The organism is Amycolatopsis decaplanina DSM 44594 (assembly GCF_000342005.1).
GTDB lineage: Bacteria > Actinomycetota > Actinomycetes > Mycobacteriales > Pseudonocardiaceae > Amycolatopsis > Amycolatopsis decaplanina.
Genome location: NZ_AOHO01000063.1, coordinates 57,672 through 389,908 on the forward strand (window position 1 = coordinate 57,672; position 332,237 = coordinate 389,908).

Sequence of the window (332,237 nt, forward strand, 5' to 3'; positions counted from 1 at the left end):
GATCGCCGCCTTCGGCACGGGCAAGCCGGGGACCGCGGCCGGATCGAACTCGGGATCGACGACCTCCGCCCACCGGGTGAACGCGTCGTCACCACCGTCGCCGCCCGTGGCCGAAACCGCCATCAGTTCCAGGTCGAGGCGGATCTCGCCGCCGTCGTCCGGGACGAAGGCGACCGGGCTGGGGAACAGGCCGGCGCCGGGGTCGGTCCCGTCGAGCCAGCCGACGGTGTTGTAGGTGACGTTCCAGCCGTCGGTCGCGCGCACGACGTAGTCGCGGCGGACCCGCAGCGCACCGGTCCCCTCCCCGCCTCGGCCCGTCAGCCACTCCTCGACGCGGCTGACGGCTTCCTCTTCGTTCATCGTCCCCATTCCAGAATCTTTCACCAGCGCGGATATCGCTGGGCCCAGCCGTCGACCTCGTGCAGCGCCGAGTGGCGGTCGAAGTGCCAGAACGCGTCCGTGGCGATGTTCTCCACCAGGTAGCGCAGTTCCAGTTGCTCGACCCACTTCTGCGGCAGACCGGGGATACCGGTGCGGGCGCCGAGCAGCGCGCCCGCGATGGCACCGGTGATCGCGCTGCGGCCCGAGTGGTTGACCGACCGCAGCAGTGCCTGCTCCGGGTAGTTCTCGAAACCGGACAGCGCCGCGAACGCGCGGCCCAGCACGGAGAGCGTGCCCTTGCCGTCGCCGATCAGCTCCGGGACCCGCAGATCGGGCAGGCCGTGCTTGCCGAAGAACGGCACCGATTCCGCGACCATCGCCTTGAGATCCGCCCAGACCGGTCCCCGCTGGTGCGGGTTCTGGTCGCTGAAGATCTCACGTGAGGTGTTCCAGATCGGGTAGCTGAACGCCTCCGAGGTCAGCGCGGGTTCGAACAGCCAGCTCAGGTAGGTCGCCGCTTCGACGTCGACCTCACCGGGATGCGTCACCGCGACGAGGTCGCGCACCGCTTGGCGTACGCCGCCGCTCATCGCGCTCCCCGGTCCCGCCGCGGTCATCGCCGCCGGCAGCGCCGCGACCAGCGCGTCCGGCCCGCTCATCGGCATCGCCGTCGGCGAAACGGTCGCCAGCGCGTGGTAGGCGTTCAGTTCGGCGTCGTCGGGGGTGCGGCGGACGCGGAGTTCCGGCACCTTCACGAGCCAGCCGTCGGCGTTGTCCAGCGGTGCGCCCTGGGTGTGCAGCCAGCGCATCAGCGAGTTTCGGGCGACCGTCCCGAGCGCCTTCTCGGCGTCGCGGTTCTCCGGCTGCTCGCGATGCGGGCTGCGGATCACGGCCTCGGTGTAGAACAGCAGCCGCTGGGTGAGCGGCCCGAACCGGCCGGGCTGGTCGAACGCGACCGTCAGATCGGTGACCCCGTCCGGGCCGTAGGTGTTGTGGATCTCGTCGAGCCGCATCCGGTCGACGGCCGCCCCGAGTGCCTCACCGAGCGCGAAGCCCACGTACGCGCCCGTGACGCGCTGCCAGCCGTAGCGCGAGCTGGAGCGGTCTCGGTCGAAGTACTTGCCGAAGGTGTCCAGCCGCGGCTGGATCTGCCCCTCGTTGTCGTAGCCCGGCGCCAGCCCGTTCACGCGCAGGTCGTTCGGGCGGACGCGGGGTGGCTCCGGCTGCTTGAGCCGCGCCAGCCACGACTGGCCGAGGACGGTCTTCTGGCATTCCTCGGCGGTCAGTTCGAACCCGCGGCGGCGTGCCCGTTCGGCGGCGGCCAGCGGCGGCTTCACCGGTTCGGGCAGGCCCATCTTCGCGGCCGTTTCGGCGGCGAGGGTCTCCAGCTCCGGATCCGCTTCGGGGCAGCGTTCGTTGACGTCGACCCCCGGGCCCCGGCGCGGGAACCGCAGGGCGGTCTCGGCGAGTTCGGCGCCGCTGACGTCCTCGAACGTCGCGGGACCGCCGTTGATCACGAGGTTCGGTGGGCTCTCGTACCCGGCGAGGGTGGCGATGTCGACCTTCCAGTACCCGTGTTCGCGGGACGGGAGGTTCCTGGTCGAGCTGAACACCCTCAGCTCGGCGCGTTCCTCGTTGAAGTAGAACCGCTCCGTCTTGCCCGACGCCAGGTCGAGCGGGACGTAGACCTCGCACCGCAGCAGACCGATGAGCAGCTGTTCCCTGGTCAGCCAGCCGACGCTGGCGAACGACAGCAGCGTTTCGAGCTTGTTCTCCGGCTTCGGGTAGCCACGGCGGACCGGACCGGCCTTGTACTCGGGGTTCTCCCGTTCTTCCCCGGTCTGCACGCCGTCCGCGTTGACCTTGACCCAGCCCGCGACGACCACCGGCGGGACGCCGAGGTCACCGAGCCCGGCCTTGGCGTACTCGGGGTCGACGACCTCGCGCCAAGCCTCCTGGCCGGGGAACGCGACCGGGACGCTGAGCCCGCCGGGCTGCGGATGCGCCTGGCGCAGCTCGCCGTCGGGTTCGCGGACGATCACCGACGGCGGCGGGAAGATCTCCTTCTCGGCATGACCCTCGTCGAGGAAGGCGATCGTGTTGTAGGGGACCGACCAGCCTTCGGGGATGCGCAGGACCTTCTCGTGGTTCACGCGCAGGCCGGCGCCGCCCGGTTCGGACACGTCCGGACCGTGGACCGCGCGCAGCCACTCTTCGACCTTGGCTACCGCTTCCGCCGATTCCACCTACTCGATCCTCTCCAGGCTGCCGTCGGACACGTGCTCGGCGATGGTCCTCGGGAGCACGTAGGCCACCGCCCCACCGGGCATGTTCGCCCAAGGGACGGTGACACCGATGATCACGTGGAGCGGGCGTCGCAGCCGGTAGGTCCCACCGACACGCTCCCGTTCCAGCGGCAGGGACGTCGTGGCGAACCGTACCCCTCCGTGGTGAACCAGATTGCCGGTTTCCTCGCCGAACCGCAGTACGACCGTACCGGCGACCATCCGGCTGACGCGCTTGTTGCGGAGCAAGGTGAGGGGAGGCTCACCCGGCGCCGCCCGCACCGGCCAGTCGGCGAGTTCCTTCGCCGTCTCCAGTGGCGTCTCGTGTCCGGCGGTCATCCTCGCCGGATGCAGCAGAACCGCGCCGAGGAGCTGATGCGACGCGTCTTCGAGCTTGTCGAAGTACTTCGGCGAGACCGCGGCGCCGCCCGAGTAGGCCGCGACCTCCCAGCCCTTCTCGGTGAAGTTGAGGCACCAGGCGCCGTCCGCGCGGTCGCCGATGCGGTAGGCCTCCGGCCAGACGGCGTGCTCGCCGAGCCTGCTGACCAGCACGACCAGGAGTTCTTCGTCGGTCAGCGCCGGATTCGGCGACGTCTCCAGCTCCGCGGCGATGTCGCCTTCGGTCTTCTTGACGTCGGAGCGGCCCGGTTTCGGCCGCGGCTTGCCGAGCAGATCCGCTTCCGCGGTCCGCCGCACGAGGTGCTCGACGTACGGCGGCTGGAACCGCTGGCCCCGGATGTGCTCCACCAGCTCCGGCTCCGGCGAGATCCCGTATTTCCGCAGGTAGTGCGGCACGGACGCGTGCCAGATCCAGGTGCCGTCGGTGTGGTAGCTCTCCGGGACGTCGCCGTCGGCCTCCGGATCGAAGATGTCCTTGCCGAGACCGCTGCCGGAGAGGATCGCCGGTTCACGCTCGAGGTACTGGGCGATCAGCGGCGCTTCCGACTCGTCGAGCTCCGGTCTGTCCACCACCGGCGGCTCGCCCTCGGTGTACGCGTCGACGATCCGGGCGTGCCGGAACTCGACGCGCAACGGCAGCTGCGCGCGGAGCCGCCACCAGTCCGGGATGTGCTCGTCTTCTCGAGGGAACGCGGCCAGCTCGTCCGGGTACGCCGAGGACGGCGGTGCCTCGGTCCACGCCGGCTCGTCGTCGAGGGTGAAGTCGAAGTCGAAGGTGCCATCGGGCTTCAGCGTGAACCGGGACTGAAGCCAGGTCCCCCGGCCGGTCGCGTACATACCGGTGCGGAGCCTGCCGAAAAGATCGTTCAGCTCGGGTGCGGGCGCGAGGTTGTGGCCCTCGAGTTCGGTGTGCTCCCCGGCCTGCCGGAAATCGGCGACCGCGGCATGGGCGGGGTCGGTGATACCCGCCAGGATGAGCCTGCCGATCTGGACCAGCAGCCCGCGCTGTTGTTCCGGAGTGAGTTGTTCCACGTGAATCATCGCGCCCGGTTCGGCCGGCTGAGCGGGCTCATTCCGAGTCCCCTTCCTCCGGTGGTTCGTATCCGGGGAAACGCGGCTCCGCCCGGAACGACGGCGGCTCCCCGGCGGCGCGGCGGGCCAGCTCGTCCTCCCACATCTTGAAGGTGCGCTTGCGCAGTGACTGGATCAAGGCCGATTCCTGCGGTTCCACGCGACGGTTCTCGCGCCTTGCCTGCTGGTAGAGGCCGTCGATGGTCTCGTACAGCGCGAAGATCGGACCGCTGCCCTTGAGGTACCGCTCGCGGGCGCGCTCGGTCTCCTGGACGAACTTCTCTTCGGACACCTTGCTGATGTCCGAACTCGCCATCGCCCACATGACCTCGCGCACGTGCTCCGGCTTTTCGTCGAACTCGCCGGAGCGCAGGTTGAGGAGGTAACCCGTCAGCCCACCGTCGGGCGTCGACTCGATGCGGTAGGTCTTCCCGAAGTAGGTGTAGAAGGACGGTGTCTGGATCACGTGTTCTCCTCAGGCGGCAGGCCCTCGCGCAGGCCGGCCATGAACTTCTCCCGGACCCGGTCCATCAGGGCGGCGTCCAGCAGGGCCTGTTCCGGGGACAACCTCTTCTTGTTGTTCTCGTCCAGTGTCAGGTTGTACGTCGGGAAGTCACGGCGGACCTCGTACAACGCGTGTTCGTAGGCCGAGACGGTGTCGATATGCCTCAGGTGCAGCCGCAGTTCGGCGACATGCCCGTTCGGCAACCGGACGTTCATCTGCAGATCGCGGTACCCACTGTCCTGTGGCCCCGCGAACCGGTCGTCGAAGCTGACGATTTCGAGATCCGGGTCGGCGATCACCGCGTCGAGCGCGTTGTAGACATCGGCCAGGGTGCCGAACTGGATCTTCGCTCCCACCAGATCCGTCAGCAGGGAAGCGTCACCCTCGTACTTGGCGATCTTCGCCCGGGCTCGATCGTCGTCCTTGGGACTCGGGCGGCTACCGGCGTGACCGTCGTTCTCGCTCGCGATACGTTCGGCGATCCGGTTGAGGTCACCCTGATTCTGAGGCCAGGCCGCTCGCTCGGCGGCGAGGAACTCATCGATCTTCGCCGCGTCGCCGATGTGTTCCGGAGAAAAACCGGCGTGGACGCGATGGTCGGGGTCCGACTCGGCCGCGATCCGCGCCGCCGCGTCAGAGACTTCCCGCTGCTCCTGTGTCAGCGGGGTGTCGCCAGGACCGTCCTGGTGGACGTCGTCGATCATTTGGTAGCCGCGTTCCTCGACGTCACGCAGGGCGTCTTCGAGGATCGGGATGGCTTCCGGGTGCAGCAGCAGGCTGCCGATCGTCATCGGGTTGTTCAGCAGCGAAGCCCGCAGGTACGCGTTGTCCGGGTGCTCCATCAGCCGGACGAGTTCCGGATGCGCGGGCAGGTGCTCGCGGATGAAGTCCCGCATCGGCCCGACGTCGTGCTTGACCCCGTTTTCGTCCTCGTGGACGGCCCGCTTCTTGTCCGGGTCCAGTCCGTCGACGGCGGCCGCGACCTCGGGATCGTTCAGGAACCGTTCGGCCTCGGCCCGGTCCCCGTGAGGCGGCTCGTCGTGTGCCATGCCGTAGCCCGCGTCGCGCGGCGGCGTCACGATCGGACGGCCGTCCGGCCCGATCCGCGACGGCTGCACGTCGGGCGTGTCTTCCCTGGCGAAGGCGATGCGCGGGTCCACCGGCGGTTGATCCGGCCGCGCGAAAGCGATCCGCGGGTCGACGGGCCGCGTCGACGAGGTCTCGGTCTGCGAGGTGTGCCCGTCGGTGTGCTGCGCGGCCGGGCCCTCTGGGACACCGACGTGCATCAGTTTCATGCCCAGCGGCGGATGCGGCAGGTTCATCAGCGCACCCGACTGCGGGTCGATGAACGCGACTCCGTCACGCGTGTTGGCCACCATCGCGACGTGACCGCGCTCGACGCCGTTCTCGTCGAGGTACTTCACCGCCACGACCGCGTGGTGATCGGTGGGCATGCCCCGCATCTCGCGGATGACGGTGTCGTAGTCGGCGCGGTCGGAGAACTGCCCGCCGAACCGTTCCTCGACGTGCTCCAGCGTGCCCCGGCTGTCCATCTCGTGCACGAGCAGCGGCTCGGCCGTCGAATCGATGCCGTTCAGCCGGTCCATGTACGCACCCGGCGTGCGGGTGCAGTTGGACCGGTAGCCGTTCGTCAGCGCGTCGGGGTCGTTGAAGTGCGGGTTGACCTCGCCGAGCCGCGGGTGCCGGTCGGCGATGTACGCGGCCTGCTGAGCGGGGCTCGCCGAACCGGCGTGGATCGCCGGTTCGCTCGGCGGGTTCGTCGCGACCGCCATCGACGAGTAGTCCCGCTCGGGGACCGGCAACTCCGACGACTCCACCGTGTCTTCGGTGGCGGAGTGGTCCTGAGCGGGCTGTTCGCCGTACTCGTGTCCCTTGTCGGCGTCCGCGACCCCGTGCTCCGCCGGATTTTCCGTGGAGAGATGCGGGGTCTGCGGCTCGTCGAAGCCGCCGAGGCGCGCCATCGACTGGGCCTGGGCGAGACGCGCGAGTTCCGGCGCCTCCGCGGCGTGCCGGGCCCGCCGCTCGTCCATCTTCTGCTTGGCGGTCTCGGGGTCGAGGTAGCGCGGGTCGCCCGGAGTGACCTCTTCGGCGTGGATGACCCACTTCGGCCGGTCGACCAGTGGCGGAGTCTTGAACTCCTTGCTGTGCACGTAAAGCTGCGTGGCCGGCTTGTTGATGGCCTCGTGCTCGCCCGGGTTCTCGGCGAGCGACGAGACGTCCTTGCCCGTCTTCGAGACGATGTGGATCTCGACGTCCTGGCCGAACTTCGACTTCGTGTCCGGCGACGTCTTGATGGTCGAGCTGGTCATCGTCGGCTCGGGGACGGTCTGGCCGGGTTCGTAGTGCGCCGCCATGATCGCGGCGGCCTGCATGTCGCCCTTGGTGTCGATGCCGCGGATGGCCTCGCCGTGGAAGTCCGGCAGCTCGTTGAGCGCGCCGACGATCGCCCGGGTGCTGCGCTGGGCGTTTTCGAAGTCAGGGTGCGACTCACCCCGGCGGTTCGCTTCGTTGATCGCGTAGGCGTGTTCGCGCGAGTACGAGTAGATCGCCTCCGCCGCTTCGGGCGAGACGCGGTCCTTCAGCGGGCTGGCTTCGAGCCGCTTGAGCGCCTTTTCGCGGGCCTGCTCGGCGAGGTCGGCGCTGTCGTAGCGATCCCGGAGGCTCTTGTGATCCTCCGGCGTGCCACGGAAGTTTTCGTCGCCGAGGTAACTCTCGTCGAGTCGCGTGGGCGTTTCTTCCGGGCCCTTGAGCCGTTCGGCGATGTCGACTTCGGTCTTGGGTGCCTGCTCCTGGACCGGGGTTTCGGCTTCGTCCGTCCGGTCGGTGTGGGTCTCGGTGTGCGTTTCTGTGTGCGCTGGCTCCGGTGCTTCCGGCGTGTGGACGTGCGGAGCGTCGCCACCGCCCATCGGCATCGCCCTGATCGACGTCGGATCGTCGGGCAGCGTCGCGAGCCGCCCGGTCATCGGGTCGGCGAAGACGACGCCGTGCGGCGTGTTCACCGCGGCGACGATCCTGGTCTCGATCCGGTCCTTGGACCGCGGCGAGCCCTCCGGCGCGTCCGGATCGGCGGCGGCGTGATGCTCGAACGCCACCGCGGTCCGCGCGCCGACCGGACGTTCACCCAGCTCACGGGCGACGTCGGCGAATCCGTTCCGATCCGACCACTGCCCGCCGAGTCGATCGCTGACGTGCTGCAGCGGCGAACCGCCGGTCGACGGTCCGGCGACCGAGTCGCCACCGTTCATCCGGTCCTCGAACGCGACCAGCGCCTCGGCCGAGTTCGTCTGATAGCCGTCCTTCCACGACTCGGGCGCGTAGTAGTTGCGGGTGTTCGCCTCGCCGATCGCGGGAACCTCGTCCATGACCAGCCGGACCTGCTGGTGCGGCGTCTCGGTCGAACCGGCGTGGATGACCGGTGTCCCGCCTTCTTCGAGCGGCTTCGCCAGCTCGGACCAGCCGCCGTCGGGAACGTGTTCCCTCGGTGGCTTGGGGGTCTCCCGGACCGGGGCGTCGGTGACGTCGACCCAGCCGCCCTTGCCGTCGGCCAGCTTGGTTTCGAGCCCCGCGAAGCCCTGGCTCTGGAACAGCTCCGGGTGATCGCGGCGCAGCTGGGCGTCGCGGTCGGCCTCTTCCCTGGCCAGGCGATCCTGCTCGGCGTTGTTGTACTCGCGCCGCTCGGCGACCTTCTGGTGGACCTCGTCCGGGTTCAGGTGGCCGTCTTCACCGGCGACGACCTCTTCGCATTCGACGATCCACTTCGGCAGGTCGTTGGGCGAGCCGTCGTCCAGCCGCTTCTTGTAGTCCGGGTGATCGGGATGCCCCGGGCCCATCTTGACGTCGGTGACGCGCAACTGCGTCGCCGACTTCATCAGCACTTCGCGTTCGTCCTTTTTGGACGCGAGGTCTTCGATGTGGCGTCCGGTCTTCGACTGGATGCGCATCTCGACCTCACCGGGGAAGGTGCTGCGCGGATGCTCGGCGGTGACCCGCGACGTGCTCAGCATCTGCGGGTCGACGATGACCTGGCCCTTGGCGTGCGCTTCGAGGAAGCCGCGGATCGCGCTCTCGTTGCCGTTGAAGTTCACCCGCCGCGAGACGAGGCCTTCGTAGGCGGGCATCTCGTTGAGGCCGGAGGTGATCGCCTCGATATGCGGCCGGAGCGCGTCCAGCTCCGCGCCACCATGGCGCTGGGCGTGCGTGATCCGCTCGGCCATGTCCGTGCGCGTGTAGCTGTGCACCGCGTACGCGCCCTGATCCGACATCTCCTTGACGCGCGGGTCTTCGTGGGCGTCGCGTTTGGCGAGACCTTCGCGGCGGACCTGTTCGCTGCGTGCTTCCCCGGTGTTCTCGTCGAAACCGCGCTTGTCGATCTGTGTCTCGGCGAGCGCGCGGTACGCGGCGGGATCGTCCGTGTGGAAGTCCGGATCCGTCAGGTACGGCTCGTCGACGGTGGAACCGAGGTCGTCGGTGGTCTTGTCGTCGGGCGTGACGTCCTGGGGCGCCTCGGTGTCGTGGGGCGCCTCGGTGTCCTTGGGGGCGTCGGTGTCCTTCGGCGTCTCGACATCCTTCGGCGTCTCGACATCCTTGGGGACGTCCGTGTCCTTGGGCGCGTCGACGTCCTTCGGGAGCTCGGTGTCCTTGGGCAGGTTCCCGCCGTGGTCCAGGGGTGCCTGCCGCGCGTGCTCCACCGGCCGCACCGGGGGCTGCTGCTGCGGGGGACGCTGCGGCTGCTGGGTGCGGTCCTGAGGCGTGCGGTCCTGAGGCGTGCGGTCCTGGGGTCCCGCGTTCCCGTCGTGGCCGGGACGCGGCGCCGGGACCTGCGGCGGACGTTGCGGACCACCGAAGCGCGGCGGCTCGGCGCCGGGCGGCATCGGACGACCGGGCTGTCCGGGATGTCCCGGCTGACCCGGGTGGTGACCGGGCGGAGGCGGCGGCATGGGACCGCGGTTGCCGGGGAAAGGACCGTTGCCCGGATGCTGGGGCCGCGGCGGAGGCGGCGGGTAGCCCGCCGGACCGCGGTTGCCAGGAGGCGGGCCGGGCGGAGGTGTCTGCGGACGCGGCGGGACCCCGCCGTTCGGCCCGGGACCCGGTCCAGGCCGGCCCTGATACCCCTGGGGCGGTCGCGGCGGGCCCTGCGGGCCCGGAGGCTGCGGCGGTTGCTGAGGACGCTGCCGCGGCCCGCGGTCCTGCGGATATCCACCCTGACGGGGGTGCTGAGGCGGCTGCGGTCCGGTCGGACGCGGACCCATCGGGCCTGGCTGACCCTGCGGGCCCTGCTGTCCTCGATGCGGCATGGGACCACCGCCACCACCGGGAGACGGCGGTGGAGGAGGCGCGAAACCACCTGGAGGCGGGGGCTGCATCGGCTGCTGGCCCTGGAAGGGCATCGGACCGGATGGTTGGTCGAAGCGCGGCTGCTGCGGTCCGCCGTTGCCGGCGAGGCCCGCGGCTTGGACGCTGTCGTTCGGCCGGACGGGCCGGGAGGGATCGTGCCCGGCAGGCGGGAAACCGCCGGGGGCAGGCCCGTTGCCGGGCGGGTTGCCGCCGGGCGCCATGCCGTATCCGCCCGACGGAGCGGGCGAGCTCGAACCCGGGCTCGGCGCCATGCCGTACCCGCCGGAACTCGACGGCGCACCCGTCGAGGCGGGGGCGCCGGAGGAAGCGGCGGGCGGCATCGCGCTGGACTGCGAAGGACTCGGCGACGGGTTGTGCGAAGGACTGGGCGACGGGCTCTGTGCCGGACTGGACGCCGGTCCCTGTGACGGGCTCGCCGCCGGACTCGAAGCCGGTGTCTGTGCCGGACTGCCCGCCGGTGTCTGGGCAGGGCTCGCCGCGGGTGCCTGCGCCGGTGCCTGCGTCTGGGCAGCGGGTGCCTGCTGCTGATTCCCCGCCGCGGCCTGCTGCTGCTGACCGGATCCGTTGTCCGCGGCAGCCGCCGGGGCGTTCTGGTGGGTCTGCGCCGCGCGCTGACCGTCACCGGTGCTCGCCGGGGCGTCCGCCGGACGTTCCGGAGCCTGCGTCGAGGACTGGCTGACCCGGTCGTTGTCCGCCGTCCGCTGCGGGCCGTTCTCGGAGCTCGGCGTGTGCTGCGACTGCGGTTCCGAAGAACGCCGCGGCGCGGAATCGCCATCGGAATCGCGACTCGAAGACGCATCACTGTCCGAAGTGGACCGTGGCGCCGAGTCCGAGGATGAGTCCGACCGCGAAGAGGAGTCCGAGGAAGAGCCAGAGTCCGAAGAACTCGGAGTACGCGAAGGCGTCCCGGAATCACCGGAATCCACATCCGGCGTCGAAGGACCATCGGCGTCCGGCGTGGTACTCGGCGTGTTCGCGGTGCGGATGTCGCCGATCTGGCTTTTGGCCCCGTCGACACCGCCGCCGACGGCCCCTCCGGACGCGCCCATCAGGATGTCCTTGGCCGAGAGCTTGTCCAGGTCACCGGTGACGGCGGCCTGGCCGACCGTGCTGGCGACCCCTTCGGCCGCACCGCGCACGGCACCCCGCGCCGCGCTGTCGACGATCTGGCCGCCCACGCTGTCGGAAAGCCCCTTGGTGGCGCCCTTGCCGATACTGCTGCTGCCCGCGCCGACCACGCCGTCGACGGCGCCGCTGATCGCGGAATCCTTGGTCTTGCTGAAGTCCCAGCTGTCGCGGTCGCCCTTGGCCATCTGCAGGCCCTGGATGCCCGCGTCCATGGCGAGGTTCATCGCCGTGTTCTGCAGGACCTCCTTGCCGATCTTCTTCAGGCCCTCCTTGAGAAGCTTCTCGAGGAGTTCCTTCGCGACCTTCTTGAAGCCTTCCTGCGCGAGCTTCTGCATCAGCTGCCGGAAGATCATCTGGACGGTCATGCGGGTGGCGATCTGCGCCGGCGCGATCCCGGCCGTCGACCCACCGAACGTCACCGCCGCGGCCGCGATCATCGCGACGATCTGCGCGGCGAGGATCACCAGCGAGATGATGATCATGTACTTCGTGTACTCGACGTCCAGCGCGGTCGCGTTGCACGAGTCGCCGAGCGCCTTCGAGGAATCGGCGAGCGACTTGAAGTACGCCTCGTCGCCCTCGACGAACTTCTTCCAGGCCTCGGCGAACTTCTCCGCGCCCTCGCCGCTCCAGCCGCCGAGGACCTCGGTGGCGCCCTTGGTCGCGGTGTCGGCGATCGGCTGAATGGCCTTCGAGGCGTTGTGCCAGGCGTCGCGCAGTTCGCGGAGCTTGTCCTCGTCGCCTTCGGGCCAGCTTTCCCCGACGACGATCGGCAAGAGCCACTTGACCGCGTCGGGCATCTCCATACCCACGGCGCTAGACCTTCTTGTCCAGCGTCGACTTGATCTCTTCCTCGGCGTTCGTGAACGCGGTCATCGACCGTTCGACGTTGTGCTGCATGCCCCGCAGCGCCTCGACGATGTTCGCGAACCCCTCGGACGAGCCCTGCGCGCCCGGCTCGTAGTCCTTCGCGAACTCCTTGCCGGCGTCGTCGTTGCCCCAGCACTGGCCGAGCGAGTTGATCGCGGCCATCAGTTCCTTGCCCGCGTCGTCCAGCTGATCCGCGGCGATCCCCAGTTTGGCCGCGGCCGTCTTCACCGCGTCCGGATCCGCGGTGAACCCGGCTCCGCCCCCACCGTTCGGCATCAGACTCCCCTGGTCAGCCAGCTCGAAGGCGGCTCTTCCTCGTCATCGTCCTGCGTCTGACGCACGCGTTTCGGAATCGGTTTCGGCGTCGGCGGCGCGGGCGGGGCCGACGGCGGAGGAGGCGGCGGGGCGTCGTCCTTGCGCAGCAGCGGGTCTTCGAAGTCGTCGTCGGACTTCTTCGGTGCGGCCGGCTCCTCCTCTTCCGCGAGGAAGTCCGGGATCGTCGGCATCAGCCCCTGCAGGGAAGGAGCGCCTTCGATGAGGTCCGAGAGATCCGGCAGCCCTTCGGTGATCGGGGCCATCAGCTCGGCGACCTGCTGCTTGACCTGCAGCGATCCCTGGCGGACCAGGGTCAGCACGGTGTTGGCCAGCTGCGCGGGGGTGGTGCGCTCGAAGGCGTTCGGCTGGATCTCGAGTTTGGCGAGCGTGCCGGTCGCGTCGATGGTGGCGCGGACGAGGCCGTCCTGCGAGACCACCGTCGCCGACGTCTGCGAAGCGGCTTCCTGCGCGTCCCGGAGCTGGGCCGTCTGGCGCTCGAACTGTTCGAGCAGCGTGTCGACCTGGTCCTTCATGGCGGCATTGCGCGCTTCGAGGCGTGCGCTGTCGTCGCCGGCCGTCGTCACTTGAGCCCCCGCGAGTACTGGATCCCGGGCATACGCCACCCGGTGTCGGTAAGCGTCACCCTAATGCCAACGACGCCGCCGTATCACCGGATCCGGCGTTTTCGCACCGCGAGCAGGTGACCGGCGGCGCCCGCCAGGTAGAGGACGGTCGCCGTGATCAGCAGCCCCGGCGACCGGCCGTCGTCCGGGATCACCGTCGCGGCCAAGGAGACCGCGGCGACCTGGGTGATGTTGAAAAGCGTGTCGTAGAGCGCGAAGACCCGTCCCCTCGCTTCGTCGGCGACGTCGAGCTGGACCGAGGAATCGACGCAGAGTTTCAGCACCTGTCCGGCGCCGGTCACCAGGAACGCCGCGGCCAACGCGGCCGGGACCACCATCGGCAGGCCGAGCGCGGACTGCGCGACCGCCGCCAGCACCAGCGCGCCCACCACGAGGCGGACTCTGCCCAGCAGCCGGATCAACCGGGCGGTCAGCAGCCCGGCGACCAGGATGCCCGCCCCGGCGAACGCCGCCATCTGTCCCAGCCCCGCCATCCCGGCGCGGAAGATCCCGGCGTCGGTGAAGTGGTTGCGCATCAGCAGCACGGTCACCAGCAGCGAGATGCCGTACGACGCGCGATGGGCGAACAGCGCGACGAACCCGGCCGTGACGCTGGGCGTGCGCCAGGCCGCCTTCGCGCCGTCGGCCAGGCCGCGGGCGACGGCGAGGGCCGGGTTCGACGGCTCGTCGACCGTCGACGGCCCGAGCAGTCCGCGCATGAAACCGGAGGCGAGGACCGCAGCACCGATCCCGCCCAGCGCGGCGACGGCGGTGACCCACGCGGAACCGGCGTCGTCGGCGCCGGTCAGCCCACGGAGGCCGATCGCGCAGCCGCCACCGACGACGGCGAGCACCGAACCCCAAGTCGCCGCGAAGGCGTTCGCGGCGACCACGGACTTCTCTTCGACGACGTGCGGAAGCGACGCGGACAGACCCGAGCCGATGAACCGGGAGATGCCTTCGGACGCCAGCGCCAGGGAGAACAGCCCGATCCCGGCCGCTCCCGTGCCCAGGGCGACGGCCGTCGCGAGGATGGTGAGGGACCGCAGGAGACTCGCGAAGATCAGCACCTTCCGGCGGTCCCAGCGGTCGAGCAGCGCGCCCGCGAACGGCCCGACGATCGAATAGGGCAGCAGTAGCGCCGCGAACCCGCCCGCCATGGCGAGCGCGTCGGCGGCGCGTTCGGGGTTGAAGAGGACGGCACCGGCCAATCCGGCCTGGTACATGCCGTTGCCCCAGTGCGCGGAGAACCGCGTGAACAGCAGACGGCGGAAGTCACGGTCGCGGATGAAGGTCCGAGGAGGCGCCGGGGCGCTTGTCGTCACGAGCCCGCAGCTTAGGCAAGGCGGCCGGTGCGCTTTAGGGTCGCCTCTCGGCGGCTATGCGCAGTGTGGCTCCAGCCGGACGGTATTCCACAAAGGCGGTTCTTCAGTGAGCCCGGGGGACACGGAAAGCGCACCGACCGTTGTGTCCAACGGTGCTCGTGATGCTGTTGTTCCCAGAGCCGGACGATTTGTCTCCACTCGAAGTGGGATCATGGCGGACGTGCCAGCGGACGCCGAGGTCGAACCGGGAACGCTCCTGGTCGCCGCCCCCACGATGTTCGATCCCAATTTCCGGCGGACCGTCGTGTTCGTCATCGATCACCGGGACGAGGGAACGCTCGGCGTCGTGCTCAACCGGCCGAGTGACGTACCGGTCTACGACGTGCTCCCCAACTGGGGCGGGCACGTCGCCGAACCGCAGTCGGTGTTCGTCGGCGGTCCGGTGGAGAAGAAGACGGCGTTGTGCCTGGCCGCGCTGCGGACCGGCGAGACTGCGTCGAGCGTGCCCGGCGTGATCGCCGTCCGCGGCCCGGTCGCACTGGTCGACCTCGACACCGATCCCGAGATCCTGGTGCCGAAGGTCCGCGGTGTGCGGGTCTTCGCCGGGTACGCGGGCTGGGACTCCGGTCAGCTGGCGAACGAGATCGAACGCGACGACTGGGTGATCGTCCCGGCGCTGCCCAGCGACGTCCTCGCCTCGCCGCACCACGACCTCTGGGGTCAGGTGCTGCGCCGTCAGGGCATCCCGCTGGCGCTGCTGGCCACCCATCCGGGAGATCTCCAGCGCAACTGATCACGCGTGTTACGGGCCTGATCACGCGAGTTACGCGGCCGATCACGCGAGTTACGCGGTGGCGGTGTCGGCCTTCTTGAAGACGCCGCAGGTGCCGCAGGCGCAGCCACTGCACCCGGCGGGCCGCTCCGGTTCGGGCTCGGGCACCGTCGCGGCGGCGCGGTTGCCGAGCACTCCCCCGGCCGCGACCAGTGCGACCATCCCGACCACGCCCACGAACGAGGCGAGCAGCAGCCCGAACGTCGTCGGCATGACCAGCGCGGCGATCCCCGCGAGCACGGCGATCACGCCGCCCGCCAGCGTCGGGACCCCGGCGACCTTGTTGCCGAGCCGGAAGGCGTCTTCACTGCGCATCGTGGCGGCGGTGCGCACGCCGGCGCCGCGGTCACGCGGCAGCTTCTCGCGCAGGCCGAGGAACCCACCCCAGCCGACGAGGACACCCAGCACGATCGGGACCAGCGCTATGACGAACACTCCACGAGGATAAGCGTGACGTTCCGGCAACCTGCCGGATACCCTGATCGACTGTGCTACAGGCCATGTCACGCCGAGCTTTCGCCACCGCCCTGATCGGGGCCGTTCCCCTCACCCTGATGGCCACACCGGCCGCCGAAGCGGGTCACCGTCCGCTTCGCCTGATCGGGGAACAGATCGTCCCGAACGCCCTGCCCTACGAGGGCACCGTCGTCGGCGGCCTGTCCAGCATCGACTACGACCCCCGCACCGGCGAGTACGCGCTGATCTGCGACGACCGCTCCGCCATCAACCCGGCGCGGTTCTACACGGCGAAGTTCTCCCTCGACGCCAAGGGACTCGGCCCGGTCACCTTCACCGGCACCAAGCCGCTCCTGCGTCCCGACGGCACGTCGTATCCGCCGCTCGCGAAGAACGACCCCGCGCAGCCACCGAACATGCGGACCATCGATCCCGAAGAGCTGCGCGTCGACCCCTGGACCGGTCGGTACGTCTGGTCTCAGGAGGGCGAGCGGTCGGCCGCGGCGCGGATCGACCCGTCGATCCGCGAGGCGAAACGCGACGGCTCCTACGTCCGCGACCTGCCGATTCCCGCCAACGAGAAGATGGCCGAGACGGCGGGGCCGCGGCAGAACCTCGCCCTCGAGGGCCTCACCTTCGCGGGTTTCGGGTCGCTGATCGCCAGCTCGGTCGAGGGTCCACTGCTGCAGGACGGCCCGGAGGCGAACACCACGTCGGGCGCCCTTTCGCGCATCACCCTGCAGTCGCGGTCCGGGCCGGTTCTCGCGCAGTACGCGTACCCGCAGGAGAAGGTCTTCGCGTCGCCGAACCCGCCTGGCGCCTTCGCGACCACCGGCATCTCGTCGCTGCTGGCCGTCGATCAGGCCGATCCGACCCGCTACCTGGTGATGGAGCGTTCGTTCGTCACCGGCGTCGGCAACAAGATCCGCGTCTACGAGATCGACACCAAGGGCGCCACGAACGTTCTGAACACGCCCTCGCTGGCCGACGCGAAGAAGGTCAAACCGGTCAAGAAGCGCCTGCTCGTGGACCTGGCGGACTTCAAGTTGTCCACTGTGGACAACGTCGAGGGGATGACCTGGGGTCCGCGCCTCCCGAACGGGGAGCGCAGCCTGGTGCTGGTCAGCGACAACAACTTCTCCGCGACCCAGGTGACCCAGTTCATCGCTCTGGCGGTCCCCTCGGAACGGCTTTGACCAGCGGGTTAAACTGGACTCATGAACACGGCTCGGCTGCTCCTTAGCCTGCCGCGCTGAACTCGGCCGAACGGCCGGGACCAGCGCGGCGACCCCTCATGCCCTCCGGGCTGAGGGGTCGAGTTGTTTCTGGAGTGGCTTGACGTGGATGAGCACGGAGGATTTGGGCGATGAACCAGGCGAGCGAAGCCGCCGACGCGGCCCCTCAGCACCGCTACACCGCGGAGCTGGCGGGCCAGATCGAGCAGCGCTGGCAGGACTACTGGTCCGACCACGGCACCTACCACGCACCGAACCCGGTCGGCCCGCTCGCGGACGAGAGCGGTGACGTCCCCTCGGACAAGCTGTTCGTCCAGGACATGTTCCCGTACCCGTCGGGCGCCGGCCTGCACGTCGGGCACCCGCTGGGCTTCATCGCGACCGACGTCTTCGCGCGGTACCACCGCATGATCGGCCGGAACGTGCTGCACACGATGGGCTTCGACGCCTTCGGCCTGCCCGCCGAGCAGTACGCGGTGCAGACGGGGCAGCACCCGCGCAAGACCACCGAAGAGAACATGGAGACCTACCTGCGCCAGATCCGGCGCCTGGGTCTGGGGCACGACGAGCGTCGCCGGATTTCGACGATCGACCCGGACTACTACAAGTGGACCCAGTGGATCTTCCTGCAGATCTTCAACTCCTGGTACGACGAGAAGGCGGGCAAGGCCCGGCCGATCGTCGAGCTGGAGACCGAGTACGCGGAAGGGCGCCGCACAGTGCCGTCAGTCGACGGCCGCAACTGGTGCGAGCTGACGCGCGCCGAGCAGCTGGAGATCATCGACTCGCACCGGCTGGTCTACATCTCCGAGGCACCGGTGAACTGGTGCCCCGGTCTGGGCACGGTGCTGTCGAACGAAGAGGTCACCGCCGACGGCCGCAGCGAGCGCGGCAACTTCCCGGTGTTCCGCCGCAATCTGCGCCAGTGGATGATGCGCATCACCGCCTACGCCGACCGTCTGGTCGACGACCTGGATCTGCTGGACTGGCCGGAGAAGGTCAAGTCCATGCAGCGCAACTGGATCGGCCGCTCGCACGGCGCTCGCGTGTCGTTCGATTCCGGCGACAAGAAGATCGAGGTCTTCACCACCCGTCCGGACACCCTGTTCGGCGCCACCTACCTGGTGGTCGCGCCCGAGCACCCGCTGGTCGACGAGCTGACCGCCGCCACGTGGCCGGAAGGTGTCGACGCGGGCTGGACCGGCGGCGCCGCCACCCCGGCCGAAGCGATCGCCGACTACCGTGCCGCCGCGTCGCGGAAGTCCGAATTGGACCGTCAGGAGAACAAGGAGAAGACCGGCGTCTTCACCGGCTCCTACGCGGTGAATCCGGCCGACGGCAAGGAGATCCCGGTCTTCGTCGCCGATTACGTCCTGATGGGCTACGGCACCGGCGCGATCATGGCCGTCCCCGGCCAGGACACCCGCGACTGGGAGTTCGCCGAGAAGTTCGGCCTGGAGATCATCCGCACGGTGCGGCCGTCGGAAGGCTTCGACGGCAAGGCGTTCACCGGTGACGGACCGGCGATCAACTCCGGCTTCTTGGACGGCATGGGCGTCGACGAGGCCAAGAAGACGATGATCGGCTGGCTGGAGGAGCACGACCACGGTCGCGGCACCGTCCAGTACAAGCTGCGCGACTGGCTGTTCTCCCGCCAGCGTTACTGGGGCGAGCCGTTCCCGGTGGTCTACGACGAGGACGGCCAGGTCCACGCCCTGCCGGACAGCATGCTGCCGATCGAACTGCCCGAGGTCGCCGACTACTCGCCGGTGACCTTCGACCCGGAGGACAAGGACAGCACGCCGTCCTCGCCGCTGGCGCGCGCCACCGACTGGGTCGAGGTCGAACTGGACCTGGGCGACGGCAAGAAGACCTACCGCCGTGACATCAACACGATGCCGAACTGGGCGGGTTCCTGCTGGTACCAGCTGCGGTACCTGGACCCGACCAACCCGGACGTGTTCGTCGCGCCGGAGAACGAGGCGTACTGGGTCGGCCCGCGTCCCGCCGAGCACGGCGTCGAAGACCCGGGCGGCACGGACCTGTACGTCGGCGGTGTCGAGCATGCCGTGCTGCACCTGCTGTACTCGCGGTTCTGGCACAAGGTGCTGTTCGACCTGGGCCACGTGTCGTCCAAGGAGCCGTACCGGAAGCTGTTCAACCAGGGCTACGTGCAGGCGTACGCGTACACCGATTCCCGCGGCGTCTACGTCCAGGCCGACCAGGTCGAGGAACGTGACGGCAAGTTCTTCTTCGGTGAAGAAGAGGTCAAGCAGGAATACGGCAAAATGGGCAAGAGCCTGAAGAATGTCGTGACGCCCGACCAGATGGCCGCCGACTACGGCGCCGACACCTTCCGCTTCTACGAGATGTCGATGGGCCCGCTGGACGTCTCGCGGCCGTGGGCGACCAAGGACGTCGTCGGCGCGCAGCGATTCCTGCAGCGGCTGTGGCGCCTGGTCGTCGACGAGGAGACCGGTGACCTGCGTGTGTCCACAGTGGACGCCACGGATGCCGATCGCAAGCAGCTGCACAAGGCGATCGCCGGTGTCCGTGAGGATTACGCGGAACTGCGGTTCAACACCGCCGGCGCGAAGCTGATCGAGCTGAACAACTACGTCACCAAGACCTACGGCGGCACCGAGGCGACGCCGCGCGAACTGGTGGAGCCGCTGGTGCTGATGCTGGCGCCGCTGGCCCCGCACCTGGCCGAGGAGCTGTGGAAGCGCCTGGGCCACGCGGATTCCCTGGTGCACGGGCCGTTCCCGGTCGTCGACGAGAAGTACCTGGTCGAGGACTCCGTGGAGTACCCGATCCAGGTCAACGGCAAGGTGCGCTCGCGGGTCACCGTGCCCGCGGACGCGGGCAAGGACGCAGTGCAGGCGGCCGCGCTGGCCGACGAGAAGGTCGCCGCGCTGGTCGGCGGCGGCACCCCGCGCAAGGTGATCGTCGTGCCGGGGCGGTTGGTCAACATCGTGCTGTAACACCAAGGCCGAATTGCGCCAGCGTCGAGGGTCATGAGGCGATTCGATGGAGTTGTTCAAGGACAACGAAATCGAACGGAGAACACCGCATGACCCTCGACGGCAAGGTGGCTTTGGTGACCGGCGGCAGCCGCGGGATCGGTGCCGCCACGGCGATCCGGCTCGCCGAGGACGGCGCCGATGTCGCGCTCACCTATCAGAACAACGCCGAGCTCGCGGCCGGTGTCGTGGACAAGATCAAGGCGCTCGGCCGTCGCGCGCTGGCCGTCCAGGCCGACAACGCCGACGCCGCGGCTCTGGTTTCCGCGATCGACACCGCGGTCGCCGAGTTCGGCAGGCTCGACGTACTGGTCAACAACGCGGGCGTCGGCTTCGTCGGCCCGCTCGACCAGACGAGCCTGGAGGACATCGACCGCGTGCTCGCGATCAACGTCCGCGGGGTCTACGTGGCCACGCAGGCCGCGGCCAGGCACCTCGGCGACGGCGGGCGCGTGATCACCATCGGCAGCTGTGTCTCGGACCGCGTGCCCGGCCCCGGGATGTCGCTGTACGCGGTGAGCAAGACCGCGCTGCTGGGCCTGACCAAGGGCCTGGCCAGGGAATTGGGCCCGCGCGGCATCACCGTGAACATCGTCCACCCCGGCCCGACCGACACCGACATGAACCCGGCCGACGGCCCGTACGCCGCCGACCAGCGGAGCCTGACGGTGTTCGACCGCTACGGCTCGCCGTCGGAGGTCGCCGCCACCGTGTCGTTCCTGGCCCGGCCGGAAAGCAAGTACGTGACCGCGGCGACCGTCTCGGTCGACGGCGGGCACGCGGCTTAGCGACTAGTCGGTGGACAGGCCGATCTCGCGCGCGAGATCGGCCAGCATCGCGTCGAAGAGGACGTCCGGTTTCGAGAACGGGATCGGATAATTGCCGAAGACCTCGAGCGTGACGTGCCCGTAGAGCCTGGCCCAGAACTGGATCATCAGGTACGTCACGCCGAGGTCGAGCTTTTCGAGCGGGAACGTCGCCCCGGACTCCTTCAGCACGGCGAGCAATTCCTCTTGGAAGGACGTGAGATCTTCGCGCAGCTCGGCCGGGACCACGTCGTTCGACGGCGTCACCAGGTCGTGCATCGCGAGCACCCGGCCCGCCGCCGCGAGGAAGATCCGCCCGAACGGCTCACCCAGCCTGCTCAACGTGTCCTCGCCCGCAGGCGATGCGAAGACCAGCGTGAACTCCTTGGTGTGCGTGAGCGCCCAGCGCCGGAATCCCTTGCAAATGGCGAAAAGCTGAAGCGCGCCTTCGTCCGGCAGCTGCGCGATGTCCTCGGCGAGCCCGGCAGCCAGATCCGCGACGACGTCCGCGCGAAGGTGCTCGACCAGATCGTCGCGGGAACCGTAGTAGCGGTACAACGCCGGCGCCGTGATGCCGAGCTCGCGCGCGATCGCCCGCAGGGTCACCGCCTCCGGGCCCTGCTCGACCAGGAGCGCCCGCGCCGTCCGGCGGATGTCCTGATCGGTCGCGGCCCGCTCGCGACCCCTGCGGCCGGTGTTGTTCATCCGGGCATTCTAGGTGGTCAGTGCCGGAATCGCGGCAGATGGACTCACCCCGGAGCGGGCTGGCTTGCGCGTCGGCAAGTCGTAGCGTTCCAGCTCGATGAGAAGCCTACTTCTGCTGATCGTGCCCGTCCTACTCTGCGCGGCCTGCGTTCCCCGGCCCGGCGCTGCGGGCACTGCCGAGCCGCCGCCACCACCGCAGCGTTTCATCCTCAAGGAGACACCCAGCACCGAACCGCCCGCCACCTTTCAGGGCGGGTTCGTCCACAACGCGTGCGCGGTCCTTACCCCTGAGGTGCTGGCCGCCGCGGGGATGACGTTGAAGGACGGCTTCCTCCAGGGTGGACAACGCCTGAGCACCACCGACGGAGACCGCCCCGAACTCGCCGGAAAAGGCTCGTGGGCGAGTACGTGCGGCGGCAGCGTCAGCGTGTCCTCCGCGCCGAAGCTGACCGATATCAGTGTGAACCTGCACGTCTTGCACTCGCGATTTTCGCTACGGATGGATTGGCGGGACGCCGTACTGGAGGTCGACGCTCGCCGGGTGTCCGAGAGCTCACCAGAAGACGTCAAGGTGAGCCTCCAGACCGACTACAACATCCTGGAACTCGGCATCACCGGCTTCACCGAGCTCCCCGATCCCGAAGCCACCTTGACCACGCTGCTCGACGGCATCCGCCGGAACGTCGCCCAAGGGCCGCGGTCCATGCCCGTACACAGCTACCCCGCCCCCTACGACCTCGTCGCCGACCCTTGTGCCGCCTTCCCGGCGGAGGTCTTCACCACGATCACCGAACGGCGGACCGATGGTCTGCAGCGGGATCTGTTCAGCTTGAGCGAAACCCCCGGCTCGAAGCACAACAGTGTCGAGATGCGCTGTGATCGCGCCGGTCAGGTGGCGCTCTCGGAGGGAATCGCACCGAGCGTCACCGTGGGGCAGACCGTACTGTCCGTACCGGATCCCGCCGCCGCCATCGCCGGTGTTCGTGAGCAATGCGACGTCGAGCGGGGCGTGGAGTTACCCCGGCCTCTCGGAGAGGCCAGTTGTGGCCACTTCGGCGCCGACGGCGACCAGGTCCTCTTCCACAGCGGTCGCTCGATGGTGCGGATCAGCCTCATCGCCGCGAAGACCGATCCGGCCACGACTCGTGAGAACCTGGCCAAAGGTGCCGAGGCCGTCTATGCGCGGCTTACGCCCTCCCCTTGAGGTTCTTCAGGACTTCGGCCGCCACGCTGCGGCCTGCATCGCAGGAGTCCTTGCCCTCGCGATACGCCTTGTCTCCGAGTGTGAGGGAAACCGAATAGGCAAGCTGATCGGAGATCCCGACCACGACCACGCACGCCAGTTTGTCGTCCGGTTTGGGCGCCCCGACATTGTTGGCATAGCCGATCGCGGGGTAGCCGTCGATGGGATCGAGGACCAGCCATCGATCTGCTTTCGGTTTCACGCTCTGGAAGGAGAGGCTGATGCCTTGATCGGATTTGGTTTGGTAGCCGATCGAGAATCCTGCACCGCTCCCCGTGGTGGAGTGCCAGTCGCAGGCGGTGCCGAGGGCGTCGGTGCTGGGCTTGCCGGGGCTCGGTTCGCCGAGGAAGGTTTCGAGTTGTTGGGTTGTCAGGGCGCTGTCGCAGGGGCTTCCGTCGAGCACATTGGCTGGTAGTGGGTTCTGCACGGCGGGTGCTCCATTGTTCGGGACACCTGCTGCGCTCGACGATGCGGCAGGTGTGTCCGGTGCCGGAGTACCGGGAGTGGTGCGGCCGCCATCGCAGGCCGCAAGGAGCAGTGTTCCGCTGGCCGCCAAAGCGATGGAAACCAGTTGGTGTCGTGAGGTCAATTGATTGTCCCACTTTTCTCGGTCGCTTCGGCCGCTTGCCGGTCGGCTTCCTCTGTCAGTCCCAGTGCTTTCTCCAGCCGGAGAATCAGTTCCGTATAGTACTTATCCTGGTATCGCAGATGTCCTGCGTAGAATCGCCCGGTTTCATTGACGCCGTTAGGGCCGTTCACGGCGTGTCTGCTCGCCGGTTCATCGCCTGGTGGAACGACCTGATACAAGCGTCCCGCTTCCCGAAACTGCTCGCGGATAAAAGTTCGTTGGTCCTGGCACTTCTTGAGCAGGGCGCGCATTTCGTCACCGCTCATGCTGAAGCCTTGCCCGCCTGCCGGTGCCGCTCCACCGCCTACGACGTCGTCACTGTTCTGGAACCAGACGTCCCCGAAGAACGAAGTCATCGAGATCTCCCCTTATCTCAGTTCATGCAGGGTCGCATAGAGAACGTCGACCAGGACGTCCCGGCTCCCCGGTTCGAAGCTGACCAGCAGTTCGCCGTCCTCACCCGGCAGCACGTAGGTGAGGACGCGTCCGGCATGAGCGGTGTCGACCACGGTCAGCGGAGTGCTCCGGGTGCCGTCGTTGACCGCGTAGAGCTGGTGCACGCCGGTTCGTCTCGCCGCCATCAGCTCCCGCGCCGAGGGCAAGGGGTCGTAATCGGGCTCGTCGGTCGGGTCTTCGAGGTCGTACGAATCCTCGTAGACCGGCTGGCCCGAGAGGCGGGATTTCGGGATCTTGACCGGGTCGATCCGGGCCGGTTCGACCGGGGGCAACATGTCGACCACCGATTCCGCGCCGTAGCCGGGATCGATGACGTCGATGCGGACCTTTTCGTCCTGGCGGATCACCCGGACCGCGTCGGGGCCGGACGCCGACACGAGGATGTTCCCGGTCTCGTTCGATTCGATGTCGCCGAGCCAGGCGGTGAACCGGAGCGGGCCGGTGGCCAGCACGCGGAGGAGGTCACGGAACTCCCTGGTCAGGGTGCCCCCGGTGGCGAGCTTCAGCTCGGTGAGGGTGTCGAGCACAGCGTCGTCGAGCTTCTTCTTGGTGTCCTCGGCGAGCCACAGGTGGTCCGGACCGAGCACCGCGGGCGGAGTGCCGTGGCGCTCCCATTCCCATGCGGTGAGCAGGACGGTCTTCGGCAGGTACAGGGGTGCTTCGAACACGGTCAGAGCCCGATCACCGGCGGGACCGGCTTTGTCTCAGTGCCGCCGAAGACGCTCTCGGGGTCCGCCTCCTGCAGGTAGGAGGCGCGTTTGTGCTCCTCGTCCTCGCCGCCCTTACCCTTGCCCGCGCCGGCGCCCATCGGACCCATCCCCGGTGCGCCGGGCCTGCCCGTTCCGCCTGCGGGACCACCGGGCATCCCGGGTCGGGCCGTCTGGCCGGGTGGGCCGGGAGCGATCGCCCCGCTACCGCGACCGGCACCGGGCGTGGCGCCGCTCCCCGGACCACCGGGCGAACCCGAGCCGGGTCCGAAACCGCCGCCGCCGGGACCGAATCCCGGTCCGAATCCACCTCCTCCGCCACCACCAGGGCCGAAGTTGGTGCCACCGCCGGTGCCGGGTCCGAAGGACGGCGGCTGGTAACCCGGATAAGACGAAGGCTGCGGAGGCGTATAGCCCGCCGCCCGCGTGCCGTCGTCGTACTGACCGGGGCGAAAACCCGGATCGGAATGCCGAGCGGGCGGGGGCTCATACGGCCGTGGGCCCGCGATTTCATGGACGGGTGGAGGCCCGGACTGTGGCGGCGGCTGCACCACGCCCGGGGGCGGCCGGTACCCGCTGTCGGCGGGATCCGAACGCCCGTCGAATCCCCGCACCTTGCCGCCGTCGCCGGGGCCGGGGCCGGGGCCGGGGCCGCTGTCGTCGACCTTGAAATCCCCGCCGTCGAACGCACCGAGCTGGCCGTAGTCGATGGTCCGGCCTGCGGTGTTCGAGGTCGACTGGTCGTTGTAGGCGTTGTAGCGGTCGAGGTTCGCTTGCGCCTTCTGGTTGTACTGGTTGACCTTGTCTTCGGTGTCGGTGTCCCACGGAGTCACGTCGTCGTAGGTACCCGTGGTCGGTGGGTCGGCGGCGACTTCGCGGTCCAGCGAGTTCTTCAGCGACACGAACTGATCCAGCTGCGTTTGCGTCAACCCCGAATTGCGCTCCAGGCTCGACGACGCCGACGTGGAGGAGTCGGCGAGCGGCTGAAGCTTCGCCCGCGCGGCGTCCGCCGCGCCACCGGTCCAGGCGGACTCCAACGCCGTCATCACGTCGCGGGTCCCGTCATGCAGCTGGGTCTGGTTCCGCGCTTGATCGCCGCCCGCTCTGCGCGCTTCTTCCAACGAGCTGGTTCCGGGGCCGTTCAGGACGGCTTCGAGTAGTTGCCTGGGTGTCATTCCGCCCTGATTGACCGCGCCCGAGCCGTCACTCGCGTTCGAGGCGACGATGCCGCCGACGATCGCGCCGACCGGTCCGCCCACGACGAAACCAGCCGCCGCCCCGGCACCGGTCTTGCCGAGCAGGCCTGTGGCCGCCTCCCACACGTCCCCGAACAAACCCATCGAAGCCCTCCCCGGCTCAATCGGGTGATCGTCTTGCGCTCACGCACAATACCGCGCCGATCACACCAGGTAGAGGGATTCAACCCAGAAGGCGGGCCTGGAGCCTGGTGAGTGGCCGGAGCGCCAAGAAGATCGGAATGGCCATCCCGGCCGCGATGAAGAAGTGCACGATCCACGCGCCCGCCAGCGTCGGTCCGCCCCACGTGCCCTCGGGGTCGCTCCCGGTCCAGAAGAGCCCGTAGGTCGCGATGCGCCCGACGAGATAGAAGAGCAGCAACGAGAGCAGGAACGCGACCGCGCTCGGCCCGAACGCCGCCACGAACCGCGGTCGTGCCCCGCTCTCCCGCCCGAGCCAGCGCCGCGTGAGCCGGCGCTGGACCTTCGCGCCACCGAGGTAACCCGGAAGCACGAGAAGCGCGTAGATCGCGCGTTTCCAGTCCGCAATCGTCATGCTTCGGCACGCTATGGGCTTCTGACCAGCATGAACACCGGGGAAGCCGCCGACCCCGGGTAAGGAAAACCGGAGGTCGCTGTGGTGATCCACACGACCAGGGTGTGGATGCGCGCGAAACGTTCCCCGACGTCAGACGGGTATGCCACACTCGGTCGCCGAACGGCTACGACGTGAACAGGGGAGGTTCGCGTGTCGAACCCTGAGCAGCTCTTCGCTGATTTCGAGGCCAAATTGGCCGACGCCCAGCGGAAGGCGAATCAGATGCGCACCGAGATCGAAAGCGTCTCGGTGTCCGAACGCAGCAAGGACGGCCAGATCTCGGTCAAGGTCAACCACGCGGGAAACCTCGTCGGCCTGGAGATCGGCCCGTCCGTGCGGGACAACCCCGCGCTCGCGCAGGAAATCCTCCGCGTCGTCCAGAGCGCTCAGAGCAAACTCGCGGGCGCGATGCAGATCGGCGTCCCGTCCATCGCGGGCACCGAGACGATGAACGAGCTGGTCAACCAGCTGCACAACGAGTACCCGGAACCCGAACCGACGGGCTACGTCGAGGGCGGCCACCAGGAGGCGGACGAGGACGACCGCTTCGTCGCCGAAGACGAACTCGACGCACCTCCGCCTCCTCCCGCTCCGAAGCCGCCCGCTCCTCCGGCCCCACCCGCGCCACCGCGTGCCGCGCGCAGGCAGCAGACGGACCACGAGGACGACTACTTCACCGGCGGCGACTTCCTGCGCTGAGCGGTTTCTTGAGGGAGGGAAAGCACGATGACCGGTTCGACTGGACCAGGATTCGACGTTGATCCGTCCGCGCTCGAGACGCATCGAGGGAAACTCGATGCGCTCACGGGGCGGATCAACACGGCCTTGGACGCCGCCGAGCAGACGATGCACCCCGAGGCGTTCGGAATCATCGGTATGTCGCTCGCCATCTCGTTCTCGATGGCGCAATCCGTCGCGGAGGACGCCGTCAGAACGGCCGCGACGAGCGCTGATGACCACGCCGATCGGGTCAGGGTGTGGCAGCAGCGGAAGGAAATCACCGAGGACGAGTACAAGAAACTTTTCAAGGTATAGGGCCGCCCAATGACTGAGAACCCTGTTGCCACGAACCCCGCCCCAAAGGCACCGAATCGACTGGTCGCCACGGACGGCGCGGCGAAGGAAAGCCCGCTCGAGGGCGCCGGCTTGGTGCAAGACTTCGGTGACGCCCTGCTCAAGTTCTCTTCCGGGGACTGGGGTGAGGGACTGGCCAATCTGGTGATCGGTGGCATCTCCTTCGCCTCCGATATGTCCGACCCGCTCGGTGCCCTGGCCAAAGCGGGTATCGGGTGGGTGATCGAGCATGTCAGTTTTCTGCGAGAGCCACTGGACTGGCTGACAGGCGACCAGGTCGCGCTGGAGAATCTAGGCGGTACCTGGGGGAACATCGGCGACGAGCTGTCGAAAGTCGCTGATGAACTGCGACAGGACGTCGCCAGGGATTCGGCCACCTGGACCGGCACCGCCGCCGACGCCTACCGGGCGTTCGCGAACGATCGAGCGGACCTCTACGAATCGGTCGCCACCGGGGCCCAGGGCATCTCGGTCATGATCGCGATGTGCAAGTCGATTCTCGCCGTGGTCCGCAGCGTGGTTCGCGATCTGATCTCCGAATGCGTCTGGAAGCTCATCTGGATCGTTTGCCGCTACCCGGGGCCCGCGATGCCGGCCGGTCTGGCCGCCGAGGGCGTTCCCATGGCGATCAGGTGGGCGACCAAGATCATGGACAAGGTCAAGCAATTGACCAAGGCCTTCGGAAACGCATCAGGGCTCATCAAGAAGCTCGGTGCGATGTTCGGAGAGGCGAAGAGGCTTCTCCAGGGGGTGAACGTCAAGGACGTCGCCAAGAACTTCGGGAATGACGTTTCAGGGCTCGCCAAGACTTTGGGCGACGACATCGCCAATCTCGCCGCGTACGGCAAGGTCGGCGCGAAGGACATCGCCAAGGACGTCGGCGACGCGGTGAAGGAAGAGATCAACAAGGTCCCCGGAGCCATCGCCAAGGAGGCGATGAAGGAGGCCGGTAAGAAAGCCGGTGAACTGGGCGACAAACTGGTTTCAGGAGACGACGACAAGAAGGACGGCGTTGTCGGTGCTCGGCCTGCCGAGTCGACGGTACAGCCGGTTTTCGATCAACCAGGCGGACAACGGATATCGGGATCGATCTAGCACTCGATTTCGGAGCTCGGTCGTCCGGAGGAAGTCATGAAATCCGTCGTGAAACCCGTTGTCACCTGTGTCGCGGCGTGGACGCTGCTGGCGTTGTTCGTCATCGGTGTGCTCACCTTTCTCCGGATCGCCGGTGTTCCGGTCACTGTTTCCGGCTCAGACCTCAAGGGGGCTGACGGCACCGCGACCGTCAGCGAGTGTGCCGAGTTCGGCCCGCTTTCGGCTCGGGGGGCGGGCTATTACTGGAAGTGTGTCGCCGAGGTGCGGACAGGTCCGGATCGAGCGCCGGTCGAGGTCGAGTTCGGCCCCGACGAGCTGACACCGTCCGACCTCGGACAGCAGGTGTTCGTTGACTACGCCGCCAAAGACTGGCAGCGGAATGTTCCGCATCCCTACGAATTCCTCGCGGTGATCGGTCTGGTCGCCGTTGGGGGCCTGGGGTTCATCGGATACGCCGTCGGCCCTGAGGCCGTCCTGAGGTGGCTGGTGCCGACCCTGCGGCGCGATACCGGAACGACACGAGCGCCGGCCGAACCGGAATCACTGGACCTGCCGGTCGATCTGAAACTGCCGGTACCCGATGGAGGAGATCGGACGGGGTCCGTCGCGGCGTTCATCTTCTTCGCCGCGACAGGGATCGGGTTTCTGGTGGTGGCGGGCACCATGATCGTGGCGACCGTGCGGCTGAGGCCCGACGATATGGCGACCTACCTGGTCGCGCTTCCTTTCCTGCTACCAGGTGTCGGCTTGCTCGCGGTGATTCCCTCGGCACGGCGCAGGCTTCGGGTCACGTCGGGAGCGTCGCTGGTTCCCGCGCAGTTGACCTCGAGAGGGTTCGTACAGACCGCACGCGATGGTTCGCCACGACGAATCCACTGGTCGAGGATCGACCGCTTCGTCTTCGTGGAACGGCCGGGCGACCTGGTCGAGGTCCATCTCACGATCGTGGGTGAAAAGAAGGATGAAGACCTGGCGGCAGCCTTCTGCACTCCTTCCGATCACGGATATCTCCTCACACCTTTTCTACGGCTTCAAGAAGCCGAGCGTCTGTCAGCAGTGGTCGAGAACTTCAAGCCGGGTTTGACGCGCTGGCCCACGAGAGAGATGAGGCGTGGCGGGCTCGGCTTGGTAAGGCCGACCAAGAGCACAGTCGTCAGGCTCAAGAACGCTTCATCGGGCGTTTCGTCGGAGCGGCGGATCTCGGCTAGCCGTCCATCTCTCTTCCGGAGGATGGTGATGCTGCTGGGGATGGCTCTGTTGATCTGGTCGATGGCGGTCGCCGCGTCCGGCAGGGTGGCGATGGATCTATTCGTCATCACCGGCGTCGTGCTCGTCTATCTCGCCGCTTCCCTGTACCGAGGTGACCGCGGGACTTTCGTGCTTCGGACAGACTCCCTGAAGTGGTCGGAAAGAGATCGTCGCGAGGTGACTGTCCTCTACGCGGACATCGACGACATCGTGGTGAAGCCGGCTCCAGGAGGTAACGGCCGGTGGTACTACAGCCTGCATGTCATGCCGAGCGAGGGCGACGAGTACGTGCTCGCCGAGCGAGTGGGCGCAGCCGCTGCCAAGCGTCTCGTCGATCTTGTCCAGCCGCGACCGGTTACGACCCCGTCGCCGGGAAACCGTTCGTGAGGCGGTTTGAGTTCGTTCGCCAAGGGGTTGTCCGCATCGCTCGCCGTGCTCATCCCGGCCAGCGAGGAGTGCGTTGAAAACGGCGATGAGGGGTCTGATCGGCTGGTTCGCGCTGGCTGTCGTACTGGTCGGTGCCGACACCCTGGTCCAGATCCAACGAGATCCGGAAGATCCAGGCTACACGCAGGTCGACGGTTTCGTCAGGGTGGTGCTGTTCGTAACGTTCATCATCGCGTTGCTCGTTGTCACGAAGATCGGGTTCGTGAGCGTCGTCCAGGCTCTCACCTTCGGTGTGATCAAACCTGATAAGACCGTCGCCGAGAAGGCTGCGATCACATTCGATATTCCCGAGACCGACGAAGGCAGCCATACTGCGGCGAACATCGTTGCTGTGGAGCTTTTCCTGATCGGACTCGGCTTGCTGCTGGCCGGAGGTGCCGCGGGGTTGGCGATGCTCGATGGAGGCGGCTTCACCGTGTTGTCGGCAGGCACGTTCCTCGTCGCCGGGCTGGCGGTCTATCCGCTGATCCCGATGGCGATCGGCCGGGCGCGTGACAGCGGCCGCACCTGGCCGATAGAAATCACCTTCACGCCCGTCGGCATGAGCCAGCCTGTCGGAGAAGGGCAGAAAACCGTCGCATGGTCGAGCATCGACGGTTTCGTCTTCGATCGCCACCGGGGTGGTCGCCGGGTGGACGTTCACATCGCGATCTCGGACGAGCGAGGACGGCACCAACTGTTGCCGTTGTTCGCCAATGAGTCCGAGCACGGATTCCTGATGACCACCGCGATGGATCCCGCTGAAGCCGAACGTGCCGAAGCGGCCATCGAACGATTCCGGCCCGGTTCGGTCGAGTGGCGGGATCAGAGAGTTCGGCGTGGCGGATTCGGGCTCGAGGAGCACGACGGCGGTGACGGCGTCGTGCGCTGGGGTGAGCCCGATCGCTCGGACGACCTGGTGGCCGCTCCGCAGCAGGCGACGGCTGTCGTCGCCCGGGAGTCCCAATTCGTGGCGGTCGCCAAAGGTATCGGCGCGTGGTCGGTATCCGCGGTTCTCATCTCGACCTTGTTGACGGTGATCCTGCACGCCGATGCGCTGGTCGGCGGCATGCTGTTCCTGGTCGTCGCCGGTATCGCGGTGGCTTTGGCCGGGATCTTGGCGGGAGTCGTGACCGGCCTGCGGGCGGTCACGAACCGGTTCGTCTTCCGGCGGCGCGAGATCCGCGGGCTTTGGCCCCTCCCAGCGGATGTGGCCGGGTTCGGGGTTCCCGACAACACCAAGTTCGTCACCAGGGTCCTGGTGTCCGGGCTCAACGGCATTGGCTTGATCACCTTCGGTGGCGGCCTGTTCGTTGTCGCTGATCAGGCCGAAATCGACGATGGCTCCTCGATGCTCTTCGGGGCGGCGGTCTTCGCGATCGGGCTGTTCTTCCTCGGTTCCATCGCGTTTCGCCATCGCGAGACCGCGAAGTCGCTCCGTGTGTCCGTGACGGACGAAGGGTTGGAGCAACCGGCCGAAGGTGATGAAAACCTTGTCCTGTCATGGGATGAAGTCAACGAAGTGATCCTCGACGAACATATTGCCGGTAGGTGCTTCTCTGTCCATGTCGCTTTGGCGGAGGCGGAGGCAGCGGTCCTCCTGCATGAAATGTTCCGGAAGCGATCGAGGTTCGGTCATCGACTGACGCCGACCATGACGGCCTCCGAGGCAGAGCGATTCGCGGCCTTGGTCGATTCTCGGCGGCCCGGTTTGGTGCGCTGGACCGCTCGAAGGACCGAACGGGGCGGATTCGGTGTCTTCCAACGCGCCATCTTGCGATGGAAGGACGGAACATCGTCGCACCCGGCGCCACAAGATGGCCTGTCGATCTCGAAGGTCGTCGACTCCGACAAACAGCGACGCGCCGGCTTCATCGCTCTTGCCGCAACGGTGGTTCTCGGATTCGGGGTCATCTCGGACACCGGAGTGGCAGTGCGTGTCGTCGCCGCCTTGCTGGGTGTGTTGATGTTCTGGGTGGCGATCGTTTCGCTGCGACGCGATCAGAGCCAGGTCGTCAGGGAAGTAGTTCTCAGGCCGCGGTGGATCACTGTGACGACCTTGACGTCCCGTACGTGGAGCTGGTCTGTGCGCTGGAGCGACATCGAGAAGGTCACGTTGCGCCGGACCGTCGGCACCGGGGTGTTCCATGTGGTTCTCAGCCCATCGAAACGCGTCGACGCGTACTACCCGCGTGAGCGCTTGGCGCGACCGCTGGGACTGAAGCGTGAGGACAACGGCGACATCCTGATCGCGGAGACCGAACTGACGTCGGAGGACGTCAAGGAGATCTGGCCGGTCCTCAAGAGAAACACGGAAGTCGCCTTTGACTCACCGGGGATCGGTGACCCGCGTTACCTTGGTGAAGAACGTTCAGGACCTTCGTCGACGCGACAGGAACCATGAGGTGGCCGACAAGAGTTTGGTGATCTCAAGGACGCCAGGGGTCTTCGGTCACCTGGTGCTGGTCATCCTGTTCGGCGCCTTGACCGTGGTCATGGCGATCGCCGTGGTCAGCGACTACCAGTTGGCGGTACGCATCGTCGCCGGGGTGCTCTGCGCCGTGTTCATCTACTGCGGAACCATCGAGTTCCGTAACTACCGGACTCCTCCTCCCGCCGACGAACTGATCTTCGATCAAGCCGGAATCAGGCGTATCGAGGGCGGCGTGGTGGCCTGGAGCGCTCAATGGGAAGACATCGCCAAAGTCATCTTGAGCCTTGAGTTCCGCGAGTACTCCCCGCACCGTTCCGGATCTGATGAGTTCAAGCTGGTCATCCGCCCGGGATCGGGTTTCGACGCACTGGCCGCGGGCTTTGCCCGTGAACCCGATGGTGACCTCCAGGTGGCGGATATCGACCTCAGACCTCGTGAGGTGGAGCGGCTGTTGCCCTTTCTCGTGAGGCATGCCGATGTCGCGATCGAGGACGACAACAGCGCCGTGCGGACCGTGCCCGACGAACCGGTGGTGGAGACGGCTCGCGAGGAAGATCTCGACGTCGTGGACGGCGTGGTGAAGATCCATGTCAACGGCTGGGACAAGCGCAAGCTGTGGGTCTTCCGGTTCGCGTCCCTGATGATCGAGGTCACGGCCTTGGTGGTCGCTGCCGCTACTGAAGGCACCTCGGTGCGAGTCTGCGCGCTTGTGGTGCTCTTTGCGCTCTTCGCGGTGACGATGGTGGTCGAAGGGTTGGAAGGGGCGACGCACGAGAAGAAGCGAAAAGTCGTGCTCGAGGTCGGGCCGCGAGGCTTCTACTTCCGGACTTACGGCACCTTCGTCGGAGTGTGGTGGCACGAGATCGACGCCGTGCGGTGGGGAGTCGACGACGGCTCCACCTACTTGGACTTCCTGCCGAGTTCGGACATGTTCGCGATCCGCCATCCGAAATTGGCCGAATTGACCAAAAGCGACCCGTACGACGCCGAGTCCGGTGGTCTCGCCGGTGGTTGGTATCGGTTGGGGCGGCCGTTCAGCGTGAACGCGCGACGCGAGTTCGAGAGCAGTATGCGGAAGTCCGAACGCGTGGAGTTCCGGGAGACAGCGGCACCGGGCTGACCAACGCAGGCCGAAGCCGGGGCGCCGCCGGCGCCGATCACTCGGGGGGCTACGTGATCGACGCCGGCGACCCGATGCCCTCTTCCCGGCGGAAGCCGGGATCGGGGCAACGTCACCGCTTGGACGCGGCAACGCATCTCAAGAGCGGGCGTGATTGCCGAAGTGACGCCCGGGAGAAGATTATCCCCCGAAAGAGTGACGGCGTTCCGCTGCTCGCCTGATTGTCGCACTACGCGCCGAGAAAGTTACAAAGTTCTTCACATCTTCGCCTGGAGAAGGGACATGACCGGACGACTCCTGGTCATGGCATGGTTTCCTCCATGACTTCTCAGGTGCTGGTCATCGGGTCCGCCAATGCCGATCTCGTGGTCCCGGTCGACCGGCGACCCGGTGGTGGCGAAACCGTACTCGGTGGCGACACGATCTTGTCGCCGGGAGGCAAAGGTGCCAATACGGCGGTCGCCGCGGCCAGGCTCGGGGCCGACGTCGCGTTGCTCGGCGCGGTCGGTGGCGACCCGTACGGCGAGTTGCTCAAGCGGTCGCTGGCCGAGTCCGGGGTGAACACGGACTCGCTGCGCACGAGTGAGCGCCCGACGGGGATCGCGTACATCACGGTCACGCCCGACGGCGAGAACTCGATCCTCGTTTCGCCCGGCGCCAATTCCGATCTGCGGCCCGAGGACGTCGATCTCGACGGCGCCGAGATCGTGGTGCTGTCGCTGGAGATCCCGCTCGGAACGGTCGAGCACGCCGTCGCGAAAGCCGTCGAAAACGGTGTGACGACGCTGTTGAACCTGTCGCCGGCGGCCGAGCTTTCCGCGAAGACGCTTCAGGGCCTCGACGTGCTGCTGGTCAACGAGCACGAGGCGGCGTTCCTGCTCGGTGGCGAGGCGGACTTCCCCAAGCTGCTCGACCTCGGCCCGAAGGCCGCTGTCGTGACGCTCGGCGCGAAGGGGGCGGCGGTGGTGACCGCGGACGGGGTCACGGAGGTGTCGTCGCCGAAGGTCGAAGCCGTCGACACCACGGGCGCTGGTGACGCTTTCGCTGGTGCGCTCGCCACTTCGCTCGCGAAGGGCGACGAGCTGGCCGACGCGGCGCGCAGGGCGGTGAAGGTGGCGGCGATCACCGTGACCCGCCAGGGTGCGCAGCCGTCGTATCCGACGGCGTCCGAACTGGAATGATGCCTTCTTCTGTGTTCTGCTGTTGCCTATGAGCCAGGTCACGCCGCCCATGAGATATGGTCTAGACCATGTCGTCTGAGTCACTGTCCGGGGTCGCCGTCAGTCCCGGCCGCGCGAGCGGTCCTGTCGTCCGGGTCGCAGAACCGCTCGGCGAACCCGCGAGCACGCCCGAGCCGGCCGACCCCGCCGCCGAGGCCGCCCGGATCGCCCCGGCCGCGCAGATCGTGGCGGGCAGGCTCGAGAAGCTCGCCGAGACGGCGACCGGTGAGGCCGCGACGATTCTCATCACCACCGCGGCGATGGCGGCAGACCCGGCGCTCGTCTCCTCGTCCGAGCAGCTGGTCAAGGACCAGAACCTGCCCGCGCCGCGCGCGGTGCACCAGGCGGCGGGGAAGTTCGCCGACGCGCTCGCGGCCGCCGGCGGCTACATGGCCGAGCGCGCCCGCGACGTCCTCGACGTGCGCGACAGGCTCATCGCCGAACTGCTCGGCATCGCACCCCCGGGCGTTCCCGACCTGGATTCGCCGAGCGTGCTCGTCGCCCGCGACCTCGCGCCCGCCGACACCGCGGGCCTCGACCCGGACAAGGTGCTCGCCCTCGTCACCGAAGAGGGCGGCCCCACCAGCCACACCGCGATCCTCGCCCGCGCGCTCGGTATTCCCGCCGTCGTCGCCGTCCGCGGGATCCTCGCGCTCGACGCGCAAGCGCTTGCGGTGGACGGTGACACCGGCGTCGTCGAGGTCGCGGACCCGAACGCCGAGGTCGTCACGGCCGCCAAGACCGGCGCGATCGAGTGGGACGGCACCGGCGCGACCTCCGACGGCCACCGGGTGAAGGTGCTCGGCAACGTCGGCTCCGCCACTGACGCCCAGGCCGCCGCCGAGGCGGGCGCTGAAGGCGTCGGCCTCTTCCGCACCGAATTCTGCTACCTCGACGCGTCCGCCGAGCCGAGCGTCGAGGAACAGCGCAAGGCCTACACCGCCGTGCTCACGCCGTTCCGCGGCAAGCCGGTCATCGTCCGCACTCTCGACGCGGGCGCCGACAAGCCCCTCGCCTTCCTGGAGCCCGAGGTCGAGCCCAACCCGGCGCTCGGCGTACGCGGCCTTCGCGTCGCTTTCGACCGCCCAGAGATCCTCGACCGCCAGCTCGAGGCCATCGCGGGTGCCGCGCAGGACTCCGGCGCCGAGGTTTCGGTCATGGCACCGATGGTCGCCACGGCCGCCGAGGCCGCTTGGTTCGCCGAGCGCGCCCGCGCCGCCGGCATCGCCCGCGCGGGCGTGATGATCGAAATCCCGGCCGCCGCGCTGATGGCCCGCGAGATCCTCGACGCGGTCGACTTCGTCTCCGTCGGCACCAACGACCTCGCGCAGTACACCTTCGCCGCGGATCGTCAGCTCGGCGCGGTCGCCAAGCTCAACGACCCGTGGCAGCCCGGGCTGCTGCGCCTGCTCAAGGTCATCGGCCAGGCCGCGAAGGACACCGGCAAGCCCGCCGGTGTCTGCGGTGAGGCCGCCGCCGACCCGAGGCTCGCGCTGGTACTGGCCGGGCTCGGCCTGACCAGCCTTTCGATGAACGCGCCCGCCGTGCGCGCGGTCGGCGCGAGCCTGGCGGCCACGACGCTGGCCGAATGCGAGGCACTGGCCGAGGCCGCATCGGCCACGTCGGACCCGGTGGCCGCGAGGCAGGCCGTGAATCCTGTCGCGCGCTGACGAAAACCCGCCGAAGGGGCGCCGTTTCGTACACACCTCACGTGAGTGCGAAGGGCGCCCCTTCATCGTGTTTTCGTGGGCCTTCGGCCCGAAAGAGGGCGCGCGACGTGAAGTCTCCGTCGGGCGAGGGGCGCCCTTTGGGAGACGCGAAGCGGTAGCAAAGGTCCCTTGCTCCCCCCCGGTCGGAAAAAGCCGGGGAGGGCATGTCGAAATCCGGTCCACCGCTTCGACGCCTAGGTGAAGACACCGAAGCGACGAAAGGACCGGACCATGACGACCACCGTGACCCCGACGCGGGCGGGACGCCGGGAATGGGTCGGGCTGGCCGTACTGGCCCTCCCCACCTTCCTGGTCTCCCTCGACGTGTTCGTGCTGATCCTCGCGCTGCCGAAGCTCAGTCAGAGCCTCGGCGTCGACAGCACCCAGCAGTTGTGGATCATGGACGTCTACGGCTTCATGATCGCCGGGTTCATGGTCACCATGGGCACCCTCGGCGACCGCATCGGCCGCCGCAAACTGCTGCTCATCGGCGCCACGGCGTTCGGACTGGCCTCGGTGCTGGCCGCGTTCTCGACCAGTGCGCTGATGCTCATCATGGCCCGCGCGATCCTCGGGATCGCCGGTGCGACGCTGGCACCGTCGACGCTCGCCCTGATCAGCAACCTGTTCCCCGACAGCCGTCAGCGTTCGCTCGCGATCGGCATCTGGGCCGGCTGCTTCACCGTCGGCGCGATCGTCGGACCGATGGTCGGCGGCGTGCTGCTGGAGCACTTCTGGTGGGGCTCGGTGTTCCTGCTCGGCGTCCCCGCGATGGTCCTGTTGCTCGTCGTCGGCCCGAGGCTCCTGCCCGAGTACCGCAACGAGAACGCCGGCCGCCTCGACCTGGCGAGTGTCGCGCTCTCGCTGATCACGATCCTGCCCGCGGTCTACGGCATCAAGGAACTCGCCCGCGAGGGTGTGCACGTGGTCCCGGTGGCCTCGCTCCTGATCGGTCTCGGCTTCGGTGTGGTGTTCGTGCGGCGCCAGCGAAACCTCCAGGACCCGCTGATCGACCTGAAGCTGTTCCGTGCCCGCGCGTTCACGACGGCGATCGGCGGGATGTGCGCGTTCACCATGCTGGGCGGTACGACCATGCTCTTCGTCGCGCAGTTCTTCCAGATCGTGCTGGAGCTTTCACCGGTCGGCGCCGCGCTGGCGCTGCTGCCGGGCATGCTCGCGTCGACCGTCAGTTTCCTGACCGCGCCGATCCTCGCCCGCCGCGTCCGCCCCGCGACTTTGATAGCCACCGGCCTGGCGGGCGCGATCGCCGGGTTCCTGCTGCTGACGCAGGTCGAGGCGGGCGCCGGTCCGGTGATCCCGTCGATCGCCTTCGCCATCACCTGCCTGTGCGGCGGCCCGCTGGTCACCCTGGGCACGGATCTGGTCGTCGGCTCCGTGCCGCCGGAGAAGGCCGGTTCGGCGGCCTCGCTTTCGCAGACCGGCAACGAATTCGGTTACGCGCTGGGCATCGCGACCGTCGGGACGCTGGGCAACGCCGTCACCCGGTCCCGGCTCGCCGACGCGGTCCCCGCGCAAGACGCGTTCGCCAGCGGGATGCACGCGGTGTCCGGGCTGGCCGCGCTGGTGCTGGCCGCCGTCGCGTACTTCGTGGTCCGGCACCTCCGCCACGTACGGCCTGTCGGCGCCTAACCGAAAAAGCCCCGCCGCGGGTACTTGATGATCAGCGACCCCCCGTGCACGCGCCCGGTGATGACGAACCGGGGTGTGCCGGGGCGGCCGTTCGAGCGGGTCCGGTCGTCGAGGTTGCCGAACTTGATGTCGGTGATCGAGTTGGTGTCGACGGCCCCGTTCTCGGGGATGGTGATCTCCACCGGCCCCCATTTGGCCTGCAGTTCGATGTGCACCACCGGATGCCGGATCTCGGCCTGGGAGAAGTCCAGTTTCGTGGCGCCGTACTTGTTCCGGATCACCATCGACTCGGGGACCAGCCAGTTCCCGTTGCGCTGCAACGCCGAGTACTTGCCGTTGAGCTCCATGACCTGCCCGGACGGCCGCGCGTAGGCGTGCTGCCCCGGCGGTGCCCACGGGTTCTGCTGCTGCCGCGGCACCATTCCCGCTTCGGGATGCACCAGGCCGGGCAGATCCGTGAGCACCGCGTTCAGCTCACCGCGGGTCTTGGAGGCAAGCGCGCGGTCGGTCCGTTCGGTGAACTCGTCGAGGTTCAGCATCCCGAGGCCGATCGCCTTCTGCAGGACCTCGACGACGTGTTCGCGCTCCGCGTCGGAGACCCGGATGTCCCGTCCGGTCAACGGCTTGGTTTCGGTCGCCGGCTGCTCTTCCTCGCCCATGCCTGGAATGGTAGAACCGATTCTCACGCGCGAGATCGGGGAAATACCCTGAACAGACCCGCATTTCTCCCCTGTGCCGCCCTGCTGGCGGCCGTCCTCCTGCTGGCCGGATGCACCGGGTACGGCGGTGTGCCGGAGACGCCGTACGTCCCGCCGCCGACGCCCTCGACCCTCGACGGCACCCCGGTCGACCACGCCGGGTTCCGCCTGGTCATGGCGACTTCGCCGCCGTCGATGCTCGATCCCGCCACCGGCGCCACCACCCCGCTTCCCGGTGCTCCGGCCGGTGACCGGGTCAACGACGTCATCCGGGTCGGCAAGTTCCCGGTCGTGCTGTCGGCCGCCCGCTGCGGGCCGTCCTGCCTGGAGCCGTCCGAGGTGCTCGTCTACGGCGACCCCAAGAACCAGCCGTGGAAACTGGGCAAGGCCCGCAGCGTCGCTCCGGCCGCCGACGAGAGTGGCGTCTGGCTGATCCGCGACGACGGCAATGACCTCTGCCGTCTCCAGTACGTCTCCCTGCTCGGAACCGAACGTGGCCGCGGCCGTCCGGCGAGCTGCACGATGGCGGTGCGCCAGGAGGTGCCGCAAGGCCTGCTGATCACGGTGAACACCGGGACGGCCACCGCCGAGGACGTGCTGATCGACCCCGCCACCGGCCGCGCCGTGCACCAGTTCCCTCGCGTCCTCGCGATCACCAAGGACCGGATGCTGCTGGCCGAGCTGACCGAGTTCTCCGTGCTCGACCTGCGGAACAACCAGCGCACGCCGGTCAAGCGGCCGGTGGCCAACGGCTCGCCGGGCCCGGTGACGCCGAGCCGCGACGGGTACAAGGTGGCCGTCTTGTTCGGCGACCCCGCCTGGCAAGGGACCAGTACGCAGACCGCCGACGTCTGGGTGCTCGCCCTCGACACGCTGACCTGGACTCACGCGCCCTCGATGCCGATCGCGACCGAGCTCAAGCGGGTCGCGGTCGAATGGACCGAGGACGACGGTCTGGTGATCGCCACCGACGTCGTCGCGAACTGGCGGCTCGACCGGCCACAGTGGACGATCGTCAAGACCCCGTTGCCCACCGAGCGGAATCGCTCGGTGGTGACGATCGCGCAGGGCTGACTATTCCTCGTCGAGCCCGTGCTCGATGGCGTACCTGGCCAGTTCGACACGGTTGTGCAGCTGCAGTTTCCGCAGCGTCGACTGGACGTGGTTCTCCACCGTCCGATGCGAGAGCACGAGCTTCTCGGCGATCTGGCGCGCCGTCATCCCCTTCGCGACCAGGCGCAGGACGTCGGTCTCGCGTTCGGTCAGCCGCGGCGGCGCGGGCCCGTCGTCCGGGGCGTCGGCCATGCGGCGGTACTCGCCGAGGACGAGCCCGGCGAGTCCGGCGGTGAACACCGGGTCGCCCACCGCGGTCCGCTTCACCGCGTCCACCAGTTCGCTCGCCGAAGCCGATTTCACCAGGTATCCGGACGCCCCGGCCTTGACCGCTTCGAGGACATCGCTGTGCTCGCCGCTGGCGGAAAGCACCAGCACCTTCGTCGACGGCAGCTCGGCGGTGATCTCCCGGGTGGCGTCGACGCCCGACGTCTCGCCGAGGTTGAGGTCCATCAGGACGACGTCCGGCCGGACCGTGCGCGCGATCCGCACCGCGGCGGACGCGTCCGGCGCGGTGGCCCGCACGTCGAAACCGTGTTCGGCCAGGTCGCGCGCGACCCCGTCCCGCCACATCGGATGGTCGTCGACCACCATCACCGAAACACCGGGCGCGTCGGTCATCGCTTTCCCCTCGCCGCCACTGGAACCTTGACTTCCCATTCCGTGCCCTGGCCGGGCGCGGTGTCCAGGGCGGCACTTCCGCCCAGATCCCGCACGCGCCCCTTGATGGACTCCGCGATACCTAGATGTCCCTCGGCCGCCGCGCGTTCCAAAACACCGGGCGCGATTCCCGGGCCGTCGTCGCGGACACTGACCACGACCTCGGTGCCGAGATCCTCCAGCAGCACCCAGGCGTGCGCGTCCTCACCCGCGTGCTTCTCGACGTTCGACAGCGCCTCGCGCGCCACGGCCACCAGTTCCGAGGTCACGTGCTCGGGCAACTGGACCTCGCCCGCGGGCGTCGAGACCTGCACGGACGGCGTCGCGAGCAGCTGCAGCGCGGCACGGAGGTCGGTGGTCCCGTTCTCGCTCGGATGCGTCGGCTCGGTGGTGACCAACGCCCGCAGCGCGATCTCCTGCTCACCGGCCAGTTTCGCCAGTTCGGCGGCCTCCCCGCCGAATTCGGCGCCGCGTTTGCGCACCCGCGCGAGCACCTGGAGGACGCTGTCGTGGATCGAGCGGGCGAGCCGTTCCCGTTCGGCCGTCGCGGCCTCCATGCGCAACGCCCTGGTCAGCGCGTCCGCCGACCGGCGGGCCATGGTCGCGGCGAGACCGATCACGAACCCGCTCGCGGTCAGCAGGAAGCCGTCCCGCGCGACGTCGACGTCGAACCGCCAGCGCACCAGCCCGGTGACCACCGAGACCACCAGTCCGGCGAGCACCCCGCCGAGCGCGCCGAACCGGGTCCCGGCGGCCGCGGGCGGGACCGCCGCCCATACCGTCGTGATGAGCGGGATGTTGGCGTCGAACTGCGCGGTGGTCAGGACCCACGCGGACGTGAACATGAGGACGACGGTCAGCGCGAGATCGACGCCGACCAGCCAGGGCCAGCGGCTCGACGGCCGTGCGTAGAACACGCTGCTGAGCACCGTCCACGTCGTCATCGCGCCGAACGACGTCCACGCCAGCCACTTGTTCGCGTAGCCGTCGTAATGGACGATGAACGAGCCGAGCGCGAAGAGCAGCGTCGTCACCCGGAGCACGATCACCCCGCGCCACAGCGGAGTGGCCGGGTCCCGCGTGCCGAGCGCCGAAACGGCGCGCCAGAGCGGGGTGCCGGTCATGACTCGGCTTCGGACTCTTCCCCGGGATCGTTCGGCTGCGCCGCCTGATCCCGCAGGACGTCGATCTCGGCCGGATCCGGATCGTGTTCGTGCAGCAGCGACCGGATACCCGCGTTGAGCACGGCGAGCAGCGGCACCGAGAGCAGCGCGCCCGCGATCCCGGCGGCGACGAGACCGGCGGTGATCGCGAGCACCACGGCGAGCGGGTGCAGCTTCACCGCGCGCCCGAGCAGGATCGGCTGCAGCACGTGGCTCTCCAGCTGCATGACGCCGATGACGATGGCCAGCACGACCAACGCGCCGACGACGCCCTTCGTCACCAGCGCGATCAGCACCGCGACCGCGCCCGCGATCACGGCGCCGATGATCGGGATGAAGGCGCCGAGGAAGACCAGCGTCGCCAGCGGGATCACCAGCGGCACGCCGACGATCGCCAGCCCGATGCCGATGCCGACCGCGTCGACCACGGCCACCGCCGCCGTCGCGCGCACGTAGCTGACCAGCGACGCGAAGCCACGCCGCCCGGCGACGTCGATCCGGTTGCGCACGCGCCCCGGAACGCCGCGGACGAGGAACGACCAGATCTGGTCGCCGCCGGAGAGGAAGAAGATGAGGATGAACAGCGTCAGGATGAAGCCGGTGACGATCTCGCCGACCGTGCCCGCGGTGGTCAGCGCGGTGGTGGTGATCGACGCCTGGTTGTTCTGCAGGAAGCCGATCGCCTGGTTGATGAACTCCTGGATCTGCTCCTGGCGCAGGTGCAGCGGCCCGTCGATGAGCCAGACCTTGATCTGGTTGAGGCTCTCCGTCAGCTGTTTCTGCAGTTCCGGCAGACCGGAGGAGAACTGCGCGACGACGAACGTCAGCAGCCCGCCGAGTACCGCGAGCCCGGCGATCAGCACTATCCCCGCCGCGAGCCCGCGCGGGAATCTCAGCGCCGTCAGCTTGGAGACCGCCGGCGCGAGCAGCGCGGCGAGCAACAGCGCGATCGACAGCGGGATCACGACCACCGACAGGTAGCCGATGAGGAACACGATGACGTAGAGCGCGGCGATCACCACGATGAAGCGCCACGACAACGCCGCGCCGATCCGCAGGCCGCGGGGCACCAGGTTGGTGACGTCTTCGCCTGCCTCGGAGAGGAACGGGTTCGCCGGGTCGAATTCCGGCTGTTGGTGCTGGGGCTCGCTCACGCGCTCACCGTATCGGTCCGAGACGACGTTTCCCGACCATTCCGGGCAACGCGCACGGGTCGAATTCGCCCGATGCGACGCTTGACACACCGCTTGCCGATGGACCCTGGAGTAACCGGCCCCCGCCAGCCTTGATCACTTATCGTGATTCGGGGCTACACTGTGTGTTCTTCACTCGATCGTGCCATCAAGGCGGTTCAAACTCGCGCAGGCCTTCCGCACTTTGCTTACCTCGGTCCCGCAACCACGAACGGCATACCGACACCACAGGAGACCGAGTGACGAACGCGGCGAAGAACGAGAGGCGGGGCGCGGCGCGCTTCGGCCGTCTCGCTTCGCGTGCGCTGTTCGTTCTCGGTGGCGCCATCGCCGGTTCCGCCGCCGCTTGGGCCGTCTCCGGTGCCTCCGCCTCGGCCGACGTCGTCCCGTCCGCCCCGGTGATCTCCACTCCCGGGACGAGCGTCACCCCGGTCACCGACGCCACCGCGGCGGGCCTGACCGACGTTTCCCGTGGCGCTTCGAAGTTCGCCGGCGACGTCGCCGGCGCGATGTGCGGCGACGACCACCAGGAAGCCACCACGTGGTCGATGCCGGGTGAGAACGAGTCCGCCCCCGCGAAGCACCACTGCGGCGGCGTCCGTGCCGACGAGCACGAGGTCTCCGCCCGCGTCAGCGACGCGGTCACCGATTTCGCGGACAGCTCGGTGGTCACCCCGGTCAAGCGGACCCTCGGCACCGTCGAGCACATCGTGCGCGAGCCGGAGGACACCCGCCAGGTTCTGGACGAGACCATCGCCGGATCGCCCGAGGCTCAGGAGTTCGGCCGCAAGGTCTGGGATCTCCTCGACCCGCGCGGGCACGGCGGCCTCGTTCCCGACCTCCCGGTCAGTGGCGTCCCGCTCAACCCGAAATCCCCGCTGGACACCATCGGCGCCGGTGAGCAGGTCACCGACTTCGCACAGCTGGCGACGACCCAGTTCCCCGCTTCCTCCGAGACCGTCCTCCCGATGCCGGCCTTCGTGCAGCAGCACGGTGCCTTCGATCAGGTCGAGGACGTCCCGTCGCGTGACGGTCACCGTGGTGACTTCCCGCGTCCGATCACCCCGGCGCCGCTTCCCTCCGCGCCTTCCTTCCCGACTGTCCCCGGTGGCGGCTCCGCCCCCGGTGGTCACCTCGACGGCCTGACCCACGGCGTCCCCGCCTGGGTTGTCTCCGCCGTCGAGCGTTCCCTGACCGGCTACGCGCTGGCAGGCACGCGGTACATGCCGCTCACCCCGGGCTCTCAGCCCGGTGTCACTCCTGACTGAACACCTCCCTCCGCGGGGTAGCCGACGCGCCTCACGCCTCCCGATTCCGGGCTTGGCTTCGCGTCCGCTCCATATCCCCCGCGAAACGGCGGTGCGCTTTTTTGCGCCCGCAATCGCTCCACCCCCCCTCTGGTGCCTTTCGAACGGCACCTCCTCGAACCCGAAAGGGAACCCGAAATGAAGGAGAAAAACCCCATGCAATCCTGGGCAAAGCGCGGACTCCAGACCGCGTTGGTCACGGGTGGGTTGTTGATGCTGGGCACCGGCATCGCCTCGGCTGACGAACACGTCAACCCCGACACCCCGGCCTCCCCGCTCGACGCGAACGTCACCGTTCCCATCGAGATCGACAACAACGCCGTTGGCACGCCCCTCGGCCAGGCCGACCTCCCCGGCTACAAGGGTGAGGTCAGCACCAAGGCCGTCACCAAGCCCGTCTCGGACGCGCTGGACTCGGCTTCGTCGCCCGGCGGCAGCACCGACGGAATCGGCGGAGGGCTCCCCCAGCTCTCCAGCAAGGGCGCCGTCCCCGCGCCGCTGGCCGCCAAGGACTCGGCCCGTCAGGTCAGCGGTGGGCTGACCGGTGGTGGGTTCACCACCACGGACGACATCCTCAAGGGCAACAAGGTCGTCGGTGACGTCGTCGTCCCGATCCAGATCGTCGACAACGCCATCGGCGTGATCGGCGACGCCGAGGTCGAGGGCGGAACGCACGACCAGACCTGGTCGCACAACCAGGACGTCGAGACCACCGGTGAGGACTCCAGCCTCGCCGGGAACGTCGTGTCCCTCGACTGGGCGCTGCCCGTGCAGATCGCCGGCAACGGCGGCGGGCTCGCCGGCGGCACCGGCCGCGTGGTCGGCGGTTCCGCCAGCCAGAGCACCACCGAGACCGGCAACATCACCACCGACGGCGAGGGCTCCGCCCTGTCCGGCAACGTGGTGGCCGGCCAGTTCGCCACCCCGGTCCAGGTCACCGGCAACGCCGCCTCCTGGATCATCGGCAACGCCAACAGCTCCGGCTACGAGGCCGAGACCGACGCCACCTCCGGCGGCTGGGTCGAGACCGACGGTGACGACTCCGCCCTCGGCGGCAACGTCGGCGCGGTGCCGATCGCCCTCCCGGTGAAGTTCAACGACAACGCCGGCGCGGTGCACGGCTCCGTCGCGAACTCGAACAGCAGCTCCTCGGCGGACGCGCAGGCCGGCGACACCACGCCCGGCTGGAGCAACGTCCCCAGCTACGTGCAGACCTCCGGCGAGGACTCGGCCGTCGCGGGTAACGCGATCGTGCCGCAGACCGCGGACGTCGCGAACGTCGGCGGCGTGGCCGCCAGCTGGGTCGGCCTGGCCAACACCGGCAAGGACGGCGGCACCAGCCAGTCCAGCGTCGTCGACGCCGGTGGCTTCGTCAGCTCGGAGGGCGAAGGCTCCGCGGGCGGCGGCAACATCGTCGACCCGGCCGTGGCGGCCCCGGTCGAGGTGACCTGCATCGCGGGCACCTACATCGGCAACGTGTCCTCGACCTCGTGCGAGAACACCGTCGACGCGAACGCCGGCAACGGCAGCCACACCACGGGTGACGACTCCACCCTCGCGGGCAACGTCGTCAACACCCAGGCCGCGCTGGCCCCCGAGGTCTACGGCGTCGGTGGCTCGCACATCGGCCAGGCCGTCGCCGAGGCGACCGAGACCAAGACCGTGACCGCCGGCGGCTACGACGGCACCACGGGCAACGACTCCTCGGGCTCGGGCAACATCGTCCAGGTCCCGGCCGCGGTTCCGGCCGAGGTCTTCGGCGTCGGTGGCTCGTTCATCGGCCAGGGCTCCGGCTCGGCCGACGAGACCAAGGTCGTCTCCGGTGGCGGCGGCGGGAACACCGCCGACGACAACGGCTTCCTCAGCTCCAACCTGGGCACCGTGCCGGTTTCGCTGCCGGTGCAGGCGTTCGGGATCGGTGGCGCGTTCATCGGCCAGGGCCACGGTGGCGCCGACGGCGACACCACGTCCAACGCCGGACACGACGTCCACGCGACCGGTGACGGTGGCGCGGGCTCGGGCAACCTGGTCTACGGCCCGGTCTCCCTGCCGGTCCAGGCGCACAACTTCGCCGCGGTGCTCGGCGGGATCGCTTCGGGCGAGGGCACGAACCTCACCGACTCGAACGCGGGCGGCGACGCCACCGCCAACGGTGACGAAGGCGCGCTGGCGGGCAACATCGTCCAGACGCCGATCGGCGGCGCGGTCCCGGTGACCGGGCACGGCATCGCCGGTGCGGGCATCGCCAAGGGCAACAGCGTCAGCGACGTCCTTTCGGAGGCCGGTGGCGACGCCACCACCACCGGTGACAACGGCGCGGTCGCGGGCAACATCATCGGCGCGCAGGCGCTGCCGACGGTTCCGGTCACGCACGACGCGATCGCGGCCGCGGGCATCGCCACCGCCGAAGGCTCCGACACCGTCGACGCCGCTTCGGGCGGGGACGTCGAGACCTCGGGCCTCGACGGATCGCTCTCGGGCAACATCCTCGACATCCCGGCCGCGGCCGACCCCGAGGTGTTCGGCGACGCGATCGCGGCCGCCGGCGGCGTGTCCGAGACCAACGCGGACAGCATGATCACCGGCCAGGCCGGTGGCGACAGCATCACCGACGGCAGCGGCGAGGCCCTCTCGGGCTTCAACTTCCACCACCCGCTGGTCTTCGTGGTCCCGCTGAACGAGCTCGAGATCCCGATCCTGGCGATCGCGGACGAGAACTCGACGGACTCCACCGAGATCAACGACGAGGAGTACACCCGCGCCTTCACCGACTCGGTCGGTTCGGAGATGCCGATCGACGCGCTGCCCGCGCTGCCGTTCGGTGCCCCCGCGGTGCCGTCGCTGAACGGTGCCGGCGCCCTGCCGACCACCCCGGCGATCGGCGGCGCCCGCGCCGACGGTCCCCAGGTGGGCACCCTGCCGGTGCAGGTGGCCGGCCTGACCGCGCTGAAGCAGCTGGGTGCCATCCCGACGCAGCTGCCGAAGTCGGACCTGCCCGAGCTGCCCGGCACCCCGGCCCTGCCCGGTGTCCCGGCCCTGCCGAAGACCCCGGGTCTGCCCGGTGACGCCGCTCGTGCGGACGCCCCCAAGCTCGCCCAGCTGCCGGCCCTCCCGGCGCTGAACGGGCTGCCCACCGCGGGCAAGCTGCCGGTGCAGCTCCCGACCGCGGGCACCCTGCCCACCGCCGGCAACCTGCCGGCCGCGGGCGAACTGCCGGTGCAGCTGCCCACCGCGGGCACCCTGCCCGTCGTGAACAGCACCCCGGCGATGCCGACCGCGCAGGTCCCGGCTCTGGCGAACGTCGACTCGTCGCCGCTGAGCATGTTCCAGCGTTTCATCGGCACCCTGACCGGCAAGAAGTTCCACACCATGTGAACCTGCCAGTCGGCTAGCGCCACTGAATGAACCGAAGCGGGCCCGGGAGACACTCCCGGGCCCGCTTTGTGTCACCGTCCACAGACGGCTGAAGGGCGCTTTCCCCGCATCGCATGCGGTGAAAGCGCCCTTCGCCTCGTCAGATGCGGGGAAAGTCCCCTTCAGCCCCTGGGCCGCCCGGGGTGAAAAGCGCGTCCTGAGCCGCGTTCATCGCGGTCAGCACCGCTCCTTCCAGCACCCCGCTCCCGCCGACGGTCCCCGCCCGCACCTCGGTCCGCAGCGGCGAGATCTCCGCGAGCCGACGGCTCACCCTGGCCGCCAGCGCGTCGCCGCCGGCACGGCCGATCTCCCCGCCCAATACGAGACAGCCAGGGTCCAGTACCGCGGTGACCGCGGCGGCGCCGATCGCGATCCGTTCCGCGACGATCTCGAGAAAAGCCCCGGCGTCCCCTGCGTCCGTATCGATCGCGTACCCGACAGCCGCTTCGGCCGCCGCGGCATCGTCGGCCGACGAAGCAGGGATGCCGTGCTCGCGGGCCAGTTCGCAGATCGCGGCGCTGCCCGCCAGCGTGTGGAAGCCGCCGTCGCAGTCTGTCGCCGTCGGGAGCCGTCCGGGGCCCAGCAACGGCAGGAACCCGATCTCGCCCGCGCCGCCCGACGCGCCCCGCCGCAGCGAACCGTCGAGGACGACGGCCGCGCCGACCCCGAAACCGAGCCACAGCAGGACGAACGTGTCCCGGTCGCGGGCGGCGCCGAGTCGCTGTTCGGCGGCGGCCGCGAGGTTGACCTCGTTCTCCAGCAGCACCGGGACACCGAGCCGTCGCCGGAGTTCGTCGACGAGTTTCCCGTGCCACGCGGGCAAGCCCCCGGCGTGCCGCAGACCGCCGGTCGCCGGGTCGACGAGACCGGGAGCGCCGACGGCGATCGTGTGCAGCGTGGTCGCACCCGCCTCGGCGGTGGTGGCCTTCAGCAGGGCGATCGCCCGCTCCACGGCCACGTCGGTGTCGACGTCCGGGTCGAACGGCAGCGAGGCCTCCGCGCGGGTCCGGCCCAACAGGTCCGCGACCGAAACGGCCAGGCCGTGGGTGCGGACGTCGAGTCCGGCGAGGTACGCGCGTTCGGCGACGATGCCGTACAGCTTCGCGTTCGGGCCCCGGCGTTCGGCGCCCGCCTCGCCGACGATCTCGATCAGGCCGGCGTCCTGCAGGCGTTCGACGAGGTCCGCCACCGTCGGCCGGGAAAGACCGGTCAACGTCTTGAGCTGGGCGGCCGTCAGCGAGCCTTGGCGGTGGAGCAGGTCGAGGGCGAGGCGGTCGTTGATGGCACGCGCCGTGCTCGGGGAGGCGGACGGCGTCCGGATGACACTCACCGGCAGATCCTCCCAGAAATAATTATCAGGTTCCCTTCCTGATAGTTTACGCTCACGTCGTCGAGTCGTCTCATGGACCTTGGGGGCCCAGTGACCAACACAGTGGAAACCGTCGGCGGGCCGACGCGGCGAGTGCGGCAGGCGCGGGTCGCCATCGCCGCCGTCTTCGCCGTGCACGGCGCGGTGACCGGCAGTTTCGCCACCCGGATCCCGTGGATCCAGGAACACGCGGGGATCAGCGCGGGCCAGCTCGGCCTCGCGCTCGCCTTCCCCGCCATCGGTGCTTCGCTCACCATGCCGCTCGCCGCGCGGATCGGGCACCGGCTCGGCGGCAGGCTGGGGCTCCGGCTGCTGCTGGCGTACTGGACGCTGGCGCTGATCCTCCCGTCGCTGGCGGGAAACCTCAGCACGCTGTGTCTCGCGCTGTTCGTCATGGGCACCGCGGCGGGCACCTCGGACGTGCTGATGAACGCCCTCGGCGTCGACGTCGAGGAGAAAATGGGCAAGTCGGTCATGTCGGGGCTGCACGGCATGTGGACCACCGGTGCGCTCGTCGGCTCCGCCGCGGGCACGCTCGCCGCGCACGCCGGGATGGACGCCCGCGTCCACTTCGCGATCGCGTCGGCCGTGCTCACCGTTGCCGGAGCGCTCATCTGCCAGGGCGTCTTCGATGTCCGCAGCGCGCCCGACGAGAACCCGCCGCCGAGGTTCGCGCTGCCGCCGAAGTCGGCCGTGATCATCGGTGCCGTCGCGTTCTGCGCCGTCTTCGCCGAAGGAGCGAGCCTCGACTGGTCCGCGGTCTACCTGCGTGACGTCCTCGGCACCTCGCCGGGGATCGCGGCGGCGTCGACCACCGCGTTCACCTGCACGATGGCGGTGGCCCGCCTCTCGGGCGACGCGCTGGTGCGGCGCTTCGGCTCGGTCAAGACCGTCCGTGCGGGTGGCGCCTTCGCGACCGCGGGCGGTCTGCTGGTCGTCTTCGCCGTCCATCCGGTGATGGCGATGGCCGGTTTCGGGTTGATCGGGCTCGGCGTCTCCGTCGTCGTGCCACTCGCCTTCGCGGCGGCCGGACGCAGCGGGCCGACGCCGAGCCAGTCGATCGCGGGCGTCGCGACCATCACCTATTCGTCTGGTCTCGTCGCGCCGTCGCTGATCGGCGGGATCGCCGACCTGACGTCGCTGACGGTGTCCTTCGCGGTGGTCACGCTGCTGGCGCTCGGCCTGGTGGCGGGCGCCGGCGTCCTTCGATCCCGCTAGTCGAACTGAAGGGAGCGTTTGGCGAGGCCGTACCAGTAGCCGTCGATGACGGTCTCGCCCTTCCCTTCCGACGAGCTCGCGCCGAGCGAGACGAACAGTGGGGCGAAGTGTTCGATCCTGGGGTGCGCGATGGCCGCGGCGGGGGCCTTGTGCTGGAAATCCAGCAACGCGTCGAGGTCGCCCTCGCGCAGGGTTTCCGCACCCCAGTGGTCGAATTCGCTCGACCACGACGGCGGTTTCCCGTCGGTGCCGTCGGTCTGGCGCATCGCGTTCAGGTTGTGGGTGAAGAAGCCGCTGCCGATGATCAGCACGCCCTCGTCACGCAGCGGCGCGAGCTTCCGGCCGAGGTCGAACAGTTCCCGCGGGTCCAGCGACGGCATGGACACCTGCAGCACCGGGATGCCGGCGTCCGGGTACATCTCCACGAGCGGGACGTACGCGCCGTGGTCGAGGCCGCGGTCGGGCGCGTCGTGGACCGGCGTCTGGGACGAGCGCAGGAGTTTCCGCACCTTGTCCGCCAGCTCGGGAGCGCCGGGCGCGGCGTATTTCACCTGGTAGTAGCGATCGGGGAAGCCCCAGAAGTCGTAGACCAGCGGCACCGTGGTGGTGGCACCGAGGGTCAGCGGTGCCTCTTCCCAGTGCGCCGAGACGACGAGGATCGCCTTCGGCTTCTCGAGGTCGGCCGACCAGCGGGCGAGCTGGCGGGTCCAGGTGGCGTCGTCGGCGAGCGGCGGTGCGCCGTGGCTGAGGTAAAGCACCGGGGTCATGTCAGCTCCAGGTGTTTGAACTTTCAACTACCAGGATAGACGACGTCGCCCGGTTCCGCCTTATTCCCGCGCGAGGTTCGCCGCCATCCGTTCCAGTACGCCGACCGCCGTCCGGTAGTCGTCGTCGCTGATGCCTTCGGTCGCGCGCGAGCGGAACTCGCCGACCTTGGTCTTCAGCCGGAGATGCGCCTCCCGGCCGGCGCGGGTCAGGGCGCCTTCGTCGTCGATCCAACCGCGAGTCCGCAGGTCGGCGACGGTTTCCCGTGGTTCTCCGAACGGCGACAGTGCCTCGTCGATGGGGGCTCCGCTGTCGATCGTGTTCAGCACCTGCCAGTGGCGGCGGGTCAGCGCTTCGTCCGCCAAGACCTGTTCCAGGGAAGATTCGAGGGCCTGGTGGAGGTGGGCGAACCAGAATCCGATGGGCTTCATGGATACTCCTTCATGTAGGCGACAACTACATGTAAAAGTACATGCACTTGGTGAGGACGGGCAATGACGGACGCCGTGGCCGACGTGGAACGCGCGATGATCGCCATCCGGCGGAGCCAGGCGAGGCGATCGCTGTCGAAACTCGCCCGCGATCGCGCCGAAACCATGCTGGACCAGGCGATACAGGGGCTCCTCGATGCCGTCGAGGCGGCCGAGGAGAGCGGCGAACCGGGCACCGTCACCAGCCTCGCGGCGGCGCTGACCATCGACCAGCCGCGCGCGAGCCGCCTGGTCGCTCGCGCGGTCGAGGGCGGTTTCCTCCGGCGTGAAGCCGATCAGCGCGACGGCCGCCGCGCCGTCCTCGTGCTCACCGACGCGGGACACGCCGAAGTGACGCGCATGCACGAATTCCGCCGCTCGGTGTTCGCCGAGGCGATGGCGGACTGGACGGACGGCGACCGCCGCGAGTTCGCGCGGCTGCTGACCGCGTTCGTCCGGAACTACGGCGCACTCGGCGTGAAGTAGTTGACCAGGTTGCCGTCGGGATCGCGGAACAGCAGGGACCGGTTTCCCCACGGCATCGTGGACGGCTCCTGCACGATCTCGGCCAGATCGGCCAGCCGCGCGTACTCCCGGTCGACGTCCTTGACCCGGAACTCGAGGATCGTGGTCCGGTTCGACTCGGGCACCGCGGCGGCCGCGCCGAACAGGGTCATCGTCTCGGCGCTGCCGATCGCCAAGGTGCACGACGGGCCGACGAGCTCCGCGAACTGCTCGGAGCGCCATCGCGCGGCGAGGCCGGTCGCCTTCTCGTAGAACCCGGCGAGGCGGGCGACGTCGTGGGTGATCACACGGACGGAAACGAACTGCACGGTGGATCCTTTCGGTGCCGGAAAGCGGACACCGGCCACGCTAGGAGCAATACTGGACAGGATCCGCCCGGTATTGGGACGCTTTCGCCGTGACCCGGCCCATCGCCCGCGTGCTCGCGTTGCTGGAGATCCTCCAGAGCGGTGGGACGCGCACCGTCGCCGAGCTCGCGGGGCGGCTCGACGTGGACGAACGCACCGTCCGCCGTTACGCCGAGCACCTCGTCGAGCTGGACATCCCGGTCCGCTCGGTGCGCGGCCGGTACGGCGGCTATCGGCTGGCCCCCGGCTACCGGATGCCGCCGCTGATGCTCACCGACGAAGAGGCACTGGCAGTCCTGCTCGGCCTGGTCGCGGGACGGCGCGCGGGGTTGATCACCACGTCGGTCGCCGCCGTCGAGAGCGCGGTCTCGAAAGTCCGCCGCGTGCTTCCCGAAGCGCTGGGCCGCCGGCTGAACGCGCTGCTGGAGACCGCCGACTTCACGTCGCCCGCCAGGAAAGCCCTGTCGGCCGAAGCCGAGGTGCTGCTCACCGTCGCGGAGGCGGCACGGGACCGGCATCCGGTCGGACTCGCGTACCTCGCCGGGCACGGCGGTGCCAGCGAACGCGTCGTCCATCCCTATGGCGTCGTGGCGCACTCCGGCCGGTGGTATCTGACCGGCTTCGATTCGGCCAGCGGCGAGGTGCGCACCTTCCGCGTCGACCGGATCAAGTCGGCCGAGGCGAAGGCCGGGACCTTCGAGGCGCCCGACGGCTTCGACCCGGCCGAACGAGTGCTGACCGCGCTGGCCGAGACGCCGCACGGACACGACGTCTCCGTGCGGATCCAGGCGACGCCCGAGCAGATCCGTGCCGCATTCCCGCCGTCCGTGGCCACCCTGGAAACGGACGGCGACTGGGTGCGTGCCCGGATCCGGGCGCAGCGGCTGGACTGGATCCCGTCGCTGCTCGCCGCGCTCGACCGGCCGTTCGTGATCGAGCGGCCCGGCGAGCTCCGCGACCTGGTCAGCGCGCTGGCAGGACGGCTGGCGGAGCGGGCTCGGGAAGGGTGAGCGCCGAATGCGCCGGCTCTTCCGCTCCACCCCTGACCGCTTCGTCGACGATCTCACCGCCAGGCTGGCGCACCTCGACGACGAAACGGCCGACGGGTAGCCGCCGGCCGTTCCGGTCTTTCTCACTTGCCGCAGAACACCGTCCGGACGAGCTTGTTCAGCGCGGCCGGGAATGCCTGCGCCGGGTCGTTCTCGGCGTCCCCGCCGGTGACCGACGCGGTCAGTGTCTTGCTGCCGTCCGGCGTGCTGTACATCAGCGATCCGTAGCCGTTGAGGCCGCCGTTGTGGTTGAGGACGGTACCGACGCAGCCCGGGCCCAGGTCCTGCGAGAACTGCCCGAGACCGTAGAAGCCGTACAGGCTTTCGCTGCCGGGGTGCGTCTTGCGCATCTCGGTCAGCAGCCAGGTCGGGAGGAGCTTTCCGCTCTGCAGCGCGGAAAAGTACGTCTGGAGATCCTTGGTCGTCGAGATCATGTCACCGGCGCTGGAGATCCAGGACGGGTTCTGGTGGGTGACGTCGAGCGTCTTCCACTGGCCGGCGTCCTCGTAGCGGTAGTAGGCGTGGGCGTACGGCTTGGGCATCCCGGCCCACGCTCCCGGTGACAGGGTGTCACGCAGCTTGAGCGGCCGCAGGATCCGCCGGTCGAGCTCGTCGGCGAAGGGACGGCCGGTGAGCTTCTCGACCAGCAGCCTGGCCACCACGTAGTTGGTGTTGGAGTAGCTCCAGCCCGCTCCCGGTGCGAAGACCGGGGGCTTGGAAACCGCCAGCCGAACCAGTTCCTCGGGCTGGTAGGTGTGGAACCGCTTGTCCACCCATTCCTTGCCCGCCCAAGGGGTTCCCGGTGTGACCGTCCCGTCCGGGTTGTACTGGCCGGTGTGGTTGAACAGCCCACTGGTGTGCTGCAGCAGCATCCGCACGGTGATCCGCGAGTCCAGCCCGAATCGGGGAAGGAGACCCGCCACCGGGGTGTCGAGCCCGATCCTGCCCTCGGCCACCAGCTGCAGCACCAGGGTCGCGGTGAAGTTCTTCGTGGTGCTGCCGACGCGGAAGTGGCCATCGGCCGGCGGTTTCGCGGTCCCGCCCAGCTCGCGCACCCCGGCACTGCCGGTCCATTCGCCCCGCTCGTCACGGACGCGCAGCTGCATTCCGGCGAAGCCCGCGTCGACGAACTCCTGGACGGCTTGCCGCAGCTCCGGGCGGTCCTGTCCGGCGGAGGCGGCCGGCGCGGTCACGCCCGCCAGCAGTGCGGCGGCCAGCGCGGTGAGTCCGATGCGGCGGAAGGTCTTCAGTGTCTTGGTCATGGCGACCACGTTCGCGGGCCGCGCTGACACGGGACGGCCACGGCGCTGACATGGGACCGCCGATCATGGACGAATTCGGGTTCGCGCGTCAGCCTGAGATGCGGGCTTCGATGCCGTCGAGGAGGAAATCGAGGCCCATCCGGAAGGTCTCGTCGGCGTTCAGGTGGACGGCGTCGCGCACCACCGTGGCCAGCGCGGGGAGTTTGCCGGTGGCGAAGGACCGCTCCAGATAGGGCCCGAGCGTGGCCTGCCAGCGTCTCTCGTCCATCCCGGTGGCGCGTTCCGCGCGCCGCTCGGCGATCTCCCGGCGGACCGCGCCGATCGTGTAAGCGTTGACGGCCGAGACCACCGGCATCACGGAGTCCACCCCGACCTCGCCCAAGGCCGCCATCACGGTCTCCGCGTTGGCCAGCGCGTTCGGCCCGAGCTGGGGTCGGCCGCCCAGGAGATCGGCGAGCCATTCGTGCCGGTGTACGGCTCTCCGCGTGGCGTCGGCGAGAGACCGCAGCATCTCACGCCAGTCGTCTCCGGCGGGCCGGATCTCGGCGTGGGCGGCGTCGACCATCAGGTCGAGCAACTCGTCTTTGCCTTCGATGTAGCCGTACAACCGCATCGGTCCCGCGTCCAGCGCGGTGGCGATCTTGCGCAAGGACACCGCGTCCAGCCCGTCCGCGTCGGCGAGCCGGATCGCCGCCCGCACGATCAGCTCCCGGCTCAGCGGGGCCAGAGCGGGCCGACTCGGCGGCTCCGGCCGCTCCCACACCACCATGCGGGTGACAATACATCGCATCGATCGATACAGTGTATTGGTCAATACGGTGTATCGAAGGAAGGGGCGATCATGACCATCGCCATCGTCGGAGCGGGCCTCGGCGGCCTGGCCCTTGCCCGTGTTTTGCACGTCAACGGCATCGACGCCGTCGTCTACGAACGGGAAGCGTCGCGTGAAGCGCGCGGTCAGGGCGGCATGCTCGACATCCATTCCGGCCAGCAGGCGCTGCGCGAGGCCGGCCTGATCGACCGGTTCCACGAGATCGCCCGGGGCGAGGGGCAGGACATGAAGCTTCTGGAGCCGGACGGCACCCTCCTGCTCCAGGAGGACACGCCCGACGACGCCCCGCTCGACCGGCCCGAGGTCGATCGCGCCGACCTGCGTGACCTGCTGCTGGACTCCCTTCCCGAGCACACGGTTCGCTGGGGGCACGCGTACGAGTCCGCGGAAGACGGCGTGGTGCGCTTCACCGACGGCAGGAGTGCGGCTTACGACCTGCTGGTCGGCGCCGACGGCGCGAACTCCCGGGTCCGCGCGCTGCTCACCGACGCCCGCCCGGCGCATCTCGGCCATAACGTCGTCGAGGTCGGGATCCCCGACATCGACCGCACGCATCCCGACCTCGCGGCGATGGTCGGCCGCGGCAACTACTGGGTGCTCGGCGACGGAAAGTCCCTGGCGGCGCAGCGCAACGGTGACGGCCGCGTCCGGATCGGCCTGGGCTTCTACAACACCGCCGAGGACTGGTTCGAAACCAGCGGGATCCCGTTCGACGACCCGGCGGCCGCCAGGGCGCGGCTGATCGAGCTGCTTTCCGGCTGGGACCCGCGGTTCATCGCGCTGATCGAGGCCTGTGACGACCTCGTCGTGCCGCGGCCGATCACCGCCCTGCCGCTCGGCCTGACCTGGGAGCCGGCGCCGGACGTCACGCTGCTCGGCGACGCCGCGCACCTGATGCCGCCGGTGGGCGAGGGCGCCAACATGGCCCTGCTCGACGGCGCCCGGCTCGGTCTCGCGCTGGCCGCGCATCCGGACGACATCCCCACCGCCGTCAAGGAGTACGAACGCGAGATGTTCGAACGCACCGGCGCCGCCGCGCGGATGTCCGCCCGGATCCAGGAACTCCTGACGGCGCCGGACGCCGCGCGGAAGATGCTCGCGTTCTTCCAGCCGGACTGAGGTCGTTCCCCCGGTCAGGCAGTGCTGCTCCTGGGGCTGACTGGTGGCGGACGGGGTGCGCCACGGCGAACTCAAGCGCTACGAAGGACGCAGGCACCACACCGTGATGACCGACCGCCGCTTCAGCGAGGACGTCATCGACTTCCTGAGCTAGTCGTGCGACAGGTCGACGAAGCGGCTGTAGTGCAGCTGGTGCGCGACGGTGATCGTCGCCGTCGGCCCGGCACGGTGCTTCGCGATGATCAGGTCCGCCTCGCCCGCCCGCGGGTCGTCCCGCTCCCAGGCGTCGGGACGGTTGACCAGGATGACGAGGTCGGCGTCCTGCTCCAGCGAGCCGGACTCACGGAGGTCGGACAGCATCGGGCGTTTGTCGGTCCGCTGCTCGGGACCACGGTTCAGCTGACTGATCGCGATCACCGGGACCTCGATCTCCTTGGCCAGCAGCTTCATCTGCCGCGAGAACTCCGAGACCTCCTGCTGCCGGGACTCGACGCGCTTGCCCGAGGTCATCAGCTGGAGATAGTCGAGGACGACGAGCTTGAGATCGTTGCGCTGCTTGAGCCGCCGGGCCTTCGCCCGGATCTCCATCATCGTCATGTTCGGCGAGTCGTCGACGAACAGCGGCGCCTCGGAGACCTCGCTCATCCGGCGCGCGAGCCGCGTCCAGTCGTCGTCGGACATCTTGCCACCGCGCATGTCCGCCAGGCGGATCCTCGCCTCGGCCGAGAGCATGCGCATGACGATCTCGGTCCTGCTCATTTCCAGCGAGAAGATGACGCTGGTCAGACCGTGTTTGATGGACGCCGACCGGGCGAAATCGAGTCCCAGGGTCGATTTCCCGACACCGGGACGCGCCGCGACGATGATCATCTGGCCGGGGTGCAGGCCGTTGGTCAGATCGTCGAAGTCGGCGAACCCGGTCGGGATGCCCTGCGACTGCCCGCCGCGCGACGCGATCGCGTCGATCTCGTCCATGGTCGGCTGGAGCAGTTCTTCCAGCGCGACGTAGTCCTCGCTGGTGCGCCGTTCGGTGACGTCGTAGATCGCGGCCTGCGCGCGGTCGACGACCTCGTCGATGTTCGCGCCGTCGGCCGCGGCCGCGCCGTAGCCGTACTGCACGATCCGCGTGCCCGCTTCGACCAGGCGCCGCAGCACCGCCTTCTCGGAGACGATCTCGGCGTAGTACCCGGCGTTCGCCGCCGTCGGCACCGTCGCGATCAAGGTGTGCAGATACGGGGCGCCGCCGACGCGGCCCAGCTCGCCGCGGCGTTCCAGTTCGGCGGAGACGGTGATCGGGTCGGCGGGTTCGCCGCGTCCGTAGAGGTCGAGGATGACGTCGTAGATCGCCTGATGCGCGGGCCGGTAGAAGTCGTCGGGACCCAGGGCTTCGATGACGTCGGCGACGGCGTCCTTCGACAGCAGCATGCCGCCGAGCACGGATTGCTCGGCCGCGATGTCCTGCGGAGGCTGGCGGTCGTACTCGCCGCCACGCGGACCGGGGTCACCGGGACCCGGGTCGGACTCCGCGTACATCGGATTGCGGTCGTCGGTCAGCGCCACCGCTGCTGCCACCTCCTCAAGACATCGAACACGCGTTCGATTGTGCCAGAATTTCCCCGGTCGGTCCGCCCGCGCCCGCCTGCCCCTCTCGCGGCTCCCGGCGCTCCCCTGTGTTCCCCTCCCGGGCCGGATGGCCGCCACTGTGTGTACCGGCCCGGCGGGCACGGTAGGCCCCCCGAAAGGACCGGCGCAATTTCGCCTGGGGACCGCCCTGTGGATAACCTGGGGATGACTGCGGGCAACCCTTCACAGGTGAGCCGAAGCCTGTGTACAACTTGTGGGCAACGGTGGGATGGTCTGACAAAAGCGCTGGTCAGGGCCTGTGGAGACACTGTGGAGAACTTTATTCAAATCCGTGCGGCGTGTCGGGCGAAACTCGTCGTTCGGCGTGTCGCACGCGGGCGCACAGGGGTGCCCTGTGGATGAATGCCACGGAGGGTAGAGGGGTGGCCCGCCGGGCTGCACGGTGTGAAATTCAGGACGCGAACAACCTGCCCTGTGCGCTCCGTAGTCGTTCTCCGAGAACCTGCTGGTCGGCGGGTGTGAAGGCGATCCTCGGCTCGCCACTCCCCGGTACCTCTTCGGTCAGCCACCGGCCCTCGGACGTATCGATGTAGTTCACCGGGCGTTCGATTCGCTGCCGCGCGCCGCTTCGGCCGCGGGCCGCGACGTAGAGGCTTCCACTCCCCAAACGGCGTAACGCGAGGATGCGGCGAAGCTCGTCCGCCTCCTGGCTGCCGGCGCTCTGCCGTCCGCTGCGAAGCACCTCGAAGCCCTCGTCCTGCGCCGTCGACGACGAGCGCGGCGCTTCGACCTGACTCTTCGGGACGGCGACCGGCCGCCCGCGTCCCGGCGCGAGCTTCGGGATCTGGTCGAGGAACTCGGTGAGCAGCTCTTCGGGCCGCACCGACGCGAGCGCGACGCCGTCGTGCTCGCTGTGGCGGGCGAGTACGAAGCCCTCTCCACCGGCGCTCCCCGCGAGCAGGGTGAAGCTCAGCGCCTTGCCCTCGAACCCGCCGTCGACCCAGCCGTAGTACTCCAGCGACGGCCGGGCGATCGCTTCGAGCGTCGCCTTGAATCCGGGGTGCAGGCCCCGGGCGCCGAAAAGGCCCTGGCTCGCCAGCTCCTCGTTGGTCCGCTCGTCCTCGGCTCGCTGCGCGTCCTCGTCGTACCAGGTCGGTGTTTCCGACAGGATCGTGTGCGGTTCGCCGCCCCGGCGGCGGATCAGCGTGATGAGGGTGCCGGTCGTGATCGTGACCTGCTTGTCCAGCACCGGAACTGCCCCCTAGTCGTTCTTGTTCGTCCAGCCCGGAACAAGACAGGCCGGGCGCGGCACCAATCTTGGCACGCGCCCGGCCCGCTCGTGGTGACTACTCGCCGATCACCGGCGGTGCGGTGAGTTCGTCGGTTCCGAAGATCTCGTTGGGATCGTCGCCGACGAGGAACTTGGAGCTGCGCTCCTCGTCCTCGCCGCCCTTCCCCCTGGCGCCACCGGCTCCCATACCGCCCATCCCGCCCATCATTCCGCCCGCGCCGCGACCCGCTCCCGAACCGGAACCACCCGCGCCGCCGCCCATGCCCGCGCCGCCCATCGCACCCGCGTTGCCGGGCATGGCCGCGCCACTCCCGCCGCCGGGGCCGAAGCCGCCGCCGGGACCGAAACCTCCGTCCGGGCCGAAACCGCCCGCACCGGGGATGTCGGTGCCGCCGAAGCCGCCGCCACCGCCTCCGCCACCACCAGGACCGAAGCCGCCGGCGCCGGGGATCTTCGGCGGGGTGTAACCGGACGCGTTCGTCCCGTCGTCCCAGGACGGCGGCTTGTAGTTGCTGCCGGGGATGTTCGGGTTGTACTGCCCGCCGGGCAGGTTCGACCCCGGCAGATTCGACCCGGGAAGATTCGAGCCCGGCAGATTGCTGCCCGGAAGGTTCGAGCCCGGCGTGCCGATACCCGGCATGTTCGAACCGGGGATGTTCGGACTGGGGACGTTCGGCATACCGCCGGGCGGCATCGAACCGGGCGGCGTCGAGATGCCCGGCATGCCGTTGTTCCCGTTCCGGTCGCCCTGGCCGCCGCCGTCCTTGTCCTTGCCGTCGCCCTTGCCGCCGTTGACGTCGACGTTCGTGTTCTGCCCCTCCATTTTGTTGTAGGTGGGCATCTTCTTGCCGTTCTCGGAACTGGCCTTGAAGTACTCGTTGAACGCGTCGACGTTCGCTTGACCCTTTTGGTTGTAGTCCCGGATCGCGCGGTCGGTGTCGGTGGTCCACGGGGTGACGGAGTTGAGCAGGTTGTTCTTCGGCGGGTCCTTCGGGACCTGCTGCACCTTCGCCTTCACCGTGGTGAAGGCGGTGTTCTGCTCGCCGAGGTACTTGTCGGAGTCCACCAGCTTCTTGCCGGAGTCGTCCATCCACACCCGCAGCGGATGCGCGCCGGACTGCTGCGCGGCTTCGGCGCTCTTACCGGTCCAGGCGGCGTCCATCTCCTTCGACAGGTTGTCGATGGTGGTCAGCCTGTCCTGGTAACCGGCCTTGAGCCTGGTCGCCGCGGCCTGGCCCTCCTGGATCGACCCGGTACCCGGACCGGTGACGATCTTCTCCCAGATGTCGTAGCAGTCGATCTTGCGATCGCCGCCCGACGCTTCGAAGTCGCCGGATTTCGTGGTCGCCAGGTTGTAGGCCGAGTACCCGGCGATGATCGGCAGCAGGAACATCCGTCAGCCCTCCTTCAACGTCTCGATCATCGCTTCCCCCACTTTGAGCGCGACGGGACACGGATCGCTCGCGCCGGGCCCCCTGTCGTACTGCACCAGGATGTTCACGGACAGCTGGTCGGTCACGCCGACGAAGAGACCGCACTTGCCGTTCTTGCGGTGGTCGAGCGACGCGGCGTACACCGCCGGGTAGCCGGAGACCTCGGTCGGCTCGAAGTAGTCGTTGTTGGCCTTCGTGTCGTAGACGTCGCTCAGGCCGTTCTTGTTCGCGATCACCGGGCTGATGTCGATCTGGTTCAGCTTTTCGTCGGCGGCGAAGAGCGAACAGCCGGGACCCGCGCTCGTGGTCCCGCGCTCACCTTCGCCGAGCCCGAGCTCGGATCGCTTCGCCGCGGAAAGCGCGGCACAAGCGTCGCTCTCGATCGACGAGGTGTTCAGGGGATTCGACACCTTCGGCGCGGAGCCGGACGAGCCGCTCGACGCGCTCGGGGAACCGGCCCCGGTCGTGTAGGAAGGCTCCGAAGAGGCGGTGCCGGTCTTGGTGCCCGAACAGCCGGCGACCAGCGCGCCGGCCGCGACGAGAAGAATGAGGGAACGGCGCATCACACGGCCTTGTGCTTGTTCAGCGAAGCCTGCGTCTCGGCTTCGTTCGTGGCGATCTTCTGCTTGGCGGCGGTCAGCTGATCGATGTAGTTCTGGACGTAGTCCTGCATTTTCTGGTTCTGCTCCAGAAACGCCTTGCCCGAGGGGTTCGCCAGCTTCTCCCAGTCGCCGCTCGCGAACTCCTTGCCCGGCGCCTTGACGTTCGCCATCAGGTTGGCGTCGCGGTAGTCCTTCTTGAGCTCGACCTGCAGATCGGTCCACTTCTTGATGATGCCGTCGATCTTGTCCTTGTCGAAGGTGAACCCGCCGCCACCCCCGCCCGACGTCGGCTTGTCAGGATTGGCAGGTGCGGACACCGTGACCTTCTCCTGCCGGTTCTGCTCGGCGTTGCTGTCGTAAGCCATTGGTTCCAGATCCCCTTTTGAGTCCCCGTGCCTCGACGTCGAGTCTCGATAATGCCGTGATCCCCAGTCAAGCCTAAGACGTGGCCCGGCCGGGCGGGGTTCCGAGGACAGCACGGAAAGCGAAAGGGCGGGACCTCCCCGCGATGGAGACGTCCCGCCCTTTGCCGAAGCGGTGTTACTTGGCCTTGACCTCGAGCCGCACGTCGACGCGGACGTCGGGGTGCAGACGGGCACCGACCGAGTGCTTGCCCACGGTCTTGATGTGGTCCTTCAGCTCGATGACGCGCTTGTCGAGCAGCGGGCCACCGGCGGCCTTGATCGCATCCACGATCTCGGCGGTGGTGATCGAACCGAAGAGCTTCTTCGAGCCCTCGGCCGCCTTGCCGCTCAGCTGGATGGCGCCGAGGCCCTCCAGGGTCGCCTTGATCTCCTTGGCGTGGTCGAGGTCGCGGATGCGACGGCTCTCCTGCGCCCGCTTGATCGTGCGCACGTTCTTCTCCGCGCCCTTGGTGGCCACGATGGCGTAGCCGCGGGGGAGCAGGTAGTTGCGTGCGTAGCCGTCCTTGACCTCGACGATGTCGCCGGGCCCACCGAGGTTGGCGACGTCGGTGGTGAGAATGATCTTCGCCATTGACGTGCCTCCTTAGCGTGCGGTCGAGGTGTAGGGCAGCAGCGCCATCTCGCGGGAGTTCTTGACCGCGATGGCGATGTCACGCTGGTGCTGGCTGCAGTTGCCGGTCACGCGACGGGCACGGATCTTCCCGCGGTCGGAGATGTACTTCCGAAGCAGGTTGGTGTCCTTGTAGTCGATGTTCTCCGGGCGGCCCTTCTTCTCGGCCTTGCAGAACACGCAGACCTTCTTCTTGGGCTTGCGGATGGGTGGCTTGGCCACGGTATTACTCCTGGATTTCTACGTAGTGGTTGTCTCGAGGCGTCTCGCGGAGCTCTCGCCCGCGGGGGAGCGCCTGATCAGAAGGGCGGCTCGTCGGAGAAACCGCCGCCACCGCCGCCACCGGCGGGCGGGGCGGAACCCCACGGGTCGTCGGCGGGCGGGCCGGACTGGCCACCGCCGCCGCCACCACCGAAGCCGCCGCCACCGCCACCGGTGCCACGGCTGACCTTGTTCACCTTGGCGGTGGCGTAGCGCAGCGAGGGGCCGATCTCATCGACCTCGAGCTCGACGACCGTGCGCTTCTCGCCTTCCTTGGTCTCGAAAGACCGCTGCTTGAGGCGCCCCTGCACGACGACACGCGCGCCACGCGTCAGCGACTCGGCGACGTTCTCGGCCGCCTGGCGCCAGATGTTGCAGCGCAGGAACAGGGCCTCGCCGTCCTTCCACTCGCCGGACTGACGGTCCAGCGTGCGCGGGGTGGACGCGACGGTGAAGTTCGCGACCGCCGCACCGGAAGGGGTGAAGCGAAGCTCCGGGTCGGACGTGAGGTTGCCGATCACCGTGATGACGGTGTCTCCAGCCATCGGGAAAGTCCTTCGGCTCAGGCCTTGGCGGCGACGGTCGCGGCGCGCTTGATCTCGCGGCGCATGACCTTGGTGCGGAGCACGGTCTCCTGCAGCGAGAGCTGACGGTCCAGCTCCTTGACCGCTTCCGAAGTCGAGTTCAGGTCGAGGAGCGCGTAGATGCCCTCGGCGTGCTTCTTGATCTCGTAGGACAGCCGGCGGCGGCCCCAGACGTCGACCTTCTCCACGCTTCCGCCCGAAGTGCGGATCACGTTGAGGAAGTTGTCCAGGGTCGGGGCCACCGTACGCTCGTCGAGCGTGGGGTCCAGGATGACCATTACCTCGTAATGGCGTGACACAACCACTCACCTCCTATGGGCTCGCGGCCACGGACTGTCCGTGGCAGGAGGGTTTGTCCAGGTAAGCGTACCTGGCGGCTTCGGGCGTTCCCGATCGGGCGTCAGGAGACGCGGCGCAGGACCCAGGTGCGGACCAGCGCGGCGGTCACGCCGGCGAGCACGAGCACCGCGAGCACCATCGGCAGCTGGACGTCGCCGCCGGGCATGCCGTCGGTCGCGAGCGCTTCGGCGTTGCCCGCGTTGCGGACGTCGGGACCCTGCCCGGCCTGTCCCTCGGTGCCGTACTGCGGGGCACCCTCGCCGGGGAGCGGGCTGTTGGCCGGGTAGCGCACGCCCGGCGCCACCGCGACACCCGGCTGCGCGACCGGAAGGTTGCCGTAGTCGCGCGGCGGGGCGTAACCGGTGCCGTTGCTGCCGCCGGACAGCAGGTTCGTGCTCGACGGAGCACCGTTGGTCGCTCCGCCGGTGCCGCCCTGCTGCGGGGCGGTGGTACCCGGGACCGGCAGGGCCGGGGCGACGTAGTTCGTCGCGACCGTGGTCAGGCCGCAGCTGCCGGCGACCTTGTGCTCGATGGAGTCGAGGGTCTTCTCGGGGTTGAGGCCGAGGCCCCAGGATTTGGTGTCCTTGACCGCCTGACGCACGGCCGCGCCGATCGCCTTGCCGTCGACCGAACCGCCCGCGGCGTTCGGGACCGCGCCGACGTTGATGGTGTTGACCTTCGCGATGTCGTTCGCGGCGACGTCGTAGAGGGCGAGCGTGCCGGCCTCCCGCGCGCCCGCCCGCACCAGTTCCTTGACCGAGGTGCCGGTGATCGCGACGGTGTCGCCCATCCCGCCGTTCACGGTGCCGCCGCACGCGTTCGCCAGTGTGGTGGCCGCCGAGGCGGTGCCCGCCGTCAGGAGCGCGCCACCGGTGACCATGGTCGCGAGTGCGGTGACGGTGAGCGCCTTGCGGGTGGTCTGCCAGATGGTGGTCTTCCGCACGAGCGCGATCCTCCGGGTCGGTGGGGGCGTAAAGCAGTGCATCAGGTTTTCACCAGCGGGAAAAACACTGCCAACGGGGATAACGAGGGAGTGACCAGAAAGATACTAGGCGGTAGGACTAACTTGTAGCGGCCATTCGGCGGAGGACCCAGGTGCGGACCAGCCCCGCGCTGACTCCGGAGAGTGCCAAAACGGCGATCAGCAGCGGCAGTTTCCCGTCCTGAGTGAATCCGTCGCTCACGTTCGGTAGCGCTTCGGCCTGTCCCGCGTTCTGGACGTCCGGGTTCCCGCTCTGGTTTTCGGTCGTCACGCCGAACTGCGGCGCGTAACCCGGGATCTGGCCGCCGTACCGGAGACCGGGCGACGGGCTGAAGAGACCGGCCATCGCCATCGGGATCGAGCTGTAGTCGCGCATCGGGGCGTAGCCTGTGCTGACGCCCCACGGCAGGCTGCCGAAGTTCGGGGTGAAGGTGCCGGGCAGCAGCGGGCTGTTCGCCGCCGGGATGCCGCCCGCCGGAGTGCCGCCCTGCGCGGGAGCACCCGGTCCGCCTGTCTGCGGGCCGCCGCTGCCGGGTGTTCCGGGGGCTGGTTTGCCCGGCTGGGGCTGGGTTCCGGGGGCGGGCTTGCCGCCGCCGGTCAAGGCCTGGGTGGTGCCGGTGACGGCGCCGTTCAGCGCTTCCGCGGCGGGTTCGCCGACGACCGGGACCGGCGCGACGACGGTGTTCACCACGGTCACCGTCACCTTGCAGACCGTGCCGAGCAGCGCGTTGATCGTGCCCGTGAGCACCCCCGAGACCGTCCCGGCCTGGCCGAGGTTGAGCGGAATGCCGAGTAACGGGGTCGTGCCGAGGATCGTGTCGCCGGTCTTCGCGGTCACCGATCCACCGCAGACGGCGGTCTTGGTCTCGGCGGCGGCGGCCGTGCCAGGCATGGCGAGGGCGGCCGAGCCCGCGAGAATGAAGGCCGACGCACCCAGGGCGGTCGCCCTCCGTGTCCGTTCGCGCATGCCTTCGACTCCTCCGTCGTCGGGGTCACCTACCCGCACAACGACGCTAATGGAGACGAGTAACGCCCGCTCACTCGAAGAGGTCAGGCATTCGAGTGGAAGCGGGCGTCACGGACGGTGAAAATCAGGCGGGCTTACCCCGCAACCAAGCGCGGACCAGAGCCGCGGCGACGACGGCCAGCGCCAGCACCGCGAGCAGCAGCGGCAGCTTGGCCGGGGCGACGGGCGCCTGGACGGCTTGGGCGTTGCCGGTGTCCCTCTCGTCGACGGTGGGCGGCGGCACCTCGCCGGGGATGATCTCGGTGATCACCGGTGCCTGGACGAAGTTGCCGGGGAGCAGTGCCGCGTTGCTGATCACGCCGGCGATCGAGTCGCCGCCGATGCCGGTGGAGGAACCCGGGCCGGTTTCGACCGGGAGTTCGCTGCCCGGACCGCCGGGCTGGCCCGGCTTCGGGGGCTCGGGCTGGGGGTTCGGCGGCTCGGGCTCCGGCTCAGGGGCAGGGTTCGGCGGGTCGATGATCTGCGGGGGGTCGATCACGCGCTGCGGGAGGTCACCGACCGCGTTCACCACGCCCTGCGCGGGCTTGCAGACGCCCTGCGCGACGAGGTCTCCGACCGCGTTGTCGGTGAGTCCGGTCGTCTTGACCAGATCGCCGACCGGCAACGAGAGCAGTGGCTTCCGGCCCTCGGCGGTCTTGGCCTTCGAATCCAAACCGATCGTCGCGACTTCGGGCGAGCCGAGCGGAGCGGCCGCGTCGAGAACGAGGCCGTTGGAGGACTTCCCGTTCTGCAGCGTCGATCCGCAATCGCCGGAAAGGGTCGGGCTCGGTTCCTCGGCGGCCGTCGCGGTCATCGGGAACGCTAGTCCGGCCGTGACCGAAAGCGCGAAACCCCAAGCCGTGATCCGCCCGGCAGTCTTCCCCATCGAGTTCGTCCTCCGCCCCTCGAGACCCAACGCGGTTCTAACGGAACGCGCTCACGCTACCCCACGAGCGTGACCATCCGGTCCGCGCCGGGGGAAAACCGGCGAGGGTAATTCCGCCGTCCTCCCCGCCACCACCCTCAACGGAGGAGCTTCGCTCCGCGTAGATTCCTCCAACATGAAAATCGGTGCCCATGTCCGCGACGACGATCCGCTGGCCGCGGTCGCCGAACGCGAGGCCGAGGTCCTCCAGTTCTTCCTTTCCGACCCGCAGGGCTGGAAAGCTCCCAAACCCCACCCGCACGGCGAAGCGATCAAAGAATCGCCGGTCGAGGTGTTCATCCACTCGCCGTACCTGATCAATGTGGCGTCGATGAACAACCGCATCCGCATCCCGTCGCGGAAGAACGTCACGCAGCACGCGAACGGCGCCGCCGAAATCGGCGCGAAAGGTCTCGTCGTGCACGGCGGCCACGTCGGTTCCGCGGAAGACGTCGAAGAAGGCCTCGTCAACTGGCGCAAGCTTTTCGAGCGTGAACAGGAAAAGGGCGGCTTCGCCGTGCCGATCCTGATCGAGAACACCGCGGGCGGCGACAACGCGATGACCCGTGACCTCGACACGATCGCCCGGCTCTGGGACAAGGTCGGCGAATTCGGCGCGGGTTTCTGTTTCGACACCTGCCACGCGTACGCGGCGGGCTGGGATCTGACCGAGGCGGTCAAGAAGGTCAAGGCCATCACCGGACGGATCGACCTGGTGCACCTCAACAACTCGCGTGACGAGTTCGGTTCCACGCGGGACCGGCACGCCAACGTCGTCGGCGGCGACGGCACGATCGATCCCGAGGTGCTGGCCGCGGTCGCGGCCGAGGCGGGCGCGCCCGTGGTCGTCGAGACCCCGGCCGACGGTCAGGCCGCTGACATCGCCTACATCCGGGAGCGCGTCGCCTCCGCCTGACGCCCCTCCCCGCAATTAGTCACCTACTTGCCCCCGATCGCGTCCCCGCACCGGAAGGCGCCCAGGCAAGTAGGTGACCAATTGCGTCAGTCGTGGTGCTTGACCCTCTCGCCACGGGAGGGTCGAGCCTGGTCGCATGAAGAATCGGACCGTGTACCGGGCGGAGGACGGCGAGCACGTCGGTTACGTCGTCCCCGCGCCGGAAACCCGTTGGCAGGCACTGACCGTTTTCGGCTACCCGCTCGGCGGGCCCGCCGCTTTCGACGACTCCGTCGCGTTGCTGGAGGCCGAGGGGCTGGCCGTTCTCGCCGAGCGCTGGGCGGTCAAACACGGCGAGGACTGGTTCAGCTGCCGTCTGGTCGAAACCTCACCCGAAGCCGTCGTCGTGTGGATCGACGACTTCGGGGCCGAGGACTTCGGCAAGCACGTCAGGCTGGAGCGTCCTGGGCCTGAGGTGTTGAAGCGCGTTTGACCGTGCGTACATCGGGGGCGCCGTCGAGGAAACCGCCGATCGGATCGTCGTCCCCGGCGAGGCGGACCGGGTCTGTGCGCGGCTGGTGGATGTCGCGGATCACCAGCGCGCACAGGCCGATCACCGCCAGGTCGCGGACCACGACGGTGCCGAGGAACCAGTCTTCGGGCAGGCCTTTGTTGTCGACGCCGAGGTAGTACATCATCCGCGGCGCCCACACCAGCGCGTCGAGGACCATCCAGCCGAGCAGCAATCGCCAGCGCGGGATCGCGAGCACCGCCAGCGGCACCAGCCACAGTGAGTACTGCGGGCTCCACACCTTGTTGGTCAGCAGGAACGCGGCGACCACGAGGAAGGCCAGCTGGCCGAGCCGCGGACGGCGCGGTGCCTTCAGCGTGACGTACCCGATGCCGGCGCAGGCGGCGAGGAACAGCACCGCGACGACGGCGTTGAGCACGACCGGTGTCTGGCCCGTGGCGAGTTTCCCGTCGAAACCGGCCCAGCCGGACAGGTGGGAGATCACGTTGTAGACCGAGTCCGGGTCCATCGGGCGCACCGTGTTGAGCCGGAAGAACTCCCACCAGCCGGTCGGCGCGGCGAGCGCGAACGGGACGTTGACCACCACGAACGTCGCCACGGCGAGTCCGGCGGTGAGCGCCCACTGTTTGACCTTGCCCGCGCGCAGGCACAGGAAGAACAGCGGGATGAGCAGGAGCAGCGGATACAGCTTCGCCGCCGCGCCGAGGCCGAGCAGGAAGCCCGCGACCTCGGGCCTTCGCCGGGCCCACGCGAGCAGCGCGGTCGCGGTGAACGCGGTCGCGATGGCGTCGAAGTTGGTGAAGACGTGTACCAGCGCCAGCGGCGAGATCGCCACCAGCACCGCGTCCCACGGACGGCGTTTCAGCGATCGGCCGGTCGCCCACACCGTGACGAGCCAGGCCAGGGCGAGCCAGAGCGCCGAGATGTCGAAGTAGACGGCGACCGGGAGCGCGCCGGGCAGCCAGCCCGATTCCGCGACCGAGAGCCAGGCTTCGGTGAGCTTCGCGTTGATCCACTGGAACAGCCCGGTCGCGACCGGGTACTCCATGTACCGCGTCGTCTCCTTCGCCGTGCCCGCGTCCTCGGTCCACGAAGTCACGTACGGGAAGGTGTCCGGATCGTTCAGCCTCTCGGAGCTGTAGAGCGGGATGATGTCCGAGTAGCACATCGCGACGAACGGGCGGCCCGCCCGCCAGTCGAGCTGGTGGGTCCCGGAGTCGTCGGTGTACTGCTGGATGCAGGATGCCTTGCCGAACCACGAGAGCAGCAGCGCGAGGCAGGCCAGCAGCAGCCCGACCCGCTGCGGTGACCAGAACCAGTGCCGCCCCACGGCCGCGTGCTCGCCGAGCGGCCCGCCGATCGGCCGGGAGGCCGCGGCCACGAGCGGTTCGTTCCAGCTCGGGATGACCCGCTCGCCGGGGGTGAGGGAGAGCGGCGCCTCGGGCTGGGTCGTCTGGTCGGACACGTGGCGGATGTTAGCGCTTAACCGGGTGACCATCCGGTGATGTCGCCGCTGTCGTAGAACCCGGCCAGCACTTCGGCCGCCGCGCCGAACGCGACGACGTCGTCGCCCATCTCGTCGAGATCGACCTGGATCCGTTGCCAGTGCGGCAAAGGCAGCAGTTCCCGCAGTCGCGCGGCGACGGTGTCGCGGTACACCTCGGGTTCCGCGCGGACCGCACGCCCGGTCAGTACGACACGCTCGAGGTCGAGGACCTGGACGAGGTCGGCGAGGCCGATCCCCAGCAGGCCTGCCGCCTCTTCCGTGGTCGCCGCCGCGTTGTGCAGCACCTCGACGCAGCCACGGCGGCCGCACGCGCAGCGCGGTCCGTCGAAGGCGAGCGTCGTGTGCCCGAATTCGCCCGCGTTGGTCCGCGGCCCGCGGTACAGCCTGCCGTCGATCAGCAGGCCGACGCCGATCCCGGTACCGACGAGCACGACGGCGGTCGCGGCCCGGTCGCCCTCCGGCCAGTGCTGGGCGAAGGCGGCGGCGTTGGTGTTCTTGTCGAGCCGCACGGGCAGCCCGGTGCGTTTCGCGAGCAGTTCGCGCAAGGGGACGTGGTGCCAGCCCGGCATGTTCGTGGCGTCCCGGACCACTCCTTCGAGGTGATCGAGCGGGCCGACGCTGCCGACGCCGAGGCCGAGGACACGTTCACGTTCGACACCGTCGAGTAGCGCTTCGGTCGCTTCGCCGAGGGCGGCGACGGCCTGGCCGGGGGTGAATCCCGGGGACAGCGGCCCGCCGCGCGACGCGATGATCTTCCCGGTCAGGCCGGTCATGACCACCCGGAAGGAGTCCCGGTCGAGCTGGGCACCGAGTGCGTGCCGGGCGTCCGCGCGGACGCGCAGCAGGGTGCGCGGTTTGCCGACGCCGGACGCGGGCTGGCGTTCCTCGTCCAGCAGGCCGGCTTCGAGCAGTTCGGGGACGATCTTCGAGACGGCCTGCTGGGTGAGCCGGGTGCGTTCGGCGAGTTCGACGCGGCTGAGGCCGCCCGCGCGCAGGATGTGCGTGAGCAGCAGTGTCCGATTGTGCTGGCGCAGGCCGCGCAGATTGACCCCGGTCTCCGGCATAGCGCGCATCCTGCCATGGCTGGCTGATTACGCAACACTGTTGTTTAATGGGACCATGGCTGACTTGCGAGTGGGGATCTTCGGATACGGCACCGGCGGACGCGTCTTCCACGCTCCGCTGGTCGACGCGACACCCGGGCTGACCCCGGCCGCCATCGTCACCTCGAATCCGGACCGGGTCGGGCAGGCCAGTGCCGACTATCCGGCCGCCGACGTGCTGCCGGACGCGGACGCGTTGTTCGCGAAGGCCGGCGAACTGGACCTCGTCGTCATCAGCACGCCGAACCGCACGCACGTCCCGCTCGCGCTTCGGGCGATCGAGGCAGGCCTGCCCGTCGTCGTCGACAAGCCCTTCGCGCCGACAGCGGCCGAAGCGGCCAAGGTCGTCGAAGCTGCGAAGGCCAAGGGCGTCGGACTGACGGTGTTCCAGAACCGCCGGTTCGACTCGGACTTCCTCACCGTCCGGAAGGTCCTCGACGCGGGCCGCCTCGGCGACGTCTTCCGCTTCGAGTCACGCTACGACCGCTGGGTGCCGAAGCCGCGCGACAACTGGCGTGAGTTCGGCGACCCCGCCGAAGCGGGCGGGCTCCTCTACGACCTCGGCGCGCACATCGTCGACCAGGCGCTGCAGCTGTTCGGCCCCGTCGTCGAGGTCTACGCGGAGGTCGACAGGCGCCGCGCCGGGGTGTCGGTCGACGACGACGCCTTCGTCGCCCTCCATCACGCCAACGGTGTGCGCTCGCACCTGTGGGCGTCCGCGCTCGCGGGCACGCGGAACCCGCGATTCCGCGTGCTCGGAGACAAGGCGACCTTCACGAAGTACGGCCTCGACGTCCAGGAGCCGCAGATCAAGGACGGGCTGCGGCCCGGCGACCCCGGCTGGGCCGTCGAGCCGCCGTCGGACGCCGGTGTGCTCGGCGTGAACGACGACGTCGAAACCGTGCCCACCGAGGTCGGCCGCTACGAGGACTTCTACGCGCAGGTGCGCGACGCGCTGCTCGGCAAGGGTGATTTCCCGGTCGATCCCGCCTCCGCCGTCGAGGCGCTCCGGGTCATCGAAGCCGCTCACCTTTCGGGTGCCGAACGGCGCGTCGTCACCCTCTGACCTGGGGCTGAAGGGGGCTTTCCCCTCATCAGACGAAGCGAAAGGGCCCTTTCAGCTCACGGAGCTATCCGCTGGCGCCTCTGCCCCCGCCACCTCGGCCAGGACCGTTACCGCCCGCTTCGCCGTTGTTCTCACTCGACGACGGCGGGTTCTTCGAGCTCGACGGCGGGTCCTCTTCGTTCTGCGAAGACGACGAGCCGGTCGACGGACCCGTGGACGGTGTGCCGGTCTCGTTCCCGTCGTCGTTCTCGTCCGGCGGGGTCTGCGTCGACGGGACGGTGTTGTTGTCGTCCCCGCCGATGATCTTGACCTTGTCGAAGCGCTCCCCCGGCTTGCCGTTCAGGTACAGCGAGAGGAACTTCTGCCAGATCGGCCCCGCGATCGTCGAACCGAAGATCGCCTTGCCGTTCTTGCCCTTCAGCGCCTTGTCGCCGTCGCCGCCGACCCACACCGAGACGGAGATCGACGGCGTGTAGCCGACCATCCAGGTCTGCGAGTTGGAGTCCTTCGCCGACGCGGGCTCGCCCGAGCGGTAGGTGTGCTGCTGGGTTCCCGTCTTGCCCGCGCATTCGTGGCCGTTGGGGCACTTGAGCTTCGAGAACGGGATGACGCCCTTGAGCGACTCGGTGACGTTGCCGGCGATCTGCTTGCTCTTGTCGGCGTCGTCGGAGAAGGCCGGTTTCGCCTCCTCCGGGGCCGAGTACGCGGCCTCGTCCTGCGAGTTGGTCACCTTGACGATGAAGTGCTTGTCCCGCCGCTGGCCCTCGGCCGCGAAGGTCGCGTACGCGGCGGCCATGTCCTCCGGGCTGATGACCGTCTTGCCACCGCCGAGCGCGATGTTGTAGTCACCGGTGAACAGTTCGGCGGTGCCGTCGGGGGCGGTCTTGACCCCGGCGTCCTTGGCCGCCTGCGCCACGGGCCCGGTCTTGGTGACGTTGGCGACCATGTCGTAGAAGACCGTGTTCGCCGAGCGCTGCATCGCCTCGGACACCGTGCACTGCTGAGAGCAGGTGCTGCCGGGACCGGCGTTCCGGATCGTCTGTTTCCCGAACTGCCGGTTGTTGGACCCGTCGAACGTCGAATTGATGCCGCCCTTGCCCAGTTGCAGGTACGCGGTGAGGTCGAACGGCTTCATCGAGGACCCGGGGTTCTGCGGCGTGGTCGCCCAGTCGCGGCCCTTGAGGTCCTGGCCGTTGGGTCCCTTCACGATGGTCGGACCGCCGTAGTACGCCTTCACCCCGCCGGTCTTGGGGTCGACCGCGACGAGCGCGTTGAGCAGGTTCTCGTCGGTCTGACCCTTCATCCCGTCGGCGACCGCCTGCTCGGCCGCGGCCTGCGCCTTCGGGTCGATGGTCGTGTAGACCTTGTAGCCGCCCGTGTAATAGACGTCGTCGGTGATGCCGTTCGCGGCCAGTTCTTCCTTGACCTTGTCGCGGATGAACGGGTTCACCACGCCGGCCTGCTGCTTGTCGGCCTGCGGGATCGGCGTCGGGAACTGCAGGTTCGCGCGGTCCGCGGCGGACAGGAAATTGTTCTGCACCATGCGGTTCAGCGCGACGTTCCAGCGTTCGTTCGCGACCTTCGGGTTCTCCGAACGGCCCGGCTGCTGGATGAGCCCCGCGAGAAGTGCCGCCTCCGACGCGTTCAACTCACCGGCGGGCTTGCCGAAGAACGACTGCGCGGCCGATTCGATCCCATACGCGCCGCGTCCGAAGTAGATGATGTTCAGGTACGCCGAGATGATGTCCTTCTTCTCGTACGTCTGGTTCATCTTGAAGGACTTGGCGAGCTCGGTCCATTTACGGGCGAGCGACGATTCGTCGTCCCCGCTGGCGACCTTGATGTACTGCTGGGAGATGGTCGAACCACCGCCCTTGCCCGCGGTCACCTGGTTGTAGACCGCGCGCAGGATGCCGCCGATGTCGAAACCGGAGTTGGTCTCGAAGGAGGCGTCCTCGGTGGCGATCACGGCCTTCTTGACGATGTCCGGGATCTGTTCCGGCGTCAGGATCTGCCGGTTGCCGCCCTTGGGGACGTCCTTGCCCATCTCGGTGTTGTCGGCGTAGTAGTACGTCACCGCCTGGCCCTGCGTGGCCGCGACGGCCTGCGGCGACGGCACGTCGACGCTGAAGTAGGTGATCACGAACGCGATCGCCGGGATGACGACGAACAGGCAGAACAGCGCGAGCAGCACCCGGCGGATGCGTCTCCACCGGCGCTTCTTGCGCTGCGCCGGGGTGAGGATCGGCTTCCCGTTCTCGTCGGTCTCAGGGCCGTACTGCTCGTCTTCGTACGGCTCGTCGTAGCCGCGATCAGTGGTTCCGTTGTGCTCGTGATGCGTGATGAGGTCCGGCTCGTGCTGTGGCGCGACCCGCGGTCGCTGCGGACGCTGCGGCGGCGGCTGCTGCTGGGGCGGGCCCTGCCGTTGCCACGGCGCCTGACCGGGACCCTGTCGCTGCCCGTATCCCGGGGGCGGTCCTCCGGCGGGGCGGCGGGGCGGTCCGGCCGGGCGTTGCGGACGACGTGCGGGGTCAGGGTCCTGACCTGGCCATCCGCCGTGGGGATCGTCGTTCACTGGGACGTCCTCCGAACCTTTCGTGGGCGAGCGCGGTCCTGCGGTCGCAGGTCTCCTTCTACTTGAGACGTATCGGATCGGTTCAGGTTCACCGATGCGACGAAAAAAAGGTGCGCCGGGCACCCGCCCGGCACACCTTCTTCACGCGTTCAGCCCGATCATCACGGACTTTCGGCATTCGGGAACAACGGATCCGAAGTCCCCGGCCCCGGCCTCGTCCAGCTCGGCTTTGTCGGCTTGGTGGGTTTCGTCGGCGTCGTCTCGGTCGGCTCGGTGGGAGTCGTCGGCGTCGGGGTGGTCGTCGGGGTCTCGGGCGGCGTCGACGTCTCGGGCGGCGGCTTCTGGACCGTCGTCGTCGGCACGTACCGCGCGTCCTTGCCGATCGGCTTGACGCTCTCGAACTTCTCCGTCGGCTTGCCGGTCAGGTACCGGGACATGAAGTCTTCCCAGATCGGACCGGCGATGGTCCGGCCGTAGACAGGCTTGTTGTTCTTGTCGTGCAGTGGCTTGTTGCCGTCACCACCGATCCACACCGCGGTCGAGATGCTCGGCGTATAGCCCACCATCCACGTCTGCGCGTTGCGGTCGTTGTAGCTCGCAGGGTCGTTCTTTTGCGGGTCGTACTGGTGCGTCCCGGTCTTGCCCGCGCAATCGTGACCCTTCGGGCACTTGAGCTTCGAGTACGGGATGACCTCTTCGAGCGCGTCGGTGACGTTGCCCGCGATCTGCTTGCTCTTGCCGGCGTCGTCGCTGAAGGCGGGGGCGCCCTTGGGAGCCGTCTCGTCGAACTCGACCTCGTCCTGGGAGTTGGTCAGCTTGGCGACGAAGTGCTGCTTCTGCCGGACGCCTTCACCGGCGAAGGTGGCGAACCCGGCCGCCATGTCCTCCGCGGTGGTGACCGTGCCACCACCGCCGAGCGCGATGTTGATGTCGGGGCTCAGCTTCGCCTTGCCACCGTCGGCCTCCACCATCACGCCGGCTTCCTTCGCGGCCTTCGCCACCGGGTCGACCTTCGTCTCGTTGCGGACCATGTCGTAGAACACGGTGTTCGCGGAGATCTTCATCGCTTCGGCGACCGTGCACTGGGGGCCGCAACTGGAACTCTCGCCCGCGTTCCGGACCGTGCGGCCGTCGAACTTCCGGTTGTTGGAACCGTCGAAGGTCTCGCCGAGGCCCTTGCCCATCTTGAGGAACGCGGTCAGATCGAAGGCCTTGAACGCCGAACCGGGGTTGTGCGGCACGTTCGCCCAGTCGATGGCCTGGACGTTTTGGCCCTGTGCGTTCTTCGTCCAGTCAGGGCCGCCCCAGTAGGCGACCACGCCGCCCGTCTTGGGATCGACCGCGACCAGCGCGTTCAGGATGTTTTCGTCCGTCTGGCCCTTCATCCCCTCGGCGACGGACTCCTCGGCCATCTTCTGCGCCTTGGGGTCGATCGTCGTGGTGATCTTGAAGCCGCCCTGGTGCAGGCGGGCCTGGTCGTAGCCGCGGGCTTCGAGCTCGTCGATCACCCGGTCGCGGATGTGCAGGCTCAGCGTCCCGGCGTCGTCGGCCTTCGCCTGCGCCTTCGGGATGGGCTTCGGGAACTCGGCGGTGGCGCGCTGACCGGGGTCGAGCCACTTGTTCGCCACCATCTGGTCCATCACGAAGTTCCAGCGCCGCTGCGCGTACGGCTCGTTCTCCGACCGGCTCGGGCCCTGGATCAGGCCGGCGAGCAGCGCCGCCTCGGAAGCGCTGAGCTCCTTGGCGGGCTTCTTGAAGTAGGCCTGCGCGGCCGCTTCGATGCCGTTCGCGCCGCGGCCGAAGTAGATGGTGTTGAGGTAGGCGGTGATGATCTCCTCTTTGGACATCTGGTTGTTCATCTTGAAGGATTTGGCCAGCTCGGTCCATTTACGCGTGAGCGTCGGAGCCTCGTTCGCCGTGGCCTTCTTGATGTACTGCTGGGAGATCGTCGAACCGCCGCCCTGGCCGCCGGTGACGTTGTTGTAGACCGCGCGCAGAATGCCGCCGACGTCGAACCCGGAGTTGGTCTCGAACGACGAGTCTTCGGCCGCGTACACGGCCTTCTTGACCGCATCGGGGACCTCGCCGGGCTTCAGCAGATACCGGCTGCCGCCGCTGGCGGGCGCGATCTTGCCCATCGGGCTGCCGTCGGAATACATCAGCGTGATCGGCTGGCTCTGCAGACTCGCGACGCTTTCCTGCGACGGGACGTCCACCAGGAAGTAGGTGATCACGAACGCGATCGCGGGCACCACGACGAACAGGCCGAACATCGCGTAGAGGACCCGGCGGACGATCCGCCAGCGGCGCTTCTTGCGCTGCTTCGGCGTGAGGGCCTTCTTCTTGCCGCCCTCTTCGTCTTCGGCGGGTTCGTCGTCGTACGGGTCTTCGCCCTCGGCGCCGAGCGCGGTGCTTTCGTGACGATCGTCATAGCGGTCGTCGTACGGGTCGTAGCCGTACGGGTCTTCGGTGCCGTTGTGCGCGTGATGCGTGATGAGGTCCGGCTCACGCTCGAACGGCTCCGGCTCGACCGGGCGGACCATCGCGGTCGCCTGGTCGGCAGGAGCGGGCGGACGGCGGCTGCCGGGCGGAGGCGGCGGACGGTGCCCGACGGCACCCTGCCGGGAACGCTGGTCACCGGCGGGGCCTCGTGCGGGCGGCGGTGGCCCCTGCCTGCGCGGGGGCATGCCGTTGGGGCGGCGCGGGGCCGCGGGACGGCGCGGTTCGTCGTCGGACGGCCACTCCGGCCCGCCCCCGTCGCCGCCGGGCCACTGTGGGTCGGCGGAACGCGGGGCCGCGGACCGTGGGGCCGAAGACCGTGACGGGCCCGAGCGGGGAGTGCCGTTCGGAGGTGTCCGGCGCTGGGGACGGCGCGGGGGTTCTTCGCCCGGCCAGCCTGGTTCGTCCTCTTCGCCCGGCCACTGGGCACGGCGAGGTGCATCAGGCTCCTGACCTGGCCAGGAGCGATTGCGGTCGTCGTTCACGAATGGGCCTCCCAGACCGGCGCTTCGGGGGACGCCGCTCTGTGCTCAACTGCGTTTTCGATACCTGTCACTGACCCGCTGTCCTCCGCGACCGGGTCCGTGGCCGGGTGCTTCCCGGATCTCCTGTTCCGAGGACGTAGGACCGCACCAGGTGGTTCCAGTGACAGCTCCCGCAGACCTCGACCTCGTAGACGGTGAACTCCGCGAAGAGCCCGTCCATCCGCACCAGTTCTTCCGGCGTCTTGGCCGAACCGGCGGCGTGCTTGAGCTCGTCGCCGTACACCCAGGACACCAGGGTCAGTTCCTCCCGATGACAGACCGGGCAGTCCTGATCACCTGGCCGTCCGTGGAATTTCGCGGCCCGCAGGAGGTACGGACCCGCGTCGCAGACGTCGTATGTGCCGACCCGTCCGGAGTGGACGCCCTTGAGCAGCGCGCGCCGCTGTAAGGCGTAGTCCACGACCTGCCGCTGGTTTCGCACGCCAACAGAGTACGGGCTCTTGCTGTGTGGTCCACGCCCCGTTCTCGGCGGGACGGACCGTGCGCGGTCGGACACGCCGAAGATTCGATAACTCTCCGGTGAATTTCGTCCGGATCCGGAGTACTCGATCGGGGTTAGCTACACCACTTCGATGTATCGGCGCGATATAGTGGGCCGGTAGGTTGACCGAGCCGGTCAAGGTGGCCAACGCGACCGGTCGCGGTTTGTTCCCGGAAGGGGGTGAGGTGTGCTCGAGCTCGCGATCTTGGGGCTGCTGCACGAGACCCCCATGCACGGTTACGTGCTGCGCAAACGTTTGCACGAGACGCTCGGGATGTTCCGGACGTTCTCGTACGGCTCGCTGTACCCGACCCTGCGTCGGTTGCTTCGCGCCGGTTACCTCGTCGAGGAGCTCGAAGAGGTGGAAGACCGGGCGTGGGCACGCCGGGGCAAACGGGTGTACAAGCTCACCGCCGAGGGCAAGGAACGGTTCGCCGAACTGCTCGGTGACGCCGGGCCGCAGACGTGGGACGACGAAGGCTTCGGCGTCCACCTGGCGTTCTTTTCGAGGACACCGGCCGACGTCAGGATGCGAATCCTGGAAGGCCGTCGTCGTCGGGTCGAGGAACGCCGAGAAGGACTTCGGACGGCAATGGCGCGGGCCGAGGAGAAGATCGACCGCTACACCCGTGAGCTGCACCGGCTCGGGCTGGAGTCCAGTGAGCGGGAGGTGCGCTGGCTCAACGAGCTGATCGCGCACGAACAGGCCGAGCAGCGCGGACCGGAGACCTGAGGCGCTCTCCGTGTCCCCGCTGGGCATTACCTACAACTGTTGGACGAATGAAGGAGAAACCGGCATGGGCGAGAACCGCCGCGTTCGGGTGGCCATCGTGGGCGTCGGCAACTGTGCGGCCTCGCTGGTCCAGGGCGTTCAGTACTACCGCGACGCAGATCCCAGCACCCGCGTGCCCGGTTTGATGCACGTCGTGTTCGGCGATTACCACGTCCGCGACATCGAGTTCGTCGCCGCGTTCGACGTGGACGCCAAGAAGGTCAGCCGTGACCTGTCCGAGGCGATCTTCGCCAGCGAGAACAACACCATCAAGATCGCCGACGTGCCGCCGCTGGGCGTCACCGTGCAGCGCGGCCACACCTACGACGGTCTCGGCCGCTTCTACCGCGAGACCATCGAGGAGTCCGACGAGACCCCGGTCGACGTCGTCGCCGCCCTGCGCGAGGCCGAGGTCGACGTGCTCGTCTCCTACCTGCCGGTGGGCTCCGAAGAGGCCGACAAGTTCTACGCGCAGGCGTGCATCGACGCCGGTGTGGCGTTCGTCAACGCGCTGCCGGTGTTCATCGCCTCCGACCCCGAGTGGGCGGAGAAGTTCCGCGCGGCCGGCGTCCCGATCGTCGGTGACGACATCAAGTCCCAGGTCGGCGCCACCATCACGCACCGCGTGCTGGCGAAGCTGTTCGAAGACCGCGGTGTCCAGCTGGACCGGACGATGCAGCTCAACGTGGGCGGGAACATGGACTTCCTGAACATGAAGGAGCTGGAGCGGCTCGAGTCGAAGAAGATCTCGAAGACCCAGTCGGTCACCTCGCAGGTCGACCGTGAACTCGGCAAGGGCAACGTCCACATCGGGCCGTCCGACTACGTGCAGTGGCTCGACGACCGCAAGTGGGCCTACGTCCGGCTCGAAGGCCGCGCCTTCGGCGACGTGCCGCTGAACCTGGAGTACAAGCTCGAGGTGTGGGACTCGCCGAACTCGGCGGGCATCATCATCGACGCCGTGCGCGCCGCGAAGATCGCGAAGGACCGCGGCATCGGCGGCCCGATCCTCTCGGCTTCCTCGTACTTCATGAAGTCGCCGCCGGAGCAGTACGACGACGCCACCGCGCGCGACGAGGTGGAGAAGTTCATCTCTGGTTCTGTCGAGCGCTGACGGTGTTATCTGTCGAGCGCTGACGCAAACCCGCCGAAGGGGCGCCGTTCCGCACGTCACTCACGTCGTGCGGGGAGGCGCCCCTTCATCGTGTTTCCGTGGCCTTCGGCCGAAAGAGGGGCGCTCGACGGTGAAGTCTCCGTCGGGCGCGAGCGCCCTTTGGGAGACCTTTGGGTCGCGTCAGGTCGCGGCCGGGTCAGCCCCTTCAGTCCTCCTGGAGCGCGGACGGCAGGTCCGTGATCGACCCGACCACCGTCGTCTGCTCCAGCACCGCCGGATCCGGCGGGAAGTGCGGATTCGGCACCGCGTACACCGTCATCCCCGCTGCCAGTGCCGCGCGCAGCCCGTTCGTCGTGTCTTCCACGGCCGCGCAGTTCTTCGGCTCCGCGCCCAGCAACTCCGCCGCCCTCAGATACACATCGGGCGCCGGTTTCCCCGCGCCGACCTGCTCCGACGAAACCGCCGTCGGCACCGGCAGCCGCGTGATGTCGAGGAACGCCTTGATCAGCAGCGGCGGCGACGAACTCGCGATCGCCACCGGCCAGTGCTTCGCGACCTCGCGCACGACGCCCGGCCCGCCGGGGATGATCGGCGGTTTCTCCGCGTACCGCCGCGCCATCCGGTCGATCACCACCTGCGCGACGTCCGAGGGCCGGAGCTGGACGCCGAGGTCGTGCGCCAGGTAGGCGGCCCATTCCGGGGTGCTCATCCCCTGCATCGCCCTCGTCGATTCCTCGCGCCAGGTGCCGTGGAACTCGTGGACGACCGCTCGGCGGACCTCGTCCCACATCTTTTCCGAATCCACCAGGACACCGTCGAGATCGAAGATCACCGCTTCCACACCCTCAACCCTAGGCCGTGGAAACCTGTGCGGCATATTACTTAGCCATGCTCAGTAATATTAGTTAGCATGGCTAAGTGACCACGAAAGTCGCCGACCTCGCCCACCGGCTCCGCCCGCTGGTGTTCCGGCTGTACTACCTCGTCCGCCGGGAGACCCCGCAGGTGCGGCTCACCCTCACGCAGGGTTCGGTGCTGTCGGAGCTGCTGAACGGCGGTCCGCGCCGGATGAGCACGCTCGCCGACCTGGAACGGGTCCGGATGCCGACGATGACCGACGTCGTCCGCCGTCTCGAACGGCTGGGGCTGGTCAGCCGCCGTCCCGATCCCGCCGACGGACGGGCCGTGCTCGTCGAGGTCACCGAGGTGGGGCAGCGCTTCCATCGCCAGTTGATCGTCGCGAGGGAGGAGTTCCTCCGCGAACGGCTCCTCGAACTCGACGAGACCGACCGCGTCGCGATCGAAGCCGCGCTCCCCGCCCTCACCAAGTTGCTGCGGCAGGAAATTCAGGAAGCCAAGAAGGAGGAACTGATCCGCGATGAGCGCTGAGCACCACTCGAGCCTGTTGGACGCCGTCAAGGGGCAGCCCAAACAGGTATGGATCACCGCGTTCGCCGCGGTCATCGCGTTCATGGGCATCGGGCTCGTCGACCCGATCCTGCTGTCGATCGCGGAAGGCCTGAAGGCGACGCCGTCCGAAGTGACGCTGCTGTTCTCCAGCTACCTCGGGGTCCAGGCGGTCGCCATGCTGGTGACCGGCGCGATGACCGCCCGGTTCGGGGCCAAGCGGACCGTGGTCGTCGGGCTGACGCTGGTCGTCGTCGCCACCGCGCTGTGCGCCGCCTCCGGGTCGATCGAGCAGCTGATCGGGTTGCGCGCGGTCTGGGGCCTCGGCAACGCCTTCTTCATCGCGACCGCGCTTTCGGTCATCGTCGGCGCCGCGACCGGCGGCCAGGCGGGCGCGATCCTGCTGTACGAAGCCGCGCTCGGCGTCGGTCTCGCGGTGGGCCCGTTGCTGGGCGCCCTGCTCGGCAGCATCTCCTGGCGCGGCCCGTTCCTCGGCACTTCGCTGCTGATGCTGTGCGGTCTCGTGCTGTGCTCGATCTTCCTGGCCGGCGACGCGAAGGAGAAGCGGCCGAAGATCCGCCTGCTCGACCCGTTCCGCGCGCTGAAGCACGGCGGGCTGCTGCGTACCTCGATCGGTTCCGCGCTCTACACGGCCGCGTTCTTCGTGGTGCTGGCATGGTCGCCGTTCGTGCTGGAGTGGAGCGCAGTCGCCGTCGGCCTGATCTTCTGCGGCTGGGGCCTTTCGGTCGCCGTCGCGGGAGTGGTGCTGGCGCCGAAGCTCGCCGCGAAGCTCGGTGAGCGGCACGCGACCGTGGTCGCCGTCTTCGGGTACGCCGTGCTGCTGCTGATCATGGCGATCCCGAGCAAGCCGGTGCTGGTCGTCGGCATCATCCTGTCCGGTCTGGTGTCGGGTCTGCTCAACACGCTCTTCACCGGGACGGCCATGTCGATCAGCGGCGCCCCGCGTCCGGTCGCTAGCGCCGGGTACAACTTCTGCCGCTGGCTCGGCGGCGCGGTCGCCGCGACCGTCGTCGGCCACCTCGCCGAGTGGTTCGGTGCCAAGCAGGCGCCGTTCGTGATCGCCGCGATCCTGTGCGTGCTCGCCGGGGCCCTGCTGACGATCCGCGAGAAGACCGCGGACCCGCACACGATCCCGGCCGAAGCGGTCCTCGTCGGCGAAGAGATGTGAATCGGAACAAAAAGTGAACACCGGACCAACGAGGGGTTTCCTCCCGTTGGTCCGGTGCCTTAGCGTCGATCTTCCGAACTGCAGATGCGGAGGTCCGCGTGAAGTTCCTTCCGTTGCTGGCCGGCCACTCACCAAGCCGGGCGTCAGTGACTTGTACCTATCGCTGTGGCGACGCGTGCTTCCACGACGCGCCGAACACCTCGGACAACCCCACCTTCGCCGACGTGCTCGGCGCGGTGAGCCGTCGCGGCGCGTTGAAGGCGACCGCCGTCGTCGCGCTGGCCGCCGGTACGCCGCTGGCGCTCGCCGCGCCCGCTTCCGCCGCGCCAGAGGCGGAACCGGCGGGCCGGGGACGGCCCAAGCCGCCACCCGGCACCGACTACAAGCGGGTCCGGCCGAACACGCTCGACGCCGTCGTGGTGCCCGAGGGCTACGAGCAGGGCGTCGTGATCCGCTGGGGCGACGCGGTGCTGCCCGGCGCGCCGGAGTTCGACTTCGACAACCAGACCGCCGAGGCTCAGGCGAAGCAGTTCGGTTACAACTGCGACTTCGCCGCGCTGCTGCCGCTCGATCGCTGGGGGCTTTCCTCGCTCCTGGTCACGAACCACGAGTACACCTCGGAACAGTTCATGTTCCGCGGCTACGACCGGAACAACCCGACCGAGGAGCAGGTCAAGATCGCGTGGGCCGCCCATGGGCTGACCGTCGTCCAGGTGACGCGCGGACGCGACACCGGGCACCTGCGGCCGAAGATGTCCCGCTACAACCGGCGGATCACGCTGCACACCCCGTTCAAGGTGGCGGGCCCGGCGGCGGGCAGCGACCTGCTCAAGACCGCCGCCGATCCCACCGGCACGGTGGTGCTGGGCACGATGAACAACTGCGCGGGCGGCGTCACGCCGTGGGGCACGATCCTGTCCGGCGAAGAGAACATCAACCAGTACTTCGGGAACGCGGAAACGGTGACCGATCCCGTGAAGCGCAAGCGCTACGCGCGCTACGGCATCAAGGGCACCGAGACCACCCGCAAGTGGGAGCGGTTCGACGCGCGCTGGGACATCGCCAGGGAACCGAACGAGGCCCACCGCTTCGGCTGGGTGATCGAGCTGGATCCGAACGATCCCGGCAGCACCCCGGTCAAGCACACGCATCTGGGCCGGTTCAAGCACGAGACGGCGAACATCCGCGTCGCCGAGGACGGCCGCGTGGTCGCCTACTCCGGCGACGACGAGCGCTTCGAGTACATCTACAAGTTCATCTCCAAGGGCCGGATGAAGCCGGGCGACAGCGCGCATGCCCGGCGCCACAACATGACCCTGCTCGACGACGGCACGCTCTATGTCGGCCGGTTCACCGGCGACAGCCCGGCCGCCGAGATCGACGGCACCGGGAAACTGCCCAGTGACGGCGAATTCGACGGCAGCGGTGAATGGATCCCGCTGGCGTCCGGCACCAAGTCCTTTGTGGACGGAATGACCGCCGAAGAGGTGTACGTCTTCACCCGCGAGGCGGCCGACCGGGTGGGCGCCACCAAGATGGACCGCCCGGAGGACATCCAGGCGCATCCGCGCACCGGCCGGATCTACTGCGCGCTGAGCAACAACGTCGAGCGCGGCAACCCCGGCAAGGAAGGCGCGACCGAGCCCAACCCGCGGCTGAACAACAAGCACGGTCAGGTGCTGGAGTTCGAAGAGCGTCGCGGGGACGCGCTCGCGCTGACGTTCAGCTGGCGGCTTTTCCTGGTGTGCGGCGATCCGGCCTCGCCGGACACCTACTTCGCCGGCTTCCCCAAGGACCAGGTCTCGCCGATCTCCAGTCCGGACAACGTCGCCTTCGACAAACACGGCAACCTGTGGATCTCCACCGACTCGGCGGGCGCGCTCGGCATCAACGACGGCCTCTACTCGGTGCCGCTGGAAGGCCGCAACCGCGGCGAGCTGAAGCTGTTCCTCACCGTGCCCCGCGGCGCGGAGACCTGTGGCCCGATCGTCGAGGAGAAGATCGTCACGGTCTGTGTCCAGCATCCGGGTGAAGTCGACGGCGCGAACGCCGACAAACCGGCCTCCCATTGGCCGGACGGCGGTGAAAACCAGCCCCGTCCCTCGGTGGTGGCGGTGTGGAAACCCGGCAGGCGCGGCCTGTCCGACATCGGTTCTTAGTCGGTAACCAACGATCTAGCAGTACTTTTCGTCGATGGCGCGCTACCGGTCCGGCAGCGCGCCATCGCTCGTTCGCGCGCTGTTCATCTTCTGGCCAGGGCTGGATCGTTTTGGTCGCTTAACGTCACGGCGTTCCCCCGACTGGACTACGTGAACCCACCGCGACCATGGAGGCCCTGTGTCCTTCGAGCCTCAGCGGCTCCTGCCGTTGATCACCTCCCACCCCGGTGGCCGCTCCGCGGTCACCTGCGAGTACCGCTGCGGCAACGCGTGCGCCCACCCCGAGCCCAACACGTCGGACAACGAATACTTCGGCGACGTCGTCAAGAACATGCTGTCCCGTCGTGGCGCGCTGAAGGCCGGCGCCGTGATGGCCGCGGCCGCCGGTGGCTTCGCGGCGCTGTCCGGCACGGCCGCCGCCGAAACCCCGGCCGACGTATCCAGTGCTGCCGCCGCGGGCCGCGGCAAGCCGGGCCGCCCCGGGCGCCCGGTGCCCGGCACCGACTTCGAAGCGGTGCCGCCGAACAAGCTCGACGCGGTCACCATCCCCGAGGGCTACGACCAGCGCGTCGTCATCCGCTGGGGCGACGCCGTCGAATTCGGCGCGCCGAAGTTCGACTTCCACAAGCAGACCGCGGCCGCGCAGGCGAAGCAGTTCGGCTACAACAACGACTTCGTCGGCCTGATCCCGCAGGACCCGCTGGGCATCCGCAACCTGCTGGTGGTGAACCACGAGTACACCACCGAGGTCCACATGTTCCCGGCCGACCAGTACGACCCGGCCAACCCGACCGAGGAGCAGGTCAAGATCGCGTGGGCCGCGCACGGCCTCTCGGTCGTCCAGGCCTTCCGCGACCCGATCGGCGGCGCGCTGCGCGCCGTGCCGAGCCCGTTCAACCGCCGCATCACGCTGAACACCGCCTTCGAGGTGCGCGGCCCGGCGGCCGGTTCGAAGTACCTCAAGACGTCCGCGGATCCGACCGGCCGCAAGGTCTTCGGCACGCAGAACAACTGCGCCGGCGGCGTGACCCCTTGGGGCACCGTGCTTTCCGGTGAGGAGAACGTCAACCAGTACTTCGCCAACGCGGCGAGCGTCACCGACCCGGTCGTGGCCGCGCGCCTGAAGCGCTACGGCTTCTCCGGTGGCGCCACCACGCGCAAGTGGGAGCGGTTCGACAAGCGCTGGGACCTCGCGCAGGAGCCCAACGAGGCCAACCGGTTCGGCTGGGTCGTCGAAATCGACCCGAACGACCCGAACTCGACGCCGGTCAAGCACACCGCGCTCGGCCGGTTCAAGCACGAGGCCGCGAACATCAAGATCACCAAGGACGGCCGCGTCGCCGTCTACTCCGGTGACGACGAGCGCTTCGAGTACATCTACAAGTTCGTCTCCAAGGGCAAGTACAAGCCGGGCAAGAGCGCGCACGCGCGTCGCCACAACTCGGCGCTGCTCGACGAGGGCACCCTGTACGTCGCCCGCTTCACCGGCGACAGCCCGGCCGCCGAGATCGACGGCACCGGGAAACTCCCCGGCGACGGCGAATTCGACGGCGTCGGCGAGTGGATTCCGCTGGTCTCCGGCAACAAGTCCTTTGTGGACGGCTTCACCGCCGAAGAGGTCTACGTGTTCACGCGGCAGGCCGCGGACAAGGTCCAGCCGACCAAGATGGACCGCCCCGAGGACATCGAGCCGAACCCGGTCAACGGACGTATCTACGCCGCGCTGACGAACAACAGCGACCGCGGCGCCGCGGGCAAGGCGGGCGTCGACGAGGCGAACCCGCGCGTCAAGAACCGCAACGGGCACGTCCTCGAATGGGAAGAGGACCGCGGCGACTCGGCGGCCACGAAGTTCTCCTGGCGGCTGCTGCTGGTCTGCGGTGACCCGAAGACGGCGGACACCTACTTCGGCGGCTTCCCGAAGGACCAGGTCAGCCCGATCTCCTGCCCGGACAACGTCGCGTTCGACCGGCACGGCAACCTGTGGATCTCCACCGACGGCAACGCGCTCGGGGCCAACGACGGGCTGTTCTCGGTGCCGGTCGACGGTCCGGAACGCGGGCACGTCAAGCAGTTCCTGTCGGTCCCGGTCGGGGCGGAGACCTGCGGTCCGGTGGTGACCGACCACCTGGTGCTCGTCGCCGTGCAGCACCCGGGAGAGAACGCGGACAGCTCCGCGAACCCGACGTCGCACTGGCCGGACGGCGGCACGACGCAGCCGCGTCCGTCGATCGTTTCGGTGTGGAAGAAGGGCCGCTGGGGCCAGGTCGGCCGCATCGGCGTCAAGTAGTGGCTTCCGGCGCCCCGATCACTCTGGGCAAGACTTGTTCTGCCTGATCGGGGCGCCGGACGACACCGTTCGGTGATTACGGAACCACGTCGCGCTCACTAGCTTCGGCCCTGTGAAAAGGGCACTGGTGTTCATGGCGGCAGGCGTGCTGGTCTCGGGCCTCATTCCCTCGTACGCGCAGGCGACGACCGTCCCGTCCGGCTGCACCGGCGGCGCCGCGCCGAACCCGAGCGTGGAGCAGGGCAGCCCGCCCGACGGCTACACGTTCAACCCGGCCGCACCGGTGCCTCCCGGCACGCCGAGGAGCAAACAGCCCCGGCTGTCGACGGCCAGTGGCTACCAGCCCGACGGCGATAAATACGCCCTGATCTCGACCCCGGACAAGATGGTCAGCACCGCCTACGCGGCGATGAAGTTCTTACCCGGCGCCGTCTACACCCTGACCGATTGGACCGGCACCAACGACGGCAACCTCCGGCGCGCGGACGCCGTCCAGGAGACCGGGCTGCGGTTCTACAACGGGTCCGGCAAGGTCGTACTGGAGAACAAACTCAAGGTCGTGCACGCCGTCGAGACCGACGGCGAACTGGCGCGGCAGGACTTCCCGCCGTCCACCGCTCCGCCGTCGGCCAGTTCGGTGAAGTTCTTCGCCGCCACCGATCGCAACTGGATCATGTGGGACTGCGTCCACCTGCGGGTCGACTCGTTCTCGGCGAAGGCGGAGGTGCGGGATCCGGCGAGCGGCGCCTGGGGCACCACGGCCACCATCGAGGCGGGCACCACCGCGAACTACCGGTTCACGGTCACCAACGACGGCACCACGACGCTGACCGGCATCAAGCTCGAAGACCCGTACTGCGATGTGAAACCCGCACCGATCGCGTCCCTCGACAGCGGCAAGTCCGCGACCGTCACCTGCGACCACGCGAACGTCACCGAAGCGGACAACGGCCACGTCAGCACCGTGTCCGTGTCCAGCGGCACCCTGCCGAAGAAGACCGCGACGACGACCATCAAGGTCACCCCGCCACCCGCGATCGACGAGATCGGCGAGTTCGTCTGGAACGACGTCGACCGGAACGGCCTGCAGGACTCCGGGGAGCCGGGTGTTCCGGGCGTGAAGGTGACCTTGAAGGACGCTTCGGGCACGGCACTCGGGACGCTCACCACGGACGGCGGCGGCAAGTATCGCTTCACCAAGCTGAAGGACGGGATCTACCAGGTCTGTTTCGACATCGGCGCGCTTCCGCCGGAGTTCGCCGGCTACACGTTCACGGCGAAGGACGCGGGCGACGACGCGAAGGATTCGGACGCCGACCCGGCGAACGGCTGCACCGCGACCACCACGGTCGGCCCTCGTAAGCGTGTCGACCTGACGCTCGCGGCGGGGTTGAACGCGCCGATGAGCAGGCTGGGCGACTTCGTCTGGCTGGACAAGGACAAGGACGGTCTCCAGAGCCGTGACGAGCTCGGCGTCCCGGACGTGAAGGTGACGTTGAAGGACGCTTCGGGCAAAGAGGTGGGCTCGACCGTGACCGGCCCGGACGGGCGGTACGCCTTCGAAAGCCTGGTTCGGGGCTCGTACCAGGTGTGCTTCGACGTCGGCTCGCGTCAGCTGACCCGGTCCGGCGCCGCGCACCACGACGGCACCGACTCGGCGGCGGATCCCGAGACCGGGTGCACGCCGGTGGCCGAGCCGGGCGGGCCGGAGGATCTGGCCAGGGACGCCGGGCTGCTCCCCTCGTGAGTGGCAAGGACGGTTAGAACCGTCCTTGCCGCTCACGAGGCGGGAACTGTCGGTGGGTGCCGCTAGCGTCGCCCACCGTGACCGAACCCTTGTTCCTGACCGCCACCCGCGAGTCCTACGACATCGTCGCCGAGGACTACGCGGTGCGGGTCGGACGGCTCTTCGACCAGGAGCCGATCAGCCGTGCGATGCTCGCCGCGTTCGCCGAGCAGGTGCGTGGTCCTGTCGCCGACGTCGGTTGCGGTCCTGGCCACGTCACCGCCCACCTGGCGTCGCTCGGACTCGACGTCACCGGTGTCGACTTGTCGCCGAAAATGGTCGAGATCGCCCGTCGTATGCACCCCGACCTGAGTTTCTTCGTCGGCTCGATGACCGCCCTCGACCTCCCGGACGGCGAACTGGGCGGTCTCGTCGCCTGGTGGTCGATCTTCCACGTGCCGCCGGAGGTGCTCCCGGAGGTGTTCTCGGAGTTCCGCCGCACGCTCGCGCCGGGCGGGCGCCTGCTGGTCGGGTTCCACGTCGGTGACGAGCGCCTGAGCCCGGAGATGGCGTACGGCCATCCGGTCACCTACGACGCCTACCTGCTGGAGCCCGGCAGGGTCGCCGACCTGCTGGGGCAGGCGGGGTTCGAGGTCACCGCGCGGCTGACCATGGAAGGGAGGAAACGACCGCAGTCCTGCCTGTCCGCCCGCGCGGTTTGACTCGCGGGCGGCGGACCTGATCTCCTGCGCACGCAACCGAGCCGGGCGGGGTCATGACGCAGACGAACACGACCACGGGTGAGAACATGCCCGACTGGCCTTCGCGCGCCTGGTTCCTCCGGCCGTCGGCCTGGACGTGGTTCGGGTTCGGCCTGGTGCTGATGGTCTACGCCGACCTGGCCTGGCGCCGCCGCTGGATGAGCGACGACGGCCTGATCGTGCTGCGGACGGTCCGTCAGATCCTCGATGGCAACGGGCCGGTGTTCAACATCGGCGAGCGCGTCGAGACCAACACCAGTCCTTTGTGGACGGCGGTGCTGAGCGTGTTCGGGCTGATCCCGGGAGTGCCGCTGGAGTGGATCTCCGTGGTCGCCGGGCTGGTCTTCTCGGTCGCCGGGCTGTTCTTCGGCCTGGACGGCGCCCGGCGGCTCTACCGGCCGCCGGCGTTCCACGGACTCGCGCCCGCCGGTGCGCTGGTGGTCTGCGCGCTGCCACCTTTTCGCGACTTCGCGACGTCCGGTCTCGAAACCGGCCTGATCACCTTGTGGCTGGGCGGTACCTGGTGGCTGCTCGTCCGCCGGATGTCCACAGTGGACGAGCTGCGCACCTGGCCGGTCGCGCTGGTCGCCGGGCTGGGGCCGTTGGTACGGCCCGATCTCGCGCTTTTCAGCGTCGTCGCCTTGGTGGCGTTGCTCGTGCTCGCGCGGCCGGGCCGTCGTCGCGCGGTGGGCCTGCTGGCCGTGGCGGCCGCGCTCCCGCTGGCATATCAGGTGTTCCGAATGGGCTACTACGGTCTGCTGACGCCGAACACCGCCTTGGTCAAGGAGGCGTCGGAAGCGAACTGGGCCCGCGGTTGGGCGTACCTGGTCGATCTCGTCCAGCCGTACTGGCTGTGGCTCCCGCTGCTGGTGCTCGCCCTCGCGGCCGTCACGGTCTCGTCCACTATGGACAAGACCTTCGCGGTGCTCAGCGCGGTCCCGGTGGTCGGCGCGGTGCTGCTCGCGGCGTACGTGATCCGAGTCGGCGGGGACTTCATGCACGGGCGCATGCTGATCCCGGCGCTGTTCTGCCTGCTGTTACCCGTGCTGGCCGTGCCGGTGACGAGGGTGACCGTCCTGCTTCTGGTCGTCGGCGGGATCTGGGCGTTCGTGGCCGCCGCGTCGCTTCGTCCGTCGTACTCGGTTTCTCCGCGCGCTGTCGGCGTCACGGACGAGCGATCGTTCTGGTCGCGGTCGACCGGGCACGAACACCCGATCCTGGCGGAGGATTACGCCGACCACCCGCTGATGCCGTCGACGCTGGAAGCCGTCCGCGGTGTGGAAGGTCCGGCGGTGCTGATCCAGGACTACGCGACCAGACGCTGGTACGCGTACCCGGCAGATCGGCCGTACGTGACCGTCGCGGCGGACAGCATGGGCGCTCTCGGCCTGCTCATCCCGCTCGACATGCGGCTGCGCGACGGTTACGGCCTCGCCAACCCGTTCGCCGCGCATTCGACGGCGCTCCCCAACGGCCGTCCCGGGCATCAGAAATGGCTGCCCCCGGTCTGGGAACTGGCGAATTCGGCGCGGCTCCCGATCGCCGAGGGAGGTCCGGCCCGCGGTGAGGACGTCGCCGCCGCGCGATCGGCGCTCGACTGCCCGGAGATCGTGGCGATCGACGCGTCGGTGCGGGATCCGCTCACGGCCGGCCGGTTCACGGACAACCTCCTCGGGTCGTTCACCCGCGGTTCCGTGCGGTTCCCGCGAGTGGCGACACCGCCGGTCGTCTGCGCCCCCTGATCACGCGAGTTCGCCCTTCAATCACGCGAGTTCGCCCTTCAATCACGCGAGATACCCTTTCGATCACGCGAGACCGCCGTACTAGCGTGGCGGGTATGGCTGATCTCCCCTTGGCTCTCGTCACCGGCGCCACCCGCGGTATCGGCGCCGCGGTCGCCCGCGCGCTCGCTCCGACCCATCGGTTGCTGCTCGGCGGTCGCGACGCCGACGCGCTCGGCGAGCTCGCCGGCACGCTGTCCGGCGCGCGGCCGTGGCCGGTCGACCTGACCGACGCCGAAGCACTGGAGACGGCGACCGCCGAATTCGGCGAGCTGGACGTGCTGGTGCACTCGGCGGGCGTGGCGAGGCTCGGCACGGTCGAGACCGCGACCGACGCCGACTGGCGGGCGAACTTCGAGGTCAACGTGCTCGCGGTCGTCACGCTGACCCGGCTGATGCTGCCCGCGCTGCGCGCTTCGAAGGGGCACGTCGTCGTGATCAACTCGGGTGCCGGGCAGAACGCGCGGCCGGGCTGGGGTCCGTACGCGGCGAGCAAGTTCGCCGTCCGTGCCTTCGCCGACGCGCTGCGGGAGGAAGAGTCCGCGCTGCGGGTGACGTCGATCTACCCCGGCCGCACGGACACCGAAATGCAGCAAGCGATCATCGCCGACGAGGGCCGCGCGTACGAGCCGGAACGCTTCCTGCGTCCCGAATCCGTCGCGGCCGCCGTCCTCGCCGCGGTGTCCGCCACCGGTGACGCGCACCCGACCGACGTGACCCTCCGGCCACGCGGCCTGGTCTAGCGTCTCGTGAGTGGTCAGGACGGTTCTAACCGTCCTGACCACTCACGAGGGTCAAGAGCGAAGCCGCGCAGAGGTGTCGGCGACTTCGGCCTGCACCTGCGCGCGGTCCACCCGCAGGGATTCGCCGTCGCCGACGACCTGCTCGCCCGCCACCCACACGTCGCGCACGCGGCGTGAGCCCGCGGCCCACACCAGGTTCGAGAGCAGTTGCTCGTCCGGTACGTCGAGGCCCGCCGCGAAGGCCGGGTCGTCGAGGTCGACGTGCACCATGTCCGCCCACCGGCCGGCTTCCAGCGCGCCGATGTCGGTCCGGCCCAGCGCGTCCGCGCCGCCGCGGGTGCCGAGCAGGAACGCGTCGGCCGCGGTCAGCACGGTCGAGTCGCCGGTCGCGAGCCGCGCGAACATCGCCGAGAGCTGCAGTTCCTCCCACAGGTCGATGTCGTCGTTCGACGCCGGGCCGTCCGTGCCGAGCCCGATGGCGACGCCCGCCTTCCGCAGCTCCGTCACGCGCGCGATGCCCGACGCGAGTTTCGCGTTCGAGCCAGGGCAGTGCGCCATCCCGACGCCGCGCGCGGCGAACAGCGCGATGTCTTCGTCGGACAGGTGGATGGCGTGCGCGGCCAGCGTCCGGCCCCGCAGCATCCCGACCTTCTCCAGCAACGCGGGCACCGAACCGTGCTCTTCACGCTGCTTGACGTCTTCGAGCGCAGCCTCGGCCACGTGGATCTGCACCAGCGCGCCACGCTCGGCCGCCGATTCCGCGGTCACACGCAGCGCTTCGGTGTTCAGCATGTACGCCGAGTGCGGCCCGTAGCCGACCTCGATCCGCTCGCCGGGCCCGAACCGGAGGCCGTCGGTGTCGATCCAGCGCTCGATGCCCTTCACCATCGCACGCCAGTCCATCCCCGGCAGCTCCATGATCGGCGGACCCAGCACCGCCCGGCCGCCGGTGGTGAGCACCGCGTCGGCGAGCTGTTCGCCTTCGAAGTACATCTCCGCGCTGGTCGTGACGCCGTGCCGCAACATCTCGACCGAGCCCAGCATCATGCCGGTGCGGATGTCGGCCGGCTTCAGCTTCGCTTCGGTGGGCCAGATGATCTCGGTCAGCCAAGGCAGCAGCGGCAGGTCTCCGCCCATCCCGCGCAGCAGCGTCATCGGGCTGTGCGCGTGCGCGTTGACCAGGCCGGGCAGGAGAAGACCGCTCAACCGGGTCACGGGAGCGGACGTTTCGGGAGCCGCGGACGCGGGACCGACGTGGGTGACGCGCCCCGCCTCGTCCACGTCGACCACGGCGTCACGCAGCAACGAGCAAGCGGGGTCGGCGGGGAGAACGACAGGAGCGTGGAAACGGCGTTGCATGAAACGAGCTTACGGGTGCCCTTCATCGCGCCGTTCAGTCCACGACGCCGCTCCGCCACGCCCAGGCCGCGATCTCCACCCGGTTCCGCGCACCGACCTTGCCCTGCACCGACGCCAGATGCGTCTTCACCGTGGACAGCGACAGGAACAGCTCGGCCCCGATCTCGGTGTTCGTCAGTCCCTTCGCGGCCGCCTTGACCACGTCCAGCTCCCGCGCGGTCAGCGGTTCCGAAGGCGGGCTCACGTCGCGTTTCACCGCCCCGCCGTCGAAATGCTTCAGCAGCCGGACGGTGATCTGCGGCGAGACCAGCGCGTCCCCGCGCGCGGCCGCGCGGACGGCCTCGATCAGCAGCGCGGGACCCGCGTCCTTCAGCAGGAACCCGCTCGCACCGTTCCGCAGCGCGGTGTGCACGTACTCGTCGAGGTCGAACGTCGTGACCACCACGACCTTCAGCGGATCGGTGACGTCCGGGCCCGCCAGCTGCTTGGTGACCTCGAGGCCGTCGATCCCAGGCATGCGGATGTCCAGCAGGCAGACGTCCGGCCGCAGCTCGCGCGCCTTCGCGACCGCCGAGACGCCGTCCGCCACGTCGGCGACCACCTCGATGTCGTCCTGCGCGTCCAGGATCATCCGGAAGCCGATCCGCACCATGTCCTGGTCGTCGGCGATCAATACCCGGATCACTCTTCTCCTTCAAGTGGTAGCCACGCTTCGACGCGCCAGCCGCCGCCCGGCGCCCGCCCGGCGGAGAGCCGGCCGTGCAGCAGGGCGACCCGTTCGCGCATGCCGATCAGACCGTAGCCGCCCGACCCGCCCGCCGGACGGCCCTGGGGCTCGCGTCCGTCGTCGGTCACCTGGAGGTGCAGTTCGTTGTCGGTCACCTCGGCGATGACCAGCACTTCCTTCGCGCCGGACGCGTGCTTGCCGATGTTCGTCAGCGACTCCTGCACCAGCCGCAACGCCGACCGGCCGACCTCGTGCGGCACGTTCGGCGGCAGTTCGAGCTTCATCGACGTCTTCACGCCGTGGTTCGACCGTTCGATCAGCGAGCGCAGGTCGGCGGCGAGATCGGTGGTGGCCTGTTCGCTGAACTCGCTGCTCCCGGCCGGGGCGTCGCCACGCATACTCCGCACGAGCCGCCGCATCGCCGCGAGCGCCTCCACACCGGCGTCCTCGATCCGGCCCATCGCTTCGACCGCGACCTGAGGGTTCTTCTCGCCCATCATCTTCGCCGCCTGCGCCTGTACGACGATCCCGGTGACGTGGTGGGCGACGACGTCGTGCAGCTCCCGCGCCAGCGCCATCCGCTCCGACGTCTGCGCGTCGCTGATCGCAGACTGGATGACCTGCGTGCGTTCCGAATCCCGCGACCGCAACGCCAGGCCGACCGCCACCGAGATGCCGAGCAGGAGCAGCCCGGCGATCGCGAATCCGGCGATGTCGTCGGGGTCGGTCATGAGCCGGGGATTCGGCCGCTGGGTGTTGAGAATGGCGGCCATCGCGACCACCGCGGACAGCCCGGCGATCCGGGTCACGGCCTTGCTCAGTCCGATCGCGCGGACCAGGGTGACGACCAGCCCCATCCCGGCGACGATCTGTGTCCCCGGCACACCGCCGGGAGTCGGGTAGTCGTAGCGGAGCCGGAGGAACGGCGTCACCAGCGCCGAAAGCAGCATGACCGCGGTGAGCGCGACCATCGCGTCGGCCGGTCGGCGTGGCGCGGCGACCGCGATGACCGCGGCGAGGATCGAGCACACCAGGATGGGCAAGCCGTGCGCCCCGCTGGAGTAGGTGAAGCCGAATTCCACGACCAGCGCGACGGCCAGCATGCCGATGAGCGGCCACTGGCCCATCACCAGCTTGTTGAGCCTCTGCAGCTTCTCGTAGCTTTTCGGATTCGCCGCGCGGTCGCGTCCGGGGATCGCGAAGACCAGCGTGCCGCCCAGCAGGATGCCGCCGAACAGCATCGCCTGCGCCATGGTGCCGTTCGAGTCGCTGCCGTAGGCGTACCGGCCGGACACCGCGGTCAAGGTGGCCAGCACCAGGCCGGTGATCACGGCGAACGCGACACCCGGCCGCGTCCGGCGGGCGGCGTAGAACAGGATTTCGACCCCCGCCACCACCTCGGTGATGGACAGGTGGGCGAGCACGCTCGAGTAGGTCGGGATGTGGAAGTACCGGACGACCAGCGTGTACGCCACCAGTACGACCGAGGCCGCGACGGCGGCGACGGCGGCCCGCTTCTGTGCCCAGAGCGCACAGAACACCATCGCGAAGATGCCAGGGAAAAGCAGGAGATCGATGCCGCGCGGGCCCGTGTCGTCCAAAGCGGCGTCGGTCACGAAGACCAGGTCGAACGCGAGCGCGGCCAGCAGGACGACGGCGGGCATGCCGATACGTCGCGCGAGCGCACTCACCCGCGCGGTGAACTTGTTCTGGGCCGGACCTGCTGTCACACCGTGACGGTAGAGGATCCGTCGCCGTCCGCACCTTGGCCGACCGGCCCGACCCGCCTCGGCCGATCGGCCGATGCGCGCGTGATCAGCACTGGCCGTCTGCCCGAAGTGGACACAGGTGATTCACAGCGAAGCTCTTTCCCGAAGCAGAACACAAGTGACTGACTAGGGAGAATCACGGTGGTGGATCCACAGTGGACAAGCCGGCCGGTACTCGCCGGGCGTGGGCTGGTGAAGCGGTACGGTACGCAGCACGCGCTGGCCGGGATCGACATCGACATCCAGGCGGGTGACGCGGTCGCCATCGTCGGGCCCTCCGGCTCGGGCAAGACCTCCCTGCTGCACGTGCTCGCCGGGATCCTCCGCGCCGACTCCGGGCAGATTTTCCTGGCCGGGCAGCGGATCGACCAGCTCAACGAGCGCAAGCGCAGCGAACTGCGGCGCACCGAGTTCGGCTTCGTGTTCCAGTCCGGGATGCTCGTCGCCGAACTGAGCGCCGAGGAGAACGTCGCGCTGCCGTCGCTGCTGGGTGGCAAGGGCCGCAAGGAATCCATCGAGGCAGGCCGCGAATGGCTGGCGAAGCTCGGCCTCGCGGGCAAGGAGAAGCGCCGCCCCGGTGAGCTCTCCGGTGGTGAGGCACAGCGCGTCGCGATCGCACGGGCGCTGACGCACCGGCCGAAGGTGATCTTCGCCGACGAACCGACCGGCGCGCTCGACACCCGCACCGGCCGCGCCACCATGGACGCGCTGCTCGCCGCGGCCGCCGACAGCGGCGCCGCGGTGATCGTGGTGACCCACGACCGCGAGCTCGCCGAAGCCATGCCGCGCACCGTCTCCATCCGGGACGGCCTGATCGCGACGAGGCTGGCCGCGTAATGAACAGCTTCCAGCTGGCCATGCGGGTGCTCCGGGTCGACCGCCGGACCCGCACGTCGGCCATCCTCACCGCGGTCGGGGTCGCCGTCGCGACCAGTCTGGTGCTCCTGCTCGCCTCCCTGCCCGGTGCCACGCAGGCCCGTTCCCAGCGGGCGATCTGGCAGGACATCGGCAGCTACTACTCCCAGTCCGGGGAGAGCCAGCGTCCGGCGCCGCTGCTGATGGCGGCGAACAGGGACTACTCGGGTGACCGCGAGATCACCCGCGTCGACATCGCCCTGACCGGCACTTCACCGATGCTCAGCCTGCCTCCGGGCATCCCGAGGCTGCCCGCCCCCGGCGAGTCGATCGTTTCCCCCGCCCTCGGGAAACTGATCCAGTCGACGCCGCAGGCGCAGCTCGGGGACCGGTTCGGCAAACTCGTCGACGCGCTCGGACCCGAATCCCTGATGTACCCGGAGCAGCTGGTCGCCGTCGTCGGCCACACCCCGGAATCGATGCCGCAGACGGCGCTCGCCGCGGACGGTTTCCCCAACAAGCAGGCGAAGCCCGACCCGCTGCTCGAACTGCTCGCCTGGGTCGGCGTGATCGTCCTGCTCGTGCCGAGCCTGGTGCTCGTCGCGTCTTCGGCCAGGCTCACCACCGCCCGGCGCGAGCTGCGGATGGCCGCGCTCCGGCTGGCCGGGGCGACTCCCGGCCAGGTGACGAAGATCGTCGCCGCCGAGACCGCGTTGTCCGCCACCGTCGGCGCGCTGCTCGGGATCCTCGTGGCGCCCGCGCTGCAAGGGCTCTCGACGTTCGTCCCATGGGGCGGCGGCACCTGGCTCGCGTCGGACTTCAGCCTGTCGGTCGGCTCGACCATCGCGGTCGCCGTCGCGATCCCGCTACTGGTCGTCCTCGCCGGGGTCCTCGGCATCCGCCGCGTGCTGAAGACGCCGTTGTTCGCGGCTTCGGCGCACGCTCGCAAGCCGCTGCACTGGTGGCGGCTGCTCGCGGTCCCCGTGGCCGGTGCCTTCTTCCTCTTCGCGGTCACCCAGGACAACGCCAGCCTGCCGATGGTGATGCTCGGGCTGTTCCTGCTGGTCGGCTCGGCCGCGATCATCGGACCGTGGGTCACCTCGGCCGTTGGCGGCACGTTCGTCCGGGTCTGGCGCAAACCGGCCTCACTGCTGGCGGGACGTAGGCTCCGCGACGACCCGAAGAGCGCTTACCGCGCCACCGCGGGTGTCGTGCTCGCCGTCTTCACCGGCTCGATGGCGCTCACCCTGCTGCCGTCGTTCGAGTCGATGGCAGGCGGTGGCCGGACCTTCAAGGACAACGTCCTCTACGCCGAATCCGACGCGGCCCACGCGCAGCAGACGGCCGACCAGACCAACGCCTCCCTCGCCCGCTACGGGATCACCGAAAAGGCCGTCTCGGTCGGGCAGGTCTACCTGGCCACCGGCGAGACGGGGACCCGCTCCCAGAGTTTGAGCCGGGCCTTCGTGATGACCTGCGAGGACGCCACGAAACTCTTGCGGGTGAACATCGGCGGCTCCTGCCAGCCGGGTCCCGCGATCTACAGCAGGTACCAGCTCGACCCGGCTGCGTATCGCGTGGCGCCGGAGTACGACAAGGCCGGTTCGCCGCTCGATCCGAAGGCTCCCGTGCACCTTTTCCCGGCAGGTGACGAGGACACTTCGAGCACGATCGTCATCGATCCGGCCCTGATTCCCGCGGGCGTCACGCCGGAACGCTTCGACGTGATCGTGCCGACGACACCGGAGAACGCCGAGGTCGTGCGGACCGCGTTGGTCGGGGCGGCCCCCGGCCAGGAGGTCGGCAGCCGCGGCCTGCACCTGATCGGCCAGCAGCAGGAACTCGGCGACCTGCGCCGGGTCACCGTGATCGGCCTGATCGCCGCCGGGGTGCTCGCCGGCTGCAGCGCGGCCGTGGCGACCGCCGGTTCGGTGATGGACCGCCGCCGCACCTTCGGGGCGCTCATCGCGGCCGGGACACCGGTCCGGGTGCTGGCGAGGGCGTTGCGGATGGAAGCGGCCCTGCCCGCGATGGTGGCCACCATCGGCGCGGGTGTGGTCGGGATCGGAGTCGGCATGGGGCTCTACAGCATGGTCGAGAAGGAAGGGGTCGTGCTGAGCCCGTGGCTGCTGGCGCCCGTGGTGCTGGGAATCGGGGTGGCGTTGCTCGGGGCATCCGTCTCGACCCCGGCGCTCAAGCGGGTGCAGTCGGAGCCGCTGGCCGACGAATAAAGGTTCGCCCGAATGGCGTCATGACGCCGGGGCGGGCAGGTCTCGTGGGTGGAGTCGGTGATCACACCCACGAGCCGGGTGCCCGGTCGTCTCTCTGTCGGGGGAGGGACGAACGGGCACCGGGGACGCGCAGGGGGCGTTCCAAGGCGCGGGGGTGTGCAGAAAGGGCCGGTCAGGACGTGGGGACGTCCTGACCGGCCCTTTCAGTAGCTTCAGACGCGCTCGAAGATCAGGTCGTGCGAGATCCGGCCTTCGACGTCGGCGCGGTTCTCGAACTTCGTGATCGGCCGCCACTCCGGGCGCGGCGCCCAGCCGCCGGGCTCGCCGACGTGGCGGTTGCGCAGGAGCGGCTCGGCCGAGCAGACCTCCATCATCTGCTCGGCGTAGTTCTCCCAGTCGGTCGCCATGTGGAAGGTGCCGCCCGGCGCGAGCCGCGAGGCCACCAGCGAGACGAACTCCGGTTGCACGATCCTCCGCTTGTGGTGCCGCTTCTTCGGCCACGGGTCCGGGAAGAACAGCCGGACCCCGGACAGCGAGCCCGGCTCCACGTGCGAGGTCAGCAGCACGACGGCGTCACCGTGCATCAGCCGCAGGTTCTTCACCCCGAGCTTCTCGGCGCGCAACATCAGCTGGCCGAGCCCCGGGTCGTAGACCTCGACCGCGACGTAGTTGAGTTCCGGCGCGGCGGCGGCGAGCTGCGACGTGGTCTCGCCCATCCCCGAACCGATCTCGACCATGACCGGGGCCCGCCTGCCGAACCAGTCGTCGAAGTCCACCGGGCCTTCGGGCAGTTCGCCGACGGTGCGGCCGAGCGACGGCCAGAGTTCGTTCCAGGCTCGCTGCTGCCCGACGGTCATCCGGCCGCCGCGTTTGACATAGCTGACCACGCTGCGCATCCGTGGCTGGTCCTCGTTTTCCACCAGCCCATTAAACGCGGGCGCGGTGTTCGCCGGTGAACCCGCATCCGCGATCACGTCGGCAGGGCGCGTCGTTGGTAAAGCACGTCACTTTGGTCGCCAAGCGCCCTGCCACCGCGATAGCGGGGCCTTCGGCAGGGCGGGTTCGGCTTTGGCCGAGTTCCGAAGCGCGCTTTCAGCTCCGTTACCGGACCGCTTCGAACTCCCCCAGCCGCGAGCGCAGCCCCGCGAATCCGGCGACCGCGATCGGTGCCGGCGTCGGACTGGAATGGGCGGGGAGGACGTCGATCCAGCCGTCGTGACGGCTGGTGTTCAGCACGGTGGTCGGGATCGAATGCCCGGACGCGCCGCGTTCGGAAGGCATGAACTCCCAGTAACCGGATTCCCCGTCCGTGGCCCACGGGACGAATTCCCAACCGGGCCGCCTGCCGAGCAGGCCGGCGATGCGATCTTCGATGCGGAAACCGAGTTCCCGCGATTCGAGTCGTCCTTCCACGATGGCGCGAAGCCACCATGGCGCGGGAATTTCGCCGTGCATTCCGCTCGACGCGCGATACAACGCGACAACGAGATCTTCGGGTGCGCGGTGCACCCAGGCGCGGCGGATGTCCGACGGCCGGGTCGCGGACGCCACCGTGCGGGGCAGTTCGATCGCCTGTGACCACTCGAGGTCGAGCATGGGCTCGAGCCGGGGCTGCATACTTTCCGTGCGGGCTTGCGGGATCATGCGTTCCACTCCCTGACCGGAATCCACCGTCAAGGATCACCTCCGGGGCCGAGAGCCGAGAAATCGGCTCATCCCGAGCATCGTCCGGTCAGGAACAGTATGTCCGCTTCCTGTGAGAGAAGCCACAGCCTCTTAACGTGGACTTAACTCCTTCGGCCGAGGTAAAAGCTCAAGCGTCCCTTCGATGCGTGATCATCAGCCCGGCCGCATAAATAATCACGCAGATGCCGCCGAAATAGGCCAAATAGCCCCACGGCCCCAACGGCGGTTCGAGTTTCAGCATCGAAACCGTCAGATCCGGCCCCGAAAACTGATTCGCCGCGAAGAACGGCATCCACTGGTAGATGTCGTCGCCCACTTTCGGGATCAGCATGACGAGGCCCTCGATCAACTGCGTCCAGGCCAACGCGAACCCGAGCGCGAACGCGGGGCTGCGGAACAGCAGTCCGAGGCCGACGCCGAGCAGACCGGTCAGGAAGAAGGTCAGCCCCTGGCCTGCCACCGCGCGCCAGTCGGCGCCCGAGGCCAGGCCCAGGTCGGCGGCCGGTTTGATCAGATACGCGACCGCCCACGAGCCGAAGCCCACCAGCAGCCCGATCAGCCCGGAGAACACCCCGACGACGGCGCCCTTCGCCAGCAGGGCGGGCACGCGCGAGGGCACAGCCTGGAAGGTGAGCTTCATCGTGCCCCAGTTGAACTCCGTCGCCGCCGCGAGGAGGGCGAGGACCAGCACCACGGTGCGGCCGAGCGCGCTGGCGACCTGGGTCGAGTTGACGCCGGTCTGGCCTTCGATCGGCACGAAGCCGAAGAACAACGCGGTGTAGGCGAGCGCGACCACGACCGCGATTCCGGCGCACCACCAGGGGGCGCGCGTGCTCAGCAGCTTGATCCGCTCCGCGCGGAGCATGTTCGCCGCGGTCATCGGGCCACCTCCGGTACGCCGGCGCCGTATTCGACCGCCTCGGCGGTGAGTTGCATGTACGCCTGTTCGAGCGAGCCGGTGAGCGGCTTCAGCTCGTGAAGGGTCGCGCCCGCGGCGAACGCGAGTTCGCCGATGTCGTCGCTGTCCATTTCGGACACGACGAGCGCGCCGTCCTCCTCGCGGAAGTCGGCACCCTTCTCGGTCAGCGCCGTCCGCAGCTCGGGCAGGTGCGGGCTGCGGACCCGCACGCCGAGGCCCTTCGCCCGGCCGATGAAGTCCTCCATCGTGCCCTGGTAGATCAGCTTCCCCCGGCCGATCACGACGAGGTCCTGCGCGGTCTGCGCCATCTCCGGCAGCAGATGGCTGGACACGAACACGGTGCGCCCCTCGGCGGCGAGCGCGTGCATCAGCTTCCTGATCCACACGATGCCCTCGGGGTCGAGCCCGTTGACCGGTTCGTCGAACAGCAGCACCCGGGGGTCGCCCAGCAGCGCCGTGGCGATCCCGAGCCGCTGCGACATCCCGAGCGAGAATTGCCCGGCCCGTTTGCGGGCGACCGATTCCAGTCCGACCAGCCGGAGCACCTCGTCGACCCGGTTGTCCGGCAGGCCGTTGGTCGCGGCGATCCACCGGAGGTGCTCGCGGGCGGTGCGGCCGGGGTGCCGCCAGGTGGCGTCGATCATGCCGCCGACCGTCCGAAGTGGATCACGCAGTTCCCGGTAGGCCTTGCCTTCGATCGTCACCGAGCCCGACGTGGGGCTGTCGAGTCCGAGCATCATCCGCATGGTGGTGGACTTGCCCGCCCCGTTCGGGCCGAGGAACCCCGTCACCCGCCCCGCTTCGGCGGTGAAAGAAAGGTCGTCTACGGCGACTTTGTCGCCGTAGCGTTTCGTGAGTTCGGTGGCCTCGATCATCGGCCCTCCCTCCGGTGGATGCCGACCTTACCAACGGGGAAAGGACCGGGCTGCCCCCCGATAGGCGGCCCGGTCCCTGTTCCCCTTTTCCCCGTCGCCGGACGCCTCGCTCCCCCGAGTGAGGCGTCCGGCTTTCTCCCTGTGGAAGTCCTTACGCGTCGCGCTTGTCCGCGACGACCAGCGAGATGGCCAGCAGCACCAGCGCGAATCCGGCGAAGTAGGCCAGCGACCCGGCCTGGCTCAACGGCGCGTCCGCCATGGCGCGACCCGAACCGGTGAGGAACCGGTCTGCGACGTGGAACGGCATCCAGTCGTAGATGTCCCTGCCGATCTTCGGGATGAGCTGGATCAGGTTCTCCACCGCGAGGGTGTAGATCAGCAGGAGCGAGATGGCGCCGGCGCTCTGCCGGATCAGGACGCCGACGGCGACCGCGATCACCGAGGCGAGGGCGAACACCAGGCCGACCCCGGCGACGTTGATCCACTCCGCGGTGGTGTTCAGCATGAGGTCTTCCGGCCGCATGGCCGAGGCGAGACCCCAGGCGGCGAACGCGGCGATCTCGCCGACCACGAGCGAGAGCAGCGCGACGACGCCGGTCTTCGCCAGCAGCGCCGCCTTGCGGTTCGGCACGGCCTGGAAGGTGGTGCGGATGGTGCCGAAGCGATACTCGGTGGTCACCGAAAGCGCGGCCAGCACCATGATCACGGTCATACCGAAGACGTAGCCGAACTGGGAGTTCGAGACGTCGGTGAATTCACCCGTCGGGGCGGCCCCGGCGAAGATGGCGGCGAAGCCGATCACGACCGCGAGGGTGATCAGCGCGCACCACCACGGTGAGCGTGTGGTGAACAGCTTGATGCGTTCCACAGCGAGCAGAGTCATGGCTTTTCTTTCCTCAGAAGAGTGAGTGGCTACTGGGCGGCGGCGACCACTTCGGCGGCTTCGGCTTCGAGACCGGTGTGGTACTCGACCGAGTCGCCGGTGATCTGCATGAAGGCCTGCTCCAGGGAGCCGGTCTGCGGGCTGAGCTCGTGCAGCACGATCTGGTTCGCCGCGGCGATCTCGCCGATCTTTTCACTGTCCAAACCGGACACCACGAGCGATTTGTCGACGTCGGTGACCTGGGCGCTCGCCTGCGTCAGCGCGGCGCGCAGCGCGGGCAGCTGCGGCGACCGGACCTTGACCGTGTTCTCGGCGGCCCGTGCCACGAAGTCCTCGGTGGAGGACTGGGAGATCAGCTGCCCCTTGCCGATCACGACCAGATGGCTCGCGGTCAGCGCCATCTCCGAAAGAAGGTGCGAGGAAACGAAGACCGTGCGGCCTTCGCCGGCCAGCCGGTGCATGAACTTCCGGATCCAGAGGATGCCCTCGGGGTCGAGGCCGTTGACCGGCTCGTCGAAGAGGAGGACCTCTGGGTCACCCAGCAGCGCGGCCGCGATCCCCAGTCGCTGCGACATGCCGAGGGAGAACCCTCCGGCGCGCTTTCCGGCGACGCTGGTGAGCCCGACGATCTCGAGCACCTCGTCGACCCGGCCCGCCGGGATCTTGTTGGATTTCGCCATCCACTGCAGATGCGCCCGCGCGGACCGGTTGGGGTGCACCCATTTGGCGTCCAGCAGCGCGCCGACCGTCCGCAGCGGTTCCTTCAGTTCGCGGTAGAGCTTGCCCCCGATGCGCACCTGGCCGGAGGTCGGATTGTCCAGGCCGAGGATCATCCGCATGGTCGTCGACTTGCCCGCCCCGTTGGGGCCGAGGAACCCGGTGACCTCTCCCGCCGCGACGGAGAAGGAAAGGTTGTTCACCGCCAGTGTCTTGCCGTACCGCTTGGTGAGGCCCGCTGCCTCGATCATGTCTGCTCCCCTCGGCGACTGCGAGAACAATCGTCGTCCATGTGGGTGGCCGAGCGCGTCATCCTGAGGTGCCAACCTGGTACCCGACCTGAGATGTAGCTTGCCGTCTTCCGGCGGCGTACGCGATCGGTGATACCCCTGAGAGTGACCCTGATTCACCAGGGTTAATGAACCATGGTTCAATAATCGCATGGCGAGGCCCCGCAGCATCACCGACGAACGACTGCTCACCGCGGCGGGGACCGTGATCGGCATGGTCGGCCCGGGTTTCACGCTGGCCCAGGTGGCGGCGGAAGCCGGGGTGGCGGTCGGCACCGTCGCCCAGCGGTTCGGTTCGAAAAACGGCCTCCTGCAGGCGCTGAGCCGGTTGAACACGCGGTCCGTCGTGGGGCTGATGCGGGAATGCGGAGAACTGGCCGATCCCGTGGAAGGCCTTCGCGCGGCGGTCGTCGTTATCTACGAGGGCTTGGGGACGGCGGAAACCGCGGCGAACCATCTCGGACAACTGGGGGTGGACATCGGCGATCCGGGCCTCCGTGCCCTGCTGGGTGAGCATTTCGCCGCCGTGGAAGCGGAACTGCGGCGGCTGACGCGGGTCGCGGCGCGTGACCTGCCGGGCGCGCCGGGGGTCGTCCGTGCGGCGCGAGTGCTGCTGGGGGTGGCGAACGGGGCCGCGCTGGATTGGTCGATCCGGCCGAGGGGCCGGATCGTCGACCGGGTGGGGCAAGACGTGGACGCGGTGCTGACCGCGTGGAAAGGAGTGTCCTGAATGGACCGGAAAGTGGCCGTCGTCACGGGGGCGACGCGCGGATGTGGCCGGGCGATCGCGGTGGAGCTGGGCAGGCTCGGCTGGACGGTGTTCGTCACCGGCCGCACGACGAGGGACCGGCAGTCGCCGATGAAGCGGTCGGAGACGATCGAGGACACCGCGGAGCTCGTCGACGCCGCGGGCGGCTGGGGGATCCCCGTCCGCACCGACTTCACCGAAGTGTCCGATGTGGACGCGCTGAAGGCGCGGATCGAGTCCGAAGTGGACGGCCGGATCGACCTGCTGGTCGACGACGTCTGGGGCGGCGACCCGTTCGCGGACTTCGACGGGGCGTACTGGAACTCCAGCCTCGACGACGCGCTCACGCTGGTGCACAACGCGATCGACACGCACCTGATCGCGTTGCACCGGCTGCTGCCGCTGGTCGTCCGGCAGGAGGGCGGACTCGTCATCGAGGTCACCGACGGCGACCACGACGAGTACGTCGGCGCGGGAATCCCGTATTTCCTCGCGAAATGCGGGATCCGCGCGATCGGCAGGGCACTCGGCGTCGAACTGAAGAAGTACGACTGCGTCGGCATGACCGTCACGCCGGGTTTCCTGCGGTCGGAGGCGATGCTCGACTACTTCGGGGTCACCGAGGAGACCTGGCGTGACGCGGTGGGCAAGGCCGCCCCGGTCGACTTCGCCATCTCGGAGACCCCGGCGCTGCTCGGGCGCGGGGTCGCGAAGCTGGCGACCGACCCGCAGGTCTCGCGGTTCGCGGGCAAGACGCTGGCGTCGTGGACGCTGATGAACGAGTACGGCCTGACCGACGTCGACGGCTCGCGTCCCGACTTCGGCAAGTGGATGGCCGAAGTCCGGGACAAGGGCAAGGACCCGGAGACGGCCGACCACTCCCTCTACCGCTGAGGCCGGGCTGGCCGGGGAGAGCTACTTCTTCCCGGCCAGCACGTCCAGGTAGTGCTGGTTGAACATGACGCCGAGGACGTTGCCGAACGGGTCGACGACGGCCGCGGTCACGAAGCCCGGCCCGCGCTCGATGATCGGCTCGTATTCCTTCGCGCCCTTCTCCAGCAACTTCGCGAAGGCGTCCTCGACGTTGTCGACGGCCCAGTTCGCGATGGCCCCACAGGGTCCGGGCTGGGCCAGTGACGGCCGGAAGTCGCCGCGGACCAGGCCGAACTCGTGCTGGTAGTCGCCGATCCGGAATTCGACGTACGCCGGCGTCCCGTCGGGACCGTTGCGGACTAAGTACGGCTCGATCCCGAAGAGGTCGGAGTACCACTCGATCGCGGCGGTCAGGTCGTCGGCGTAGAACGTGGTGGTGGTGAGACCTCGCAGCATTTCCTTCTCCTCAGGTAGTGGCTCTGAAGACAAGGATCCGCCGCAAAGTGCTCACCGAATGACCACTTTTCCGAACTCGCGTGTTCGGAGACCGATCACGCGTGCTTGGAGGCGGAACACACCCGAGCCGATTCCGCACCGTGTGTTCCGGCGAGAATCACGCTTGATCCGGCTCCAAGCACGTGTGTTCCGGCTGGAAGCACGAATGACCACTTTTCCGAAGAGATCTCAGGTGACCCCGGGGCGCGCCAGACCGGTCTCGTAGGCGAGCACCACGGCCTGCACCCGGTCGCGCAGATCCAGTTTGGACAGGATCCGCCCGACATGTGTCTTCACCGTCGCCTCGGACAAGAACAGCGTCTCGGCGATCTCCAGGTTCGAGAGGCCCTTCGCGATCAGCACGAGCACCTCCCGCTCCCGTTCGGTGAGGACGTCGAGCTCGGCCGCGTCCCGCATCGGCTTCCCGCCGCCGCCGACGAACCGGTCGAGCAGCCGCCGGGTCACCGACGGCGAGACCACGGCGTCGCCCGAAGCGACCGCCCGCAGCGCCGACACCAGGTGATCCGGCTGCGTGTCCTTCAGCAGGAACCCGCTCGCCCCGCCCTGCAACGCCGAGTAGACGTACTCGTCCAGGTCGAACGTCGTCATCACGAGGACCCGCGCCGTTCCGGCCTCGACGATCCGCTTCGTCGCCTCGACCCCGTCCAGCACCGGCATCCGGACGTCCATCAGCACGACGTCCGGCCGCAGTTCCTCCGCCATGCGGATGGCCTGCGCGCCGTCACCCGCCTCGCCGACGACATCGATGTCCGCCTGCGCGCCCAGGACCATCCGGAACCCGACGCGCATCAATTCCTGGTCGTCGACGACCACCACCCGTATCACGTCGCCAACCTAACCGGGAGCCTCGCGTGCACCTGCCACCCTCCACCGGGAGCGGGGCCGACCTCCAGCGTGCCGCCGAAGACGTTCGCCCGTTCCCGCATTCCGATCAATCCGTTCCCACCGGGGACGGTGAGCTTCCGCGGCCCCGGCGGCGCGGTGTGCGACGCCGTCTTCGCCGCCGTGGGCACCAGCTGTTTCGCGCGGCCGGCGCCGTCGTCGGTGACCCGGACGTCGATCACGTCCGCCTCCCGGCGCACCAGCACCTCCGCCTGCGCGCCCTGTCCGGCGTGTTTCAGCGTGTTCGTCAGCGACTCCTGCACGATCCGGTACACCCCGAGCGAGACACCGGCGGGCAGCCCGGCCAGCGCGTCGGACCCGATCGCCAAGGTCACCGGCACCCCCGCCTGGCGGATCCGGTCCGCGAGGTCGGTCAGGGCGCTGGCGTCCGGCTGCGGCACACGCGGCTCGTCGTCACCGTCGCTGCGGAGCACGTCCAGCAGCCGCCGCAGTTCGGCGAGCGCGCCGCGCCCGGTCTCCGAAATCGTCTGCAAGGCCCGCTTCGCCATCTCGGGATTCCCGTCGACCGCGTAGGACGCGCCGTCGGCCTGCACGACCATCACGCTCACCGCGTGCGCCACGACGTCGTGCAGCTCACGGGCGATCCGTCCGCGTTCCTCGCCGACGGCGATCCTGGTCGCCTGGTCCCGTTCCGTCTCAAGCAGATGCAACCTGGCTTCCACCTCCTCGTGATAGGCGCGCCTCGCGCCGGCGAACTCGCCGAGCGTCCAGCACAGCGCGGCGGAGAAGACACCGATGATCGCCAGCACCCACACGTCCTCCGGCGGGTCGGCCCACAGCTGGATGCCCGAGGTCACGAAGGTCGCCAGCAGGTACAGCAGCCCCTGCTTGCGTCCGACGTAGACCAGCACCGAGTAGATGCTGATGACCACCGCGAACGCACTGGCCGCGCCCAGCTCCAGCGCCCCGTGCGGGATGCCGATCACCAGCAGCAGATACGCCGACCACAGCGTTGCCTTCCGCCGGAAGACCAGCGGGGCGACCATCGCGATGTCCAGCGGAACGACCACGTACCAGGGCGGCACCGCGACTTCCGTCGTCTCGACCGCCGCCACGTAGAACAGCAGGTCGGTCAGCAACAGGACGACGGCGATGAGACTGTCCCCCGCCATGGGGTGGGCACGCATCCAGAGGCTCAACCGTCGCACCTGGTAACACTATGTCGGCCCGGGCCGCCCGCGCGTCGGTCGCCGGTACCACCTTCGGTGCGACCCGAGGATGAGTGGCATGGCACGATTCTCCTCGGCGTGCTCGACGACTGGGAGGGGTGGGCGCCGTGACCTCAGCGACGGAGCAGGGCCGTCTCGCCGGGCCGCTGTCGATGTCCGTGGCGAACCTCTGTCATCGCCTCCAGCCGCAGGTGTCCGCGCGGACCGCGGCCGGCTTCGCCGAGGTGCTGCGCAGACTGGGCGGCCCGCTGCAGGTCGCCGTCGCCGGCCGGATCAAATCGGGGAAGTCCACCCTGGTCAACGCCCTGATCGGGCGCCGGGTCGCGCCGACCGACGTCGGCGAGTGCACCCGGCTGGTGACCAGGTTCCAATACGGCACGGTCGACCGCGTCGAGATCGTCTTCAACGACGGCCACAAACAGGTGCTGCCCTTCTCCGCCGACGGGATGATCCCGGCCGAACTGGGCATCGACATCGACAAGGTCTCGCATATCGAGGCGTACCTCACCAACGCGGTCCTGCAGGGCATGACCGTCATCGACACCCCCGGCCTCGGCTCGCTCGACGCCGCTTCGGTGTCGCGGACCGAAGAGCTGCTGGGCGCGGCGAAGCATCGCAAACCCGACGATGACGAGGAGGAGGAAGGCTCCGACGAGCTGGACGACACCTCGCGCAACGCCGTCGCGGGCGCCGAGGCCGTGCTCTACGTGGTCACGCAGGGCGTGCGCGCCGACGACCAGCAGGCGCTGGCCGCGTTCACCGCCGCGACCGCGAGCCGCGAGGCGGGCCCGGTCAACGCGATCGCGGTGCTCAACAAGGCGGACACCATCGCGCCGGAGTCGGTCGAAGGCTCGGGCGGCGACGTGTGGAAGGCCGCCACGCTGTTGTCGGAGAAGCAGGCCGCGACGTTGAAGCCCCGCGTCGCGGACGTGCTGCCGGTGATCGGGCTGATCGCGGAGTCGGCCGAGTCCGGCGGGTTCACCTCCCCCGACGCCGAGGCGTTGCGCCAGCTGGCCGAGATGGACGACGACATCCTCGAGACCATGCTGATCTCGGCGGACATCTTCACCAGCTGGGAATGCGACGTCGCGGCGGGCACCCGGCTGCGGCTGCTGGAGAAACTGGACCTGTTCGGCGTCCGGTACGCCGTCGAGGTGATCCGCAAGGAACCCGAGATCACCGCGGGTTCACTGCGGCGGAAGCTGCTCGACGCCTCCGGGCTCGAAGCCGTCCGCCAGCGGCTGAGCATCGTCTTCGCCGCCCGTGCCGACGGCATCAAGGCCGCCGCCGCACTGGCCTCGGTCACCGCGCTGGCCCACGCGTCCGGCGACCCGGCCGAACGGCAGCGCGTCCACGACGCGATCGAGGTCCTGCTCGCCAAGCCCGAGGCACACCAGCTGCGGCTGCTCGAAGCGCTCACGCTGGTCGCGTCCGGCGCGGTCGACATGCCCGAAGACCTGTCCGAGGAGGTCCTGCGGGTCGGCAGCAACGCCGACATCGGTGCCCAGCTCGGCAAGCCGGGCGCTCCCCGCGCCGAACTCGCGGCCCACGCGCTGGAACGCGCGGGCTGGTGGCGCTCCTTCGCGTCCTTCGGCGCGACGCCCGCCCAGAGCCGCGTCGCGCACGTCGTGCACCGGGCGTACTTCCTCATCTGGCAGCAGATCCGCGACTGACCCACCCCGCAATTAGTCACCTACTTGCCTGGACGTCTTCCGCCGCACGAGCGCGGTCAGGGCAAGTAGGTGACTAATTGCGCGTCGGATTGATAAACCGAGCGCTCGGTCTAATAATGGGCGCATGGAAACGATCGTCGACGAGCCCCCATGGCTGCGCACGGCCTCCTGGATCGGCTGCCCACTGGCGGGCGCCGCGCTCGGCTGGTTCCTCCAGTCGATCTCGGGCTGGGTGGCCTCGCTGAGCTGGGTTCCGTTCAAGGGCCCGTTCCAGCTCGTCTCGGACATGCCCCAGCCGTGGGGTGTCGTCACCGGGATCGGCGTCGGCCTCGTCCTCGGCCTGCTCTTCGCCGCGGTCTGGGCGCACGAGCGGCTGATCGTCAAGGTGACGCCGACCCGCATCACGCTGACCACCAAGGGCCGAAGCCGCGCGTACGAAGCACAGCTGGAGGCCGTCTACCTCGACGGCAAGGAGCTCGTCCTGCTAGCCGCCGACGGCCGGGAACTGGCACGGCAGAAGGGCGATGTCGACCGCGAAGCCGTCGCCAAGGCCTTCCTCGAGTACGGCTATCCGTGGCTTGACGAGCCGCCGGCGGTGAAATGAGGACGGTCGACCCGGTCAAGCACGAGGTCAAACGCCGCGCCATCCTCGACGCCGCCGCTTGGCGTTTCTCGGAGAAGGGCTTCGAGAAGACCACGACGGCGGAGATCTGCCGCGCCGCGGGGATCAGCACCGGCAGCCTGTTCCACTACTTCCCGAACAAGCGCGCGGTGTTCGTCGGCATCTTCGAGCAGGACGCCGACGAGACCGCGGCCCTGCTCGCGGCCGCCGGGGAGATCGAGGACCCGTGGGAGGCCATCCTGCACGTCATGGCCCACGTGTCCGAACAGCTTCTGCATCCTCTCGCGGCCAAGCTCGTCCTCGAAGTCGCCGCGCAGTGCTCTCGCGACGCCGATCTGGCCGAGCTCATCCAGGGCAACGACCGGGCGCTGCGCGACGGGCTCGCCGACCTCGTGACGCGGGCGGTGGACGCGGGCCGGATCGATCCCGGCTTCGACCCGGAGACGGTGGCCAGCTGGCTCGTCGCGTTGGTCGACGCGCCGCTTTCCCGCGTGATTCTGGAGCCGGGCCTCGATCCGGCGGCGGAACTCGCGGTGATGAAGGAGCTGATCGCCAGATTCCTTCGTCCTGTTCTGCCGATTCCGCCCCCGGACGGCGGGCGGGTGGCCGACACTGGTGAAATCTCCCCGGGCTGATCGGTAGGCCCGGGACACCAGTTACGGGGGTCGATTCGGATGGGTGCCTGGCTGCGCAAGAAGGCGGTCGAAGAAGAAAATCCGGACGACGTGCCGACCGGTCAGATCTCGGCGGCGATCATCGCCGAAGCGGACGGCGAGACTTCGCCGTCCGAGGGAACCGCGGTCGTCGAAGCCGCGTCGAAGACCGATGTGGAGTCCACGACCACGGGTCCGGCCGACCTCGAACAGGCTCTCGCCGACAGGCAGACACTGATCCAGCTCTGCCTGTACGCCCTCGATCGCGCCCGCAGCGGCGGCGTCGTCGAGCGGCTCGAACACGGTCTCGCCGGGATCGGCGTCCGTGCCCTGCGCCCGGACGGTGAGCGGTTCGACCCCGCCGTGCACGAGGCGGGCGGCGCGGTCGCGACCGAGAACCCGGCGCTCGAAGGGCTCGTCGCGGAGACCGAGGTCGTCGGTTTCGCCGATCGCGACCAGGTCCTGCGCGCGCCGATCGTCATCGTCTACGCGAAGAAGGCCCAGTGACCGCTCCGAGCGCGGCGGCCAACCTGCCGGCGGTCGTGAAGAGCACGCGCGAACAGCTGCTCACCGTCGTCCGCGAAGCCGATCCCCAGGCCGCGAAATGGGTCGAGGACGTCCGGAAGACGCGGCCGAAGAAGCCGTCGGTCGTGGTGGTCGGCGAGACCAACCGCGGCAAGAGCTCGCTCGTGAACGCGCTCCTCTCCATGCCGGGACTGTCCCCTGTGGACGCCGACGTCGCCACGGCGACGTATCTCGTCTTCGAACACGCCGAGCGGTGGTCCGCGCAGGCGTGTTACCCGGGCCAGCTGGCGCCGGTGCCGATCGACCTCAACGACCTGATCCACTGGGTCTCGGCCGCGCACGAACTGCCGGAAGGGCAGATCCCGCCGCGTTACGTCGAGGTCTCCGGACCGGTCCCGCTGCTCGAACGGGTGTCCATTGTGGATACTCCGGGTGTCGGCGGACTCGACTCGATGCACGGCGAACTGGCGAAGGAGGCCGCCGCCGGAGCCACCGCGCTGCTGTTCGTCGTGGACGCCTCCTCGCCGTTCACCGCGCAGGAGCTGCAATTCCTGCACGACATGGGCGAACGCGTCGAAACCGTGCTGTTCGCGCTGACCAAGACCGACCAGTTCCGCGGCTGGCGCGAGGTCCTCGAAGCCGACCGGCGGCTGCTCGCCGAGCACGCCCCACGGTTCGCCGACGCGGTGTTCCACCCGGTGTCCGCGCGCATGTTCGAGACGGCGGCCAAGGCGCCGAACGAGCAGATGGCCATGATGCTGCGCGAGAAGGCCGGGATCGCCGCGCTGCAGGGCGCGCTGCAGGAGATGCTGGTCGGCCGTTCGGCGATGCTGGGCGAGGCCAACACCCTGCGCGCGCTGTCGAGCGCGCTCGGCGAGCTCAAGGCGAAGCTGCAGGCGGAAAGCCGTGCGCTGTCCGCCGGTGAGGCCGAAGCGGAACAGCTGCGCCAGCGTCGTGACGACCTGACCACCGAACGCCGGTCTTCGACGCGGGGCTGGCAGCTGAAACTGCGCGCGGAGATCCAGCGGACCCGCGTCGAGGTCGGGCACGAGACCAGCAGGCAGATGCGCGACGCGTCGACCCACTTCCGGCAGCGGATCGACGGCGCGAAACGGGACGAACTCGCCGCGCTGCCCCAGCAGGTCGACATCGCGCTGCAGACGACGTCGCAGCGGATCTCGATGCTGCTCTCCCAGCGGCTCAACCAGGTCACCAACGTCGCGCTCGCCGAGCTGTTCTCCGCCGAAGAGCTCGACATCATCCGCGGCCAGTTCGCCAGGGCGGGCGGTCCGCCGGTCGTACTGCGCCCGCCGGACAAGAAGCCGCCGACGGCCGAGGACAAACTGCTCATCTTCATGGGGGTTTCCGGTGGTCTCGGCGCCGGGAAGGTCGCCGCGCTGCCGCTGGCGGGCGTCGCGATCCTGAACCCGGTGATCCTGCCCGCGACGATCGTCATCGGCCTCGGCGCGGGCTGGTGGATGGCGCGGACCCGCAAACACGCGGCGGACAAGCAGCATATGAAGCAATGGCTGGTCGAGGCGATCGCCGACGCGCGATCCACGTTGGACCAGCTCGTCGCGGAGCAGCTGATCGAGGCCGAACAGCAGCTGTCGATGGCGCTCGACGAAGCCCTCGGCCGCCGCATCGACGCGATCGAGGCGGAGCTGAAGGAAGTCGACAAGACGATCAAGATGGGCGCGCAGGAACGGGCGAAGAAGATCTCTGTCGTCGCGAAGCGCTTGAAGGACGTCTCGGACGGCCGTGACCGTGCCGAGGCTCTCCTTGGTCGCATTCGGTCACTGCGCGACAATCAAGCGTGACCTTTCCTCGGCAACCGCAGCAGCCGTTCGGACAACAGCAGTTCCCACAGTCGGGTCCCGCACAGAGCCCGTTCCCGCCGCTGCCTCCGCAGAAGGGGCTTCCGGCGAAGCTGCAGCGGCTGAGCGAAATGGCCCGTGATCCACGGGGGCGCAAGAAGCTGATCCTGCGAGTGCTTCTCGTCATCGTGGCGGTGGTCGTGCTCATCGTCGGGGTGGTCTTCCTGATCGGAGTCGTGCTCACGAAGTAGCCACCGGAACCGAACCGGCCTACGGTGAGTCATAAGCTTCGACACACCAGCAGGTCAACGAGGGGGTTATCCCATGTGGGTCGACGAGAGCGGCGGCGCGGACACCGAGGCGGGCTCCACGGAGGCGGTCACGGTCCACGTTGACGGCGAGGAGTACCAGGCCGAGCTCAACTACGACCTCGACAAGGACGGCGTGAACGACGCCGCGGTCATCCAGCACGACGACGGCACCGGTCAGGCGTTCGTCGACACCGACGGCGACGGCGAGGCCGACCAGTACGCGGTGCTCGACGAGAACGGCAAGGTCGTCCAGGAAGCCGTCTACGACGAGGCGTCCGGCTCCTGGGTCGAAGCCGGTGGCGGCGGCAACGACGACGGCTCCGACGCCGGCACCAGCGGCACCATGCACGCCGACATGCCCAGCGGCGACGTCGAGGTCGGCCCGCCGACCATCGACACCGACGGTGACGGAACCCCCGACACCGCAGTCGTGCAGACGGAGGACGGTCGCACGATCGCCTTCACCGACAAGGACGGCGACGGCAACGCCGACATCGCGGTGGAGACCGACGCCTCCGGCAACTCCAAGACCTACGAGCACACCGGGCCCGGCCAGTGGTCCGAGACCGGCAGCGGCGTGGTCAACAACGACATCGGCTCGGCCTTCGCGAGCGCTCCGGCGACCGAGAGTGACCCGGCGGGCGACGCGGCCTGGGGTGGCGCGGGCACCGAAACACTCGAAGGTGTGGCGAAGATCGATTCCGCCACCGGCCAATGGATCAGCCCCAACTGAAATCCCGAAATGGACTAAACCAATAGAAGAATGGTTCAGTCCATTTCGAAAGACCGATTCCTGTAATCCTGGTCACAGAACAGCCCGGTACGAGACCTCGTACCGGGCTTTCTCGTGTCCGATTCGCCCTTTGCGCACCTCGTCGTTGTGCCATCGATCACCGGAAGAATTTCTGCGTATGGCCCATTCCGGTGATACTGAATCGATTCCCTTATCGTTCTTGTGAGAGAACCGACAGGTCAGCTCTCGGTTACCTGCCGGTCATCCGGCTACTCTCGGGGAATCCCAAAACCCGCACACCGGTCTTCCCGCCGGTGTGCGAAGCCATTCGGTCTCGCGAGCTTGAGGGCCGCATCGGAACAGCGTCGTTCCCGGTGTGGGCCCTCTTTGCGTCGGAAGTCAGGAGTAGAGATGACCGCAGTCGCCATCCCAGGACTGGAAAATGCGCCGACGACGCACAGTGGCGTGCTGTCCTGGGTCCGGGAGGTCGCCGAACTGACCACTCCGGACCGCGTGGTGTGGGTCGACGGGTCCGACGAAGAGGCCGCCCGGATCAACGCGGAACTGGTCTCCGCCGGCACGTTCGTGCAGCTCGACGCGAAGCCCAACTCGTACTGGGCCGCTTCCGACCCGAATGACGTCGCCCGCGTCGAAGAGCGCACCTTCATCTGTTCGGAGAACGAAGAGGACGCCGGTCCCACCAACAACTGGATGGACCCGGCCGAGATGAAGGCCACGATGACCGAGCTGTACCGCGGGTGCATGCGCGGTCGCACGATGTACGTGATCCCCTTCTGCATGGGCCCCCTCGGCGCCGAAGACCCCAAGCTCGGCATCGAGATCACCGACTTCGCCTACGTCGTCGCCTCCATGCGCGTGATGACCCGCGCCGGCAAGGCCGCGCTGGACAAGTTCATCACCGAGGACGGCACCGAGCGCGCGTTCGTGCCCGCGCTGCACTCGGTCGGCGCTCCGCTGGAGCCGGGTCAGGAGGACGTCTCCTGGCCGTGCAACACCACCAAGTACATCTCGCACTTCCCCGAGACCCGTGAGATCTGGAGCTACGGCTCCGGTTACGGCGGCAACTCGCTGCTGGGCAAGAAGTGCTACTCGCTGCGCATCGGCTCGGTCATCGCCCGTGACGAGGGCTGGCTGGCCGAGCACATGCTGATCCTCAAGCTGATCTCGCCCGAGGACAAGGTCCACTACGTCGCGGCGGCGTTCCCGAGCGCCTGCGGCAAGACCAACCTCGCCATGCTGCAGCCGACCATCCCGGGCTGGCGCGCCGAGACCCTCGGTGACGACATCGCGTGGATGCGGTTCGGCGAGGACGGCCGCCTGTACGCGGTGAACCCCGAGTTCGGCTTCTTCGGCGTCGCGCCGGGCACCGACTGGCACACCAACCCCAACGCGATGCGCACCATCGAAAAGGGCAACACGGTCTACACGAACGTCGCGCTCACCGACGACGGCGACATCTGGTGGGAGGGCATGGGCGACAAGCCCGCGCACGCCACCTCCTGGAAGAAGCAGGACTGGACGCCGGAATCGGAAGAGAAGGCCGCGCACCCGAACTCGCGCTACTGCACGCCGATGTCGCAGTGCCCGATCCTCGCGCCCGAGTGGGACGACCCGCAGGGCGTGCCGATCTCGGCGATCCTGTTCGGCGGCCGCCGCAAGACCACGGTCCCGCTGGTGAACGAGGCCCGCGACTGGCAGCACGGCGTGTTCATGGGCGCCACCATGTCGTCGGAGACCACCGCGGCCGCCGCCGGCGCGGTCGGCAACGTGCGCCGCGACCCGATGGCCATGCTGCCGTTCCTCGGCTACCACGCCGGTGACTACTTCAAGCACTGGCTGGACCTCGGCAAGAACGCCGACGCGAACAAGCTGCCGAAGATCTTCTACGTCAACTGGTTCCGGCGTGGCGACGACGGCCGCTTCCTGTGGCCGGGCTTCGGCGAGAACTCGCGGATCCTGAAGTGGGTCATCGACCGCGTCGAGGGCAAGGGCAACGCGAACGAGACCCCGGTCGGCTTCGTGCCGAACGCCGAGGACCTCGACACCGAGGGCCTCAAGGAGCCGCTGGCCGACATCCAGGCCGCGCTGGACGTCTCGGCCGAGGAGTGGCGCCAGGAACTGCCGCTCATCGAAGAGTGGTTCGAGAAGATCGGCGACAAGGTCCCGACGTCGCTGCGTGACGAGCTGGACGCGCTGAAGCAGCGTTTGTCTGCCGAGCGCTGACGCAAACTCGCCGAAGGGGCGCCGTTCCGCTTCCACCTCACGGTGGGTGCGAGAGGCGCCCCTTCATCGAGTTTCCGTGGGCCTTCGGCCCGAAAGAGGGCGCTCGGCGGTGAAGTCTCCGTCGGGCGCAGAGCGCCCTTTGGGAGACCCTTGGGTGCTGGTGGCATTGCTCGGGTATGGCCAGAAGGCCTCATCCGCAGTGTCGTTCCTGGGGATGAGGCCTTCTCCTTTCGCGCTCGGTACCGTGGCCGCATGGTCAAATTCGGCGTCAACATGGTCGTCCCGGAGACCCGCGCGGCGTGGGTCGAAAAGTGTCGCAAGGCCGAGGACCTCGGATTCGACGTGATCGGCGCGGCCGACCACCTCGGCATGGCACCGCCCTTCCCGGCCCTCGTGCTCGCCGCCGAGGTGACGAGCCGCCCTCGGCTCAACACCTTCGTTCTCAACACCGCCTTCTACAACCCGGTGCTGCTGGCCCGCGACGTCACCGGAACGGACCAGTTCACCGAGGGCAGGCTGGAGCTCGGCCTGGGGGCCGGTTACGTGAAAGCCGAATTCGAAGCGGCGGGCATGGAGTTCCCCCGCGCCGGAAAACGCGTCGACCACCTCGAAAACACCATCAAAGAGCTCAAACGGCTCTATGCCGACGAGAACCACAAACCGCCGACGGTGCAGAAACCGGGCCCACCGCTGATGATCGCCGGCCGGGGCGACAGGTTGCTCAGCCTCGCCGCCGAACACGCCGACATCATCGGCTTCACCGGCACGGCGGCCGTTCCTGACGGCGGAGCCCTCGCTGTCGACGACGCGGCCGGAATCGAGGAGCGGGTGAACTTCGTCCGCGGGAAACTGAACGGACGCGACGCCGAATTCAATATCCTCTCGCATTTCGTCGCGGTGGTCGAAGACCGGGAAAAGGGTTTGGAGAGCCTGCGAGAGCTGCTCGACGGGGCGTTGACCATCGAACAACTCGCCGAACTGCCGACGGCTCTGGTCGGCACGCACGAGCAGATCGCCGAACAGATCCTGGCGCATCGTGAGCGTTTCGGTTTCACCTATTTCACCGTGCTGGAGCACAACATGGACGCGCTCGCGCCGGTGATCGAGTCGCTGCGCGGCAAATGATCGACGTACGCGGGCTCGGCGTCCAGGCCGGGGAGCACTGGTTGTTCGACGGCCTCGACTTCGAGGTCGGGGCCGGTGAATGCGCGGTCATCGTCGGTCCCAACGGGGTCGGGAAATCGACCCTGCTGCGGTGTCTGTACGGAACGCAGACCCCGCAGCGGGGGCGCGTCGTCGTCGCGGGCGGAAAGCCCGACGAACGCGATGTTTCCTTCCGTCGCAAGGTTTCCGTGCTGTTCGACGATTCCGATTTCTTCGCCGAACTGACCCCGCTCCAGCATCTCGAACTGCTGGAGGGTTCTTTCGGTGCCGATCTCGGCGATTTCGACGCGCTCCTTTCGGACGCGGGGCTTTCCGAACGCGCGAAGGTCACCGCGGGCAAGTTCTCGGCCGGGCAACGCCGTCGTCTGTTGCTCCTCGGAGCGACCGCGCGACCGCACGACGTCCTGCTGCTCGACGAGCCCGAACGGGCGCTCGACGTCGCCGGGAAGGAATGGCTGACGTCGTTGATCGCGCGGTCGACCGATGCCGGGGCGGCCGTCGTCGTGGCCACGCACCATCCCCCGCTGCTCGAAGCGGCCGACTCCACTCTCGAATGGTGGTGACCACGAAGGCCCCCACGCATGTGCCCGGGCGACAGCGATTCGGCGGCCTGCTCAACGGGGATTACCAGACCTTCCTGGCACTGTTCGGTTTCGGTGCGCTGTTCACCGCTTTCCAGAACCTGCCGAAACTCCGGGAATTCCTTTTCGGACAGTCTATTGTGGATTTCCCGACGGTGTTCGGCCTGCTGGTCGTGCTGTGCGCGATGTTCTGGCGCGGGCTTCTGCGTCGCGGCTTCGTCTGGGCCGAACCGGCGGCGTTGACGTGGATGGACTTCGCCCGCGTCGACAGGCGCCGTGTCGTCGTGAAGCGGATGTGGACGCTCTGGCTCGGACTGGTCCTGGCGGTCGGCTACACCGGGGCGCTGGTCACCGCGATCGGCGGTGGGCCGGGGGACGTGTGGATCGCGATGTCGGCGTTGACCGCGTCCGGGGCGGTCCTGGCCGCCGTCACCGCGCGGCGGACGGCGATCCGCGGGGAAACGGCGGCGCCGGTCGTGCTCGCGCTGGCCGGTCTGGCGATCGCCGCCGCGGGATGGGGCCCGATCGCCGTCGAGGTGCTGGCCGGCGTGCTGTTCGTGGTGGCGGTCGCGGTGGCCTTCGGCGGCGAACCGATGTCCGGGGTCGGGCGTCAGGAACTCGTCGACGGCTGGAACGCGCGGCTCCTGCGGGCGATGGCGGCGGTCTTCATGGATCCCATGCTGCTGATCCCGGAATCGAAGCCGGTGCCGTGGCTGTCGCTGCGGCGTCCGACGACGCTGCGGCTCGCGTGGGCCGGGGTGCTCGGCCGGATGCGCTACGCGGCGGCCAGTGTGGTGATCGCGTGCCTGGCAGGCGTCGCGCACCTGGCCTTCCCCGCCATCCCGGTGGGGCCGCTGTTCGCGCTCGGCGCGTACGCGGCGCTCGTGCCGTTCGCCGGCGGGCTCGGCGAACTATGGCGCAACCCCGGCCGCAGGCGGTGGCTCGGCGCGTCCGACTGGGAGTTGCGGCTGGTCAACGGCCTGGTGATCGCCCTGCTCGGCCTCGGCTGGGGGTTGTCGCTCGGCCTGGTGACGTTGACGCTCGGGATGGTCCCGGCCTGGCCGGTATGGCTCGCGATCCCGCTCGCCGTCGTCGCCGTGTTGCGGACGGCGACCCGGCCGCCGATGAACTACGACGTCGGTGGCGGGGCCGCCGGGCTGCAGGCCTTGCGAGGCGTCGACGTGCTCGCCGTCGGCGCGGTCTTGCTCAGCGTGATCACCTGAGGTCACCCGTTCCCGCGTTCGGATCATTCGGATACTCCGAACGCGGGTTACCCTCGATGCGACGAAAGGAGCACGAGTGGGCGGCGGGCACGCACCGGGAAAGGGACGGCGGGCGACCAGCGAGTTCCCCGCGGGCTGGACCGACGAGCAGATCATCGCGGTGATCAAGGATGTCGCGAACGATCCGAGCGAACCCCGCGTCAGACTGCACAACGGCCGCTGGCGGTGCGCCGGCGAACGGTACGGCGTGCACCTGATCGTGCTGGTCGAGGACAACGGCGACGTCAAGACGGGCTATCCGGTGGCGGGCCCCGGCGTGGTCCGCAATCCCGACACCGCCGCCGACCCGGCGAACCCGACCGTCGCCGATCTCGCCGCCGGCCGGATCAGCTTCTTCGGCGACAGCCTGCTCGACCAGATCTCCGCCCGGGTCGCGCCGGACGTCCTGGCCTTCTACCGCACGCTGCACTGGTCGGGTGAGTGGGAAGAACTGGCCGATGTCCTCGTCGCCCACGCGATGAACGAGGACCTGCGGCTCGGAGTGGACGAATACGCCACCTTGGAAAGCCTGCTGAACAGCTTCGATCTGCCGATCGACGGCTTCCTCTACCTGAACGACCGGGCCCACGCCCTGGCCGTCCTGCGCCCCTAACTCGCTTCGGCGACCTCTTCGGCGCCGCCCTCGGCGGCGGCTCGCAGCGCGTCCAGCGGGAGCCCGATGGCGTCCGCGATCGCCATCACGGTGAAGAAGGCGGGCGTCGGGATCCGTCCGGTCTCGATCTTCCGGAGCGTCTCCACCGAGATCCCGGCCTCCGCCGCGACCTCGACCATGCTCCGCGACGACGACGCGCGCGCGTCCCGGAGCGCCAACCCCAGCCGCTCGCCGCGTTCGCGTTCCTCGTCCGTCAACGGCACTCGCACCATAGTGCCGATACTAATACCGGTCTGGCCGGTCGTGAGCCGGGATTCGGGTGCCCAGGCGCCGAACACGCGTGACTGAAGGCGGAACACGCGTGATCGGGGCCGGATACGCGAGATCCGGCTGGAAGCACGCGAGATCCGCCTTCAGTCACGCGACTTCCGTCCAGACACACGCCGGCGACCGAGTTGTCCCCGCCGAGTTACCCCCAGCCTGTGGACAACTCTGTGCACAGGTCTGTGGACCGCCAAAGAAAGGGCCCCGCCGAGCCGGAACTCGACGGGGCCACAATCCCTAGTGGCTTCAGGCGCCCGCGGGCACCGGAAGTGGGAGTCCGGGGAGACTCTGGTCGTTCGGCACCTTGCCGTCGACGAGGAAGTCCTCCACGACCTTGTCCACACCCACGTTGCCGCCGGCGTAGATGCCGTGGTCGCCTTCACCGGTCACCGTGATCATCCGGGAGTTGGCGAACGCGCGGTGCGCACGGGTCGCGCCCTCGATCGGGGTCGCGGGGTCGTGCACCGACTGGACGATCAGCACCGGCGGGACGCCCTGGCCGTCGAGCTTCGGCAGGTCGGCGGGCTTGTTCTTCCAGAAGATGCACGGCTGGATCAGCCAGCCGGCGCCGAGCAGCGGCAGATCGCGGTCGATCAGCTTCTGCGACTGACGGATGACGCTCTGGCGGTTGCCGGTCCACTTACCCTCGTTGCAGGGGATGGACCAGAAGCTGGCGTTGTAGGAGTCACCGTCGCTCGGGACGAACAGCGGCTGCGGGCCGATGACGCCGTCACCGTCCACCGTCTCGGCCTTGACCTTCTGCGCGGCCGAGGCCTTCTGCTGCTGCGACGAGGTGCCCTCGGTCAGCGTCTTCAGGTTGACCAGGTAGTCGGCCAGCGCCGTGAAGTTGCGCTTCGAGTAGAGGTACGAAGCGATGGTCGAGTCGAGGGCGTTGGCCGAAACCGGGACGCCGTCCACCTCGACCGGGTTCTGCGTCAGCGCGAAGCGGACCTTCTCGTAGGTCTGGCGCGCGGCTTCACCGGTCTTGCCGAAGCCGTAGACCTTGTCGTACTTGCCGATCCACGGCAGGAAGTCCTGACGCCAGCGGCGCTCGAAGCCGAGCGGCTGCCAGTCGAACGAGTTCTGCCAGGTGGTGGTGAACTCGGTCGAGGAGTCGAGCAGGAACCGGCCGGTCCGGGTGGGGAACTCCTGCGCGTAGTGCGCGCCCATCCAGGTGCCCGCCGAGTAGCCGACCCAGTTGATCTTGTCGCGGCCGAGGAGGACGCGCAGCAGGTCGATGTCGCGGATGGTCTGGGCGGTGTTGATGAGCGGGCCCAGCTCGCCGGACTTCACCTGGCAGGAGTCCGCCGCGTACTTGGTGGCGTCCAGGATCAGGTTGAGATTCGCCCGGCTGCGGTCGCGCGGGTCCAGGTCGGAGCCGGTGCCGATCGCGTTGCCGCAGGTGATGTTGGTGCTCTTGCCGGTGCCGCGCGGGTCGAGACCGATGATCTCCTGGTTCGCGCGCAGCTTCGTCTGGTTACGCAGACGGGCCGGGAAGTTACGGCCCGGAGCGCCGGGGCCACCCGGGTTCGTGATGACGCTGGCCGTCGCGTTGCCGCTGGTGGCGGCGAGGCGGCTGACGGCGATCGTCAGGTCGATGGCCTCGTTCGTCTTGTACCAGTTACGGGGCGCGCGGTAGGTCGCGCATTCGATGTTCTCGGCCCCCGGAGGCGGCGCGGACGGCAGTTCGCCGGCGGTGCACTTGTGCCAGTCCAGCTTCTGATCCGCGTACTTCGCCGGAATGTTGGTGGAGTTCAGCGGCTGCTGCTGGGCAGCCTCCGGTCCTGCTAACGCAGGCGTGAACCCGGCCAGCATGGTGCCGGCGACAGCCGGGATCACCACCGCATAGCGGAGTTTCTTCATCCGATGCCCCTTTGATCTTGCGTGCGAAGTTCCTGTTCGCGACTGCGGCTATTGATATCCGGCGGGGACCGGGACGGCAACCGCCCTTCGTCGTATGGGGCGGCGCTGATCAAATCGATATCCGGCATGCGTGACCCAGGTGGGGGAGAAGTTCTAGGGTCATCGGGACCATCCGCCGGTTACGGGAATGTTAGGTGAGGTCCGATGGCGTCAGGTAAGGCAGACGGGAAGGTGAGGGGCTTTCAGTTCAGCCCATGGAACCTCCTGTTGATCATCCCGATGCTGGTGCTGATCACGTCCTTGTTCAATTCGGACGGTCCTCGGCTGTTCGGGATGCCGTTCTTCTACTGGTTCCAATTCGTGTTCGTGGCGGTCGGCGTCCTGTGCACCTGGATCGTCTACGTGATGACCAAGGACAAGCCGACCACTGAGCGTCCCGACCGGCTGTCCGTGGACGAGCTCGACGAGGGGGACGTCAAGTGACCGACATCCAATGGCCAGAGCTGATCATCTTCACGATCCTCTTCGCGGTGGTCACCGTGCTCGGCTTCGTCGCGTCGCGCTGGAAGGCCGGCAACACCCTCGACCACCTGGACGAATGGGGCCTCGGCGGCCGCAAGTTCGGTTCGTGGATCACCTGGTTCCTGCTCGGCGGTGACCTCTACACGGCTTACACGTTCGTGGCCGTCCCCGCGCTGATGTTCAGCGCCGGCGCGATGGGCCTGTTCGCGCTGCCGTACACGATCATCGTCTACCCGATCGTGTTGATGCCGGCGTTGCGCATGTGGTCGGTCTCGCGCGTCCGCGGCTACGTCACGCCCGCCGACTTCGTCCGAGGCCGCTTCGGTTCGCCGACGCTGGCGCTGCTGATCGCGATCACCGGCATCATCGCGACGATGCCGTACATCGCGCTGCAGCTCGTCGGCCTCGAGGCGGTCTTGCGGACCATGGGCATCAACGGCTCCGGCATCGTCGGGCACCTGCCGCTGCTGGTCGCCTTCGTCATCCTGGCGGTCTACACCTACCAGTCCGGCCTTCGCGCGCCCGCCCTGATCGCGTTCGTCAAGGACATCCTGATCTACCTGGTGATCATCGTGGCGATCATCTACCTGCCCTCGAAGCTCGGCGGCTGGTCGGCCATCTTCGACGCGGCCGACGCGAAGTTCGACAAGACGCCGTCCCCGGCGGACGGCATCCTGCTCAACGCCAACAACCAGTTGCAGTACGCCACGCTGGCGCTCGGTTCGGCGCTGGCGCTGTTCCTGTACCCGCACTCGCTCACCAGCGTGCTCGCTTCGCGCGGCCGCAGCGTGATCAAGCGGAACATGGTCGCGCTGCCGGCGTACTCGCTGGTGCTGGGCCTGCTGGCGCTGCTCGGCTACGTCGCGATCAGCGCCTCGGTCTCGCCGATCAAGAACAACGCGACCGGGAAGCCCGACACGAACACCGTCGTCCCGGTGCTGTTCGACTCGCAGTTCTCGTCGTGGTTCGCCGGGATCGCGTTCGCCGCGATCGGCATCGGCGCGCTGGTGCCCGCGGCGATCATGTCGATCGCGGCGGCCAACCTGTGGACCCGCAACATCTACAAGGAGTACATCAAGAAGGACGCGACGCCGGGCCAGGAGGCGAAGCAGGCCAAGCTCGCTTCGCTGATCGTGAAGTTCGGCGCGGTGGCGTTCATCCTGTTCATCGACCCGCAGTTCTCGATCGACCTGCAGCTCATCGGCGGCGTGCTGATCCTGCAGACGTTGCCCGCGGTCGCGATCTCGCTCTACACGCGGTGGTTCCACCGCTGGGGCCTGATCGCCGGCTGGGCGGTCGGCATCGGCTGGGGCCTGATCATGCTCTACAACATCCCGAACCCGGCGACCGGCAAGGCGCACTTCGGTGGCTCGGCACTGAAGCTCGGTGACCTGTCGATCCTCGGCTGGCACCCGTTCAGCGGTTCGCCGGTGCAGATCTACGTCGGGTTCGTGGCGCTGATCGCGAACCTGCTGATCGCCGTGATCTTCACGGTGATCGCGCGGCAGCTGAAGGTCTTCAACGGCACGGACGACACCGAGGCCGAGGACTACCACGCCGACGAGCACGACAAGGATCTCCGCGAAATCGGCGTCCACTAGTCGTTTGTGTCGGAAAGGGCCGCGTCCTGCCGGGACGCGGCCCTTCTTGTCGCCGCGGTCGCCACCAGGCAGACGTCACAGCTCCAACCGCCAAGTCTGCCCGGTCAGCTCGTAACCGAAGCCCGCGATCGTCTCTTCGCTCACCAGCCGGAAACCGGCCTTCTGATAGATCGCCCTCGCCGCGTCCAGCAGCGAGACCGTCCAGAGCTCCATCGCCGTGTAGCCGGACACCTTCGCGAACTCGACGCATTCGGTGACCAGGCGTTTCCCGACGCCACGCCCCCGCGCGGCCGGTTCGAGGAGCAGCATCCGCAGCTTCGCCGTGGTGCCGTCTTCGCCGGGCGTGCAGAAGATGCTGCCGACGCGCTCCCCGTCGAGTTCGGCGATCCAGCCCGCTTGGCGCGGGTCGCCGCGCCTGTCGACGTACTCCGCGACGACACGGGCGACGAGCGCTTCGAAGCGTTCGTCCCAGCTGTACTCGCGGGAGTAGAGGGCGCCGTGACGGTGGACCACCCAGCCGAAGTCGCCCGGCCGGGGTGGGCGCAGGACCAGCGTGGGGTCCGAGGCGCGCTCGCCGACCAGCGAGGTGATCGTGTCCATGGCGCCGAGCAGCCGCTCCTGCTCGTCGTCGCCGAACCGGCCGAGCAGCGAGCCGATCCGGCCCACCGATCTTTCGTCGAGGACGGCGAAGGCCTCGCGGCCGTTCTCGGTCAGCCGGACGATCTGACGACGGGCGTCCTCGTCACTGCGCTCGCGCGTGAGAAGGCCACGCCCCTCGAGCCTCGCGAGCAGCCTGCTCGCGTACCCGGCGTCGAGGTCGAGACGTTTGCGCAGGTCGGTGACCTGGGTCGGATCCTGCTGCGCGAGTTCGAAGATGACCCGAGCTTCGCTCAGGGAGTACTCGGCGTCGGCCGGTCCTTCGTCGAGGACGCCGATCACGCCGGTGTACAGGCGGTTGAAGGCCCTCACGGTCGCCACCCGGTCCGCGGACCGATTCATTTGACCACCTCAACAGATTCGTTGACTAGGTCAAGTGTTACTCCGCGAAGCGGTGAAGGCAAGAAATCTTTCGGGTCTGGACATATGGAAACCCCGTGATGCTGCCAGGTCGGGGGTCCGCCAGCATCACGGGGTCGTAGTGGGTATCGACGCCGCGTTCCACGGCGTTACATCCCTCGCACTATGTGTCGTAGGTCACTCGAATGGGTGACACCTACAACGGTTGTCGTCGGGTCAGCGCATGTGCGTGTGACGCGCCTGAGAGATAGCGATGAGCTCCTGACGAACGGTCGCGGTGGCCGCGGTGTCGATCGCCCGGTTCAGGGCCCGGCGAGTGCGAGCCTCGGCGCGACGGGCACGGAGCTTGGCGGCGATGTTGTTCATCGGTTTAAGTCATCCCCTTGAGGGTCTTGTGTCTCGGTGGCTGTGCTTCTAGTATGCACCCTTTTTCACAAGGAATCCAACGATTATCCGGTGACTTGGCACACCTGCCGATGAATCATCGGCAACGAGGACGAAAATCCGGAGAGATTTGGTGGTGCCGGTCACGTTTTGCTAACGGCGCGCGCCGGGCTTCCGTCCGAAGGCGTAGATCACCTTCGAATCGAGGACGCTGTCTTCGTCGGTGCGCAGGAGATTCGCCAGTGCCGACGGCGTCGTGATGGGGCCCTGGGCGTGGACCATGAACCCTGTGGCTCTCGTAGTCTTCTCTAGGGCTTTCTAGTTTTGATGCGATAAAGCCGAAGAGAGGCTTAGTCCCGGCCGAGCAGGTAGTGGCCGAAGTGCGGGACGGTGAAGGCGATGTGCCCGCGCTCGGCGGAGTACACCAGGCCCTTCTTCATCAGGCTGTCCCGTGCCGGTGACAGCGACGAAGGCTTCCGCCCCAGGTAGACGGCCACGTCGGCGGTTCCGGCGGACTCGTCCCGCCCCTGGGTCAGCTCCGCCATCGCGAGCAGGTACTCGCGTTCGGCGGGTGTCGCGCGCTCGTAGCGGGAGCCGAAGAAACCGACCGCGAGTTCCGATTCGGCCTCCGGGGCGGCGACCTGGACGTCCTTCACGGTGATGGGATCCGCCGGCGCGGCGTCCCAGGCGGCCTTGCCGTAGGCCTGGATGAAGTACGGATAGCCGCCGGACGCGTCGAACAGGGCGTCCAGCGCCTCCGGTTCGATGCCCGCGTCCTCGCGTTCGATGGGCGCCATGACCGCGAGGTCGGCGTCCTCGCGTTCCAGCCTGTCGATGCGCGCGTAGCGGAAGAGGCGTTCGGAGTACGACTTCGACGCCGAAAGGACGGCGGGCACGTGCGGCAGCCCCGCGCCCACAACGACCAGCGGCGCCCCGGACTGAGAGAGTTCGTGACAGGCGGCGCAGAGCGCGGAAACGTCCTCCGGCAGCAGATCCTGGATCTCGTCGATCAACAGCGCGACCCCGGTGCCGACGTCGGCCGCCAGCTCGGCGACCTCGGTGAACAGCTCGACCAGGTCGATCTCGATGTCGCCCGAATCGGCGCGGCCCTGCGCGGCGGGCACGTCGATGCCGGGCTGCCAGCGGTCACGGAGCTTCGCGTCCGGTTTGTTGGCGCGCAGCGCGAACGCCTTGAGCACGCCGAGCACTTGCTCGACCCGGTCCGGCGCGCGATGGCGCACGGCGAGGTCGCGGATCGCGCGGTGCAACGCGGCCGAGAGCGGCCGCCTGAGTTCGGTGTCCGGGCGGGCCTCGATCTTGCCCGCGCCCCAGCCGTGCTTGATGGCCCTCGAGCGCAGTTCGCCCAGCAGCACGGTCTTCCCCACACCACGCAGGCCGGTCAGCATCAGGCTGCGTTCGGGTCTCCCGCGCGCGACCCGTTCGAGCACCACCTCGAAGGCCTGGAGCTCGCGCACGCGACCTGCCAGCTCGGGCGGCCGTTGACCGGCGCCCGGGGCGAAGGGGTTGCGGATGGGATCCACTCTCACACGCTATCGGCGTTTCTAGCGTGGACCCGATATTCGGTGATATTTGCCTATGGCGTGTCGCGCTGACGGAAAAGCGCCGAAGAGGCGCTGCTCCGGTTCGCTCTCACCTTGGCGAACAGTGGCGCCCCTGGGGAGACCTCGCGGTTCAGCCGAGGGATGGGTCTGCAGCCCCATCCCTCGTTCTTACTCGCGCAGGTTCCGCTCGGCGTAGACCGCCATCGCGTCACGGATGTATTCCGCCGTGCCGGCGCCGTGCTTCTCGTCGTACTGCCCGTAGCGCGGGTCGTCGACGTACAGCTGCCCGAGACCGGCGAAGTAGCCCTTCGAGACGGCCCGCACGGCCGGCCGCAGCCATTCGTACAGCCGCCGCGTGATCGCCTGAGCCTCCTCACCGTCCGCGGGCAGACCCTGGGCCCGTGCCTCACCGAAAGCGGCGGCGATGTCCTTCTGTTCCTGCTGGTGCGCCTTCTTGTCCTCGGCGCTCAGCGACTTCCACCACCGGTCGCCCTGTTCGTAGGCGTCGGCACCCCAGCGTTCGGTGACCTCCTTCTCGTACTTCGTGTGGTCGAAGCCGTCGAATACTTCCGTTGCCATCAGTTGTTCACCTCTTTCCGTCTTCTTCAAGGTCGTCCTGACCGATTCGATCTGCCGTCCGAGCCGCTGTCGCTCCTGCTCCAGCCACTTCAGGTGCGTGCGCAGCGCCGCCGTCGTGTCCTGCTCCCCTTCGAGCACTTCGCCGATCGCGGGCAGGCTCAGCCCGAGTTCGCGAAGCAGCAGGATGCGTTGCAGCCGCACCAGCGCGACCTGGTCGTAGTAGCGGTATCCGTTGCTCCCCACCCGGCTCGGTTCGAGCAGCCCGATGTCGCCGTAGTGGCGCAGCGTGCGGCTCGTGGTCCCCGCCGAGCGGGCGATGTCCTGGATCGACCACTCCTTCTCGTTCGGCATGTCCACGAAGGTAGAGGTTGACGTTGCGTCAAAGTCAAACGAAGTTCACCCGTCCGTGGCATGGTTCGCCCATGAAGACATTCGCGCTGGTCATGGCCGCTGCGCTGACCCTGTCGACGGCCGGGGTCGCCGACGCGCATCCGCGTCGCGCCTTCGACATCCAGGCCCACCGCGGTGGGCTCGGCCTCACGGTCGAGAGCACGCTCGCGTCGTTCGGCAAGGCGATGGAGCTGGGGGTGACCACACTCGAACTCGACCTCCAGATCACCAAGGACGGTCGCGAGGTGATCACCCACGACCGCAAGACGACGCCCGCGAAGTGCCGCGACACCGCGCCCGCGACGGCCGGCGACCCGGCATACCCGTACGTCGGCAAATACGTGAAGGACCTGACGTTCGCGCAGGTACGCACGCTCGACTGCGGTTCGATCCGGCAGTCCGCGCACCCCGGCCAGACGCTCTCGCCCGGCGCCAAGATGCCGACGCTCGCCGAGTTGTTCCAGCTCGCCAGGGACCACCGCGCGTGGGGCGTCAAGTTCAACATCGAGACGAAGGTCGAGGCCGCCGCGCCGCACGAGACGGCGCCGCGTGAGCAGTTCGTCCAGCGGGCGGTCCACGAGATCCTGCGCGGCGGGTTCGCGCGCAACGTCACTGTCCAGAGCTTCGACTGGGGCGCGCTGATGCTGCTGCGCGAGGTCGCACCGTGGATCCCGACGGTCGCGCTGACCCAGCCCGAGTTCCTGCAGGCCGGGCAGCCGGGCAAGTCACCGTGGCTCGGCGGGCTCGACATCGACGACTTCGGCGGCAGTCCCGTTCGCGCGGTCAAGTCGTTCGGCGCGAGCGCGCTCTCGCCGGTGCACGGCAACCCACAGGGCGGCAAGGTCGGCGACCCCGGCTACCGGCCGTTCACGACGAAGGCGCTGGTCACGGAGGCGCATCGCGCGGGGATCAAGGTCGTGCCCTGGACGATCGACGACCCGGCCACCATGCACAAGCTCATCGACGACGGCGTCGACGGCATCATCACCGACTATCCGGACCGTCTGCGCGAGGTCGCGGCCGACCGTGGCTTCAAGCTGCCCAAGGCGTATCGAGCCCGCTAGCGGAATCTAGCCCCGTCTAGCGTCAGAGAAATATTGCGCGATATACCGCTAGCGCGGTTCGGCGGAGTGGCGGGCGGGAAGACTGGGGATAGGTTTGTTTCCCGGGTCCGGATCCAGAAAGGTTACGACCGTGATTCTCCGTCGCGTCGCACGTCCGCTCCTCGCCGCGATCTTCATCTCGGGTGGGATCGGCGCGCTGAAGGACACCCAGGGGCACGCCAAAGCCGCGGAGCCGTTCCTCACCGAGTCCTTCGACAAGCTGGAGGGTGTGGTGCCGGAGTCGGTGGCGCGTGACCCCGCCACCCTCGTCCGGATCGACGCCGCGGTGAAGGTCGGCGCCGGGGTCGCGCTCGCCGCGGGCAAGGCGCCGCGCCTGGCTTCGCTGCTGCTGCTCGGCAGTCTCGTCCCGACCACGCTGGCCGCACACCGATTCTGGGAGATCAAGGAACCGGCCGAGCGTCAACAACAGCAGATCCAGTTCATCAAGAACGCCGGCCTCGCCGGTGGCCTGTTGCTGGCCGCCGCCGACACCGCCGGCAAGCCGTCGCTCGGCTGGCGTGCCCGCCGCGCCGCGTCGAAGACGGAGAAGCGCGCCGAGAAGCTGGCGAAGAAGGCCGAGAAAGCCATCACGAAGTAGAACACCCGCAATCAGTCACCTACTTGCGCCGGGAAGAGGCCGCAAGTAGGTGACCAATTGCGTGGGTCATGAGGTGAAGGCCTCGATGTCCTCCATCTCGACCACCGTGCGGACCTCGACCTCGATCTCGTCGAACAGCGCCGCATAGGTCTCCGCGAAGGCGACGGCCTCCGCCAGATCCTTCGCGTTGATCAGCGCGAACCCGCCGATGACCTCCTTGGCCTCGGTGAACGGGCCGTCGGTCGCGGTGATCTTGCCGCCGCGTGCCTTGCGGACCTTCGCGCCCCGCTCGGAAGGGTGCACGCCCTCCGCCGTGATGAGGATGCCCTTCTTGAAGGAGTCCTCGACGAAGGCGCCCATCCGCTCGATGAACTCCTTGCTGGGGTTCCAGGCCTCCGGGGCGCTCTCGTCCAGCCGGTGCATCATCAGAAACCGCATCGTTGCTCCTCAGTGTCTTGGCGCGGCTGTTTCTACCCCGCCTTCACCAGCGCGTCGAGCGGCTCGACGGCGGTTCGACATTTCGCACGGAAAAAATTCTCAGCGGCTCGCGACCTTCTTGTACCGGGCCGTCGCGAGCGGCGCGAAGATCGCGATGATCGCGACGCAGCACAGGATCGCGTACAGCGACGCGTGCTCGGCAGGCCAGCCCGTCGGTGCCGCGCCGAACCGGTTCCCGAACAGGTCACGGGCGGAGTTGATCACCGCGGTGAACGGGTTCCAGTCGGCGATCGCCTTCAGCACCCCCGGCAGCTTGTCCGCCGGGACGAACGCCGTCGAGATGAAGCTCAACGGGAACATCCACATCAACCCGGCGCTCTGCGCCACCTCGACACTGCGCGCGACGAGCCCGATCCACGCGCCGACCCAGGACAGCGCCCAGGCGAACATCAGCATCACCAGGTAGCCGAGCACCGCGTCCAGGAAGCTGCCGCGGATCCGCCAGCCGACGAGCAGCCCGCACAGCGACATGACGACCAGCGCGACCACGCTGATCACCAGGTCGGACGTCGTCCGGCCGAAGATCACCGCGAGCCGGGAGATCGGCAGCGAGCGGAACCTGTCGATGATGCCCTTCTGCAGGTCGTTCGCGAACCCGATCACGGTGAACGCCGAGTTGAACGCGACCGTCTGCGCGAAGATGCCCGCGATCAGGAACTCGCGATACGCGAGCCCTCCCGCTTCCCCGCCGATCGCGTCGCCGAAGACGTACGCGAACAGCAGCACGAACATGATCGGCTGCAACGTCGCCGCCATCAGCCAGTCCGGGTTGCGCTGGACGTTCTTCAGGTTCCGCCAGGTGATCACGCCACCGTCGGAAAAGGCCTTCGCGACCGCGCTCACTTCTTTTCCTCCTCGTCCGTGGCGTGCCCTGTCAGCGAAAGGAAGACGTCGTCGAGCGTCGGCCGGTGCAGCGCGACGTCCTGGACGGCGACGTCCTGCGCGTCCAGCCGCCGCAGTGCCTCGATCAGCGCCTTCGGCCCGCCCTCGACCAGGACGTCGACCTTGCGGGTGTGTTCGTCGACCGACGGTGTGCCCGAGCCGACTTCGGTCAGCACCTGGGTGGTGATGGCGAGATCGCTCGTGTTCGCCACGACGAGTTCCAGCCGCTCGCCGCCGATCTCCTGCTTGAGTTCGTCGGCGGTGCCGCGCGCGATGACCTTTCCCTTGTCGATCACCACGATCGAGTCGGCGAGCTGATCGGCCTCCTCCAGGTACTGCGTGGTCAGCAGGACCGTGGTGCCGTCCGCGACGAGTTCCTTGATGACCTCCCAGGTGTCGATCCGGCCGCGCGGGTCGAGCCCGGTGGTCGGTTCGTCGAGGATCACCACGGTCGGCTCGGCGACCAGCGCCCCCGCGAGGTCGAGCCGTCGCCGCATACCGCCGGAGTACGTCTTGGCGGGGCGGTCCGCCGCGTCTTCCAGCCGGAACCGGGCGAGCAGTTCACGCGCCCTGGACTTCGCCGCGGCCTTCTTGCTTCCGTACAGCCTGCCGACCATGTACAGGTTCTCGAACCCGGTGAGGTTCTCGTCCACGGCGGCGTACTGCCCGGACAGCCCGATCGCCCGCCGGACGGCGTCGGGCTGGGTCAGCACGTCGTGCCCGGCCACCTCCGCCTCGCCCGAATCCGGGCGGAGCAGTGTGGTCAGGATGCGGACCGTCGTCGTCTTTCCGGCGCCGTTCGGCCCGAGCAGGCCCAGCACCTCGCCCGTCGGGATCGACAGATCGACCCCGTCGAGCGCCCGGGTGGACCCGTAGGTTTTGACCAGCGCTTTCGCCTGAACTGCGAGCATGCGGTCAAACTAGACCCCGGCACCGACAAAGGCACCGGTTTTCCCGGATCCGCCCGCAAGCGATCGACCTACTTCTCGAGGATCGCGGTGACGCCCTGGCCGCCCGCGGCGCAGATCGAGATGAGTCCGCGGCCGGATCCCTTCTCGTTCAACAGCTTCGCGAGGGTGGCGACGATACGGCCGCCGGTCGCGGCGAACGGGTGCCCGGCCGCCAGCGACGAGCCGTTGACGTTCAGCTTCGCCCGATCGATGGAGCCGAGGGGCTCGTCGAGGCCCAGCTTCTCCTTGGCGAACGCCGGGTCCTCCCACGCCTTGAGGGTGGCGAGGACCTGCGAGGCGAAGGCCTCGTGGATCTCGTAGAAGTCGAAGTCCTGCAAGGTGAGTCCGGCGCGCGTGAGCATCTGCGGGACGGCGTACGCGGGTGCCATCAGCAGGCCTTCGTCGCCGTGGACGTAGTCGACGGCCGCGGTCTGCGAGAACGTCAGATACGCCAGCACCGGCAGCTTCCGGGCCTTCGCCCACTGCTCGCTCGCGAGCAGGACCGTCGACGCGCCGTCGGACAGCGGCGTCGAGTTGCCCGCGGTCATCGTGCCTTCGGGACCACCGAAGGCGGGCTTCAGCTTCGCGAGCTTCTCCACGCTGGAGTCCGGCCGCAGGTTCTGGTCACGGGTGAGCTTGAGGTACGGCGTCACCAGGTCGTCGAAGAAGCCCTTGTCGTACGCGGCGCCGAGACGCTGGTGGCTGGTGGCGGCGAGTTCGTCCTGTGCCTCGCGGGTGATCTCCCAGACCTTCGCGGTCAGCGCGGCGTGCTCACCCATGGACAGCCCGGTGCGCGGCTCGGAGTTGCGCGGGATCTCGGGGACGATGTGGCCGGGGCGCAGCTTCGCGGCGAGCTTCAACCGTTCGGGAAGCGTCTTCGCGGCATTGAGCCGCACGAGGATCTGGCGCAGGTCGTCGTTGACCGCCAGCGGCGCGTCGGACGTGGTGTCGACGCCGCCCGCGATGGCCGAGTCGATCTGGCCGAGCGCGATCTTGTTGGCGACGTTGATGATCGCCTGCAGACCGGTGCCGCAGGCCATCTGCACGTCGGAGGCCGGGGTGGCGGGGTTCAGCCTGCTGCCGAGGACGCTTTCGCGGGCGAGGTTGAAGTCCCGCGCGTGCTTGAGCACCGCGCCGGCGGCGACCTCGCCGATCACCTCGTCCTGCAGGGAGAAGCGGCTGACCAGGCCGTCGAGGGCGGCCGTGAACATGTCCTGGTTCGACGCTTTCGCGTACGGGCCGTTCGAGCGGGCGAAGGGGATCCGGTTGCCGCCGATGATCGCGACCTTGCGCACGGGTGCCGTCCTTTTCGTGGCCATTTTTTCCACTCCTCCGTAGGCTCTCTCACACTGTAACCTACTAGCGAGTAGGTTAGAATGTGGTTCGAGGCACGCTTCTCCGCCGAGAGCCCATCAGCGCCGAGACGCAAACTGCTCAGGGAGGCACTACCCATGGCTGACAGGTACCAGCAGTTCACGAAATCCCCCGTGGGGAAATTCGTGGTGCCGAAGCTCGGCCTGCCGAACCCCGCGACGCTCCGCCGGTACAAGCCCGGCCAGCCCGCTCTCGAGGGTCCCGCACTTCTCGGCGCCGCGCCGGGCGGCCGCCTCGAAAAGGTGATCGAGGCGCAGCTGCACCGCGCGGACATCGACGTGGTGTCCACCCCCGCCGGTAAACACGCCGCGCTCGTCTTCGACGCGACAGGTGTGAAGGACCCGAAGCAGCTTCGCGAGGTCTACGACTTCTTCCATCCGGTGATCCGGAGCGTCGGGCCGTCGGGCCGCGTCGTCGTCCTCGGGACGCCGCCGGAGCTGGCCGAAGGGCACGAGCGGATCGCGCAGCGCGCGCTCGAAGGCTTCGTCCGCTCCGTCGGTAAGGAACTGAAGCGCGGCGCGACCGCTCAGCTCGTGTACGTCGCTGAAGGAGCCGAAGAGGCTACTGAGTCCACGCTCCGCTTCCTGCTGTCGTCGAAGTCCGCCTTCGTCGACGCACAGGTCATCCGCGTCGGCACCGAGACCAAGACCGCCACGGCGCCCGCCGACTGGGCGAAGCCCCTGGACGGCAAGGTCGCCCTGGTCACCGGCGCCTCCCGCGGTATCGGTGCCGCCATCGCCGAGGTGCTCGGCCGCGACGGCGCCCACGTCGTCGCGCTCGACATCCCCGCGCAGGGCGCGGATCTGTCGAAGGTGGCCAACAAGGTCGGCGGCTCGGCGCTGCAGCTCGACATCACCGCCGCCGACGCGCCGGAGAAGCTCGCCGAGTACCTCACCACGCGCCACGGCGGCGTCGACATCGTCGTGCACAACGCGGGCATCACGCGGGACAAGACGCTGGGCAACATGACCGAAGGCGGCTGGGACTCGGTCATCGCGGTCAACCTCGCCTCGCAGCTCGCGGTGAACGAGAAGCTGCTGGCGGACAAGGTGCTGCGCGAGAACGGCCGGATCATCGGCGTCTCGTCGATCGCGGGCATCGCGGGCAACGTCGGCCAGACCAACTACGCCACCAGCAAGGCGGGCGTCATCGGCATGGTGAACGACGGCGCCCCGAAGCTCGCCGAGTACGGCGGCACGATCAACGCCGTCGCGCCCGGCTTCATCGAGACCAAGATGACCGCCGCCGTGCCGCTGTTCATCCGCGAGGCCGGGCGGCGGCTGTCCAGCCTCGGCCAGGGCGGGCTCCCGGTCGACGTGGCCGAGACGATCGCCTGGTACGCGAACCCGGCTTCGGCCGCGGTCAACGGCAACGTGGTCCGCGTCTGCGGCCAGGCACTGCTGGGGGCGTGAGCATGGCCGACAAGGAGCTCCGCGAGTCGCCGAGCCTGTCTTCGCTGTACCCCAAGGCGTTGCTCGGCTCGCTGCGCAAGAGCGGCGGAAGCGCGCTGCCGTCGACCGAGTTCGTCCGCGAGGGCGTCGTCGTCGACCCCGCGCACCTCGCCGCGTACAACCGGGTGTGCGGATTCCGGCTGGACGACGTGCTCCCGGCGACGTACCCGCACATCCTCGCCTTCCCGTTGCAGATGGCGCTGATGACCGAGGACGACTTCCCGTTCCCGTTGCTGGGCATGGTGCACGTCGCCAACCGGATCACCCAGCACCGTCAGCTGAGGCTCGACGAGTCGTTCGCCCTGCGCGTGCGCGCCGAGGATCTGCGCCCGCACGAAAAGGGCAAGCAGTTCGACGTGATCAGCGAACTGCTCGTCAACGACAGTCCTGTGTGGACGGACGTCAGCACGTACCTGCGCCGAGGTGGCGGCAGTGGCGAGAAGACCTCGCGCGGTCAGCTCGCGCAGCCCACGCCCACCGCGATCTGGCACGTGCCCGGCGACATCGGCCGCCGCTACGCCGAGGTCTCCGGCGACCGCAACCCGATCCACCTGCACCCCATCACCGCGAAGGCGTTCGGGTTCCCGGCCGCCATCGCGCACGGCATGTGGACGAAGGCGCACGCGCTCGCGGCGTTCGAAGGCAGGCTGCCGGAAGCGTTCACCGTCGACGTCAAGTTCAAGCAGCCGGTCCTGCTGCCCGCCAAGGCCGCTTTCACCACGTGGAGTGAGGGCGATGGCTGGGCGTTCGAGCTGTGGAACGCGCGCAAGCCGAAGCCGCATCTGGAGGGCTCAGTCGTCGCTCTCTGACGGCTTCCAGATCTCGCCCTCGACCAGGTCGTTGAACCCGAGCCAGACCAGGTTCATCAGCCACGAGGCGAGTACGCCGTCGGAGACATCGGGGTGGTCGAGCGCCCAGTCGGCCAGCGACTCGGCCGCCCCGACCAGCGCGGCGGACAGCCCGGCGCCGGAGAACTCGGCCTGTTCGCCGAGGCCCTTGCGGGTGCCGGCGGAGACGACCAGCGCGGCGACCAGTTCGATCGCGCGGGTGCGCATGTCGGTGATCTCCGCGGCGAAGGCGCCGCCGACGGTCATGGCCTGGCGGTGCAGCACCGTCCAGGACTCGCGGTAGTCGGCGACGAACCGGTAGAACGCGCGAAGCCCGTGCCAAAGCTGCATGTCGGGCGGCAGATCGGGTTTGATCCCGTCCTGCACCGCCTCCAGCAGGCGGGTGGCTTCGCGGCGGATGCACGCGCCGAAGAGGTCTTCCTTGGACCCGAGGTAGGTGTAGATCATCGGCTTGGACACGCCGGCGACCTCGGAGATCTCGTCCATCGACGCGGAGTGATAGCCGTAGCGCGAGAACACCGAGACCGCTGCGTCCAGGATCTGGCGTTCCCGCACCGCTCTCGGCAGCCTTTTGGCGCGTTCGGCGGGACGCGGTACTTCCTCGGACACTCAGGACCTCCTTTTGCTCGGTAAGACGCTACCGGGCTGCCACCGGCAAGGGTGCTTTCGGCACGCTTGCCCGCCTACCTACTGGCGGGTAGCCTTACGCCTGGGTAGGCGAAGGTGGAGGGAAGAATGACCGAGATCGTGGGGCTGACCGGCTGCGCGCTGGTCGACGCGCTGGAACGGATCGAGGCGGATTCGGCCGAAGCGCACTCTCTCGACGTCAACGAGGTCGCGGGGGCCATCGATCCGAAGGATCTAGGCAAGGACGACGTCCGGCGGCTCCTGACCGCGCTGGGACGGCTCGCCGAGTCCGCGCCGGCGTTCGATCTCCGCAAGGTGGACCCGGTCCGGTTCGCGAACCTCGTCGCCCGCGCCTCGCGCACGCAACTCGAGAGCGTCGTCGCCGAACGGCCGCTCCGGGAGCGGGTGCTGCGCGAGATCTTCGACCGCATGGGCGCACACATCCGGCAGGACCGCGCGAAGACGCTGCACGCCGTCGTCCACTGGCGGCTGTCCGGCGGCACCGGCGACGGCGGGTACGACCGCTACGAGACGGTGATCTCGCACGGCGAGTGCACGGTCAGCAGGCCCGAGGTACGTCTTCCCGCCGAGGGCCCATCGGCGCCCAGGAAGGAGAAGCCGAGGGTGACGATCACGATCGCGCCCGTCGATTTCTTCCGGCTCATCACTCATCAGGCGACACCCGCTGTGCTGTTCGTCACCGGAAAGATCAAAGTAAAAGGTGACCTGGCATTCGCGGCCGGTCTGATCGGTTTCTTCGACCTGCCGAAGCCGTCCTGAACCCGGCCGAGCGGATACACTTCCGTGCCGTGCCCCGAAATTCTCCGAACCGGCGCTGGCGGGACAAGGTGCGCCTTTCCCGTCCGTTGCGGTCGCACAAAACGCGCACCGGCGGTGAGCATGTCGTCAACGCCTTCGCGGAGAAGCTCGAGCTCGCCAAACTGAGCCCCGAGCAGTTCACCCAGGTGCTGGAAACCCTGCACATGCTGGGCGAAACCGGTGCGGGAATCGAGCTGAGCTCCTTGGAGACCGAGGTACTCGTCGACGTCGTGCAGCGGTCGTCACGGGAGCAGCTCAAGGCCATCGCCGATCACCCGGAACTGCGTTCGGCGTTCCTCGACGAGATTTTCCGCAGAATGTCGGACCATTTCGTCCCCGAACGCGCGCGGCATGTCGACTTCGTCGTCGCGTGGCGTTTCACCGATGGTGACGGAGAAGACGGTTTCGATCGTTTTCAAACGGTCATCGAAGACGGCGTCTGCGTTTCGAGCACGGATCTCGCGCGTACTCCGGACACCACCATCACGCTGTCCGTCGACGACTTCATCCGGATGGCGACCGGCAACGCGGCGGTCGCGGCGATGTTCGTGACGGGCAAGGTGAAGGTCAAAGGCGAGTACGCGCCGGCCGTACGGTTCAGCGGGTATTTCGACATCCCGAAGCCGAGCGCGGGCTGAAGGGGCCCTTCGCCGCATGCGACGCGGTGAAGGACGCTTTCGTCGCGTGTAATGAGGGGAAAGTCCCCTTCAGCCCTCGACGATGCGGCCCTCGATCACCGGCGGCTGCTTCCTGGCGGCCTCCGCGGGCGGCGTGTCCATGACGACCTCGCTGTCCACGACCATCACCGGCCCGCGGGCGCGGTTCGCGAACTTGACCGCCCGGCGCTGCATCCGCTTCTGCCACACCTTGCGCGCGACACTCCGCGTCGGTGGCAGGATGAACAGCAGGCCGATGACGTCGCTGACGAAACCGGGCAGCAGGATCAGCAGGCCGCCGAGCCCGATCAGCATCCCGTCGGTGAGTTCCTTCTCCGCGTCGGCGGGCCGCCCGAGCCTCGCGGACTCGGCGAACGCCCGGAAGGCGCGACCGCCTTCACGGCGCGCGAGCCAGGACCCGATGAACGCGCCGGCGAAGAGCAGCGCGATCGTGCCGAGCACACCGATGGCCGAGCCCACCGCCCACACGGCGGCGATCTCGGCGACGACATAGAGCAGGAACGCGACAGCCATACCCGGACAACGTACGGCTTGCCCGTTTTGCTCCCGGACCCCCGATACGGTGACCAGGGTCGCCGGACCGGGGGTCGGCCTGCCGTCAGCTGACGGCTTCGTCGAGGTACGCGGCGGCTTGCAGGGTGAACAGTTCGGCGTAGCCCGCCTTCGCCGCCATCAGCTCGTCGTGTGTCCCGTATTCGGCGACCTTTCCGTTTTCCAGCAACAGAATCCGCTCCGCCTGCCGGACGGTGGAGAACCGGTGCGAGATGTACAGCGTCGTGCGTCCCTCCGAAAGTTCCCGCAGTCGTGAGAAGAGGTCGTGTTCGGCCTGGGCGTCCAGCGCGGAGGTCGGTTCGTCGAGGACGAGAATCGGCGCCTCCCGCAGGAATGCCCTGGCCAGCGCGATCTTCTGCCATTCGCCGCCGGACAGGCTGACGCCCTGGTCGAACCAGCGGCCGAGCGGGCTGTCGTACCCGCTGGGAAGGCGCTCGATCCGTTCGTCGGCACCGGCCCGTTTCGCCGACGCCTCGATCCGTTCCCGGTCGACGAGGTGCGTCAGGTCGCCGAGCCCGATGTTCTCGGCGGCGGTGCCCTGGTAGGTCACGTAATCCTGGAACATCGCGCTGATCCGCCGCCGCAGTTCCACCGGGTCGTACTCGCGGATGTCGACGTCGTCGAGCAGGATCCGCCCGCCCGTCGGGTCGTACAGCCGGCACAGCAGTTTGAACAGCGTCGACTTCCCGGCTCCGTTGCGGCCGACGACGGCGACCGTTTCGCCGGGCCGGATCTCGAAGCTCACGCCGTCGAGGGCGGGATCGGACGCCCCGGGGTAGGTGAAGGACACTTCTTCGAACCGGATGTGTCCCTCCACAGTGGACGGAAGGGGGCGTGGCTCCGGTGGCGCGACGATCTCCGGTTTCGTCCCGAGGAAGCGATACAGCGTGTCGAGGTAGAGATTGTTCTCGTACATCCCGGAGAACGCGGTGAACAGGCCTTGGACGGACGTCTGCACCGACGCCGCGGCGGCCGTGTACAGCGCGAGATCGCCGAGGGTGAGCCTGCCGCCGACGGCCTCCAGCGCGATGTACAGCGCGATCGCGGATCCGGCGGCGGTGCTGAGCAGACCCCACGACGTCGAACTGACACTGCGCTTGCGGGTCAGTGCCCGCTGACGGTCGTAGAAGACCTGGCCGAGCCGCTGGAACCGGTCGACGAAGTACGGGCCGAGCCCGAAGAGCTTGGTCTCCTTGGCGTACGTGTCCGTGGTGACCAAAGAGGACAGATAGTCCATCCGTCGTTTCAGCGGTGACATCATCAAGGTCAGCCAGAACGCGCGGGCGCCGTACTTCGACTGCGAGATGAACGCGGGGATCGGTGCCACGAGCGCGACGAGCGCCAGCAGCGGGCTGATCGAGACGAGCAAGGCGATCATGCTGCCGAAGGTGATCATCGTCCGGACCAGGCCCAGCGCCGAGTTCATCATCGACAGCGGCCGGGTCGGCGCCTCTTGCGCGGCTTGGCGCAGCATGTCGTAGGACGCGGAACCCTCGAAGTACGAAAGATGCAGCTTGCTCGCGTGGTCCATCACCTGGTGACGGATGGTCAGCGTCATCCGTTCCTGCAGCAGGGACTGGCCATAGGTGGTCAGCGCCTGCGAAATCGCGGTGAGCACGAGGATGCCGAACTGGAAGAGGGCGACACCGACGATCGCGCTCTTCGTCCCGTGTCCCTGGATCGCCGCGACCACCGAATCGATCAGCAGCTTCGCGATGTACGCGGTCGCCGTCGGGAGGAGCCCGGAAAGCAGTGTCACCAGGGTGATCACGATGGTCAGCACCGGGCTTGCCTGCCAGGTCAGCTTCGCGACCTTCGGCAGGCCGCGGACCGTGCCCGCGACGTTGACCCACATGCGGTTGAGCCGGGACTTCAGGTCTTTCGGGAGGGCTTCGGGTTCCGGCTCCGGGATGTCGACCGGACCGGTCAGCCCGCTGTCGGGCACCGTCGTCGGCGGACGGCGGCGCCTGCCGCCACGGGCCAGCAGCAGCTCCATGCCGCCTCCCCCACCGGGCGGGCCGATCACGCGGCCCCCAAGGCGCCGTTGAGGAACACGTCGACGAGCTCCATCGTGGTGGGCTCGTCGCCTGTCTCGCTGAACCGGATCCGGCCGCTGAACAGCAGTGACAGGAAGAACGCCGCGGACTGCGCCGGTGGCAGGCGAAGCCGGTCCTTCTCCGGTTCGAACAGCTCGGCCATGGCGTCGCGCATCGCGCTCATCGACTCCTTCCGCCGGTCCCGGCGATCGTCATGGCGGTGTTCCGGCCGCCTGCCGGAGCCGTGCATGACCGCCATCAGCGCGCCCATGCGCTGGAGGTGCGCACTGAGCGCGTCGGCCGCCTCGATGAGCCTGTCGTCGAGGGGCTGGTCGAGGTCGATGACCGCGATCGCGTCGAGTACCTGGTCGGGTTTCAGCGCCTCGGCGAAGCAGGTGGCGAACAGTTCGTCCTTGTCCTTGAACACGCGGAAGACCGTGCCCTCGCCGATGCCCGCGGCGCGCGCGATCTGGCTCGACGTGACGCCGGAGCCGTATTCCACCAGCAAGGGCAGCACGGACTGGACGATCATCCGGCGCCGCTCGTCGGCACTCATCCCGGGCGCTCTCCGCCGCGAAGTGGTTTCGGGGATTGTCATGCGACCAGTGTGCGGAGTGAGCACTCACTCCGTCAACCGAATAAGACGGAAGTCCGTGAAGGCCTCCTTCCCTACCCTGAGAGCAGGGAAGGAGGCCTTCACGGACTTTGGGTCAGTAGGTGATCGCGACCGCGGGGTCGGCCAGCAAAGCGCCGACGTCGGCCAGGAACTCCGAACCCTGCTGCCCGTCGACCACGCGGTGGTCGAAGCTCAGTGAAAGCTGGAGCACCTTGCGCACCTTGATCTCGCCGTCGACCACCCACGGCGTGTCCTTGATCGCGCCGAGGCACAGGATCGCGGACTCGCCGGGGTTGATGATCGGCGTACCGGTGTCGACGCCGAAGACGCCGACGTTGGTGATGGTGATCGTGCCGCCGAGCATGGCCGCCGGGGTGGTCTTGCCCTCGCGGGCGACGTCGGTCAGCTCGGTGAGCGCGATCGCGAGTTCCTTGAGGGACATCGAATCCGCGTCACGGACCTTGGGCACGACGAGCCCGCGCGGCGTGGCGGCGGCGATCCCGAGGTGCACGTAGTCCTTGTAGACGATCTCCTGCGCCGCTTCGTCCCACACGGCGTTGACGTCCGGAGTGCGTTTGGCCGCCAGGCAGACGGCCTTCGCCGCGAAGGTCAGCGGGGTGACCTTGACCCCGGCGAACTCCCGCGACTTCTTGAGCCTCTCCCGGAACTCCATCATCGGCGTGACGTCGATGGTGAGGAATTCCGTGACGTGCGGGGCGGTGTAGGCGCTCTGCACCATCGCGGCGGCGGTGGCCTTGCGGACGCCCTTGATCGGCACCCGGCGTTCCCGGGTCGCGGGGTCGTAGCCACTGTCCGCATTGGACACGACGGCCGGAGCGGCGGAACCGTTGGCGGCCGCCTGCACGTCGTCACGGGTGATGACGCCGCCCTCGGCGGTGCCGGTGAGCGCGTGCAGATCGACGCCGAGGTCCTTGGCGAGTTTGCGCACCGGCGGCTTCGCCAGTGGCACGTACCCGCCCTTCGGCTTCGAAGGCGCGACAGATGCGACAGGTGCGGCGGGAGCAGGAGCCACCGCCACGGGAGCCGCCACCGGAGCGGCGGGTGCCGCGCCCTTCCGTGCACGCCGTTGCGTGACGACGGCCTTGGAGCCGTAGCCGACCAGCGGCTTCATCTCCTCTTCCGCCGGCTCTTCCGCGGCGGGAGCGGCGGCGGCAGGTGCCGGGGCCGGGGCCGCCTTGCCGCCGGGGTCGACGTCGATGGTGAGGATCGGCGCGCCGACCTCCACCGTCTGGCCCGGTTCGACGAGAAGTTCGGTGATCACGCCCGCCCACGGGATGGGCAGTTCGACGGCGGCCTTCGCGGTCTCGACCTCGACCACGATCTGGTTCACCGTCACGGTGTCACCCGGCTTGACCTGCCAGGCGATGATGTCGGCCTCGGTCAGCCCCTCCGCCGTGTCGGCGAGGGGGAATTGTTTGTACTCGGGCATTTCGGGAACTTCCCCCTTACCAGGCGAGTGAACGGTCGACGGTGTGCAGCACCCGGTCCAGGTCGGGGAGGTAGTGCTCCTCGAGCTTGGCGGGCGGGTACGGCGTGTCGAATCCGGTCACCCGCAGCACGGGGGCTTCCAGCGAGTAGAAGCATTCCTGCTGCACACGTGCGGCGATCTCCGAGGTCAGCGACGATTCCGACGGCGCCTCGCTCAGCGCGATGAGCCGTCCGGTCTTGCGCACCGACTCGAACACCGGCTCCAGGTCGAGCGGGGACAGCGTCCGCAGGTCGATGACCTCCAGCGACTTGCCCTCGTCCTCGGCGGCGGTCGCCGCGTCGAGCGCGACCTTCACCGACGGGCCGTACGCGACGACGGTGGCGGTCGTGCCTTCGCGGACGACTCGGGACTTGAACAGCGGGTCCGGCGTGGCGTCGGTGTCGACCTCGGACTTCATCGCGCCCGAGTGGTACAGCTTCTTCGGTTCGAAGAACAGGATCGGGTCGTCGGACTTGATCGCCTGCTGGATGCCCCAGTAGGCGTCGACGGCGTTCGAAACCGACACGACCTTGAGGCCGGGGATGTGCGCGAACAGCGACTCGGGCGACTCCGAGTGGTGCTCGACCGCGCCGATGCCGCCACCGAACGGCACCCTGATCACGATGGGCATCTTGATCTTGCCCTGCGTCCGGTAGTGCAGCTTGGCGACCTGGCTGGAGATCTGGTCGAAGCCCGGGAAGATGAAGCCTTCGAACTGGATCTCGCACACCGGGCGGAAACCGCGGACGGCGAGGCCGACCGCGGTGCCGATAATGCCCGACTCCGCGAGGGGCGTGTCCAGGACGCGCTGCTCCCCGAAGTCCTTCTGCAGGCCGTCGGTGATACGGAAGACGCCGCCGAGCTTGCCGACGTCCTCACCCATGATCAGGACCTTCGGGTCCTCTTCCATGGCGCGCCGGAGGCCGAGGTTGAGGGCCTTGCCGATGGTGAGTTTCTGGATATCCGTCATTTCAGTGCTCACCCGCCCCGACGAAACCGTCCAAGTAGGACAGGAACTCTTCGCGCTGCGCGTCCAGCAGCGGCGTGGACTCCGCGTACACGTTGGAGAAGATCCGGTCCGGTGGCGGTTCGGGCATGTTGAAGCAGTACTCGCGCAGCTCGGCCGCGAAGGCGTCCGAATCGGCCTGCACCTGGTCGAAGAACGCCTGGTCGGCGCCGCCACCGCGGGCGAGGTACGCCCGGACGCGCTCGATCGGGTCCTTCAGCTTCCACTCCTCCAGCTCGTCGGAGAGCCGGTAGCGGGTGGGGTCGTCGGTGGTGGTGTGCGCGTCCATCCGGTAGGTGAACGCCTCGATCAGCACCGGGCCGTTGCCGTGACGGCACTCTTCCAGCGCCCAGCGGGAGACCGCGAGGCAGGCGAGGACGTCGTTGCCGTCCACGCGGATGCCGGGGAAGCCGTAGCCGCGGGCGCGCTGGTACAGCGGCAGGCGCGACTGGCGTTCGGTGGGTTCCGAGATCGCCCACTGGTTGTTCTGGCAGAAGAACACGAGCGGCGCGTCGTAGACGGCGGCCCAGACGAAGCCTTCGTGCACGTCGCCCTGCGAAGTCGCTCCGTCACCGAAGTAACAGATGGTCGCTTCGCTGTCGTCGTCGCCGACCTTGCCTTCGAACTTCTGGCCCATCGCGTATCCGGCGGCGTTGAGCACCTGGTTGCCGATCACGATGGTGTACGGGTGGAAGCCGTGGGCCTTGTAGTCCCAGCCGCTGTGGTCGGTGCAGCGGAAGATGCCGAGCACCTCTTTGAGGTCGATGCCGCGGGCGTACGCGACACCGTGTTCGCGGTAGCTGGGGAACGCCATGTCCCCCTTCCGCAGCGCGCGGCCGGAGCCGATCTGCGCGGCCTCCTGCCCGAGCAGCGGCACCCAGATGCCGAGCTGGCCCTGGCGCTGCATCGCGTTGGCCTCGCGGTCCGCGCGGCGGACCAGGACCATGTCGCGGTACAGGCCCTTGAGGGCTTCGGCGTCGATGTCGTCGACGTAGCGGTCGAATTGCGGCGAGGAGACCCGTTCGCCTTCGGGGGTGAGCAGCTGAGTCAGCTCAGCGCCACCTTCGCTCGTTGCTCGCAAACCGGCGATCACCTGTTCGGGGGAAGGTTGCGCCGCTACGGCGGCGGGACCGTCTCCAGGTTCCGGGTGCGTCCAGTGTTCGGACGGCATGCGCTGCTCTCCTTGATGTCGGCGCCTCTGGCGGCCACTTGTGGCGGCCACAGTGACTGCGCCGGCGGGGACCAGCGCGTCGGATCTGAAGCGCTGGGTCACCATCGGCGTTGACGGTTCGTGCGCACATCCTGGCATGCCGGACGCCGTTTTCGTCAGTGGCGGATGCTGATTTGTTGCGGAGAAAGGGTGTCTGATCAGGGAAAATGCTAGGAAGCCCGAGTGTGGGGCCGCCGAAAGTAGGGGTTTCACTCGCGGGCCGACCAGCGGGCGGCTGACCCGGACGGGTGTCCTGCCCAGCTTGATCGATGACGATCCGTACCCGTCGTTGTGATCCATCCCACCCTCCCGGACCCGTGGCAGGATGGCGGACGTGGAGCAGAAATCCGTACGCGAAACCGTGGTCTCGAACTGGACGAACGACGTCCTTCCCAGCCTCTCCGGCCTGGTGGCGATCCCCGCCTTGTCGCCGGCGTTCGACTCCGAGTGGGCGAAGACCGGTCATCTGGCGGCCGCCGTCGAGCACGTCCGCTCCTGGATCGCCGCCCGGGAGATCCCCGGCGCGACGCTCGAGGTCGTGGAACTCGAAGGCCGTAGCCCGCTGCTGTTCGTCGACATCCCGGCGACGTCCGAAGCGGCCGACAAGGGCACCGTGCTGATGTACGGGCACCTCGACAAGCAGCCCCCGGTCGGCGGCTGGTCCGAGGGGCTCGACCCGTGGACGCCGGTGATCCGCGACGGGCGGCTGTACGGCCGCGGCGCGGTCGACGACGGCTACGCCGGCTACGCGGCGACGACGGCGATCGAGGCCGTGCGCGCCGCCGGTGGCGAACACTCCCGCGCGGTCGTGCTGCTGGAGACCGGTGAGGAATCCGGCAGCCCGGACCTGCCCGCCTACGTCGAGCACCTGAAGGAGAAGCTCGGCACGGTGTCGGTGGTCGTCTGCCTCGACGCGGGCGGCATGGACTACGAGCGCCTGTGGCTGACCACCAGCCTGCGCGGCATGCTGCACGTCAACGTCACCGTAAAGGTGCTCGAGTCCGCGCAGCACTCCGGCATGGCCAGCGGCATCGTGGCGAGTTCGTTCCGCGTCCTGCGTGCCCTGCTCGACCGGATCGAGAACGCCGAGACCGGCGAGATCAAGCTCGCCGAGCTCAGCGTCGACATCCCGGAGAACCGCGTCGACGAGGCGCGCGGCGTCGTCGAGATCGCGCCCGGCGCGGCGAAGACGCTCTTCCCAGTGGTCGGCCGGACGGTCTCGGACGACGACCTGGAACTGCTGCTCAACAACTCGTGGCGGCCGACGCTCTCGGTGATCGGTGCGGCGGGCTTCCCGCTTCCGGCCGACGCGGGCAACGTGCTGCGCGACAGCACCACGCTCACCCTGAGCTTCCGCCTCCCGCCGACGGCCGACGCGAAGGCCGCGATGGAGGCGGTCCGCCGCGTGCTGACCACCGACGTGCCGTACGACGCTTCGGTGGAGCTCGGCGATTTCCAGGCCGAGAACGGCTGGAACGCGCCGGACACCGCGCCGTGGCTCGACGACGTCCTGCACCACGTGAGCGGCGAGGTCTTCGGCGCGCCGCACAAGAGCTTCGGCATGGGCGGATCGATCCCGTTCATGGGGCTGCTCGGCGAGAAGTACCCGGACGCGCAGTTCGTGGTCACCGGCGCCTGCGGGCCGGACTCGAACATCCACGTGCCGGACGAGTGGCTGAACATCGACTTCGCGCAGCGGGTCACCGAGGCGGTCGCGCACATCCTAGACGCGCACGCGAAGAGCTGATCTCCTCGCTCACGCTGCGATGAGAGGTCCTTTCCCTGCAAAATTCGCAAGGAAAGGACCTTTCATCGCGCGTGCGGGAGGATCATGTTCGAAGGCTTCGAGCTCGAAAACGTCGACACGGGAGAAGTGACCCTCAGGGTCCGCCACGGCGGATCAGGACCGCCTCTCGTTCTCCTGCACGGCCATCCCCGCACGCACACCACCTGGTACGACGTCGCGCCCCGGCTCGCGGACGCGTTCACCGTCGTCTGCCCGGATCTTCCCGGCTACGGCCAGTCCTCGAAACCCGAGACCACCGAAGACCACTCAGCGCACTCGAAACGCGCCATGGCCAGGCATATCGTCGCGCTCATGCGGCACCTCGGCCACGAACGGTTCGCCGTCGCCGGTCACGATCGCGGCAGCTACGTGGCGCATCGGCTGGCCATGGACCACCCCGAAGCGGTCACCAGGCTGGTCGTCCTCGACGGCGTGCCGATCGGCGAAGCGCTCGCCCGCGCCGACGCGGATTTCGCGCGGGAATGGTGGCACTGGTTCTTCTTCGGCCAGCTCGCGAAGCCTGCCGAGCGTGTCATCAACGCCGACCCGGACGCCTGGTACGGCGGCGATCCCGAGGCGATGGGCGCGGAGAACCACGCCGACTTCCTGCGGGCGATCCACGATCCCGAGACGGTCCACGGGATGCTCGAGGACTACCGCGCCGGCCTCGGGCCCGACCGCGAAGCCGACGATGCCGACAAGGCGGCCGGGCGGAAACTCGGCTGTCCGCTGCTCATGTTGTGGTCCAGCCGCGACGACATGGCCGACCTGTACGGCGACCCGACCGCGGTGTGGCGCGAATGGGCCGACGACGTCCGGGGCTTCGCCATCGAGTCCGGGCACCACATGGCCGAGGACAACCCGGCCGACCTAGCGGCGGCGTTGCGCGAGTTCCTGGTCCAGGGCTCGTGAGTGGTAAAGACGGTTAGAACCGTCCTTACCACTCACGAGCCCCACTCGGTACCGGCGCTTGGCCGCCTTCACCGCGGACAGCCGGGCCCAGCGAGAGCGAACCGCCGCGGTTTGTCGTACATGGTCACGTCAGCCGGGTCAGCTGCACCGAAACGTCCAAAGTGGACTGACCGCCACCGGTGAAGATGCCCTTGAGCGGCGGCACGTCGGCGTAGTCGCGGCCGTACGCGACCCAGACATGCCGTGGCCCGACCGGGATCGCGTTCGTCGGGTCGTAGGCCCACCAGCCGCCGGTCCAGACGTCGACCCAGGCGTGGCTCTCGCCTTCGACCGTCTCGCCGAGCTTCGCCTCCGGTTTCGTGTGCAGGTACCCGGAGACGTATCGCGCCGGGACGCCGATCGCGCGCAGCATCACCAGCGTCACATGCGCGAAGTCCTGGCAAACCCCTTCGCGCGCACGCCACGCGTCGGTCGCCGTGCTGTGTACGCCGGTCGTCCCCGGCTGGTACTTCAGCTGCTGGTTGACCCATTCGCAGACCGCGAGCACGGCCTCCGCGGGGTCGAGTCCCTTCCGCAGTTCGCGCGCGACCTTCGACAGCTCCGGATCGCGTGGCGTGTACGGCGTCGGCGTCAGGTATTCGGTGCGGTGGTCGACGACGGTTTCGCCGCGCAGATCCTTCCACGTCGCCGAGCGGACCGGCTCGCCTTCGTCGGCGGTCTCGACCACCGACGTCGCGAGCACGGTGAACTCGGTGTGCGGCGCATGAAGGTCGAACGAGGTCACGACGGTGCCCCAGTAATCGGTGTACCGGTAGGCGCGGGTCGCCGGCGTCGTCTCGACCCGGTTCACGACCGTGGTCTGCCGCCGATCGGACCGCGGCGTCAGCCGAGCCTCGTTGTACGACTGCGTGGCCGGCGTCGCGTACCGGTATCCGGTCCGGTGGGCCACCCGAAGCTGCCAGGTCACAGCGAAACCTCCGCACCGCTCCAGGCCACCCAAGGCGACGAATGGAAGTACTGCACCGAAACCGCGTCGCCGATGTCCTTGATCGAGGTCTGCAGGGCGCCGAGCCGCTTCGGCAGGTCCTCCAGCAGATCCGACGGCCGCAGGAACTCCAGCTCACTGCGCGCGCGGCCGAGTTGCCGCAGCGCTTCGGACTTCTCGTTGGCGCGCGAGTTGACGCCGGGGTCCAGCCGCTCCAGGCATTCCTCGGCCTGGCGCAGCGCGTGGAACACCGAACGCGGGAAGAGCGTGTCCCGCAACAAGAACTGCACGACGCGGGCGGCGTCGAGCGCACCGCGATAGGTCCGCAGGTAGGTGTCCTGCGCGCCCGCCGAACGGAGCACGGTGATCCAGCCGGGTGAGGACGCGCTGTCCTGGACCCGCGAAAGCAGCAGCCGCACCACCATGTCCGCGCGTTCGATCGAGCGGCCGAGCACCATGAACAGCCAGCCGTCGTCGCGGCTCATCGTCGAATCCGCGAGCCCGGCGAACATCGCCGCGCGCTCCTCCACGAACGAGAGGAACGCGTGCGGCCCGGCGCGGCGCGCGTACCGCTGCCTGTCCGGCACCGCGTTCCACGTCGCGTTCAGGCATTCCCACAGCTCGGTCGAGACGACCTCGCGGGCACCGCGCGTGTTCTCGCGGGCGGAGTTGATCGAACCGACGATCGACGCGGGATTGTCCTTGGCGTAGGCGACCAGTTCGGTCAGCTTCCACACGTCGAGTGAGTCCATGCCCTCCGGCGTGATGCCGAGGACGGCGAGCAGCTGGCGGCTCGCGTGGTCCGGGTCGACGCTCGCGTCTTCGAGCAGCTGGTGCACGGAGACGTTGAGGATCCGGGAGGTGTCGTCGGCACGTTCGACGTACCGGCCGATCCAGTACAGCGATTCCGCGTTACGGGCTAGCACGGTGACCTCCTACGGCCCGAAGTACTCTTTACCGCTGAGGTCCCATCCTGCTCAGCCTGCTGCTGCTGTTGCTGCTGAGTCGTCGTCAGCTCGGGACCCTGTTCGGCGACCAGACCGTCCACTTGGGACAGCGCGCCGAGCGCGGGCCGCTCCAGCTCCCGCTCCGCCGTCGAGGACCGCGGCGCCAGTACCCAGGTGTCCTTGGAGCCGCCGCCCTGCGACGAGTTGACCACCAGGCTGCCCTCCGGGAGCGCGACCCTGGTCAGTCCGCCCGGCAGGACGAAGATGTCCTTGCCGTCGTTGACCGCGAACGGGCGGAGGTCGACGTGCCGCGGCGCCAGTCGTTCATCCACTTTGGATGGAACGGTGGAGAGCTGGACCACCGGCTGGGCGATCCAGCCGCGTTTGTGCGCCCGGACCTTCCGCTTCAACGCGGTCAGCTCGGCCTGCGTCGCCTCCGGGCCGAACACGATGCCGTAGCCGCCCGAACCCTCGACCGGTTTGATCACCAGTTCGTCCATGTGCTGCATGACGTGGTCGAACTCGTCCGGCAGCCAGCACCGGAAGGTGTCCACGTTGGGCAGCAGCGGCTTCTCGTTGAGGTAGTACTTCACCATCTCGGGCACGTAGGTGTAGACGAGCTTGTCGTCGCCCACGCCGTTGCCGACCGCGTTCGCGATCACCACGTTGCCCGCGCGCGCCGCGTTCAGGATTCCGGCGACGCCGAGCACGGAGTCCGGCCGGTAGTGGACCGGATCGAGGAACTCGTCGTCGATCCGCCGGTAGATGACGTCGACCTGCTGTTCGCCCTCGGTGGTGCGGAGGTAGACGACGTTGTCACGGCAGAACATGTCGCGGCCTTCGACCAGCTCGACGCCCATCAGCCGGGCTAGCAGCGAATGCTCGAAGTACGCCGAGTTGTGCACCCCGGGCGTGAGCACGACGACCATCGGGTCGGCGACGTTCACCGCGGCCGCCGCCCGCAGCGCGCGCAGCAGATGCGAGGCGTAATCGCCGACCGGACGGACCCGGTGCTGGGCGAACAGATCCGGGAACACGCGCGCCATCGTGCGGCGGTTCTCCATCACGTACGACACGCCGGACGGATTGCGGAGGTTGTCCTCCAGTACCCGGAAGGTGCCCTCCTCGTCACGCACCAGGTCCACACCGGACACGTGGATGCGGACGCCGTTGGGCGGGTTGATCCCGAACGCCTCGCGCTGGAAGTGCTCGCACGAGGTGATCAGCCGTCGCGGGAGAACGCCGTCGCGCAGGATCTGCCGGTCGCCGTACACATCGGCGAGAAAGGCTTCGAGCGCGCGGACCCGTTGCGCCACACCGCGTTCGAGTTTGCCCCATTCGGCAGAAGTGATCACGCGCGGCACCAGGTCGAGCGGGAAGGGGCGTTCCTGGCCGGACAGCGAGAACGTGATGCCCTGATCCACCATCGCCCGGTCGATCGCCGCCGACCGGGACGAGAGGTCCGCCGACGTCAGTGCGGAGATCGACTCGTACAGCGCCCGGTACGGCTGGCGGACCGTGCCGTCGGCGGTGAACATCTCGTCGTACGCGCCCGCGTGCGGCCGGGACGGCGAGAGATAGCCGTCGAACTGCGCCCCGGGTTTCGCCGTGCGCCGTGCCGACGTCGTCGTCCGCGGGCGTCGGCCCGCAGGTGGGAGACGCGGCGCCGAGTTGTTGTTCATGGTCGCCATACTCGCTCACCCTGCCATGTCGGCGCGATACCTCATGCAACGCCCGTGACGGCCGAAACGGCGCTGTAACGTCGTAGTGCTGTGCTTGCCGCCGGATGAGTGGCAATATGCGTGCTCTCGACACATGGGAACTACGAGGAGTGACGACGTGGCTCGATTCAAAGCGCTCGCCCTGATCCCGGCGCTCGCCCTCGCCGCGGGGGCGCTGTCCGCTTGTGGTGAGGAAGGCGGTACTGCGGCCGGCGGCGTCCAGCTCGTCGCTTCCGGCAAGGTCACCACCTGCACGCACCTGCCCTACCAGCCGTTCCAGGTCAAGCAAGGCGACAAGATCGTCGGCTTCGACGTGGACCTGGTCGACCTCGTCGGCAAGAAGCTGGGTGTCGAGCAGAGCATCGTCGACATCGCCTTCGAGAACATCGAGTCCGGCGAAGCGATGAACAGCGGCCAGTGCGACCTCGCCGCCGCCGGGATGACGATCACCGACAAGCGCAAGGAGAAGTTCGACTTTTCCGACCCGTACTTCGAGGCGACCCAGGCGCTGCTGGTCAAGACCGGTTCGCCGATCAAGGACCTGTCCAATGTCGCGGGCAAGAAGATCGGTGTCCAGTCGGCCACCACCGGCGCCGACTACGCCAAGGAGAAGGCCGCCGGCGCGGAGATCGTCACCTTCGACGACCTCGCGCTGCTGGAGCAGGCCGTCAAGAACGGCACGGTCGACGCGGGCGTCAACGACAACGGCGTGCTCTACGACTTCGCGAAGACGAACCCGGACACGACGGTCGTCACCGAGTTCAAGACGAACGAGTTCTATGGCATCGGCGTGAAGAAGGGCAACAGCGCCCTCCTCGGCCAGGTCAACGAGGTGCTCAAGGCTTCCGTGGCCGACGGTTCCTACGCGCAGATCTACCAGAAGTGGTTCGGCAAGGCGCCGACCTGGCAGCCGGGCAGCCCGACCGCCGGTTGATAATCACCTCTCCTGTGGCCGGTGCCAGCGCACCGGCCACAGGCTTGTCGCCACCTGTTTGAGGAGAGAAATGGCTTTGAGCCGCCGCCAGCGACGTTCGGCGTTCCGGACCGGGCAATACGTCCTGCTGCTGGTGATCGTCATCGTGCTCGCGCTGCTGGCCGACTGGAGCAAGATCGGCAAGGCGTTCTTCGACCTCGACGTCGCCGCCAAGCAGTTCCCGGACGTGATCACGGTCGCGCTGAAGAACACCGTCATCTTCACCGCGCTGGGCTTCGCGCTCGGCCTGGGGCTGGGCCTCGTGCTCGCCCTGATGAGACTTTCCTCGGTCGGCCCGTACCGCTGGTTCGCGCGCGGGTACATCGAGTTCTTCCGCGGCCTGCCCGCGCTGCTGATCTTCCTCGCCGTGGGGATCGGTGTGCCCACCGCGTTCGCCACGCAGCTGCCGCGCAACGTCGCGATCATGCTGGCACTGGGCATCGTGTCCTCGGCCTACATGGCGGAGACCATCCGCGCCGGTATCCAGGCCGTGCCGCGTGGGCAGATCGAGGCCGCGCGCTCGCTCGGCATGTCCCCGGCGCGCACGATGATCACCGTCGTGATCCCGCAGGCGTTCCGGATCATCCTGCCGCCGCTGGCCAACGAGCTGATCATGCTGACGAAGGACTCTTCGCTGGCGTTCCTGCTCGGCACCACGCCGGCACAGCAGGAACTCGCGCAGTTCAGCCGTCAGGCGTTGCTGGAGGCCAAGGGTCTGACCCCGATCGTCGTCGCGGGTCTCTGCTACCTGGTCATCACCATCCCGCTGTCGATCCTGCAGCAGCGGCTAGAGAAGAAATACGGGGCCGGAGTGCCCGGCGGAGGAACGGTATGACCACCCAGACGATCGTCGAGGTTTCGGGACTGCACAAGGCGTTCGGCGAACTCGAAGTGCTCAAGGGCATCGACCTGCAGGTCGAGCGGGGGCAGGTCGTCTGCATCATCGGCCCGTCGGGTTCCGGCAAGTCGACGCTGCTGCGCTGCGTCAACCTGCTCGAAGAACCGCAGCAGGGCAAGATCGTGGTCAACGGCAGCGAGATCACCGACCCGGACGTCGACATCGACGGCGCCCGCACGAAGATCGGCATGGTCTTCCAGTCGTTCAACCTCTTCTCGCACCTGAGCGTGCTCGAAAACCTCACCGTCGCGCAGCGCAAGGTGTTGAAGCGCGGCAAGGAAGAGGCGGAGCTCGTCGCGCGGGAAAACCTCGCGAAGGTCGGGCTGGCGGAGAAGGAGTCTTCGCTGCCGACTCAGCTTTCCGGCGGGCAGCAGCAGCGCGTCGCGATCGCCAGGGCGCTTTCGATGAACCCCGACGTCATGCTGTTCGACGAACCGACGTCCGCCCTCGACCCCGAACTGGTCGGCGACGTCCTCGCGGTCATGCGGCAGCTCGCGCAGGAAGGCATGACGATGCTCGTCGTCACGCACGAGATGCAGTTCGCCCGCGAGGTGGCCGACATCGTGCTGTTCATGGACGGTGGTGTGGTCGTCGAGCAGGGCGCGCCGGACCAGGTGATCGGGGACCCGCAGGAGGAACGCACGAAGACGTTCCTCTCGCGGGTCCTGAACCCGAATCACCAGGGCTAGCGACCTCGGAGCTGCGACTCCAGCTGGACGACCTTGGCGACGATTTCGTGCGGCCCGGCGCCCATGAGGCTCACCCAGCCCTTGGCGTCCGGGCCGAACACGACGCGGCCCTGTTCGGTGTCCATCCAGCCCGGTGGTCTTTCGACGCGTTTCCGGTTGCCGCCGCCGTCACGGATGGCGACGTAAAGCCTTCCGAAGAAGGTGTGCGGCGACCGGATCCACTGGAGGATCTTCTTGGCGTCGCGAATGCTCGGGCTGGTGCCGGTCAGCATCTCGCCCTTCATCAGGACTTGCAGATCGGCTTCCGAGCAGTTCAAGGACGGTGTGCGCGCCGGGGGAGCCTCGGGGAGCAGGCCGGTGAACTCCTGCGCCAGCGTGTCCGGCCGGGTCGGTGTCAGGTAGACGACCTTGTCGACCAAGACGACGTTGACCGCTTCCCGGCCACTGCCCGCGGCGCGAACGGTCCGCTCACGTCCCTCGGACTTCACCCACGAGTAGTACTCCACCGCCGGCCGCTGCAGGAAACGAAGCGTGTCGAGGAATTCGTCGTCGATCCGGCCGCGCCTGAGCAGTCCTTGTCTGTCCAATTCGGACTGCGCGGTGGCGGTGAGCTCGCGACGTTCCTCAGGCAGATACCACTGCGCGCCACGGACGAGCGTCGGGTGGATGTCGCCGAGATTATGTCGGTCCAGCAGGGTTTCGTAGGTCTGAAGCGTCAGTTCGACGGGCTTCTGCAGCACGGTCAGGCGCCGATCACCGGCGGGACCGGCTTGTCCCCGTCGTAGCCGCCGAAGATGGAGTCGCCGTCCTCTTCCTGCAGCATGATCTTGCGCTGGTGCTCCTCGTCCTCGCCACCCTTGCCGCCTTTACCGGCGCCCATTCCGCCGCCCCCCATGCCCGGCGCGCCGGGACGTCCCGCCGCTGGTCCTCCCGCCGGTGTACCGGCCGGCCCGCGCATCGCACCTTCACCGGGCATGGCCGCGCCGACACCGCGACCGGGCCCCATGCTCCCCGGCCCGCCCGTCGACCCACCCGGCCCGAACCCGCCGCCGGGCCCGAATCCGCCACTGAACCCGCCCGCCCCAGGACCGAATCCACTGCCGCCACCGGGCCCGCCGCTTCCGGGGCCGAACGCGGGCGGCCGGAACTCACCCGAATGCATCGGGGGCGCCGGTTTCACCGAAGAGAGATCGGTCCCGTCGTTCGGCCGCCGATTGGGCGGCGGGATTTGCGGCATCCTCGGCGGCTGCGGAGCCTGCGGCGGCCTCGGCGCCTGATACCCCTCGGCCCCCGGAGGCGCGCTGTACGAACTCGGCCCGCCGGTGTACCCACCGGGCCCACCATGCCTGCCCGAGTCGCCACCCGAATGCCCGCCGGTGAACCCGCTGACCTTGGTCTGACCAGGATCGATCGGATCGGGAGTGATCGGCCCCGACGAAACGTTCGGATCGTGCGCGGCCGGATAGACCGGCGCGAGCGACTGCTGCCGCGGCTGAGTGCTTTGATAGTACGGCTCGTAGATCTCGACGTTGTGCTTGGTGTCCGCGTCGAACTTCGCCGCCGCGATCTCGTCGTCACTCGCGCCGATGGACAAGACGTCTTCAGGCCCGCTGTCCCCCGCGCGCTCCTTCTCGACCGGGCGGACGTTGCCGCGTGTGTAGTGGAAAGAGGCGTTCTGGTCGTACATCGACTGGCGGGCGCGATCCATGTTCTCGCCCGCGATCTTGGAGGTCGCGATGAGCGGGGCGAGACCCGCTGTTCCGCTGTCGGCCGCTTTGCCCTTCCAGAAGGAACTCAATGTCGTCTGGCTGTTGGTCATCGCCTTGGTGATGTCCTCGTGGATCACGAGGAGCTTGTGTGAGGCGACCTGAGCCCGGTCGAGACTTTCTGTCGTAGCAGGGTAGGTGTTGAGCTTGGTGAAGATCTCCCAACCGCTATAAGTCATCGCCTAGGCTCCCTTGAGATGCTTGATCGCCGAAGCCGCGATCTTCGTCGCCATCCCGCACGGATCGGAGTGCGAAGGGTGGTCGCTGCCTAGTCGCGGAATGACCGTGTAGACGAGGTCATTCCGAACGCCGACGGCGAGCGTGCAAGTCCCTGGTCCTTCTCCGCCGTTCGCATAGACAACGGCCGGGTAGCCAGCAACTTGTTCGACTGGCTTGAACGTGGTCAAGCCCCCCGCCGCGTTTTGAGCGTAGAGAGAACTAAGGCCGTCTTTGTTGCCCGCAACAAGGCCGGCGCTGACAGTGTTCGCTCCTTTTGCGAAGATCCATGCGCAGGCTTTACCCATGGTCAACTCTTCTTGTTCGGAGCGCTCGACCTTGCCTCCGACGGACTCGACCTCCGCACTGGGGATGACTGTGCACGGGTCGGATTCGAACTGTGCGGTGTTAGTGATCGGGTTCGCTACAGCGGGCGCTCCGTTCGAGGGAAGTCCCGTCGAAGTGGGCACGCTCGTCGGAGTAGGAGTGCTGGCCTTCTGGTCACTGCAGCCACCGAGAAGCGCCATCGAGCTCAATGCCGCGATGGTCAGGAGCGTGGCCTTGGGTCGCATCAGTCGATCTTTCCAATCTGACGGAGCGCGTCGATCGCAGCTTGGTCTTGCTCTTGGTAGGCAGTCCGGATTTGGATCAAAGTGTCGACATAGGAACGGGTGTACTGCTCGGCGCCCTGGAGAAAGTTCTTGTATTCGGCGCCGGACTTGTTCGCTGTCGCTACGTAGCCCTGGCTACCGACCTCATCGCCTGGCGGTTTTATCTGGTCCAGCCACACGGCTTCGTTCTGAGCACGTCGGAAGTCGTTCTTGATGCAGTCTTCGAGCGACTTGATCACCTGATCCATGGCCGCCGGGTCGAACTCCCAGCCACCGTTCGCCGACGCGGCCGCGAAGTCGGCCTTCGCCTGGCCGCTGCCCAGCGTGACGTAGTTCGGCGGCGGGCCCGGCTGCGGCGGCGCTGCGGTGGCGCCCTGGATCAGCCCCGACCCCGGCGGCGGTGACTGCGGCGACGTCGTGTTCAGCTGGCCGTAGACCCCTTGAGGGCCGCTTCCCGATCGTGTCATGTCGTGCCTCCCCGCACGGGCCGCGAAGGGTGCGACCTACCCGTAGTTCATCGCTGACTCCAACCGGTGACGATAGCAGCAGGTAGATCGCTGATCAGCTCTTCTGCGAAAGATCACCATCGAAAGGTGGGACGATCAGCGTGGCCGGGCCTGAAAGAGGGCATTTGTCTGGTCAGGACAGCTGTCCTCGGCTCTGCTACCAGCAGTAAGGAGGCGTTCTGGTCGTACATCGACTGGCGGGCGCGGTCCATGTTGTCGCTCGCGACCTTGGAGGTCACGATGAGCGGATCATTGCGCCGCCTTGAGCTGCTGAATTGCGAGCGTGCCGAGCTTGGTGGCCATTCCGCATGGGTCGGATCGGTTCGGGTTGCTGGTCCCAGGTGTCGCGACGATCGTGTACGTGAGGTCGTTACGGACTCCGACAGCGAGGTTGCAGACGTAACTGCGTTCGCCGCCGTTCGCGAAAACCACCGAGGGGTAGCCGTCGATCGCCTCCGACGGTTTGAACGTCGTGAGGCCCCTCCCCTGCGCGTTCAACGCGTACAGATGACTCAGGCCGTCACGTTCTCCGATGTTCATTCCCGCGCTGATCGTGCCCAGCCCATCGGTGAACACCCAAGTGCAGACCTTGCCGGAGGACAGATCATCCACCCGGGATCGGTCCACAGCGCCGCCACCGAACGATTGGATCTGATCACTTTTCACAACGCCGCAGGGATCGGCTTCGGCAGCAGCGGTGTCCAGAGGCTTGTCGATGTTCGGCGCGCCGGCACGCGGTAGCGAAGTCGGCTGCCCGACGGGGGACGAAGGGGCCGGTGCCGTCGGGTTGCCTTTGTTGGAATCGCTGCACGCGCTGACAAGCAACGCAGCTGTCGCCAAAACGAAAAGAGCCGAACGTGATCCCATGCAAACTGCCTTTCCAACGTTGCGAATGGCGTCCAGGCGGCATGGTCCTGTCGCTGATACGCGCGGTGAGCGGCGCGAGGCCTGCTGCTCCAGAGTCGGCGGCCTTAGTTTCCGCCGGTGAGCTGGGTGAGCATCTCCCAACCGCTGCCGGTCATCACCTAAGCTCCTTTGAGCTTCTTGATTGCTGCGGAAGCGACTTTGGTGGCCAACCGCAGGAATCTGACAGCATGGGATTACCAGTGATCAGGAGCGGTGTGACAGTATAGGTGAGATCATCGCGAACGCCCACGGCGAGCACGCATCACCCCTCGCCTTCTCCGCCATTGTCATAGATGACAACCCGGATATCTTCGATCGATTCGATCGGCTTGAAAGTGGACAGCCCGCCCTGCACGTGCTTCGCGTCGATCTCTGTTTTTCGACCTTCCCACCTATTTCCTCGATCTGCGTGGTGGCCACCGTGCTGCAGGGTCTGATTCGGCCTGGGCGGCATTCAGAATCGGGTTCGTCACGGAAGGGGCGCCGTTGGCCGAGAGTCGGGCAGAGGTAGGTGCTGTCGGGCGGCTGAGGTCGCATTGCCCGTCTTCGGAGCGCTGCATCCGCTGAGAAGCAGCAGCGTACCCACTGCGGTTATGGACACGAGCTTCCTAACGTGCAGCATCAGTCTGCCTTCCCCAGCCGCTGTAGGTCATTGGACCGCCTTCAAATGCTGGATAGCGAACTCTGCGATCTTCACGCTCAAGCCGCACGGGTCCTCCAGGTAGGCGCTACCGCGCCGTAGTTGTGTGACCAGGACGTATGTCACGTCGTCACGGAGGCCCACCGCGAGCTGGCAGGCGCCCTGACCTTCGCCGCCATTCGCGTACTCGACTGCCGGGTATCCGGCGATGTTCGGTAGGGGTTTGAACGTCGTGACACCGCTACCTTGTGCTTTGAGGGCATAGAGGTGACTGAGGCCGTCGGGCTGATTGACGTTCAATGCGCCGCTGACGTTCCCCGCGGAGTTCGCGAAGATCCAGGCACAACCTCGCCCGCTCGCGATATCTTCGGCCGCTGCGTTCTTGAGCGTTCCTCCCACGGCTTCGACTTCGGTCTTGGTAGCAGCGCCGCAGGGATCCGTGGCCAACAGGTCGGTCTTCAGCGGACTTTGTACGGCCGGGGCGCCGGCTCGCGGTAGGCCCATGGACGAGGCCGGTGCAGGGGTGAGACTCCCCGAGGTCGTGTCACCCTTGCAAGCCGTCGCGAGTAGCAAAGTTGTGCAGGTGATTGTCGCGGCGATGATGAGCCGTCGCATTTCAGTGGGCCTTCCTGTTTTCATTTGTCGGGTGCCGCACCGTTTTGGCTGGTCAGGGCTTCTTGAGATTCTTGATCGCCGCTGCGGCGACCTTGGTCACCATCCCGCATGGGTCGGAATACGAAGGGTGTCTCATGGACAGGAGTGGGATAAAGGTGTAAACGAGATCGTCGCGGATGCCGACAGCCAACGTGCCGGCCCCCCGCCTTCGCCGCCATTGGCGTAGAGCACCGCGGGATACCCGTTGATCGGGGCCACCGGCTTGAAGGTGGTAAGGCCGCCGCGGGCGTTCTGCGCGTATAGCGAGCTCAATCCATCTTTATTGCCGGCAACAAGGCCTCCGCTCATGGTGCTTGGCGTCTCTTGGAACACCCACGCGCAGGCTTTTCCCATGGTCAAATCGTCAAGGCGGGAGTTCTTGACCTTGCCGCCGATCGCCTCGATCTCGGCCGTGGGGATGGCACTGCACGGATCCGCCTCGAACGCCGCCGTCGCGCTGATCGGGTTCGACACCGCCGGGGCTCCATCGGACGGCAGCCGTGCCGAAGGCGGTGCGCTCGTCGTCGCGGTGCCGGTCACCTCGGTGCCGCAGCCACCGGCCAAGAGCGATACTGCCGCTGCCAAGAGCAAGAAACGCTTCATGTCGTGCCTCCCCGCACGGGCCACGAAGGGCGTGATCTACCCATAGTCCAGAACTGACTCCGGTGAGTGACCACAGCGACGAATCACCGTCCTGGCGGCGAATCCGGCCGAGATCACCGCCCAGGAAGCGAACTGCCTGGTCCGGAGCCCGAGGCGGCCGTTCTGCCGTCGTAGTCCCATGGCAGGTTCCGGTCTACTGTCCTGGAAACTTGCGAATCCCGTGCATGATCGGCTTCGCTGGTGGCCGAGGAACGATGGGGGAGGGAAGCGAGACGATGCCGGGTTTTCGGCGCAACAACGGGCCGCGCGATCCGGGGGAAAGCGACCAGAACGGCGACGCGTCACTGCCGCCGCTCGACCCGTTCGACCCGGACCCCGACAAGCGGTACGAGGTTCCGGCGTCCGAGCTGATGAAGCCGGGGACGACGGGGTTGCTCCGGTGGCGGCGCCAGGCGACCAACGCGCCGATCGTGCAGGTCGAGGACGCTTACATCACCGGGACGCTCGATCTGCGAGCGGCCGACATCAAGTATCTGTTCCGGTTCGAACGGTGCCGTTTCGAGCATCCGCCGGACGTCCGCGAGGCGCATCTGCTCGGGCTCGTGTTCCGCAAGTGCTGGCTGCCCGGGCTCAAGGCACGCAACCTTCGCACCCGCAACGATGTCCGCCTCATCCGCAGTGTCGTGCACGTCGACGCCGAGCACGAGATCGAAGAGACCACGGTCCAGCGTGGCGACGATCGTGAGCGCGGGATGCCGAACGCGGCGGTCAACCTCACCGACGCGGTCATCGAGGGTTCGGTCGTGCTGACCCGCACGGTGATCACCCATCCGCGTGGCAAGGCGATCCAGGCCGACCGGGTCAACATCGTCGGCGCGCTGCTGGCGTATCGGTTGGTGGCCAACGGAGAAGTCCGCATCCCGGGGATGCGGGCCGGCGGTAACGTCAACTTCTCCGGCGCGACGCTGAACAACCGGGACGGCTTCGCGCTCAACGGAAACGGGATCCACATCGGCGGCAGCCTGTTGTGCGAGGTGGACAACTACGGGCCTGCCGCGCAGCGCAAACGCTTCTCCGCCAGTGGGATCATGTTCCTCCCGAGCGCCACTGTGGACAGTGACATCATCTTCCGCGAGGCCAAGCTTTCGGTGAACCAGGGCGGGCCGATCGTCGTCGACGCGTGGAAGTCGAACGATCCGTACATCGACCCGAGGCCGGCGCTGGTCGCGGATCGCTCGACGGTCAACGGAAACCTCGAGTTGAGCGACGGCATGCAGGCGACCGGGACGCTGCGGATGGTCAACGCCCGGATCGGCGGCTCGCTGCGGTTGGCGGGCGCCGAGGTCCAGGTCGTCCGCGGGCAGAGCATCCCTTACTACGACCGCGCGATCCACCTCGACGGGACCACCATCGGCGGCGATCTCGAGGCGACGAGTCTGCGTGTGCCGTCCGGGCAGTTGCGCATGGCCGACATCACCGTCGGCGGCAACGTGCTGGCGTGGAACTCGATGTTCCTGCATCCGCGCCGCGACGTCTTTTCCGCGCGGCGCGCGAAGATCGCCGGCAACTTCCAACTCACCGACGCGACCGTCCAGGGCACGTTGCGGCTGCAGGGCGCCGAGGTCGGCGGCAGTGTGAACCTCTTCGGCACGAGCCTGACCGAACCCGGTGCGCGCACGCGCACCAGCTACTCGCTGGACGTCCGTACCGCGCGGATCGGCCGTGACCTGATCCTCACCGAGAACAAGGAACGTCCGTTCGTCGCGCAGGGCGGGGTCAACCTCGACGGCGCGCAGGTCGCGCGGCGCGTCGACTTCCGTGGCGCACGGCTCGGTTCCCTGCCGCAGCACGGAATCGCGCTCGATGGCAGTGATGTCTCGGCCGACGAATTCCTGCTCACGCCCGGTGCTCCGCCGGACGGCAGGATCGTGTTGCGGCGTGCGCATTGCGGGACACTGGGCGACAACGAGGCGTTCTGGGCGTCGGCGACGGGAATCGAGCTGGAGGACTTCCGGTACGACGCGCTGCAGGAGGACATCGCGCTCGACGACGACCGGGCGATCGATCATCGGATCGTGTTGCTGCGCAAGGCGATGGACGGTTACCGCCCGGGACCCTACGACCAGCTGGCCGCGACACTGCGCGCGTCCGGTAATGAAGAGCACGCCTCCACGGTGCTGCTGAAGAAACAGCAGTTCCGGTACGAAGCGCTCGCGAAGGGCTTCAAGTTCTTCGGACCCGGCGTGCACGTGTGGAGCTGGTTGCAGCGGTCGATGGTCGGTTACGGGTTCCGTCCGGTGCGTGCGCTCGGCTGGCTGCTGACGCTGCTCGTGCTGGGCAGCCTGTGGTTCGGGCTCGGGACCGACGACTGCGTCACCAACCCCAATCTCACGGTGAGCGGGCCGCGGTGCCTGGTCAACCAGGACGACACCGGGCTGCAGTGGAACCCGGTGCTGTACACGATCGACCTGCTGGTCCCGATCGTTGACTTCGGCAACAAGTCGCGCTGGTACATGCACGGCATGGACAACTGGGTCGCGGCCGGGTTCACCGCGTCGGGCTGGGTGCTGGCGACGACGGTCGCGGCCGGCATAAGCCGCATGCTCCGCCGCGACAACTGAGGGTATTTCACATACCCTCAGTACGGAGGTATGTCATGACGGAGCCCAGTGCCACCGGCAAGATCGCGATCGCCGCCCCGCCCGAGAAGGTGTATTCCCTGGTCAGTGACCCGGGTGCGCTCGCGGGCATGGCCGAGGAATACGAGGGACACCGCTGGGTCGGCCCGGCGGGGGCAACCGTCGGTGCCAAGTTCCGCGGCAGCAACCGCCGGGGGCTCCGTCGCTGGAGCACTCTCTCGACGATCACGGACGCCGACGAGGGCAAGCGGTTCGCTTTCGAGGTGACCACCTTCGCCGGTCTTCCCGTCGCGCGCTGGCAGTACGACATCGAGGCGTCGGGTGACGGTTGCGTGGCCGTCGAGAGCACGTGGGACCGGCGGCCGGGCTGGCTCCGCGGGCCGACGTCGCTTTTCACCGGAGTCTGGAAGCGGGACGACGCCAACCGGGCGAACATCGCGGCGACACTGGCCCGGCTGAAGACCGCCGCCGAATCCTGACCCTTTACCACGGCGGCCCCGGATTGGCGAAAAAGAGCAAGGGACCTTTGCTATCGCCTGGGGCACATATGGTGACAGCTCACGCGCGAAGCGACCACATGTAGTGGCCCCCAAGTATGAACTCAAGGCATGAACGGTCCGCTCATTCAACGAACCGCGACCAGAACTCGACGTGTCGCGGACCGCCCGCCGGCGGTGGCCCCAGTGGCTGGCCGTGGAAGTCGTGCTGCAGGTAACCCCGCAGGTCGTAGCCGTAATAGACGATGTCGGTCTGATACACCGACAGCACCGGATACCCGGTACTCCCGGCGATCCCGGGCAGATACCGATGCCCGCACACGGGCACCAGCTGAGGGGCGAGCGCCAGATGCGAGCGGGCCCGCGAAAGCGCGTCGGCGAGGTCGATCGGGCGCATGCCCCAGTCCGGCAGCCAGAAGCCGTTGTGTTCGACGTCGTAGAGCACCCCGTCCACCGGCCAGTCCAGTCGTTTCCGCAGCTGGTCGGGGTTGCCGCAGCGCCAATCCGGCCAGCGGTCGCCGATCGGCACCCCGGCGGACAGGAACGTCCGGTGGTCGGCGGCGAACCGGAAGCCGTAGCGTGCTTCGACGTCGTCGAGCTCGGCCTCGCTCAACCCGGGACGCACGGGTTCGGCCAAGCTCGCCTGGAGGTCGTGTGCCTCCTCGATGGTGAAGGCGTGCTCAACAGTGGACATGTGTTCGAGCCTAAATTGCCCGACGCGTGGACGCCTTCCCTTTTAACACCGCTCCCTCATCACCCACATGAGGCTCCTCCCCCGGGGTGAGCTCGCCCTCCCAACGCCTGGACCTCGGAACAGAGCGGCGACGGGTGTAGTTCACTCATGTCGTGACTTCTCCACGAACGCAGTCCCGCGTGCGCGCGCCCGAGCTCGCCGGTGACGGGTGGCTCAACACCGGCGGCGAGCGGATCAAGCTCGCCGGGCTGCGCGGCCGCGTCGTCCTGCTGGACTTCTGGACCAGCGGCTGCATCAACTGCCTGCACGTGCTGGACGAGCTGCGCCCGCTGGAGGCCGAGTTCGCCGACGTCCTGGTGACCATCGGCGTTCATTCGCCCAAGTTCCTGCACGAGGGCGAAGCGGCCGCGATCGAGGCCGCGGTGCGGCGCTACGAGGTCCACCACCCGGTCCTCAACGACCCGAAGATGACCACCTGGTCGCAGTACGCCGTCAAGGCGTGGCCGACGCTCGTCGTCGTCGACCCCGAGGGTTACGTCGTCCACGTCGCCGCCGGTGAAGGGCACGCCGAGTCGCTGCGCCGGGTGATCGCAGACCTCGTCGTGACCCACGACGCCAAGGGCACGCTGCGCCGCGGCGGCAGCCCGTACGTCCCGGCCGAGGAACAGCGCACCGAGTTGCGCTTCCCGAGCAAGGCCGTCACCACCGCCGAAGGCCGCATCCTGGTCGCCGACACCGGCAACCACTCCATCGTCGAGTTCGCGTCCGACGGCGAGACGATCATCCGCCGCTTCGGCAGCGGAGAGCGCGGTGCGCAGGACGGACCGTTCGACCTGGCGAGCTTTACCGAGCCGTCCGGGATCACCCTCTTGCCGTACGAGGTCGCCGAGCGCGCGGGTTACCACGCCGTCGTCGCCGACACGGCCGGTCACCGGCTGCGCGGCATCGACCTGATCACCGGCGAGGTCTCGACGGTCGCCGGCACCGGCCGCCAGTGGCGCGACGGCGTCGACACCGGCAAGGCGCTCGACATCGACCTCACCAGCCCCTGGGACGTCGCCTGGTGGGGTCCCGCGGGCGGGGTCGTGGTCGCCATGGCGGGCAACCACACGCTGAGCGTGTTCGAGCCGGTCTCGGGCACCATCCGCCGCTTCGCCGGTACGACCGTCGAGGGCCTGCGTGACGGCGACGTCCACGAAGCGTTCTTCGCGCAGACGTCCGGTCTGACGCCTGACGGACAGAAGCTGTGGCTCGCGGACGCCGAGACATCGGCGCTGCGCTGGATCCAGCCCGAGGGCGAGACGTTCACCGTGCACACCGCGGTCGGGGTCGATCTGTTCTCCTTCGGTCACGTCGACGGGCCCGCCGACAAGGCGCTCCTGCAGCATCCGCTCGGCCTCGTCGTGCTGCCGGGCGACACCGTCGCGATCGCCGACACCTACAACGGCGCCATCCGCCGCTACGACCCGCTCACTCGCCAGGTGACCACGCTCGCGACCGGTCTCGCGGAGCCGTCCGGTCTGCTGATGCACGACGGCGAACTGCTGGTCGTCGAGTCGGCGGGAAGCCGGATCGGACCCGTGCCGCTCGGCGAGCAGGCCGTGGCCGGGGACGCGCACGCGGTCCGCCGTCCGCCGACCGTGCTGGCGCCAGGCGAACTGGAGTTCTCCGTCGTCTTCACGCCGCCGCCCGGCGAGAAACTCGACGACCGGTTCGGCCCGTCGACGCGGCTGGAGATCAGCGCGTCACCGCCGGAGCTGCTCGTCGACGGCGCCGGGGTGGGCACGGACCTGTTCCGCAAGCTCCGCTTCGCCGAGGGCGTCACCGGAGGTGTGCTGCAGGTCGTCGCGCAGGCCGCGAGCTGTGACGACGGTGGCGAGCACCCCGCGTGCCGTATCACCCGGCAGGACTGGGGAGTGCCGGTGCGATTCGAAAACGGCGGAGAAAGCGTGCTGAGCCTGGTCATGGCGGGGGATCCGGGTAAGTAGAGTCGTACTCGTGTCAGATCGGCCGAAACTCGAGATTCAGATGCTGCAGGACAGGGTGCTCGTGAAGCTGTCCCCCGAGGACGGGGAGCGCCGAAGTTCCGGCGGCATCGTCATCCCTGCCACCGCGCAGGTCGCGCGGCGGCTCGCCTGGGGTGATGTACTGGGCGTGGGCAACAGTGTGCGGAACGTCAAGACCGGCGATCGTGTGCTGTTCAACCCGGACGACCAGCACGAGGTCGAGATCCAGGGCGAGGGGCACCTGGTGATGCGGGAGCGCGACATCCACGCCGTCGCGACCGAACGGACCGAACACGGTACGGGGTTGTACTTGTAGCTCGGCCCGGCCGGGGGCGGCGGGTAAGGCATGGGTGGTGAGAGTTGGTACGCGATGACCACGACGAGCCGGGCACCGACCTGTTCACCGACGACCTCCTCCCGGCCCCCGAGACCGACGAGGGCCTGGTAGACGAACTCTTCGAGGGCGACAGGGTGGTGCATCCGCCCCCCACGCCCGCGTCGAAGTTCCGCAAGGGGCTCGGCAAGGTCCTCATGGCCACCGGGGTGCTCATGGGCCTGTTCGTGCTCGCGTACGCGGTCGATCTGATCGTCAGCGCCGGAGACGTCCCGCGCGGCGTCACGGTCGCGGGGATCGACGTCGGCGGCCTCACACACAAGGAGGCCGAGTCGAAGCTTCGCCGTGAGCTGGAGCCGCGGCTGATCGAGCCGGTGCGGGTACGGGCGGGAGACGTTCGGACGGTGCTGTACCCGACGTCGTCCGGTCTCGGCCTGGACTGGCCGCAGACGCTGGGGCGTGCCGGTCATCAGCCCCTGAGCCCGTATACGCGGTTGATGTCGTTCTTCACCAGCCGTGAGGTCGGCGTCGTCACGTGGACCGACGCGCCGAAGCTCGAGAAGGCCGTCTCTGACCTCGCCGCCGCGAAGCTGAACCGCCCGCCGGTCGAAGGGAACATCACCTTCCAGCCCATCGCGGGCAGTGACGGCGGCGTGGTCGCGGCCGCGGTCGAACCGCGGGCCGGCCAGACGCTCGCCGACGTCAAGGAGTCGGTCACCGCGGTCACCGATCACTGGCTGAGCGACAACGGTGTCGAGCTGAAGGTAAAAGTCGCGCCCGTGAAGGCGACTTCGCCCGGCGTGCACGCGGCGCTCGTCAAGACCGTCGTTCCGGCGGTCGCGAAGCCGCTCGTCATCCGCGGCGAAGGCAAGGACGCGACGCTGAAACCGGACGCGATCGCGGGATCCTTCCAGTTCGCCGCGCGCGACGACGGCAACCTCGAAGTCCGCATCGACCAGAGCAAACTGCGCGCCGCGGCGCAGCCGCAGCTCAAGGAGACCGAGACCGACGGGGCCGACGCGCAGATCGTCTTCGTCGGCGACAGGCCGGCGGTCCAGCCGTCGAAGGACGCGAAGAAGGTCAACTGGGAGCTCACGTTCTCCGCGTTGACCTCGGTGCTCGCCAAGAGCGAGGACAGGGAGCTGAAGGCGGTCTACGACGCCAGCAGCCCGGCCGTCAGCACCGACGCGGCGAAGGTCCTCGGCGTCAACGAGGTCATCGGCGAGTTCACCACGTCGGGCCTGAGCGGACCGGCCATGACGAACGTGCAGGCGCTGGCCGCCAGGGTCTCCGGCGCCATCGTGAAGCCGAACGAGACGTTCAGCCTCGGCGCGCGGTCCGGGCCGAGGACGGCGGAAGCGGGCTACGTCCCCGCCCCGGTGAACGAGGACGGCACCGGACCGGTCGTGGTCGGCGGCGGCGTCTCGCAGCTCGCGACGACGCTCTACAACGCCGCGTACCTGGCGGGGCTGGCCGACGGCGGACATCTGGAGCACGACCACTACCTGGACCGCTATCCGGTCGCGCGCGACGTGAAGGCGATCGACAACGCCGGTTCGCCGGTCGAGATGCAGATCGTCAACGACGCCCCGACCGGTATCGCGATCCAGGTGATCCCCGCCAACGGCTCGGTGACCGTGCGAATCTGGGGCACCAAAAGATTTTCGGTGCAGAGCGTCGGCGGCGAGCGGCACTCCTATGTCCCCCAGCCGGTACAGGTCGGCTCCGGACCCGGCTGCGTGCCGGATCCCGGTGCGGCCGGGTTCAGCACCTCGGACACCCGCGTGCTCGTCGACGTCGTCACCGGGACGGAGGTCCGCCGGGAGACCCGCAACGCGACCTACTCGCCGCGGACCGCGATCATCTGCGCCTGAGCTTCACCGCAGCACCATGCAGCCGCGCGCCTCGAAGTCCGCGAGCCAAGGCGGCTCCCGGAAGTCCTTGTTCCACCGCAGATCCAGTTTGTCCAATTTGGACAGCTGAGCGATGGACCCTGGCAGTGAAGTGAGCCGGTTCTCGCGCAGGTCCAGCTGCCGCAGCTCGCTCAGCTGCCCGAGAGAGTGCGGCAAGGAGGTCAGCCGGTTCTTCCGCAGATGCAGCTCTCGCAACGAGGAAAGCGCCCCCAGAGATTCCGGCAGCTCGATCAACCCGTTGCCGTACAAGCGAAATTCGCGCAGGGAGACCAGCCCGGACAGGTCTTCGGGGAGGGTCGAGATGCGATTGTCCGTACACCCCAGGTATTTCAGCCCGCCGAGCGAGCACAACGCGGCTGGGAACTCGGTCAGCCGGTTGTCGCTGACGTAGAGGTATTCCGTCAGCCCGGAAAGTTCACCGAGTTCGTCCGGCAGAACGGAAAGCTCGTTGTGCCCCAGATCCAGCGTGTGCAGATTCCGCAGGGCGCCGATCGAGGGTGACACGGCGGTCAGCCGGTTGGCGGCCAGATTCAGCACGCGGAGCCCGGAAAGCGACCACAGCTCGTCGGGAACGGACGTCAGCCGGTTGTCGTACAGGTCCAGGTATTCGAGCGATGCCGGAAGCGGGTCGGGCAGGGAGGCCAGCCCCTGGCCACTGAGATCGAGTCGAGTGGGCACAGGGGCCGACCGTAGGCGATGTACCAGCGGGCTCAGGTCGCGGCCCGGTGCCCGCCGCCCTTGACCTTCGCGTAAATCGCGGCCGCGGCGATGACGCCGACGACGGCCGCGCCGACCTGGAAGGCGTGCCGGATCCAGTCGATGCCCGCGGTGTCACGGACACCGAACACCCCGGCCAGCCAGTTGCCGATGAAGGCGGCGATGATGCCGACCACGATCGTCAGCCACATCGGGATCTTCTGATCGCCGGACGCCAGCATCCGGCCGATGACGCCGAGGATCAGCCCGACCACGATCGTGGTGATGATGCCCCAAAGGCCACCCAACATGGTTCCTCCTTCGCTGGAGAATCGAGTTGGACCCACGGTGACACCGAAACCGGCTCATCGCGCCTCAAGACCCCTTACCGGGTGACACCCCGGCGTCCGTAGAGGTTCGCGGCGAGGGTGACCCCGATACCGGCGAGGACGATCTGGGTGATGAGTTCGAGCCAGTCGAAGCCCTTCGTGTCCGCGTAGCCGAGCCCACGGGCGATCGCCGTGCCGACGAAGGCGGCGATGATGCCGACGACGATGGTCAGCCAGATCGGGATGGACTGCTTGCCGGGTGCGAAGAACCTGCCGAGCACCCCGAGGATCAAACCGACCACGATCGCCGTGATGATGCCGGTGACTGTCATTGAGACTCCTTTGCCGAGGTCTCCGCCCCGCGGGCGGACTCAGCACGGAGATGCCCCCGGAAAACGCCCTCGAAACCAGAAAAGCCCTCTCCGTGAGGGAGAGGGCTTTTCGTCACGAAACCGTTTAGAACGCGGCTTCGGGGATTTCCATGAGGCTGTTGTCCGCGGCCTCGACGATCGCGCGGCGCGACGTCAGCTCCGGCAGCACGTTCTTCGCGAAGAACGACGCCACGGCGAGCTTGCCCTCGTAGAACGGGGTGTCCTTCGCCGACGCGCCCGCGTCGAGCTTGCCGATGGCGACCTCGGCGTGCTTGATGAGCTGCCAGCCGATGAGCAGGTCGCCGACCGACATCAGCAGGCGGACCGTGTGCTGGCCGACCTTGTTGATGTTCTGCGGGTCTTCCTGCGACGAGGTCAGGTAGCCGATCAGCGAGCCGAGCATGCCCTGGGTGTCCTCGAGCGCTTGCTTGAGCAGGACTCGCTCGTTCTTGAGCCGCCCGTTGCCGATCTCGGACTCGATGGTCTTCGTGATCTCCCCGGCGACGTAGGCCAGCGAAGCGCCCTTGTCGCGGACGATCTTGCGGAAGAAGAAGTCCAGCGACTGGATGGCCGTGGTGCCTTCGTACAGCGAGTCGATCTTCGCGTCACGGATGTACTGCTCGATCGGGTAGTCCTGCAGGAAGCCCGACCCGCCGAGGGTCTGGAGCGACTGCACGAGCTGCTCGGTCGCGCGCTCGGAGCCGACCCCCTTGACGATCGGCAGCAGGAGGTCGTTGACGCCGTGCGCGACCTTCCGCGAAGCCTCGTCGCCCTCGCCGGTCCACACCTGGTCCTGGAAGGTGGCCGTGTAGAGGTACACCGCGCGCAGGCCCTCGGCGTACGCCTTCTGCAGCATCAGCGAGCGGCGGACGTCCGGGTGGTGGGTGATCGTGACGCGCGGCGCCGCCTTGTTCAGCATGTTCGGCAGGTCGGCGCCCTGGACACGCTCCTTGGCGTACTCGAGCGCGTTGAGGTAGCCGGTCGACAGCGTCGCGATCGCCTTCGTGCCGACCATCATGCGGGCGTACTCGATGACCTGGAACATCTGCGCGATGCCGTCGTGCACCTCGCCGAGCAGCCAGCCCTTGGCGGGGGTGCCGTGCTGGCCGAAGGTCAGCTCGCAGGTGGTGGAGGCCTTGATACCCATCTTGTGCTCAACGTTGGTTACGAAGGCGCCGTTGCGCTCGCCCAGCTCACCGGTCTCGCCGTCGAAGTGGAACTTCGGCACGAGGAACAGCGAAAGGCCCTTGGTGCCGGGCTTGGTCTCGATGCCGGGGCCCTCGGGGCGGGCCAGCACCAGGTGCATGATGTTCTCGACCATGTCGTTCTCGGCCGAGGTGATGAACCGCTTCACACCGTCGATGTGCCAGGAGCCGTCCTCCTGCTTGACGGCCTTGGCGCGGCCGGCGCCGACGTCGGAACCGGCGTCGGGCTCGGTGAGCACCATCGTGGCGCCCCAGCCGCGGTCGATCATGATCTGCGCCCAGCGCTTCTGCTCGTCGGTGCCGTTCTTGTCGACGATGCCGGCGAAGTTCGGGCCCGCCATGTACATGAACAGCGGTGCGTTGGCGCCGAGGATCAGCTCGGCCGCGGCCCACTGCACGGTCGGGGGGAGGCCGAAGCCGCCCAGCTCGTTCGGGAGGCCCAGTCGCCACCATTCGCCGTCCATCAGCGCCTGGTAGCTCTTCTTGAACGACTCGGGGATCTTCACCGAGAAGGTCTTCGGGTCGTACACCGGCGGGTTGCGGTCCGCGTCGGCGTACGAGTCGGCGAGGGGACCGGAAGCGAGCTTGTTCAGCTCGGTCAGCACGCCGCGGGCGGTCTCCTCGTCGGATTCCGCGAGGACGCCCTTGCCGAGGCGGTCCTGCACGCCGAGGACCTCGAAGAGGTTGAACTCCAGGTCTCGGACGTTGCTCTTGTAGTGGCCCATTTCGTCACTCCAATGTGTTCGGCTCCCCGGCCGGGCACACGTCCCTACTCGCCGGTAACATCAGGATATTACCTGTGGGTAACCGACGGCAAGTGAATGGCCACTGTTGTGATGTGTAAATCAGCAATACGGGGGGTCTCGTACGGGGGATCTCAGCGGGGTGACGGCGCGATCGAGGTGGCCGCGGGCGTCTCGGCCGGGCTGTGCGCGTCGTCGGGGCTCGTGACCAGGATGCCGGACCGGAACGCGATCGTCACCGCGTGCGTCCGGTCACGGGCCGAAAGTTTGCGCAGGATGCTCTTGACGTGGGTCCGCACGGTTTCCACGGACAGGAACAGGATCTTCGCGATCCCGGAGTTCTCCAGTCCCTCGGCCACCAGCTGCAGGACCTGGTACTCGCGGCGGGACAGCGGCATCAGACCGCGCGCGGTCGCCGGTTTGGGGGCGTCGCCCGGCTTCGGGAGCACGGGCTGGCGTTTCGGCCGCGCGGTCAGCGCCGCCAGCGTCGGATCGATGTAGCGGCGATCACTGTGCGCGCGCCGGATCGCCTCGGTCAGGTGCCGTCCGTCGGTCGCCCGCGGCACGATCGCGTGCACGCCCGCCGCGATGGCCGCGGCGAGGTACTGCTGGGTGCGGTTGGTGTCCCTGATCATCGTGATGATCACCAGTGCCGGATCGCCGCTGCTGAGCAGCCGGGACAGGTGGCAGTTCGGGTCGAGTGCCGAATCCAGCACGATGACGTCCGGTTTGAGCTGTTCGCACAGCTGGAGCGCGGCGTGATGACTCGTCGCGTGCCCGAGCCACTGCAGGCCCGGAGTGCGGTGGATCAGTGAGCTCAGTCCCTCGCAGAAGATCGGGATCGGATCGACGGCGGCCACGCCGAGGCCTCTGCTGCCTGGCGACAGTCCGCCAGGCCTTCCGGCCTGCGTTCGGTTCGGCTCGATGCCTCGCATCACGGACCCCTCCGTTTTCCTGCCCGTCATCTCCGGACGAGAGGACGTGAAGTCCATTCGGTGACCACGGCCCCCCGGCGTGGTCACCTTCGTCAACCGGTCCCCCCTGCGGGACCGGACAGAGATGACACCTCGTAACTATTACGAGTCGGTAGGTCGGCGGACGTGACGCGGTATCCCCCTCATAGATGTATCGCGTCGTCGCAGCAAACTCTGCGTATCTGGCGGTTGTGGATCTCTTGCTCGAATGAGCGCGCCGACGGGAGATGTTGAAGCGTTAGCTACTCAGAGTGGACTTCGGCGCGAAGGCGCCCGAACTCGTCCCCGAGCGCCGCGGGCGTCCAATGCGCGTTCAGCCCGCTCGGATTGGGCAGCACCCAGACCCGTGCCCCGCCGATCTCGCCGTCCTGCGGGCCGACCTTCGCCTTCGGCAGGCCGAACGCGACCCGGAAGGCCGTGATCCCGACCACGGCGAGCCAGCGTGGCCGGAATTCGGCGACCCTCGCCGTGAGGAGGCGTCCGCCTTCGCGGAATTCGTCCGGCGTCAGCTCGTCGGCCCGCGCCGTCGTCCGCGCGACGACGTTGGTGATGCCGAGGCCGAGACCGAGCAGCTCGTCCTGCTCACTGGGGGCGAGCAGGCGCGGGGTGAACCCGCCGCGGTACAGCGCGGGCCAGAACCGGTTTCCCGGCCGGGCGAAGTGCAGGCCGAGGGCGCCGGAGTAAAGACCGGGGTTGATCCCGCAGAACAGCACGTCCAGATCCGGCGCGATGACGTCGTCGATGGTTCTGCCGTAGGCGGCGGCCAGCTCTTCCTTGGTCGGTTTCGTCCTCACCGGACCAGTTTCCGGCACGCCGGCGGAGGCGCTGAACGCCGCCCTGACCAGGGCCGGCCTGATTTCGAACGCTGGTGTACCGACGACCGGACGTGGTTCTCGGCGAACCTCGCGTGACCTGCGACACCCACTTTCGTCTCAAGGGGTGGTCAAGTCACCACGAACTGCGTACTGTTTGTGATCTCGCACACAAGGTCGTATTCGAGGAGGCGTTTTGCAGCTCTCGCTCATCCTCGGCCTGGTCGCGTTGATCTTCGTGGTGGCCACCGTGCTGGTGATCGTGGAAGACCGGCGGGCCGCACGGCGCGCGGCCCAGCGACGGCAGGCGAGGCTAGCGGACCTGGGTGAGGTCGACCCGCTCGCCGCGCAGCGGCTGCGTCAATGAGCCCTCGGCGGTGAGGAGTACCTCGGGCCGGACCTGGGCCGTCGAGGGAACGGGCTTCCGCACGAGGCTGAGCAGCAGCGCCCCGGCGATCCAGCCGAGCATCGCGCCACCGGTGTTGTTGAGCAGGTCGTCGACGTCGAAGATCCGGTAGACGTAGGGCGCGGTGCCGAAGTTCGCGGTCAGCTGCGTGATCTCGATCAGCAGCGAGGCGGCGAGGCCGATCAGCGTAGTGCCGATGAGGCCGCGCTTCCAGAGCGTCCTCGCGAAGAAGCCGAGCGGGACGAACAGCAGCACGTTCATGGTGGCCTGCTGGAAGGTCTGGGTGGTGAACCAGCCGGCCATGGGCAGTCCGTGCTTGAGCAGTTCGGTGTGGATGTCGGCGACCCACTGGAACGGGTGCAACTGCACGGTCTGGCTCAGCCGTTTGACGCCAGGGCCGGGCAGCGGCAGGAAGGTCACCGCCAGCGTCATGGTGCCGTAGAGCAGCACGGCGGCCATGGTCAGGACGGGGCGAAGACGCACCCGGCCGTGCCGCGCGTGCAGGACGATCAGCTGCGGGATCAGCACCGTCGCCCAGAGGGCGAAGAAACCGATCAAGCCGTACTGCAGGGCGGTGACCTGTGCGTTCGTCATGACCATGACGTTATGGATCGGCTGGGTCCCGCCACTTCGGTCGAAGGGCCGCGGCGGACGGGGCCGGATCGGCCAAGTGGCCGACCTCGATCTTGACCGATCGGCGACATTCGTTCCCGTTCCGCCGGTGGACGTGAGATTCTGCCCGGATGTTGCTCGTTCGACGGCTCATCCCCGCGGACCTCGACGTCTTCCGTGAGATCCGCCTGCGTGCCCTGACCGACACCCCCGAGAACTACGGCTCGATCGCCGCGGCCGAACGCGCGCAGTCCGACGAGGAGTGGCTCGCGAAGCTGGCCGGGGACGTCTGGTTCGCCGCCTTCGACGAAGACCGTCCGGTGGGTCTCGTCGCCGGGCGGGCACGTGAGGACGACTGGATCCTCTACTCGATGTGGGTCGCGCCCGAAGCCCGTCGCCGAGGACTGGGCGCCAAGCTGATGGGTGAGGTGCGCTCGGCCGCCGAAGACGACGGCGCGCGCGAGGTCTGGCTGCACGTCGCGGAGGACAACGACCGGGCGCGGCGGCTGTACCTGCGGCTGGGGTTCATCGCGACGGGGGAACTGGAACCGATGCCGAACGATGTCACCCGTCGGCGTGAACGTCTCTATTTACCTGTAACCGCCGGTAGCAGTTAAAGGGACGTCCCCGTGACCATCGCGTGGGCGGAACGCGATCGCATCCCCGCCCGTCCGAAGGCCGCCGAGCCGCGCCGGATCGCGCCGGAGGCCGAGCTGCTGGTCCTGCGCGGATGCGGGCACGTGCCGATGAACGACGCGCCCGAACTGGTCGCGCGGGTACTGCTGGAGGGCAGCTCACGCGCGGTGTGACGTTTGCCTATCGCCCTGCTTTTCCTCTGGTGAAGGTCAAATCCGCAAGGCAGACTCCTCCGTCGTGCACCCGATGGGGACGTTCGGGCGCGAATCGGAGGAAGAATGAAGCTCTCTACCCGGCTGGCCGTGGTGGCCGGTGCCGCGCTGACCGCGCTGGCCGCCGTCGCCGCGCCCGCGTCCGCCGCGTCGGCGACCACCGACGTCCGGCTGATCACGTTCAACGACCTGCACGGCAACCTCGAACCGCCGTCCGGTTCGAGCGGCCGCGTGACACTGCCGAATGGCTCGACGGTCGACGCGGGCGGCGCCGCCTACCTCGCGACGCATCTGAAGAAGCTCCGCGGCGAAGTGCGCAACTCGGTCGTCTTGTCAGCCGGTGACAGCATCGGCGCGTCGCCGGTGATCTCGGCGCTGTTCCACGACGAGCCGACCGTCGAACTGCTGAACCAGCTCGGTGTCGAGGCTTCCGTGGTGGGCAACCACGAATTCGACGAAGGCCTCAAGGAACTCCGCCGGATCCAGAACGGCGGCTGCCATTCGGCCGACGGCTGTCAGTTCCGCGAATCCTTCAAGGGCGCGAACTTCCCCTTCCTCGGGTCCAATGTGTACTACGAGAACGGCCTCCCGGCGTTGCTGCCGTTCAGCATCGAGTTCTCCGGCGGCGTCCCGATCGGTGTCATCGGCGCGACGCTGAAGGACCTGCCGCAGGTCGTCACCCCGGAGGCGATCAAGGGCCTGAAGTTCGGCGAAGAGGTCCAGGCGATCGACCGCACCGCCAAGGTGCTCGACCTGTTCGGCGTCAAGGCGCAGGTCGTGCTGCTGCACCAGGGCGACAACTCCGAGACCGCCGGTCCGGACGAATGCAAGGTCAAGCCGGGCGCGGCGACCGCCATCGCACAGAAGGTGACGTCCAAAGTGGACGCCATCTTCACCGGGCACAGCCACCAGCAGTACAACTGCGTGATCAACGACCCCGACGGCCGGCCGCGTCCGGTGATCCAGGGTGCGTCGTTCGGTCGTCTGCTGTCGGTCGTCGATCTGAAGATCGACCGCCGGACACTCGACGTCGTCCGTGGCGAGACCAAGGCGCACAACCAGATCGTCACCCGCGACGTCACGCCGGACCGCGACGTGCAGGATCTGATCGACGAGGCAAAGACCAAGGCCGCGCCGATCGCGAACAAGGCCGTCGGCACCATCACCGCCGACCTGGCCCCCAAGGGTGCGGCCTCCGGTGAGTCCCCGCTGGGCGACGTCATCGCCGACGCCCAGCTCGAGGCCACGCAGTCGAACGGCGCGCAGATCGCCATGACGAACCCGGGCGGCATCCGCACGGAGTTCACCTACGCGTCCTCGCCCGCAGGCGAAGGCGACGGTGTCGTGACCTACGGCGAGGCGTTCGCCGTGCAGCCGTTCGCGAACATCATGCAGACGATCACGCTCACCGGGGCGGATCTGAAGAACGTGCTCGAACAGCAGTGGCAGGCGAACGGGGTCGTACGGATCCTGCAGATCTCGAAGTCACTGAAGTACTCGTACTCGGCGTCGGCGGCGCAGGGTGCGCGCGTCTCGAATCTGACGCTCAACGGCACGCCGATCGACCCGGCGGCGTCGTACCGTGTTTCGGTGAACAACTTCCTCGCCGCCGGCGGGGACGGTTTCACCGAGTTCACCAAGGGGACCGACCTGTCGGGCGGTCCGGTGGACCTGGACGCGCTGATCGCGTACTTCGGGGCGCACCCGGGCATCGCTCCGCCCGCCGCGGACCGGATCACCGTCCTGCCGTAGCTCCCGCGAGTGCCAGGAAAGGGTCGTTCAAGACGTTTTTCGTCCTGAACGACCCTTTCCTGACGTCTGAGGAGTGGTTTTGTCAGTGACCCAGGGCACAATGTCCGCCATGACGACCTGGGAAGAAGTCGTGGACCTGGCGGGCAGGCTGCCGGAGGTCGAGGAGTCCACGTCGTACCGCACGCCGTCGCTCAAGGTCGCGGGCAAGAACTTCGCCCGGCTGCGCACCGAGGCCGAGGGCGGGCTGATGCTGCTGTGCGAGCACGCGGAGAAGGAGGCCCTGCTGGCCTGCGGAGACCCCGCGTACTTCACCACGCCGCATTACGACGGCTACGGCGCGATCCTCGTCGACCTGGAGAAGGTCGAGAAGGCGCAGTTGCGCGAGCTCATCGAGGAGGCCTGGCGGATGAAGGCACCCGCCAGGCTCACGAAAGGTCAGTACACCTAGCGGAGTTCCCCTTCGAGCAGGCTCATCAGGTACTCGTCGTGCCACTCGCCGTTCTGGCCGCGGAACGACTGCCGATGCCTGCCGTCCACCTGGAATCCGATCTTCTTGTAGATGTGGATCGCTGCCTCGTTGTCGACCACGACCCACAGCGCGATCATGTGCAGCCGCATCATGTCGAAGCCGTAGCGGCAGAGCGTGCGCATGGCGTCGGTGCCGTAGCCGCCGCCCCAGTGGTCCTTCTCGCCGAGATAGATGTCGAGTTCCGCGCGGCCCTGTTCCGGAGTGGCGTCGCGCAGGGTGCAGGTGCCGATCAACGTGCCGACGGCGAGGCTCTCGATCGCGAAGTTCACCTGGCTGAAGCTGTTGGGCTTCCGATTGGCGAAGCGCTCGCGGATCTGTGCGAGGGATTCCGGATGGTCCGCGGTCAGCCAGCGCGTGACCTCCGGGTCGTTGTGCCAGCGCCACAGCGTGTCCGCGTCCTCGGGTTCCAGCGGGCGCAAGCGGATCAGTTCACCGGTCAGCATCGTCCATCCCAAGATCGGTATCGGACTTACCAGGCTATTGGGCGACCCCCTCGAGCAGCCACCGCTTAACGGGGACTTCCAACAGCACCCTGGCGCCGAACGGTTCGATCTCCTCGTCTGCCGCCCAGCCGTCGTACTTCGCCGCCAGCGCCGCGAGAACGTCTTCGCGCAGGATCCCGCGATGGACGCGCGCCACGCCTTCGGCGACAGCGGGGGCGTCGCCGTCTTCCAGTGCGAGGCTGACGCGTGGATCGTTGCCGATGTTGCGCACCTTCACGTTCCGCTCGCCGCTGCCGATCCAGAAGACGCCGTCGAGATACACGAACCACACCGGCGTGACGTGCGGCGATCCGTCCGCGCGGAGCGTGCACAACCAGGCGTTGCGTTCCCGCGCGAGACGTTCGATAAGCGATTGATCACGTTTCACCTGGTCAGCCTGCCCGAAAGCTAGGGTGCCGGGCGTATGAAGGTCCACCAGTACTGCTACTTCGCCTTGAAGAGCGAAACCATGTCCGCCGGGGAAATCACCGCGCGGCTCGGCATGGAGCCCGACGAGGTCCTGGTACTGGGTTCGCGGTCGGCCGAACACCGGTTGCCGCGGATGCACGCCTGGAAGGTGACGCATCGCGGTTCGGAACCGGTCGACGACCAGATAGAGAGCGTGATCGGCAGGCTCGCCCCGGTCCGCCCGGGAATCCGGAAGCTGGTGGACGAAGGAGCGAGCGCGGTCCTGCAAGTGATGCGCTACTTCCATCACCGAGACGGCGGCGAGGAATTCGGCTGGCATCTCTCGCCCGCCGTGATCGCGTTCCTCGCCGAAGCCGCGGCCGCGCTCGACGTCGACGAGTACGACCTCAGCGAATGAGCTTGAGCCGGTCCGGTGCGCGACGGGAAGGCCGGAGATGGTGGGATGGTGCCCCACAGCCGGACAACCCCGTTGGGAGCCCAGCATGTCGAGCGAAAACTGGCCGCTGAGTCAGGATCCCGAGTCGCCGGTCATCATCTCCCGGTCGCTGGTGGAAGACCCGTCGAATCTCGCCTTCGTCGTGCTGGACGACGACGGGGACTGGTTCATCAGTGACGGCAACGAGTTCTCCGAGGACATGGATCTCAACCGCGACGCGTTCGGCGCGCTGCCCCTGCGGGACGCGGTGGAGCTCATCCCCGAACTCACCGCGCTCGCCGGCCTCCCCACCGGCATGGCCGCCGACTGGGATCCGGAACGGCGCACGTGGCTGCTGAGTTCGGTCGCCGACTCGGACGACGACGAGGAAGACCTCCTGGTGCGCGCCGCCCGCCTCGCCGCGTGGACGCATCCGGGCTCGCCGCTGGAAGAAGTCCAGGTGAGCACCGAACTCGCCGAGATCCCCACCGACCCCGCCGCTCCGGCCCGCGCCGTGCGCCAGGTCGTCCGCGAGGCCGACGGCAGCTGGCTGTTCGTCGGCTTCCAGGTGCCGGAGAACGAGGACTTCGAAGTCGAAGCCCTCGAGATGGAGCACGCCGTCACGCTGTACCCGGACGTCGCCCTGGTGCTGAGCGCCGCGCCCGGCCAGGTGTACGACCGGCCGAGCGCCGACGCCCCTTGGGAACTCGTCGAAGGCTGACCCTCGGCCTCGGCCTCAGCCGAAGTCGCAGTACATGACGTGCAGCCCGATGCGCCCCAGCGTCGGGTGCTCGAACGCGCCCGGCACCGTGCCGACGATCTCGAACCCGAGCCGTTCGTAGATCCGGATCCCGGCCACATTCGACTCGGCGACCGCGTTGAACTGCATGCCCGCGAAACCCTGTTCCCTGGCCCATTCCAGGGCGTTCGCGCACAGCGCACCGCCGACCCCCTTGCCGCGGACGTCCTTGTCCACCATGAAACTGGCCGTCGCCACATGCGACCCGGGCCCACCGCGGTTCGGGCCCATCTTGGCCGTGCCGAGCACGCGGCCGTCCTCGACCGCGACCACCGTCCGGCCCGGCGGCTTCTCGATCCATGATTTCCGCGCGTCGTCCTCGGTGAGGTTCTGGTCGTAGGTGTACGTGTCCGCCGCGCGCACGACTTCGCGCACGATCGGCCAGACCTGCGCCCAGTCGGCGTCGCCGAATTCCCGGATCTCCATGTACAGCACCGTAACAACGCTGGGAAATCAAAAAACCGGTCCGGCGGTTCTGATCGTTCCGGCGGCGATCCGGCGAGATGTGGACGGAGGTCGTGGCGAAGATGGGGCTCTACCAGCAGGACGGCCAACCGGTGCCGGTCGGCTAATGGCACGTTAATGGCCCAGCCGGAAGATCGGCCGGACAAAGCGAAAGCCCCAGGTCCACAGTGGACATCCACTGACCTGGGGCTTTCGCGTGAGAGCGGATGACGGGAATCGAACCCGCGTATTCAGCTTGGGAAGCTGATGTTCTACCATTGAACTACATCCGCAGTGCTCGGCCAGCATACATGGTCCGGATCTCCCCTTGCCAAGACCCCGCCCACCTTGACGTCGCCACCGAAAGTGACAACACTTGTTGTCTACCTCGGAGGTGATCCGGATGGGCGAGCGGCTGCCTGACCCCGAACTGTTCCGTCAAGGCGGGTTCCGGGTCGCGTCGAGGCTGTTCATCGAGGGCGACATCAGGGGCGACGAGCGTCAGGTGGCCCGGCTGCGGCAGTTCGCGCAGCGGGAGGACCCGGCGGCCGACGTGCTGGTGCCGTTGCTGCGAAAGGGCAGCCAATCCAAGTTCGAACAGGCGCTGCGGCAAGGCATCGACAGCGTCGAGAGGCCGCCGGAGGAGCTCGAAGCCTTCTTCCGCGATGTCGAAGCGACGCCGTACTGGGTCGACCCGGATCGCCTCGACCGCGGAGCGCGGGCGATCACGCGCGCCGGGTTGCTCGGCCTCTTCCCGCTCGGCGACGTCTCGCTGATGGGCGGCTATCTCGCGTCGCGCGCCACGAAGGCGCTCGTCGGCACCGGCGAGATCGAGTACAAGGCGGCGCGACGCCTCGTCGAGACGGCGACGTGGTGGATCCACGTGACGACACCGGGCGCGCTGGTGCCCGGTGGGCGCGGATACGAGTCCGCGTTGCGGGTGCGGATCGTGCACGCGCACGTACGCGCGGCCATGAACCGCCGCAAGGACTGGGATTACGCCGCTTGGGACAGGCCGGTCAATCAGGTCCAGACCGCGGGCACGCTTCTGCTCTTCTCCCTCGTCTACGTCTTCGGCACGCAACTGCTCGGGCTTCGCTACAGCGCCCGCGAGCGCGCCGACATCCTGCACCTTTGGCGTTACGTCGGCTGGCTGATGGGCGTCGACGAGGAACTCCTGCCCGCCGGCGAGGACGACGCCTGGCGTCTGCTGTGGCTGCTCGCCACCACCGAGTTCATCCCCGACGACGATTCCAAACGGCTCGCCGCGGCGCTCATGAAATCCCACGCCGCGATCGGCGAGGGCCGGGGCGCGGTGGGCAAGGTCCTCTCGCACGTGTCGGTCGCGGGCCACGGGGCGATCAGCAGGCTCCTGCTGGGCAAGACCAATGCCGACTTCCTGGAACTGCCCGACGACCCGATCGCCCAGGCCGCCGTGGTCGCGGTGGCGGGTGTCAACTTCGCCGCCGAGACGGTCCGGAGGGTGGTGCCCGGCGCGACGGCGCTCCAGGAGCTGATCGGGGCCGCCGGCCGGCGGCACTACCTCCGGCAGGTCACCAAGGTGTTCGGGCTCGACCCGACCTACGGCAGGCACATGAAGGCCGCTTGACTACGCTGACCGCGTGCTCCTCAGCGACCGTGACCTCCGTAAAGAGCTCGACGCAGGCCGTCTCGGCGTCGACCCGTTCGACCCGACGATGGTCCAGCCGTCGAGCATCGACGTGCGACTCGACCGCTTCTTCCGCGTGTTCGACAACAGCAAGTACACGCATATCGACCCGCAGCTCCAGCAGGACGAGCTGACCTCGCTGGTCGAGAAGGAGGGCGAAGACCCCTTCGTCCTCCACCCCGGCGAGTTCGTGCTGGGTTCGACGTACGAGACCGTCACGCTCGCCGACGACCTCGCCGGCCGTCTGGAGGGCAAGTCCTCCCTCGGCCGCCTCGGCCTGCTGACGCACTCCACCGCGGGCTTCATCGACCCCGGCTTCTCCGGCCACATCACCCTCGAACTGTCGAACGTGGCGAACCTGCCGATCACGCTCTGGCCGGGGATGAAGATCGGCCAGCTCTGCATCTTCCGCCTGTCCAGCGCGGCGGAGTTCCCGTACGGCTCGAGCGAGGCCGGTTCGCGCTACCAGGGGCAGCGGGGACCGACCCCGAGCCGCGCGTACAAGAACTTCCACCGCGTCGACACCTGGAGGTAGCGCTAGCCCACAGGCGCTTCCCAGTCGATCCGGTGCCGCCACATGAAGGCGTTCGGATCACCTGTCCGACGGGACCCGGCCGCCGTCGCGTCGCCGTTGCGCTTGCCGCGCTCGACGACGGCCTCGACTCGCTCACGTCGCAGTCCTTCGTAGGCGGCGAGCGCCTTGGGGATCGAGGGCACGTCACGCAGGCATCGCGCCAGCGTGACGGCGTCCTCGATGGCCTCCGCCGCGCCGCTGTGGGATCACCTGGTGAAGTCGGTCCGCGGGGCCTGCGAGAACTACACGGACGCCGAACTGGAGACGGTGATCCGGTTTCTCGCGGACGCCACGGCGATCACGCACGACTCCACGGGGCGCATCGCCGACCGATGACCGGTATTACTACTTTCGGGGGTATTGCCGTAACCAGTTCGTGATAGTTTTCGGCCCCGTGTCCCCCAATAGAACACGAAGCCGGTTACTTCTGGTCACGCTCAGCGTCCTGCTGGGCGGGGTGATCGCCAGTGCGAGCTACCTGATGGTGACCGATCGGTTCCAGGGCACTGCGCTGAGTAACCTGTCGTTGAGTGTCCCCGACACGAAGGGCAGACCGGGCGACGCCCTCGCGAAGCCTCCCGCCTACTTCGGCCAGACGTCCGCCCCGGCGCCGGAGGGGCCCGCGCCCGGCGCGCCCGCTCCGACGTCGTCTTCGGCGGCCCCCACGTCTTCCTCCGCCCCGCCCAGCTCGTCCTCCGCACCGGCCGAGCCGCCCGCTCAGACGTCCGAGGCCCCCAAACCCACTCCGAGCAAGGCTCAGGAGCCGCCCCGCTCGCAGGACAGCTCGCTCGCCGGGCAGGTCATCGATCTCGTCAACGCCGAGCGCGCCGACGCGGGCTGTTCGCCGGTGAGCAACGAGTCGCATCTCGCCGCCGCCGCGCAGGGCCACAGCGACGACATGTCCGCCCGGAACTACTTCTCGCACACGACACCGGAAGGCGTCACGTTCGACCAGCGCATCCGGGCCGCCGGCTACGACAAGCCCGGCGCCGAGAACATCGCCAAGGGCCAGTCGAACGCCGCCAAGGTCATGGACGCCTGGATGAACTCCGAAGGCCACCGCGCGAACATCCTCAACTGCAAGCTGAAGAAGATCGGCATCGGCGTCAACACCAAGGGCATGTACTGGACGCAGAACTTCGGCTACTGACCCTTGTCCCACCGTTCGGCGATGTCGCCGTAGCGGGCCAGCACGGCCGCGCGCAGCTCGGCGTCCGTGCGCGGGACCGGTTCGATGAACACCTCGGTGACGTCGCCGAAGGCCCGCGTCAGCTCGGTCGCCATCCGGACACAGGCGCGTTCGACGTCCGCCGCGCCGAGTGAATCGTCGAAGTCGACGCGGGCGCAGACGAGTACCTGATCGGTGCCCATCAGCATGGTCTGAAGGTCGACGACGGCCTCGATCTCCGGCGCGTTCACCAGGTGGTCCCGCACCCCGCGCACCAGCCTGGGATCCGCCTGCCTGCCGATCAGCAGGCCCCGATTGGTGCGCCCGAGCATGTAGGCGACCAGCGCCAGCAGCACCCCGATCGCGATCGACGCCGCGCCGTCCCAGACGTGCGAGCCGGTGAGCTGGTGCAGCCCGATCCCGGCGAACGCGAGCAGCAGGCCGATCAGTGCGGCGGAGTCCTCGAACAGGACGGTCTTCGGGGCCGGGTCGTCGATCATCCGCAGATAGACCGAGACCTTCTGGCCCGAGTCGGCGGCATCACGGCGCACCTGCCGCACGGCCTGGAACCACGAGACGGATTCGAGGGCGAACGCGATCGCGAGGACGATGTAGCCGACGATCGGATCGGTTTGCTCGGTCGCTTCGCCGAAGACCGTCGAGAAGCCTTCGTAGAGCGCGAACATCGCGCCGGAGGCGAAGATCGACACCGCCGCGAGCAGCGACCAGAAGTAGCGCTCCTTGCCGTAGCCGAAGGGGTGGACGCGATCGGCGGGGCGGTCCGAACGTTTCAGCGCGGTCAGCAGGAGGACTTCGGTGATCGTGTCGGCCACCGAGTGCGCGGCTTCCGACAGCATCGCGCCGGAGCCGGTGATGATCCCGGCGATCAGTTTCAGCACGGCGATGGCGAGGTTGACCCCACCCGCCAGCGCCACGGTCAGGGTGCTTTCGTCACCGGATTCTTCACTCACCCCGCGTAGCGTAGTGCGAATGCGCCGATCTCACAGGCGACGCAAACCCTGCAGGACGCGTTCCATCAAGGCGAGTGCCGGATGACCGTCGAATTCGGCCTGCGTTTCATGAACGGTGACCAAACCGAGTTCGGCCATATCACCCAAAAGGACCTTTGCAACGCCGAGTGGAACGCTTAGTGACGCGGCCACTTCGGCGACGGAAGTCGGACGGCGGCACAGTGATCTCACTGAATGGAATTCGACGCTGAACCCCGGCGCGGTCCACGGCGCGTCGTTCCGGACGGAAATCATCGCTTCGATCGCGAAGTTCCGCTTGGACTGTGTGCGTCCGCCCGTGCGGACGTACGGGCGGACGCGCGTGCGACGGCGTTCCTGCCACGGTGGCCGCCGGGCGGCCGGGATGCTGGGAATGGTCGCTTCCTGGGGCGTCCCGGCGAGTGACGCGGACGAGGGGATGCGGGCGGGCAAGCGGTTCGGTGCCCCCGGCATCGCGAGGCGGTGCTCCTTGACCGAGCGGAGTTCGTGCCGGTTTCCCATCGATTTCCTCGCCCCCCATTTTCCGGACCTGATGCCGCGTTGCCGAAAGAAACCTCGCCGATGACGACGGCAACGAGGAAACGCCAGCTTATCGCTGCCGTGTACCGCCGAACGGGTAACGGGACGGAATGGTCTGGACCGCATAAAACCGTAGGGAACATTCTCTCGCATTATGTGCGAGAGAATGTTCCCTACGGTTGTGATGTTCTACTTGTCTTCCTCGGGCAGCGGTGTTCCGGTGGCCGTTTCGTCGGTGGGCACATCGGCCTTTCCGTCGAGTTCGGCATCCGAGACGGCGTCCAAAGACGGCGCTCCCGCCGGGACCAGTTGCGCTTCCGGCTTCCGCTTGACGGCGGTCAGCAACAGCTGGGCGACGTCGACGACCTCGACCTTCTCGCTCGCCTGCCCGTCGCTCTGGCGCGCGGTGACGCCGTCGGTGAGCATCACGCGGCAGAACGGGCAACCGGTCGCGATCTTCGACGGGGCGGTGCCGAGCGCTTCGTCGACGCGCTCGACGTTGATCCGCTTGCCGATCTTCTCTTCCATCCACATCCGCGCGCCACCGGCACCACAGCACATCGAACGGTCGCCGTGCCGCGGCATCTCGCGCAGCTGCGCGCCCGAAGCGCCGACGAGCTCACGGGGAGCGTCGTAGACCTTGTTGTGACGGCCCAGGTAGCACGGGTCGTGGTAGGTGACGTCCTCGGCGACCGGCGCCACCGGGGTCAGGTGCTTCTCCCGCACCAGGCGGTTGAGCAGCTGCGTGTGGTGCACGACGTCGAACTGGCCGCCCAGCTCCGGGTACTCGTTCGCCAGGGTGTTGAAGCAGTGGGCACAGGTGACGACCACCTTGCGCGCCTTGCGTTCGCGGCCTTCGAACACCGAGTTCAGGATCTCGACGTTCTGCTGCGCCAGCATCTGGAACAGGAACTCGTTGCCCGCGCGGCGGGCCGGGTCACCGGTGCAGGACTCCTCCGAGCCGAGCACGGTGTATTTGACGCCCGCGATGTGCAGCAGCTCCGCGACGGCCCGCGTGGTCTTCTTCGCGCGGTCCTCGAACGCGCCGGCGCAGCCGACCCAGAAGAGGTACTCGGTGTCTCCGAGGTCGCCGTCGAACACCGGCACCTCGAAGTCCAGGTCCTCGGTCCAGGCGAGCCGGTCCTTGGCGTTCTGGCCCCACGGGTTGCCCTTGTTCTCCAGGTTCTTGAACATTCCGTTGAGCTCGCTGGGGAACGCGGACTCGATCATCACCTGGTAGCGGCGCATGTCGACGATGTGGTCGACGTGCTCGATGTCCACCGGGCACTGCTCGACGCACGCGCCGCAGGAGGTGCAGGACCACAGCACCTCGGGGTCGATGACGCCGCCGTCGTCGCCGATGAGCGCCTTCTGCGACTCCGCGATCGCGAGGACGTCGATACCCGCGTACATCCCGGACCCCGCCCCGCCACCACCCTCAACGGAGGCGCCTTGCGCCGCTGTGTCACCCCTGCCGGCCAGGCCGACCTCGTCGCCCGCCATGTCGCGCTTGCCGCCCGCGAGCAGGTACGGCGCCTTCGCGTAGGCGTGGTCGCGAAGCTGCGTGATGAGCAGCTTCGGCGAAAGCGGCTTGCCGGTGTTCCACGCCGGGCACTGCGACTGGCAGCGGCCGCATTCGGTGCAGGTGGAGAAGTCCAGCCAGCCCTTCCAGCTGAAGTCCTCGATCTTGCCGACGCCGAAGGTGTCCTCGTCCGGGTCCGCCTCTTCGAGGTCGAGCACCTTGCCCTTGCTCATCATCGGCTTGAGCGCGCCGAGCGCGACGCCACCGTCGGCCTCGCGCTTGAAGTAGATGTTGAAGAAGGCGCTGAACCGGTGCCAGGCGATGCCCATGGTCATCGTGCGCGCGATGACGATCAGCCAGATCGTGGCGCTCATCAGCTTGACGAACGCGAACACCGAGACCAGGTCCGGGCTGGCGGGCAGCAGCTCACCGAGCGGGTGCGAGACGAATGCGGCCCAGACCGGGGTTTCGTGGACGTTCAGCGCGGACTTCGCGGCGCGGACGCCGATGATGCCGACGCCCTCGATGAGCACGACGGCCTCGATGAAGTACGCCCACTTGAAGTTGGAACCCTGGAAGCGGGACTGCCGGTCGGCGCGACGTGGGTGGTTCTTCTGGCGGACCCAGATCAGCACCAGGATGCCGACGATGGTGCCGACGCCGAGCAGCTCCATGAGCAGCTGGAACACCGACCAGTCGTCGAGGATGGGCCAGCCCCAGGTCGGGACGAAGACCTCGCCGTACGCCTCGAACAGGGCGAGTGACCCGATCAGGAAGCCCCACATGACCAGCCAGTGCGCCGGGCCGACGCTTTTGACCTTGTTCATCCGGGTGTGCGCGGCGAATTCCTTGATCAGGGTCTTCATGCGCGGGATGAACGGGCCGTTGCGGGTCGAGTCCGGCTGACCGAGGCGGATCACCCGCACGAAGCGGGCGATGGTCGCGAAGAACATTCCCCAGGCGACGACGCCGAGCAGGACCGCGATCCCGCCGAGCGTCAGCTGTACAGCGCCCATCGTCGGGTGCCTTTCGTCCGAGTGAAGCTGTGGTGGTTCGGGCAGACTAATGCTTCTTACTGATGGGTAACCCACTGGCCGCGCCCAAGTCCCACCGATGTGGTGTACGCCTCTCTTTGTTTTAAGACGATCGTCCAGGTAGTTTTTGTCACGCGAGCGCACCTTCTGCTCGCGTTCGCCATCACTGCGGAGGTGACCGCCACTGTCTCTTTGAAACTTTCCGAGGGCTTCAGCAAGGTGGGGCCGTCGATCGTCGTCGTGGCCGGATACGCCTTCGCGTTCGTCGCGCTCGCGTACGTTCTGAAGGCGGGCGTGCCGGTGAGCATCGCCTACGCGATCTGGGCCGCGGCCGGTGTCGCGCTGGTGGCGGCCATTGGCATCGTGTTCTTCAAGGAGCCGGTCAACCTCTCCGTGATCGCCGGTCCGGTACTCGTGGCCGGCGGTGTCGTGTTGATCGAGGCAGGGAGCGCGCACTAAGTGAAGATCCAGGTCGACGGCCGGAAGGCCAGGGGTGAGAAGCGGCGCGACGAGATCATCGCCGCCGCGTTGCGGGTGATCGAACGCGACGGCGTCGCCGGCGTCACCCATCGGACGGTCGCCGCCGAGGCGGGTGTGCCGACGGCTTCGACGACCTATCACTTCTCGAGCCTGGACGACCTGCTGATCGCGACCCTCATCTCGTGTGCGAGGGATATGGCGACCGAGGTCTACTGGATGATCGACCGCGCCCGTTCACGCGGCAGCCGCGGCGCGGAAGAGGTCGCCGGGCTGCTCGCGGAGGCGCTGGGCCCGCGTCGTGGACGGACGATGGCGGAGTACGAGCTGTACCTGCTGGCCGCGCGCAAACCCGAGCTGCGGCCCGCCGCCCGGCGCTGGCTGGACGTGCTCACCTCGATGGTCCGGCACGACGACGAGGTCGCGTTCCGGGTGTTCCTCGCCGGTATCGACGGCCTGCTGATCCAGGGCCTCATCGACGACGAGCCGCCGTCCGCGGAGGAGCTGCGGCCGGTGGTGGATTATCTGCTGAAACCCCGTTGACCCGCCGGGTAGCTTTCGGATCATGAGGACCGTCGGCGCATACGAAGTGGATGACGACCCGGCGCGGGTGGACCTCGACGTGGTGTGGAAGTGCCTGTCCACCAGCGTCTACTGGGGCAAGTGGCGAGACCGCGAGATGGTCGAGAAGGTCTTCAGGAACGCTTGGCGCGTCGTGGGCGCGTACGAGGCTTCGACAGGCCGTCAGGTCGGCTTCGCGCGGGCGTTCTCGGACACCATCGGCAGTGCGTATCTCGCGGACGTCTTCGTCGTGGACGAGGCGCGCGGCGCGGGGCTCGGCAAGGAGCTGGTCCGGGAGATGATCGACAACGGACCGGGTGCGGAGTTCCGGTGGATGCTGCACACCGCCGACGCACACGGGCTGTACCGGCCGTTCGGCTTCGGCGATCCGCCGGAGGGGCAGTACATGGAGCGGGGACGGGCGAACGGGCAGGCCTAGGAAATCCGTGAAGGCCTCCTTCCCTACCTTGAGAGTAGGAAGGAGGCCTTCACGGAAAGCCGCTTCAGCCCTTGTTCTCGTGCAGGGCCGTGAGCGACGCCCGGGCGATGGCGTGGCTGAAGAGGTTGAAGCCGAGCAGGGCCGGTGTGGCGTCTTCGCCGACGTCCAGCTTTTCGACGTCGACGGCGTGCACCGTGAAGATGTACCGGTGCGGCCCGTGCCCGGGCGGCGGGGCGGCGCCGAGGAACTGCTTCACGCCGCCGTCCCCCTTCAGGGTGACGGCGCCCTCCGGCAGGCCGGAGCCCGCCTCGTCGCCCGCGTTCGCGGCCAGCGCGGTCACCGACGCGGGGATGTCGAACACCGCCCAGTGCCAGAACCCGCTCGCCGTCGGGGCGTCAGGGTCGTAGCAGGTCACGGCGAAGCTCTTGGTCTCGGCGGGGAAGCCCTCCCAGGACAGCTGCGGGGAACGGTCCTCGCCGCCCGCGCCGAAGATCCCGGACAGCTGGGGGGTCGGCAGGAAGCCGCCTTCCTCGATGTCGGTGCTGCTCAAGGTGAAGGCAGGCAGATCGGGCAGGAAGTCGTACGGATCGGGTGCCTGCGGCATGCGTCCTCCTGGTCGTGGAACAGATGACGAAGCCAGGTTATGACCCCGAGGACCCCGGTGCGGGATCAGGGACGAATCCGGGGGTTACCCCTATGTCCATCCCGCCGCGGTGCCCTTAGCGTCGGTTACACGAAATCCTGCTCTGGAGGGACTCAAGACCATGGCGCGCCCACTCCTCGCGATCGGAGGCATCGCGTTGATCGGCGTCGGTGTCATCACCGGCCTCGGCTGGTGGTGGCCGTCCGACGCGGAGGCCACCTCGGAGGTGACCCAGCCGATCCGCAGCGTGCGGATCGACAACGACGAGGGCGGGGTCAAAATCCGCACCGGCGAAGGGCCGGTCAGGGTCCATCAGGAGTTCGAGTACCGCTGGAACAAGCCGGGCGACGCGTTCCGCGTGGAAGGCGACACGCTGGTCCTCGCCGGCTGCGGCACCACCTGCGAGGTCCGCTACGACGTGGTGGTCCCGGCGGGCATCCCGGTCTCGGGCAAGCTGGACTCGGGTGCGCTCGACATCGCCGGAGTGTCCACTGTGGACGTCACGGTCGACTCCGGCCGGGTCGAGGTGAGCGACGTGCCGGGCACGGTGAAGGTCAAGGCCGACTCCGGCCGCGTCGAACTGAAGAACATCGGGCAGGACGTCGACGTCGACGCGAATTCCGGCGTGATCAAGGGCGAGCGGCTCGGCGGGAACGTCCAGGCGCACGCCGACAGCGGCCGCATCGACCTCGCACTGGTCAAGGCCGCGAACGTCACGGCCAAGAGCGACAGCGGCTCGATCGAGGTCACCGTCCCGGCGGGCGACTACAACGTCACCGGTGCCACCGACAGCGGCCACCGCGACATCGGCGTGAACCAGTCCGGCTCGGCCCCGCACAAACTCGACCTCAACACAGACAGCGGAAGCGTCAAGGTCAAAGCGGCCTGACGGAATTCATCGGGAGAACACTTTCTCATGGGAATCAAGGAGAAGCGCGTCCTCGGCGCGCTCGCTCTCGGCGCGCTGACCGCGTTCGGGATCGTCGGCTGCACAGGCGAAAGCCGCGAGAAGCTGAGCGACGGCGCGCCTGTCACCGAGCAGATCACCGCGATCCGGGTGGACGTCCCGGTCGGCGGGATCACGCTCCGGGTCGAAGAAGGCGCACCGGTCTCGTTGCGCCGTGAAGTGACCTACACCGGCAAGAATCCCGGCAAGACGCACAGCTTCGAGAACGGCACGCTCGTCCTCGGCGGCTGCAACCAGTGCGGCGTGGACTACGACGTCGTGGTGCCGCGCGAGCTGGCGATCTCCGGTTTCATCGGCACCGGCAAGGTCACGCTCGCCCGCGCCGCTTCGGTCGACCTGAAGGGCGACGTCGGCGACTTCAGGGTGCTGAGCACGTCCGGGCCGGTCAACCTGCGCACCGGGACCGGCGACATCGAGGTCGGTCTCGCGAAGCCCGGCGCGGTCACCGCGAACGCCGAGGTCGGCAAGGTCGTCGTCTCCGTCCCGGACGGCGCGTACCTGGTCCGCGCGAAAGCCGATACCGGCAAGGTCGAGACCGGCGGCGTGCGGCAGGACCAGGCTTCGGCGAACGTACTGGATCTCCAGGCCGGCGCCGGCTCGATCACGGTCAAGCCCACGTGAGGACGAGGGCCCTCGCCGCCGTCACCGCGTTGACCCTGCTCCCGCTTTCCGCGCCGCCCGCGTCCGCCGCGCCCCGGATCGACTGGCGACCGTGTGCGACCGAGTACGCGCCGACGCTGGAATGCGCGAGCCTTCCGGTGAGTGGCGGTACGTTCTCGATCGCGCTGGCGAAGCTGCCCGCGACCGATCCCGCGCGCCGCGTCGGTTCGCTGCTGACGAATCCGGGCGGGCCGGGCGGGGCCGGGGTCACCGTGCTCAAGTACGGCGGTCGCGGGTTCGCGCTGGACAAGCCGGAAATGGCCGAAGTGCGGCAGCGGTTCGACGTCATCGGGTTCGACCCGCGCGGCGTCGGTGACAGCAGGCCCGCGATCACGTGCGGGCCGGATCTGCACGATCCGGCGATCAGCCGCTTCCCGCGCGGCCGCGCCGACTACGACAAGCTCATCGCGCACAACCGCGCTTCGGGCGGCGAGTGTCTCAATAGGACCGGATCCGACTTGTCCTCTGTGGACACTTGGCATGCCGCGGACGACGTCGAAGCGATCCGGGTCGCCCTCGGCGAGCCGAAGGTGAACTGGCTCGGCGTCTCCTACGGTTCCGAACTCGGTGCCGTGTACGCGGAGAAGTACCCGAAGCGCGTCCGGGCGATGGTGCTCGACGGCGCCGTCGACCACTCCCGGCCCACCAGGCAGGCGGTCCTCGATGAGGCCATCGCGACCGAAAGCGCGCTCAAGGATTTCGCGAAGTGGTGTACGACGTCGGCGGGCTGCGTGCTTCGCGGCAAGGACGTCCTCGCCACCTATGACGCGTTGATGCGGACGCCCGGGGGTGTGCCGTCGAAACAGCTCGGCCGGACCGTGACCGCCGAAGAGATGGCGGCCGGGGTCTACGGCAGCCTCATCCTTCCCGCGTTCTGGCCGGATCTGGCGAAGGCGATCGAGACCGCGACGGCGGGGAACGCGGACGGGCTGCTGCCGTACTCCCAGCTGGACCCGTCCTACGGCGCGTACCGCGCGATCGGCTGCCACGACTTCGGCTCGCCGTTCGCCTCCTACGCCGACATGAGGGCGATGCAGGGACTGGTGAAGACGCTCTCGCCGCACGGCTGGCGGTACTCGGAGTTCTGGGACATGGCGAGCGGGTGCGCGGGCTGGCCGGTGCCCTCGGCGGGTGACCGAGGTTGAGGCGACCGGAAGCTCTTGATCTTTTGGAGTCGCGCGTTTCGGCCGGCAGGCCCCGCGATCGTGATGGCAGGGCGCTTTCGACGGGACGTGACGTGCATGCGGTGTGCGCCCTGGCAGCGCGAGCGCGGTCGCGCGATAGAAAACACTGCGAGCGGGCTCACACCGGCTCCAGGCGCGGTCTGCCGGTAGCCCGGGAACAAGACGACCGGGTCGCACGTTGAGCCGGGTACAAGGTTGAGTGAGGGTGACTCAAGTCCGGCTTGACGGAAGCCCCGCATCCCGATACAACTTGCGTTGAGCCCACTCAAGGTGGACGAAAACGTGCAGGTCACGAACTAGCAGGAGGATCACACCATGGCGCGAGCGGTCGGCATCGACCTCGGCACGACCAACTCGGTCGTCGCTGTCCTTGAGGGCGGCGAGCCGACGGTCATCGCCAACTCGGAAGGTTCACGCACCACCCCGTCCATCGTCGCCTTCGCCAAGAACGGCGAAGTGCTGACCGGCCAGCCGGCCAAGAACCAGGCCGTGACGAACGTCGACCGGACCATCCGGTCGGTCAAGCGGCACATCGGTACCGACTGGAAGACCGAGATCGACGGCAAGGCCTACACCTCGCAGGAGATCAGCGCCCGCGTGCTGATGAAGCTCAAGCGCGACGCCGAGGCGTACCTGGGCGAGACCATCACCGACGCGGTCATCACCGTCCCCGCCTACTTCGAGGACGCGCAGCGGCAGGCCACCAAGGAGGCCGGGCAGATCGCCGGCCTGAACGTGCTCCGCATCGTCAACGAGCCCACCGCGGCGGCGCTGGCGTACGGCCTCGACAAGGGCGAGAAGGAACAGACCATCCTGGTCTTCGACCTCGGTGGCGGTACGTTCGACGTCTCGCTGCTGGAGATCGGCGAGGGTGTCGTCGAGGTCCGCGCGACCTCCGGTGACAACCACCTCGGCGGTGACGACTGGGACGAGCGGATCGTCACCTGGCTGGTCGACAAGTTCAAGTCGTCCAACGGCATCGACCTCACCAAGGACAAGATGGCGCTCCAGCGCATCCGTGAGGCCGCCGAGAAGGCGAAGATCGAGCTGTCCAGCTCCAACTCGGCCAGCATCAACCTGCCGTACATCACCGTGGACGCGGACAAGAACCCGCTGTTCCTCGACGAGCAGCTCTCCCGCGCCGAGTTCCAGAAGATCACCTCGGACCTGCTCGAGCGCACCCGCAAGCCGTTCAACAACGTCATCCGTGACGCGGGTGTCGCCGTGGGCGACATCGACCACGTCGTGCTCGTGGGTGGTTCCACCCGGATGCCCGCCGTGTCCGAGCTGGTCAAGGAGCTGACCGGTGGCCGCGAGCCGAACAAGGGCGTGAACCCGGACGAGGTCGTCGCCGTCGGCGCCGCGCTGCAGGCCGGTGTGCTCAAGGGCGAGGTCAAGGACGTCCTGCTGCTCGACGTGACCCCGCTTTCGCTGGGCATCGAGACCAAGGGCGGCGTGTTCACCAAGCTCATCGAGCGCAACACCACGATCCCGACCAAGCGTTCGGAGATCTTCTCCACCGCGGACGACAACCAGCCGTCGGTGCAGATCCAGGTCTTCCAGGGTGAGCGCGAGATCGCGGCGCACAACAAGAAGCTCGGCATGTTCGAGCTGACCGGTCTCCCGCCCGCCCCGCGTGGCGTGCCGCAGATCGAGGTCACCTTCGACATCGACGCCAACGGCATCGTGCACGTCCTCGCGAAGGACCTCGGCACGAACAAGGAGCAGTCGATGACGATCACCGGTGGCTCCGCGCTGCCGAAGGACGACATCGAGCGCATGGTCAAGGACGCCGAGGCGCACGCCGAGGAGGACAAGCAGCGCCGCGAGGAGGCGGAGACCCGCAACCAGGCGGAGACGCTGGTCTACCAGACCGAGAAGTTCGTCAAGGACAACGAGGACAAGCTGCCCGACGAGCTCAAGAGCAAGGTGAAGTCCGCGATCGACGAGGCCAACGAGGCGCTCAAGGGCACCGACTCGGCGAAGATCCGCGAGTCCATCGAGAAGCTGAACACCGCTTCGCAGGAGCTGGGCACCGCGCTCTACGCCAACGCCACCCCAGGCGCCGAAGGTGCCGCCGGTGAAGGCGCGGCCGGTGCGGCGGGTGCGGGCACCGGTTCGCAGCAGGCCAAGGCGGACGACGTCGTCGACGCCGAGATCGTCGAAGAGGACGAGAAGGACAAGAAGTGACCGGACGCTACGACGAAACCGAGGGCCGGGGCCCGGAGGAACCGGTGGTCGTGCGGGACCGTAGGCGGATCGACCCGCTGACCGGTGAGGTCCGACCGGCCGCCCCGGCAGCCGAACCCCAGGATGGTCCGAAGCACGCCGCCCCCTCGGAGGACCCGGTGGAGCCCGCGGTGCCGACGGAGCCGGCGCCCGCGACCCACGCGGGCCCCGGCCTCGGGGAGTCCATTGTGGACGACTCGGTGTCGGTGGCCACCGGACTGGAGAAGGAGCTGGCGGAACGCACCGCGGACCTCCAGCGCCTCCAGGCGGAGTACGCCAACTACCGGAAGCGTGTGGATCGCGACCGCGAGCAGGTCGTCGCCGGCGCGAAGGCGTCGGTCGTCAACGACCTGCTCCCGCTGCTCGACGACCTCGAGCGTGCGGAGCAGCACGGCGATCTGACGGGTGCCTTCAAGGCGGTCGGCGAGAAGCTGGTCGGGAGTCTGCAGCGGTCGGGTCTCGAGCCGTTCGGCACCGAGGGCGAGCCCTTCGACCCGAGCGTCCACGAGGCGGTCCAGCACAGCACGTCGCCGGACGTCACCGGGCCGACGGTCACCATGGTCATGCGCCGCGGTTACCGCTTCGGGGAGCGCGTGCTGCGCGCGGCGCTGGTCGGGGTCACCGACCACGAGCCGGGCGGCTCGACGGCTGAACCGATGGACCAGCCCGTGGGCGGCGAGCTGCCGCTCGAGGGCGAGCTTTTCGATGAGAACAATCGCTGATCGGCGATACGGCGTGAAAGGAGGAGACGTTCGGTGAGTGCACGGGAATGGATCGGTAAGGACTTCTACCGTGAGCTGGGCGTCTCCTCCGACGCCACCGCCGACGAGATCAAGAAGGCCTATCGCAAGCTGGCCAAGGAGAACCACCCCGACGCCAACGCGGGCAACGCGGAGGCCGAGAAGAAGTTCAAGGCGGTCTCCGAGGCGTACGGCGTGCTGTCCGACGCGTCCAAGCGCAAGGAGTACGACGAGGCTCGCCGCCTTTTCGGCTCCGGCGGTCCCGGCGGCTTCGGCTTCCCGGGCGGCGGCGGTGGCGGTGGCGGGTTCGACGTCGGCGACATCTTCGGGCAGGCAGGTCAGCAGCAGGGCGGCTTCGGCGGTCTCGGCGACATCCTCGGCGGTCTCTTCGGCCGTCGTGGCGGCGCGGCCGGTGCCACGGCGAACCGGCCGCAGCGCGGCGCGGACGTGGAGACCGACGTCCGGATCGACTTCACCGAGGCGGTCAAGGGCGCGACCCTGCCGCTGCGGCTGTCGAGCCCGGCGACTTGCTCCACCTGCGGTGGGAACGGCGCGAAACCGGGGACCTCCCCGAGGACGTGTTCGACCTGCCAGGGCAGCGGGCTGGTCAGCCGGAGCCAGGGCGCGTTCGCGTTCTCCGAGCCGTGTCGCGACTGCCGCGGCCGCGGCACGATCATCGACGACCCCTGCCCGGAATGCGCGGGCGAGGGGGTCAGCACCCGCACCCGAACCCTGACCGTGCGGATCCCGCCGGGCGTCGCCGACGACCAGCGGATCCGGCTCGCGGGTCAGGGCGAACCGGGCCGGGGCGGCGCGCAGCCGGGCGATCTGTACGTCCGCGTGCACGTCGCTCCGCACGCGGTGTTCGGGCGCAAGGACCTCGACCTGACGATCACCGTGCCGGTGTCCTTCGCGGAACTGGCCCTCGGCGGCACGATCACCGTGCCGACGCTCGAGGGCAAGGTCTCGCTGAAGGTGCCGCAAGGCACGGCGAGCGGCCGCGTGCTTCGTGTGCGCGGCAAGGGAATCGCGAAGCGTGACGGCTCGCAGGGCGATCTGCTGGTCACCCTGCAGGCGGCCATACCGTCCAAATTGGACGACAAGGCCCGTGAAGCGCTGGAGGCCTACGCCGAGGCCATGTCCGGCCACGACCCGCGACCGGAGATCACCGAACTTCTCGAAGGCAGGTGAGCACGATGTTCGGCGGGCTGCCGCACGGTGCGGACGAGGACACCCCGGTGTTCGTCATTTCGGTGGCGGCGCAGCTTTCCGGCCTGCACGCGCAGACCCTGCGGTCCTACGACCGTCAGGGTCTCGTGTCGCCGGGCCGGACCTCCGGCGGTGGACGGCGTTACTCGATGCGGGACATCGCGTTGCTGCGCGAAGTGCAGCGACTGTCCCAGGAGGACGGTGTCAATCTCGCCGGCATCAAGCGGATCATCGAGCTGGAGAACCAGGTCGACGCGCTCCGCGCGCGGATCGCCGAACTGACCGAGGAGCTCACGGCGGCGTACGTCACCGCCGAACAGACGGCCGCGGCCGTGCACGCCTCCTACCGCAAGGATCTCGTTCCCTTGCGGCAGCAGACGGCGCTCGTGGTCTGGAAGCCCAAAAAACGCAATTAGTCACCTACTTGCCCCTGATCGGGGCCGGGCGCCGGAAGGCGCTCTGGCAAGTAGGTGACTAATTGCGTTACTGGCCGGGCACCAGGGTCCGGATCTGCTGAACCTCGCCGGTGCGCGAGTCCATGATCCGCTGGGCCAGCGCCTTCGACTCCGGGTTCTTCCCGTCCTTCAGTTCGGTCCTCGCCAGCGCGACCCCGTTGTGCTGGTGCGCGACGAAGATGTCGGCGAAGTCGAGGGTGAACTCCGGTCCATCCTTTTTGGACAGTGCGTCGAGCAGTCCCTTGTCGGTGAGCCCGTCGCCGCCGTGATGGTGGTGCGCGTTCGGGTCCATGGAACCCGTCTCGGGTTTGCCCCAGGCCTTCAGCCAGTTCCGCATGTCGGTGCTCTCGGTCTGCTGCGTCGCCTCGATGGCGGCCGCGAGATCCTTGAGCTCCTGCTTCTGTGCCTGTTTGGCCTTCACCAGCTTGACGATCTCCACGCCCTGGTTGTTGTGGGCGATCATCATCTGCAGGAACATCACGTCGGCGTCGTTGTACTCCGCGGACGCCCCCGCCGACCGGGGGACCGGGGAGATCGGGGCGCCGGCGCCGGTGGGTGAGCCATCACCGGTCCCGCAGCCCGCGAGTGCCACGAGACCGGCGACGAGAACGAGGGCCAGCTTCACAGGCGCGTCCCCTTTACTGCCGGGTCCACAGTGCGGGGGTGTTCGGCGGTTCCCACCCCTGGATCGCCGTATGCGCCATCTGGCAGCTGTAGGTCACGCCGTCGTAGGTCACCGTGCTGCCGACCGTGTAGGACGTCCCGGCCGCCCAGGTGCCACCGGTGGGCGGGTTGCTGGTGCTGGTCGGGGGGTTCGACGTCGTGGGCGGGTTACTGGTGGTCGGCGGGTTGCTGGTCGTGGGCGGGTTGCCGCCGCCGATCTGCAGGTCGATGCAGCTGTAGAAGGCCATCGGCGTGTCCGCGATGTTCCAGACGGCGAGCACCTTCTGGCGGCCGCTGAAGCCGTTCAAGCTCACTGTGTGCGACGTCGGGTCCTTCGGCGCGGAGTTGTTCCCGCTGATGTCGGCGATCTTGGTGCCGCCGATGTAGTACTCGTAGTTCGTGGTCCGGTGGTAGGCGGAGAACTTCCAGTTGAAGGTCACGCTGTTGCCGACCGAGGCGGCGGGCCACGACTTCGACTCGTCGTTGAGCTCGGCGAACTGCGGGAGGCCGCCGTTGCAGCTGCGGAGTCCCTTGGGGCCCTCGACACTCTGGGGTTCGTAGACGATGCTGCCGCAGCCCGAAACCTTGCCCTGGGCGCAGTTCGCCTGGCGGCTGGGCGGGGACAGCACGTAGCCGTGGGCGCTGGCCACCTGCGGGATGGCCACGATGGCGATCGGGGCGAGGATCGCACCGGCGGCGGCTGCCACGAGCTTGCGTTTGACGGTCATGCCGGCTCCTGGGGGATGGAACGACGGTGTTCCCGCGAGGGGGAGCAATGTGGTCTAGACCATAAATCCGCCGGTTACCGCGGTCAATGATTCCCTGACCTACTGCTGCGTCGAGCCCAGGTGGAGCGGCCGATCGGCCTAATACGAACGAATCATCGGCTCAGTCCAGGGTGAAGGGGTCGTACTTGATCCGTGCCAGGTCCGTGCCGGCGGCGAGCAGTTTCGCGATCGTCGCCCGGATCATGGGCGGCGACCCGGCGACGTACACGTCGCGCTCCTTCCAGGCGCCGCGTTGCGTGACCGCTGTGGCCAGCGTGCCGCGGTCGCCGCCGGCGATGGCGCCTTCCTCGGTCACCGGCGTCACCGTCAGCCAAGGGCAGGTGATGGTCAGCTCGCGGAGCTGGTCGAGGGCGTAGAGGTCTTCCGGCCTCTGCCCGCCGAAGAACAGGTGCACCGGCGGGTTGTTCTTCCAGCGCGACATTTCGTCGAGCAGGGCGAGCAGCGGCGCGACGCCGGTGCCGCCGCCGATCATCAGCAGCGGACGGCTTTCCGTGTGGTGCACCGAAAGCGCACCCAGTGACGGGCCGAGACGCCAGACGTCGCCGAACCGGGTGTGGTTGACGATCGTCCGCGAGACCCAGCCGCCGCGCACGGCGTGCACGTGGAACTCCATCGTCCCGTCGGCGTTCGGCGCGGTGGCCGGTGACAAGTACCGCCACATCCGCGGACGCTGTGGGACTTCGACACTGACGTAGCCGCCGGCCCGGTACGGGAGCGCCTGGTCGGTGCGCACCCTGATGACGGCGACGTCGCGGGACGCGAGCCGGTGTTCGATGACGGTCGCCTTCCACCACGCGGGCCCGATCTCCTTGTCCGCGGCCTCGCGCATGATCTTCGAAATGATGCCGTACGCGGTGACCCAGGCGCCTTCCACCTCGGGCGTCCAGCCGTCCTTCAAGAACCTCTTCAACGTGGCGATCAGCGCGACACCGACGGCGTCGTAATGACGGCCGAGGACGTCGAACTTGCGGTGGTCCCGGCCGAGCTGGCTGAGGAAGGTGGTCAGTTCCTCGGGCCGGTCCACCATCTGCACGACGTAGACGAGCGCGCGCAGCAAACGATTTCGCTGCGTGGCCATGTTGATCGGGAACAACGCCCTGACGTCCGGCGAAGCGGAGAAGAGCGCCCCGTAGAAGTACTGGGACAGCTCCTCGGCCTTCGTTTCGACGGCGGCGAAACTCTCCCTGACGAGCCTGGCCATCTGGACGGTCTTGTCCGCCGTGGGTGTTTCGATCAAGGGCGGAACGGGAATCCGTGAAGATCTCGACGAACTCGATGGATGCCCGTACTTCACTGTTTCGGCAGTCATGGGTGAACGATTTTCTCCAGTTGGATCGGGCATATTCTCCAGACCCGATGTCATCGTGCTCGTGTTCCCCCGAGGGTTCTCGACTGTATGCCCGAAAGTCGCGAAAGGATCCACGAGTGGTTGTTTCCCGCTCGAACGGAGCAAACGATATACGCGCCGTCAACCCCATCTGGCACTACGTAAAGGTGATCAAGCAAGTGGGATTTCCTTGCTCACCAGTGGTTTTCGCCAGTTCGCGGCGAAAGCGTGATCCGCCGATCGGGTGGGTTTTTCTCCGTGATTACCGGGTCGTGTAACGGTATGCGGCCGGTGACTGATCCCCATTGCGGAATCGCATTCGGACGGAACGCCCGGTGTCACGTGATCCTGTCGCGTGTCGTCCCTCCGGTCACGCGAAACCGCCGTCTGCCAGCGGATAGCGAGCCAAGAACGTCAAGCAGGGTCACGCGGCACTAGTCGATGGTGAAGGGGTCGTATGCGATCTGGTCCAGCGCGCTGCCCGCGACCAGCATCCGGGACACCGTCGCCCGGATCATCGCGGGCGAACCGGCGACGAGGATCCGGTGCCCCGGCCAGGACCCTTGCTGTGTAACGGCTTCCGCGAGCGTGCCCTGCACGCAGCCGGGGGCTTCCTCACCGTGCTCGACCACCGGGGTCACGGTGAGCCACGGGTTCGTGGCCGCGAGCGCGCGTAACTCGTCGAGGTCGTAAAGGTCCTCACGCGACGGTCCGCCGTAGAACAGCTGGACCTTCGGGTTCTCGCCCCATTGCGCGAGGTCGTCCAGAATGGCGCGCAGCGGCGCGATGCCGGTGCCGCCCGCGATCATCAGGACATCGCGGCCGTCGGTCCGGTCGACCGAAAGCCTGCCGAGCGGCGGCCCCAGCCGCCAGACGTCGCCGGGCTGCGTGTGGCTCACGATGGCGCGCGACACCCAGCCGCCGTCGACCGCGCGCACGTGGAACTCGATGCCGCCGTCCTCGCGTGGCGCGTTCGCCGGCGACAGGTAGCGCCAGAGTCTCGGCCGCTGCGGTACTTCGACGCTCATGTACTGACCGGGCTGGTACGGCACCGGGAATTCGGGCTGGACGCGGACCAGGGCGAGATCCCAGGTGAGCCGCCGGTGTTCGAGCACGGTGGCGGACCACGACGCCGGGTTGACGTCGGCCGCGGCCGCCTCCTGCATCGCGCGGGCGACGATGGTGAACGCCTCCGCCCAGGCCCGTTCGACCTCCGGTGTCCAGTCCGGACCGAGGTGGTTCTTGAGCGAGGCGAGCAGCGCGGTGCCGACGGCCTCGTAGTGCCGCGGGACGACGCCGAACTTGCGGTGGTCGCGGCCGAGCTGGGTCAGGAACGGTACGAGGTCGTCGGGCCGGTCGACCATCTGCACGATGTGGACCAGCGCGCGGACCAGTCTGCCGCGCTGGACCTCCATGTTGATCGGGAAGAAGTCGCGGGTGGCCGGCGCGAGGGTGAACAACATCCCGTAGAAGAACTGGGAGATCTCCGGGATGAACGGTTCGGACTTCGCCCAGGTCTCCCGGATGAGCCGCACCATGGCGGTGACCGCGGGCGGGGCTTCCCGGGGCGCCGAGGACCGCGGGACCGGGCTGACCGCGTCGGCGGTCACGGGCTGGGGGTCGCTGATCGGGAAGCGCATACCGGAAGAGGGGTCCCCGCTTTCACGAACGAGGGACCACTGGAGAAGAATTCACGGATCATTCACCTCTCCGGTCAGTGGCTGTCGGCCGGTCGGCTGGGTTCCGGCTCGCTCGCGAGACTAGCTGTCGAGAGCCCTTTTGCCCGCATCGTTGCTCCGGACGGGTGTACTTGAATCCGGTTCACAGTGGGCGATCTCACGAGGTAAATAGTTGTCTTACGCAAGTGTCGCCGAATAAAGTTGTACTGTACAAGTAGCCAGGAGGCACCGATGAGCTCCGCCGACGACGCCAGGGTCGAACTGATGCGTGAGTTGAAGGCCGCCTCCCAGCTGCAGCACGCCTGGATCATGCAGGCGTGGCAGGACGACCCCGGCCTGGATCCGGCGGCCGCGATGCTGTTGTCGGACCTGGCGAAACACGGCGAGGCGCGGCCCTCGGAATTGGCCAAACGACGCTTTGTGGATCTTTCGGTCGTGAGTCGTCAAATCTCCCAGCTGTCCGCGGCGGGGATGGTCGACCGCCGTCCCGCGCCCGAGGACGGCCGCGCGTCGATCATCAGCATCTCCGAGCGCGGACGTGCGGAACTGGGGCGCAGGCGGGCCGGTTATCTGGAGTTCATGGAGCGCGCGCTCGGTGACTGGGACGACGAAAAGGTCCTCGGGCTGACCACGCGGCTGGCGGAGATGAACGCCGACGTCCGCGAGGCTTTGTCCGTGCGGACATGCGACGTTTGACGGCGGCCGTTCTTACCCGCCGGTCTTGACTGAACGGACCTTTCGCGACGCTGTCACGCCGGTAGCGTCGAAGTTGTGCGGAGCAGGGTCGCGTTGCTGGTCGCGTTGGGAATCGACAACTTCGGTTCGGGACTCTTCCTCCCGCTGGGCCTCGTCTTCGTCATCCGTGTGGTGGGTCTGCCGCTGGCCGAGGCGGGGGGTGCGGTCACGCTCGGTGCGCTGGCCGGATTGCTCGTCCCCGCGTTCGCCGGGCGGCTCGTCGACCTGATCGGTCCGCGGACGGTGATGATCTGCGCCAACGTCCTTCAGGCCGCCGGCGTGAGCGCTTTCCTGCTGGCCGGTGGATTCGCCGGTGTCGTCGGCGCGTCGGTCATGCTCGCGGCCGGACAACAGCTGTTCTACAGCTCGCAGTTCTCGCTCATCGCCGACGTCGCGGGCGAAGGGCCGAAGGACCGGCCGTTCGCCGAAGCCGCGATGGTCCGCTCCGCGGGTTTCGGACTGGGTGGGCTCGCGGCGGCCGGACTGCTGGTGTGGATCGGACGCGACGGCCTGTACGTCGCCGTGATGGTCGACGTCGCGACCTTCGTCATCGCCGCGGCCATCCTCTCGACACTGGTCACGCCGGCGCCGCGGCACCCGGTGCGGCTCTCGGCACCCGCGCGGGTCTGGCGGAACCGCCCGTACCTGGCGCTCATCGTGTTCAGCGGGTTGTTCGCGCTCACGATGGACTTCTTCCTCATCGGGATGCCGGTGTACGTCTTCAACACCTTGCAGGGGCCCAAGTGGCTTCCCGGTGCGATCATCGCACTGCTCACGGTCGTCACCAGTCTGGGTGGAGTCGTCGGGTTGCGGCTCACCCGGAAGCTGACCCGGATCGCCGCGATGCGCGCGGGCTCCGCGTTGTTCGCGGTGTGGTGCCTGGCGTGTCTCCTGGTGGTGTTCGTGCCGAAGGTCTTCCAGCCGGTTTACCTGCTCGGCGCGACGCTCGTGCTGGCCGCGGGTGATCTCGCGTTCGGTCCGCGCTCCGGGGCGCTGGCCGAAGCCGCGGCACCGCCGGAGGCGCGAGGCCGGTATCTGGCGGCCTTCCAGTACGCGTTCACGCTCGCCGCGGTGATCGCTCCGGCCGTCGTCGCGCTGTTCTCCGTGGCAGTCTGGATCCCGTGGGTGCTCGTGGCCGCGTGCGCCTGTGCGGCCGTCGTCGGCCTCGGCCGGGTGGGCCCGCGTCTGCCGGCGGAGGCCGTCTCCCCGGCCGGAAGCTGAACTTTTCAGGGTTGAGCGGAACAGACTCAACTTTTCTGACGTTGTACCCGTCGAGAAGAACTTCGCAGAACCTAGTACGAGGTGAGGGATGGACGCTTTCAACCCGACCACGAAGACCCAGCAGGCGATCTCGTCGGCGGCGCAGGCGGCCACGATGGCGGGCAACCCGCATGTGGCGGCCGCACACCTGCTCGGCGCCCTGCTGGCGCAGGGTGAGGGGCTCACCGCACCGCTGCTGACCGCGGTCGGGGCCGATCCGGCGCAGGTGCACAAGGAGCTGGAGCCGCTGATCGCGGCGCTGCCGTCGGCGACCGGCGCGACCGTGTCGAGCCCGCAGTTCGACGCGAACGCGGTCAAGGCGCTGACGCACGCGCAGAAGCTCGCGACCGAACTCGGCGACGAATACGTCTCGACGGAGCACCTCCTCGTCGGCCTCGCCACCGAAGGCGGGCCGGTGGCCGAGCTGCTCAAACGGCACGGTGCCACCCCGGACGCACTTCGCGAGGCGTTCGCCAAGGTGCGCGGCTCCGCGAGGATCACCAGCGCGGATCCGGAAAGCACGTTCAAGGCGCTGGAGAAGTACGGCGTCGACCTGACCGAGCGCGCCCGCGCCGGCGAGCTGGACCCGGTGATCGGCCGCGACACCGAGATCCGCCGCGTGGTGCAGGTGCTCTCGCGCCGCACCAAGAACAACCCGGTGCTGATCGGCGAACCCGGCGTCGGCAAGACGGCCATCGTCGAAGGGCTCGCCCAGCGCATCGTCGCCGGTGACGTGCCGGAGTCGCTGCGCGGCAAGCGCGTAGTGGCGCTGGACCTCGGTTCGATGGTGGCCGGCGCCAAGTTCCGCGGCGAGTTCGAGGAGCGGCTGAAGGCCGTGCTCAAGGAGATCACCGACTCCGCGGGCGAGGTCGTCACCTTCATCGACGAGCTGCACACCATCGTCGGCGCCGGGGCGACCGGTGAGGGCGCGATGGACGCGGGCAACATGATCAAGCCGATGCTCGCCCGCGGTGAGCTGCGGATGGTCGGCGCGACCACGCTCGACGAGTACCGCCAGCACATCGAGAAGGACGCCGCCCTGGAGCGGCGCTTCCAGCAGGTGCTGGTCGGCGAACCGTCCACTGAGGACACCATCGGCATCCTGCGCGGGCTCAAGGAGCGGTACGAGGTGCACCACGGTGTGCGCATCACCGACGCCGCGCTGGTCGCCGCCGCGACCCTGTCCGACCGTTACATCACCGCCCGGTTCCTGCCGGACAAGGCGATCGACCTGGTGGACGAGGCCGCGTCGAAGCTCCGCATGGAGATCGACTCGCGGCCGGTCGAGATCGACGAGGTCGAACGCGCCGTGCGGCGTATGGAGATCGAGGAGATGGCGCTGTCCAAAGAGGACGATGTCGCCTCCAAGGAACGCCTCGCCGCGCTGCGCTCGGAGCTGGCCGAGAAGCGGGAGACGCTGACCGCGCTCACCGCGCGCTGGCAGAACGAGAAGGGCTCGATCGAACGCGTCCGCGAACTCAAGGAGCAGCTGGAGCAGCTGCGCGGTGAGTCCGAACGCGCCGAACGCGACGGCGACCTCGGCAAGGCCGCCGAACTGCGCTACGGCCGGATTCCCGCGCTGGAGAAGGAGTTCGAGGCCGCGACCGCCGCCAGTGAGGTCAGCCGGCAGAACGTCATGCTCAAGGAAGAGGTCGGCGCGGACGACGTCGCCGACGTGGTCAGCGCGTGGACCGGCATCCCGGCCGGACGGCTGCTGGAGGGCGAGACGGGCAAGCTGCTCCGGATGGAGGAGGAGCTCGGCAAGCGCGTCATCGGGCAGAAGGAGGCCGTGCAGGTCGTTTCGGACGCGGTGCGCCGCACCCGGGCGGGTGTCGCAGACCCCGACCGGCCGACCGGTTCGTTCCTGTTCCTCGGCCCGACCGGCGTCGGCAAGACCGAGCTGGCGAAGGCGCTGGCGGAGTTCCTGTTCGACGACGAGCGCGCGATGCTGCGGATCGACATGAGCGAGTACGCCGAGAAGCACTCGGTGGCGCGCCTGGTCGGGGCGCCTCCGGGCTACGTCGGCTACGACCAGGGCGGCCAGCTGACCGAGTCGGTGCGCAGGCGGCCGTATTCGGTGGTGCTGCTGGACGAGGTCGAGAAGGCGCACCCGGACGTGTTCGACGTGCTCCTGCAGGTGCTCGACGACGGGCGGCTCACCGACGGCCAGGGCCGCACGGTCGACTTCCGCAACACGATCCTGGTGCTGACGTCGAACCTCGGCTCGCAGGCCATCGCCGACCCGGCGCTCGACGAGCGACAGCGCAACGACGCGGTGATGGCGGTGGTACAGCGGCAGTTCAAACCGGAGTTCCTGAACCGGTTGGACGACATCGTGGTCTTCCACGCGCTGGGCACCGACGAACTGACGTCCATTGTGGATATCCAGATCGCGCGGCTCGCCACGCGGCTGTCGCGGCGCCGTCTGACGCTGGAGGTCACCGACGGGGCACGCGAGTGGCTCGCGCTGAACGGCTTCGACCCGATCTACGGTGCGCGGCCGCTGCGGCGGCTGGTGCAGTCGGCGATCGGAGACAAGCTGGCGAAACAGCTGCTGGCCGGTGAAATCCGGGACGGCGACACGGTCCGGGTGGACATCCCGGGTCAGGAGGCGCCGGACGCGCTGACGGTGTTGCCTGTCGAGCGCTGACGGAAACCCGCCGAAGGGGCGCCGCTTCGCACGTCACTCACGTCGTGCGGGCAGGCGCCCCTTCATCGGGTTCCCGTGGCCTTCGGCCAAAAGAGGCGCTCGACGGTGAAGTCTCCGTCGGGCGCAGGGCGCCCTTCGGGAGACCTGACAGGGTTGGCGACACGGAGACTTGTCGACCTTTCCTCGTGTCTTTCGTGGTCTTTCCAGGGTGCGGCATCGAAAGGGGGGCGCGACACGGCGCCCGGCGATCACATCCGGTGAGGGCAGGGGGATACCCTGACCGGCGTGGGTATTCCGGCGTGGATCTGGTTCGTCATCGCCGCCGTCGCCTTGGTGGCGGGGCTGGCGCTGCTCGCGGCCGACCGGGCGAAGGAGGGCTCGCGCAATCGCGAGCGCATGCGCTGGGCCGAGCTGCGCGGCTGGCAGTTCGTCGAAGAGGACGAGCGGTTGCCGCGGCAGTGGTCCAAAGGCGCGATCGGGTACTTCGGCGCCCAGCTGGCGGTCAACGTCGTGGCCGGGTCCACCTTCACCTCCGACGGCCGGCGTCCCGTCTTCATCTTCGACATCGAGACCGAGGGCCAGATCCCGGCGGTCGTGGTCGCCGTGCGCTGCAACCGCGTGCACGAGGTGCCGCTGGAGATGTGGCTGTCCAGTGTGCCGTTCCAGCGCCAGGACATGCCCGAGATGCTCGGCCCGATCGGCCAGCGCTACGCCTTCGCGGACGACTCCGAGGGTGCCCGCAAGGTGATCACGCAGGAACTCGTCGACGCGGCGGACTCGCTCGGCGGCGACGTCGGCGTGGCGTGGCTGGAGAACGAGTGGGTGCTCGCGAGCGTCGCACCGAACGCCGGGCCGTCGCGGCTCGAGCGGCTGCTGCGCGACCTCGGCGAGATCGCCGACATCGTCGACCCGTTCGACGAGGAGTACGACAACGCCTCGACCCCGGGCCGCCACTGGCAGGCCGAGGCCGCCGACGACATCGAGCCGCAGAATTAGTCAGTCAGGCGCAGCCTGACCGTTGAGGGCGGCGGCGGGGCGGGGTCCGGATGATCAGGACTGCTTGGCCTCAAGCGGGAGTGCCCCGGCGGTGAAGCCGGTGTGCGACGGCTGACCGAGCAGAGTCAGGTCGAGCGTCCCGGACTGTGTCAGATGCCCGGCCCGCGCCGGATCGGCGGTGGGCAGGACCCCGCGCACGGACGACGTCGTGGCGCCGCGGACGGACGCCACTTCACCGGCGCCGAGGTCGCCGCTGATCGTGTTCGAACCGGATCCGGTGAAACCGGCGCCGTGGTGCGCCAGATTCACGTCCTGCCGGGTGGTCACCAGCCCGCTCGACGGACCGATGGTGCCGCCGAGGGCGTGTTCCTGGCCGTAACCGGTGCCCGAGCCGACGTCCAGCGGCAGGACACCGCTGAACCGGCCGTTGCCGTGCTGCGCCGACGTCGTCCCGGCGGCGGCGAGGTCGCCGACGTCGACCGCGTGCCCGGAAGACCGCCCGGCCTCCAGTACGCCGCCGAGGTCACCGGAGAAACCGCCGTCGAGCCGGAGGGCCCTGTCGAGTGTTCCGCCGGTGTGCTGTTCCGTCTCGTTGATGACGCCGACCCCGGGCAGCGGGCGGACGGCGTGATAGGTCCCCTCGGCCGCGCGAAGACCGCGGCTGTCCTCGGAGACGAAGGTGGGGACGCCGGTGCGCGGGTCGAGCGCGACCTCGGTCAGCCGTGCGCCGGTCCGTTCGAGTTCGGTCTCGTTCCCGGCGACGACACTGCCGTAGCGGTCGACCTTCACCGCTTCTCGCTGGCCTTGCTTGACGGCCTCGGTGTTCTTCGCCGCGGCGAGCGCGCCGACCTTGTCCGGGCGGGCCGCGACACCGTCGCGGGTCTCGATGGTCTCGCTCACCGACCGGCGGACGTCCGCGAAGGCTTTCGCGTCACCGAGGTCCTTGCCGAAAACGTTCCGTTCGGTGTTGTTCAAGAAACCGCGAAAAACGGAAGTGTCGCCTTCGCTGGTGAAGCCGACTCCGCGATCGAGGCTGCCTTCGCGCTGGTGATCGAGGGGAAGCGGGATCGCCGGGTCCGTCTGGGCGGCGAGCGCGGTGGCCGGACCGGCGAGCAACAACGCCAGCGGCGCCGCGCCGACCGCGACTTTGGGCAGGTAGCTCGGCTTGCGCCTGCTGTGCTTCCCCATGACGCCGGACGATACTTCCCGACTTGAGCTGTTGCACGTCAAATCCCCACGGTGGGTGACCCTCACACCTGACTCGTCCGAGCCCTTTCCGGAACCCGACCGAGGAGTAGGTTCCCGATATGACACAAACCGCCCTGATCACCGGCGCCACCGCCGGCATCGGCGCGCAGTTCGCGCGCAGGCTCGCCGCCGAGGGGTACGACCTCGTGCTCGTCGCCCGCGACGTCGATCGGCTGGAGGGCTTCGCCGCGGAACTGATCGAGGCGCACCGCGTCGACGTCGTCGTCCTGCCCGCCGATTTGTCCGAAGTGGACGGACGAGCGCTGGTCGAGGCTCGCCTGGCCGACGAGCCGGTGGACCTCCTGGTGAACAACGCGGGCTTCGGGCTCAACGGCGATTTCTGGACCATTCCACCGGACGCCCTGCAGCGTCAGCTCGACGTCAACGTCACCGCAGTCCTGCGGCTGACCCGCGCCGCGCTGCCGGGAATGATCGACCGCGGCGAGGGCGCGATCATCAACGTCAGCTCGGTCGCCGGCTTCTTCAGCGGCCGCGGCTCGACGTACACGGCCAGCAAGAACTGGGTCACCTCGTTCACCGAGGGCATCGCCGCCTCGCTGCCGAAGAACATCCGCATGATGGCGCTGTGCCCCGGTTTCACCACCACCGAGTTCCACGAGCGGGCGGGGCTGGACAAGCCCGGGCCGAAGGCGTTCTGGCTCGGCGTCGACCAGGTCGTGGACGAGGCACTCGCGGATCTGCGCCGCGGCAAGGTGATCTCGGTGCCGAGCCTGCAGTACAAGGCGCTCGTCGCGGTCGGCGGACTGCTGCCGAGGGCGGTGCTGCGCAAGCTCGGCGGCGGTTTCGGCGGCAAGGGCCGCACCTGAGGCTTAGCCGTCTTCAGCGGTCTCGATCGCCAAGACCGGTGAGGTGAGGTAGGGCCCGCCCTACCAAGGAGACGCACGCTCGCCCCAGGGTGCTTCCGACCTGGGATTCCTAGGGTTTTCCCCATGAACACTGGGTGGAGCGGTGACGCGGTCCGGCTCGACGGCGTCCGCAAGGAATACGGCAAGGGTGTCGTCGCGCTCGACGGGGTGACGCTGGCGTTTCCGCGTGGCGGCTTCACCGCCGTGATGGGCCCCTCGGGCTCGGGCAAGAGCACCTTCCTGCACTGCGCGGCCGGGCTGGACCGGCCGACGTCGGGGTCCGTCGTGCTCGACGGGCAGGAGCTGGCCGGGATGAGCGAGACGAAGCTGACGAAGCTGCGCCGCGACCGGGTCGGCTTCATCTTCCAGGCCTTCAACCTGCTCCCGGCGCTGACCGTCGAGCAGAACGTCACGCTCCCGCAGCAGCTCGCGGGCGCCAAGCCGGACCGCCGAGTCGTCGAGGAGATGCTGACCCGCGTCGGGCTTTCCGGCCGCCGCAAGCATCTTCCCGGCGAGCTTTCCGGCGGGCAGGCGCAGCGGGTCGCGATCGCGCGGGCGCTGGTCACCCGGCCCGCGGTGGTGTTCGCCGACGAGCCGACCGGCGCGCTCGACACCCGCACCGCCGCCGAGGTCCTCGCGCTGCTGCGTGATTCGGTCCGCACGACCGGTCAGACGGTGATCATGGTGACCCACGACCCGATGGCCGCCTCCTACGCCGACCGCGTCATCTTCCTCGCCGACGGCCGGATCGCGGACGAACTGCACGCGCCGACCGCGGACGTCGTCGCCGAGCGCATGACCCACCTGGGTGCCTGGGGCAGCCCCGTGCGGGCGGGTGCGTGATGCTGCGACTCGCCTTCCGGACCTTGCGCCTGCGCAAGGGCGGCTTCATCGGCACCTTCATCGCCGTCTTCTTCGGCGCGCTGATCGTCGCCTCCTGCGGTGGCCTGATGGAGACCGGGATCCGCGGCAACGCGGAACCGCAGCGCCTGGCCGCCGCCCCGATCGTCGTCACCGGCGGCCAGACCTTCGAAATGCCCAAGGACGACCCGGCCTCCCTCGACGCCGATGACAAACGCAAGTTCGAGGACGCGCGGCTTCCCGAGCGCGTCCGGCTCGACGACGGGCTCGTCTCCCGCCTGCGGTCCGTCCCCGGTGTCTCGGACGTCGTCGGCGAAGTGAGCTTCCCGCTCGCGACAGGCGGTCAGCCCGCCTTCGGCCACGCCTGGGATTCCGCCGCGCTGACCCCGTACGCGCTGGTCGCGGGTACTGCGCCCGCCGCGGGCGAGGTCGTCGTCGAGGCCAAGTCGGGCCTGAAGCCCGGTGACCGGGTCGACGTCGCCGCGCGCGGCAAGATCGAGTCGTTCCGGGTCGCCGGCGTGGCCGGTGCGCCGCGCTCGATCACGCAGGCCGCCGTGTTCTTCTCCGCCACTGACGCCGCCCGGCTCTCCGGGTATCCCGGCAAGGCCGACACCATCGGTGTCTTCACCAAGCCCGGCGCCGACGTCGAAGCGGTGCAGGCGAAGGTCGCCGAGGTCGCGACCGGAGCGAACGTCCTGACCGGCATCGATCGCGGTGTCGCGGAGTTCCCCGAGGCCGATTCGAGCGGGACCAACCTGATCGTCATCGCCGGAGTGGCGGGCGGGCTTTCGGTGATGGTCGCGATGTTCGTCGTCGCGAGCACGCTCAGCCTGTCCACCCAGCAGCGCTCCCGTGAACTCGCCCTGATGCGGGCCATCGGCACGACCCCGCGCCAGCTCCGGCGCATGGTGCTCGGCGAGGCGCTGGCCGTCGGCCTGCTCGCGACCGCGCTCGCCGCCGTGCTGGGCCCGTTCCTCGGTGAATGGCTCTTCGGGCAGCTCGTCGAAAACGCCGTCGCCCCGGCGGTTCTGCGGTTCTACCAGGGCTGGCTGCCCGCTGTCGTCGGCGCGGGCGCCGCGATGCTCGCGGTGTTCATCGCCGCCTTCGTGGCAGGTCGCCGGGCCGGGAAGATCCGGCCGACCGAGGCGCTCGCCGAGGCCGCGGTCACCCGCCGTTGGCTGACCCCGACGCGTGTCGTGCTCGCCGCGCTCTGCTTCGGCGGCGGCACCGCGCTGGCCATCGTGACCGTCGCGGTGATGACCGGACCGGTCGCGGCCAGCACCGCCGGGCCCGCGGTGATCCTCTGGGCGATCGGCGTCGCGATGATCACCCCCGGCGTCGCGAAGGTGATGACGGCGATCCTGCAGTGGCCGATGCGCCTGCTCGGCGGAATCGACGCGCGCCTCGCCGTGCTCAACACCCGGGCGGGCATCGTCCGGGCGGCGGGCGCGGTCACCCCGATCATGCTCGCCGTCGGGATCGCGACCGCGAACATCTACCTGCAGACCACCCAGCAGGAACTGGCGAACCAGGCCTTCACCGAGGACATCCGCGCGGATGCCGTGATCGGTTCCGCGGCGGGCGGGCTGTCCCCGGATCTCGTCCAGCGGATCCAGGCCGTCCCCGGTGTCGCCGGAGCCTCCGAGTACGTCACCAGCAACGTGTTCCTCGAAACGCCGTACGACAGCTCGGACGAGGGACGCCCGGCGATCGGCCTCACCGCGTCCGGCGCGAACACGACGATCGACACCAAGGTGACCCAGGGCGACCTGAAGGCGCTGACCGGCAGGACCATCGCGCTCCCCGACGTCTACGCGAAGGACTTCAACCGCGGCGTCGGCGACACGGTGAGCCTGCGGCTCGGTGACGGCACCCCGGTCGACGTCAAGGTCGTCGCGGTGATCAGCCAGCGGCCCGGTTTCGAGAGCCTGCTGCTCCCGGCCGGTCTCCTCGCTCCGCACACCACCGCCGGACTCGCGCCGCAGATGCTGGTCCGCGCCGCCCCGGACGTCGATCCGGCGGCGCTCACCGAGCGGCTTCGCGAGGCGACGGCCGGGTTGCCGGTGTCCGTCGGCGACCGGGACGCGCTCGTCGCGGCGCACGCGAAGGACCAGGCCGTCGGCGCGTGGGTGAACTACCTGCTGGTCGGGATGATCATCGCCTACACGGTGATTTCGGTCGCCAACACGCTCGTGATGGCGACCGTGCGGCGGCGCCGCGAGTTCGGCCTCCAGCGGCTCACCGGTTCGACCAGGGCGCAGGTGCTGCGGATGGCCGGTTTCGAAGGCGGGCTCGTCGCGCTGGTCGGGATCGTCCTCGGCACCGTCGTCTCGGCGGGCGCGATCGTCCCGTTCTGCCTGGTGGCGGCCGATTCCCTGCTGCCGATGGGCTCCCCGCTGATCTACCTGTCCATCATCGGGATCGCCGCGGCGCTCGCGCTGGTGGCGACTCTGGTCCCGGCCTGGGCGGCGACCCGCGGTCAAGCCGTCGACGCGGTGACGTCCGGCAATGACTAGAGCTACCGTCGAAGGACCCCGCGGGCCGTGTGTAAGACTCTCGGCCGTGGCGTACCCCGGGTTGGATCAAGCGGCGAAACTCGAACTGGCGAGACTGGTCGGCGAGCTCGCCGTCGTGCACGGCAAGGTGACCTTGTCCTCTGGCAAGGAAGCCGACTACTACATCGACCTCCGGCGGGCGACGCTGCATCACGCGGCCGCGCCGCTCATCGGGAAGCTGCTCCGTCAGCTCACCCACGACTGGGACTACGTCGCCGCCGGCGGCCTGACCCTCGGCGCGGACCCGGTGGCGCTGGCGATGCTGCACTCCGCGGCGACCGACGGCGTCGTGCTCGACGCGTTCGTGGTCCGGAAGGCCGTCAAGGAGCACGGCATGCAGCGCCGGATCGAAGGCGTCGAGGTGCTGGGGCAGCGCGTGCTGGCCGTCGAGGACACCTCGACCACCGGCGGCAGCGTGCTCACCGCCGTCGAGGCGCTGCGCGAGGCCGGAGCGAACGTGGTCGGTGTCGCGACGGTCGTCGACAGGGACACCGGAGCACGAGAGGCCATCGAGAAGGAAGGCCTCGAATACCGTTACATTCTGAACAAGGACGATCTCGGTCTGTCCTGAGTAATACGGTCCCGAAGGGGGCATCCTCCGTGTGCGAACGGAGGATGCCCCTTTTTTCGTGAGCGTTTCTCGATACGAAAGGGGTAACGTCGCTGGTAGGGGTGTGAAAGGGGGCTTGAGGTGGCGGGTTTCCTGGCGAACGTGACAGTCGCGGTGCACATTTTCGCGCTGTTGTTCATCGGATTCGGTGGTTTTCTCGCGTGGCGGTGGCCGAAGGTGATCTTCGTGCATGTGTTCTTCGCCGCATGGGGGGTGCTCGTCAACGTCTTCCCCTGGCCGTGTCCGCTGACGGCCGCCGAGAACTACTTCCGTCACCAACAGGGCCTCGGTGACCTGCCCGGCGGCTTCAACGCCTACTACCTCTACGACACCGTGTTCCCGCGCTCGTCGCTGCCGGTCGTCGTCGTGATCGCGATGGCGACGGTGATCATCTCCTACATCGGCGCGTACCAGCGCCGGCGTCACCGCCACCACGACGGGGACGCACCGGCGCACCGCGTCAGCATGGGCTGAGTGACAATCCTCGGGTGAACTCGGAAGAAGCCGGCCCCACCGAATGGGTGGCGCGGGAAGAGGTCGGCGTCGGTCCGTGGGAGGGCGAGTGGCCCGCGGACGAGCGCTACGACCCGGAACTCCTGGCGAACGGCGACCGCCGCAACGTCGTCGACCCGTACCGCTATTGGCGGCGCGAAGCCATCGTGTCCGATGTGGACGGACGACGGCACCCGTTCCACGTGGCTATCGAGAACTTCCAGCACGACCACAACATCGGCACCGTGGTCCGGACGGCGAACGCGTTCGCCGCGGCGGCGGTGCACATCGTCGGACGGCGGCGATGGAACCGGCGCGGCGCCATGGTGACCGACCGCTACCAGCACCTTCTCCACCACGAGGACGTCAACGGGCTGCTGACCTTCGCCGCGACGGAAGGGCTCGCCGTGGTCGCCGTCGACAACACTCCCGGTTCGCGGCCCGTCGAGACCGCCGAGCTGCCGCGCGAGTGCGTCCTGCTGTTCGGCCAGGAGGGACCGGGGTTGTCGGCCGAGGCGCAGAAGACGGCGTCGCTGGTCGTTTCGATCGCGCAGTTCGGCACGACCCGCTCGATCAACGCCGGTGTCGCCGCCGGGATCGTCATGCACGCCTGGGTCCGGCAGCACGCCGACCTCGCCCAGGCCTGGTGACCCCGCAATTAGTCACCTACTTGCGGCATCCCCCCGCGCTTGCCCACCCACCGAGCAGCCGCAAGTAGGTGACTAATTGCGGGGTCCGCAAGTAGGTGACTAATTGCGGGCTACACCGGGGTGACCTCGACCGGGATGCCGTTCAGGACGGCGTTCCCGGACGGGACGTCGAGCAGGGTCTCGTCGGCGACCAGGTTCGAGTTGACCCCGGCGTGCGCGGCGGCGACCCGTGTGCGCGTCCCGTCGAGGTCGTGTCCCCAGCCGTGCGGCATGCTCACCACGCCGGGCCGGACGTCCGCCGTGACCTCCACCGGCGCTTCGAGCTTCCCCGCGCGCGACGTCACCGCCGCGCGCCCGCCGTCGGTCAGCCCGAGCCGGGAAGCGTCGTCCGGGTGCACCTGGACGGTGCACCGGTTCCCGCCGCGCACCAGCGGCGTCAGGTTGTGCATCCACGAGTTGTTCGAGCTCAGGTGCCGCCGCCCGATCAGCAGCAGACCGCCGTCCGGCGCCTTGTCCAGTTCCGCACGCAGCCGGGGCACGTCCTTCGTGATCGCGTCCGGGGCCAGTTCGACCTTCCCGCTCGCGGTGGTGAGCACCTCCGGCAGCCGCGGCTTCAACGCGCCGAGGTCGATGCCGTGCGGGGCGGCTTCGAGGTCGGCCAGGCTCAGCCCGTACGGTCCGCCGCGCAACATCAGGTCGATCATCCGAGCCGGTCCCGTGCGGCCTTCGGCGAGCGAGAGGTTGACGCCGGTGCGTCGCGCCGTCTCACTCGCGACCATCGTGTCGAAGGCGGCGACGTCGACGTCCGGACCCTGGCCGGCGGCGATCCCCGCCATCCGCAGCAGGGTCACCCACTCCTGCGGCATGTCCGTCTCGAGCGTCTGCGGTGTCCAGTTCGCGACGTTGCGCACGGCGAGCGCGTACAGCGCGACGTCGTAGTGTGGCCGCTCCAGCGGCGACGGCCCGGGCAGGATGACGTCGGCGTGCCGCGTGGTCTCGTTGAGGTACACGTCGAGGGAGACCATGAAGTCCAGCTGTCGCAACGCTTCCGTGAGCCGCGCGGAGTTCGGCGTGCTCAGCGCCGGGTTGCCGCTGATGGTCACCAGCGCCCGCACCTGGCCTTCGCCGGGCGTCTCGATCTCGTCCGCGAGCGTGGCCACCGGCAACTCTCCGAGCACCTCGGGATACCCGCGCACCCGGCTCGTCCAGCGGCCGCTGGTGAACGGCGAGGACCGGCGCGGCCGCCAGAGGGCGGGCAGCGGGAACATCACGCCGCCTTCGCGATCGAGGTTGCCGGTGAGCGTGTTGACGACGTCGACCAGCCAGCTCGCGACGGTGCCGTACGACTGCGTCGTGGTCCCCATCCGGCCGTACACCGCGGCGCGTCCGGCGTCCGCGAGGTCGAGCGCGATGCGGCGGATCTCGGCGGCGTCGATCCCGGCCGCGGGCGCGACCGCCTCCGGCGTGAACGGCTCCGCGAGCGCGCGCACCTCGTTGACGCCGTTGACGTGCTCACTGGTACAGACGCGGTTCTCCGCGAACAGGACGTTGACCAGCGCGAACAGGAACAACGCGTCGGTGCCGGGCCGGATCGCGTGATGCTCGTCGGCGAGCCGCGCGGTCCGGGTGCGGCGCGGGTCGAGGACGACGATCTTGCCGCCGCGCTTCTGTATCCCGCGCAGCCTGCCTCGGGTGTCGGCGGCGGTCATCAGGCTTCCGTTGGACACCAACGGGTTCGCGCCCAGGATGAGCAGGTGCTCAGTGCGGTCGAGGTCGGCTACGGGAATGGTCTGCGGGTCGCCGAAGAGGTAGCCGGAGGAGAAGTGCTTCGGCATCTGGTCGACCGTGGTCGCGGTGTAGAAGTTCCTGGTGCCCAGTGCTTTGAAGAACACGCGGCCGTAGAGCACCAGTGCCGCGTTGTGCACCGTCGGGTTGCCGGAGTAGACGGCGACGGCGTTCTTGCCGTGCTCGTCGATGATCGGCCGGAGCCGTCGGTCGATCTCGGCGAACGCCTCGTCCCAGGTGACCTCGACGAACTCGCCGTCGCGTTTGACCAGCGGCGCGGTGAGCCTGTCCGGGTCGTGGTGCAGCGCGCCGAGCGAAGCGCCCTTCGGGCAGATGTACCCCTGCGAGAAGACGTCCTCGCGGTCGCCCCGCACTCGGGTGACCAGGCTCGTCTCGTCGATCGTCACCTCCAGACCGCAGGTGGCTTCGCAGAGTGGGCAGGTCACGTGCGCCGTGGTCATGAAGCACCTCGCGGGTCCGGGGATCGTCCCAACATACTGAGCGGTATGTCAGTGGGCAAGGGATGATGACGCGATGACTGCTCTCGCCGACCGGGCCGCGACCGCCGAGCGCGCGATTCGCGACCGGCATCTACGCCGCGTGTGGGGGCTGCCCGGGACCGTGCTCGGCCGCGGCGGCTGGCCGCCCTCGATGGGACAACGTGTCCATTGGCACTGGAACTACTGGTGGCAGGCGCATCTGCTGGACACCCTCGTCGACGCGCAATTGCGAGAGCCCTCACCTGATCGACTGAAGCTGATCGACCGGTTCGTGGGGTCCGTGCGGCTGCGCAACTTCGGTAAGTGGATCAACGACTACTACGACGACATCGCCTGGCTCGGGCTCGCGCTGCAACGCGTGGGGCACCTCGGGCTGGACGTCCGCGGCGGGCTGGAGGCGATCAGTTCGCGGCTGCGCGAAGGCTGGACCGACGACGCCGGCGGCGGGATCTGGTGGCGTGTCGGCGACGATTTCAAGAACGCGCCCGCGAACGGCCCGGCCGCGATCTTCCACGCCCGCGAAGGCGCCACGCAACACGCGGAGGGCCTGACCCGGTGGATGACCGAGCGGCTCGTCGATCCGGGGACCGGGCTGGTGTGGGACGGCCTGCGGGTGGGTGCCGACGAGCTGGTCAAGCATATTTTCACGTACTGCCAAGGAGTTTATCTCGGCGCCTGCCTTGAACTATCCGAAATGGACAGAGTGGAGCATACGATCCGCGCGGTCGCGGAACATGTCGCGCCGAACGGGGTGATCCGGGGACAGGAGGGCGGCGACGGCGGCCTGTTCGCCGGGATCCTGGCCCGGTATCTGGCGCTCGCGGCGCCGCTGCTGCCAAGCGGGGTGGCGCGCGACCTGGTCATCCGGTCGGCCGACGCCTGCTGGTCGGGTGCCACCGAGACGCCGGACGGGCCGCTCTTCAGCGCAGACTGGGCGACTCCGGCGCCTTCGCTGCCTTTGGCCCGTGAAGCCCCAGAGCGCGACCTGTCCGTCCAGGTGAGCGCATGGATGCTCCTGGAAGCCGCGGCCACCCTGGAGCACCGACACCGCAATTAGTCACCTACTTGCGACACGCGCCAGGACGTATGACGCGCGACGGGGTGTCGCAAGTAGGTGACTAATTGCGTTGGTCGGCGGGGGTCACCAGACGTCGCCCGACCGCCAATCGCAGGTGATCTCCCCGTCCAGGTCCAGCGTGACCCCCACCGGCAGCACGTGGATCGACCCGTCGTCCTCCTTCGTCGCCTCGATGCCCGAAGGCGTCATGGCCGACGAAGTACCGCGCCACAGCAGCCAGCCACGCGACGCGTAGAACTCCAGCGCGTCTTCGGACGCCGAAAGCGCCCCGAGGTCGTACGCCTTCCGCAGGACTCGCTCCAGCGCGTCCATCATCGCGGCGCCGTGGCCGCGCCGCCGGTGATCCGACCGGACGGCGACCGCCTCGACATAACCCGTCCGGAGGGTCCGCCCGTCGTGCACGAGCCGCCGCTGGACGAGTGACGCGTGCCCGATCAGCTCGCCGCCCTCCCAGATCAGCGTGTGCATGCCGCCCAGGGCGTTCTGCCAGTCGTCCTCGCTGAAATCACCGTCGAAGGCGTCGTCGAGCAGGGCCCGTGCCGCTTCCAGCACGGCGGCGTCGAGGTCGGCGGTGTGCACGGTCCACAGCTCGGTCATTCCGCCATCATCACCCGGCGGCGGGCTTCTCACCAGCGGGTTGTGACTCAGCAGCCGCACGACTGCCGGTGTATGAAGCGCGGCGCGAGCCGTACGGATTCGGGTCGTCGCTCAGGGTCGGTGATCCGGGCCAGCAGGAGTTCGACGGCCTTGCGCCCGATCTCCTCGATCGGCTGCGCCATCGTGGTGACCGCCGGGGTGACCTGCCCCGCCCACTCCATGTCGCCGTATCCGACGATCGCGAGGTCGCGCCCGATCCGGATGCCGAGCCGGTGCGCCTCGTACTGGACGCCGATCATCATCGCCTCGCTCGCCACCACGAGCGCTGTCGGCGACGGCCAGCTGTCGAGCAGTTTCGCGGTCGCGGCGGCCGCCCCGCCCGGGGTCGACTGCCCGCACGCGACCAGCTGCGACGTCCATCGGAGGCCGGAGCGGCCAAGGCCGAGCCGGTAGCCCAGCGCCCGCTCCTCGTAGGTGGCCATGTCCTCTTCGCCCGAGATGAAGCCGATCTTGCGGTGCCGCAGCCCGGCGAGGTGCCGCACGAGCGCGCACACGGCCTGGATGTTCTCGGAGCCGACCTGGTCGACGTCGTTGCGTCCGGCCATCCGGTCGACGAGCACGGTCGGCACGCCCATCCGGACCAGCCCGTTGATCACCGCTTCGTCGCCGGCCGCCGGGACGAGCAGGACACCGTCGACGCGGTCCGCCCGCAGCGCGCGGATGACCGCGGCTTCTTCGGAGACGCTGTCGCCGGTGTCGGCGAGGGTGATTTCGCAGCCGTGACGGCGCGCGGCGCGGCGGATGGCGCGGACGAGTTCACCCGAATACGGGTTCGCGTGCATCGCCATGGCCACCCCGAACCGGTGGGTGACAGGGGTGTCCTCCCACAGGGGTAACGCCGGGGACAATGCGGTCATCGCTCCACGCCTTCATCCGAGCTTGAATGACGGTAACGGCTGACGGAGCGTCACTCGGCGGCGAGACCGGAAAGTCTCCCAACAATCATCAATGTGAGTGAACGAGAGCGCATCCGCAGGACACTCGATGGCGGAGCGTAGGCGGAATCCGCATCGTCTGGGCCTTGCGTGCCGGATCGTTGATCCGGGCCAGCAGCAGGCGCACCGCCTGGGTGCCGATCTCTTCGATCGGCTGCGCCATCGTGGTCAGCGGCGGATCGACCAGATCGGCCCATTCGACGTCGTCGTAGACCACCACCGGCAGGTCGACACCCGCCCGCAGGCCGCGGCGACGCAACTCGTGCAGGACGCCGACCATCATGCTGTCGTTCGCCACCACCAGCGCCGTCGGCGGCGACGGCAGCGCGAGCAGGGTGCTCAGCGCGAGGGCCCCGCCCGCCTGTGAGGACTGCCCGCACGCGACCAGGTCCTCCGACCAGGTCAAACCCGAACGGCCGAGTCCCAGGCGATAGCCGAGGATCCGCTCCTCACTGGTGCTCAGCCCGGCCGTCCCGCTGATCATGCCGATCCGCTGGTGCCCGAGCGACGCGAGATGCGCGGTCAGCGCGGACGTCGATTGGATGTTCTCCGCGCCGACCTGGTCGACGTCGGTGCGTGTGGAGAGCCTGTCGATGAGCACGGTCGGGACGTCGAGCGAGACGAGTTCGCCGATCACCGAGCCGTCGCCCGGCGACGGTGTGATCAGCAACCCGTCGACCCGGCGCGAACGCAGTGTCCGCACGGTCTCACGTTCGGTCTCGACGGTGTCGTGCGTGTCCGCGAGCAAGACCGTGTATCCGGCCAGAGCGGCTTCGCGCTCGATCGCCTGGATCAAGACGGCGAAGTACGGGTTCGCGATCAGGGAGATCGCGACGCCGATCGACCTCGTCCCGCCGGTCACCAGCGAGCGGGCGATGGCGTCACCGGTGTAGCCGGTCTGCTCGATCGCGCGGAGGACCGCCAGCTTGGTCTCCTCCGCCACCGCCCTCGTCCCGTTGACCACGTGGGACACGGTGGTGATCGAGACTCCCGCCAGCTCGGCGATGTCGCGTTGGGTGGGACGGGACGAGCGAGACGGCGGCATGACCAATCCTCGGAGAGTCAGCTGGCAAGCGTTTGCGCAAACGCTTGCGAGTGAGCATAACCCTGTCTACCTTCCGGTCCATCACGGACAGCCTCGATCGGAGGGCATCTCCATGAGACAGCGACGTCTTGGGAAACAGAGCCTCGCCGCGCTCGCGATGGTCGCGTTAGCGGTGACCTCGGCCGGGTGCACCGTCGAACGCCACTGGGGTGGCGGGTCGAACGCGGGCGGTGGCGGGAAGGCCAAGGTCGGCCTGGTCACCAAGACCGACACCAATCCCTACTTCGTGGAACTGCGAGCGGCCGCCAAGGCCGCCGCCGAGGCGAACGGCGCGGAGTTCAGCGCGCTCGCCGGCCAGTTCGACGGCGACAACGACGGCCAGGTCCGGGCCATCGAGAACCTCATGCAGCAGGGTGCGAACACCATCCTGATCACACCGAGTTCCTCGACCGGCGTTCTCGACGCCATCGACCGCGCCCGCAAGGCCGGGGTGCTGGTCATCGCGCTCGACACGGCGACCGAACCGGACACCGCCGTCGACGCCACCTTCGCCACGGACAACTTCGAGGCCGGACGTCGGCAGGGTGCCTACGTCAAGGCGGCACTGAACGGCAAGCCGCCGAAGCTGTTCATGGTGGACGGCACCGCCGGGTCCACAGTGGACACCCAGCGGCACACCGGGTTCCTCAAGGGCATCGGCCTGACCGACGCGTCGCCGGAGATCAAGGGGAAGACGCCCGCGAACGGCGACCAGAGCCTGGCGCAGCAGGGTGTGGAGAACCTGCTGCAGCGCACCACCGACATCAACGCCGTCTACACGATGAACGAGCCGATGGGCCGCGGCACCTATGCCGCGCTCCAGGCCCGTGGCCTGGTGAACCAGATCGTGATGGGCTCGATCGACGGCGGCTGCGAAGGCGTCAAGAACGTGCGCGACGGCCAGTACGCCGCCACGGTCATGCAGTTCCCCAAGAAGATGGCCGAGCAGGGCGTCCTCGCCGCCGTCGAGTATGCGAAGACCGGCAAGAAGCCGAGCGGGTTCGTCGACACCGGATCAGCGGTGATCACCGACAAGCCGATCCCCGGCGTGGAAAGCCAGGACACCAAGTGGGGCCTCGAGAACTGCTGGGGAACGAAATGACGACAGCGACCCTCAAAGGCAACGAACGGCCGTCGATCGGTGAGTTCTTCCTGCGTGCGCCCGCGGTCGGGCCCGCGCTGGCCCTGCTCGTCGCGATCGTGGTGTTCTCCGCCTCGACGGACACCTTCCTCGATCTCGACAACCTTTCCCTTGTGGTGCAACAGTCCCTGGTGGTCGGCACGCTCGCGCTCGGGCAGACGCTGATCATCCTGACCGCGGGTATCGACCTGGCCAACGCGGCCGCGATGGTGCTCGCGACGCTGATCATGGCGAAACTCGTGGTCGGTGGCGTCCCCGGGATCTGGGCGCTGCTGCTGGGAATCGTGGCGACGGTGGTGATCGGGATGGTCACCGGTTCACTGGTCACCCGGATCAAACTGCCGCCGTTCATCGTCACGCTCGGCCTGCTGACCGTGCTCACCGCGGCCGCGAAACTGTTCGCCAGCGGACAGGCCGTCCCGGTCGCCGACGAACTGCTCAAATGGCTCGGCACCCGCCGGTATCTGTTCGGCGGCATCCCGATCACCTACGGCATGACGCTGGCTTTGCTGATGTACCTCGGACTTTGGTACGCGCTCACACGGACGCCGTGGGGCAAGCACGTCTACGCGGTCGGCAACGCACCGGAATCCGCGCGGCTGTCCGGGATCAAGGTCAACCGCACGATCCTTTCGGTGTACATCGTCGCCGGGGTGATCGTCGGGATCGCCGCCTGGCAGGCGCTCGGCCGCGTGCCGAACGCGGACCCGAACGCCTTCCAGCTCGGCAACCTCGACTCGATCACCGCGGTGGTGCTCGGCGGGGCGAGCCTGTTCGGCGGTCGCGGCTCGGTGCTCGGCACGATGATGGGCGCGCTGGTCGTCGCGGTCCTGCGGTCCGGGCTGACCCAGCTCGGCGTGGACGCGCTCTACCAGGACGTCGCCACCGGCGCCCTGCTCATCGGCGCCGTCTGCGTCGACCGTTTCGCGAGGAGGCAGCAGTCATGACGACACCCACGTTGTCCGCTCAGGGACTGGTCAAACGCTACGGCCGGGTCACCGCCATCGACGGAGCCGACTTCGAACTGTTCCCCGGTGAGGTGCTCGCCGTCGTCGGCGACAACGGCGCAGGGAAGTCGAGCCTCATCAAAGCCCTTTCGGGAGCGGTGATCCCGGACGCCGGTGTGATCAAAGTGGACGGTGAGCCGGTCCACTTCAAGTCCCCGTTGGACGCTCGCCACTACGGGATCGAGACGGTGTACCAGGACCTCGCCGTCGCGCCCGCGCTCGACATCGCGTCGAACATGTTCCTCGGCCGGGAAAAGCGGCGCACGGATCTCTTCGGGCAGCTGTTCCGGAAACTGGACACCGCGACCATGCGGGCCGACGCGCAGCGGATCCTGGACGAACTCGGCATCAACATCAAGTCCATCACGCAGCCGGTGGAGACGTTGTCCGGCGGGCAGCGCCAGGGTGTCGCGGTCGCGCGGGCGGCCGCCTTCGGCACCAAGGCGGTGATCATGGACGAGCCCACCGCCGCGCTCGGCGTCGCCGAATCCGGCAAGGTGCTCGACCTGATCAACCGCATCCGCGAACGCGGCCTGCCGGTGGTGCTGATCAGCCACAACATGCCGCATGTGTTCGACATCGCCGACCGCATCCACGTGCACCGCCTCGGCAAGCGGGTCGCGGTGGTCTCGCCGAAGACGCACACCATGAACCAGGTCGTCGGCCTGCTAACGGGTGCGCTGAAGATCGGCGAGAACGGTGAGGTCGAAGAAGTCGCCTCAGCCGTCCACACCGGACTGTGATGCGAGTGCTGCTGGCGGGCCTGTGCACCGTCGACCAGATTCAGCGCGTCGCCGAGATCCCGGCGCCGGGCGAGAAGGTGCGTTCGCTGTCGATGGACGTCGCCGCCGGGGGGCCGGCGACGAACGCGGCGGTGACCGTGGCCGCGCTCGGCGCAGGGGCGACGCTGCTGACGGTCGCCGGTGCGCATCCGCTGGCGGCACTCGCCCGCGCCGACCTCGAGGCGCACGGCGTCGACCTGGTCGACCTCGAGCCCGAACGGCCCGATCCGCCCGCGATCAGCGCGATCGTCGTCCGTGATTCCGACGGGGAACGCACCGTCGTCTCGCGCAACGCCCACGCTTCCTCGCAATTCGGCACCTCCTTGCGATCCTTGCGCGCGCAACTATCGCAACCAGGTGCCGAATTGCCGGGGTGTGTGCTGGTGGACGCGCACCATCCCGAGGTCGCGCTCTATGTCGCGCGCTGGGCGCGGGAGCGCGAGGTGCCGGTGGTGCTCGACGCCGGGAGCTGGAAGCCGGTCTTCCCGGAACTCCTGCCGCTGGTCGACATCGCCGCGTGCTCGTCGCTGTATCGCGGGGACGATCCCCGCGAGCACGGCGTGCCCGTGGTGATCACGACGACCGGGCCTGAGCCGGTCCGGTGGTCGACGGCGGACGGATCCGGTGCAGTCCCCGTCCCCGTCACCCGGGCGCGTGACACGCTGGGCGCGGGCGACGTCTGGCACGGAGCTTTCGCGTACGCGGTCGCCCGGGACACAGGGGACGTCCCGGGCTGGATCGCGTTCGCCAACGAGGTGGCCGCCGAACGGGTGCGGCATGAAGGACCGAGGTCGTGGACGGCCGCGGTCGCGAAGATGGGAGAAGGACAGCCATGAGTGCCATGCCTCCGGTGTTCGAGGACCTGTTGAGCAGGGCCCAGGCGCTCGCGAAGCCGGGACAGCGCAGCGTGCTCGGGATCGTCGGCGCCCCCGCGTCCGGCAAGACGACGCTGGCCTGGGGCCTGGCGAAGGCGCTGGGCACGAGGGCGGCCGTGGTCGGGATGGACGGTTTCCACCTGGCGCAGGTGGAACTGCAGCGGCTCGGGCGGGTGGAGCGCAAGGGCGCGCCGGACACCTTCGACGCCGCCGGGTACGTGCACTTGCTGCGGAGGCTCGCCGAAGGCCGCGAAACGGTGTACGCGCCCGAGTTCCGCCGTGAGATCGAGGAGCCGATCGCCGGCGCCGTCGCGGTCACGCCGGACGTCCCGCTGGTGATCACCGAAGGCAACTACCTGCTCCTGCAGGACGACCCGTGGAGCGGTGTGAAGCCGATCCTCGCCGAGTCGTGGTTCCTCGCGCCGGACGAACCCGAGCGCATCGAGCGGCTCGTTTCGCGGCACCGCCGTTACGGCCGTTCGCTGGTCGAAGCGCGTCGCCGCGCGCTCGGTTCCGACCAGCGCAACGCCGATCTGATCGCGTCCACCAGCACCCGGGCCGACCTCGTCCTCGAGAACCTCCCGCTGGTCAACTTCGCCATATGACCGGGGTTCTCGTCGTCACCGGCGGCAGCAAGGGCATCGGCGCGGCGGTCTGCGAACTGGCCGCCGCGCGCGGTTACGACGTCGTCGTCAACTACGCGGGTGACGCCGAAGCGGCCGAGTACGTCGCTTCGCGCGTCCGGGAGCACGGTGTCCAGGCGATCACGCAGCGCGGCGATGTCGCGTCCGAAGACGATGTGGTGGCCCTGTTCGACGCCGCCGTCGCGCTCGGTCCGCTCGCCGGAGTGGTCGCGAACGCGGCCATCACCGGCAACACCCCCGGCCGCTTCGACGAGTACGAAGTCGACGTCATCCGCCGCGTGGTCGATGTCAACATCACGGGTGTCTTCCTGTGCGTCCGTGAGGGCATCCGCCGGATGTCCACCCGGTACGGCGGCGAGGGCGGCGCGATCGTGACGCTGTCCTCCACCGCCGCGCGGACCGGATCGCCAGGGGAATGGGTCCACTACGCGGGCACCAAGGCGGCCGTCGAAACGATGACCTACGGCGTGGCACAAGAAGTCGCGAAGGAATCCGTCCGGGTCAACGCCGTCGCGCCGGGGATGATCCACACCGGACTGCACGCCGCGGCGGGGATGCCCGACCGCATGGACCGGATCGCCCCGACCATCCCGATGGGGCGGGCCGGCGAACCCGGCGAAGTCGCGGAAGCCGTGCTGTGGCTGCTTTCCCCGGCCGCGTCGTACACCACGGGGACGGTGCTGACCGTCGGCGGAGGGCGTTGACCCCCGTGGCCACGGAGCGGTCACGGGGCGATATCGGGTCCGCGTGCGGTTCAGCCACTTTTTAACAGTGTTTCCCGGCGGATGTCACGATTCATGTGGGAAGTCGGCGGATCACCTCGTGGCCCGAGGTGCCTGTGTCACCCTGGTGGCGTCCCCAAGCTTCTTGATCAGGACGGTCATCCCCGATGTCCAAGCTCATGTCTGTGCACCACCTGGCACTCACCGTGACCGATGTGGATCGGAGCGTGCCCTGGTACGCCCGAGTTCTCGAACTCGAGGAGTTCACGCGTCGCGAAGACCCGGAGACGGGCCTGCGGAAGGTCGTGCTCAGGTCGCCGAGCGAGGGTTTCGCGGTAGTGCTCGTCGAACACCAGGACACCGAGCGGCCGCGGTTCGACGAACGGCGGACAGGTCTGGACCATGTGGCGTTCAAGGTCTCTTCGCGGTCGGAACTGGCCGAGTGGGAAGCGCGGCTCTCGGAATACGGCGTCGTCCACTCGCCGTCGAAGGAATCGCGGACCCTGGAAGGCTCGTCGGTCCTCGTGTTCCGTGACCCCGACGGGATCCAGTTGGAGATCTGGGCGGACCCGGAGGTCTAGGTGGTCGCGCGGTCATCGACCTCTTCGGCGGGGCGTCGCATCTCCTGGCGGTAGCGGATCACGCCGTAGGCCGTACCCACCACGAAGAACGCGACGCTGACCCAGAGCGCGACAGTCTTGACCCACGGAAGCTGGTCCAGCAGACCGGCGCCGTAGTAGCCGAGCAGCACCAGCGTCGGCACCCAGAGCAGGCCTCCGAGCGCGGTCGCGAGCGCGAACCGGCGCGGATCCATCCGCGCTGTGCCCGCGATGAGCGGCGCCAGCGTGCGGATCCACGGGATCCAGCGCGCGGCGACGATGGCGAAGAAGCCCCTGCGATCCAGGAACGCCCTGGCGCGGTCGAGGTTGTGCCGGTTCAGCACCTTGCCGCCCCGCCGGGCGATCAGTTTCGTGCCCGTTCCCCGGCCGATGTAATAACCCACCTGGTTGCCGAGGATCGCGACGAGCAGCGCGGCGGCCGACAGCAGCCACGCGTTCAGGTCCGAGCCGTGCTGCGCGAGGACGACCCCGGCCGCGAACAGCAGGGAATCGCCGGGCAGGAACAGCCCGATGATCAGCGCGCACTCCACGAAGATGAAGCTCAGCACGATCACCCAGACGAGCACCGGTCCGGCGGTGTCGAGCCAGCTCACGCCGATGCCCGCGGCCTCGGTGTACACCACACTCACGACGCGAGCCTACGTGTACTCGGCGAACCGCACTTCACCGAACGGTGGAATCGGGGTGTCCTCACCGTCCCTGTCACGCGCCCCACAAGCGCGATGAAGGGGCCTTTCATCGCAAAATTTGCGATGAAAGGCCCCTTCATCTCAGCTTCAGGAGTGCTCGACGAGCTCGTCGAGCGCCTGGTCGTAGCTCAGCCGGACGTCGTGTTCGGCCTGGTCGCCGCCCAGCAGTTCCACCCGGCTGGTCGCGGGCGGGTAACCGCTGGCGATCACCGTGTAGGTCCCGGCGGGCAGGTCACTGACCGTGTAGTTGCCCTCCGCGTCGGTCCTCGCCACGGCGGCGACGCCGCCCGAGGAGTCGAGCACGGTGATCCGCGCGTCCGGCACCACCCGGTCCCCATCGGTGCGGGCGACCCCGCTCAGCAGGATCGTGCTGACCAGTTCGACGTCGTGGCGCAGCGTCCCGGCGCCGGTGGCGGTCAGCGTCGCCGCGACCGGCCGGAACCAGCGACCGCTGGCGACGATCGTGTACCGCCCGCCCACGATGCCGGCGAACGAGTAGACGCCGTTCTCGTTCGTGTGCGTCCTGGCCACCTGATTGCCGTTGTGGTCGATCAGGGTCAGCGCCGCACCCGCGACGTTCGTGGCGTCGTCCCGGCGGACGTGCCCGCCGATCTGCGTGGATCCGGCCCGGTACACGCCGTTCCCGTTGGCCAGCGCGTGCTTGCCGGGCTCGACGGGCGCGGTCACGACCGTCTTCTCGGAGGCCGTTTCGGCAGGCGCGGCGTCCTCTTCATCGAGGAGCGCCTCTCCGCCTTCGAGAGCCGAAGCCGCCGAAGGAGCCGAGCCGCCGAGCAGCGGGATCTCCTTCATGAACATCAGGACCAGCGTCGCCAGCAGCGCGACCGCGCCCGCCACGTAGAACACCGTGGTGATCGACTCGGTGAAGCCGATCAGGACCGGGGTCTTGATGGCCTCGGGCAGTGCGGCGATACCGCTCGTGTTCGACTGCAGATCACCCAGCGCCGCGGCACCGGGGCCGGTGGGCGCGTTGCCGCCGAACGCCTTGGTGATGTTGCCCGGCAGGACGTTGAACAGGATCGTCAGGAACACCGCGACACCCGCGGTACCACCGATCTGCCGGAAGAACGTCGCCGAAGCGGTCGAGACACCCATGTCGCTGCGCGGGCCCGCGTTCTGCACCGCGATGATCAGCGTCTGCATGCAGGCACCGAGGCCGAGACCGATGATCGCGGCCGCGACCAGCGGGTGCCACAGCGCGCTGTTGTACTCGACCTGCGCGAAGAAGAACGCGCCCGCCGCGATCAGCAGCGTGCCGACCACCGGGAACACCTTGTAGCGACCGGTCTTGCTGGTGATCTGGCCCGAGATGATCGAACCACTCATGATGCCCGCCATCAGCGGGATCATCAGCAGACCCGACTCGGTCGGCGAGAACTCCTGAACGACCTGCATGTACTGCGGGATCATCATGATCGCGCCGAACATCGCCACACCGACGATGACACCGCCGACGATCGCGACCGTGAAGGTCGAGTTCTTGAACAGCCGCAGCGGGATCAGCGCCGCGTCCTTCATCAGCTTCTCGATGAAGATGAAGGCGACCACGCCGATGGCGCCGATGATGTAGCAGACGATCGCGTTCTGCGAGTCCCAGCCCCACTTGTTGCCCTGCTCGGCGACGATCAGGAACGGCACCACGGCGACGACGAGCGCGAGCCCGCCCCACCAGTCGATCTTGTGGTCGTGTCGCTGGTGCGGCACGTTGAGCACGCGGGCGACGACGAACAGCGCGACGATCGCGATCGGCACGTTGATCAGGAAGACCCAGCGCCAGCCGGCGATGTCGTAGCCGAAGACGCTGCCGAGCTTGTCGAAGTCGGCGAAGAACCCGCCGAGCACCGGGCCGAGCACGGTGGAAATACCGAACACGGCCAGGAAGTAGCCCTGGTAGCGAGCACGTTCCCGCGGCGGCACGATGTCGCCCATGATCGTCATCGCCAGCGACATCAAGCCGCCGGCGCCGAGGCCCTGGATCGCGCGGAACGCGGCGAGCTCGTACATCGACGTCGCGAATGCCGAGGCGACCGAACCGACCAGGAAGATCGAGATCGCGGTGATGTAGAACGGCTTGCGCCCGTAGATGTCGGACAGCTTGCCGTAGATCGGGGTGACGATCGTCGACGTGATCAGGTAGGCCGTGGTGATCCAGGCCTGCAGGTCGAACCCGTTGAGGTCATTCGCGATGCGGACGATCGAGGTACCCACGATCGTCTGGTCGAGCGCCGCCAGGAACATGCCCGACATCAGGCCGATCAGGATCGTGACGATCTGTCGGTGACTGAGCCGGGGACCGTCTTCGTGGACGGCGGGTGGACTTTCTACGGTGGAACTCATGGCTTCAGGCCCCCTTGGCCTTCGACGACGACGCGGGATCGGCGAACTGTGGAGATGTTTTTTCGATGTCGTTGTTCAGCCGTCGGAACAGCGAGTTGAGGGTTTCCCGGTCGGAGTCGGACCAATCGCCGAGTACCTCGGCGAGCCACTGGTTCCGCTGCTTGCGGTTCTCCTCGAACACCCGAAGTCCTTCGGCGGTCGGTGCGAGCAGGCAGGCGCGGCCGTCTTCGGGGTCGGCCAGGCGCTCGACCAGCCCGTGCTGGACGAGAGAACTCGACTGCCTGCTGATGGTCGAGATCTCTGAGTGCAGGAACTCGGCGAGCTTGCTGGTCCGCTGGGGACCGACGTGGATGAGGCAGAAGAGGATCGCGTACGCGGCCCGCTCGATACCGTCCGGCCCCTGCTTGGACACCTGGGACTTCGCCCGGTTGACCAGGCGCACGAGCCGCACGAGCTCATGCCCGAGGGTGTCGGCCAGATCGAGGTCGGACTTCGACCTGGTGCCGGGTGTCGTGGGTGTCATGGTGGTCTCTCTCGCCGGTTGCTTGGTCACTGCAACTAGTTGCCTAGAGCAAGGATGTGCCTCTGGGGGGAGCTTCGCAAGAAGAAAGTGACGTTGTGTGTCGGATGACACTTTAGTTGCCGCATGCAAGCACATTTATTCGTGCATGTTTGTCCGGTTCGCCCGTCTTAGGGCGCTGAGCTGCGCTTATCTCGCGCAAGTAGGTGACTAATTGCGTGAGGGATCGTGCTGGATCCGGGCCGTGATCTCGTCCATCCGGTCCAGCAGGTAGCTCGGGTCCTCGCCACCGAGCGCGGCCCGCAGGTAGAGCCCGTCGCCCACCAGGATGACCAGCTCCGCGGTCAGTGGATCGTCGACGTGCTCGCTGATCATGTCGTGGACCTTCTGATTGCAGACCCGCACGACTTCGGCGACGCGCGGCTCGTTCAGCAGGATGCGGATCGTCGCCATGGTCGTGCGGTGCAGCGGCTTGCGCATCGTGACATCGGTGATCGCGGTGCGCAGGTAGTACGGCACGACCCCTTCGGGTGCTCGCCGCGCCTGCGCCATGTCCTCGTCCGAGAGCCGGACGAGCCGCTCCATCAGGCCGTCGACCAGGGCGTCCTTGGAGCCGAAGTGGTAGAGCAGGCCGCCCTTCGACACTCCGGCGCGGGCGGCGACGGCTTCCAGGGTGACCCCGCCGGGGCCCTGTTCGATGAGTATCTCCTCGTACGAGTCGAGGATGTGTTCCTTCGCCGAGGTCTTCGCCATGTCAGTTGACTATACCGTCTGGACGGTTTACCTTCGGTCAGGGCGGTAACTGTACCGTCCAGACGGTTTAGCTTAAGGAGAGTGCGCCATGGCGGGGCGCAAGCAGTGGTGGGCGTTGGCGGTACTGGTGCTTCCGGTGCTGCTGATCAGCGTGGACATGACGGTGCTGGGGTTCGCGCTGCCGTTCCTGTCCGAGGATCTGGCGCCCACCGGTGCGGAGCAGCTGTGGATCGTCGACATCTACTCGTTCATGCTGGCGGGCCTGCTGGTCCTGATGGGCACGCTCGGTGACCGCATCGGCCGTCGCAAGCTGCTGCTCATGGGTGCCGCGGCGTTCGGTGCCGCGTCGGTGCTCGCGGCCTTCTCGACCAGCGCGTTCATGCTGATCATCGCCAGGGCGCTGCTCGGGATCGGCGGCGCGACGCTGATGCCGTCGACGCTGTCGCTGATCCGCAGCATCTTCACCGACCCCAAGCGGCGCCGGGTCGCGATCGCGGTGTGGAGCGCCGGCTTCTCCGGTGGGATGGCGGTCGGACCGGTGCTGGGCGGCTGGCTGCTGGAGCACTTCTGGTGGGGTTCGGTGTTCCTCATCAACGTCCCGGTGATGCTGGTGCTGTTGATCGCCGGACCGTTCGTGCTGCCGGAGGCGCGTGACCCGAAGCCGGGCCGCTTCGACCCGCTCTCGGCGCTCCTGTCACTGGCCGCGATGCTGCCGGTGGTCTACGGCATCAAGCTGGTCGCCGAACACGGCTTCACGGTGAAGGCCGCGGTCAGCGTCCTGATCGGTCTCGCGCTCGGCGTCGTGTTCGTCCGCAGGCAGAACCGTCTCGACGAGCCGATGCTGGACCTGAAGCTGTTCTCGAACCGGGCCTTCAGTGGTTCGGTCGTGACGAACATGCTCGGCGTGTTCGCCATGGTCGGCCTGCTGTTCCTGGTGCCGCAGTACCTGCAGCTGGTGCTCGGGCTGACCCCGGTCGTCGCCGCGCTGTGGATGCTCCCGGCGACGGTCGCCGGTGTCGCCGGCGCGCTCCTCGCGGCCTGGCTCGCGAAGCGGATCCGGGTTTCCTTGCTGGTCAGCGGTGGTCTCCTGGTCGCGGCGATCGGCTTCCTGGCGCTGACCCAGGTATCGTCCGGCGGCGGGCTCGCGTATGTCGTGGTGTCGTTCACGTTGCTCGGGGGAGGTGTGTCCCTGTCGGAAACGTTGACGAACGACCTGGTCATCTCGGCCGCTCCGGCCGAACGCGCCGGGGCAGCTTCGGCGATCTCCGAGACCGGGTTCGAGCTGGGCGGCGCGCTCGGCACGGCCATCCTCGGCAGTGTCGCGACCGCGGTCTACCGTTCGGGTCTGCCGGAGGGGACGGCCGAGTCCGCCCGCGACACGCTCGGCGGCGCCGTCGCGACAGCGCAGCACCTCGACCCGGCCGCGGGACAGGCGCTCCTGGAATCGGCTCGCGAGGCCTTCACCCAAGGGGTGCACGTCACCGCATGGGCGGGTGTGGCCGTGCTCGCCTATACAGGTGTTCAGGCCTTCATTCTGCTCGATCGGAAAAAAAGTTCCGCAGTGCGGATCTAATCGAGCTTACGATGAGGGTATGAGCAACCATGCCCTGGTCACCCGGCTCCGCGAGCATCTCGGCGACGCCGCGGTGCTCACCGACGCCGGCGTCACGGACGCCTACTCGCGCGACATGATGCCGCTGGCCGCCAGCGGCAAACCCCTCGCGGTGGTGCTGCCGTCCGACGTGGAAGGTGTGCAGGCCGTGGTCAAGGCCTGCGCGGAGTTCGAGGTGCCGATCGTGCCCCGCGGCGCCGGCAGCGGTCTGTCCGGCGCCGCGAACGCGATCGACGGCTGTGTCGTGCTGGTGCTGACCAAACTCGACCGGATCGTCGAGATCGACGAGGGCAACCGGCTCGCCGTCGTGCAACCCGGCGTGGTGAACCTCGATTTCCGGAACGCGGTGGAGAAGCACGGCCTGTTCTATCCGCCGGACCCGTCCAGCTACGACTGGTGCACCATCGGCGGGAACCTGTCCACCAACGCCGGCGGGCTGTGCTGCGTGAAGTACGGCGTCACCACGGATTCCGTGCTGGGACTGGAAGTCGTGCTCGCCGACGGCTCGGTGCTGAAGACCGGGCGCCGCACGGTGAAGGGTGTCGCGGGTTACGACCTCGCGCGGCTCTTCGTCGGCAGTGAGGGCACGCTCGGCGTGATCACGCAGGCGACCGTCGCGCTGAAACCGTTGCCACAGCTGCCTTCCACGCTTGTGGCCGCCTTCAACAGCACGGAGGCCGCGGGCGAGGCCGTCGCGCGAGTCGTGCGTGAAGGACTGGTGCCGTCGCTGATGGAGATCATGGACGCGACGTCGATCAAGGCCGCCGAGGCCTACCTCAAGACCGACCTCGGCACGAGTTCGGACTGCAAAGCCTTGCTGCTCGCGCAATCCGACTCCGGCGGCGAGGTCGCGCGCCGGGAACTCGCGGTGCTCGAACAGATCTGCGTCGATTGCGGTGCGGATCTGGCCTATGCCACCGAAGATCTCGAAGAGGGCAAGATGCTGCTGCAGGCGCGGCGGGTCGTGCTCACCGCGCTGGAGATGTACGGCGTCTGGCTGACCGACGACGTCTGTGTGCCGCGGACGCGTATCGCCGAGCTGATCGCCGGTTGCGAGCGGATCAGCGAAGAGGTGGGGTTGCGTATCGCCGTCGTCGGCCACGCCGGTGACGGCAACATGCACCCCACGATCGTCTACGCGCCCGATTCCGAGGAGGAGTTCGCCCGCGCGAGGACGGCCTTCGACGCGATCCTCGACGTCAGCCTGTCGCTGGGCGGGACGGTCACCGGCGAGCACGGCATCGGCCGGATCAAACGGGAGTGGCTCGCCAAGGAGATCGGCGAAGTCGGCATTCGCGTGCACCGGCAGATCAAGCAGGCTCTGGACCCGGGGAACCTCTTCAACCCGGGCTCGATGTTCTCCCTCTGACGCAATTCGGCACCTGGTTGCGATCCTTGCGCGCGCAAGGAACGCAACCAGGTGCCGAATCGCGAAGGTGGGTCAGTCGCGGATGCGCGGGATCTGCTGCGTGATGTCCTCGGCGGTGTCGGTGACGATGCCGGTCGCGGTGGCCCCGTGCTTCTTCTCGCGGCGCGACTTCAGGTACTCGATCACGATCGGCACCACCGACACCAGCACGATCAGGATGAAGATCGCGTCGATGTTCTTCTCGATGAAGGTGACGCCGCCGAGCAGATGGCCGAGCGCGGTGATCCCGGCGGCCCACAGGATGCCGCCGATGACGGTGTAGGTGAAGTACTTCTTCGGGTCCATCTTGCCGATGCCGGCGATCCAGGTGATGAACGTCCGCACGAACGGCACGAACCGCGCCAGCACGACCGCCTTCGGCCCGTGCTTCTCCAGGAACGCGTGGGTCTGGTCGACGTACTTCTTGTTGAAGAACTTCGAATCCGGCTTGCGGAACAGCCAGGGCCCGATCTTCCAGCCGAGGCCGTAACCGAGCATGTTGCCGATCAGCGCGGCGAGCGTGACCAGCACGCACACCAGCCAGAGCGGGGCCTTGATCGAGCCGTTGGCGATGAGCAGGCCCGCGGTGAACAGCAGGGAGTCGCCGGGCAGCACCGGGAAGACACTGCTCTCGATGAAGATGATCAGGCAGAGGATGGTGATGACCGGGACGGTCAGCCCGCTCAGCAGGATCTTCGGGTCCAGCCACTCGGGCAGGAGGCCCATCGTCGTCACGGTGTTCTGCGCCAGGATCACACCAAAACGGTACAGGGTGACGCTGAGTGCCCTGACCCGGCGGGAGAGGGCGGCTCAGATCAGCGTGAGCAGCCCGATCACCGAACCGGCGGCGAGCCCCAGCAGCACAGCCAGCAGCAACACCCAGTACGCGGGCAAGGGAGGGCTGCCCGGCGAAGGTGCTGGAGGCGGTGTCGGACGCTCCGCCAGCCTGGCTGTTTCCGCGTCCTCCAGCGCGACGCGCTCCCGTTCGAGCGAGTCGGCGCCGGCACCGGAGAGCAACCCGTACTGCAGCGGCAGTTCGTGTTCTCCCGCAGATGGCGCGGGAGCTTCCGAGTCACGCTGCGTATCCGAATTGCCTTGTGTGTCCGTTTCGGCCGGTTTGTTGGCGGTCGTCTCGGAGATCCGCTCCGCCGAAGGGGCGAAGACGGCCTGAGCGCGCAGGGCGTCGGCTAGGAGTTTCTCCGGGTCCTTCGGCTCGCTCATTCGGGACTCCTTTCGCCGCTATCCGTCGCTGATCGACACGCCGCCTTCGACCGCGCCGCTCAGCGGGGCCGTGGCGCTCAATGTAGCCGCAGCGTCGTCCTTGACCCATTCGCCCTGGCGCAGCACCTTGACCGGTCGCAGGTCGCGGTCGAGCACGACGACATCGGCGGCGAGTCCGGCGCGGAGCGATCCGGTCCGGTCGGCGATACCGAGCAGTTCGGCGGGGCGTCCGGAAGTCGCACGGACGGCGTCGAGCAGGTCGATGCCCGCGCCGCGCACGAGGTTGCGGAAGGCCGCGTCCATGGTCAGCGTGCTGCCCGCCAGCGAGCCGTTCCCGGCCAGGGTGGCGACGCCGTCACGGACGTCGACCTCGAGGCGGCCGAGGATGTAGCTGCCGTCGGCGGCGTCGGTGGCCGACATGGCGTCGGTGATGAGCACCGTCCGGCCCTTGCCCGCGTGGTGCGCGGCCAGCCGCAGCACGGTCGGGTGCACGTGGACGAGGTCGCAGATCAGCTCGACGGTGATGCGCTCGTCGTCGAGAAGGGCGCCGATCGGGCCCGGTTCGCGGTGGTGAAGGGGCCGCATGGCGTTGAAGAGGTGCGTCGCGACGGAGGCGCCCGCGTCGATCGCGGGGATGATCTGGTCCTCGACGCCGTCGGTGTGCCCGATGGCGGCGATGACGCCGGATTCGGCCAGTTGCCGGACCGCCTTGACCCCGCCGTGCAGTTCGGGGGCGAGGGTGACCATCCGGATGTCGCCGCGGCCCGCGCCGAGCAGCGCGTTGACCGTCGCCGTGTCCGGCTCGATCAGCGTCGCCGGGTCGTGCGCCCCGCACCGCGCCTTCGAGATGAAGGGTCCTTCAAGGTGAATTCCGGCAAGTTCACCCTCTTGGACCAGCTCACGCAGCGCCGCGATCTGGTCCCTGAGCACCGGGATGGGGTCCGAGACCAGACTGCCGAGCATGGTCGTGGTCCCGTGCCGCCGGTGCGCGCGGACCGCGCGGAACAGTTCCTCGGGGTTGGCGCTGGAGAACGATCCGCCCCCACCGCCGTGGCAGTGGGTGTCGACGAAGCCGGGCACGACCAGGCACCCGTCGACGTTGACGTAGTCGGCACTGCCGATGTCCGGGGGTGTCCCGGAACCGACTTGGACGATCTTGCCGCCGGCGATAGCCAGCCAGCCGTCGTCGAGTACACGGTCCGGGGCGACGACCCGGCCGCCCACGATCACGAAATCTCCGGCGCCTCTCACGCCCCCCAGCATATATTGGTCTGGACCAAGCATGGCGGCACAACCCAGCGGTCGAGATGAAGGCCGGACATCAGTTCGGTGACTGCATCGCTTTCTGCAGTGCCTCGAGTGCCCGGCTGGCGGTTGACTTCACGGTACCTTTCGAAATGCCGGCGGCCTCAGAGATCTCGGCCTCACTCAGCCCACCGTAGTAACGGAGTACCAGAACTTCACGCTGGCGAGGGGGCAGTTTGGACAAAGCGCTCACAACGGCCTGATGTTCACTCGACAGCATGGCGAGGCTTTCGGCCGAACGCGCGTTGACGGCGTGCGGTGCGACGTACTCGCGGGCGGTCTTGCGGCGGCGCAGCACACTGCGTGATCCGTTGACCACGGCGGTGCGCAGGTAACCGACGGCCGCGGCGGCGTCGCGCAGGCGTCCCCAGTTGCGGTGCAGCCCGGTGAAGGCCTCCTGGACGACGTCCTCGGCGGTCGCGGGTTCGTCCACGAGCAGGATGGCCAGCCGGACGAGCCGCATCCGGTGCTGGCGATAGAGATCCTCAAGGGTCAGCGGTGCCGCAGGCGGCGGTGGCGTGACCGGTCCGTCCATGGTGCGCAAGTGGCCGAGGGTCGCCTCGACACTGCGTTCCGCATTGCCCTCGAGCATGTACCCCTACCTGTTCATTTACCCCTTTGAAGCACAACCTGTGCGTGGCGCCAGGTCAGCGTATCGGGTGGGGCCGGGCTCCTGCCTGATCGGATCCTGAGAACGCCTTCCGGCGTCGGCTAGCGTCTACCACCGACCCGTTCGCAGCGATCTTGGAGACGTCGATGGCCTGGTTCCTGGTGGAGATCCGGTACGTGCAGGAAAAGCTGGAGGACGTGCGCCCCAGGCACCGGAAGTTCCTCTCCGACCTCGCCGAACAGGGTGTCGTCGCGCTCGGCGGCCCACTGGGCGACGGCTCCGGCGGCATCTCGATGTACCAGGCGGCCGACGAGGCGGCGCTGCTCGAGATCATCGACCAGGATCCGTACCACCTCGAAGGTGTCGTCGCGGAGCGGACCGTGCGCGAGTTCAAGCCGGTGATCGGCGCCTGGCTGCCGAAGGACGCCTGAGCCGTCAGAGATCGAGGGTGACCGGCTCGCGTTCGACGCAGACCCGGACGCGGTCCCCGGTCACCGTCGGCAGTTCGCACGTCCCGCAGAACCCCTGACGGCACGAATACGCGATGCCGGGCACGGTTTCGCGCAGGACGTCGAGCGCCGACCGGTCGGCGGGCACGTCCACTGTCACGCCGCTGCGCGCCAATCCAACGCGGAACGGCTTGCCGCCGACGATCGGCGGCGTCGAGAACCGCTCGAAGAACACCGGCCCGGAAGCGCGCAGCGCCGCGTCCGTGCGGACGCCGACGATCATCGGAACCGGGCCGCAGCAGTAGATCGGCGCGCCTTCCGGTGCCCCTTCGAGAAGTTCGGCGCCGGAAGCCGGAATCCCGTACTCGGTGTCCGGACGGATCCAGACCCGGTCGCCGAATTCCGACAACTCCTCCAGAAACGGCATCGAGGCAGCGTCGCGACCGGTATAGACCAGTCGCCAGTCCGCGCCGGAAGCGGCCGCCTGCCGCACCATCGGCAGGATCGGCGTGATCCCGATGCCGCCCGCGATGAACAGGTACGCCGGGCTCGTGACGAACGGGAACGCGTTGCGTGGGCCGCGCGCGGTCACCCGAGCGCCCTTCTTCAACGCGTGCACCGCCGTCGATCCCTCGCCGAGCAACCGGACGCCGACGCGGTAGGCCGAGCGGTCGTCCGGGTCGCCGCACAGGGAGTACTGGCGGACCAGTCCCGGTCGCGGCGAGAGGTCGATGTGCGCGCCGGGCCGCCACCGCGGCAGCGGCTCGCCACGTTCGTGCACCAGCCGCAGAACGGCGACGCCGTCCGCCTCGGCGCGGAGGTCGTCGACGACCAGCGGGAGGTCACGGTCGACGGCGACCACAGGCGGACGGCGACGGCCGCTCACCCCGCTGAGCCTGCGGTACAGCGCGACGACACCGGTCAGCGACGCCATCGCGCGGTCGGTCCGCCCGCTGCCGTCGAGTCGCAGCGGCCGCGTCATCGGGGTTCGTCGGCGGCCAACGCGGCCGGTGAGCTCGCGAGGTACGCGACGGCCTGATCCGTGTCGCCGGTTTCGGTGGGGTGATACGACTTCCGGAAGTACGGCCGGATCTCGCGCCGTAACTGCTTGCCCGAAGGCAGAAGCCCGAGCTTCGCCACGCGCAGATAGGTCCGGAACCTCGTCTTGCCCGGCCGTGTCGGATCGTTCTTCATGAGGAACCTGGTGCCCCGCAAGAAGACCCACGCGAGCACCGGTGTCACCACGAGCATGCTGCGCACGCGACGGGCGTAGCGGCCGTCGAGGTGCATGAACAGATCGAAGGCGACCGAGCGGTGCTCGACCTCTTCGGCGCCGTGCCAGCGCAGGAGATCCAGCATCGTCGGGTCGGCGCCGGCCTTGTCGAGCGCTTCGGCGTCGAGGATCCACTGTCCGAGGAACGCGGTGTAGTGCTCGATCGCGGCGATGACGGCGAGCCGTTCGATCAGCCATTCCTCGCGCCGCTTGGCGGACAGGTCGCGGTCGCCGAGCAGACGGCGGAACATCCACTCCATCTGCGAGATGTACGGACGCACGTTGACGCCCGCCGCTTCGAGGTGTTCGGCGGCGCCGTCGTGCGCCTCGGCGTGCATGGCCTCCTGGCCGATGAAGCCGAGGACGTCCTCCTTGAGCCGCTCGTCGCGGATCAGCGGCACGGCCTGCTTGAACACCTCGACGAACCAGCGTTCACCCTCCGGCAGCGCCAGGTGCAGCACGTTGATCGTGTGCGTCGCCTGCGGTTCGCCGGGGATCCAGTGCATCGGCAGCGACGCCCAGTCGAACTTGACGTCGCGAGCGTGCAGGACGATCTGCTCGTGGTCCTCGTGCTGTGCGGTCACGACGACCTCCCGCTGAGTTCGTAGTCGCTCGCGTCGACCTTGCGGGTGTCGAGCCAGTAGCGCCAGGTGAAGCCGGGCCAGATCGTCCGGTTGACGCCCTTCGCGTCGAGATACCAGCTCTTGCAGCCGCCCTGGGTCCACACACCCTTGACGAGCTTGTCCTGGATCTCGCGCTGGAACTTCTCCTGGACGCTCGCGCGGACGTCGAGCGCGGCGGCGCCACGCGAGTCGGCGAGCTTGATGGCGTCGACGACGTACCGTGCCTGCGACTCGATCATGAAGACCACGGAGTTGTGGCCCAGCGCGGTGTTCGGGCCGAGGAGGAAGAACAGGTTCGGGAAACCGGAGACGCTGATGCCCTTGTGCGTGCGCATTCCCTCGGTGGCCCATTCCTTGGCGAGGTCGCGGCCGTCGATCCCGGTGATGTCCAGGTATTCCAAGGCATCCGTGACCTTGAAGCCGGTGCCGTAGATGATCGCGTCGACCTTGTGCTCGACGCCGTTCCCGTCGACGACGCTGTGCGCCTTGACCTCGCGCACGCCGTCGGTGTTGACGTCCACATTGGACCGGGCGATCGCCGGGTAGTAGTCGTTGGAGATCAGCACCCGCTTGCAGCCCATGGTGTAGTCCGGGGTGACCTTCTTGCGCAGCTTCGGGTCCTTGACGGCCTTGCCGATGTGGCGCTTGGCGATCACCTCGCCCGCCTTCATGATCGCGGGGTGACCGTTGAAGCCGACGGCGCGCACTTCGAGGAACCAGTACAGCGCGTTGCGGTAAAGCCGTTGCACACCGGGAATCCGGCGGAACGCGGTCTTGGCCCAGCCCGGCATCGCGTGGTCGGGTTTCGGCATGATCCACGGCGGCGTGCGCTGGAACAGCGTCAGCTCGTCGACCTCGGGGGCGATCCGCGGGACGAACTGGATCGCGCTCGCGCCGGTGCCGACCACGGCGACCTTCTTGCCGTGCAGGTCGTACTCGTGGTTCCACTGCGCGGAATGCCAGGTCTGGCCCTTGAATTTCTCGATCCCGGGCAGCTTGGGCACCTGCGGGATGTGCAGGCCGCCGACGCCGGAGACGACGAACTGCGCCTCGATGTCCTGGCCGGACTTGGTCTGCACGTGCCAGCGTCGCTTGGTGTCGTCCCACGTCGCACCGGTGAGCTCGACGCCGAAGCGGATCTTGCGCCGCAGCCGGTACTTGTCGGTGACGTCCTTGAGGTACTGGAAGATCTCGGGGGCGGGCGAGAACGACCGCGACCAGTCCGGGTTCTGCTCGTACGAGAACGAGTACATGTGGGACTGCACGTCGCAGGCGCAGCCGGGGTACGAGTTGTCGCGCCACGTACCGCCGACTTCGTCCGCCTTCTCCAGGATCACGTAGTCCCGGATTCCGGCTTTTTCGAGCTGGATGGCCTGGCCGAGCCCGGAGAATCCGGTGCCCACGATCACGACCTTGAATCGCTCGGTCATCTGGCGTCCTCCACTTCGAGGCCTTGCGTGCGCAGATGACGTTACCGGAAGTAACAGTTACTTGCTAGTACTACCTACCTGTCAGTACGAACCGCCCAGCTTCGTGTGATCCCAGCTCACGATCTTGGTCGGCTTGAAAATCAGCCCGATCCGCTTCGGGGCCTGCTTGCCGATGAACCCGGAGAGCTCGTCGGGCACCGGGTCGCCCGGCTTCGCGCCCGCGTAGCGCTGCATGAGCTTGATACCCATCTGGGTGACCACAGCCGTGTCGGTGATGACCTCGACGTCGGCTTCGAGGGAGATCCCGCGCAGCTTCTCGTAGCTCTCGCCGTCCTCGATGAGCACGGTGGCGCGGGGATCGCGCTCGAGGTTCTTCGCCTTCTGGGACGACCCGTAGGTCCAGGTCGCGACGCCGGACTCGTGCGGGTAGTACCAGAGGGGCGCCAGATGCGGGCGGCCGTTCGGGCCGATCGTCGCGACGTTGATGACCTTCTGCTCGTCGAGGTACGCGGTGAGCTCGTCAGGTGACATGCGGATCTGGTCGCGACGGGACATGCGTCAGCCCTTCAGGTTCGGCGCTGTGGCGGCCCGGCCTGCCTGACCGGTCACTGAAGATTCGTACGCGCCGCGCTCCTTGATGTCCATGAGCGCGGCGGCGTCGGCCTTCTTGATCCGGCTCTTCGCGCCGATCTCGATGATCGGCGGCAGGAAGGCGCGGATCAGCTTGAGGCCGCCGACCCAGCGGGGCACGTGCACGGTGCGGGCGCGTTTGTTGACCCCGGCCTGCAGGTGGTCGAGCGCGACGGACAGCGGGTAGGTCTTGCCGAGCAGGCCGGGCATGCCGGTGCGGAGCTTGCCGAAGACCGGGTGCTTGTCCGCGCTCTCGACGAGGTCGGTGCGGATCCAGGTGGGGTGCGCGACGCCGACCTTCACGCCGAGGTGGGCGACTTCGGCGCGGAAGCTGTTGCAGAAAGCCTCGACGCCCGCCTTCGCGGCGGCGTAGTTGGCCATGCCGGGCGCGTGCGTGATCGCGGCCAGCGAGGAGATCGCGAGCAGGTAGCCCTTCCGGTCGATGACATGCGGAAGGGTGACGCGGAAGGTGCGCCAGACGCCCAGGAGGTCGACCTCGATGACCTTCTCGAAGGCGGCCGGGTCCACCGACCGGACGAAACCGGAGGTCGCGATGCCGGCGTTCGCGATGACGATGTCGATCCCGCCGAAGTGCTCGACGACGCCGGCGGTGGCCCGCTCGAGGTCGTCCCAGCTGGTGACGTCGGCTTCCCAGGCGTGGGCACTGGGGCCGATCTTGTCGGCGACCGCCTGCTGTTCCTTGGCTTCGATGCCGACCAGTGCGACCTTCGCGCCCTGCGCGGCCAGGCGTTCGGCGAGCCCCGCGCCGATGCCCCTCGCGGCGCCGGTGATCAGGACGACCTTGCCGTTCACGCTGTTCTTGGCCACGTTGCCTCCTCGTCCGAGCCCTAAGGCCTTCGGACGGTACCTCAACCTACCCGGAGTAAGCTACCCGCAAGTAAGTCCGCGATTCGGCACCAGCTTGCGATAGTCGGCAGTGCGAACCATCGCAATTCGGCACCTACTTGCGTGTCCTTGCGCGGGCGGAGGTCGCAAGTAGGTGCCGAATTGCGATGTGGGCGTCAGCGCGACGCGGTGGTGAGGGCGTCGATCTCGCCGGGGGTGAGAGCCAGGTCGGCGGCGGGCAGGAGGTCGTTCAGTTGCTCGACCGAACGGGCGCTCGCGATGGGCGCCGTGACGGTCGGCTGGGCGAACAGCCACGCGAGTGAGACGGCGGCGACCGGGACGCCGCGGGAAGCCGCGATCTCGTCGAGCGCCGAGAGCACCCGTTCGCCACGTTCGTCCCAATAGGACGAAGCGCGGGCGGCGCGCGGGCTGTCGCCGACGTCGTCCTTCGAACGGTACTTCCCGGCGAGGAAACCCTTGGCCAGCGAGAAATACGGCAGAACGGTCAGGCCTTCACGTTCGACTGTCGGCGCCAGGTCCTGCTCATAGTCCCGTTCGACGAGGTTGTAGTGTGGCTGCAGCGCGACGTACTTCGCCAGCCCCTCCCGGTCCGAAATGGACAGTGCCTCGCTCAGTCGTCCGGCGGAGTAGTTCGACGCCGCGATGTGGCGGACCTTGCCCGCGCGCACGAGCGTGTCGAAGGCCCGCAGTGTCTCCTCGATCGGGGTGTCCGGATCGTCGATGTGCGCGTAGTAGAGGTCGATGTGACCGGTCCGGAGCCGGCGGAGCGAGTCCTCGGCCGCCGCCGCGATGTTCGCCGCGGACAAGCCCTTCCGCTGCTCCCACATGCCGGTCTTGGTGGCGATGACGACGTCGTCGCGGCGCCCGCGCTTGGTCAGCCAGTTCCCGATGATCGTCTCGGAACCGCCGGCCGAATAGAGATCGGCCGTGTCGATGAAGTTGCCACCCGCCGCCGTGTAGGCGTCGAGGACGGCGAAGGACCGCTGTTCGTCCGCGGTCCAGCCGAAGACGTTCCCGCCGAGGTTGATCCCCCGGACGTCGAGGTCGGTGCTCCCGATTTTCGCCATACTCAGAACTTAAAGGAAGACATCGGCGGGAAAGGGTGTTGGCTCGGATCATGGGAATCGAACTCGGCAGGATCGGCATCTGGCAGCTCGAAGGCGTGCTCACCCCTGAGCTCGCGCGTGAGGTCGAAGAACTCGGCTACGGCGCCATCTGGATCGGCGGCTCGCCGTCGGGTGACCTGGCGAAGGCGGAGGAACTGCTCGACGCGACGAAGTCGATCAAGGTGGCCACCGGCATCGTCAACATCTGGAAGGACGACGCGGCCACCGTCGCGGAGGCGTACAAGCGCATCGAAGCGAAGCACCCGGGCCGCTTCCTGCTCGGCGTCGGCGCCGGGCACCGCGAGCACACCGCCGAGTTCAAGAAGCCGTACACCGCGCTCGTGGAGTACCTCGATGCTCTCGACGAGGCCGGGGTGCCCGTCGAAGGCCGCGCGCTGGCCGCTCTCGGCCCGAAGGTGATCAAACTCGCAGGAGACCGCACAGCGGGAGCCCACCCGTACCTGATGACGCCCGAGCACACGCGTCAGGCGCGCGAGATCCTCGGCGAGGGGCCCCTGCTCGCGCCCGAGCAGAAGGTCGTCCTCGAGACCGATCCGGAGAAGGCCCGCGAGATCGGCCGGAAGACCGTCAAGTTCTACCTCGGCCTCGTCAACTACACGAACTCCCTGCGGAAACTCGGTTTCACCGACGAGGACCTGGCGGGTGAGGGCAGTGACAAGCTGGTCGACGCGCTGGCCGTCCACGGCGACGCCGAGACGGTCGCCCGCGGCGTCACCGCGCACATCGAGGCGGGGGCGGACCACGTGAACATCCAGGTACTGAACCAAGACCCCCTGCCGGTCTACCGGGCGCTCGCCGCGGTCCTCCTCTGACGCGACGGCTGTAGGCACCTCCCGGCCGACCTCGTACGATGCGGCCGAGAGGTGCACCAGCCTGCTTCGAGGAGGAGTAAACGATGCCCATCGCCACCCCCGAGGTCTACGCGGAGATGCTCGACCGGGCGAAGGCGAACGAATTCGCCTACCCGGCCATCAACGTGACCTCGTCGGAGACCCTGAACGCCGCCATCCGCGGGTTCGCCGAGGCGGAGAGCGACGGGATCATCCAGTTCTCCACCGGCGGCGCGGAGTTCGCGTCCGGCCAGAAGGTCAAGGACATGGTGACCGGTTCGGTCGCGCTCGCCGAGTTCGCCCAGGTCGTCGCCGCCAAGTACGACGTGAACGTCGCGCTGCACACCGACCACTGCCCGAAGGACAAGCTCGACGGCTTCGTCCGCCCGCTGATCGAGATCTCCGCGGAGCGGGTCAAGAACGGCCAGAACCCGCTGTTCCAGAGCCACATGTGGGACGGCTCCGCGATCGATCTCGACGAGAACCTCGAGATCGCGCAGGAGCTGCTCGCCAAGGCGGCGGCCGCGAACATCATCCTCGAGGTCGAGATCGGCGTCGTCGGCGGCGAGGAAGACGGCGTCGAGGCCGAGATCAACGAGAAGCTGTACACCGCCGAGGGCGACTTCCTGAAGACGATCGACGCGCTCGGCTCCGGCGAGAACGGCCGCTATCTGCTGGCCGCGACCTTCGGCAACGTGCACGGCGTCTACAAGCCCGGCAATGTGAAGCTGCGCCCGGACGTACTCAAGGGCGGCCAGGAGGCGGCCTCGAAGAAGCTCGGCCTCCCGGCCGGTTCGAAGCCGTTCGAGCTGGTCTTCCACGGTGGTTCGGGCTCGCTGCCGGAGGAGATCCGCGAGGCGGTGTCCTACGGCGTCGTGAAGATGAACGTCGACACCGACACGCAGTATGCCTTCACCCGGCCGATCGCGGACCACTTCTTCAAGAACTACGACGGCGTCTTGAAGATCGACGGCGAGGTCGGCAACAAGAAGGTCTACGACCCGCGTAGCTACCTGAAGGCCGCCGAGGCCGGCATGGCCGCGCGCATCGTCGAGGCCGCTCAGTCGCTGGGTTCGGCGGGCAAGAAGCTCTCCTGACCCGCTCCGATCGGGTTTGTACATGAAGGCCCCCTTCATTGCGTCTAGCGCAGTGAAGGGGGCCTTCATGTACTTGAAACGTGGCCCCTGCCAGCGGCTTTCATGATCAGCAAAATGTCGGTCACTTGTGCTGTGGAATGTCGGTTAACCTGGTCGTGAAATGTCGGTCGAGGGTACTGTGAGATGTACACGACCTCCGGCATTTCGAGGAGCTATGGCCGAATCGGACCTGGTACGGGCCAGTTGCGCCGTCGCCGAGGAGTATCTGGCGAACTTTCGCATCGTGATCCTCAACGGCCCTCGTCAGGCCGGAAAGACGACCATGCTCAGGCATCTGCACCGGCGCCACGGTGGTACCTCCTTCAACCTCGATGACGAGCAACTTCTGCAGGCGGCCATCGAGGACCCCATCGGGTTCGCCGGTACCGGTCCAGAGCCCAGGCTCATCGACGAGGTGCAGCGGGCAGGGGACCCGCTGATCAGGGCGATCAAGGCGGAAGTCGACGCGGAGAGCGGGCCAGGACGCTACGTCCTGGCTGGGTCCACCAGGTTCCTGGCGACTCCCAGCCTTTCGGAGTCCTTGGCAGGCCGGGGCGTCGTCGTCGACGTATGGCCGTTTTCGCAAGGGGAGTTCGAGGGACGGTTCGAGCGGTTCATCGATGTCGCTTTCGACGAACCCGGCCGTTTGCTCGACCTCGGACCCGCGAACGTCGATCGCGCGGACTACTTCGCGCGTATCTGCCGAGGCGGTTTTCCGGAACCCGCGCTTCTCGGCAGCTTGCGTGCGCGCAAAGCCTGGTTTCGTGCCTACGTGCAGGCCATCGCGGAGCGCGACATCCGGGAGATGTCCAGGGTCAACGAACCCAGCGCCATGACGGCTTTGTTGGCCTACCTGGCCTCGATCACAGCGCAAGAGCACAACAGCGTGAACACGTCGACCAGGACAGGCCTTCACCGCACCACAGTGAACAAGTACGTCGAATTGCTCGAAGCTGTGTTCCTGGTCCACCGGCTCCCGGCGTGGTCACGAAACCTGACGTCCCGGGCGGTGAAACACGCCAAACTCCACCTCACCGACACGGGACTCGCCGCTTCTTTGCTGGGCGTGTCCCCGGAATCTCTGGCGAAGCCCGTGGCGCCGACCCGTGGACCCCTTGTCGAGACTTTCATCGTCAATGAACTGGCCAAGCAAGCGACATGGAGCGAAGCCGAGGTCCGGCTGCACCACTGGCGAGTGAGCGGTGGCGCGGAGGTCGACGTGGTCCTGGAACGGGACGACGGGCAGGTCGTCGGTGTCGAATCGAAGGCTCGCGACACTGTGACCGCGGCGGACTTCCGCGGGCTCGCCCAGTTAAGGGACCTTCTCGGCGATCAGTTCACGCAGGGAATCGTCTTGCACACAGGAAACCAGGGCGCCATCAGCTTCGGTGATCGGCTGATGGCGCTCCCGCTCGCTTCGTTGTGGCAGGCCGGGCACGATCCGGCCTGAGCCTCAGGGGGCCGGCAGTTCCGTGCGCTCGCGACGCTTCGCCAGCATCGAGTTCAGCGCCCGCGTCCCCGGCCCGGCGGCGGCCCACAGCACGCCGACCCCGGCCAGGCAGACCGCGGCCGTCCAGTAGGCCACCGGCGGTGCCGACTCCGTGTGCGCGTCGCCGAGGATCCACGGCCGGAACTGCGACTGCACCCACAACATCCCGTAACCGAAAGCCGTCGCCAGCAGCGCGCCCGCGCCGGCCGTCAGCATCGGATGTCCCCGGCCGATGCGGAACGCCAGGTCGACGGCGAGACCGACGGCGAGCAGGTAGAACGGCACGACCGAGACCGGGAACCCCATCCCGAGCAGCAGCGGCCACATCACCAGCCGGTAGCCGAGGTAGACGGCGGCGACCGTCGTCCCCGCCCAGCGGAAGCCGGTCGTGTGCCGCGCCAGCGCGAAGATCAGCGCCATCACGCCGATGCCCCACAGCGGGTAGACCCAGTCGTCGATCGGCATCGTGAAGTACTCGACGGCCACCCGGTCGACCGGATGCCCGATCTGGTTGGCGGCGAAGTTCAGCAGCTCGGGCTCGGCCTCGGGCGTCCCGCGCTCCCAGGCGCGCAGGCCCAGGATGCCGTATTCCTGCTGACCGTTCGGGAAGAACGTGTTCTCCAGGAAGAACGCCCACAGTCCGATCAGGACACCGGTGCGCGTCCGGCCGGGCTTGGCGTACTTCAGCCAGCCCATGATCACGCCGGCCTGCATGATGCCCGTTCCGATGTAGAGCATCATGTGCGACGGGCTCCACGCGGTCAGGTCGAGACCGTTGACGCGGTGGTTGATGACGTCCAGCGGCGCCGCGATGAGGAACACCACGAGCCCGATCTGCATCAGCCGCAGCGAACGCCGGTCGGCGCCCATCCCGGTGTAGCTGTGGATCGCCACGAGCACCATGATGATCACCGTGCCGACGGTGTTGATCAGATGCGGCGGGGCGAGGTCGTCCCGCAGCCACATGAAATGCCACGACATGTCCCAGGACGAGCCCACCAGCTTGAAGGCGAACGCCGCCAGCCACATCGAGTAGCAGAAGTTCAGCACCCAGTCCGGCGTCGCCTGCCCCGGCGCGCCGCGGTGCCAGTGGAGCTTGAAGAACAGCCTCGTCTTCGCGATCGGGCTGCGGGGGATGACACCCGGCGAAAGGTCCCCGGTCACTTCTGTCGCCTTTGTCATGCGGGACATCTTCCCTGCTCCAGGTCACGAGATGGGCATTTGGGGTCGAAAATCGGGGTTCACCCGTAGGGGTGGCGGATTTGCGATCGGCGTGCGAAGCAGGGCAAGGTGTGCCGCCATGATGCCGAAACGACTCGTCGCGGCGGTCCTCGTCGCCGCTCTGGTGCTGGCCGGTGGGGGCATTCTCGGGAGCCTGTTCTTCTAGTCACAGTGTTGTCGATCGCGCGCTGACGAAAGCTCGCCGAAGGGGCACCGTTTCGTACGCCGGTCCAGTGATCCGCGAAGGCGCCCCTGCATCGAGCTTTCGTGGCCTTCGGCCGACAGAGGGCGCGCGATGTGAAGTCTCCGTCGGGCGCGGGGCGCCCTTGGGGAGACGGGTCGGCACAATGGCCCGTATGACGAACCTCCTCGGCCCCCAGCCGACGCATCTCCCGGAGCACACCGCCGCGCAGGCGGCGCTGGACGCCGGGACCGATCCGGCCGCCGTCGCCGCCGAGCACCCCGACTACAGCGAGGCGTGGGCCGCCCTCGCCGAGAAGGCGCTCGAAGCCGGCGAGACCGTCGCCGCGTACGCGTACGCCCGCACCGGCTACCACCGCGGCCTCGACCAGCTTCGCCGCGCGGGCTGGAAGGGACACGGGCCGGTGCCGTGGTCGCACCGCCCGAATCAGGGCTTCCTGCGTTCCCTCGCCGTCCTCGGCAAGGCCGCCGGCAAGATCGGCGAGACCGAGGAGTACGACCGCTGCAGGACCTTCCTGAGCGACTCGGACCCCGCCGCCGCGGAAGCCACCGGCCTCAAGTGACCTGAGATGAAGGACGCTTTCATCGCAAATTTTGCGATGAAAGCGTCCTTCATAGTGCTTGGTGACTCCTAGAACAGCCCGCAGTTCCCCACCGCAGGCAGTCCCGCGAAGCGACCTTCAAGCCAGGCGAAAGCCTCCGGGAAGGCCCGGATGGCCCCGCCGACGTGCGTAGGAACCAGCGAAGTCGAGAACTGCACCTTCGCGCCCTTCGCGCACCACGAGCGCGCCATCTTCCTGCCCTGCTCGTAGGGCACGATGTCGTCGAGAGCACTGTGGACGACCAACGTCGGCGCACCCGGCTTCCGCGCCCCGATGAGCTGCTCGCCGACTCGCGTCTTGTACGGCTCTTCGCCGAGGTACGCCGTCAGCGGCCTGCCGTCCTTGGTCAGGTCCTTCGACTGGGTGAACGCGTGCGCGAAGATCGCATCCCCGGTGCACTCCTGCTTGACCTTCTCGAAAGCTTCGGCGCCCTTCGTGTTCAGCACGGCCGGGATGTTCAGCTCCGGATACGCCGCGTCCATGCTGACCAGAGTGAACCCGAGAAACCCGAAGGCGTAGTGCCCGTCGATGTTCTTCCCGACCTCGGCCAGATCAGCCGGGACGGCGCCCGCGTACGAGCCCTTCAGCTTGAGCTCGGGCGCATACGACGGCTGTAGTTCCGCGGCCGACGCCGACGCCCCGCCGCCCTGCGAGTAGCCCGCGGTCGCGACCGGGCCGTTGTCCGGCAGGTTCGCTTCGGGCAGGCGCTGCGCCGCGCGGATCGAGTCGAGGACGGCGTTGCCCTCGGCGACGCGGTTGACGTATGTGTGGACGCCGGGCGTGCCGAGGCCTTCGTAGTCGGTGACGACGACGCCGTAGCCGCGAAGCAGCAGCCCGGCGATGAAGGGACCTTCGTACTCCATGCCCGCCGAAAGAGCCTTCGATGGCGCGCACTGGTCGCCGACGCCCTGCGTCCCGGCCGCGTAGCCGATGACCGGCCGCTCGCCCGCGCCGGTCCACGCCTTCTTCGGGGTGAGGACGGTGCCGGTCACGGCGTTGGCCTCGCCGTGGGTGTCGGTGCTGCGGTACATGATCCGCTGGACGTCCGCGTCGGCCTTGATGAGTTTCACGGGATCGACGTAGAAGGTGGACGGTTCGTGCCGGATGATGTCGCCTGGAGCACCCGCGGGCAGCGGCGACGGGGGATCGTAGAAGGACGGGGCGGCCGTGGCCTGCTGTGCCCCGAAGGTCAGCAGTGCCGCGATGGTGGCCGCTGAGACGGCGGCGGAAACACCGCGCCGGGATCCTGGACGCATGCTTGCTCCTCGTTGAGCACAAACATTTTCGACAGACGTGTCGAAAAAGAGAGTCAGTGAGGTGGCGCACAATGTCAAGTCCGGCGCCGCGAGGGAGACCCCGCAAACTCCCGGTCGGCGAGCAACGCGCGCGGGTGCTGAGTTCGGCCGCCGGTGTCTTCGCGGTGCACGGCGCGCAGGCCGCGACGATCGAGCAGATCGCCCGGCGCGCGGGGGTGTCCCGCCAGGCCGTCTACGAGCAGTTCGGCGATCGAACGACGTTGTTCGCCCAGGTCGTGGCCGATATCGAGGAACGTGCCTTCGAAGCGATCGGTGCGCCCGCTCTCGATCTCTCGCAGCCCGAACTCCGGTCCTGGGCACGTGCCAACTACGCCAACATGTTCGCCTTCGTCGCGGCGAATCCCGACGCGTTCCCCGTGTTGCGGGAGGCGGAGCGCATGGGCGACCCGGCCCTCACCAGGCTTCGGGAACGGCTCGCGGGCGTCTACACCGAGGCGAGCAGACAGCGCTGGGCCCGCCACGGCGTCGACTCCGGCCGCGCGGACAAGGCCCTGGTCACGCTGTTCTTCGCGATGACCGAGGCACTCGTCCAGGCGAGCTGGGACGGTGAGCCGCCCGACGCGGACGCGCTCATCGACCTGCTCACGGAATTCACCGTCGGCGGCGTCGTCCGTCTCCGGACAGCGGCCGCCGACGTGATGGAAAGACTGCGCTAGGCCGCGACGGCCTCCAGCGTCACTTCCGCGACCGTCGCCAGGTCCGGCGACGAAACGACCCGGTTGCGGCCGTTGCGTTTCGCCGCGTAGACGGAAGCGTCGGCCGAGGCCATGACCTCGTCGATCGTCCGGCCGTCGAGCGGGAAGGTCGCGACGCCGACCGACGCCGTCCGCTGTTCGATGACCACGGGGTTGCCCTCGTTGTCCTGGGTCTTGATGACCATTTCGCTGATCCGCTGCCGGATGCGCTCGGCGACCGCGACGGATTCGTGCTTCGAAGACGAGGTCAGGAGTACGACGAACTCCTCACCGCCGAAGCGGCCGGCGAGGTCCTGCGTCCGCGTTTCCGCCTTGACCAGCGCCGCGACGCCCTTGAGCACGTCGTCGCCCGCCAGGTGGCCGTAGGTGTCGTTGATGCTCTTGAAGTGGTCGAGGTCGATCATCAGCGCGCCGAACTGGCCGTTCTCGCGCTCGGCGCGGGCGACCTCGCGGACGGCGCCCTGCTGCCAGGTCGTGGCGTTGAGCAGCTGGGTCTTCTGGTCGGTGGTCGCGAGCTCTTCCAGCTGCTTGATCAGCACCGAACGCTGCAGCAGGTACAGCGGCAGGAAGACGAGCAGCACCAGCACCGGTTGATGCGGCAGGACGACGAGTACGAGCGCGCCGATGCAGACCGTCGAGGCTTCGAGGATGTTGTCGTCCCAAGAGCCGAGGAGTGCCTGGACGGTCGCCTTCTTGGGCGCCGCGAAGTACAGGCCTGTGCCGGTGAAGACGGCGTTCATCAGGAAGAAGGCGAGACTCGCGGCGCAGATCGACGTCACCGACGCCGTGTCGGCGCCGACGAACTGCACGGCCGCCCAGGCGGCGAACGCGGTCAGCGTCATCGATGTGGCGTTCGCCACAGTTCGATGGGGGTTGACCGTGCGGAGACCCGCCCAGCTGCGGTATCCGAGGTGAAGATAGATCACGGTTACGAGAAGCGCCGTCAACTGCGGCGGAAGCAGGATCGCGCCGGGCAGCACCCAGACCGAGGTCATGTTGATGTGCGGGGTGACGCTCATGCTGCGCCGCTGCCGCTCGATCCGGCGGGTCGCCTCGGTGTGCGCGATGGCGAGCCCCGCGAGGAGGAAACACAGCAGGACCTGCGAAGACGCGATGGCGATGGATGCGGCGAAGACCCCCGTCAGTGCCAGCATCGTCGCGACGGACAGCCCGGTGTAGGCGATCCAGTGATCAGGCCTCTTCCACAGCTCCCACGTCGCTACCGTGAGAGCCGAACGATGTCCAGCGCGTTCCTCCGATGTGATCATCTTTCCCCCTGACTCTTGCGTCATTCTCCGAAACCCCCTACTTACGGACAGCTTCTACCGACTTGCGGGCTGTCGACAAGCTCCCTAGGTGTGTACTTTTCTCTGAAAGGTCGAGGGAAAGGTGCCAGCGATGGCCGGTAGGGATCAGTGAACTGGGGCGCGCGCCAGACGTCCGCGCGATCGGGCCGGCGCGTGGAACACCTCAATGTTCTGCGCGCGCGGCGTCTTTCTCCTGCCACCGTTCCGGGTCGCGGCTGAGGTTCCGGAACCAGCTCAGCGCGAGCGGGACGGTCAGCACCAATCCCGCAAGCCCGAAGACGCCGACGGTCGACTGAGGACCCACCTGGTCCGCCAGGATGCCGCCGATCAGCGGGCTCACGCCCATCGTCGTGGTCAGTCCGGTGTTCGACAGCCCCATGACCTGTGCCCGGCTCTCGTCCGGCACGGCCAGCGTCAGTGAAGCGGTCGCCTGCATCAGCGCCACCGTGCCGAAGCCGCCGCAGAACACGAACAACACGATCGACGACAACGGTCCCGGCTGCAAAAAGCACAGCAGCAGCGGGAGCGCCGTCAGCGCGGAAAGCGGCCCGATCAGCTTCGGTCTGACGTGCGCCGGCACCCAACGCGAATAGATGAACGCGCCGATCACGCTGCCGATCGGGTCGGCGGCCAGTAGCAGGCCGATGACCTCGGGGCCGCCGCCCGACGAGGCGACGTAGGGCGCCGCGATGCCCTCGTACACCGGCAGCAGGCCCATCAGCCAGGTGAACAGCAGCAGCGAGCGCAGCCCTGAGCTGGCGAAGACGATTTTCCCGCCCGAGCCGATCGAGGCGAAGAACGACTTGCGCTTCTCGCCGGACGCCGCGGCCGGGCGCGTGGCCAGCCCGAACCGGACGAACAATGCCGAAGCCACGAAGGTCACCGCGTCCAGCGCGAGGGCGATGTGCGGTTCGAGCGCGGTCAACAGGAGACCGCCGCCGGCGAATCCGGCCAGCTGCGCCGATTGGACGGTCATGCTGCGGATCGCCATGCCGACGACGAACCGGTCGCCTTCGAGGATCTGCGGCAGCAGGGCCAGCTGTGCGGCCTTGAACGGCGGGTTCAGCAGCGAGACGGCGCCGACGAGGACGCACAGGACCCAGAACGGCAGTACCGGGACCGCGACCAGCGCGATCAGCAGGGCCCGCAGCAGGTCGACGACCACCATCACGGTTCGCCGGGGGAAACGGTCCGCGAACCCGGTGAGGAAGATGCCGCCGAGCAGCGACGGGGCGTAGGTCAGCGCGTAGGTGAGGCCGGTCAAGGTCGCGGAGCGGGTTTCGGTGAAGACGAGGACGGAGAGGGCGACCCTGGCGAGTTGATCACCGAAGATCGAGAACAGCTCGGCGAACCAGAGCGAACGGAACTCGGCTACACCGAACACCTCTCGGTAAGTGACCCGTCCGGCCGAAGCCATTTTGCCCCCAATAGGGTCCTTATTACGCGACAAACTCGTGACCGAGAGTAACGCGGTCACGAGCTGGTCACGAAGCGTCATTCGTTCACGTAAGTGTCTCCTGACTGTTGGTGATTGGCTAGGTTCTTTCGCCGGGTTTCTGGGGTTGAAGATCTTTTTCGTGGAGGAACGGCCGTTCGGGAAGATGTCCCGGTGACCGATATCGCGGTCCATACCAGCGGTTTTCGGTTGTTTCGGGTCGTTCGCCGGGAAAGCTGGACAGGGCGGCGTCACCCGAGATGGGGATGCCGCGTCGTGCCGAGGAGCCGTGCGTACCCCGCGCCGTTCGTGTGCGGAGGGTGGGTGAACACCATTCGACTCCGCTCCGCGACGGCCGGAGCTATCAGGTGACGCTGACGTTATGCGCCGAATGGATGATCAGCCCGCCATCCGGTGGAGTGAACGGCTCAGCCGTCGACAGCGAGTTCCTCGCGTGCCGAAGCCGCCTTCGCCGCGTCGCGTTTGGCGACCTCTTCGCGCACGATCTGGATGCCATGACGGCCGACGCCGATCGTGTCGTAACCGCGCGGAGAGAATGTCGACACCGAGGGCGTAGTAGTCGAGCAGGGCCTGCGCGACGGTTTCGGTCGTGCCGACCAGCGCGTTGGAGTTTCCGGCGCCGCCGGTCACGGCCGCGGTGGGGATCCACAGTGCCCGGTCGAACCGTTCGCCCTCGGCGGCGTCACAACCGTCCGATTTGGACGGCTGGTTCCTTCTTGGACGCCGAAACGCGTGTCACGGCCGACGAGGAACGCCGGGCTTTCGTCACTTCCGGTGCGAGTTTCCCCGGCGAGACCGAGGCGCGAACGCTCGTCGAGGCCAGGCTGCCCGTTCCGGCAGAACGACGTCGTCGCGCGGGAGATCCTGAGGCTGATCCCTTAGTCCAGCAAGGAAAGTACGTGAAGGCCCCCTTCATGTACCTGGGCGCAAGGAAGGGGGCCTTCACGTACTTATGGGGTCTAGCAGCGGTTGAGCATGTCGGTGAGCGCGGTCTTCTCCGCCGACTTGACGGTCAGCTTGTACTTGTACTTCACCGTGGTCCACATCTTCGCGTAGGTGCACCAGTAGCCGACGGTCGGCGGCTTCCAGGCGTCCGGCGACTTGTCGCCCTTCTCCTGGTTGACGTTGTCGGTGACGGCGATCAGCTGCGGCGCGCTGAGGTCGTTCGCGAACGCCTGCCGCTGCGAGGTGGTCCACGACGAAGCCCCGGTGCGCCACGCGGCGGCGAGCGGCACGACGTGGTCGATGTCCACATCGGACGCCGCGGTCCAGGTGGCGCCGTCGTACGGACTGAACCAGCTGCCGGACACGGCGGCGCAACTGCTGTCCTGCTGCACGTTCGTGCCGTCCCGCTTCAGCACGACCTCACGGGTGTTGCAGCTGTCGCCCTGGTCGGACCAGTGCGGGAACTTGTCACGGCTGTACCCGGTCGACGAACCGTCCGGCTTGACGGTCAGCGCGGCGAGCTGGGTCTTGGCGGTCGAAGCCGACGGGATGCCCGGGGGTGTCGCTTCGGCGACGCCGACCACGCCCGCCGAGACGATCGCCGAGACGGCGAGGACGGTGAAGGAGCGACGAACAGCAAGCGCAGTTGGCATATTGCTGCCTCCGTGTCAGGTTTGGGGACCTGGTCACCATGAGGCACGGATATGACCCATGCAACACCATCGAATGACACTCTGCTGGCTATTCGTGAACGGAGGGTGTCATGCGCAGGTAGGACGCGGTGTACGCACCCGAAAAATCTTCGGAAAGTCCAGCTGATGGTTCTGGGCCGAACGGGTTAGTCCAGTCCGCGGACCAGCCGGAGGTCCTCCGTGTGCCGGTACCAGGTCCACCGGCTCATCGCGCGGGGATGGGCGACGCCGTCGCTGCTCGGCCGGGTCGGGATGCAGCCGAGCTGGAACGCCCGCGCGTACTGCGTCGAAGGCCGTTTGAACAGCGTCCCCTTGGTCACCCGGACCATCAGCCCCGGGCCGCTCGTGTCCGGCTCGACCTCGATCGAGCGCGCGGGACCGCGCAGGACGGTGTGCTCGTCGCAGTAGGCCACCCCGCGGATCATCCCGATCACCCCGCGCCCGACCAGCACCCCGCCGGTGTCGTCGCGGATCAGCGGTACGGGGTCGACCTCGCCGCGCAACGCGAGCGCGAGGGCGCGCAGCGGTTGGGTCGGCAGGCTCCAGATACGGGCGACGTCTGAGTCCGGAGAGGACGGCACGAACCCGAGCGACACGCCGGAGAGCTGTTCTTTTCGTAACAGCCGAAGCGCGACCGCCGCCAGGTCGGCGTCGGTTCCCGCGACCACCAGGTGATCGTGTTCCCCCAGCAAGGGGTCGATATCCGCCTTGCCGGGGCGGCTCGGCACACGCACCATTTCGACGTCGTCGATCTCCGGGAGGGTGGGCTCGCCCTCCGGACAGACCACCACTATTCCGCGCACCCGAAGGCCCTCCGTTACGCTCATGCACCGGCATTTACCAGCGCCAAACCACAAGTCGCCGAACACCTGGAGTGTCACATGCCGGCCATCGTGCTGATCGGGGCCCAATGGGGGGACGAGGGCAAGGGCAAGGCCACCGACCTGCTCGGCGACCGCGTCCAGTGGATCGTGCGTTACCAAGGCGGTAACAACGCGGGCCACACCGTAGTCCTTCCCGACGGGCAGAACTTCGCCCTCCACCTCATCCCGTCCGGGATCCTCACGCCGGGCGTCACCAACGTCATCGGCAACGGCGTCGTCATCGACCCGGGCGTGCTTCTCGACGAACTCGCCGGGCTGGAAGAACGCGACGTCGACACCAGCAAGCTGCTGATCTCCGCCGACGCGCACTTGATCATGCCGTACCACGTGGCGATCGATAAGGTCACCGAGCGTTACCTCGGCAGCCGCAAGATCGGCACCACCGGCCGCGGCATCGGCCCCTGCTATCAGGACAAGATCGCCCGCGTCGGCGTCCGCGTGCAGGACCTGCTCGACGAGAAGATCTTCCGGCAGAAGGTCGAGTCGGCACTGGAGTTCAAGAACCAGGTGCTGGTCAAGGTCTACAACCGCAAGGCACTGGACGCGAACCAGGTCGCCGACGAGGTGCTGGCCGCGGGCGAGAAGTTCGCGCACCGCATCGCCGACACGCGCCTGCAGCTCAATCAGGCCCTCGAACGCGGCGAGACCGTGCTGCTCGAAGGTTCGCAGGGCACCCTGCTCGACGTCGACCACGGCACCTACCCGTTCGTGACGTCGTCGAACCCGACCTCCGGCGGCGCGAGCGCGGGTTCGGGCATCGGCCCCGGCAAGATCACCACCGTGCTGGGCATCCTCAAGGCCTACACGACGCGCGTCGGCTCCGGCCCGTTCCCGACCGAGCTGGACGACGAGTCCGGCGAGTACCTGCGCAAACAGGGCGGCGAGTTCGGCGTCACCACCGGCCGCTCGCGGCGCACCGGCTGGTTCGACGCGGTCATCGCGCGCTACGCCGTGCGGGTCAACGGCATCACCGACTACTTCCTCACCAAACTGGACGTGCTGTCCGGGCTGGAGAAGGTGCCGGTGTGCGTCGGCTACGAGGTCGACGGGTCCCGGACGTACGACATGCCGATGACGCAGACCGACGTGCACCACGCGCTGCCGATCTACGAAGAGCTGCCGGGCTGGTTCGAGGACATCTCGGGCTGCCGGACCTTCGAGGAGCTGCCGGCGAACGCGCGGGCCTACGTCGAGCGGCTCGAAGAGCTCTCGGGCGCGCGGATCTCGGCGATCGGCGTCGGCCCTGGCCGCGAGCAGACGATCGTGCGGCACGAGTTCGTCTGATCTTCTCGTGAGTGGCTAGGACGGTTAGAACCGTCCTAGCCACTCACGAGGTTTTCCTGGCGCTTCAGGTCCTCGTAAGCCTCCGCTCCGCGCGCGTGATCTCACCTGGTGAACGGCGAAATATCCGTTCGACGGCGTGGTTAGCGTTGAACATGACCATCGGAGTGGCACTCCCGTCCGGGGACACCGCGAATGCCATCAACATCGTCGACGAACTCATCACGCAGACCCGGCAGGCCGCCGGCGCGGGCCTGACGTCCGTCTGGTTCTCCCAGCAGATGGAGCACGACGCGATCACCGTCGCCGCCCTCGCGGGCCGCGCCGTCCCGGGAATCACCGTCGGTACCGGCGTCGTCCCGATCTACCCTCGGCATCCCTTGCTGATCACCGGCCTCGCGCAGACGGCGCAGGCCGCCACCGGGGGCCGCTTCGTCCTCGGCCTCGGGACCGGCGCGAAGAACTGGCTTGAACCGGCGTACGGCATCGAGTACCCGTCGCCGATCAAGCACCTTCGCGAGTACCTCACGATCCTCCGGCAGGTGCTCGATGGCGGCGAAGTCGACTTCCGCGGCGAGACAGTCAGGGCACACGCCAAGGGCTTCGCGGCTTCGCTGTCTGTCGCGGGGGCTTCGGACATCCCCGTGATCATCGCCGCGATGGGACGGCGGGCGCTGCGCGTCACCGGCGAGCTCGCCGACGGCACGATCCCGTTCCTGGCCGGGCCGAAGGCCCTTTCCGGGCTGATCGTCCCGGAGATCACCAAGGCCGCCGCGGGCCGTCCGGCGCCGCGGATCATCGCCATGGTCCCGGTCGTCGTGACCGGCGATCCCGACGCCGTCCGCGCCACGGTCGATCGGCAGTACGCGTTCTTCCGCGACATCCCCTCCTATCGCGCGGTCTTCGACGCCCAAGGGGTGGATTCCGCCGGTGACCTGGTGATCGCGGGGGACGAGGAGACCGTCGCGGCCGAAATCCGGCGGTACTTCGACGCCGGGGCGACCGAGGTCGTCGCGACGCAGAGCGGCATCCGGAACACGGAAGAGCGGCTCCGCACCTGGCGCGTGCTGGGAGACCTCGTCAAGCGCTGACCCGCCCTTTCAAGTCGTTCAGGCGCCCAGTGGCCTTGCTCACAGCGTTCGGATTGTGCATACTCGTGCGCATTGCGAACACAGCTGGAGGTTCCCATGTCCCCTGCCGCGGCCCGTTCCTGGGTGGTTCCACTCGCCTGGACGGCGGTACTGCTCGATGGATTCGACCTGGTCGTCCTGGGCACGGTGCTGCCCGCGCTGCTCCGTGACCACGTCTGGGGCCTGACGCCCGGCACGGCGTCGGTGATCTCGACGTTCGGCCTGATCGGCATGACGATCGGCGCGCTGGCGATCGGCACGATCACCGACCTGATCGGCCGGCGGAAGGCGCTGATCATCGCGGTCACCGCCTTCTCGGTGTTCACCGCGCTCTGCGCCGTCTCGCCGTCGGCGTTCGTCTTCGGTCTGCTGCGCTTCCTCGCCGGGCTGGGTCTCGGCGGCTGCCTGCCGACGGCGATCGCGCTGGTCACCGAGTACGCCCGCAAGGGGAAGGGCGGCAGCGCGACCACCACGGTGATGACCGGCTACCACGTGGGCGCGGTGCTGACGGCCCTGCTCGGCATCTGGCTGATCCAGCCGCTCGGCTGGCGCGCGATGTTCGTCGCGGGTGCGCTGCCCGCGCTCGTGCTGGTGCCGCTGATGATCAAGTATCTGCCGGAATCCGAGTCCTTCGAACGGGCGCGGGAGAAGTCGGCGACGGAAGTCGTCGGCGGCCTGTTCCACGGCGGGCTCCTGCGCGCCACCATCGCGTTCTGGGTGACTTCGTTCATGGGGCTGCTGCTGGTCTACGGGCTCAACACCTGGTTGCCGGAGATCATGCGCCAGGCCGGGTACCCGCTGGGCGCGGCGCTCGGGCTGCTGCTCACGTTGAACCTCGGCGGCGTCGTCGGCCTGCTCGTCGCGGGCCGGGTGGCGGACAAGGTCGGCGTGCGGCCGGCGGTGATCTTCTGGTTCCTTGGAGCGGCGGTGTTCCTGGCCTTGCTGAGCGTGAAGCTGCCCGCTGTCGGCCTGTACGTGGCCGTATTCCTCACCGGCGGTTTCGTGTTCAGCGCGCAGGTGCTCGTGTACGCCTACATCGGCAAGACCTACCCGGACGTCATGCGCGCCACCGGGATCGGCTGGGCGGCGGGTGTCGGCCGCGTCGGCGCGATCTGCGGCCCGATCCTCGGCGGCGCGCTGCTCAGCGCCGGGATCGCGTACCCGTGGGGTTTCTACGCCTTCGCCGGAGTCGGGGCATTGGGAGCGGCCGCGGTGACCGGAGTCCGAGCCGGCCGCTCCCGGGAGGACGCCGCTACCCCAGTTCCTTGAGTTCCCGTTCCACGGCGGCGAGCTCTTCCGCCGAACCCCGCACCTTCGGACCCTTGAACCACTTGCGTGCCGAGACGAACCACCACACCGCCGCACCACCTAGTACGACAAGGAAGGCGATAGGCGTGTAGTTGAAGCTGTCGATGGTGACCGGCGATCCCTGCGGGAGCATGAACAGCACGAAGATGAAGCACACCCAGACGGTCGCGACGGTCCCGATGAGCTTGCCCCAGCGGCCGAGGTTCCACGGTCCTGGTTCGAAGTCGTCGCCCTTGCTGACCCGCAGGAACACCGGGATCACGTAGGCCACGTAAAGGCCGACGACGGCGATCGAGGTCACCGCCGCGTAGGCGGTCGCGCTCCACAGGTACGGCAGGGCGAGCAGGAGCGCGCCGCCCGCGGCCAGCCACACCGCGTTGGTCGGCGTCTGGGTGCGCTTGTTGATGCGGTGCCAGAACTTCGACCCCGGGATCGCGCCGTCGCGGGCGAAGGCGTAGATCATCCGCGAGTTCGCGGTCACCGACGCCATCCCGCAGAACAGCTGCGCGCCGATGCAGATCAGCAAGAGGAACTTGCCGGTCGGCGCGCCGGTGGCGTCGATGAAGATCTGCGCGGGCGGCACTCCGGTTTCGGAGTCCACGGCGCCGTCGTAGTCCTGGATGGCGAAAGTGAGGCCGATCAGCAGGATCCACCCGGCGACCAACGAGACGAGGATCGAGTTGATGATGCCGCGCGGTCCGGCCTTCGCCGCGTTCTTGGTCTCCTCGGTCATATGCGCCGAGGCGTCGTAGCCGGTCAACGTGTACTGCGCGACGAGGAGCCCCAGTAAAAAGACGTAGACCGGTGAAGCCCATCCGGTCTTGTTCACGAACTCGCCGAAGACGAAGGACGCGTCCTGGTGCTTGGCGGGAACGATGATCAGCACCCCGACGATGACCAGCACGCCCGCCAGATGCCACCACACGCTGATGCTGTTCAGCAGAGCCACGATCTTCACACCGAAGGTGTTCAGCAGTCCGTGGATCACCAGGATGATCGCCAGCAGCAGGATCGTGTTGCCCGGCGTCGCCTCGAACCCGAACTGCAGGTCGAGGAAGGCGTTGAGGAACAACGCCGCGCCGAAGTCGATCCCCGCGGTGACGGCGATCTGCCCGATGAGGTTGAACCAGCCGGTGAACCACGACCACGCCGCGCCGTTGCGCGGGGCGAGCTTCGCGGCCCAGTAGTAGAGGCCGCCCGCGGTCGGGTAGCTGGAGCAGACCTCGGCCATGCCCAGCCCAACCAGGATGACGAAGAGGCCGACCAGCGGCCAGCCCCAGATCATCGCGGCGGGCCCGCCGGTCTTCATACCGAACCCGTAGAGGGTCAGGCAGCCCGAAAGGATCGAGATGATCGTGAAGGAGACGGCGAAGTTGGAGAAGGTCGACATCGTGCGCCGGAGTTCCTGCGCGTAGCCGAGTTGGTGGAGCCGGGCACTGTCTTCGTCGGCGGGTTCGGCGGCCTGCTTGTCAGAGACATCCATCGGGCACCCACTTAAAAGGTATGCGGACAGACCATTGAGATCCGCCGAAATTAGGCCCGCCGACCTGCGCATGTCAAGGTCCCGTCAAGAAACCCGCCCCGCTGGATGCAGTGAAAGGCCCCTTCATCGCAAGTTTTGCGATGAAGGGGCCTTTTGCTGCGTTTGAGAGCGTCAGCGGTCGCGGAACGCCTTCACGGCCTCCAGTGCGGTGTCCGGCTGGTCGGCGAAGTACCCGTCGACACCCGCCTTGAGGAACGCCTCCTGCTCGGCGAACGCGTCGCCGTACTCGGCGAGGTTCGCCGACGAGCGCAGGTTCTGGGGGAGGAAGTTGTTCTCGTTGCGGAACGTGTACGGCCCGACCTTCAGCCCGGCCTTGTGCGCGTCGGCGACGAGCTTGGTCGGCTGCCCCAGCGCACCGTTCACCACCGGGATGACCTGCGCCTTCTCCGGGCCCAGGTAGTCCGCGTACTTCGAGATCTCCTTCAGCCCCGCCGGTGTCACGAGGTCGGCGTACGTCCGCGGGTCGCCCTTCGCGACGAAGTCGGCCGGAGCACCGGTCGCCGAGGTCAGCTGCAGCAGCGGCACCCGCACCTGGCGCGAAAGCTCGATCAGGTTCGACACCTCGAACGACTGGATGATCACCGGCGCCTTCGGGTGGTTGAGCCCGTTGCGCTTGAGCAGTTCGACCAGCTTCGGCTCGGTCGGGTTCTTGATCGAGGAGAAGTAGGTCGAGTGCTTGATCTCCGGGTACGTCCCCAGCTCACGGCGCAGTTCGCGGCCCAGACGGCGCGTCAGGTCGAGCACCTCCTGGTAGGTGGCGATCCGGTAGCGGCCGTCGTAGATCTTGTTGTTCGGCCGCAGCTGCGGGATCCGCTCGGTCGCGCGCAGGGTCTTCAGCTCGGCGAGAGTGAAGTCCTCGGTGAACCAGCCGGTGAACGACGTGCCGTCGATGACCTTCGTCGTTTTCCGGTTCGCGAACTCGGGGTGCTTCGCGACGTCGGTGGTCCCGCCGATCTCGTTCTCGTGCCGGGCGACGAGCTGGCCGTCCTTGGTGGGGACCAGGTCGACGTCGACCCAGTCGACGCCCTGACGGTAGGCGAGCTCATACGAGGCGAGCGTGTGCTCCGGGCGGTAGCCGGGGGCGCCGCGGTGTCCGACGATCACCGGCCCATCGTGGCCCTTGGCCAGTGCCGACACATCTCGGGCACCGGGCTCGGCGGCGCCTGCCAGCCCGGTGACGCTGAGTACGGCGAGACCGGACAGGGCGAGCACGCCCAGGCGCTTTCGCATGGTGGGTAACCTCTTTCGCTTGAACTCGGGGTACCGCGCAACCCTTGACGCAGGAGGCGTCCGGCCGGCGAAGACGGACCGGCGGAGCGCTGACCGCCGGGTGAACGCCGGATGGAACCACCCGCTCGAGGACGGCGACGTGTTCGGGGCTGTGTTGATCGGTGACCCGCGACCGCGATCGCGTCGCCGAGGCAGGTTCGTGTTTTCGCAGGTCAGACGTTATGGTGCCCCGCCGCCACGATAGCGGGGCCTCCGGCCGGGGCGGGTTTCACGTGGCTCCGCCGACAGGGCGTCTCCGGCCCGGTTACCCTGTGCGTCGTGCGCGTACTGGTAATCGGGTCCGGCGCCCGTGAGCATGCACTTGTCCTCGCGGTCGCGGAAGACCCTTCCGTCACCGCACTGGCCTGTGCCCCGGGCAACGCCGGCACCGCTTCGGTGGCCGAGCAACTCGGCGTGGACGCGGCCGACCCCGAATCGGTCTCCGCCCTCGCCAAGCAGTGGCAGGCGGACCTGGTGGTGGTCGGTCCCGAGGTCCCGCTGGTGGCGGGCGTCGCCGACGCGGTCCGGAAGGCGGGCATCGCCTGCTTCGGTCCGTCCGCGTCCGCGGCCAGGATCGAGGGTTCGAAGGCGTTCGCGAAGGACGTCATGGCGGCCGCGAAGGTGCCGACGGCGCACTGTGAGGTCGTCGACAACCCGGCCCGGCTCGACGCCGCGCTCAGCCGGTTCGGCCCCACCTGGGTGGTCAAGGACGACGGCCTCGCCGCGGGCAAGGGCGTCGTGGTCACCACGGACGTCGACGTCGCGCGCAAGCACGCCCTGATGCTGCTCGACGGCGGGCACCCGGTGCTCCTGGAGTCCTTCCTCGACGGTCCGGAGGCCTCTCTCTTCTGCTTCGTCGACGGCCGCACGGTCGTCCCGCTGCTGCCCGCGCAGGACTTCAAGCGCGTCGGCGACGGCGACGCGGGCCCGAACACCGGCGGCATGGGGGCATACGCGCCGTTGCCGTGGGCGCCGAAGGACCTGGTCGACGACGTCGTCGCCCGCATCGTCCAGCCCGTGGTCGACGAACTCGACAACCGCGGCGCCACCTTCTCCGGCCTGCTCTACGCCGGTCTCGCGCTGACCTCCGAGGGCCCGCAGGTCATCGAGTTCAACTGCCGTTTCGGTGACCCGGAGACCCAGGTCGTCCTCGCGCTGCTGCGCAGCCCGCTCGGCAAGGTCCTGCACGCGACGGCGACCGGCAAGCTGGCCGACCTGCCGCCGCTGGAGTGGGACTCCGGGGCGGCGGTCACCGTCGTGCTCGCCGCGGACGGTTACCCCGGCAAGCCGAGGACCGGTGACGTCATCACCGGTGGCGAGATCGAAGGCGTGCTCCACGCCGGAACCCGCCGCCGCGACGACGGCGCCGTGGTCTCCTCCGGCGGCCGCGTGCTCTCGGTCGTGGGCACCGGCAAGAACCTGAAGGCCGCCCGCAAGGACGCCTACGCGACGATCGAGAAGGTCCACTTGGCCGGCTCCCACCACCGCACCGACATCGCCCTGCTCGCCGCCAAGGGAGAGATCGCCACCCCGGTCTCGTGAATTCGCCGGCGGAACCGTTCCGGTCCCGGGTGCGTCCAACCCGGTATTTCCGCGAAGCTCAGGCGCTCGATACATCAGCGTTGGTAGCCTCGACGGGGCGAACGGTCACCGTCCGTACAAGGGGTGGGGAAATGGCAGCATCGAGCAAGGTCCAGGACCTCACGTCGGCGGTCCCGGCGCCACCGTCGGTGGCCGACATCAGAGTCGATCCGTCGAAGCTGCTCGAAGTGGCGAAGATCGTCGAAGAGCAGGTCGACGCGTTGCAGGACAAGCTCATGACGCGGCTCGACCAGCTGCGGATCGACACTCCGTCCAACGACACCGTGAGCGTGCACGCGACCAGCGTCTGGAACGAGCTCGTGGCCGACGGCGACCAGTCGTACGCGGCGCAGGTCCGGGCGTATGTGGCCGGTCTGCGGGGACTGGTCAACCAGCTCCGCACGGCGGCCAAGGAGTACAAGACCAGTGATGCGGACAAGGCCGCCGCGTTCGGGGACCGTGGTGTACACCGGGCGTAGGCCTCGTGTGCTGGTGTCCGGCGGCGTGCTCACCCTCGCACTGGCCGGCTGCGCCACGGACACGGGCGGACAGGCTTTTCCCAACGAACCCGCGCTGGCTTCGGCCACGCAGGGTGCCAAGGCGTCCGCGCTGCCCGCCAGGCCCGCCGAGTTGAGCCTGCAGGGTGTCGATCCGTGTGCCTTGCTCACCGATCCGCAGCTCGATCAGCTCAAGATCAACAGTAAGCCGCGCGCCGCCGCGGAACCGATCGACGGTCCGACCTGCGTCCTCGACGCGGACGCCGCGGAACCCTTCCACAGCTATTACGTCCGCACGGTCACCGCGGACGTCGAAGAGTGGTTCACCGGCAAGCGCCGCAAGAACAGCATGACCACGGAGCCGACGGCGGTCGGCGGATTCCCCGCCATCACGAACCACCGCGACGCCGGGAAACCGAGTGATTGCGAAACGCTCGTCGGTGTCGCGCGAGGACAGACGCTGGCGGTGCGGGCCGTCACCGTCACCGCCGGCGCGTTCACCATGCCGCGACTGTGCGAGATGTCCGCGCAGGCGGCCGATTTGGCTCTGCAGACCTTGAAAGCACGCAACTAGGGAGGGCGGCGTGAACGTTTCCGACCTCGCGGGCAGGCTCCGCGATCTTCGGTTCGACGGCTACACCGACACCGGGATCGCGACCGAGATCGAACGCTTCCGCAGCGGTGACGGCACCGGCAGCATCGGCATCGCCGTCGACGCGCTGAAGTCTGTCGCGGGCGCGCTCGCCGACACCGACAAGACGCTGCGTGACGAACTGGGCAAGCTCGGCGTGGAATGGCAGAGCGAGGCGGGTGGCGCCGCCGGCCAGGTGTTCACCGAGCAGGCGGGTTTTTCCCAGGACGCGAACTCGAAGGTCTCACACTCCGCGGAGATGATCTTCGCGCAGGGTGAGGCCTTCAACCGGACCCTGCACAAGCTTCCGGATCCGGAAGTGGTCCGGAAGGGCGCCGGCGGGTTGACCATCGGTGATGTCGTGCTGAGCCTCATCGGGTTCGAGACCGACCACGCCAAGAGCGTCAGTGCCGCGAACGACGCGCGGGCGCAGGCGCAGGAGGCGTTGAACGACTACGCCAAGACGAGCGGCGAGAATCTGCTGTCGACCGACACACTGGCCGACCCGCAGGCGATGAACCTGACCCAGACCACGACGACCGCCGGAGCGGGCGGCGGTTCCGCGCCGCTCGACCTCGCGGGCACGGCCACGGAGCTGACCCCGGACGGCAGTGTGCGGCCCGCGTCGGCCGCCGTCGAGTCGAAGTACGTGCCGCCGGTCGCGCAGCCCGTCGGCAACAAGGCGCCGTCCTACGACGCGCCGACCCCGGCCTACGGCGTCGCCATGGGCGGTGGGACGGCCAGGAAGACCGCTTCGGCGGCGCCCAACGCCGGCGTGACGGCTCCCGCGGCCGCCGCCCCGACCACGCCGTCCGGCACGTCGAGGCCGGCACCCGCACCGGGTACCGGCTGGGTGACACCGAACCGGCCGTCTCCGCAGCCCGAACAGGGCAGGCCGTCGTACCCGATCACCGGCTCGCCCGCCTCGCCGCCGTTCGTCCCGCCGGGCGCGCCGAATACCCCGAACATCCCACCGGGCCAGTCCACCGGCAGCCTGCCGCCGAACAGCACCACGTCGGCGCAGCCGGTCGGCAAGTCGTTCGGCACCGGTCCCGGTATCGACAGCGCTCTCGGCAAAGGCCCCGGCTCCAGCTCCGGCCCCGGTGTCTTCGGCAACGTCGGTGGTGGCACCGGGGGTGACCAGGCGCTCGGCAAGGGCCGCTCGGTCGGCTCCGGACCGCAGGCGCCGATGGCCCCCGGCAACGAATCCGGCCGCGGCTTCCCCGCCGTCCCGAAGATCACCGGCCCGGCCGCGGGCGATCTGGGTGCCGGCGCCGCCGCGCTCGGCGCCGGTGTCGCCGGTGGTGCGCTGAGCGGCGACAAGGAACGCGACCGCCGTCCCCGTCAGGAAGGCGGCGTGAAGCCGACCCGTCAGCTGCCGATCGGTGAGCTTCCCGAAGAGGAGGCCATGCGGCGCTCGGAGAAAATCGGCGCGAAGCAGCCGAAGCCCGAGTCGAAGTTCATGGAGCGCGCGGCCACCCAGGACGTCGAAGAGGACGCGGAGCACATCAGGCGTTACGGCGTCGACGACAAGGACCTGTTCACCGACGAGCGCTTGGTTTCGCCCGACGTGATCGGTGACCACGGCAACCGGGAAGCGCGCTGAACCTGTGCCGAACGACAACGGCAGCCTGGTGCTGTCCGCACTCGAGTTCGAAATGCTCTGGGAAGCCGAACGGCTGCCCCGCCGCCATGTCGCACTCGACGTGCCGAGCCCCGGAACGACCCACACGGAGCGGGCGGCACTGATCGAAGAGGCCTGGGATTCCCTGCGCGCGCGAGGTCTCGCGCGGGGACACCAGGCGTCGGGCGAGCTGGTCGACATGCTGAACCTGTTCGCGCACCCCAGGTTCGCGATCGACGTCTGGGTGTGGACCGACCGCGAGATCAAAGGCCAGGCGGTCAGCGTCGGCAGCCAGGCGTTGCTCGGTGTGATCGACTCCGGTCAGGTGTGGCTGATCCCCGCCCGCGAGAGTTCCCTCGCCGAAGCCGCCGTCTCGGTCGCGGGCGACCTCGGCCCCGGCGTCGGCCAGTCGATCAGCATCCCGCACGATGTCCTCGTCCAGGCCGACGCCGCCGCCCGCGGCGACGCGAAAGCGCTGGTCACCGCGTTGGAAGACTTGGACGTGCCCCTCTGGCAGGCCCAGGAGGTGGCGGGCATGCTGCTCGGCCAGGAGGCGCGCGGCCAGTTCGGCGTCGAACGCGCGGGCCGCGACGGCCGCCCCCGGCGAGCGGACAGCGTGGTCGCCTTCTACGACACGGACGCGGGACGGTACCTGTTCCAGGTCGCGCGGAACCGGGACGGGCGTGATTGGGCGACCATCACCCCGGCGGACAACCAGCTGCTGGCGACACGGATCCGGGAAGTCGCCGACTTCTGACTTGCCCGATTCACCGAGTTCACCCCGATTCGGCCGTTTCACGAAGTCGATATCGGCGGGGTGGAACTTGGCGTGGATGCGCACATGGCCCGCTTCCGAGGTCTTAAAGTATGCGCGGGAACCGTCCTGATCGGCCGCGCGTCTGATCGGACGGACACAAGTTTTCCGTGAAGGGGATGACGAACCGTGCCTGTGTACGACCCGGATTCCATGGGGATCGCCGCCGGTCAGGTGGAGAAGCTCAAGGACGAGTTCGAGAAGACCAAAAAGGGCGTCACCGGGATGGATGACGAGAAGGAAAGCCCCTTCGGTGGAGTGGACGAGCACGGCGACGCGCACGGTGCGGTCGGCAAGTTCAAACAAGGAGTCCACAACGAATTCGATTCGGCCGGTCAGCTGATGGAGGCCACGGCCTTCGTGCTGCGAAAGGCGGCAGGGCTGATCAAGGAAACCGAAGAGGTTCATGTGGACAACCTGAAGCTGTACGGAAACCTGTGACGATTCGCCAGGCCTGGGGGCCGAAGACCAAGGGGGCTTGAGCAGTGGCTTTGAACGGTGTCGGCGCCGGCACGCCGGACGGCTGGGACGCACTGGTCCAGAAAGCCGAGCAGATCAGCAAGGTCAACCTCGCCGCCATTCAGAACGCCTCGAAGCAGTTCAAGACGGCCGCTGACAACGCGGGTGATCACAGCGCGGCGTTGTCCAGTTCGACCGAAGCGTTGAACGGCGGCGTCTGGGTCGGGCCTGCCGCGGAGGCCTTCTTCGATTACGTCAAGTCGATCACCAAGGCCGGGAAGAACGTCGAAGAGCAGTTGGGCAAGGTCGTCGACGACCTCGATCGCGTCCACACCGATCTCGGCAACATCAAGGCCCAGGTGAAGGGCGTCTACGAAGACGCCGAAGCGGCGGTCAACAAAAGGAACACCCAGGCGGAGACGGACAAGGACGCGGCGATCAAGGCCGCCTCGCAGGCCGAGAAGGACCACAAGCCGGCGCCGAGTCCTTCGGCCGACGAGATCATCCAGAAGGCCAAGACTGATATCAACGGTATCGCCAAGGACGCCGACGGCCGGGTCAAGGGCCTGCTCGACCAGGCCAACCAGATGATCAAGAAGTCCCAAGAGCTGATGAAGAAGGACATCGAGGGCGGCTATTCCACGGTCCCGATGCCCGGCAAGGACGGCAGCGTCCCCAAGCGCACCGGCGGTCTCCACGCCGGCGGTGGCGGTGGAGGAGGCGGCGGCGGTGGCGGTGGGGGCGGCGGCCTCGGGCCGAGCGGCGGCCCGCCGTCGACGACGCCGCCGGGCAACGTCCAGCAGTGGATCCAGGAGGCCATCAAGATCCTTCAGGCCGCCGGTATCCCGGTGACGGACGCGGACATCCAGAAGATCTGGACGATCATCGAGAAGGAGTCCGGCGGTAACCCCAACGCCATCAACAACTGGGACTCCAACGCGGCCAAGGGCACGCCGTCCAAGGGTTTGATGCAGTGCATCGACCCGACCTTCAACGCGCACAAGCTTCCCGGGCACGACGACATCTACAACCCGGTCGACAACATCATCGCGGGCGTGCGGTACACGTTCTCGCGGTACGGCGGCTTCGACGGGCATCCGGGGCTGAAGTCCATGGCCGGCGGCGGCGGGTACCAGGGTTACTAGCGACCTCGTGAGTGGCAAGGACGGCCATTGAGCCGACGGGAAATCGGGGCGTGCCGATGGCGGGGTGTGTGGAAATAGGGACGTTGAGTGTCCCTATTTCCACACACCCGTCACGTTCGGTTACCTCTCGGCCGTGATCGGACCGGTGATGCGGGGACTGTGTGGATTTTGGGACGTTGGATGACCCGAAATCCACACAGTCACGGTCAAGAGAACCGTCCTTGCCGCTCACGACCGCCCGCACCCGCCTCGGCCTCGTTAATCCTTGAGCACCAAGACGTTCGCCGCCCCCATCAGCGGTCGCATGGCCGCCTTCATCACCCGATCCCGGAACGGTAGATAGGGCAGCATCCGCATCGACTCCTGGCGAAGGCGGGTTAGCCTCACCCCATGTCCTTCCCCGGTTCAGCCGCACGCTCCGACGTCCCGCCCTTCCACGTCATGGACGTCCTTTCGGCCGCGCAAGCACGGCAGCGCAGTCATGGGGACCTGGTCCCGTTGCTCGCGGGGCAGCCGTCCGCGCCGGCGCCGCGGCCCGTGCTCGAGGCGGCGGAGCGGGCGCTGAAGGAGCACAACCTCGGCTACACCGAGCAGCTCGGCATCCCGGAACTGCGCGAGGCCGTCGCGGAGCACTACAACCGCACGTACCCGGTCGACGTGAGCCCGCAGGACGTCATCATGACGACCGGTTCCTCCGGCGGTTTCCTGCTCTCGTTCCTCAGTGCCTTCGAGGCGGGCGACCGCGTCGCGATGGCGCGTCCCGGCTACCCGGCCTACCGCAACCTGTTGAAGGTGCTCGGGTGCGAGGTCGTCGAGTTCGCCACCGGGGCGGGCACGAACTTCCAGCCGACCGTCGCGCGGCTCGACGAATTGGGGCCGATCAAGGGACTCATCGTGGCGAGCCCGAGCAATCCCACCGGCACCGTCCTGCCGCCGGGTGAACTGGCCGCGATCAGCGGCTGGTGCGCGTCACACGGCGTGCAACTGATCAGCGACGAGATCTACCACGGGATCTCCTACGGCGCCGGACTCGATTGCGCCTGGCAGTACGGCAACGAGGCGCTCGTCCTCGGCTCGTTCTCCAAGTACTTCGCCATGACCGGTTGGCGGCTCGGGTGGATGCTCGCGCCTCAGCGGCTGCATCGCGCGATCGACGTCCTGACCGGCAACTTCACCATCTGCCCGCCAGCGGTCTCTCAGCACGCCGCGGTCGCCGCGTTCACCCCGGAGGCGTACGCGGAGGCCAACGGTCACGTCGAGCGCTACCGGGCCAACCGCGACGCGCTCTTCGCCGGACTCAAGGGCATCGGTATCGACAAGCTCGCGCCGGCCGAAGGCGCCTTCTACGCCTACGCCGACGTCTCCGCGTACACGAACGACAGCCTCAGCTGGTGCCAGCGCCTCCTCGCCGACACCGGTGTCGCGATCGCTCCCGGGATCGACTTCGACGTGAGCGACGGCGGCCGGTTCGTGCGGTTCTCCTTCGCGGGCTCGCGCGAGGACATCGACGAAGGGGTCCGCAGGCTGGGCGAGTGGCTCAAGGCTCAGGGGGAACCCGGAAATCACCCTGAACGTTAGACAGAACGAAGGCGCTCGCGAGCTCCGCCTGACAACCTGGACTCACCGGGCCCGCTCGGGCGCGGTGAGGCAATCGGAGGATGCCATGTTCTGGAAGATCGTCGGCGGGCTGATCCTGGCTTGGGTGGCCTTCATGGTGCTCGGATCCGTGCTCGGTTTCCTCGTGAAGGCCGTCTTTTGGATCGCCGTCATCGGCGGCGCGGTCTTCCTCGGCACGGCCGCGTACGGCGCCATCAAGGGCAAGGGCACCCCGAAGCAGCTCCGCCGTTAGGGCTTACGCGCCACCCCGCCGAGCGACGTGAAGTTCACGGGCGAAAGCGGGGTGAAGCGCGGGCCGTCCGGCCACCACAGGTGCGGGTACGTCAGCCCGGGTTCCATGAGATCGAGTCCCTCGAAGAACGACTCGATCTCCTCGCGCGTGCGGTACAGCGTGTCCAGCCCCGTGCCGTCGAAGCGCTTCTCGAGTGACGTCGCGATGTCGGCGGCTTCGGAGCCGTCGGCGGGGTTGTGCTGGTGCAGCAGCGCGACGAACGAGCCCGGCGCCAGCGCGTCGACGTAGGCGCGGACGATCTTCCGCGCCTCGTCGAGGTCCTGGATGTGGTGGATGATCGCGCACAGGATCAGCCCCACCGGCCGGTCGAAGTCCAGCCGGTGGGTGCGTGCGAGCTTCTCGATGACCTCGGCCGGTTCGGTCAGGTCGGCGGCCGCCATATGCGCGAAGTCATTCGCCGCGAGCAGTGCGCGGCCGTGCGCCTGGACCACCGGATCGTGGTCGACGTAGACGACCTGCGCCTCGGGGTTGTACCGCTGCGCGACCTGGTGCGTGTTGTCCACGGTCGGGAAGCCGGAGCCGAGGTCGAGGAACTGGTCGATGCCTTCCCGGTCGGTCAGGTAGCGCACGGTCCGGATCAGCCAGTGCCGGATTTCCTTGGTCATGGCCTGGGACCCCGGCGCGAGTTCCAGGATCTGGCGCAGCACCGCCCTGTCGGCCTCGTAGTTGTCCTGGCCGCCCATCAGCGCGTCGAAGACCCGCGCGATGCTCGGCCGGTCGAAATCGACGGGAACGAACGGACGCTGGTCCGCGGACATGGGCACCTACCGGGTGAATCGGTTCGGACACGTCAAGCGTAGGCCATCCGCTTCACCGCGCGTAAGCGGACGAGCGGCGAGGGTGAATTATTCCTCCGAAGAGCCGAAGCTGGATTTCGCTGTGGTCACACCGACCCAGCGTTCCGCCTTCATCCCGACCGCCCGCGCACCGTCCACATTGGACTGTCGGTCGTCGAAGAACAGGCAGTCGGCCGGTTCGGCGCCGAGTTCGGCGAGCAGCATCCGATAGATCTTCGCGTCGGGTTTCAGGCAGCCGAGGTCGCCGGAGAAGAGCTTCACGCGGAACAGGTTCGCCCATTCCTGCTCGCGAACCCAGCGTCCGAAGGTGGACGACGCGTTCGAGAGCAGCGCGAGCGCCGCGCCCGCTTCGTGCAGCCCCTCCAGCAGTTCGAGCACGTCGGGTTCGACGTGTGTCCAGCCGGTGACGTCGATCCGGGTCAGTTCGTCGGCGAACGCCTTGCCGACCGGGACGTCCAGCGCGCGGCCGACGCTCTGCCAGTACTCGAGATCCGAGCCGCCGGAGTCGTACCGGGCCCGCTCGGCCCAGTAATGCGGCTCGAAGTCTGCGACTTCGAGGTCGAAGGCCTTGGCCAGGGTCGGCAGCGCGTCGGTGTGCGCGCTGATGACGTCGCCGTAGTCGAAGACGATCCAGTTCATGTTCAGCCCCCGGTCTTGATGCGTTGAAGGGTTTCTTCGATGTCCGCCGCCGAAAGGTCCCGGTGTGCCACGAACCGGATCCTGCCCGCGCTGGGCAGCGTCTGGATGCCGAGCCCGGCCAGCCACGCCAACCGGCCTTCGAGGTCGGGAGCGGCGGCCAGGACGATGTTGGTGTCGGGCGCGTTGACCTCCCAGCCGTGCTCGGCGAGCCCGGCCGCGAGCCGTGTCGCGTTCTCGTGTGTCTCGGCCAGGTCGCCGACGCGGTCCAGAGCGACCAGGCAGGCCGCGGCCAGCACGCCGCCCTGGCGGATGCCGCCACCGAGCATCTGGCGCATCCGCCGGGCCTTCTCGATGAACTCCGGGCTGCCTGCCACCACCGAGCCGACCGGCGCGCCGAGCCCTTTGGAGAAACAAGCCGAAACGGTGTCGACCCCGACCGTGAGCGCCGCCGGCGGGACCTCGAGCACGACCGACGCGTGCCAGATGCGGGCGCCGTCGAGGTGCACGGTCAGCCCGGCCTCTTTCGCCACCGCGACCAGCTGGGCGTGCTCGTCGGGCGGGGTGACCGCGCCGCCCGCCGTGTTGTGCGTGTTCTCCAGGCACAAAAGCGGGGTGCGCAGCGCGTAGTACGGCCCGCGCGGGATGCCGATCGCGGCCGAAAGCGTTTCCGGCGTCGGCCGTCCCGGTCCGGCGTCGTGCTCCAGCGGTTCCGGCATGCCGCCCGCGAGCCAGGCGGCGGAACCGAGTTCGTCGGTGATCACGTGCGCGCCGCGCGGCGCGAGGAACCGGTCGCCACGCTCGAGATGGATGCTCAGCGCGATCAGGTTCGCCATGGTCCCGGTCGGCGTCCAGAGCGCGGCCGGCATGCCGAGGAGTTTCGCGGCGCGCCGCTCCAGGGCGCCGACGGTCGGATCACCGTCGAGGACGTTGTCGCCGACCTCGGCCTTCGCCATGGCCTGGCGCATGACGTCGTCCGGCCGGGTCACGGTGTCGGAGCGGAAATCGATCAACGGGAGAGGGCGCGAGGTCACGGTACGATCACATCACATCGTCGGGCCCGCGATGAATCTCCTCCCCGGCTGGTCCGCCGCGCCCGCTCATGCAACCGTGGACGCCCCCGGTTCCGTCCTACCCACCGACGAGGCAAGAGCGGAGACAAAAACCGCGTGAACCAGCGCGACGAACAAGAGTTCGCGGAGTACTTCGCCGCGAAGCGGGACTCCGTGCGCAGGACCGCGTACATGCTCTGCGGTGACTGGCATCGCGCGGACGATCTCGCGCAGACGGCGTTCGTCGCGTTGCACCGGAGGTGGAAGAAGATCAGAGAACGGGCGGCGACCGACGCCTACGTGCGGAAGACGCTGGTCAGGGCGGCCATCGACGAGTCGAGGCGGCCGTGGCGGCGGGAGTGGCAGACCGAAGAGCTGCCCGAACCGCCGCAGGACGGCTTCGACCTCGGCGAACAGGTCGTCACCAGGGAAGACCTGCTGGCCGCGTTGCGCGAAGTGCCCCCGAAACAGCGGGCCGTGCTGGTGCTCAGGTTCTTCGAGGGGCTGGACGTCGGTGCGGCGGCGAAGGCGCTCGGCTGCAGCGAAGGGAACGTGAAGAGCCAGACCGCGCGTGGACTGGCGAACCTCAGGCAGGTCATGGAGAAGGAGGAGGTGGCACGGGATGGACGAGAATGACCTGAAGGCGTTGTTCCGTGACGCCCCCGGCGACGCGCCGTCGCCGACCTTCGACACCGCCGACGTGGTCCGCGCCTCCAAACGCGCCACGGCCCGACGCCGAAACGGTATCGCGGTGGCCTGTAGTGCGGTGGTTTTGGTCTTGGCCGGAGTGGGCATGTTCGGCGTGCTCGGCGGAACCGGGCTCCAGATGGGGAGCGCGGCGAAATCCGACAACGAAGCGGCCTCCGTGGAGCAACCCGGGGCGGCGTCCGCACGTCCTCTTGACAGCGGGGAGTCCTCGAACTTCTCGAACCCGCCGCCTCAGCAGGGGGGCGACGGGCCAGAGAAGACCGGCCAGATGACGGCCGAAGGCACCTACGGGTGCGACCAGGTGGACCGGGAGCTCGCCACCGCCCTCGCTGGCGAGCTCCCGGTCCCCGTGGATGTCGCCAAGTCGACGCCCGGCGACATCTGTACGACGGGAGCCAGGTCCGCCGGGTTCCAGGTGCCGGGCGGCACGGTGTCCGCCGCGGTCTTCCCCGCGGGTTCGTCCGTCCCGTCGATGCCCGCCGGGGCGGCCGAAGCGCGCCGGACCACCGCAAAGGGGTCGCTGGTGGTCGTGGTGAGCCTCGGCGACGGCTCGGGCAGGCCCGCCTTCCCCGAGCCCGACGTCGACAGGCTTGTCGGCGTGCTCGCCGCCCGCTACTGAGCCAGCCGGCGGAGCTCACCTACTGGACGACTGTGACGTGGATGACCAGGCAGCGCACTGCCGACGTCGATCGCGGTCGCGGGTTCACCGACGGACACTGACCACACCTGGCAAAATAGCCCGCCATGACCGCCGCAGCGACCACGCCGAAGGGTGAGCGACGCCGTGCCGAGCTCATCGAGGCCGCGGCGTCGCTGCTGGCCGAGGGCGGTTTCGACGCCGTGCGGCATCGTGCGGTCGCCGAACGCGCGGGACTGCCGCTGGCGTCGACGACGTACTACTTCGACTCGCTCGATGAGCTCGTCACGGCCGCCGTGGAACACCACGCGAAGGTGGAATTGGAGACCGGGCGGCAGCGCCTCGACGAGCTGGCGACCCGCAACCGCGGTGTCGAGGCCACCGTCGACCTGGTGCTCGACATGCTCCTCGGCCCCCTCCGCGCGGATCGCGAAGCCGACGCCGAAGCGGTTCTTCTGCGCTACGAACGCCTCGTCGGTACAGGCCGTCGTCCGTACCTTCGTCCCCTGATGCGGACGCTGTCCGCGCAGCTGTACGAACTGCTCCACGAGATCTTCGCGCGCTCCGGCACCCCCGTGGACGGCGCCGAACTGGAGCGGCTGGTCGCGCTGGTCGACGGCGCCGTGGTCAACGCGCTGATCGAGGTCGACCCGGAGCCGCGCGCCGCCGCCGCCCGGATGCTCCAGAACGCCCTCGCCCCCCGCAATTAGTCACCTACTTGCGTTCTCGTGGCGCAAGTAGGTGACTAATTGCGGGGGGTTTGCGGGGGGTTAGTCTGGCCGCGTGACGGACAAGCCCCGCATCCCCAACGTGCTCGCCGGCCGCTACGCCTCGCCTGAGCTGGTCGAACTGTGGTCCCCGGAACGCAAGGTCGTGCTGGAGCGTGAGCTCTGGCTCGCCGTGCTCCGCGCGCAGGCCGACCTCGGCGTCGAGGTGCCGGACGGTGTCGTCGCCGACTACGAACGCGTCCTGGAGCAGGTCGACCTCGACTCGATCGCCGCGCGCGAGCGGGTCACCCGGCACGACGTGAAGGCCCGCATCGAGGAGTTCAACGCGCTCGCCGGGCACGAGCACGTCCACAAGGGCATGACGTCGCGAGACCTCACCGAGAACGTCGAGCAGCTGCAGGTACTGCGTTCGCTGGAGCTGGTGCGCAGCCGCGTCGGCGCGGTGCTGGCCCGGCTCACCGCGATCGCGGTCGAACACTCCGACACGGTGATGGCCGGCCGTTCGCACAACGTCGCCGCGCAGGCGACGACCCTGGGCAAACGCTTCGCCACCGCCGCCGACGAACTGCTGGTCGCCTTCGACCGGCTCGAAAACCTCATCGGCCGCTACCCGCTGCGCGGCATCAAGGGCCCGGTCGGCACCGCGCAGGACATGCTCGACCTGCTCGGCGACGAGTCCACTTTGGACGAGCTGGAGTCGCGGGTCGCGGCCCATCTCGGCTTCGAGAACGTGTTCACCAGCGTCGGCCAGGTGTACCCGCGTTCGCTCGACTTCGACGTGCTGTCCACCGTCGTCCAGCTCGCGGCCGCCCCGTCCAGCCTGGCGAAGACGATCCGCCTGATGGCGGGCCACGAACTGGTCACCGAGGGCTTCAAACCGGGTCAGGTCGGCTCGTCGGCCATGCCGCACAAGATGAACACCCGTTCGTGCGAGCGCGTCAACGGGCTCGCCGTGGTGCTGCGCGGCTACCTGTCGATGATCGGCGAGCTCGCCGGCGACCAGTGGAACGAAGGCGACGTGTCGGACTCCGTCGTCCGCCGGGTCGCGCTGCCCGACGCGTTCTTCGCGCTCGACGGCCTGCTGGAGACCTTCCTCACGGTGCTGGCCGAGTTCGGCGCCTTCCCGGCGGTCATCGGACGTGAGCTCGATCGCTATCTGCCGTTCCTCGCGACCACCAAGGTGCTCATGGCCTCGGTCCGCGCGGGTGTCGGGCGTGAAACCGCTCACGAGGCGATCAAGGAGAACGCCGTCGGCGTCGCGCTCGCGATGCGGGAGCAGGGGCTGGCGGAGAACGACCTCCTCGACCGGCTCGCCGCCGACGAGCGCATCCCGCTCGACCGCGGTGAGCTGGACAAACTCCTCGCCGACCGGATCTCGTTCACCGGTGTCGCGCCCCGTCAGGTGGCCGCGATCGCGTCGCGCGTCGAGGCGATTCTGGAGCGTTTCCCGGAGTCGGCGAACTACTCGCCGGCACCGATCCTCTGACCTGTGAGCAGCCCCACCGCGGGGCGTTCACAGAGTGAGACGAAGTTACTCGATCGGGCGAAATGCCTAATCTCGATCGCTGAACCCGGAGCGCCAGGCCGCCCATGAGGCGGCCTGGCGTGTTTGTATCGCGCCTTGCGCGCCGAAACCCACGGAAGAAGCGATGAGATCCACGCTGTCGAAAGTCGTCGCCGTCGTCACGGCCGGAGCGGCCACCCTCGCCCTCGCCGCCTGTGGCTCCGATGACGCGGGTACGAGCGCCCAGAAGCTGCGGGTCGGCACCCTGACCGACGCGCCGCCGTCCATCTACCTGGAGAACGGCACCTTCACCGGCTACGACAACGAACTGCTGCGTGACATCGCGAAGCGCGAGGGCTTCGAGGTCGAATTCGTCGGCACCGAGTTCGCCGGTCTGCTCGCCGCCGTCGCCACCAACAAGTTCGACATCGGCAGCTCCACGATCTCCACCACCGAGGCCCGCAAGAAGACCGTCGCGTTCAGCAACGGCTACAGCACCGGGTTCACCACGATCCTCACCAAGAAGGGCGCCTCCCTCAAGGACGTCGGCGCCTTCACCGGCAAGCGGCTCGGCGTCGTGCAGGCGTCGGTGCAGGACGACTTCGCCGGCGGCAAGGTGCCCGGCGCCAGCGTCGTCCGGTTCCCCGACTACAACGCCGGGTTCGCCCAGCTGAAGGCGGGCAGCCTCGACGGCTGGGTCGTGCCGAAGGACATCGGGCAGAAGTACATCGACCAGAACCCGGACGTGCCGCTGGAGTTCGGCTACACCGTCGAGACCAAGGACACCCCGTCCGCCTTCGCGGTCCGCAAGGACAACAAGGAACTGCTGAAGAAGCTCAACGACGGTCTCGCGAAGGCCGTGGCGGACGGCACCGTCGCCCGCCTGCACGCTCAGTTCTTCAAGACCGAGCCGCTGCCCAAGGAACTCGAACAGGGCGGCCCCGGCCTGCCCGTGCGGAACGCGGGGGTCTGACCATCATGAAGACGACACGAAGGATTCGGAACATCAGCGGGCGGCCGATAAGGCAGTCCCTGCTCGCCACGCTGGCCGCGGGTCTCGTCGCCGTGCTCGCCGCTTGCGGTGGCGGCGAGTCCGCCACCGAGAAGACCCTGCGCGTCGGGACGCTGAGCGACGCGCCGCCGAACATCTACGTCGAGAACGGCAACTTCACCGGCTTCGACAACGAACTGCTGAAGGCCATCGCCACCAAGCAGAACCTGAAGCTGGAGTTCGTTTCGACGGACTTCTCCTCGCTGCTGGGCCAGGTCGCGAACAACCAGTTCGACATCGGCAGCTCGGCCATCGCGCAGACCGACGAGCGCAAGAAGAACGTCGACTTCTCCAGCCCGTACAACTTCGAGGTCATGAGCATCCAGACCAAGGACGGCTCGCCGATCACCGAGGAGAAGGGTCTGTCCGGCAAGCGGGTCGCGGTCATCCAGGCGACGGTCGGCGACAAGTGGCTCACCTCGACGGTGCCCGACGCGCAGGCCGTGCGCTTCCCGGGTTACGCCCCGGCGCTGGCCGCGCTCAAGAGCGGCGCCGTCGACGCCTACATCCTCGACCAGGCGATCGCCGAGACGAACGTCAAGGAGAGCACCGACGCGAAGCTCAAGGTCGTCAAGTCCTTCACCACCGACGTGCCCCACGGCTTCGCGGTGAAGAAGGGCAACACCGAGCTGCTCACCAAGATCGACGAGGGCCTCAAGCAGGTCATCGCCGACGGCACGTGGGTCAAGCTGCACGAGAAGTTCCTGCCGACGGCGCCGGTCCCGGACCGGTTCAAGGCGTGAGGATCACGATGAAGAAGTCACTCGCCGCCGTCGTCACCACTGCCTTGCTGGCAGTGCTGGCGGCGTGCGGCGGCGGTGAAGACGTCGGCGCGGGCACCTTGCGCGTCGGCACCCTCAGCGACTCGAAACCCAACGCCTATCAAGAAAACGGCGTGTTCACCGGGTTCGACAACGAGCTGCTGAAGGCCGTCGCCGCGCACCAGAACCTGAAACTCGAGTTCGTCTCCACCGAGTTCTCGACGCTGCTGAGCCAGGTCGCCACCGGCAAGTTCGACATCGGCAGCTCGGGGATCTCGCAGACCGACGAACGCCGCAAGACCGTCGACTTCTCGGCGCCGTACAACTACCAGTCGCTCGGTATCGAGACCCGCGAAGGCGTCGGGATCACCGACGAGAACTCCTTGGCGGGCAAGCGGATCGGTGTCGTCCAGGGCACGGTGTCGGACAGCTGGCTGGCGGCCAACGCGCCTGCCGCACAGGCCGTGAAGTTCCCGCAGGACGCCGCCGCCCTCGCCGCGCTCAAATCGGGCGCGATCGACGGCGCGATCTTCGACCAGGCGACCGCCGAGGACTACGCGGCGAAGAACCCGGACGCGAAGCTCAAGGTGGTCAAGGCGATCACCACGACCATCCCGCACGGCTTCGCGGTCAAGAAGGGCAACACCGAGCTGGCGGGCAAGATCAACGCCGGACTGAAGGCGGTCATCGCCGACGGGACATGGGAAAGGGTGCACCAGCGGTTCGAGCCGAACGCGCCGGTGCCCGCGGAGTTCAAGGCCGGGCAGAAGTAAGTGAACGACTTCCTCAACACCTTCCTGAACTGGGAGTACATCTGGGAGGTCTTCCCGGACCTCCTCGGGACCGGTCTGCTGAACACGCTGATCCTGTCGGTTTTCTCGGCGCTGATCGGCACCGTGCTCGGCATGCTGCTGGCCACGATGGGACTGTCAAGCAAGGCGTGGCTGCGCTGGCCCGCCCGGGTGTACACCGACATCTTCCGCGGCCTGCCCGCGATCCTGACCATCCTGGTGATCGGGCAGGGCGGCGGGATCCTCATCCCGTCGCTGTCGCGGAACCCGTACCCGCTGGGCATCCTGGCGCTGAGCCTGATCGCCGCCGCCTACATCGGCGAGATCTTCCGCGCCGGTATCCAGAGCGTCGAAAAAGGGCAGATGGAGGCCAGTCGCGCGCTGGGCATGAGCTACACCAAGGCGATGACGCTCGTCGTCATCCCGCAGGGTGTGCGGCGCGTGCTGCCCGCGCTGGTGAACCAGTTCATCGCGCTGGTCAAGGACTCCAGCCTGGTGTACTTCCTCGGCTTCCTCGCCGAGCAGCGCGACCTGTTCCGCATCGGGCAGGACCTCGCGGCGAACACCGGAAACCTGTCACCGCTGGTCGCGGCGGGCGCGGTGTACCTGGTGATCACCGTGCCGCTGACGCATCTGGTCAACTACATCGACAAGAAGCTGCGCACCGGCAGGAAGGTCCGGACCGACGACGAGGACGGCGAAACGGAACTCCTGAACGCCGGAAAGGTGCCGATGTCATGACGACCGCCGTACGTTCCTCGAGCGTCGAACTCCGCGACATCCACGTCTCCTTCGGCACCCTCGAAGTGCTGAAGGGCGTGAACCTCAAGGTCGAGAAAGGCCGCACGACCTGCATCATCGGCCCGTCGGGCTCCGGTAAATCGACGCTGCTGCGCTGCGTGAACCGCCTGCAGGAGCCCGACTCGGGCGACCTGCTGCTGGGCGGCGAGAGCGTCATCTCGTCCGACCCGGACGCGCTGCGTCAGCGGGTCGGAATGGTGTTCCAGCACTTCAACCTGTTCGGGCACCGCAGCGTGCTGGACAACATCACCCTTCCGCTGCGCAGCGTGCGGAAGCTCGGCAAGGAGGAGGCGGCGGAGATCGCGCACGCCCGTCTCGCCGAGGTCGGCCTCGCCGACAAGGCGCCGTACCGGCCGAGCGCGCTCTCGGGCGGTCAGCAGCAGCGGGTCGCGATCGCGCGGGCGCTCGCCATGGAGCCCGAGGTCATGCTGTTCGACGAGGCGACCAGCGCGCTGGACCCGGAGCTGGTCAAGGGGGTCCTCACTCTCATGGCGGGGCTGGCCGAGCGCGGGCTGACGCTGCTCGTGGTCACCCACGAGATGGGTTTCGCGCGCAGCGTCGCCGACGAGGTCGCGTTCATGGACGCCGGGAAGATCGTCGAACATGACGCTCCGGAGGCGATCTTCGACGCTCCGCGAAGCGAGCGGCTGCAGCGCTTCCTATCTCAAGTGCTCTGAGCCGGGTGACTCGCTAACCTGCGGCTATGGCGAGAGTGGCGAAGCTGGTCTATTACCCGGTCAAAGGCTGCGCGGGGACGTCGGTCGAAACGGCCGACGTCACCCCGGCGGGGCTGAGGTTCGATCGGGCCTGGATGGTCGTCTCCCCGGAGGGGGAGTTCCGCAGCCAGCGGAAGCATCCGGTGATGGCCGTGATCCGGGCCGAGGTGCTGGACGACGGCGCCCGCCTGCGGCTCGCCGCTCCCGGCGCCGAAGACCTGCTGGTCGAGACGGTCACGGACGGGCCGCGGCATCCCGCGGCGACGTTCACCTGGCAGGGCGAGGGCGTCCACCAGGGTGACGAGGCCGCCGAGTGGTTCTCCGGTGTCCTCGGCCTGCCGTCGGTGTTCGTCGGGCTCGCGCCGGAGCACGAGCGCGTCACCAATGGCGAGATCCCCGGCACCGCGGCCTTCGCCGACGCGCACGCGATCCTGCTGACCTCCGAGTCCTCTTTGGACGATCTGAACGAGCGTATCGCGTCGCGTGGCGCCGAGGCCGTGCCGATGGACCGCTTCCGGCCCAACATCGTCGTCGCGGGCTGGCCGGAGCCGCACCGCGAGGACGACGTCCGTTCGCTCACCGCCGGTGGCCTCGACCTCGGGTACGCCAAGGTCTGCATCCGCTGCACGGTGCCGATGGTCGATCAGGAAACCGGTGAGAAGGCCGGTCCCGAACCGATCCGTTCGCTCGCCGACTACCGCCGCGAACCGGAGGGCGGCGTCTCGTTCGGGATCAAGATGGCGGTCACCGGTCCGGGTCAGGTGGCCGTCGGTGACGAGGTGATCGTGCACTCCTGGGCGGGTCCCAGCCCGAGCACGGCCGAGGCCGAACCGCCGTTCACGGCGACGGCGAGCCGTCCCGCGGAATCGGTGTAGAGCACGTTCCGGCCCGGTGGCACCGTGCCGAAGGTGTCGCCGACCAGCGCTTTCACCAGGACGTGCGCACTGCTGACGGAGACCGTGCCGGACAGCCCGGCCAGTTCGAGGTCGGCGGGGCTCGCGGCCAGCTGGACGTTGCCGAAGTGGTCGACGGTGAGCACTTCGGCCACCAGCTTGCCGGGGAACACCGCGACGAACGGGTCCGGCAGCCGCACGAGGTCGTCGACGCGCGGCCCGAACTCCTCGGGGGCGACGCCGCGCGCGAGATGCGCCGCCGCGGGGGCGAAGACGTCGCGTCCGTGGAACGTCGACGACGTCACCGGAAGGCGGTACTCCGGGGCCGCGAGTTCGTACGCCGCTGTCACCCCGGTGAGTGTTTCGGCGGCGGGAATGAGAAGCCCGTTGTCCGGGCCGACGAGCATTCCGCGTCCGGTGACCACCACGACGCCGCGCCGCGCCGTGCCGACGCCGGGGTCCACGACGGCGAGATGGACGGACTCCGGCAGATACGGCACGGTCTGGGCGAGTACCTCGGCGCCGGTCCTGACCTGCTGCGGAGGGATCTCGTGGCTCACGTCGATCACCCGGACGGACGGCGCGATCCGCGCGATCACGCCGTGGCACGCGGCGACGAAACCGTCGCTCAGCCCGTAGTCGGTCGTGAACGAAACGCAGTGGATCGGCATGATCAGCCATCATCCTTGCTCGCTAGGGTGCAGCCGTGACGACGCTCGAATACCCGAAGATCGCCGCCGGCAAGATCCGTGAGCTCTACGCCGTCGATGACGAGCATCTGCTGCTCGTCACTTCGGACCGGATCTCCGCCTACGACGTCGTCTTCGACACGCCCATCCCGGACAAGGGGCGGGTGCTCACCGCGATGTGCGTGTTCTGGTTCTCCCAGCTTTCCGATGTCCTCCCCAACCATCTGGTCTCCTATGCCGACGAACGCATCCCCGCCGAGGTCCGCGGCCGCGCGCTGCTGGTGCGGCGGCTGGCGATGCTGCCGTTCGAAGCCGTCGCCCGCGGTTATCTCACCGGTACCGGTCTGGCCGATTATCGCGCGTGCGGCAGGGTCTGCGGCGTCGAACTCCCCCCGGGCCTGACCGAGTCCTCCCGGCTCCCCGAACCCATCTTCACCCCCGCGACGAAGGCCGACCACGGCTCGCACGACGAGAACATCGCCTTCTCCGACGTCGTCGGGCAACTCGGCCGCGAGCGGGCCGAGGAAGTCCGCGACGCGACGCTGGCGGTGTACCGCCGCGGCGCCGAGTTCGCCGCCGAACGCGGCATCCTGCTCGCGGACACGAAGCTCGAATTCGGCATCGACCGCGAGGGGAACCTGGTACTCGCCGACGAGGTCCTGACCCCGGACTCCTCACGCTACTGGCCGGCCGGTGGTTACGTGCCGGGCAGTCCGCAGCCGTCGTTCGACAAGCAGCCGCTGCGGGACTGGCTCACCAGTCCCGCGTCCGGCTGGCACCGCCGGGACAGACCGGGGTCACCGCCCTTGCCAGAGGAAATCGTCGCCGCCACGCGGGCGAGGTACATCGAGTCTTACGAACGCATCACCGGCCGGTCGCTGCAGGATTGGCCCGCCTGACCTGCGGCGTTCACTCCGTTGTCAGTCCGGCGCAAGCACGGGCTGGCCCACTGGTGGGGTGGATGCACGTTTGCTGGTTTCCCTGTCCGGCGTGACCACCCGGACGTTGCACCGCTGTGCCGACCTCGCGGCCGAGCTGGACAGGCGCAAGGTCCCGTTGTCCGTGCTCTACGCCGCCAGGACCGGCGAGGGCCCGGTGACCGCATGGGTCCGGACGCGCCGTGCGCACGGCGACTCCGTCCTCCTGCACGGCTACGACCACCGGATCACGCCCACCCACCGTGCCGTCTACCTGGGCAAACGCGCCGAGTTCGCGGCTCTTCCCGCGCACGAGGCACGGCTGCGGCTGATCGCGGCGAAGGCGGCGCTCGACGTCAACGGCATGACCGTCGACGGGTTCGCGCCGCCGCGCTGGATCGCGTCGGAGGGCACCCTGCAGGCCCTGCGTGAGCACGGGTTCACGCTGTGCGCGGACCTGGTCTCGGTGCGGGACCTGGTGTCCGGCGACGTCCAGCGCGCCAGGGTGCAGGAGTTCGGCGGGCCGTCGCACCGGACGGAGACCGTCCGGTGTTTCGCGCTGGTGCTGGCCGCCGCCAGGGCCGCGCGCCGCGGCGGGCTCGTGCGGCTCGGCATCGACGCCGCGGACCTCGCCCGGCCGGGGCTGCGGCAGGCGTTCCTGGACGCCGTCGACGTCTCGCTGGAGAACCGCGCGTTCGGAACCACCTACGGCTCGCTCTCGCGAACGCTAGCGTCGTGAGTGGTTAGGACGGTTAGAACCGTCCTTGCCACTCACGAGTACCCGCTAGAGCTTCACGGGCTCCCCGACGTCGAGCACCTTCACCTCGGTGCCTTTCGGGGCGAGGTTGGAGAACAGGCCGTAGTGCATCTGCGGTCGCGCGAGGACGGCTTCATGGATCGGGACGGCGAGGCGCGGCGACACCGCGCGCAGGTAGTCGACGGCCTCGCCGGCCTTGAGCCAAGGGGCGCCGGTGGGCAGGCCGAGCACGTCGATCTTCTGTTCCGGCACGAAGAACGAGTCACCCGGGTGGTAGAAGGCGCCGTGGTCGACGATGTAGCCGACGTTCGGGATCACCGGGATCTCCTCGTGGATCACCGCGTGTTCGCCGCCGACGACGTTGACGCCGCTGGAACCGATCTCGAAGGCGTCGCCGGGATTCGCGACCTGGAACTCGGCGCCGAGCTTCCGCACGGCTTCGGCGGAACCCGGGTCGACGATCAGCCGCGCGCCGGGATTCGCCTCCAGCAGCGCGGGCAGCCTGTCCGCGTCGAGGTGGTCGAAATGCTGGTGGGTGATCAGGATGGCGTCCAGTTCGCGCTCACCTTCGAAGCCCGCCGAGAAGGTGCCGGGGTCGATCAGGATCCGCGCGCCCTCGGTCTCCAGAAGTGTGCAGGAATGTCCAAAATGGACAATACGCATCGTTGTTCTCCTTCGCGGTGGTCAATTCCAGCCTAGGCCCGGAGCAGGGCGTCGCCAAGTTCGGTGCGCCGGTAGCGCACTTCGCGGCCGCGTCGCCGGGTGTCGAGCAGGCCCGCCGCGCGCATGGCGGTCAGGTGTTGCGAGACCGTCGGCGCCGAGAAGCCCAGCCTGCGTGCCAGTTCGGTGGTGCTCGCGGGTTCGTTGAGCGTCGTGAGCAACGCGGCCTTCGTCCGGCCGAGCACTCCCGCGAGCGCGTCGGGCGGGCGTCCGGGATCCGACCAGAGTCCGGCCACCCCGCGGGCCGGGTACAGCAGCGAAGGCTGCCACGGTTCCATCGTGATCACCCCGACCGACGGCCACGCGAAGACGCCGGGGATCAGCAGCAATCCGCGGCGGTCCAGGTGAACGCGGCCGCGTTCCTTCATTTCGATCACCAGGACGTCGTCGACGAGCCGCACCCGCGGGTGGATGTCCTCCAGTACCGACGCGATACCGCCGGCGGCCAGCCGCCGCGAGCGCTCCTCAATGTCGGCGACGAGGAAGCGGCGCATCCGTGGCCAGTGCGGTTCGACCAGTACGGTCCAGGCGATCTCCATCTGGTCCGCCAGCAGATCCCTTGCCTCGGTGGGATCTTCGGGAATACCACTCAGGTCGGCGTCCACTTTGGATAGTTCGCGGGCGACCTGCTCCGGCGGCGTGCGGCGGATTTCGGCGAGCTGAGCGGACGCGGTGGTCTCCGGGCCGCTCGGCGGCGGGCTGAGGAAGTCGGTGATGTAGTGCCGCGCGCTCATCACCTTGGCGAAGCCGTCGATGGGAAGGTCCGGCAGTTTCGCGGCGGCCTCGCGCAGCCATGGCAGATGGCTCGGATGCCCGCGCCGTCCGAGCAAGGTCTGCATCGCGCCCATGGTCTCGTCGAGCGGTGAGATGCCGAAGCGGACCCGGCCGGCGCTCCCGGCGGTCAGGACCAGCTCGATCATCGGATTAGGCTATTCCCTCATCACTGGTTCTCGCCACGCCGTGTTCGGCAGTGTCTTCCGGCATGACATTGCTGCGTAATTCGGGGTATTGGCGCTGGTCGGCGGGGGTACAGCTGAATCGGCTGCCCGCCACGATGGCCCCGCTGGCCTTCACCGTGCTGACCACCGCGACGACCGGTTCGTACCGGCTCGGCGGGATCATGATGGCCGTCTTCGTCGCCGCCGAGATGGTCGGCGCCGTGCCGACCGGACGGCTGCTCGACCGGGTCGGCCCCGCACGCGGTCTCGTCGTGCTGCTTCCCCTGGTCGCCGCGGGACTGTTCCTGCTGGCAGCGGTCGCTTCCGCCGGCGCCCCGGACCTGGTGCTGCTCGCGCTGGCGATCCCGCCGGGACTGGTCGCGGGCGGGTTGAACGGCGGTTTCCGGACGCTGCTCGCCGGGACGGTGACCGAAGAGGAACTGCCCAGGGCCGTTTCGGTCGACGCGATGATCCTCGAAGGCGTCATCGTCGGCGGGCCGCTGCTGGTGGCGCTCCTGGCGACGTCCGGTCCGGCCGTCCCGGTCCTCGCGATGGCCGTCGTCGCCCTGCTCGCGGCCCTGCTCGTGCCGCGCCGAGCCGTCACCCGGGATCCACAAAGGACGGCCGAGCGTCAGTCGATCCCGGTCGCCGCTTGTGTTCCCTGGCTGGCGGGGTTGTTCACCGTCGGGCTCCTGCTGTCGACCATCGAGGTCGGCCTGCTTCCGCTCGTCCAGCGCCTCGGGGCCCCCGAATCGGCGACGGCGATCGTCATCGTCGTGCTGTGTGCCGCCGGCGTCGGCGGGAGCGCGCTGTACGCGGCGCGAGGGAAGGCCGGGGATCCGCGGCTGTTCCTGGCCGGATTCGTGCTCGGCGGGATCGTCGTTTCGGCGGGCTTCGGCTGGGCCGGCCTGCTCGGCGGGGTCGCGCTGATCGGGCTCTGCACCGGTCCGCTGATGGCCGTCTCGTCGGTCAACCTGCAGAAGCTGCTGCCGGAACGCCGCCGGTCGGAAGGATTCTCGCTGGCTTTCACCGTGCAGGCGTCGGGATTCGGACTGGGCTCGCTGGCGATCGGGGTGCTGCCGGTCTGGTTGGCCCCCCTTCTCGGTGTTCTCGCGGCCCTCGCCTCCTGTGGGATGCTGGTGGCACACCCCAGGCAGCTATTGGCAGGCCGTCAGTAACGTCGTAGCCTGGGCTTTGAGCCGAGACACGGGAGAAGTCGATGACCGCAGTCCAGCCGAAGCCGACCGCGCACAGCGTGGGGGAGACCTTCGATTCCCTCAGCCCGGCGACCGACGAGGTCGTCGGCACCTACCCGGTGCACAGCGAGGAAGACGTCCGCGCCGCCATCGCCCGCGCGAGGGACGCCGCCGAATGGTGGGCCGGGCTCGGCTACGACGGTCGCGCCGAGCGGCTGCGCCGCTGGAAGGGCGTCATCACCCGCAGGCTGCCGCAGCTGTGCCAGGTCGTGCGCGACGAGACCGGCAAGCGGATCGCCGACGCGCAGCTGGAGAGCGTCCTCGCCATCGAGCACATCGCTTGGGCGGGCAAGCACGCGCGCAAGATCCTCGGCAAGCAGCGTCGCGCCACCGGGCTGGTCATGTCGAACCAGTCGGCGACGGTCGAGTACCAGCCGCTCGGCGTCGTCGGTGTGATCGGTCCCTGGAACTACCCCGTGTTCACCCCGCTCGGCTCCATCGTCTACGCCCTCGCCGCCGGGAACACCGTCGTCTTCAAGCCGAGCGAGTACACGCCCGGCGTCGGGAAATGGCTGGTCGACGCCTTCAACCAGGTCGTCCCGGAGTGGCCGGTGCTGCAGCTGATCACCGGCTTCGGAGAGACCGGCGCTTCGCTCGTCAGCGGAGGCGTCGACAAGATCGCCTTCACCGGTTCGACCGCCACCGGCAAGAAGATCATGGCTGCGGCCGCCGAAACGCTGACACCGGTGATCATCGAGGCCGGCGGCAAGGACGCGGTCCTGGTCGACGCGGACGCCGATCTCGAGGCCGCCGCCGACGCGACCGTCTGGGGCGCGTTCTCCAATTCGGGCCAGACCTGCATCGGCATCGAGCGCGTGTACGTCCACGAGCGCGTGCACGACGAGTTCGTCGCGAAGGTCGTCGAGAAGTCGAAGGACGTGCGGGCCGGCTCGGACGCGGCCGCGCAGTACGGCCCGGTGACGATGCCTTCGCAGCTTTCGGTGATCAAGCGCCACATCGCGGACGCCATCGAGCGCGGCGGCAAGGCGCTGGTCGGCGGCGTCGACGCGGTCGGCGACCGCTACGTGCAGCCGACGGTTCTCGTCGACGTGCCCGAGGACTCTTTGGCGGTCCAGGAGGAGACGTTCGGTCCGACCGTCACCATCGCCAAGGTCCGCGACATGGACGAGGCCGTCGAGAAGGCCAACGACACGAAGTACGGCCTCGGATCGGCGGTGTTCTCGAAGTCGCGCGGCCTCGAACTGGCCGGTCGGCTGCGCACGGGCATGACGTCGATCAACGCGCCCCTTTCCTTCGCCGGTATCGCTTCGCTGCCTTTCGGTGGCGTCGGCGATTCGGGCTTCGGCCGGATCCATGGCCCGGAAGGCCTGCGCGAATTCGCCCGGCCGAAGGCCGTCGCGCGGCAGCGGTTCACCGCGCCGATCGCGCTGACTTCGTTCTCGCGCAAGGAAAAGACCGACGTACTGGTGGCGAAGCTGATGACCGTCCTGCACGGGAAACGCTGACCCGACCCGGCCGGCGGGCACTTGGCCACAGGGTCTCCCCAAGGGCGCTCTGCGCCCGACGGAGACTTCACCGTCGCGCGCCATCTTTTGGGCCGGAGGCCCACGTGAACGCGATGAAGGGGCGCCTGCTCGCACGACGTGAGTTGTCTGCGATCGGCGCCCCTTCGGCGCGTTTTACGTCAGCGCGCGACCAAGGATGAGGTCCGCGGCCTTCTCCGCCACCATGATCGTCGGCGCGTTCGTGTTCCCGCGCGGCACCACGGGCATCACCGAAGCGTCCACCACCCGCAGCCCGTCCACCCCGCGCACCTTCAGCGACGGGTCGACGACGGCGTTCTCGCCCGTCCCCATCGCGCAGGTCCCCACCGGGTGGTACAGCGTCTGCGTCTTCTCGCGCACGTAGTCGGCCAGTTCGCCGTCGGTCAGGTCGTGCCGCTCCGGCAGGAACGGCTTGTCCAGATACCGCGCCAGCGGGCCGGACTTCCCGATCTCCACCAGGGTGCGCAGCCCGGCGAGCATCTTCTCCATGTCCACGGACTCGGCGTAGCACGCCGGGTCGATTTCGGGCTTCCACAACGGATTCCCCGACTTCAACCGCAGTCGTCCCCGGCTCGCGACGTCCACGAGGGTCGCCGCCGACGTGAAGCCCGACACCGTCGGCTCATGCATCCCGTTGTCGTAGAACAGCGTCGGCGCGACATGGATCTGCATGTCCGGCGGTGAAACACCGTCCGCGGCGGGGAAGAACGCGCCCGCCTCGCCGATGTTCGAAGCCAGCGGGCCGCGTTTGGTGAGCTGGTAGCGCATCAGGCCGCCCGGCGTCGCCGCGTCCACCAGGTCGGTGGTGCCGCGGGTCGACCAGATGATCCCGCAGGCCGGGTGGTCGTGCAGGTTGCCGCCGACGCCGGGAAGCGCGGCAACGACGTCGATCCCGTGCTCCCGCAGGTGTTCCGCCGGACCGACCCCGGAAAGCATCAGCAGTTGCGGCGAGTTCACCGCACCACCGCTCAGCAGGACCTCGGTCGACGCCCGCACCGTCGTCTCGGCTCCTTTGTCCAAATAGGACACGCCGACGGCGCGGGTGCCTTCGAAGACGACGCGGGTGGCTTGCGCATGCGTCCGGACAGTGAGGTTCGGGCGCGACAAGGCCGGTCGCAGGTACGCGTCGGCCGTCGACCAGCGGCGGCCCTTCTTGCACGTCACCTGGTAGACGCCGGCGCCTTCCTGTGACTCGCCGTTGAAGTCGTCGGTGCGTTTGAGACCCCAGGCGACCGCGGAATCCACCCAGGCGTGGGACAGCTCGTGGGTGAAGCGACGGTCCTCGACGTGCAGCGGCCCGTCGGTGCCGTGCAGTGGCCCGCCGAGCCGCTGGTTCCCCTCCGCCCGTTTGAAGTACGGCAAGACGTCGTCGAAACCCCAGCCCTCGGCGCCGTGCCCGTCACGCCAGCCGTCGTAGTCCGCGCGGTTGCCGCGGATGTAGATCATCGCGTTGATCGAAGAGGAGCCGCCGAGCGTCTTCCCGCGCGGCCAGTACAGCGTCTTGCCGGTGTGCTTCTGCTCGACCGTCTCGTAGTTCCAGTCCCACTTCGTCTTGAACAGGCCGGGGAACGCGGCGGGGATGTGGATCTCGTCGGCGTCGTCCTCGCCACCCGCTTCGAGCAGGAGCACCCGCGCCGACGGATCCTCGCTCAGCCGGTTCGCCAGTACGCATCCCGCGCTGCCCGCGCCGATGATCACGTAGTCGAAGGAGTCCTGATCGGCCACGGTGCCTCCTGCTGCTCGCCCGGGCTTGACGCCCGCCAAGGGCTCATCTTGGCCCAACGCCGCGGCTCCGAGCATCACCCAGTCGAAGGATCAGTGCGAGCTCAGTCGGAGTCGGGGGAAAAGGAAGCCACACAGGGGCCACCCTCGGCATCGTCCTCGGTCTCGACGCGGCCGGGCTTCCGGACGCCGTCGACGTCGCCGGTGAGGTGCAGGATCGTCTGCTCGGCGGTGGTCAGCACGTCGGCCTTCTCGACGGTGTATCTCGCCTCGCCGTGGATGATCTGCTGCACGCCGTCGCGGGTCGTGTCGGGCACCTTCCCGCACAGCACGGACAACGCCGCCGGGATGTCGCGCGCGTTGATCGCGTCGACGAACTTGTTGCCCGCCTCTTCCCCGGTCTTGACGTCGGGGCGGGGCGACGGCTTCGTCTCGATGCCCGGCAGCGGCTCGGGCTCGCCGCCGATCTTGGCGTCGCGCACGCACCAGCCGCCCTCGCCCGGGATCATCGCGATTCCGACGGTCTGGCCCCCGGCGGTGAACGCGGCCGAGTACTCCTGAGCCGCACGCTGGTGCGCGGGCGTGCTGAGCTGTGCGCCTTCGGAGACGGCCATGGTCTGCTCGAAGGTGTAAGACCGCTTCGAGCGGATCGCGCACCAGAGCAGGCTGACGCGATCTTCGCCGACGCCGTTCACGAACGACTGGCTCAGCTGCTCCGGCGTCGCGCGTGAAGAGGTGTCGGCCTTGGCCTTGAAGAACCCCGGCGTCACGAAGCCGGTGAACGCGACACCGCCCGCGATCAGGACGAAGACCAGCGCCAAAGTGATCCAGAGCCAGGCCTTCGGCTTCTTCGGCGGCGGGGTGTACCCGTACTGCGGTTGCCCGTAGGTCATGCGGCAACCGTAGTGAAGTAGGCTCGGGCGGTACCCACGACCTGCGTGAATAAGGAGCAGCCTGCCGTGGCCCGAGTCGTCGTCGACGTCATGCCCAAGCCCGAAATCCTCGACCCTCAGGGGCAGGCCGCCCTCGGCGCCGCCGGTCGTCTCGGCTTCACCGGGATCGCCGAGATCCGTCAGGGCAAGCACTTCGAGATCGAGGTCGACGACTCCGTCGACGACGCGACGCTCGAAAAGATCGCCGAAGGTTTCCTCGCGAATCCCGTCATCGAGCAGTGGACCATCAAGCGGGTGGACGCGTGAGCGCCCGCATCGGGGTCATCACCTTCCCCGGCACGCTCGACGACGGTGACGCGGCCCGCGCGGTCCGCTACGCCGACGCCGAAGCCGTCCCCCTGTGGCACGCGGACGAGGACCTCAAGGGCGTGGACGCCGTCGTCGTCCCCGGTGGCTTCTCCTACGGCGACTACCTGCGCGCCGGCGTCATCGCCCGGTTCGCGCCGGTGATGTCCTCGGTGATCGAGGCCGCTCACAAGGGCATGCCGGTGCTGGGCATCTGCAACGGCTTCCAGATCCTGTGCGAGGCCGGGCTGCTGCCGGGCGCGATGATCCGCAACGCGGGTCTGCACTTCATCTGCCGTGACCAGTGGCTGCGCGTCGAGAACAACGACACCGCGTGGACCACCCGGTACGACAAGGACGCCGAGATCCTCATCCCGATGAAGAACATCGACGGCTGCTTCGTCGCCGAGCAGGCCACCCTCGACGAGCTGGAGGGTGAAGGCCGCGTGGTGTTCCGCTACGTCGGCGGCAACCCGAACGGCTCGCGCAACGACATCGCCGGGATCCGCAGCGAGAACGGCCGCGTCGTCGGGCTCATGCCGCATCCGGAGCACGCCATCGACGCCCTCACCGGACCTTCCGACGACGGGCTCGGCATGTTCTACAGCGCCGTGGACGCGCTCGTCTCCGCCTGATCCCTCGCAATTCGGCACCTGCTTGCGGTACTTGCACGCGCAACCACCGCAACCAGGTGCCGAATCGCGTCAGGAGGCAGCGGCCACCAGGGCGGAGTAGGGGCCACCCGCCGCCATCAGCTCCGTGTGCGAACCCAGCTCGGTCACCCGGCCGCCCTCGATGACGGCGACCCGGTCCGCCGCGGCCGCCGTGTGCAGCCGGTGCGCGATCGCGATCACCGTGCGCCCTTCGAGCACCGCGCTCAGCGACCGCTCCAGCTCCCGCGCCGAACCCGTGTCCAGCAGCGACGTCGCCTCGTCCAGCACCAGCGTGTGCGGGTCGGCCAGCACGACCCGCGCCAGCGCGAGCTGCTGCGCCATCGCCGCCGGGACGGCGACCGCCCCGGCCCCGATCCGCGTGTCCAGCCCGTCCGGCAGGCCCGCCACCCACTCCGAAGCACCCACCGAGGCCAGCGCGGAAAGCAGCCGCGCGTCGGTCCAGTTCCCCGCGGGCAGCGTGAGGTTGTCCCGCAGCGTCCCCGCGAACACGTGCTGTTCCTGGGTCAGCAGCAGGACCTCGCCGCGCAGGACGTCGTCCGGCAAGTTCGACACCTCGGCGCCGCCGATCCGCACCGAGCCCGATGTCGGCGCCGACATCCCGGCCAGCAGCCGTCCCAGGGTCGACTTGCCGGCACCGGACGGCCCGACGATCGCCAGCCGTTCACCGGCGGGCACCCGCAGATCGACCCCGTGCAGCACCTCGCGGTCCGCGTTGTAGCCGAAGCGCACGTCGCGGACCTCGATGTCCTGTCCGCGCGGGGCCTCCGGCACCACAGCGGACTCCGGAGCGGGCCGTACACCCAGCAGCCGCCGTAGCGAGGCCCCGGCGACCTGCATGTCCGCGAGCCAGAACAGTGCTTCGTTCAGCGGACCGGTCATGACCTGCGAGTACAGCAGCATCGCGGTGATCGTGCCGAGCCCTTCCCAGCCGTTCGAGTAGGCGAGCAGGCCCAGTCCGAGCATCACCGGCACGGGCAGCACGTAGCTGATCTCCAGCGACGGGATCCACCGCATCTGCAGCGCCCGGATCTTGCGCTCGCCCAGCATCGACGCGTCGAGGCCGTCGTGCCCGGTCCGGATCCGGCGGCCGGTCAGGTTCAGCGCCTCGGCCGTCCGCGCGCCCTCCGCGGTCTCGTGCGTGGTGGACTGCAACTCGGACCACTTGTCCAGCATCCGCCGCATCACGTCCGGGATCCGCCGCTGGTACCAGATGTTCACCGGCACCAGCAGCGGCAGCGCGACCAGCAGGCCCAGCGCCAGGAACGGCGACGTGATCACCATCGCCACCACCGTGAACACCACCGTGACGGCGGCGATCAGGATCTCCGGCGCGCCGAACCGCACCGCGTGGTCGATCCGGCTCACGTCGGTGGTCGCCCGGCTGAGCAGGTCACCGGTGCCCGCGGCCTCGACCGTCCCGAGTGGCAGGTTCAGCGCGTTCCCGACGAACTCCTCGCGGTTGCGCGCCAGGATCCGCTCGCCGAACACCCGCGCGCGGAGCCGGGCCAAACCCTTGAACCACGCTTGCGCGCCCAGCACGACCACGAACGCGATCGCGAGGAGCGTGATCGTGGTGGTCGTCGTGCCTTCGACGACCTCGTCCACCAGCGCGCCCAGCAGTCGCGGCCCGGCCAGCCCGATCGCGGTCGCGACGCAGAACAGGCCGAGCATCACGGAGAACTCGCGTTTGTTGGCCCGCGCGGTCTCCTTGATCCAACGTCGAACGTCTTTCTTGTCCGCCAACGGCAGCTTTTTCATGCCGGTACTTTCATACTCACGACCACATCCGCCACATGTGTCCACAGTGGACTCTGGCTGAACACGACGGTGGTCTTGCCGCGCCGCAGCTTCGCGACGCGTTCGGTTATGCGGGCTTCGGTGTGCGCGTCGACGGCCGAGGTCGGTTCGTCGAGCAGCAGGACGTCGGCGTCGGTCGCCAGCGCGCGGGCCAGGTTCAGCCGCTGCCGCTGACCGCCGGAAACCTCACGTCCGCGTTCGCCGATCACCTCGTCGACGCCGTCGGGCAGCGCGTCCACGATGTCCTCGGCGTCCGCCGCGTACAGCGCTTCGGTGATCTCGACGTCACCAGGTTCGGTGGGGCTGACCTGTTCGCGCAGCACCCCGGAGAACCAGATGTCCTGGTTGTGCGCGAACACGACCCGCCGCCGCAGTTCGCCGAGGGCGACCCGGTCCACCGGAACCCCGCCGACCAGGGCAGGTTCACTCGGATCGGTGAACCGTGCCATCCGTGAAGCCACCGCTTCGGCGTCGGCTCCGACGTCGATGACGGTCAGTTTCCCGGCCTCGGCCTTGATCCCGGACGTCTTGTCGTACAGGTCCAGCGGGCCTTCCGGCAGCTGCACCGGATGCTCCGGCTCGGCGAGCGTGCGTTCGGTGGACAGCAGTTTGCACACCTTCCGCGCCGAGACCAGCGCCGCGCTCAGCACGCCCGCGAACTCGGTCGCCGTCGTCACCGGGATCACCAGGAACACCGAGACGCCGTAGAACGTGATCAGCTCGCCGACGCCGATGGTGCCGTCGATCGCCAGCCGCGCGCCCAGCCAGGTGATGACCACCGTGACCAGGCCCGGCAGCGCGACCTCCGCCGCCGAAAGCCATGCCTCGCTGCGTCCGACCTGGACACCGGCCGCCCGGACTTGCTGGCTGGAGCGGCGGAAGCGGTCGAGGAACTGCTTCTCGCCGCCGACACCGCGAAGGATCCGCAGACCGGAGACGATGTCCGCGGCCAGCGCGTTGACGTGGGTCTTCTCCTCGCGCTGCTTCGTCTGGCGCTTCTCCAGCGGCTTCAGCAGCGGGCCGATGCCCACCACCGCCAGCGGGACACCGATCAGCGCGACCACGCCGAGCAGCGGGGACGTCGTCAGCAGCGCCGCCGCGCACACGATGAACGCGATCAGCGAACCGAAGGCCCGCCCGAGCACCTCGAAGGAGTCACCGATCGGGTTGATGTCGCTGGTGGTGATCGCGACCACGTCACCCGTGGTGGTCGTGTCCCGCAGGTTCGCGCCCAGCTTCGCCGCGTGCTCGGTGGCGAGCCGCTGCGTCACCCCGGCGCCGTGGATCCAGCAGCCGTAGGACGCGAAATGCTGCACCGTGCCCGCGAGCGTCTGCGCGATCCCGAGCCCGGCGGCCGCCAGGCCCCAGAGCCAGACCGCGTCGCCGTCGCCGCGGCCGATCGCGTCGATACCCCGGCCGATCGCGACCGGCAGCAGGGCGATCGGCAGCGACCACAGCGCGCCACTGATCGCCGACACGGCGAGCAGTCCCGGGCGCGCGAACATCATCGTGACGAGGTACCGCCAGGCCGTCGGCTTGGCGGGCAGCCGCAGTCGCGGAAGGGGATATGTGGCGGAAAGCACGATTGTCGACGGTAAGCGGATCACCGTCGCGGGCGCGACCGATTTATCCGTGGGCGACCGAGAGGTGAACAACCCTCTCCCTTATTCTGGCGGCCGTGGCGAACCCTGAGGTTGACACCGTGACCAGCACCGTTGACACCACTCAACGCGCCGAGGCGACCCCCGAACTGACCCAGCCGTACGTCGAGCTCGGCCTCGCCGACGACGAGTACGCCCGGATCCGGGAGATCCTCGGCCGCCGTCCGACCGACGCCGAACTGGCGATGTACTCGGTGATGTGGAGCGAGCACTGCTCGTACAAGTCCTCGAAGAAGCACCTGCGCTACTTCGGCGAGACCGCCACTCCCGAGATGAAGGAGAAGATGCTCGCCGGCATCGGCGAGAACGCGGGCGTCGTCGACATCGGCGAGGGCTGGGCGGTCACCTTCAAGGTCGAGAGCCACAACCACCCGTCCTACGTGGAGCCGTACCAGGGTGCCGCGACCGGCGTCGGCGGCATCGTGCGCGACATCATGGCGATGGGCGCGCGCCCGCTCGCGGTGGCGGACGCGCTGCGCTTCGGCCCGGCGGACGCCCCCGACACCCGCCGTGTGCTGCCCGGTGTGGTCGCCGGCGTCGGCGGCTACGGCAACTGCCTCGGCCTGCCGAACATCGGCGGCGAGCTGGTGTTCGACCCGAGCTACTCCGGCAACCCGCTGGTCAACGCCCTGTGCGTCGGCGCGATGCGCGTCGAGGACCTGCACTTGGCGTTCGCCTCGGGCAAGGGCAACAAGATCATCCTGTTCGGCGCGCGCACCGGCCTCGACGGCATCGGCGGCGTGTCCGTGCTCGCCAGCGACACCTTCTCGGGTGACGAATCCTCGGGTGGCCGCAAGAAACTCCCGAGCGTCCAGGTCGGCGACCCCTTCACCGAGAAGGTGCTCATCGAGTGCTGCCTCGAACTGTTCGCCCAGAAGCTCGTCGTCGGCATCCAGGACCTCGGCGGCGCCGGGCTCTCCTGCGCGACGTCGGAGCTGGCGGCCGCCGGTGACGGCGGTATGCACATCTACCTCGACCGGGTTCCGTTGCGGGCCACCGGGATGACTCCGGCGGAGGTGCTCTCCAGCGAGTCGCAGGAGCGTATGTGCGCGGTCGTCTCGCCGGAGAACGTCGAGGCGTTCATGAAGGTCTGCGAGAAGTGGGACGTCATCGCCACCGACATCGGCGAGGTCACCGACGGCGAGCACCTGGTCATCACCTGGAACGACGAGGTCGTCGTCGACGTCCCGGCGCATACCGTGGCGCACCAGGGTCCGGTGTACGACCGCCCGATCCAGCGTCCGTCCACACAGGACGCTCTGCAGGCGGACACCTCGGCCAAGCTGCCGCGTCCGTCCACTTCGGACGAACTGCGCGCCGACATCCTCAAGCTGATCTCGTCGCCGAACCAGGCGTCGAAGGAATGGGTGACCTCCCAGTACGACCGCTACGTGCGCGGCAACACCGTGCTCGCGCAGCCGTCGGACTCCGGCGTCATCCGGATCGACGAGTCGACCGGCCGTGGTGTCGCCGTCTCGACCGACTGCAACAGCAAGTTCGTCTACCTCGACCCGTACGAGGGCGCGAAACTCGCGCTGGCCGAGGCGTACCGCAACGTCGCCACCAGTGGCGCGAAGCCGGTCGCGGTGTCGGACTGCCTGAACTTCGGCGCGCCGACCGACCCCGGCGTGATGTGGCAGTTCGAGCAGGCCGTGCACGGTCTGGCCGACGGCTGCGTCGAACTCGGCATCCCGGTCACCGGCGGCAACGTCAGCTTCTTCAACCAGACCGGTGACGTGGCCATCCTGCCGACCCCGGTGGTCGGCGTGCTCGGCGTGATCGACGACGTCACCCGCCGCATCCCGACCGGAATCGGCGCCGAGGCCGGGGAAACCCTGCTGCTGCTGGGCGAGACCCACGACGAGCTGGACGGTTCCGCCTGGGCACGCGAACTGCACGGCCACCTCGGCGGCCGCCCGCCGAAGGTCGACCTCGCCCGCGAGAAGCTGCTCGCCGACATCCTCATCGCCGGTTCCCGCGACGGCATGATCTCCGCCGCGCACGACATCTCCGACGGCGGCCTGATCCAGACGCTCGTCGAGACCGTCCTCATCGGACAGTGCGGCGCCCGCGTCTTCCTCGACGCGGAGCAGGACCCGTTCGTGCAGCTGTTCTCCGAGTCCGCGGGCCGGGTGCTGGTCGCCGTGCCGCGCACCGAGGAACTGCGGTTCACCGAAATGCTGACCGCGCGCGGCCTGCCGTGGCGCAAGACCGGTGTGGTGGACCCGGAGTCGGGCTCGCTCGAACTCCAGGGCATCACGGAGTTCACACTGGACGAGCTTCGGGAGACCTGGGAGCGCACGCTCCCCGCGCTCTTCGGCTGAAGACCTCGTGAGCGGTAAGGACGGTTAGAACCGTCCTTACCGCTCACGAGCCGGCAACGTCGAACCGGCCGGGAACTTCGCGCCCTCAAGCGAGGGCGGCTCCGCGAAGGTGGCCGTGCTGAAGTCGACAGGCGTCTCGACGACCGTGTTGTCCAGCGACACCTTCCGTTCGAAGCTCGCCCTCGTGAGCTCGAACTGGCCGTGGATCGTCACGTTCTCGAGCAGGAACTTCCCGGAAAGCCGGGCGTCGGTGAGGTCGAGATAGGTCAGCACCTCGCAGCGATCCGCACCGAACCAGCCGACCCGCCTGCCGAGCAACCCCAGCTTGTCGAGCCGGGCGTCGCTGAGGTTGAGCGAAAGCGTCGGCCCGGTGGTCCCGGCGTGGGGAAGGATGTCGCGGATCAGCCGCTCGGCCGCGCGTCGGACCAGCCGCTCGCGTTCCGCGGCCGCCTCGTCCTCCGGTTTCCACTTGTCGGTCTTCTTGCCGGCCGCGACATCGAACTTCGGATGCTCGAACGGCCGACGCAAGTAGGCGCACAACACGTCGAGCACCGTCTGCCGGTACTCCGGACGCGTCCTGGCCAGCCCCGCGAGCGAATGCATCGCCCCGACCCGCACCTGATCGGCCTCGTTGCCCAGCAGTTCGATCGACTTGGCGAAGCGCTCGTCGGAGATCCGGCTGCGCTCGATCTCGTGCCGGTCCTCTTCGGTACGCCGACGCCGGTCGTTGAGCCAGAGCCCGTAGAGCGCGGCGATCGCCCCGCCCGCCAGGGCGCCGGTCTTGAGCGCGTCGCCGCGGCTGGTCGCGCGATCCGTGAGCAGCCAGGCGGTGACCCCGACGAGCACCACGACCGAGGACAGCAACGTCCACAGCAACGGTGACTTGAGCAGGCGCCTCATCAGTCCTTCACCGTGAGCCGGGCACGGCCGTCCGGCAGGGTCTCGACGGACCAGCCCTCCGGGAGCAGGTGGTCCCTCGCCGGTTCCACCGACGTGTTGTACAGCGACACCGTGCCGGGCGGCTCACGGAAACTGAGGTCCCCGAAGCCCTCGAACCGCGCGCGGCGCAGATCCAGCGTCCCCTTGAACCCGGCGTCGGCGAAGACGGCGTCCTTCGTGAAAACGCTGTCCTTGAAGGACGTCTCGCCCGCGAACACCGTGCCGCGGAACTCGACGTCCTCGGAGAACTGCACCCCGCTGAACCACGCCCGCTGCTCGAACTTGGCCTCATTGCACCGGAAGAAGCCGATCTTCTTCTTGTCGGCCGTGCCCGCGCCAGTCAGGTACACCGGGCCGAGGAACAAGCAACCGGACAGATTGGTGCTGCTGTACAGACCGGCGTAGCGGAGCAACAGCTTGCCGATCTTCCGTTCCGAAAGATCGAAGTACTCCAGCACCGCGCCGGTCAAGTCGAGGTCGTACCCCGGCGTGCCTTCGGAATCCGCCGCCGGGAGCAGGTCCCCGATGAGCCGCTGGGCGGTCTGCCGCACCTGGAGTTCCTGCTCCTGCTTCGCGTCACCGCGCTCGGGCAGCTTGTTCCCGGAACGTTTCGCCTCTCCTTCGTACCGCGGATGCTCGAAGGGCCGCCGCAGGTACGAGCACAGGATGTCCAGCACGGTCTGCGTGTACACCTTGCGTCCGCGAGCCAGCCCGGCCAGCGCGTGCAGGGCCCCCACCCGCACCTGGTCGGCGTCGTGCCCGAGCAGTTCGACGGCCTTCGCGAACCGTTCGTCCGAGATCCGGTCCCGGTCCTGGTCGGCCCGCCGCAGTTCGAGTTCTTGCCGCTGTCGCTCGATCTCCTGCCGTCGCTCCTCGACGCGGCGCCGCCGGTCGTTGAGCCACAACGCGTACAGCGCGACGATGGCGCCCCCGGCGATGCCGCCGGTCTTCAGCGCCTCGCTGCGGCTGGTCGCCGCATCCGTCAGCAACCAGCCGCCGACCGCGAGCAGCAGTACGAGCGAGACGAAGAAGGTCCAGAGCAGTGGGGAGCGGAGCAACCGCTTCATTCGCTCAGAATACGAAGAAGTTGCGGACGCAGAAGGACTTGTCCGGATTGTCGTCCGAGGAGATCCCCGACCCGCTCACCTTCTTGCCCTTGACCGTGCCTTCGATGTCACCGGTGATGAACCCGTCGCCGATGCCGGCGGTCGAGGTGACCTCAAGCTGCGACGGCGCCGGGGCCATGATGTCGATCGAGTCGCCCATGGTCGCCTTCATGTCCTCGCAGACCAGTGCCAGCGCGCCCGCCTTGTCGCCGGCGCTCACCTTGGCCAGGAAGTCCTTGAGGTTCTGGATGCCCTTCGGGTTGCCCTCGGAGCCCGTGCCACCGCTTTCGGTGCTCTTCGGGCTGCTCTTGGGCGCGCTCGACTTCGGGCTGCTCTTCGGCGCGGAGGTCGGCGCCTTCTCCGACGACGACGCGGGCGGCGGCGCGGCCGTGTTGTTCCCCTCGTCCTTGCTGAGCAGGAAGCCCGGCGCGACGAACCCGGTGACGCCGAACGCGATCAGCACGACCAGGCCGATCACGATCCCGATGATCAGTCCGGTCTTGCTCTTCGACGGCGGAGCGGGCGGGCCGCCGAAGCCCTGCGGGTAACCCGGGTTGTTCGGGTCCCAGCCCTGCTGCTGCGCGTTCGGATCCCAGCCCTGCTGCGGCTGCTGCGGGTACTGCTGCGTCTGGTCCCAACCCTGCTGCGGCTGCTGCGGATACTGCTGGGTCTGGTCCCAGCCCTGCTGCTGTCCGTACTGCTGCGGCTGACCGTACTGCTGGGTCTGGTCCCAGCCACCCTGCTGCGGTTGCTGTCCCTGAGGGTCCTGGCCGTAGGGCTGGCCTGGCTGGGGTGGGTAGGTCATCGGTCTCGCCTTCCGTACTGGGGCCTGAGGCTTCAGATCAGACGACCGGCGGTCAGCGCTGGTTCCGGATCCGCCCGTGCCAGGGATTTCAGGGGCATTCTGCTCGGAAGGTACCTCGCGCGCGAAAACGGCTCCCGGCCGAGGCCGGGAGCCGCTTCTTCACGGAACGCGCAGCTCAGCCGTTGGCCAGTGCCTGCACGCGGTCGTAAGCGCCGTTGAAGGTGTTCTGGTCGAGCGGGCTGGAGGTGTACTGCCACACGGTGTAGTAGCTCCAGCCGTAGGGCAGCGTGCCCACGGTGGACGCGTAACGCGCGATCCACAGCGGGACCGTGCCACCGAAGTTCTGCGACGTGCCGACACAGGTGCTCCACCAGTTCGTCGAGGTGTAGATGACGGGCCAGCGGCCGGTGCGCTCCTTGTACCGATCATGGAACGCCCGGATCCACGCCCCCATGGAAGCCTGGCTCAGGCCGTAGCAGGTGGCGCCGTACGGGTTGTACTCCATGTCCAGCGCGCCCGGCAGGGTCTTGCCGTCCTTGGACCAGCCGCCGCCGTTGTTGACGAAGAAGTCCGCCTGCGCCGCGCCGCTCGAGACGTTCGGCAGGGCGAAGTGGTACGCGCCGCGGATGAAGCCCTTGTTGTAGGAACCGTTGTACTGCTGGGCGAAGTACGGGTTCTTGTAGCTCGTGCCTTCGGTGGCCTTCGTCCACACGAAGCGCTTGCCCTGGTTCCACCAGTAGTTCCAGTCGACGTTGCCCTGGTAGCTGGCCACGTCCATGCCCGCGACCGTCGCGAGCACCCCGACCTCCGGCTGCGGCTGGGCGGCCTTGGCCTTGGACTCGGGGGTGGAGGTGTCGCCTTCCACACGCCGGATCTGCGATCCGATCGTGTGGTCGTTCTGCTGGAGATCCTGTTCGATCGACATGATCTCGGGGGACGGGGCGGCCGATGCCTGGACCGTGCTGCTGAGCAGGAGCAGCGCGGAGCCGACGGCTATGGCGATTCTTCGGGAAGTGCGCATTACGACAATCCCTTCACGGATAACCCTCGCTGAGGACGGCTAACTTGCAGGTGGTAGCCGTCCGGGCACGATTGTTGACGACGAGTGCCGGGTTTGTCACTAACTTCCGTGAAATTGGTACTACGCGTGGGTGATTTTCATTTCCAAGTAGACCGGGTTATGTGATCTTGTAACGCCCACTCGGGTGAGCGTTCAGCCGATGGACAGCGCGTGCACGCGGTCGACCGTGCCGTTGAACCAGTTCTGGTCGCCGGGGAGGCTTCCCTTGTTCGAGAACTGCCAGATGGTCTGGGTCTTCCAGCTCGCCGGCAGCTCGCCGATCTCCGTGTTGTAGCGCGCGATCCACAGCGGGTTCTGCCAGAACACGTTGCTGTTGCCGGTGCAGCGCTTCCACCAGCTCGTCGACGTGTAGATCGCCGGATGCCGCCCTGTCCGCCACAGGTAGGTCTCGGCGAACGACGCCATCCACGCGACCATCTGCGCCGGAGTCTTGCCGTAACAGGTTTCGCCGTACGGGTTGTACTCGACGTCGAGCGCGCCCGGCAGCGTCTTGCCGTCGCGGGACCAGCCACCGCCGTGGTCGACGAAGTAGTGCGCCTGCGCGGCGCCGTCCGAGATGTCGGGACGTGCGAAGTGATACGCGCCGCGGATCAGGCCGACGTCGTACGAGCCGTTGTACTGCTGAGGAAACCGGGGATTGACGAAGCCGGTGCCCTCGGTGGCCTTCACGTAGACGAACTTCGCGCCGGTCCTGGCCGCGGCGGGCCAGTCGACGTCGCCTTGGTGGCCGCTGACGTCGTGGCCCAACGTCTGCGCTTCGCCGCCGTACAGCGGCCCCACCGACACGTTGACGCCTTCGTGCAGCGCGATCTGTGAACCGGCGTAGTGCTCCTCGGCCCCGTCGTATCTGGGCCCGCTCTCCCGTGCGACGGCGGGGGTCTGCGCGAGCAGCAAAACCCCCGCCGCGAGGACGGCTCCCCAGGCTTTTGAACACACTCTGCGACTCATCACGTCGTCACGATCCCCCGGGAAAAGGGAATCAGCGACTCGAACATCACCCGAAAGTGTGGCTAACAGCCTGAATAAATTGGGCCGAGTGGGTTAATGGAGTCCTACCGGCGCTCGTCCGAAAGGGCTTTGTCGAGGTGCTCCGAGGGGACGATCGCGGTGAGCCGGTCGTGGGGATTGATCGTCACGGGGTGCCCGGCGAGCAGCGGGACCATGTCCCGGCCCAGCACCGCGCGGGCGTGCGGCCACTCGCGCGGGACCAGCGACTTCGCCGTGTACGCCGGCACGAGCACCTTGCCGTCGGTGTTGTGGAAGCCGATCACCGTGCGCTGCACCGGGGAAAGGGCGTAGACGAACAGCGTCGAGTCGAGGATGACCCGCGGCAGGTCGGCGGCCGGGCGGTGGTTCGTGCGCACCAGCTGGAGCAGCTGCTCGAGCTCGTTGCGCGGCTCCGGGAAGCCGAGTGCCTTGGGCGAGGGGCGGTAACGGTCGTTGGGGTGGAAGTCCTCGACGATCTCGCCCCCGCCGTTCACCGGGTACGCGCCGACGACCGCCCAGGACGGCACCGGGCCGTCGGGGTCGAAGGCCTCGTCGATGACGTACAGCCAGCTGTTCGGGTTGGCCCTGGCGTTGGCGCGCATCTCGTCGGTGATCTTCGGCTTGCCCGGTTTCCGCTTGCCCGCCGGGCTCGACGCCAACCGATCCGCCTCGTCCCGCTGCGCCATCGCCATCCCCACGTTCCGGGTGCCTGAAGGTTTGTTCGCGCTCACTCTACTGTTCTCCCATGGCCTCTTCGCGTTCGGTCGACCCCGCTGAGTTACGAGCCGCGATCGCGGCGATTTCCCCCTGGTTGAGCGGATCCGGTCCGGATCCGGCCCGTCCCGAGCTGGCCGCGGCGGTGCGGCTGAGCCTGCGGACGCTGGCCGGGGACGCCCCGGGGAAGAGTGTCGAAGTGCGGGTGCCGCCGTTCGCGGCTGTGCAGTGTGTCGAAGGATTGCGGCATACACGCGGAACGCCGCCGAACGTCGTCGAAACGGATCCGCGCACCTGGTTGGAGCTGGCGACCGGGCTGCTCGGCTGGGCCGAGGCCGTCGAGTCGGGGCGGGTCTCCGCCTCCGGGAGCAGGGCCGATCTGGCCCGCTGGTTGCCCTTGGTCCGTTTGTGAAAGTCCCCTTCATCGCGAAGTTCGCGATGAAGGGGACTTCGAGGGCGAGCTTCCTACTTCTTGCGGCCGATGCCGCCCGAGATCGTCCGCTGAGCCGCGTTCAGCTCCTTGATCCGCGGGCCGTCCGGCCACCAGTCCACGCACAGCTTCACGCCGGGCTCGACCATCTCGAGGTCGTGGAACAGCTCCTCGATCTGGGCCTTCGTGCGGAAGGTGCCCGAGCCCATCGGGCTGTGGATGAAGAAGTCCTCCATCTTGCGGGCGGTCTCGGACAGCTCGTCCTCCGGATCGGAGAAGTGCGAGATCGCCACGTACGAACCCGACGGCAGCGCGTCGATGTACTTCTTCATGATCCGGGCAGGCGTTTCCCTCGGCCCGTTGTAGTGATGCAGCGTCCCGAGCTGCAGCAACGCGATCGGCTGCGTGAAGTCGATGTGCCGGAGGATGTCCGGGTTCTCCAGGATCCGCTCCGGCTCGAAGATGTCGTCCGAGACGAAGTGCGTGTTCTCGTTCTCTTCGAGCAGCGCGCGCCCGTGGGCGAGCACGACCGGGTCGTTGTCGACGTAGACGACCTTGATCTCCGGGTTGATGCGCTGCACGACCTGGTGCGTGTTCTCGGCCGTCGGCAGGCCGGATCCCAGGTCGAGGAACTGCGTGATGCCCGTCTGGCTGGCGAGGAACCGGCACGCGCGGATCAGGAAGCCGCGGTTCTCGGTCGCCAGATCCTGCGCTTCGGGAGCGGCCTGCTGGACCTTGCGCAGCACTTCCCTGTCGATCTCGTAGTTGTCCTTGCCGAGCAGGAAGGCGTCGTACACCCGGGCGATGCTGGCCCGGGTCGGGTCGACACCCACGGGCACTCGTTCCGTCCGGGTCGGGGCATCGGGCATCTTGAACCTCACAAAACTGTGTCGGAAGTCTCGGGCTCTACGTAGAGTAGGACCACGTACGCGGCGGGCAAACCGAACCATGCCTGTCGTGTCGAGGTCCAAACGTGTACTTTCAGTAATCGGCTAGTTCCCTGGTGAGTGTTGGCGTACGAAAGGTCCCCGGTCGATGAACGCGGTCACCCCGCCCGGCGGTGAGCAGTCCCTGGGTCCCACCGCGCGGCGGATGATCCTCGGCTCTCAGCTCCGCCGGATGCGTGAGGACGCGGGCATCACGCGCCAGGAGGCCGGCTACAGCATCCGGGGTTCCGAGTCGAAGATCAGCCGTCTCGAACTCGGCCGCGTCGGCTTCAAGGAACGCGACGTCGCCGATCTGCTGACCATGTACGGGATGACCGATCCCGGTGAGCGGCAGCAGTTCCTCGACATGGTCAAGGAGTCGAACGAGCCGGGTTGGTGGCGCCGCTACGGCGACCTGATGCCGAGCTGGTTCAACGACCTCGTCGGACTCGAAGAGGCCGCGGCCCGCATCCAGGTGTGGGAGCCGCTGTACGTCACGGGTCTGCTGCAGACCGAGGACTACGCGCGGGCGATCATGAGCCACGGCCGCAAGGACATGGTCAACGAGCAGATCGACCGCCGGGTCGCGCTGCGCATGCGGCGGCAGAAGATGCTGTCGCGGCCGGACGCGCCGCGGTTGTGGCTGGTGCTCGACGAGTCGGTGCTCCACCGGCCGATCGGCGACCGCGAGGTGCTGAAGGCACAGATCGACCACCTGCTGGAGATGATCCAGCAGCCGAACATCTCGGTCCAGATCCTTCCGTTCGACCGGAGCGGCTACTCCGCCGACAGCGCGTTCTCGCTGCTCAGGTTCGCGGAAGAGGAATTGCCGAACATCGCCTACACCGAGTACCTGACCGGCGCGCACTACATCGACAAGCGCGACGAGATCGAGCGGTACAGCCGGGCACTGGACATGCTCGCGGTCGACGCGGAGACGCCGGACCGCAGCCGCCAGATGCTGATGAAGCGCCGCGCCGAAATCTGAGCCGCTCACCGTTGTGGGGTCGCCCGCCGTCCCGAGGACGGCCGGGATTTTCTTGCACGCCCCGGCAAGCGCCTTGAAAAAGTGGCCACAAGTGGTAGTTGTTCACCCGTTGGAGACTGTGCTATTCACACTTTAGTGGGTCGGCCCCGGACCTGAGCCGTCACTGCACGCGAGTTCTGCAAAAACTTCTGCACGTGCATTTACCGCTGCAGGCACACGTGCTAACTTTGGATCACAGGCAAATGCACATGCAGATGCATCGCCCGAAGCTTCTGTCGGGGAAGGTGGGGACCATGGCTGAACAGTTCGACAACGGCATCCCGGCCGATCGTCTTACCGATGCGCAATGGCGCAAAGCGAGTTACAGCAACGCGATCGGCAACTGCGTCGAGGTGGCTCCGCTCGCGTCCGGTGAGATCGCGATGCGCAACTCGCGCTTCCCGACCGGGCCGGCCCTGATCTACACCCAGGCCGAGATGGCCGCGTTCCTCGCGGGCGCCAAGGACGGCGAATTCGATGATGTTCTCAGGTGACACCATCGCCGCGGAAATCACCGATATCGAAAGCGGCCTGCAGGAACTGATCCACCGCGGATACCAGTTCGTGCACCCGCGCGACGCGAACGGCGAGGTCATGGCCGTGGTCGGCGTGCGAGTCCACGACAACGTGGTCGACGTGGTCCGGCTCAACGCCGAGGACGACGTCGTCGCGACCCGCATGCCCGGGACCGAAGAGGACATCCTCGAGCCCGAGGTCTGGTTGTGGCGGTCCGCCGGCGACGCGGCGACGGTGCTGACGGAACTGCTCGCGCTTCCGGACGAGCGGACTCCCGGCGCGCTGTACCTCCCGGAGGCCGTGGCCAAAGGCTGCTGGGTCCCCGGCCGCGGCGGCACCTCCAAGTGGCTCGCCGCAGGCTGAGTGCTTCCTTGAACACAGTCGACCGCCTCTGTCGAGGGGGAGCGGTCGGCTGGTCGGGGGTCGTGAGTGCCGGGCCTTGACACCCGCTCGTCACTCACGGTCATCACCCGAAGCGTGTCCAGTGCCACTTCGCGCGGCGCGTTGATCTCCTGCTCACCGTTTACACTGGTGGCGGCCTGCCCTCTTTCTCCCTGGGAGCACCTCGGTGGTTTCCGACCCGTCCCTCGCCGGACAGCCCGTGACCGACCAGCCCGATCCGGAACCCCGCGAGGAATGCGGTGTCTTCGGCGTCTGGGCGCCCGGAGAAGAGGTCGCGAAGCTGACCTACTACGGGCTTTACGCACTTCAGCACCGCGGCCAGGAAGCGGCCGGCATCTCCGTCTCCGACGGTTCGCAGATCGTCGTCTTCAAGGATCTCGGCCTGGTCAGCCAGGTGTTCGACGAGCAGGTCCTGCAGTCGCTGCAGGGACACATCGCCGTCGGCCACTGCCGCTACTCGACCACCGGTGCGACCATCTGGGAGAACGCGCAGCCGATCTTCCGCACCACCGCCACCGGCAGCGGATTGTCCTTCGCGCACAACGGGAACCTCGTCAACACCGCCGAACTGCGGGATCGCACGGTCGAAGCCGGGCTCAAGCCGCACGCGGGCCTGACCGGTTCGTCCAGCGACTCCGACCTGGTGTGCGGGCTGCTCGCGGCCAACGCCGCCGACAAGGGCATCGAAGCCGCCGCGCTGGAACTGCTGCCCACCCTCAAGGGCGCGTTCTGCCTGGTCTTCGCCGACGAGTCCACCCTGTATGCCGCGCGTGACCCGCACGGGGTGCACCCGCTGGTACTCGGCAGGCTCGAACGTGGCTGGGTCGTCGCGAGCGAGACGGCCGCGCTGGACATCTGCGGTGCGTCGTTCGTCCGCGAGGTCGAGCCCGGTGAGCTCATCGCGATCGACGCCGAGGGCCTGCGTTCCTCGCGGTTCGCGAACCCCGAGCCCAAGGGCTGTGTCTTCGAGTACGTCTACCTCGCGCGCCCCGACACCTCGATCGCCGGCCGCAGCGTGCACGCCACCCGCGTCGAGATCGGCCGCAAACTCGCCGCCGAGCATCCGGCCGACGCCGACCTGGTCATGCCGGTGCCCGAATCCGGCACCCCGGCCGCCATCGGTTACGCGCAGGGCTCCGGCATCCCCTACGGCACCGGCCTGGTGAAGAACGCCTACGTCGGCCGCACCTTCATCCAGCCCTCGCAGACGATCCGCCAGCTGGGCATCCGGTTGAAGCTGAACCCGCTGCGCGACGTCATCCGCGGCAAGCGGCTCGTCGTGGTCGACGACTCCATCGTCCGCGGCAACACCCAGCGCGCGCTGGTCCGCATGCTGCGGGAGGCGGGCGCGCTCGAGGTGCACGTCCGGATCGCGTCACCGCCCGTCCGCTGGCCGTGCTTCTACGGGATCGACTTCGCCTCCCGCGCCGAACTGGTGGCCAACGGCGTCGACCTCGACGGCATCCGCCGCTCCATCGGCGCGGACACCCTGGGCTACATCTCCCTGGACGGACTGGTCGCGGCTTCGGAGCAGCCGAAGTCGCGGTTGTGCACCGCTTGCTTCTCCGGCGAATACCCGATCGCGCTGCCCGAAGACGCGCTGATCGGGAAGCACCTGCTGGAAAGCCTGGACTCGGTCAATGGCGCGGCGAAGCCCGTCAGCCCTGCCGGGTACGGTGCTGAGGACGCCATCCGGCGTCCCTAGACCTCTCTTCCAGAGTTGGAGTCCGCTTCCGTGAGCGAGTCCACGAGCGCCACGTACGCCGCCGCCGGCGTCAGCATCGACGCCGGTGACAAAGCCGTCGAGCTGCTCAAACCGCACGCCGAGAGGGCCACGAGGCCCGAGGTGATGGGCGGAGTCGGCGGCTTCGCCGGGCTGTTCTCCTTGAAGCTGGACAAGTGGAAAGAGCCGGTGCTGGCCTCGTCGACCGACGGGGTCGGCACCAAGATCGCCGTCGCGCAGGCGCTCGACAAGCACGACACGGTCGGCATCGACCTGGTCGCGATGGTCGTCGACGACCTGGTCGTCACCGGCGCCGAACCGCTGTTCATGCAGGACTACATCGCCGTCGGCAAGGTCGTGCCGGAGAAGATCGCGGCACTGGTCGGCGGCATCGCCGAGGGCTGTGTCCAGGCGGGTTGCGCGCTGCTCGGCGGCGAGACCGCGGAGCACCCCGGCCTGATGGGCGAGCACGACTACGACCTCTCGGGCACCGGTATCGGCGTCGTCGAAGCGTCGAACGTGCTCGGCCCGGAGCGGGTCCGCCCCGGTGACGTCGTCCTCGCGCTCGGTTCCTCCGGCCTGCACTCCAACGGGTATTCGCTCGCCCGGCACGTGCTGCTGGACATCGCGCGCATGCCGCTCGACGGGCACGTCGAGGAGTTCGGCCGCTCGCTGGGCGAGGAGATGCTGGAGCCGACCAGGATCTACGCGAAGGACTGCCTCGCGCTGGCGGCCGAGGCCGACGTACGCACGTTCGCGCACGTCACCGGCGGCGGCCTGGAGCAGAACCTCGCCCGCGTCATGCCGCGCGGCCTGGTCGCGCGGCTCGAACGCGGCACGTGGACCCCGGCACCGGTGTTCGCGTTGATCGGCCACCGCGGCAAGGTCGAGCGCGCCGAACTGGAGAAGACGTTCAACATGGGCGTCGGCATGGTCGCGATCGTCGGCCCCGACGACGTCGACCGGGCGCTGGCGATGCTGACCGCGCGGCACGTGCCGGCGTGGATCCTCGGCGACGTGCAGCCGGCGGAAGACCCGGACGGCCCGCGCGCCGTGCTGTCGGGTGACCACCCGCGATTCTGAAATCGGCTTGGGCCCGGGTGACACACTGGACCCGTGGCTGATGACGTGGTGGTCGGCACCCGGTTCGTGATCCCGGGCGCCGAATTGAGCGAACGGTTCTCCCGGTCGTCGGGTCCGGGTGGGCAGGGCGTGAACACCACGGACTCGCGGGTCGAACTGTCCTTCGACGTGGCCGGTTCGGCTTCCGTCCCGGAACATCTCCGGGCGCGGATGCTGGACCGGCTTTCGTCGCGGCTGGTCGACGGGGTCGTCACGATCACCGCGTCCGAACACCGCTCCCAGCTGATGAACCGGGAAGCCGCGCGGGCGCGGCTGGTGACGCTGCTGCTGGACGCGTCGGCGCCTCCGGCAGCCGAGCGGCGCCCCACCAAACCTTCGCGAGGTTCGAAGGAACGCCGCCTGGCCTCGAAGAAGCGCCGCGGCGAGGTCAAGAAGTCCCGCCGCGGCGGCTACTCAGATGATTGACAGGTGCACGCACTCGGCCGCGGTCTTGAACCCGACCCGGCCGTAGACGCGTTCCGCCTGCCCGGCGCCCGGCGTCAAGAACACCGACCTGCCACCGCGCGCGTGGGCTTCACGCGTCAGGTACTCCGTCATCGCCGCGGCGATCCCGCGGCTCCGGTACCCCTCGAGCACCCCGATCCCGGCGATCTCGGTCGCGCCGTCGAGGATCGCGGTCGCGACCCCGCCACCGACGACCTCGCCGGTTTCGCCGACGGCCATCACCGACATGGTCTCGCCGCTCAGCTGATCCGGCGACGGGTCGAGGTGCTGATCGGGATCGGTCTCCCCGAACGCCACGTTCTGCGCCCGGATCATCTGCCGGAGTTCGCCGTCGGTCTTCGGGGTGACCAGGCTGATCCCGGCCGGTTCCGGCTGTCCGACGACCTGCCCCGGAGTGCAGATCATCAGCGGGACCCGCCGCTCCAGGCTGTAACCGCACTCGACGAGCACGGCTTCGGCTGCCGGCACCGCTTCGGTGAGGAACTCCAGACGCGGCACGAGTCCGCGCCCGCGGAACGCCTCGGTGAGCGCGGCGACGTCGTCCTTGGTGGGGACGGCGCCGTCGTCAGGGATGGCGTAGTTGAGGAAGGGGCTGCCGGCCTCGAGGTAGTACGTGGCCAGGAACGGCCCGATCCGCTCGGTTTCGCGGAATTTCGCCGCGGTGACGCGGATGTAGGACTGCAGACTACGAATCGTCTCGGAAAGCACTGGTTGGAAAGCCTTTCGGGCAAGAAGGAGGGACGCACGGGAGGATCCGCGTGCGTGGTGGAGCTGGCGTGTGCGCCGGCTAGCTCGTGCCGACGCCACCGAAGGCGTCAGGCATGAGGCATCCCTCTTCTCGGTACGTAGGGCTTTCGCGATCACTCTCGCACGACGGTCAACCGGTTTACCTCCGCTGCGGATGCGCGATGCTCGAATACCGTTCGTCCCACACCGATCTCGGGACCCGCAGCCGGACAGGGGCGTCGCACACCCGCCGGACCTGCGCCGGGATCTTCACCGGCGGCCGGACGTCCAAGCGGTGCCACAGACGTTTGCTCAACGCGGCGCCCGCCACGGCGCCCAAGGTGTTCAGCAAGATGTCGTCGGCCGAGGTCACCCGGCCGGCCTGGATCAGATATTGCGTACCCTCCACGAGCACCGAGACGGTCAGCGCGCCCAGCGCGATCCGGCCCAGAGACCGCAGACGGCGGGACCGCACCGGGAGCAGGGCGCCGAGCGGGCTCAGCATGAGGACGTTGCCCAGCGCCTGCCAGAGATTGCCGCTGTCGGTCAGGGCGAGGCGGAGGTCGGCGCCGGGTTCGAGGTTCAGCCTGCTGCCCTGTGTGCCGGTCATCGGCATCGTGACCAGGCACAACACCAGGAAACAAACCAGCGCGAGCGTCATGTCGACGGCGGCCGTCGCCGACGCGGAAAAGCGGTCGGCCCGTCTTCGCCGTCGATGCGCCGCGAGGAGCGGCCACCCGAGCAAAGCGTACGGAATCGCGGTGATCGTCAACGGGATCATCCCGCCGAAAGCGCGGAGCAGCTCACCCATGGCCTTCCTTTCCGGAGCGCCCAAGATCACCTTCGCATCACAAGATCGACTCGGCATGACGGAGCGACCGCACTATGAGGTGATCTTTTCCGGTGGCGGAAAAGGTTTTCCCATGCTCATGACCGTCCACAAAGGAACCTGTGGACAAACCTGTGGACGACCGCGAAGTAACCGGAAGAAGGCGTTATCGCACAAGGAAAAGTCTTGTGGGTGACCTGTGTACTACTTGCCGTGTCCGGCGAGTTCCCGCGCGTGTTCTAGTAGCTTCTGCAGGTGCAGTCCGCGACGCACGTCACACGGGTGCGAGGTCGTCCCGCTCGCGGCCATCGCGGCGAAATCGTCCAGGAGCGCGGTGTACGACTCGCCTGCCGAACCCGGCTTCCGTCCCAAAGTGCGGTAACCGTGCTCGCCGTAAACGGCCACTTCGACGACCGTCGGCTGGATCGGCAGCCGCAGCGACAGGGTCGCCGTACTGGTCGCGCCACCCTCGTGGGCTAACAGCAACTGCCACAGATCGTCATCGGTCCGATTCGCGGCGAGCACGTCGGTGATCTCACCGAGCGCCGCGTCCAGCAGATCGAGGGCGTGCGGACCGATGTCGGCGAGCGCGCCGGAGTCGTGCCGCCACGCCGAGGACTGGTACTGCCCGCCGAGCAGCGCACCCGAAAGCCACCGGGCTCCGCCACCCCGCCAGCCACCCGCTTGCTTGATGCCGTCGAGCCACTCGCGGGTCATCGGCGAGAAACGCAAGATCAGGACCACGAGAGCCGCGACGCCGGCGGCCTCCACCGCGTCCGCGAGCCGCCGCGCGCCGTCGAGGTCGGCGGCGATCGGCTTCTCCAAGATCAGATGCTTGCCCGCTTCGGCCGCCTTGACCGCCAGCTCCGCCTGAACGGCGGGCGGCACCGCGAACGCGACCGCGTCCACCTGGTCGAGCAGCTCTTCGAAACTGTCGGCGGCTTGGGCGCCATGCGCCTCGGCCAGCTCCTTCGCGGCCTCAGGACGCCTGGTCCAGACCGCGCGCAACGTCATTCCGGGGTGATCGGCGAGACCTGGCGCGTGCACCGTCTTCGCCCACGGACCGGCACCGACCAGACCCGCGCGCAGCTGTCCCTGTCCCACGGTCGCAAGTCTAGGTGTGCCACCTGCCGGCCCGGCTCCGACCACCCCGCAATTAGTCACCTACTTGCGGTTCTTGCACAAGTAACTATCGCAAGTAGGTGACTGGTTGCGTAAGGAGAGGTCGGGTCAGGAGTAACTGTAGAACCCGCGGCCGGTCTTCTTGCCGAGCAGGCCGGCGTCGACCATGCGCAGCAGGAGCGGCGGCGAGGAGTACAGCGGCTCCTTGAACTCGGCGTACATCGAGTCCGCGATCGCCTTGATGGTGTCCAGGCCGATCAGGTCCGACAGCCGCAGCGGGCCCATCGGGTGCGCGGTGCCCAGCTCCATACCGCGGTCGATGTCCTCCGCGGACGCGAAGCCCGACTCGATCATCCGGATCGCCGAAAGCAGGTACGGCACGAGCAGCGAGTTCACGATGAACCCGGCGCGGTCTTGCGACCGGATCACCGTCTTGTCCAACGCCGTCGTCGCGTGCTCCTCCGCGCGGCGGGCGGTGTCGTCGCTGGTCAGCAGCGAGGGCACCAGCTCGACGAGCGGCAGCACCGGGACCGGGTTGAAGAAGTGGATACCGATCACCTGCTGCGGGCGGCCGGTGGCCATCCCGAGCTTCATGATCGGGATGGACGAGGTGTTGGACGCGAACACCGCGTCCTCGCGCTCGACGATCTTGTCCAGCGACCGGAACACCTCGACCTTGGCCTGCTCCTGTTCCAGGATGGCCTCGATGACGAGGTCGCGGTCGGCGAACTCGCCGATCTCGGTGGTGAAGCGGAGCCGTCCGAGCGCCGCGTCGGCGTCTTCCTGCGAGAGCTTCCCGTTCTTGACGCCGCGTTGCAGCGACTTCTCGATCCGCGCCCGCCCGGAGTCCAGCGCCGGCTGGTTCACCTCGGTGACGATCACGTCCAGCCCGGCCCGCGCGTGCACCTCGGCGATGCCCGAGCCCATGAGCCCGGCCCCGACGACACCTACTCGCGCTACGTCAGACATGGCACCTCCTCATATTTTGGGCAGCACGCGACACGCGAGGGCGGTCACCGGAACAAGCCCGGATCCACCCTCGCGTGTCACGCGTTGCTCAGCGGCGGTATTCGTCGTACCCGTCGTACGGGTCGTCGTCGTACCGCTTGTCGTCCTCGTGCCTGTCTTCCGAGGAACTACTGGACAGCTCGCGCTGCAAAGCATCGAAGTCGGTTTCGTGCGAGCTGTACTTGAGCTCGCGCGCCACCTTCGTCTGCTTGGCCTTAGCCCGGCCGCGCCCCATGGCTCGACCCCCTCGCACAGGGGCGGGGCGGCCGGGGGAATCGGCGGCCCCGCATCGTCTCGACAATTCTTTCCTGCTGACACCGTACCGTGTCCGGGGGGTTGGATGCGACGTGGCACGGTGTGCCGGTGGCGACAGTGTTCCCCGAACGCCGGTTACCGGCCGGTCGGTGGCGATAGTCGCAGGTCGGCGTGCCACGATGCTCGTGTGCCCCGTCCGTTCGCGGCTTATCTCCGCGTCTACGAGCCCCTGCTCGCGCTGGGGGATCCGCCGGACGAACGCCTGCTCGAGGCCGTCGAAGCGGCCCGGCTCGATCGTTCGACCGCGGGGATGCGCGAGCAGGCACTGTGGCTCAAGTCACAGCATGTCGGACGGTTGTTGCCCGCCGAGCTCGCGGACGGCAGGGCCGCGCCCAGTCTCGTCACCGACGTCCTCGTCCTGGACCCCGAAGACGTACCGGAAGGGGAGCACGGTGACGCCGGACCGGGGCCGCTGATCTGTCCGATGGAGATCCGCGCGCGCTCGGCCGCGGCACTGGTGACCTTCCTCGGCGACGCGCATCCCGCGCTGAAGAGCGCGGTGCTCGACGCGGGCGGCGCGTCACTCGACATGATCCGCTCGCGGGCGAAGTCGGCCATCGGCGACCTGTCCGCCTCGGCCTCGCACACGCTCTCGACGACGTGGACCGTCCCGCTTCCGTGGTTCGTGCTGTTCGATCCCGGGATGCGGCGGGTCAAACTCGGCAAAGGCCGCGACGACCCCGAGCGAGAGGTGTCGTGGCGGATCCCCATCGCCGACGCGCGGTATCGCGCCCGCGAGGTCGGGGACCTGCTCGGAGCGACCTTCGGTGACTCGGGGCCCGGCCGGGTGCTGCTCGAGACGCGACGTTGGCTCGACAGCTTCCACCCCGGCTCCGCGGTCGAACTCGACTACGGCGGTCTCGTCCAGCTCTTCGCAGACTCGATCCTGCAAGCCGACACGACCGCCGAAGAGGTGCACGACATCCTCGACGCGCTCCGCACCGGCAACGTCGACGAACTGGCGGAACTGTTCGCCGACCTGCGGGACTTCTGGGGCGACCTGGCCGCGCGGGAACGCGCGAACTAGCCGAAGAGGCCGGCGGCGACCCGCAGTTCGCCGACCGGTTTCCCGCCGCCCAGTACCGCGTCGCGTGCGAGGCTCCCGGCTTCGTCACCCGGGTCGATGCCAAGGTGGCGCAGGGTCGCGAGCAGCAGCGGGGTCCGGGCACGCGCCGCGCCGTCGTCGATCTTCAGCGCCAGCGCCGTGCCGTCCGGGAGGGCGAACGCGTGCACTCCCTCGGCGCCGACCTTCGAGAGCAGGCCGTCGACGGTGCGCATCAGCACGGTGTCCTCGCGGCCGGTGCCCGCGACCTGCCACGGATATGCGCGGACCGCGTCCGCGACCCTGCGCTCCGGCCCGCCCATGGCGGTGACCAGCCTGCCGAAGGAGCGGGCGAGTCCGGTCAAGGAGAACGCGAACAGCGGGGCACCACAGCCGTCGACGCCGACCGTCTCGATCGTCTCGCTGGTGAGGTCGGCGACGGTGGCCTGGATGACCTTTTGCAGCGGGTGGGTCTCGGCCGCGTAATCCTCGGTCGGCCAGCCGAGCTGCGCGCAGGTCGTGAGCATCGCGGCGTGTTTGCCGGAGCAGTTCATGGCGGCGCGGCGTTTCCCGGCCGAGGCCACGGCCAGCATGCTCGGCTCGTGCAGCGGGAAGGCGGGCGGGCAGACCAGCGCGTCCTCGGTCAGCCCCGCGCGGGAAAGCATCGACAGGGCGCCGTCGACGTGGCCGGGCTCACCGTTGTGCGACCCGCAGCCCAGCGCCAGTTCTTCGTCGCCGATCGTGAGGCCTGCCCGGAGCATCCCGACGGCTTGCAGCGGTTTGTTGGACGAGCGCGGGTAGACCGGTCGCTCGATGTCGCCCGCGGAGAACCGCACCGAGCCGTCCGGGGCGGTGATCACGAGCGCGCCGCGGTGTGTGCTCTCCACGAATCCGGACCGGACGACCTCGACCAGGACCGGATTCGTCACTCGGAGCCGCCGCGTTCGGTGTCGAGCAGGTCGTCGACCGACGCCGTGCCCTTGCGGTAGCGGGTCGCGATCTCGGCGTTGATCGTGTCCATCACGCTCTGCACCTCGCGGCGGTACGAGGAGACCGAGACCTCTTCGTCGGCGTACCGGTTGAGGGCGTTGACCAGCTTCTCGTCCGACAGTGTGCTGACGTCGGAAAGGTCCGTGTCGCCGATGAGCGCCTCGGCGAACCGCCGGTGCTCGCCCGCGCGCGACGGCTCCAGCCGCTGATGCCTGCCCGAACCCGTGGCCGGGCCGATCGCGTTGTCCGCCAGGATCGCGGCCAGCCGCTCGACGACACTGCTCTCGCCGCCCGAACTCCGGCGCTCCTGCTCGGCCCGCACGATGTCGATCCGCGCGTGCAGCAGGCGCCGCAGGTACGACAGGTCGGTCTCCTCCTGCGCGGCCTCGTCACGGCGCTCACGCAGTACGGAAAGGGTCAGCTCGCCGAGGTCGCTGAGATACCCAGGGCCGAGCACGCGGTCGATACGACGGCGACCACCGGGCCGGACTTCGATCACCCGCGTAGCTTATCGCGCTCCAGCGGAAATGTTCCGCAGGGCGTGATACCACAAGGATCTTCACCCCTCCCGGCACCCTCCACCGCGCCAGTGCTCCTTCGGTCCTTTCCAGAGCGCGCCCCCCACCCGTCCCGGGGGCGGCCCCAAGTCCAGTCTACCGGGGGTGGCGGGGGAAAAGTGCTGGTCGGCGGGGTTGTCCACAGGTGGGCAAGGTTGTGGACAACTGGTGTGGGTGAAGGGGACTTTCGCCGCATCTGACGTGGGGAAGGCGTCCTTCGCCGCGTGAGCCGCGGGGAAGGGCCCCTTCAGTCCGTGGCCAGGCGCGGGGCGGGCGCCGGCGGTACATGAAGGCCCCCTTGCTTGCGTCTAGCGCAAGCAAGGGGGCCTTCATGTACTTGGCGGAGGGTGCGGTCGTGAGTGAAGGCCGAGTTTCTTGCGCTCAGCCGAGGCAAGGGGCCTTCACGCGACGCCGTTGTGACAGCTGAGGCGAAAGTGGCGGCCCAGGACCCGGTGAGGGGAACTTTGAGGGACCCAGAGTCCCTCAAGGAGTCCTTCACGGACCGGAGCGGAGCGAAGTCAGCCCCGCAGCCGCTGAGCCGCTTCCCGCCCAGGAGCCGGAGCCTCACCCGGCACCGAGTCCGGATCGATGGCGGCCTGCACGACGCGATCCTCGGCGCCCACCAGCAGTTCCGCGCCCGGCCGCGTCGAGCGTTTGACCAGCGCGAGCGCGATCGGCCCCAGTTCGTGGTGCTGCACCACGCTGCCGACGCGCCCGACCGTCCGCTCGCCCAGCACCACCGGATCGCCGGTCTCCGGCGTGATCTCCGGCGAGCCGTCCAGATGCAACAGCGCCATGTACCGCGGCGGCCGCCCGACGTTGTGGACCTTCGCGACGGTCTCCTGCCCGCGGTAACAGCCCTTCGCCACGTGCGCGGCGGAGTCGACCCAGTTCACCTCGTGCGGGATCGTGCGCTCGTCGGTGTCGACGCCCAGTCGCGGCCGCAGCGATTCGACCCGCAGCGCGTCGAACGTCCAGCTGCCCGCCGGGCGTGCGCCCGCGTCGGTCAGGCGGCGCCACCAGCCGGCGAGTTCGGCGCGGGGGACGGCGAGATCGACGCTGTGCCGTCCCGGCCACGGCATCCGCCGCGCGAAACCGCCGGGGATCGGCACGACCGAGTACGCGTCCGCGCCCGGCGTGACACCCGTGGAAGCCAGGACGCCGTCCGCGTCGGGGCCGAGGACGGTCAGCAACGCCAGTTCCTCCGACACATCGCGGATGTCCACTTTGGACCAGAACTTCATCGCTTCGAGGTAATCGCGCAGGGTCTGCTTGCCGCCGGACGGCAGTGCGCTGGTGGCCACCGCGCCCCTGTCGCTGTCCAGCCACACCGTGCCGTCCGCGTGCGCGAGGACCATGTGCGTGTCGACGCGGCCTTGGCTGTCCAGCACGAGCGCCTCGGTGCCGGTGCCTTCGGCGAGCCCGGTGACGTGTTGCGAGATCACCAAATGGAGCCAGGACAGCCGTTCTTCCCCGGTCACGGCCAGGATTTCGCGGTGCGAACGGTCGATCACGACCGCGCCGCGCGCCGCCGTCCGTTGCTCGGCGAAGGGATCTCCCCAATGCCACGGGACACCCTCCTCCGGATGCCCGTCGGGTGCCGCGATCGGTCCGGGAAGGTCGAGCAGGGGGGAGCGGTAAGGCATGAAACCCATGCTAGTGAGTACCGTGTCCCCATGCGCGTGCTTGCCTTTCTCGACGGGACCCTGGCCGACCCCGAAGCCGCTCACCTGCGGGTAGACGATCTCGGACTGCTTCGCGGCGACGGGGTGTTCGAGACGATCCTCGTCGTCGACGGACGGCCCCGTGAGCTCCGCCCGCACCTCGAGCGGCTGGCCCGTTCCGCGGCCATGCTCGACCTGCCGGAGCCGGACCTCGCGGTCTGGGAGCGCGCCGCGCAGACCGTCATCGACAACTGGTCCGGCCCCGCCGAGATCGCGCTGAAACTGGTGTACACCAGGGGAATCGACGGCGATCCGGAGGCGAAGCCATTCGGGTTCGCGCTCGGCGTGGAGATCGACGAGAAGGTCCTGCGCGCCCGTGTCGAAGGCGTCGCGGCGATCACACTGGAGCGCGGTATCGAGCCCGACCTCGCCGAGCGCGCGCCGTGGCTGCTGCTGGGCGCGAAGTCGATTTCGTACGGCGTCAACATGGCCGCGTTGCGGGAGGCCGGCCGTCGTGGCGCGAGCGATGTGATTTTCACCGCCGCCGACGGCGCGGTCTTCGAAGGGCCGACTTCGACGGTCGTCCTCGCGAAGGACAAGACGCTCTACACGCCGCCGGCGACCATCGGCATCCTGCCGGGGACGACGCAGGCGGCACTGTTCCGTGGCGCCGAGCGCGCGGGCTGGTCGGTCAAGGTCGAGCCGCTCCAGGTCTCGGACCTCACCGGGGGCGAAGGGCTCTTCCTCGCTTCGTCGGTCCGCAAGCTGACCAGGGTGCACACGCTCGACGGCGTCGCGTTGAGCGACTCCAGCGCGATCCACGCCGAACTGGCCGCCGCGTACGAGAGCGAGTACGCGATCAGCTGAGCGGGCTGATGATCAGCAGGTGCGGCAGGATCGCTTCCTCGCGGTAGGCCGCGATCTTGTGGTGCCCGTCGAGGATCACCGCCGCGTCGGTGGTCTCCAGTACGACGGCGACCGGCCGGTGCCCGCTCTTGATCGCCGTCCGGTAGTAGCCGACGCGGGACACGTCGGCGGGCGGCCAGTCGGCGCTCGGGGTCAGGTAGCGGTCCTCGGCCAGCCGTTCGGGGCCGGTGACCTGGTACTCGCCGTCGGCGAAGAGATCGAGAAGCGGGCGGAGCGTATCGCCGAGCGGACGGCGCATCTGGCCGGTGGCCAGCGCGATCCGCAACGACTGCGGAAGTTCTGGCTGGGTTGGGACCGAATTCGTGTCGATGACACCCGTGCCACCGTCGACCTTTACCTGTTCCACACCTTCGTGGACGAGTGAAAGCGGAGAAGGGTTCCGGGTCGGGCCTGCGCGAGTGCCGGGAGTGACGCCTGTCTCACCACGGCCGCCACCGGATAACCACCGGTAGTCGGATGATCCGCCAAGAACACCACCGGCAACCCGTTCGGCGGCACCTGGACGGCGCCGGTCAGCAGGCCTTCACTCGGGAGCTCCCGCTCGGCGTATTCGCCCGTCCGCGCCAACGGCGTCCCGTCGAGCCGGAGCCCGACGCGGTTGGAATCCGCCGTCACCGTCCAGGTCTTCGCGAGACCGGTCGCCGGATTCTCGAACCAGTGCGCCCGCGGGCCCGGGTCGACCCGCACCACCAGCTCTGCCGGAGCCACCGTGGGCAGCACGACGTCGGCACCGCCGGACACGGACGGCGCGCCGAGCGGCAGGAGGTCGCCCGCCCGCAACGGCGCGGGCCCGATCTCCGAAAGGACGTCCCGCGATCGGCTGCCGAGTTCCGCGTCGACCATGATCCCGCCGGAAACCGCCAGGTAGCACCGTAATCCGGTGGCGGGTGCGCCGATCGCCACGATCTGGCCCGCCGCCAGCCACACCGGCGCGTGCGAGCCGACGGGGCGCCCGTCGACCTCGACGGCGACGGCGGGGCCGGTCACCGCGACCGTGCAGGACGTCTTCGCGCGCAGCCGTAGCCCGCCGAACAGGCACTCGACACCCGCCGCGGCTTCGTCGTTACCGACGAGCCGGTTGGCCAGTTTCAGCGCCGGGACGTCCAGCGCCCCGGACGGTGGGACGCCGAGATGCGCGTAGCCGGGCCTTCCGAGGTCCTGGACCAGCGCGAGCGGGCCGGTCTCGACCACTTCGAGTGCCCTCATCCGGCGCTCCGGAACCGCACGCGGTCGCCGGGCGCCAGCAACGCGGGCGGGTCGGCGCGGGGATCGAACAGGACGGTCCGGGTGTGCCCGATCAGCCGCCAGCCACCGGGCGAGACGCGGGGGTACACCCCGGTGAACTCGCCCGCGATCCCGACCGATCCCGGTGGCACGCGAGTGCGCGGACTCGACAGCCGCGGCTGCCGGAGCGGCTCGGGAAGCCCGGTCAGGTAACCGAATCCGGGTGCGAACCCGGTGAAGGCAACGGTGTAGACGGCGCCGGTGTGCAGCCGGACAACGTCCTCAGTGGACACTCCGGCGTCCCGCGCGACGAGTTCGAGATCTTCGCCGTCATAGGTCACATCGAGAGTGATCTCGCGGGATCCGCCGCCGGGCGGATGTTCGAGGTCGGCGTCCGCCAGCAGGTCACGGACGGCCGCGAGGGCGCCCGAGCCCGGGGTTTCCACCACGAGCAGGCTGCGGGCGCCGGGCACGAGTTCGATGATCCCGGGCGGGCGCGCGGACGAGACCGTCGCGTGCGCCGCGATCGTCTCGGTGAGGGAAACGCAGTCGAGCAGGGCGGCGTGCTCGCCGTAGGCCCGCCACCGCACGGGGAACGGTCAGCCCACCACGCGACGCAGCAGCGCCGACGTGTGCGGCTGCAGTTCCTGGCCCATCATCGCGCGCTCCTCGACAAAGCCGAGTTCACCGTTGACGATGCCGTAGAGCCGCTGCGAGGCCGTGACGTCCTTGGCCGTCGAAGTGCGGACGACGGCGTCGGTGCCCAGCTCCCAGGCCGGAACGGAGGCCTTGCCGCGCGGCTTGCCGTAGAAGAGTTCCACGATGCCGGTGTTGTGGGTCAGCAGCAGTTCGATCGTGTCGTCGGCCTGCGGGCGCCAGAACCCGGACTCGCGGGCGGCGGGACGGATGACCTTGCCGTCCTCGTCGAGCAGCCAGGCACGCGCCTCGTGCGTGAGGAAGGGGCGGCCGTCGTGCGCGATGGTCAGCTGCATGCCGAACCGGTACGGGCCTTCGATGGTGGGATAGTCGACCTCGCCCTCACCGCGCCAGACGCCGACGAGCGGCAGGAGCGCCAGGCAGGCGTCATTGAGGTTCGGGCCTTCGCGCAGGTTCGCCGTGTCGCCCGGGATGGGCATGTCGTCGAACTGCGGAAGGTTCCGGTCGCGCGTGCTTTCCGCGCGCTTTTCCGCGGCCTGGATGGCCTCGTCGCCGCTAGCCGTCATGGGTCAGCGCTGGTCCGCGTAAAGCCGGTAGACGACGTACACGGCGAACCAGGTGATCGCGACGCCGGCGAGCACCAGCAGGGTCGTAAACAGGATCTCCACGCCACGCACTTTAGTCGCTACCTGCTCAGACGGCCTTGCGCAGGGTGCGTGGCAGTGCCCACAGAAGCTGAAGGACGCTTTCCCCGCATGAGACGCGACGAAGGGGCCCTTCACCGCTGGAATCCAGGCCGGGCGCGCAGCGCCTCAGTTGAGGGCGGCGGCGGGGGCATGGATGGAGCGGTGAAGGGCCCCTTCAGACCGTCTCAGGCGACGGAGACCTGGAGCTGGTGCACGCCCGGTCCCTGAGCGCTCACCGAAGCTTCGCCGTTGCCGGAGCGGTGCAGCGCGCGCACCGTCCAGTCACCGGGGGCCGCGTAGAAGCGGAAGTCGCCGTCGGCCGACGAGACCACCTCGCCGGTGAAGTCGCCGCCGCCGTCCAGCAACCGGACGAAGGCGCCGCCGACGGGCCCTTCCGCGCCGGTCACCTTGCCGGCCAGCACGACCTGGCCGCGGGTGTCGTAATCGGCGGGCGTGGCCTCCTGGACCGGTGCGCCGCAGCTGTCGTCAGCCATCACTTAGCTCCCAACTCGACCGGCACGCCGACGAGCGAGCCGTATTCCGTCCATGAACCGTCGTAGTTCTTGACCTGGTCGTAGCCGAGGAGCTCGTGCAGCGCGAACCACGCGATGGACGAACGCTCACCGATCCGGCAGTACGCGATCGTGGCCTTCGACTCGTCGAGGCCCTCGTCGGAGTACAGCTCCTTGATCTCTTCCTCGGTCTTGAAGGTGCCGTCCTCGTTGGCGACCTTCGCCCACGGGACGTTCAACGCGCCGGGGATGTGGCCCGGGACCTGCGACTGCTCCTGCGGCAGGTGCGCCGGGGCGAGCAGCTTGCCGGAGAACTCGTCGGGCGAACGCACGTCGACGTAGTTGCTCTTGCCGATCTCGGCGACGACCTCGTCGCGGAACGCGCGGATCGAGAGGTCCTGCTCCTTGGCCTTGTAGTCGGTGGCTTCGCGCTTGACCTCTTCCGAGCTCAGCTCGCGGCCGTCGAGCTCCCACTTCTTGCGGCCGCCGTCGAGCAGCTGCACGTTCTCGTGGCCGTAGAGCTTGAAGTACCAGTACGCGTACGCGGCGAACCAGTTGTTGTTGCCGCCGTAGAGGATCACGCGGTCGTCGTTCGAGATGCCCTTCTCGGACAGCAGCTTCTCGAAGCCCTCCTTGTTGACGAAGTCGCGGCGGACGCCGTCCTGCAGGTCCTTGCGCCAGTCGAACTTCACCGCACCGCGGATGTGTCCGTTGTCGTACGCGGTCGTGTCCTCGTCGACCTCGATGAACACGACACCCGGGGTGTCCAGGTTCTCCTCGGCCCACTGGGTGGTGACCAGGACGTCTTCACGGCTCATGGAGCTGACTCTCTTTCTGGGTTAGGACGCGCGAGGGCTGGGGCTGAAACGCTTGATGAGCAGGTACATCTCGCAACCGAGACAGAAGTCGAAGGCCGCGTTGAGGAAGGCCGCGAACAGCGCGAACGCCGTCGCGACGAACCCGAGCGCGGTCAGGCCGGCGGCGAAACCGATGGTGCCGACGACGGCGAACACCAACCCGACGGCCTGCGCGAACCGGAGCGGGGCGGCGTCCTCGCGTTCGGTCGCCGGGCCGAGCCGCGGCGCGACGAGGTACCGGTAGATCAAGGAGTACGGCGCCGGCTTCAGGCCGATGAAGGCACCGATTGCGAACACCACCGCCTGCGCCGCGAGCAGTGGCCACCACTGGGTGATGAGCACGATCGCGAGCACGATCGTCGTCAGGATGGCGGCGAAACGCGGACCACGGGGGTCGACGGCCGGTCCTGCGGACATGGTTCCTCCTGCTCGAGCAATGGAAGAGGTGCGTGCCGGCAAGGCACGCGCAGGCATGAAGGCGTGCTTCAGCGAACGCCGGGCCGAGGCGGACACAGGCTGCTGCGAACGCGGCACAGATCCACTGCGCGGCGCTGGGTCAGCAAGGTTCGGGGCAGCCGGTTCACGGGCACGAGGGTACGCAGAGCTCCCTCAGGTTGGGAACCGTGTTCACACCTTGGGACGCGTCCCGAAATGCGGGATCAGACGTTCGCCAGGTGAGGTTTCAGGGCTTCGAGAAGCTCCTGACCTCGGGGAACGCCGCCGATGCGGAAAACCTCCCGGCCGTCCGATGTCAAGGCCAGCGTCGTCGGAGTCCGCAATATCGAAAGTGCCTGGGCGACTTCGGGGGTCTCGGTGACGTCCAGATCGACGTGGGTGAGGCCGTCGGTCTTGTCCGCGAGCGCCGACAGGATCGCGCGGGTATGGCGGCACGGCGCGCAGAACGTCGTGGAGATCTGGACCAGGGTGACGCCTTCGGGTGCGAGGGCGGCGGAGACGCGCTCCGGCAGCTCGGACACGTCAGAAGCCTTTGCGGCCCTGATGCGGCCGTTGCGTGCCTGCAACAGCGCGCCCGCCACCCCGCCGAGCACCAAGACGCCCAGCAGCACCCACACCCCGGTCATCCGAGATCACCCCTGAGGCTTCGCTTCGCTGAAGGCCACGTTCTTGCCTTCACCCTTGATGGTCACCGTGCCGCTGTTCACGCGCACCGACGTCGGGGTCACCGAGAACGGCATCGCGCCGGTGTCGATGGTCGCGTTGAAGTTCGGCAGCAGCGCGTCCTGTACGGCCTGGGGAACGACGGTGGTCTCCTTGTCATTCCCGAACTGCAGCCGCTTCGGCTCGAGCCGGATCTTCTGCCCGTCCAGTTCGATCATCGCGAAGCAGAAGATCTCCACCTTCTGCCCGGCGATCTGCACGTTGCCCGAAACCCGGATCCCGGCGCTGGCGGTGTCCACCGGCTCGCCGTTCTCGTTGGTGGCCGTCGGCTTCGTCTCCCCCTGGCCGCTGTCGCCGTTGCGGACGTAGTCCTCGGTGACCGGCTCGATCCTCAGGTTTTCGATCTTGTCCAGCGGCGCCTGCCGCGCGATGTCCGCGGCCTTGATCGTCACCTCGCCCTTGAGCGTGCCGATGACGATCGACTTCGTGTTGCCGGACGTCAGATCCGAGAGCGGCGCCGTGACATCACTCATGTCCGCGTTGAAGTCCACGTCACGCAGCTTCGGCGGAACCGCGACGCCCTGGGCGCTGATGGTGATGTGACCGTAGTCACCGGAAAGGGCCTGCGTGAGGAACGGGAAACCGTGCACCGTGACCGCCGGATCGTTGGCCAGCTTCAGCTGTTCGCGGGTCTTCTGGGAGATCGTGTGCTCGGCGAACGCCGCCGCCCCGAAATCGGCCCCGACCAGCAGCACCACCAGCACCGCGAGGGCGATGAGCCAACCCCGGCCACGGCGCTTTCCTCGCTTGGCGGACCGGCCGGAAGACGGTCGGTCGTCACGCGCCACGGGCCTGCTCACCATCGCGTCAAATCTCCTTCGTAAACCTCTTTGGCCAGGTGTGATCGATCCAGCACGGGGTAGGTCCCCGGCTGTTCACCCGCTATTCTCACCAAGCACCGGCTGTAGCCACGTTCGAGGCGACCACGACTGAAGGCGGTGCGGCGATGAGCCTGGACCTTCTGGTACTGACCGCGGAAGCAGATGCCACCACGGTATTGCCCGCCCTGGATCTGCTGCCCCACACCGTACGCGTCCGTGCTCCGGAAGTGACCGCGCTGCTCGACGCGGGCCACCGCGACGTAATCGTCCTCGACGCCCGCAGCGACCTCGCCTCCGCGAAGAGCCTCTGCCGCCTGCTCAAGGGTGCCGGTGAAGACGAAGCCTCCACGCCGATCATCGCCGTCGTCGGCGAAGGCGGGCTGGTCGCGGTCAGCGCGGAATGGCGCACCGACGACATCCTCCTCCCGACGGCTGGTCCCGCGGAGGTCGACGCCCGGCTGCGGCTCGTCACCACCCGCGACGGCGGCGCCGCGCAGGTCGACGCCGAGCTCCGGGTCGGCGAACTGGTCATCGACGAGGCGACCTACACCGCGAAGCTCCGCAAGCGCACTCTCGAGCTCACCTACAAGGAGTTCGAACTCCTCAAGTACCTCGCGCAGCACGCCGGCCGGGTGTTCACCCGCGCCCAGCTGCTGCAGGAGGTCTGGGGTTACGACTTCTTCGGCGGCACGCGCACGGTCGACGTCCACGTCCGGCGTCTGCGCGCGAAGCTGGGCCCGGAGCACGAGCAGATGATCGGGACCGTGCGCAACGTCGGCTACAAGTTCGAGCGGCCCGCCAAGGGCGCGGCCAAGCCGCAGGCCATCGCCCCGGACGCGAGCGTCTACGAGCCGAGCGAGCTTTCCGCGCACTGAGTCCCCTCTCCTGTCCGACAAGACGCCCGGGCGGGTACCGGGTTCCCGGGTAGGGTCGATTTCATGCTTGATCTGGTGTGGACCGGTGAACCGGAAACGGAAGAGATCCGTCGCTTCCTCCTCGCCGTGCGCGAGGCGGACGGCCGCCCGGAGGACACCGGTTTCGCCGGTGGGCAGCACCTTCTGGGGCACGTCGATGGCGAGTTGGTCGCGTACGCGCACCTGGACACCGAAGGCGACTCGCACGGCAACCAGGTCGCCGAACTGTTCGTCCACCCCGCCCACCGCCGCTCCGGTCACGGCAGGGCGCTCACCAAGGCGCTCGTCGAACACGTCGACGGGAAGCCGCTGCGAGTCTGGGCGCACGGTGACCACCCCGCCGCCGTCCACCTCGCCGGGACCGAAGGCTTCGAGCGCGCGCGGGAACTGCTGATCCTGCACGCGGACGCCGAGACGGCCGACTGGCCGGAACCCGTGACGCGCGAAGGCGTCACGCTGCGCACCTTCGTGCCCGGTCAGGACGAGGAAGCGATGGTCCGCGTCAACGCGCGCGCCTTCGACTGGCACCCCGAGCAGGGCGCCCTGACCGCCGACGAGGTGCGGGCGACCGAGAAGGAAGCTTGGTTCGACCCTGAGGGCTTCTTCCTCGCGGAGGAGGACGGGAAGGTCATCGGCTTCCACTGGACGAAGGTCCACGAGGCCGTTCCCGGCCGATTCGGCGGCGAGCCCGCCGGCGAGGTCTACGTCGTCGGCATCGATCCGGACGCGCAGGGCGGCGGACTCGGGAAGGCGCTCACGCTCGCCGGGCTTCGGTATCTCCGCGATCGCGGGCTGGGGCAAGTGATCTTGTACGTCGAAGGTGACAACGCGCCCGCGCTCGCGGTCTATTCGAAGCTCGGCTTCACCCGGTACGAGGTCGACGTCCAATACGCTCGGTAGCCGGGTTCACACTGCCGGCTCTTGACCGGTCACGGAGAGCAAACGCGCAGGTCACGGGCGGGACACGGACCACTTTCGGAGTAGTCGCGCTGCTCACATCGGGCGCCTTGTTCACCTCTCGTTCACCCGCTGACGGCCGCCTGTCCACTGTCGGTGCCTAGTGTCCGGATCCGGCAGGAACGTTCCCGTTCCACCGATCCGGCGAAAGTCTCCCAGTGGAGGAAATGCAGTGAAGATCATGCGGCCCGCGGGCGCGATCGGCATCGTGGCTAGCGCCGCCCTCGTGCTCGGCGCCTGTGGATCCGACCCGGCGGCGAACAAGCCCCAGAGCTCGGGTGCCGCTTCCGCGCCCAGTGGTACGGCCGACGTCGCATGTGGTGGCAAGAGCCCCCTCTCGGCCGAGGGTTCGTCCGCTCAGAAGAACGCGATCGACATCTTCGTGCAGGCCTACGCCGCCAAGTGCTCCGGTCAGAAGGTGAACTACAACCCCAGCGGTTCGGGCGCGGGTGTCAAGCAGTTCATCGGCAACCAGGTCGACTTCGCCGGTTCCGACTCGCCGCTCAAGGACGGCGACGAGTCCGAGAAGGCCAAGGCCCGGTGTGCCGCCGACGCGTGGAACCTTCCGCTGGTCGTCGGCCCGGTCGCGGTCGCCTACAAGCTTTCCGGGGTCGACAAGCTGACCCTGACCCCCGAGGTCACCGCCAAGATCTTCAACGGTGGCATCACCAAGTGGAACGATGCGGCCATCAAGGCGGTCAAGGGCAACGAGAGCGTCAACCTGCCGGACAAGCCGATCCAGGTCATCTCCCGCACCGACGAGTCGGGCACCACCGACAACTTCCAGAAGTACCTGAAGGTGGCCTCGAAGGGCGCCTGGACCCAGGGCGACGGCAAGAAGTTCAACGGCGGTGTCGGTAACGGCGCGGAGAAGTCCAACGGTGTCGCCAACGCGGTGAAGTCCACGGACGGTGCCATCACCTACGTCGAGTCCGCGTTCGCGAAGGACGGCCTCAACGCCGCCCTGATCGACAGCGGCTCCGGTGGTGTCGAGCTGTCCGCGGCGAACGTCGCGAAGTCCCTCGACGCGGCGAAGTTCAAGAAGGAGGGCACCAACGACCTCGCCCTCGACCTCGACGCGATCTACGGCAGCAACGTCCCGGGTGCCTACCCGGTCATCCTGGCCACCTACGAGATCGTCTGCTCCAAGTACGCCGACGCCGAGGTCGCCAAGGCCGTCAAGGCCTTCCTGACCGTCGCCGCCACCGACGGCCAGAAGCCGCTCTCGGAGAAGGGCTACGTGCCGATCCCGCAGAGCCTGCAGGACAAGGTCCTGACCGCCGTCAAGGCCATCGCCTGACCCTGTTGCCAACCACCCAGGTTGACCAGTAAAGACAGGCTGGACAGAAGCAGTCGATGAGCGATTCATCTTCGCCCAGAACGCCCACCGGCGACCCCGGTGGGCGTTCTGGCGTCCACGCGACCTTCCCGGAGGACCCGATTTCGGAGCAACCTGCCGCGTCACCGCCCGAGAAGTCCTCGGTGCAACTCGCGAGCCCTAAGTCCAGGACGGTGCGGCCCGGTGACCGCATCTTCCAGTTCTTGACCACCGGAGCAGGCGTCTTCGTCGTCGCACTGATCGGCCTGATCGGACTGTTCCTGCTGGTGCAGGCCGTTCCGGCGCTCCAGGCCGACAACGCGAGCTTCCTGACGAGCCAGGTCTGGCAGACCGAACCGAACGACATGCGGTTCGGCATCATGGGCCTGCTGCTGGTCACGGTGTATTCCTCGCTGCTGGCGCTGATCATCGCGATGCCGATCTCGCTCGGAATCGCCCTCTTCCTCACCCAGTACGCGCCGAAGCGGCTGGCGCGGCCGTTCGCCTACGTGATCGACCTGCTCGCCGCGGTCCCCTCGATCATCTACGGCCTGTGGGGCCTGATGGTCTTCGCGCCGACGATCGAGCCCTTCTCCCAGTGGGTCAACGACACCTTCTCGTGGATCCCGATCTTCGCGGCGGGCAACGTCTCGCCGGACATGCGCGGCACGATCTTCACCGCCGGCATCGTGCTCGCCGTGATGATCCTGCCGATCATCACCTCGCTGTCCCGCGAGGTGTTCGAGCGGACCCCGACCCCGCACATCGAAGGCGCGCTGGCGCTGGGCGCCACCCGCTGGGAGGTCATCCGCACCACGGTGCTGCCGTTCGGCAAGGCGGGCTACATCGGCGCCTCGATGCTCGGCCTCGGCCGCGCGCTCGGCGAGACGATCGCGCTCGCGATCATCCTGACCGGCGCGGTGGGCCGCGAGTTCACCTGGAGCCTCTTCGACGGCGGCGCCACGTTCGCCTCGAAGATCGCGGCGGACTACGCGGAACTCAACAACGAGATCTCGGCGGGCGCCTACATCGCGGCCGGCCTGGTGCTGTTCCTGCTGACGTTCGTCGTCAACTTCGTCGCGCGATCCATCATCGCCAAGAAGGGGGACTGAGCATGTCCACCACGCTCGAGAAGACCCCCGCCACCGCCCCCGCCTTCCAACAGGTCAGCCTGGCGAGGAAGGCCAAGAACGGCCTCGCGACGGTCCTGATCTGGCTGTCGTTCCTGATCGCCGTCGTGCCGCTGGTGTGGCTGCTCGCCACGGTGGTCATCAACGGCGTCAAGCGGATCCCCTACAGCAACTGGTGGACCGAGGACTTCGGCTCGGTGCTGTCGGACGAGGTCGGCGGCGGCGTGCTGCACGCGGTCATCGGTTCGGTGCTGCAGGGCCTGGTCTGCGCGATCATCGCGGTCCCGATCGGCATGCTGGTCGCGATCTACCTGGTCGAGTACGGCCGCGGCAAACTCGCGAAGGTCACGACGTTCATGGTGGACATCCTCTCCGGTGTCCCCTCGATCGTCGCCGCGCTGTTCATCTACGCGCTGTGGATCACGACACTCGGCCTCCCGCGCAGCGGTTTCGCCGTGTCGCTGGCCCTGGTGCTGCTGATGATCCCGGTGGTCGTGCGCTCCTCGGAGGAGATGCTGCGGATCGTCCCGGACGACCTGCGCGAAGCCTCCTACGCGCTCGGCGTGCCGAAGTGGAAGACGATCATGAAGATCGTCCTCCCGACCGCGCTGTCCGGCATCATCGGCGGCATCATGATGGCGCTCGCCCGGGTCATGGGCGAGACCGCTCCGCTGCTGGTCCTCGTGGGCTACTCCGCCTACGTGAACTGGGACATCTTCGGTGGCGAACAGGCCGCACTGCCGCTTCTGATGAACAACGAGCGGGTCAGCAACCCGTTCGACGAAGGTACCGTCGCGTTCGACAGGATCTGGGGTGCGGCGCTCACCCTGGTACTGATCATCGCGATCGTGAACCTCCTCGCCATGCTCTTTGCCCGTCTTGTCGCCCCGAAGAAGAAGTGAGCTGTTTGAGATGGCCAAACGAATCGACGTCAAAGACGTGGACATCTACTACGGCAAATTCCACGCCGTGGACGGCGTCACCCTCTCGGTGCCGCCGCGGAACGTCACCGCGTTCATCGGCCCGTCGGGCTGCGGCAAGTCGACGGTGCTGCGCACGCTGAACCGCATGCACGAGGTCATCCCCGGCGCCCGCGTCGAGGGCGAGGTGCTGCTCGACGGCGAGGACATCTACGGCGCCGGGATCGATCCGGTGCAGGTCCGCCGCACGATCGGCATGGTGTTCCAGCGCCCCAACCCGTTCCCGACGATGTCCATCCGCGACAACGTCGTGGCGGGCCTGCGCCTCGGTGGCACCAAGGGCAAGAAGGAGCTCGACGAGGTCGCCGAGCGCGCCCTGCGCGGCGCGAACCTGTGGAACGAGGTCAAGGACCGGCTGAACAAACCGGGCGGCGGCCTCTCCGGTGGTCAGCAGCAGCGGCTCTGCATCGCGCGGGCGATCGCCGTGCGGCCCGACGTGCTGCTGATGGACGAACCGTGCTCCGCGCTCGACCCGATCTCTACCCTCGCCATCGAGGACCTGATCGGTGAGCTCAAGAAGGAGTACACGATCGTCATCGTGACGCACAACATGCAGCAGGCGGCGCGGGTCTCCGATCAGACCGCGTTCTTCAACCTGGCGGGCGTCGGCCAGCCGGGTCGCCTGGTGGAGCTGAACGATACCGAGAAGATCTTCTCGAACCCGGACGAGAAGGCGACCGAGGACTACATCTCGGGCCGCTTCGGCTGAGCCCGGAAGTACATGAAGGCCCCCTTCCTTGCGCCAGGCGCAAGGAAGGGGGCCTTCATGTACTTGAGGCCGACAACACCTGCCCGCGGCACCCCGACCCGCCCGAGGTCGGCCCCCGCACTGCCCCAGGCATGTCGCGAAAGCCACAGTGATGATGATGTGTGTGGACGGAGACCTTGCAGG

General features: G+C 68.3%; 323 protein-coding genes, 1 tRNA gene and 2 pseudogenes (1 of these 326 only partly in view). 159 read left to right on the forward strand and 167 right to left on the reverse strand.

Features of this window, described 5'->3' with window-relative positions; translation table 11 throughout:
• From H074_RS22010 to H074_RS22045, 8 genes are all read right to left on the reverse strand, one after another.
• A protein-coding gene (locus tag H074_RS22010) for a YrhB domain-containing protein (RefSeq protein WP_007032268.1) crosses the window boundary here: on the reverse strand, positions 1-360 show its beginning. It extends 1,704 nt beyond the left edge of the window; 360 of the gene's 2,064 nt are visible here — the first part of the coding sequence; the start codon lies at positions 358-360; its stop codon lies off the left edge, out of view.
• A 20-nt stretch (positions 361-380) separates the two neighbouring features.
• The gene (locus H074_RS22015) at positions 381-2,627 is read right to left on the reverse strand and encodes an ADP-ribosylglycohydrolase family protein (RefSeq protein ID WP_007032269.1); all 2,247 of its coding nucleotides are present in this window, start codon (positions 2,625-2,627) and stop codon (positions 381-383) included.
• Positions 2,628-4,097, reverse strand: a complete 1,470-nt coding sequence (locus H074_RS22020) for a TNT domain-containing protein (protein ID WP_007032270.1) — start codon at positions 4,095-4,097, stop codon at positions 2,628-2,630.
• A 37-nt stretch (positions 4,098-4,134) separates the two neighbouring features.
• Positions 4,135-4,602: a hypothetical protein gene (locus tag H074_RS22025; RefSeq protein ID WP_007032271.1), complete on the reverse strand. Its 468-nt coding sequence runs from the start codon at positions 4,600-4,602 to the stop codon at positions 4,135-4,137.
• Positions 4,599-11,951 (reverse strand): WXG100-like domain-containing protein, encoded by a 7,353-nt coding sequence (locus H074_RS38810; RefSeq protein WP_007032272.1) that lies wholly within the window; start codon positions 11,949-11,951, stop codon positions 4,599-4,601. The genes H074_RS22025 and H074_RS38810 overlap by 4 nt, the downstream gene beginning before the upstream one ends.
• A 10-nt stretch (positions 11,952-11,961) precedes the next feature.
• Complete coding sequence (locus tag H074_RS22035) at positions 11,962-12,291, reverse strand: WXG100 family type VII secretion target (RefSeq protein ID WP_007032273.1); 330 nt, start codon at positions 12,289-12,291, stop codon at positions 11,962-11,964.
• A complete protein-coding gene (locus H074_RS22040) occupies positions 12,291-12,914 on the reverse strand; it encodes a YbaB/EbfC family nucleoid-associated protein (protein ID WP_007032274.1) in 624 nt (207 codons plus the stop codon). The genes H074_RS22035 and H074_RS22040 overlap by 1 nt, the downstream gene beginning before the upstream one ends.
• A gap of 83 nt (positions 12,915-12,997) precedes the next feature.
• Complete coding sequence (locus tag H074_RS22045; RefSeq protein WP_007032275.1) at positions 12,998-14,278, reverse strand: MFS transporter; 1,281 nt, start codon at positions 14,276-14,278, stop codon at positions 12,998-13,000.
• 211 nt (positions 14,279-14,489) lie between these two features.
• On the opposite strand from H074_RS22045, the gene H074_RS22050 reads away from it, so the two are divergent.
• Positions 14,490-15,071 carry a YqgE/AlgH family protein gene (locus tag H074_RS22050; protein ID WP_007032276.1) on the forward strand — a complete coding sequence of 194 codons (582 nt, stop codon included), beginning with the start codon at positions 14,490-14,492 and terminating at the stop codon, positions 15,069-15,071.
• A gap of 51 nt (positions 15,072-15,122) precedes the next feature.
• On the opposite strand, the gene H074_RS22055 is transcribed toward H074_RS22050, so the two are convergent.
• The gene (locus tag H074_RS22055) at positions 15,123-15,545 is read right to left on the reverse strand and encodes an SdpI family protein (RefSeq protein ID WP_007032277.1); all 423 of its coding nucleotides are present in this window, start codon (positions 15,543-15,545) and stop codon (positions 15,123-15,125) included.
• Between the two features lie 65 nt (positions 15,546-15,610).
• Here H074_RS22055 and H074_RS22060 point away from each other — a divergent pair, with 65 nt between their 5' ends.
• The 3 genes from H074_RS22060 to H074_RS22070 all read left to right on the forward strand — a co-directional run bounded on the left by H074_RS22060 (position 15,611) and on the right by H074_RS22070 (position 20,612).
• A complete protein-coding gene (locus H074_RS22060; RefSeq protein ID WP_007032278.1) occupies positions 15,611-16,762 on the forward strand; it encodes an esterase-like activity of phytase family protein in 1,152 nt (383 codons plus the stop codon).
• Positions 16,763-16,932: 170 nt separating this feature from the next.
• The gene (gene leuS / locus H074_RS22065) at positions 16,933-19,785 is read left to right on the forward strand and encodes a leucine--tRNA ligase (protein WP_007032279.1); all 2,853 of its coding nucleotides are present in this window, start codon (positions 16,933-16,935) and stop codon (positions 19,783-19,785) included.
• Between the two features lie 89 nt (positions 19,786-19,874).
• The gene (locus tag H074_RS22070) at positions 19,875-20,612 is read left to right on the forward strand and encodes a 3-oxoacyl-ACP reductase family protein (protein ID WP_007032280.1); all 738 of its coding nucleotides are present in this window, start codon (positions 19,875-19,877) and stop codon (positions 20,610-20,612) included.
• 3 nt (positions 20,613-20,615) lie between these two features.
• Here H074_RS22070 and H074_RS22075 read toward each other — a convergent pair whose 3' ends face one another.
• Entirely contained in the window at positions 20,616-21,335 is a 720-nt protein-coding gene (locus tag H074_RS22075; RefSeq protein WP_007032281.1) for a TetR/AcrR family transcriptional regulator, read from the reverse strand.
• A gap of 97 nt (positions 21,336-21,432) precedes the next feature.
• Between H074_RS22075 and H074_RS22080 the strand changes: the two genes are divergently transcribed.
• Positions 21,433-22,539, forward strand: coding sequence for a hypothetical protein (locus H074_RS22080; RefSeq protein WP_152521469.1), 1,107 nt, complete (start codon positions 21,433-21,435; stop codon positions 22,537-22,539).
• Here the strand turns inward: H074_RS22080 and H074_RS22085 are convergent.
• The 5 genes from H074_RS22085 to H074_RS22100 all read right to left on the reverse strand — a co-directional run bounded on the left by H074_RS22085 (position 22,523) and on the right by H074_RS22100 (position 26,118).
• Positions 22,523-23,167: a DUF3558 domain-containing protein gene (locus H074_RS22085; RefSeq protein WP_338022542.1), complete on the reverse strand. Its 645-nt coding sequence runs from the start codon at positions 23,165-23,167 to the stop codon at positions 22,523-22,525. The genes H074_RS22080 and H074_RS22085 overlap by 17 nt on opposite strands.
• Positions 23,164-23,562 carry a hypothetical protein gene (locus tag H074_RS39415; protein ID WP_083920475.1) on the reverse strand — a complete coding sequence of 133 codons (399 nt, stop codon included), beginning with the start codon at positions 23,560-23,562 and terminating at the stop codon, positions 23,164-23,166. Before H074_RS39415 ends, H074_RS22085 begins: the two co-directional genes overlap by 4 nt.
• Positions 23,563-23,574: 12 nt before the next feature.
• Positions 23,575-24,330, reverse strand: coding sequence for an ESX secretion-associated protein EspG (locus tag H074_RS22090; protein WP_007032284.1), 756 nt, complete (start codon positions 24,328-24,330; stop codon positions 23,575-23,577).
• Positions 24,331-24,332: 2 nt separating this feature from the next.
• Entirely contained in the window at positions 24,333-25,709 is a 1,377-nt protein-coding gene (locus tag H074_RS22095; RefSeq protein WP_007032285.1) for a hypothetical protein, read from the reverse strand.
• Positions 25,710-25,788: 79 nt separating this feature from the next.
• Positions 25,789-26,118 carry a hypothetical protein gene (locus H074_RS22100; RefSeq protein WP_420805393.1) on the reverse strand — a complete coding sequence of 110 codons (330 nt, stop codon included), beginning with the start codon at positions 26,116-26,118 and terminating at the stop codon, positions 25,789-25,791.
• A 234-nt stretch (positions 26,119-26,352) separates the two neighbouring features.
• Here H074_RS22100 and H074_RS22105 point away from each other — a divergent pair, with 234 nt between their 5' ends.
• The 9 genes from H074_RS22105 to H074_RS22145 all read left to right on the forward strand — a co-directional run bounded on the left by H074_RS22105 (position 26,353) and on the right by H074_RS22145 (position 38,178).
• Positions 26,353-26,901 (forward strand): YbaB/EbfC family nucleoid-associated protein, encoded by a 549-nt coding sequence (locus tag H074_RS22105; protein ID WP_007032287.1) that lies wholly within the window; start codon positions 26,353-26,355, stop codon positions 26,899-26,901.
• A 27-nt stretch (positions 26,902-26,928) separates the two neighbouring features.
• Positions 26,929-27,237, forward strand: coding sequence for a type VII secretion target (locus H074_RS22110; protein ID WP_007032288.1), 309 nt, complete (start codon positions 26,929-26,931; stop codon positions 27,235-27,237).
• Positions 27,238-27,420: 183 nt separating this feature from the next.
• Entirely contained in the window at positions 27,421-28,371 is a 951-nt protein-coding gene (locus H074_RS22115) for a WXG100 family type VII secretion target (RefSeq protein ID WP_152521470.1), read from the forward strand.
• Between the two features lie 36 nt (positions 28,372-28,407).
• Entirely contained in the window at positions 28,408-30,006 is a 1,599-nt protein-coding gene (locus H074_RS22120) for a DUF6346 domain-containing protein (RefSeq protein WP_007032290.1), read from the forward strand.
• 73 nt (positions 30,007-30,079) lie between these two features.
• Positions 30,080-32,449, forward strand: coding sequence for a hypothetical protein (locus H074_RS22125; protein WP_152521471.1), 2,370 nt, complete (start codon positions 30,080-30,082; stop codon positions 32,447-32,449).
• 91 nt (positions 32,450-32,540) lie between these two features.
• On the forward strand, positions 32,541-33,599 hold the full coding sequence (locus H074_RS22130) for a hypothetical protein (protein WP_235096847.1): 1,059 nt from the start codon (positions 32,541-32,543) through the stop codon (positions 33,597-33,599).
• Between the two features lie 320 nt (positions 33,600-33,919).
• Positions 33,920-34,780 carry a ribokinase gene (locus H074_RS22135; protein ID WP_039923198.1) on the forward strand — a complete coding sequence of 287 codons (861 nt, stop codon included), beginning with the start codon at positions 33,920-33,922 and terminating at the stop codon, positions 34,778-34,780.
• Between the two features lie 68 nt (positions 34,781-34,848).
• The gene (ptsP, locus tag H074_RS22140; protein ID WP_007032294.1) at positions 34,849-36,489 is read left to right on the forward strand and encodes a phosphoenolpyruvate--protein phosphotransferase; all 1,641 of its coding nucleotides are present in this window, start codon (positions 34,849-34,851) and stop codon (positions 36,487-36,489) included.
• Positions 36,490-36,759: 270 nt separating this feature from the next.
• Positions 36,760-38,178: an MFS transporter gene (locus H074_RS22145; RefSeq protein ID WP_007032295.1), complete on the forward strand. Its 1,419-nt coding sequence runs from the start codon at positions 36,760-36,762 to the stop codon at positions 38,176-38,178.
• Here the strand turns inward: H074_RS22145 and H074_RS22150 are convergent.
• Entirely contained in the window at positions 38,175-38,837 is a 663-nt protein-coding gene (locus H074_RS22150) for a DUF1707 SHOCT-like domain-containing protein (protein ID WP_007032296.1), read from the reverse strand. The genes H074_RS22145 and H074_RS22150 overlap by 4 nt on opposite strands.
• Positions 38,838-38,966: 129 nt before the next feature.
• Here H074_RS22150 and H074_RS22155 point away from each other — a divergent pair, with 129 nt between their 5' ends.
• The gene (locus tag H074_RS22155; RefSeq protein ID WP_007032297.1) at positions 38,967-39,950 is read left to right on the forward strand and encodes a hypothetical protein; all 984 of its coding nucleotides are present in this window, start codon (positions 38,967-38,969) and stop codon (positions 39,948-39,950) included.
• On the opposite strand, the gene H074_RS22160 is transcribed toward H074_RS22155, so the two are convergent.
• Genes H074_RS22160 through H074_RS22170 form a run of 3 tightly spaced genes read right to left on the reverse strand, consistent with a single transcriptional unit; the run spans position 39,951 to position 42,966 of the window.
• Positions 39,951-40,610, reverse strand: a complete 660-nt coding sequence (locus tag H074_RS22160) for a response regulator (protein WP_007032298.1) — start codon at positions 40,608-40,610, stop codon at positions 39,951-39,953.
• Entirely contained in the window at positions 40,607-41,773 is a 1,167-nt protein-coding gene (gene macS, locus H074_RS22165) for a MacS family sensor histidine kinase (RefSeq protein WP_007032299.1), read from the reverse strand. The genes H074_RS22160 and macS overlap by 4 nt, the downstream gene beginning before the upstream one ends.
• Positions 41,770-42,966 (reverse strand): AI-2E family transporter, encoded by a 1,197-nt coding sequence (locus H074_RS22170; protein WP_007032300.1) that lies wholly within the window; start codon positions 42,964-42,966, stop codon positions 41,770-41,772. The genes macS and H074_RS22170 overlap by 4 nt, the downstream gene beginning before the upstream one ends.
• Positions 42,967-43,244: 278 nt before the next feature.
• On the opposite strand from H074_RS22170, the gene H074_RS22175 reads away from it, so the two are divergent.
• Positions 43,245-44,273 (forward strand): hypothetical protein, encoded by a 1,029-nt coding sequence (locus tag H074_RS22175; protein WP_007032301.1) that lies wholly within the window; start codon positions 43,245-43,247, stop codon positions 44,271-44,273.
• A 195-nt stretch (positions 44,274-44,468) separates the two neighbouring features.
• Positions 44,469-47,687, forward strand: coding sequence for a beta strand repeat-containing protein (locus H074_RS22180; RefSeq protein WP_007032302.1), 3,219 nt, complete (start codon positions 44,469-44,471; stop codon positions 47,685-47,687).
• Positions 47,688-47,826: 139 nt separating this feature from the next.
• On the opposite strand, the gene H074_RS22185 is transcribed toward H074_RS22180, so the two are convergent.
• The gene (locus H074_RS22185; RefSeq protein WP_007032303.1) at positions 47,827-49,056 is read right to left on the reverse strand and encodes an ROK family transcriptional regulator; all 1,230 of its coding nucleotides are present in this window, start codon (positions 49,054-49,056) and stop codon (positions 47,827-47,829) included.
• A gap of 90 nt (positions 49,057-49,146) precedes the next feature.
• Here H074_RS22185 and H074_RS22190 point away from each other — a divergent pair, with 90 nt between their 5' ends.
• Positions 49,147-50,313: an MFS transporter gene (locus tag H074_RS22190; RefSeq protein ID WP_007032304.1), complete on the forward strand. Its 1,167-nt coding sequence runs from the start codon at positions 49,147-49,149 to the stop codon at positions 50,311-50,313.
• Here H074_RS22190 and H074_RS22195 read toward each other — a convergent pair.
• Together H074_RS22195 and H074_RS22200 are read right to left on the reverse strand one after the other, a co-directional pair.
• Positions 50,310-51,080, reverse strand: coding sequence for a dioxygenase family protein (locus H074_RS22195; protein ID WP_007032305.1), 771 nt, complete (start codon positions 51,078-51,080; stop codon positions 50,310-50,312). The two genes, H074_RS22190 and H074_RS22195, sit on opposite strands and share 4 nt — an antisense overlap.
• A gap of 60 nt (positions 51,081-51,140) precedes the next feature.
• Positions 51,141-51,509, reverse strand: coding sequence for a hypothetical protein (locus H074_RS22200; protein WP_007032306.1), 369 nt, complete (start codon positions 51,507-51,509; stop codon positions 51,141-51,143).
• Positions 51,510-51,572: 63 nt separating this feature from the next.
• On the opposite strand from H074_RS22200, the gene H074_RS22205 reads away from it, so the two are divergent.
• Positions 51,573-52,034 carry a MarR family winged helix-turn-helix transcriptional regulator gene (locus tag H074_RS22205; RefSeq protein ID WP_007032307.1) on the forward strand — a complete coding sequence of 154 codons (462 nt, stop codon included), beginning with the start codon at positions 51,573-51,575 and terminating at the stop codon, positions 52,032-52,034.
• Here H074_RS22205 and H074_RS22210 read toward each other — a convergent pair.
• On the reverse strand, positions 52,010-52,381 hold the full coding sequence (locus H074_RS22210; protein ID WP_039923130.1) for a VOC family protein: 372 nt from the start codon (positions 52,379-52,381) through the stop codon (positions 52,010-52,012). The two genes, H074_RS22205 and H074_RS22210, sit on opposite strands and share 25 nt — an antisense overlap.
• A gap of 89 nt (positions 52,382-52,470) precedes the next feature.
• Here H074_RS22210 and H074_RS22215 point away from each other — a divergent pair, with 89 nt between their 5' ends.
• Positions 52,471-53,430, forward strand: a complete 960-nt coding sequence (locus tag H074_RS22215; RefSeq protein WP_007032309.1) for a helix-turn-helix transcriptional regulator — start codon at positions 52,471-52,473, stop codon at positions 53,428-53,430.
• Positions 53,431-53,552: 122 nt separating this feature from the next.
• On the opposite strand, the gene H074_RS22220 is transcribed toward H074_RS22215, so the two are convergent.
• The gene (locus H074_RS22220) at positions 53,553-54,731 is read right to left on the reverse strand and encodes a serine hydrolase domain-containing protein (RefSeq protein WP_007032310.1); all 1,179 of its coding nucleotides are present in this window, start codon (positions 54,729-54,731) and stop codon (positions 53,553-53,555) included.
• Positions 54,732-54,819: 88 nt separating this feature from the next.
• Positions 54,820-55,500 (reverse strand): TetR/AcrR family transcriptional regulator, encoded by a 681-nt coding sequence (locus H074_RS22225; RefSeq protein WP_007032311.1) that lies wholly within the window; start codon positions 55,498-55,500, stop codon positions 54,820-54,822.
• Positions 55,501-55,572: 72 nt separating this feature from the next.
• On the opposite strand from H074_RS22225, the gene H074_RS22230 reads away from it, so the two are divergent.
• The gene (locus H074_RS22230) at positions 55,573-56,682 is read left to right on the forward strand and encodes an FAD-dependent oxidoreductase (RefSeq protein ID WP_007032312.1); all 1,110 of its coding nucleotides are present in this window, start codon (positions 55,573-55,575) and stop codon (positions 56,680-56,682) included.
• Between the two features lie 150 nt (positions 56,683-56,832).
• Here the strand turns inward: H074_RS22230 and dnaB are convergent, their stop codons facing one another.
• From dnaB to H074_RS22290, 12 genes are all read right to left on the reverse strand, one after another.
• The gene (gene dnaB / locus H074_RS22235; protein ID WP_007032313.1) at positions 56,833-58,242 is read right to left on the reverse strand and encodes a replicative DNA helicase; all 1,410 of its coding nucleotides are present in this window, start codon (positions 58,240-58,242) and stop codon (positions 56,833-56,835) included.
• Positions 58,243-58,717: 475 nt separating this feature from the next.
• Entirely contained in the window at positions 58,718-59,515 is a 798-nt protein-coding gene (locus H074_RS22240) for an ESX secretion-associated protein EspG (protein WP_007032314.1), read from the reverse strand.
• 97 nt (positions 59,516-59,612) lie between these two features.
• Complete coding sequence (locus tag H074_RS22245) at positions 59,613-60,950, reverse strand: PPE domain-containing protein (RefSeq protein WP_007032315.1); 1,338 nt, start codon at positions 60,948-60,950, stop codon at positions 59,613-59,615.
• A gap of 3 nt (positions 60,951-60,953) precedes the next feature.
• The gene (locus tag H074_RS22250; RefSeq protein WP_007032316.1) at positions 60,954-61,553 is read right to left on the reverse strand and encodes a DUF3558 domain-containing protein; all 600 of its coding nucleotides are present in this window, start codon (positions 61,551-61,553) and stop codon (positions 60,954-60,956) included.
• On the reverse strand, positions 61,553-61,957 hold the full coding sequence (locus tag H074_RS22255; RefSeq protein ID WP_007032317.1) for a hypothetical protein: 405 nt from the start codon (positions 61,955-61,957) through the stop codon (positions 61,553-61,555). Before H074_RS22255 ends, H074_RS22250 begins: the two co-directional genes overlap by 1 nt.
• 175 nt (positions 61,958-62,132) lie before the next feature.
• On the reverse strand, positions 62,133-62,588 hold the full coding sequence (rplI, locus tag H074_RS22260) for a 50S ribosomal protein L9 (RefSeq protein ID WP_005168124.1): 456 nt from the start codon (positions 62,586-62,588) through the stop codon (positions 62,133-62,135).
• Positions 62,589-62,600: 12 nt separating this feature from the next.
• Positions 62,601-62,849: a 30S ribosomal protein S18 gene (gene rpsR, locus H074_RS22265; protein WP_005168122.1), complete on the reverse strand. Its 249-nt coding sequence runs from the start codon at positions 62,847-62,849 to the stop codon at positions 62,601-62,603.
• 77 nt (positions 62,850-62,926) lie between these two features.
• Complete coding sequence (locus H074_RS22270) at positions 62,927-63,433, reverse strand: single-stranded DNA-binding protein (RefSeq protein ID WP_007032318.1); 507 nt, start codon at positions 63,431-63,433, stop codon at positions 62,927-62,929.
• Positions 63,434-63,450: 17 nt separating this feature from the next.
• Positions 63,451-63,771, reverse strand: a complete 321-nt coding sequence (rpsF, locus tag H074_RS22275) for a 30S ribosomal protein S6 (RefSeq protein WP_200865803.1) — start codon at positions 63,769-63,771, stop codon at positions 63,451-63,453.
• Between the two features lie 101 nt (positions 63,772-63,872).
• Positions 63,873-64,754 (reverse strand): hypothetical protein, encoded by an 882-nt coding sequence (locus tag H074_RS22280; protein WP_007032320.1) that lies wholly within the window; start codon positions 64,752-64,754, stop codon positions 63,873-63,875.
• 118 nt (positions 64,755-64,872) lie between these two features.
• Entirely contained in the window at positions 64,873-65,760 is an 888-nt protein-coding gene (locus tag H074_RS22285; protein ID WP_007032321.1) for a hypothetical protein, read from the reverse strand.
• A gap of 124 nt (positions 65,761-65,884) precedes the next feature.
• The gene (locus tag H074_RS22290) at positions 65,885-66,685 is read right to left on the reverse strand and encodes a hypothetical protein (protein WP_007032322.1); all 801 of its coding nucleotides are present in this window, start codon (positions 66,683-66,685) and stop codon (positions 65,885-65,887) included.
• Positions 66,686-66,860: 175 nt separating this feature from the next.
• Here H074_RS22290 and H074_RS22295 point away from each other — a divergent pair, with 175 nt between their 5' ends.
• Both H074_RS22295 and H074_RS22300 read left to right on the forward strand, forming a co-directional pair.
• Complete coding sequence (locus H074_RS22295; protein ID WP_007032323.1) at positions 66,861-67,640, forward strand: deoxyribonuclease IV; 780 nt, start codon at positions 66,861-66,863, stop codon at positions 67,638-67,640.
• Between the two features lie 136 nt (positions 67,641-67,776).
• Complete coding sequence (locus H074_RS22300) at positions 67,777-68,112, forward strand: hypothetical protein (RefSeq protein WP_007032324.1); 336 nt, start codon at positions 67,777-67,779, stop codon at positions 68,110-68,112.
• On the opposite strand, the gene H074_RS22305 is transcribed toward H074_RS22300, so the two are convergent.
• Both H074_RS22305 and H074_RS22310 read right to left on the reverse strand, forming a co-directional pair.
• Complete coding sequence (locus H074_RS22305) at positions 68,069-69,616, reverse strand: glycosyltransferase family 87 protein (RefSeq protein ID WP_007032325.1); 1,548 nt, start codon at positions 69,614-69,616, stop codon at positions 68,069-68,071. The genes H074_RS22300 and H074_RS22305 overlap by 44 nt on opposite strands.
• Positions 69,617-69,633: 17 nt before the next feature.
• Positions 69,634-70,722 (reverse strand): ROK family transcriptional regulator, encoded by a 1,089-nt coding sequence (locus H074_RS22310; RefSeq protein WP_007032326.1) that lies wholly within the window; start codon positions 70,720-70,722, stop codon positions 69,634-69,636.
• Positions 70,723-70,792: 70 nt separating this feature from the next.
• Here H074_RS22310 and H074_RS22315 point away from each other — a divergent pair, with 70 nt between their 5' ends.
• The gene (locus tag H074_RS22315) at positions 70,793-71,827 is read left to right on the forward strand and encodes a Gfo/Idh/MocA family oxidoreductase (protein ID WP_007032327.1); all 1,035 of its coding nucleotides are present in this window, start codon (positions 70,793-70,795) and stop codon (positions 71,825-71,827) included.
• Between the two features lie 64 nt (positions 71,828-71,891).
• On the opposite strand, the gene H074_RS22320 is transcribed toward H074_RS22315, so the two are convergent.
• From H074_RS22320 to H074_RS22330, 3 genes are all read right to left on the reverse strand, one after another.
• On the reverse strand, positions 71,892-74,402 hold the full coding sequence (locus tag H074_RS22320; protein ID WP_007032328.1) for a transglycosylase domain-containing protein: 2,511 nt from the start codon (positions 74,400-74,402) through the stop codon (positions 71,892-71,894).
• A 161-nt stretch (positions 74,403-74,563) separates the two neighbouring features.
• Entirely contained in the window at positions 74,564-76,945 is a 2,382-nt protein-coding gene (locus H074_RS22325) for a transglycosylase domain-containing protein (protein ID WP_007032329.1), read from the reverse strand.
• 508 nt (positions 76,946-77,453) lie between these two features.
• Positions 77,454-77,867, reverse strand: coding sequence for a DUF5318 domain-containing protein (locus H074_RS22330; RefSeq protein WP_007032330.1), 414 nt, complete (start codon positions 77,865-77,867; stop codon positions 77,454-77,456).
• Positions 77,868-78,114: 247 nt separating this feature from the next.
• Between H074_RS22330 and H074_RS22335 the strand changes: the two genes are divergently transcribed.
• Positions 78,115-78,660: a PadR family transcriptional regulator gene (locus H074_RS22335; RefSeq protein WP_005168208.1), complete on the forward strand. Its 546-nt coding sequence runs from the start codon at positions 78,115-78,117 to the stop codon at positions 78,658-78,660.
• Positions 78,661-78,724: 64 nt separating this feature from the next.
• Positions 78,725-79,813 carry an inositol-3-phosphate synthase gene (locus H074_RS22340; RefSeq protein WP_007032331.1) on the forward strand — a complete coding sequence of 363 codons (1,089 nt, stop codon included), beginning with the start codon at positions 78,725-78,727 and terminating at the stop codon, positions 79,811-79,813.
• Positions 79,814-80,018: 205 nt separating this feature from the next.
• On the opposite strand, the gene H074_RS22345 is transcribed toward H074_RS22340, so the two are convergent.
• On the reverse strand, positions 80,019-80,654 hold the full coding sequence (locus tag H074_RS22345; protein WP_007032332.1) for an HAD family hydrolase: 636 nt from the start codon (positions 80,652-80,654) through the stop codon (positions 80,019-80,021).
• Positions 80,655-80,731: 77 nt separating this feature from the next.
• Here H074_RS22345 and H074_RS22350 point away from each other — a divergent pair, with 77 nt between their 5' ends.
• The 8 genes from H074_RS22350 to H074_RS22385 all read left to right on the forward strand — a co-directional run bounded on the left by H074_RS22350 (position 80,732) and on the right by H074_RS22385 (position 91,869).
• Entirely contained in the window at positions 80,732-81,202 is a 471-nt protein-coding gene (locus H074_RS22350) for a MarR family winged helix-turn-helix transcriptional regulator (protein WP_007032333.1), read from the forward strand.
• A complete protein-coding gene (locus H074_RS22355) occupies positions 81,192-82,409 on the forward strand; it encodes an MFS transporter (protein ID WP_007032334.1) in 1,218 nt (405 codons plus the stop codon). The genes H074_RS22350 and H074_RS22355 overlap by 11 nt, the downstream gene beginning before the upstream one ends.
• Positions 82,410-82,507: 98 nt before the next feature.
• Positions 82,508-84,568, forward strand: coding sequence for a PhoX family protein (locus H074_RS22360; protein ID WP_007032335.1), 2,061 nt, complete (start codon positions 82,508-82,510; stop codon positions 84,566-84,568).
• A 178-nt stretch (positions 84,569-84,746) separates the two neighbouring features.
• On the forward strand, positions 84,747-86,858 hold the full coding sequence (locus tag H074_RS22365) for a PhoX family protein (RefSeq protein WP_007032336.1): 2,112 nt from the start codon (positions 84,747-84,749) through the stop codon (positions 86,856-86,858).
• Positions 86,859-86,970: 112 nt separating this feature from the next.
• Positions 86,971-88,605, forward strand: a complete 1,635-nt coding sequence (locus tag H074_RS22370; RefSeq protein ID WP_235096848.1) for a DUF7850 domain-containing protein — start codon at positions 86,971-86,973, stop codon at positions 88,603-88,605.
• Positions 88,606-88,682: 77 nt separating this feature from the next.
• Positions 88,683-89,306, forward strand: a complete 624-nt coding sequence (locus H074_RS22375) for a class I SAM-dependent DNA methyltransferase (RefSeq protein WP_039923141.1) — start codon at positions 88,683-88,685, stop codon at positions 89,304-89,306.
• Between the two features lie 53 nt (positions 89,307-89,359).
• Positions 89,360-91,087: an arabinofuranosyltransferase AftB family protein gene (locus tag H074_RS22380; protein WP_007032339.1), complete on the forward strand. Its 1,728-nt coding sequence runs from the start codon at positions 89,360-89,362 to the stop codon at positions 91,085-91,087.
• A gap of 95 nt (positions 91,088-91,182) precedes the next feature.
• Positions 91,183-91,869, forward strand: coding sequence for an SDR family oxidoreductase (locus H074_RS22385; RefSeq protein ID WP_007032340.1), 687 nt, complete (start codon positions 91,183-91,185; stop codon positions 91,867-91,869).
• 51 nt (positions 91,870-91,920) lie between these two features.
• Here H074_RS22385 and H074_RS22390 read toward each other — a convergent pair whose 3' ends face one another.
• Genes H074_RS22390 through H074_RS22400 form a run of 3 tightly spaced genes read right to left on the reverse strand, consistent with a single transcriptional unit; the run spans position 91,921 to position 95,685 of the window.
• Positions 91,921-93,228, reverse strand: a complete 1,308-nt coding sequence (locus H074_RS22390) for an amidohydrolase family protein (protein ID WP_007032341.1) — start codon at positions 93,226-93,228, stop codon at positions 91,921-91,923.
• A 34-nt stretch (positions 93,229-93,262) separates the two neighbouring features.
• Positions 93,263-93,913, reverse strand: a complete 651-nt coding sequence (locus tag H074_RS22395; protein ID WP_007032342.1) for a response regulator — start codon at positions 93,911-93,913, stop codon at positions 93,263-93,265.
• A complete protein-coding gene (locus H074_RS22400; RefSeq protein WP_007032343.1) occupies positions 93,910-95,685 on the reverse strand; it encodes a sensor histidine kinase in 1,776 nt (591 codons plus the stop codon). Before H074_RS22400 ends, H074_RS22395 begins: the two co-directional genes overlap by 4 nt.
• Positions 95,686-95,865: 180 nt before the next feature.
• On the opposite strand from H074_RS22400, the gene H074_RS22405 reads away from it, so the two are divergent.
• Both H074_RS22405 and H074_RS22410 read left to right on the forward strand, forming a co-directional pair.
• Positions 95,866-96,561 (forward strand): ABC transporter ATP-binding protein, encoded by a 696-nt coding sequence (locus H074_RS22405; RefSeq protein ID WP_039923144.1) that lies wholly within the window; start codon positions 95,866-95,868, stop codon positions 96,559-96,561.
• Entirely contained in the window at positions 96,561-98,810 is a 2,250-nt protein-coding gene (locus H074_RS22410; RefSeq protein ID WP_007032345.1) for an FtsX-like permease family protein, read from the forward strand. The genes H074_RS22405 and H074_RS22410 overlap by 1 nt, the downstream gene beginning before the upstream one ends.
• A 212-nt stretch (positions 98,811-99,022) precedes the next feature.
• Here the strand turns inward: H074_RS22410 and trmB are convergent, their stop codons facing one another.
• From trmB to H074_RS22440, 6 genes are all read right to left on the reverse strand, one after another.
• A complete protein-coding gene (trmB, locus tag H074_RS22415; protein WP_007032346.1) occupies positions 99,023-99,706 on the reverse strand; it encodes a tRNA (guanosine(46)-N7)-methyltransferase TrmB in 684 nt (227 codons plus the stop codon).
• 205 nt (positions 99,707-99,911) lie between these two features.
• A complete protein-coding gene (locus H074_RS22420; protein ID WP_039923146.1) occupies positions 99,912-100,454 on the reverse strand; it encodes a hypothetical protein in 543 nt (180 codons plus the stop codon).
• A gap of 169 nt (positions 100,455-100,623) precedes the next feature.
• Positions 100,624-101,376 carry an ABC transporter permease gene (locus tag H074_RS22425; protein ID WP_007032348.1) on the reverse strand — a complete coding sequence of 251 codons (753 nt, stop codon included), beginning with the start codon at positions 101,374-101,376 and terminating at the stop codon, positions 100,624-100,626.
• Positions 101,373-102,290, reverse strand: a complete 918-nt coding sequence (locus H074_RS22430; RefSeq protein WP_007032349.1) for an ABC transporter ATP-binding protein — start codon at positions 102,288-102,290, stop codon at positions 101,373-101,375. Before H074_RS22430 ends, H074_RS22425 begins: the two co-directional genes overlap by 4 nt.
• 151 nt (positions 102,291-102,441) lie before the next feature.
• Positions 102,442-103,173: an ABC transporter permease gene (locus tag H074_RS22435; RefSeq protein WP_007032350.1), complete on the reverse strand. Its 732-nt coding sequence runs from the start codon at positions 103,171-103,173 to the stop codon at positions 102,442-102,444.
• A gap of 29 nt (positions 103,174-103,202) precedes the next feature.
• The gene (locus tag H074_RS22440; protein ID WP_007032351.1) at positions 103,203-104,141 is read right to left on the reverse strand and encodes an ABC transporter ATP-binding protein; all 939 of its coding nucleotides are present in this window, start codon (positions 104,139-104,141) and stop codon (positions 103,203-103,205) included.
• Positions 104,142-104,331: 190 nt separating this feature from the next.
• Between H074_RS22440 and H074_RS22445 the strand changes: the two genes are divergently transcribed.
• Positions 104,332-104,910, forward strand: a complete 579-nt coding sequence (locus H074_RS22445) for a TetR/AcrR family transcriptional regulator (protein WP_007032352.1) — start codon at positions 104,332-104,334, stop codon at positions 104,908-104,910.
• Entirely contained in the window at positions 104,911-105,822 is a 912-nt protein-coding gene (locus tag H074_RS22450; protein WP_007032353.1) for an SDR family NAD(P)-dependent oxidoreductase, read from the forward strand.
• A 21-nt stretch (positions 105,823-105,843) separates the two neighbouring features.
• On the opposite strand, the gene H074_RS22455 is transcribed toward H074_RS22450, so the two are convergent.
• The 3 genes from H074_RS22455 to H074_RS22465 form a co-directional block, all read right to left on the reverse strand.
• Positions 105,844-106,257 (reverse strand): VOC family protein, encoded by a 414-nt coding sequence (locus H074_RS22455; RefSeq protein WP_007032354.1) that lies wholly within the window; start codon positions 106,255-106,257, stop codon positions 105,844-105,846.
• Positions 106,258-106,485: 228 nt separating this feature from the next.
• Positions 106,486-107,142 carry a response regulator gene (locus H074_RS22460; protein WP_039923149.1) on the reverse strand — a complete coding sequence of 219 codons (657 nt, stop codon included), beginning with the start codon at positions 107,140-107,142 and terminating at the stop codon, positions 106,486-106,488.
• Positions 107,139-108,347 carry a sensor histidine kinase gene (locus tag H074_RS22465; protein WP_420805394.1) on the reverse strand — a complete coding sequence of 403 codons (1,209 nt, stop codon included), beginning with the start codon at positions 108,345-108,347 and terminating at the stop codon, positions 107,139-107,141. The genes H074_RS22460 and H074_RS22465 overlap by 4 nt, the downstream gene beginning before the upstream one ends.
• A 194-nt stretch (positions 108,348-108,541) precedes the next feature.
• Here H074_RS22465 and H074_RS22470 point away from each other — a divergent pair, with 194 nt between their 5' ends.
• From H074_RS22470 to H074_RS22525, 12 genes are all read left to right on the forward strand, one after another.
• Complete coding sequence (locus H074_RS22470; protein WP_085940997.1) at positions 108,542-110,062, forward strand: dynamin family protein; 1,521 nt, start codon at positions 108,542-108,544, stop codon at positions 110,060-110,062.
• 124 nt (positions 110,063-110,186) lie between these two features.
• A complete protein-coding gene (locus tag H074_RS22475; RefSeq protein ID WP_007032358.1) occupies positions 110,187-110,666 on the forward strand; it encodes a YqeB family protein in 480 nt (159 codons plus the stop codon).
• Positions 110,663-111,319: a TetR/AcrR family transcriptional regulator gene (locus H074_RS22480; protein WP_007032359.1), complete on the forward strand. Its 657-nt coding sequence runs from the start codon at positions 110,663-110,665 to the stop codon at positions 111,317-111,319. The genes H074_RS22475 and H074_RS22480 overlap by 4 nt, the downstream gene beginning before the upstream one ends.
• A 39-nt stretch (positions 111,320-111,358) precedes the next feature.
• Positions 111,359-111,844, forward strand: coding sequence for a nucleotide exchange factor GrpE (gene grpE / locus H074_RS22485; protein ID WP_007032360.1), 486 nt, complete (start codon positions 111,359-111,361; stop codon positions 111,842-111,844).
• A complete protein-coding gene (locus H074_RS22490) occupies positions 111,841-113,682 on the forward strand; it encodes a dynamin family protein (protein ID WP_007032361.1) in 1,842 nt (613 codons plus the stop codon). The genes grpE (H074_RS22485) and H074_RS22490 overlap by 4 nt, the downstream gene beginning before the upstream one ends.
• Positions 113,679-113,930: a hypothetical protein gene (locus tag H074_RS22495; RefSeq protein WP_007032362.1), complete on the forward strand. Its 252-nt coding sequence runs from the start codon at positions 113,679-113,681 to the stop codon at positions 113,928-113,930. Before H074_RS22490 ends, H074_RS22495 begins: the two co-directional genes overlap by 4 nt.
• A gap of 73 nt (positions 113,931-114,003) precedes the next feature.
• Positions 114,004-114,723 carry a DUF6802 family protein gene (locus tag H074_RS22500; protein ID WP_007032363.1) on the forward strand — a complete coding sequence of 240 codons (720 nt, stop codon included), beginning with the start codon at positions 114,004-114,006 and terminating at the stop codon, positions 114,721-114,723.
• Positions 114,724-115,134: 411 nt separating this feature from the next.
• A complete protein-coding gene (locus H074_RS22505; RefSeq protein WP_007032364.1) occupies positions 115,135-116,967 on the forward strand; it encodes a phosphoenolpyruvate carboxykinase (GTP) in 1,833 nt (610 codons plus the stop codon).
• Positions 116,968-117,219: 252 nt separating this feature from the next.
• The gene (locus tag H074_RS22510; protein WP_007032365.1) at positions 117,220-118,092 is read left to right on the forward strand and encodes an LLM class F420-dependent oxidoreductase; all 873 of its coding nucleotides are present in this window, start codon (positions 117,220-117,222) and stop codon (positions 118,090-118,092) included.
• Positions 118,089-118,694: an ABC transporter ATP-binding protein gene (locus tag H074_RS22515; protein ID WP_007032366.1), complete on the forward strand. Its 606-nt coding sequence runs from the start codon at positions 118,089-118,091 to the stop codon at positions 118,692-118,694. Before H074_RS22510 ends, H074_RS22515 begins: the two co-directional genes overlap by 4 nt.
• A complete protein-coding gene (locus H074_RS22520; protein ID WP_007032367.1) occupies positions 118,685-119,935 on the forward strand; it encodes a DUF6297 family protein in 1,251 nt (416 codons plus the stop codon). The genes H074_RS22515 and H074_RS22520 overlap by 10 nt, the downstream gene beginning before the upstream one ends.
• A 76-nt stretch (positions 119,936-120,011) precedes the next feature.
• Entirely contained in the window at positions 120,012-120,587 is a 576-nt protein-coding gene (locus H074_RS22525; protein ID WP_007032368.1) for an EndoU domain-containing protein, read from the forward strand.
• On the opposite strand, the gene H074_RS22530 is transcribed toward H074_RS22525, so the two are convergent.
• Together H074_RS22530 and H074_RS22535 are read right to left on the reverse strand one after the other, a co-directional pair.
• Positions 120,584-120,859, reverse strand: a complete 276-nt coding sequence (locus H074_RS22530) for a helix-turn-helix domain-containing protein (protein ID WP_007032369.1) — start codon at positions 120,857-120,859, stop codon at positions 120,584-120,586. The genes H074_RS22525 and H074_RS22530 overlap by 4 nt on opposite strands.
• 298 nt (positions 120,860-121,157) lie before the next feature.
• Entirely contained in the window at positions 121,158-122,774 is a 1,617-nt protein-coding gene (locus H074_RS22535) for an alpha/beta hydrolase (protein WP_007032370.1), read from the reverse strand.
• 204 nt (positions 122,775-122,978) lie between these two features.
• Between H074_RS22535 and H074_RS22540 the strand changes: the two genes are divergently transcribed.
• Both H074_RS22540 and mctP read left to right on the forward strand, forming a co-directional pair.
• Positions 122,979-123,257 (forward strand): DUF3311 domain-containing protein, encoded by a 279-nt coding sequence (locus tag H074_RS22540; RefSeq protein ID WP_039923150.1) that lies wholly within the window; start codon positions 122,979-122,981, stop codon positions 123,255-123,257.
• A complete protein-coding gene (gene mctP / locus H074_RS22545) occupies positions 123,254-124,897 on the forward strand; it encodes a monocarboxylate uptake permease MctP (RefSeq protein ID WP_007032372.1) in 1,644 nt (547 codons plus the stop codon). Before H074_RS22540 ends, mctP begins: the two co-directional genes overlap by 4 nt.
• Before the next feature lie 75 nt (positions 124,898-124,972).
• Here mctP and H074_RS22550 read toward each other — a convergent pair whose 3' ends face one another.
• From H074_RS22550 to H074_RS22560, 5 genes are all read right to left on the reverse strand, one after another.
• Positions 124,973-125,896, reverse strand: coding sequence for a bifunctional helix-turn-helix transcriptional regulator/GNAT family N-acetyltransferase (locus H074_RS22550; protein WP_007032373.1), 924 nt, complete (start codon positions 125,894-125,896; stop codon positions 124,973-124,975).
• A gap of 234 nt (positions 125,897-126,130) precedes the next feature.
• On the reverse strand, positions 126,131-126,280 hold the full coding sequence (locus H074_RS41080; RefSeq protein ID WP_007032374.1) for a hypothetical protein: 150 nt from the start codon (positions 126,278-126,280) through the stop codon (positions 126,131-126,133).
• A 171-nt stretch (positions 126,281-126,451) separates the two neighbouring features.
• Positions 126,452-126,580 carry a hypothetical protein gene (locus tag H074_RS42100; RefSeq protein WP_268744772.1) on the reverse strand — a complete coding sequence of 43 codons (129 nt, stop codon included), beginning with the start codon at positions 126,578-126,580 and terminating at the stop codon, positions 126,452-126,454.
• A 68-nt stretch (positions 126,581-126,648) separates the two neighbouring features.
• Positions 126,649-127,839 (reverse strand): ATP-binding protein, encoded by a 1,191-nt coding sequence (locus tag H074_RS22555; RefSeq protein ID WP_007032375.1) that lies wholly within the window; start codon positions 127,837-127,839, stop codon positions 126,649-126,651.
• 189 nt (positions 127,840-128,028) lie between these two features.
• Positions 128,029-128,790, reverse strand: coding sequence for a MerR family transcriptional regulator (locus tag H074_RS22560; RefSeq protein WP_039923206.1), 762 nt, complete (start codon positions 128,788-128,790; stop codon positions 128,029-128,031).
• 71 nt (positions 128,791-128,861) lie between these two features.
• Between H074_RS22560 and H074_RS22565 the strand changes: the two genes are divergently transcribed.
• On the forward strand, positions 128,862-129,893 hold the full coding sequence (locus H074_RS22565) for a glycerophosphodiester phosphodiesterase family protein (protein ID WP_007032377.1): 1,032 nt from the start codon (positions 128,862-128,864) through the stop codon (positions 129,891-129,893).
• Between the two features lie 130 nt (positions 129,894-130,023).
• On the forward strand, positions 130,024-130,530 hold the full coding sequence (locus H074_RS22570) for a DoxX family membrane protein (protein ID WP_007032378.1): 507 nt from the start codon (positions 130,024-130,026) through the stop codon (positions 130,528-130,530).
• A gap of 66 nt (positions 130,531-130,596) precedes the next feature.
• Here H074_RS22570 and H074_RS22575 read toward each other — a convergent pair whose 3' ends face one another.
• The 4 genes from H074_RS22575 to H074_RS22590 all read right to left on the reverse strand — a co-directional run bounded on the left by H074_RS22575 (position 130,597) and on the right by H074_RS22590 (position 134,179).
• Positions 130,597-130,968, reverse strand: a complete 372-nt coding sequence (locus tag H074_RS22575) for a YciI family protein (RefSeq protein ID WP_007032379.1) — start codon at positions 130,966-130,968, stop codon at positions 130,597-130,599.
• Positions 130,969-131,067: 99 nt separating this feature from the next.
• Positions 131,068-131,871 (reverse strand): ABC transporter permease, encoded by an 804-nt coding sequence (locus tag H074_RS22580; protein ID WP_007032380.1) that lies wholly within the window; start codon positions 131,869-131,871, stop codon positions 131,068-131,070.
• Positions 131,868-132,821, reverse strand: coding sequence for a daunorubicin resistance protein DrrA family ABC transporter ATP-binding protein (locus H074_RS22585; RefSeq protein ID WP_007032381.1), 954 nt, complete (start codon positions 132,819-132,821; stop codon positions 131,868-131,870). Before H074_RS22585 ends, H074_RS22580 begins: the two co-directional genes overlap by 4 nt.
• A 68-nt stretch (positions 132,822-132,889) precedes the next feature.
• Complete coding sequence (locus tag H074_RS22590) at positions 132,890-134,179, reverse strand: acetyl-CoA C-acetyltransferase (protein WP_007032382.1); 1,290 nt, start codon at positions 134,177-134,179, stop codon at positions 132,890-132,892.
• Between the two features lie 132 nt (positions 134,180-134,311).
• Between H074_RS22590 and H074_RS22595 the strand changes: the two genes are divergently transcribed.
• Together H074_RS22595 and H074_RS22600 are read left to right on the forward strand one after the other, a co-directional pair.
• Positions 134,312-135,646, forward strand: a complete 1,335-nt coding sequence (locus H074_RS22595) for a 3-oxoacyl-ACP reductase (RefSeq protein WP_039923151.1) — start codon at positions 134,312-134,314, stop codon at positions 135,644-135,646.
• A gap of 2 nt (positions 135,647-135,648) precedes the next feature.
• Complete coding sequence (locus H074_RS22600) at positions 135,649-136,494, forward strand: MaoC family dehydratase (protein WP_007032384.1); 846 nt, start codon at positions 135,649-135,651, stop codon at positions 136,492-136,494.
• Here H074_RS22600 and H074_RS22605 read toward each other — a convergent pair.
• On the reverse strand, positions 136,477-137,142 hold the full coding sequence (locus H074_RS22605) for a TetR/AcrR family transcriptional regulator (RefSeq protein ID WP_007032385.1): 666 nt from the start codon (positions 137,140-137,142) through the stop codon (positions 136,477-136,479). The two genes, H074_RS22600 and H074_RS22605, sit on opposite strands and share 18 nt — an antisense overlap.
• A 126-nt stretch (positions 137,143-137,268) precedes the next feature.
• Between H074_RS22605 and H074_RS22610 the strand changes: the two genes are divergently transcribed.
• Together H074_RS22610 and H074_RS22615 are read left to right on the forward strand one after the other, a co-directional pair.
• Positions 137,269-137,940, forward strand: a complete 672-nt coding sequence (locus H074_RS22610) for an SCP2 sterol-binding domain-containing protein (protein ID WP_007032386.1) — start codon at positions 137,269-137,271, stop codon at positions 137,938-137,940.
• Positions 137,941-138,026: 86 nt separating this feature from the next.
• A complete protein-coding gene (locus H074_RS22615; protein ID WP_007032387.1) occupies positions 138,027-138,617 on the forward strand; it encodes an SCP2 sterol-binding domain-containing protein in 591 nt (196 codons plus the stop codon).
• Positions 138,618-138,686: 69 nt separating this feature from the next.
• Here the strand turns inward: H074_RS22615 and H074_RS22620 are convergent, their stop codons facing one another.
• The 6 genes from H074_RS22620 to pdhA all read right to left on the reverse strand — a co-directional run bounded on the left by H074_RS22620 (position 138,687) and on the right by pdhA (position 145,526).
• Positions 138,687-139,169, reverse strand: coding sequence for an FxsA family protein (locus H074_RS22620; protein WP_007032388.1), 483 nt, complete (start codon positions 139,167-139,169; stop codon positions 138,687-138,689).
• 85 nt (positions 139,170-139,254) lie between these two features.
• A complete protein-coding gene (locus H074_RS22625; RefSeq protein ID WP_007032389.1) occupies positions 139,255-141,204 on the reverse strand; it encodes an ABC transporter ATP-binding protein in 1,950 nt (649 codons plus the stop codon).
• A 26-nt stretch (positions 141,205-141,230) separates the two neighbouring features.
• Positions 141,231-141,800: a TetR/AcrR family transcriptional regulator gene (locus H074_RS22630; protein WP_007032390.1), complete on the reverse strand. Its 570-nt coding sequence runs from the start codon at positions 141,798-141,800 to the stop codon at positions 141,231-141,233.
• A gap of 154 nt (positions 141,801-141,954) precedes the next feature.
• Positions 141,955-143,310, reverse strand: a complete 1,356-nt coding sequence (locus tag H074_RS22635) for a dihydrolipoamide acetyltransferase family protein (RefSeq protein WP_007032391.1) — start codon at positions 143,308-143,310, stop codon at positions 141,955-141,957.
• A gap of 16 nt (positions 143,311-143,326) precedes the next feature.
• Positions 143,327-144,319: an alpha-ketoacid dehydrogenase subunit beta gene (locus tag H074_RS22640; protein ID WP_007032392.1), complete on the reverse strand. Its 993-nt coding sequence runs from the start codon at positions 144,317-144,319 to the stop codon at positions 143,327-143,329.
• 1 nt (position 144,320) lies between these two features.
• Complete coding sequence (gene pdhA / locus H074_RS22645) at positions 144,321-145,526, reverse strand: pyruvate dehydrogenase (acetyl-transferring) E1 component subunit alpha (RefSeq protein ID WP_007032393.1); 1,206 nt, start codon at positions 145,524-145,526, stop codon at positions 144,321-144,323.
• Between the two features lie 373 nt (positions 145,527-145,899).
• On the opposite strand from pdhA, the gene H074_RS22650 reads away from it, so the two are divergent.
• Both H074_RS22650 and H074_RS22655 read left to right on the forward strand, forming a co-directional pair.
• Entirely contained in the window at positions 145,900-147,312 is a 1,413-nt protein-coding gene (locus H074_RS22650; RefSeq protein WP_007032394.1) for a M20/M25/M40 family metallo-hydrolase, read from the forward strand.
• A gap of 84 nt (positions 147,313-147,396) precedes the next feature.
• Positions 147,397-148,263: an alpha/beta fold hydrolase gene (locus tag H074_RS22655; RefSeq protein ID WP_007032395.1), complete on the forward strand. Its 867-nt coding sequence runs from the start codon at positions 147,397-147,399 to the stop codon at positions 148,261-148,263.
• Between the two features lie 124 nt (positions 148,264-148,387).
• Here H074_RS22655 and H074_RS22660 read toward each other — a convergent pair whose 3' ends face one another.
• Genes H074_RS22660 through H074_RS22670 form a run of 3 tightly spaced genes read right to left on the reverse strand, consistent with a single transcriptional unit; the run spans position 148,388 to position 151,886 of the window.
• Complete coding sequence (locus H074_RS22660) at positions 148,388-149,230, reverse strand: transglutaminase family protein (RefSeq protein WP_007032396.1); 843 nt, start codon at positions 149,228-149,230, stop codon at positions 148,388-148,390.
• Positions 149,227-150,174 (reverse strand): alpha-E domain-containing protein, encoded by a 948-nt coding sequence (locus H074_RS22665; protein WP_007032397.1) that lies wholly within the window; start codon positions 150,172-150,174, stop codon positions 149,227-149,229. Before H074_RS22665 ends, H074_RS22660 begins: the two co-directional genes overlap by 4 nt.
• Complete coding sequence (locus tag H074_RS22670; RefSeq protein ID WP_007032398.1) at positions 150,168-151,886, reverse strand: circularly permuted type 2 ATP-grasp protein; 1,719 nt, start codon at positions 151,884-151,886, stop codon at positions 150,168-150,170. Before H074_RS22670 ends, H074_RS22665 begins: the two co-directional genes overlap by 7 nt.
• Before the next feature lie 148 nt (positions 151,887-152,034).
• Here H074_RS22670 and H074_RS22675 point away from each other — a divergent pair, with 148 nt between their 5' ends.
• From H074_RS22675 to H074_RS22685, 3 genes are all read left to right on the forward strand, one after another.
• Positions 152,035-152,850 (forward strand): basic amino acid ABC transporter substrate-binding protein, encoded by an 816-nt coding sequence (locus H074_RS22675; protein ID WP_007032399.1) that lies wholly within the window; start codon positions 152,035-152,037, stop codon positions 152,848-152,850.
• 70 nt (positions 152,851-152,920) lie between these two features.
• A complete protein-coding gene (locus tag H074_RS22680; RefSeq protein ID WP_007032400.1) occupies positions 152,921-153,724 on the forward strand; it encodes an amino acid ABC transporter permease in 804 nt (267 codons plus the stop codon).
• Positions 153,721-154,476 carry an amino acid ABC transporter ATP-binding protein gene (locus H074_RS22685; protein ID WP_007032401.1) on the forward strand — a complete coding sequence of 252 codons (756 nt, stop codon included), beginning with the start codon at positions 153,721-153,723 and terminating at the stop codon, positions 154,474-154,476. The genes H074_RS22680 and H074_RS22685 overlap by 4 nt, the downstream gene beginning before the upstream one ends.
• Here the strand turns inward: H074_RS22685 and H074_RS22690 are convergent.
• From H074_RS22690 to H074_RS39435, 7 genes are all read right to left on the reverse strand, one after another.
• On the reverse strand, positions 154,473-155,216 hold the full coding sequence (locus H074_RS22690) for an ESX secretion-associated protein EspG (RefSeq protein WP_007032402.1): 744 nt from the start codon (positions 155,214-155,216) through the stop codon (positions 154,473-154,475). The two genes, H074_RS22685 and H074_RS22690, sit on opposite strands and share 4 nt — an antisense overlap.
• Positions 155,217-155,218: 2 nt before the next feature.
• Positions 155,219-156,421: a hypothetical protein gene (locus H074_RS22695; RefSeq protein WP_007032403.1), complete on the reverse strand. Its 1,203-nt coding sequence runs from the start codon at positions 156,419-156,421 to the stop codon at positions 155,219-155,221.
• A 3-nt stretch (positions 156,422-156,424) separates the two neighbouring features.
• Complete coding sequence (locus H074_RS39420; RefSeq protein WP_083920477.1) at positions 156,425-157,030, reverse strand: DUF3558 domain-containing protein; 606 nt, start codon at positions 157,028-157,030, stop codon at positions 156,425-156,427.
• Positions 157,030-157,536, reverse strand: a complete 507-nt coding sequence (locus tag H074_RS22700; RefSeq protein WP_007032404.1) for a hypothetical protein — start codon at positions 157,534-157,536, stop codon at positions 157,030-157,032. The genes H074_RS39420 and H074_RS22700 overlap by 1 nt, the downstream gene beginning before the upstream one ends.
• Before the next feature lie 288 nt (positions 157,537-157,824).
• Complete coding sequence (locus H074_RS22705; protein WP_007032405.1) at positions 157,825-158,442, reverse strand: DUF3558 domain-containing protein; 618 nt, start codon at positions 158,440-158,442, stop codon at positions 157,825-157,827.
• Between the two features lie 688 nt (positions 158,443-159,130).
• Positions 159,131-159,736: a DUF3558 domain-containing protein gene (locus tag H074_RS39430; protein WP_007032406.1), complete on the reverse strand. Its 606-nt coding sequence runs from the start codon at positions 159,734-159,736 to the stop codon at positions 159,131-159,133.
• Positions 159,737-159,868: 132 nt separating this feature from the next.
• Positions 159,869-160,378: a DUF3558 family protein gene (locus H074_RS39435; protein ID WP_235096849.1), complete on the reverse strand. Its 510-nt coding sequence runs from the start codon at positions 160,376-160,378 to the stop codon at positions 159,869-159,871.
• Between the two features lie 275 nt (positions 160,379-160,653).
• On the opposite strand from H074_RS39435, the gene H074_RS22720 reads away from it, so the two are divergent.
• Together H074_RS22720 and H074_RS22725 are read left to right on the forward strand one after the other, a co-directional pair.
• Positions 160,654-162,999, forward strand: coding sequence for a hypothetical protein (locus H074_RS22720; protein WP_039923212.1), 2,346 nt, complete (start codon positions 160,654-160,656; stop codon positions 162,997-162,999).
• Positions 163,000-163,034: 35 nt separating this feature from the next.
• The gene (locus H074_RS22725) at positions 163,035-163,496 is read left to right on the forward strand and encodes an SRPBCC family protein (protein ID WP_007032409.1); all 462 of its coding nucleotides are present in this window, start codon (positions 163,035-163,037) and stop codon (positions 163,494-163,496) included.
• A gap of 142 nt (positions 163,497-163,638) precedes the next feature.
• Here the strand turns inward: H074_RS22725 and H074_RS22730 are convergent, their stop codons facing one another.
• Positions 163,639-164,208 (reverse strand): hypothetical protein, encoded by a 570-nt coding sequence (locus H074_RS22730; protein ID WP_007032410.1) that lies wholly within the window; start codon positions 164,206-164,208, stop codon positions 163,639-163,641.
• 179 nt (positions 164,209-164,387) lie between these two features.
• On the opposite strand from H074_RS22730, the gene H074_RS22735 reads away from it, so the two are divergent.
• The 3 genes from H074_RS22735 to H074_RS22745 are packed head-to-tail and all read left to right on the forward strand — an operon-like array spanning position 164,388 to position 168,422.
• Positions 164,388-166,196 carry an NHL domain-containing thioredoxin family protein gene (locus tag H074_RS22735; protein WP_007032411.1) on the forward strand — a complete coding sequence of 603 codons (1,809 nt, stop codon included), beginning with the start codon at positions 164,388-164,390 and terminating at the stop codon, positions 166,194-166,196.
• Between the two features lie 40 nt (positions 166,197-166,236).
• On the forward strand, positions 166,237-166,530 hold the full coding sequence (locus H074_RS22740) for a GroES family chaperonin (RefSeq protein ID WP_007032412.1): 294 nt from the start codon (positions 166,237-166,239) through the stop codon (positions 166,528-166,530).
• A gap of 44 nt (positions 166,531-166,574) precedes the next feature.
• Positions 166,575-168,422, forward strand: a complete 1,848-nt coding sequence (locus H074_RS22745) for a VanW family protein (RefSeq protein WP_007032413.1) — start codon at positions 166,575-166,577, stop codon at positions 168,420-168,422.
• Positions 168,423-168,425: 3 nt separating this feature from the next.
• Here the strand turns inward: H074_RS22745 and H074_RS22750 are convergent, their stop codons facing one another.
• From H074_RS22750 to mug, 6 genes are all read right to left on the reverse strand, one after another.
• Positions 168,426-169,139, reverse strand: a complete 714-nt coding sequence (locus H074_RS22750; protein ID WP_007032414.1) for a leucine-rich repeat domain-containing protein — start codon at positions 169,137-169,139, stop codon at positions 168,426-168,428.
• A gap of 32 nt (positions 169,140-169,171) precedes the next feature.
• On the reverse strand, positions 169,172-169,468 hold the full coding sequence (locus H074_RS22755; RefSeq protein ID WP_007032415.1) for a GlsB/YeaQ/YmgE family stress response membrane protein: 297 nt from the start codon (positions 169,466-169,468) through the stop codon (positions 169,172-169,174).
• 74 nt (positions 169,469-169,542) lie between these two features.
• The gene (locus H074_RS22760; protein ID WP_007032416.1) at positions 169,543-169,818 is read right to left on the reverse strand and encodes a GlsB/YeaQ/YmgE family stress response membrane protein; all 276 of its coding nucleotides are present in this window, start codon (positions 169,816-169,818) and stop codon (positions 169,543-169,545) included.
• A gap of 124 nt (positions 169,819-169,942) precedes the next feature.
• Entirely contained in the window at positions 169,943-171,787 is a 1,845-nt protein-coding gene (locus H074_RS22765) for an acyl-CoA dehydrogenase (RefSeq protein WP_007032417.1), read from the reverse strand.
• A gap of 152 nt (positions 171,788-171,939) precedes the next feature.
• Complete coding sequence (locus H074_RS22770) at positions 171,940-172,740, reverse strand: response regulator transcription factor (RefSeq protein WP_039923157.1); 801 nt, start codon at positions 172,738-172,740, stop codon at positions 171,940-171,942.
• Between the two features lie 281 nt (positions 172,741-173,021).
• Entirely contained in the window at positions 173,022-173,573 is a 552-nt protein-coding gene (mug, locus tag H074_RS22775; RefSeq protein WP_007032419.1) for a G/U mismatch-specific DNA glycosylase, read from the reverse strand.
• A gap of 214 nt (positions 173,574-173,787) precedes the next feature.
• Here mug and H074_RS41085 point away from each other — a divergent pair, with 214 nt between their 5' ends.
• Complete coding sequence (locus H074_RS41085) at positions 173,788-173,958, forward strand: hypothetical protein (protein ID WP_167333180.1); 171 nt, start codon at positions 173,788-173,790, stop codon at positions 173,956-173,958.
• Here the strand turns inward: H074_RS41085 and H074_RS22780 are convergent.
• Complete coding sequence (locus tag H074_RS22780) at positions 173,905-174,591, reverse strand: VanZ family protein (protein WP_039923213.1); 687 nt, start codon at positions 174,589-174,591, stop codon at positions 173,905-173,907. The genes H074_RS41085 and H074_RS22780 overlap by 54 nt on opposite strands.
• Before the next feature lie 149 nt (positions 174,592-174,740).
• On the opposite strand from H074_RS22780, the gene H074_RS22785 reads away from it, so the two are divergent.
• The 4 genes from H074_RS22785 (at position 174,741) to H074_RS22800 (ending at position 177,657) form a co-directional block, all read left to right on the forward strand.
• A complete protein-coding gene (locus H074_RS22785; RefSeq protein ID WP_007032421.1) occupies positions 174,741-175,226 on the forward strand; it encodes a GNAT family N-acetyltransferase in 486 nt (161 codons plus the stop codon).
• A gap of 12 nt (positions 175,227-175,238) precedes the next feature.
• Positions 175,239-175,418, forward strand: coding sequence for an alpha/beta fold hydrolase (locus H074_RS22790; protein WP_007032422.1), 180 nt, complete (start codon positions 175,239-175,241; stop codon positions 175,416-175,418).
• A 105-nt stretch (positions 175,419-175,523) separates the two neighbouring features.
• Positions 175,524-177,209 (forward strand): bifunctional metallophosphatase/5'-nucleotidase, encoded by a 1,686-nt coding sequence (locus H074_RS22795; RefSeq protein WP_007032423.1) that lies wholly within the window; start codon positions 175,524-175,526, stop codon positions 177,207-177,209.
• A gap of 109 nt (positions 177,210-177,318) precedes the next feature.
• Complete coding sequence (locus H074_RS22800) at positions 177,319-177,657, forward strand: MmcQ/YjbR family DNA-binding protein (protein ID WP_007032424.1); 339 nt, start codon at positions 177,319-177,321, stop codon at positions 177,655-177,657.
• Here H074_RS22800 and H074_RS22805 read toward each other — a convergent pair.
• Both H074_RS22805 and H074_RS22810 read right to left on the reverse strand, forming a co-directional pair.
• Complete coding sequence (locus H074_RS22805) at positions 177,654-178,181, reverse strand: GNAT family N-acetyltransferase (RefSeq protein WP_007032425.1); 528 nt, start codon at positions 178,179-178,181, stop codon at positions 177,654-177,656. The two genes, H074_RS22800 and H074_RS22805, sit on opposite strands and share 4 nt — an antisense overlap.
• 34 nt (positions 178,182-178,215) lie before the next feature.
• Complete coding sequence (locus H074_RS22810; RefSeq protein WP_007032426.1) at positions 178,216-178,608, reverse strand: pyridoxamine 5'-phosphate oxidase family protein; 393 nt, start codon at positions 178,606-178,608, stop codon at positions 178,216-178,218.
• Positions 178,609-178,644: 36 nt separating this feature from the next.
• Here H074_RS22810 and H074_RS22815 point away from each other — a divergent pair, with 36 nt between their 5' ends.
• Positions 178,645-179,046, forward strand: coding sequence for a DUF4279 domain-containing protein (locus H074_RS22815; RefSeq protein WP_007032427.1), 402 nt, complete (start codon positions 178,645-178,647; stop codon positions 179,044-179,046).
• An 85-nt stretch (positions 179,047-179,131) separates the two neighbouring features.
• Complete coding sequence (locus H074_RS22820) at positions 179,132-179,785, forward strand: hypothetical protein (RefSeq protein ID WP_007032428.1); 654 nt, start codon at positions 179,132-179,134, stop codon at positions 179,783-179,785.
• 15 nt (positions 179,786-179,800) lie between these two features.
• Here the strand turns inward: H074_RS22820 and H074_RS22825 are convergent, their stop codons facing one another.
• Both H074_RS22825 and H074_RS22830 read right to left on the reverse strand, forming a co-directional pair.
• The gene (locus H074_RS22825; RefSeq protein ID WP_007032429.1) at positions 179,801-180,289 is read right to left on the reverse strand and encodes a GNAT family N-acetyltransferase; all 489 of its coding nucleotides are present in this window, start codon (positions 180,287-180,289) and stop codon (positions 179,801-179,803) included.
• Between the two features lie 240 nt (positions 180,290-180,529).
• Positions 180,530-180,600, reverse strand: a tRNA-Gly gene (locus H074_RS22830).
• Between the two features lie 110 nt (positions 180,601-180,710).
• Here H074_RS22830 and H074_RS22835 point away from each other — a divergent pair.
• Both H074_RS22835 and dcd read left to right on the forward strand, forming a co-directional pair.
• Positions 180,711-181,916, forward strand: a complete 1,206-nt coding sequence (locus H074_RS22835) for an oxygenase MpaB family protein (RefSeq protein ID WP_007032430.1) — start codon at positions 180,711-180,713, stop codon at positions 181,914-181,916.
• A 13-nt stretch (positions 181,917-181,929) separates the two neighbouring features.
• Positions 181,930-182,511, forward strand: coding sequence for a dCTP deaminase (gene dcd / locus H074_RS22840; RefSeq protein WP_007032431.1), 582 nt, complete (start codon positions 181,930-181,932; stop codon positions 182,509-182,511).
• A 2-nt stretch (positions 182,512-182,513) separates the two neighbouring features.
• Here the strand turns inward: dcd and H074_RS22845 are convergent.
• Positions 182,514-182,747 (reverse strand): annotated as a pseudogene (locus H074_RS22845) (FAD-dependent monooxygenase); the annotation flags it as partial.
• Here H074_RS22845 and H074_RS22850 point away from each other — a divergent pair.
• Positions 182,716-182,886 carry a hypothetical protein gene (locus H074_RS22850; RefSeq protein WP_007032433.1) on the forward strand — a complete coding sequence of 57 codons (171 nt, stop codon included), beginning with the start codon at positions 182,716-182,718 and terminating at the stop codon, positions 182,884-182,886. The pseudogene H074_RS22845 and the gene H074_RS22850 sit on opposite strands and share 32 nt — an antisense overlap.
• Before the next feature lie 121 nt (positions 182,887-183,007).
• Positions 183,008-183,700, forward strand: a complete 693-nt coding sequence (locus tag H074_RS22855; RefSeq protein WP_007032434.1) for a CAP domain-containing protein — start codon at positions 183,008-183,010, stop codon at positions 183,698-183,700.
• On the opposite strand, the gene H074_RS22860 is transcribed toward H074_RS22855, so the two are convergent.
• The 3 genes from H074_RS22860 to H074_RS22870 form a co-directional block, all read right to left on the reverse strand.
• Positions 183,694-184,689 carry a cation diffusion facilitator family transporter gene (locus H074_RS22860; RefSeq protein WP_007032435.1) on the reverse strand — a complete coding sequence of 332 codons (996 nt, stop codon included), beginning with the start codon at positions 184,687-184,689 and terminating at the stop codon, positions 183,694-183,696. The genes H074_RS22855 and H074_RS22860 overlap by 7 nt on opposite strands.
• Before the next feature lie 30 nt (positions 184,690-184,719).
• A complete protein-coding gene (locus H074_RS22865) occupies positions 184,720-185,229 on the reverse strand; it encodes a DUF742 domain-containing protein (RefSeq protein WP_007032436.1) in 510 nt (169 codons plus the stop codon).
• A gap of 207 nt (positions 185,230-185,436) precedes the next feature.
• Complete coding sequence (locus H074_RS22870) at positions 185,437-187,785, reverse strand: (Fe-S)-binding protein (protein WP_007032437.1); 2,349 nt, start codon at positions 187,783-187,785, stop codon at positions 185,437-185,439.
• Between the two features lie 129 nt (positions 187,786-187,914).
• On the opposite strand from H074_RS22870, the gene H074_RS22875 reads away from it, so the two are divergent.
• Genes H074_RS22875 through H074_RS22885 form a run of 3 tightly spaced genes read left to right on the forward strand, consistent with a single transcriptional unit; the run spans position 187,915 to position 189,280 of the window.
• Positions 187,915-188,262 (forward strand): DMT family transporter, encoded by a 348-nt coding sequence (locus tag H074_RS22875; RefSeq protein WP_039923214.1) that lies wholly within the window; start codon positions 187,915-187,917, stop codon positions 188,260-188,262.
• Positions 188,263-188,823, forward strand: a complete 561-nt coding sequence (locus tag H074_RS22880) for a TetR/AcrR family transcriptional regulator (protein ID WP_005168568.1) — start codon at positions 188,263-188,265, stop codon at positions 188,821-188,823.
• Between the two features lie 22 nt (positions 188,824-188,845).
• On the forward strand, positions 188,846-189,280 hold the full coding sequence (locus tag H074_RS22885) for a GNAT family N-acetyltransferase (RefSeq protein WP_039923162.1): 435 nt from the start codon (positions 188,846-188,848) through the stop codon (positions 189,278-189,280).
• 64 nt (positions 189,281-189,344) lie between these two features.
• On the opposite strand, the gene H074_RS22890 is transcribed toward H074_RS22885, so the two are convergent.
• On the reverse strand, positions 189,345-189,884 hold the full coding sequence (locus H074_RS22890) for a YbhB/YbcL family Raf kinase inhibitor-like protein (protein WP_007032440.1): 540 nt from the start codon (positions 189,882-189,884) through the stop codon (positions 189,345-189,347).
• Between the two features lie 160 nt (positions 189,885-190,044).
• Here H074_RS22890 and H074_RS22895 point away from each other — a divergent pair, with 160 nt between their 5' ends.
• From H074_RS22895 to H074_RS22925, 7 genes are all read left to right on the forward strand, one after another.
• Complete coding sequence (locus H074_RS22895) at positions 190,045-190,812, forward strand: DUF4097 family beta strand repeat-containing protein (protein WP_007032441.1); 768 nt, start codon at positions 190,045-190,047, stop codon at positions 190,810-190,812.
• Positions 190,813-190,839: 27 nt separating this feature from the next.
• Positions 190,840-191,511: a DUF4097 family beta strand repeat-containing protein gene (locus tag H074_RS22900; protein WP_007032442.1), complete on the forward strand. Its 672-nt coding sequence runs from the start codon at positions 190,840-190,842 to the stop codon at positions 191,509-191,511.
• Positions 191,508-192,695: an alpha/beta fold hydrolase gene (locus H074_RS22905; RefSeq protein ID WP_007032443.1), complete on the forward strand. Its 1,188-nt coding sequence runs from the start codon at positions 191,508-191,510 to the stop codon at positions 192,693-192,695. Before H074_RS22900 ends, H074_RS22905 begins: the two co-directional genes overlap by 4 nt.
• A gap of 354 nt (positions 192,696-193,049) precedes the next feature.
• Positions 193,050-194,924 (forward strand): molecular chaperone DnaK, encoded by a 1,875-nt coding sequence (gene dnaK, locus H074_RS22910; RefSeq protein WP_007032444.1) that lies wholly within the window; start codon positions 193,050-193,052, stop codon positions 194,922-194,924.
• Positions 194,921-195,685, forward strand: a complete 765-nt coding sequence (grpE, locus tag H074_RS22915; RefSeq protein ID WP_007032445.1) for a nucleotide exchange factor GrpE — start codon at positions 194,921-194,923, stop codon at positions 195,683-195,685. Before dnaK ends, grpE (H074_RS22915) begins: the two co-directional genes overlap by 4 nt.
• A 33-nt stretch (positions 195,686-195,718) precedes the next feature.
• Positions 195,719-196,894, forward strand: a complete 1,176-nt coding sequence (gene dnaJ, locus H074_RS22920) for a molecular chaperone DnaJ (protein ID WP_007032446.1) — start codon at positions 195,719-195,721, stop codon at positions 196,892-196,894.
• Between the two features lie 5 nt (positions 196,895-196,899).
• On the forward strand, positions 196,900-197,328 hold the full coding sequence (locus H074_RS22925) for a heat shock protein transcriptional repressor HspR (RefSeq protein WP_039923215.1): 429 nt from the start codon (positions 196,900-196,902) through the stop codon (positions 197,326-197,328).
• 67 nt (positions 197,329-197,395) lie between these two features.
• Here the strand turns inward: H074_RS22925 and H074_RS22930 are convergent, their stop codons facing one another.
• The 4 genes from H074_RS22930 to H074_RS22945 form a co-directional block, all read right to left on the reverse strand.
• The gene (locus tag H074_RS22930; protein WP_007032448.1) at positions 197,396-197,992 is read right to left on the reverse strand and encodes a DUF305 domain-containing protein; all 597 of its coding nucleotides are present in this window, start codon (positions 197,990-197,992) and stop codon (positions 197,396-197,398) included.
• A 13-nt stretch (positions 197,993-198,005) separates the two neighbouring features.
• Positions 198,006-198,758: a lytic polysaccharide monooxygenase gene (locus H074_RS22935; RefSeq protein WP_007032449.1), complete on the reverse strand. Its 753-nt coding sequence runs from the start codon at positions 198,756-198,758 to the stop codon at positions 198,006-198,008.
• Between the two features lie 160 nt (positions 198,759-198,918).
• Positions 198,919-200,019, reverse strand: a complete 1,101-nt coding sequence (locus tag H074_RS22940; RefSeq protein ID WP_039923216.1) for a globin domain-containing protein — start codon at positions 200,017-200,019, stop codon at positions 198,919-198,921.
• A gap of 560 nt (positions 200,020-200,579) precedes the next feature.
• Positions 200,580-201,785, reverse strand: coding sequence for a globin domain-containing protein (locus tag H074_RS22945; protein ID WP_007032451.1), 1,206 nt, complete (start codon positions 201,783-201,785; stop codon positions 200,580-200,582).
• Between the two features lie 270 nt (positions 201,786-202,055).
• On the opposite strand from H074_RS22945, the gene H074_RS22950 reads away from it, so the two are divergent.
• From H074_RS22950 to H074_RS22965, 4 genes are all read left to right on the forward strand, one after another.
• A complete protein-coding gene (locus H074_RS22950) occupies positions 202,056-202,520 on the forward strand; it encodes a MarR family winged helix-turn-helix transcriptional regulator (protein WP_007032452.1) in 465 nt (154 codons plus the stop codon).
• A 75-nt stretch (positions 202,521-202,595) separates the two neighbouring features.
• Positions 202,596-203,780: an MFS transporter gene (locus H074_RS22955; RefSeq protein WP_007032453.1), complete on the forward strand. Its 1,185-nt coding sequence runs from the start codon at positions 202,596-202,598 to the stop codon at positions 203,778-203,780.
• Positions 203,781-203,868: 88 nt separating this feature from the next.
• Positions 203,869-206,469: an ATP-dependent chaperone ClpB gene (clpB, locus tag H074_RS22960; RefSeq protein ID WP_007032454.1), complete on the forward strand. Its 2,601-nt coding sequence runs from the start codon at positions 203,869-203,871 to the stop codon at positions 206,467-206,469.
• A gap of 285 nt (positions 206,470-206,754) precedes the next feature.
• Positions 206,755-207,465: a type III secretion system chaperone family protein gene (locus tag H074_RS22965; RefSeq protein ID WP_007032455.1), complete on the forward strand. Its 711-nt coding sequence runs from the start codon at positions 206,755-206,757 to the stop codon at positions 207,463-207,465.
• Between the two features lie 54 nt (positions 207,466-207,519).
• Here the strand turns inward: H074_RS22965 and H074_RS22970 are convergent, their stop codons facing one another.
• Positions 207,520-208,653, reverse strand: coding sequence for a hypothetical protein (locus tag H074_RS22970; RefSeq protein ID WP_007032456.1), 1,134 nt, complete (start codon positions 208,651-208,653; stop codon positions 207,520-207,522).
• A gap of 119 nt (positions 208,654-208,772) precedes the next feature.
• On the opposite strand from H074_RS22970, the gene H074_RS22975 reads away from it, so the two are divergent.
• The 6 genes from H074_RS22975 (at position 208,773) to H074_RS23000 (ending at position 214,747) form a co-directional block, all read left to right on the forward strand.
• Complete coding sequence (locus H074_RS22975) at positions 208,773-209,540, forward strand: SDR family NAD(P)-dependent oxidoreductase (RefSeq protein WP_007032457.1); 768 nt, start codon at positions 208,773-208,775, stop codon at positions 209,538-209,540.
• 123 nt (positions 209,541-209,663) lie between these two features.
• Positions 209,664-210,422 carry an ABC transporter ATP-binding protein gene (locus tag H074_RS22980; protein ID WP_007032458.1) on the forward strand — a complete coding sequence of 253 codons (759 nt, stop codon included), beginning with the start codon at positions 209,664-209,666 and terminating at the stop codon, positions 210,420-210,422.
• The gene (locus H074_RS22985) at positions 210,422-212,956 is read left to right on the forward strand and encodes an FtsX-like permease family protein (protein WP_007032459.1); all 2,535 of its coding nucleotides are present in this window, start codon (positions 210,422-210,424) and stop codon (positions 212,954-212,956) included. Before H074_RS22980 ends, H074_RS22985 begins: the two co-directional genes overlap by 1 nt.
• A gap of 46 nt (positions 212,957-213,002) precedes the next feature.
• Positions 213,003-213,566 (forward strand): orotate phosphoribosyltransferase, encoded by a 564-nt coding sequence (gene pyrE / locus H074_RS22990; RefSeq protein ID WP_007032460.1) that lies wholly within the window; start codon positions 213,003-213,005, stop codon positions 213,564-213,566.
• A 120-nt stretch (positions 213,567-213,686) separates the two neighbouring features.
• Complete coding sequence (locus H074_RS22995; RefSeq protein ID WP_007032461.1) at positions 213,687-214,079, forward strand: DUF2784 domain-containing protein; 393 nt, start codon at positions 213,687-213,689, stop codon at positions 214,077-214,079.
• Between the two features lie 14 nt (positions 214,080-214,093).
• Entirely contained in the window at positions 214,094-214,747 is a 654-nt protein-coding gene (locus H074_RS23000) for a TrmH family RNA methyltransferase (protein ID WP_007032462.1), read from the forward strand.
• A 110-nt stretch (positions 214,748-214,857) separates the two neighbouring features.
• Here H074_RS23000 and H074_RS23005 read toward each other — a convergent pair whose 3' ends face one another.
• Entirely contained in the window at positions 214,858-216,993 is a 2,136-nt protein-coding gene (locus tag H074_RS23005; protein WP_007032463.1) for a molybdopterin-dependent oxidoreductase, read from the reverse strand.
• 73 nt (positions 216,994-217,066) lie between these two features.
• Here H074_RS23005 and H074_RS23010 point away from each other — a divergent pair, with 73 nt between their 5' ends.
• Positions 217,067-218,089, forward strand: coding sequence for a glycoside hydrolase family 76 protein (locus H074_RS23010; RefSeq protein WP_007032464.1), 1,023 nt, complete (start codon positions 217,067-217,069; stop codon positions 218,087-218,089).
• Positions 218,090-218,173: 84 nt separating this feature from the next.
• On the opposite strand, the gene H074_RS23015 is transcribed toward H074_RS23010, so the two are convergent.
• The 3 genes from H074_RS23015 to H074_RS23025 form a co-directional block, all read right to left on the reverse strand.
• Complete coding sequence (locus H074_RS23015) at positions 218,174-218,707, reverse strand: GNAT family N-acetyltransferase (protein WP_007032465.1); 534 nt, start codon at positions 218,705-218,707, stop codon at positions 218,174-218,176.
• A 47-nt stretch (positions 218,708-218,754) separates the two neighbouring features.
• A complete protein-coding gene (locus tag H074_RS23020; RefSeq protein ID WP_007032466.1) occupies positions 218,755-219,624 on the reverse strand; it encodes a LacI family DNA-binding transcriptional regulator in 870 nt (289 codons plus the stop codon).
• An 88-nt stretch (positions 219,625-219,712) separates the two neighbouring features.
• Positions 219,713-220,747 carry a LacI family DNA-binding transcriptional regulator gene (locus tag H074_RS23025; protein ID WP_007032467.1) on the reverse strand — a complete coding sequence of 345 codons (1,035 nt, stop codon included), beginning with the start codon at positions 220,745-220,747 and terminating at the stop codon, positions 219,713-219,715.
• A 157-nt stretch (positions 220,748-220,904) separates the two neighbouring features.
• Here H074_RS23025 and H074_RS23030 point away from each other — a divergent pair, with 157 nt between their 5' ends.
• The 7 genes from H074_RS23030 to H074_RS23060 all read left to right on the forward strand — a co-directional run bounded on the left by H074_RS23030 (position 220,905) and on the right by H074_RS23060 (position 226,538).
• Complete coding sequence (locus H074_RS23030) at positions 220,905-221,888, forward strand: substrate-binding domain-containing protein (RefSeq protein ID WP_007032468.1); 984 nt, start codon at positions 220,905-220,907, stop codon at positions 221,886-221,888.
• Positions 221,885-222,874 carry an ABC transporter permease gene (locus H074_RS23035; protein ID WP_007032469.1) on the forward strand — a complete coding sequence of 330 codons (990 nt, stop codon included), beginning with the start codon at positions 221,885-221,887 and terminating at the stop codon, positions 222,872-222,874. Before H074_RS23030 ends, H074_RS23035 begins: the two co-directional genes overlap by 4 nt.
• The gene (locus H074_RS23040) at positions 222,871-223,677 is read left to right on the forward strand and encodes an ATP-binding cassette domain-containing protein (RefSeq protein WP_007032470.1); all 807 of its coding nucleotides are present in this window, start codon (positions 222,871-222,873) and stop codon (positions 223,675-223,677) included. Before H074_RS23035 ends, H074_RS23040 begins: the two co-directional genes overlap by 4 nt.
• Entirely contained in the window at positions 223,677-224,552 is an 876-nt protein-coding gene (locus H074_RS23045; protein ID WP_039923167.1) for a PfkB family carbohydrate kinase, read from the forward strand. The genes H074_RS23040 and H074_RS23045 overlap by 1 nt, the downstream gene beginning before the upstream one ends.
• Positions 224,549-225,196, forward strand: coding sequence for a nucleoside/nucleotide kinase family protein (locus tag H074_RS23050; protein ID WP_007032472.1), 648 nt, complete (start codon positions 224,549-224,551; stop codon positions 225,194-225,196). The genes H074_RS23045 and H074_RS23050 overlap by 4 nt, the downstream gene beginning before the upstream one ends.
• Positions 225,193-225,939, forward strand: coding sequence for an SDR family oxidoreductase (locus tag H074_RS23055; protein WP_007032473.1), 747 nt, complete (start codon positions 225,193-225,195; stop codon positions 225,937-225,939). Before H074_RS23050 ends, H074_RS23055 begins: the two co-directional genes overlap by 4 nt.
• Before the next feature lie 185 nt (positions 225,940-226,124).
• On the forward strand, positions 226,125-226,538 hold the full coding sequence (locus tag H074_RS23060) for a VOC family protein (protein ID WP_007032474.1): 414 nt from the start codon (positions 226,125-226,127) through the stop codon (positions 226,536-226,538).
• On the opposite strand, the gene H074_RS23065 is transcribed toward H074_RS23060, so the two are convergent.
• The 4 genes from H074_RS23065 to H074_RS23080 form a co-directional block, all read right to left on the reverse strand.
• A complete protein-coding gene (locus tag H074_RS23065) occupies positions 226,535-227,206 on the reverse strand; it encodes a DedA family protein (RefSeq protein ID WP_007032475.1) in 672 nt (223 codons plus the stop codon). The two genes, H074_RS23060 and H074_RS23065, sit on opposite strands and share 4 nt — an antisense overlap.
• Positions 227,207-227,353: 147 nt before the next feature.
• Positions 227,354-229,621 carry an MFS transporter gene (locus tag H074_RS23070; RefSeq protein ID WP_007032476.1) on the reverse strand — a complete coding sequence of 756 codons (2,268 nt, stop codon included), beginning with the start codon at positions 229,619-229,621 and terminating at the stop codon, positions 227,354-227,356.
• Positions 229,622-229,625: 4 nt separating this feature from the next.
• Complete coding sequence (locus H074_RS23075; RefSeq protein ID WP_039923168.1) at positions 229,626-230,144, reverse strand: MarR family winged helix-turn-helix transcriptional regulator; 519 nt, start codon at positions 230,142-230,144, stop codon at positions 229,626-229,628.
• A gap of 207 nt (positions 230,145-230,351) precedes the next feature.
• Positions 230,352-230,894 (reverse strand): TetR/AcrR family transcriptional regulator, encoded by a 543-nt coding sequence (locus tag H074_RS23080; protein WP_007032478.1) that lies wholly within the window; start codon positions 230,892-230,894, stop codon positions 230,352-230,354.
• 88 nt (positions 230,895-230,982) lie between these two features.
• On the opposite strand from H074_RS23080, the gene H074_RS23085 reads away from it, so the two are divergent.
• A complete protein-coding gene (locus H074_RS23085; protein ID WP_007032479.1) occupies positions 230,983-232,467 on the forward strand; it encodes an MFS transporter in 1,485 nt (494 codons plus the stop codon).
• A gap of 19 nt (positions 232,468-232,486) precedes the next feature.
• Entirely contained in the window at positions 232,487-233,875 is a 1,389-nt protein-coding gene (locus H074_RS23090; RefSeq protein WP_007032480.1) for an FAD-binding oxidoreductase, read from the forward strand.
• A gap of 72 nt (positions 233,876-233,947) precedes the next feature.
• Here the strand turns inward: H074_RS23090 and H074_RS23095 are convergent, their stop codons facing one another.
• The 4 genes from H074_RS23095 to H074_RS23110 all read right to left on the reverse strand — a co-directional run bounded on the left by H074_RS23095 (position 233,948) and on the right by H074_RS23110 (position 237,032).
• On the reverse strand, positions 233,948-234,670 hold the full coding sequence (locus tag H074_RS23095; protein WP_007032481.1) for a DedA family protein: 723 nt from the start codon (positions 234,668-234,670) through the stop codon (positions 233,948-233,950).
• A gap of 54 nt (positions 234,671-234,724) precedes the next feature.
• A complete protein-coding gene (locus tag H074_RS23100) occupies positions 234,725-235,135 on the reverse strand; it encodes a hypothetical protein (protein WP_007032482.1) in 411 nt (136 codons plus the stop codon).
• 18 nt (positions 235,136-235,153) lie between these two features.
• Positions 235,154-236,365, reverse strand: a complete 1,212-nt coding sequence (nagA, locus tag H074_RS23105) for an N-acetylglucosamine-6-phosphate deacetylase (RefSeq protein WP_007032483.1) — start codon at positions 236,363-236,365, stop codon at positions 235,154-235,156.
• Positions 236,366-236,456: 91 nt separating this feature from the next.
• On the reverse strand, positions 236,457-237,032 hold the full coding sequence (locus H074_RS23110; RefSeq protein ID WP_007032484.1) for a SigE family RNA polymerase sigma factor: 576 nt from the start codon (positions 237,030-237,032) through the stop codon (positions 236,457-236,459).
• 164 nt (positions 237,033-237,196) lie between these two features.
• Here H074_RS23110 and H074_RS23115 point away from each other — a divergent pair, with 164 nt between their 5' ends.
• Positions 237,197-237,481 (forward strand): YciI family protein, encoded by a 285-nt coding sequence (locus H074_RS23115; RefSeq protein ID WP_007032485.1) that lies wholly within the window; start codon positions 237,197-237,199, stop codon positions 237,479-237,481.
• A gap of 4 nt (positions 237,482-237,485) precedes the next feature.
• Here H074_RS23115 and H074_RS23120 read toward each other — a convergent pair whose 3' ends face one another.
• From H074_RS23120 to H074_RS23145, 6 genes are all read right to left on the reverse strand, one after another.
• Positions 237,486-238,481 carry a PDR/VanB family oxidoreductase gene (locus tag H074_RS23120; protein WP_007032486.1) on the reverse strand — a complete coding sequence of 332 codons (996 nt, stop codon included), beginning with the start codon at positions 238,479-238,481 and terminating at the stop codon, positions 237,486-237,488.
• Positions 238,478-239,356, reverse strand: coding sequence for a metal-dependent hydrolase (locus tag H074_RS23125; RefSeq protein ID WP_007032487.1), 879 nt, complete (start codon positions 239,354-239,356; stop codon positions 238,478-238,480). The genes H074_RS23120 and H074_RS23125 overlap by 4 nt, the downstream gene beginning before the upstream one ends.
• Entirely contained in the window at positions 239,353-240,825 is a 1,473-nt protein-coding gene (locus tag H074_RS23130; protein WP_007032488.1) for a flavin-containing monooxygenase, read from the reverse strand. The genes H074_RS23125 and H074_RS23130 overlap by 4 nt, the downstream gene beginning before the upstream one ends.
• An 81-nt stretch (positions 240,826-240,906) precedes the next feature.
• Complete coding sequence (locus H074_RS23135; protein WP_007032489.1) at positions 240,907-241,380, reverse strand: pyridoxamine 5'-phosphate oxidase family protein; 474 nt, start codon at positions 241,378-241,380, stop codon at positions 240,907-240,909.
• Between the two features lie 3 nt (positions 241,381-241,383).
• Entirely contained in the window at positions 241,384-242,283 is a 900-nt protein-coding gene (locus H074_RS23140; protein ID WP_007032490.1) for an SDR family oxidoreductase, read from the reverse strand.
• 194 nt (positions 242,284-242,477) lie between these two features.
• Positions 242,478-243,389 carry an aldo/keto reductase gene (locus tag H074_RS23145; protein ID WP_007032491.1) on the reverse strand — a complete coding sequence of 304 codons (912 nt, stop codon included), beginning with the start codon at positions 243,387-243,389 and terminating at the stop codon, positions 242,478-242,480.
• Between the two features lie 50 nt (positions 243,390-243,439).
• On the opposite strand from H074_RS23145, the gene H074_RS23150 reads away from it, so the two are divergent.
• The 3 genes from H074_RS23150 (at position 243,440) to H074_RS23160 (ending at position 246,865) form a co-directional block, all read left to right on the forward strand.
• The gene (locus H074_RS23150) at positions 243,440-244,261 is read left to right on the forward strand and encodes an LLM class F420-dependent oxidoreductase (RefSeq protein WP_039923169.1); all 822 of its coding nucleotides are present in this window, start codon (positions 243,440-243,442) and stop codon (positions 244,259-244,261) included.
• An 83-nt stretch (positions 244,262-244,344) separates the two neighbouring features.
• A complete protein-coding gene (gene fbaA / locus H074_RS23155; protein ID WP_007032493.1) occupies positions 244,345-245,376 on the forward strand; it encodes a class II fructose-bisphosphate aldolase in 1,032 nt (343 codons plus the stop codon).
• A 160-nt stretch (positions 245,377-245,536) separates the two neighbouring features.
• The gene (locus H074_RS23160; protein ID WP_200865805.1) at positions 245,537-246,865 is read left to right on the forward strand and encodes an ATP-binding protein; all 1,329 of its coding nucleotides are present in this window, start codon (positions 245,537-245,539) and stop codon (positions 246,863-246,865) included.
• Between the two features lie 3 nt (positions 246,866-246,868).
• Here H074_RS23160 and H074_RS23165 read toward each other — a convergent pair whose 3' ends face one another.
• Positions 246,869-248,086 (reverse strand): hypothetical protein, encoded by a 1,218-nt coding sequence (locus H074_RS23165; RefSeq protein WP_039923171.1) that lies wholly within the window; start codon positions 248,084-248,086, stop codon positions 246,869-246,871.
• Positions 248,087-248,481: 395 nt separating this feature from the next.
• On the opposite strand from H074_RS23165, the gene H074_RS23170 reads away from it, so the two are divergent.
• Positions 248,482-248,889, forward strand: coding sequence for a DUF3151 domain-containing protein (locus H074_RS23170; protein ID WP_007032496.1), 408 nt, complete (start codon positions 248,482-248,484; stop codon positions 248,887-248,889).
• 68 nt (positions 248,890-248,957) lie between these two features.
• Here the strand turns inward: H074_RS23170 and H074_RS23175 are convergent, their stop codons facing one another.
• The gene (locus tag H074_RS23175; protein ID WP_007032497.1) at positions 248,958-250,184 is read right to left on the reverse strand and encodes a lipase family protein; all 1,227 of its coding nucleotides are present in this window, start codon (positions 250,182-250,184) and stop codon (positions 248,958-248,960) included.
• 134 nt (positions 250,185-250,318) lie between these two features.
• Between H074_RS23175 and H074_RS23180 the strand changes: the two genes are divergently transcribed.
• Positions 250,319-250,900, forward strand: a complete 582-nt coding sequence (locus tag H074_RS23180; RefSeq protein WP_007032498.1) for a TetR/AcrR family transcriptional regulator — start codon at positions 250,319-250,321, stop codon at positions 250,898-250,900.
• On the opposite strand, the gene H074_RS23185 is transcribed toward H074_RS23180, so the two are convergent.
• From H074_RS23185 to H074_RS23200, 5 genes and pseudogenes are all read right to left on the reverse strand, one after another.
• Complete coding sequence (locus tag H074_RS23185) at positions 250,897-252,207, reverse strand: GGDEF domain-containing protein (RefSeq protein WP_007032499.1); 1,311 nt, start codon at positions 252,205-252,207, stop codon at positions 250,897-250,899. The two genes, H074_RS23180 and H074_RS23185, sit on opposite strands and share 4 nt — an antisense overlap.
• Before the next feature lie 202 nt (positions 252,208-252,409).
• Entirely contained in the window at positions 252,410-253,663 is a 1,254-nt protein-coding gene (locus H074_RS23190; RefSeq protein ID WP_007032500.1) for an MFS transporter, read from the reverse strand.
• Positions 253,664-254,109: 446 nt separating this feature from the next.
• Positions 254,110-254,383 (reverse strand): annotated as a pseudogene (locus H074_RS39440) (LLM class flavin-dependent oxidoreductase); the annotation flags it as partial.
• A gap of 278 nt (positions 254,384-254,661) precedes the next feature.
• Positions 254,662-255,300, reverse strand: coding sequence for a GmrSD restriction endonuclease domain-containing protein (locus H074_RS23195; RefSeq protein WP_007032501.1), 639 nt, complete (start codon positions 255,298-255,300; stop codon positions 254,662-254,664).
• Between the two features lie 185 nt (positions 255,301-255,485).
• A complete protein-coding gene (locus H074_RS23200; protein ID WP_235096851.1) occupies positions 255,486-256,166 on the reverse strand; it encodes a hypothetical protein in 681 nt (226 codons plus the stop codon).
• A 54-nt stretch (positions 256,167-256,220) separates the two neighbouring features.
• Here H074_RS23200 and H074_RS23205 point away from each other — a divergent pair, with 54 nt between their 5' ends.
• From H074_RS23205 to H074_RS23215, 3 genes are all read left to right on the forward strand, one after another.
• A complete protein-coding gene (locus H074_RS23205; protein ID WP_007032503.1) occupies positions 256,221-257,507 on the forward strand; it encodes an adenylosuccinate synthase in 1,287 nt (428 codons plus the stop codon).
• Between the two features lie 152 nt (positions 257,508-257,659).
• On the forward strand, positions 257,660-258,595 hold the full coding sequence (locus H074_RS23210) for an LLM class F420-dependent oxidoreductase (protein ID WP_007032504.1): 936 nt from the start codon (positions 257,660-257,662) through the stop codon (positions 258,593-258,595).
• A 96-nt stretch (positions 258,596-258,691) separates the two neighbouring features.
• Positions 258,692-259,903, forward strand: a complete 1,212-nt coding sequence (locus H074_RS23215) for an MFS transporter (RefSeq protein ID WP_007032505.1) — start codon at positions 258,692-258,694, stop codon at positions 259,901-259,903.
• On the opposite strand, the gene H074_RS23220 is transcribed toward H074_RS23215, so the two are convergent.
• Both H074_RS23220 and H074_RS23225 read right to left on the reverse strand, forming a co-directional pair.
• Positions 259,887-261,425, reverse strand: a complete 1,539-nt coding sequence (locus H074_RS23220) for an amino acid permease (protein ID WP_007032506.1) — start codon at positions 261,423-261,425, stop codon at positions 259,887-259,889. The two genes, H074_RS23215 and H074_RS23220, sit on opposite strands and share 17 nt — an antisense overlap.
• A gap of 171 nt (positions 261,426-261,596) precedes the next feature.
• Positions 261,597-262,715 (reverse strand): glycerophosphodiester phosphodiesterase, encoded by a 1,119-nt coding sequence (locus H074_RS23225; protein ID WP_007032507.1) that lies wholly within the window; start codon positions 262,713-262,715, stop codon positions 261,597-261,599.
• A 318-nt stretch (positions 262,716-263,033) separates the two neighbouring features.
• Here H074_RS23225 and purD point away from each other — a divergent pair, with 318 nt between their 5' ends.
• From purD to H074_RS23260, 7 genes are all read left to right on the forward strand, one after another.
• Positions 263,034-264,296 (forward strand): phosphoribosylamine--glycine ligase, encoded by a 1,263-nt coding sequence (gene purD / locus H074_RS23230; RefSeq protein ID WP_007032508.1) that lies wholly within the window; start codon positions 263,034-263,036, stop codon positions 264,294-264,296.
• A 131-nt stretch (positions 264,297-264,427) separates the two neighbouring features.
• On the forward strand, positions 264,428-264,814 hold the full coding sequence (locus H074_RS23235) for a type VII secretion target (RefSeq protein WP_007032509.1): 387 nt from the start codon (positions 264,428-264,430) through the stop codon (positions 264,812-264,814).
• Entirely contained in the window at positions 264,765-265,406 is a 642-nt protein-coding gene (locus tag H074_RS23240; protein WP_235096852.1) for a DUF3558 domain-containing protein, read from the forward strand. The genes H074_RS23235 and H074_RS23240 overlap by 50 nt, the downstream gene beginning before the upstream one ends.
• Positions 265,407-265,416: 10 nt before the next feature.
• Positions 265,417-267,069, forward strand: coding sequence for a hypothetical protein (locus tag H074_RS23245; protein WP_007032511.1), 1,653 nt, complete (start codon positions 265,417-265,419; stop codon positions 267,067-267,069).
• Between the two features lie 4 nt (positions 267,070-267,073).
• The gene (locus H074_RS23250; RefSeq protein ID WP_007032512.1) at positions 267,074-267,844 is read left to right on the forward strand and encodes an ESX secretion-associated protein EspG; all 771 of its coding nucleotides are present in this window, start codon (positions 267,074-267,076) and stop codon (positions 267,842-267,844) included.
• A gap of 186 nt (positions 267,845-268,030) precedes the next feature.
• Positions 268,031-268,342, forward strand: coding sequence for a hypothetical protein (locus H074_RS23255; RefSeq protein WP_039923175.1), 312 nt, complete (start codon positions 268,031-268,033; stop codon positions 268,340-268,342).
• Positions 268,343-268,386: 44 nt separating this feature from the next.
• Positions 268,387-269,505, forward strand: a complete 1,119-nt coding sequence (locus H074_RS23260) for a transglycosylase SLT domain-containing protein (RefSeq protein ID WP_007032514.1) — start codon at positions 268,387-268,389, stop codon at positions 269,503-269,505.
• Positions 269,506-269,763: 258 nt separating this feature from the next.
• Here the strand turns inward: H074_RS23260 and H074_RS42105 are convergent, their stop codons facing one another.
• On the reverse strand, positions 269,764-269,892 hold the full coding sequence (locus tag H074_RS42105; RefSeq protein WP_268744773.1) for a hypothetical protein: 129 nt from the start codon (positions 269,890-269,892) through the stop codon (positions 269,764-269,766).
• A 3-nt stretch (positions 269,893-269,895) separates the two neighbouring features.
• On the opposite strand from H074_RS42105, the gene H074_RS23265 reads away from it, so the two are divergent.
• Both H074_RS23265 and H074_RS23270 read left to right on the forward strand, forming a co-directional pair.
• Positions 269,896-271,083: a pyridoxal phosphate-dependent aminotransferase gene (locus H074_RS23265; RefSeq protein ID WP_007032515.1), complete on the forward strand. Its 1,188-nt coding sequence runs from the start codon at positions 269,896-269,898 to the stop codon at positions 271,081-271,083.
• A gap of 85 nt (positions 271,084-271,168) precedes the next feature.
• Positions 271,169-271,354, forward strand: coding sequence for a hypothetical protein (locus tag H074_RS23270; RefSeq protein WP_007032516.1), 186 nt, complete (start codon positions 271,169-271,171; stop codon positions 271,352-271,354).
• Here H074_RS23270 and H074_RS23275 read toward each other — a convergent pair.
• The 3 genes from H074_RS23275 to H074_RS23285 form a co-directional block, all read right to left on the reverse strand.
• The gene (locus tag H074_RS23275; RefSeq protein WP_007032517.1) at positions 271,351-272,172 is read right to left on the reverse strand and encodes an SAM-dependent methyltransferase; all 822 of its coding nucleotides are present in this window, start codon (positions 272,170-272,172) and stop codon (positions 271,351-271,353) included. The genes H074_RS23270 and H074_RS23275 overlap by 4 nt on opposite strands.
• An 87-nt stretch (positions 272,173-272,259) precedes the next feature.
• Complete coding sequence (locus tag H074_RS23280) at positions 272,260-272,850, reverse strand: HAD family hydrolase (protein WP_007032518.1); 591 nt, start codon at positions 272,848-272,850, stop codon at positions 272,260-272,262.
• Positions 272,851-272,852: 2 nt separating this feature from the next.
• On the reverse strand, positions 272,853-273,881 hold the full coding sequence (locus H074_RS23285) for a threonine aldolase family protein (protein ID WP_007032519.1): 1,029 nt from the start codon (positions 273,879-273,881) through the stop codon (positions 272,853-272,855).
• Between the two features lie 135 nt (positions 273,882-274,016).
• Between H074_RS23285 and H074_RS23290 the strand changes: the two genes are divergently transcribed.
• The 10 genes from H074_RS23290 to H074_RS23335 all read left to right on the forward strand — a co-directional run bounded on the left by H074_RS23290 (position 274,017) and on the right by H074_RS23335 (position 282,471).
• Positions 274,017-274,535, forward strand: coding sequence for a SigE family RNA polymerase sigma factor (locus H074_RS23290; protein WP_005152531.1), 519 nt, complete (start codon positions 274,017-274,019; stop codon positions 274,533-274,535).
• Positions 274,522-275,226 carry a hypothetical protein gene (locus H074_RS23295; protein ID WP_007032520.1) on the forward strand — a complete coding sequence of 235 codons (705 nt, stop codon included), beginning with the start codon at positions 274,522-274,524 and terminating at the stop codon, positions 275,224-275,226. Before H074_RS23290 ends, H074_RS23295 begins: the two co-directional genes overlap by 14 nt.
• A gap of 125 nt (positions 275,227-275,351) precedes the next feature.
• Positions 275,352-275,954 (forward strand): TetR/AcrR family transcriptional regulator, encoded by a 603-nt coding sequence (locus H074_RS23300; protein ID WP_007032521.1) that lies wholly within the window; start codon positions 275,352-275,354, stop codon positions 275,952-275,954.
• Positions 275,955-276,027: 73 nt separating this feature from the next.
• Positions 276,028-277,458, forward strand: a complete 1,431-nt coding sequence (gene purB, locus H074_RS23305; protein WP_007032522.1) for an adenylosuccinate lyase — start codon at positions 276,028-276,030, stop codon at positions 277,456-277,458.
• Positions 277,459-277,621: 163 nt separating this feature from the next.
• Positions 277,622-278,449: a substrate-binding periplasmic protein gene (locus H074_RS23310; protein WP_007032523.1), complete on the forward strand. Its 828-nt coding sequence runs from the start codon at positions 277,622-277,624 to the stop codon at positions 278,447-278,449.
• A gap of 47 nt (positions 278,450-278,496) precedes the next feature.
• Positions 278,497-279,270 carry an ABC transporter substrate-binding protein gene (locus H074_RS23315; protein WP_039923222.1) on the forward strand — a complete coding sequence of 258 codons (774 nt, stop codon included), beginning with the start codon at positions 278,497-278,499 and terminating at the stop codon, positions 279,268-279,270.
• Between the two features lie 8 nt (positions 279,271-279,278).
• Positions 279,279-280,061, forward strand: a complete 783-nt coding sequence (locus tag H074_RS23320; protein ID WP_007032525.1) for an ABC transporter substrate-binding protein — start codon at positions 279,279-279,281, stop codon at positions 280,059-280,061.
• Positions 280,062-280,820 (forward strand): amino acid ABC transporter permease, encoded by a 759-nt coding sequence (locus H074_RS23325; RefSeq protein ID WP_007032526.1) that lies wholly within the window; start codon positions 280,062-280,064, stop codon positions 280,818-280,820.
• Positions 280,817-281,557, forward strand: coding sequence for an amino acid ABC transporter ATP-binding protein (locus tag H074_RS23330; RefSeq protein ID WP_007032527.1), 741 nt, complete (start codon positions 280,817-280,819; stop codon positions 281,555-281,557). Before H074_RS23325 ends, H074_RS23330 begins: the two co-directional genes overlap by 4 nt.
• Positions 281,558-281,583: 26 nt before the next feature.
• Complete coding sequence (locus H074_RS23335) at positions 281,584-282,471, forward strand: MOSC domain-containing protein (protein ID WP_039923176.1); 888 nt, start codon at positions 281,584-281,586, stop codon at positions 282,469-282,471.
• Here H074_RS23335 and H074_RS39445 read toward each other — a convergent pair.
• Positions 282,354-283,160: an SAM hydrolase/SAM-dependent halogenase family protein gene (locus H074_RS39445; RefSeq protein WP_007032529.1), complete on the reverse strand. Its 807-nt coding sequence runs from the start codon at positions 283,158-283,160 to the stop codon at positions 282,354-282,356. The genes H074_RS23335 and H074_RS39445 overlap by 118 nt on opposite strands.
• Before the next feature lie 35 nt (positions 283,161-283,195).
• On the opposite strand from H074_RS39445, the gene H074_RS23345 reads away from it, so the two are divergent.
• Positions 283,196-284,077 (forward strand): phosphoribosylaminoimidazolesuccinocarboxamide synthase, encoded by an 882-nt coding sequence (locus tag H074_RS23345; protein ID WP_007032530.1) that lies wholly within the window; start codon positions 283,196-283,198, stop codon positions 284,075-284,077.
• Positions 284,078-284,135: 58 nt separating this feature from the next.
• Entirely contained in the window at positions 284,136-284,834 is a 699-nt protein-coding gene (locus H074_RS23350; protein ID WP_200865806.1) for a DUF2334 domain-containing protein, read from the forward strand.
• 45 nt (positions 284,835-284,879) lie between these two features.
• Here the strand turns inward: H074_RS23350 and H074_RS23355 are convergent, their stop codons facing one another.
• On the reverse strand, positions 284,880-285,515 hold the full coding sequence (locus tag H074_RS23355) for an MBL fold metallo-hydrolase (protein WP_007032532.1): 636 nt from the start codon (positions 285,513-285,515) through the stop codon (positions 284,880-284,882).
• A 32-nt stretch (positions 285,516-285,547) separates the two neighbouring features.
• Positions 285,548-286,492, reverse strand: coding sequence for an ArsR/SmtB family transcription factor (locus tag H074_RS23360; protein ID WP_007032533.1), 945 nt, complete (start codon positions 286,490-286,492; stop codon positions 285,548-285,550).
• Between the two features lie 62 nt (positions 286,493-286,554).
• Between H074_RS23360 and H074_RS23365 the strand changes: the two genes are divergently transcribed.
• Both H074_RS23365 and H074_RS23370 read left to right on the forward strand, forming a co-directional pair.
• Positions 286,555-287,688 carry an MFS transporter gene (locus tag H074_RS23365; RefSeq protein ID WP_085940992.1) on the forward strand — a complete coding sequence of 378 codons (1,134 nt, stop codon included), beginning with the start codon at positions 286,555-286,557 and terminating at the stop codon, positions 287,686-287,688.
• A gap of 41 nt (positions 287,689-287,729) precedes the next feature.
• A complete protein-coding gene (locus H074_RS23370) occupies positions 287,730-289,232 on the forward strand; it encodes an aldehyde dehydrogenase family protein (RefSeq protein ID WP_007032535.1) in 1,503 nt (500 codons plus the stop codon).
• A 174-nt stretch (positions 289,233-289,406) separates the two neighbouring features.
• Here H074_RS23370 and H074_RS23375 read toward each other — a convergent pair whose 3' ends face one another.
• Both H074_RS23375 and H074_RS23380 read right to left on the reverse strand, forming a co-directional pair.
• Positions 289,407-290,996 carry a GMC family oxidoreductase gene (locus tag H074_RS23375; protein WP_007032536.1) on the reverse strand — a complete coding sequence of 530 codons (1,590 nt, stop codon included), beginning with the start codon at positions 290,994-290,996 and terminating at the stop codon, positions 289,407-289,409.
• Between the two features lie 101 nt (positions 290,997-291,097).
• Positions 291,098-291,886, reverse strand: a complete 789-nt coding sequence (locus tag H074_RS23380; protein WP_007032537.1) for a hypothetical protein — start codon at positions 291,884-291,886, stop codon at positions 291,098-291,100.
• 66 nt (positions 291,887-291,952) lie between these two features.
• On the opposite strand from H074_RS23380, the gene purS reads away from it, so the two are divergent.
• Entirely contained in the window at positions 291,953-292,192 is a 240-nt protein-coding gene (purS, locus tag H074_RS23385) for a phosphoribosylformylglycinamidine synthase subunit PurS (RefSeq protein WP_007032538.1), read from the forward strand.
• Positions 292,189-292,866, forward strand: coding sequence for a phosphoribosylformylglycinamidine synthase subunit PurQ (purQ, locus tag H074_RS23390; protein ID WP_007032539.1), 678 nt, complete (start codon positions 292,189-292,191; stop codon positions 292,864-292,866). The genes purS and purQ overlap by 4 nt, the downstream gene beginning before the upstream one ends.
• A 69-nt stretch (positions 292,867-292,935) precedes the next feature.
• Here purQ and H074_RS23395 read toward each other — a convergent pair whose 3' ends face one another.
• Both H074_RS23395 and H074_RS23400 read right to left on the reverse strand, forming a co-directional pair.
• Positions 292,936-294,663 carry an ABC transporter ATP-binding protein gene (locus tag H074_RS23395; RefSeq protein ID WP_007032540.1) on the reverse strand — a complete coding sequence of 576 codons (1,728 nt, stop codon included), beginning with the start codon at positions 294,661-294,663 and terminating at the stop codon, positions 292,936-292,938.
• Positions 294,660-296,285: an ABC transporter ATP-binding protein gene (locus H074_RS23400; RefSeq protein WP_007032541.1), complete on the reverse strand. Its 1,626-nt coding sequence runs from the start codon at positions 296,283-296,285 to the stop codon at positions 294,660-294,662. Before H074_RS23400 ends, H074_RS23395 begins: the two co-directional genes overlap by 4 nt.
• A 119-nt stretch (positions 296,286-296,404) precedes the next feature.
• On the opposite strand from H074_RS23400, the gene purL reads away from it, so the two are divergent.
• A complete protein-coding gene (gene purL / locus H074_RS23405; RefSeq protein ID WP_007032542.1) occupies positions 296,405-298,687 on the forward strand; it encodes a phosphoribosylformylglycinamidine synthase subunit PurL in 2,283 nt (760 codons plus the stop codon).
• Between the two features lie 36 nt (positions 298,688-298,723).
• Here the strand turns inward: purL and H074_RS23410 are convergent, their stop codons facing one another.
• The 6 genes from H074_RS23410 to H074_RS23435 form a co-directional block, all read right to left on the reverse strand.
• Positions 298,724-299,587, reverse strand: a complete 864-nt coding sequence (locus tag H074_RS23410; protein ID WP_007032543.1) for a hypothetical protein — start codon at positions 299,585-299,587, stop codon at positions 298,724-298,726.
• Positions 299,587-300,693, reverse strand: coding sequence for a pentapeptide repeat-containing protein (locus tag H074_RS23415; RefSeq protein WP_007032544.1), 1,107 nt, complete (start codon positions 300,691-300,693; stop codon positions 299,587-299,589). The genes H074_RS23410 and H074_RS23415 overlap by 1 nt, the downstream gene beginning before the upstream one ends.
• A 4-nt stretch (positions 300,694-300,697) precedes the next feature.
• Complete coding sequence (locus H074_RS23420; protein WP_007032545.1) at positions 300,698-301,537, reverse strand: flagellar basal body-associated FliL family protein; 840 nt, start codon at positions 301,535-301,537, stop codon at positions 300,698-300,700.
• 175 nt (positions 301,538-301,712) lie between these two features.
• Positions 301,713-302,558: a lysozyme gene (locus tag H074_RS23425; RefSeq protein ID WP_039923179.1), complete on the reverse strand. Its 846-nt coding sequence runs from the start codon at positions 302,556-302,558 to the stop codon at positions 301,713-301,715.
• A 192-nt stretch (positions 302,559-302,750) separates the two neighbouring features.
• Positions 302,751-303,566 (reverse strand): lysozyme, encoded by an 816-nt coding sequence (locus H074_RS23430; protein WP_039923180.1) that lies wholly within the window; start codon positions 303,564-303,566, stop codon positions 302,751-302,753.
• Positions 303,567-303,670: 104 nt separating this feature from the next.
• Positions 303,671-304,297, reverse strand: coding sequence for a type VII secretion system-associated protein (locus tag H074_RS23435; protein WP_007032548.1), 627 nt, complete (start codon positions 304,295-304,297; stop codon positions 303,671-303,673).
• A 53-nt stretch (positions 304,298-304,350) separates the two neighbouring features.
• Between H074_RS23435 and H074_RS23440 the strand changes: the two genes are divergently transcribed.
• Positions 304,351-304,731, forward strand: coding sequence for a sterol carrier family protein (locus tag H074_RS23440; protein ID WP_039923181.1), 381 nt, complete (start codon positions 304,351-304,353; stop codon positions 304,729-304,731).
• A gap of 53 nt (positions 304,732-304,784) precedes the next feature.
• Here H074_RS23440 and H074_RS23445 read toward each other — a convergent pair whose 3' ends face one another.
• The gene (locus H074_RS23445) at positions 304,785-305,582 is read right to left on the reverse strand and encodes an SAM-dependent methyltransferase (RefSeq protein WP_007032550.1); all 798 of its coding nucleotides are present in this window, start codon (positions 305,580-305,582) and stop codon (positions 304,785-304,787) included.
• A gap of 202 nt (positions 305,583-305,784) precedes the next feature.
• On the opposite strand from H074_RS23445, the gene H074_RS23450 reads away from it, so the two are divergent.
• From H074_RS23450 to arfB, 6 genes are all read left to right on the forward strand, one after another.
• Positions 305,785-306,663: a helix-turn-helix domain-containing protein gene (locus H074_RS23450; protein WP_007032551.1), complete on the forward strand. Its 879-nt coding sequence runs from the start codon at positions 305,785-305,787 to the stop codon at positions 306,661-306,663.
• Between the two features lie 293 nt (positions 306,664-306,956).
• Complete coding sequence (locus tag H074_RS23455) at positions 306,957-307,196, forward strand: DUF397 domain-containing protein (protein ID WP_039923225.1); 240 nt, start codon at positions 306,957-306,959, stop codon at positions 307,194-307,196.
• Positions 307,180-307,581 carry a hypothetical protein gene (locus H074_RS23460; protein WP_007032553.1) on the forward strand — a complete coding sequence of 134 codons (402 nt, stop codon included), beginning with the start codon at positions 307,180-307,182 and terminating at the stop codon, positions 307,579-307,581. Before H074_RS23455 ends, H074_RS23460 begins: the two co-directional genes overlap by 17 nt.
• 205 nt (positions 307,582-307,786) lie before the next feature.
• A complete protein-coding gene (gene purF / locus H074_RS23465; protein ID WP_007032554.1) occupies positions 307,787-309,325 on the forward strand; it encodes an amidophosphoribosyltransferase in 1,539 nt (512 codons plus the stop codon).
• Positions 309,326-309,355: 30 nt separating this feature from the next.
• A complete protein-coding gene (gene purM / locus H074_RS23470; protein ID WP_007032555.1) occupies positions 309,356-310,426 on the forward strand; it encodes a phosphoribosylformylglycinamidine cyclo-ligase in 1,071 nt (356 codons plus the stop codon).
• Positions 310,427-310,459: 33 nt separating this feature from the next.
• A complete protein-coding gene (gene arfB / locus H074_RS23475; protein ID WP_200865807.1) occupies positions 310,460-310,891 on the forward strand; it encodes an alternative ribosome rescue aminoacyl-tRNA hydrolase ArfB in 432 nt (143 codons plus the stop codon).
• Here arfB and H074_RS23480 read toward each other — a convergent pair.
• The 5 genes from H074_RS23480 to H074_RS23500 form a co-directional block, all read right to left on the reverse strand.
• Entirely contained in the window at positions 310,880-311,638 is a 759-nt protein-coding gene (locus H074_RS23480; RefSeq protein WP_007032557.1) for a GNAT family N-acetyltransferase, read from the reverse strand. The two genes, arfB and H074_RS23480, sit on opposite strands and share 12 nt — an antisense overlap.
• Before the next feature lie 178 nt (positions 311,639-311,816).
• On the reverse strand, positions 311,817-312,467 hold the full coding sequence (locus tag H074_RS23485) for a VanZ family protein (protein WP_007032558.1): 651 nt from the start codon (positions 312,465-312,467) through the stop codon (positions 311,817-311,819).
• Between the two features lie 222 nt (positions 312,468-312,689).
• A complete protein-coding gene (locus H074_RS23490) occupies positions 312,690-313,589 on the reverse strand; it encodes a Gfo/Idh/MocA family protein (protein WP_007032559.1) in 900 nt (299 codons plus the stop codon).
• Between the two features lie 126 nt (positions 313,590-313,715).
• Positions 313,716-314,576: a 3-hydroxybutyryl-CoA dehydrogenase gene (locus tag H074_RS23495; protein WP_007032560.1), complete on the reverse strand. Its 861-nt coding sequence runs from the start codon at positions 314,574-314,576 to the stop codon at positions 313,716-313,718.
• 88 nt (positions 314,577-314,664) lie between these two features.
• Positions 314,665-314,850 carry a DUF3073 domain-containing protein gene (locus H074_RS23500; RefSeq protein WP_007032561.1) on the reverse strand — a complete coding sequence of 62 codons (186 nt, stop codon included), beginning with the start codon at positions 314,848-314,850 and terminating at the stop codon, positions 314,665-314,667.
• Between the two features lie 207 nt (positions 314,851-315,057).
• Between H074_RS23500 and H074_RS23505 the strand changes: the two genes are divergently transcribed.
• Positions 315,058-315,957: a DUF8083 family protein gene (locus H074_RS23505; protein ID WP_007032562.1), complete on the forward strand. Its 900-nt coding sequence runs from the start codon at positions 315,058-315,060 to the stop codon at positions 315,955-315,957.
• Here the strand turns inward: H074_RS23505 and H074_RS23510 are convergent.
• The 3 genes from H074_RS23510 to ygfZ form a co-directional block, all read right to left on the reverse strand.
• Positions 315,954-316,901: an asparaginase gene (locus tag H074_RS23510; RefSeq protein ID WP_007032563.1), complete on the reverse strand. Its 948-nt coding sequence runs from the start codon at positions 316,899-316,901 to the stop codon at positions 315,954-315,956. The two genes, H074_RS23505 and H074_RS23510, sit on opposite strands and share 4 nt — an antisense overlap.
• The gene (locus tag H074_RS23515) at positions 316,898-317,461 is read right to left on the reverse strand and encodes an RsiG family protein (protein ID WP_007032564.1); all 564 of its coding nucleotides are present in this window, start codon (positions 317,459-317,461) and stop codon (positions 316,898-316,900) included. The genes H074_RS23510 and H074_RS23515 overlap by 4 nt, the downstream gene beginning before the upstream one ends.
• A 576-nt stretch (positions 317,462-318,037) precedes the next feature.
• The gene (gene ygfZ, locus H074_RS23520) at positions 318,038-319,165 is read right to left on the reverse strand and encodes a CAF17-like 4Fe-4S cluster assembly/insertion protein YgfZ (protein WP_039923231.1); all 1,128 of its coding nucleotides are present in this window, start codon (positions 319,163-319,165) and stop codon (positions 318,038-318,040) included.
• A 30-nt stretch (positions 319,166-319,195) separates the two neighbouring features.
• On the opposite strand from ygfZ, the gene H074_RS23525 reads away from it, so the two are divergent.
• Positions 319,196-320,050 (forward strand): aminodeoxychorismate lyase, encoded by an 855-nt coding sequence (locus H074_RS23525; RefSeq protein ID WP_039923183.1) that lies wholly within the window; start codon positions 319,196-319,198, stop codon positions 320,048-320,050.
• Here the strand turns inward: H074_RS23525 and H074_RS23530 are convergent.
• From H074_RS23530 to H074_RS23570, 9 genes are all read right to left on the reverse strand, one after another.
• Positions 320,043-320,456: a hypothetical protein gene (locus H074_RS23530; RefSeq protein WP_007032567.1), complete on the reverse strand. Its 414-nt coding sequence runs from the start codon at positions 320,454-320,456 to the stop codon at positions 320,043-320,045. The genes H074_RS23525 and H074_RS23530 overlap by 8 nt on opposite strands.
• Complete coding sequence (locus H074_RS23535) at positions 320,444-321,316, reverse strand: 5-oxoprolinase subunit C family protein (protein WP_039923184.1); 873 nt, start codon at positions 321,314-321,316, stop codon at positions 320,444-320,446. Before H074_RS23535 ends, H074_RS23530 begins: the two co-directional genes overlap by 13 nt.
• On the reverse strand, positions 321,313-321,924 hold the full coding sequence (pxpB, locus tag H074_RS23540) for a 5-oxoprolinase subunit PxpB (RefSeq protein ID WP_007032569.1): 612 nt from the start codon (positions 321,922-321,924) through the stop codon (positions 321,313-321,315). The genes H074_RS23535 and pxpB overlap by 4 nt, the downstream gene beginning before the upstream one ends.
• A gap of 9 nt (positions 321,925-321,933) precedes the next feature.
• Positions 321,934-322,557, reverse strand: coding sequence for a heme-binding beta-barrel domain-containing protein (locus H074_RS23545; RefSeq protein ID WP_007032570.1), 624 nt, complete (start codon positions 322,555-322,557; stop codon positions 321,934-321,936).
• Between the two features lie 305 nt (positions 322,558-322,862).
• Positions 322,863-323,171: a DUF1416 domain-containing protein gene (locus H074_RS23550; protein ID WP_007032572.1), complete on the reverse strand. Its 309-nt coding sequence runs from the start codon at positions 323,169-323,171 to the stop codon at positions 322,863-322,865.
• Complete coding sequence (locus tag H074_RS23555; protein WP_007032573.1) at positions 323,171-324,007, reverse strand: sulfurtransferase; 837 nt, start codon at positions 324,005-324,007, stop codon at positions 323,171-323,173. Before H074_RS23555 ends, H074_RS23550 begins: the two co-directional genes overlap by 1 nt.
• Positions 324,008-324,028: 21 nt before the next feature.
• On the reverse strand, positions 324,029-324,463 hold the full coding sequence (locus H074_RS23560) for a DUF4395 domain-containing protein (RefSeq protein WP_007032574.1): 435 nt from the start codon (positions 324,461-324,463) through the stop codon (positions 324,029-324,031).
• Between the two features lie 242 nt (positions 324,464-324,705).
• Positions 324,706-325,128, reverse strand: coding sequence for a TlpA family protein disulfide reductase (locus H074_RS23565; RefSeq protein ID WP_007032575.1), 423 nt, complete (start codon positions 325,126-325,128; stop codon positions 324,706-324,708).
• A gap of 6 nt (positions 325,129-325,134) precedes the next feature.
• Entirely contained in the window at positions 325,135-326,028 is an 894-nt protein-coding gene (locus H074_RS23570) for an LmeA family phospholipid-binding protein (RefSeq protein ID WP_007032576.1), read from the reverse strand.
• Positions 326,029-326,171: 143 nt separating this feature from the next.
• Here H074_RS23570 and H074_RS23575 point away from each other — a divergent pair, with 143 nt between their 5' ends.
• The 6 genes from H074_RS23575 (at position 326,172) to pstB (ending at position 332,054) form a co-directional block, all read left to right on the forward strand.
• Entirely contained in the window at positions 326,172-326,921 is a 750-nt protein-coding gene (locus tag H074_RS23575) for a winged helix-turn-helix transcriptional regulator (RefSeq protein ID WP_007032577.1), read from the forward strand.
• 63 nt (positions 326,922-326,984) lie between these two features.
• A complete protein-coding gene (gene mshD, locus H074_RS23580) occupies positions 326,985-327,860 on the forward strand; it encodes a mycothiol synthase (protein WP_007032578.1) in 876 nt (291 codons plus the stop codon).
• Between the two features lie 229 nt (positions 327,861-328,089).
• Entirely contained in the window at positions 328,090-329,217 is a 1,128-nt protein-coding gene (gene pstS / locus H074_RS23585; protein ID WP_007032579.1) for a phosphate ABC transporter substrate-binding protein PstS, read from the forward strand.
• A gap of 212 nt (positions 329,218-329,429) precedes the next feature.
• Positions 329,430-330,347, forward strand: a complete 918-nt coding sequence (pstC, locus tag H074_RS23590; protein WP_007032580.1) for a phosphate ABC transporter permease subunit PstC — start codon at positions 329,430-329,432, stop codon at positions 330,345-330,347.
• A 2-nt stretch (positions 330,348-330,349) separates the two neighbouring features.
• Positions 330,350-331,267: a phosphate ABC transporter permease PstA gene (gene pstA / locus H074_RS23595; RefSeq protein ID WP_007032581.1), complete on the forward strand. Its 918-nt coding sequence runs from the start codon at positions 330,350-330,352 to the stop codon at positions 331,265-331,267.
• Positions 331,268-331,277: 10 nt separating this feature from the next.
• A complete protein-coding gene (pstB, locus tag H074_RS23600) occupies positions 331,278-332,054 on the forward strand; it encodes a phosphate ABC transporter ATP-binding protein PstB (protein WP_007032582.1) in 777 nt (258 codons plus the stop codon).
• Positions 332,055-332,237: the final 183 nt, after the last annotated feature.

Coding starts and splice junctions, on each gene's coding strand:
- H074_RS22680 (WP_007032400.1), top strand. CDS start 152,921: ATGGCTTTGAGCCGCCGCCAGCGACGTTCGGCGTTCCGGACCGGGCAA.
- H074_RS22785 (WP_007032421.1), top strand. CDS start 174,741: ATGTTGCTCGTTCGACGGCTCATCCCCGCGGACCTCGACGTCTTCCGT.
- H074_RS22340 (WP_007032331.1), top strand. CDS start 78,725: ATGGGCGAGAACCGCCGCGTTCGGGTGGCCATCGTGGGCGTCGGCAAC.
- H074_RS22935 (WP_007032449.1), bottom strand. CDS start 198,758: ATGACCGTCAAACGCAAGCTCGTGGCAGCCGCCGCCGGTGCGATCCTC.
- H074_RS23165 (WP_039923171.1), bottom strand. CDS start 248,086: ATGACAAAGGCGACAGAAGTGACCGGGGACCTTTCGCCGGGTGTCATC.
- H074_RS39435 (WP_235096849.1), bottom strand. CDS start 160,378: ATGAAGCGTTTCTTGCTCTTGGCAGCGGCAGTATCGCTCTTGGCCGGT.
- H074_RS22720 (WP_039923212.1), top strand. CDS start 160,654: ATGCCGGGTTTTCGGCGCAACAACGGGCCGCGCGATCCGGGGGAAAGC.
- H074_RS23395 (WP_007032540.1), bottom strand. CDS start 294,663: ATGAAAAAGCTGCCGTTGGCGGACAAGAAAGACGTTCGACGTTGGATC.
- H074_RS23185 (WP_007032499.1), bottom strand. CDS start 252,207: ATGATCACATCGGAGGAACGCGCTGGACATCGTTCGGCTCTCACGGTA.
- H074_RS23170 (WP_007032496.1), top strand. CDS start 248,482: ATGACGAACCTCCTCGGCCCCCAGCCGACGCATCTCCCGGAGCACACC.
- H074_RS23010 (WP_007032464.1), top strand. CDS start 217,067: ATGACTGCTCTCGCCGACCGGGCCGCGACCGCCGAGCGCGCGATTCGC.
- H074_RS22870 (WP_007032437.1), bottom strand. CDS start 187,785: ATGGGCGCTGTACAGCTGACGCTCGGCGGGATCGCGGTCCTGCTCGGC.
- H074_RS23435 (WP_007032548.1), bottom strand. CDS start 304,297: ATGGCGATGGCGCAGCGGGACGAGGCGGATCGGTTGGCGTCGAGCCCG.
- pstB (WP_007032582.1), top strand. CDS start 331,278: ATGGCCAAACGAATCGACGTCAAAGACGTGGACATCTACTACGGCAAA.
- H074_RS23175 (WP_007032497.1), bottom strand. CDS start 250,184: ATGCGTCCAGGATCCCGGCGCGGTGTTTCCGCCGCCGTCTCAGCGGCC.
- dnaK (WP_007032444.1), top strand. CDS start 193,050: ATGGCGCGAGCGGTCGGCATCGACCTCGGCACGACCAACTCGGTCGTC.
- H074_RS23150 (WP_039923169.1), top strand. CDS start 243,440: ATGGGAATCGAACTCGGCAGGATCGGCATCTGGCAGCTCGAAGGCGTG.
- H074_RS23210 (WP_007032504.1), top strand. CDS start 257,660: ATGACCATCGGAGTGGCACTCCCGTCCGGGGACACCGCGAATGCCATC.
- H074_RS22300 (WP_007032324.1), top strand. CDS start 67,777: ATGAAGAATCGGACCGTGTACCGGGCGGAGGACGGCGAGCACGTCGGT.
- H074_RS22500 (WP_007032363.1), top strand. CDS start 114,004: ATGTGGGTCGACGAGAGCGGCGGCGCGGACACCGAGGCGGGCTCCACG.
- H074_RS22480 (WP_007032359.1), top strand. CDS start 110,663: ATGAGGACGGTCGACCCGGTCAAGCACGAGGTCAAACGCCGCGCCATC.
- H074_RS22945 (WP_007032451.1), bottom strand. CDS start 201,785: ATGCGCTTCCCGATCAGCGACCCCCAGCCCGTGACCGCCGACGCGGTC.
- H074_RS23545 (WP_007032570.1), bottom strand. CDS start 322,557: ATGACGGCTAGCGGCGACGAGGCCATCCAGGCCGCGGAAAAGCGCGCG.
- H074_RS23525 (WP_039923183.1), top strand. CDS start 319,196: ATGCGCGTGCTTGCCTTTCTCGACGGGACCCTGGCCGACCCCGAAGCC.
- H074_RS22980 (WP_007032458.1), top strand. CDS start 209,664: ATGAACACTGGGTGGAGCGGTGACGCGGTCCGGCTCGACGGCGTCCGC.
- H074_RS23280 (WP_007032518.1), bottom strand. CDS start 272,850: ATGAACTGGATCGTCTTCGACTACGGCGACGTCATCAGCGCGCACACC.
- pstA (WP_007032581.1), top strand. CDS start 330,350: ATGTCCACCACGCTCGAGAAGACCCCCGCCACCGCCCCCGCCTTCCAA.
- H074_RS39415 (WP_083920475.1), bottom strand. CDS start 23,562: ATGACTTCGTTCTTCGGGGACGTCTGGTTCCAGAACAGTGACGACGTC.
- H074_RS23370 (WP_007032535.1), top strand. CDS start 287,730: ATGACCGCAGTCCAGCCGAAGCCGACCGCGCACAGCGTGGGGGAGACC.
- H074_RS39420 (WP_083920477.1), bottom strand. CDS start 157,030: ATGCGACCCAAGGCCACGCTCCTGACCATCGCGGCATTGAGCTCGATG.
- H074_RS23035 (WP_007032469.1), top strand. CDS start 221,885: ATGACGACAGCGACCCTCAAAGGCAACGAACGGCCGTCGATCGGTGAG.
- H074_RS22625 (WP_007032389.1), bottom strand. CDS start 141,204: ATGGAGCTGCTGCTGGCCCGTGGCGGCAGGCGCCGCCGTCCGCCGACG.
- H074_RS23430 (WP_039923180.1), bottom strand. CDS start 303,566: ATGAGTCGCAGAGTGTGTTCAAAAGCCTGGGGAGCCGTCCTCGCGGCG.
- H074_RS23565 (WP_007032575.1), bottom strand. CDS start 325,128: ATGACCGGGGTGTGGGTGCTGCTGGGCGTCTTGGTGCTCGGCGGGGTG.
- H074_RS22505 (WP_007032364.1), top strand. CDS start 115,135: ATGACCGCAGTCGCCATCCCAGGACTGGAAAATGCGCCGACGACGCAC.
- H074_RS22575 (WP_007032379.1), bottom strand. CDS start 130,968: ATGCGGTTTCTGATGATGCACCGGCTGGACGAGAGCGCCCCGGAGGCC.
- H074_RS23270 (WP_007032516.1), top strand. CDS start 271,169: ATGTTCTGGAAGATCGTCGGCGGGCTGATCCTGGCTTGGGTGGCCTTC.
- H074_RS22435 (WP_007032350.1), bottom strand. CDS start 103,173: ATGACTCTGCTCGCTGTGGAACGCATCAAGCTGTTCACCACACGCTCA.
- H074_RS23550 (WP_007032572.1), bottom strand. CDS start 323,171: ATGGCTGACGACAGCTGCGGCGCACCGGTCCAGGAGGCCACGCCCGCC.
- H074_RS22450 (WP_007032353.1), top strand. CDS start 104,911: ATGGACCGGAAAGTGGCCGTCGTCACGGGGGCGACGCGCGGATGTGGC.
- H074_RS22310 (WP_007032326.1), bottom strand. CDS start 70,722: ATGCCGGAGACCGGGGTCAATCTGCGCGGCCTGCGCCAGCACAATCGG.
- H074_RS22730 (WP_007032410.1), bottom strand. CDS start 164,208: ATGTCCACTGTTGAGCACGCCTTCACCATCGAGGAGGCACACGACCTC.
- H074_RS23100 (WP_007032482.1), bottom strand. CDS start 235,135: ATGAGCGAGCCGAAGGACCCGGAGAAACTCCTAGCCGACGCCCTGCGC.
- H074_RS22800 (WP_007032424.1), top strand. CDS start 177,319: ATGACGACCTGGGAAGAAGTCGTGGACCTGGCGGGCAGGCTGCCGGAG.
- H074_RS22130 (WP_235096847.1), top strand. CDS start 32,541: ATGGCGATCGCCGTGGTCAGCGACTACCAGTTGGCGGTACGCATCGTC.
- H074_RS23060 (WP_007032474.1), top strand. CDS start 226,125: ATGTCCAAGCTCATGTCTGTGCACCACCTGGCACTCACCGTGACCGAT.
- H074_RS23085 (WP_007032479.1), top strand. CDS start 230,983: ATGGCGGGGCGCAAGCAGTGGTGGGCGTTGGCGGTACTGGTGCTTCCG.
- H074_RS23365 (WP_085940992.1), top strand. CDS start 286,555: ATGACATTGCTGCGTAATTCGGGGTATTGGCGCTGGTCGGCGGGGGTA.
- H074_RS23575 (WP_007032577.1), top strand. CDS start 326,172: ATGAGCCTGGACCTTCTGGTACTGACCGCGGAAGCAGATGCCACCACG.
- H074_RS22815 (WP_007032427.1), top strand. CDS start 178,645: ATGAAGGTCCACCAGTACTGCTACTTCGCCTTGAAGAGCGAAACCATG.
- H074_RS22795 (WP_007032423.1), top strand. CDS start 175,524: ATGAAGCTCTCTACCCGGCTGGCCGTGGTGGCCGGTGCCGCGCTGACC.
- H074_RS22695 (WP_007032403.1), bottom strand. CDS start 156,421: ATGACTTATAGCGGTTGGGAGATCTTCACCAAGCTCAACACCTACCCT.
- H074_RS23455 (WP_039923225.1), top strand. CDS start 306,957: ATGGCTGAACAGTTCGACAACGGCATCCCGGCCGATCGTCTTACCGAT.
- H074_RS23300 (WP_007032521.1), top strand. CDS start 275,352: ATGACCGCCGCAGCGACCACGCCGAAGGGTGAGCGACGCCGTGCCGAG.
- H074_RS22510 (WP_007032365.1), top strand. CDS start 117,220: ATGGTCAAATTCGGCGTCAACATGGTCGTCCCGGAGACCCGCGCGGCG.
- H074_RS23045 (WP_039923167.1), top strand. CDS start 223,677: ATGCGAGTGCTGCTGGCGGGCCTGTGCACCGTCGACCAGATTCAGCGC.
- H074_RS23265 (WP_007032515.1), top strand. CDS start 269,896: ATGTCCTTCCCCGGTTCAGCCGCACGCTCCGACGTCCCGCCCTTCCAC.
- H074_RS23485 (WP_007032558.1), bottom strand. CDS start 312,467: ATGGGTGAGCTGCTCCGCGCTTTCGGCGGGATGATCCCGTTGACGATC.
- H074_RS22035 (WP_007032273.1), bottom strand. CDS start 12,291: ATGCCGAACGGTGGGGGCGGAGCCGGGTTCACCGCGGATCCGGACGCG.
- H074_RS23555 (WP_007032573.1), bottom strand. CDS start 324,007: ATGAGCCGTGAAGACGTCCTGGTCACCACCCAGTGGGCCGAGGAGAAC.
- H074_RS22590 (WP_007032382.1), bottom strand. CDS start 134,179: ATGGCCACGAAAAGGACGGCACCCGTGCGCAAGGTCGCGATCATCGGC.
- H074_RS23050 (WP_007032472.1), top strand. CDS start 224,549: ATGAGTGCCATGCCTCCGGTGTTCGAGGACCTGTTGAGCAGGGCCCAG.
- H074_RS22760 (WP_007032416.1), bottom strand. CDS start 169,818: ATGACAGTCACCGGCATCATCACGGCGATCGTGGTCGGTTTGATCCTC.
- H074_RS22110 (WP_007032288.1), top strand. CDS start 26,929: ATGACCGGTTCGACTGGACCAGGATTCGACGTTGATCCGTCCGCGCTC.
- H074_RS22455 (WP_007032354.1), bottom strand. CDS start 106,257: ATGCTGCGAGGTCTCACCACCACCACGTTCTACGCCGACGACCTGACC.
- H074_RS23535 (WP_039923184.1), bottom strand. CDS start 321,316: ATGAGGGCACTCGAAGTGGTCGAGACCGGCCCGCTCGCGCTGGTCCAG.
- H074_RS22060 (WP_007032278.1), top strand. CDS start 15,611: ATGTCACGCCGAGCTTTCGCCACCGCCCTGATCGGGGCCGTTCCCCTC.
- H074_RS39445 (WP_007032529.1), bottom strand. CDS start 283,160: ATGCCGATCCACTGCGTTTCGTTCACGACCGACTACGGGCTGAGCGAC.
- H074_RS22540 (WP_039923150.1), top strand. CDS start 122,979: ATGGCGTCAGGTAAGGCAGACGGGAAGGTGAGGGGCTTTCAGTTCAGC.
- H074_RS23225 (WP_007032507.1), bottom strand. CDS start 262,715: ATGCGAAAGCGCCTGGGCGTGCTCGCCCTGTCCGGTCTCGCCGTACTC.
- H074_RS22285 (WP_007032321.1), bottom strand. CDS start 65,760: ATGCGCGAACGGACACGGAGGGCGACCGCCCTGGGTGCGTCGGCCTTC.
- rplI (WP_005168124.1), bottom strand. CDS start 62,588: ATGGCGAAGATCATTCTCACCACCGACGTCGCCAACCTCGGTGGGCCC.
- H074_RS23115 (WP_007032485.1), top strand. CDS start 237,197: ATGGCCTGGTTCCTGGTGGAGATCCGGTACGTGCAGGAAAAGCTGGAG.
- H074_RS39430 (WP_007032406.1), bottom strand. CDS start 159,736: ATGCGACGGCTCATCATCGCCGCGACAATCACCTGCACAACTTTGCTA.
- H074_RS23570 (WP_007032576.1), bottom strand. CDS start 326,028: ATGGTGAGCAGGCCCGTGGCGCGTGACGACCGACCGTCTTCCGGCCGG.
- H074_RS22410 (WP_007032345.1), top strand. CDS start 96,561: ATGAACAGCTTCCAGCTGGCCATGCGGGTGCTCCGGGTCGACCGCCGG.
- H074_RS23190 (WP_007032500.1), bottom strand. CDS start 253,663: ATGGCTTCGGCCGGACGGGTCACTTACCGAGAGGTGTTCGGTGTAGCC.
- H074_RS22755 (WP_007032415.1), bottom strand. CDS start 169,468: ATGTTGGGTGGCCTTTGGGGCATCATCACCACGATCGTGGTCGGGCTG.
- H074_RS23335 (WP_039923176.1), top strand. CDS start 281,584: ATGGCGAGAGTGGCGAAGCTGGTCTATTACCCGGTCAAAGGCTGCGCG.
- H074_RS22390 (WP_007032341.1), bottom strand. CDS start 93,228: ATGCAACGCCGTTTCCACGCTCCTGTCGTTCTCCCCGCCGACCCCGCT.
- H074_RS23320 (WP_007032525.1), top strand. CDS start 279,279: ATGAAGAAGTCACTCGCCGCCGTCGTCACCACTGCCTTGCTGGCAGTG.
- H074_RS23145 (WP_007032491.1), bottom strand. CDS start 243,389: ATGGCGAAAATCGGGAGCACCGACCTCGACGTCCGGGGGATCAACCTC.
- H074_RS22770 (WP_039923157.1), bottom strand. CDS start 172,740: ATGCGAGGCATCGAGCCGAACCGAACGCAGGCCGGAAGGCCTGGCGGA.
- H074_RS23410 (WP_007032543.1), bottom strand. CDS start 299,587: ATGAGGCGCCTGCTCAAGTCACCGTTGCTGTGGACGTTGCTGTCCTCG.
- H074_RS22885 (WP_039923162.1), top strand. CDS start 188,846: ATGAGGACCGTCGGCGCATACGAAGTGGATGACGACCCGGCGCGGGTG.
- H074_RS22380 (WP_007032339.1), top strand. CDS start 89,360: ATGACGCAGACGAACACGACCACGGGTGAGAACATGCCCGACTGGCCT.
- H074_RS22985 (WP_007032459.1), top strand. CDS start 210,422: ATGCTGCGACTCGCCTTCCGGACCTTGCGCCTGCGCAAGGGCGGCTTC.
- H074_RS22200 (WP_007032306.1), bottom strand. CDS start 51,509: ATGAAGCCCATCGGATTCTGGTTCGCCCACCTCCACCAGGCCCTCGAA.
- H074_RS22685 (WP_007032401.1), top strand. CDS start 153,721: ATGACCACCCAGACGATCGTCGAGGTTTCGGGACTGCACAAGGCGTTC.
- H074_RS22180 (WP_007032302.1), top strand. CDS start 44,469: ATGCAATCCTGGGCAAAGCGCGGACTCCAGACCGCGTTGGTCACGGGT.
- H074_RS23425 (WP_039923179.1), bottom strand. CDS start 302,558: ATGCGCACTTCCCGAAGAATCGCCATAGCCGTCGGCTCCGCGCTGCTC.
- H074_RS23135 (WP_007032489.1), bottom strand. CDS start 241,380: ATGTCCCGTCGCGACCAGATCCGCATGTCACCTGACGAGCTCACCGCG.
- H074_RS22530 (WP_007032369.1), bottom strand. CDS start 120,859: ATGGTGCGAGTGCCGTTGACGGACGAGGAACGCGAACGCGGCGAGCGG.
- mshD (WP_007032578.1), top strand. CDS start 326,985: ATGCTTGATCTGGTGTGGACCGGTGAACCGGAAACGGAAGAGATCCGT.
- H074_RS22635 (WP_007032391.1), bottom strand. CDS start 143,310: ATGCCCGAGTACAAACAATTCCCCCTCGCCGACACGGCGGAGGGGCTG.
- H074_RS22670 (WP_007032398.1), bottom strand. CDS start 151,886: ATGGCGACCATGAACAACAACTCGGCGCCGCGTCTCCCACCTGCGGGC.
- H074_RS22255 (WP_007032317.1), bottom strand. CDS start 61,957: ATGGCTTACGACAGCAACGCCGAGCAGAACCGGCAGGAGAAGGTCACG.
- H074_RS22740 (WP_007032412.1), top strand. CDS start 166,237: ATGCTGCAGGACAGGGTGCTCGTGAAGCTGTCCCCCGAGGACGGGGAG.
- H074_RS22700 (WP_007032404.1), bottom strand. CDS start 157,536: ATGACACGATCGGGAAGCGGCCCTCAAGGGGTCTACGGCCAGCTGAAC.
- H074_RS23200 (WP_235096851.1), bottom strand. CDS start 256,166: ATGAGCGTAACGGAGGGCCTTCGGGTGCGCGGAATAGTGGTGGTCTGT.
- H074_RS22230 (WP_007032312.1), top strand. CDS start 55,573: ATGACCATCGCCATCGTCGGAGCGGGCCTCGGCGGCCTGGCCCTTGCC.
- H074_RS22120 (WP_007032290.1), top strand. CDS start 28,408: ATGAAATCCGTCGTGAAACCCGTTGTCACCTGTGTCGCGGCGTGGACG.
- H074_RS22050 (WP_007032276.1), top strand. CDS start 14,490: ATGGCGGACGTGCCAGCGGACGCCGAGGTCGAACCGGGAACGCTCCTG.
- H074_RS23420 (WP_007032545.1), bottom strand. CDS start 301,537: ATGACCTACCCACCCCAGCCAGGCCAGCCCTACGGCCAGGACCCTCAG.
- H074_RS22725 (WP_007032409.1), top strand. CDS start 163,035: ATGACGGAGCCCAGTGCCACCGGCAAGATCGCGATCGCCGCCCCGCCC.
- H074_RS23560 (WP_007032574.1), bottom strand. CDS start 324,463: ATGTCCGCAGGACCGGCCGTCGACCCCCGTGGTCCGCGTTTCGCCGCC.
- H074_RS23205 (WP_007032503.1), top strand. CDS start 256,221: ATGCCGGCCATCGTGCTGATCGGGGCCCAATGGGGGGACGAGGGCAAG.
- H074_RS23020 (WP_007032466.1), bottom strand. CDS start 219,624: ATGACCGCATTGTCCCCGGCGTTACCCCTGTGGGAGGACACCCCTGTC.
- H074_RS22835 (WP_007032430.1), top strand. CDS start 180,711: ATGGGCGAGCGGCTGCCTGACCCCGAACTGTTCCGTCAAGGCGGGTTC.
- fbaA (WP_007032493.1), top strand. CDS start 244,345: ATGCCCATCGCCACCCCCGAGGTCTACGCGGAGATGCTCGACCGGGCG.
- H074_RS22595 (WP_039923151.1), top strand. CDS start 134,312: ATGGCTGACAGGTACCAGCAGTTCACGAAATCCCCCGTGGGGAAATTC.
- H074_RS22470 (WP_085940997.1), top strand. CDS start 108,542: ATGTCCGTGGCGAACCTCTGTCATCGCCTCCAGCCGCAGGTGTCCGCG.
- H074_RS23215 (WP_007032505.1), top strand. CDS start 258,692: ATGTCCCCTGCCGCGGCCCGTTCCTGGGTGGTTCCACTCGCCTGGACG.
- H074_RS23030 (WP_007032468.1), top strand. CDS start 220,905: ATGGTCGCGTTAGCGGTGACCTCGGCCGGGTGCACCGTCGAACGCCAC.
- H074_RS22205 (WP_007032307.1), top strand. CDS start 51,573: ATGACGGACGCCGTGGCCGACGTGGAACGCGCGATGATCGCCATCCGG.
- H074_RS22515 (WP_007032366.1), top strand. CDS start 118,089: ATGATCGACGTACGCGGGCTCGGCGTCCAGGCCGGGGAGCACTGGTTG.
- H074_RS22270 (WP_007032318.1), bottom strand. CDS start 63,433: ATGGCTGGAGACACCGTCATCACGGTGATCGGCAACCTCACGTCCGAC.
- H074_RS22225 (WP_007032311.1), bottom strand. CDS start 55,500: ATGGTGGTGTGGGAGCGGCCGGAGCCGCCGAGTCGGCCCGCTCTGGCC.
- H074_RS22220 (WP_007032310.1), bottom strand. CDS start 54,731: ATGACCAAGACACTGAAGACCTTCCGCCGCATCGGACTCACCGCGCTG.
- H074_RS23240 (WP_235096852.1), top strand. CDS start 264,765: ATGCGGACAAGGCCGCCGCGTTCGGGGACCGTGGTGTACACCGGGCGT.
- H074_RS23275 (WP_007032517.1), bottom strand. CDS start 272,172: ATGTCCGCGGACCAGCGTCCGTTCGTTCCCGTCGATTTCGACCGGCCG.
- H074_RS22805 (WP_007032425.1), bottom strand. CDS start 178,181: ATGCTGACCGGTGAACTGATCCGCTTGCGCCCGCTGGAACCCGAGGAC.
- H074_RS22560 (WP_039923206.1), bottom strand. CDS start 128,790: ATGCCGAACGAGAAGGAGTGGTCGATCCAGGACATCGCCCGCTCGGCG.
- H074_RS23360 (WP_007032533.1), bottom strand. CDS start 286,492: ATGATCGAGCTGGTCCTGACCGCCGGGAGCGCCGGCCGGGTCCGCTTC.
- H074_RS22475 (WP_007032358.1), top strand. CDS start 110,187: ATGGAAACGATCGTCGACGAGCCCCCATGGCTGCGCACGGCCTCCTGG.
- H074_RS22610 (WP_007032386.1), top strand. CDS start 137,269: ATGACCGAGATCGTGGGGCTGACCGGCTGCGCGCTGGTCGACGCGCTG.
- H074_RS23235 (WP_007032509.1), top strand. CDS start 264,428: ATGGCAGCATCGAGCAAGGTCCAGGACCTCACGTCGGCGGTCCCGGCG.
- H074_RS23130 (WP_007032488.1), bottom strand. CDS start 240,825: ATGACCGAGCGATTCAAGGTCGTGATCGTGGGCACCGGATTCTCCGGG.
- H074_RS23005 (WP_007032463.1), bottom strand. CDS start 216,993: ATGACCACGGCGCACGTGACCTGCCCACTCTGCGAAGCCACCTGCGGT.
- H074_RS41080 (WP_007032374.1), bottom strand. CDS start 126,280: ATGAACAACATCGCCGCCAAGCTCCGTGCCCGTCGCGCCGAGGCTCGC.
- H074_RS22950 (WP_007032452.1), top strand. CDS start 202,056: ATGAGCTCCGCCGACGACGCCAGGGTCGAACTGATGCGTGAGTTGAAG.
- trmB (WP_007032346.1), bottom strand. CDS start 99,706: ATGCGCAGCGTGGTCAGCTATGTCAAACGCGGCGGCCGGATGACCGTC.
- H074_RS23090 (WP_007032480.1), top strand. CDS start 232,487: ATGAGCAACCATGCCCTGGTCACCCGGCTCCGCGAGCATCTCGGCGAC.
- H074_RS22765 (WP_007032417.1), bottom strand. CDS start 171,787: ATGGGCCACTACAAGAGCAACGTCCGAGACCTGGAGTTCAACCTCTTC.
- grpE (WP_007032360.1), top strand. CDS start 111,359: ATGGGTGCCTGGCTGCGCAAGAAGGCGGTCGAAGAAGAAAATCCGGAC.
- H074_RS23495 (WP_007032560.1), bottom strand. CDS start 314,576: ATGTCTGACGTAGCGCGAGTAGGTGTCGTCGGGGCCGGGCTCATGGGC.
- ygfZ (WP_039923231.1), bottom strand. CDS start 319,165: ATGCCTTACCGCTCCCCCCTGCTCGACCTTCCCGGACCGATCGCGGCA.
- leuS (WP_007032279.1), top strand. CDS start 16,933: ATGAACCAGGCGAGCGAAGCCGCCGACGCGGCCCCTCAGCACCGCTAC.
- H074_RS22535 (WP_007032370.1), bottom strand. CDS start 122,774: ATGAAGAAACTCCGCTATGCGGTGGTGATCCCGGCTGTCGCCGGCACC.
- H074_RS23015 (WP_007032465.1), bottom strand. CDS start 218,707: ATGACCGAGCTGTGGACCGTGCACACCGCCGACCTCGACGCCGCCGTG.
- H074_RS22895 (WP_007032441.1), top strand. CDS start 190,045: ATGGCGCGCCCACTCCTCGCGATCGGAGGCATCGCGTTGATCGGCGTC.
- H074_RS22290 (WP_007032322.1), bottom strand. CDS start 66,685: ATGGGGAAGACTGCCGGGCGGATCACGGCTTGGGGTTTCGCGCTTTCG.
- H074_RS38810 (WP_007032272.1), bottom strand. CDS start 11,951: ATGGAGATGCCCGACGCGGTCAAGTGGCTCTTGCCGATCGTCGTCGGG.
- H074_RS22465 (WP_420805394.1), bottom strand. CDS start 108,347: ATGCGTGCCCACCCCATGGCGGGGGACAGTCTCATCGCCGTCGTCCTG.
- H074_RS22425 (WP_007032348.1), bottom strand. CDS start 101,376: ATGACCGCGGCGAACATGCTCCGCGCGGAGCGGATCAAGCTGCTGAGC.
- clpB (WP_007032454.1), top strand. CDS start 203,869: ATGGACGCTTTCAACCCGACCACGAAGACCCAGCAGGCGATCTCGTCG.
- H074_RS22820 (WP_007032428.1), top strand. CDS start 179,132: ATGTCGAGCGAAAACTGGCCGCTGAGTCAGGATCCCGAGTCGCCGGTC.
- H074_RS23025 (WP_007032467.1), bottom strand. CDS start 220,747: ATGCCGCCGTCTCGCTCGTCCCGTCCCACCCAACGCGACATCGCCGAG.
- H074_RS22600 (WP_007032384.1), top strand. CDS start 135,649: ATGGCCGACAAGGAGCTCCGCGAGTCGCCGAGCCTGTCTTCGCTGTAC.
- H074_RS23075 (WP_039923168.1), bottom strand. CDS start 230,144: ATGACACCCACGACACCCGGCACCAGGTCGAAGTCCGACCTCGATCTG.
- H074_RS22245 (WP_007032315.1), bottom strand. CDS start 60,950: ATGTTCCTGCTGCCGATCATCGCCGGGTACTCGGCCTACAACCTGGCG.
- H074_RS23040 (WP_007032470.1), top strand. CDS start 222,871: ATGACGACACCCACGTTGTCCGCTCAGGGACTGGTCAAACGCTACGGC.
- H074_RS22355 (WP_007032334.1), top strand. CDS start 81,192: ATGAGCGCTGAGCACCACTCGAGCCTGTTGGACGCCGTCAAGGGGCAG.
- H074_RS22940 (WP_039923216.1), bottom strand. CDS start 200,019: ATGGCCAGGCTCGTCAGGGAGAGTTTCGCCGCCGTCGAAACGAAGGCC.
- H074_RS22150 (WP_007032296.1), bottom strand. CDS start 38,837: ATGGGCGAGGAAGAGCAGCCGGCGACCGAAACCAAGCCGTTGACCGGA.
- H074_RS22295 (WP_007032323.1), top strand. CDS start 66,861: ATGAAAATCGGTGCCCATGTCCGCGACGACGATCCGCTGGCCGCGGTC.
- H074_RS23110 (WP_007032484.1), bottom strand. CDS start 237,032: ATGCTCGAGGGCAATGCGGAACGCAGTGTCGAGGCGACCCTCGGCCAC.
- H074_RS22520 (WP_007032367.1), top strand. CDS start 118,685: ATGGTGGTGACCACGAAGGCCCCCACGCATGTGCCCGGGCGACAGCGA.
- H074_RS23415 (WP_007032544.1), bottom strand. CDS start 300,693: ATGAAGCGGTTGCTCCGCTCCCCACTGCTCTGGACCTTCTTCGTCTCG.
- H074_RS22865 (WP_007032436.1), bottom strand. CDS start 185,229: ATGGGAAACCGGCACGAACTCCGCTCGGTCAAGGAGCACCGCCTCGCG.
- H074_RS22430 (WP_007032349.1), bottom strand. CDS start 102,290: ATGATCGAGGCCACCGAACTCACGAAACGCTACGGCGACAAAGTCGCC.
- H074_RS22095 (WP_007032285.1), bottom strand. CDS start 25,709: ATGGGTTTGTTCGGGGACGTGTGGGAGGCGGCCACAGGCCTGCTCGGC.
- H074_RS23330 (WP_007032527.1), top strand. CDS start 280,817: ATGACGACCGCCGTACGTTCCTCGAGCGTCGAACTCCGCGACATCCAC.
- H074_RS23120 (WP_007032486.1), bottom strand. CDS start 238,481: ATGACGCGGCCGCTGCGACTCGACGGCAGCGGGCGGACCGACCGCGCG.
- H074_RS22705 (WP_007032405.1), bottom strand. CDS start 158,442: ATGGGATCACGTTCGGCTCTTTTCGTTTTGGCGACAGCTGCGTTGCTT.
- H074_RS22640 (WP_007032392.1), bottom strand. CDS start 144,319: ATGACGGATATCCAGAAACTCACCATCGGCAAGGCCCTCAACCTCGGC.
- H074_RS22585 (WP_007032381.1), bottom strand. CDS start 132,821: ATGCTCGCAGTTCAGGCGAAAGCGCTGGTCAAAACCTACGGGTCCACC.
- ptsP (WP_007032294.1), top strand. CDS start 34,849: ATGTCGTCTGAGTCACTGTCCGGGGTCGCCGTCAGTCCCGGCCGCGCG.
- H074_RS22420 (WP_039923146.1), bottom strand. CDS start 100,454: ATGATCCCGCAAGCCCGCACGGAAAGTATGCAGCCCCGGCTCGAGCCC.
- H074_RS23055 (WP_007032473.1), top strand. CDS start 225,193: ATGACCGGGGTTCTCGTCGTCACCGGCGGCAGCAAGGGCATCGGCGCG.
- H074_RS23355 (WP_007032532.1), bottom strand. CDS start 285,515: ATGCGTATTGTCCATTTTGGACATTCCTGCACACTTCTGGAGACCGAG.
- H074_RS23160 (WP_200865805.1), top strand. CDS start 245,537: ATGTCGGTCGAGGGTACTGTGAGATGTACACGACCTCCGGCATTTCGA.
- pdhA (WP_007032393.1), bottom strand. CDS start 145,526: ATGCCGTCCGAACACTGGACGCACCCGGAACCTGGAGACGGTCCCGCC.
- H074_RS22565 (WP_007032377.1), top strand. CDS start 128,862: ATGAAGACATTCGCGCTGGTCATGGCCGCTGCGCTGACCCTGTCGACG.
- H074_RS22325 (WP_007032329.1), bottom strand. CDS start 76,945: ATGGTCCGCCCGGTCGAGCCGGAGCCGTTCGAGCGTGAGCCGGACCTC.
- H074_RS22070 (WP_007032280.1), top strand. CDS start 19,875: ATGACCCTCGACGGCAAGGTGGCTTTGGTGACCGGCGGCAGCCGCGGG.
- H074_RS23070 (WP_007032476.1), bottom strand. CDS start 229,621: ATGAGTTCCACCGTAGAAAGTCCACCCGCCGTCCACGAAGACGGTCCC.
- H074_RS22195 (WP_007032305.1), bottom strand. CDS start 51,080: ATGACCCCGGTGCTTTACCTCAGCCACGGCGCACCGCCGCTCGCCGAC.
- H074_RS23295 (WP_007032520.1), top strand. CDS start 274,522: ATGGACGAGAATGACCTGAAGGCGTTGTTCCGTGACGCCCCCGGCGAC.
- H074_RS22975 (WP_007032457.1), top strand. CDS start 208,773: ATGACACAAACCGCCCTGATCACCGGCGCCACCGCCGGCATCGGCGCG.
- H074_RS23220 (WP_007032506.1), bottom strand. CDS start 261,425: ATGGATGTCTCTGACAAGCAGGCCGCCGAACCCGCCGACGAAGACAGT.
- H074_RS22655 (WP_007032395.1), top strand. CDS start 147,397: ATGTTCGAAGGCTTCGAGCTCGAAAACGTCGACACGGGAGAAGTGACC.
- H074_RS22780 (WP_039923213.1), bottom strand. CDS start 174,591: ATGACGAACGCACAGGTCACCGCCCTGCAGTACGGCTTGATCGGTTTC.
- H074_RS22630 (WP_007032390.1), bottom strand. CDS start 141,800: ATGAGTGCCGACGAGCGGCGCCGGATGATCGTCCAGTCCGTGCTGCCC.
- H074_RS22550 (WP_007032373.1), bottom strand. CDS start 125,896: ATGAATCGGTCCGCGGACCGGGTGGCGACCGTGAGGGCCTTCAACCGC.
- H074_RS23450 (WP_007032551.1), top strand. CDS start 305,785: ATGAACGCGGTCACCCCGCCCGGCGGTGAGCAGTCCCTGGGTCCCACC.
- macS (WP_007032299.1), bottom strand. CDS start 41,773: ATGACCGGCACCCCGCTCTGGCGCGCCGTTTCGGCGCTCGGCACGCGG.
- H074_RS22385 (WP_007032340.1), top strand. CDS start 91,183: ATGGCTGATCTCCCCTTGGCTCTCGTCACCGGCGCCACCCGCGGTATC.
- H074_RS22620 (WP_007032388.1), bottom strand. CDS start 139,169: ATGGCTGTCGCGTTCCTGCTCTATGTCGTCGCCGAGATCGCCGCCGTG.
- H074_RS22445 (WP_007032352.1), top strand. CDS start 104,332: ATGGCGAGGCCCCGCAGCATCACCGACGAACGACTGCTCACCGCGGCG.
- H074_RS22135 (WP_039923198.1), top strand. CDS start 33,920: ATGACTTCTCAGGTGCTGGTCATCGGGTCCGCCAATGCCGATCTCGTG.
- H074_RS22890 (WP_007032440.1), bottom strand. CDS start 189,884: ATGCCGCAGGCACCCGATCCGTACGACTTCCTGCCCGATCTGCCTGCC.
- H074_RS22250 (WP_007032316.1), bottom strand. CDS start 61,553: ATGCGCCGTTCCCTCATTCTTCTCGTCGCGGCCGGCGCGCTGGTCGCC.
- H074_RS42100 (WP_268744772.1), bottom strand. CDS start 126,580: ATGGTCCACGCCCAGGGCCCCATCACGACGCCGTCGGCACTGGCGAAT.
- H074_RS23380 (WP_007032537.1), bottom strand. CDS start 291,886: ATGACCTACGGGCAACCGCAGTACGGGTACACCCCGCCGCCGAAGAAG.
- H074_RS23310 (WP_007032523.1), top strand. CDS start 277,622: ATGAGATCCACGCTGTCGAAAGTCGTCGCCGTCGTCACGGCCGGAGCG.
- H074_RS22075 (WP_007032281.1), bottom strand. CDS start 21,335: ATGAACAACACCGGCCGCAGGGGTCGCGAGCGGGCCGCGACCGATCAG.
- H074_RS22440 (WP_007032351.1), bottom strand. CDS start 104,141: ATGATCGAGGCAGCGGGCCTCACCAAGCGGTACGGCAAGACACTGGCG.
- H074_RS22825 (WP_007032429.1), bottom strand. CDS start 180,289: ATGGAGATCCGGGAATTCGGCGACGCCGACTGGGCGCAGGTCTGGCCG.
- H074_RS23195 (WP_007032501.1), bottom strand. CDS start 255,300: ATGCCAACTGCGCTTGCTGTTCGTCGCTCCTTCACCGTCCTCGCCGTC.
- H074_RS22925 (WP_039923215.1), top strand. CDS start 196,900: ATGTTCGGCGGGCTGCCGCACGGTGCGGACGAGGACACCCCGGTGTTC.
- H074_RS22145 (WP_007032295.1), top strand. CDS start 36,760: ATGACGACCACCGTGACCCCGACGCGGGCGGGACGCCGGGAATGGGTC.
- H074_RS22900 (WP_007032442.1), top strand. CDS start 190,840: ATGGGAATCAAGGAGAAGCGCGTCCTCGGCGCGCTCGCTCTCGGCGCG.
- H074_RS22970 (WP_007032456.1), bottom strand. CDS start 208,653: ATGGGGAAGCACAGCAGGCGCAAGCCGAGCTACCTGCCCAAAGTCGCG.
- H074_RS23500 (WP_007032561.1), bottom strand. CDS start 314,850: ATGGGGCGCGGCCGGGCTAAGGCCAAGCAGACGAAGGTGGCGCGCGAG.
- H074_RS22160 (WP_007032298.1), bottom strand. CDS start 40,610: ATGACCGACGCGCCCGGTGTTTCGGTGATGGTGGTCGACGACCATCCG.
- H074_RS22080 (WP_152521469.1), top strand. CDS start 21,433: ATGAGAAGCCTACTTCTGCTGATCGTGCCCGTCCTACTCTGCGCGGCC.
- H074_RS23080 (WP_007032478.1), bottom strand. CDS start 230,894: ATGGCGAAGACCTCGGCGAAGGAACACATCCTCGACTCGTACGAGGAG.
- H074_RS23460 (WP_007032553.1), top strand. CDS start 307,180: ATGATGTTCTCAGGTGACACCATCGCCGCGGAAATCACCGATATCGAA.
- H074_RS23440 (WP_039923181.1), top strand. CDS start 304,351: ATGGCCTCTTCGCGTTCGGTCGACCCCGCTGAGTTACGAGCCGCGATC.